Annotated in this window: 436 protein-coding genes and 1 pseudogene; 188 read left to right on the top strand and 249 right to left on the bottom strand. The window is 68.3% G+C overall.

What is annotated here, in order from left to right:
- Window positions 1–100: 100 nt before the first annotated feature.
- Window positions 101–1,990, bottom strand: coding sequence for a DNA helicase RecQ (gene recQ / locus AC1DW0_RS05460; protein WP_056191393.1), 1,890 nt, complete (start codon window positions 1,988–1,990; stop codon window positions 101–103).
- Between the two features lie 29 nt (window positions 1,991–2,019).
- On the opposite strand from recQ, the gene AC1DW0_RS05455 reads away from it, so the two are divergent.
- Window positions 2,020–2,505: a cupin domain-containing protein gene (locus tag AC1DW0_RS05455; RefSeq protein ID WP_056191391.1), complete on the top strand. Its 486-nt coding sequence runs from the start codon at window positions 2,020–2,022 to the stop codon at window positions 2,503–2,505.
- A 57-nt stretch (window positions 2,506–2,562) separates the two neighbouring features.
- Here the strand turns inward: AC1DW0_RS05455 and AC1DW0_RS05450 are convergent, their stop codons facing one another.
- A complete protein-coding gene (locus tag AC1DW0_RS05450) occupies window positions 2,563–2,781 on the bottom strand; it encodes a SlyX family protein (RefSeq protein WP_056192555.1) in 219 nt (72 codons plus the stop codon).
- Window positions 2,782–3,094: 313 nt separating this feature from the next.
- Here AC1DW0_RS05450 and AC1DW0_RS05445 point away from each other — a divergent pair, with 313 nt between their 5' ends.
- Window positions 3,095–4,576, top strand: a complete 1,482-nt coding sequence (locus AC1DW0_RS05445) for a 3-keto-disaccharide hydrolase (protein WP_056191389.1) — start codon at window positions 3,095–3,097, stop codon at window positions 4,574–4,576.
- A gap of 319 nt (window positions 4,577–4,895) precedes the next feature.
- Here AC1DW0_RS05445 and pbpC read toward each other — a convergent pair whose 3' ends face one another.
- Window positions 4,896–7,223 (bottom strand): penicillin-binding protein 1C, encoded by a 2,328-nt coding sequence (gene pbpC / locus AC1DW0_RS05440; protein ID WP_056192551.1) that lies wholly within the window; start codon window positions 7,221–7,223, stop codon window positions 4,896–4,898.
- Window positions 7,224–7,366: 143 nt separating this feature from the next.
- Between pbpC and AC1DW0_RS05435 the strand changes: the two genes are divergently transcribed.
- From AC1DW0_RS05435 to AC1DW0_RS05415, 5 genes are all read left to right on the top strand, one after another.
- Entirely contained in the window at window positions 7,367–8,923 is a 1,557-nt protein-coding gene (locus AC1DW0_RS05435; RefSeq protein WP_056191388.1) for a DUF4331 domain-containing protein, read from the top strand.
- Window positions 8,924–8,943: 20 nt separating this feature from the next.
- On the top strand, window positions 8,944–9,483 hold the full coding sequence (locus AC1DW0_RS05430; RefSeq protein ID WP_457354886.1) for a PEP-CTERM sorting domain-containing protein: 540 nt from the start codon (window positions 8,944–8,946) through the stop codon (window positions 9,481–9,483).
- Between the two features lie 119 nt (window positions 9,484–9,602).
- Window positions 9,603–9,890, top strand: a complete 288-nt coding sequence (locus tag AC1DW0_RS05425) for a type II toxin-antitoxin system Phd/YefM family antitoxin (protein ID WP_457354888.1) — start codon at window positions 9,603–9,605, stop codon at window positions 9,888–9,890.
- Window positions 9,887–10,105, top strand: a complete 219-nt coding sequence (locus tag AC1DW0_RS05420) for a PIN domain-containing protein (RefSeq protein WP_477945136.1) — start codon at window positions 9,887–9,889, stop codon at window positions 10,103–10,105. Before AC1DW0_RS05425 ends, AC1DW0_RS05420 begins: the two co-directional genes overlap by 4 nt.
- Window positions 10,106–10,110: 5 nt before the next feature.
- Window positions 10,111–10,317, top strand: coding sequence for a PIN domain-containing protein (locus AC1DW0_RS05415; protein ID WP_477945135.1), 207 nt, complete (start codon window positions 10,111–10,113; stop codon window positions 10,315–10,317).
- Window positions 10,318–10,345: 28 nt separating this feature from the next.
- On the opposite strand, the gene AC1DW0_RS05410 is transcribed toward AC1DW0_RS05415, so the two are convergent.
- Complete coding sequence (locus AC1DW0_RS05410; RefSeq protein ID WP_056191382.1) at window positions 10,346–10,726, bottom strand: YfeK family protein; 381 nt, start codon at window positions 10,724–10,726, stop codon at window positions 10,346–10,348.
- Window positions 10,727–10,790: 64 nt separating this feature from the next.
- On the opposite strand from AC1DW0_RS05410, the gene AC1DW0_RS05405 reads away from it, so the two are divergent.
- A complete protein-coding gene (locus tag AC1DW0_RS05405) occupies window positions 10,791–11,903 on the top strand; it encodes an aromatic ring-hydroxylating oxygenase subunit alpha (RefSeq protein WP_477945134.1) in 1,113 nt (370 codons plus the stop codon).
- 43 nt (window positions 11,904–11,946) lie between these two features.
- On the opposite strand, the gene AC1DW0_RS05400 is transcribed toward AC1DW0_RS05405, so the two are convergent.
- From AC1DW0_RS05400 to AC1DW0_RS05385, 4 genes are all read right to left on the bottom strand, one after another.
- Complete coding sequence (locus AC1DW0_RS05400; RefSeq protein WP_457354894.1) at window positions 11,947–12,333, bottom strand: type II toxin-antitoxin system VapC family toxin; 387 nt, start codon at window positions 12,331–12,333, stop codon at window positions 11,947–11,949.
- Window positions 12,330–12,575, bottom strand: coding sequence for a type II toxin-antitoxin system Phd/YefM family antitoxin (locus AC1DW0_RS05395; RefSeq protein WP_457354896.1), 246 nt, complete (start codon window positions 12,573–12,575; stop codon window positions 12,330–12,332). Before AC1DW0_RS05395 ends, AC1DW0_RS05400 begins: the two co-directional genes overlap by 4 nt.
- 217 nt (window positions 12,576–12,792) lie before the next feature.
- A complete protein-coding gene (locus AC1DW0_RS05390; protein WP_457354898.1) occupies window positions 12,793–13,122 on the bottom strand; it encodes a hypothetical protein in 330 nt (109 codons plus the stop codon).
- Window positions 13,119–18,191, bottom strand: coding sequence for an alpha-2-macroglobulin family protein (locus tag AC1DW0_RS05385; protein ID WP_457354900.1), 5,073 nt, complete (start codon window positions 18,189–18,191; stop codon window positions 13,119–13,121). The genes AC1DW0_RS05390 and AC1DW0_RS05385 overlap by 4 nt, the downstream gene beginning before the upstream one ends.
- A gap of 227 nt (window positions 18,192–18,418) precedes the next feature.
- Between AC1DW0_RS05385 and AC1DW0_RS05380 the strand changes: the two genes are divergently transcribed.
- From AC1DW0_RS05380 to AC1DW0_RS05370, 3 genes are all read left to right on the top strand, one after another.
- Entirely contained in the window at window positions 18,419–19,318 is a 900-nt protein-coding gene (locus AC1DW0_RS05380; RefSeq protein ID WP_457321818.1) for a PEP-CTERM sorting domain-containing protein, read from the top strand.
- Window positions 19,319–19,530: 212 nt separating this feature from the next.
- Complete coding sequence (locus tag AC1DW0_RS05375) at window positions 19,531–19,872, top strand: helix-turn-helix domain-containing protein (RefSeq protein WP_056191376.1); 342 nt, start codon at window positions 19,531–19,533, stop codon at window positions 19,870–19,872.
- Window positions 19,872–21,182 (top strand): type II toxin-antitoxin system HipA family toxin, encoded by a 1,311-nt coding sequence (locus tag AC1DW0_RS05370; RefSeq protein ID WP_477945133.1) that lies wholly within the window; start codon window positions 19,872–19,874, stop codon window positions 21,180–21,182. Before AC1DW0_RS05375 ends, AC1DW0_RS05370 begins: the two co-directional genes overlap by 1 nt.
- A gap of 55 nt (window positions 21,183–21,237) precedes the next feature.
- Here AC1DW0_RS05370 and AC1DW0_RS05365 read toward each other — a convergent pair whose 3' ends face one another.
- The 3 genes from AC1DW0_RS05365 to AC1DW0_RS05355 are packed head-to-tail and all read right to left on the bottom strand — an operon-like array spanning window position 21,238 to window position 23,944.
- A complete protein-coding gene (locus tag AC1DW0_RS05365; protein ID WP_477945132.1) occupies window positions 21,238–22,089 on the bottom strand; it encodes a head GIN domain-containing protein in 852 nt (283 codons plus the stop codon).
- Window positions 22,090–22,100: 11 nt separating this feature from the next.
- Window positions 22,101–22,844 carry a LytR/AlgR family response regulator transcription factor gene (locus tag AC1DW0_RS05360; RefSeq protein WP_057297707.1) on the bottom strand — a complete coding sequence of 248 codons (744 nt, stop codon included), beginning with the start codon at window positions 22,842–22,844 and terminating at the stop codon, window positions 22,101–22,103.
- Window positions 22,841–23,944: a sensor histidine kinase gene (locus AC1DW0_RS05355; RefSeq protein ID WP_477945131.1), complete on the bottom strand. Its 1,104-nt coding sequence runs from the start codon at window positions 23,942–23,944 to the stop codon at window positions 22,841–22,843. The genes AC1DW0_RS05360 and AC1DW0_RS05355 overlap by 4 nt, the downstream gene beginning before the upstream one ends.
- A gap of 156 nt (window positions 23,945–24,100) precedes the next feature.
- On the opposite strand from AC1DW0_RS05355, the gene ssb reads away from it, so the two are divergent.
- Window positions 24,101–24,667: a single-stranded DNA-binding protein gene (gene ssb, locus AC1DW0_RS05350; RefSeq protein ID WP_056191367.1), complete on the top strand. Its 567-nt coding sequence runs from the start codon at window positions 24,101–24,103 to the stop codon at window positions 24,665–24,667.
- A 126-nt stretch (window positions 24,668–24,793) separates the two neighbouring features.
- Complete coding sequence (locus tag AC1DW0_RS05345; protein ID WP_457388850.1) at window positions 24,794–25,540, top strand: hypothetical protein; 747 nt, start codon at window positions 24,794–24,796, stop codon at window positions 25,538–25,540.
- Between the two features lie 49 nt (window positions 25,541–25,589).
- Here AC1DW0_RS05345 and AC1DW0_RS05340 read toward each other — a convergent pair whose 3' ends face one another.
- Window positions 25,590–26,102, bottom strand: a complete 513-nt coding sequence (locus AC1DW0_RS05340; protein ID WP_477945130.1) for a YcxB family protein — start codon at window positions 26,100–26,102, stop codon at window positions 25,590–25,592.
- Window positions 26,103–26,258: 156 nt separating this feature from the next.
- Between AC1DW0_RS05340 and AC1DW0_RS05335 the strand changes: the two genes are divergently transcribed.
- The gene (locus AC1DW0_RS05335; protein WP_477945129.1) at window positions 26,259–28,145 is read left to right on the top strand and encodes a putative Ig domain-containing protein; all 1,887 of its coding nucleotides are present in this window, start codon (window positions 26,259–26,261) and stop codon (window positions 28,143–28,145) included.
- Between the two features lie 242 nt (window positions 28,146–28,387).
- Here the strand turns inward: AC1DW0_RS05335 and AC1DW0_RS05330 are convergent, their stop codons facing one another.
- Window positions 28,388–28,852, bottom strand: coding sequence for a hypothetical protein (locus AC1DW0_RS05330; RefSeq protein ID WP_457353586.1), 465 nt, complete (start codon window positions 28,850–28,852; stop codon window positions 28,388–28,390).
- Window positions 28,853–28,939: 87 nt separating this feature from the next.
- Complete coding sequence (locus AC1DW0_RS05325) at window positions 28,940–30,193, bottom strand: cation:proton antiporter (RefSeq protein ID WP_457353584.1); 1,254 nt, start codon at window positions 30,191–30,193, stop codon at window positions 28,940–28,942.
- 192 nt (window positions 30,194–30,385) lie between these two features.
- On the opposite strand from AC1DW0_RS05325, the gene AC1DW0_RS05320 reads away from it, so the two are divergent.
- Complete coding sequence (locus AC1DW0_RS05320) at window positions 30,386–31,177, top strand: PEP-CTERM sorting domain-containing protein (RefSeq protein WP_477945128.1); 792 nt, start codon at window positions 30,386–30,388, stop codon at window positions 31,175–31,177.
- Between the two features lie 13 nt (window positions 31,178–31,190).
- Here the strand turns inward: AC1DW0_RS05320 and AC1DW0_RS05315 are convergent, their stop codons facing one another.
- The gene (locus tag AC1DW0_RS05315; protein ID WP_457353581.1) at window positions 31,191–31,508 is read right to left on the bottom strand and encodes a helix-turn-helix domain-containing protein; all 318 of its coding nucleotides are present in this window, start codon (window positions 31,506–31,508) and stop codon (window positions 31,191–31,193) included.
- A 157-nt stretch (window positions 31,509–31,665) separates the two neighbouring features.
- Here AC1DW0_RS05315 and AC1DW0_RS05310 point away from each other — a divergent pair, with 157 nt between their 5' ends.
- Both AC1DW0_RS05310 and sodC (AC1DW0_RS05305) read left to right on the top strand, forming a co-directional pair.
- The gene (locus AC1DW0_RS05310; protein ID WP_457353579.1) at window positions 31,666–32,289 is read left to right on the top strand and encodes a hypothetical protein; all 624 of its coding nucleotides are present in this window, start codon (window positions 31,666–31,668) and stop codon (window positions 32,287–32,289) included.
- Between the two features lie 35 nt (window positions 32,290–32,324).
- Window positions 32,325–32,861, top strand: a complete 537-nt coding sequence (gene sodC / locus AC1DW0_RS05305; RefSeq protein WP_457353577.1) for a superoxide dismutase [Cu-Zn] SodC — start codon at window positions 32,325–32,327, stop codon at window positions 32,859–32,861.
- Window positions 32,862–32,882: 21 nt separating this feature from the next.
- On the opposite strand, the gene AC1DW0_RS05300 is transcribed toward sodC (AC1DW0_RS05305), so the two are convergent.
- Window positions 32,883–33,851 carry an AraC family transcriptional regulator gene (locus tag AC1DW0_RS05300; protein WP_056191348.1) on the bottom strand — a complete coding sequence of 323 codons (969 nt, stop codon included), beginning with the start codon at window positions 33,849–33,851 and terminating at the stop codon, window positions 32,883–32,885.
- A 76-nt stretch (window positions 33,852–33,927) separates the two neighbouring features.
- Between AC1DW0_RS05300 and AC1DW0_RS05295 the strand changes: the two genes are divergently transcribed.
- Window positions 33,928–35,163: an MFS transporter gene (locus tag AC1DW0_RS05295; RefSeq protein ID WP_457353574.1), complete on the top strand. Its 1,236-nt coding sequence runs from the start codon at window positions 33,928–33,930 to the stop codon at window positions 35,161–35,163.
- Window positions 35,160–36,170 carry an NADP-dependent oxidoreductase gene (locus AC1DW0_RS05290; protein ID WP_477945127.1) on the top strand — a complete coding sequence of 337 codons (1,011 nt, stop codon included), beginning with the start codon at window positions 35,160–35,162 and terminating at the stop codon, window positions 36,168–36,170. The genes AC1DW0_RS05295 and AC1DW0_RS05290 overlap by 4 nt, the downstream gene beginning before the upstream one ends.
- A 1-nt stretch (window position 36,171) precedes the next feature.
- On the opposite strand, the gene AC1DW0_RS05285 is transcribed toward AC1DW0_RS05290, so the two are convergent.
- The 3 genes from AC1DW0_RS05285 to AC1DW0_RS05275 all read right to left on the bottom strand — a co-directional run bounded on the left by AC1DW0_RS05285 (window position 36,172) and on the right by AC1DW0_RS05275 (window position 40,642).
- Window positions 36,172–38,775, bottom strand: coding sequence for a cbb3-type cytochrome c oxidase subunit I (locus tag AC1DW0_RS05285; RefSeq protein WP_477945126.1), 2,604 nt, complete (start codon window positions 38,773–38,775; stop codon window positions 36,172–36,174).
- A gap of 305 nt (window positions 38,776–39,080) precedes the next feature.
- Entirely contained in the window at window positions 39,081–40,046 is a 966-nt protein-coding gene (coxB, locus tag AC1DW0_RS05280; RefSeq protein ID WP_477945125.1) for a cytochrome c oxidase subunit II, read from the bottom strand.
- Window positions 40,047–40,300: 254 nt separating this feature from the next.
- Window positions 40,301–40,642 (bottom strand): c-type cytochrome, encoded by a 342-nt coding sequence (locus tag AC1DW0_RS05275; RefSeq protein ID WP_477945124.1) that lies wholly within the window; start codon window positions 40,640–40,642, stop codon window positions 40,301–40,303.
- 91 nt (window positions 40,643–40,733) lie between these two features.
- Between AC1DW0_RS05275 and AC1DW0_RS05270 the strand changes: the two genes are divergently transcribed.
- A complete protein-coding gene (locus AC1DW0_RS05270; RefSeq protein WP_477945123.1) occupies window positions 40,734–41,384 on the top strand; it encodes a c-type cytochrome in 651 nt (216 codons plus the stop codon).
- On the opposite strand, the gene AC1DW0_RS05265 is transcribed toward AC1DW0_RS05270, so the two are convergent.
- The 4 genes from AC1DW0_RS05265 to AC1DW0_RS05250 form a co-directional block, all read right to left on the bottom strand.
- The gene (locus AC1DW0_RS05265; RefSeq protein ID WP_477945122.1) at window positions 41,308–41,970 is read right to left on the bottom strand and encodes a cytochrome b; all 663 of its coding nucleotides are present in this window, start codon (window positions 41,968–41,970) and stop codon (window positions 41,308–41,310) included. The two genes, AC1DW0_RS05270 and AC1DW0_RS05265, sit on opposite strands and share 77 nt — an antisense overlap.
- Entirely contained in the window at window positions 41,967–42,725 is a 759-nt protein-coding gene (locus AC1DW0_RS05260; RefSeq protein ID WP_477945121.1) for a cytochrome c oxidase assembly protein, read from the bottom strand. The genes AC1DW0_RS05265 and AC1DW0_RS05260 overlap by 4 nt, the downstream gene beginning before the upstream one ends.
- Before the next feature lie 174 nt (window positions 42,726–42,899).
- Window positions 42,900–44,276, bottom strand: a complete 1,377-nt coding sequence (locus tag AC1DW0_RS05255) for a M28 family peptidase (protein ID WP_457353559.1) — start codon at window positions 44,274–44,276, stop codon at window positions 42,900–42,902.
- 3 nt (window positions 44,277–44,279) lie between these two features.
- A complete protein-coding gene (locus AC1DW0_RS05250) occupies window positions 44,280–45,260 on the bottom strand; it encodes an MBL fold metallo-hydrolase (protein ID WP_457353557.1) in 981 nt (326 codons plus the stop codon).
- A gap of 88 nt (window positions 45,261–45,348) precedes the next feature.
- On the opposite strand from AC1DW0_RS05250, the gene AC1DW0_RS05245 reads away from it, so the two are divergent.
- Complete coding sequence (locus tag AC1DW0_RS05245) at window positions 45,349–46,281, top strand: LysR family transcriptional regulator (protein ID WP_457353555.1); 933 nt, start codon at window positions 45,349–45,351, stop codon at window positions 46,279–46,281.
- A gap of 100 nt (window positions 46,282–46,381) precedes the next feature.
- Here the strand turns inward: AC1DW0_RS05245 and ku are convergent, their stop codons facing one another.
- Window positions 46,382–47,311, bottom strand: coding sequence for a non-homologous end joining protein Ku (gene ku, locus AC1DW0_RS05240; protein ID WP_477856320.1), 930 nt, complete (start codon window positions 47,309–47,311; stop codon window positions 46,382–46,384).
- 646 nt (window positions 47,312–47,957) lie between these two features.
- Between ku and AC1DW0_RS05235 the strand changes: the two genes are divergently transcribed.
- From AC1DW0_RS05235 to AC1DW0_RS05220, 4 genes are all read left to right on the top strand, one after another.
- The gene (locus AC1DW0_RS05235) at window positions 47,958–48,821 is read left to right on the top strand and encodes a TolB family protein (protein WP_477945120.1); all 864 of its coding nucleotides are present in this window, start codon (window positions 47,958–47,960) and stop codon (window positions 48,819–48,821) included.
- Complete coding sequence (locus AC1DW0_RS05230; RefSeq protein WP_235531771.1) at window positions 48,818–49,270, top strand: RidA family protein; 453 nt, start codon at window positions 48,818–48,820, stop codon at window positions 49,268–49,270. Before AC1DW0_RS05235 ends, AC1DW0_RS05230 begins: the two co-directional genes overlap by 4 nt.
- A 202-nt stretch (window positions 49,271–49,472) precedes the next feature.
- The gene (locus AC1DW0_RS05225; RefSeq protein ID WP_056191319.1) at window positions 49,473–49,823 is read left to right on the top strand and encodes a PRC-barrel domain-containing protein; all 351 of its coding nucleotides are present in this window, start codon (window positions 49,473–49,475) and stop codon (window positions 49,821–49,823) included.
- 70 nt (window positions 49,824–49,893) lie between these two features.
- Complete coding sequence (locus AC1DW0_RS05220) at window positions 49,894–50,091, top strand: hypothetical protein (RefSeq protein ID WP_056191317.1); 198 nt, start codon at window positions 49,894–49,896, stop codon at window positions 50,089–50,091.
- Here AC1DW0_RS05220 and eutC read toward each other — a convergent pair.
- Together eutC and AC1DW0_RS05210 are read right to left on the bottom strand one after the other, a co-directional pair.
- Window positions 50,088–50,882, bottom strand: a complete 795-nt coding sequence (gene eutC, locus AC1DW0_RS05215; protein WP_477945119.1) for an ethanolamine ammonia-lyase subunit EutC — start codon at window positions 50,880–50,882, stop codon at window positions 50,088–50,090. The genes AC1DW0_RS05220 and eutC overlap by 4 nt on opposite strands.
- A 145-nt stretch (window positions 50,883–51,027) precedes the next feature.
- On the bottom strand, window positions 51,028–52,398 hold the full coding sequence (locus tag AC1DW0_RS05210) for an ethanolamine ammonia-lyase subunit EutB (RefSeq protein WP_477945118.1): 1,371 nt from the start codon (window positions 52,396–52,398) through the stop codon (window positions 51,028–51,030).
- 134 nt (window positions 52,399–52,532) lie between these two features.
- On the opposite strand from AC1DW0_RS05210, the gene AC1DW0_RS05205 reads away from it, so the two are divergent.
- The gene (locus tag AC1DW0_RS05205) at window positions 52,533–53,567 is read left to right on the top strand and encodes a hypothetical protein (protein ID WP_477945117.1); all 1,035 of its coding nucleotides are present in this window, start codon (window positions 52,533–52,535) and stop codon (window positions 53,565–53,567) included.
- Here AC1DW0_RS05205 and AC1DW0_RS05200 read toward each other — a convergent pair.
- Window positions 53,564–54,445, bottom strand: a complete 882-nt coding sequence (locus AC1DW0_RS05200; RefSeq protein WP_457388809.1) for a LysR family transcriptional regulator — start codon at window positions 54,443–54,445, stop codon at window positions 53,564–53,566. The genes AC1DW0_RS05205 and AC1DW0_RS05200 overlap by 4 nt on opposite strands.
- 132 nt (window positions 54,446–54,577) lie before the next feature.
- Here AC1DW0_RS05200 and AC1DW0_RS05195 point away from each other — a divergent pair, with 132 nt between their 5' ends.
- The 3 genes from AC1DW0_RS05195 to AC1DW0_RS05185 are packed head-to-tail and all read left to right on the top strand — an operon-like array spanning window position 54,578 to window position 57,193.
- A complete protein-coding gene (locus tag AC1DW0_RS05195) occupies window positions 54,578–55,534 on the top strand; it encodes a DMT family transporter (protein WP_477945116.1) in 957 nt (318 codons plus the stop codon).
- A 46-nt stretch (window positions 55,535–55,580) separates the two neighbouring features.
- The gene (locus tag AC1DW0_RS05190; protein ID WP_477945115.1) at window positions 55,581–56,441 is read left to right on the top strand and encodes an alpha/beta hydrolase family protein; all 861 of its coding nucleotides are present in this window, start codon (window positions 55,581–55,583) and stop codon (window positions 56,439–56,441) included.
- Window positions 56,438–57,193 carry a ThuA domain-containing protein gene (locus AC1DW0_RS05185; protein ID WP_477945114.1) on the top strand — a complete coding sequence of 252 codons (756 nt, stop codon included), beginning with the start codon at window positions 56,438–56,440 and terminating at the stop codon, window positions 57,191–57,193. The genes AC1DW0_RS05190 and AC1DW0_RS05185 overlap by 4 nt, the downstream gene beginning before the upstream one ends.
- Before the next feature lie 15 nt (window positions 57,194–57,208).
- Here the strand turns inward: AC1DW0_RS05185 and AC1DW0_RS05180 are convergent, their stop codons facing one another.
- The gene (locus AC1DW0_RS05180) at window positions 57,209–58,462 is read right to left on the bottom strand and encodes a D-alanyl-D-alanine carboxypeptidase family protein (RefSeq protein WP_477945113.1); all 1,254 of its coding nucleotides are present in this window, start codon (window positions 58,460–58,462) and stop codon (window positions 57,209–57,211) included.
- A 348-nt stretch (window positions 58,463–58,810) separates the two neighbouring features.
- Between AC1DW0_RS05180 and AC1DW0_RS05175 the strand changes: the two genes are divergently transcribed.
- Window positions 58,811–59,764 carry an alpha/beta hydrolase gene (locus AC1DW0_RS05175; protein WP_477945112.1) on the top strand — a complete coding sequence of 318 codons (954 nt, stop codon included), beginning with the start codon at window positions 58,811–58,813 and terminating at the stop codon, window positions 59,762–59,764.
- A gap of 51 nt (window positions 59,765–59,815) precedes the next feature.
- On the opposite strand, the gene AC1DW0_RS05170 is transcribed toward AC1DW0_RS05175, so the two are convergent.
- The 4 genes from AC1DW0_RS05170 to AC1DW0_RS05155 all read right to left on the bottom strand — a co-directional run bounded on the left by AC1DW0_RS05170 (window position 59,816) and on the right by AC1DW0_RS05155 (window position 67,610).
- Window positions 59,816–61,327 (bottom strand): class I SAM-dependent DNA methyltransferase, encoded by a 1,512-nt coding sequence (locus tag AC1DW0_RS05170; RefSeq protein ID WP_477945111.1) that lies wholly within the window; start codon window positions 61,325–61,327, stop codon window positions 59,816–59,818.
- Between the two features lie 400 nt (window positions 61,328–61,727).
- The gene (locus AC1DW0_RS05165) at window positions 61,728–63,191 is read right to left on the bottom strand and encodes an ATP-binding protein (protein ID WP_477945110.1); all 1,464 of its coding nucleotides are present in this window, start codon (window positions 63,189–63,191) and stop codon (window positions 61,728–61,730) included.
- 49 nt (window positions 63,192–63,240) lie between these two features.
- Window positions 63,241–64,836, bottom strand: a complete 1,596-nt coding sequence (locus AC1DW0_RS05160; protein ID WP_477945109.1) for a restriction endonuclease subunit S — start codon at window positions 64,834–64,836, stop codon at window positions 63,241–63,243.
- Complete coding sequence (locus AC1DW0_RS05155; protein WP_477945108.1) at window positions 64,833–67,610, bottom strand: type I restriction endonuclease subunit R; 2,778 nt, start codon at window positions 67,608–67,610, stop codon at window positions 64,833–64,835. The genes AC1DW0_RS05160 and AC1DW0_RS05155 overlap by 4 nt, the downstream gene beginning before the upstream one ends.
- A gap of 548 nt (window positions 67,611–68,158) precedes the next feature.
- Here AC1DW0_RS05155 and AC1DW0_RS05150 point away from each other — a divergent pair.
- Window positions 68,159–68,296: an adenylyl-sulfate kinase gene (locus tag AC1DW0_RS05150; protein WP_477945107.1), complete on the top strand. Its 138-nt coding sequence runs from the start codon at window positions 68,159–68,161 to the stop codon at window positions 68,294–68,296.
- Complete coding sequence (locus AC1DW0_RS05145; protein WP_477945106.1) at window positions 68,293–69,885, top strand: tetratricopeptide repeat-containing sulfotransferase family protein; 1,593 nt, start codon at window positions 68,293–68,295, stop codon at window positions 69,883–69,885. The genes AC1DW0_RS05150 and AC1DW0_RS05145 overlap by 4 nt, the downstream gene beginning before the upstream one ends.
- A gap of 209 nt (window positions 69,886–70,094) precedes the next feature.
- On the opposite strand, the pseudogene AC1DW0_RS05140 reads toward AC1DW0_RS05145, so the two are convergent.
- The 17 genes and pseudogenes from AC1DW0_RS05140 to AC1DW0_RS05060 all read right to left on the bottom strand — a co-directional run bounded on the left by AC1DW0_RS05140 (window position 70,095) and on the right by AC1DW0_RS05060 (window position 88,893).
- Window positions 70,095–70,424 (bottom strand): annotated as a pseudogene (locus tag AC1DW0_RS05140) (HepT-like ribonuclease domain-containing protein).
- Window positions 70,414–70,728, bottom strand: coding sequence for a nucleotidyltransferase family protein (locus AC1DW0_RS05135; protein WP_477945105.1), 315 nt, complete (start codon window positions 70,726–70,728; stop codon window positions 70,414–70,416). The pseudogene AC1DW0_RS05140 and the gene AC1DW0_RS05135 overlap by 11 nt, the downstream one beginning before the upstream one ends.
- A 37-nt stretch (window positions 70,729–70,765) precedes the next feature.
- Window positions 70,766–73,315, bottom strand: a complete 2,550-nt coding sequence (gene gyrB / locus AC1DW0_RS05130; RefSeq protein WP_457353512.1) for a DNA topoisomerase (ATP-hydrolyzing) subunit B — start codon at window positions 73,313–73,315, stop codon at window positions 70,766–70,768.
- Window positions 73,316–73,424: 109 nt separating this feature from the next.
- On the bottom strand, window positions 73,425–74,537 hold the full coding sequence (gene dnaN, locus AC1DW0_RS05125) for a DNA polymerase III subunit beta (protein WP_457326050.1): 1,113 nt from the start codon (window positions 74,535–74,537) through the stop codon (window positions 73,425–73,427).
- Window positions 74,538–74,906: 369 nt separating this feature from the next.
- The gene (locus AC1DW0_RS05120; RefSeq protein ID WP_457353510.1) at window positions 74,907–76,067 is read right to left on the bottom strand and encodes a hypothetical protein; all 1,161 of its coding nucleotides are present in this window, start codon (window positions 76,065–76,067) and stop codon (window positions 74,907–74,909) included.
- Window positions 76,064–76,417 (bottom strand): hypothetical protein, encoded by a 354-nt coding sequence (locus AC1DW0_RS05115; protein WP_457353508.1) that lies wholly within the window; start codon window positions 76,415–76,417, stop codon window positions 76,064–76,066. Before AC1DW0_RS05115 ends, AC1DW0_RS05120 begins: the two co-directional genes overlap by 4 nt.
- A 118-nt stretch (window positions 76,418–76,535) precedes the next feature.
- Entirely contained in the window at window positions 76,536–77,516 is a 981-nt protein-coding gene (locus tag AC1DW0_RS05110) for a LysR family transcriptional regulator (RefSeq protein ID WP_457353506.1), read from the bottom strand.
- Window positions 77,517–77,686: 170 nt separating this feature from the next.
- Window positions 77,687–78,439: a FadR/GntR family transcriptional regulator gene (locus AC1DW0_RS05105; protein WP_457353504.1), complete on the bottom strand. Its 753-nt coding sequence runs from the start codon at window positions 78,437–78,439 to the stop codon at window positions 77,687–77,689.
- Window positions 78,440–78,468: 29 nt separating this feature from the next.
- Complete coding sequence (locus AC1DW0_RS05100; protein WP_457353502.1) at window positions 78,469–80,364, bottom strand: glycoside hydrolase family 97 protein; 1,896 nt, start codon at window positions 80,362–80,364, stop codon at window positions 78,469–78,471.
- Between the two features lie 7 nt (window positions 80,365–80,371).
- Complete coding sequence (locus tag AC1DW0_RS05095) at window positions 80,372–81,310, bottom strand: glycoside hydrolase family 43 protein (protein ID WP_477945104.1); 939 nt, start codon at window positions 81,308–81,310, stop codon at window positions 80,372–80,374.
- The gene (gene arfA, locus AC1DW0_RS05090) at window positions 81,307–82,833 is read right to left on the bottom strand and encodes an arabinosylfuranosidase ArfA (protein WP_477945103.1); all 1,527 of its coding nucleotides are present in this window, start codon (window positions 82,831–82,833) and stop codon (window positions 81,307–81,309) included. The genes AC1DW0_RS05095 and arfA overlap by 4 nt, the downstream gene beginning before the upstream one ends.
- Window positions 82,830–84,143 (bottom strand): extracellular solute-binding protein, encoded by a 1,314-nt coding sequence (locus AC1DW0_RS05085; protein WP_477945102.1) that lies wholly within the window; start codon window positions 84,141–84,143, stop codon window positions 82,830–82,832. The genes arfA and AC1DW0_RS05085 overlap by 4 nt, the downstream gene beginning before the upstream one ends.
- Window positions 84,140–84,976 carry a carbohydrate ABC transporter permease gene (locus AC1DW0_RS05080; protein WP_477945101.1) on the bottom strand — a complete coding sequence of 279 codons (837 nt, stop codon included), beginning with the start codon at window positions 84,974–84,976 and terminating at the stop codon, window positions 84,140–84,142. The genes AC1DW0_RS05085 and AC1DW0_RS05080 overlap by 4 nt, the downstream gene beginning before the upstream one ends.
- Complete coding sequence (locus tag AC1DW0_RS05075; protein ID WP_477945100.1) at window positions 84,973–85,860, bottom strand: carbohydrate ABC transporter permease; 888 nt, start codon at window positions 85,858–85,860, stop codon at window positions 84,973–84,975. The genes AC1DW0_RS05080 and AC1DW0_RS05075 overlap by 4 nt, the downstream gene beginning before the upstream one ends.
- A complete protein-coding gene (locus AC1DW0_RS05070) occupies window positions 85,857–86,948 on the bottom strand; it encodes an ABC transporter ATP-binding protein (protein WP_477945099.1) in 1,092 nt (363 codons plus the stop codon). The genes AC1DW0_RS05075 and AC1DW0_RS05070 overlap by 4 nt, the downstream gene beginning before the upstream one ends.
- 16 nt (window positions 86,949–86,964) lie before the next feature.
- Complete coding sequence (locus AC1DW0_RS05065) at window positions 86,965–87,888, bottom strand: arabinan endo-1,5-alpha-L-arabinosidase (protein ID WP_477945098.1); 924 nt, start codon at window positions 87,886–87,888, stop codon at window positions 86,965–86,967.
- 75 nt (window positions 87,889–87,963) lie between these two features.
- Complete coding sequence (locus tag AC1DW0_RS05060) at window positions 87,964–88,893, bottom strand: dihydrodipicolinate synthase family protein (RefSeq protein ID WP_477945097.1); 930 nt, start codon at window positions 88,891–88,893, stop codon at window positions 87,964–87,966.
- Between the two features lie 218 nt (window positions 88,894–89,111).
- Between AC1DW0_RS05060 and AC1DW0_RS05055 the strand changes: the two genes are divergently transcribed.
- The 4 genes from AC1DW0_RS05055 to AC1DW0_RS05040 are packed head-to-tail and all read left to right on the top strand — an operon-like array spanning window position 89,112 to window position 92,334.
- The gene (locus tag AC1DW0_RS05055) at window positions 89,112–89,876 is read left to right on the top strand and encodes an SDR family NAD(P)-dependent oxidoreductase (RefSeq protein WP_477945096.1); all 765 of its coding nucleotides are present in this window, start codon (window positions 89,112–89,114) and stop codon (window positions 89,874–89,876) included.
- Window positions 89,876–90,937 (top strand): aldose epimerase family protein, encoded by a 1,062-nt coding sequence (locus AC1DW0_RS05050; RefSeq protein ID WP_477945095.1) that lies wholly within the window; start codon window positions 89,876–89,878, stop codon window positions 90,935–90,937. Before AC1DW0_RS05055 ends, AC1DW0_RS05050 begins: the two co-directional genes overlap by 1 nt.
- A 16-nt stretch (window positions 90,938–90,953) precedes the next feature.
- On the top strand, window positions 90,954–91,424 hold the full coding sequence (locus AC1DW0_RS05045; RefSeq protein WP_056191257.1) for an acyl-CoA thioesterase: 471 nt from the start codon (window positions 90,954–90,956) through the stop codon (window positions 91,422–91,424).
- A complete protein-coding gene (locus AC1DW0_RS05040; protein ID WP_056191255.1) occupies window positions 91,414–92,334 on the top strand; it encodes an SMP-30/gluconolactonase/LRE family protein in 921 nt (306 codons plus the stop codon). The genes AC1DW0_RS05045 and AC1DW0_RS05040 overlap by 11 nt, the downstream gene beginning before the upstream one ends.
- On the opposite strand, the gene AC1DW0_RS05035 is transcribed toward AC1DW0_RS05040, so the two are convergent.
- The 8 genes from AC1DW0_RS05035 to rpmH form a co-directional block, all read right to left on the bottom strand.
- Complete coding sequence (locus AC1DW0_RS05035; protein WP_157280995.1) at window positions 92,335–92,508, bottom strand: hypothetical protein; 174 nt, start codon at window positions 92,506–92,508, stop codon at window positions 92,335–92,337.
- A 178-nt stretch (window positions 92,509–92,686) separates the two neighbouring features.
- On the bottom strand, window positions 92,687–92,998 hold the full coding sequence (locus tag AC1DW0_RS05030) for a hypothetical protein (protein ID WP_157280993.1): 312 nt from the start codon (window positions 92,996–92,998) through the stop codon (window positions 92,687–92,689).
- A gap of 115 nt (window positions 92,999–93,113) precedes the next feature.
- A complete protein-coding gene (locus AC1DW0_RS05025) occupies window positions 93,114–94,379 on the bottom strand; it encodes a choice-of-anchor K domain-containing protein (RefSeq protein ID WP_162247719.1) in 1,266 nt (421 codons plus the stop codon).
- Between the two features lie 169 nt (window positions 94,380–94,548).
- A complete protein-coding gene (mnmE, locus tag AC1DW0_RS05020) occupies window positions 94,549–95,913 on the bottom strand; it encodes a tRNA uridine-5-carboxymethylaminomethyl(34) synthesis GTPase MnmE (protein ID WP_457353478.1) in 1,365 nt (454 codons plus the stop codon).
- Window positions 95,914–96,112: 199 nt separating this feature from the next.
- Window positions 96,113–97,834, bottom strand: a complete 1,722-nt coding sequence (gene yidC / locus AC1DW0_RS05015; protein WP_477945094.1) for a membrane protein insertase YidC — start codon at window positions 97,832–97,834, stop codon at window positions 96,113–96,115.
- Complete coding sequence (gene yidD / locus AC1DW0_RS05010; RefSeq protein ID WP_056192512.1) at window positions 97,827–98,114, bottom strand: membrane protein insertion efficiency factor YidD; 288 nt, start codon at window positions 98,112–98,114, stop codon at window positions 97,827–97,829. The genes yidC and yidD overlap by 8 nt, the downstream gene beginning before the upstream one ends.
- A gap of 26 nt (window positions 98,115–98,140) precedes the next feature.
- Window positions 98,141–98,620: a ribonuclease P protein component gene (locus AC1DW0_RS05005; RefSeq protein WP_457388754.1), complete on the bottom strand. Its 480-nt coding sequence runs from the start codon at window positions 98,618–98,620 to the stop codon at window positions 98,141–98,143.
- A 47-nt stretch (window positions 98,621–98,667) separates the two neighbouring features.
- Complete coding sequence (gene rpmH, locus AC1DW0_RS05000) at window positions 98,668–98,802, bottom strand: 50S ribosomal protein L34 (protein WP_054021782.1); 135 nt, start codon at window positions 98,800–98,802, stop codon at window positions 98,668–98,670.
- A 382-nt stretch (window positions 98,803–99,184) separates the two neighbouring features.
- Here rpmH and dnaA point away from each other — a divergent pair, with 382 nt between their 5' ends.
- On the top strand, window positions 99,185–100,645 hold the full coding sequence (dnaA, locus tag AC1DW0_RS04995) for a chromosomal replication initiator protein DnaA (protein ID WP_477945161.1): 1,461 nt from the start codon (window positions 99,185–99,187) through the stop codon (window positions 100,643–100,645).
- Window positions 100,646–100,662: 17 nt separating this feature from the next.
- On the opposite strand, the gene AC1DW0_RS04990 is transcribed toward dnaA, so the two are convergent.
- From AC1DW0_RS04990 to AC1DW0_RS04920, 15 genes are all read right to left on the bottom strand, one after another.
- On the bottom strand, window positions 100,663–100,962 hold the full coding sequence (locus AC1DW0_RS04990; RefSeq protein ID WP_477945093.1) for a hypothetical protein: 300 nt from the start codon (window positions 100,960–100,962) through the stop codon (window positions 100,663–100,665).
- Window positions 100,963–100,978: 16 nt separating this feature from the next.
- Window positions 100,979–101,710: a DUF6250 domain-containing protein gene (locus tag AC1DW0_RS04985; RefSeq protein ID WP_477945092.1), complete on the bottom strand. Its 732-nt coding sequence runs from the start codon at window positions 101,708–101,710 to the stop codon at window positions 100,979–100,981.
- A gap of 67 nt (window positions 101,711–101,777) precedes the next feature.
- Window positions 101,778–102,755 carry a galactofuranose ABC transporter, permease protein YjfF gene (yjfF, locus tag AC1DW0_RS04980; protein ID WP_477945091.1) on the bottom strand — a complete coding sequence of 326 codons (978 nt, stop codon included), beginning with the start codon at window positions 102,753–102,755 and terminating at the stop codon, window positions 101,778–101,780.
- The gene (locus AC1DW0_RS04975; protein WP_457353468.1) at window positions 102,752–103,738 is read right to left on the bottom strand and encodes an ABC transporter permease; all 987 of its coding nucleotides are present in this window, start codon (window positions 103,736–103,738) and stop codon (window positions 102,752–102,754) included. The genes yjfF and AC1DW0_RS04975 overlap by 4 nt, the downstream gene beginning before the upstream one ends.
- Window positions 103,739–103,755: 17 nt before the next feature.
- Window positions 103,756–106,692, bottom strand: a complete 2,937-nt coding sequence (locus tag AC1DW0_RS04970) for a glycoside hydrolase family 31 protein (protein ID WP_477945090.1) — start codon at window positions 106,690–106,692, stop codon at window positions 103,756–103,758.
- 11 nt (window positions 106,693–106,703) lie between these two features.
- Window positions 106,704–108,242 carry a sugar ABC transporter ATP-binding protein gene (locus AC1DW0_RS04965; RefSeq protein ID WP_477945089.1) on the bottom strand — a complete coding sequence of 513 codons (1,539 nt, stop codon included), beginning with the start codon at window positions 108,240–108,242 and terminating at the stop codon, window positions 106,704–106,706.
- Window positions 108,243–108,331: 89 nt separating this feature from the next.
- A complete protein-coding gene (locus AC1DW0_RS04960) occupies window positions 108,332–109,282 on the bottom strand; it encodes an ABC transporter substrate-binding protein (RefSeq protein WP_457388749.1) in 951 nt (316 codons plus the stop codon).
- Between the two features lie 209 nt (window positions 109,283–109,491).
- The gene (locus tag AC1DW0_RS04955; RefSeq protein WP_477945088.1) at window positions 109,492–111,537 is read right to left on the bottom strand and encodes an alpha-L-arabinofuranosidase C-terminal domain-containing protein; all 2,046 of its coding nucleotides are present in this window, start codon (window positions 111,535–111,537) and stop codon (window positions 109,492–109,494) included.
- A 140-nt stretch (window positions 111,538–111,677) separates the two neighbouring features.
- Complete coding sequence (locus tag AC1DW0_RS04950) at window positions 111,678–114,044, bottom strand: beta-L-arabinofuranosidase domain-containing protein (RefSeq protein WP_457320039.1); 2,367 nt, start codon at window positions 114,042–114,044, stop codon at window positions 111,678–111,680.
- A complete protein-coding gene (locus AC1DW0_RS04945) occupies window positions 114,041–115,597 on the bottom strand; it encodes a glycoside hydrolase family 43 protein (RefSeq protein WP_082532317.1) in 1,557 nt (518 codons plus the stop codon). Before AC1DW0_RS04945 ends, AC1DW0_RS04950 begins: the two co-directional genes overlap by 4 nt.
- Before the next feature lie 3 nt (window positions 115,598–115,600).
- The gene (locus tag AC1DW0_RS04940) at window positions 115,601–117,154 is read right to left on the bottom strand and encodes an alpha-N-arabinofuranosidase (RefSeq protein WP_056191226.1); all 1,554 of its coding nucleotides are present in this window, start codon (window positions 117,152–117,154) and stop codon (window positions 115,601–115,603) included.
- A gap of 35 nt (window positions 117,155–117,189) precedes the next feature.
- Window positions 117,190–118,776, bottom strand: a complete 1,587-nt coding sequence (locus AC1DW0_RS04935; RefSeq protein ID WP_477945087.1) for an aldehyde dehydrogenase (NADP(+)) — start codon at window positions 118,774–118,776, stop codon at window positions 117,190–117,192.
- Window positions 118,777–118,785: 9 nt separating this feature from the next.
- Entirely contained in the window at window positions 118,786–120,540 is a 1,755-nt protein-coding gene (locus AC1DW0_RS04930; protein WP_457320045.1) for an IlvD/Edd family dehydratase, read from the bottom strand.
- A gap of 152 nt (window positions 120,541–120,692) precedes the next feature.
- Window positions 120,693–121,646 (bottom strand): glycoside hydrolase family 43 protein, encoded by a 954-nt coding sequence (locus AC1DW0_RS04925; protein ID WP_477945086.1) that lies wholly within the window; start codon window positions 121,644–121,646, stop codon window positions 120,693–120,695.
- Window positions 121,647–121,721: 75 nt separating this feature from the next.
- On the bottom strand, window positions 121,722–124,364 hold the full coding sequence (locus tag AC1DW0_RS04920; RefSeq protein ID WP_056191219.1) for a TonB-dependent receptor: 2,643 nt from the start codon (window positions 124,362–124,364) through the stop codon (window positions 121,722–121,724).
- 248 nt (window positions 124,365–124,612) lie between these two features.
- On the opposite strand from AC1DW0_RS04920, the gene AC1DW0_RS04915 reads away from it, so the two are divergent.
- The gene (locus tag AC1DW0_RS04915) at window positions 124,613–125,890 is read left to right on the top strand and encodes a peptide MFS transporter (protein ID WP_457320051.1); all 1,278 of its coding nucleotides are present in this window, start codon (window positions 124,613–124,615) and stop codon (window positions 125,888–125,890) included.
- A gap of 3 nt (window positions 125,891–125,893) precedes the next feature.
- Here the strand turns inward: AC1DW0_RS04915 and AC1DW0_RS04910 are convergent, their stop codons facing one another.
- Complete coding sequence (locus AC1DW0_RS04910) at window positions 125,894–127,129, bottom strand: AGE family epimerase/isomerase (protein WP_056191216.1); 1,236 nt, start codon at window positions 127,127–127,129, stop codon at window positions 125,894–125,896.
- Window positions 127,119–127,352: a DUF2805 domain-containing protein gene (locus tag AC1DW0_RS04905; protein ID WP_056191214.1), complete on the bottom strand. Its 234-nt coding sequence runs from the start codon at window positions 127,350–127,352 to the stop codon at window positions 127,119–127,121. Before AC1DW0_RS04905 ends, AC1DW0_RS04910 begins: the two co-directional genes overlap by 11 nt.
- Before the next feature lie 178 nt (window positions 127,353–127,530).
- Here AC1DW0_RS04905 and AC1DW0_RS04900 point away from each other — a divergent pair, with 178 nt between their 5' ends.
- Window positions 127,531–128,286 (top strand): esterase/lipase family protein, encoded by a 756-nt coding sequence (locus AC1DW0_RS04900; RefSeq protein WP_056191212.1) that lies wholly within the window; start codon window positions 127,531–127,533, stop codon window positions 128,284–128,286.
- A gap of 298 nt (window positions 128,287–128,584) precedes the next feature.
- Here AC1DW0_RS04900 and AC1DW0_RS04895 read toward each other — a convergent pair whose 3' ends face one another.
- Together AC1DW0_RS04895 and AC1DW0_RS04890 are read right to left on the bottom strand one after the other, a co-directional pair.
- Entirely contained in the window at window positions 128,585–129,847 is a 1,263-nt protein-coding gene (locus tag AC1DW0_RS04895) for an acyl-CoA dehydrogenase family protein (RefSeq protein ID WP_477945085.1), read from the bottom strand.
- A gap of 71 nt (window positions 129,848–129,918) precedes the next feature.
- On the bottom strand, window positions 129,919–131,907 hold the full coding sequence (locus tag AC1DW0_RS04890; protein ID WP_457388735.1) for a cation:proton antiporter domain-containing protein: 1,989 nt from the start codon (window positions 131,905–131,907) through the stop codon (window positions 129,919–129,921).
- A 183-nt stretch (window positions 131,908–132,090) separates the two neighbouring features.
- Here AC1DW0_RS04890 and AC1DW0_RS04885 point away from each other — a divergent pair, with 183 nt between their 5' ends.
- The 8 genes from AC1DW0_RS04885 (at window position 132,091) to AC1DW0_RS04850 (ending at window position 138,495) form a co-directional block, all read left to right on the top strand.
- Window positions 132,091–132,702, top strand: a complete 612-nt coding sequence (locus AC1DW0_RS04885) for a hypothetical protein (RefSeq protein ID WP_157280991.1) — start codon at window positions 132,091–132,093, stop codon at window positions 132,700–132,702.
- 14 nt (window positions 132,703–132,716) lie between these two features.
- Complete coding sequence (locus AC1DW0_RS04880) at window positions 132,717–133,313, top strand: hypothetical protein (protein ID WP_457322392.1); 597 nt, start codon at window positions 132,717–132,719, stop codon at window positions 133,311–133,313.
- 202 nt (window positions 133,314–133,515) lie between these two features.
- A complete protein-coding gene (locus AC1DW0_RS04875) occupies window positions 133,516–134,787 on the top strand; it encodes a Glu/Leu/Phe/Val family dehydrogenase (protein WP_477945084.1) in 1,272 nt (423 codons plus the stop codon).
- Between the two features lie 143 nt (window positions 134,788–134,930).
- Complete coding sequence (locus AC1DW0_RS04870) at window positions 134,931–135,971, top strand: ABC transporter substrate-binding protein (protein WP_477945083.1); 1,041 nt, start codon at window positions 134,931–134,933, stop codon at window positions 135,969–135,971.
- Window positions 135,968–136,540, top strand: coding sequence for an SCO family protein (locus AC1DW0_RS04865; protein WP_457353450.1), 573 nt, complete (start codon window positions 135,968–135,970; stop codon window positions 136,538–136,540). The genes AC1DW0_RS04870 and AC1DW0_RS04865 overlap by 4 nt, the downstream gene beginning before the upstream one ends.
- Complete coding sequence (locus tag AC1DW0_RS04860; RefSeq protein WP_056191195.1) at window positions 136,537–136,971, top strand: cupredoxin domain-containing protein; 435 nt, start codon at window positions 136,537–136,539, stop codon at window positions 136,969–136,971. Before AC1DW0_RS04865 ends, AC1DW0_RS04860 begins: the two co-directional genes overlap by 4 nt.
- Window positions 136,968–137,729, top strand: coding sequence for an ABC transporter permease (locus AC1DW0_RS04855; protein WP_477945082.1), 762 nt, complete (start codon window positions 136,968–136,970; stop codon window positions 137,727–137,729). Before AC1DW0_RS04860 ends, AC1DW0_RS04855 begins: the two co-directional genes overlap by 4 nt.
- A complete protein-coding gene (locus AC1DW0_RS04850; protein WP_057297562.1) occupies window positions 137,719–138,495 on the top strand; it encodes an ABC transporter ATP-binding protein in 777 nt (258 codons plus the stop codon). The genes AC1DW0_RS04855 and AC1DW0_RS04850 overlap by 11 nt, the downstream gene beginning before the upstream one ends.
- 136 nt (window positions 138,496–138,631) lie before the next feature.
- Here AC1DW0_RS04850 and AC1DW0_RS04845 read toward each other — a convergent pair whose 3' ends face one another.
- Window positions 138,632–139,087, bottom strand: coding sequence for an OsmC family protein (locus AC1DW0_RS04845; RefSeq protein ID WP_457322380.1), 456 nt, complete (start codon window positions 139,085–139,087; stop codon window positions 138,632–138,634).
- Window positions 139,088–139,113: 26 nt separating this feature from the next.
- Entirely contained in the window at window positions 139,114–139,776 is a 663-nt protein-coding gene (locus tag AC1DW0_RS04840; protein WP_477945081.1) for a hypothetical protein, read from the bottom strand.
- Between the two features lie 301 nt (window positions 139,777–140,077).
- Here AC1DW0_RS04840 and AC1DW0_RS04835 point away from each other — a divergent pair, with 301 nt between their 5' ends.
- From AC1DW0_RS04835 to AC1DW0_RS04825, 3 genes are all read left to right on the top strand, one after another.
- A complete protein-coding gene (locus AC1DW0_RS04835; protein WP_457322376.1) occupies window positions 140,078–140,638 on the top strand; it encodes a DUF2242 domain-containing protein in 561 nt (186 codons plus the stop codon).
- A gap of 95 nt (window positions 140,639–140,733) precedes the next feature.
- The gene (locus AC1DW0_RS04830; protein WP_477945080.1) at window positions 140,734–143,247 is read left to right on the top strand and encodes a putative bifunctional diguanylate cyclase/phosphodiesterase; all 2,514 of its coding nucleotides are present in this window, start codon (window positions 140,734–140,736) and stop codon (window positions 143,245–143,247) included.
- 186 nt (window positions 143,248–143,433) lie between these two features.
- Complete coding sequence (locus AC1DW0_RS04825; RefSeq protein WP_056191178.1) at window positions 143,434–143,628, top strand: PEP-CTERM sorting domain-containing protein; 195 nt, start codon at window positions 143,434–143,436, stop codon at window positions 143,626–143,628.
- A 36-nt stretch (window positions 143,629–143,664) separates the two neighbouring features.
- On the opposite strand, the gene AC1DW0_RS04820 is transcribed toward AC1DW0_RS04825, so the two are convergent.
- The 8 genes from AC1DW0_RS04820 to AC1DW0_RS04785 form a co-directional block, all read right to left on the bottom strand.
- Window positions 143,665–144,309, bottom strand: coding sequence for a glutathione S-transferase family protein (locus AC1DW0_RS04820; RefSeq protein WP_477945079.1), 645 nt, complete (start codon window positions 144,307–144,309; stop codon window positions 143,665–143,667).
- An 18-nt stretch (window positions 144,310–144,327) separates the two neighbouring features.
- A complete protein-coding gene (locus tag AC1DW0_RS04815; protein WP_056191174.1) occupies window positions 144,328–145,587 on the bottom strand; it encodes an RNA polymerase sigma factor in 1,260 nt (419 codons plus the stop codon).
- A 4-nt stretch (window positions 145,588–145,591) separates the two neighbouring features.
- Window positions 145,592–146,083 (bottom strand): VOC family protein, encoded by a 492-nt coding sequence (locus tag AC1DW0_RS04810; protein ID WP_457322368.1) that lies wholly within the window; start codon window positions 146,081–146,083, stop codon window positions 145,592–145,594.
- A gap of 24 nt (window positions 146,084–146,107) precedes the next feature.
- Entirely contained in the window at window positions 146,108–146,512 is a 405-nt protein-coding gene (locus AC1DW0_RS04805; protein WP_457322366.1) for a VOC family protein, read from the bottom strand.
- 8 nt (window positions 146,513–146,520) lie between these two features.
- Entirely contained in the window at window positions 146,521–146,922 is a 402-nt protein-coding gene (locus AC1DW0_RS04800; RefSeq protein WP_477945078.1) for a VOC family protein, read from the bottom strand.
- An 11-nt stretch (window positions 146,923–146,933) separates the two neighbouring features.
- Entirely contained in the window at window positions 146,934–147,374 is a 441-nt protein-coding gene (locus tag AC1DW0_RS04795) for an SRPBCC family protein (RefSeq protein ID WP_457388716.1), read from the bottom strand.
- Between the two features lie 70 nt (window positions 147,375–147,444).
- Window positions 147,445–147,987 carry an SRPBCC family protein gene (locus AC1DW0_RS04790; protein WP_457353444.1) on the bottom strand — a complete coding sequence of 181 codons (543 nt, stop codon included), beginning with the start codon at window positions 147,985–147,987 and terminating at the stop codon, window positions 147,445–147,447.
- Window positions 147,988–147,997: 10 nt separating this feature from the next.
- Window positions 147,998–148,402, bottom strand: a complete 405-nt coding sequence (locus AC1DW0_RS04785; protein ID WP_457322192.1) for a YciI family protein — start codon at window positions 148,400–148,402, stop codon at window positions 147,998–148,000.
- A gap of 174 nt (window positions 148,403–148,576) precedes the next feature.
- Between AC1DW0_RS04785 and AC1DW0_RS04780 the strand changes: the two genes are divergently transcribed.
- Window positions 148,577–149,296 carry a PEP-CTERM sorting domain-containing protein gene (locus AC1DW0_RS04780; protein WP_477945077.1) on the top strand — a complete coding sequence of 240 codons (720 nt, stop codon included), beginning with the start codon at window positions 148,577–148,579 and terminating at the stop codon, window positions 149,294–149,296.
- A gap of 117 nt (window positions 149,297–149,413) precedes the next feature.
- Window positions 149,414–150,067, top strand: coding sequence for a PEP-CTERM sorting domain-containing protein (locus AC1DW0_RS04775; RefSeq protein ID WP_477945076.1), 654 nt, complete (start codon window positions 149,414–149,416; stop codon window positions 150,065–150,067).
- A 9-nt stretch (window positions 150,068–150,076) separates the two neighbouring features.
- Here the strand turns inward: AC1DW0_RS04775 and AC1DW0_RS04770 are convergent, their stop codons facing one another.
- The 3 genes from AC1DW0_RS04770 to AC1DW0_RS04760 all read right to left on the bottom strand — a co-directional run bounded on the left by AC1DW0_RS04770 (window position 150,077) and on the right by AC1DW0_RS04760 (window position 153,284).
- A complete protein-coding gene (locus AC1DW0_RS04770) occupies window positions 150,077–150,424 on the bottom strand; it encodes a YciI family protein (RefSeq protein WP_457322187.1) in 348 nt (115 codons plus the stop codon).
- Window positions 150,425–150,542: 118 nt separating this feature from the next.
- Window positions 150,543–152,033 (bottom strand): hypothetical protein, encoded by a 1,491-nt coding sequence (locus AC1DW0_RS04765; RefSeq protein WP_477945075.1) that lies wholly within the window; start codon window positions 152,031–152,033, stop codon window positions 150,543–150,545.
- Window positions 152,034–152,039: 6 nt separating this feature from the next.
- Window positions 152,040–153,284: an SPFH domain-containing protein gene (locus AC1DW0_RS04760; protein ID WP_477945074.1), complete on the bottom strand. Its 1,245-nt coding sequence runs from the start codon at window positions 153,282–153,284 to the stop codon at window positions 152,040–152,042.
- Window positions 153,285–153,539: 255 nt separating this feature from the next.
- On the opposite strand from AC1DW0_RS04760, the gene sodC (AC1DW0_RS04755) reads away from it, so the two are divergent.
- A complete protein-coding gene (gene sodC, locus AC1DW0_RS04755) occupies window positions 153,540–154,061 on the top strand; it encodes a superoxide dismutase [Cu-Zn] SodC (RefSeq protein WP_477945073.1) in 522 nt (173 codons plus the stop codon).
- Here the strand turns inward: sodC (AC1DW0_RS04755) and AC1DW0_RS04750 are convergent.
- Both AC1DW0_RS04750 and AC1DW0_RS04745 read right to left on the bottom strand, forming a co-directional pair.
- Window positions 154,058–154,438, bottom strand: coding sequence for a VOC family protein (locus AC1DW0_RS04750; RefSeq protein WP_477945072.1), 381 nt, complete (start codon window positions 154,436–154,438; stop codon window positions 154,058–154,060). The genes sodC (AC1DW0_RS04755) and AC1DW0_RS04750 overlap by 4 nt on opposite strands.
- A gap of 91 nt (window positions 154,439–154,529) precedes the next feature.
- Window positions 154,530–154,844, bottom strand: coding sequence for an NIPSNAP family protein (locus AC1DW0_RS04745; protein WP_457445235.1), 315 nt, complete (start codon window positions 154,842–154,844; stop codon window positions 154,530–154,532).
- A gap of 98 nt (window positions 154,845–154,942) precedes the next feature.
- Between AC1DW0_RS04745 and AC1DW0_RS04740 the strand changes: the two genes are divergently transcribed.
- The 3 genes from AC1DW0_RS04740 to AC1DW0_RS04730 all read left to right on the top strand — a co-directional run bounded on the left by AC1DW0_RS04740 (window position 154,943) and on the right by AC1DW0_RS04730 (window position 158,171).
- Window positions 154,943–155,344 (top strand): DUF1801 domain-containing protein, encoded by a 402-nt coding sequence (locus tag AC1DW0_RS04740; protein WP_477945071.1) that lies wholly within the window; start codon window positions 154,943–154,945, stop codon window positions 155,342–155,344.
- Window positions 155,345–155,409: 65 nt separating this feature from the next.
- Window positions 155,410–156,111: a response regulator transcription factor gene (locus AC1DW0_RS04735; protein ID WP_457445031.1), complete on the top strand. Its 702-nt coding sequence runs from the start codon at window positions 155,410–155,412 to the stop codon at window positions 156,109–156,111.
- A complete protein-coding gene (locus tag AC1DW0_RS04730; protein WP_477945070.1) occupies window positions 156,108–158,171 on the top strand; it encodes a sensor histidine kinase in 2,064 nt (687 codons plus the stop codon). Before AC1DW0_RS04735 ends, AC1DW0_RS04730 begins: the two co-directional genes overlap by 4 nt.
- On the opposite strand, the gene AC1DW0_RS04725 is transcribed toward AC1DW0_RS04730, so the two are convergent.
- Window positions 158,172–158,495: a hypothetical protein gene (locus AC1DW0_RS04725; RefSeq protein ID WP_457322171.1), complete on the bottom strand. Its 324-nt coding sequence runs from the start codon at window positions 158,493–158,495 to the stop codon at window positions 158,172–158,174.
- A gap of 94 nt (window positions 158,496–158,589) precedes the next feature.
- Between AC1DW0_RS04725 and AC1DW0_RS04720 the strand changes: the two genes are divergently transcribed.
- From AC1DW0_RS04720 to AC1DW0_RS04705, 4 genes are all read left to right on the top strand, one after another.
- A complete protein-coding gene (locus AC1DW0_RS04720; protein ID WP_477855922.1) occupies window positions 158,590–158,973 on the top strand; it encodes a cupin domain-containing protein in 384 nt (127 codons plus the stop codon).
- Between the two features lie 12 nt (window positions 158,974–158,985).
- A complete protein-coding gene (locus AC1DW0_RS04715) occupies window positions 158,986–159,366 on the top strand; it encodes a RidA family protein (protein WP_477945069.1) in 381 nt (126 codons plus the stop codon).
- A 137-nt stretch (window positions 159,367–159,503) separates the two neighbouring features.
- The gene (locus tag AC1DW0_RS04710) at window positions 159,504–159,863 is read left to right on the top strand and encodes a YkgJ family cysteine cluster protein (RefSeq protein ID WP_457353420.1); all 360 of its coding nucleotides are present in this window, start codon (window positions 159,504–159,506) and stop codon (window positions 159,861–159,863) included.
- Entirely contained in the window at window positions 159,860–160,999 is a 1,140-nt protein-coding gene (locus tag AC1DW0_RS04705) for an MBL fold metallo-hydrolase (RefSeq protein WP_477945068.1), read from the top strand. Before AC1DW0_RS04710 ends, AC1DW0_RS04705 begins: the two co-directional genes overlap by 4 nt.
- Here the strand turns inward: AC1DW0_RS04705 and AC1DW0_RS04700 are convergent.
- Genes AC1DW0_RS04700 through AC1DW0_RS04685 form a run of 4 tightly spaced genes read right to left on the bottom strand, consistent with a single transcriptional unit; the run spans window position 160,996 to window position 165,390 of the window.
- On the bottom strand, window positions 160,996–161,358 hold the full coding sequence (locus tag AC1DW0_RS04700) for a hypothetical protein (protein WP_477945067.1): 363 nt from the start codon (window positions 161,356–161,358) through the stop codon (window positions 160,996–160,998). The genes AC1DW0_RS04705 and AC1DW0_RS04700 overlap by 4 nt on opposite strands.
- Window positions 161,355–161,804, bottom strand: a complete 450-nt coding sequence (locus AC1DW0_RS04695; RefSeq protein WP_477945066.1) for a VOC family protein — start codon at window positions 161,802–161,804, stop codon at window positions 161,355–161,357. The genes AC1DW0_RS04700 and AC1DW0_RS04695 overlap by 4 nt, the downstream gene beginning before the upstream one ends.
- Before the next feature lie 14 nt (window positions 161,805–161,818).
- Entirely contained in the window at window positions 161,819–163,765 is a 1,947-nt protein-coding gene (locus AC1DW0_RS04690; RefSeq protein WP_477945065.1) for an alkyl/aryl-sulfatase, read from the bottom strand.
- A gap of 17 nt (window positions 163,766–163,782) precedes the next feature.
- The gene (locus tag AC1DW0_RS04685; RefSeq protein ID WP_477945064.1) at window positions 163,783–165,390 is read right to left on the bottom strand and encodes a GMC family oxidoreductase; all 1,608 of its coding nucleotides are present in this window, start codon (window positions 165,388–165,390) and stop codon (window positions 163,783–163,785) included.
- Between the two features lie 344 nt (window positions 165,391–165,734).
- Between AC1DW0_RS04685 and AC1DW0_RS04680 the strand changes: the two genes are divergently transcribed.
- Window positions 165,735–166,637 (top strand): LysR family transcriptional regulator, encoded by a 903-nt coding sequence (locus AC1DW0_RS04680; protein ID WP_477945063.1) that lies wholly within the window; start codon window positions 165,735–165,737, stop codon window positions 166,635–166,637.
- Window positions 166,638–166,665: 28 nt separating this feature from the next.
- On the opposite strand, the gene AC1DW0_RS04675 is transcribed toward AC1DW0_RS04680, so the two are convergent.
- Complete coding sequence (locus AC1DW0_RS04675) at window positions 166,666–166,779, bottom strand: cupin domain-containing protein (protein WP_477945062.1); 114 nt, start codon at window positions 166,777–166,779, stop codon at window positions 166,666–166,668.
- Window positions 166,780–166,790: 11 nt separating this feature from the next.
- Window positions 166,791–166,958, bottom strand: a complete 168-nt coding sequence (locus AC1DW0_RS04670) for a hypothetical protein (RefSeq protein ID WP_477945061.1) — start codon at window positions 166,956–166,958, stop codon at window positions 166,791–166,793.
- A 229-nt stretch (window positions 166,959–167,187) separates the two neighbouring features.
- Here AC1DW0_RS04670 and AC1DW0_RS04665 point away from each other — a divergent pair, with 229 nt between their 5' ends.
- The 3 genes from AC1DW0_RS04665 to AC1DW0_RS04655 all read left to right on the top strand — a co-directional run bounded on the left by AC1DW0_RS04665 (window position 167,188) and on the right by AC1DW0_RS04655 (window position 168,983).
- Window positions 167,188–167,961 carry a TIGR04255 family protein gene (locus AC1DW0_RS04665; RefSeq protein ID WP_477945060.1) on the top strand — a complete coding sequence of 258 codons (774 nt, stop codon included), beginning with the start codon at window positions 167,188–167,190 and terminating at the stop codon, window positions 167,959–167,961.
- Window positions 167,962–168,087: 126 nt separating this feature from the next.
- A complete protein-coding gene (locus AC1DW0_RS04660; RefSeq protein WP_477945059.1) occupies window positions 168,088–168,498 on the top strand; it encodes a hypothetical protein in 411 nt (136 codons plus the stop codon).
- On the top strand, window positions 168,498–168,983 hold the full coding sequence (locus tag AC1DW0_RS04655) for a hypothetical protein (RefSeq protein WP_477945058.1): 486 nt from the start codon (window positions 168,498–168,500) through the stop codon (window positions 168,981–168,983). The genes AC1DW0_RS04660 and AC1DW0_RS04655 overlap by 1 nt, the downstream gene beginning before the upstream one ends.
- Window positions 168,984–168,993: 10 nt before the next feature.
- On the opposite strand, the gene AC1DW0_RS04650 is transcribed toward AC1DW0_RS04655, so the two are convergent.
- Entirely contained in the window at window positions 168,994–169,389 is a 396-nt protein-coding gene (locus tag AC1DW0_RS04650) for a nuclear transport factor 2 family protein (protein ID WP_477945057.1), read from the bottom strand.
- Window positions 169,390–169,426: 37 nt separating this feature from the next.
- Window positions 169,427–170,323 (bottom strand): LysR family transcriptional regulator, encoded by an 897-nt coding sequence (locus tag AC1DW0_RS04645; RefSeq protein WP_477945056.1) that lies wholly within the window; start codon window positions 170,321–170,323, stop codon window positions 169,427–169,429.
- 142 nt (window positions 170,324–170,465) lie between these two features.
- Between AC1DW0_RS04645 and AC1DW0_RS04640 the strand changes: the two genes are divergently transcribed.
- Together AC1DW0_RS04640 and AC1DW0_RS04635 are read left to right on the top strand one after the other, a co-directional pair.
- Window positions 170,466–171,224, top strand: coding sequence for an SDR family oxidoreductase (locus AC1DW0_RS04640; RefSeq protein ID WP_477945055.1), 759 nt, complete (start codon window positions 170,466–170,468; stop codon window positions 171,222–171,224).
- Between the two features lie 14 nt (window positions 171,225–171,238).
- Window positions 171,239–172,138 (top strand): SDR family oxidoreductase, encoded by a 900-nt coding sequence (locus tag AC1DW0_RS04635; RefSeq protein WP_477945054.1) that lies wholly within the window; start codon window positions 171,239–171,241, stop codon window positions 172,136–172,138.
- On the opposite strand, the gene AC1DW0_RS04630 is transcribed toward AC1DW0_RS04635, so the two are convergent.
- Both AC1DW0_RS04630 and AC1DW0_RS04625 read right to left on the bottom strand, forming a co-directional pair.
- Window positions 172,135–173,322, bottom strand: a complete 1,188-nt coding sequence (locus AC1DW0_RS04630) for a DUF4382 domain-containing protein (protein ID WP_477945053.1) — start codon at window positions 173,320–173,322, stop codon at window positions 172,135–172,137. The genes AC1DW0_RS04635 and AC1DW0_RS04630 overlap by 4 nt on opposite strands.
- A gap of 91 nt (window positions 173,323–173,413) precedes the next feature.
- Window positions 173,414–174,367, bottom strand: a complete 954-nt coding sequence (locus tag AC1DW0_RS04625) for a LysR family transcriptional regulator (RefSeq protein WP_477945052.1) — start codon at window positions 174,365–174,367, stop codon at window positions 173,414–173,416.
- A 115-nt stretch (window positions 174,368–174,482) separates the two neighbouring features.
- On the opposite strand from AC1DW0_RS04625, the gene AC1DW0_RS04620 reads away from it, so the two are divergent.
- Window positions 174,483–175,328: an oxidoreductase gene (locus AC1DW0_RS04620; protein WP_477945051.1), complete on the top strand. Its 846-nt coding sequence runs from the start codon at window positions 174,483–174,485 to the stop codon at window positions 175,326–175,328.
- A 3-nt stretch (window positions 175,329–175,331) separates the two neighbouring features.
- Here the strand turns inward: AC1DW0_RS04620 and arsC are convergent, their stop codons facing one another.
- Both arsC and AC1DW0_RS04610 read right to left on the bottom strand, forming a co-directional pair.
- Complete coding sequence (arsC, locus tag AC1DW0_RS04615; protein ID WP_477945050.1) at window positions 175,332–175,754, bottom strand: arsenate reductase (glutaredoxin); 423 nt, start codon at window positions 175,752–175,754, stop codon at window positions 175,332–175,334.
- On the bottom strand, window positions 175,751–177,535 hold the full coding sequence (locus AC1DW0_RS04610; protein WP_477945049.1) for a DUF885 domain-containing protein: 1,785 nt from the start codon (window positions 177,533–177,535) through the stop codon (window positions 175,751–175,753). Before AC1DW0_RS04610 ends, arsC begins: the two co-directional genes overlap by 4 nt.
- A 107-nt stretch (window positions 177,536–177,642) precedes the next feature.
- Here AC1DW0_RS04610 and AC1DW0_RS04605 point away from each other — a divergent pair, with 107 nt between their 5' ends.
- Both AC1DW0_RS04605 and AC1DW0_RS04600 read left to right on the top strand, forming a co-directional pair.
- Window positions 177,643–180,378 carry a polysaccharide deacetylase family protein gene (locus tag AC1DW0_RS04605; RefSeq protein WP_477945048.1) on the top strand — a complete coding sequence of 912 codons (2,736 nt, stop codon included), beginning with the start codon at window positions 177,643–177,645 and terminating at the stop codon, window positions 180,376–180,378.
- Between the two features lie 25 nt (window positions 180,379–180,403).
- The gene (locus AC1DW0_RS04600) at window positions 180,404–180,982 is read left to right on the top strand and encodes an ankyrin repeat domain-containing protein (RefSeq protein WP_082532314.1); all 579 of its coding nucleotides are present in this window, start codon (window positions 180,404–180,406) and stop codon (window positions 180,980–180,982) included.
- Window positions 180,983–181,001: 19 nt separating this feature from the next.
- Here the strand turns inward: AC1DW0_RS04600 and AC1DW0_RS04595 are convergent, their stop codons facing one another.
- Window positions 181,002–181,403, bottom strand: a complete 402-nt coding sequence (locus AC1DW0_RS04595) for an SRPBCC family protein (RefSeq protein WP_056192493.1) — start codon at window positions 181,401–181,403, stop codon at window positions 181,002–181,004.
- Window positions 181,404–181,519: 116 nt separating this feature from the next.
- Between AC1DW0_RS04595 and AC1DW0_RS04590 the strand changes: the two genes are divergently transcribed.
- Genes AC1DW0_RS04590 through AC1DW0_RS04580 form a run of 3 tightly spaced genes read left to right on the top strand, consistent with a single transcriptional unit; the run spans window position 181,520 to window position 184,289 of the window.
- Window positions 181,520–183,751 carry a helicase-related protein gene (locus tag AC1DW0_RS04590; protein WP_477945047.1) on the top strand — a complete coding sequence of 744 codons (2,232 nt, stop codon included), beginning with the start codon at window positions 181,520–181,522 and terminating at the stop codon, window positions 183,749–183,751.
- A 17-nt stretch (window positions 183,752–183,768) separates the two neighbouring features.
- Window positions 183,769–183,990 (top strand): hypothetical protein, encoded by a 222-nt coding sequence (locus AC1DW0_RS04585; RefSeq protein ID WP_056191100.1) that lies wholly within the window; start codon window positions 183,769–183,771, stop codon window positions 183,988–183,990.
- Entirely contained in the window at window positions 183,987–184,289 is a 303-nt protein-coding gene (locus tag AC1DW0_RS04580; protein WP_056191098.1) for a type II toxin-antitoxin system RelE/ParE family toxin, read from the top strand. Before AC1DW0_RS04585 ends, AC1DW0_RS04580 begins: the two co-directional genes overlap by 4 nt.
- 38 nt (window positions 184,290–184,327) lie before the next feature.
- Here AC1DW0_RS04580 and AC1DW0_RS04575 read toward each other — a convergent pair whose 3' ends face one another.
- A complete protein-coding gene (locus AC1DW0_RS04575; RefSeq protein ID WP_477945046.1) occupies window positions 184,328–185,353 on the bottom strand; it encodes an NAD-dependent epimerase/dehydratase family protein in 1,026 nt (341 codons plus the stop codon).
- Between the two features lie 5 nt (window positions 185,354–185,358).
- A complete protein-coding gene (locus AC1DW0_RS04570; protein WP_477945045.1) occupies window positions 185,359–186,741 on the bottom strand; it encodes a ribonuclease E inhibitor RraB in 1,383 nt (460 codons plus the stop codon).
- A 154-nt stretch (window positions 186,742–186,895) separates the two neighbouring features.
- Here AC1DW0_RS04570 and AC1DW0_RS04565 point away from each other — a divergent pair, with 154 nt between their 5' ends.
- Window positions 186,896–188,311 (top strand): peptide MFS transporter, encoded by a 1,416-nt coding sequence (locus AC1DW0_RS04565; RefSeq protein ID WP_477945044.1) that lies wholly within the window; start codon window positions 186,896–186,898, stop codon window positions 188,309–188,311.
- Window positions 188,312–188,317: 6 nt separating this feature from the next.
- Here the strand turns inward: AC1DW0_RS04565 and AC1DW0_RS04560 are convergent, their stop codons facing one another.
- A complete protein-coding gene (locus AC1DW0_RS04560; protein WP_457319801.1) occupies window positions 188,318–188,896 on the bottom strand; it encodes a hypothetical protein in 579 nt (192 codons plus the stop codon).
- Between the two features lie 88 nt (window positions 188,897–188,984).
- On the opposite strand from AC1DW0_RS04560, the gene AC1DW0_RS04555 reads away from it, so the two are divergent.
- The 3 genes from AC1DW0_RS04555 (at window position 188,985) to AC1DW0_RS04545 (ending at window position 190,969) form a co-directional block, all read left to right on the top strand.
- Window positions 188,985–189,443, top strand: a complete 459-nt coding sequence (locus tag AC1DW0_RS04555) for a hypothetical protein (RefSeq protein WP_477945043.1) — start codon at window positions 188,985–188,987, stop codon at window positions 189,441–189,443.
- Between the two features lie 32 nt (window positions 189,444–189,475).
- Window positions 189,476–190,141: a glutathione S-transferase family protein gene (locus tag AC1DW0_RS04550; RefSeq protein WP_477945042.1), complete on the top strand. Its 666-nt coding sequence runs from the start codon at window positions 189,476–189,478 to the stop codon at window positions 190,139–190,141.
- 147 nt (window positions 190,142–190,288) lie between these two features.
- Window positions 190,289–190,969 (top strand): class I SAM-dependent methyltransferase, encoded by a 681-nt coding sequence (locus tag AC1DW0_RS04545; protein WP_477945041.1) that lies wholly within the window; start codon window positions 190,289–190,291, stop codon window positions 190,967–190,969.
- A gap of 58 nt (window positions 190,970–191,027) precedes the next feature.
- Here AC1DW0_RS04545 and AC1DW0_RS04540 read toward each other — a convergent pair whose 3' ends face one another.
- From AC1DW0_RS04540 to AC1DW0_RS04520, 5 genes are all read right to left on the bottom strand, one after another.
- Complete coding sequence (locus AC1DW0_RS04540; protein WP_056191081.1) at window positions 191,028–192,008, bottom strand: MrcB family domain-containing protein; 981 nt, start codon at window positions 192,006–192,008, stop codon at window positions 191,028–191,030.
- Complete coding sequence (locus AC1DW0_RS04535; RefSeq protein ID WP_056191079.1) at window positions 192,005–192,994, bottom strand: hypothetical protein; 990 nt, start codon at window positions 192,992–192,994, stop codon at window positions 192,005–192,007. Before AC1DW0_RS04535 ends, AC1DW0_RS04540 begins: the two co-directional genes overlap by 4 nt.
- On the bottom strand, window positions 192,991–193,515 hold the full coding sequence (locus AC1DW0_RS04530) for a (2Fe-2S)-binding protein (protein ID WP_056191077.1): 525 nt from the start codon (window positions 193,513–193,515) through the stop codon (window positions 192,991–192,993). Before AC1DW0_RS04530 ends, AC1DW0_RS04535 begins: the two co-directional genes overlap by 4 nt.
- A gap of 595 nt (window positions 193,516–194,110) precedes the next feature.
- Window positions 194,111–196,933, bottom strand: a complete 2,823-nt coding sequence (locus tag AC1DW0_RS04525; RefSeq protein WP_157280977.1) for a xanthine dehydrogenase family protein molybdopterin-binding subunit — start codon at window positions 196,931–196,933, stop codon at window positions 194,111–194,113.
- A gap of 82 nt (window positions 196,934–197,015) precedes the next feature.
- The gene (locus tag AC1DW0_RS04520; RefSeq protein WP_477945040.1) at window positions 197,016–198,317 is read right to left on the bottom strand and encodes a M20/M25/M40 family metallo-hydrolase; all 1,302 of its coding nucleotides are present in this window, start codon (window positions 198,315–198,317) and stop codon (window positions 197,016–197,018) included.
- Between the two features lie 23 nt (window positions 198,318–198,340).
- Between AC1DW0_RS04520 and AC1DW0_RS04515 the strand changes: the two genes are divergently transcribed.
- Window positions 198,341–199,165, top strand: coding sequence for an alpha/beta hydrolase (locus AC1DW0_RS04515; protein ID WP_477945039.1), 825 nt, complete (start codon window positions 198,341–198,343; stop codon window positions 199,163–199,165).
- Here the strand turns inward: AC1DW0_RS04515 and AC1DW0_RS04510 are convergent.
- The 5 genes from AC1DW0_RS04510 to AC1DW0_RS04490 all read right to left on the bottom strand — a co-directional run bounded on the left by AC1DW0_RS04510 (window position 199,152) and on the right by AC1DW0_RS04490 (window position 207,598).
- A complete protein-coding gene (locus AC1DW0_RS04510; protein WP_477945038.1) occupies window positions 199,152–202,244 on the bottom strand; it encodes a ligand-binding sensor domain-containing diguanylate cyclase in 3,093 nt (1,030 codons plus the stop codon). The genes AC1DW0_RS04515 and AC1DW0_RS04510 overlap by 14 nt on opposite strands.
- A gap of 95 nt (window positions 202,245–202,339) precedes the next feature.
- Window positions 202,340–203,086: an AAA family ATPase gene (locus AC1DW0_RS04505; protein ID WP_477945037.1), complete on the bottom strand. Its 747-nt coding sequence runs from the start codon at window positions 203,084–203,086 to the stop codon at window positions 202,340–202,342.
- A gap of 81 nt (window positions 203,087–203,167) precedes the next feature.
- Window positions 203,168–203,851 (bottom strand): ABC transporter ATP-binding protein, encoded by a 684-nt coding sequence (locus tag AC1DW0_RS04500; RefSeq protein WP_477945036.1) that lies wholly within the window; start codon window positions 203,849–203,851, stop codon window positions 203,168–203,170.
- A 2-nt stretch (window positions 203,852–203,853) separates the two neighbouring features.
- Window positions 203,854–205,113, bottom strand: coding sequence for an efflux RND transporter periplasmic adaptor subunit (locus AC1DW0_RS04495; RefSeq protein WP_477945035.1), 1,260 nt, complete (start codon window positions 205,111–205,113; stop codon window positions 203,854–203,856).
- A 7-nt stretch (window positions 205,114–205,120) separates the two neighbouring features.
- Window positions 205,121–207,598 (bottom strand): FtsX-like permease family protein, encoded by a 2,478-nt coding sequence (locus tag AC1DW0_RS04490; RefSeq protein ID WP_477945034.1) that lies wholly within the window; start codon window positions 207,596–207,598, stop codon window positions 205,121–205,123.
- A gap of 152 nt (window positions 207,599–207,750) precedes the next feature.
- Here AC1DW0_RS04490 and AC1DW0_RS04485 point away from each other — a divergent pair, with 152 nt between their 5' ends.
- The 4 genes from AC1DW0_RS04485 (at window position 207,751) to AC1DW0_RS04470 (ending at window position 212,476) form a co-directional block, all read left to right on the top strand.
- Window positions 207,751–209,043, top strand: coding sequence for a sigma-54-dependent transcriptional regulator (locus tag AC1DW0_RS04485; protein WP_457353362.1), 1,293 nt, complete (start codon window positions 207,751–207,753; stop codon window positions 209,041–209,043).
- On the top strand, window positions 209,033–210,193 hold the full coding sequence (locus AC1DW0_RS04480; RefSeq protein ID WP_457353360.1) for a sensor histidine kinase: 1,161 nt from the start codon (window positions 209,033–209,035) through the stop codon (window positions 210,191–210,193). Before AC1DW0_RS04485 ends, AC1DW0_RS04480 begins: the two co-directional genes overlap by 11 nt.
- Window positions 210,194–210,285: 92 nt before the next feature.
- The gene (locus tag AC1DW0_RS04475) at window positions 210,286–211,524 is read left to right on the top strand and encodes a glycerophosphodiester phosphodiesterase (RefSeq protein ID WP_457353358.1); all 1,239 of its coding nucleotides are present in this window, start codon (window positions 210,286–210,288) and stop codon (window positions 211,522–211,524) included.
- 226 nt (window positions 211,525–211,750) lie between these two features.
- Complete coding sequence (locus tag AC1DW0_RS04470; RefSeq protein WP_457319764.1) at window positions 211,751–212,476, top strand: response regulator; 726 nt, start codon at window positions 211,751–211,753, stop codon at window positions 212,474–212,476.
- Window positions 212,477–212,623: 147 nt separating this feature from the next.
- Here the strand turns inward: AC1DW0_RS04470 and AC1DW0_RS04465 are convergent, their stop codons facing one another.
- Window positions 212,624–213,637: a hypothetical protein gene (locus tag AC1DW0_RS04465; protein ID WP_477945033.1), complete on the bottom strand. Its 1,014-nt coding sequence runs from the start codon at window positions 213,635–213,637 to the stop codon at window positions 212,624–212,626.
- Window positions 213,638–213,822: 185 nt separating this feature from the next.
- Here AC1DW0_RS04465 and AC1DW0_RS04460 point away from each other — a divergent pair, with 185 nt between their 5' ends.
- On the top strand, window positions 213,823–214,596 hold the full coding sequence (locus AC1DW0_RS04460; protein ID WP_457444964.1) for a PEP-CTERM sorting domain-containing protein: 774 nt from the start codon (window positions 213,823–213,825) through the stop codon (window positions 214,594–214,596).
- A gap of 13 nt (window positions 214,597–214,609) precedes the next feature.
- Here the strand turns inward: AC1DW0_RS04460 and AC1DW0_RS04455 are convergent, their stop codons facing one another.
- From AC1DW0_RS04455 to AC1DW0_RS04440, 4 genes are read right to left on the bottom strand one after another with little or no spacing between them, the layout of a single operon-like run.
- On the bottom strand, window positions 214,610–215,272 hold the full coding sequence (locus tag AC1DW0_RS04455; RefSeq protein ID WP_477945032.1) for a 3-keto-disaccharide hydrolase: 663 nt from the start codon (window positions 215,270–215,272) through the stop codon (window positions 214,610–214,612).
- Window positions 215,272–215,886, bottom strand: a complete 615-nt coding sequence (locus tag AC1DW0_RS04450) for a gluconate 2-dehydrogenase subunit 3 family protein (RefSeq protein ID WP_477945031.1) — start codon at window positions 215,884–215,886, stop codon at window positions 215,272–215,274. The genes AC1DW0_RS04455 and AC1DW0_RS04450 overlap by 1 nt, the downstream gene beginning before the upstream one ends.
- A 2-nt stretch (window positions 215,887–215,888) precedes the next feature.
- On the bottom strand, window positions 215,889–217,688 hold the full coding sequence (locus tag AC1DW0_RS04445) for a GMC family oxidoreductase (RefSeq protein WP_477945030.1): 1,800 nt from the start codon (window positions 217,686–217,688) through the stop codon (window positions 215,889–215,891).
- A gap of 50 nt (window positions 217,689–217,738) precedes the next feature.
- Window positions 217,739–219,097 carry an MFS transporter gene (locus AC1DW0_RS04440; RefSeq protein ID WP_457444958.1) on the bottom strand — a complete coding sequence of 453 codons (1,359 nt, stop codon included), beginning with the start codon at window positions 219,095–219,097 and terminating at the stop codon, window positions 217,739–217,741.
- A gap of 73 nt (window positions 219,098–219,170) precedes the next feature.
- On the opposite strand from AC1DW0_RS04440, the gene AC1DW0_RS04435 reads away from it, so the two are divergent.
- Both AC1DW0_RS04435 and queE read left to right on the top strand, forming a co-directional pair.
- Window positions 219,171–220,265: a 6-carboxytetrahydropterin synthase gene (locus tag AC1DW0_RS04435; RefSeq protein ID WP_477945029.1), complete on the top strand. Its 1,095-nt coding sequence runs from the start codon at window positions 219,171–219,173 to the stop codon at window positions 220,263–220,265.
- Window positions 220,262–220,891 carry a 7-carboxy-7-deazaguanine synthase gene (queE, locus tag AC1DW0_RS04430; RefSeq protein ID WP_457324095.1) on the top strand — a complete coding sequence of 210 codons (630 nt, stop codon included), beginning with the start codon at window positions 220,262–220,264 and terminating at the stop codon, window positions 220,889–220,891. Before AC1DW0_RS04435 ends, queE begins: the two co-directional genes overlap by 4 nt.
- Here the strand turns inward: queE and AC1DW0_RS04425 are convergent, their stop codons facing one another.
- The 5 genes from AC1DW0_RS04425 to AC1DW0_RS04405 all read right to left on the bottom strand — a co-directional run bounded on the left by AC1DW0_RS04425 (window position 220,892) and on the right by AC1DW0_RS04405 (window position 224,589).
- A complete protein-coding gene (locus AC1DW0_RS04425; protein ID WP_477945028.1) occupies window positions 220,892–221,284 on the bottom strand; it encodes a hypothetical protein in 393 nt (130 codons plus the stop codon).
- Window positions 221,285–221,360: 76 nt separating this feature from the next.
- Window positions 221,361–222,077 carry a DUF1223 domain-containing protein gene (locus tag AC1DW0_RS04420; RefSeq protein WP_477945027.1) on the bottom strand — a complete coding sequence of 239 codons (717 nt, stop codon included), beginning with the start codon at window positions 222,075–222,077 and terminating at the stop codon, window positions 221,361–221,363.
- 95 nt (window positions 222,078–222,172) lie between these two features.
- Complete coding sequence (locus AC1DW0_RS04415) at window positions 222,173–222,607, bottom strand: Sbal_3080 family lipoprotein (RefSeq protein ID WP_056191031.1); 435 nt, start codon at window positions 222,605–222,607, stop codon at window positions 222,173–222,175.
- Window positions 222,608–222,804: 197 nt separating this feature from the next.
- Window positions 222,805–223,470 carry an OmpW/AlkL family protein gene (locus AC1DW0_RS04410; RefSeq protein ID WP_056191029.1) on the bottom strand — a complete coding sequence of 222 codons (666 nt, stop codon included), beginning with the start codon at window positions 223,468–223,470 and terminating at the stop codon, window positions 222,805–222,807.
- A 27-nt stretch (window positions 223,471–223,497) separates the two neighbouring features.
- Window positions 223,498–224,589, bottom strand: a complete 1,092-nt coding sequence (locus AC1DW0_RS04405; protein ID WP_457353336.1) for an SGNH/GDSL hydrolase family protein — start codon at window positions 224,587–224,589, stop codon at window positions 223,498–223,500.
- A 448-nt stretch (window positions 224,590–225,037) separates the two neighbouring features.
- Between AC1DW0_RS04405 and AC1DW0_RS04400 the strand changes: the two genes are divergently transcribed.
- From AC1DW0_RS04400 to AC1DW0_RS04390, 3 genes are all read left to right on the top strand, one after another.
- On the top strand, window positions 225,038–225,364 hold the full coding sequence (locus AC1DW0_RS04400; protein WP_457353334.1) for a nucleotide pyrophosphohydrolase: 327 nt from the start codon (window positions 225,038–225,040) through the stop codon (window positions 225,362–225,364).
- Window positions 225,365–225,369: 5 nt separating this feature from the next.
- On the top strand, window positions 225,370–226,026 hold the full coding sequence (locus AC1DW0_RS04395; RefSeq protein WP_477945026.1) for a 3'-5' exonuclease: 657 nt from the start codon (window positions 225,370–225,372) through the stop codon (window positions 226,024–226,026).
- Between the two features lie 89 nt (window positions 226,027–226,115).
- On the top strand, window positions 226,116–226,634 hold the full coding sequence (locus AC1DW0_RS04390; RefSeq protein WP_056191021.1) for a GNAT family N-acetyltransferase: 519 nt from the start codon (window positions 226,116–226,118) through the stop codon (window positions 226,632–226,634).
- A gap of 220 nt (window positions 226,635–226,854) precedes the next feature.
- Here the strand turns inward: AC1DW0_RS04390 and AC1DW0_RS04385 are convergent, their stop codons facing one another.
- Window positions 226,855–227,907, bottom strand: a complete 1,053-nt coding sequence (locus AC1DW0_RS04385) for a hypothetical protein (RefSeq protein ID WP_477945025.1) — start codon at window positions 227,905–227,907, stop codon at window positions 226,855–226,857.
- A 154-nt stretch (window positions 227,908–228,061) separates the two neighbouring features.
- Window positions 228,062–229,108, bottom strand: a complete 1,047-nt coding sequence (locus AC1DW0_RS04380; protein ID WP_457353330.1) for a PEP-CTERM sorting domain-containing protein — start codon at window positions 229,106–229,108, stop codon at window positions 228,062–228,064.
- Window positions 229,109–229,302: 194 nt separating this feature from the next.
- On the opposite strand from AC1DW0_RS04380, the gene AC1DW0_RS04375 reads away from it, so the two are divergent.
- The 4 genes from AC1DW0_RS04375 to AC1DW0_RS04360 all read left to right on the top strand — a co-directional run bounded on the left by AC1DW0_RS04375 (window position 229,303) and on the right by AC1DW0_RS04360 (window position 231,367).
- Window positions 229,303–230,271 carry a helix-turn-helix transcriptional regulator gene (locus tag AC1DW0_RS04375; RefSeq protein ID WP_457388584.1) on the top strand — a complete coding sequence of 323 codons (969 nt, stop codon included), beginning with the start codon at window positions 229,303–229,305 and terminating at the stop codon, window positions 230,269–230,271.
- 94 nt (window positions 230,272–230,365) lie between these two features.
- A complete protein-coding gene (locus tag AC1DW0_RS04370) occupies window positions 230,366–230,674 on the top strand; it encodes an ElaB/YgaM/YqjD family protein (protein ID WP_056191014.1) in 309 nt (102 codons plus the stop codon).
- 7 nt (window positions 230,675–230,681) lie between these two features.
- Window positions 230,682–231,065, top strand: coding sequence for a phage holin family protein (locus AC1DW0_RS04365; RefSeq protein ID WP_457323798.1), 384 nt, complete (start codon window positions 230,682–230,684; stop codon window positions 231,063–231,065).
- Entirely contained in the window at window positions 231,062–231,367 is a 306-nt protein-coding gene (locus AC1DW0_RS04360; protein ID WP_056191011.1) for a hypothetical protein, read from the top strand. Before AC1DW0_RS04365 ends, AC1DW0_RS04360 begins: the two co-directional genes overlap by 4 nt.
- Here AC1DW0_RS04360 and AC1DW0_RS04355 read toward each other — a convergent pair.
- From AC1DW0_RS04355 to AC1DW0_RS04340, 4 genes are read right to left on the bottom strand one after another with little or no spacing between them, the layout of a single operon-like run.
- The gene (locus AC1DW0_RS04355; protein WP_457353327.1) at window positions 231,364–231,780 is read right to left on the bottom strand and encodes a GFA family protein; all 417 of its coding nucleotides are present in this window, start codon (window positions 231,778–231,780) and stop codon (window positions 231,364–231,366) included. The two genes, AC1DW0_RS04360 and AC1DW0_RS04355, sit on opposite strands and share 4 nt — an antisense overlap.
- Window positions 231,781–231,795: 15 nt before the next feature.
- Entirely contained in the window at window positions 231,796–232,380 is a 585-nt protein-coding gene (locus tag AC1DW0_RS04350) for a cob(I)yrinic acid a,c-diamide adenosyltransferase (protein WP_457353325.1), read from the bottom strand.
- Window positions 232,381–232,426: 46 nt separating this feature from the next.
- Window positions 232,427–233,488, bottom strand: a complete 1,062-nt coding sequence (locus tag AC1DW0_RS04345) for a fatty acid desaturase family protein (protein WP_457353323.1) — start codon at window positions 233,486–233,488, stop codon at window positions 232,427–232,429.
- A complete protein-coding gene (locus tag AC1DW0_RS04340) occupies window positions 233,488–234,573 on the bottom strand; it encodes a ferredoxin reductase (RefSeq protein ID WP_477945024.1) in 1,086 nt (361 codons plus the stop codon). The genes AC1DW0_RS04345 and AC1DW0_RS04340 overlap by 1 nt, the downstream gene beginning before the upstream one ends.
- 126 nt (window positions 234,574–234,699) lie before the next feature.
- On the opposite strand from AC1DW0_RS04340, the gene AC1DW0_RS04335 reads away from it, so the two are divergent.
- A complete protein-coding gene (locus tag AC1DW0_RS04335) occupies window positions 234,700–235,347 on the top strand; it encodes a TetR family transcriptional regulator (protein WP_457323792.1) in 648 nt (215 codons plus the stop codon).
- Window positions 235,348–235,356: 9 nt separating this feature from the next.
- On the opposite strand, the gene AC1DW0_RS04330 is transcribed toward AC1DW0_RS04335, so the two are convergent.
- Both AC1DW0_RS04330 and AC1DW0_RS04325 read right to left on the bottom strand, forming a co-directional pair.
- Window positions 235,357–237,294 (bottom strand): methyl-accepting chemotaxis protein, encoded by a 1,938-nt coding sequence (locus AC1DW0_RS04330; protein WP_477945023.1) that lies wholly within the window; start codon window positions 237,292–237,294, stop codon window positions 235,357–235,359.
- Window positions 237,295–237,334: 40 nt separating this feature from the next.
- Window positions 237,335–237,562, bottom strand: coding sequence for a hypothetical protein (locus AC1DW0_RS04325; protein WP_457323790.1), 228 nt, complete (start codon window positions 237,560–237,562; stop codon window positions 237,335–237,337).
- A gap of 91 nt (window positions 237,563–237,653) precedes the next feature.
- Here AC1DW0_RS04325 and AC1DW0_RS04320 point away from each other — a divergent pair, with 91 nt between their 5' ends.
- The 7 genes from AC1DW0_RS04320 (at window position 237,654) to AC1DW0_RS04290 (ending at window position 245,681) form a co-directional block, all read left to right on the top strand.
- Window positions 237,654–239,057 (top strand): FAD-binding oxidoreductase, encoded by a 1,404-nt coding sequence (locus AC1DW0_RS04320; protein WP_457353317.1) that lies wholly within the window; start codon window positions 237,654–237,656, stop codon window positions 239,055–239,057.
- Window positions 239,058–239,134: 77 nt separating this feature from the next.
- The gene (locus tag AC1DW0_RS04315) at window positions 239,135–239,509 is read left to right on the top strand and encodes a hypothetical protein (protein WP_457325851.1); all 375 of its coding nucleotides are present in this window, start codon (window positions 239,135–239,137) and stop codon (window positions 239,507–239,509) included.
- 3 nt (window positions 239,510–239,512) lie between these two features.
- Window positions 239,513–240,955, top strand: a complete 1,443-nt coding sequence (locus AC1DW0_RS04310; protein ID WP_477945022.1) for a cytochrome P450 — start codon at window positions 239,513–239,515, stop codon at window positions 240,953–240,955.
- 191 nt (window positions 240,956–241,146) lie between these two features.
- Complete coding sequence (locus tag AC1DW0_RS04305; RefSeq protein ID WP_477945021.1) at window positions 241,147–243,768, top strand: glycoside hydrolase family 3 C-terminal domain-containing protein; 2,622 nt, start codon at window positions 241,147–241,149, stop codon at window positions 243,766–243,768.
- A 27-nt stretch (window positions 243,769–243,795) separates the two neighbouring features.
- Window positions 243,796–244,716, top strand: coding sequence for an alpha/beta hydrolase (locus tag AC1DW0_RS04300; protein ID WP_477945020.1), 921 nt, complete (start codon window positions 243,796–243,798; stop codon window positions 244,714–244,716).
- A 26-nt stretch (window positions 244,717–244,742) separates the two neighbouring features.
- Window positions 244,743–245,189, top strand: coding sequence for a nuclear transport factor 2 family protein (locus tag AC1DW0_RS04295; protein WP_477945019.1), 447 nt, complete (start codon window positions 244,743–244,745; stop codon window positions 245,187–245,189).
- Between the two features lie 93 nt (window positions 245,190–245,282).
- On the top strand, window positions 245,283–245,681 hold the full coding sequence (locus AC1DW0_RS04290; protein ID WP_056190984.1) for a VOC family protein: 399 nt from the start codon (window positions 245,283–245,285) through the stop codon (window positions 245,679–245,681).
- Window positions 245,682–245,747: 66 nt separating this feature from the next.
- Here the strand turns inward: AC1DW0_RS04290 and AC1DW0_RS04285 are convergent, their stop codons facing one another.
- Window positions 245,748–247,937 carry a TonB-dependent receptor gene (locus AC1DW0_RS04285; RefSeq protein ID WP_477945018.1) on the bottom strand — a complete coding sequence of 730 codons (2,190 nt, stop codon included), beginning with the start codon at window positions 247,935–247,937 and terminating at the stop codon, window positions 245,748–245,750.
- Between the two features lie 205 nt (window positions 247,938–248,142).
- On the opposite strand from AC1DW0_RS04285, the gene bla reads away from it, so the two are divergent.
- Together bla and AC1DW0_RS04275 are read left to right on the top strand one after the other, a co-directional pair.
- Entirely contained in the window at window positions 248,143–249,003 is an 861-nt protein-coding gene (gene bla, locus AC1DW0_RS04280; protein ID WP_477945017.1) for a class A beta-lactamase, read from the top strand.
- Window positions 249,000–249,896, top strand: coding sequence for an AraC family transcriptional regulator (locus AC1DW0_RS04275; protein WP_457353301.1), 897 nt, complete (start codon window positions 249,000–249,002; stop codon window positions 249,894–249,896). Before bla ends, AC1DW0_RS04275 begins: the two co-directional genes overlap by 4 nt.
- Window positions 249,897–250,058: 162 nt before the next feature.
- Here the strand turns inward: AC1DW0_RS04275 and AC1DW0_RS04270 are convergent, their stop codons facing one another.
- A complete protein-coding gene (locus tag AC1DW0_RS04270; protein WP_477945016.1) occupies window positions 250,059–251,201 on the bottom strand; it encodes a GGDEF domain-containing protein in 1,143 nt (380 codons plus the stop codon).
- Between the two features lie 147 nt (window positions 251,202–251,348).
- Between AC1DW0_RS04270 and AC1DW0_RS04265 the strand changes: the two genes are divergently transcribed.
- From AC1DW0_RS04265 to AC1DW0_RS04230, 8 genes are all read left to right on the top strand, one after another.
- The gene (locus tag AC1DW0_RS04265) at window positions 251,349–251,657 is read left to right on the top strand and encodes an NIPSNAP family protein (RefSeq protein WP_477945015.1); all 309 of its coding nucleotides are present in this window, start codon (window positions 251,349–251,351) and stop codon (window positions 251,655–251,657) included.
- Window positions 251,654–251,977 (top strand): antibiotic biosynthesis monooxygenase family protein, encoded by a 324-nt coding sequence (locus tag AC1DW0_RS04260; RefSeq protein WP_056190972.1) that lies wholly within the window; start codon window positions 251,654–251,656, stop codon window positions 251,975–251,977. Before AC1DW0_RS04265 ends, AC1DW0_RS04260 begins: the two co-directional genes overlap by 4 nt.
- Window positions 251,974–252,672 carry an ArsR/SmtB family transcription factor gene (locus AC1DW0_RS04255; protein WP_477945014.1) on the top strand — a complete coding sequence of 233 codons (699 nt, stop codon included), beginning with the start codon at window positions 251,974–251,976 and terminating at the stop codon, window positions 252,670–252,672. Before AC1DW0_RS04260 ends, AC1DW0_RS04255 begins: the two co-directional genes overlap by 4 nt.
- A 156-nt stretch (window positions 252,673–252,828) precedes the next feature.
- Window positions 252,829–254,091: an ammonium transporter gene (locus tag AC1DW0_RS04250; RefSeq protein ID WP_457388554.1), complete on the top strand. Its 1,263-nt coding sequence runs from the start codon at window positions 252,829–252,831 to the stop codon at window positions 254,089–254,091.
- On the top strand, window positions 254,091–254,369 hold the full coding sequence (locus tag AC1DW0_RS04245) for a hypothetical protein (protein ID WP_056190967.1): 279 nt from the start codon (window positions 254,091–254,093) through the stop codon (window positions 254,367–254,369). The genes AC1DW0_RS04250 and AC1DW0_RS04245 overlap by 1 nt, the downstream gene beginning before the upstream one ends.
- 46 nt (window positions 254,370–254,415) lie before the next feature.
- Window positions 254,416–254,823 (top strand): hypothetical protein, encoded by a 408-nt coding sequence (locus tag AC1DW0_RS04240; RefSeq protein ID WP_056190966.1) that lies wholly within the window; start codon window positions 254,416–254,418, stop codon window positions 254,821–254,823.
- 1 nt (window position 254,824) lies between these two features.
- Window positions 254,825–255,448, top strand: coding sequence for a LysE family translocator (locus AC1DW0_RS04235; RefSeq protein ID WP_056190964.1), 624 nt, complete (start codon window positions 254,825–254,827; stop codon window positions 255,446–255,448).
- A 14-nt stretch (window positions 255,449–255,462) separates the two neighbouring features.
- Window positions 255,463–255,843, top strand: a complete 381-nt coding sequence (locus AC1DW0_RS04230) for a VOC family protein (RefSeq protein ID WP_056190962.1) — start codon at window positions 255,463–255,465, stop codon at window positions 255,841–255,843.
- On the opposite strand, the gene AC1DW0_RS04225 is transcribed toward AC1DW0_RS04230, so the two are convergent.
- The 6 genes from AC1DW0_RS04225 to AC1DW0_RS04200 all read right to left on the bottom strand — a co-directional run bounded on the left by AC1DW0_RS04225 (window position 255,840) and on the right by AC1DW0_RS04200 (window position 263,200).
- Entirely contained in the window at window positions 255,840–256,181 is a 342-nt protein-coding gene (locus tag AC1DW0_RS04225) for a hypothetical protein (protein WP_056190960.1), read from the bottom strand. The two genes, AC1DW0_RS04230 and AC1DW0_RS04225, sit on opposite strands and share 4 nt — an antisense overlap.
- A gap of 25 nt (window positions 256,182–256,206) precedes the next feature.
- Window positions 256,207–257,808 (bottom strand): SpoVR family protein, encoded by a 1,602-nt coding sequence (locus AC1DW0_RS04220; protein ID WP_056190958.1) that lies wholly within the window; start codon window positions 257,806–257,808, stop codon window positions 256,207–256,209.
- Between the two features lie 163 nt (window positions 257,809–257,971).
- Window positions 257,972–259,252 carry a YeaH/YhbH family protein gene (locus AC1DW0_RS04215; RefSeq protein WP_056190957.1) on the bottom strand — a complete coding sequence of 427 codons (1,281 nt, stop codon included), beginning with the start codon at window positions 259,250–259,252 and terminating at the stop codon, window positions 257,972–257,974.
- 19 nt (window positions 259,253–259,271) lie between these two features.
- A complete protein-coding gene (locus AC1DW0_RS04210; RefSeq protein ID WP_056192487.1) occupies window positions 259,272–261,194 on the bottom strand; it encodes a PrkA family serine protein kinase in 1,923 nt (640 codons plus the stop codon).
- Between the two features lie 473 nt (window positions 261,195–261,667).
- On the bottom strand, window positions 261,668–262,561 hold the full coding sequence (locus AC1DW0_RS04205) for a ParB/RepB/Spo0J family partition protein (protein ID WP_457321550.1): 894 nt from the start codon (window positions 262,559–262,561) through the stop codon (window positions 261,668–261,670).
- Window positions 262,562–262,609: 48 nt separating this feature from the next.
- Window positions 262,610–263,200: an RBBP9/YdeN family alpha/beta hydrolase gene (locus tag AC1DW0_RS04200; protein ID WP_457321548.1), complete on the bottom strand. Its 591-nt coding sequence runs from the start codon at window positions 263,198–263,200 to the stop codon at window positions 262,610–262,612.
- Window positions 263,201–263,251: 51 nt separating this feature from the next.
- On the opposite strand from AC1DW0_RS04200, the gene argC reads away from it, so the two are divergent.
- From argC to AC1DW0_RS04180, 4 genes are all read left to right on the top strand, one after another.
- Window positions 263,252–264,199: an N-acetyl-gamma-glutamyl-phosphate reductase gene (argC, locus tag AC1DW0_RS04195; protein WP_457388552.1), complete on the top strand. Its 948-nt coding sequence runs from the start codon at window positions 263,252–263,254 to the stop codon at window positions 264,197–264,199.
- A gap of 148 nt (window positions 264,200–264,347) precedes the next feature.
- Window positions 264,348–266,642: a hypothetical protein gene (locus tag AC1DW0_RS04190; RefSeq protein ID WP_457388550.1), complete on the top strand. Its 2,295-nt coding sequence runs from the start codon at window positions 264,348–264,350 to the stop codon at window positions 266,640–266,642.
- Window positions 266,639–267,931: an esterase/lipase family protein gene (locus AC1DW0_RS04185; protein ID WP_457388548.1), complete on the top strand. Its 1,293-nt coding sequence runs from the start codon at window positions 266,639–266,641 to the stop codon at window positions 267,929–267,931. Before AC1DW0_RS04190 ends, AC1DW0_RS04185 begins: the two co-directional genes overlap by 4 nt.
- Window positions 267,932–268,003: 72 nt before the next feature.
- Complete coding sequence (locus AC1DW0_RS04180; RefSeq protein ID WP_457444901.1) at window positions 268,004–268,135, top strand: hypothetical protein; 132 nt, start codon at window positions 268,004–268,006, stop codon at window positions 268,133–268,135.
- A 21-nt stretch (window positions 268,136–268,156) separates the two neighbouring features.
- On the opposite strand, the gene AC1DW0_RS04175 is transcribed toward AC1DW0_RS04180, so the two are convergent.
- The 3 genes from AC1DW0_RS04175 to AC1DW0_RS04165 all read right to left on the bottom strand — a co-directional run bounded on the left by AC1DW0_RS04175 (window position 268,157) and on the right by AC1DW0_RS04165 (window position 271,613).
- On the bottom strand, window positions 268,157–268,780 hold the full coding sequence (locus tag AC1DW0_RS04175) for a PAS domain-containing protein (protein ID WP_477945013.1): 624 nt from the start codon (window positions 268,778–268,780) through the stop codon (window positions 268,157–268,159).
- 94 nt (window positions 268,781–268,874) lie between these two features.
- On the bottom strand, window positions 268,875–269,360 hold the full coding sequence (locus AC1DW0_RS04170; protein ID WP_477945012.1) for a heme-binding protein: 486 nt from the start codon (window positions 269,358–269,360) through the stop codon (window positions 268,875–268,877).
- Between the two features lie 3 nt (window positions 269,361–269,363).
- Window positions 269,364–271,613, bottom strand: coding sequence for a beta-glucosidase (locus tag AC1DW0_RS04165; RefSeq protein ID WP_477945011.1), 2,250 nt, complete (start codon window positions 271,611–271,613; stop codon window positions 269,364–269,366).
- A gap of 188 nt (window positions 271,614–271,801) precedes the next feature.
- Between AC1DW0_RS04165 and AC1DW0_RS04160 the strand changes: the two genes are divergently transcribed.
- Window positions 271,802–277,495 carry an alpha-2-macroglobulin family protein gene (locus AC1DW0_RS04160; protein WP_477945010.1) on the top strand — a complete coding sequence of 1,898 codons (5,694 nt, stop codon included), beginning with the start codon at window positions 271,802–271,804 and terminating at the stop codon, window positions 277,493–277,495.
- Between the two features lie 22 nt (window positions 277,496–277,517).
- Here the strand turns inward: AC1DW0_RS04160 and AC1DW0_RS04155 are convergent, their stop codons facing one another.
- The 8 genes from AC1DW0_RS04155 to mnmG all read right to left on the bottom strand — a co-directional run bounded on the left by AC1DW0_RS04155 (window position 277,518) and on the right by mnmG (window position 284,915).
- On the bottom strand, window positions 277,518–278,546 hold the full coding sequence (locus AC1DW0_RS04155; protein ID WP_056190939.1) for an OmpA family protein: 1,029 nt from the start codon (window positions 278,544–278,546) through the stop codon (window positions 277,518–277,520).
- Window positions 278,547–278,562: 16 nt separating this feature from the next.
- Window positions 278,563–279,594 carry a DUF4892 domain-containing protein gene (locus tag AC1DW0_RS04150; protein ID WP_477945009.1) on the bottom strand — a complete coding sequence of 344 codons (1,032 nt, stop codon included), beginning with the start codon at window positions 279,592–279,594 and terminating at the stop codon, window positions 278,563–278,565.
- 100 nt (window positions 279,595–279,694) lie between these two features.
- A complete protein-coding gene (locus tag AC1DW0_RS04145; RefSeq protein WP_477945008.1) occupies window positions 279,695–280,441 on the bottom strand; it encodes a GNAT family N-acetyltransferase in 747 nt (248 codons plus the stop codon).
- Complete coding sequence (locus tag AC1DW0_RS04140; RefSeq protein WP_477945007.1) at window positions 280,438–280,971, bottom strand: N-acetyltransferase family protein; 534 nt, start codon at window positions 280,969–280,971, stop codon at window positions 280,438–280,440. Before AC1DW0_RS04140 ends, AC1DW0_RS04145 begins: the two co-directional genes overlap by 4 nt.
- Window positions 280,968–281,429, bottom strand: a complete 462-nt coding sequence (locus tag AC1DW0_RS04135) for a hypothetical protein (protein ID WP_056190932.1) — start codon at window positions 281,427–281,429, stop codon at window positions 280,968–280,970. The genes AC1DW0_RS04140 and AC1DW0_RS04135 overlap by 4 nt, the downstream gene beginning before the upstream one ends.
- A 10-nt stretch (window positions 281,430–281,439) precedes the next feature.
- The gene (locus tag AC1DW0_RS04130; RefSeq protein WP_477945006.1) at window positions 281,440–282,213 is read right to left on the bottom strand and encodes a ParA family protein; all 774 of its coding nucleotides are present in this window, start codon (window positions 282,211–282,213) and stop codon (window positions 281,440–281,442) included.
- A gap of 126 nt (window positions 282,214–282,339) precedes the next feature.
- Window positions 282,340–282,966, bottom strand: a complete 627-nt coding sequence (gene rsmG / locus AC1DW0_RS04125; protein WP_477945005.1) for a 16S rRNA (guanine(527)-N(7))-methyltransferase RsmG — start codon at window positions 282,964–282,966, stop codon at window positions 282,340–282,342.
- On the bottom strand, window positions 282,963–284,915 hold the full coding sequence (gene mnmG / locus AC1DW0_RS04120) for a tRNA uridine-5-carboxymethylaminomethyl(34) synthesis enzyme MnmG (RefSeq protein WP_477945004.1): 1,953 nt from the start codon (window positions 284,913–284,915) through the stop codon (window positions 282,963–282,965). The genes rsmG and mnmG overlap by 4 nt, the downstream gene beginning before the upstream one ends.
- Before the next feature lie 118 nt (window positions 284,916–285,033).
- Between mnmG and AC1DW0_RS04115 the strand changes: the two genes are divergently transcribed.
- From AC1DW0_RS04115 to AC1DW0_RS04100, 4 genes are all read left to right on the top strand, one after another.
- Window positions 285,034–285,291 (top strand): YkgJ family cysteine cluster protein, encoded by a 258-nt coding sequence (locus AC1DW0_RS04115; RefSeq protein ID WP_457324040.1) that lies wholly within the window; start codon window positions 285,034–285,036, stop codon window positions 285,289–285,291.
- Window positions 285,292–285,324: 33 nt separating this feature from the next.
- Window positions 285,325–286,293, top strand: a complete 969-nt coding sequence (locus tag AC1DW0_RS04110; RefSeq protein WP_457351900.1) for a Bug family tripartite tricarboxylate transporter substrate binding protein — start codon at window positions 285,325–285,327, stop codon at window positions 286,291–286,293.
- Window positions 286,294–286,453: 160 nt separating this feature from the next.
- Window positions 286,454–287,503, top strand: coding sequence for a TlpA family protein disulfide reductase (locus AC1DW0_RS04105; protein ID WP_457388525.1), 1,050 nt, complete (start codon window positions 286,454–286,456; stop codon window positions 287,501–287,503).
- 21 nt (window positions 287,504–287,524) lie between these two features.
- Window positions 287,525–288,019 carry a hypothetical protein gene (locus AC1DW0_RS04100; RefSeq protein ID WP_457388523.1) on the top strand — a complete coding sequence of 165 codons (495 nt, stop codon included), beginning with the start codon at window positions 287,525–287,527 and terminating at the stop codon, window positions 288,017–288,019.
- Here AC1DW0_RS04100 and AC1DW0_RS04095 read toward each other — a convergent pair.
- The 6 genes from AC1DW0_RS04095 to AC1DW0_RS04070 all read right to left on the bottom strand — a co-directional run bounded on the left by AC1DW0_RS04095 (window position 288,016) and on the right by AC1DW0_RS04070 (window position 293,988).
- A complete protein-coding gene (locus AC1DW0_RS04095) occupies window positions 288,016–288,531 on the bottom strand; it encodes a hypothetical protein (RefSeq protein ID WP_477945003.1) in 516 nt (171 codons plus the stop codon). The two genes, AC1DW0_RS04100 and AC1DW0_RS04095, sit on opposite strands and share 4 nt — an antisense overlap.
- Window positions 288,532–288,543: 12 nt before the next feature.
- Window positions 288,544–289,707 carry an ABC transporter permease gene (locus tag AC1DW0_RS04090; protein ID WP_477945002.1) on the bottom strand — a complete coding sequence of 388 codons (1,164 nt, stop codon included), beginning with the start codon at window positions 289,705–289,707 and terminating at the stop codon, window positions 288,544–288,546.
- Between the two features lie 106 nt (window positions 289,708–289,813).
- The gene (locus tag AC1DW0_RS04085; protein WP_477945001.1) at window positions 289,814–290,608 is read right to left on the bottom strand and encodes an ABC transporter ATP-binding protein; all 795 of its coding nucleotides are present in this window, start codon (window positions 290,606–290,608) and stop codon (window positions 289,814–289,816) included.
- Window positions 290,605–292,083, bottom strand: a complete 1,479-nt coding sequence (locus tag AC1DW0_RS04080) for an alpha/beta fold hydrolase (protein ID WP_457388515.1) — start codon at window positions 292,081–292,083, stop codon at window positions 290,605–290,607. Before AC1DW0_RS04080 ends, AC1DW0_RS04085 begins: the two co-directional genes overlap by 4 nt.
- Before the next feature lie 124 nt (window positions 292,084–292,207).
- Entirely contained in the window at window positions 292,208–292,906 is a 699-nt protein-coding gene (cuyB, locus tag AC1DW0_RS04075) for a cysteate racemase (protein ID WP_477945000.1), read from the bottom strand.
- A gap of 197 nt (window positions 292,907–293,103) precedes the next feature.
- Complete coding sequence (locus AC1DW0_RS04070) at window positions 293,104–293,988, bottom strand: amino acid ABC transporter substrate-binding protein (RefSeq protein ID WP_477944999.1); 885 nt, start codon at window positions 293,986–293,988, stop codon at window positions 293,104–293,106.
- 111 nt (window positions 293,989–294,099) lie between these two features.
- Between AC1DW0_RS04070 and AC1DW0_RS04065 the strand changes: the two genes are divergently transcribed.
- Both AC1DW0_RS04065 and AC1DW0_RS04060 read left to right on the top strand, forming a co-directional pair.
- On the top strand, window positions 294,100–294,981 hold the full coding sequence (locus AC1DW0_RS04065; protein WP_477944998.1) for a LysR family transcriptional regulator: 882 nt from the start codon (window positions 294,100–294,102) through the stop codon (window positions 294,979–294,981).
- Between the two features lie 260 nt (window positions 294,982–295,241).
- The gene (locus tag AC1DW0_RS04060; protein ID WP_056190902.1) at window positions 295,242–295,445 is read left to right on the top strand and encodes a hypothetical protein; all 204 of its coding nucleotides are present in this window, start codon (window positions 295,242–295,244) and stop codon (window positions 295,443–295,445) included.
- 3 nt (window positions 295,446–295,448) lie between these two features.
- Here AC1DW0_RS04060 and AC1DW0_RS04055 read toward each other — a convergent pair whose 3' ends face one another.
- From AC1DW0_RS04055 to AC1DW0_RS04045, 3 genes are all read right to left on the bottom strand, one after another.
- Window positions 295,449–297,014: a thioredoxin family protein gene (locus AC1DW0_RS04055; RefSeq protein WP_477944997.1), complete on the bottom strand. Its 1,566-nt coding sequence runs from the start codon at window positions 297,012–297,014 to the stop codon at window positions 295,449–295,451.
- A gap of 109 nt (window positions 297,015–297,123) precedes the next feature.
- On the bottom strand, window positions 297,124–297,537 hold the full coding sequence (locus AC1DW0_RS04050) for a nuclear transport factor 2 family protein (RefSeq protein ID WP_477944996.1): 414 nt from the start codon (window positions 297,535–297,537) through the stop codon (window positions 297,124–297,126).
- Window positions 297,534–297,971 carry a MerR family transcriptional regulator gene (locus AC1DW0_RS04045; RefSeq protein WP_477944995.1) on the bottom strand — a complete coding sequence of 146 codons (438 nt, stop codon included), beginning with the start codon at window positions 297,969–297,971 and terminating at the stop codon, window positions 297,534–297,536. Before AC1DW0_RS04045 ends, AC1DW0_RS04050 begins: the two co-directional genes overlap by 4 nt.
- A 48-nt stretch (window positions 297,972–298,019) precedes the next feature.
- On the opposite strand from AC1DW0_RS04045, the gene AC1DW0_RS04040 reads away from it, so the two are divergent.
- Window positions 298,020–298,688: a DNA alkylation repair protein gene (locus AC1DW0_RS04040; protein WP_457351920.1), complete on the top strand. Its 669-nt coding sequence runs from the start codon at window positions 298,020–298,022 to the stop codon at window positions 298,686–298,688.
- On the opposite strand, the gene AC1DW0_RS04035 is transcribed toward AC1DW0_RS04040, so the two are convergent.
- A complete protein-coding gene (locus AC1DW0_RS04035; RefSeq protein ID WP_477944994.1) occupies window positions 298,685–299,074 on the bottom strand; it encodes a cupin domain-containing protein in 390 nt (129 codons plus the stop codon). The two genes, AC1DW0_RS04040 and AC1DW0_RS04035, sit on opposite strands and share 4 nt — an antisense overlap.
- A gap of 261 nt (window positions 299,075–299,335) precedes the next feature.
- On the opposite strand from AC1DW0_RS04035, the gene AC1DW0_RS04030 reads away from it, so the two are divergent.
- The gene (locus AC1DW0_RS04030) at window positions 299,336–299,542 is read left to right on the top strand and encodes a hypothetical protein (RefSeq protein WP_457351923.1); all 207 of its coding nucleotides are present in this window, start codon (window positions 299,336–299,338) and stop codon (window positions 299,540–299,542) included.
- Here AC1DW0_RS04030 and AC1DW0_RS04025 read toward each other — a convergent pair.
- Window positions 299,539–301,590 (bottom strand): oxidoreductase, encoded by a 2,052-nt coding sequence (locus AC1DW0_RS04025; protein ID WP_477944993.1) that lies wholly within the window; start codon window positions 301,588–301,590, stop codon window positions 299,539–299,541. The genes AC1DW0_RS04030 and AC1DW0_RS04025 overlap by 4 nt on opposite strands.
- 215 nt (window positions 301,591–301,805) lie before the next feature.
- On the opposite strand from AC1DW0_RS04025, the gene AC1DW0_RS04020 reads away from it, so the two are divergent.
- From AC1DW0_RS04020 to AC1DW0_RS04005, 4 genes are all read left to right on the top strand, one after another.
- Entirely contained in the window at window positions 301,806–303,131 is a 1,326-nt protein-coding gene (locus AC1DW0_RS04020) for a DUF4397 domain-containing protein (protein ID WP_056190891.1), read from the top strand.
- Window positions 303,132–303,219: 88 nt separating this feature from the next.
- Entirely contained in the window at window positions 303,220–303,909 is a 690-nt protein-coding gene (locus AC1DW0_RS04015) for a hypothetical protein (RefSeq protein ID WP_457351927.1), read from the top strand.
- 167 nt (window positions 303,910–304,076) lie between these two features.
- Complete coding sequence (locus AC1DW0_RS04010) at window positions 304,077–304,208, top strand: hypothetical protein (protein ID WP_457321046.1); 132 nt, start codon at window positions 304,077–304,079, stop codon at window positions 304,206–304,208.
- Window positions 304,205–304,441: a cysteine-rich CWC family protein gene (locus AC1DW0_RS04005; RefSeq protein ID WP_457321048.1), complete on the top strand. Its 237-nt coding sequence runs from the start codon at window positions 304,205–304,207 to the stop codon at window positions 304,439–304,441. Before AC1DW0_RS04010 ends, AC1DW0_RS04005 begins: the two co-directional genes overlap by 4 nt.
- Here AC1DW0_RS04005 and AC1DW0_RS04000 read toward each other — a convergent pair.
- Window positions 304,405–304,857: a nuclear transport factor 2 family protein gene (locus tag AC1DW0_RS04000; RefSeq protein WP_457321050.1), complete on the bottom strand. Its 453-nt coding sequence runs from the start codon at window positions 304,855–304,857 to the stop codon at window positions 304,405–304,407. The two genes, AC1DW0_RS04005 and AC1DW0_RS04000, sit on opposite strands and share 37 nt — an antisense overlap.
- Before the next feature lie 109 nt (window positions 304,858–304,966).
- Here AC1DW0_RS04000 and AC1DW0_RS03995 point away from each other — a divergent pair, with 109 nt between their 5' ends.
- The 6 genes from AC1DW0_RS03995 to AC1DW0_RS03970 all read left to right on the top strand — a co-directional run bounded on the left by AC1DW0_RS03995 (window position 304,967) and on the right by AC1DW0_RS03970 (window position 310,607).
- Complete coding sequence (locus AC1DW0_RS03995; RefSeq protein ID WP_477944992.1) at window positions 304,967–305,695, top strand: TetR/AcrR family transcriptional regulator; 729 nt, start codon at window positions 304,967–304,969, stop codon at window positions 305,693–305,695.
- Window positions 305,696–305,844: 149 nt separating this feature from the next.
- Window positions 305,845–306,720, top strand: coding sequence for a DMT family transporter (locus AC1DW0_RS03990; protein ID WP_457388499.1), 876 nt, complete (start codon window positions 305,845–305,847; stop codon window positions 306,718–306,720).
- A complete protein-coding gene (locus tag AC1DW0_RS03985; protein ID WP_477944991.1) occupies window positions 306,717–308,387 on the top strand; it encodes a long-chain-fatty-acid--CoA ligase in 1,671 nt (556 codons plus the stop codon). The genes AC1DW0_RS03990 and AC1DW0_RS03985 overlap by 4 nt, the downstream gene beginning before the upstream one ends.
- Window positions 308,388–308,520: 133 nt before the next feature.
- A complete protein-coding gene (locus AC1DW0_RS03980; protein ID WP_477944990.1) occupies window positions 308,521–309,120 on the top strand; it encodes a class I SAM-dependent DNA methyltransferase in 600 nt (199 codons plus the stop codon).
- On the top strand, window positions 309,117–310,001 hold the full coding sequence (locus tag AC1DW0_RS03975; RefSeq protein WP_477944989.1) for a DMT family transporter: 885 nt from the start codon (window positions 309,117–309,119) through the stop codon (window positions 309,999–310,001). Before AC1DW0_RS03980 ends, AC1DW0_RS03975 begins: the two co-directional genes overlap by 4 nt.
- A 51-nt stretch (window positions 310,002–310,052) precedes the next feature.
- Window positions 310,053–310,607 (top strand): alpha/beta hydrolase, encoded by a 555-nt coding sequence (locus AC1DW0_RS03970; RefSeq protein ID WP_477944988.1) that lies wholly within the window; start codon window positions 310,053–310,055, stop codon window positions 310,605–310,607.
- A gap of 9 nt (window positions 310,608–310,616) precedes the next feature.
- On the opposite strand, the gene AC1DW0_RS03965 is transcribed toward AC1DW0_RS03970, so the two are convergent.
- Window positions 310,617–313,475 carry a helix-turn-helix transcriptional regulator gene (locus AC1DW0_RS03965; protein WP_477944987.1) on the bottom strand — a complete coding sequence of 953 codons (2,859 nt, stop codon included), beginning with the start codon at window positions 313,473–313,475 and terminating at the stop codon, window positions 310,617–310,619.
- Window positions 313,476–313,603: 128 nt separating this feature from the next.
- Window positions 313,604–314,374, bottom strand: coding sequence for an SDR family NAD(P)-dependent oxidoreductase (locus AC1DW0_RS03960; RefSeq protein ID WP_457351946.1), 771 nt, complete (start codon window positions 314,372–314,374; stop codon window positions 313,604–313,606).
- A gap of 235 nt (window positions 314,375–314,609) precedes the next feature.
- Between AC1DW0_RS03960 and AC1DW0_RS03955 the strand changes: the two genes are divergently transcribed.
- Together AC1DW0_RS03955 and AC1DW0_RS03950 are read left to right on the top strand one after the other, a co-directional pair.
- Window positions 314,610–315,515, top strand: a complete 906-nt coding sequence (locus tag AC1DW0_RS03955; RefSeq protein ID WP_477944986.1) for an AraC family transcriptional regulator — start codon at window positions 314,610–314,612, stop codon at window positions 315,513–315,515.
- Between the two features lie 89 nt (window positions 315,516–315,604).
- Window positions 315,605–317,335, top strand: coding sequence for an ATP-binding response regulator (locus AC1DW0_RS03950; RefSeq protein WP_477944985.1), 1,731 nt, complete (start codon window positions 315,605–315,607; stop codon window positions 317,333–317,335).
- Here the strand turns inward: AC1DW0_RS03950 and AC1DW0_RS03945 are convergent.
- The 3 genes from AC1DW0_RS03945 to AC1DW0_RS03935 are packed head-to-tail and all read right to left on the bottom strand — an operon-like array spanning window position 317,321 to window position 320,716.
- Entirely contained in the window at window positions 317,321–317,947 is a 627-nt protein-coding gene (locus AC1DW0_RS03945; protein WP_457323327.1) for a response regulator, read from the bottom strand. The genes AC1DW0_RS03950 and AC1DW0_RS03945 overlap by 15 nt on opposite strands.
- 35 nt (window positions 317,948–317,982) lie before the next feature.
- Window positions 317,983–318,570, bottom strand: coding sequence for a cohesin domain-containing protein (locus AC1DW0_RS03940; RefSeq protein ID WP_477944984.1), 588 nt, complete (start codon window positions 318,568–318,570; stop codon window positions 317,983–317,985).
- Between the two features lie 40 nt (window positions 318,571–318,610).
- Entirely contained in the window at window positions 318,611–320,716 is a 2,106-nt protein-coding gene (locus AC1DW0_RS03935) for a dockerin type I domain-containing protein (RefSeq protein ID WP_477944983.1), read from the bottom strand.
- Window positions 320,717–320,894: 178 nt separating this feature from the next.
- On the opposite strand from AC1DW0_RS03935, the gene AC1DW0_RS03930 reads away from it, so the two are divergent.
- Window positions 320,895–321,650: a tRNA-uridine aminocarboxypropyltransferase gene (locus AC1DW0_RS03930; protein WP_477944982.1), complete on the top strand. Its 756-nt coding sequence runs from the start codon at window positions 320,895–320,897 to the stop codon at window positions 321,648–321,650.
- A gap of 66 nt (window positions 321,651–321,716) precedes the next feature.
- Here AC1DW0_RS03930 and AC1DW0_RS03925 read toward each other — a convergent pair whose 3' ends face one another.
- The 3 genes from AC1DW0_RS03925 to AC1DW0_RS03915 are packed head-to-tail and all read right to left on the bottom strand — an operon-like array spanning window position 321,717 to window position 327,417.
- A complete protein-coding gene (locus tag AC1DW0_RS03925; protein ID WP_477944981.1) occupies window positions 321,717–324,815 on the bottom strand; it encodes an efflux RND transporter permease subunit in 3,099 nt (1,032 codons plus the stop codon).
- A complete protein-coding gene (locus AC1DW0_RS03920; RefSeq protein ID WP_477944980.1) occupies window positions 324,812–325,924 on the bottom strand; it encodes an efflux RND transporter periplasmic adaptor subunit in 1,113 nt (370 codons plus the stop codon). The genes AC1DW0_RS03925 and AC1DW0_RS03920 overlap by 4 nt, the downstream gene beginning before the upstream one ends.
- A complete protein-coding gene (locus tag AC1DW0_RS03915) occupies window positions 325,921–327,417 on the bottom strand; it encodes an efflux transporter outer membrane subunit (protein WP_477944979.1) in 1,497 nt (498 codons plus the stop codon). Before AC1DW0_RS03915 ends, AC1DW0_RS03920 begins: the two co-directional genes overlap by 4 nt.
- 67 nt (window positions 327,418–327,484) lie before the next feature.
- Here AC1DW0_RS03915 and AC1DW0_RS03910 point away from each other — a divergent pair, with 67 nt between their 5' ends.
- The gene (locus AC1DW0_RS03910; protein ID WP_477944978.1) at window positions 327,485–328,135 is read left to right on the top strand and encodes a TetR/AcrR family transcriptional regulator; all 651 of its coding nucleotides are present in this window, start codon (window positions 327,485–327,487) and stop codon (window positions 328,133–328,135) included.
- A 152-nt stretch (window positions 328,136–328,287) separates the two neighbouring features.
- Here the strand turns inward: AC1DW0_RS03910 and AC1DW0_RS03905 are convergent, their stop codons facing one another.
- Complete coding sequence (locus AC1DW0_RS03905; RefSeq protein WP_477944977.1) at window positions 328,288–330,027, bottom strand: hypothetical protein; 1,740 nt, start codon at window positions 330,025–330,027, stop codon at window positions 328,288–328,290.
- A gap of 544 nt (window positions 330,028–330,571) precedes the next feature.
- Between AC1DW0_RS03905 and AC1DW0_RS03900 the strand changes: the two genes are divergently transcribed.
- The gene (locus AC1DW0_RS03900; RefSeq protein WP_477858880.1) at window positions 330,572–331,078 is read left to right on the top strand and encodes a hypothetical protein; all 507 of its coding nucleotides are present in this window, start codon (window positions 330,572–330,574) and stop codon (window positions 331,076–331,078) included.
- Between the two features lie 76 nt (window positions 331,079–331,154).
- On the top strand, window positions 331,155–331,433 hold the full coding sequence (locus tag AC1DW0_RS03895; protein WP_477944976.1) for a hypothetical protein: 279 nt from the start codon (window positions 331,155–331,157) through the stop codon (window positions 331,431–331,433).
- Here AC1DW0_RS03895 and AC1DW0_RS03890 read toward each other — a convergent pair.
- Complete coding sequence (locus AC1DW0_RS03890) at window positions 331,402–331,719, bottom strand: hypothetical protein (protein ID WP_056201233.1); 318 nt, start codon at window positions 331,717–331,719, stop codon at window positions 331,402–331,404. The two genes, AC1DW0_RS03895 and AC1DW0_RS03890, sit on opposite strands and share 32 nt — an antisense overlap.
- Window positions 331,720–331,843: 124 nt before the next feature.
- Between AC1DW0_RS03890 and AC1DW0_RS03885 the strand changes: the two genes are divergently transcribed.
- Both AC1DW0_RS03885 and AC1DW0_RS03880 read left to right on the top strand, forming a co-directional pair.
- Entirely contained in the window at window positions 331,844–332,224 is a 381-nt protein-coding gene (locus tag AC1DW0_RS03885) for a phosphopantetheine adenylyltransferase (protein ID WP_477944975.1), read from the top strand.
- On the top strand, window positions 332,221–332,991 hold the full coding sequence (locus AC1DW0_RS03880; RefSeq protein WP_477944974.1) for a helix-turn-helix domain-containing protein: 771 nt from the start codon (window positions 332,221–332,223) through the stop codon (window positions 332,989–332,991). The genes AC1DW0_RS03885 and AC1DW0_RS03880 overlap by 4 nt, the downstream gene beginning before the upstream one ends.
- Before the next feature lie 30 nt (window positions 332,992–333,021).
- Here AC1DW0_RS03880 and lepB read toward each other — a convergent pair whose 3' ends face one another.
- Window positions 333,022–333,933, bottom strand: coding sequence for a signal peptidase I (gene lepB, locus AC1DW0_RS03875; RefSeq protein WP_477944973.1), 912 nt, complete (start codon window positions 333,931–333,933; stop codon window positions 333,022–333,024).
- A 273-nt stretch (window positions 333,934–334,206) separates the two neighbouring features.
- On the opposite strand from lepB, the gene AC1DW0_RS03870 reads away from it, so the two are divergent.
- The gene (locus tag AC1DW0_RS03870; protein ID WP_056201214.1) at window positions 334,207–334,425 is read left to right on the top strand and encodes a hypothetical protein; all 219 of its coding nucleotides are present in this window, start codon (window positions 334,207–334,209) and stop codon (window positions 334,423–334,425) included.
- On the opposite strand, the gene AC1DW0_RS03865 is transcribed toward AC1DW0_RS03870, so the two are convergent.
- From AC1DW0_RS03865 to AC1DW0_RS03755, 23 genes are all read right to left on the bottom strand, one after another.
- Window positions 334,422–335,036, bottom strand: a complete 615-nt coding sequence (locus AC1DW0_RS03865; protein ID WP_457444465.1) for a hypothetical protein — start codon at window positions 335,034–335,036, stop codon at window positions 334,422–334,424. The genes AC1DW0_RS03870 and AC1DW0_RS03865 overlap by 4 nt on opposite strands.
- The gene (locus AC1DW0_RS03860) at window positions 335,029–335,250 is read right to left on the bottom strand and encodes a hypothetical protein (protein ID WP_056201207.1); all 222 of its coding nucleotides are present in this window, start codon (window positions 335,248–335,250) and stop codon (window positions 335,029–335,031) included. Before AC1DW0_RS03860 ends, AC1DW0_RS03865 begins: the two co-directional genes overlap by 8 nt.
- A gap of 110 nt (window positions 335,251–335,360) precedes the next feature.
- Window positions 335,361–336,152, bottom strand: coding sequence for a hypothetical protein (locus AC1DW0_RS03855; RefSeq protein WP_477944972.1), 792 nt, complete (start codon window positions 336,150–336,152; stop codon window positions 335,361–335,363).
- Window positions 336,153–336,237: 85 nt separating this feature from the next.
- A complete protein-coding gene (locus AC1DW0_RS03850; protein WP_477944971.1) occupies window positions 336,238–337,977 on the bottom strand; it encodes a TIGR02594 family protein in 1,740 nt (579 codons plus the stop codon).
- Between the two features lie 152 nt (window positions 337,978–338,129).
- Entirely contained in the window at window positions 338,130–338,915 is a 786-nt protein-coding gene (gene sctT, locus AC1DW0_RS03845; protein WP_477944970.1) for a type III secretion system export apparatus subunit SctT, read from the bottom strand.
- Window positions 338,915–339,190, bottom strand: coding sequence for a type III secretion system export apparatus subunit SctS (gene sctS / locus AC1DW0_RS03840; RefSeq protein ID WP_056201193.1), 276 nt, complete (start codon window positions 339,188–339,190; stop codon window positions 338,915–338,917). The genes sctT and sctS overlap by 1 nt, the downstream gene beginning before the upstream one ends.
- Window positions 339,187–339,852: a type III secretion system export apparatus subunit SctR gene (sctR, locus tag AC1DW0_RS03835; RefSeq protein ID WP_457320418.1), complete on the bottom strand. Its 666-nt coding sequence runs from the start codon at window positions 339,850–339,852 to the stop codon at window positions 339,187–339,189. The genes sctS and sctR overlap by 4 nt, the downstream gene beginning before the upstream one ends.
- 2 nt (window positions 339,853–339,854) lie before the next feature.
- A complete protein-coding gene (locus AC1DW0_RS03830; RefSeq protein WP_477944969.1) occupies window positions 339,855–340,532 on the bottom strand; it encodes a hypothetical protein in 678 nt (225 codons plus the stop codon).
- Window positions 340,529–341,170 carry a response regulator transcription factor gene (locus AC1DW0_RS03825; protein WP_457388452.1) on the bottom strand — a complete coding sequence of 214 codons (642 nt, stop codon included), beginning with the start codon at window positions 341,168–341,170 and terminating at the stop codon, window positions 340,529–340,531. The genes AC1DW0_RS03830 and AC1DW0_RS03825 overlap by 4 nt, the downstream gene beginning before the upstream one ends.
- Window positions 341,167–342,228: a sensor histidine kinase gene (locus tag AC1DW0_RS03820; RefSeq protein ID WP_477944968.1), complete on the bottom strand. Its 1,062-nt coding sequence runs from the start codon at window positions 342,226–342,228 to the stop codon at window positions 341,167–341,169. Before AC1DW0_RS03820 ends, AC1DW0_RS03825 begins: the two co-directional genes overlap by 4 nt.
- 71 nt (window positions 342,229–342,299) lie before the next feature.
- Entirely contained in the window at window positions 342,300–343,406 is a 1,107-nt protein-coding gene (locus AC1DW0_RS03815; protein WP_477944967.1) for a hypothetical protein, read from the bottom strand.
- Window positions 343,403–343,984: a hypothetical protein gene (locus AC1DW0_RS03810; RefSeq protein WP_477944966.1), complete on the bottom strand. Its 582-nt coding sequence runs from the start codon at window positions 343,982–343,984 to the stop codon at window positions 343,403–343,405. Before AC1DW0_RS03810 ends, AC1DW0_RS03815 begins: the two co-directional genes overlap by 4 nt.
- A 1-nt stretch (window position 343,985) precedes the next feature.
- Window positions 343,986–344,459 (bottom strand): hypothetical protein, encoded by a 474-nt coding sequence (locus AC1DW0_RS03805; protein WP_056201170.1) that lies wholly within the window; start codon window positions 344,457–344,459, stop codon window positions 343,986–343,988.
- On the bottom strand, window positions 344,456–345,790 hold the full coding sequence (locus AC1DW0_RS03800) for a FliI/YscN family ATPase (RefSeq protein WP_477944965.1): 1,335 nt from the start codon (window positions 345,788–345,790) through the stop codon (window positions 344,456–344,458). Before AC1DW0_RS03800 ends, AC1DW0_RS03805 begins: the two co-directional genes overlap by 4 nt.
- On the bottom strand, window positions 345,787–346,422 hold the full coding sequence (locus tag AC1DW0_RS03795) for a FliH/SctL family protein (RefSeq protein WP_056201165.1): 636 nt from the start codon (window positions 346,420–346,422) through the stop codon (window positions 345,787–345,789). The genes AC1DW0_RS03800 and AC1DW0_RS03795 overlap by 4 nt, the downstream gene beginning before the upstream one ends.
- Window positions 346,419–346,934 (bottom strand): hypothetical protein, encoded by a 516-nt coding sequence (locus AC1DW0_RS03790; RefSeq protein ID WP_056201161.1) that lies wholly within the window; start codon window positions 346,932–346,934, stop codon window positions 346,419–346,421. The genes AC1DW0_RS03795 and AC1DW0_RS03790 overlap by 4 nt, the downstream gene beginning before the upstream one ends.
- Entirely contained in the window at window positions 346,927–347,658 is a 732-nt protein-coding gene (gene sctJ, locus AC1DW0_RS03785; protein ID WP_477944964.1) for a type III secretion system inner membrane ring lipoprotein SctJ, read from the bottom strand. Before sctJ ends, AC1DW0_RS03790 begins: the two co-directional genes overlap by 8 nt.
- The gene (locus tag AC1DW0_RS03780) at window positions 347,658–348,050 is read right to left on the bottom strand and encodes a hypothetical protein (RefSeq protein WP_056201151.1); all 393 of its coding nucleotides are present in this window, start codon (window positions 348,048–348,050) and stop codon (window positions 347,658–347,660) included. The genes sctJ and AC1DW0_RS03780 overlap by 1 nt, the downstream gene beginning before the upstream one ends.
- A complete protein-coding gene (locus tag AC1DW0_RS03775) occupies window positions 348,047–348,346 on the bottom strand; it encodes a hypothetical protein (RefSeq protein WP_056201148.1) in 300 nt (99 codons plus the stop codon). The genes AC1DW0_RS03780 and AC1DW0_RS03775 overlap by 4 nt, the downstream gene beginning before the upstream one ends.
- Before the next feature lie 46 nt (window positions 348,347–348,392).
- Window positions 348,393–349,394 (bottom strand): SctD/MshK family protein, encoded by a 1,002-nt coding sequence (locus AC1DW0_RS03770; RefSeq protein WP_157281892.1) that lies wholly within the window; start codon window positions 349,392–349,394, stop codon window positions 348,393–348,395.
- 4 nt (window positions 349,395–349,398) lie between these two features.
- A complete protein-coding gene (gene sctC, locus AC1DW0_RS03765) occupies window positions 349,399–351,237 on the bottom strand; it encodes a type III secretion system outer membrane ring subunit SctC (protein WP_477944963.1) in 1,839 nt (612 codons plus the stop codon).
- Entirely contained in the window at window positions 351,234–353,237 is a 2,004-nt protein-coding gene (locus tag AC1DW0_RS03760) for an FHIPEP family type III secretion protein (RefSeq protein WP_477944962.1), read from the bottom strand. The genes sctC and AC1DW0_RS03760 overlap by 4 nt, the downstream gene beginning before the upstream one ends.
- On the bottom strand, window positions 353,234–353,983 hold the full coding sequence (locus AC1DW0_RS03755; protein ID WP_477944961.1) for a lytic transglycosylase domain-containing protein: 750 nt from the start codon (window positions 353,981–353,983) through the stop codon (window positions 353,234–353,236). The genes AC1DW0_RS03760 and AC1DW0_RS03755 overlap by 4 nt, the downstream gene beginning before the upstream one ends.
- Before the next feature lie 315 nt (window positions 353,984–354,298).
- On the opposite strand from AC1DW0_RS03755, the gene AC1DW0_RS03750 reads away from it, so the two are divergent.
- From AC1DW0_RS03750 to AC1DW0_RS03710, 9 genes are all read left to right on the top strand, one after another.
- Complete coding sequence (locus AC1DW0_RS03750) at window positions 354,299–355,516, top strand: EscU/YscU/HrcU family type III secretion system export apparatus switch protein (protein ID WP_056201137.1); 1,218 nt, start codon at window positions 354,299–354,301, stop codon at window positions 355,514–355,516.
- Window positions 355,517–355,520: 4 nt separating this feature from the next.
- Complete coding sequence (locus AC1DW0_RS03745; protein WP_477944960.1) at window positions 355,521–355,814, top strand: flagellar biosynthetic protein FliO; 294 nt, start codon at window positions 355,521–355,523, stop codon at window positions 355,812–355,814.
- Window positions 355,811–356,464: a GNAT family N-acetyltransferase gene (locus AC1DW0_RS03740; protein ID WP_477944959.1), complete on the top strand. Its 654-nt coding sequence runs from the start codon at window positions 355,811–355,813 to the stop codon at window positions 356,462–356,464. The genes AC1DW0_RS03745 and AC1DW0_RS03740 overlap by 4 nt, the downstream gene beginning before the upstream one ends.
- Window positions 356,461–357,138: a DUF6683 family protein gene (locus AC1DW0_RS03735; RefSeq protein ID WP_457352015.1), complete on the top strand. Its 678-nt coding sequence runs from the start codon at window positions 356,461–356,463 to the stop codon at window positions 357,136–357,138. The genes AC1DW0_RS03740 and AC1DW0_RS03735 overlap by 4 nt, the downstream gene beginning before the upstream one ends.
- A 224-nt stretch (window positions 357,139–357,362) precedes the next feature.
- Entirely contained in the window at window positions 357,363–358,070 is a 708-nt protein-coding gene (locus AC1DW0_RS03730; protein WP_157281888.1) for a hypothetical protein, read from the top strand.
- A gap of 74 nt (window positions 358,071–358,144) precedes the next feature.
- On the top strand, window positions 358,145–359,179 hold the full coding sequence (locus tag AC1DW0_RS03725) for a TolB family protein (RefSeq protein ID WP_457388437.1): 1,035 nt from the start codon (window positions 358,145–358,147) through the stop codon (window positions 359,177–359,179).
- Between the two features lie 98 nt (window positions 359,180–359,277).
- On the top strand, window positions 359,278–360,255 hold the full coding sequence (locus tag AC1DW0_RS03720; protein WP_457388436.1) for a TolB family protein: 978 nt from the start codon (window positions 359,278–359,280) through the stop codon (window positions 360,253–360,255).
- Window positions 360,256–360,259: 4 nt separating this feature from the next.
- Window positions 360,260–361,948 carry a hypothetical protein gene (locus AC1DW0_RS03715; RefSeq protein ID WP_457388434.1) on the top strand — a complete coding sequence of 563 codons (1,689 nt, stop codon included), beginning with the start codon at window positions 360,260–360,262 and terminating at the stop codon, window positions 361,946–361,948.
- Between the two features lie 26 nt (window positions 361,949–361,974).
- Window positions 361,975–362,697 (top strand): DUF6683 family protein, encoded by a 723-nt coding sequence (locus AC1DW0_RS03710; RefSeq protein WP_457388432.1) that lies wholly within the window; start codon window positions 361,975–361,977, stop codon window positions 362,695–362,697.
- Window positions 362,698–362,738: 41 nt separating this feature from the next.
- Here the strand turns inward: AC1DW0_RS03710 and AC1DW0_RS03705 are convergent, their stop codons facing one another.
- The 3 genes from AC1DW0_RS03705 to AC1DW0_RS03695 form a co-directional block, all read right to left on the bottom strand.
- Complete coding sequence (locus AC1DW0_RS03705; protein ID WP_457388430.1) at window positions 362,739–363,392, bottom strand: hypothetical protein; 654 nt, start codon at window positions 363,390–363,392, stop codon at window positions 362,739–362,741.
- Between the two features lie 64 nt (window positions 363,393–363,456).
- Entirely contained in the window at window positions 363,457–364,554 is a 1,098-nt protein-coding gene (locus AC1DW0_RS03700; RefSeq protein ID WP_056201100.1) for a hypothetical protein, read from the bottom strand.
- 12 nt (window positions 364,555–364,566) lie between these two features.
- Window positions 364,567–365,337 (bottom strand): DUF1521 domain-containing protein, encoded by a 771-nt coding sequence (locus tag AC1DW0_RS03695; protein WP_477944958.1) that lies wholly within the window; start codon window positions 365,335–365,337, stop codon window positions 364,567–364,569.
- A gap of 140 nt (window positions 365,338–365,477) precedes the next feature.
- On the opposite strand from AC1DW0_RS03695, the gene AC1DW0_RS03690 reads away from it, so the two are divergent.
- Window positions 365,478–365,999: a DUF1697 domain-containing protein gene (locus AC1DW0_RS03690; protein ID WP_477944957.1), complete on the top strand. Its 522-nt coding sequence runs from the start codon at window positions 365,478–365,480 to the stop codon at window positions 365,997–365,999.
- 1 nt (window position 366,000) lies between these two features.
- On the opposite strand, the gene AC1DW0_RS03685 is transcribed toward AC1DW0_RS03690, so the two are convergent.
- The gene (locus AC1DW0_RS03685) at window positions 366,001–367,299 is read right to left on the bottom strand and encodes an ABC transporter ATP-binding protein (RefSeq protein WP_477945160.1); all 1,299 of its coding nucleotides are present in this window, start codon (window positions 367,297–367,299) and stop codon (window positions 366,001–366,003) included.
- Window positions 367,296–369,023, bottom strand: a complete 1,728-nt coding sequence (locus AC1DW0_RS03680) for an ABC transporter permease (RefSeq protein WP_477944956.1) — start codon at window positions 369,021–369,023, stop codon at window positions 367,296–367,298. The genes AC1DW0_RS03685 and AC1DW0_RS03680 overlap by 4 nt, the downstream gene beginning before the upstream one ends.
- Window positions 369,024–369,316: 293 nt before the next feature.
- On the opposite strand from AC1DW0_RS03680, the gene AC1DW0_RS03675 reads away from it, so the two are divergent.
- Window positions 369,317–369,520, top strand: coding sequence for a hypothetical protein (locus AC1DW0_RS03675; RefSeq protein ID WP_056201093.1), 204 nt, complete (start codon window positions 369,317–369,319; stop codon window positions 369,518–369,520).
- A gap of 93 nt (window positions 369,521–369,613) precedes the next feature.
- Here the strand turns inward: AC1DW0_RS03675 and ribA are convergent, their stop codons facing one another.
- Entirely contained in the window at window positions 369,614–370,219 is a 606-nt protein-coding gene (ribA, locus tag AC1DW0_RS03670) for a GTP cyclohydrolase II (protein WP_056201090.1), read from the bottom strand.
- Window positions 370,220–370,306: 87 nt separating this feature from the next.
- On the opposite strand from ribA, the gene AC1DW0_RS03665 reads away from it, so the two are divergent.
- The gene (locus AC1DW0_RS03665; protein ID WP_477944955.1) at window positions 370,307–371,002 is read left to right on the top strand and encodes a dienelactone hydrolase family protein; all 696 of its coding nucleotides are present in this window, start codon (window positions 370,307–370,309) and stop codon (window positions 371,000–371,002) included.
- 30 nt (window positions 371,003–371,032) lie between these two features.
- Here AC1DW0_RS03665 and AC1DW0_RS03660 read toward each other — a convergent pair whose 3' ends face one another.
- Together AC1DW0_RS03660 and AC1DW0_RS03655 are read right to left on the bottom strand one after the other, a co-directional pair.
- Complete coding sequence (locus tag AC1DW0_RS03660) at window positions 371,033–371,560, bottom strand: hypothetical protein (RefSeq protein WP_477944954.1); 528 nt, start codon at window positions 371,558–371,560, stop codon at window positions 371,033–371,035.
- A 65-nt stretch (window positions 371,561–371,625) separates the two neighbouring features.
- A complete protein-coding gene (locus AC1DW0_RS03655) occupies window positions 371,626–374,691 on the bottom strand; it encodes a ligand-binding sensor domain-containing protein (protein WP_477944953.1) in 3,066 nt (1,021 codons plus the stop codon).
- A gap of 345 nt (window positions 374,692–375,036) precedes the next feature.
- Between AC1DW0_RS03655 and AC1DW0_RS03650 the strand changes: the two genes are divergently transcribed.
- Window positions 375,037–375,327, top strand: a complete 291-nt coding sequence (locus AC1DW0_RS03650; RefSeq protein WP_477945159.1) for a DUF3592 domain-containing protein — start codon at window positions 375,037–375,039, stop codon at window positions 375,325–375,327.
- Window positions 375,328–375,354: 27 nt separating this feature from the next.
- Here AC1DW0_RS03650 and AC1DW0_RS03645 read toward each other — a convergent pair whose 3' ends face one another.
- Window positions 375,355–375,825, bottom strand: a complete 471-nt coding sequence (locus tag AC1DW0_RS03645; protein ID WP_477944952.1) for an Lrp/AsnC ligand binding domain-containing protein — start codon at window positions 375,823–375,825, stop codon at window positions 375,355–375,357.
- An 89-nt stretch (window positions 375,826–375,914) separates the two neighbouring features.
- Here AC1DW0_RS03645 and AC1DW0_RS03640 point away from each other — a divergent pair, with 89 nt between their 5' ends.
- Window positions 375,915–379,472, top strand: coding sequence for an L-glutamate gamma-semialdehyde dehydrogenase (locus AC1DW0_RS03640; RefSeq protein ID WP_477944951.1), 3,558 nt, complete (start codon window positions 375,915–375,917; stop codon window positions 379,470–379,472).
- 38 nt (window positions 379,473–379,510) lie between these two features.
- Here AC1DW0_RS03640 and AC1DW0_RS03635 read toward each other — a convergent pair whose 3' ends face one another.
- Window positions 379,511–380,380, bottom strand: a complete 870-nt coding sequence (locus tag AC1DW0_RS03635) for a type 2 periplasmic-binding domain-containing protein (protein ID WP_056201072.1) — start codon at window positions 380,378–380,380, stop codon at window positions 379,511–379,513.
- 161 nt (window positions 380,381–380,541) lie between these two features.
- Between AC1DW0_RS03635 and AC1DW0_RS03630 the strand changes: the two genes are divergently transcribed.
- From AC1DW0_RS03630 to AC1DW0_RS03615, 4 genes are all read left to right on the top strand, one after another.
- On the top strand, window positions 380,542–380,913 hold the full coding sequence (locus tag AC1DW0_RS03630; protein ID WP_457388417.1) for a hypothetical protein: 372 nt from the start codon (window positions 380,542–380,544) through the stop codon (window positions 380,911–380,913).
- Window positions 380,914–381,000: 87 nt separating this feature from the next.
- Complete coding sequence (locus AC1DW0_RS03625; protein WP_477944950.1) at window positions 381,001–382,482, top strand: alpha/beta fold hydrolase; 1,482 nt, start codon at window positions 381,001–381,003, stop codon at window positions 382,480–382,482.
- Between the two features lie 23 nt (window positions 382,483–382,505).
- A complete protein-coding gene (locus AC1DW0_RS03620) occupies window positions 382,506–383,057 on the top strand; it encodes an RNA polymerase sigma factor (RefSeq protein WP_056201067.1) in 552 nt (183 codons plus the stop codon).
- Window positions 383,054–383,518, top strand: a complete 465-nt coding sequence (locus AC1DW0_RS03615) for a hypothetical protein (protein ID WP_477944949.1) — start codon at window positions 383,054–383,056, stop codon at window positions 383,516–383,518. The genes AC1DW0_RS03620 and AC1DW0_RS03615 overlap by 4 nt, the downstream gene beginning before the upstream one ends.
- A gap of 207 nt (window positions 383,519–383,725) precedes the next feature.
- Here AC1DW0_RS03615 and AC1DW0_RS03610 read toward each other — a convergent pair whose 3' ends face one another.
- Genes AC1DW0_RS03610 through AC1DW0_RS03600 form a run of 3 tightly spaced genes read right to left on the bottom strand, consistent with a single transcriptional unit; the run spans window position 383,726 to window position 384,759 of the window.
- A complete protein-coding gene (locus AC1DW0_RS03610; RefSeq protein ID WP_477945158.1) occupies window positions 383,726–384,136 on the bottom strand; it encodes a hypothetical protein in 411 nt (136 codons plus the stop codon).
- 4 nt (window positions 384,137–384,140) lie between these two features.
- Window positions 384,141–384,428 (bottom strand): hypothetical protein, encoded by a 288-nt coding sequence (locus AC1DW0_RS03605; RefSeq protein WP_056201062.1) that lies wholly within the window; start codon window positions 384,426–384,428, stop codon window positions 384,141–384,143.
- 4 nt (window positions 384,429–384,432) lie between these two features.
- Window positions 384,433–384,759 (bottom strand): YbjQ family protein, encoded by a 327-nt coding sequence (locus tag AC1DW0_RS03600; RefSeq protein ID WP_056201061.1) that lies wholly within the window; start codon window positions 384,757–384,759, stop codon window positions 384,433–384,435.
- Window positions 384,760–384,903: 144 nt separating this feature from the next.
- Here AC1DW0_RS03600 and AC1DW0_RS03595 point away from each other — a divergent pair, with 144 nt between their 5' ends.
- The 5 genes from AC1DW0_RS03595 (at window position 384,904) to AC1DW0_RS03575 (ending at window position 388,416) form a co-directional block, all read left to right on the top strand.
- Window positions 384,904–385,083: an oxidoreductase-like domain-containing protein gene (locus tag AC1DW0_RS03595; RefSeq protein WP_457323724.1), complete on the top strand. Its 180-nt coding sequence runs from the start codon at window positions 384,904–384,906 to the stop codon at window positions 385,081–385,083.
- 15 nt (window positions 385,084–385,098) lie between these two features.
- The gene (locus AC1DW0_RS03590; RefSeq protein ID WP_056201055.1) at window positions 385,099–385,377 is read left to right on the top strand and encodes a DUF2277 domain-containing protein; all 279 of its coding nucleotides are present in this window, start codon (window positions 385,099–385,101) and stop codon (window positions 385,375–385,377) included.
- A gap of 43 nt (window positions 385,378–385,420) precedes the next feature.
- On the top strand, window positions 385,421–385,816 hold the full coding sequence (locus tag AC1DW0_RS03585; protein WP_056201053.1) for an MAPEG family protein: 396 nt from the start codon (window positions 385,421–385,423) through the stop codon (window positions 385,814–385,816).
- A 200-nt stretch (window positions 385,817–386,016) separates the two neighbouring features.
- Entirely contained in the window at window positions 386,017–386,442 is a 426-nt protein-coding gene (locus AC1DW0_RS03580; protein WP_056201050.1) for a hypothetical protein, read from the top strand.
- Window positions 386,443–386,580: 138 nt separating this feature from the next.
- Window positions 386,581–388,416: an ABC transporter ATP-binding protein gene (locus AC1DW0_RS03575; RefSeq protein ID WP_477944948.1), complete on the top strand. Its 1,836-nt coding sequence runs from the start codon at window positions 386,581–386,583 to the stop codon at window positions 388,414–388,416.
- Here the strand turns inward: AC1DW0_RS03575 and AC1DW0_RS03570 are convergent.
- Entirely contained in the window at window positions 388,399–389,400 is a 1,002-nt protein-coding gene (locus AC1DW0_RS03570) for a DUF1444 domain-containing protein (RefSeq protein WP_477944947.1), read from the bottom strand. The two genes, AC1DW0_RS03575 and AC1DW0_RS03570, sit on opposite strands and share 18 nt — an antisense overlap.
- A 35-nt stretch (window positions 389,401–389,435) precedes the next feature.
- Complete coding sequence (locus tag AC1DW0_RS03565; protein WP_477944946.1) at window positions 389,436–390,464, bottom strand: hypothetical protein; 1,029 nt, start codon at window positions 390,462–390,464, stop codon at window positions 389,436–389,438.
- A gap of 71 nt (window positions 390,465–390,535) precedes the next feature.
- On the opposite strand from AC1DW0_RS03565, the gene proC reads away from it, so the two are divergent.
- From proC to AC1DW0_RS03535, 6 genes are all read left to right on the top strand, one after another.
- On the top strand, window positions 390,536–391,351 hold the full coding sequence (gene proC / locus AC1DW0_RS03560) for a pyrroline-5-carboxylate reductase (protein WP_477944945.1): 816 nt from the start codon (window positions 390,536–390,538) through the stop codon (window positions 391,349–391,351).
- Window positions 391,352–391,894, top strand: a complete 543-nt coding sequence (locus AC1DW0_RS03555; RefSeq protein ID WP_477944944.1) for a chorismate--pyruvate lyase family protein — start codon at window positions 391,352–391,354, stop codon at window positions 391,892–391,894.
- Between the two features lie 235 nt (window positions 391,895–392,129).
- The gene (locus tag AC1DW0_RS03550) at window positions 392,130–392,678 is read left to right on the top strand and encodes a hypothetical protein (RefSeq protein ID WP_457388401.1); all 549 of its coding nucleotides are present in this window, start codon (window positions 392,130–392,132) and stop codon (window positions 392,676–392,678) included.
- A gap of 321 nt (window positions 392,679–392,999) precedes the next feature.
- Window positions 393,000–394,154, top strand: coding sequence for an HPP family protein (locus AC1DW0_RS03545; RefSeq protein WP_457388399.1), 1,155 nt, complete (start codon window positions 393,000–393,002; stop codon window positions 394,152–394,154).
- On the top strand, window positions 394,144–395,175 hold the full coding sequence (locus AC1DW0_RS03540; RefSeq protein WP_457321734.1) for a Gfo/Idh/MocA family protein: 1,032 nt from the start codon (window positions 394,144–394,146) through the stop codon (window positions 395,173–395,175). The genes AC1DW0_RS03545 and AC1DW0_RS03540 overlap by 11 nt, the downstream gene beginning before the upstream one ends.
- Complete coding sequence (locus tag AC1DW0_RS03535) at window positions 395,172–396,209, top strand: Gfo/Idh/MocA family protein (protein ID WP_477944943.1); 1,038 nt, start codon at window positions 395,172–395,174, stop codon at window positions 396,207–396,209. The genes AC1DW0_RS03540 and AC1DW0_RS03535 overlap by 4 nt, the downstream gene beginning before the upstream one ends.
- 16 nt (window positions 396,210–396,225) lie before the next feature.
- Here the strand turns inward: AC1DW0_RS03535 and ubiA are convergent, their stop codons facing one another.
- Window positions 396,226–397,140, bottom strand: coding sequence for a 4-hydroxybenzoate octaprenyltransferase (ubiA, locus tag AC1DW0_RS03530; protein WP_457388396.1), 915 nt, complete (start codon window positions 397,138–397,140; stop codon window positions 396,226–396,228).
- 73 nt (window positions 397,141–397,213) lie between these two features.
- On the opposite strand from ubiA, the gene AC1DW0_RS03525 reads away from it, so the two are divergent.
- The 3 genes from AC1DW0_RS03525 (at window position 397,214) to AC1DW0_RS03515 (ending at window position 398,796) form a co-directional block, all read left to right on the top strand.
- The gene (locus AC1DW0_RS03525; protein ID WP_056201024.1) at window positions 397,214–397,588 is read left to right on the top strand and encodes a nuclear transport factor 2 family protein; all 375 of its coding nucleotides are present in this window, start codon (window positions 397,214–397,216) and stop codon (window positions 397,586–397,588) included.
- Between the two features lie 6 nt (window positions 397,589–397,594).
- Complete coding sequence (locus tag AC1DW0_RS03520; RefSeq protein ID WP_477944942.1) at window positions 397,595–398,005, top strand: OsmC family protein; 411 nt, start codon at window positions 397,595–397,597, stop codon at window positions 398,003–398,005.
- Between the two features lie 86 nt (window positions 398,006–398,091).
- Entirely contained in the window at window positions 398,092–398,796 is a 705-nt protein-coding gene (locus tag AC1DW0_RS03515; protein WP_457352064.1) for a glutathione binding-like protein, read from the top strand.
- 159 nt (window positions 398,797–398,955) lie between these two features.
- On the opposite strand, the gene AC1DW0_RS03510 is transcribed toward AC1DW0_RS03515, so the two are convergent.
- The 6 genes from AC1DW0_RS03510 to AC1DW0_RS03485 form a co-directional block, all read right to left on the bottom strand.
- Entirely contained in the window at window positions 398,956–400,293 is a 1,338-nt protein-coding gene (locus AC1DW0_RS03510; RefSeq protein ID WP_477944941.1) for an aminotransferase class I/II-fold pyridoxal phosphate-dependent enzyme, read from the bottom strand.
- 128 nt (window positions 400,294–400,421) lie between these two features.
- Complete coding sequence (locus AC1DW0_RS03505; RefSeq protein ID WP_477944940.1) at window positions 400,422–401,303, bottom strand: DUF2145 domain-containing protein; 882 nt, start codon at window positions 401,301–401,303, stop codon at window positions 400,422–400,424.
- The gene (locus AC1DW0_RS03500; RefSeq protein WP_477857047.1) at window positions 401,300–401,734 is read right to left on the bottom strand and encodes a hypothetical protein; all 435 of its coding nucleotides are present in this window, start codon (window positions 401,732–401,734) and stop codon (window positions 401,300–401,302) included. Before AC1DW0_RS03500 ends, AC1DW0_RS03505 begins: the two co-directional genes overlap by 4 nt.
- A gap of 45 nt (window positions 401,735–401,779) precedes the next feature.
- Window positions 401,780–402,190: a Cu(I)-responsive transcriptional regulator gene (gene cueR / locus AC1DW0_RS03495; protein ID WP_477945157.1), complete on the bottom strand. Its 411-nt coding sequence runs from the start codon at window positions 402,188–402,190 to the stop codon at window positions 401,780–401,782.
- A gap of 8 nt (window positions 402,191–402,198) precedes the next feature.
- Complete coding sequence (locus tag AC1DW0_RS03490; protein WP_477944939.1) at window positions 402,199–404,394, bottom strand: heavy metal translocating P-type ATPase; 2,196 nt, start codon at window positions 404,392–404,394, stop codon at window positions 402,199–402,201.
- Between the two features lie 59 nt (window positions 404,395–404,453).
- Window positions 404,454–405,338, bottom strand: coding sequence for a LysR family transcriptional regulator (locus AC1DW0_RS03485; RefSeq protein WP_477945156.1), 885 nt, complete (start codon window positions 405,336–405,338; stop codon window positions 404,454–404,456).
- A 78-nt stretch (window positions 405,339–405,416) separates the two neighbouring features.
- On the opposite strand from AC1DW0_RS03485, the gene AC1DW0_RS03480 reads away from it, so the two are divergent.
- The 5 genes from AC1DW0_RS03480 (at window position 405,417) to AC1DW0_RS03460 (ending at window position 408,639) form a co-directional block, all read left to right on the top strand.
- Window positions 405,417–405,827, top strand: coding sequence for a DoxX family protein (locus AC1DW0_RS03480; RefSeq protein WP_477944938.1), 411 nt, complete (start codon window positions 405,417–405,419; stop codon window positions 405,825–405,827).
- Window positions 405,824–406,537 (top strand): glutathione S-transferase family protein, encoded by a 714-nt coding sequence (locus AC1DW0_RS03475; RefSeq protein ID WP_477944937.1) that lies wholly within the window; start codon window positions 405,824–405,826, stop codon window positions 406,535–406,537. The genes AC1DW0_RS03480 and AC1DW0_RS03475 overlap by 4 nt, the downstream gene beginning before the upstream one ends.
- Before the next feature lie 170 nt (window positions 406,538–406,707).
- A complete protein-coding gene (locus AC1DW0_RS03470) occupies window positions 406,708–406,917 on the top strand; it encodes a hypothetical protein (RefSeq protein ID WP_082532848.1) in 210 nt (69 codons plus the stop codon).
- Between the two features lie 108 nt (window positions 406,918–407,025).
- A complete protein-coding gene (locus AC1DW0_RS03465) occupies window positions 407,026–407,376 on the top strand; it encodes an RNA recognition motif domain-containing protein (RefSeq protein WP_056201001.1) in 351 nt (116 codons plus the stop codon).
- A 99-nt stretch (window positions 407,377–407,475) separates the two neighbouring features.
- A complete protein-coding gene (locus tag AC1DW0_RS03460; protein ID WP_477944936.1) occupies window positions 407,476–408,639 on the top strand; it encodes a serine hydrolase domain-containing protein in 1,164 nt (387 codons plus the stop codon).
- A 7-nt stretch (window positions 408,640–408,646) separates the two neighbouring features.
- Here the strand turns inward: AC1DW0_RS03460 and AC1DW0_RS03455 are convergent, their stop codons facing one another.
- Window positions 408,647–408,889, bottom strand: coding sequence for a glutaredoxin domain-containing protein (locus tag AC1DW0_RS03455; protein ID WP_457352072.1), 243 nt, complete (start codon window positions 408,887–408,889; stop codon window positions 408,647–408,649).
- Between the two features lie 64 nt (window positions 408,890–408,953).
- Between AC1DW0_RS03455 and AC1DW0_RS03450 the strand changes: the two genes are divergently transcribed.
- On the top strand, window positions 408,954–409,346 hold the full coding sequence (locus tag AC1DW0_RS03450; RefSeq protein ID WP_457352074.1) for a hypothetical protein: 393 nt from the start codon (window positions 408,954–408,956) through the stop codon (window positions 409,344–409,346).
- A gap of 36 nt (window positions 409,347–409,382) precedes the next feature.
- Here AC1DW0_RS03450 and AC1DW0_RS03445 read toward each other — a convergent pair whose 3' ends face one another.
- From AC1DW0_RS03445 to AC1DW0_RS03430, 4 genes are all read right to left on the bottom strand, one after another.
- Entirely contained in the window at window positions 409,383–409,937 is a 555-nt protein-coding gene (locus tag AC1DW0_RS03445; RefSeq protein ID WP_477944935.1) for a hypothetical protein, read from the bottom strand.
- Window positions 409,938–409,966: 29 nt separating this feature from the next.
- Window positions 409,967–410,215, bottom strand: coding sequence for a hypothetical protein (locus tag AC1DW0_RS03440; protein ID WP_082532847.1), 249 nt, complete (start codon window positions 410,213–410,215; stop codon window positions 409,967–409,969).
- A gap of 215 nt (window positions 410,216–410,430) precedes the next feature.
- A complete protein-coding gene (locus AC1DW0_RS03435; RefSeq protein WP_457321708.1) occupies window positions 410,431–410,805 on the bottom strand; it encodes a GFA family protein in 375 nt (124 codons plus the stop codon).
- Window positions 410,806–410,868: 63 nt separating this feature from the next.
- Window positions 410,869–411,426, bottom strand: coding sequence for a carboxymuconolactone decarboxylase family protein (locus tag AC1DW0_RS03430; RefSeq protein ID WP_457388381.1), 558 nt, complete (start codon window positions 411,424–411,426; stop codon window positions 410,869–410,871).
- Window positions 411,427–411,489: 63 nt separating this feature from the next.
- Here AC1DW0_RS03430 and AC1DW0_RS03425 point away from each other — a divergent pair, with 63 nt between their 5' ends.
- Window positions 411,490–411,852, top strand: a complete 363-nt coding sequence (locus AC1DW0_RS03425) for a winged helix-turn-helix transcriptional regulator (RefSeq protein WP_477944934.1) — start codon at window positions 411,490–411,492, stop codon at window positions 411,850–411,852.
- A gap of 163 nt (window positions 411,853–412,015) precedes the next feature.
- On the opposite strand, the gene AC1DW0_RS03420 is transcribed toward AC1DW0_RS03425, so the two are convergent.
- From AC1DW0_RS03420 to AC1DW0_RS03410, 3 genes are all read right to left on the bottom strand, one after another.
- A complete protein-coding gene (locus AC1DW0_RS03420) occupies window positions 412,016–413,152 on the bottom strand; it encodes a response regulator (RefSeq protein WP_477944933.1) in 1,137 nt (378 codons plus the stop codon).
- Between the two features lie 122 nt (window positions 413,153–413,274).
- Window positions 413,275–413,421, bottom strand: coding sequence for a hypothetical protein (locus AC1DW0_RS03415; protein ID WP_157281872.1), 147 nt, complete (start codon window positions 413,419–413,421; stop codon window positions 413,275–413,277).
- Window positions 413,422–413,499: 78 nt separating this feature from the next.
- Window positions 413,500–414,402: a helix-turn-helix domain-containing protein gene (locus AC1DW0_RS03410; protein ID WP_477944932.1), complete on the bottom strand. Its 903-nt coding sequence runs from the start codon at window positions 414,400–414,402 to the stop codon at window positions 413,500–413,502.
- A gap of 102 nt (window positions 414,403–414,504) precedes the next feature.
- On the opposite strand from AC1DW0_RS03410, the gene AC1DW0_RS03405 reads away from it, so the two are divergent.
- Window positions 414,505–415,416, top strand: coding sequence for a DMT family transporter (locus tag AC1DW0_RS03405; RefSeq protein ID WP_457352084.1), 912 nt, complete (start codon window positions 414,505–414,507; stop codon window positions 415,414–415,416).
- Here AC1DW0_RS03405 and AC1DW0_RS03400 read toward each other — a convergent pair.
- From AC1DW0_RS03400 to AC1DW0_RS03340, 13 genes are all read right to left on the bottom strand, one after another.
- Complete coding sequence (locus tag AC1DW0_RS03400) at window positions 415,349–416,332, bottom strand: branched-chain amino acid ABC transporter permease (RefSeq protein WP_056200982.1); 984 nt, start codon at window positions 416,330–416,332, stop codon at window positions 415,349–415,351. The genes AC1DW0_RS03405 and AC1DW0_RS03400 overlap by 68 nt on opposite strands.
- Window positions 416,329–417,216 (bottom strand): branched-chain amino acid ABC transporter permease, encoded by an 888-nt coding sequence (locus AC1DW0_RS03395; protein ID WP_056200980.1) that lies wholly within the window; start codon window positions 417,214–417,216, stop codon window positions 416,329–416,331. The genes AC1DW0_RS03400 and AC1DW0_RS03395 overlap by 4 nt, the downstream gene beginning before the upstream one ends.
- Window positions 417,217–417,376: 160 nt before the next feature.
- Window positions 417,377–418,573, bottom strand: a complete 1,197-nt coding sequence (locus AC1DW0_RS03390; protein ID WP_056200978.1) for an ABC transporter substrate-binding protein — start codon at window positions 418,571–418,573, stop codon at window positions 417,377–417,379.
- A 26-nt stretch (window positions 418,574–418,599) separates the two neighbouring features.
- On the bottom strand, window positions 418,600–419,313 hold the full coding sequence (locus AC1DW0_RS03385) for an ABC transporter ATP-binding protein (RefSeq protein ID WP_056200976.1): 714 nt from the start codon (window positions 419,311–419,313) through the stop codon (window positions 418,600–418,602).
- Window positions 419,314–419,946: 633 nt separating this feature from the next.
- Window positions 419,947–420,717, bottom strand: coding sequence for an ABC transporter ATP-binding protein (locus AC1DW0_RS03380; protein WP_457322198.1), 771 nt, complete (start codon window positions 420,715–420,717; stop codon window positions 419,947–419,949).
- Window positions 420,718–420,777: 60 nt separating this feature from the next.
- Window positions 420,778–421,620, bottom strand: coding sequence for an alpha/beta fold hydrolase (locus AC1DW0_RS03375; RefSeq protein ID WP_477944931.1), 843 nt, complete (start codon window positions 421,618–421,620; stop codon window positions 420,778–420,780).
- Window positions 421,617–422,708 carry a branched-chain amino acid ABC transporter permease gene (locus AC1DW0_RS03370; RefSeq protein ID WP_477944930.1) on the bottom strand — a complete coding sequence of 364 codons (1,092 nt, stop codon included), beginning with the start codon at window positions 422,706–422,708 and terminating at the stop codon, window positions 421,617–421,619. Before AC1DW0_RS03370 ends, AC1DW0_RS03375 begins: the two co-directional genes overlap by 4 nt.
- Window positions 422,709–422,847: 139 nt before the next feature.
- On the bottom strand, window positions 422,848–423,822 hold the full coding sequence (locus AC1DW0_RS03365; RefSeq protein ID WP_477944929.1) for a branched-chain amino acid ABC transporter permease: 975 nt from the start codon (window positions 423,820–423,822) through the stop codon (window positions 422,848–422,850).
- 712 nt (window positions 423,823–424,534) lie between these two features.
- On the bottom strand, window positions 424,535–425,269 hold the full coding sequence (locus AC1DW0_RS03360; protein WP_477944928.1) for an ABC transporter ATP-binding protein: 735 nt from the start codon (window positions 425,267–425,269) through the stop codon (window positions 424,535–424,537).
- Entirely contained in the window at window positions 425,266–426,009 is a 744-nt protein-coding gene (locus AC1DW0_RS03355) for an ABC transporter ATP-binding protein (protein ID WP_457392069.1), read from the bottom strand. The genes AC1DW0_RS03360 and AC1DW0_RS03355 overlap by 4 nt, the downstream gene beginning before the upstream one ends.
- 13 nt (window positions 426,010–426,022) lie before the next feature.
- Complete coding sequence (locus AC1DW0_RS03350) at window positions 426,023–427,219, bottom strand: substrate-binding domain-containing protein (RefSeq protein ID WP_477944927.1); 1,197 nt, start codon at window positions 427,217–427,219, stop codon at window positions 426,023–426,025.
- Between the two features lie 197 nt (window positions 427,220–427,416).
- A complete protein-coding gene (locus tag AC1DW0_RS03345) occupies window positions 427,417–427,770 on the bottom strand; it encodes a hypothetical protein (protein WP_056200949.1) in 354 nt (117 codons plus the stop codon).
- Between the two features lie 24 nt (window positions 427,771–427,794).
- Window positions 427,795–429,282, bottom strand: a complete 1,488-nt coding sequence (locus AC1DW0_RS03340) for a sigma-54 interaction domain-containing protein (protein WP_477944926.1) — start codon at window positions 429,280–429,282, stop codon at window positions 427,795–427,797.
- Between the two features lie 211 nt (window positions 429,283–429,493).
- Here AC1DW0_RS03340 and AC1DW0_RS03335 point away from each other — a divergent pair, with 211 nt between their 5' ends.
- Window positions 429,494–430,048 (top strand): PEP-CTERM sorting domain-containing protein, encoded by a 555-nt coding sequence (locus AC1DW0_RS03335; protein ID WP_477944925.1) that lies wholly within the window; start codon window positions 429,494–429,496, stop codon window positions 430,046–430,048.
- A 113-nt stretch (window positions 430,049–430,161) separates the two neighbouring features.
- Here AC1DW0_RS03335 and AC1DW0_RS03330 read toward each other — a convergent pair whose 3' ends face one another.
- Window positions 430,162–432,351, bottom strand: coding sequence for a TonB-dependent receptor (locus AC1DW0_RS03330; RefSeq protein WP_477944924.1), 2,190 nt, complete (start codon window positions 432,349–432,351; stop codon window positions 430,162–430,164).
- A gap of 259 nt (window positions 432,352–432,610) precedes the next feature.
- Here AC1DW0_RS03330 and AC1DW0_RS03325 point away from each other — a divergent pair, with 259 nt between their 5' ends.
- On the top strand, window positions 432,611–433,549 hold the full coding sequence (locus AC1DW0_RS03325) for an MBL fold metallo-hydrolase (RefSeq protein ID WP_477944923.1): 939 nt from the start codon (window positions 432,611–432,613) through the stop codon (window positions 433,547–433,549).
- Between the two features lie 26 nt (window positions 433,550–433,575).
- On the opposite strand, the gene AC1DW0_RS03320 is transcribed toward AC1DW0_RS03325, so the two are convergent.
- From AC1DW0_RS03320 to AC1DW0_RS03310, 3 genes are all read right to left on the bottom strand, one after another.
- Window positions 433,576–433,734 carry a hypothetical protein gene (locus tag AC1DW0_RS03320; protein WP_477944922.1) on the bottom strand — a complete coding sequence of 53 codons (159 nt, stop codon included), beginning with the start codon at window positions 433,732–433,734 and terminating at the stop codon, window positions 433,576–433,578.
- A 37-nt stretch (window positions 433,735–433,771) separates the two neighbouring features.
- Entirely contained in the window at window positions 433,772–434,767 is a 996-nt protein-coding gene (locus AC1DW0_RS03315; RefSeq protein ID WP_457352110.1) for a hypothetical protein, read from the bottom strand.
- An 87-nt stretch (window positions 434,768–434,854) separates the two neighbouring features.
- Window positions 434,855–436,012 (bottom strand): AI-2E family transporter, encoded by a 1,158-nt coding sequence (locus tag AC1DW0_RS03310; RefSeq protein ID WP_056200924.1) that lies wholly within the window; start codon window positions 436,010–436,012, stop codon window positions 434,855–434,857.
- A 126-nt stretch (window positions 436,013–436,138) separates the two neighbouring features.
- On the opposite strand from AC1DW0_RS03310, the gene AC1DW0_RS03305 reads away from it, so the two are divergent.
- Window positions 436,139–437,014, top strand: coding sequence for a YihY/virulence factor BrkB family protein (locus AC1DW0_RS03305; RefSeq protein ID WP_056200922.1), 876 nt, complete (start codon window positions 436,139–436,141; stop codon window positions 437,012–437,014).
- On the opposite strand, the gene AC1DW0_RS03300 is transcribed toward AC1DW0_RS03305, so the two are convergent.
- Entirely contained in the window at window positions 436,980–437,501 is a 522-nt protein-coding gene (locus tag AC1DW0_RS03300) for a YgjV family protein (RefSeq protein ID WP_056200917.1), read from the bottom strand. The two genes, AC1DW0_RS03305 and AC1DW0_RS03300, sit on opposite strands and share 35 nt — an antisense overlap.
- Before the next feature lie 196 nt (window positions 437,502–437,697).
- On the opposite strand from AC1DW0_RS03300, the gene AC1DW0_RS03295 reads away from it, so the two are divergent.
- From AC1DW0_RS03295 to AC1DW0_RS03280, 4 genes are all read left to right on the top strand, one after another.
- Window positions 437,698–438,372, top strand: coding sequence for a PEP-CTERM sorting domain-containing protein (locus AC1DW0_RS03295; RefSeq protein ID WP_457352114.1), 675 nt, complete (start codon window positions 437,698–437,700; stop codon window positions 438,370–438,372).
- A gap of 10 nt (window positions 438,373–438,382) precedes the next feature.
- Window positions 438,383–440,434 (top strand): hypothetical protein, encoded by a 2,052-nt coding sequence (locus AC1DW0_RS03290; protein WP_477944921.1) that lies wholly within the window; start codon window positions 438,383–438,385, stop codon window positions 440,432–440,434.
- A gap of 6 nt (window positions 440,435–440,440) precedes the next feature.
- Window positions 440,441–441,217 carry a hypothetical protein gene (locus AC1DW0_RS03285; protein WP_477944920.1) on the top strand — a complete coding sequence of 259 codons (777 nt, stop codon included), beginning with the start codon at window positions 440,441–440,443 and terminating at the stop codon, window positions 441,215–441,217.
- Between the two features lie 123 nt (window positions 441,218–441,340).
- Window positions 441,341–441,682: a HEAT repeat domain-containing protein gene (locus AC1DW0_RS03280; RefSeq protein ID WP_477944919.1), complete on the top strand. Its 342-nt coding sequence runs from the start codon at window positions 441,341–441,343 to the stop codon at window positions 441,680–441,682.
- Window positions 441,683–441,738: the final 56 nt, after the last annotated feature.

Here is a 441,738-nt window from a genome sequence, read left to right as displayed (position 1 = left end):
CACTGGCGATGTGCGTGGGGCTCAACGCCATACGCATCGCCGTCCCCTCGGGGACCGGCCAGACTGGCCTGCCTTCAGCAAGGCGAGACTGGACGAGGGGCTAACGCCCCAACACGCGAAGGATCTCCCGGCCGTAGGCTTCGAGCTTCTTCGCCCCCACGCCGCTGATCTCCCCCAGTTCGGCCAGGTCCCCCGGCAGGACGCGGGCCATCTCCGCCAGCGTCGTGTTCTGGAAGATCACATAGGCCGGCAGGCCATGCTCCTTGGCCACCTCGGAGCGCCAGGCCTTCAGCGCCTCGAAGCGCTCGTGGCCCTCGGCGTCCAGGCCGAGTGCCGGATCGGCCTTCGGCTTCGCGCCGCCACGGGCGGTCTTTGACTTGCCGCGCGGCTTCTTCTCCTCGGCCTCGCGCAGGCGCAACTCCACCTCACCCTTGAGCACCGCCCGGGCGCTGTCCTGCAGGGCCAGCGTGTTGAACTCGCCCTCGGCGGCCACATGGCCCAGCGAGATCAGCTGGCGCAGCACGGCACGCCACTGCTGCTCGGACAGGTCGGCGCCGCAGGCCCAGGTCGACAGGTTCTCGTGGCCGTATTGCTTGGTCTTGTCGGTCGCCTTGCCGCGCAGCACGTCGATCAGGTGGCCGGCGCCGAAACGCTCGCCGCGCTGGTGGAAGCGGTAGATGCAGCTCAGCAGCTTGCGTGCCGCCTCGGTGCCGTCCCAGGTCTGCGGCGGGTTCAAGCAGTTGTCGCAGTTGCCACAGGGCGTTGACGCTTCGCCGAAGTAGCCCAGCAGCCGCACGCGCCGGCAGTCAGTCGCCTCGGCCAGCGCCAGCAACGCATCCAGCTTGCCGCGCTGGCCCTGCTTGAAGACCTCGTCGGCCGGGCTGTCGTCGATCATGCGGCGCTGGTTGACGACGTCGGCCAGGCCATAGGTCATCCAGGCCTCGGCCGGCGCGCCATCGCGGCCGGCGCGGCCGGTCTCCTGGTAGTAGCTCTCGATGTTCTTGGGCAGGTCCAGGTGGGCGACGAAGCGCACATCGGGCTTGTCGATGCCCATGCCGAAGGCGATGGTGGCGACCATGACGATGCCGTCCTCGCGCAGGAACCGGTCCTGGTGGCGGCGGCGCACGTCGGCGTCCAGGCCGGCGTGGTACGGCAGGGCCTTGATGCCCTCGCTCTCCAGCCACACCGCTGTCTCGTCGACCTTCTTGCGGCTCTGGCAGTAGACGATGCCGGCTTCGCCCTCGTGCTCGTCGTTGATGAAGCGCAGCAGCTGGTCGCGCGGCGAGGTCGTCTTTTCCGCGATCAGGTAGCGGATGTTGGGCCGGTCGAAGCTGCTGATGAAAACGCGGGCGTCCTGCAGTTGCAGCCGCTGGATGATGTCGGCCCGCGTCAGGTCGTCGGCGGTGGCCGTCAGCGCGATGCGCGGCACATCGGGGAAGCGCTCGTGCAGCAGACTGAGCTGCAGATACTCGGAGCGGAAGTCATGCCCCCACTGGCTGACGCAATGCGCCTCGTCGATGGCGAACATCGACAGCAGGCCGCGTTCGTGCAGCGACGCGAGCTGGGCCAGGAAGCGCGGCGTCGTCAGGCGCTCGGGCGCGGCATAGAGCAGAGTCAGCCGCCCGCTCATCATCTCGCGCTCGATGCGGCTGGCCTCCTCGCCGGTCTGGCTGGAGTTCAGGAAGGCGGCGTGCACGCCGGCCTCCTCCAGCGCGCCGACCTGGTCGTGCATCAGCGCGATCAGCGGGCTGACGACGATGGCCACACCCTGCTGGCGCGTGTGGCGCACGATGGCGGGCACCTGGTAGCACAGGCTTTTGCCACCACCGGTGGGCATCAGCACCAGCGCGTCGCCGCCGGCAGCCACCTGCTCGACGATGTCGGCCTGCTGGCCGCGGAAGGCGGTGTAGCCGAAGACTGCTGACAGGACCTGGTGAGCTGCGGATTGCAGGTCGTCGGTGGGGCTTGGAAGATGCAGGGGCGGATTCATTCAACCCGCATTGTCCCAGGAGCCTTCCGATGACCACACCCGCCGAGTTGCGTGAGCGACTGATCCGCAATTTCAACGATGCGCCGCGCGAGCGCTTCCTGCGCGCACCGCGCTACGACAGCGAGACCGCCTCGATGACCAAAGGCACGGCCGCCCAGCAGATGGGCGCCAGCTTCGACATCGTCGCGCCCGGCCAGCAGAGCTGCCCCTATCACTACCACTACGCCGAGGAGGAGATGTTCATCGTCGTCCAGGGCCAGGGCACGCTGCGTGTGGCCGGCGAGTTGGTGCCCATCAAGGCCGGCGACGTCATCTCCATCCCGGCGGGGCCGGAGTACCCGCACCACATCATCAACACCTCGGACGCGCCGCTGCACTACCTGTCCATCAGCACCCAGAAGGAGCCGGAGATCTGCGTCTACCCGGACTCGGGCAAGGTCGGCAGCTTTGCGCCGGGGCTGCGCCTGTTGCAGCGCAAGGAAGCGGGGCTGGATTACTGGGACGGCGAGGCATGAATCGGTCGAGGCCGGAGCTGCCCCGGACGTTCCGGGTCAGGTCCAGCCCCGAAGTCATCAGTAGTGCGGCGGCAGCTCGTCACGCAAGCCGCGCATGCCGTCCGGCTCGGCCGCCGTGGCGCGGTTGCGCAGCTCGACGAGCTCGCGCACCAGTCGGTCGATCTGCTCCTGCTGGCGCACGACGACCTGGTTGAGCTGCTCGACCGTGTCTTCGGCGAAGCTGGCCTTGATCTCGAGGTCGGTGATGCGTTGTTCGAGGGCTTGCAAGGTGTCCATGACGATATGGTGGCGCATTTCGGCGGGGTTGCGGGCCGAGTTGGGCGACGTACGCGCGCGGTGGAGCGGCTGGTTTGCGGCGGCGGAAATCGGCACAGCCTGAGCAAGCCTTCGGAAAGCGGCCGCTCAACGTTTGAACTTATCGGTAGTCACAATGGGCGACGCCCGCTTTCGCCTGTCCGTGCGATGGAAGGGCTAGGCACCATCGTCTTCCTCACAAGACAGGTACTCAGCTACTTGGCCAACGCCTTCCACTTCAAATCCAACTTTCTGGGCCACCCTCCCGGGGCCCGCACTTTCGGGGATGGGAAGAATGAACCTGATGTCGAGGCTGGTCTGCGCCAGCATGTGTTTGTTTGCCGGCACTGCCTTGGCAGCCGGCAACACGGCGAACGCCGCAACATGGAAGCTCATCTTCAACGGCAAGGATCTCAGCGGCTGGTCGGCGCACTACGCATCCAAGGTCAGCGCCGATACGCCGGCCGCGTCCAGCATCTTCGAAGTGAAGAATGGCGAGATCCACGCGTATCCCACGCACGTGGCGGGCACGCCCCAGCCGTTCGCGTACGTCGTCACCGACGCTGACTTCAAGGACTACGTGATCAGCCTCGAATACAAATGGGGCAATAAGAAGTTTCCGCCGCGGCTTCACGAAGTGCGCGATGCGGGCCTGCTGTATCACGTGTATCGCGTGCGGCCGTCAGACTGGCCGGCGAGTGCCGAAGCCCAAATCCAGGAAGGCGACACCGGAGATTCGTGGGCGATATCGACGCAAGCCTCGAGCTTCGTCGATCCGAAGACCGGCCGTTATGCACTGCCCGAAAACGGCGGTGTCCCCATCACGGGCGGCGAGAACGAGGGCTACCACCGTACGCGCCACGGGCGTGTCAACGAGCGTCCGGGCTGGAACACGCTCGAAGTCATCGTGCACGGCGATCGCGCCACACACGTCGTCAACGGCGTCGTGAACATGCGCGTCAGCGAACTCAAGTCCTGGGATGCCGGCACGAGCAGCTGGGTCAAACTCGACCACGGCAAGATCGTGCTTCAAGCTGAAGGCGCCGAGGTTTTCTATCGCAACATCAAGGTTCGGGCGCTCACGGAGACCGACGACATGCTGCCTGCGCCTGCACTCAGCGAGGTATGGTTCCCGGTTCCACCCAAGGTGACGCCGGGCGCGGCGCCAGGTGCCGCACCGTCGGACGCCATCGTGCTGTTCGACGGCAGGAGCCTCGACGCATGGAAAAGCGCGAACACCGGGGCAGCCGCGGGCTGGAAAATTGACAACGGCGAATTGGTGGTCGGCCCGGGCACCGGCGACATCCAGACCCAACAGTCCTTTGGTGACGTTCAACTGCACCTGGAGTGGCGCGCGCCCAAACTTCCCGCCGACAAAGTGAGTCAGGATCGCGCCAACAGCGGCGTATTCCTGCAGGATGTCTACGAGGTTCAGATTCTCGACAACTTCGAGAACCCGACCTACGTGAACGGCATGGTGGGGTCGATCTACAAGCAGTTCCCGCCGCTCGTCAATGCCACTTGGCCAGCCGAGAACTGGAACACTTACGACATCATCTACGCCGCGCCGCGCTTCGCGGCTGACGGTTCGCTCATTTCACCGGCGCGACTTACGGTGTTGTTGAATGGCGTGCTGGTGCAGAACAACTCCGCGCTCAAGGGCGGCACCACCTACATCGGTACGCCCAGCTATCGAGCACATGCCGAAATGCCGCTGCGCCTGCAGGATCATGGGCATCTGGTCCGGTACCGCAACATCTGGGTGCGCAAGCTTTGATGGGGACGTTGCTGGTTTCCTGACAAGAGGGAGACCGGTTCGAAGTGCCCTGTTCTGCCCGGTACTGCCGTCCTCGGGCTACTCACCGAAGTGGTGAACGGCGCAAAGTGCGCAAGGTGTTGAGGCATCGAGACTTTCAATGAGTCGCGAGCGGTCAACTGCCGGATCTAGGTTCAATGACCGTTGCCGCTGGTATCGGCCATTAGGTCGCGAAATCTGGGTGACAGCAGCCAGCCTGAAGCACGCGCCTGTTTACGCTCGCTGACGCCCGCGATCCAGCGCGGCGGCCGCCATGCTGCCTATGTGCCTAAACACCGCGCTATGGCGCCATCTGAAACTCGACCCGCGCCCAGTGCCCCAGCCCATCCATGACAGTGAGCCGGTGCGCGCCCGCGCGCTCCACGTGCAGCGTCTGTGCCGCGCCAGCCGTCGTGCTGGCCGCCATCCATTGACCATCAAGCAGCCACGTCAGCCCCTGCTGCGCGCCGATCGCCTGCAGCTTCAGCACGACCTCGCGCTGGCCCGGCGCCGGGCGCAGCACCGTGCCCGGCTCCAGGCCCACGACGCGCAGCCGGTTGGCTGCCAGCTGCTGGCTGGCGCAGCCCGGTCGCCAGGCCAGGCGCTCCAGCGGGTGGCGCTGCTCGGCATCGAGGAAAGGCCCGAGCAGCGCAGGCCAGCGCACAGCCTCAAAACGCTCGGCCTCGGGCGCGCAACCGGGTTGCACGCGCTGGCCCGCCGCCACCCAGACAGGCTCTGCCAGCGGCCCCGGTCGCAGCCGGTCGGGCAACGTCGGCGGCACGGCGCCGTCCAGCGTCCAGGCGATGCGACGCTGCAGGCACAGCGCGGGCTCGGTGGCGGCTTCGGCCAGGCCCATCGGCCAGCAGATGGGCACGGCCGCCACGCTGTCGGGCCGGCGGCGCGGCGCGAGCTGCTGGCGGGCCTCGTCGGGGCCCAGCGCCGCCGCCAGGTCGCGCAGCAACGGTGCCGCCGAGTTGGCGCCAAAGTGGCCGGGGTTGGGTGTGCCGTCGGGCCGGCCTATCCACACGCCGAAGGTGTAGCGGTCCGTCACACCCAGGGCCCAGGCGTCGCGAAAGCCAAAGCTCGTGCCCGTCTTCCACGCCACGCGCTGGCCGCTTTCGCGGAAGGGCGAGCCGGGCCGGCCGCCGTTCTCCAGGATCTCGCGCACGATGTAGGCGGCGCCCTCGCTCATCAGCCGCGCCTCCTTCAGCGGCTCGTCGGGCATCAACCGCGGCCGGGCCGCGATGCCGCCGCGCGCCAGCGCCGTGTAGGCGCCGACTAGCTCCTCCAGCGAGGTGCTGCCGCCGCCGAGGATGAGGCTCAAATTGGGCGCCGCATTGGCCGGCATGCGCAGCCTCAGGCCCGCGTGGCGCAGCCGGCCGGCAAAGCGCTCGGGGCCGAGGCGGTCCAGCAGGTCCACCGCAGGCACATTGAGTGAGCGCTGCAGCGCCTCGCTGACGCTGACGGGGCCCGAGAAATCGGCCTGGAAGTTGCCCGGCGCATAGCCGCCGAAGTTCTGCGGCGCGTCGATGAGCAGGCTTTCGGAATGGATCAGCCCTTCGTCCAGCGCCATGCCGTAGAGAAAGGGCTTGAGCGTCGAGCCCGGCGAGCGCTTCGCGCGCACCATATCCACGTGCGCCCCGCGGCGCGCGTCTGTGAAGTCGGCCGAGCCGACATAGCCACGCACTTCCAGCGTGCGGTTGTCGACGACGAGGGCCGCGAGCGACACGGCATCGGGCAGGCTGTTGAGCCGGTCCGTCAGCAACTGCTCCAGCCGCGCCTGCAGGCCGGCGTCCAGCGTGGTCTGGATCGTCGCTGCCGTCTGACCGTGGCGTTTGGCATCCTGGCGCAAGCGCTCGGCCGCCAAGGGTGCCAGCCAGCGCGCGCGCAGCGGTGGCGCAAAGACGCGCTCCTGCTTGGCGTCGGCCACGTCGGCCGCGCTCCAGATGCCCAGCGTCTGCATGCGCGTCAGCACCTTGTCGCGCGCCGTCTGCGCAGCGGCAACGGCGCGGTCCGGCCGCAGCCGTGTCGGTGACTGCGGCAGCGCGACGAGCAGCGCGGCCTCGGCCTTGGACAGGTCCGCCGCGCCCTTGCCCAGGTAGGCCCGGCTGGCCGTCTCCACGCCCTCCAGCGGCCCGCCCATGGGCGCGAGGTTCAGGTAGAGAGTCAGGATCTCCTGCTTGCTGCAGTGCAGCTCCAGCTGCAGCGCACGCGCGATCTGGCGCAGCTTGGCGGGAATGGTCCGGCCCGCCGCTCGCTCGTCCACCAGCCGCGCGACCTGCATGGTCAGCGTCGACCCGCCCGACACGATGCGCCCATGCCGCGCCCACTGCCAGGCCGCGCGCACCAGGGCCACCGGGTTCACGCCCGGGTGCCAGCGAAACCAGCGGTCCTCGTAATGCAGCAGCGCTTCGGTGTAGTTCGGCGACACGGCCTCGGGCGTCGTCGGGTGGCGCTGCGCACCGTCGTCACCCGGCCAGGCGCGCAGCGGCGTGCCGTCGGCGGCCAGCACGGTCAGCGTCGGCGAGTCGCTGGCAGGCGTGGGCAGCGGGCAGGCGAAGTCCAGCACCAGCACGACGGCGAGCAGGCCGGCAAGCGTGAGTTCGATGTGTCGACGGGTGATGCGCATCGGCATGCCGAAGACGATAGCCGAACCTACCCCCTAGCTTGCATTGCATCCAGACTGCCCGCGCTGCGTAGAGACAAGGCCGCAGCGCTGGTTGTGTCCATCTGTTTGCGGTTCCACCCACGACCCGTCCAACAGGAGATGCCATGAAACTGCCCACCCGCGCGCCGACCCTCGCGCTCATCACCGCCAGCGTCCTCGCCGGCCTGGCCGCTTTGCCGGCCCAGGCCTCCAGCCACCGCGAGGCCCCGTCGATTGGCGGCATGCCGCGTGTCGATGGCACCGACTTCTACCTGTTCAACAGCTACGAAGGCGTGGCCGCCAACGGCAGCGGCGGCCGTGCCGGCTATGTGACGCTGATCGCCAACTACCTGCCGCTGCAGGATGCCTATGGCGGCCCCAACTACTTCAAGCTGGACCCGAACGCGATCTACGAGATCCACATCGACAACAACGGCGATGCGAAGGAAGACATCACCTTCCAGTTCAAGTTCATGAACACGCTCAAGGGCATCACCCTGCCCATCGGCAACCAGGTCGTGCCCATTCCGCTGACCCAGGCCGGCACGGTGAGCGCGCCCAATGCCGCAGCCCTCAACGTCAACGAGAAGTTCGCCCTGACCCTGATCCGCGGCGACCGCCGCACCGGCACGGCCAGCCCAGTAGCCAACCCGGCCGGCGGCACCTGGTTCGACAAGCCGGTGGACAACATCGGCACCAAGACGATTGCCGACTACCCGGCCTATGCCGCCCAGCACATCTACAGCGTCAGCCTGCCCGGCTGCGGCTTCCCGGCCAAGGTCTTTGTCGGCCAGCGCCAGGAGGCCTTCGCGGTCAATCTCGGCCCCATCTTCGACCTCGTCAATGCCGACGTGGGCGTCATCACCAACCGCAGCCTGATCAACGCGGCGGCGGTCAATTCCATCCAGGACAAGAACGTCACCTCGCTCGCGCTGGAGGTGCACAAGAGCTGCCTCACGCAGGGCAACGAGACCGTCATCGGCGGCTGGACAACGGCCAGCGTGCGCCAGAGCCAGATCGTCAACGCCGCACCGCCCAGCGGCTACGACACGGCCGTGAAGACCGGCGGCGCCTGGGTGCAGGTCTCGCGCCTGGGCAACCCACTGGTCAACGAGGTCGTCATCGGCCTGGCCGACAAGGACAGGTTCAACGCCTCGGTGCCCACGGGCGACGGCCAGTTCGCCACCTATGTCACCAACCCGACGCTGCCGGCCCTGCTGTCGGCCGTGCTGCCCATCGGCAACGCCGCCCCCACCAACCTGCCGCGCCTGGACCTGGTGACCACCTTCCTGACCGGCATCCCCGGCGTCAACCAGCCGGCCAATGTGGTGGGCTCGGAGATGCTGCGCCTGAACACGGCCATCGCGCCGCGGCCGTTTGCGATGCAGAACCGCCTGGGCATCGTCGGCACACTGCGCGATGGTGAGAACCCGCCCGACCTGGCCGGCTTCCCCAATGGCCGCCGGCCCAAGGATGACGTCGTCGACGTGTCGCTGGCCGCCGTCATGGGTGGCCTGTGCTGGCTGAACAACGGCGGCGCGCTGTTCGGCCCGGCCTGCACCCGCGCCGTGGTGCCGCTGGGCGCCACCTCGCTGGAGCTGCACGACGGCGTCGACCAGGCCGTGGTGCCGCTGCTGCCCGGCTTCCCGTACCTCAACACGCCCAAGCCAGGCGCGAAGTGAACCCTTCCAGGAGCAAAGCCATGAATCGATTCCTCGGCGCCGTGGCCCTCGCGGCCGCGATGTGCAGCGGTGGGGCGGCACACGCCGGCCTCATCACCTTCGACAACCCCGGTGTGATCGACATCGACAACAACACCGGCATTGCCACCTACGGCGAGGCGGGCTTCGTCATCAGCGGGTCGGCCACCAGCTTCCTGCCGCTGGACGGCGCGATGGTGGGCGGCTTCGACACGACGCCCTTCATGCTCAGCCTGCTCGGCGGCGGTGGCTTCGGGCTGCAGTCGCTGGACGTGGCGGCCTACGACCTGGGCTTCGGTCCAGGCACTCTCGCTTTGGTCGGCCTGCTGGGCGGCACGCAGGTGGCCTCGCTCAGCGTCGACCTGGCCAACCCGGGCAGCGTGGTGTTCGACAGCAGCTGGGCCAACCTGACGTCGGTCAGCTTCTCTGCCAGCGGCGGCTTTGCGCTCGACAACATCAGCGCGGTGCCGGAGCCGAACAGCTTTGCGTTGGCGGGCGCAGGGCTGCTGTTGATCAGGGTGGCTCGCCGGCGGCGGCGCTGATCGGCGCGGCAAGGGTTGGGGCCGGCCGCGTTGTCTGGACGAGCCGGCGCAAACGCACGGCTTGAGCTTTCTCGTTGACCCATATATTTTGGTCAACCTGACCAGAATTGGAGCGCAACGTGAACCCAGCGAAACCCGAAAGACCAGCCAACCCAAGGCACTGGGTATTGCAGGACGCCAAGGCCCGCTTCAGCGAGCTGGTGCGGCGCGTCCACAGCGAGGGGCCGCAACACGTCACCGTGCACGGCCGGGACGAGGTGGTGGTCATCACCCTGCAAGACTTCCGCCGCCTGCAGGGTGAGCGCACCGGGCGCGACCTCATCGAGGTCATGCAGGCCTCGCCGTGGCGCGATGTCGATCTCGACGTGAGCGGCTCGCCCATGCCCGTGAGGGATGTGGAGCTGTGACCGGTTACCTGCTGGACACCAACGTCATCTCCGAGCTACGCAAGCCCCGGCCCGAGCTTCGCGTGCTGGAGTTCGTGGCCGCGCAGGCGTTGGAGAACCTCTACGTCAGCACGGTGACGCTGGCGGGAATCCGCTTCGGCATCGAACGAGTCCCCGATGCCGGCCGCCGTGCCGAACTGAGCGCCTGGCTCACGCACAAGGTGAGGCCGATGTGAGGCCGATGTTCGAGCACCGCGTGCTGCCCGTATCGGAAGACGTGATGCTGGTGTGGCGCCTGCTTGTGGACGCCGGGCGCAAGGCCGGGCACACCTTCTCCCAACCCGACCTGATCATTGCCGCCACCGCAGCCCACCACGGGCTCACCGTGGTGACGCGGGACGTTTCGGAGTTCGAACACGCCAAGGTCCCGGTGCTGAACCCCTGGTGATAGCGGTCGAATCTCGCCGGACGACGAGCTAGCGAGCGCTGGACGCCGCCCGCGCCGCACGCACCTGCTGAAGTTCGGCCTTCAGCCACTGCGCGCTCTCCACCGGCGCCTTGCCGGCACAGCGCACCAGATACGGCTTGCCGCTCATGCTGCTGGTGGCCGCGCCGCGTTCGATGAACTGCTCGGCCGTCTGCACCATGTCCTTGCCTTCGAGGACCTCCAGCTTCTTCAGCAGATGCGCCCTAGCCTCGGCGCCGGCATACCAGCTGCCGTTGCGGTTGAACTCGCAGCCGGAGGCCTGCAGCCGCGTCAGCAGCGCGTCGACCTCGGCGCGAGCGACGGGTGGCAGCGGTGCGGCGTGGGCCAGGCCGGCGGCCAGCGAAAGCAGAAGGGTGAAGGCAGTGCGCATGAGCCGGATGCTACGAGGACAAACACGTGTCCGACCATAGCGGCCGCGAGGGTAAAACTGCCTCATGAACGACACCTCGCAACGCTGGCAGGTCCACCCCGAAGTCGCACGCGCCGAGACGCTGGACAAGGCCTTCTACCTCGACCCCGCCGCGCAGCGCCTGCAGTACGAGCGTGTGCTCGCGCGCAGCTGGCAGTGGCTTGCTGACCTGCAGGGCGTGCGGGCGCCGGGCAGCCTGCAGCCGGAGACGCTGCTGCCAGGCAGCCTGAACGAACCCCTGCTGCTGTCGCGTGACGCGGCCGGTGCGCTGCGCTGCCTCAGCAACGTCTGCACCCATCGCGGCAATCTGCTCATCCACCAGCCCTGCCAGGACGCCGCCCAGATCCGCTGCGGCTACCACTCGCGTCGCTTCGAGCTGGACGGGCGCATGAGCTTCATGCCCGAATTCCAGCAGGCGCTGGACTTCCCCCGCCCTTGCGACAACCTGCCGCAGTTGCCGCTGCAGGACTGGGGCGGCCAGGGCTTTGTCGCGTTGGAGGAGCCGCTGGACACGTTCGACGCCTTCTTCGGCCCGGCCATGCAGCGCCTGCACTGGCTGCCGCTGCAGGACTTCCGCCTCGACGCCAGCCGCAGCCGCGACTACGAATTCGATGCGCATTGGGCGCTCTACGTCGAGAACTACCTCGAAGGCCTGCACATCCCCTTCGTGCACCCGGGCCTCACGCAGACGCTGGACCTGAGCCAGTACCGGTACGAGCTGCACGAGTGGAGCAATCTGCAGCTGGCGGTGGCGCGGGCCGACGAGCCGGCCTTCGAGCTGCCGCCCGAGGCGGCGGAATACGGCCAGCGCATCGCAGCCTACTACTGGTGGGTGTTCCCCAACCTGATGCTGAACTTCTACCCCTGGGGGCTGTCGCTGAACCAGGTCACGCCAATCAACACGACAGGCCCGGCGCGAACGCGCGTGCGCTTTCGCAGCTACGTCTGGAAGCCCGAGCTGCTGGGCAGCGGCGCCGGCGGCGCGCTCAATCAGGTCGAGATGGAAGACGAGGCCGTCGTCATGACCGTGCAGCAGGGGCTGCGCTCACGCTTCTATCAACGCGGGCGCTATTCGCCGACGAGGGAGCAGGGGGTGCATCACTTTCATCGGTTGATTGGGCGGGCGATGGGGGCTTGAGGCGATCACCTGGCCGCATCGAAAGCCACGAATCCCGCCTGCGTCAGACGAGGATGACCGTATCCGTGTAGCGCGCCAACGTGGCGTCATGTGTCAACAGCCGCAGCGGCTCGGTCAACGCTTGGGCGGCCAGCAGCCGATCAAACGGGTCCGCATGATGGGCCGGCAATTCGCCCACCGCCGCCGCATGCTCACCCGATACGGCCAGCAGCTGAAAGCCGGATTCCTCGAAGTAGGCCAGCGCTTGGGCTCCCGAGACCGGCATGTCACCGCGCCCCAGCGAGTGCTTGATCGAAATCTCCCACACCGACGCAGCGCTGACCCAAGCCGTATTGCCCGGCGCCAGGATGAGTTCGCGTGCCCTGGCCGGCAGGCGCGGGCTGTCCGCGATGGCCCACAGCGCGATGTGGGTGTCCAGCAGCAGGTTCACAAGCCGGACACGCCGAACAGTTTTGCCACCTCGTCGTTGTGGGCGTCGATGTCGTCGGGCACCTCGATCAACCCCTTGGCGACGCCGATGCGCGCGGCCGGCGGACGAGCTGACATCGCCACCAGCCTGGCCGCAGGCCTGCCGTTGCGCGCAATGACGATCTCCTGCTCCGCGCCGCTTTCCACGGCCTCCACCAGCCGGGAAAGGCTGGACTTGGCTTCGAGCATGTTGACGGCGTTCATGGGTGCAGCTTGGTTGGCTAAGTCTGGCTAATCTAGGCTAGTAGCTGAGTGGCGTCAAGCTCGGTAGCTTGGGGTAAGCCACGCGAGCCCCACGCATGCTTGGCGGTCAGAACCGTTGGGGTTCACTGCGTTCACCCCGACCTACCGCGCTTGGCTGCAGCTTCTGTCGGGATTCACTGCGTTCATCCCATTAACCTACCGGGCTCAATCGCCACCATCATGGATCCGCCTGGTTTGAGCCGTCGGGCGCGACAGCTTCATTTGCCGTTTTGTCAGGCAATGGCGCACCGGGCTCCGCTGCACTGGGCGGCCGCGGATTCGAGTCGTGAAAACCATAGGCTGAGATCCACCACACACCCACGACAAATACAAGAAGGACGAAAAGTACCACCGGCCAATGCAAGATCAAAAACAGCAAGCCATCCAGATCCACAGGAGATGACGTTCCCGCCCGGCAAGTCCGCGGAAACGCCGCCGAAAACGTAAAAACACTTGCCGGAATGGTGACGGCAACAAACCAAGAGGCCAGACGAAGCTTCGCGTTCATTTCTTGTCCACCACCGTGATCTCCCCTTCGGCCTTTCCAATCCCTCTCACCTCCGGCCGATACATATCCTCCGCAAACGTCGCCGGCACCACGTACTTGCCCGGAGTCACGGCTCGCACGAGGTAGAAGACATCCAGCGTCTGCCCCAGGGACGCGGCGGCGACGAAGCGGTCGTCGCGGTACTCCATGTGGACGATACGTTCGTTGGCGTTGGCCTGGGCGATGTTGACCCCCTCCACCGTGAACTCGCCGGCCTTGGGGCCTTGGCTGAGGTTGAGGTTCTCGATCTCGAAGCCCGCTGGGATGCGGTCCACGATCAGGCCGTCCTTGATGGACTGCGGCGCCTTCACGCGCAGGCGCACGACGAACATCTCGCCGGTGGTGAACTGCCGTGCCGTCACCGGCTTGCCGTCAGTCGTGAACATGGCGCGCTCGACCGAGATGCGGTCGCTGGTCGGCGCCAGTGGCTTGGTCGGGTAGCCCTGGGCGGTCACGTCGAGGTACAGCGGCGCCGCGCCCTCGTTCTTCAGCGCGATGCCCGACTTGAGCTTGGCGAGCTCGAAGCTCTGCTGGCCCACGCCGCTGCCGGTCCAGGCGTCGGCCTTGGCGCCCACGTTCAACGCTGTCTTCCAACCGTCGTCCTTGCCTGCGCCGTTGGTGGCGGCCTGCACGGCCAGGAAGAGGGCCAGGCGCTCCTGCGTCGAGTAGTAGTTGCGGCGGCTGAAGTCGTCGGACAGGTCGAACAGCAGGTTCTCGCGCTTCTCGTGCGCGACCTTGTGGCGCAGCAGCAGCGCGTAGGCCAGCGCACGGTCGCGCACGCGTGAGCCGTAGTCGCCCAGCCACTGGCTCCACCAGTAGTTGTTGGGGTCGTCGGGCTGGTAGCCGTAGCCGCGCTGCATCGCGTCGTCCAGGGCCGCCTTGGCGCGGCCTTCGTCGCCCATCAGCTTCAGCGCCAGGCTCAGCTGAACCAGCGGCAGCGGCGACAGCGCATGGCTGCGGTACTGGTCGTGCAGGGTGCGCAGCGTGGCCAGCGGCGCCTTCTGCTCGCGCGCCAGGATGTAGCCGGCGTGCGCGGCCTCGGCAAAGCGCTGGTGGGCGATGCGCAGGGTCTCGGCGTCGCGCCAGTCGGCGATGCGGCCCTTGTCGTCGCGCTTGGGCTCCTTGGCCGGCGTGGTCTGCTGGGCCGGGGCGCGCTGGAACTGCTCCAGCAGGTTGTCCAGCGAGCGCTTGAGCATGGCCTCGGGCACGGCAAAGCCGGCGTCGCGCGAGTCCTGCAGGAAGCCGGTCACATAGGCGCTCAGCCACCCCTCGTACGGGCTGCTGGACGCCCACAGGCCATAGCCGCCCTTGGGTTGCTGCATGCTGGCCAGGCGAGCGAAGGCGCTGTCCAACCGTTTCGCGCGTTCTTCCCGAGGGACTGGCGTCATGCCCCAGCGCTTGGCGGCCTCGTCGTCGATGAAGACCAGCGGGTAGGCGCTGGACGTCGTCTGCTCCAGGCAGCCATAGGGGTACATCAAGAGGCCCTTGACCTGGTCCTTGATGTCGATGGGCGGCGTGTTGGACACACTCAGCGCCACACTGGCCGTGCCGGCCCAGAAGGCGTCGAGCAGTGCCTTGTCCAGCGTCTGCGTGGCGCCGGGCTCCAAGCGGATGCGCCGGCTCTCGCGCACCAGTGGCGTGATGGGCTGCACCTGCAGCGCCGCCTCGCGCGTGATGCTCAGCGGCCCCGCCGTCACCTTGACCTCGATGGGCGCCAGCCCCGAGGCATCCAGGGCCTCGGCCTGGAAACGCAGGATCTGGCGCTGCTTGTCGGCCAGCTTCAGGCTCTCGGCACCGCCGGTGATCTTCAAGGGCCCGCTGGAAGTGACTGACACCTTCACGTCCTGCGCCGCACCACTGAGGTTGGTCACATCGAGAGCGATGGTCGCCTTGTCCCCCGGCGACACAAAGCGCGGCATGTTCAGCTCGGCCACCAGCGGCGCGGCGACAACCGTCTCCGCCTGGGCCGACGCATAGCTGTCGGCACTCGACACCACCGCCATCACGCGCAGCGTGCCGTTGAAGTCCGGCAGCTTCAGGTTGATGGTCGCCTCGCCCTTGGCATCGAGCTGCACCGGTCCGCTGAACAGGTCCACCAGCAGCACCTTGCGCGGCATGGACTGCGAGTCGCGCTTGCCGGCGTCGCCGCCGAAACGCTGCTTGGCCACATTGCCTTCCATCTTCTCGATGAGGCGGCCATAGAGGTCCAGCATGTCGGCGCCGTAGCGATGCTTGCCGAAGAAGAAGTCCTGCGGATCGGGTGTCTTGTAGTTGGTGATGTTCAGGATGCCGACGTCCACCGCCGAGACGGTGACGATGGCGGGTTTGCCGGCCAGGGCCGGCACCTTGACGCTGACGGGCAGCGACACCGACGGCTGCGTCTTGGCCGGTACGGTCAGTGCCAGCTTGGGCTTGCGGTCCTCGCGGTTCAGCGGCAGGTGCACCAGGCCCAGCGCGCGGGCCGGCGTCACCTTGTCGCCCTGGCTGCCGGGGCGGAAGGCGGCCACCGTGATGTAGAGGTCGTGGCGGGCCCAGCTGGCATCGACGGGGATGTCGATGTCCGTGCCGCTGGCCTTCACGCCGATGCGCTTGGTCCACAACACGCGGTCGCCTTCGACGGTGACGATGGCCTCGCCGTCATGCGGTGGCTTGATGGCCAGCTTGGCCACGTCGCCCGGCTTGAAGGGCGCACCCTGCAGCTTGAGTTGCACGCGGTCGGGCCGGTTGCCGATGTCGTCGGCGTCCTGGGCGCCATAGCCGGCGTAGAAGCCATAACGCATCGTCAGGCCGGTGTCGGGGTCTTTCACCTCCAGGCGGTAGCGGCCCCAGCGCACGGGCAGTGCGATCTTGGTGCGGGCCGTCAGCGCCAGGCTGCGCGCCTCCACCAGCTCCTCGTTGACGTTGAAGCCCGAGTTCCAGCCACGGCCGTCGTCATAACGCCAATACCACTGGCGCTCCTCGTAGATGAGCTTGAGCTGCACTTCCTTGCTCGGCTTGAAGTTGCCGCTCGAGTCGACGCGCGCCAGCTCGAACTCGGCCAGGCCGTTCTCGGCCGACACATTGCGGTCGAACAGCGGCCGCGCGCCGACCAGCACGGGCGCCGGCCACCACGTGCGCTCGATGGCGCGCACGACCGGCCGGCCGCCGGACTCCAGCAGGCTGAAGGCCGCGCGAACGCGCATCGGCGACTTGCGCTCACCGAATGCCGTCGCGATCTTCATGCTGGCCTTGCCTTCGGCGTCCAGCTCCTGCTCTTCCAGGTCCTGCCGGTTCTTGGCCTTGTCGTCGGCCAGGTCGCCAAAGATGAAGCCGGGCAGCTTGGCCGGCAGCGGCATCAGGAGGCGCTCGGAATAGGCGCTGCCCTGCAGCCGGTTGCCGCCGGCGGGTGCGCCGTAGAGGTAGTCGCCCTGGGCCTGCACCGTGATGCCGCCGTCACCGTTGAGGGTGCCCTCGGGCGCGGTCAGCGTGAGCTTCATGCGCTCGGGCAGGAACTCCTCGACCTTGAAGGCCCATTGCGCATCGGGTTGCTTGGCACCGGGGTCGACGCGGGCCTGGATGGTCCAGCCACCGGTGGGTGCGTCGGCCGGCAAGGTGATGCCTTGCTGGTAGTAGCCGGTGCCCGTCTTGCCCGGCTGCACCAACTGCTCGACGAGTTTGCTGCCGTCGGGCTTCTTGACCGTCAGCGTGATGGGCAAGGGCTTGGGCAAAGGCTTGCCGTCGGCGTCTCGCGCCAGCACCGAGACCTGGAAGTTCTCGCCCGGCCGATACAGGTCGCGGCCGGCGTAAACGAACAGCTTGTTGCTGCGCGAGGGGTGGCCGGTGGCGTCGAACTCGCTCAGGTCCAGCGCCGCGTCGCGCAGCGACAGGATGGACATCTCCTTGCCTTTGCGCGCCAGCACGGCGCGGGCCTTGTCACTGCGGCCGGTGAACACGGCGTGGCCGTCGCCATCGGTCTGCGCCTGGGCCAGCGCCTTGCCGTTCTCATCGACCAGGCTGAGCTCCACCCCTGACAGCGCTCCGCCGCTCTTCAGGGACGTGGCGAACACATCCATCTGCTCGGCATGCCGGCGCAGGTGCAGGCCGACGTCGGTGACGTAGTAATGCGTGACCTGGTAGTCCCAGCCGAAGCGGCCGGGCTGGTTCATGATGGCCACGTAGATGCCGGGCTCCTGCAGCTCCTTGATGCCTTCCACGGGCAGGAAGCTGACGTTGCGCCGGTTCGGCCGTGCATCGGTCGTGAAGCGGCCGAGGTAGACGCTGTCGCTCATGGCGCGCAGCTCGTCCAGCACCCAGCCGCCCACGGTGCCCTTGAGCCGCCGCTGGTTGTCGTTGTAGCCGTCGTAGTAGTAACCGCCCTCGCCGTCCTCTTCGCCAGAGTTCACCTGGCGCTCGCGCCGGCCGCTGACCTGCTCCAGGAAGGCCGGCAGCGAGGCCGGCTTGATGCGCAGGAACTGCACGTCCACTTCGGGCGTGTTGATGGTCACGACCGGCAAGCCGCCGTTCTGGCCGGCCGGCAGCACCAGGCCGCGGCTGGCGAAGTAGTAGCTGTCGGGCATGGTCTCGCTGACAGCCTCGCACTTCTGCGCGGTCGCGAGCTTGGCGCCGGTTTTCGCCCCCAGCTGGGCGTTGAACGCGAAGCGAAAGCTGCGGTCCGGCGTCACGAAGGGCAGGTAGAGCACGCGGGGGTTGTCGCCCAGCACCCAGCGGGCGGCCAGCGGCTTGAAGCTGGCGTCCGGCGCCGGCTCCTTCTTGCCGTCGGTGGTGGTTGGCGCGGCGCCTTCCTGCGCGCTGACGAGGGCGCCGAAGTCCTGCTTGCTGTCCAGCGGCTGCGTGAAGCTCAGCGCGATGGCCGGCGAGCCGTCGAAGAGTCGGGCCTTGCAGTCCAGCAGCGCAAAGGCCGCCTGCTCGCCACCGATCTCGGCGCTGCTGGGCAGGGCCGGTTGCCCGAGCTTTTGCGACGCCCACCAGCCGCCGCCCACCACCGCCACCACACCCACCAGGGCCGTGACGGCCTTCTTCCACGCAACCATCGAATTCCTCCCCGCAATTTGGCGAGGAGTTTAGGTAGCGATCAGCGGCTGTCCACGGAAGGTTTCTTCTCGCCGCGGGCGCTGATCGAACCCTTGGTGCCGCGGTTCGTCATCAATAGGTAGCTCGCCGTCCTAGGGGGATCGGCGCCACATCGATTGACCCTCCCCAAGCGCAGGCGTAGAAAAGCCTCGGCCCGCAGTTCGCCGGGCGGTCAAGGAGTGGCTTCATGAAATTCCGGCATCTTCTGGTGGGCCTGACCGCCCTCGGCTGCGCCTTCGCAGCATCCGCAGGCTCGACCATCGCCAGGACGTCGGCCAGCGCGCTTGGCACGCAATTCGACCCGCCCGTGGACGATTTCGACAGCGGCACGTTCAGCGCCTCGTCATCAGCCGCCGGCAACGGCGCTGGCGGCACGGCTGATGCGTCGGTGGCCCTGGGTGTCATCAAGCTCTACGCCTCCAGCTTCGCCGGCGCCGGCAACCACCTGGGCACCGCCTTTGCCGAAGGCGCGTACGGGGAGGACATCACAATCAGCTCGGCCGGTCTCAACGGTACGCAGGCGCGCGTCACCATGGGTGTCACGCTGCAAGGCATGATCGACCCGACCGGGGGCGGCTATTCCTCGGTGAACTTCTCTTTGAACGGAGCCGGTTTCCTCGGCAGCTGGGGCGCCCACTCGAACCCTGCATTCCCGGGCGGGTTCCCAGTCGACTTCGTCAGCGCCGTGGCTGGCGGCCCGCTGTACTACTCGGGCATCCACAACATCAAAATCACCATCACGCTGGGCACGCCCTTCACCTTCACGGAGCGGCTGACGGTGTCTGCGGGCAAGATCGACTGCTTGAGCGACCCACAATGCAGCACCAGCGAAGCAGCCTCGGTCACTGCCGATTTCGGCCACTCTTCGTACTGGAACGGCATCTCGGCGATCTCGCTGCTCGACCCCAACACCGGCCTGTACGTGCCTGCGGACATGTCGCTGTTCACGATCACGTCGCCCTCGGGGCTGAACTGGGCCCAGTCCTTTGCTCCGGTGCCGGAGCCGTCCTCGCTGTGGCTGATGTCCCTGGGCGGGCTGCTGGCCGCCTGGCGATACCGTTCGCTCGCCCGATCCCACCCGCGGTAGGCGCGTTTCCCCGCCGGATAGGAGCTTGGTGCTGTGCTTGATGCCCGGCTCTTGCATATCCTGGCAAGCAGCTTGACACGGTAGGCGCTGCCGCGCGGCGCTTGGTCGTGCGCAACGCTTGAGCGCTTGAACGGCACCAACCCACCATGCTGGACACAATATGGTGAAAATGTTCATAATGGTGGACATTTTCGAACCGGATTACCTGTCCGATGCCCAGCAAACCGCCGGTCGTTTTCCCCCAGGAGCAGCGTCTTCTTGCTGCTCTTGGTGAGCGGCTGCGCCTGGCGCGGCTGCGCCGCAAGCTCAGCTCCATGACCGTTGCGCTCCGGGCCGGGATCTCGCGCTCCTCCCTTTACAACGTGGAGGCTGGCGATCCCGGCGCGACACTTGGGACCTATCTGAGGGTGCTCGCCGTACTGGGCCTCGAGAAGGACATCGAGTCGCTCGCGGCCGACGACCAGGTGGGCCGCAAGCTTCAGGACCTGGCGTTGGAGCCCAAGCCCGCTCGAAAGCGCGGCGCCATGCCAGCGTCCTCGCCGAGAGGATCTTGATGAGCGGCTCGAACCTGGAGGTCTGGCTCGACTGTGATCTTGAAGACGCGCGGCGTGTAGGCACGCTGTCTCACGATCGCGGCCAGGTCCGTTTCGTCTACGATCGGGACTGGCTGAAGGATCCGATGGCATTTTCGGTCGATCCCGATTTGTCCCTCGGCGACCAGCCCTACTTTCCGAAGCCAGAGCTGGGCAACTTCGGCATCTTCCTGGACTCGTCCCCGGACCGCTGGGGCCAAACGCTCATGAAGCGACGAGAAGCTCTGCAGGCGAAGGACGAAGGCCGAACGCCCCGGAACCTTTATGCCTGGGATTTCCTGATCGGCGTTCAGGACTTCACGCGTCAAGGCGGGCTGCGATTCCGCCTGGAGGGCGCCGAGGAATTCCTCGGCGCCGAAAAGATGGCCGCACCCCCCGTGACCAACCTGCGCGAGCTCGAGGCCGTGGCCACGTTGCTAACGAGCAAGCGCATCGACGATCTTGACGCGCTGCGTCGGTGGCTGGCCGTGCTGGTGGCGCCAGGCGCTTCATTGGGCGGGGCCAGGCCGAAAGCGAACTTCGCCGAGCAGGACGGCTCGCTCTGGATCGGGAAATTCCCATCGCGTGACGATGACCGGGACATAGGCGCCTGGGAGGCCGCTGTCCACACCATGGCCAAGAGGGCCGGCGTCAGTGTTCCAGCCGCCCGCGCGGTCAGGTTGAACAGCGAGTTCCACACCTTCTGCGTCCAGCGATTCGATCGCGAGAATGGCAAGCGGCAGTTCTATGCGTCCGCCATGACGCTGCTCCGGCGGGAACAGAGTGAGGGCGCGAGCTACCTTGAGCTCGCCCAATTCCTGAGTGCCGGTGGAGACCCTGCATACGTCGCCAGCGACCTCAAGCAGCTGTTCCGGCGAGTGGCTTTCAATGTCGCCGTCGGCAATCGAGACGATCACCTGCGCAATCACGGGTTCCTGCTCGGCAAAGATGGCTGGCGGCTGTCTCCTGCCTTCGATGTCAACCCGAACGTCGATAAAGCGGAGCATGTGCTCAACATCGACGATGTCGACAACCGCCCGAGCATGAGCACGGTGCGGTCGACAGCTGCGTTTTATCGACTCACAGACGCCGAGGCAGGCGCCATCGTCGAAGAGGTGGCGACCGTGGTCGACCAGTGGCGCGACGTCGCCCGTGGAGCGGGCATTTCCGGCGCGGACATCGAGGTCACGGCCGGCGCCTTCTCGGCTCACCGGCAGTACAGGGCAGATGCACTGAATGCCACGTCGCAACCGATGGCCGCGGCCAAGTCTCGGCGGTCAATGATCCGGTAGCAAAACTCACTGGCTGGCATGGTGTTCGCGGCACCGAGCCTGCTTGTCGAAATACCTAGTTCCGCCGTTCGCCGCGTGCGCTGATCGAGCCCATGCCCGACACCGAGCGCTGCACCGACGGGTTGCCGAAGTAGTCCACCGAGCCGATGCCCGAGATATTGGCCGCCAGCTCGTCGGTCACCCACAGCAGCACATTGCCGATGCCGCTGACGCTGACACGGGCGCGCTGGGCCTGCAGGCGGTCGGCGACCACCTTGCCCTTGCCGGAGATCTGCAGCGCCAGGTCCTCAACGCGCCCGCCGAGCTGGCCGTCACCGGCACCCGAGATGACAAAGGTGAGCTGCTTGGCCTGCAGCTGGTCCAGCCGCACCAGGCCTGCGCCGCTGATGAAGAGCTTGAGCTGGTCGGCGCGCAGGGGCAAGGGCGCGTGCACGTCGCTGGCGCCGGACAGCGACAGCCCCTTCAGCTGACGCATCTCCACCTGCACGAACAGCTTTTGGCTGTGCCAGAACTTCCAGCCGCCGGTCGGGCGAATGATGAGCTGGCGGTCGGCCAGCTCGACCTCGACGCTCTTCTGCACCTCGGCGTCGCCGGCGATGAAACATTGGTCGCGCTCGCCCTGCACGAGGATGACGCGCGCCGCGCCGGCCAGCTCCAGGCGATCGAAGGCGCCGGGGGCGTAGATGCGGCCGGGCATTGCTGGGGTGGCCGGCGTCGCTGGTGTCGCTGGTGTCGGAGGAGTGGCCGGCGTCGCTGGTGTCGCCGGCGTCGGAGGAGTGGCCGGTGTTGCTGGTGTCGCCGGCGTGGCGGGAGTGGGGGGCGTCGCTGGCGTGGGGTGCGGGTGAGGCTGGGCCTGCGCCAGGCCGAGGGCTGCCAGCAGCAACGCCGGCAGGAGGCGCCTCTTCAAGGTGTTGGTCTTCATAGCGACTGCTCCCTCAACATCTTGGACACCTCACGGTTGGCCGTGATGCGCGTGCCGTCACGCAGCTGCACGACGAGCTGGGAGTTCTCGTCCGGGGTCATGCTCTCGACGAAATCCAGGTTGACGATGCAGCCGCGCTGCACGCGCAGGAACTTCGCCGGGTCCAGCCGCGTCTCGAAATCGGCGATGGGCAGGCGTACCAGGAAGCTGCGGCCCTTGCTGGTGATGGCGGTGTATTTGTTGTCGGAGCGCAGGCACTCGATGGCGTCCACCTGCAGCGGGAAGATCTTGCCCTGGTCGCGCACCAAGAGGCGCGTCAGCGGCGCGTCGGCCGGTGCGCCCAAGGCCTGCGCCACATCGGCAGGGCTGGGCGATGCGTCCCGCAGCACGTGAGAGATGGCCTCGTCGAAGCGCTCGCGCGAGAAGGGCTTGAGCAGGTAGTCCACCGCATGCAGCTCGAAGGCCGTCAGCGCGTGCTGGTCATAGGCGGTGGTGAAGATGATGCGCGGCTGGTGGGCCTCGCCTTGCAGGGCCTGCACCACCTGCAAACCCGTCAGGCCGGGCATCTGAATGTCGGTCAGCACCAGGGCGGGCTTGAGCGCGCGGATCTGGGCCAGCGCGTCGTCGCCGTCCTCGCACACAGCCACCAGCTGCAGGCCCGGCGTGGCCTTGACCCAGTCGGCCAGGGCTTCGGCGGCCAAGTGTTCGTCTTCGGCGATGAGAACGGTGGTCGTGTTCATGTCTGAGGAATGAAAAGGTCGACGCGAAATCCCGCGCCGGGAGCGGTGTGGATGCGCAGGCGCGCCTGGCCGTCGTAGTCCAGCGCGAAGCGCTTCTTCAGCGCCGCCAGGCCCACGCCGCGGCGCTGGCCGGGCTTGGGCTCCAGGGCCTCGGGCTCGCAGCCCGGGCCGTCGTCCGCCACGGCCAGGTCCAGGCCGTGGTTGAGGGCATTGCGGCGCGCGGTGATGGTCACCTTGCCGCCGCCCTTGCGGGTGGCCACGGCGTGCAGGATGGAGTTCTCGACCAACGGCTGGAGTGTCAGTGGCGGCAGCTCGTCGGCCATCACGCGCTCCTCCAGGTCCCAGTCCACGCGCAGGCGCGAGCCCAGGCGCAGGGCTTCCAGGGCCAGGTAGTCGCGCAGGAAGTCGATCTCGTCGGACAGCATCACGCGGTCCTCGGCGCCGCGCTTGGTGTCCAGCACATAGCGCAGCATGGACGAGAACTTCAGCAGCGAGGCCTCGGCGGCGGCCGGGTCCTTGCGGGTCAGGGCGATCAGCGAGTTCAGCGTGTTGAACAGGAAATGCGGGTTCAGCTTGCCGCTGATGGCCGACAGCTCGGCCTTGGCCAGGGCGCTTTCAGCCTGGGCGGCGTGCACGGCCGCCGAGCGCGCCGCGCGCGACTGCAGCACGGCGGTGAAGGCGGTGGCTATTGCTGCGTAGACCACGAAGCCCCACACCGAGCGCCACAGCAGGCCGGCCAGCAGCACGGCGCCGGCGTGGTCGGTGCCGAACAGGGCGGCGTTGACGGCGAACTCGCCCGCCTGCCACAGCGCCGAGAAGGACAGCGCCGCCATCGCGTGCGCCAGGGCGGTCGCGGCCGCGCCGGCGTCGGTGCCATGCAGGCGGCGGGCCACCGGCCAGACGGCGATGCCCAGCAGCATCGGTGCCCAGAGCATGGTGGTGGCCTGGTAAACGGCCAGCCAGAACGGGTCCAGGCCGCGGTCGAACTCGCTGCCGGCCAGCACGAACAGGCACCAGGCCAGCGCGCAAGTCCCGGCGTACGCCAGCCACAGCCGCACATTCGGGCGGCGGTTGCTGGAGCGAGGGTCGGGGGAGTTCATGGCTTCATCTTAGGGAGCCCCATCGGGCGGGCGGCGAGTGGAGAGACGAAGTGCGGGCCCCGGGGTGCGGGATGCGGTCTACGTGGAGTTGCTGACGGGGTTCGGCGAGCCCCTCGGCATAATTCGCCCCTTCCCCATCGAATTCGGACGAGCGTCATGGCCAGCGTCAACAAAGTCATCATCATCGGCAACGTCGGCAAAGACCCCGAGGTTCGCTACAACCCGAGCGGCGGCGCCTGGGTCACCCTCAGCCTGGCGACCACCCGCAACTGGAAGAACCGCGAGAGCGGCGAGCGCCAGGAAGAGACGGAATGGCACCGCGTCGTCTTCAACGACCGCCTGGCCGAGATCGTCGGCGAGTACGTCAAGAAGGGCCGCCCCCTCTATGTCGAAGGCCGCCTGAAGACCCGCAAGTGGCAGGACAAGGAAGGCCGCGACACCTACACGACCGAGATCATTGCCCAGGAAATGCAACTTCTGGGCGGCCGTGATGGCGCCGGCGGTGGTGATGAAGGCGGCGGTGGTGGCGCCAGCTACGGCCGCGGTGCGGGTGGCGGCGAAGGTGGCGGTGGCGGCTACAGCCGTGGCGGTGGAGACGAGGGCGGTGCCCGCCCGGCAGCGCGCCCGGCTGCGGCCCAGCGCCCGCCCGCTCCGCGCGCGCCGGCTGCGGCGCCCAAGGCGGCGACGGGGTTTGACGATATGGATGACGATATTCCGTTCTGAAGCCGATCATTTTAAGCTTGTGAAATAAAGGCCCGCAGCTAGTCGCTACGGGCCTTTTTACTTGTTTGCGGAATATTTTCTACTCACGTCTAACGCAGCGCAACACGGCGCCCCTGGGAGGAGCTGATGGAAGTTCAGAATATTTTGACATTAGCGAGAGATGCATCTTGGGGTTTGGTCGGCGCGATTGCGGCGGTCATAGGCCTCATGCTGACATGGCTTTATCGACAAAACAGGCCAGTACGAGAGCTTGCCTTTGGAATCGTTTCATCTAGACGCCTTTTATCGGTACATGAGGCGTTGTCAAATAGAGTGACCATGTTTCTCGATGGGCAACCTGTTGATAACGTTCATTCGATACTGTTCGCATTAAAGAATTCCGGCAATCAACCAATTCGACCAAATGAGTTTCATCGCTCTCTAGAAATTACTTTTTCAGCAGGGGAGATAATTTCTGTGGAGGGATGGGGTCACCCCAAGCAGGTCGAATGCATTGTTTCTCTCAATAGCGAGCAATCCATCGTTTTGGAGTCTTGTCTTGTAAATCCGGGCGAGGAGTTGCTAATTCATGTGCTCTTTAGCGCCCCCAAAGTTGATTATCAACTGCACTATCGCATTGAGGGGATAACTAACCTCCATTGCCTGAATCGATCCCAGCCCCTTCCTCCATATTGGCAGTCGGGTGCGCCATTAATGCTGGTCATAACGGCGGTGATGTTTTTCAGCACCTATATGCAGTCCCGTCAACCAGATGTTCTCTGGTACTTGGTCGGCATTTCTGTGATCGCGCTAGCCGCCAGCCTCTATCAACGTGGACGTGACCTAATTTCGGCGCGGCGGCGAATCTCGAGCGAGGCCGCCAAGTATGGCTAAGTGCAGAAAGCTGCCTCAGACCGGTTGGCGCGCGCGGCGCTGCCGGGCCTCAAGACAGCTTGCGCGGCGTATTGGCAGGCCCCACCTGGCGCACCAGCATTGCCCTGAATTCACCTTGAGCTTCCACCGAGCCAAAGCATCGCTTGGGGATCAAGTTGAACAACACGTCCGATTGGTAGAGAACAAAAACCACCTTGGTCTCTCTCCACCGGTAGACGTTCCCCCAAGGCAGAAGCCCTTCACCATTCACGGTTCTGAACTGCAGGCCGGCTTCGCCAATCTCGACCGATGCCGGCTGGTGAAGTGAGCGCTGCTGCGCATACAGACGCCGCACCTTCCATGGCAGATAAAGCCAATACCAGGCGGGGAAGTAGCAGATCGCCAGCACGCCCAGCACATCAGACCAGGAGCCTTCCCCTCGCCACCACGAACCCAGCATGAAGACCAATGCGGCCAGGGCAAGGACGACGATCAAGATGCCGAGCACTGCAAATGCAGGGCGAGGCTTGAAGCCGGCGCGAATCGCTGACAGATAGTCGTCGGAACTCAGCTGGATCTGCATGGCGAGCTCAGGCGGCTCTGGCGTTCTCCACCCGCCGCCGGTAGCGCAACGCAAGCGTGATCAGCAAGCAATTGGGGGCCGTGAAGAATGCCATCAGCGCCTTCGGCATCCACCCCGAATGCTGCGCCAGGGCGCTTCTAGAATCGCCGCGCCCGCATGCGGGACGACATCAAAAGCACGGGGAGGACGGATATGAGGGCCACGGGTCTTTGCGCAGCCTTGGTTTGCGCTGCAATTTCCATCGGCTGTGGCGGTGGGGGCGGCAGCAGCACGCCGACGCCGCCAGCACCGACGCTGTCCTACGCCGCACCCCAGGCCTACGTGCAGGACCAGGCGACATCGACGCTGGCGCCGACCACATCAGGCACCGTGACGTCGTTCAGCGTCGCACCCGCGCTGCCGGCCGGCCTTGCGTTGAACACCACCACGGGCGCCATCTCGGGCACGCCTACCGCCGGCACCGCTCCCGCCGACTTCACCGTCACGGCGACGGGGCCCGGCGGCTCGGCCAATGCAAAGATCCGCCTGGCTGTCCAGCCTGCCGCCAAGGTCACTCGCATGACGGTGGCGGGCACCTCGGTCTTTCCGCTGGTGACGCTCGACGGCGCGGCGCTCGGCCTCACTGGCACCGTCTACGCCAAGGCGAGCGACAAGGACGGCGTGATCGGCTCGACCGTCGCAGTCACCGCCAGCGGTGGCAGCTATGCCCTGGAGTTTTCGACCGCCGGCTCCGCCACTGCAGGCGTCCATGCCGGGCAGGCGGTGGTGAGCCTCTGCCAGGACGCGGCCTGCGCTGCGCCGCAGGCGACGTCGACGCTGTTCGTGAACTACAGCGTCAACGTCCTTGCCGCAGGTGGCGCCTGGCCGGGCAATCACCTGACGGCGCTCTCGCCCGTCGCGGGCGCACCGGAATGGGCCACGTTCCAGGGCAACGCCGCCCACACCGGTTACGTGCCGGTCACGCTCGACGCCAACAAGTTCGACACCCGCTGGCAAATCACGGTGCCGTCCTTCATCTATTTCAACGGCCGCTTCAACCTCGGCACGGTCACCACGGCAGGCGGCAACTTCTACATCGCCGGAGACAACGCCGTTTCGGCTCGGCGTGAGCATGACGGTGCCAGCGTCTGGAGCTACAGCTTCGGCGAGCTGCCCTACCCTTCCACAAATCCCCCGGCCGTCAGCAACGGGGTCGTCTATGTCGCGGCCGGTCAGCAATCGTCGACCTATATGTTCGGCCTGGACGCCAGCAACGGCACCGTGCTGTTCAAGTCCCGCATGTCATCTCAGTGGGAGCACTATCTCGCGCCCACCGTGGGGCCCTCAGGCGTGTACACCAACGCGGGAACCTACGGCGGGCTGTATGCATTCAGCACGCAGGGCACCGAGTTGTACTTTGCCGGAGCCGCACAGCAATCTGCGTGGACCCCAGCCGTCGACGCCAACGCGGTGTATGCCTATACCGGCAACTCCCTGCAGGTGTTCGACCCTGTTTCCGGCGCGCTCAAGATGAGCATCGCCGATCCGTCCTTCACGAACTACATCTACGAAATCGGCGGCTCCCCCGTCCTCGGCGGCGCCAACTCCGTGTTCGCCGCGGCCTATGCCAACAGCTTTCTGAATGGCGGAGGGATCGGCAATTCACTCCTGCACTTCAACCTCCAGTCGCGGACCGTCGACTGGTCCATCAGGGGCGTCTACCCCTCGACGCCGGCCTATGACGCGGGCGTCGTCTACGCGGCCAATAACAACCCCTTGCGACTCGAGGCCCGCTCGGAAGCCGACGGCTCGCTGCTCTGGTCCTGGACGCCCCAGGCGTCTGGCGATACGGAATTCGTCAGTGAGGTCCTGCTCACGAAGAACACCGTGATCATCAGTACCAACACCTCGACCTACGTCATCGATCGCTCGGCACACCGAACGATCTGGAGCTATCCAGCATCGGGCAATCTCGCGCTGTCACCGAACGGCATTCTGTACATCGTGTCGCAAGCCGGCTGGTCCGGCTCGACGGCAACGATCACGGCCATCAACGTTCAATAAGTCAGCCAAATCCGGGCGAGAGCGCAGTGCACCTGCGTGCGGCGGCCCCGGGCGCAGCCCGGTAGGTTGGGGTGAACGCGGTGAACCCCAACACTGACGGCGGCAGAGCGGTATTGCCGGGGCGCGGCATCGTCGAAGCTGGGGTTCGAGTGGCTCCCCCAACCTACGGAGCCGTGACCGGCACGCGACGAACGCCAAAGGACGAGGCGGAGATCTGGCGGACAGGCCGCCCGGCTCGCCGCTTAGATGGGCTCCAGCTTCACCGTGATTCGATGGCCATCCGTCAGCGTCGGCGGGCAGATCCCGCGGCTGGAGGCGTACGAGCCTTGGGCGGTCACCTTGAGCGGCACGTAGCCGGGGGCCGAGACGGTGAAGGACTGTTCGCCCGTTGCCGACGAGAAGCCGCAAGGCAGCGTGCATTCCAGCGTCTTGCCGACCGTGCGTACGTTCAAGCTCTGCGTCGGTGAATACAGCTCCGCCGAAAAGCTCAGGCCGTTGGCCGTCATGTCGCTCAGAATGACCACCGGAATGGATGCAGACGTGGCGGCGCTCTGCACGGAAGCGAGGATGAGTGCAGGCCCGTCGCTCAGGACGATCGCCGGGCAGCCGACCGACTCCGTGTTGTCGCCTCCGCCCCCGCAGGCGGCCAAACCGAGCAGCAGGGACGCCAGCGTGATAGCCGGTGACAGGAGTGAGTGATGGCGCATGCCGGCGGGGAGGCTGCACCGGAGAAGCCAGCGCTCGCCTAACGATTCAGATGGGCGGCCATGTTAGTCGCCTTGCCGCCGCTCGACTCAGGCCGCCTTCGCGCCCTTGACCCGCTTGCGGTAGCGCAATGCCAACGTGATCAGCGGACTGGTCATGGCCGTCGTGGCCAGGGCCATGATGAGCAGGATGGTGAACATGTCGGGCCCGATGAGGCCGACGTCCAGGCCGACCTTCATGACGATGAGCTCCATCAGGCCGCGGGCGTTCATCAGCGCGCCGGTGGCCATGCTCTCGGCGCCGTTGAGGCCGGCCACGCGGGCGCCCAGCCAGCCGCCCACCAGCTTGCCGACCGTCGCCACGCCCACCACCAGCAGCATGGCGCCCAGGGCGCCGCCGGCAAAGGCCGAGCGCGTCGTCGACAGGCCGGCCAGCGCGAAGAACAGCGGCATCAGCAGCACGATGGACAGCGGCTCGATGCGCTGCATCAGCGACTGCAGCAGGCGGTCGTCGCGCGGCAGCGTGGCGCCGAACAGGAAGGCGCCGAACACCGCGTGCAGGTGCAGCCATTCGGTCGCGGCGGCACAGCCCAGCAAGCCCAGCATCAGCGCCGCCAGCACGCCCAGCGACGGCTCGCCATCGGGCGCCCGGGCGGCCAGCAGCCGGGCATAGACCGGTCGCACGACGAAATAGAGGACGGCGAGGATGGCCAGCGTGCCGGCGGCGATCCGGGTCAGGCCGGCATAGCCTTCACCCACTCCCGCAAGGGCGACGACAAAGGCCAGCAGCACCCAGGCGAACACGTCGACGACCGCAGCGCCCGCCAGGGCCAGCTGGCCGAAGCGGGTCTGCGTCATGCCGCGGTCCTTGAGGATGCGCGCCATGACGGGGAAGGCGGTGATGGACACGGCGGCCGTCATGAACAGCGCAAAGGGCCAGAAGCCCACGCCCGCCGGCGCCAAGCCCGGGTAAACCGAGTAGAGGGCCGGCGTGATGGCCAGGGCCAGCGCGGCCGGCGCGATGACGCTGAGCAGGCCGACGCTGCCGGCGGCACGCAGCTGCAAGCGCAGGCCGCCCGGCGCGCGGATCTCCAGGCCGACGACGAACATGAACAGCACCAGGCCCAGCGTGGCCAGCGCGTTCAGGCCACCCAGCAAGGGCTTGGCGAACAGCTGGGCATGCAGGTCGGGCAGGTAGAAGCCCATGACAGCCGGCCCGAGCACGAGGCCGGCCGCCATCTCGCCCACCACCTGCGGCTGGCCCAGATGACGCAGCAACCAGCCGCAGCCGCGGGCCACGCCGAGGATGACGATGAGTTGCAGGAGCAGGGTGGTGGTCGTCATCGGATCGTTGAACGGCGCCTGAACGGCACGCTGGGGCGGTGAATTTTAGGTGGCCACCCCGCAGCGCTCATTCGGCCCGCCAACAGGGGCGCGACGACCCTTGCCCGGCTCGACTGTGGGTCATCCGTGGGTGGAGCGCCGTCGGACGGGCGCGCAACATCGGCGGCTCCAACCCACGATCAGGAGAGCCCCATGACCTCTGCGACAAGCCAGCGTAGTCCCCTTGCCACGCTGCTGGCGCCAGCCTTGGCGCTGGTGCTGTCGGCCCCCGCGTCTGCCACGGTCTGCCCGACCGCGACGTTCGACCAGATCCTCGCGCTCGGCAACTGCACCATCGCAGGCTCCAACTTCGATTTCACCCAGCGGCAGCTGCCCTCGCACCCGGTCTGGAACAACGGGCCGTTTGCCGGCAACACGAAGCTGGCGCCGGACGCTGCGGCAATCGTCTTCACGCCCGACAGCAGCCCCGGCAGCATCGGCTTCACGCTGGCGATGGACTTCGGCGTCGTGGGCCAGGCCTCCCGCTTCGACCCGTTTGCCCAGACGGTCAAGACCGGTAACTACATCGATGCGACGCTGGCCTACTTCAGCATCACCAACGCGGCTGGGATGGGCCTCAGCGGCTACTCGGTGGCGATGGGCAACGTGGTGGTCACGCAGACCAGCTTCGACGCCATCGTCTACGCCAATCTGAACAGCGCCACCGCGGCGGTCAACAACGCCGGGTTCACGCGGATCACCGACGCCGTTGACTATGGCGCCGTGCTGCCGGGCACCTTGATCTACGCCGCCAACCTCAGGGCCTACGAGTACTCGCCCGACGCCGCACATGGGGCTCGCTTCGGCACCGTCAGCTTCGAATTCGCCCAACAGGCATTGGCGGTGCCGGAGCCCGAGACGGCCCTGTTGTGGTTGGCCGGGCTGGCGGGCATCGCCTGCATCGCGCGTCGTCGCAGGGCTGAAATCGCACGCGGCTGGCGTTGACCTCAGGCCGCTTTCAGCCTGCCCGCGCCGCACTGGGCGCATGCCCGATCACCCGCTTGAACGCCCGGCTGAATGATGCCTCCGATTCATAGCCCAGCCGGTCGGCGGCCGTGGCCACGCGCATGCTGTCCTGGGCGATCCAGCGGCGCGCCTGGAACATCTTGATCTTGGCGACGTAGCGGGCCGGGCTCTCGCCCACGGTGCGCGTGAAGGCGTCGGCAAAGCTGGAGCGTGAGGCGCCCATGACGTCGGCCAGCTCGGGCAGGCTCCCTTCGCGCTCGGGCTCGGCGTGGATGGCAGCGACGACCGTGCTGATCTTGGGGCAACGCAACTTGCGCCCCGATGACGGGCACCTCGCGCCCCCGCCTGTAGGCGCATCGGCCAGGTCTCGCCTGCCCGCACATCCCTTGTCCGCTTTGTGCCCGGCAGCCCGTCTGGAAGAGCAGGACCGGTGCGCTGTGCGCCGGCCCGACCCCGTCGGAGGACCCATGCAACGCTCTCTCTATCGCCGCCTCGCGCTCGCCCTGGCCTGCGCCGCCTTCCTGCCCCTGGCCCAGGCCGCCCCCGTCTCGTCGGCGGGCGGGCTGACCGACTTCGGCCTGTTCGCCGCCGGCAGCTACACGCTGATGGGTTCCGGCACGGTCGACGTCTGCGGGGGCGGCAGCGCCTTGATACGGCCGGACGGCTCGCCCGCCGCCACCATCACCTGCCCGCCGCTGGTGGCGAGCTTCAACCCGAACGGGTCCTACACCGCCGACGACCACTACGGGCGGGCCGGCCTGAACGCCCGGATCGGCGCTCTCATCGGCACCCTCAACGCCGGCGCCTTCCTGGGCACCGACCCGAGTGCCGCGCAGGCGGACGACTGGTTCCTGATCGGCGACATGCTGACGCTGACGCTGGCCACCGCCGGCCACATCTACGCCTCGGTCAATGACACCTTCTACCGCGACAACTTCGGCGCCTTCGACCTGCGTGTCGAGGCGGTCAGCGGCATTCCCGAGCCCGCCAGCGTGGCGCTGGTGGCCGTGGCCATGGGCGGCCTGGGCGCGGCGGGGCGGCGGCGCGTGTCCGCCTCGGCGCCGGCGGCACGTCTGTCAGGGCAGGGCTGAACGAGGTGTCCGGCCCGCTGTCAGGGAGACCCACCATGCGCTTGTTCTCCATCGCCACACTGCTGGCCATTCCCGTCGCCGCGGCCCAGGCTGCGGCCATCACCGTGCCCATGCACCTGATCGACAGCACGGGCGCGGCCCGGGCGATCGGCGAGGTGATCGTGACCGAGTCGGCTTACGGCCTGGTCTTCACACCGGCGCTGAGCGGCCTGCCGCAAGGCATCCACGGCTTTCATGTGCACGAGAACCCGAGCTGCGCGCCGGGCCTGCGCGATGGCCAGCCCGTGCCCGGCCTGGCGGCGGGCGCCCATCTGGACCCGCTAGGCAGCAAGCGCCACGGCACGCCCTGGGGCGACGGCCACCTGGGCGACCTGCCCGCGCTGGTGGTGGAAGGCGACGAGCGCGCCAGCCATGCCGTGCTGGCGCCACGGCTGAAGCTCGACGACCTGCGTGCACGCTCACTGATGATCCACATCGGCGGCGACAACCATGCCGACCACCCGATGCCGTTGGGCGGCGGCGGGGGTCGCATGGCCTGCGGCGTGACGCCGTCGGGGGCGCGGGAGCAATGAGGGCGGCGCCGGGCCGGTGCTTCAGGGCGACGGCCCCCGCGCCGCACTCGGCGCATGCCCGATCACCCGCTTGAACGCCCGGCTGAACGACGCCTCCGATTCATAGCCCAGCCGGTCCGCCGCCGTCGCCACGCGCATGCCGTCCTGGGCGATCCAGCGGCGGGCCTGGAACATCTTGATCTTGGCGACGTAGCGGGCCGGGCTCTCGCCCATGGTGCGCGTGAAGGCGTCGGCAAAACTGGAGCGTGAGGCGCCCATGACGTCGGCCAGTTCGGGCAGGCTCCAGTCGCGTTCGGGCTCGGCGTGGATGGCTGCGACGACCTTGCCGATCTTGGGGCAACGCACCGCGGCAATCCAGCCGGTGGCGTCGCTGCAGCCGCATTCCACCCAGGCGCGGATGATGCTGGCGGCCAGCGCGTCGGCCAGCCGCGCCAGGATGCCGCAGGCGCCGATGCGGTCCAGCGCCACCTCGCGCTCCATCGCGTCCAGCAGCACGGGCACCGTCGCGTCTTTCTGCGCCAGGTCGCCGGCCAGCATGACGGGCGGCATCATCGCGATGAGGGGGTGCAGCGGGTCGAGGTTGAAGCGCAGCGCGCCGCAGAACATCACGTCGGTGGCGTCGTCCACCACCGCGGCGGCGGAGCCGGGTGCGGCGCCGACCAAATAGATGTTCTCCGACACGGCGACCCGCGACAGCGAGTCGATGTCCACCGCCGGCACGTCGGGCGCGCTGGCCAGCACGTGAAAGCTGCCGTGCGGCAGCAGCACCGCGTCGCCGGCGTTCAGCCGCACCCAGTCGGTGGCTGCGGTGCGCAGCCAGCAGCCGCCGTGTCCAACGAAGTGAAAGCGCGCCGAGCGCTGCGCCGGGAAGGCCACGGCCCAGGGCGCGCGCAGGATGCAGCGGCCGTACTCGACGCCGTCCAGGCGCAGGCCCAGCAGGATCTCGGTCAGGGTGTCGCGGCCCTCGGGTCTGGACGAAAAGTCAAGCATCTCGGCGTTCCTGGCATTCAATCGCCGGCAGCCTATTCCTAGCATTCAGACCTCGCTGACAAAGGGACTTGCCGCCGTGACTTCCTCTTCCTGCACTGCCTGCCCCACCGACCCCGGTGGCCGCGCCATCGCCGCGCCCGCCCCGGCCCACACCACCGCCCGCTGGCCGGCCGTCGCCTCGCTGACGATGGGCGTGTTCGGCCTCGTCATGGCCGAGTTCCTGCCGGCCAGCCTGCTGACGGCCATGGCCACCGACCTCGGCATCAGCGACGGCGCAGCCGGCCAGGCCGTCACCGCCACGGCCCTGGTCGGCGCCGTCGCCGCGCCCGCCCTGCCGCTGCTGACGCGCCGGCTGGACCGCCGCCTCGTCATGCTGGCGCTGAGCGCGCTGCTGGTGCTGTCCAACCTCCTGGCTGCCACTGCCGGCAGCCTGGCAGCGCTGCTCGTCGCGCGGGTGATGCTCGGTGTCGCACTGGGTGGCTTCTGGTCGATGTCGGCGGCGCTGGCGATGCGCCTGGTGCCCGAAAACCTGTTCGCCCGCGCCATGTCGGTCATCCTGACCGGCGTGTCGGTCGCCACCGTCTGTGCCGCGCCCATCGGCGCGTGGATGGGCGACGTGTGGGGCTGGCGCAGCGCCTTCATCGCGGCCGGTATGGTCAGCCTCGTCACGCTGGCCGTGCAGGCGGCCACGCTGCCGGCCCTGCCGCCGCGCGACAAGCCGGATCTGCGTGTGCTGGCCGAGCTGCTGCGCCGCCCGCCGGTGCGCGTGGCGCTGCTGGCGGTGCTGCTGGTCATCTCCGGCCACTTTGCCGGCTTCACCTACATCCGGCCGCTGATGGAGCAGGTCACGCACCTGTCGGTCGGCGCCATCTCGGGCGTGCTGCTGGGCTATGGCATCGGCGGCTTCTTCGGCAACTTCGCCGGCGGCTGGCTGGCCGGGCGCAGCGAGCGCCACGCCATCGTGTTCGGCGGCGTGTTGATCGCAGTGCTGGCGGCCTGTCTGCTGGTGGCCGGCCAATCGGCCGCCGTCACCGCCGTGGCCATCACGCTGTGGGGTTTTGCGTTCGGCGCCTTCCCGGTGGGCTTCCAGACCTGGATCGTGCGCGCCGCGCCCGACCAGGCCGAGGGCGCCGGCGGCCTGCTGGTGGCAGCTTTCCAGATCGCCATAGCCAGCGGCGCCATCGGAGGCGGCCTGCTGGTGGACCGCATTGGCGCGCTGGGCGGCCCGGCCTTTGCTGTCGTTGCGTTGACGCTGGGCACGCTGCTGACGCTGCGCCATGGTCCGCGCGCCGTCGCCCGAGGTGCGCAATGAACCGCCGCCTCACTCTCGCCGCCTACCCGCAAGGCTTGCCCGGGCCGGAGCACTTCCACCTCGACACCCAGCCCGTGCCCGAACCCGCCGACGGCCAGGTGCTGCTGCGCACGCTCTACCTGTCAGTCGACCCGTATATGCGCAACCTGATGGCGCCGGTGGGGCCCGGCTATGCACCGCCGGTGCCGCTGGGCGGCGTCATGGTGGGCGGCACAGTCAGCCGCGTCGTCGCGTCACGGCACCGGGCCTTCAAGCAAGGCGAGCTGGTGCTGGCCAACGCTGGCTGGCAGGAATACGCCGTGAGCGACGGCAGCGACCTGCTGGCTCTGGGCGACGTGACGCAACCGTCGCACGCACTGGGTGGCCTGGGCATGCCGGGCTTCACGGCCTATGTCGGGCTGCTGGACATCGGCCAGCCCAAGCCGGGCGAGACCGTCGTCGTCGCCGCGGCCACGGGTGCGGTCGGCGCTGTCGTCGGCCAGCTGGCCAAGCTCAAGGGCGCCCGCGTCGTCGGCATTGCCGGCGGCGCCGACAAATGCCGCCACGCCGTGGAAACGCTGGGCTTTGACGCCTGCCTGGATCGCCACGCGCCAGACCTCGCCACGCGGTTGGCGGCGGCCTGCCCGGAGGGCATCGACGTCTATTTCGAGAACGTCGGCGGTGCGGTGTTCAGCGCCGTGCTGCCGCTGCTCAACCTGCACGCCCGCGTGCCGGTCTGCGGCTTCATCTCGCACTACAACGATGCCGCGCCGCCCACCGGTCCCGACCGCCTGCCTGGCCTCGTCGCCACGCTGCTGGCCAAGCGCATCCGCATGCAGGGTTTCATCATCCTGGACCACTATGGCGAACGCTTCGACACCTTCCGCCGCGAGATGAGCGCCTGGCTGGATTCAGGGCGCATCACGCTGCGCGAGGACATCGTCGACGGGCTGGAGCAGGCGCCCGCCGCGCTGGCGCGGCTGCTGCAGGGCGGCAACTTCGGCAAGACGGTGGTGAAGGTCGCTTGATTCACGCACCTCCCCACGGCAGCAGCCGCGGCAGCAGCAGGCCGGCGGCACCCTCCAGCGCGGCGTAGATGAACAGCAGGCGCAACGCCTCCAGCGTCTTGTTGGCCGGGCGCGGCGCCAGGCCGCGCATCCAGCGCAGCGCGTAGAAGAACGCCGCCAGCACCACGGCCGCCACGACGCTGCCGTGCCAGGCCAGCATCGCGTAGACCGTCGCGCCCTGGCCGCTGGCATCGCCGCGCAGCCCGGCGTGCCACCAGTCGAGCACGTCCACGGCCAGCGCGGCGGCCAGGCAGGCCGCGCTCAGGCCCATCAGCACGGCGCTGGCGCCACTGCCGCGCTTGAGCCGGGCCATCAGCGGCCGGGCGGCGTAGGCCATGCCCGCCGATGCTGCGAGCAGCACCAGGCCGGGCACCAGCGCACCGCGCGGTGCCTTGAGCAGCCACCAGTCGGGATGCGCGGCGTACAGGTAGAGGTAGCCGAACATCGCCATCAGGAAGATCGTCCCGAGCACGATGTCGAGCAGCACCGCAGCCCACCAGCCGTGCGCCTGCGGGCCGGCCACATAGGTCGGCAGCAGGATGCCGGCGCCAGCGTCGACCTGGCTCTGCTGCGGTGGCAGGTGCCGGTCGTTGCTCCACACCCAGCGCATCAGGCAGAACACGGTCAGCACGCCGCAGACGGCGCTCAACGTCATGGCCTTCACCGTCAGCAGCAGGAAGAAGCCGGCCGTGAACAGCGCCGACAGCAACGGCCACCAGGACGGCCCCGGCATGATCTGCACGTACTGCGGCTCGGCGCGCGCGGGGCTGGTGACGAGCGTTTCGCGCTGGCCGGTGGCCGTGTTGGGCAGGAAGTAGCGCCCGGCTTGCGCGTCGTTGGCCAGTTGGGGGTCGGCCCACAACGGCTCCAGGTCGTTGACCACCGGGATGGAGCGCACGCCGTAGTTGCCCGCCGACAGCCATTCCAGTGTGCCCCCATGGAACGCATTGCGGGCATTGCCGCTGCTGCCGCCACGGGCGTAGCAGCGCACCGCGTCGATGACGAACAGCAGCGCACCTGCGGCCATGATGAAGGCGCCCACGGTGGAGATGAGGTTCGGCAGGTCCCAGGCCCGGTCGGGCAGGTAGGTGTTGACGCGCCGCGGCATGCCCATCAGCCCGGTCAGGTGCATGGGCAGGAAGCAGACGTGCACGCCGACAAAGCTGAGCCAGAACACCCAGCGCCCGAGCCGCTCCGACAACTGCTGGCCGTTGATCATCGGCGTCCAGTAATAGAAGCCGGCGAACAGCGGGAACAGCATGCCGCCGATCAACACGTAGTGGAAATGCGCGACAACGAAGTAGGTGTCGTGCGCCTGGCCGTCGAAGGCGACCATGCCCACCATGACGCCGCTCAAGCCCCCCATCACGAAGATGAGGATGCCGCCGACCAGGAACAGCGACGGCACGTTGCGCTGCACACGGCCAGACGCGAGCGTGCAGATCCATGCGAACACCTGGGCGCCCGCGGGAACGGCCACTGCCATCGACGCGGCCGAGAAGTAGCCCGCCGCCAGCTCCGGCATGCCGACCGTGAACATGTGGTGGGCCCACACGCCGAAGCTGATGAAGCCGGTGGCGATCATCGCCAGCACGACGAGCTCGTGGCCGACCAGCTTCTTCTGCGCGACGGTGACGACCATGGTCGACACCATCGCCGAGGCCGGGATGAAGATGATGTAGACGTCGGGGTGACCGAAGAACCAGAACAGGTGCTGGTACAGCAGCGGGTCGCCGCCGCGGGTGGCGTCGAACAGCGGCCAGTTGAAGGCGCGCTCCAGCTCCAGCAGGAAGGTCACCATGATCATGGCCGGAAAGGCCAGGATGATCATGACGCCGAAGATCAGGATGGCCCAGGCGTACACCGGCATCTTGGCCAGCGTCATGCCCGGGGCTCGCGTGCGCAGCACGCCGACGATGAGTTCGATGGCGCCGGCGATCGCGCTGATCTCGATGAAGCCGATGCCCAGCAGCCAGAAGTCGGCGTTGATGCCCTTGGCGTAGACCCCCGAGCTCAGCGGCGGGTACATGAACCAGCCGCCCGAGGGCGCCAGGCTGAAAAAGACCGAGCCGAAGAAGACGATGCCGCCAATCGCATAGGCCCAATACGAATAGGCCGACAGCCGCGGGAAGGGCAGGTCGCGCGCGGCCAGCATCTGCGGCAGCAGCAGCACCGCAATGGCCTCGACGGCCGGCACGGCGAACAGGAACATCATCACCGAGCCGTGCATCGTGAACAGCTGGTTGTAGGTCTCCTGCGGCACGACGCCGGCCAGCGGCGCGGCCAGCTGCACGCGCATCACCAGCGACAGGATGCCCGCGGCAATGAAGAAGCCGAAGGCCGTGGCGATGAACAGGAAGCCGATGAAGTTGTTGTTGACGGCGCTGAACGCGCGCCAGCCGGTCGGCGTTTCCCAGGTCTTCTCCAGCGCCTCGAGCTCGCCCGCGGGCAGGCCGCCCTGGGTCGGAAAACGCGCGTAGAGATCCGTGTTGAAGCCGGTTTCGGACGGCTTGGATGCTGCTGCGTGGATGGCGCCTTCGACGCCTGGGGCGGCGGGGTGCGTCATCTCTGTTGCTCCGCTGACTTTGGAACACAGCCACAGAGGCACAGAGACACAGAGGAGCCGAGATGAAAGCCTCTCCGTGTCTCTGTGCCACTGTGGCTTTGTTTGGAGTTCATTTCAGTTGTCCATTCCGCGTTCGCGGCACCCGCGACGCATGAAACCGGCGCATTTCGGGCCGAGCGCTGGGCCGCTCCCGAGCCGGCCCGCGATGGCGATGTGCTCGCGGCTCAACGCCGCGGGCATCGCCGTCCCCGCGGGGGACCGGTCAGATGCACCGCGTTCAGCGGTGTGCAGCTGGACGAGGGGCTTCATTTCAACGACTCCATGTAGCTGGCGAGCGCGTTCAGCTCGTCGGCCTTCAGCGAGCGGTAGGCGGGCATGCGGTTGTTCGGCTTGATGGACTGGCTGTCGCCGATCCAGCCGATGAGCGTGCCGCGCGTGTTCGGCAGGATGCCGGCGCCCAGCGACTGGCGCGATCCGACGAAGGTCAGATCCGGTCCCGACACGCCTTGCGCCGAGGTGCCGGCGACGCGGTGGCAGGCCGCGCAGCCGACCTCGTTGAAGAGCTGCTTGCCGCGCAGCGCCTCGACGCTGACGTTGCTCTCAGGGGCCGGCTTCAGGCGTGAATCCAGCCACCGCTGCCAGTCCGCCGCCTCATGCGCGACGACGACGAAGCCCATCAGCGCATGCGCGCCGCCGCAGAACTCGGCGCATTGCCCGCCATAGACGCCCGCCTTGTCGGCCTGCAGCTTGAGCCGGTTGGTGCGGCCGGGGATCATGTCCATCTTGCCGCCGAGCTTGGGCACCCAGAAACTGTGGATGACGTCCTCCGAGACCATGTCAACCACGACGGGGCGGCCGACCGGGATGTGCAGCTCGTTGGCGTCGGCCAGCGTCTCGCGGCCCGCCGCATCGAGGTAGGACACGCGCCACCAGTAGATGTTGCCCGACACGCGCATGCGCAGCTCGTCGCCTTTGATGGTGGACATGCCGGCAACCAGCGTGAGGCCCCAGGCCAGCAGCAGCAACAGCACGCCGGCCGGGATGATCAGGCCGAACCACTTGACGACGCGCTCGCCGCCGAGCCGGGCGCGCAGCTCGTCGCTGCCATACAGCGCCACCCACATCGCCGCGCACACGCCCAGGAAGATCAGCGTGAAGAGGGCGATCAGCACCCAGGCCAGCGTGGTGACCGAGTTGGAGAACGGCCCGTGCGGGTCGAGCACCGGCGGCGGCCAGCCGCTCAGGGCCTCAGCGAGGTTAGGGCCTGCCATCCTATGAATCTCCCCCGCGCCGGGGCTGCAAGGGGTGCAGCGCTAGGCGCGAGCCGACGGTCGGGGCCCTTCCCCGACCTAGGTTCGCAACGACGCGGGGCGCCCCTTGCAGCCCCGGCCCTTCGGGTGGCGCCCCACAGAGCCTGCACTCGTCGTTGCAAATCCTCGCCGGGGCCCCACCCCGGCTGCGGTTTGCGCCTAGATTGCAGGCTCTGTGGGGTGCCACGCGGGGGGGATTCATAGGATGACAGGCCCTATAGCGTGAGGAGGTAGGCGGTGACATCGCGAGCTTCCTGGTCGGACATGGGAATGGCCGGCATGGCCGTGCCGGGCACCATCGACGGTGCGTTGCGAACGAACTGCATCAACAAGCCGGGCTGGTTCGGCAGCTGCCCTGCGATCAGGCCTTGCCTGCCGAAGTTCTCGAGCGACGGCCCGAGCCCTCCACGCGGCCATTTCACGTCGGGGAAGGTGTGGCAGGCCACGCAGCCCTTGTCGGCCACGAGCTGCCGGCCCCGTGCGGCGTCCGCGTCGCCCAGGGTCGGCGTGCGGTCGGGCGGGCCATCGCAGGCGGCGAGGAAGGCACAGGCGAGCACGAATAGGAAGCGCCGAACAAGTCTCTCGCGCGCAGCGCATCGCTGGGACTTGCTCGGCGCTTCCTTTGCCAGGGATGATGATTCACCCGCCATGCGCCACCTGTCTCTTCTCACTCTCATCATCCTCACGCTGCTGGCCGCCGCCTGCACCGATCGCATGAGCCCGAGCGACGACCGCTTCGGCCGCGGCGGCGAGCTGATCGCGATGAGTGGCGGCGAAGGCGGCGCGCGCTACGCCTGCGTGAGCTGCCACGGCGCGCGCGGCGAGGGCAATGGTTTCGACGCACCTCGCCTGGCCGGCCTGCCGGCGGGCTACCTGCAAAAGCAGATGGAGGACTACGCGGCGGGGCTGCGCGCGCACGAGGTCATGCGCGACGTGGCGCGCTTTCTCGACAGCGACGAACGCGTGCGGGTGGCCAACTACTACGCCGGCCTGCCGCCCCAGGCCTTGCCGCCCGCCACCGCCGAAGCCATCGCCGCGACGACCCCGGCGCTGTACGCCGCGGCCTGCCAGCAATGCCACGGCGCTGAAGGGATCGGCAGCGCGAAGGGGCCGCCGCTGAACGCCCAGCCGGCCTTCTACCTCGCCCAGCAGCTGCAGGACTGGCAAGTGTCGAAGCGCCGCAATGATGGCAATCATGAGATGCTGACTGCGGCCCAGCGGCTCAAGCCCGAGGAGGTTCATCAGCTGAGCCTTTATCTGGCGCGGATCCCACCACGCCCGGCGCCTGCGGCCCGTTGAGGTCGAACATCGAGGGCAGCACGCGGTCGCGCTTGATCACGTAATGCAGCACGGCCGCCCCGGCGTGGCCGGGAATGGCCAGCGCCGTGATCCAGACGATCCAGGCATGCGCCGTCGCGGCCCACTCCATCAGGCGCTGCTGCAGGCCCTCGGACAACTGGTCGAAAGGCAGGTTGGGGAAGGGGATGACGCCGGCGATCGACAGTGGCAGGTCGCTGGGCAGCGTGGACCACATGACCCAGCCGCTGATCGGCAGCGCGAAGAAGCTGAAATAGAACCAGACCTCCAGCACATGGCTGGCCCTGCCCGAGAACGATGACTCGTCGACGTTGTCGGGCGTGCCGATCTGGCTGCGCCACAGGAAGCGCAGCGTGCCCAGCACCATGATGGCCAGCCCGACCTCCGTGTGGGTCTGGTAGCCGATGTACTTGTCGCCGCCCGCCGGCTGCCAGCCGAGGTACCAGCCGTAGCCGAGCTGGAAGATCATCAGCGCCGCCATCGCCCAGTGAAAGGCCACGCCGATCGGCGAGTACAGGCCCCGGCGGTGGTGGCCCTCGGCCCATTCGATGGCGGCAACGAGATTCATGCCGCTTCGGCACGCAGGCCGCGCGCACGTTCAGCGCGCATCCAGCGCCAGCCTATCCACATGGCGGCCGCCAGGTAGGCCATGCTGCCTGGCGCCCACATCACGATGCCGGCGAGCTGCTGGTCCTGCAGCGGCGAGACGCCCCAGCTCAGCGCCGATGCGAAGTGCGGCGCATACAGCGGCCGCGCGGCGAACGTGATCAGCGCACCCAGCAACCCCATCAGCACCGTCGTGGCGAGGATGGCGCCCGTTGCAGCGACCGCGCCGGAGCGCCGCACCGCGATCCAGAACGCCGTCGCGCTGGCCAGCAGCGTGAACTGCATCAGTGCGTACAGGGCCACCGACGACAGGGCCGCCGCGTAAGGCGCGGGCGCATGCCAGGTCCAGAACGTGACGGTGGCGACGGCGGTGCTGGTCCACAGCGGTGTCGGCAGGCGGCGCAGCCAGCGTTCCAGCCCGATGGCCAGCAACGGCGCCATCGCCAGCACCAGGGCCATGTGATGGACCACCCGTATGGTGAAGAACGCCGAGCTCAGCGCACACAGCGGCGACACGTAGAGCAGGGCCGCCAACGCCCAGGCGCAGCGCAGGCAGCGCAGCTGTCTCGGCGTTGCAGCCTGCGCCGCTGACGGCCGCCACAGTGCCAGCGCCAGCAGCACGAGGCCCGTGCCGAGCACCGGGTCGAGGTTCCATCGGCTCAGCCAAGCGTCCGGGCCGGGCGCCTCGCCGCAATAGGGAATCCACCGGCCGTCCATGGTCGTCTTCCGCGTCTAGTTCAACGCTGCACGGGCACACGACTTGCCCGCGTTCGTGGCCGCCCCACGAGAGGGGGCCGGTCCGGGAGCGCAAGGCTTTGCGGCAACTTTTGCCGTAGCCCGTTCAGCCCTTGAGCGCCGTTTCAATCGCCGAGATGGCGAGCTTGCGCATATCTACGGCGCGTTCGCTGCCAGCCAGGCAAACGTCGTGTAGGCGGCGACGTTCTGGTTCAAGGACGCGGGGTCGATCTTGTCCAAGGTGTCATTGGCGCTGTGATGATGATCGAAGAGGTCCGTGGCATCCTGTGCGAGCTGGATCCACGGCACGCCACGCTTGGCCAGGAAGCCCAGATCCGGTCCCGGTGCGCCAGCGGCACCGTCGAGCGTGATGCCCAGCGGAGCCAGCGCGCGTGACAGCCGTGCCGTGAGCTCAGCGTCCAGCGGCGGATGACGCAACGCGTAGATTGGCCCTGCGCCCCAATCGCTTTCGATCGCCAGATAGTGCCGCGACAGATCGCCCGCATCGCGCGCCGCATAGGCGCGTGCACCATCGAAGCCGTTCTCCTCATTGGCGAACAACACCACGCGGATCGTGCGGCGGGGTGCCTGGGGCAGCTGCTTGATCAACGCCCCGGCTGCCATGGTCAGGGCCACGCCGAACCCGTCGTCGACTGCGCCCGTGCCCAGATCCCAGGAGTCGAGATGCGCAGACATCATCACGATCTCCCCCTTGGCGTCTTGCCCGGTGATCTCGCCGATCACGTTGTACGAGGTGCTGTCGGTCTGTGTTTGCGTCGCGATGTTCAGGCGCAGCCGTACCGAGGGATATCGAAGCCCCAGCCGTTCAAGGAGATCCGCATCCGGGCCCGAGATGGCGGCGGCCGGAATCGCGTTCCCGGGAGCGTAGTTCACGCTGCCGGTGTGCGGCAGCCGGTTGTCGTCGGTTCCCAAGGATCTGATCAGCAGCGCCACGGCGCCCTTGGTGGCGGCCAACGAGGCAGCACTGCTGCGCATCTGCAGGACCCGCGCGTATCCCGACCCATCGCGGTCGCGTTCCATGCGCCGGGTGAGCACGACGATCCTGCCGCGCACCGATTCGGCCGGCGCCGACTGCAACGCTTCGAAGTCTTGGAATCGCACGATCTCGGCATCGAGCGGGCCGTCGGTTCCCACGCTGTTGCCCAGCGCGGTCACGGCAAGGCGCTGCGTGAGCGGCGCAATCACCTCGGCGCTCTCGGACAGCCGGCGCCAAGCCGTGAACTTGACGGGCTCCGTGTAGACCTTGTCGTAGCCCAGCGCACGGAACTTCGCCACGGCCCACGCCACCGCGCGGGCGTCGGCCTCGGACCCGGCGGGGCGCGCGCCGACCTCCGTGGTCAGCGATGCGACGATCTTGTACGCCCCGCTGTCCGCCAGCGCGCGTTCCCTCAGGAGCCCGGCGGTCGCTTCGTTCGCTGCGGAAGCCGGCAACGTTTCAGCGCCCGCGAAAGGGCTTGCAAGACACGCGGCCAGCAGCAGTGCCGCGGAGTGATTCAGCAACCGCTGGGCCATGGTTCACCTCGCCTCGTAGTGGTCGTTCACGTAGGTCATGGGGACCCACCGGTAGCCTGTGCCATCGCGGCGCAGATGGCCGACGCCGGGGAACGAGATGTGGTCGGCCGCGACCCAGTACCGGCCCTTGACCGCGTCGGCGAAAGCCTTCTTGCGCGTTGCTGCGGCGGCCTTGGGATCGACGTCGAAGACGATCGTCACGCCCGGGTTGGGCATCTGGACTTCCGCCACGTGAACCAGGTCGCCCCAGAACACCAGCTTCTCGCCCTTGCTCTCGAGCGCGTAGAACGTGTGGCCCGGTGTGTGGCCCGGAGCGGGGATGGAACGGATGCCGGCGAACAGCTCGGTCGCGCCGGAGAACGTCTTCACCTTGCCGGCATCGACATAGGGCTGCACCTTGGCCGAAGCCTCGTCGAAGTACTTCTTCGCCGCCTCCGGCGCCCGCGCGCGGTTGTCGGGATTCAGCCAGTGCGCGACCTCCTTCTGCTCGATGTGGACCGTGGCGTTGGGAAACACGATGCGCTGGCCATCCATCAAGCCACCGGTGTGGTCGGTGTGGATGTGCGTGATCAGGATGTCGGTGATCTGCGCCGGCGTGACGCCCACCGCCTTGAGACTGGCCTCGAGCTTGTTCAACGTCGGGCCGTAAAGCTCGCCGGTGCCGGCGTCCATCAGGATCAGGCGGTTGCCGGCCCGGATCAGGTAGGCGTTGATCGAGGCATCGACCTCGGTCGTCTGATACGTGTCCGCCAGGCGCGACGCCACCTCGCCGGGCTGGGCGTTGGTCAGCAGCTTCAGCGTCGGGATCGGCAGTGTGCCGTCGGAGAGTGCCGCGATCTCGAAGTCGCCGAGCTTGAAGTGGTAGTAGCCGGCTTGATAGCGGCTCACCTTGGTCGCAGGCGCCTCGGCCGCGGACGAGACCGGGGCGACCAGGCTGGTGGCGACAGTGGCGGCCAGGAAGGCCGCAAGGAAGGTGCGTTTCATCGTGAGGCTCCTGTTAAGCGATGAAAGCCACTATATTTATCGCCATCTTGTTTATAAAGATCGATATAGCTATTTCACAATCAACGATATGGAAACAATGATCGACAACCTGGCCGAGCTGACGATCTTCGACAAGGTCGCCAGTGCCGGCAGCCTCACGGGGGCCGCGAACGCGCTGGGCCTGTCGCTGGCAGTGGTCAGCAAACGCCTGGCCGCCCTCGAGGCGCGCATGGGCGTTCGCCTGCTCAACCGGACCACGCGGCGGCAGTCCATGACGCAGGAAGGCGAACGCTTCCACCTGCATTGCGTGCGCATCCTTGCGGAGGTGCAGCAGGCCGAGGTGGTGATGCAGCACAGCCGCACCGACATCAACGGGCACCTGCGGGTGACGGCACCGCGCATGCTGGGCACGCGCTATCTCGCCCCCCTGGCGGCGCAGTTCCAGGCCATGCATCCGGCGTTGCGGATCGAGATCGTCTTGAGCGACGACGTCGTGGATCTCGTGGAACAAGGCATTGACCTGGCGCTGCGCTTCGGGGTGCTCAACGACTCGACGATGACGGCACGCCACATCGCCGACAGCGAGCTCGTCCTGTGCGCCGCGCCGGACTATTTGCTGCGCTTCGGCTCTCCCGACACGCCTGCTGCGCTCTCAGCGCACAACTGCATCCTCTACGGCACGCGAAGCACGCGGCACTGGCTCTTCCAGCATGAAGGCAAACCGGTCTCGGCCGAGGTGAACGCGACCTTCCTGTGCAATGACGGCAACGCGGCCAAAGCACTCGCGCTCGCCGGCGGCGGGATCTTTCTCAAGTCAATATGGGATGTGGGCTCGGAGCTGAGGGATGGAACGCTGGTGCGCGTGCTGGGCCGATACGGCATCCCCAGCGCACCGCTGCATGTCGTGTACCCGCATGCATTGCATCTGGCCCCGCGCGTACGCCACTTTGCCGACTACGCGCTCAAGAGCCTTCGCGGCGAATGGGAGCTGCTGACCGATCAGGCCTCCGCCAGCTCTTGACTTGCCGTCAGCGGACCAGAGCAGAACTCGGCGACGTCTTCGGCGGCGCAGTCGAACCACCGGCGAAAGGTGTTCCCGCAGGACGTCGGTGCGCCTGAATTCACGCGGCCTTCCTGCCGCGGTTTGCCGCGCCACGCTTGGCCGCGGGCTTGGCTGCCGCCTTCTTCGCCGGCGCCTTATCGGCCGGTGCCTTCGCCGCCTTCTCGGGCTTGCGCGCCTTGCCGCCCAAGCTCTGCTTCAGCAGCTCGGTCAGGTCGACGACATTGCTGCTGCTCGTGTCCGGCGCCTCTTCGAAGGGCTGCACGGTCGCCGTCTTGCCGGCCTTGGCCTTGCGCTTGACCAGCTCATGGATGGCGCTCGTGAAGTCGTCCTTGAACTTCTCGGGCTTCCAGGCCGCAGTCATCTGGCTGATGAGCTGCTGGGCCATCTTCAGCTCGGCGGGCTTGACGCCCGCAGCGCCAGCGGCTCCCACCTTAGGCAAGTCCAGCGCATCGGGCGAGCGGATCTCCTCGGCCCAGCGCAGCACGCCCAGCATCAACGCCGGGCCGGCCGGGATCAGCGCCGCGAGGTGCTCCTTGTTGTGCAGCACGAAGCGCGCGATGCCGATGACACCGGCTTTCTCCAGCGCTTCGCGCAGCAGCGCATAGACGCGGTCGGCCCGGCCATCCGGCGCGAGGTAGTAAGGCTTCTCGATGTAGACGAAGGACACGTCCGCCGCCTTGACGAAGTTCTCGATCTGGATGGTCTGCGTGCGCTTGGGGTAGGCGGCCTTGATCTCGTCGTCGGACAGCACCACGTACTCGTCGCCCTCGAGCTTGACGCCCTTGACGATGTGTTCCTTGTCGATCTCCTTGCCGGTGCGCTTGTTGATGCGCTTGTAGCCCACCGGGTCCATGCTGCGCTTGTCCAGCCAGTCGAAATCGATCTCCTGCTCCTGCGTGGCGCTGTGCAAGGACACGGGCACGTGCACAAGGCCAAAGGAGATGGCGCCCTTCCAGATGGCGCGGGGATTGGCGCTGGGGCCTGCCATGTCTTTGCCTCGGTGCTTGCCTCAGCGGCCAAACCGCGCATATGCGGTGGGCAAGGCATAGGCCGAAGAGGCCGCCGCCTTGGGCCTGGGCACCTCATCGGGCCTTGGCGGTGGCGGCACCTCCTTGCGACAGGCGGTCAGGCCAGCCACGGCGACCAGGACGGCCGCGGTCAATTGCTGGAATCTCTGTCGGGGCGGCATTTCGGGATCGGTCCAATGTGACCCCGACACTATGGGCGACCCGCTGCGGCCGCGCCGTCGGCGGCCGGACCGTTCGGTTGTAGGTCTGCGCCGACCAGGGCCTGTTAACGCTACGGCAATGGGTCGCGAAGGCTCGCTGCCAGGGGCCAATCAAGGCGCAGCACGCCGCCCGCACTGATGTGCGGGCAAGCGGTGCAACGCCGAGTGGCCCCTGGCGACGGGTCTTCCCGAAGGGTTGAGGCCAGAAAGGCCGCGCGCGGCGTTGCAAGTGCTCGCCGGGTGGCCAACCCGGCTCCGCTTTGCGCCTTGCTCGCGGCCCTTCTGGCCTCAACGCGACCCATTGCCGTAGTGTTAGCAGGCCCTCGTCCCCGGAATCCGCGATGCGAAAGGTCAGGCCGGGCTTGCGGGCGCAAGACTGCGGCCGACCTGACACCGAAAGACCGCCATGAAGGCCCTGCTGGCCCTCGCCATCGCCGCCACCGCGGCAAGCGCCCCCTCGCGATGGACGCCCGAGCGCGTCTCGACCGACCAGTACGAGTCCTCGCCGAGCTTCGCCCCCGACGGCCGCACGATGATCTTCATGCGCGCCAACCCGCAGTTCTCGGCCTACCGCCTCATGCAGTCGAGCTGCGGCCCGCGGGGCTGGAGCGAGGCCGTGCCCCTGGCCATCGCGGCGCCGCTGCCGGCCAGCGAGGCCGACCCCTTCATCACGGCCGATGGCCGCCAGCTCTGGTTCGTGTCCAACCGGCCCTTCCCCGGCAAGCGCGGCGACGACCTGGACATCTGGGTCGCCGACAGCGACGGCCGCGGCGGCTGGGGCGCACCACGCCGGCTTCCCGAACCCATCAACTCAGCGCAGTCCGAGCTGCTGCCGCGCCGCCTGCCCGACGGCCGCCTCTTCTTCGGCTCCGACCGCCCCGGCGGCCTGGGCGGCAATGACGTCTACGTGGCCACGCCCCGAGCCGACGGCGGCTGGCGTGTCGCCAACCTGGGCGCGCCGCTGAACACGCCCAGCAACGACTATGAGGTGGAGGTGTCACGCGACGGTAGCCAGGCCGTCGTCGTGTCCGACCGCGAGGGCCGCTCCCATCTCTACCGCTTCGCCCGCAGCGGCGACGGCTGGCGGCCCCTGGGCCGGGTGCCGGCGCGCGACGACGTCTTCCAGGTCGGCCCGCTGCTGTCGCCCAAGGCCGACCGGCTGCTGTTTGCCCAGGCCGACGGCGAGCGTTCGGGCGAGCTCTTCGTCATCGACCTCCAAACCGGCGCCGACTCCACCTGGCCGCCGGCCTGCCCCGGGAGCAAGCCATGAATCTCACCCGCCGCACCCTGGCCCTGGGCCTGGCGACAACGACATCCACCGCAGGAGCCGCCATGGCCAAGACCCGCGCCATCAATGCCGCCGAAGCGCCCGCCCCGTCGGGTGGCTATGCCCAGGCCCTGGAGCTTCGGGCGCCGTCGCGCCTGCTCTTCATCAGCGGCCAGATCCCGGTCGACAAGGCGGGCGCCGTGCCCAAGGATTTCGCCGGGCAATGCCGCCTCGTCTGGGGCCACATCGACGCGCAGCTGCGCGCGGCCGGCATGACGCTGGACCACCTCGTCAAGGTCACGACCTATCTCGGTGACCGCAAACACGCCCTGGAGAACTCCGCCATCCGCCGCGAGGTGCTGGGCGCGCGCAGCCCGGCGTTGACGGTGCTGATCGCCGGCATCTACGACAGCGACTGGCTGCTGGAGATCGAGGCCATCGCGGCCGACTGACGCCAGGCATGTGTCCCGCCAGGGGCAGATCTGCGTGGACGAGAACGGACCGCCGGTCGGCCGGTTCCTACAAGGGCTGGGCGCCTAGCCCGACTGCCAGGCCCCGCCATAACAAGCATATTCAACGCATGGTGCACAGCACCTGGCGGAGCGGGTTAAAGCCTGCCCCGTGACCCGTGTTCAACTTTCCAGGAGTTCCATCATGGCCAGCGTCACTCCCACCATCTCTTCCTCCAAGGTCGAAGGTACCAAGGTCTACAGCCCCAGCGGCGACAAGCTCGGCTCCATCGACGACCTCGTCATCGACAAGAAGTCCGGCCAGGTGCGCTACGCGGCGCTGGAGTTCGGCGGTTTCCTTGGCATGGGCACCGACCGCTACCCGCTGCCATGGGATCAGCTGAAGTACGACACCAGCAAGGACGGCTATGTCGTCAACGTCGACAAGGCCCAGCTGGAGCGCGCACCGCGCTACCCGAGCGACGAAACGCCCACCTACAACGACGAGTACGGCCGCAAGGTCTATGACTACTACGGCTCGACCTGGTGGATGTAAGCAGGCCCTCGCCGCTTGCTGATCGAAGGGGCGGCACTGCCGCCCCTTTTCATTGAACTCCGGAGGCCCCATGCCTGACCCGACCCGCACCCCGCCGATCCCACCCGAGCCCGCACCGGCCGCCCCACAGGCTGGCGATGTCGAGCGGCCCACCGCCAAGCAGCGGCCCGCGCGCGACGTGAAGAACGGCGCCTTCGATGACTCCGTGGCCGGTGAGGAAGACCCCGGCGCGGGCATCGACACGATGACGCCCCGGCCGGGCCGCTAACCGCCCAACAGGCGCATCAGCGGCGCCGCCGTCGCCGCGTGCGGCAGGCCGCGTTCGTCCTCTTCATCCTTGAGCCCAATGCCGCTCACTTGCCGTGATCGCGCGAGGCCTAGCAGCACGTGCAGCTTGGCCGCGGCCGCTGGCGGTGGCAATCCTTCGGGGCGCACGTTGGAGATGCAGTTGCGCTCGGCATCCGCCAGCCCGAGGTGCGGTGCCCAGCTGAAATAAACGCCCAGGCTGTCCGGCGCCGACAGCCCCGGCCGCTCGCCGATCAGCACCACGACACAGCGCGCATGCAGCAACGCGCCGATCTCATCTCCAAGAGCCACGCGAGCCTGCGTCGCGACGACCGGCGGTCCCCAGGTCCAGCCGCCCTCCTGCATCAGGCGCTCGCGCAGCGCCGTGAACAGCGGCAGGGCCTGGCGCTGCAGGGCCAGCGCCGAGAGGCCGTCCGCCAACACGAAGGCGAGGTCGCTTGCCGGTGCGTTCAACTCTTGCAGCGCTTGGGCGTCGGCCTCATCGAGCCGCCGGCCGAGGTCGGGTCGCTGCAGATAGCTCGCCCGGTCCGCCGCGCGGCTTTGCGCCCGCAACGGCGCCTCGCCCAAGGCGCGCAGCCCGGCCAACAGCGCCTCGGCGTCCAGCGGCGCATGCACCGCATCGCGCGCCTCGGCATGGGCCTGCTGAAAGGCGAGGTGGGCCGTGGTCGGCACGCTGATGCCGGCGCGGCCCAGGCCGATGCGCGCGGCCGTGTAGCGGCGCAGGCGGGCCCAGGGTTGCTCGATGACGCTCACTGGTGCACCCTTCGGCCTGCGGCCTTGCCTGGCCGACAGCGCGGCCAGGCGTTCGCCAGGCATGCGATGCCCACTGGGCATCCCATGCCCGGGCTCACTCCCGCCAAGCGGGAGCGAGCTTGCTTGGGGCGGCCCGGCGCGGCGCTCACGTCTGCTCCAGCAAGGCCGCAAAACGCGCTGGCAGCCCAGCCGCCAGCCGCGGCACATCACCGCCCTCGAAGATGCCCATGCGCTGCAGCCAGGCCTCGAACTCCGGCGCCGGCCTCAGGCCCAGCAGGCGCCGCATCGCCAGCGCGTCGTGAAAACTCGTGCTCTGGTAGCCCAGCATGATGTCGTCCGAACCCGGCACGCCCATGATGTAGTTGCAGCCGGCGGCGCACAGCAGCGTGAGCAGGCTGTCGACGTCATCGACATCGGCCTCGGCATGGTTGGTGAAGCAGACGTCCACACCCATGGGCAGGCCGAGCAGCTTGCCACAGCAATGGTCCTCCAGGCCGGCGCGCAGGATCTGCTTGCCGTCGAACAAATACTCCGGCCCGATGAAGCCGACGACGCTGTTGACCAGCAGCGGCTCGAAGCGCCGCGCGACGGCATAGGCGCGGCATTCCAGCGTCTGCTGGTCGCAGCCGTGGTGCGCGCCGCTGGACAACGCGCTGCCCTGACCGGTCTCGAAGTACATGACGTGGCGGCCGCCGCGCCTGAGCGCCAGCGCCGCCTGCCGTGCTTCTTCGAGCAACGCCAGCGTGATGCCAAAGCCGCGGTTGGCGCCCTCGGTGCCGGCGATGGACTGGAACACCAGGTCCACCGGCGCGCCGCGCGCCATGGCCTCGATCGTCGTCGTCACATGCGTCAGCACACAGCTCTGCGTCGGGATCTCGTGGTGAGAGATGACGGCGTCCAGCATCTGCAGCAGGCGCATCACCTGCGGCAGGTTGTCCGTCGCCGGGTTGATGCCGATGACGGCATCTCCCGCGCCCATCAGCAGGCCGTCGAGCAGGCTGGCCGCGATGCCGGCCTCGTCGTCGGTCGGGTGGTTGGGCTGCAGCCGCGTGGCCAGCCGGCCGCGCAGGCCAATGGTGCTGCGGAACTGCGTGACGACCTCGCAGCGCTGCGCAATCAGCATCAGATCCTGCACGCGGCAGAGTTTGCTGACGGCAGCGGCCATCTCGGGTGTGAGGCCGGGAGCGATCAGCGCGGGGTCGGTCGCATCAGCCAGCAGCGCGTCGCGCAAACCGCCCACCGTCAAATGCGAGATCGGCGCGAAGGCGGCCGCGTCATGCGTGTCGACGATCAGCCGCGTGACCTCGTCGCTCTCGTAGGGCACGACGGCTTCGTTCAGGAAAGTCGTCAGCGGCAGGTCGGCCAGCGCCAGCTGCGCAGCCACCCGCTCGCGCGCCGTCGCCGCGGCCACGCCGGCCAGCTCGTCCCCCGAGCGCCGCGGGCTGGCGCGGGCGAGCAGGGTGCGCAGGTCCGCGAAGCTGTAGCGCTCGCCGCCGAGGGTGTGCGTGTAGGCCATGGCCCTAGTTTGCGCTGCGACCGCTTCGCTTGCATGACCAAGGTGTGACGCGGCCAGCTCCGCAAAGCTGAGGATGCCCGGCCCGGCCATGGCGGTTAGCGTCGCGATCCTGCATATCAGCGCGTGAGATTGCCATGGACGACGAGAAAGTTTCCCGGCGGGTCAAATGGGGCGTCATCGGGCTGCTGGCGATCTGCGCGGTCCTGGCGCTCACCTTGCTGGCGCCGAACCCGAGAGGCGATTCCGCGCTCTGGTTTGTCGGCCTGCTGGTGCTGATGGCCACCGCGCTGACGCTGACGGCCATCGTCTTCGGCGGCCTCAACCTCAACGACGCCAACGAGGCTTTCGGCCTGCCCTCGGGTTCGGTGCGCACGCTGCTGGCCGTGGGCGTGATGGTGCTGTTCGCGGTGTTCGGCCTCAAGTTCTTCAGCGAAGCGCAAGAAGAGGCCCGCATGCCCCGCCCCGGCGACAAACCCTTCGAGCAGATCGAGGTGCCGCTGGCACGGCTGCCGGACGAGATCACGCGCTACAAGCAGGTGCCTTCGCTGCTGGTCGTCGTCGCCTCACCCGGCCGCGCCGCCTCGGGCACCGATGCCGGCGCCAATGCCAAGCTCAATCTCTACACGCTGGAGTCGCGCCCCTCGGCCAGCGCGATGGATGCGCAAAAGCAGCTGCTCACCGCCATCATCACCCTGCTGACGACGGTGGTGGGCTTCTACTTCGGCAGCAAGAGCGCCGGGGACGGCCTGCGTGCGCGCAACGAAGGCACGCCCGCCGACCCCGCGGCCCCGCAGCGCCAGCAGGCGGCCCTGGCCACCGAGCGCGATGCGCTGGAGGCCCACATCAAGAGCGATCGCGAGACGCTTGAGGGCTTGCGCAACGCGCCGGGTGACGTCGACGCGGCAAGGCGCCAGAAGCTGGACGAGGCGCAGGGCCTGTCGAGCCGCCTGGACGCGCTGCGCGACCAGCTCGCCCGCGCGCTGACGGAGGCCCAGACCCGCCTGGGCGCCATCGCCGCGGCGCCGGCCGGCGGCGAGGCCGCTGCCCGTGACGCAGCCCAGAAAGCCCTGGGGCGGGCGGCCACCGAGCTGGATGCGCTGAAGCAGGCCGCCCAGCAGTTCGAGGCCGCCGTCGCCCAGCTGCGCGAGCCCGCGGCCAAGACGCCTTAAACCCAGGTCAGCGCCACCGCGTCCCGCACCGCTCCCACGGCCGGCACGGCCAGCGCCGCCGGGCTGCTGATCCAGCAGAACCAGGTCGGCGCCGACCAGCCCGGCCAGATGCGGGCCTGGCCGGCGTCTTCCATCAGCGTGGCCTGGTCGCGCCGCACCATGCCGGCGCCCATGCCGGCCGCCACCATGCTGCGCACCGCCACCTCGGTGTCGGCCTGCAGGCCCACCTCCAGCACGGCGCCGGCTTGGGCGAACAGCCTTTCCTGGTGGCTGCGCAGGCCGCAGTCGGGCGGTGTCGTCACCCAGGGCAGGGCGGCCAGGCCGGCCAGGTCGGGCGGCAGGCCACCGTGTATCAGCAGGCGTTGCGGCACCACGGGCACGATCTCGGCTGCCTGCAGGCGCCGCACTTCCAGGCCCTCGATCTCGGCGTGCTCGTGCAGCACGCAGGCGCAGTCCAGCTCGCCGCGGCGCACGGCGGCGATGGCGCGCAGCGACACCAGCTGCTGCAACTGCAGCTGCACCAGCGGGTGGTGCTCGGCCAGGTGCACGAACACCTCGCCCAGGCGCAGGGCCACCGCGTCGCTGACCGTGCCCATGCGCACCTGGCCGCGCGCCTCGCCGCGGATCTGCGCGGCCGCCGCCTGCATGCCCTGGGCCGCGGCCAACGTGCGGCGAGCCTCTTCCAGCAGGCGCTCGCCGGCGGCCGTCAGCGCCATGCCGCGGGCGCTGCGCTCGAACAGCTTCACGCCGAACTCGTCCTCCAACGCCTTGAGCTGGGCGCTGACCGCCGGCGGGCTGGTGAACACGCGCTCCGCGGCGCGCGTGAGGTTGCCCTCGGTGGCCACGGCGACAAAGGTCTTGAGCTGGTAGATCTCCATGGCCGCCATTCTGCTCAGGGGCGGCGGGGCGGGGGTGTGGATTTTCTGAACGGGGCGGTCGGCCGAAACGAATGGATGAAATTGCGCCAGGCGCCGAGAGTGAAGGCATCGACATTCGTCTGGAGACCCTCCATGACCGCCAACACCCGGCCCGGCGCCATCACCGCCCTGCTCTTTGCCACCTCCACCTGGGGCAGCCTGTTCCTGATCGGCAAGACCGTCGTCGCCCAGCTCGACCCCGTCTGGTTTACCTTCTCCCGCTACACGCTGGCCACCGCGGTGCTGGCCGTGCTGGTGCACTTCGCCGGCAGCCACCCCTGGGCCAAGCTGCGCCGCCACGCGCTGCGCCACAGCCTCGTCGGCCTGGCCGGCTATGGCGTGTTCAGCATCATGGTCTTCCACGGCCTGCGCCTGTCGCTGCCCTCGCACGGCTCCGTCATCATGGCCACCATGCCCTTCACGACCATGGCGCTGCGCTGGGCACTGGACGGCCAACGCCCGCCGCTGCGCGCCCTGCTCGGCGCCGCACTCGCCCTCACGGGTGTGGCCACCGTGGCCAACCTGCTGGGCCAGGCCAGCGAGATCAATGCCCGCATGCTGCTGGGCGACGCCATCACGCTGGCCGGCACGCTGGGCTGGGTGCTCTACACCCGCGCCATGGCCAAGGTGCCCGACCACAGCCCGCTGGAGTACACCGCGCTGACAGCCATCGCCGCGCTGCCCGGTCTGGCACTGGTGGCGCTGCTCGCCACGCTGCTGGGCTGGGCCCAGGCGCCATCGGCCGAGCTGCTTCTGAGCCTGAGCCCGAAGCTGGTCTACATCGCCCTGGTGCCCACCGTGGCCGCCGTGCTGGCCTTCAACGCCGGCGTGAAGAAGCTCGGCGCGCCGCTGGGGACGCTGTTCCTGAACATGGTGCCGGTGTCGGTCATCGCCGTGCACGCCGTGATGGGCGAGGCGCCGCACGCCAACGAGATCATCGGCGCGGCGCTGGTGGGCCTCGGCCTGGCGCTGACGGTGTGGGCGCCCAAGGCCGCCGCGGTGCCGGCGCCGCGCGTGGCCCTGGGCAACGCGGCGCCTTGCACACGCTGAAGCCCGCGCTCACCACGCTGTCATGCAGGCGGCCTAGCCTCGGCCCATGCCACCGCTGACCGCTCTCCTGCCCTGGGCCTGTGCCCTGCTTCTCCTGCTTGCCCTGCCGGCCGCCCTCATCGCCCTGCAGGGCAAATTGCTGTTCGGCCGCACCTGGGTCATCCGCCGCACCGACCCCGGCCCCGCCGCCGCGCGCCGGCGCAGCGAGGCCGTCTGGCTGGCGCGCCCCGGCGGCGTGCGCCTGCAGGGCTGGCTGACCCAGCCCGTGGGCGAGGCACCCCGCCGCCTGCTGCTGTGGTTTGGCGGTCGCAACGAAAACGTCGCCTGGACGCCTGACCTTGCCGGCTGGCTGCCCGACGACTGCGCGCTGCTGGCCTTCAACTACCGCAGCCTGGGCGAGAGCGGCGGCTGGCCGTCCGAGGCCGCCTGCGTGGCCGACGCCGAAGCCGCCGCGGCCTGGGGGCTGGCGCGGCTCGGCTTGCCGCCGGGCGCCCTGCACCTGGCTGGCCGCAGCCTGGGCACCGGCGTGGCCATGCAGCTCGCGGCGCGCCTGGCCGCGGCCGCCCGCCCGGTGGCCAGCGTCGCGCTCATCACGCCGCTGAAAAGCCTGCGCGCGGTACTGCGGCGCAACCTGCTGCTCGCGCCGCTGACGCCCTGGCTGCGTTCGCCGCTGGACAGCGTCGCCGCCGCCCGCGCGCTGAACTGCGAGGTGCTGGTGCTGCTGGCCGAGCAGGACCGCCAGGTGCCGCACGCGCATTCGCACACCCTCGTGCGCGCCCTGCAGCGCGCCGGCTCGGCCGTCACCGTGCATCAGCTCGCCGGCACCAACCACCGCAGCCTGGCGCGCACGCCCGCGGCGATGCGGCAGCTGGGCGGGTGGTTGCTGGAAGAATCGGCCGCACGATGAAGAAAACCCTGAACGCCCTCGCGGTGGCCGCCGCCGTGGCCAGCACGCCGGCCCTGGCGGCCGACACCCAGTTCGCCGTCCTCGTGCTGGCCATGCCCACCAAGTACCACTACGAGTACATCCCGGTGGCGCGCGAGAGCTTCGAGAAGCTGGCCAGGCTGCATGCCTTCGAGCTGACCTGGACGGCCCAGCCCGGCGCCTTCGAGGGCGACCTGAGCAAGTACGCGGCCGTGGTGCTGCTCAACAGCTCGGGCGAGGAGTTCAACGAGGCTCAGCGCGCCGGCTTCGAGCGCTACATGCGCTCGGGTGGCAACGCCGTCGTCGTGCACCGCGCCATCATCAGCAAGCCGGGCCTGTGGCCCTGGTACGAGAAGCTGGTGGGCCGCTCCTTCGTCATCCACCCCATGCTGCAGACGGCCGTCGTCACCAAGACCGACGCCAGCCACCCCGCCACCTTCGGCCTGCCGGACCGCTGGATCTGGAGCGACGAGTGGTACGAGTTCAGCAACCCGCACGGCGTGAATGTGAACCCTGTGCTGGCCGTGGACGAGCGCAGCTACGACCCCACCAAGATCTGGCCCGGCCAAGTCGCCAAGGGCATGGGCGCCGACCACCCGGTGAGCTGGTGGCAGGCCTACGAAAAGGGCCGCGTTTTCATCACGGCGCTGGGCCACAACCAGGCCATGTACCGCGACGAGCGCTACCTGGACCACCTCTGGGGTGGCATCTGGTGGGCCGCCACCGGACGCTGACGACCCGGGTTCGGCCTATTTCGAGAACCAGCCGGAGATGCGCTGCTTGATGCGCAGGAAGAAGCCGGCGCGCTCCACATCGGCCAGCGCCACGACCGGCGCCTCGCCCAGCGTCTTGCCATTGGCCACCGCGACCGCCTTGCCGATCACCGCGCCCTTGGCAATCGGCGCCTCCAGGCCCGGGTTCAGCGTCAACTCGGTCTTGACCGCGGCGGCCTGGCCCTTGGGCACCACCAGCGTCCACGGCTTGGCCAAGCCCGCCGCCACCTCGGGGGCCACGCCGTACACCACCTTGGCGTTGGCCAGCGCAGCGCCCGCCTGGGCCGGCGTGGCTTCCTCGAAATTGGCGTAGCCCCAGTTGAACAACACCCGGGTCTGGTCAGCGCGGGCCTGCTTGCTGTTCGCGTTCATGATGACCGAGATCAGGCGCATGCCATTGCGCTTGGACGAGGCGGTCAGGCAATAGCCGGCGTCCTCCGTATGCCCGGTCTTGAGCCCGTCGACGGTCGAGTCTGTGTAGAGCAGTGCGTTGCGGTTGCCCTGCTTGATCTTGTTGTACGTGAACTCGCGCTCGGCGTAGATCGGGTAGTACTCGGCGCTGTTGCGGATGATGGCCGCGGCCAGCACGGCCAGGTCCTTCGCCGAGGCCTTGTTGTTGGGGTCGGGCAGGCCCGCGGCGTTCGCAAAGTGCGTCTTCGTCATGCCGAGCTTGGCGGCTTCGGCATTCATCAGGGTGACGAAGCCGGCCTCCGAGCCGCCGACGTGTTCGGCCAGCGCCTTGGAGGCGTCGTTGCCGCTGGCGATGACCACGCCGCGCAGCATGTCCATCAAGGAGGCCTTCTCGTTGAGCGGCACGAACATGCAGCTGTCGCCGTCCTTGCCGCCGCGGCACCAGGCGCTCTCGCTCATGGTGACCATCTCGTCGGGCTTGAGCTTGCCGTTCTTCAGGCCCTGCTCTACCAGATAGCTGGTCATCATCTTGGTGAGCGACGCCGGCGGCAGCGGTTCGTCCGGGTTGGACGACGCCAGCAGCTGGCCCGTGTTGAAGTCCATCAGCACCCACGCCTTGTTCTCGAGCACCGGCACCGACTGTCCGCTGGCGTCGGTCGTCATCTCGGGCGCGGTGGATGCGGCAGCCTTCTTGGCCTTCTTGGCCGCAGCGTGGGGCTTGGCATGCGATGCGGCGCTGGCGAGGCCGACGGAGCCGATCAGGATCGCGCTGGCAAGAACGCAGGGGAGCAGATGGGAGATGCGCGGTGTGCGGGTCATGGAGAGATGCTTGCTGAGGAAGCCAATAGGTAGATTCGGTCGCTCGCGATCAATTGTCTGATCACTGAGATGGGGCGGTTCGTTGTGCTGGCGCGAAGCGCACCCCAGTTTCCGGTGGGCCGGCCAGGGGCGGCGAAATCGCGCGCGGGATGTCATCGACACGAGGTCGTGCCAAGCGATTCGGGGCCAATTGTGTCCTCTGGCATGCCCACAACCGCCCTGGCGACGGAGAACTCACGAATCTCTACAACTGCGCCGGCCCGCAATTCACTCAAAGCCATGAGCGCGCACCGCAGGCAAACTGCACCGCAACAAACCTGAGCACGGGCGACCGAGCCCGCCCAACGCATGCAGCGCCGCCCGTTGATCCTGTCGCCCTTGTTGACCCTGCTGCCGTCGCTCAGCCGGGCCGCGCCCTCGCCGAACGTGCTGCCGCTCTGGCCCGAGGGCGTACCCGCCGCCGTGCGGGCGGATGCGCCAGCAGCGCGCGGGGACCTTGGCGCCGAGCGCGTCGACGCGAACGGCAGCATCGCCAACGTGTCGCAGCCCACGCTGACCGTGGTGCCGCCTGCCGTGGATCGACCGAACGGCACGGCCGTGATCCTGTGCCCGGGCGGCGGCTACCGCTACCTGTCGTGGCAGCACGAGGGCCAGCAGTACGCCGCCTGGCTGAGCACGCTGGGCATCACCACCTTCATCCTGAAAAGCCGCCTGCAGGAGTGGGGCCACCCCGCGCCGCTGCAGGACGTGCTGCGCGCGCTGCGCCTGGTGCGCTCGCGCGCGGCCGAGTTCGGTGTCGACCCCCAGCGCATCGGCGTGATGGGCAGTTCCGCCGGCGGCCATCTGGCGGCCAGCGCCAGCACGCTGTTTGACCACCCCGACGGCCGCACCGGCGCCGCGCTGGACAACAGCGTCAGCGCCCGGCCCGACTTCGCCGTGCTTGTCTACCCCGTTATCACCATGACCGACCCCGCCGCCCACCCCGGCTCGCGCCGCGCGCTGCTGGGTGATGCGCCCAGCCCGGCGCTGCTGGCGCTGATGTCCGTGGAGCAGCAGGTGACGGCCGCCACCCCGCCCACGGTGCTGCTGCACACGCAGGGCGACAAGACCGTGCCGGTGCAGAACAGCATCCTGTACTACCAGGCCCTCACCCGCGCCGGCGTGCCGGCGGAGCTGTACCTGTTCGAGCAGGGCGGGCATGGCATTGGCATGCGTGACGGGCTGGGCACTGCATCGGCGTGGCCGAGGCGAGTGGAGGACTGGCTGCGGCAGCGGGGGTTGTTGGGCTCGGCGGGGCGGTGAGGCGCGGGGCTGCGGTGGGCGGGCGTTCCGTCGAACGCCTGAAGCAAACAGCTAAGAACGCGGAAACGGCGGCAGGGCCGCAGCCACGTCCCGAAACGCTGATAGCGCTGCTTCCAGATGCTCAATGATTTCCTGCTGCAGCACATCCGGCATCGGCAGGTCATCTAGGTTGTCCAGACTGTCGTCCTTCAGCCAGAACACATCCAGACTGGCTTTGTCGCGAGCGACCAAATCCTCATAGGCGTAGAACTTGAAGCGATCCGTCGCCACCCGCTCATGCCGGTTGGCCGGGTTGTAGCAACGGATGAAGTCCTGCAGATCGGGCAGCTTCAGTGGCCGTGTCTTCAGCGTGAAGTGCTGGTTGGTGCGCAGGTCGTAGAACCACACGCCCTTGGTATGGGCCCGGCCGTCCTTCGGCGCGTTGTCGAAGAACACCACGTTCGCCTTCACGCCCTGCGCGTAGAAGATACCAGTGGGCAGGCGCAGCACGGTGTGCACGTCGCAGGTCTCCAGCAGCTTCTTGCGGATCTTCTCGCCGGCGCCGCCCTCGAACAGCACGTTGTCCGGCAGCACCACCGCCGCGCGGCCATTCACCTTCAGCATGCTGACGATGTGCTGCAAGAAGTTGAGCTGCTTGTTGGACGTGGTCTCCCAGAAGTCCTGCCGCTCGTAAGTCAGCGCGTCGCGGTCCTCCTCGCCATCCTCGTTCGTGATGGTCATGCTGCTCTTCTTGCCGAACGGTGGGTTGGCCAGCACCATGTCCACAGCCAGGCGCGGCTCGGCAATCAGCGCATCGGCCCGCTCCACCGAGGGCTCGCCCACCAGGTCACCGATGCCGTGCAGCACCAGGTTCATCAGGCACATGCGGCGCGTACCGGCCACGATCTCGTTGCCGTGGAAGGCCTCGTCGCGCAGGAAGTGCTTCTGCGTTTTTGTGAGCCGCGGCGTTTCGTGGCCCAGCCAGTGGCCGTGGTCGCGCAGCCAGGGGCCGGTGCCGGTCAGCCACTCGTTGGCCGCCAGGAAGAAGCCGCCCGTGCCGCAGGCCGGGTCGGCAATCGTCTGGCCGGGCTTAGGCCGCATGCAGGCCACCATGGCCTGGATCAGCGCACGCGGCGTGAAGTACTGGCCGGCGCCGCTCTTGGTGTCCTCGGCGTTCTTCTGCAGCAGGCCTTCGTAGAGGTCGCCCTTGGTGTCGGCATCCATGCCCACCCAGGACTGCTCGTCGATCATCTGGACCAGGCGACTCAGCTTGGCCGGGTCCTGGATCTTGTTCTGCGCCTTGAAGAAGATCGCGCCCAGCATGCCGCCCTGCTGGCCGAGCTTGTGCAGCGTGGTCAGGTACTGCGACTCCAGCGGCTCGCCGGTCAGCGGGCGTAGCGTGGCCCAGTCGTAGCCCTTGGGGATGCGGGTGTCGCGCTGGTAGGGCGGCGCGGCGTACTCGTGCGCCATCTTCAGGAACAGCAGATAGGTCAGCTGCTCCAGGTAGTCGCCATAGCCCACGCCGTCGTCGCGCAGGGTGTGGCAGAAGTTCCAGACTTTCTGGATGAGGGTGGAGGTGTTCATGGATATGGGTGCCGGGTCGATTGGTTCTATCAACTGACCTGCAAGTACTCGGAATCTTGGCTAAGTTGTTGATTTTTCAGATGCCGCACGACCACGTCCTGGCGACTCTTCTGAGGAGCGACACAGCGCCATCAAGTAGCGATTGGCGTGCTTGGAAAATAACTGCATCGCTAAGTCTTTGATTTGTTTGAAAAGAATGCCGATGCGGCCATTGTTTTCCACGGCCGCGAATAAAGAAGTTACCGCTCAAACGACCTGCGGTGGCGACACCCAGAAACACGCCCAGACAGAGTCCATCAAGTGACCGTCAAGTACCGAAGTCGTCGCTAAGCCATTGATTTCTATGAAGCGAGTGGTCGCAACCACCGCCCTGAGCCGATCTTCGTCAAGTACAGCCCCCTCACGCCCAGAACGGCACGTACTTGCGGTACTTCGGCGGAGCCGTTGCATCGTGGAGGCGGATCATCTGTTGACCCAGCGCCTCCTTGATCAGCCTCGACGCCACGGCACTGTTCTTGACATCGAGCCCCAGCCGCCCGCGCAAGCTGGTATTGGTCATGAAATCGCGCTCGACGTAACGCAGGCAGGCGTGCAGATAGATCGCCCGCACGCGGTCACTGGCATCCATCTTGGTCAGTGATCGGGGCGCAAACAGCGTGCTCCGCGTGGACTCCCCCACCACCTCGAAGGCGGGCGCCGGCAACTGGTAGTACTCGGTCTCAAAGACAACCTTGTCCACGCCGCTGCCGCGCTCTTCGCAAATGCCCACGCGCCTCATCACCGATGCCAGCGCCTCGTTCCGTGATCGCGGAGGGTGATCCAGCAGGCGTTGCGTGTCCACCAGCGGCGTACCTGGATTGGTGATCTCCAACCGATCACCAAACAGCTCCACCATCGGCCCACTGCCCGTGACCGAGAAGTCCTGATGAATCAAGGCATTGGCCACCAACTCACGAATGGCCAGCTCCGGGTACATCGGCACGGACTTGCGCAGCGCCTGCCCCATCACCTCGCTGCTCGGCAGCAGCCCGTTGATGAATCCCACCAGGCCCTCGAAAGCTGCTGCGTAACCGCGGCCGCCTTCCTGTTCGCGCAAGGCGCCTTCGGCGCGGCCGTTGCCCTTGTAGGCAATGACGCGCACGGCCTTGCGCTGCAAGCTGCCGAAATCAGTCAGCCGACGGGCGAACAGGATCGCACCCAGGTTGCGAACGGCCCAGCGACCGCCGTCTTCCCGGACGATCAACTGATCAGCCGCAAGCGCCGCCAACACGCCGCTGCGCTGTTCCGGCAGCGGCAAGCCCATCAACTCGAAGTAGGCCGGGTAGTCCAGCAACCGCAACACCTCGTCTTCACCCAGCTTTTCGGCCGCCAGCAATTGCTCGAAGGGCGTCGCATCAAGAATGCGCCATAACGACCGCTCATGCTCCGGGTGATCCTTGAGCTTCTTCTTGTAGGAGCCGATCCGCAGGTATTCCTGCCCGCCGAACTTCACTGGGTGGCGAAAGGCCCGATCAATCTCCAGCAGCACCAAAGGCTTGCCATCGATCACGGGGCGGTGAAAGCGAAAACCGATCTTGGGCTCCAACTGTCGCAACAGCCAGCTCTCCAGCTCTTCTGCGCCGACCCGCTTGCGCGCAGGGTCGAACTCCGTGCCCACCACGGCATGGCTGCCGTCATCCACACCCCACAGCAAGTAAGCCTTGGCCTTGCCATCCAACGCGGCCGAATTGGCCAACGCAGAGATGTACTCCCCCAACGCCTGCGGGTCGCTGTTGTTGTGCTTGAACTCGACCCAGCCGGTTTCGGCAGGCAGGGCGACCAGTTCATGCACCAGACTGCGCCAATAGGTTTCATCGCGCGTCATGCAAGCTCCGGCAGCAGTTGGAGGTAGTCGGATGGCAGGCTGGTCAGGCTCATTCGACGGCTCCCACAAGAATTGTCTCAACGCTGTTGAGACGATTGGCCACATGCGCCGGCTTCGCTCGCGGCCTCCTGGCGGAACCCTGCGCGGGCCGCTCAGCGCGGATGCGGCCCAACAACTCGGCGGCGGGCTCGTCGGCCGGCTCCTGGGGGACGAGCTGGCCGGCGAAGGCGGCGCGGAGGAGGTTTTGGCGTTGGGCGGTGGATTGCTGGACTGACGTTTCGAGAGCAATCGTCAAGCATCGCTCCTCCTGTTCCGCCGCATGGAGCTTTTGCAAGATCGCAGCCTGCTCTTGCAGCGGCGGCACAGGAACGGCGAGCCTTGAAAATCGTCCGAGGCTCACCTTCTTCTGCGCCACACCCTGGGTCATTGGCTTGACTTGACCCTTGCCAATGTGGGAGTTCACGACGGCCTCCAAGAACTTCGGAAGCATCAAGCCTTTCGCACAGCGGACCTTGATGCAGTCCGCTGTGATGATGGCGAGCGGCTGATCGTCTGGATACACGCACGCATCACCGGGCGGCTCACCCATCTTGGTAACGAGTACATCTCCAGCGGCGACCTGGTGAGCTAAGAGTTCCTGCGCCTTCTCAGTAGCGACATATCGAGTCGACTTCCCGCCAAACTGGCCCGAGCGGATGTTGCGAACGAAAACTAGCGGCACACCTTCGTCGCGATAGTCGGGCACCGTCAGGTTGCTACCGAATGGGCCGATGGCGAGGCTGTACTTTTCTTCGGCGGCTACCTGCTCCAAGCTCGCCCATGTCCAACCCAAGGGAAGCAAAGGTAGTCCCTCAATCTCAGGACGGCCACGCTCTGCGGAGTTCTCGCGCCACCCCTTCGGCGGCGCCTTGCCCTGGGCCTCGAACTTGGCGAGTTGCTGGGCTTCCCAGCGGGCGCGGCGTTCGCGCAGGATGCGGGCGAGCAGGTCGGCGCCGGTTTCCTCGGGTGCGGGGTGGGCCTCGCGCCACGCGGCCGTGAGCGAGCCCTCGACGGCGGCCTTCAGCAGGGACTGGCGGTACTGCTGCAGTTTTCTTTGCGCCGCCTTCAACTCCGCCACGCCGGCATCGAGGTCGGAGAGCAGTTCTTCGAGCTTGGCGACGATGCGGATCTGTTCGGCTAACGGCGCCACGGGCAGCTCAGCCGAGCCAAGCGTCTTGAGGTAGATGCCTTTCTGGGCTGTACCTTTGGCATTGCTTTGCAGCCAGCGCTGGACTGAATCCGAGGTCAAGGCATGCGCGAGGTAGCGCGAGTCCACGCCGCGTGGTTTTAGTACCGCCACGCTGCGCTGCAAAGCAAAGGGGGTGTCACGTTTCGGCACCACTGCCACGCGACCAATCGTGCCCACGATGGTCAAAAGCACGTCGCCCGCTGCCACTTTCGTTCGGGCGTGCTCTTGCTGGAACGCTTCTTCTGAGATGAGACGGAAGTCGTCAAACTGGATGTCGAAAAAGTTGATGTTCCTGGCGCTGAGCATGGGATGCCCCGATGCCTGGGCGGGGGGCGGGTTGTGGGAGCCGTCAACAATCCGAGAGCACAACTCGTCGAGTTGCGCAGTTGCCCACCCTGTCGGCAGTTCATTCGTCACGCCACCAACTCCTCATTCATCTCCCCCATCAGCGCATCCAGCTCCTCGCCAAACAGCCCCCAGGCCTTTTGCAGCCCGCCGCGCGCGGCCAGTTCGGCGTAGTCGAAGTCGTCGCGCCCAATCGAGCACGACCCGGCGATGTGCTCCTTCATCAGCCGCAGGAACTCGGTCTGCTCGGGCGTGAAGGCGCTGGCGCGGCGGCTGTTGTGGCGCCAGATCCAGTCGGCAAAGCGTTGGTTCACGGTGTCAGCAAAGGGTCTGAGTTCGGTGTCGAAGCCGAGTGCGAAGCGCAGCAGCGCGACGAGGTCGGTGAGCTGGCGATTGAGGTCCGCGCCCTTGACCTGGCTGGCCTGCACCCGCGCGTAGGCGGCCCACAGGCGCTCGGTGGTGAGCATCAGCGGCGGGCGGGCCAGGGCTTCGTGCAGTTCCTCGATGGCCTCGACGGTCAGCGCGCGGCGCTGGTAGGGCTGCTGGTAGAAGAAGCTCAGCGCGGCGAGTTCGTCCTTGTGCGCTTTAGCAAAGTCCACGAAGGCCTGGACGGTCTTGCGGGCCTGGTCTTCGGCCTCGGCGCTGAAGTCGCTCACCAGCACGGTGTCGAGGTTGACGTGGTCGATGAGCTGTTCGCGGTCGCGGCGGGCGTGCTCGATCTGCTCGCGCAGCTCGGGCGCGTCGAAGGGCGCGCAGGCGGCGGCGACGCGGGCGGCGCGGGCCGCCTGCAACTCGGCGGGCAGCAGCGTGTCTTCGCTGCGCGTGATGCCCTGGGATTGCGCCGTGGCCAGCGCGGCTTGGGCGATGGCGTCGGGGTCCAGCGCCTGGATGAGCGCCTTGCCCAGCTCGCGCACGGGGACGCCGCCGCTGGTTTTCTCGATGCGAGCCAGGGCCTTGGGGTCGAGCTGCTTGCCCAGGCGCACCAGGCGGTTGGCCAGCGTCAGCAGGGTGTCGTCGTCGCGTTGGTTCAGGGCCACGGCCTGGAGCAGGTCCTTCAACGGCACGCCGGGCTTTTTCTCCAGCGGGCGGCTTTCGGTCTTGAGGGACTTCTCGACGCCGACCGCGTCGATCAGCACGAAGCGGGTCTTGGCGCCGTCGGCGCTGGCGCTGACGCGCTGCAGGCCATCGGCGCCCAGGCTGCGCACGCCGCGGCCCTTCATCTGCTCGTAGTAGCCCTTGCTGCGCACGTCGCGCATGAAGAGCAGCACTTCGAGCGGCTTGACGTCGGTGCCGGTGGCGATCATGTCCACGGTGACGGCGATGCGCGGTGCATAGTCGTTGCGGAAGGCCTGCAGCACGGCGTCGGCGTCCTTCTCGCTGTAGGTGACCTTGCGGCAGAAGGCGTTGCCCTGGCCGTAGACCTCGCGCACGAGCTGGATGATGTCGTCGGCGTGGCTGTCGGTCTTGGCAAAGATGAGGGTCTTGGGAGTCTCGCGGCGGGTGGGGAAGATGCGGGTCTCGACGGCCTGCTTCATGGCCAGCAGCACCTGGCGGATCTGGCTGGGGTTGACGACGGAGCGGTCCAGCTCCTTGCCCGTGTAGGCGGTGTCTTCCTCGGTCTCGGCCCAGCGCTTCTTGCGGGTCTGGCGGTCGCGGTGGTCTATCCACTCCTGGGCCTTCAGCTCGGCGCCGCGGGCGGTGATGTCGGTGACGATCTCGTAGACGTCGTAGCCGACGTTGACGCCGTCGGCCACCGAGTCCTCGTAGCTGTACTCGGCCACGACGTTCTCGTTGAAGAAGCCGTAGGTGCGCTTGTCGGGCGTGGCGGTGAGGCCGATGAGGAAGGCGTCGAAGTAGTCGAGCACCTGCTTCCACAGGTTGTAGATGCTGCGGTGGCATTCGTCGATGACGACGAAGTCGAAGGTCTCGATGGGCAGCTCGGGCTGGTAGCTGACCAGGCGGCCGGGCTGGACGACGCGGGCCACGTCGGCGGCGGGGATGTCTTCGGCGGCCTCATCCAGCGTCTCGCCACTGAGCGCGGAATACATGCGCTGGATGGTGCTGATGCAGACCTGGGCGTGGCGGTCCACGCCGTTGGCGCCCACGCGCTGCACGTTGTAGAGCTCGGTGAAGGTGCGGCCGTCGTCGGGCGGCGTGTAGGCCATGAACTCCTGGTGGGCCTGCTTGCCGAGGTTGCGGGTGTCGACGAGGAACAGGATGCGCTTGGCACCGGCGTACTTCAGCAGGCGGTAGACGGCGGTGATGGCCGTGAAGGTCTTGCCTGCGCCGGTGGCCATGTGGACGAGGGCGCGGGGGCGGTTGGCGGCGAGGGACTGCTCCAGGCCGGTGACGGCGCTGACCTGGCAGTCACGCAGGTTCTGCCCGGGCAGCGGCGGCAGGGCCTCGCGCAGGCGGCGGCGCAGCGTGTCGGGCTGGGCCACCCAGGCGGCCAGCATTTCGGGGCGGAAGAAGCGGAAGACCTCGCGTGAACGTGGCGCGGGGTCGCGGCCGTCGGTGAAGCGGGTGATCTGGCCGGTGGCCTCGAACAGAAAGGGCAGCGGCTGGTTGTTGGTGCGCCACTTGAGGCGCGAGTGGGAGTAGCGCTCGGTCTGGGACTCGGTGACGACGAGCTGTTCGCCGGCGTCGTCGCGCTTGGCCTCGATGACGCCAACCGCCTCGCGGTTGACGAACAGCACATAGTCCGCCGGGCCGGTGTCGGTGGGGTACTCGCGCACCGCGATGCCCAGCGCCGCGCCGAGGTTGAGCTGGCGGTAGTCCTGCACCAGCCAACCGGCCGCCTGCAGGCGTTCATCGATGACTTGTCGGGCCTGGGCCTCTGGGGTCATGGGGGCTCCCTCGCCGCGCTCGAGCAGTCGTGGCTTGCTGTCGTTTCGCTAGAAGCTGGATTGTGTGCCCACCATGAAGCTTGCAAAACGTCGCCTTTATGGCAACAACCGTCGCCCAATGAACAACGACTCGTCCATGATGGACCTGCTGTTTCCCGCTGCATGGCGGCCTTACTTAGGAAGAAGTCCGCTTGGCGCCAGAGCCGATTTGGCGTTCGGGACGAAGTTGGTGGGACTGGCCTATGGCAGCGCCACAGTTGCTGCGACGGGCGTGCGTGAGTGCCACCGCAGCAGGAGCGGGTCATGACCGTTGCCGCCGACTCCAGAGTGACCCACTTCAGCCCGTTGTGCCGACGGCCCACCGACCCAACGCAACTGCTCCAGGTCTTTGCTTGCAAACGTGAATCCGGACAAGCGTCGGTTCATCGCCTTCTCGGCACCGAGGATCAAGATGGCGTCGGCGCCAACAGACAGCATCGCTGGCGCGCGGGAGACGCATCGCGGCGACAGCCGCCGAGCCCGCCGCGCGCGGCGCCACAATCCGCCGCATGATTTCACGACCCGTTCCCGATGAACGCGGCGGCAAACCGTTGCCACGCGCCGCAGTGCTCTGGCTGACCGGCCTGCCCGGCGCCGGCAAGTCCACGATCGCACAGGCGGCGCGTCTCGTCGCGAGACTGGCATGAAGCGCCCCGTGTCGAGCGATCCGCTGCAGGGGCTGAAGCCTGCCGACGTGCAGCAGCTGGCCCGCGCCACGCAGGCGCTGCAGGCAGGCGACCGCATGTACGCAGCGGTGCTGCTGCTCGATCTGGCGCGCAGCGCGCCGGAGCACCCGGAGGTCTTGCGCCTGCGCGCGGTCTGCCGCGCGGGCGACGACGACTGGGAAGGCGCAACGCAGGACCTCGCGCGGGCGCTCGCGCAGCGGCCCGGGGACTTCGACCTCCGCTCGCAGCTCGCGGCCGCGCAGGAGCACGCGCACGACCACGCTGCGGTGGTCGCGACGCTGCGCGAAGGCGAGGCACACGCGACGACATCGGCCGACTGGCTGGCGCTGTCGTTCGAGCACGACAACGCCGGCGAGCCGGCGGCGGCGTACGACGCCGTGCAGCGCGCCGTCGCGCTTGACCCGGCGGCGCCGCTCGCCCGGCTGCAACGCGCACGCTGCGCCACGGCGCTCGGCCATGGCGATGTCGCGGCCGCGGATTGCCGGCACCTGATCGCGCGCGGCGAGCTGGTCGCGCACGCGTGGTTCACGCTGGCCGACCTGAAGGTCGTGCCGATGACCGCCGACGAGCTGGCGCAGCTCGAGGCGAAGGCCGCCGCGCCGCCGGCGACGATGCCGGCGGAGGAGCGGCTGTTCCTGCGCTTCGCCCTCGGCCACGGGCTGGAGAACGCGGGCCGGCACGCCGACGCGTTCCGGGTCCTGTGCGCGGCGAACGATGCGGCGCGCGCGTCGCGGCCGTGGGACACCGCGGCGTTCGCGCGCCACGTCGACGCGATCCGCGCCGCGTTCGCCGGCGCGCCGCCGCCGCCGCAGGACGGGCCGGGGCGCGAGGTCATCTTCCTCGTCGGGCTGCCGCGGTCGGGGACGACGCTTGTCGAGCAGATCCTCGCGAGCCACTCGCAGGTCGAAGGCGCGAGCGAGCTGCCGTACCTGCCGCAGCTGCTCGACGCCGAATCTCGCCGGCGCGGCAAGCCGTTCCCGGCCTGGGCCGCCGATGCCAGCGACGCTGACTGGCGGCGGCTCGGCGACGCCTACTTGCGGGCGAGCGCGCGCTGGCGCACCGGCAAGCCAATCGCCACCGACAAGCTGCCCGAGAACTGGCTCTATGCCGGCGCCGTGATGCGCATGCTGCCCGGGGCTCGCATCATCGACTGCCGCCGCGACCCGGTGGAGACCGCGTGGTCCTGCTACAAGCAGCTCTTCGGGCCGGGCATGGTGCACTTCACGTACAGTTTCGACGGGCTCGCGGCGTACTGGCGCGCCTACGAAGCGCTCGCCCGCTTCTGGGCCGAGCGGTACCCGGGCCGCTTCGTCGTGCAACGGTACGAGGACCTCGTCGCCGACCCGAACGCCGGCATCCACGCGCTGCTCGCCGCCTGCGGCCTCGACTTCGAGCCGGCCTGCCTGCGCTTTCACGAGACGGCGCGTGCGATCCGCACGCCGAGCGCGCTGCAGGTGCGCCAGCCGATGCGCGCCGCGTCGACGCCGGGGCAGCGCTACGGTCCGCTGCTCGACCCGCTGCGCGATCGTTTCGCCGCGACAGGGGAGTGACCGGCCCGGCCACCGCCGACGACGTCCCAGCGCCTGACGCTCAGGGGATGCGCCTCACGTTCGTGTCGGCGCACCGGGCTTGCGTCGACATGAGAGCCCTTAGATGTCGATTTAATGGCATTAAATCGACATGTAATGGCGTGGCAACGATCGTCGCCCAATGAGCAACGATTTATCCCCGATGGACCCGAGGCAAGCCCTGCCGCAAATCAAAGCGATTCAAGCTCGCTGAGCATCTGCTCCAGCGGCCCGGCAACGACACCCCAAACGATGGCGTCATCGATCTCCGCGTAGCCGTGCGCCAACTGGTTGCGAAGGGCCACGGCCTAGTTCAGATCGGCGATGCGTGACGCCAGGTTGGGGTCCAACTGACGCACCCGCCCCAGGGCCTCGCCAAGGATCAGGAATTGACGCTCGACGGCGGAGCGCAGCAGCTCATCACCCAGGTAGTCGTCAAGAGATTTGCCGGCAGTGAATCGCAGCGCACGCGCGGCAGCTTCCTTCGCGTCCCAGATGTACTTGCGCAGATCAGGCGCCATAGACCAACTGTCGTTCGGCGCTGACCCGTTGCTTGAAATACGGGTTGCGGATCGCTCGCTCCACGACCAAGTCGACGGGCCGGGCGAACAGCCGCTCCAACCCCTGCTTCAGCCCGAAGAACGCCTCGGCATAACGCACGGGCGGGAGGTCTTCGAACACGACGAGGAAGTCGAGATCGCTGGACCTGGCGTCGAAGTCCTCCCGGACCGCTGATCCGAACAGGTCCAGCCGCCGCGCATGGGCTTGCTTGCAAAGCGCTGCAATGGCTTCGCTCCGCTCGGTGACAAGGGCCGGGACTTGCATGAGCGGATTCAAGCCGTTGCGCGGGGCCGCGTCAACGTCAAACGTCGATGTTGCCAGCGCGCAAGGCGTTGGTCTCAATGAAGTCGCGCCGCGGCTCCACCTCGTCGCCCATCAGCATCGTGAAGACCTTGTCCGCCTCGATGGCGTCGTCGATCTGCACGCGCAGCAGGCGGCGCACGGTGGGGTCCATGGTCGTTTCCCAGAGCTGTTCGGGGTTCATCTCGCCCAGGCCCTTGTAGCGCTGGCGGCCGACGGCGCTTTCAGCCTGCAGCATGAGCCAGGCCATCGCGGCGCGGAAGTCGTCGACCTTGCTTTCCTTGGCCTTCTCGCCCTCGCCCTTGCGCACGATGGCGCCGGCCTGGATGAGGCCTTGGAAGCTCAGGCCGGCGTCGGCCAGCACTTCGTAATCGGCACCGTGCACGAAGTCGGCATGGATGACGCTGGCGCGCACGTTGCCGTGGTGGGTGCGGGCGATCTTCAGGAAGAACTTGTCGGTGCGCGGGTCGGTCTCCACCGTCACCAGCGCGTCGTGCAGCAGGCCCTTGAGGCTGGCGGCGCTGGCGTCGGCGTCCTCGTGGGTGTCAAGCTTGAGAGCCAGGCCGTTGGCCAGCACGTGCAGGGCCTCGATGTCCATCCAGTTGGACAGGCGCGCGATGACGGACTGCGCGGCCACGTATTTGCGGGCCAGCGTGTCGAGGGTGTCGCCCTTGAGGGTGTTGCCGGTGCCGGTGTCCAGGCTCGCGTCCTGCAGCGCGACCTTGAGCAGGAAGCTGTCGAGCTCGGGCGCGTCCTTCAGGTACTGCTCGTGCTTGCCGACCTTGACCTTGTACAGCGGCGGCTGGGCGATGTAGATGTGGCCGCGCTCGCAGAGCTCGGGCATCTGGCGGTAGAAGAAGGTCAGCAGCAGGGTGCGGATGTGGGCGCCGTCCACGTCCGCGTCGGTCATGATGATGATGCGGTGGTAGCGGAGCTTGTCGGGGTTGAAGTCGTCGCCGCCAGCGCCGCGGCCGATGCCGGTACCCAGGGCGGTGATCAGCGTCAGGATTTCATTGCTGGTCAGCAGCTTCTCGTAGCGGGCCTTCTCGACGTTCAGGATCTTGCCGCGCAGGGGCAGGATGGCCTGGAACTTGCGGTCGCGGCCCTGCTTGGCGGAGCCGCCGGCGGAGTCGCCCTCGACGATGTAAATCTCGCACAGCGCCGGGTCTTTTTCCTGGCAGTCGGCCAGCTTGCCGGGCAGGCCCAGGCCGTCGAGCACGCCCTTGCGGCGCGTCATCTCGCGGGCCTTGCGGGCGGCTTCGCGGGCGCGGGCGGCGTCGAGGATCTTGCCGCAGATGATCTTGGCGTCGGTGGGGTTCTCGAGCAGATAGTCGGTCAGCAGGCGGGAGACGATGTCTTCCACCGGGCCGCGCACTTCCGAGCTGACGAGCTTGTCTTTCGTCTGCGAGCTGAACTTGGGCTCGGGCACCTTGACGCTGACGACGCACGCGAGGCCTTCGCGCATGTCGTCACCGGCGACTTCGACCTTGGCCTTCTTGGCCAGCTCGTTGTCGTCGATGTATTTGTTGATGACGCGGGTCATCGCAGCGCGCAGGCCGGTCAAGTGGGTGCCGCCGTCGCGCTGCGGGATGTTGTTGGTGAAGCAGAGGACGTTCTCGTTGAAGCCGTCGTTCCACTGCATCGCCACTTCGACGCCGATGTTGGTCTGCTGGTCGCTCATCTTGTCGCCCTGGGCGTGGAAGATGTTCGGGTGCAGAGTGGTCTTGCCCTTGTTGATGAACTCGACGAAGCCCTTCACGCCGCCGGCATAGGCGAAGTTGTCTTCCTTGTTGTTGCGCTCGTCGACGAGGCGGATCTTGACGCCGTTGTTCAGGAACGAGAGCTCGCGCAGGCGCTTGGCGAGGATGTCGTAGTGGTAGTCGTTGTTCTCTTTGAAGATCTCGGTGTCGGGCAGGAAGTGGACTTCCGTGCCGCGCTTGTCGGTCTCGCCGATGACCTTCATCGGGCTGGTTTCGAAGCCGTTGACCATGACGATCTCGCGGTCCTGCGGGATGCCCTTGGCGAACTCCATGAAGTGCACCTTGCCGTTCTGGCGCACGGTCAGGCGCAGGAACTTGGACAGGCCGTTGACGCAGGACACGCCCACGCCGTGCAGGCCGCCCGAGACCTTGTAGCTGTTCTGGTTGAACTTGCCGCCGGCGTGCAGCTCGGTCAGCGCGATCTCGGCGGCCGAGCGCTTGGGCTCGTGCTTGTCGTCCATCTTGACGCCGGTGGGGATGCCGCGGCCGTTGTCGATGACGGAGATGGAGTTGTCGGTGTGGATGGTGACGACGATGTCGTCGCAGTGGCCGGCCAGGGCCTCGTCGATGGAGTTGTCCACCACTTCGAACACGAGGTGGTGCAGGCCGGTGCCGTCGGAGGTGTCGCCGATGTACATGCCGGGGCGCTTGCGCACGGCTTCCAGGCCTTCCAGGATCTGGATGGAATCGGCGTCGTACACGGCGCCCGACTTGGCCTCGGCCGCGGCGGCCGCCTGCTGGTTGGCGTTCAGGCCATCGGGGTGGTCGGCACTGCTGGAAACATCACTCATTGGAAGGTACTCAAGGCCGCAAGCGGCCGCTACTGCTGTCTGGCTAGAACCCCCGCTTGGCGGGGGCAGGGGGTGCGCCACATTCAGGCACACGTGCCTATGAGGATCGCTAGATCCTCATAGGCATGACCACGTACTTGAAGCCGGTGGTGTCGGGGATGGTCAGCAGCGCGCTGCTGGCGCTGTCGTTCAGGTCGATACAGACCATGTCCTGGCTCATGTTGGCCAGGGCATCCATCAGGTAGGTGACGTTGAAGCCGGTTTCGATCTTGTCGCCGGCGTAGTCGATCTCGATCTCTTCCTTGGCTTCTTCCTGCTCGGCGTTGCTGGACGCGATGGACAGCAGGCCCGGCTCGAAGGTCAGGCGCACGGCCTTGAACTTCTCGCTGGTCAGGATGGCAGCGCGCTGCAGGCTGGACAGCAGCGGCGCGCGGCCCAGCGTCAGGCGGAACTTGTGGCTCTTGGGGATGACGCGGTTGTAGTCGGGGAACTTGCCCTCGACCAGCTTGGTGACGAACTCCATGCCGCTGAAAGAGAACTTGGCCTGGTTGCCGGCAAAGCGCATCTCGATGGCGTCATCTTCCTTGCCGTCCTTCAAGAGGCGCTGCAGTTCCAGCACGGTCTTGCGCGGCAGGATGACTTCCTGCTTGGGGATGTCGGTGTCCAGCTCGGCCTGGGCCAGCGCCAGGCGGTGGCCGTCGGTGGCCACCAGCGTCAGGTTCTTGCCTTCGGCGACGAACAGGATGCCGTTGAGGTAGTAGCGGATGTCATGCACCGCCATGGCGAAGTGGACCTGGTTGATCAGGCCCTTGAGCGCCTTTTGCGGCACGCTGAAAGCGGGGCCGAAGTCGGCGGCTTCCTGCACCAGGGGGAAGTCGTCGGCCGGCAGGGTCTGCAGCGTGAAGCGACTCTTGCCGCCCTGCAGGGTCATCTTGTTGGCGTTGCTGGTCAGGCTGACGACCTGGTCGGCCGGCATGGAGCGCAGGATGTCGATCAGCTTGCGGGCGCCGACGGTGGTTTGCAGGTTGCCGGTGTCGCCGTCGAATTGCACGGTGGTGCGCACCTGGATCTCGAGGTCGCTGGTTGTGAGCTCCACCTGGTTGCCGGTCTTGCGGATCAGCACATTGGCCAGGATGGGCAGCGTGTGGCGCCGCTCGACGATGCCGGACACCGCTTGCAGCGCGCCGAGCACCTGATCCTGGGGAGCTTTCAAAACGATCATGGAGGCCTCTTGGGGGATCTCTGGGGGGCAGTTTCGGCGCGCCCAAGCACAACGCGCGCGCGAAGCTGCGATTGTCGCCCGGAAACGGTGCCCGGCCGGCCGAGAGGGCTGTCTCGGAGGCTACGGGACAACCCGGAGGCGGAGTCGCCCGGCTGAGCAGCGCGGGCTGACTCGGAACTAAATTGCGTGAGTTGGCGGCCGAACCTGCCTTTTCTTGGAGAAATTCCCGTGCAGGCTGGCCGTACGGGCCAAGCGGTAGCGCCGCTGGGTCGCGCGACCGCCACGAACGCACTTGCAGGCGCCTTGGTCTTTCAGCAACGACCGTGCAGCGTCTCATGCGCGCAAAGCCCGAAACGGGCTTTGCGCAGGTCAAGGCCCCGTGCCGACGTTCATCAATGCCTTGGGGCTCCAGCTGAGCGAAAGCAGACTGGCGGTCTCCAGCTTCTCTCCGGTGATGGTCCGCTGCTTGCCGAGTCGCAGGTTGAGCCACACATCCGGCATCAATCGGGTATCGATACCCACCGCATATTTGAAGGCCCGCTGGCTCTCGGTCACCTTCTCCCGCCGGGCATTGCTCAACTCGGCGAACAACCTCGACTCGTCGCTGCCTCCTGTCACGCGAACAAGTGCAAGCTGGGTACGGCGCCGTTCCGGAGCGGCATTTGCCAATGTCGCGAGCACAGGTTCATTGCGTGTATGGCGATAGCCCAGAGTCAGCGCGAGGCCTTGGTCAAACCAGCCGACGGCGGGGTTGAAGCCCAGCGTCAAGTTGGCAGTCAGGGCGGTGCCCATAGAGAGTTCAGGGGCGCTGCCGTCGCTGCGACGTATCCAACCTCGTGCAACCGACAAAGAAGCGAGCGAGCGGTTCCATCGCAAGTTAGCTATCGCTTTTTTCGTGCAATCCGCGAACCGGGCCTTCGATTCGGCAGGATCGACCTCAGCCGGTTTGGCGGCGGCACCTGCCGGGCCGGGCGTCACGGCCGTTGGCGCAGCTGGCTTCGGCTTGCTCGAATCGAAGACCTTGCACGATTCCGCCGCTTCAGCCACAGCCAGCACCGGATCGTCACTCGCACGCAGAAACCAAGTGGTCTGCACAGACAGCGCCCGGCGGTCATAGTCCACTGCCGATACTTGGCTCTGCCCCTGGGCATATCCCACCGTGGTTGACCCCAGGATGCGGGCCACGGTCGCGTTAAGGCTGCCGTACCCGGCGTAGGTGCTGAGGTTCATCGGCGCGAACGACGTACGTGCCGGGGTGATGCCAAGGGCCAGCGCGCCTTTGCTACCTCCGACGTTGAGCCCCTTCAGCGATGCCACGAGACCTTTGACGTTTTCCACAGTAGCAACGGAGTCGCCTGCCATGCCCAGCATGCCCGCTGCGGCCACTGCGCCGGCACCAGTGTCTTCGGTGAGGCTGGCCCATGTCGCACCGCCTTTGCTGAAGATCTCCTGCTGTGCCGTTTCAGCCTGCGCTACAGCGACCGAAAGCAGCAGGCCGGGCAGCACCATGAAGCGCGCGGAGGGGTTCATGCGACCTCCAGGATAAATTGGTCCTTGAACGCCTTGGTGTCGTCCTTTGCCGCTGTGGTGTTCACGTCACCGCCGTCGGCATAGGTGTCTTGGCCCGCCACGGCGAACGTGAAGCCGTACTTACCGTTGAGAGACTCCTGCACGAAGCACTGGAAGACGCACGTGTAGCTGCCTTTGGGCAGTTTCAGAGCGACGCTCTCACTCGGACGCTTGGCCTTGCTGAAAGGCTGGGTCGCGACCAGCGTCCAGTCGTTGGCGCCAGGCTGCCAGATGTCGAGCTGGGCCAGAACGATGGTGCCGCCTGAGCGACTGAATTCGAATTCGACGGGAGATGCGGACTGTCTAAGCATGGGGGCCTCCATCAGTGGGTGGCGGCCATGCTGCGTTCAGCCCCTGAGGACGTCATCCTCAGATCTGTGGTGCGCGCCGGAACTTAGTGGATGCGGGCGCCTGGGCGCGAAGCGCCAATCAGTACAAATCCCGTGCCGCCGACCGGACCTCATGCAGCAGCTGGCGCGCCCCCGGGGACATCAGGTGCCCCTCGCGGGTGATGATGCCGAAGGCGTCCATGTGACAGGGCAGGTCGATGGGCAGGATGGCCAGCACGTTCAGCGACGCGTAATAGCGCGCCACCTCCACGGGCATCACGTGCAAGGAGTCGGTCTGCTGCAGCAGCGCCGTGATGAGCAACAGGGCCGTGGTGTCGACGTTGTTGGCCGGCGGCTCCAGCTCGGCGCGGCGGAACATCAGCTCCCAGCGGTGGCGCAGCACGCTGCCCGTGGGCGGCAGGATCCAGGGCTGGTCGGCCAGGTGGGCGAGCTTGAGGTTGTCTTCCTTCAGCAGCGGGTGGCCCACGCGCGCCACGGCGCAGGCGGGCTCGACCGTCAGCTCCTCATAGTGCAGGCCGGCGGCGTTTTGCTCTTCGACGATGCGGCCGATCATGAAATCGAGCTTGCCCCGCTGCAGCATGTCCACCAGCTGCTTGCTGCTCTCCATGTGCACGCCGATACGCAGCTTGGGCGCCTGCAGCTTGATTCGCGAGATGGCGCGGGGCAGCAGGCCCATGGCCGGCGTCATGATGACGCCCACCTCGACCTGGCCGGCGAGGCCGTTCTTCAGCGACACGATGTCGTCGTGCGCGGCGGACAGCGACGTCAGCGCCATGCGGGCGTGGCGGATCATGGTTTCGCCGTAGAGCGTGGGCTCCATGCCGCGCGGGTGGCGCTCGAAGAGCTTCACGTCCAGCATGTCCTCCAGGTCCTTGAGCTGCTTGGACGCGGCCGGCTGGGTCATGCAGAGGACCTCGGCGGCGCGGTGGATGTTGCGCTCATCGTCGAGCGCAATCAGCAGCAGCAGCTGGCGCGTCTTCAGGCGCGCACGCAGGAACCAGTTGGGGTTGGGGCTGGCGTCGGTCAGGCCGCCGCTGTCATCGTCATCTTGGCGGGCCATGTCAGTCGTCCATTCCACGTTCGCGGCGGCTGTAGTGCATTGCGTCGGGCCGAGCGCCGGGCCGCTCCCTAGCCGGCCCGATCTGGCGATGTGCTTGCCGGTCAATCCGGCAAGCATCGCCGTCCCCGCGGGGGACCGGCCAAGGTACGCCTTGGGCGAGGGGCTTCATGTCACGCAAGATTGACTCTGCCGTCGTTGGCCAAGACGCTGTTGATGTCGTCGCCCGTTTCGTCCAGCTGCACCAGCGTCGCCTGACGGGCGCCGAGCGGGTCGCGGGCCTGCAGCGCGGTCAGGATGGCCTTGTGGCGCGGCAGCGAGAGCTCGTGCGTGTTGGGCAGCTGGCTGGACAGCGTGATGGACTCGCGCAGCGCCAGCGACAGCATGTTGCCAATGTAGGCCAGCAGGTCGTTGCCCGTGGCTTCGGCAATGCGGCGGTGAAAGGCCAGGTCGGGCTCCAGCAGCTCCTCCGTCGTCCTGGCAGCCGCCATGCCTGCGTAGGCGGTGGCGATGGATGCGAGCTGCTCGTCCGTCGCGGCGCGGGCAGCCAGTGCGGCGGCGGCGGGTTCGAAGATCTGGCGCACTTCCAGCAACGTCTGCACAAAGTCGCGCTGCGGGCGGGACTGGATCAGCCAGTACAGCACGTCGGGGTCCAGCAGATGCCACTCGTTGCGCGGCCGCACGATGGCGCCGGCGCGCTGGCGCGACACCACCAGGCCCTTGGCGACGAGCACGCGCACGGCCTCGCGCAGCACGGGGCGGCTGATCTCGTAGCGCTCCAGCAGCTGGGCCTCGGGCGGCAGCTTGTCGCCGGGCTGCAGTTCGCCGCCGACGATGGACAGCCCCAGCTCGCTGACGATGCGGCCGTGCTGGCTCTTGCCCTCGGTCTGGGCGCTGTAGGTGGAGTGGTCTGCTCGGGTTCGCATGGACGCCAGGCCGATTGCTAAAGCCTTCATTATCGAAAGCGCGCGACAAAGCCGCCCTTGGGTGCCAGCGTCAGCTTGGCCGCCGGTGCGGCGAGCTTGCTTTCAGCAAACTCGCGCTCGCCGGCGCCGTCGGTGATGAGCTGGCCCTCGGCCCGGCCCAGCCAGCCCAGGTCCAGCGAAATCTCGCGCGGCTGCTCGTCGGCGTTCAGGCCGGCGACGAACCACTGCTTGCCGGCGCGGCGGGCAATGACGACGAACTTGCCCGGCTCGCCGTCCAGGAAGCGCACCTCGTCCCAGTGGCGAGGCAGCTCGCGCAGCAGGCCCTTCACATAGGCTGGCACGGTGGCCATGCCCTCGGGCGTCTCGGCGAAATGCTGGATGCCCGACAGGAACAGCACGCTCTCGGCCAGCTCGAAGCCGTTGCGCGTGGCGCGCTTGATGTTGGGGACGTCGCCGAACACCATGGGCGTGAAGTCCATGGGGTCGAAGAGGTTGCGCGTGAACGGCAGCATCGCGGCGTGCGTGACGACGGCGTCCTGGTCTTCCTGCGTGAAGGTCGTGAACTCCAGGCCGCGCACCGCTTCCACCGTCATCAGGTGGGGATAGGTGCGGCTCCAGCCGCGCGGCAGCGTGGCGCCGTGGAAGTTCATCAGCAGGCCAGCCGCCGCGGACTCCTTCAGCAGATCGACGTAGTAGGCCTGCATGGAGGCGCCGTCGCCACCGAAGAAGTCCACCTTCAAGCCCTTCACCCCGATGGCCTTCATGCGCGCGAACTCGCGCTGCCGGTCGGCGCGCGTCAGCAGCATGCTGCGAGGCGTCTGCGGGGTGTCGTTCCAGTCGCCCGCGGAGTTGTACCAAGCCAGCAGGCCGACGCCCTTGGTCCGGCCGTAGTCGGCCAGCGCCTTCATCTTGGCGTCGCCGATCTGGCGGTCCCACTCGGCGTCGACAAGCGTGTAGTTCCAGCCCATGTCGGCGGCGTAGTCGATGAAGCGCTTCTGCACCTCGAAGACGGTGGCCTCGTCCTTCAGCAGCGCCCAGCTCCAGGACGCATGGCCGGGCTTGAGCCTGGCCTTGTCGAAGGGTACGGCGGGGGCGGCGAGATCGGTGCCGAGGGTGGACTCCATGACCGTCTTCAGCGGGCCGATGGCGAGCACGCGCCAGGGCGTGGTCAGCGGCCCATCGACTTGCGCCAGCAGGTGGCCGCCGGTGAAGACCTCGCTCGGGTCGGGCAGACCGATGCGGTAGGTGCCGCCGGTCGAGTCGGCTTGCAGGCGCGACGCGTGGAAGCGGCCGTCCATGCCGGCTTCGGTCAACGCCACCCAATTGGCGCCGCTGCGGAACAGCGCCGGGAAAATCCAGCCAGCCGGCATGGGCGACGGCGTGCCGACGGCGATGCCCATCTGGTAGTGCTCTTCATAAGACGGGTTCACGCGCTTGTAGCCCGACTTGGCGGTCGCCATGGGCTGCAGCCAGGCGCGCGCATCGGGCGCGAAGGCGAAGCTGGTCAGTTCGTCCTTGAACTGCTTGCGGCCGGGGCCGTCCACCGTGTAGCGCAGCGCCAGGCCGTCGTTGGAGGCGCGCAGGGTCAGGATAAGCCTTTGGCCGGCGGAGTTGGCGACGGTGAAACGCTGCTCGTTGGCCCGGTAGTCCACGCGGCTCTTCTTGCCGGCGGCCAGTGTGTACTGCTCGCGGTGCGGTTTCACCTTCGACGTGGCTACGAGCTTGAGGCCGTTGGCGAAATCGCCCTGCTCCAGCACCAGGCCCAGCCGTGACGGCAGCAGCACGGGTTGGCCGGCGCGCTGCACCGTGTAGACGAGCTGCTGCTCGGCGTTGACCGACACGTCGACCTGGAGCTGGCCGTCGGGGCTGTTCAAGGCCTGGGCGAGCGCAGGGATGGCGAGCATGAACGAAGCGATGAGGCGCATATCGATCTCAGATTGAGTAAAGGCCATCGGCGACGGGTGCGCCGAAGTCGGGGAAGCCGTCGTCGCGCCAGCCAAAGGCCTGCGCACGCGTGTGGCGGTTGGGGTCGTTCAGCGGGTCGCCGACGATGTCGCGGTAATTGCGGGCGTGGTAGACCAGCAGGTCGGTCCTGCCGTCGGGTGTCGTCGTGAAGCTGTTGTGGCCAGGGCCGAACTGGCTCACAGATTCGTCGGTCGTGAAGACCGGGGTGGGCGACTTGCTCCAGCTCTTGGCGTCCAGCAGATCGGCGTTCTCGTCGGCCCACAACAGGCCCATGCAGTAGTTCGCGTCGGTCGCCGCCGCCGAGTAGACGATGAAGATGCGGCCGTTGCGCTTCAGCACAGCCGGGCCCTCGTTGACGTGAAAGCCGATGCGCTCCCAGGCCAGGTCGGGCCGCGTGATGACGACGGGTTCGGACTTCAAGGTCCACGGGTTGGCCATCTCGGCGAGGTAGAGATTGCTTTCCATCGGCGGGCTCTTCTGCGCCCAGCAGAGGTAGCGGCGGCCGTTGTGCTCGAAGGGCGTCGCGTCCAGCGAGAAACCTTCCTCGGGCGTCACGATCTGGCCGCGCTCCACCCAGGCGTCAGCCAGCGGGTCGTCGCCCTGGCACTCCAGCACGTACATGCGCAGCTTCCAGATGTCGTCGCGCTCAGCCGCAGCGAAGTAGACGTACCAGCGGCCGGCGATGCGGTGCAGCTCCGGCGCCCAGACGTGGAAGCTCATCGGGCCGCTGTCGTGCTTGTGCCAGATGGCCTTGGGCGTAGCGGTCGAGAGGTCGGCGATGCTGTCAGCGGCACGGATCTCGATGGCGTCGTAGCTGGGCACCGAGGCGGTGAACCAGTAGCGACCGTCGACCAGGCTGATCTGCGGGTCGGCGCGCTGTTCGACGAGAGGGTTGTTCCAGTTCATGTGCGAACGGCTTGGGTGACGATGACATTCCAGGAGGCGGGCTTGAGCTTGACGCGCAGGTGCTCGCCGTCGATGGCGATGCCATCCAGAGCTTGGGGCGCGACGCGGTCGGGCGCGTCGGCGGTGTTGGTGGCATTCAGGTCAGCCGAATGCAGCTGCTCGGCCTGCACGAGCTGGCGTTCAACGCCCAGGCCGCGCAGCGTGATGGACAGGTCCATCTCTTCGCTCAGGTGGCGGTTTAGCAAGAAGACGGCGGTGCGGCCCGTGGCCGCGTCATCGACGACGCTGGCGCACAGATAGGGCAACTCGCCGTGACGGGCGTTGGCATAGCCCGGCGACCGGATGACCGGCCGCAGCACCTGGCCCCGGGCCCAGCGCGCGGCCTGTGCGAAGGGGTGGAAGATCGTCTGCCGCCAGGCCGCGCCACCGGGCTCGGTCATGATGGGCGCGATGACGTTGCACAGCTGCGCCATGCAGGCGACCTTGAGCCGGTCCGCATGGTTCATGAACATCGTCAGCATGCCGCCGATGAGCAGCGCGTCCTCCGCCGTGTAGACCTCTTCCAGCAGCCGCGGCGCCTCGGGCCAGCCTGCTTGCTTGAGGTGCTCGCCGTGGCGGGCGCGGTACCAGACGTTCCACTCGTCGAAGGACAGCTTCAGCCGCTTCGTCGACCGCTTGCGCGTGGCGACCGAATCGGCAATCGCGACGGTGTCCTCGATGTAGCGCGCATTCGTCTCGATCTGCGCGAAGAAGCTCTCGGTGCTGGTGTCCGCGGGGGGCTTCACGAAGTAGCTGTGCAGCGACAGGTAGTCCACGAACTCGAAGCAATGCTCCAGCACGCGGTCTTCCCAGGCGCCGTAGGTCGGCATGTCGTAGGCCGACGAGCCGCAGGCGGCCAGCTCGATGCTCGGGTCCACCCAGCGCATCAGCTTGGCGGTCTCCTTGGCGATGCGGCCGTACTCGTCGGGCGTTTTCTGGCAGATCTGCCAGGGGCCATCCATCTCGTTGCCCAGGCACCAGAACTTGATGCCGAAAGCGTCCTCGGCGCCATGCGAGCGGCGCAGGTCCGACAGCGCGGTGCCGTCGGGGTGGTTGCAGTATTCGAGGTAGTGGCGCGCCTCGTCCGGCCCGCGCGTGCCGAGGTTGACGCCGAACATCGGCTCGATGCCCACCTTGCGGCACCAGTGCATGAACTCATGCGTGCCGACCTGGTTGGTCTCGGTCGAGAACCAGGCCAGGTCCAGCCGGCGCGGGCGCTGCTCCTTCGGGCCGACGCCGTCTTCCCAGTTGTAGCCCGACATGAAGTTGCCGCCGGGGTAGCGCACGATGGTGGCGCCCAGCTCCTTCGTCAGCTCGGCCACGTCGCCGCGAAAGCCATGCTCGTCGGCGGTCGGGTGCGTCGGTTCATGGATGCCGTTGTAGACACAGCGGCCCAGGTGCTCGACGAACACACCGAACAGGCGGCGGTCCAGTGGCGCGAGGTCGAAGTCGCGGTCGACGGTGAGCTTGGCTTCAAACGTCATCGGCGGGCTTTCTTCAAGGCTTTGTTGACGCGCTTCTCGACGCTGGCCTGCACCTCGTCGACCGGCTTGCCCGAGATCATCACGTTGGCCACGTCCTCGCCGATCAGCAGCTCGATGCCGCGCTGCGTCGGCACGTTGCCGGGCATGCCGACGCCGGTCTGCGTGATCTCGGTCAGCGCCGCGCGCAACGGCAGCGCGCGGAAGCCGTCACTTTGCGCCACGGTCTTGCTGACGGGCAGGTGACCCGTGCGCGACCACTCGGCGCTGTGGTCCCAGACGAACTTCAGGAACTTGGACGCCGCCTCGTGGGCCTTGGCATCCTTGGCACCGCCCTTGAACAGCGCCCAGGAGTGGCCGTCGGCGAACACGGCGGGCTTGTCGTACAGCTGCGGAAAGGGCTTCACCGTGTACGCGCCCTGGAGCTTGGACTCCGGCTTTTGCGACTCGCGCAGGAACTGGTCGATGGTCCAGGTGCCGACGACCACGACGCCCGCCTCGCCGTTCAGGAAAGCCTGGTTGGCCGCGGCGTAGTCGAGGTTGGGCCGCACATGGCCTTCGCGGTACAGCGTCTGCATCAGCGTCAGCGCGTTGACGACGGCGGGCTGGTGCATGTTGATGGTCTTGCCGTCGGCGGAGAACAGCTGGGCGTTCTGCTGCGCGACGAGCGTCAGGAAGGTGCGGTCGTTCGCCGCCGTCTCATTGGCCACGGCCCAGGCGAAATAAGGCTTGCCGGTCTTCTGCTTGAACTGCCGCGCCTGTGCCAGCAGCTCTTCGGGTGAACGCGGAAGCGCATCGAGCCCGGCCTTCTTCATCAAGCCGGTGTTGATGTGCCAGAGCCAGGCCCAGGTGTCGAAGGGCAGCGCATAGGTCTGGCCGTTGAACGTGGTGCCGCGGCGCGCGTGCTCGGTGAAATCGTCCACCGGCACGCCCGCGCGCTTGAAGTCTTCGTCCAGCGGCAGCACCAGCTTGCGGCGCACGTAGTCGCCCAGGGCCGACTCGTGCATGACGGCGATGGTCGGGATGTCCTTGGAGACGAGGCGGGCGGTGAGCTGGTCGTAGTAGGGCCCCCACTCGCCGATCTGCGTCTTGACGACAATGCCGTCGGTGTTGGTCGCGTTGAACTCGTTGACCAGCGCCGTGACGATGCCGCATTCGCCGACGCCGTCGGCCGTCTTCACGACCTGGCCGTATTGCGCCTCGCAGCTGCCGAAGAAGCGCATCAGCGTGATCTCGGTCTTGCCCGAGTTGTCCTTGCTGGCGCCGCAGGCGGCGAGCAGCGCGACGACCGCACACACGAGCAGGCGCTTCATGACTTGCCCGTCCCTGCGACGGCCGTCACCAGATGGCGTTGGAAGAAGAGATACAGCATCAGCGCCGGCATGCCCGCGAACACGGCCTGCGCCATCAGGAAGCCCAGGCCTTCCGACTGCGCGAAGTTGGTCTGCGTGGACGCCAGCCCGCGGGTCAGCGTGTACATATCCGGCTGCGTCGCGATGACCAGCGGCCAGAGGTAGTCGTTCCAGCAGCCCAGGAAGGTGAAGATGCCGAGCGTGGCCTGCGCCGGCAACGTCAGCGGCAGGATGATGGTCAGGAAGGTCTTGAAGCGCGACGCGTTGTCCAGCAGCGCGGCCTCTTCCAGTTCGGCAGGGATGGCCTTGAAGTACTGCGTCATCAGGTAGACGCCGAAGGGCGCGGCCAGGCCGGGCAGCGTCAGGCCGGCAATCGTGTTCTGCAGGTTCCAGTCCGAGAACAAGCGGTGCAACGGGATGAAGACCGACTGCGCCGGCACGGCCAGGCCGAACATGACCAAGGCGAACAACCATTTGCGGCCTGGGAACTCGCAGCGCGCAAAGCCGTAGCCGGCCAGCGACGACAGCACCAGCACGCCGACGGTCTGCAGCAGCGCGACGAGGGCGCTGTTGCCCAGCCAGCGGAACACCTGCGAGGTCTGCAGGATGTCCAGGTAGTTGGCGAGCGTGTAGGGCGGCGCGAGGAAGACGTCGGTGCGCGTCAGCAGGAACTCGTTGGGCTTGAAGGACAGGGCCAGCACCCACAGCAGCGGCGCCATCCAGACGAGGGCCAGCAGCGTCAGTGCGGCCATGACGGCACGGTCGAACCAGCCGCGGCGAAGCAAGGGGTTCATCGTTGACCTCCGCGGTCACGTTCCAGCCAGAGCTGCGTGGACACGCCGATGAGCATGATGGCCAGCAATACCTGCGACGCGGCGGTGGCGTAGCCCAGCGAGAGCTGCATGAAGGCCTGCTCGTAGATGAACTGCACGACGGAGCGCGTCGTGTTGTTGGGCCCGCCGTTGGTCATCAGCATGATCTGCGGGAAGACCTGGAACTGGCGGATCACCTCGATCAGCGCGACGAGGATGATGGCGCGCTTGAGGCTGGGCAGCGTGATGTGGGTCAGCACGCGCCAGCGCGGCGTGTTGTCCAGCGCCGCAGCCTCGTAGATGTCCGACGGGATCTGCTGCAGCGCCGACAGGAACATGATCATCGGCAGGCCGATGATCCACCACACGGTCACCAGCGCCACGGTCAGCAGCGCGAGGTTGTCGCTGGTCAGCAGCGGCAGTTCGGGCAGGCCCATCGCATTGAAGAACTGCGCGATCAGGCCGCGTTCGGGCATCAGCGCCAGCTTCCACACCAGCGTGATCAGCGTGACCGAAAACACCGAGGCGCAGAAGAAGGTGGCGCGCAGAAAGGTGGCCAGCTTGCCGGAGCGGTTCAGCGCCAGCGCCAGCATCAGCGACAGCACGACGAAGATGGGCGTGCTGATGAGCACGAAGCGGAGGGTGTTCCAGACGACCTGGTGGAAGACCTCGTCACCCCACAGCTCCTGGTAGTTGCTTAAGGCCACCCAGAAGCTGTCGTTGGACAGCAGGTCGTGGTCGTGGAAGCTGATCCATACGCCCTTGGCGAGTGGCCACAGCAGCAGCAGCGCGTAGAACGCCACGAAGGGCAGCACGAAGAGGGCGTAGGCCGGACGCGAGGCGCGCAGCCCGACGGCGGCGGTCATGCCAGTGACTCCTGCGCATGATGCGCACGCCCGCTCTCGTCAAAGAGATGCGCCTCGGCCACATCCACGCTGACGGCGACGTAGCTGCCCAGCTTGGGCGAGGTGCCGGCCGGCACCGTGACGATCAACGGGCTGCCACCTTCGAGCTTCAGATGCGCCAGCGTGCGCTCGCCGAGGAACTCGACCAGCTCGACGCGGCCGCGCAGCGGGCCCTGGTCGGCGACGCGCAGGTTCTCGGGCCGCACGCCCAGCACCAAGCCCTGTGAAGGCAGGCCGTCGGCCGCAACACGCGTTGTCAACCAATGCCCACCCGGCACCGTGACCACAGCACGCCCACGGTCGTCCGGTGCCCGTTGCACCGGCACAAAGCCCATGCCCGGCGTGCCGATGAAGCTGGCCACGAAGCGCGTGGCTGGCCGTCGGTAAAGCTCTGCCGGCGTTGCTACCTGCTCAATGGCGCCGCCCTTCATGACGACGATGCGCGTGGCCAGCGTCATGGCCTCGATCTGGTCGTGCGTGACGAACACCATCGTCGCGCCCAGACGCTGGTGCAGCTGCGCCAGCTCCAGCCGCGTGCGCCCACGCAGCGCCGCGTCGAGGTTGGACAGCGGCTCGTCGAACAGGAAGATGCCCGGCTCCTTGACGACCGCGCGGCCGATGGCGACGCGCTGGCGCTGGCCGCCCGACAACTGCCCCGGCTTGCGCTCCAGCAGCGTGTCCAACTCCAGCATGCGGGCCGACTCCTGGATGCGCCTGGTGATCTCGTCGGCAGGGATGCCGATGTTCTTCAGGCCAAACGCCAGGTTCTCGCGCACGCTCATGTGCGGGTACAGCGCGTAGTGCTGGAACACCATGGCCAGGTTGCGCTGCCCCGGCGGGGCGACGGTGACGTCGCGGTCGCCGATCAGGATGCGCCCGCCGCTGACTTCCTCCAGCCCCGCGACCATGCGCAGCAGGCTGGTCTTGCCGCAGCCCGAGGGGCCAAGGAAGACGACGAACTCGCCTTCGGCCACGTCCAACGACAGGTTCTCGATGACCTGCACCGCGCCGTAGCGCTTGCAGACGTTCTCCAACTTCAGGCCAGCCACGTTGGGTGTCTCCGGTTCATTCTTCTTGGGGGATCACGGGCCAGCCATCGTCGGACCAGCTCAGGCGCTTGATGCGCAGATGCGGCTTGCCGCCGCGCTCGGTGTCGTAGGCGTGATGGACCAGCCAGTCGCCGACGATGTCCTGGTGGCCCGGACCCTTCCAGCGCGTGCCGCTCGAGAGCAGCACTGTGCCGCCCGCATCCATCAGGTCCTTGCCATCGCGATCGAGGTACGGGCCTGTCACGTTGCGAGCGCGGCCGACGCGGATGTTGTAGGTGCTCTGCGCGCCGCGGCAGCACAGGTCGTAGGAGGCGAACAGATAGACCCAGTCGCCGTGGCGAACCATCGTCGGCGCCTCGATGCCGCCCTTGCGGCGGGCGATGAAGCGCGTCTCGCCGATGGGGCGCAGCGTGTCGGCACCCAGTTCGGTCAGGCGGATACCGCCCCAGAAGGAGCCGTAGCTCAGCCACAGGCGCCCGTCCGCGTCGATGAAGAGGTCGGGGTCGATGGCGTTGAAGCCGTCCTCGGCGCGGCTCTGCACGACCAGGCCCTCATCGCGCCAGTCGCCGTCGGGCTTGTCGCTGCTGGCCAGGCCGATGGCCGAGCGGTTCTTGCCGAAGGTGGAGATGGAATACAGAACCCAGGTGCGGCCGCGATGCTGGAAGAGCTTGGGCGCCCACACGTCCGGGCCCTTGTGCTCGGGCACCGCGTCGGCCCACCAGGCGGGTGGCTCGCCGAACAGGGGCGCCAGGCGGCGCCAGGTCGTGCCGGCATCATCAGACGCCAGCCGCTGCAGGCCACGGCCGGTCGTGAAGACGAACCAGCGGTCGCCCTGGATCAGCAGCGTCGGGTCATGCGCGCCCGTGTCGCCCTGCGGCTCCCATGCCCACGCACCGCCAGCAAGGAGCCACGCGGAACACAGGATCAGGAGCAATCGCATCACATGCATCTCCGTACGCCGAAGCTCGGCGGCGCGGGACGCCGACCATCGTGCGGCGCAGCCGGTCGGGTTGGGCTACTTGCCCCAGCGGAGCACGAGGGGGTCGAGTCGCTTGGCGGCGTCGAGAAGGCCGGCGCGCACTTCGGGGCTCATCTCGGGGAAGGGGTGGCGCGGCGCATCGCTCTTGATGACGCCGCCTTCCTTCATCAGCGCCTTGGCGGTCAGGATGCCGCCCTGGCGGTTCTCGTAGTTGATCAGCGGCAGCCAGCGGCCGTACTGGGCCACGGCTTCCTCGCGGTCGCCGGCATGGAAGGCGTCGAAGATCTTGCGGATGCCGTCGGGGAAGCCGCCGCCCGTCATCGCACCGGTGGCGCCGGCGTCCAGGTCGGCCAGCAGCGTGATGGCTTCCTCGCCATCCCACGGGCCTTCGATGGCCGCGCCGCCGACGCGGATCAGCTCGCGCATCTTGCTGGCGGCCTGCGGCATCTCCAGCTTGAAGTACTTCACGTTGGCGATGTTCTGCGCCATGCGCGCCAGGAAAGGCACCGACAGCGGCGTGCCCGCCACCGGGGCGTCCTGGATCATGATGGGAATGCCGATCGCGTCAGACAGGCGCTGGTAGAAGCCCTCGATCTGGCCTTCCGACACGCGGAAGGTGGCGCCGTGGTAGGGCGGCATGACCATGACCATGGCTGCGCCGAGGTCCTGCGCGAGGCGACTGCGCTCGATGCAGATCTGCGTGGAGTAATGCGTCGTCGTGACGATGACCGGCACGCGGCCGGCCACGTGCGCCAGGATGGCCCGCGTCAGCGTTTCGCGCTCGGCATCCGACAGCACGAACTGTTCGGAGAAGTTGGCGAGGATGCACAGGCCCGTGGAGCCGGCGTCGATCATGAAGTCGACGCAGCGCAGCTGGCCGGGAACGTCCAGCGTGCCGTCGGCGTGGAAGATGGTCGGTACGACGGGGAAGACGCCGCGATAAGGACGACTGGTGGAGGCGCTCATGGTGCGGGCCCTTGTCTCTGAAGTTGGTTCAAGCGCCGGCTGGCGGCGCAAGGCTGGCTGTCATCGCCGGCAATGCCTCTCATTAAAGTATGACTATTTACCCTTGATTATCGGGGTTAACCCGAAATTCGCCGGCTTTGCAAACAAAATAGTATGACTAATAATCCATCTACCGCCCGGCCAAAGCAGCCGGGCCGCCTATCGCAGGAGACAGTCTGATGAGTTCTTACGCCCGCTACCCCAGCCTCCAGGACCGCGGCGTCCTGATCACCGGCGGGGCCACCGGCATCGGTGAAACGCTGGTGGAGACGTTTGCCGAACAGGGCGCCAAGGTGGCCTTCATCGACCTGGCCGCCGACGAGGGCAACGCGCTCGCGGCCCGCTTGGCTGGTTCGCGCCACGCGCCTCAGTTCATGGCGGCGGACCTGTCCAACGTCGATTCCCTGCGCGGGGCCATCGCCGGGTTGCGCGAGCGCAGCGGCCCGTTCACGGTGCTGCTCAACAACGCCGCCAACGACAAGCGCCACGCCGTCGAAGAGACGACGCCCGAGTTCTGGGACGCCAGCGTGGCCGTCAACATCAAGCACCAGTTCTTTACTGCGCAAGCCGTGCTGGCGGACATGAAGGCGGCGGGCTTTGGTTCCATCATCAACTTCGGCTCCATCAGCTGGATGCTCAAGCAGGGCGGCATGCCGGCGTACACGGCGAGCAAGGCGGCGGCGCAGGGCCTGACGCGCTGCCTGGCACGCGACCTTGGCCCGCACAAGATCCGCGTCAACACGCTGGTGCCGGGCTGGGTCATGACCGAGAAGCAATTGAAGCTCTGGGTCACCGAAGAGACCAAGGTCGAGATCGCCAAGGGCCAGTGCATCGACGCGCCGCTGATGCCCCAGCACATCGCCAGCATGGCGCTGTTCCTGGCGGCCGACGACAGCGCCATGTGCACGGCGCAGGACTTCATCGTCGACGGCGGGTGGGCGTGATGCAGCGCCGCGACTACGGCGTGCTGGCCGACGGCCGGCCGGTGCATGAATACACGCTGACCAACGGACTGGGCCTGGCGCTGACGGCCATCACGCTGGGCGGCATCGTCACCGGCCTGTGGGTGCCGGATCGGGAGGGCCGCATCGACAACATCGTGCTCGGCTTCGACAACCTCACCGACTACGCCCTCCGCAACCCCTTCTTCGGCGCCATCGTCGGCCGCTACGGCAATCGCATCGCCGGCGCCAGCTTCGAGCTGGACGGCGAAACCCACACGCTGTCCCGCAACAACGGCCCCAACTGCCTGCACGGCGGCACCGAGGGCTTCGGCCACCGGCTGTGGGCTGCCGAGCCCGTCGAGCCCCGCGCCGGCGAGGCCGAGGCACTGCTGTTCACCCTCACCAGCCCGCACGGCGATCAGGGCTTCCCCGGCGAGCTCAAGGTCAGCGTGCGCTATTCGCTGAGCGCGACGGACAACAGCTGGCGCATCGACTACGAAGCCACGACCGACCGCGCCACCGTCGTCAACCTGACGCATCACAACTACTTCAACCTGGCCGGCGAGGGCAGCGCGCTGCGCCACCGCCTGTGCATTCCCGCCTCGCGTTACAGCGAGGTCAATGAGCACCTGATCCCGCAGCGCCACGCCGCGGTCGAGGGCACGCCCTTCGACTTCCGCTCGCCCACCGCCATCGTCGCCCGCATCCGCCAGGCGTACCCGCAGCTGCTGCGCGCCAAGGGCTATGACCACAACTGGTTGCTCGACGGCGAGCTGGATGCCGACGGCCTGCGCCCCGCCGCCACGCTGGAAGACCCCCACTCCGGCCGCCGCATGGACATGCTGACCAGCGAGCCGGCGATCCAGTTCTATTCCGGCAATTTCCTCGACGGCAGCCTGTGCGGTCCCTGCGGACGCATCTACCGCCAGGGCGACGGCCTGTGCCTGGAGACCCAGCACAACCCCGACTCACCGCACCACGAAGCCAGCAGCGCCTGGCCCACCACCGTGCTGAGGCCCGGCGAGGTGTGGCGCAGCACCACAATCCATCGCTTCTCCTGACCGCTAAGAGAACGCCATGGACCTGCCCGCCCACCAACTGACGATGACGGTGCTGATGACGCCGGACACCGCCAACTTCGCCGGCAATGTCCATGGCGGCAACATCCTCAAGCTGCTCGACCAGGTCGCCTATGCCTGCGCCAGCCGCTATGCCGGCCGCTATGTCGTGACGCTGTCGGTGGACCGGGTGATATTCCGCCAGGCTATCCACGTCGGTGAGCTGGTCACCTTCCTGGCCAGCGTCAACATGACCGGCACCTCGTCGATGGAAGTCGGCATCAAGGTCGTGGCCGAGAACATCCGCACGCAGGAGACGCGCCACGTCAACAGCTGCTACTTCACGATGGTGGCCGTGGGCGACGACAACAAGCCGGTGGCCGTGGCGCCGCTGCGCCCCTTCACTCCCGACGAGCGCCGCCGCCACGCGGCGGCCCTCGCCCGCAAGCAGGCTCGCGCAAGCCTGGAAGCCTCACCCGATGCAAGCTGAACACCCTTTCGCCCTCGCCCTTGCCCTGGCCAACAACCTTGGCGAAGGCATCCAATGGCATGCCGCGAGTGGCCGCTGGTGGTGGACCGATATCGAAGGCGCCTGCATCTACGCCTGGACCCCGGGCGACAGCGCCACGCTGCAGGTGCGCCTGCCCGAGCGCGTGGGCAGCTTCGTGCATGGCCGCTCCGGCGCCATCATCCTGGCCATGGCCAAGCGCCTCGCGCGCCTGACGCTACCCGACCTGCAGGCCACCGGCAGCATCGCTGCCGAGCCCGAGACCCTCACGCCACTGGAAGCCCACCTGCCCACCACGCGCGCCAACGACGGCCGCTGCGACCGCAGTGGCAATTTTGTCTTCGGCACGCTGGACGAAGCGAATCCGCGCCAGCGCATCGGCAGCTTCTACCAGTACTCGCTGGCCCATGGCCTGCGCCGGCTGGCGCTGGACGGCGTGGGCATCTCCAACAGCATCTGCTTCAGCCCCAACGGCAAGCGCATGCACTACTGCGACACGACCACCCCTCGCATGATGGTCTGCGACTACGACGCGGACAGCGCCCAGGTCAGCGAGCCGCGCCTGTTCGCGAGGAAGGAATTCGACGACAACTGCTGGCCGGACGGTTCCGTCATCGATGCCAAGGGTTGTTTGTGGAATGCCGAGTGGGGCAACGCGGCGGTGGCCCGCTACGCGCCCGACGGCCGGCTGCTGGGGCGCTATTCGGTGCCAGTCAGCAATGTCACCTGCCCCGCGTTTGGCGGCCCGGCCGGTGACCAGATCCTCGTCACGACGGCCCGCGAAGGCCTCAGCACCGCCGACCTGATGGCCCGCCCGCTGTCGGGCAGCCTGTTCGGCATGACCATTGAGCCCGGCCTCTACCTGCCCGACCCGCTGTTCAACGACGCCTGATCACCGCTTGCCGGGTTTCTGCACCCAGGCGTCCATCCAGTCGGACCCCGACAGCACGCGACGCGAGCGCCACATCTCGTCGCGCGGCGGAACAAGTGCGACGGGCTTGGCCTGTGGTTTAGGCCGGTGCTGCGCGGCTTCGGTTGTGACGCTGACGTGTTGAAGGGGTCGCATGCGAGCTCCTCGTGCATCGGGACTGTGCCACTCTGGGTAGCGGGGTACCAAGCCGGTATCAAGCTTGGTTCCCTCGAGTCAAGAACGCATAAGGATCGCGATCGGATGACTCGCTTAGATCCTGAAGCCCAGCTTTTAGACCTTCGTCAGACTCCGGGCGATGCCTGAGTCCCGCAAGTCAGTGGGGTGCGTCTTGCAGGCGGGCTTGCAGGCGCAGCAACAGCGGCGCCGGCACGGCGTTTCGGCGCTCAGCCGAGGCGATGAGAGACCGGACGAGGCCACGCATGGCCTCGCCGTCAATGGCGCCTGCCGCGGAGCCATCCGGCGCGCGCGCGATGTAGTCGCCCAGCCTTTGCCCAAAGCCAGGCGGTGCCGCCGGCCTGAGGCTGGCCTGGACCGATGCCCATTCAGGTGTGGGCAGCACCAGCGTCTCGGTCTCGGTCTTGGCGCAGGCCGTGCAGTCGCGCGAGCTCAAGCAGAAGTCTGGCATGGGTTTGTCCTGGATGCCCACATGCTCGAAACATATGCAGTTCTCCGGCGTGCCCGAAGCACCCACGAGGCCGGAGATCGACGCCAGCAAGAGCACCACCAGCGCGCGCACGGCTCTAGGAACGGCGCCGAGCGGCCCCGATTGCACAGAGGCCGACGAGCCAAAGCGCAAGCGTCGCGGGCTCAGGGACCGACGAGATGAAACCACCCGCCGTCGCGTTGGCAAAACTAACGAGTTCGACTTGGAAGCCTTGGATGGCCGGGTCCGGCGCGCCAATCGGGTCTTTGTCGGCGCCGGTGCCCGTGCTGCTTGGCGTGACCTGCAGGACCGGCGTCAGCCGTGCCATCAGGTCGACAGACGCAGTTCCGCCTTCGAGCACGTTGAAGGTGTTGGTGAATCCGCCGGACGTGAACCGGACGAAGTCGGCGCTCGCGATGGGGTCGTTGGTGTTGGTCGTATTGGTGATGGCCAGCTGCGAGTGGTAGGTGAAGTTGGCTTCGGAGACATTCGCAAAGTTCATCGCTATATCGAGGCCGATCGCGTCGAGCGCACTTCCAACCTGCGTTGCACCGTTGTGATAGGTCAAGGTCCCGAGTTTGAACAAGTCACCCACCACAGGGGAAAAGGCTGCGGCGGTGAAGCTCAGCGAACCCGGTTCGCCGATGCCCCAGTTCACGGCGGGCGTGCCCAGCCCGGAACAGGTGGCCGGTGGGCAGCCGGGTGTCGGACTGGTGAACGTTGCGCTGGACGAGCCAACCGTCGCGGGTTTCATGGTCCAGCCCCAAGTCACGCCGCCGCGCACGGTGATGCCCGTGGCGCCGTCATATTCCACCGCATAGAGGCTGGCGTTCCAGGTCACCGGATTGACGGCATTGAGCGCGTTGGCGCCGCGCTTCGAATAGTCGCTGAACGCAACCGACTTGCTGGTTGACTTTCCGGCCACTTCGCTGGTGGTCCAGTAGAAGGGCAGGTTATCGTCGTTCGGACGTGGGTCAATGTAGGGCGTAGACGCGCCACCGAGAGGCTGGTTGGTGTCGATGAACTGCAGCCAGTGCAGTTGGTGCCCCGCGGCAACGGCGCTGGTTTGACTGTAAGTTGCGGTGAACTGTGCACCCCCACTGCCCTGATTCCATCCTGCCGAATAGGTCCCTGGGGTGATGCTGCTGCCGGCCACTCCACCGGCGGTATTCACTGTCCAACCCGGATAGGCAGAGGTGACGAGCGAGGTGTTGAATCCTGCGCTCCCGATGGACGTCTGTGGCACCACGCGGACGACCGCATTCCCGTCCGCTGAAAGCGCATAGTCCGCTGCGCTCGTGGGCGCCGCAATGGCGAGCAAAAGCAAAGATGCCCAGACCGTTTTGCCGGTGAAGTTCAACATGGAGACTCCCTCTTTTGAGATGGGCGCAGTACACCGGTTGTAGCAAGGGACAGTCAATGCTTGTCGGCCGAGCTGCGGCCTCATGCACGACGTTCCTCCTCAACTTGGAGGAGGATGGTGCGGTTAGGGATTCGTTCTTGTGCCGTTGTGGCGCCGACTCCAGAAATCCCTACTTGCCGATGCAAAAGCTGCTGAAGATGACGCCGAGCAACTCATCGGCCGAGAACACGCCGGTGATTTCACCCAGCGCATCGTGGGCCAGGCGCAGCTCCTCGGCGAGCAAGTCCAGCGCTGCGTCGCGCTGAGCGGCAACTTCGCGAGCCAAGGCCAGGTGCTCAGCCGTGCGCGCCAAGGCCTGCACGTGGCGCTCGCGAGCGATGAACAAACCTTCGGGCACCGCTTGCCAGCCGGCCGTCTGCAGCAGGCGCTGGCGCAGCGCTTCGAGGCCTTCGCCCGTCTTCAGGCTCAGCGCAATCTCGCCTTCGGGCGCGCCAGCCAGGTCGGCCTTGTTGAACACCTGCACGATGCGGCTTGCGTCCACACCGAGCAGCCGCGCGCGGATGCGCTCGTCCTCGGCCTCGTAGGTCGCCTGGCCGACGCGGCCCAGGTCGTGCAGGAAGAGCACGACGTCGGCGTCCGCGATCGCGTCCCAGGATCGCGCCACGCCGATGCGCTCGACCTCGTCGGCCGTCGCATCGCGCAGGCCGGCGGTGTCGGTGATGTGCAGGGGTACGCCTTCGATCTGGATGGTCTGGCTGACCTTGTCGCGCGTCGTGCCGGGAATGGGCGTGACGATGGCGAGCTCGGCGCCGGCGAGTGCATTCAGCAGCGAGCTCTTGCCGACATTGGGCTGGCCGGCGAGCACCACCTTCAAGCCGTCGCGCAGCAGCGCACCCTGGCGCGTGCGGGCCTGCACGGCGCTCAGTTGCGCGGTCAGGCGGTCCAGCCGGCCAAATGCATCGGCCTTTTCGAGGAAATCGATCTCCTCTTCCGGGAAGTCCAGCGTCGCCTCGACGAGCATGCGCAACTGGATGAGCTGGTCGCGCAGCACACCGACCTCGTGCGACAGCGCGCCGCCCAGCGCCCGGCTCGCGCTGCGCGCCGCAGCCTCCGTACTCGCATCGATGAGATCGGCCACTGCCTCGGCCTGGGCGAGGTCGAGCTTGCCGTTCAGGAAAGCGCGCTGCGTGAACTCGCCCGGTTCGGCAAGCCGAACGCTCGCGCCGGCCTCGATGACCCGCGCCAGCAGCAGCTGCATGACGACTGCGCCGCCATGGGCCTGCAGTTCCAGCACATGCTCGCCTGTATAGGAATGCGGCGCCGGGAAGTGCAGGGCCAGGCCCTGGTCGATGGCCGCGCCGGCTTCATCGCGGAACGGCAGGTAGGTCGCCTCGCGAGGTTTCAGCGCGCGGCCGCAGACGGCTTCAATGAGCGGCGCGAGGCCTTGTGGTGACGACACGCGGACGATGCCCACGGCGCCGCGCCCGGGAGCGGTGGCGATGGCAGCAATGGTGTCTGCGTGACGAGCGAGCATGAATGCAATTGTCGCGGCGCAAAAAGAAACAGCCGCTCGAAGGAGCGGCTGCATCAGAGGTTGGCGCGGGGGAGGCTCGGTTCGGGCGCTCTCGTGAGTCCCGTCCGGGCCGGTGTTCTCTGCCCCGCGAAGCCATTGAACTGCTAACCCCGGGCAGAAAGAAGCCCCCGGGTGCGGGGGCTGTGCAGATTCACGTGATTCAGTTCACGCCCAATCGCTTGTTGATCAGCCACTGCTGGGCGATGGACAGGATGTTGTTCGTCAGCCAGTACAGCACCAGGCCGGACGGGAAGACGAAGAACATGACGCCGAAGGCCACGGGCATGATCCACATCATCTTCTGCTGCATGGGATCGGCGGCCGGCGGGTTGAGCCAGACCTGGAACAGGCTGGACGCCATCATCAGCAGCGGCAGGATGAAGTAGGGGTCGCGCACGGACAGGTCGGTGATCCACAGCGTCCACGGCGCCTGGCGCATCTCGACGGTGGACAGCAGCACCCAGTACAGGGCCATGAAGATGGGCATCTGCAGGAAGATGGGCAGGCAGCCGCCGATGGGGTTGATCTTCTCCTCGCGGTAGATCTTCATCATCTCCTGCTGCATTTCCTGCGGCTTGTCCTTCAGGCGCTCCTTCATCTCGTTGATGCGGGGCGCCACGGCCTTCATGCGGGCCATGGACTTGTAGGCGCTGGCGTTCAGGCTGTACAGCGCGATCTTGAGCAGCAGCACCAGGGCAACGATGGTCCAGCCCCAGTTGCCGATGAAGCCATGCAGCTTGTCCAGCAGCCAGAACAACGGCTCGGCCAGGATGGTCAGCATGCCGTAGTCCTTGACGCGCTCCAGGCCCGGCGCCAGTGCTGAGAGGTTGTTTTCCTCCTGCGGGCCGGCGAAGAGAGTGGCCTGCTGGGTCGCGCTGGTGTCGGGTGCGAGCGTGGGCAGCGTGAAAACCATGCCGGTGGCGTAGGCGTCGCCGCGCACGCCGGCCTGCCCAGGTAGCTTGCGCACGAAGAACTCGCGATTGCCGGCTTCATTGACGAGCCAGGCGCTGGCGAAGTAATGCTGCACCATCGAAACCCAGCCGTCGTTGGCCTGCTTCTCGATGTCGACCTTGCCCTTGTCGATGTCCTCGAACTTCAGCGTCTTGAACTTGGTGTTGCTGTTGTAGACCGCCGGGCCCGTGAAGCTGGGCGTGAAAGCCGCGCCGCCGGTGACGGTACTGCCGTCACGCACCAACTGCAGATAGACCTGCGGCGTGACGGGCGCGGCGCCGTGGTTGACGACTTCATGCGTAACGCCCACCGTGTAGACACCGCGCTTGAACGTGAAGGTCTTGATGAGCTTGACGCCACCGACCTCGGCCGATTCCAGGCGCAGCTTGACCTCGTTCTGGCCCTCTTTGAGCTCGCGCTCGCCGGCCACCGCCGTCATCGGCGTGGTGTGGGCAGGCAGCGGGCCCTGGGCGCTGACCAGGCCGGTCTGGGCCCGGTAGTGCTGGCCCTCATTGAAGAGCACGACCGGCTGGGGCGTGAACTCGGGCTTTTTCTGCAGATGCACCATCTGCAGCAGCTGGTCGGTGACGGTCGGGTCCGGCGACGTCAGGTATTTGGGCAGCTCGGCGCGGACGATGTCGCCGCCCAGGGTGTCCACCGTGACCGTCAGCACGTCGGTGCGGATGGTGATCTGCTCGGACGGCGCGGCCACTGGTGCGGCGGTCGTGGGCGCCTGGGCAGCAGCCGTACCGCCAGCAACGGTCGCTGCCGGTACGCCAGACGACGCAGGTCCGGCCGGTGCCGTCGACACGGTCTTGGGCGTCGGGCTGAACATCGAGGGATGCCCGTTGTGCTTTTGCCAACCGTCCCAGAGCAGGACGAGAGACATCGTGAACACCACCCACAGCACGGTGCGGCGAATATCAGTCATGAGGAGACTCGGACGAGGAAGAGGACGCGCAGGAGGCGCGCGTCACGGGGGGAGAGAGGAGGCGGGAAAACAGCCGCGGCGGATTGTCAGGCACGGGGTCGTGCCCGCCGTTACACCAGGGCTGGCAGCGCAGGATGCGGTGGACGGTCAGATAGCTGCCGGCCAGCGCACCGTGTTTCTCAAGTGCGCCCAGCGAGTAGCGGGAGCAGGTCGGCTCGAAGCGGCAGGCGTTGCCCAGCCAGGGGCTGAGCATGAGGCGGTAGCCGCGCACGATGGCCATCAAAGCGCGGGCGGGCCAGCTCGGCTTCACGTCTTCGTGCCCGGCTTGGACGCCATGGCTTTATCCAGAAGCTGAGCCAGCTCGGCTCGGGCAGCTTGGCGCAGCGCGTCGGAAGCGGCGCTGGGGAACTTCTGGCGGTCAAACGGAGCGCGCAAGCGGACAACCCACAAACCCGGCGGCATGCCGGTCGCTGCAGCAAATGCGGCGCGGATCTGGCGCTTCAAGAGCTGGCGTGTCACGGAGCGCTTGGCATGCCGCTTGGGAACGACGATGCCCACCCAGCAGCCTTCAGGCGCAGTGGGCGGGTTCTGTTCCACAGGGTTGTGAACAGGCTGTGATTCGCCTGTTGATAACTCGGCTGAGGCTGTGCGCAACTTGGCGGCACGCCAAGCGCTGGGCGCCGGGTTGGCCGAGAGATGGTGCAGCGCGAAATGCGCGCTGCGGGCCCGGCTTTGTCTGCCGAGCACACGCTCAAAGTCCACCGGGCGCTGCAGCTTGCCGATCATCGGGTGCCCGACAGGCTGACGACGCACGGGTGGCGTCGTCGCGCGGCTTAGACGGCCAGGCGCTTGCGGCCCTTGGCGCGGCGTGCGGCGATGACGGCACGGCCACCGCGGGTCTTCATGCGCACCAGGAAACCGTGGGTACGGGCGCGGCGGGTCTTGGAGGCTTGGTAGGTACGCTTCATGGGAAACCTCTTTGGAGGGTTTGTGCAGGCCGGGCACAGCGGTTGGCACCCGGCAAGAAGGCCGGTTTTGACACCCGGCAAGAATGGCCGGTTCGTATCCGGCAAGAAAAGCGCATGGCGAACCAGTCGCAACCGGCCGGCAATGCGCGAAAACCCGGCATTACAGCAGAAGCCGCCGACCCGGTCAATAAGTCGCCAGTCTCAAGCCGGGTTTGCCAGGGATTGACCCCCTGCCAAATTCTGTGGATAACCCGTCCTTCGGTGGCCTCGGGTCCGTACAATCCAGCCGCTCGAAAAGAAGTTTTCCACAATGAGCGAAGAAGAACATACGGTGGATGGGGTGCAGGCTTTGAAGACGGGCGTGATGACGGGCTTAGAGGGCATGAATTCGCCGGATTGGGCGTCAGAGCTTTGGCGGCGGGGCTGCGAGCGCCTGGCCACCGAGCTGCCTGAACAGCAGTTCAACACCTGGATTCGCCCGCTGCCACCCGCCACGGTGTCTGGCGAAGCCGCCGACAGCGCCCTCGTGGCGACGCTGAAGGTGCCCAACCACTTCAAGCGCGACTGGATCCGCCGTCAGTACGCGGCCCGCATCGAAGCCATCCTGACCGAATTGGCCGGCCGCCCGACGCGGCTGGAGCTGTCCCTGGTTGCGCGCGATGCGTCGAGTGTGCCCATCACCGTGCCCAGCTCGATGTCGGGCGCCGCTCAGGCACCTCAGCAGCCGTCGGCGTTGGCGGCCGAACCGAGCGCCGCGCTGCGGCCCGTCAGCGCGCCCCCGGCCAGCACCATCATGCTGCCCTCGCAGGCGCCCGCCTCGGCCAAGCACCGCATCAATCCGCAGCTGACCTTCGACACGCTGGTGCCCGGCCGCGCCAACCAGATGGCGCGCACGGCCGCACTTCACGTCGCCGGCGCGCCGGGCGTGACCTACAACCCCCTGTTCATCTACGGCGGCGTCGGCCTGGGCAAGACCCACCTGATCCACGCCGTGGGCAACGCGCTGCTGAAGGACCGCCCGGACGCCCGCGTGCTCTATCTGCACGCCGAGCAGTTCATCTCCGACGTCGTCAAGAACTACCAGCGCAAGACTTTCGACGAGCTCAAGGCCAAGTACCACTCGCTGGACCTGCTGCTGATCGATGACGTGCAGTTCTTCGCCGGCAAGGACCGCACGCAGGAGGAGTTCTTCAACGCCTTCGAGGCGCTGCTGGCCAAGAAGGCGCACATCATCATGACGTCGGACACCTACCCCAAGGGGCTGGTGGACATCGACGAGCGCCTCACCAGTCGCTTCGACGCCGGCCTGACGGTGGCCATCGAGCCGCCCGAGCTGGAGATGCGCGTCGCCATCCTGATCAAGAAGGCCGAGGCCGAGGGCACGCCCATGCCCGAGGACGTCGCCTTCTTCGTCGCCAAGAACGTGCGCGCCAATGTGCGCGAGCTCGAAGGCGCGCTGCGCAAGGTGCTGGCCTATGCCAAGTTCTCGCACAAGGAGATCAGCATCACCTTGGCCCGCGAGGCGCTGAAGGATCTGCTGTCCATCCAGAACCGCCAGATCGGTGTCGAGAACATCCAGAAGACGGTGGCCGACTTCTACAAGATCAAGATCGCCGACATGTACTCCAAGAAGCGCCCGGCCAGCATCGCCCGGCCGCGCCAGATTGCGATGTACCTGGCCAAGGAGATGACGCAGAAGAGCCTGCCCGAGATCGGCGAACTCTTCGGCGGGCGGGACCACACGACCGTGCTGCACGCGGTGCGCAAGATCGGCGCCGAGCGCCAGAAGAACACCGAGCTGAACCAGCAGCTGCACGTGCTGGAGCAGACGCTCAAGGGTTGAATCAAGGGCTGAGGCGCTCAGTCTTCGGCTTCGCCGTAGACCGCCAGGAATGCCTCGAGGAATTCCGCCGCCGCGCTCAGCGTCAGTGTGACGGTCAGCCAACCGCCCTCCTCCTGCTGCACGAGCAGCTCGTGGTCCCAGGCCTGGCCGTCCTCGACCGGGCCGTGGCGACCAGGGAAGTGGCTGTGCGCCCAGTCCAGCACCTGCTGAGCCTCGGCCAGTACGCGGCTGTGCTCCTCGGCTCGCGTCGCGGCCATGGCCTCCAGCGTGGCGATGCCGTCGTCGCCGTCGCTGAAATCGAAGATCAGGTAGCGCATCGCTGCGCAGGCTAACTCAGTCCAGCGCGTAGATGCGCAGCGCACCGACCAGCTGGCGCGACCAGGTGCTGCGCAGGCCGAACCAGCCTTCGCGCAGCGGGCTCGCGTCGCGGTGCTCGAAGAGCAACTGGCCGTCGACGTAGACAGTTGAGCGACCGTCCTTGACGAGGGTCTGGACGAAGTAGTCGTGGTTGGGTTTGAGCAGGTGTTCGGCGTCCAGCCGCTCCTGCAACAACACGCGCTGGCCGTCGCCGTACTTGCGCAGCCGCGTGCTGGTGTTGCCGTTGCCGCCGATGCCGAAGTAGTACAGGCTCAAGGCGTCATAGGACTCGAACGCGCCATTGCGGCCCAGCGGGGAGCCGCCGCCGGCACCGGTCGCCATCCAGAACTGGTTGAGGTCGCTGAGCCTGTCGTTGGCGCCGCCCTGCAGGACGATGCGGCGGCGGTATTCGATGAGGAGGTTGCCGCTCAGGCGCCGGTTCAGCCAGACGGTGACGCCGCCGGCCGTGTCGAGGACAAGGCGGCCGTTCTCGGTGCGAACCGTCGAACCGGGCTTTGCCTCGATCTCCGCGACCCAGGTGGCCGGGTCCAGCGCCTGCTTGAAGTCATCGCTGAAGATCAGCCGGCCGCGCTCGCCCAGCGGTGCGGGGTCGGCCATCGCTGCACCGCAAAACGCCAGCCAGAACAGCAGCGCGCGGCGCGGGACTTTCATGGTTTGCAGCCAGGCGACGAATGGGCGCAGCTCCATGGCCCGTTGGCCTTGAGCCTGGCGCACGTCAAGGCCACAGCGCGATCGAGAGACCGCCTCTTGAGCATCAGGCAGCAACCTTCTTCAGGGACAGCAGGCGCTGCACGGCGCAGAAGACGAAGAGCAGGGCGCCGATGACGATCTTGGTCCACCAAGAGCTGAGTGTGCCGTCGAATGCGATCAGCGTCTGGATCAGACCGAGCACCAGCACGCCCGACAACGCGCCGGCTACATAGCCATAACCGCCCGTCAGCACGGTGCCGCCGATGACGACCGCGGCGATCGCATCCAGCTCCACGCCCTGGGCATGCTGGCCGTAACCGCTCAGCATGTAAAAGGCGAACAGCAGGCCGGCCAGCGAGGCGCAGAAGCCGCTGAGCGCGTAGACGGCGACCTTGGCGCGGCCGACGTTGAGGCCCATCATCAGCGCCGAGGCCTCGCTGCCGCCCAGTGCGTAGACGGTGCGGCCGAAGGCGGTGTAGTGCGCGACCCACAGGCCGACACCGAGCACGACGAGGGCGATGACCGCGCCGGGCGACAGGAAGGCGCCTGCAAAGAGCGGGATCTGCGTCTGTGACAGGGAGACGAACAGCGGCGCGTCGATGGTGATGCTGTCCACGCTGATGAGGAAGCACAGGCCGCGCGCCAGGAACATGCCGGCCAGCGTGACGATGAAGGCCTGCAGCTTGAACACGTGGATGACGAGGCCCTGCAGCGCGCCGAAGGCCGCGCCGCCGAGCAGCACGATGACGATGACCAGCTCCGCCGGCCAGTGTGCCACCTGCAGCAGCCACGCGGCGACCATGGTGGTGAGCGCCAGCACCGAACCCACCGACAGGTCGATGCCGCCGGACAGGATGACAAAGCTCATGCCCACCGCGATGACGAGCAGGAAGGCGTTGTCGATGAGCAGGTTGGAGACGACCTGCGTCGATGCAAAGCCCGTGTAGTTGGCAGCGCCGGCGATGAAGAGCACGGCCATCAGCACGACGCTGACCCAGCTGGTGAAGGAGGGAGCGGCCATGGCCGCACGCAAGGCTTTCATGCCTTCCTCCAGGTCGACCAGGCCGAGGACTGCGAGATGCAGACCGCGAACACGACGACGGCCTTGACGACCATGGTGACCTGCGGCGGCACGCCCATCGCATAGATGGTGGAGGTCAGCGTCTGGATGATCAGCGCGCCGATGAGGCTGCCGGCCAGGCTGAACTTGCCGCCGCTCAATTGCCCGCCGCCGAGGGTGACGGCGAGGATGGCGTCCAGCTCCAGCAGCAGGCCGGCGTTGTTGGCGTCGGCGCTCTTGATGTTGGACGAGATCATCAGCCCCGCCAGCCCCGCGCCGAGGCTGCAGTAGACGTAGACGAAGAAGACGATGGCCGCCGTGCGCACGCCGGCCAGGCGCGCGGCGACGGGGTTGATGCCGACGGTCTGGATGAACAGGCCCAGGGCCGTTCGCTTCATCAGCAGCGCGGTGAGGCCGCCGACGACGGCGACGATGAACAGCGACACCGGCAGGCCGAGCAGATAGCCGCCGCCGAGCCAGAAGAAGCTGGCGGGTTCGTAGACGGTGATGATCTGGCCGTCGGTCAGCAGCTGCGCCAGGCCGCGGCCGGCGACCATCAGGATCAGCGTCGCGATGATGGGCTGCAGGCCCAGGGCGGACACGAGCAGGCCGTTCCACAGGCCGCACAGCAGGGCAGCGCCGAGGGCCGCCGCGAAAGCAATGGCCAGGCCGTGCGAGCCGACCAGCACGCAGCCCACGGTGCCGGCGATGGCGACGACGGCGCCCACCGACACGTCGATGCCGCGCGTGGCGATGACGAGGGTCATGCCCAAAGCGGCGAGCATCAGCGGTGCGGCGCGGTGCAGGATGTCGACCAGGCTGCCGTAGAGGTGGCCGTCCTTGATCTCGAGGTGCAGGAAGCCGGGCACGAAGACGGCCGCGACGAGCAGCAGCAGTGCCAGCGCGGCCAGCGGCCTCAGCAGGGGATGGCGCCAGAAGGCAGCGGGCGCGGGAGGAGAAGACATGGCGAGGGCGGGAGAACTCATGGACTCGGGAAATGCAGCGCCGTCGCCTTGCCGCGGTAAAGGACGGACCGGGTCTTTGCACTGCGGCCGGGCGCGTCGACCAGCGTCACGTCGAAGCGGCGTTGCTCGACGAGGCCGGGGAAGCGGCCGTCGCGTGCGCCAACGTCCAGCACGCCCCGGGCGTCGTCCCAGCGCAGTGTGACGGTGGCGCGCTCGCCGCTCTCGTAACGGTAGGTCTCACCGTCATCCTCGTAGAGAGTGAACTGTGCGTCGGCACCCGGGTAGATGCGCAGCTCGATGGGCGCATCGGGCCGCTGACCGACATGCTCGATGACCGGGCCCATCGGCACGATGCTGCCGGCGCGCACGAACAGCGGGAACTGGTCCAGCGGGTACTCGCGGGACACGGTCTCGCCGCCGGCGTGGCGGCGGCCGCTCCAGAAGTCGAACCACGCGGCGCCCGCCGGCAGCAGCGTGGCCTGGCGCTTGTCGATGTGGCGTTGCTCGTCGGCCAGCGCCAGCAGCTGGCCGGGCGTGCGCCAGGCCAGGCGCAGCTTGCGCCCGCCGCCGTCCTGGTAGAACTCGATACGCAGCTTCACGGCCTGGCCGGCGTTCAGCATGACGCGCTTGCCCTCGAAGCGCGCGGCGCCGTTCTTCCAGTCGTCGACCAGGAGCTTGTCGTCCAGCCACAGGCGGAAGCCGTCGTCGCCCTCGACGCCGATCTCGTACTCACCCGATTCGGGCACGACGAGCGTGCCCTGCCAGCGCGCCGAGAACTGGTTCAGGCTCTGCAGGCCGGGCGGCACGCTTCCGAGCGGCGCGGGCGGCCAGTCGTGGGCGACCGGGCCGTCTACGGTGCGGCTGGCCGGCTTCTCGAAATTCATGCCGGCGAAGTACTCCAGCGCCAGCCCCGGCTCGCCGGAAGGCGTACGCAGCGCGCTGGCGGGAATGGTGGCGGCAGGCGGCACCTCGGCATAGAGCGTGGACCGGGTGACGGGTTGCACGAGAAAGGCGGGGCCGAACATATAGGTGTCGTCCACCTTGCGCAGCGCGGTCTCGTCGGGGAAGTCCATCGCCAGGCCGCGCATCATCACGTAGCCCTCTTCGTGGGCGCGCCAGGCCAGGCCGTAGAGATAGGGCAGCAGCCGGTAGCGCAGCTGCGCGGCGCTCAACAGCGAACGGTAGACGGCCGGGTCCAGCGTCTTGTACAGATAGGGCTCGCGCTCGACGTCCGTGCCGTGGATGCGGTAGATGGGGTTGAAGATGCCGAACTGGTTCCAGCGCGCGTACAGCTCGCGCCAGGCCGGGTTGCGCTCGCCGCCCGGGTAGGGCACGAAGAAGCCGCCGGTGTCCTGCGACCAGTAAGGCGTGCCGGCCATGCCGACGTTCAGGCCGCCGGCGATCTGCGCGCGCAGCGTGGCCCAGCTGGACGTCGTGTCGCCCGACCAGGGCAGCGCGGCGTAGCGCTGCTGGCCCGCCCAGGCGGAGCGGGTCAGCGTCATCGCGCGCTTGTTGCCGCTGGCGCGCTGGCCTTCATAGACGCCGCGCGTCGTGACCAGGCTGTAGACGTTGAGGTAGCGCGTGAAGTCGCCCATGGCATTGCGGCCGAGGCGCTTGATGTCGGCCTCGACCTCGCCGGGGTCATGCGCGGCGCCGCCCACCTCGACCTCGGTGCCGTCCATCCACAGCGCGTCCACGCCGATGTCGAACAGGCCCTTCTTGGTGTGCTTGAAATAGATGGCCCGACCTTCGGCGCTGAAGGCGTCGTAGACCTGCGCCTTGCCCGAGATCCAGTGCTTGGGCGCGAAGCGCAGGCCCTTGGCGTCGAGCTCTTTGGCAAGTGCCGTGTCGTCACCGATCGAGGGCCAGATGGACACCATCAGCTTGGTGTTCAGTTCGCGGTGCAGCGTGTCGACCATGCCGCGCGGGTCGGGGAAGCGCTCGGCGTTCCAGGTCATGCCGCTCCAGGTGCCGTCCTTGTCACCGCCCCAGTACTGCCAGTCCTGCACGATGGTATCGAGCGGGAAGTGGTCGGCACGGAAGCGCTTCGCGACGTCGAGCAACTGCTGCTGCGTCTTGTAGCGCTCCTTGCTCATGAACAGGCCCAGGGCGCTCTTCGGGAACATGGGCGCCGCGCCGGTGAGCTGGCGGTAGCCCGCCATCAGGTCGTCCATCGTCGTGCCGGCGACGAGGTAGTAGTCGGCGCCGGCCGGCGCGCTCTCGGCCCAGAAACGGGCGCCCTTGGCGTCGTCCGTGAAGCGCATCTTGGAATAGACGTCCCACAGCACGCCCCAGCGCCGCGTCGAGATCATGAAGGGCAGGACGGTGCCGATGTTGGTCTGCACCATCAGTACGTCGCGGCCGCGGTAGTCCATGTAGGACTCGTTGTACTGGCCCAGGCCGTAGAGCGACTCGTCGGGCGTGAGGCTGAAGGCCTGCGTCATCGCGTAGGTCGGCGCGCCGGATATCTCGATGGCCTTGAGCGCGGCGGGCGCCTGCTCGCGGGTGAACAGGCTGCCATCAGGCCGGTAGAAGGCGAGGGCTCCGCTGCGCTTGTCGATCTCCACACGCACGGCCGCGCTGGTCAGCACCAACGCGTCGGCAGACTCCTTCACGTCCAGCGGCACGGCCTGCGGCGCGGCCACGACCACCAGGCTGGGCTGGGTGGCATGGCTCTGGCCCAGGTGAGCCGTCACGCGGACGAGGCCTGGCCCGTAGAACAAGATGTTGCGGGTCAGCGCGCCGAGCTGCACCTGGGCGCCTGCGGCCAGCGGCGTCCACGCAAAGCCGCGTGCGTCGGGCGTCAGTGGCTGGCGCTGTGCCTGGCCCTGGGCGTCAAGACCGGTCGGCGACTGCGCGAGCGCGGCCGGTGTGAGTGCCGCCAGGCAGAGCAGGGTCAGGGTGGCCAGGGCGGCCAGGGCGGCGCGCAGCGCGGGAACGGTGGTGTGATTCATGTTGGACACGTTCAGGCTGCAGCCGGGACAGGCTCCGCGGCGATGACTTCAAGCACGCTGCGTTCGTCCAGCTCGCCGCGGCGGTATTCGCCGGCGGCGCGACGGTCGCGCATCACGAGGACGCGGTCGCTGCAATGCAGGACCTCGGGCAACTCAGACGAGATGAAGAGGATGGACATGCCACTGCCGTCTTCCTTGTGGGCCAGGGCGCGCACGGCATCCATCAGGTCTTCCTTGGCGCGCACGTCGATGCCGCGCGTGGGCTCGTCGAGGATGAGCACGGCCGGATTCGTGGCCAGCCAGCGCGCCAGCAGGGCCTTCTGCTGGTTGCCGCCGCTGAGTTGCCCGATGGGCGTGTCGGCGCTCGGCGTCTTGATGCCCAGGCGCTTGATGTAGTCGTCGGCCAGGGCCTGCTGCGCTTCACGGCTCATGACGAGGCCCAGGCCGTGCCGGGCCTGCAGCGCGAGCAGGATGTTCTCGCGCACCGAGAGGTCGAGGATGGCGCCTTCGTGCTTGCGGTCCTCGGAGCAGAAGGCGATGCCGGCAGCGATGGCCTCGCGCGGCGAGTGCCAGCGGCCCGTACGGCCTTCGGTTTCCACATGACCCGCATCGGCGGCGTCGGCGCCGAACAGCAGGCGCGCGGCCTCGGTGCGGCCGGAGCCCAGCAGGCCGGCCAGGCCCAACACCTCGCCGCGCTTGAGCTCCAGGTCGAGCGGGTGCAGCGCGCCGCGCCGGGTCAGCCCTTGCGCCTTCAACACCGCGGCGCCGGTGTTCGGGGCGCGGCTGTCCAGGCGGGTGGGTTGCTGGTCGGGCGGCGCGCCCACCATCTTGTTGACGAGGGCCAGACGGCTGAGGTCGCTCGCCAGGTACTCGCCCTCGGTCTCGCCATTGCGCATGACCGTGATGCGGTCGGCCAGTGCGTAGGTCTGGTCGAGGAAGTGGGTGACGAAGAGGATGGCCAGGCCCTGCTCGCGCAGGCGGCGCAGCACGGTGAAGAGGCGCTGCACGGCCGCGTCGTCGAGGCTGGAGGTGGGCTCGTCCAGGATGAGCACGCGGGCCTGCACGCGCAGCGCGCGGGCGATGGCCACCATTTGCTGGACGGACAGCGAGTAGCGCGACAGCGGCGTGGTCACGTCGATGTCGAGGTCCATCTGGGCGAGCACTCGTTTGGCTTCGGCGTTCACCGCAGACCAGTCGATGCGACCCCAGCGGCGCGGGAAGCGCCCGGCGCAGATGTTTTCTGCGACGCTGAGGTTGGTGCAGAGGTTGACCTCCTGGTAGACGGTCTGGATGCCGAGGGCTTGGGCTTCTTCGGTGCGGCGCGGGGCGATGGTCTCGCCGCCGAGTTTGATGGTGCCGGCTTCGGGCGTGTAGAGGCCGGTCAGCACCTTGATGAGGGTGGACTTGCCGGCGCCGTTCTGGCCCATCAGCGCATGAACTTCCCCGGGGAACAGGCGCAGGCTGACGTCGCTGAGCGCCTTGACGCTGGGGAAGCCTTTGTGGATGCCGGAGAGCTCCAGCACGGGCTCGGCGGTTCTATGGAGAGTCATGGTTTCGCGTTCTCAAGCCTCGGCGCTTGCAAGCGCCGAGTCCTTCGTGAGGCGTCGGACAGGACGCTGGTCCTGTCCTCGGTTCTCACTCAGTACTTCCGGTTCGGCAATTCCTTGGCCGCCACTTCCGCCGGGAACACGCCCTCGGTCACGGTGATGCGCTTCTCGACCGGCTTCTTGGCGACCACATCCTTGGCCAGCTGCATCAGCTGGGGGCCCAGCAGCGGGTTGCATTCGACGGTGACGTTGAGCTTGCCGGCCTTCATCGCCTCGAAGGCGCCACGCACGCCGTCGATGGAGATGATGACGATGTCGACGCCAGGCTTCAGGCCGGCTTCCTCGATCGCCTGGATCGCACCGATGGCCATGTCGTCGTTGTGCGCGTACAGCACGTCGATCTTCTTGTCGCGCTGCTTCAGGAAGGACTCCATCACTTCCTTGCCCTTGGCGCGCGTGAACTCACCCGACTGCGAGCGGATGATCTGCAGCTTGGAGTTGGTCTTGATGACCTCCTCGAAGCCCTTCTTGCGGTCGATCGCGGGCGCCGAGCCCACGGTGCCCTGCAGCTCGACGATGTTCAGCGAAGCACCAGGCGTCTTGGCAGCGCGCTCGAGCAGCCACTTGGCCGCCTTGCGGCCTTCTTCGACGAAGTCCGAACCGATGAAGGTGACGTAGAGCGACGGATCGGCCACCTTGACGGCGCGGTCGGTCAGGATGACGGGGATGCCGGCCGTCTTGGCTTCCTTGAGCACCGTGTCCCAGCCGGATTCGACGACCGGCGAGAAGGCGATGACGTCGACCTTCTGGGCGATGTAGCTGCGGATGGCCTTGACCTGGTTCTCCTGCTTCTGCTGGGCGTCGGCAAACTTCAGCGTGATGCCGGCGTCCTTGGCCGCGGCCTTGATGGAAGCGGAGTTGGCGGTGCGCCATTCGCTTTCGGCGCCCACCTGGGAGAAGCCCATGACGAGCGGGGCGGCGAGGGCGCTGAACGCAGGGGTCAGCAAAGCGGCGGCCAGCAGGCTGCGACGCAGAATTCTCATGGTTGTCTCCATCTGGGGTCTTGTGACAGCCGATGGTAGGAAGGCCAGTGATGCGCGACCAATGACATTTCTCCGTCAAGCCATGTCGATTTCGGTATGGGCCAGTCTCTCATCTCTGGCCGAGCGGCCTGGCGCGGTCGCCGCGTCTGTGTCGGAATGGCCAGGTAAACAAAGGAACCGACACAGCGCGTCCAAGTGGTACTAGCGGCCTATTTGGTCGACAGCACCAGCACCGTCACTGAATACGGCGCGAAGCTGTAGCTGAACTGCTTGCCGAGCCCGCTCGCCTTGCTCGTCACCGGCACCACCTTGGTCGGCTCGGCGATGGTGTTGGTGTCTTCCTTGTGCGTCGAGCTCAGTACGATTGCCTCGCCTTCGGCCGCCACCTTGACGGCGCCGGCCAGGTCGACCTGCACCGTCTGCGCGTTGCCGATCGCGTTGACGACCTTCAGGTAGATCTCGCCGCGCTGGTCCGACTTGGTCGCCGAGAAGAACATCGTCGGCACCTGCTTGGCCGGCGGCACGTCCTGCGGCGTCTCCTTCTTGGCCTCTTGCTGCCAGGTTTGCATGCCGACCTTCTCGGCGTGCACCGGCAGCGAAACATTGCCCAGATAGTTGCTGAACATCTTTTGCGCGTAGTACGACGGCGAACCGAAGCTGGACTGCGCGTTGTAGCCGATCAGGTTGTACTGCCACTGCATGCCGCCCGGGTTCACGTTCACAAACAGCGGCGCGTAGCAGGACATCTCGACGATGTCGGCATTGCGCTCCATGCCGGCCATGAAGGCGGCATCGGCCAGTGCGCCGTGCAGGTTGGTGGTCGGCGAGCCTTCCTGCCCCGCCCATTCGCCGATGAAGACCTTCGGCCCGCTGCGCGCATAACTGTCATAGCGCGCGGCGTCGTTCATCATCTCCATCGGGTTGTAGTAGTAGTGCTCGTCGATCAGGTCGGGCACCCGGCTGGACAACTTCTGTTGCTGGCCCAGCCAGTCCTTGCCATTGACCGTGGAGATCAGCTTGATCTTCGGGTACTTCTTCTTGATGGCGTCGTGGAACTGGGTGTAGCGGCCGTCGTAGGTCTTGTTCTTCTCGAAGCCATCCTCGTTGCCGATCTCGACATAGCGCAGCTTGAACGGCGCCGGATGGCCGTCCTTGGCGCGCTTGGCGCCCCACTTCGTGCTCACGTCGCCGGTCACATATTCGATTTCGTCGAGCGCGTCCTGGACGAAGGGCTGCAGTTCCTTGCCGACTGGGACGGACTCGCCGTTGAGCGCGTAGCCGGCGAACACCGCCAGCACCGGCTCGGCCTTCATGTCCTCGCACCACAGCAGAAATTCGAGCAGCCCCATGCCGTCGGTGGAGCGGTAGCCCCAGGTGCCGGGATTGCCTGGGCGCTGGTCGATCGGGCCCAGCGTTTCCTTCCACTTGAAGCGGTTCGTCACGCTGCCGCCTTCGACATAGTTCCCGCCGGGGAAGCGCAGGAAGCCCGGCTTCATGTCGATCATCTTTTGCATCAGGTCGGGTCGCAGGCCGTTCGGCCGGTCCTTGTGGGTCGGCGGGAACAGCGACACCAGGTTGAACCACACCTTGCCCGGGCTTTCGGTGGCAAGCACCAGGCGCGCTTCGGCGGTCGGCTTGACGTTCGCACCGGTGGTGAGGGTGACGCTGTAGCGCTTCCATTGGCCGTCGATGCGGCCGCCTTCGGCCTGGGCGTAGACGGTCTTGCCGTCGACGCCTTCAATGCTGATGGTCAGCGGCACGCCGGCGGCGCCGGACGTTTTGGCGTAGAAGCTGGCGCGGTAGCTGGTGTTCGGCGTGACCGGGATGCCCCAGTAGCCAGCATTGGCGATACCGACACGGTGACCCGGCGAAGCGTTCTCGGCGTCGATCCGCAGACTGGTCGTCAGGGCAGTGCCGGCGACCGGGTAACGCTCGTCGAGCGCCATCGCGGCGCTGCCGCCGGCGTCCTGCACCAGCGACCAGTGTTCCGGCGTGTAGCCGTGATTCTTGAAGGCGCGGTTGCGCACCAGTTCCGCATACAGGCCGCCGTCGTAGGAGAAGTTGATCTCCTCGGTCATCAAACCGTACAGGGTCGGGCTGACCGGCAGGCCAGGCTTGGTGAGGTCGATCCTGACGGTGGTCTGCGCCATCGCCAGCGGGGCGATCAGCGCAACCAGCGACACCAGGCGGGAGAGGCGGAAGCGGCGTTGCACGATGGGCATGGCGGCGCTGTGCGATGGAATGTTCGAGGTCATGGGCAGGATGGTCCGTGAGTGAAACTGCGCTTGCGGGCGCTTATGTGTGAGGTTCGCGGCATCTGCGCCGCGAACGTGGTGCCAACAACGCAAGGCCAGGCGCTTGTCCATGAGCAGCAACATTGCGCCGCTGCCATCAGTCAACGCAACAGCCTCAGGCCGTAGAGGCCACCGGCGAGGGAACCCGGCTTGGCAACGAAGCGCACCTCCAGCTTGCCGCCTGCGGCAGCGACGAGATCGGGCGGCAGTGGCACTTCGCGGGCATACAGCGGCTGGGCTTCGGAGGCCAGCGCCAGCTCGGCGACGACACGGCCGTTGACGACCACGTCAAAGCGCCGGCCCGCATCGCCGCTGGCCAGCATCAGGCGCAGCAGCCGGCCCTGTGCCTGCGGGTCGTTCAGCGTGTAGCCGAACCACTGCTTCGCATGCCGCCAGCGGCCGGCCGGCGCGATGCCGGTTTCGGCGCCCTCGCCCTGGAAGCTGTGGTCGGACTCGGGCTGCTGCTCGCCCGGGGCGACCTGGTCGATGGTCTGCGCGTCCAGCGCCAGGCGCTCTTCCTCGGCCTTGGCCAGCTCGGCACGCATCAGGCTCTGCTGGGCCGGCGTGGACCGCGCCCAATAGACCATGTAACGCGAGTCGTGCAGGCGGAAGAAGGGGATGAGCTGCAGCTTGTCCGCGTCCTTGCCACCCTGGATGAGGTCGGGCGCGGTAAAGGTGAGCGGCTGGCCGGGCACGGGCTTGAAGCGGCGGATGAAGTCGGCCTTGTCGCTGACGAACACCGGCGCGCTGTCCTGCGGGCAAACGGCGCCGGCCGGGACTTGGTCCCCACGCGCGCTGTCGGCCATGAAGTTCAGCGTCTCGCCCGGCTGCGGCGTCTTGGCGGCCAGCACGATGGGGCCGTGCAGCACGGCGACGTAGTTCTTCAGGCCGGGCATGGGCTCCAGCGTCGTGCGCATGGGCAGCTCGATGTCGACCCGGTCGCCGGCCTTCCAGTCGCGGCGCAGTTCGACATAGTCGCCGGGCTTGGCCGTCACCTTGACGGGGTTGCCGTTCAGCTTGACCCTCAGCGCGCCGGGCGCGACCCAACCGGGGTAGCGAACCTTGAGCGCGAAGCTGCCGGCGCCGTCCACCGTCAGCCGCGTGCGCGACTCGTCGGGGAACCGGGTGGACTGCGTGAGCTTGATGCCGCGCTCGCGCCAGTCCAGCTTGGAGGCGACGAAGAGGTTGACGACCAGTGCGTCGTCGCCCTCATGCGCGTAGATGAACTCGCCGTGACGCGCGTGGCTCTCGATGCCGGAGCCCACGCAGCACCACATGCTGTCGTCCACCTTGGAGTAGACGCGGTAGTGCTGCGGCCGCATCGGCGTGAAGTAGACCAAGCCGCCATCGCCCGGGTGCTGGGACGCGAGGATGTGGTTGTAGAGCGTGCGCTCGTAGTAGTCGGCGTACTTGCCCGTTCCCGCGCCCTGCTTCGGCCGGGCCTGCGCCAGCAGCGCGGTCAGCTTGAGCATGTTGTAGCTGTTGCAGGTCTCGGGGCCTTCCACCGCGTCGAGCATCGGCTTGAAGTCGTCGGCCGGATGGAAGTGCTCCTTGACGCTGTTGCCGCCGATCGCCACGCTGCGCTTTTCGACGACGGTGCGCCAGAAGAACTCCGCCGCGCGCCAGCCCTCGTCCTCGCCAGCCTGCTGCGCGATGCGCGCAAAGCCGATGACCTTGGGGATCTGCGTGTTGGCATGCAGGCCGGTGAGCTTGTCCTGGCCGGCCGCGAGCGGCTGCAGGATGGCCCGGTGCGAGAAGCGCCGCGCCAGCGCCAGGTAGCGCAGGTCGCCGGTCATCTCGGCCACGTCGGCCAGCACCTCGTTCATGCCGCCGTGCTCGGCGCGCAACATGTCCTGCATCTGCGCGTCGCTCAGCGGCGTGGTCAGGCGCAGCGCCCAGTCGCTCAGGCGCACGAGCATGGCCTTGGCGTCGGCATTGCCGGCGTGCACCCAGGCGTCGCGCAGGCCGGCGAACGTCTTGTGGAGGTTGTACCAGGGCACCCAGCGCCCGTTGAGTCCGAAGCTTTCGACCTTGAGCTCGCCCGCGGCCACCTGGCCCCAAGCCTTGGCGCCGTCGGGAACGCCGCCGATGTAGCCGTTGCCGAGCTTGTCCTGGCAGCGCTTGAGTTCGGCGATGAAGTAGTCCAGTCGCTTCTTGACCTCAGCGTCGCCGGTGGAGGCCCACATCAGCGCCAGCGCTGAAACATAGTGGCCGCCCATGTGACCGTCCAGGCCGTGGGACTCCCAATTGCCGTAGCTGGGCGTAGGCACCGGCAGGCCGGCCTCGCGGCGGAAGGGCGCCAGCAGGCGCTCGGGGTCGAGCGCCATCAGGTAGCGCAGGTCGGTGCTCTGCGCGTCGAGGAACGGCCCGTCCTGTAGACGTACACGATCCAGCGCAAAGGCTTGCGTCGCCGCATGCGCGCCGTGGGCACACAGCGCGAGGGCGAAGATGGCGAGAAGGCGTTTCATTGCGAGCTCCCTGTGCGAACCGCCCACAGCGACACGCCGCCGGAGGACAGCGCGCTGAAGGTCACGACGAATGCGCTGGAGTTGGTGTTCCATTGCCGGGACAGTACGCCGGCATAGGTCGCTCCGCCGCTCACCACACTCAGTTTGTTGCTGCCCTTGTGCATCCAGTTGCCTGTCATGCCGCCGCCGAGCGTGCCATCGGCGTTCAGCGTGACGTTGATCGAAGTCTTGCTCACTGCCGTGATGTCCTTGCCATGGTTGACGAGCTTGTAGTTGCCGGCCGCCTGCGCGGCGCTGACGTCGGCCGTCTGCGCCGGCGTGGCCAGGCTCAGCGGCGCGTAGCGCAGCGGCGCGACGACGAGCCAGCCGTCCTCGTTCAGATGCATCTCGTGCACCCGCACCTCGTGGACCTCGCCGGTGCCAGGGAAGCGCGTGTGAAAGATGATGAAGTACTGACCGGTGGCCGCGTCGTGGTAGGCCGAGTTGTGGCCCGGCGAGACATAGCCCAGCGCCGTGCCGGTCTCGCCGGCCGCGTTGGCGAACTGGTGGCCGCCCATCAGCTTCATGCCGTGCGGCGTGATGCTGGCGTCGTCAAAGACCGTGCCGGCCGCACCCTTGACGGTGGCCATGTCGGTGCCGGCACCATCCACGTAGGGCCCATCGGGTTGCAGGGACCGCGTCACGCGGACGTTGTAGCCGCCGGCCGCATCCAGGCCGCCGAAGGACGTGAACAGGTAGTAGTACTGGCTCTGCGGGCTGTAGAGAACGTAGGCCCCTTCAATGCGCGCATGGTTGCCGCCCATCAGGTGCCTGCCGTAGCCCTGGCCCGGCAGCGGCAGGCCGGTCGTCGCGTTCAGCTGCAGGATGAACAGGCCGCCCGAGTAGGAGCCGTAGATCATCCACAGCTTGCCCGTTGCGTCCTTGAACACCTGGGGGTCGACGACGTTGGGGTGGACGGTCGCGTCATAGACCGTGCCGTCCTCGCTGGGCAGCCCCCACATGCCCGATTTCAGCAGGATCTGCTTGTTGACGTAGGGGCCGTCCACCTTGTCGGCCACGGCCACGCCCAGCGCCGAACGCGGAGAGTCGCCCTTGCAGGCGCAGTAATACATGTAGAACTTGCCGTCGTCGAGCCTTGCGACGTCGGGCGCCCACAGGTCGGTGACCTGGGCCCAGGCGAAGGTATCCGCCAGGGCCGTCGTGACCTTGTTGCCGAACAGCGCGTTGGCGTCGTTGACGCCATCGGCCACTTTGGTCCAGTTCATCAGGTCCGTCGTCTTGGCCGCGGCGAGATGGGAGCCGAAGACGTAGAAGGTGCCGTCGGTGCGGATGACCGAGGGGTCATGCACGGCGACGTTGGCGAAGCTCACCGGTGCCTGCGAAGGCGCAGGCGCTGGGGCCGGCGCGGGCGCGGGTGCAGGTGCGGGAGGCGGAGCGGGTGCCGGCGTCGGTGCAGGCGAAGGCGCCGGCGAGTCGCCGCCGCCCCCGCCGCAGGCCGTCAAGGTGAGCACGGCTGCGCCCGCGAGGAACTCGCGTCGCTTGGGGGCGCTCATGGCTCAGCCTTCGATGGCGACGACCAGGACGGACTTGGCAGGCAGCTTCAGCGTGAGCTTGCCGCCGACGGCCTGCGCCTCATAGGCCTGCGGCGTGACCAGCGGCGCCTTGCCCAGTTCGTTTTGCGCATCCATCGCGGCGGCGGTCAGCAGCTTGCCGCGCGCGGCCTTGGCTGCACCGGCGCCGACCTGCACGCTCAGCTCGGCGGGCTGGTTGGGGTTGGCGTTGACCAGGCCGACGTAGAGCTTGCCGTCCTTGGCCCGCGCGGCCGTCACGCTCAGGCCCGGCATCTCGGCCGCGCCGACCTTGTAGACCGGGTTGTTCTCGATCTTGGCGGGCAGCGAGGTCGCGTCCTGGAAGGGCGTGTACAGCGCGAAGGCGTGGTAGGTCGGCGTCAGGACCAGCTTGTCCTTGGTCGTCTGGATCATGGCCTGCAGCACGTTGACCATCTGCGCGATATTGGTCATCTGCACGCGGTCGGCATGGGCGTGGAAGACGTTGAAGTGCAGGGCCGCGAGCAGCGCGTCGCGCAGCGTGTTGCGCTGGACCAGGAAGCCGGGGTTGGTGCCGGGGTCCGCGTCATACCAGCTGCCCCACTCGTCGAAGTAGAAGCCGATCTTCTTGCTGGGGTCGTTCTTGTCGAGGACGGCCGAGTTCTTGGCGATCATCTGCTCGATCTGCTGGACGTTGCCCAGCGTCGAGATCCATTCGCTCTCGGGGAAGCCGATGGCCGCGCCCTTCTTTTCCCAGTTGCCGGTGGGCAGGGTGTAGGCGTGGTGGGAGATCGCGTTGACGCCCGGCACGCCCTTGCTGAGCACGTCGGTCCACTCGGTCTGCATGCCGTTGCCGCCGCTGGCGATGATGATGGGCCGGTTGTGGCCGGGCGCCCTCAGGAAGGAGGCGACCTGGCGGAACTGGTCGGCGTAGTACTCGGGGCGCATGTTGCCGCCGCAGCCCCAGGTCTCGTTGCCGACGGCGAAGTAATGCACGCGGAAGGGCTTGTCGCGGCCGTTCTTGCGGCGCAGCTCGGCCAGTGAGGACTTGCCCTCGGCCGTCATGTACTCCAGCCATTCGGACATTTCCTGCGCGCTGCCGGTGCCCAGGTTGCCGTTGACGTAGGCCTCGGCGCCGATCTGCTCGACCAGGTCGAAGAACTCGTGCGTGCCAACCGCGTTGTCCTCGGGCACACCGCCCCAGTTGCTGTTGACCTTGACCGGGCGTTGCTTGCGCGGGCCGATGCCTTCGCGCCAGTGGTATTCGTCGGCGAAGCAGCCGCCGGGCCAGCGCACCAGCGGCACCTTGAGCTCCTTGAGCGCCGCGACGACGTCCTTGCGCCAGCCGCGCACATTGGGGATCTTGGAGTCGGGACCGACCCACATGCCCTCGTAAATGCCGGTGCCCAGGTGCTCGGCGAACTGACCGTAGATGTTGCGGTGGATGACGGGGCCGGGCTGGTCGGGGCTGACCACCAGCTTGATGTCGGCGGCCAGGGCGCTGGCGCCCAGGGCCAGGGTCGCCCCCAGCGCGACCACCTTGGCGAGCAGTTGCTTCTTCATCGTCTTGTCTCCTGTCGTTTGTCTTGTGTTGATCTTCAGTTGCGCGTCAGCGCGCCGTCGCGGCGGCGCCAGAGGCCACGCTCGTTCGGTTCGCGCAGCACCGGCGGCAGCAGCGCGCGCGGCATGTTCTGGTAGCAGACCGGGCGCAGGAAGCGCTGGATGGCGGCCGTGCCGACCGAGCTGCTGCGGCCGTCGCTGGTCGCCGGGAAGGGGCCGCCATGGACCATGGCCGTCGACACCTCGACGCCCGTCGGGTAGCCATTGGCCAGGATGCGGCCGACCTTGCGCTCCAGCGCCGGCAGCAGGCGGCGGGCGGCGGCGAGGTCGGCCTCGTCGTCGTCCTGCAGCTGCAGCGTCGCGGTCAGCTGGCCTTCCAGGCTCTCGATGACGGCGAGCAGTTCGTCCAGGTCCGAGCAGGCCACCAGCAGCGAGGCGGGGCCGAAGATCTCGGACTGCATCGCGTGGTTGGCCAGGAAGGCCGCGCCGGTCGTCTTGAACAGGCTGGGCGCACCCTTGCAGGCACTCGATTCACCGCGCAGCAACGTGTCCACGGCAGGCTGGCCGGCAAGCTGGTCCTCGCCGCGCTGGTAGGCGCCGGCGATGCCGGGAGTCAGCATGGTGGCGGCCGGCATGGGCTTGAGGGCCTCGGCAGCGGCGCTGGCGAAGCGGTCGAAGTCCGCGCTGGCCAGGCCCAGCACCAGGCCAGGGTTGGTGCAGAACTGGCCGACGCCCATCGTCAGCGAACCCGCAAAGCCGGTCGCGATCTCGGCGCCGCGCGCGGCTAGCGCGCCAGGCAGCAGGACGACGGGGTTGATGCTGCTCATCTCGGCGTAGACCGGGATGGGCTGGGGCCGCGAAGCCGCCGCGGCCATCAGCGCGATGCCACCGCTGCGCGAGCCGGTGAAGCCGACAGCCTGGATAGCCGGGTGGCGCACCAGCGTGTCGCCGATGCCGTGGCCGCTGCCGGTCAGCAGCGCGAAGACGCCGGCGGGCAGGTTGGACAGCTTGACCGCCTCGACGACCGCGCGGCCGACCAGCTCGGACGTGCCCGGGTGGGCCGAGTGCGCCTTGACGACGACCGGGCAGCCGGCGGCCAGGGCCGCGGCGGTGTCGCCACCGGCGACCGAGAAGGCCAGCGGGAAGTTGCTGGCGCCGAATACGGCCACCGGGCCGACGCCGACGAAGCGCAGGCGCAGGTCCGGCCGCGGCGGTGTGCGGGTGGGCAGCGCCGTGTCGATGCGGGCGTCCTGCCAGCTGCCTTCGCGCAGCAGCTCGGCGAACAGCTTGAGCTGGTTCATCGTGCGGCCACGCTCGCCTTCCAGGCGGGCACGCGGCAGGCCGGTCTCGGCCATGGCGCGCACGATCAGGTCGTCGCCCAGCGCCAGGATCTGCGCGGCGATCTGCTCCAGGAAGTCGGCACGCTCTTGGTCGCTGGTGGCGCGGAAGGTGTCGAACGCGGCGCCGGCGAGGGCACAGGCTTCAGACACCTGGGCCGCGTCGACGGCGTTGAAGTCGGGGCCGATGGCTTCGTTCTTGCCCGGGTCGAAAGCCTGGAAGGGCTTGCCGGCGCCGCGTACCGGCTGGCCGCCGATCAGCGCCAGGCCTTGGATAGTGTTGCTCATGAGGCGTCCTTAATGGGAATGGCGCGGGACGGCAGAGCCGCGCTTGCCGCGCAGGAAATCGAAGTCGCAGCCTTCGTCGGCCTGCAGCACGTGCTGCACGTAGAGGTGCCGATAGCCACTGGCGTCCTGGGGGTCGACGGTTTGTGCCGCGGCCCAGGCGGCCAGGCGCTCGGCCAGCTCGGCCTCCGGCACGTCCAGGTGCAGGCGGCCGCTAGCGCAGTCGAGCTCGATGAAATCGCCCTCCTTGACGACGGCCAGCGGCCCACCGGCGCGCGCCTCGGGCGCGACGTGCAGCACGACGGTGCCGTAGGCGGTGCCGCTCATGCGCGCATCCGAGATGCGCACCATGTCCTTGACGCCAGCGGCGAGCAGCTTCGGGGGCAGGCCCATGTTGCCGACCTCGGCCATGCCGGGGTAGCCCTTGGGGCCGCAGTTCTTCATGACGAGGATTGAGTTGGCGTCGACGTCCAAGTCGGGATCGACGATACGCGCCTTGTAGTCCTCGAAGTCCTCGAACACGACGGCACGGCCGCGGTGCTTCATCAGCTCGGGCGTGGCGGCCGAGGGCTTGAGCACGGCGCCGCGCGGCGCCAGGTTGCCACGCAGGATGCAGATGCCGCCGTCGGCGATCAGCGGCTTGTCCAGCTGGCGGATGACTTCGTCGTCATAGATGGGCGCGTCCACGCAGTTGGTCCACAGGCTCTTGCCGTTGACGGTCAGCGCGTCCTTGTGCGGCAGCAGGCCGCCCTCGCCCAGGCGGCGGATGACGGCGGGCAGGCCGCCGGCGTAATAGAACTCTTCCATCAGGAAGCGGCCCGAAGGCAGCAGGTCCACGACGGTGGGCGTGCCACGGCCGATGCGGGTCCAGTCCTCCAGCTCCAGGTCCACGCCGATGCGCCCGGCGATGGCCTTCAGGTGGATGACGGCGTTGGTCGAGCCGCCGATGGCGGCGTTGACGCGGATGGCGTTCTCGAAGGCTTCCTTGGTCAGCACCTTGGACAGCGTCAGCTGCTCCCACACCATCTCGACGATGCGCATGCCCGACAGATGGGCCAGCACATACCGGCGCGCATCGACGGCGGGAATCGCGGCGTTGTGCGGCAGGGACGTGCCCAGCGCCTCGGCCATGCAGGCCATCGTCGAGGCCGTGCCCATGGTGTTGCAGGTGCCGGCCGAGCGCGAGTGGCCGGCCTCGGCGGCCATGAAGTCGTGCATGCTGAGTTCGCCGGCCTTGACCTGCTCGTGCAGCTGCCACACGGCCGTGCCCGAGCCGATGTTCTTGCCCTTGAGCTTGCCGTTGAGCATCGGGCCGCCGGTGACGACGATGGCCGGCACGTCGACGCTGGCCGCGCCCATCAGCAGGGCCGGCGTGGTCTTGTCGCAGCCCACCAGCAGCACGACGGCGTCCATCGGGTTGCCGCGGATGCTTTCTTCGACGTCCATGCTGGCGAGGTTGCGCGTGAGCATGGCGGTCGGGCGCAGGTTGCTCTCGCCGTTGGAGAACACCGGGAACTCGACCGGGAAGCCGCCCGCCTCCAGGATGCCGCGCTTGACGTGCTCGGCCAGCTTGCGGAAGTGGGCGTTGCAGGGGGTCAGCTCGCTCCAGGTGTTGCAGATGCCGATGATGGGCTTGCCCTGGAATTCATGGTCGGGGATGCCCTGGTTCTTCATCCAGGAGCGGTACATGAAACCGTTCTTGTCCTGGGTGCCGAACCACTCGGCGGAGCGCAGCTTGACCTTGCTCTTCTTGTCGTCAGTCGTCATGTGTTGTCTCGATGTCGTTCCCGGCACGCAGGTTTGCCGCTTCATGGAGCTGGCTGCGCCATGCAGACGCGGGCAGCCCGTCAAACGATGCTAGGGGCCGAGAGATACGCGATCCAATCAAATTCCACAACGTATCGATATCGAAACCGGCATCAATCAAGCCGGGAAGGCTTGCCAAACAGCGGCATGCCGTCGGCCGACCACCGCAGCGGCTTCACGAAGGTGTGGCGGTCGGGGTTCCACAACGGGTCGCCGACGATCTCGGTGTAGGTGCGGGCGTGATAGACCAGCAGCACCTCGTCGGGGTCGTCGCCAGCCGTGAAGCTGTTGTGACCGGGGCCGAAGACGCTGTCCTCGGCGCAACTGCGCATGACCGGCTGGACGGACTTGCGCCAGCTCGCCGGGTCCAGCAGGTCGGCGTTTTCATCCGCCCAAAGCAGGCCCATGGCGTAGTTCTCGTCGGTGGCGCTGGCTGAGTAGCTGATGAAGACGCGGCCGTTTCTCCGCAGCACCGAGGGCCCTTCGTTGACGAGGAAGCCGCGGCACTCCCAGGCGTACTCGGGCCGGCTCAGCAGCACCGGCGCGCCACCCAGTTGCCAGGGCGTTTTCATCGGTGCGAGGTAGACGTTGGAGTTGCCGGGTATGGCCGGGTCCTTCTGCGCCCACAGGTAATAGAGCTGGCCGCGATGGGTGAAGGTCGTCGCGTCAAGGCAGAAGCTGTCGATGCCGGAATCGACCTGGCCCACGAACTCCCAGGCGCCGCCGAGCGGGTCCCTGGCCTGGTTGCGGATCGCGTACATCCGATGCTGGAACATGCCCAGGCCATCCAGCGCGCGGGTCGGCGCGGCCGCGAAGTAGACATACCAGGCGTCGTCGTTGAAATGCAACTCGGGGGCCCAGATCAGTTCGGAATACGAGCCCGTATCGGGCTTGTGCCAGACGTCGAAAACCGGCGCATCCACCAGGCCCTCGATGGTGAGGGCGCGGCGGATCTCGATGCGGTCGTACTGCGGCACCGAGGCGGTGAAGTAGTAAAAGCCGTCAGAGTGGCGGCTGATGTGGGGATCGGCGCGCTGGCGGATCAGCGGTTCAAGCAGGTCAGACATGGGTACGGCGGCATAAAAAGGGGCGTTACCGGCGAGGCGCCTGCAACGCCCTGGACGCGCCGAGGGTCGTCGGGTTCAAAGCTTCCAGCGCACCGACACCCCCACCGTGCGGTCGTAGTAGCGCACGTCGCGCACCAGCGACGGGGTCTGGTCGAAGTAGTCGTGATAGGACTGGTTGAGCAGGTTGGTGACATCCACCGACATCGTCAGCTGCTTGTTGAAGCTGTAGCCGAACGAGGCGTCCAGCGTGCGCAGCGGCGCCACCCACAACTCACGGCCCGTCGTGCGGTAAGGCTTCTCGGCCAGGAACTTGCTGCGCCAGTTGTAGGCCAGGCGGGCGTAAATGTCACCGTACTCGTACAAGCCGACCAGGTTGTAGGCCGACTTGGACTGGCCGAGGAAGGGGCCGGTCACGCCGTTCGGGTCGGTCTGCTTGCCGGTCATGAAGGTGTAGTTGGCCTCCAGGCCGAAGCCGCCAAGCCAGCCGGGCAGGAAGTCGTAGAACTGGCGGTAGCTCAGCTCGTAGCCGTGCAGATTGGCCTTGTTGATGTTGATCGGCTGCGTGATGCGGTAAGGCACGCCACCGATCGTCGTCTCGACCGTCTGCGAGTACACACGGTTCTTGAACTTGTGCTCGAAAGCCGTGGCCGTCACCGAGCCGGTGCGGGCGAAGTAGTACTCCAGCGCCGCGTCCACATTGGTGGACTCGGTCGGTTTGAGCTGCGGGTTGCCGCCGTTGGCCGTGCCGTAGGTGACGCCGCCGCCCGGGGGCGTGAAAGTGATGCCGGGGTTGTAGTCGACGAAGTTCGGGCGCTCGATGGCCTTGCCGGTCACCAGGCGGGCGATCAGCTTGGACGTCAGCTCGGCCTTCAGCGACAGCGTCGGCAGCGCGTCGGTGCGCGAGGTGTCGATGTTGACCGGCGTGATGACGCCGGTGCTGGCATTGCGGGAGTTGCCCATCAGCTTCTGCTCGGTGCGCACGACACGCAGGCCGAACACGCCGGTCACCGGCACACCGCCGGCGTTGAAGCCGAACTTGGTGCGGCCGTAGATCGCCTGGGTCGTCTCGCTGTCGTCGAACAGCGTCATCGGGTCATAGGCCGTCAGCGCGCCGTTGCCGTTGGTCAGCAGCTTGCGGAAGGCTTCGCCGTTGTTCAGCAGCCAGTCGCGGTCGGCATAGACGTATTGCTTGACGCCGTAGTCGCCCCAGGTGGGCGGCGACACCGAGAACATGTCCGCCAGCGCGGCATCGGCCGTCGACTTGCCCACGGCCGAGAAGCTGGTCGTCCAGGGCATGGTGGTGCCGATGGACATGGCCGTGCGCTTGGCCAGGCGTGCGCCGCCGCTGACCTCGCGGAAGAAGCCGTCGCCGATGTCATAGGTCGCGTCGCCGCGCCAGTCGGTGTTGTGGCCGTCGCGCTCGCCGCGCACATCCACGCCGCCGTTGATGCGGAAGTTGGCCTTGCTGGTCAAGTCCAGGTTGGGGTAGTTGATGTAGCCGCCGCCGTCCTGCACCTTGGCCACCGTGCTGGTGGGCGAGTAGCCGGTGTCCAGGATGCGGTTGACCCAGTCGATCTGGCTGTTGGTGCGGGCCAGCTCGGTGGACAGGCGCAGGCGGTCGGTCACGTCCCAGTGGCCGCCCAGGGCCACCTGGGCATTGCTGACCGTGTCGTGCTTGGCCTGCGTGGAAGTGAAGCCCCAACCGTTGTAGTTGGTGTTGGTGACCGTGTCCATGAAGTTGGTGCCGGGCTTGACGGTCACCACCGAGGTCGGCTCGAAGACCGGCGCACCGGCCACCAGGAAGGACTGCTGGAAGCGGTGGTTGATGCTGGTGCCGAAGCCTTCCAGATAGACCTCCTTGTCGGCGCTCGGCTTCCACTGCAGCGCGAAGTTGCCGGCCAGGCGCTTGCGGTCGCCGAGGTCCAGCACACGGCCGACGGCGTCGGAGCCGACGATGCTGCGGCCGGCGTTCGTGAAGGTCAGCGGGTCGCCGACCCATGCGCGCTCATCGTGGTACTTGCCGCGCTGGTAGGACAGGCCGAACAGGGCGCCAACCTCACCGAGGTCGGTCTTCCAGCGGTTGGAGGCCATGCCGCTCAGGTCAGGGTTGTTGACGTCGGCCTTGTCGCGGTGCTCCATGCGGCCGTTGACGACGAACTGCGCGCCCTTGAAGTCGAAGGGGCGGTTGGTGCGCACGTCGATGACGCCGGCCGTGCCGCCTTCGGGCAGGCTGGCTTCCTGGGTCTTGTAGACGTCAATGCGCTTGAGCATCGTCGCCGGCACGTCGGCCAGATAGAGGCTGCGGCCCGAGTCCGAGAAGAACTCGCGGCCGTTCAGCAGCGTGACGATGCCGCCCAAGCCGCGCACGATGACCGTGCCGGCCTCGCCGTTGCCGCGCTGGATCTGCACGCCGGTGACGCGGCCGACCAGCTCGGCCACGTTCTTGTCGGGGAACTTGCCGATGTCCTCGGCGACGATGGAGTCGACGACCTGGTCGGAATTCTTCTTGATGGCCTGCGCCGTCTCGGCCGAGGCGCGGGCGCCGGTGACGACGACGGTCTCCAGCTGCTGGTCGGCAGCGGCCGCAGCGGCCTGCTGCGCCAGCGCGCTGCCGGACAGGGCGGCCAGCGCGGCGGCGGCCGTCAGGCTCAGGGCAAAGCTCGGGAAATTCTGGAAATGGGCACGCGCATGCCGCGGCGCCAGGCCTTGTTGCTTCATCTTGTCTCCGGAAATCGTTATGGGTGCAGATCCAACCCTGGCAGCGTCGGCCTCTCGGGGGCCGGTGGCTCGGGTCTGAAATCATGCTAGGGGCCCGACCGATTCGCGACTAATCACATTTTTGGATTTATCGATGCTGGTTTTCGCATCATTACCGCGGGTATTTACCAGGAAGGCGGCAATGACCCTGACGGCCGGGTGATGGCGCGCCCCTATTATCGAAAGCCGCCGCCCCAAACCCTTGATCCATGTCCGCCGAGGTTATTTCGCCACCCACTGCAAACCTCCGCCAACCGTTCGGCCTGTTTGTGCTCGCCGGCGCTGAAATGTGGGAGCGATTCAGTTTCTACGGCGTTCGCTCGCTGCTGGTGCTGTATCTGGTGGAGGCTTTGCAATATTCGCGGGCCGACGCAGTTTCGGTCGTCGGCATGTATACCGGCTCGGCGTTCTTCTGCGCCATCTTCGGCGGTTGGCTGGCGGACCGCCTCCTGGGCCAGCGTCGCGCGGTGCTGCTGGGCATGCTGCTGATGATGGCCGGCCATGTCGCACTCGGCGCGGGCCAGCCCGTCACCCTGGGCCTGGGTTTGCTGGCGGTGGGCACCGGCCTTTTCAAACCCACCACGACGGCCATGGTCGGTGCGCTATATCTGCCAGACGACGCGCGGCGCCAGGGTGGGTATACGGTGTTTTATATGGGCATCAATATCGGCGCGGCCCTGTCCGCGCTGATCGGTGGGTATCTGGCGCAGCGCCACGGCTGGGGTTATGGATTCATGTCTGCCGCGGCGGGCATGGCCGTCGGCGTCGTGGTTTTCATGGCCGGTTGGCGCTGGTTGCCGCCTGTGGCTGCGCCAGCGCCCGAGCCGGCACGCGCGGCCTGGACTGATGCGCAGGCGCGGCGCCGCATCCAGGTCATCTTGCTGATGTCGCTGGTGGCCATCTGCTTTTACATCGGCTACGAACAGGCGGCTGGCGCGATGACGCTGTTCGTGCGCGACCACGTCTCGCCGCAATTCCTCGGCATCGAGCTGACCGCCGCGCAGTTCCTGGCCGTGAACCCCCTGCTCGTCATCCTGCTGGCGCCGCTGTCAGCGCGCCTGCTTTCGCGGCTGGGCTGGCCGGAATTTCGCGTGCAGGGCCTGGGCATGATGGTGCTGGGCCTGAGCTTCGTGCTGCTGCAGGCGTTGCAGGGCCGCGCCGCGCAGGGCGAGGTCATTCCGGCCTGGATGATGGTCGGCGTCATCGGCGTGCAGACGCTGGCCGAGCTGCTGGTCGTGCCCATCGGGCTGGCCGTGGTGTCACGGTATGCGCCAGCCGGCTGGGCGGCCACGTTGATGGGCGCCTGGATGCTGGCCAAGGCCACGGCCGGCCTGCTGGCCGGCCAGCTCTATGGCTGGCTGCTGCCGACGGGGCTGTCGCTCTACGGGGTGGTGACCGCCATCGGCATCGCCGGGGGCCTGCTGCTGATCTCGGCGTCCGGCGCACTGCGGCGATACGCCGGCATGGGCGACCTGCGCCCGGGCTGAGCGTCAGCTGGCGACCTTGAGCGCCGCCTGGTGCAGGCGCACCATGTGATAGGGATCGGGCTGCGCATCACGGCAGCCGCCGCTCTTGCAGGGCAGGGCATCGGCCGCGCGCCAGCCGCCATGCTCGGCGTCGATGAGCTGGGTCTTGATCAGCCCCTGCGTCTGCTCGTAGCGCCGCCACAGGTCGTTGCGGCCCGTGGCCTGGCCCGCGACGAGCAGGGCATGCAGGCATTCGGCCTGCTGCCACCAGCCCTTGTGCGCGTCGGCCTTGCCTCCGTCCGGAAAGGCTTTCAGGCCGCAGCCGCCGTCGATGTCGTCATAGCCGGTGGCCAGCGCATAGGCGAGCACCCGCTCGGCCACCTGGGCATAGATGGGCGACACCAGCGCGCCCTTCATCAGCAGATGGCTCCATTCGAACTGGTGGCCGATGTCGATATAGCCGCCGGCTTCCCGCGTCGGCAAGGGCTTCCAGCCCTCGTCGTACCACTCGGGGATGTGGGCGCTGCCCTCGGCCTGTCCTTGCAGCAGCTTGTAGGCGACGAAGTCGCCCAGGCGCCGGGCGCCGGCCTCGACGGTCTTGTCGCCGGTGGCATCGCGCAGAGCCAGCAGCGCCTCGAACATGTGCATGATCGGGTTCTGCGTGCGCGCGCCCGGAATGGGCTTGAAGTCACGCTCGCATTCGTTGTAGAGGCCACCGGCCGGCTCGAAGAAGTTGAGTTCGATCTCGCGCCAGGCCTGCAGGGCCGCATCGCGATAGCGCACATCGCCTCCAATGCGGTAGATCTCGGCCAGCGCCAGCAACGCAAAGGCATGGCCGTAGGCGCGCTTGATCGAGGCGCGCGGGATGCCGTCCGCTCCCACGGTGTGGAAGAAGCCGCCATGCACCGGGTCGCGGAAGCGCTGCAACAGATAGTCGGCGCCCCGCCGGGCCACCTTGAGATAACCCGCATCTGGGATGAACTCATGGCCAGCGGCGAAGGCGTAGACGAGGCGGGCCTGGCCGATCAGCTCGAGTTCCGGCTGGGGCTGGGGCTGCCAGGCGCGGTTGAAGGCCAGCTGGAAGCTGCCGTCGGGCCGCAGCGCATGACCATGCCAGTGCAGCAGCAGGGCCTCAAGATCGTCCCGGTGCCAGCCGGTATCGATGCGGTTGCGGATGCGCGCATCCGGGTCGCTGCAGGCGGCCAGGGCGGCGAGCAGCGCGAGGACAGACCGGCGGTCGAGCTTCACGTCAACGACCATGGGGCCAGGTGGCCCGCTTGGTCGGTCCCTTGCTCGACCTGCCGCGCGCGGTCCAGAGCTTGTAGGCCGCCGGCGTCAGCTCGCGCTTGAGCAGGGCCACCAGCTCGCCATGCCCGATGCCATGCATCAGCAACACCTTGGTGTAGGGCGGTGTGTCCTCGAACGCGGTGGCGATGACACGCTTGACTTCTTCTGGATTGAGCTTGGGTGCGGGCTTGGCCATGCCCGCATTCTGTCAGCCGAAGCACCGGGCTCACCCCGCCAATGCGGGGGTGGGGCCCTTCGCCCAAGCGGCCAGTGCCGTCCTACAGCGCCTGTGCCGTCGCGCTGGCACCACGCCTCGGTGCGGCACGCCAGCATCGGGGCCATTGACTGACCCATCGGCTCGCGCCGCTACAGCCATGACCTCTTCCACTCCCGTCGTGACCCTGACACCCAAGCCCGTCGCCGCACCCAACCGGCGGCCCGCCCTGTCACTGCTGGCCTCCGAGCCGGCGCGCGCCACGCTGGAAGCCTGGGCCGCGTTGATGCAGTGGGGCAAGACGCCCAGCCAGGTCGGCGCCGGCCACACCGTGGTGCTGTTCCCCGGCCTGGGAACGGACGGCCTGACGCTGTGGCCGCTGCGCCGGCATCTGGAGCGCGCCGGCTTTCGGGCGCTGGACTGGGGGCAGGGCATGAACACCGGGCCCAAGGGCGACGTCGATGCCTGGCTGGAGACGTTGGCCGACAAGCTGCACGAGCGCGTGGCGCCGGCACGGGAGGTCAGCTTCGTGGGCTGGAGCCTGGGCGGCTTCTATGCGCGCGAGCTGGCCAAGCGCTGGCACGACCGCGTGCACCACGTCGTCACCATCGGCACGCCCTTCAATGGCAGCGTCGACGACACCAACGTGGGCTGGCTGTTCCGCCTGCTGAACGGGCGCGAGGCCCCCGCCGAGGCGGCGCTGCGCGAGCGCCTGGCGGAGCCGCCGCCGGTGCCGACGATCTCGCTGTACAGCCGCCGCGACGGTGTCGTCTCGTGGGAAGCCTGCACGCACGCGCGCCGCTGGCCGCTGGCGCGAGACATCGAGGTGCAGGCCAGCCATATGGGCATGGGCTGGGCGCCCGAGGTGCTGAACCACGTGACGGGCGTGCTGGGCTGCCGCCGCCAGACCACCTGAGTTCGCGGCCGAGCGCCGGGCCTGCCATGGGCCAGAGGCCCATGGCCTTCCGTAGGCACAAGCAGTCCGCAGGGACTGCTTGTGTCCGACTCCAGTTCACCTAGCCGGCCCGCGCTGGCGATGTGCTCGCGGCTCGATGCCGCGAGCATCGCCGTGCCCTCGGGGCTGAGGCCGGACACATCGCGCCCAGTGGGCGGGATGTGCCTGCCGAAGAGCTGCGGCACCTGCCGCGGCGCGGTCTGCAAGACCGACCAGGGCGCCCGCGTTCAGCGAGGCGGACTGGACGAGGGGCTAACGGTCAGCCGCCGCGCGTCACCGGCATCGAGACCCTGTCGGCCGGCAGCTTCATGTGGCTGGCCAGCTCCAGCTTGGCGAGCGAATTGCGGTGCACCTCGTCCGGGCCATCGGCCAGGCGCAGCGTGCGCTGGTGTGCCCACATCATGGCCAGCGGCGTGTCGTCGCTGACGCCCATGCCGCCGAACACCTGGATGGCCCAGTCGATGACCTGCAAGGCCATGTTGGGCGCGACGATCTTGATCATCGCGATCTCGGCCTTGGCGACCTTGTTGCCCACCGTGTCCATCATGTAGGCGGCTTTCAGCGTCAACAGGCGCGCCTGTTCGATCATGCAGCGCGACTCGGCGATGCGCTCCTGCGTGACGGTCTGCTGGGCAATCGTCTTGCCAAAGGCCGTGCGGGCGATGGCGCGTTCGCACAGCAGCTGCAGGGCGCGCTCGGCGGCGCCGATGCTGCGCATGCAGTGGTGGATGCGGCCCGGGCCCAGGCGCCCCTGCGCGATCTCGAAGCCGCGGCCCTCGCCGAGCAGGATGTTGCTGGCGGGCACGCGCACATTCTTCAGCTCGACTTCCATGTGGCCGTGGGGCGCGTCGTCATAGCCGAACACGGACAGCGGACGGACCACCGTGATGCCCGGCGCGTTCGCCGGCACGACGATCATGGACTGCTGCTCGTGGCGGCCGGCCTCTTCGTTGGTCTTGCCCATGACGATGTAGACGGCACAGCGCGGGTCGCCAGCACCGGAGCTCCACCACTTGCGGCCGTTGATGACGTAGTCGTCGCCATCGCGCTCGATGCGGCATTCGATGTTGGTGGCGTCGCTCGAAGCCACGGCCGGCTCGGTCATCAGGAAGGCCGAGCGGATCTCGCCGCGCAGCAGCGGCTCCAGCCATTTGTCCTTCAGCCCCTCGGACGCATAGCGCTCCAGCGTCTCCATGTTGCCGGTGTCGGGTGCCGAGCAGTTGAAGACCTCGGGCGCCCAGAACACGCGGCCCATGATCTCGCACATCGGTGCATATTCGAGGTTGGACAGGCCCCCGGGCGCGCGAGCGGACTTGGGCAGGAAGAGGTTCCACAAACCGGCCGCGCGGGCCTTGGGCTTGAGCTCCTCGATGACCTTCGTAGGCACCCAGGGATTGCCGGCGCGACGGTTGGCAGCCACCTCGTCGAGATAGCGCTTCTCGTTCGGATAGATGTGCTCGTCGAAGAAGGCAAGCAGGCGCTCACGCATCTGCGCGACCTTGGGGCTGTAGTCGAAGTTCATGGCGCGGCTTCTTTCGAGTGCGGGGTGCGCCAGTGTGGCGCAGCGACCCGCGGGCGCTTGTCACTCAGGCATCAGCCCAGCAGCTTCTCTTCGGCCAGCGCCAAGGCCTCCGGCTTGCCGCTGATGACCAGGGTGTCACCACTGGCCAGCGTCGCGCCGTCAGCAAGCAGGCCTTTGCCGTTGGCGCGTCGAAGTGACACCACGGCGACACCCAGGGCGTGCAGGGCCAGGTCGTCCAGCAACTTGCCGGCATGCAGGCTGGCGGTGGGCAGCGTCACCGACGCCAGGCGGGCCTGGTCGAGCTCGTCGGCGGTGTCGTCGTCGGCGCCGTGGAAATAGCCGCGCAACAGGCCATAGCGCTTGTCGCGCGCATCGCGCGTGATGCGGATGACGCGGCGCATCGGCACCCCCACCAATGCCAGCGCATGCGAGGCCAGCATCAGCGAGCCCTCGATGGCCTCGGGCACGACCTCGGTGGCGCCGGCGGTCTTGAGCCGCTCGAGGTCGGTGTCGTCGATGGTGCGCACGACGACCGGCACCCTGGGCGCGTGGGCTCGCACGAGGTCGAGGATCTTCAGTGCCGACGGCGTGTCGTGGTAGCTGACGACGACCGCGCTGGCGCGCGCCAGGCCCGCGGCCATCAGGCTCTGGACCTTGGCCGCGTCGCCGAAGACGACGCTCTGGCCCGCCGCCGCGGCCTGGCGCACGCGGTCCGGGTCGAGGTCCAGGGCCATATAGGGAATGTGTTCTCCCTCCAGCAGCCGCGCCAGGTTCTGGCCCGAGCGGCCGTAGCCGCAGATGATGACGTGCGCCTCGGACTGGATGGACTTCTTGGCGATCATCGTCAGCTGCACCGACTGCATCAGCCAGTCGCTGCTGGACAGCTTCATGACGATGCGGTTGCTGTACATGACGAGGATGGGCGTACCCAGCATGGACAGCACCATGCTGGCCAGCACCGGGCTGACCCATTGCTGCGCCACCAGGCCGTGCTGCGTTCCAAGCGTCAGCAGCACGAAGCCGAACTCGCCGGCCTGGGCGAGGTACAGGCCCGTGCGCAGCGCAACGCCCGGCGGTGACTTGAACAGGCGGGCCAGGCCGGCGATCAGCGCGAACTTGGCCGCCACCGGCGCCAGGGTGAGCAGGATGACCAGCCACCAGGTGTCCACCAGCGGCCGCCAGTCCAGCTTCATGCCGATGGTGATGAAGAACAGGCCCAGCAGCACGTCGTGGAAGGGCCGGATGTCGGTCTCCACCTGGTGGCGGTACTCGGTCTCCGAGATCAGCATGCCGGCCACAAACGCGCCCAGGGCCAGGCTGAGTCCGAAATGCTCGGTCAGCCAGGCCAGGCCGAGCGTGACCAGCAGCAGGTTGAGCATGAAGAGCTCGTCGCTCTTGCGCCGCGCCACCAGCGTCAGCCACCAGCGCATCACCTTCTGGCCGCCGTAGAGCAGCAGGGTCAGCAGGGCCGCGGCCTTCAGCCCGGCCCAGGCCAGCGCGCTCATCATCTCGCTGCCGGTGCTGTTCAGCGCCGGGATCAGCACCAGCAGCGGCACGACGGCCAGATCCTGGAACAGCAGCACGCCCATGACGAGCTTGCCGTGCGGACTCTCCAGCTCCAGCCGCTCGGCCATCAGCTTGACGATGATGGCCGTCGAGCTCATGGCCATCGCCGAGCCGAGCACCAGGGCCCCCTGCCAACCCATCTGCCAGGCGCTGCCCAGCATCGCGAAGCCGGCGATCAGCAGCGCATTGCCGAGCATGGCGCCGGCAATGGTCAGCGCCACCTGCGCCATGCCGATGCCGAAGACGGCCGTCCTCAGCGCGCGCAGCTTGGGCAGGTTGAATTCCAGCCCGATGGCGAACATCAGGAAGACGACGCCGAACTCGGCCAGGTACTGGATGCTGGCGGAATCGTGGGCAAAAGCCAGGGCGTTCGGCCCGATCAACACGCCGACGGCCAGATAGCCCAGCATGGGCGGCAGTTTCAGCAGGCGGCAGGCGACCACCCCCAGCACGGCGGCCACGAGATAGAGCAGGGCGAGGTCGAGGGAGGTCACCCGCGGATGGTATTCGTCACCTTCGCTCGCTGACTGGGGATAGTTCGGACCGGCAACGGCGCGGTACGTCCCTATAGTTCGCGCCGCCCAGGTCGCCGCGGGCTCACACCCCGGCAAAGACGACCCGGCGACACCGGTTCGCGCCGTCGAAGAGCGGCGCGTGTGATGCAACAGGGAGATCTCATGTTTACGTTGAAGGAATGGGCGCGGCGAGCTGCGCTCGGCACGCTGCTGGCCGCCACGGCCTTGTTGGGAGGCTGCGCCAGCGCCTATCTGGACGGCAGCACCAAGGAAATTGCAGCGGCGCAGTTCAAGAAGCCGCCGGCTCCAGCGCCGGTGCAGGTGCTGTTCGACTTCCAGACCAAGGGGGTGGCCAACGCGCAGGCCACGGCCATGCTGCGTGATCGCGTCTCTGCCCAGGTGAAGGCCAGCGGCATGTTCAGTGAAGTGGGCAGTGCCGCCGTGCCCAATGGGGCCGTCCTCAGCATCACGCTGAACAACGTGCCGCTGACCGACAACGCCTTCTCCAAGGGATTCGTGACCGGACTGACCTTCGGCCTCGCCGGCTCGCAAGTGTCGGACGGCTACATCTGCACGGCCACCTACCGGGCGTCGGGCGACGCCGCACCCGTCGTCAAGCAGGCACGTCACGCCATCCACACGACCATGGGCGCGGCCGCGACACCGGGCAATGCCACCAAGATGCCCAACCTTCAGGAAGCAGCGTTCCAGATGACCAACCAGGTTGTCAGCAACGTGCTGAACGACATTTCCCAAGACCCCAGCTTCAAGTGAAGGACGACCGAACCATGATCCATGCCTTGCTCTCCTCCCGGGCCACCACGCAGCGCCTGGCCCTGGTCGTCTTGCTGGCCGCGTTGACGGGCTGTGCGTCCGTGAAAATGCCCGCCCCGGCGCCCAGCGCCGCCAACGCCGAAAAGCTGCGCGCCACCAAGCTCGTGCCCGCCCAGGTCGGCAGCTTCAAGCTCGCCGCCGGCAAACCGGCCGAGATGGACACCACACTGGGCGGCCTGCGTGGCTCGTCGCTCAGCCCGGCAGGCGGCAGCTTCGCGGGCCAGTTGCGCGATGAGATCGCCGCTGAGCTGACGGCCGCAGGCCTGCTGGACTCGAAGTCCAAGATCGTCATCGAAGGCCAGTTGACCGACAGCATGGTCGATGCCGGCATGAGCACCGGCAAGGGACGGCTGGCCGCCAAGATCCAGATCAAGCGCGAAGGCAAGACGGTGTTCGACAAGGAAGTGATTGCCGAGTCCACCTGGGAATCGTCCTTCGTTGGCGCGATCGCCCTGCCGGCAGCCATCAACCAATACGGCGCGCTCTACAAGACCCTGGTCGGCAAACTGTTCGACGACGCCGACTTCAAGCGCGCACTGGCCACCCAATAGGGTCGCTGCGCCCGTCCTTTGAACCCGGCCCCAGGCCGGGTTTTTTTGTTGCCCGACGCGGTACGCCGCCGTGAAATCCGGCACCCGAAACCGTTGCCATGCATTGCATGCATGGGCGCATACGGACTTGGCTAGACAAGCGCCGCCGAGGGACCGGAGCTTCGCGCTACCGTTCGGCCCACTCAAAGTTACGGAGCGTTTCATGCCCAACCTGTCCTTTGTTTCGCCGACGCGAAACAGCCCGTGGGGAACCTATCTGTCGCAGATCGATGCGGTCGAGCCCTACCTCGGCGGCCTGGCCCGCTGGGTCGAGACGCTGCGCCGCCCCAAGCGCGCGCTGATCGTCGACATTCCCATCGAGCTGGACAACGGCAGCATCGCCCACTTCGAGGGTTACCGTGTGCAGCACAGCCTGACGCGCGGCCCGGGCAAGGGCGGTGTGCGCTACCACCCCGACGTCACGCTCGAAGAAGTGATGGCCCTGTCGGCCTGGATGACGATCAAGAACGCCGCGGTGAACCTGCCCTATGGCGGCGCCAAGGGCGGCATCCGCGTCGACCCCAAGCTGCTGAGCCTCAAGGAGCTGGAGAAGATGACGCGCCGCTACACCAGCGAGATCGGCATCATCATCGGCCCGCAGCAGGACATCCCGGCGCCGGACGTCAACACCAACGGCCAGATCATGGCCTGGATGATGGACACCTATTCGATGAACACCGGCGCCACGGCGACAGGGGTCGTCACCGGCAAGCCCATCGAGCTGGGTGGCTCGCTGGGCCGCGTGGCCGCCACCGGCCGCGGCGTCTTCGTCGTCGGCCGCGAAGCGATGCGCCGCCTGGGCCAGCCGCTGGAAGGCGCGCGCATCGCGGTGCAGGGCTTCGGCAACGTCGGCTCCATCGCCGCCAAGCTGTTCGCCGCCAATGGCGCCAAGGTCGTCTGCGTGCAGGACCACACCGGCACCATCCTGAACGAGAACGGCTTTGACATGCAGAGCCTGCTCGACCACGTCGCCGCCTACAAGGGTGTGGCGGGCTTCGCCGGTGCCGACAAGATCAGCGACGAGAACTTCTGGGACGTGCCCAGCGATGTGCTGATCCCGGCCGCCCTGGAAGGCCAGATCACGGCCGAGCGCGCCAAGCGCATCAAGACCCGCCTGGTGCTGGAAGGCGCCAACGGCCCGACCACGCCGGACGGCGAGGCCGTGCTGGCCGACCGCGGCATCGTCGTTGTGCCCGACGTGATTGCCAACGCCGGTGGCGTGACGGTGTCCTATTTCGAGTGGGTGCAGGACTTTTCGTCCTTCTTCTGGACCGAGGACGAGATCAATGTCCGCCTGGACAAGATCATGATCGGTGCCTTCAAGCACATCTGGGAAACCAGTGAGCTGCACAAGATCACGCTGCGCACCGCCGCCTTCACGGTGGCCTGCACGCGGGTGCTGCAGGCGCGCGAGGAGCGCGGCCTGTACCCGTAATCCGCGCTGGGCCCCGCCCATGCACCGCCGCCAGCCGCCGCAAGGCCTGGCGGCGGTGCAGTTTCAAAGTAGGTACGTAGGCACAATTCGGTCAGCCCGCATGGACAGCCCCCTAGAAGTTGGCAAAGTCATGCGCCCTGGTCATGACTCACGAACTGCCTGAATCCCCACCCGCCGGCCTTGATCGCCGGCAATTGCTGCGCGGCGCGCTGGCGTCAGCGCTGCCGACGCTGGGCCTGCCCGCGGCGGCCGCTTCCGGCCCGCTGATCGTCGGCGGCCTGCCGGTCACCTGCAACTTGACGCTGCCGGTGGCCTGCTCGGCACGCCTGGCGTCCAACAAGGCCTCCGGCAGCTCGGCCCTCCAGTTCGAGTACAGCAAGTACAACGGCTGGCCCGAGATCAAGGAGTCGCTGATGACCGGCGGCATCCAGGCCGCCTACATGCTGGCGCCCCTGGTCATGGACCTGGCCGACAAGAAGATCCCCGTCAAGATCGTCTCGCTGGGCCATCGCTCGGGCGCCGTCATCATGGTGCGCACCGACTCGCCCTACAAGAAGTTCAAGGACTTGGGCGGAAAGCGCATCGCCATCCCCAGCCGCTTCGCGGTGGACTTTCTGTTCCTGCGCAAGATGCTGGCCCAGGAGGGCATGACGCCCAAGGACATCCAGATCGTCGAGATGCCGCCGCCCGACATGCCGGCGGCCCTCTTCGCCAAGGCCGTGGACGCCTATTGCACCGGCGAGCCCTTCGGCGCCTCGGCCCAGCGCGCCGGCTATGCCAGGCCGCTGCGCATGACGCGCGACGAATGGCGCAACTACATCTGCTGTGTGCTGACGGTGCGCGAGGAGCTCATCAAGGAGAACCGGCCGCTGGTGCAGGACCTGGTGAACCACGTGCAGGGTGCCGGCAACTGGCTGGACCTGCAGGCCGCCAACCGCGAGAAGGCCATCCAGATCGCCGCCGGCCGCAAGTTCTTCAACCAGGACCCCAACATCCTGCGCTTCGTGATGGAGAACCCGACGGACCGCGTCACCTATGGCGACCTGCGCATGATCCGCGCCGAGTTCGACGACCTGATGCAGCTGTCCATCGAGGCCGGCACGCTCAAGGCCCCGGTGGCCTACGAGAAATACGTGGACGACAGTTTCGTCAAGGCGGCTAAGGCCGCGCCCATCCCGATATGAAACGCCGCGCCCTGTTGTGGGCCGCGCTGCCTTTGACGGCGCAGGCTGCGCCGACGCTGAAGGCCGGCGTCTTCGAGCCCGCCCAGGCAGCGCCCGAATTCGCTCTCCAGGGCAGCGACGGTGCCGCCCTCAATCTCGCCCGCTTCAAGGGCAGGCTGGTGCTGTTGGTGTTCGGCTTCACCCACTGCCCCGAGGTCTGCCCGACGACGCTGGCCACGCTCGCCCAGGCGCGCAAGCAGCTGGGCACCGACGCGGCGGACGTGCAGGTCGTCTACGTAACGGTGGACCCCGAGCGCGATGACATCCCGCGCATCCGCCAATACCTGACCGCGTTTGACCCGACCTTCATCGGCGGCACCGAGGCACCGGACAAGCTGGCCGCGATGCGCAAGCGCTATGGCGTCGTCGCCGAGAAGATCGCGCCCAAGCAAGGCAACGCCTACGGCATGAACCACTCCACGTCGGTCTGGCTGATCGACCGCACCGGCAAGCTGCGGGCCATGATGCCTTATGGCCATGAGGCCAAGGACTTCGTGCACGACCTCAAGCTGCTCTTGGCTTCGAAGTGAGAAAGCGTTGGGTCTGGCTCCTGCCGGTCACGTTGCCGCTGGCCCTGGTGGCCTGGGCGGCGCTGGCGCCCATCGAACTGCCCACGCGCGACGAGCTGTTCGAGATCCCGCAAGGCACCTATGCCCGCCGCATGGCCGGTGACAAGGTCGAGATCCTCCCGGACCGCATCGACCTGACGCTGGGCCTGAACGACGTGCTGCTGCTGCGCAACCGCGACGAGGTGCCGCAGCAGTTCGGCCCCGTGCTCATCATGCCGGGGCAGAGTTTTCGCCTGCCCTTCGAGGTCGCATCGACCTATAGCTTCGCGTGCAGCGCACATGCCAGCGGCCAGATGGCCGTCGTCGTCGCGCCAACGCCAGCGCGCGGCTGGCCAGCATTGCAATGGCGCTGGCAACGCCTCATGAAGAACCACTGGAAGGAGGGGCGGTGAACCTGCGCCTGAATCGAATCCTGCCGCCGCTGGCGGTCATTGCCCTGGTCATCGCGGCCTGGTGGGGCATCGTCGTCTACACCGAGAGCCCCATCTTCCCGACGCCCTGGGCCGTCGTCACCGGCACGCTGGAGCTGGCCCAGGACGGCACGCTGTGGGAGCACATCACCGCGTCGCTGATGCGCGTGGGCATCGGCTTCGGCCTGGCCATGATCGTCGGCATTCCGCTGGGCCTGTGGATGGGCTGGGTGGACGCGGCCTACCGCACCTTCAACCCGATCTTCCAGATGCTGCGGCCGATCTCGCCGATCGCCTGGATCCCGCTGGCCATCCTGTGGTTCGGCGTCGGCGACACCTCGCCCATCTTCCTGATCTTCATCTCCTCCGTGTTCCCGCTGATCGTTCAGACGACCTCGGGCGTGCACACCATCGATCGGCGCTACCTGCGCGCGGCCACCAACTTCGGCGTGTCGCGCGCGGTGATGTTCCGCCGCGTCGTCATCCCGGCCGTGCTGCCGGAAATCATCATCGGCATGCGCATCGGCATCGGCGTGGCGTGGCTGGTCGTCGTGGCGGCCGAGATGATCGCGCTGCGCTCGGGCCTGGGCTATCTCATCATGGATTCGCGCAATGCCGGCAACCGCTATGACCTCGTCATCGCCAGCATGATCCTCATCGGCGTCATCGGCCTGCTGCTGGACGGCGTGACCCGCCTGCTCGAAAAACTCAAGACCGTCCGTTGGCGCTATGTCCGATAACAAGACTCCCAAGATCGCTGTCAATGGTCTGACGAAGAGCTTCAAGTCCGCCAAGGGCGGCCAGCTGCCCGTCATCCAGGGTGTGGATTTCGACGTCGCCGAAGGCGAGTTCGTCGCCATCGTCGGCCCTTCCGGCTGCGGCAAGTCGACGTTGATGAACATCCTCGCGGGCTTCGAAAAGACCGACGGCGGCTCGCTGCTGATCGACGGCCAGCCCCATCCCGGCCCCAGCCCCCAGGGCATCGTCATCTCGCAATACGGCTCGGTCTTCCCCTGGCTGACGGTGCAGCAGAACCTGATGTTCGGCCTGACCGGCCAGGAGCATGGCGTCGATGCCGAGCGCGTCAAGCTGGCCGATCACTACGCCGCCATGGTGGGGCTCAAGGGCTTCGAAGGTGCCTACCCGCACGAGCTGTCGGGCGGCATGCTCAAGCGCGTGGAGCTGGCGCGGGCCTTCATCGTCAAGCCCGAGATCCTGTACCTGGACGAGCCCTTCTCGGCGCTGGACGCGCTGATGAACCTGCGCATGCGCAACGAGCTGCTGCGCATCCTGGCCGAAGAAAAGCACACGGTGCTGCTCATCACCCACGATGTCGACGAGGCCCTCTACATGGCCGACCGCATCCTCGTGCTGTCGCCCCGGCCCACGCGCATCCAGGCCCGCTTCGAGCTGGACATGCCGCATCCGAGGCGGTTGATCAGCCCGGAAATGGATGCGCTGCGCGAGGCGATCCTGAAGGAACTCGGCCTGGAAATGCCCGCTTAGAAAAATGAAGCCCCTCGGCCAAGGAGTACCTTGGCCGGTCCCCCGAGGGGACGGCGATGCTCGCGGTATCGAACCGCAAGCACATCGCCAGCGCGGACCGGCTAGGGAGCGGCCCGGCGCTCGACCCGCAAAGAATTCACACGGCCGCGGCGGGCTTCAGAACCGCACCAGTGCTGTCCAGCACGCGCAGCGTCACGGGAATGGCCGGCGCCACGCTCTGCGTGACGGTGCAGAAGTCCTCGAAGGTGTCCAGCACACGCTGAATGTGGCCGAGCTGGTCGGCTGGCTTGCCCAGGTGCAGGTCCACCGCCAGGCCCTGCACGCGGTTGCGTCCGCGCTCGTTCCTGCCGACGGTCGCCTTGACCTCGGTGCGCAGCGGCGAGGGGTCGTCTTTGTACTTCTGGCAGGCAAACCACAGCGACGCGGAGAGGCAATTGCCGATGGCCGAGGCCAGCAGTTCGACCGGATCGGGCCCCAGCCCGGTGCCGAAGGGCACGGGCTCGTCCGATAGCAGCACCGGCAGCTCCGGCGCGTAATGGTGTTCGAACTGGTAGCCCTGACGCTGGATCAGGGTGACGCTGGGGTTGTCCATAAAGCCTCCTGGGTTGGAAGCGATTCTCAACGCAGGTCGTCGGTCTCGAAGTAGATCTCGGTCAGCCCCTTGGCCTTGAAGGCACGTTGGACAGTGGCGCCAGGCCTGGCGACGCCCTGCAGCGGCACATCGACCTCGCCGCGGACCTGGGGCGCCTTCAGGCGCACGATATGGTCGAAGTCCGGCCGGCGGTCGATGGTCTTGACCGCGAACCACTCGCTGCCTTTGCCGATCAGCCGATAGCGCCCGGTCGATGCCTCGCGTTGAGCGGGGCTCAGCCGCCGAAACAGCATCACCTCATCGACGACGACGCGCTGCTCGGCCGACTGTGGCTTGCCGCCACGCTCGAAGTGGCCCGCGAAGAAGCGCGCCTTGAATTCGCGCAGCGGCTTGGCGTGGCCTGGTGTGAAGCGCAGCAGGTCAAAGGCCTCGGGGTCGAAGGTCCACAAGCTGGGCTGGCGGGCCAAGGTCTCGCGCAGTGCCTTGTCGGCCGCCGCATCGGCGAGGTGAAAGCGCAGCAGCACCTGGCTGTCATGCGGCGTGTGGAACATCGGCAGGTGCGAGGCATACAGGCCCTCGCGGCCGCCGAACACGGCCATGCCGTGGCCGCCGAATGCAGATTCAGCGGTCTCCTCGGCGCGGCCTAGGACCGGCAGCAGTGCGGCGAATGCGAAGGTACGGCGCTTCATGCGGCGCATCTTCGCCCTCAATGGCCGCATGTGAAGCAAAACCCGATCAACGGTCGATGCCGGTCCGGATGGGCATCGCAGAGCTCAGCGTTGTGAGCCCGCGCTTACATTGCCGCCTGCCTGCGCCGACCGTGGCAGCCTTGCCGCTTCGCGTTCCGTCTGCCCGGCTGATGGGCACGCTGAATGCCGCACCTTCCCCTGAATGTCCCTGTCATCGGATCCAGGCCCGGCGGCGTTGCGCGCGGGGCCCAGGCACCCGCCCGGAAACAAAGCGCCCTTTCGCGGACGGAATAATCGCCCCATGCATCGCCTCTGCTCCCTGACCTTGTCCGCCTTCCTGCTCCTCACGCTGCTGGCTGGCTGCGGCGGCCTGCCCTCCAGGTCGACGAAAGCCGAGAAATCGGTCTACCAGGGTGAGAGCTTTGCTGCCGAGGAGACTTTCTCGCGGCTGTTCGACGCCAATGTCGACGACACCTGCGAGGCCGCCCGGCGCGCCCTGCTCAGCCAGGGCTATGTGATCAGCAAGGCGGAAAGCGGCGTTGTGCGCGGTGCCAAGCACTTCCAGCCTGCGGGCGAGGTGCATGTGGAAATCGCCTTCAACGTTGTCTGCGTCGGCGATGGCCCCAAGCAGCAGATCGCGACGGCCTATGTCAGCGCCCAGCAGGACCGCTACGCGCTGAAGAAAAGCAACCAGGCCGCCAGCCTCGGCGTCAGCGCGCTGGGCTCGATCTCGGTGCCGCTGTCATCGAGCGATGACTCCCTCGTCAAGGTGGCCTCCGAGACCATTCCCGCGGGCGAGTTCTACGACCGCTTCTTCACGCTGATGCAGCGCATGGTGCGCGAGAACACGGCACAGCGCTGACCCTGGGCCCGTGAAGCTTGCGCCGCGCTGATTGCGGACGAATCGGCATTGCGTCACACCCACGCCGACCGGGGCCCGCCTAGGATGGGCTCGCCATGGCCGAGCCACTGCCCCCTTTTGCACTGCCTGCCGGGTGGCCGCTGGCGGGGTTCAAGCGGCTGATCCATGCCGCCTGGGAGGTGCCGGGCGATCCGGCAGAGGCGGCCAAGCTGCGGGACGACCAGTGGCGCGCCGTCGTCGGCCAGTTGCCTGCCTCGGTCGTGGCCACGGCCATCGCCATCGCGCTGCTGCTGGTGGCGCTGAAAGGGCGCATCGACCTGCTGCCCGTCGCGCCCACGCTGATGGCACTGGTGGCGCTCAACGGCTTCAACTTCGCGCTGTGGCGGCATGAACGCCACCGCCGCCCACCCGACGCGCCGCCGCGCGGCATCCGTGCCGGGCTGCTGCTGGCGCTGGACCTTTTTGCCGGCGGCGTGCTGGACGCGGTGCTGCTGCTGCAGGTTGCCCAGCAGGCCGAGCCCGGCCTGCACGCGCCGCTGGTGGCCACCGCGGCCGGCGCCATTGCCGCCGCAGCCTGGATGTTCGCGCTGCTGCCCGCCGTGGCCATCGGCTGGGTGCTGGGCGCCTGCGGCACGCTGGCCGTCGGCATCGCGCTGCTGCCGCTGCCCTGGATGGACGGGCTGCTGCCGCTGCTGCCGCTGTACGCCATCGCGCTGTGCATGGCGGCACTGCTGAATGCCCGCCTCTTCCTGCGGGGCCGCCACGCCCAGCACGAGGCCGCACGTGACCGGCTGACCGTGTCGCTGCTGCTGCGCGACTTCGAACATCACGCCAGCGACTGGCTGTGGGAACTGGGCCGCGACGGTCGGCTGCGCCATGTCTCGCAGCGCATGGCCGAAAGCCTGGGCCAGCGGGCGCAGGACCTGATCGGCGAACCGCTGCTGGCCGTGCTGGCCCGCCACCTGCCCGCCAACAACGCCGACGCCCAGCAGCGCCTGGACCGGCTGGGCGACGCGCTGCTGGCGACCGAACCGCTGAGCGATCACGCCCTGCATCTGCGGGTTGGCGGCGAGGATGTCTGGTGGACGCTCAGCGGGCGGCGCCTGGAAGGCGACGGCGGCTGGCGCGGCGTGGGCAGCGATATCAGCGAGGTGCGCGAGCGCGAACGCGAGCTGCTGCGATTGACCGACCAGGACACCGTCACCGGCCTGGCCAACCGCCACCAGTTCCACCGCCGCCTGGCCCTTTATCTCGGCGGCGGCGGGCCCATCTCGCCGTGCACCGTGCTGCTGCTGGACCTGGACTGCTTCAAGCAGGTCAACGACAGCCTGGGCCATGCCGCCGGCGACCACCTGCTGGCCGCCGTGGGCGAGCGGCTGCACGACAGCCTGGCAGCGCGGCGCGGCAACGGCGACCTGGTCGCGCGGCTGGGCGCCGACGAATTCGCCGTGCTGCTGCGCGGCGAGCTCAGCCCCGAAGCCATGCAACGCCTGGGCAAGCAATTGCGCTCGGCCCTGCGCGTGCCGGTTTCCATCGACGGCAACGAGATCGACGTGCGCGTCAGCATCGGCGCGGCCTGCGCGCCACGCCATGCCCAGGCGGCCGACCCGCTGCTGCGCGCTGCCGACCTGGCCCTGTTCGCCGCCAAGGCCGCCGGGCGCGACCGCCTCGTGCTCTACGAGCCGGCCCTGCAGCAGGCCGCCCAGGACCGCCTCGCCCTGCTGGCCGACCTGCGGCTGGCGCTGGACGCGGATCAACTGGAGATGCACTACCAGCCACAGATCGAGCTGGCCACGGGCAAGCTGCGGGGCTTCGAGGCGCTGATGCGCTGGCGCCATCCCGTGCGCGGCCTGGTGCCCCCGGCTGTCTTTATCCCGTTGGCCGAAGACAGCGGCCTCATCATCACCATCGGCGCCTGGGCCCTGCTCATCGCCTGCCGCGACGCAGCGCGCTGGCCGGGCGAGCTGCGCGTCGCCGTCAACGTGTCGGCCCTGCAGTTCGAGCGCAGCCCCATCGAGCTGCATGTGCTCGAAGCCCTGGAGCGCACCGGCCTGCCTGCCGACCGCCTGGAGATCGAACTGACCGAATCGGCCCTGCTGAAGGACAGCCAACACGCCATCGACCTGCTGACGCGGCTGCGCGCCCTGGGTGTGCGCACCGCGCTGGACGACTTCGGTACCGGCTTCTCGTCGCTGGCCTATCTGCGCCGCCTGCCGCTGGACCAGCTCAAGATCGACCGCGCCTTCATCGCCGATCTCGACCACCCGCAGGCCGGCGCGACGGCACGCGCCATCGTCGCGGCCATCCATGACCTCGCCCAGGCCCTGGGCCTGCACACGGTGGCCGAGGGCATCGAGACTGCCGAGCAGCACCAGGTGCTGACCGAGCTGGGCTGCAGCCTGGGCCAGGGCTTTCTGTTCGCCCAGGCCCTGCCGCGCGATGCCACCCAGGCCTTCGTCGAGCTGGCCCACCGCCAGGGCCTGGGCGCCGCGCGCGAGGCCCACCTCGACTCCGTCAATCCGCCGCTGACGGTCTGGCCGTCGACACGGCTGCAGCTGCGCAGCCTGCTGCAGCTGCCAGACACGCGCTTCAGCGGCGGCGAATTCTGAGCGGCCAAGTCGGCGGCCTGACGGCCTTCGGGGGTCCGTACCGTCGCGCGGCCGTCCTCAGGCGAAGGCGAACCTCCCCCGGATCTGCGGGGTCTGCCACTCGTTTGCAGGACAAGCCCGGTTGAAAGCGGGTGAAGCGCCGCCCAAGCTCTTCACACCGGAGGGATTCCGGGCAAGGAGACAAGCATGAGAACCCTGTCCACCCTGATGAGCCGCGCGGCCGTGGCCGGCATGGCTTTGCTGCCCGCCCTGGCTCAGGCCCAGGCCAATTGCGGCCAGCCGGGCACGCCGCCGTGCCCGACGCCGGAGCCCGGCAGCTGGCCCCTGGTGGCGCTGGCCCTGGGCGTACTGGTCGCCGTCAAGTTCATTCGGCGCAAGTAACCCCGCCCGCCGGGCTCACCAGAGACCGGCCCATGCCTAGGCTGCGCGCGTGTTGACGGCCAGCTGGGCGGCAAAGGCCCGCTGGTAGGCAGGGCGGGCTTCGCCGCGGGCGACGTAGGCAGCCAGGCTGGGGAACTCGTTCAGCAGGCCGGACGGCCTGACGCGCAGCAGCACCGACACCATCAGCAGGTCACCCGCGCTGAAATCGCCGTCCAGCCATTGGGCATCACCCAGGCGGGCGGCCAGTTGGGTCAGCCGCGCCCGCACCCGGTTCTCGACCAGAGGCTGGCGCTCGTCCTTCCAGGGTTTGTCGCCTTCCGCGAACTTGACGATGACGAGTTCTAGGATGGGCGGCTCGACCGAGTTGAGCGCGGCGAACATCCACGTGATGGCCCGTGCCCTGGCGTTGGCATTGGCGGGGAACAGGCCCGGCCGGCGCTCGGCGATGTGCAGCACGATGGACCCGGTCTCGAACAGCGTGAGGTCGCCTTCCTCGTAGGTGGGGATCTGGCCGAAGGGATGCAGCGCCAGGTGAGCGGCCTCCTTCATCGCCGGCATGGGCACCAGGCGAACCTCGTAGGGCAGGCCGGTTTCCTCGAGGGCCCAGCGCACGCGCGTGTCGCGCGCCAGCCCCTTGCCGCCGTCGGGCGAACGGTCAAAGGCGGTGATGGTGATGGTCATGGTGGCAATCCTTCCGGTTCAGTTGGCCAGTCGCCTGGCCCGTTCCGTCAGCAGCTCGCGCTGCACCTCGTTGTCCGTCAGCTCCGCGGCCCGCAGATAGGCTTCGCGCGCCTCGCCGACGCGGCCCAGGCGCTCCAGCACGTCGGCCTGGGCGCCGGCCAGGAAGGGGTAGCGCTTGAGCTGCGGCTCAGCGGCCAGTTGCTCGAGCAGCGGCCAGGCGGCGGCCGGCCCGTCGGCGAAGCTGACGGCTACAGCGCGATTCAGCGCGATCACGGGCGAGGGGTTGAGCGCGAGCAGGCGGTCGTAGCCGCCGACGATGGCGTGCCAGTCGGTGTCCTCGGCGCGCGCCGCGCGCGCATGGCAAGCCGCAATTGCTGCCTGCAAGGTGTAAGGCCCTGGCTCGCCCAGGCTCAGCGCGCGTTCCAGCGCCGCCAGGCCGCGGCGGATCAGCAGCGGGTCCCAGCGGCGGCGGTCCTGGTCGGGCAGCAGCACGGGGCGGCCTTGCGCGTCCAGCCGCGCGGGCAGGCGCGAGGCCTGGATCTCCAGCAGGGCGGCCAGGCCATGCACTTCGGCGTCTTGAGGCAGCAGGTGCTGCAGCTGGCGCACCAGGCGCAGGGCTTCGTCGCACAGCGCCGGCCGCAGCAGGCTGGCGCCGCTGCCGGCGCTGTGGCCCTCGTTGAAGATCAGGTAGACGACCGCCAGCACGGCGCCCAGGCGCTGCTCGCGCTCGTCGGCGCTCGGCAGCTCGTAGGCCTGGCCGTTGAGCGCCTTCTTGGCGCGCACGATGCGCTGGGCCACGGTGGCCTCGGGCTGCAGGAAGGCACGTGCGATCTCGGGCGTCTCCAGGCCGCCGAGCAGGCGCAGCGTCAGCGCGACCTGGGCCTCGCGCGGCAGCACCGGGTGGCAGGCGATGAAGATCAGGCGCAGCTGCTCGTCGCCGATTTCGGCCTGGTCACGGGCGGCGTCGAGGTGGTCGACGAAGTCGGGCACGACATGGGTGCCAGCGGCCTCGTCGTCGGCCGCGAGGTGCTCATGCTCGCGCTCCAGCATCGCGCGGCGGCGCAGCCGGTCCAGGGCCTTGTTGCGGGTGGCGGTCATCAGCCAGGCGGCAGGGTTGTTGGGCTGGCCGTCGCGCGGCCAGTTCTCCATGGCAGCGATGAGGGCGTCCTGGGCACAGTCCTCGGCCTCGTCGAGGTCGCGCAGCATCTTGGCCGCCGCGCCCACGAGGCGGCTGCGCTCGATGCGCCAGACGCCGGCGGCAAGTTCAGCATGGCTCACGGCTTCAGGTGCCGTCGTAGGCACGCTTGAGGGCCGCGAGATCGATCTTCTGCATGCGCCAGATGGCCTGGAAGACACGCTGCACGCGGGCCGGGTCGGGGTCCCGGATCATGTCGAACCAGGCTGCGGGCAGGATCTGCCAGGACAGGCCCCAGGCATCCTTCAGCCAGCTGCATTCCGACGTCTTGCCACCGCCCGCGGGCAACTGCTCCCAGAGCTTGTCGATCTCGGCCTGGTCTTCGCAAGCGACGGTCAACGAGAAAGCCTCGTCGAGCTTGAAGTGGGTGCCGCCATTGAAGGCCGTCATGTGCACGCCGAACAGCTCGAAGTTGAGCAGCATGACGCTGCCGGCCTCGCCGGGCGAGTCCTGGCCCCAGCGCTGGGTGTGGATGATGCGGCCCTTGTCGGCGCCGAACACCTTCAGGTAGTGCGCCACCGCGTCTTCGGCACCGCGCTGGTACCAGATGAAGGGTGCGAGTTTTTGCTGGATCTGCATGGTCGTCTCCTTGACGTTGCGGGGTCAGGCTTGCGGCGGCATGCCGCTCATGTGGACGAGTTCCCAGTGGTGCCCGTCCAGGTCCTCGAAGCCATGGCCGTACATGAAGCCATGGTCCTGCGGCTCGCTCGGGATGTTGCCGCCGGCAGCCTTCGCCTTCGCGACCAAGGCGTCGACCTCCTCGCGGCTTTCGCAGCTCAGGCACACCCAGCCCGTGGTTGCGGTCTTGGCGTCCGGAAACGCCTTGGGGGTGAAGGTCCGCGCGAAGTCCTCGGCCAGCAGCATGGCGTAGAGGTTCTCGCCCAGCTCCATGCCGGCGCCCTTGTCGTTGGTGAATTGCGGATTGAACTTGTAGCCCACAGCCTCGAAGAAGGCCTTGCTCTTGGCCAGGTCCTTGACAGGCATGTTGACGTAGATCTGCTTGTGCATGGCGGGTCTCACTCGGGTTTGACGAGGGGTTGGACGAGATGGATGAGGTTGCCGCAGCCGTCCTCGAACATGACGGCCTTGATCGGCCCCATGTTCTCGGGCTCGCCGCGCACGACGACGCCGCGCTCGCGCAGCTTGTGGGCTTCGGCCTCGACGTCCTCGGTGACGAAGGCGGTGGCCGGGATGTTGGCCTCGAACAAGGCCTTCTGGTAGACCTTGGCCGGCGCAAAGCCCATGGGCTCCAGCGCCAGCTCGACGCCGGCAATGCCGTCGGGCGACACGACGGTCAGCCAGCGGTAGGTCGGCCCCATCGGGATGTCGGCCATCTTCTTGAAGCCGAGCTTGCCCGTATAGAAGGCCAGGGCCTTGTCCTGGTCATCGACCATGACGCTCGCAATCTTGATCTGCATGGTGATTCCTTTCAGTGCGTGGATTCGGACAGGTCCTTGAGGCGCACCAGCGCCTTGGGCCAGGTGTCGTTCAGGAAATCGGTGAAGCCGTCGTCCCAGCTTTGCAGGTGCACGGTCAACCGTGTGCCTTCGGGCGTGGCGCTGAAGACATAGCGCTCGTGGGCCGGTTCGGCATGCAGGCGGCTGTCGGCCACGGGCCGGCCGTCCTTGATCTCGCCCACCAGCCGCAGTGACAGTCGTTCGTACGGCAAGTTCTCGTCGACGACAGCCTCCATGCCAAAGCCGCGCGGGTCCAGGAAGCGCAGCCGGCGGCCGGCCGCCCAACTGCCTTCGAAATAGGAGCCCTCGGCGAAGGCGCGGGTCCAGTCGCGGTAGGCGGTGGGGTCGAACATGCAGTCCCAGACCCGCGCGACCGGGGCGGCAATGTCGATGCTGAAGTCGAGGTCGGTCATTGGGCACCCTTCGCGCTGCGCGCTGTCCCGCCAAGCGGGAGTTGAGCGCCTTCGGACGGCCGGGCGGCGCTCATGACGTCTGGGCCTCCGAGAGCTGCCGCAGGTTCTGCAGGCCGGCCTCGAAGTCGCGGCCCACCATCTTGTCCATGTCGATGAAGACGCCCATCAGCTTGCTGATGAAGTTGGCCGGGCCGTGCATGGCCCAGCGCACCTCGGTGGCGCCGTCGGGCGTGGGCTGCAGCACGAACTCGGCCTGGTTGTGGGCCTCGAAGGGCTTCACGAAATCCAGCTTCATCTGCACGGCGCGGCCGGGCTGTTGGCTGACGATCTCCAGGCTGCCGCTGCCAACTTCCTTGCTGTCCCAGTCGTAGCGGGAGCCGATGCCGCTCGAGGCGCCGCTGTAGGCGCTCTTGATCAGCGGGTCCTTGCGCTCATAGGGGTTCCAGCGGTTGAAGGCGCGCAACTCGCTGACCAGGGGCCAGACCTTGTCGGCCGGTGCGGCGATGCGCACGTGGCGCTCGACCCGGAAAACGTCGGGCCGGGTGGCGGCATAGGCCAGCAGCAGCACGAGGGCGACACCCAGGCAGATGAAGATGATGGTGAGGTTGCTCATGGTGCGCTCCTCATTCGGCACGGATGGCCATGTCGCCGCCGGGGGCGAAATCGGCGTCTTCGTAGAGCCGCCGCACCTCGATCTCGCAGTCCTCGCTCAGGAAGGGCTGCGGGAAGCGGCTGGCCCAGGCACGGGCCTCCTCGACGGAGCGCACCTGGATCAGCGTGTAGCCGGCGATCAGCTCCTTGGTCTCGGCGAAGGGGCCGTCGATGATGGTGCGGCTGCCGTCCTTGCCGTAGCGCTGGCGCCAGCCGTCGCGGCTGGGCCGCAGGCCGGCACCGTCGAGCAGCACGCCGGCGCGCGCCATCTCCTCGTGGAAGGCGCCCATCTCCTCGAACAGCTTGGCGTATTCGGGGCCGGGCGGGTCGCCGCGCTCGCTGGTGGCTCGGGCGCGGACTTGGATCATGAATCGCATGGCAGGTCTCCTGGTGACGAGGCGGCGGCTTTCGCGGCCTTCACTTGCACGACGATGCAGATGGGCCCGAATCGACATGCCTAGGGAAATTACCTAGGCCGCCTGCGCCGTGGAGACGGAGCGGAGACGGTGGCCCGGCACATTGGTGGTGTCTCCACGATCCAGGCCCCTGCGATGAACCCCTTCTCCCTGCGCTGCACCCGTCTTCCTCGCGCCGTGGCCCTCGCCACACTGGCAGTGGCGCCGCTGCTGGCCTCGGCCCAGGTGTTCGATGCCGCGGCCGACTTCTCCAGCGCCGCCAACCCCACAGGGCCGTGGGCCTATGGCTCGACGGCGACGTTGGGCGGCAGTTTCGAGACCTATGGCACGCCCGGCACGGTGTTCTACGGCGCCAGCAGCTGGAATGCCGGCGGGCTCACCTTTCCCGGCATGTACCCGCTGGTGTTCCACAACGGCACCGCCGCCGCCATCGACTACGGCAGCGGCGCCGTCCTGCCCGGAGAGCTGGGCCTGCACCCGGGCAACGACGGCCGGCTCAGCATCGTGCGATGGACGGCACCGCAGGCGGGCAGCTTCCGCGTCGAGGCCACCTTCACGCGCGACGACGTCGGCGTGACCGACGTCCACGTGTTGAGGAACCAGCTGGCGCTGCACGCCGTCGCGCTCGACGCGTTCCACCCCGGGTCGTCGTTCGCGCAGACCCTCGTGCTCGCGGCCGGCGACCACCTGGACTTCGCCGTCGGTTTCGGCGCCGACGGGGCCTTCAACGGCGACACGGTGGACTTGAGCCTGCGCATCGCCGCCGTGCCCGAGCCGGCGGCCTGGGCGGCCATGCTCGGCGGGCTCGGCATGCTGCTCGCCTTGCACCGGCGCCGCGCAACCGCCCGGGCGTAACAGGGGCCGATGCCGCGGCATCTCCACCGTCGCCCGCTCGGCGGCGCGCTGCCACCGAGACGGTGCCCAGACGGTGGCTGACGACACTGAATTTGTCTTTTCCGATCGGAGCGTCACATGAGCCAATATCTTCCTCGTCGCAGTCTGCGCAGTCTCGCCCGGGGCACGTTGATCGCCAGCCTGCTCGCCGCGGGCCTGCCGCAATCCGCGAGCGCGGCCTCCGCCACCGATGCCTGGGACGTCAGCCAGGGCAGCGTGGTCACGCAGTTCATCGCCAACCCGGCGCTGCTGGGCAACGGGCCGGGCATGTTCGGCGGCGACGCGGGCGAGAACAGCCCGTTTTCGGGCGAGCGTTTCAACACCATATTTCCCGACCTGCTGCCCACCGGCACCGTGCACGTCATCGAATGGGCGACGCCCGCGCCCATCACGCTGCTCGGCTGGCAGCTGGAGGCCGCCGCCGACGGGGGCAACGGCGCGCGGTCCTTCGCGCATTTCACGTTGTCGGCCGAGATCGGCGGCGCCTGGGTGGCCGTGTCCAGCGTCGACACGCTCGCGCTGTACGTGGACCAGCACCTGCAGCTCGGCGACAGCTTCGCGCCGGTCACGGCCAGCCACTTCCGCGCCGAGTTCACACAGGCCACCAGCTTCTTCGGCGCTTCCGGCCCACGCGTGGTGGAGCTCGATGCCATCACCGCGGCCGTGCCCGAGCCGGGAACCTGGGCCTTGATGCTCGGCGGCCTGGCGGCACTGGCACGGCGGCGGCGCTGAACGGGAGGCCTACATGTAGCAAGGCCCGACGCCGCGGATCTCCACGGTGGCCCATTCCGCTGCCGGGCATCGCTCGGCCCAGGCCATGGCAACGGCGGGGTCTTCGGTGTCGAGCAGGAAATAGCCGCCCACCATCTCCTTGGCCTCGGCAAACGGGCCGTCCCAGACCTGGGCGTCACCGCTGCGCTTGGCATAGCGCTTGGCCGCCGTGCCCAGGGAGTTGGTGCCCAGCAGCAGGCCGGTCTCCTTGAGTTCGGCGGTGAAGTCCAGCATGCGCTGGTAGACAGCCTCGCCGGCAACGCGGCCGCGTTCGGCGCGCTGGCCCGTGGGTTCGACGATGAGCAGCATCTGGGGCATGGTCGGGTTCCGCAGTCCGTGGCAACAGGCCGGCATTCTGGCGCCTGTCGAATCTCATTCCTGGCAGTTGGGTTGAACGGCGTCATGAGCCACAGCCGAAGCGCCAGCGAGGTTTCGCTCAACGCCGCATCGGCGAGCTGCCCCGCCAGGCGGGGTCGGCCCAGCGCTGGAAGGCGCCCATCAATGCCGGCTCGCTGGACTGGCGTTCGGTCGCCAGGTTGCTGAGCGACACGACCTCGAAGCTGCGGCGGTACTTGCCCTCGGCGCGGAACTCGCGGGCCAGCAGCATCTGCGCGCCACCCGGCACCCAGCCGGCGAACTCGGCCACGCCCAGGCCCGGCTGGGCCGGCGCCGGCGGCATGACCTCGATGCGCCAGCCGCCGTTCCTGCCCGGCTCCTTCAGGAACACCCACAGCTCGCGCCAGCCATCCAGCGGCTGGGCGGCCAGGGCCAGAGCACGGCCCTCGCGGTTCAGCGAGGCCGAGGCCAGCGCGATCTGGCCATAGCTGCAGCGGCGCGCAGCCAGCTTGCCGCCCTCCTTCAACTCCACGCAGCGCTCGCCGTCCGCACCTGGCTGCAGCGCGAGCTGCACGGCGCCGAAGTCACGTGCCGTGGCGGCCGTGCCCAGCCAGCGCGCCGCGTTCACGCGCATGGCGGCGTCGGCATAGGCGGCCTGGTCGTCCTCGGTCAGCTCGGTGGGCGTGATGCCGGCGAACTCGGCCAGAGCCGGCACGGCTTCGCCACCGGCGCCACGGCGGGCCTGGGCAAAGGCCAGGCTGGCGGCGACTGAAGCGCGGCGCATCAGCAGACGGTTCTTCCAGTAGGCGGGCAGGCTGGCCGCATCGACCTGGGCCAGCACCTGCTGGCGCCACTGATCCCGCGCCTCGGCCTCGCGCGGCGTGGCACGTGGGTTCAGGCAGTCGGGCCGCGTGATCGCCAGCACGGCCCGCACACGCTGCTCGGGTGTGGCGGCCGTGACGAGCAGGCGGCGGAAGGCCTCGCCGTCGTAGCAGACCTGCACGCGACCCTCTTCCACGTCGAAGGACTCGAACTTCAGGCCATAGCGCGCTGCCACTTCCATCTGCGCGGCCAATTGGCCCTCGTTTGGCTTGGCGGCCGGCTGCGATGCGCGGTCGGCGATGCGCTCGGCAAAGGTGCCCATCACCTCCAACGCCTCGGCGCCGCCGGGGCCGGCGAACTCGGCCGGCGTGGCCAGCTGCACATAGGCCGCGGCCAGGCCCAGCCCCAGGCCCTCGGTGCCCCATTGCTGGCGCGAAAGGCGAAGCTGAGCGAGGAGTTCGGCGCTGGCGCCCTCGCCACGCGGCACCACAAGGATCTGGCCCTTGCGCAGCCAGCCCCCGCGCTCGCGGCGGTAGTCCCAGACCTGCCAGTGGTCGCCGCGCTCGGCGCGGATCTCCAGCGCCTCGCCGCGCGCCATCTGGGCCTGCAGCGAGGCGGTGTCGCGCGGCGCACCGCGCAGCGGCGCGTCCTGCACCACCAGGCCGGCGCGCGGGAAGGCGGGCAGCTCGGCGGAAGGCGCGGCTTCAGCTTTGGTCATGACGACGGCGGCGACGGCGGAGGCGACGACGATCAGCGCAATGCGACGCATGATGGCTTACTCCTTCTCCGTGGTGGCTTCAGTGGCCCTCGGCTGAGCCGAGGTGCCGCCCAGCAGCGCGCTGCCGATGAAGCCGCCCGAACCAGGCGGGGCAATGATGACCTGCACCTTGTCCGAGAGCTTGTCGACCATGGCCTTCTGCACCAGCAGCGGGTGCTTGGTCAGCAGCGCGCCCTCGGCCGCCATCTGGCTGGCATTGGCCTTGCCCACCTGGCCCAGGCGGTAGGCCTCGGCATCGGCCAGCTTCTGGCGCGCAGAGGCCTCGGCGTCGACCTCGATGCGGCGCGCCTTGGCCTGGCCTTCGGCCTGCTGGATGCGCGCGGCGCTGTCGGCTTGCGCCTCGAGAGCGCGCTGCTCGATCTGCTTTTGCTTGAAGGGCAGCACATGCTTCATGGCCTCTTCCTGGGCCTTGGCAGCAATGATCTGCTCGCGCCCGGCAGCCTCGGCGGCGGTCTCGCGGCGCACCTTGTCGGCGGCGGCGGTCAGCTCGGTCTCCTTGACCTTCTTGTCGGCGATCTCCAGCGTGTAGCGCATGCGCTCGCTGGCCAGGCTGTCGGCCAACAGGCTGTCCATGCCGCGGCGATAGTCGGGCGGCAGGTCGACCGAGCCGATCTGCACGCCCTTGAGCACGATGCCGTCGGCGGCCAGCTTGGCGCGCAACTCGGCCTCCAGTGCCGCGGCGATCTCGGCGCGCTGGCTGGAAAAGATCTCGCGCACGGTGCGCTTGGCGATCTGCTTGTAGACGACGGCCTGCACGGCCGGCGCGATGACGTCGGCCTCGATGTTGTCGGGCAGTTTGCGCGACAGCTCGGCCAGGCGTTTCTCATCCACGGCCCAGCGCACATTCATGTCCAGGCCCAGGGACAGGCCCTCCACCGACTGCAGCGGCGCCGAGCCCTGGGCCTTGGCGATGGCTTCAGGGTGGTAGCTCTGATCGCGCAGCGGGAACAGGCGCACCTCGTGCAGGCCGGGAATGCGGATGAAGCTGCCTTCGCGGAACTCACTGGTGCCGCCGCTGAACTGGTTGGTGCGCAGCGCGGCCTGGCCGTGGGGCACGGCCTGCAGGGGCGGGTGGGTGACGACGGCATAGCCGACGCCGGTCACGGCCGTCAGGATCAGCAGCGGAGGCAGGGCGCGGCGCAGCGAACGGGCGGCCGTGGGCGCAGCTTCAAGGCCGCGGCTGGCTCCGCGGCTGAAGGCGTGGCGGATGGAAGCGGCGAGGGTCTTGAGGCGTTGCAGCATGGTGATGGGCTCCTTGGGCGATGTGCACCGGTGTTCGATGCATGGCGGCCATGGTTCCCAGTCATGCGGGAAGGGACGAGAGCGACGCGCGGTGGGTGTCTTCCGACGTCATGGAAGGAATCTTCCGGACATGTCAGCATCCACCTTCGTGGGCCATCCCTTCAATGCAGACGACATGTACCGTCAAGCCGGTACATGTCACATTCGAACGCCGTGAGCCATTGCCTACGCTTGGCAACCTACCAAGGAGACCTCATGAAAAGCCTGTTCATCGCCGGTGCCTGCCTGCTTGCCAGCTCGCTGGCCGTGGCCGCCGAAGCCACCGTGACCCTCAACCTGGCCGAAAAGCAGGGCGACGGCACCGCGCTCGGCACCGTTCGCATCGTCGAGACGCCCTATGGCCTGGCCTTCTATCCCCAGCTGAAGGGCCTGCCGCCCGGCCTGCATGGCTTCCATGTCCACGAGAAGCCCTCCTGCGCGCCCGCCGAGAGCAACGGCGCCGTCGTGCCGGCCGGTGCCGCCGGCGGCCACCTCGACCCGCAGGGCACGAAGAAGCATGGCGAGCCCTGGGGCGATGGCCACCTGGGCGACCTGCCGCCGCTGTATGTGGGTGCCGACGGCACCGCCACGTCGCCCGTGCTGGGCCCGCGGCTCAAGCTGGCCGATGTCAAAGGCCATGCATTGATGGTTCACGCCGGCGGCGACAACCACGCTGACCATCCGATGCCGCTGGGCGGCGGTGGTGCACGCATGGGCTGTGGCGTGATTGGCGGCTAAGCCAGATCCTCGTGGATGCAGAGGTAATTGCCCTCGGTGTCCTTGAACCAGGCCGCCTTCTCTGACCCCAGCACGCAGACGTGGTCGACGGTCTTGAAGTCCGGGAAGTCGTAGTCCTCGAAGACGACACCGGCGCGCTTGAGCTCGGCGATGCTGGTGGCGATGTCATCCACCTTGAAGCTGATGGCCGTGTGGTCGGCCTTGGTGCCGCCCGGCTTGGGGAAGAGAGCCAGCGTGCTGCCGGCCACGCTGTAGACGAATTTGCCATCCGGCTTCAGGCCGCCGGGCACCAGGCCCAGGCAGCCTTCGTAGAAAGCCCGCGCCCGGGCCATGTCGGCCACGGGCAGCATCGTCGTGACGGGAGCGCTGTTCAGCATATGCAGTCCTTTCGCTCGTGCCGGCTTGGCCGCGCATCGAGCATAGGACGGTCGCTCAGCCGGCGCCACCGCCGATCAGTGATCGGGAAGCCTAGGCATCGCTCGCCAGCACGGGCCTGAAGAAGCTGCGCTCGTAGCTCAGGAAGCACTGCGTTTCCTTCGCATATGCAAAGGCAGCCTGGCATTCCGGGTCTTGAAGCGAGCGGTTGCGGTAGTCCTCATAGGCCGCCAGCGACGGAAAAGAGAACAAGGCCAGGGCAATGTTGTTGGCCCCTTCAGACGGCAGGAAGTAGCCATGGTGCGTGCCGCCGAACTTCGCGACCAGGGGCAGCCAGAGCTTGCCGTAGTGCTCGAATTCCTTGGTCTTGTTGGGATCGATGACGTAGCGCAGATAGCAGGTGATCATGTAGGCGAGCCGCAGTTCAGTGAACTGCAGATTCTGCGGCGCATTCGCCGGTCGAAGCGACATGCAGTGGGCGCCGGCCTTTTCGCCAGAATCCCGCCATGCCCAAGCTGACCGCCGCCGACACCACCGCCGCCGTGGACCAGTTCATGGCGACCCTCGACCACCCCTTCAAGCCAGAGATCGAGGCACTGCGCCGGGCCATCCTCGCCGTGAACCCGTCCATCACCGAAGGCATCAAATGGAATGCGCCGAGCTGGCGCACGAGCGAGTACTTCGCCACCACCCATCTGCGCAGCAAGACCGGCCTGGGCCTGATCCTGCACCTGGGCGCCAAGGCTCGCGAGTTGCCTGAACGCGGCCTGCAGATCGCGGACCCCGTCGGCCTGCTGAAGTGGCTGGGCAAGGACCGCGCACAAGTCGAATTCACCTCTGCAGCCGACTTCACGGCCAAGCTGCCTGCGCTGCAGGCAGTGTTGAAGGGCTGGATCCGCCACGTCTAAGCCATGGCGGCCAAGCGGAAGAATCCTTCCGCGACCGGCTGTGCAGGCCTCCACATAATCACCGCATGCCCCGCATCGCCGTCATCGAAGACGACCCCACCACCAGCGAACAGCTGGCCGGCTGGATTCGCACCGCCCGCCCCGAGCTGACCGTCGACCAATGGTTCGACCGCGACGCCGCTGAGGCCGCCCTGCTGCGCGAGCGTTATGACCTCGTCGTGCTCGACATCGAGCTGGGCCGCGAACGCAATGCCGGCGTGGCGCTGATCAACGAGATCAACAAGCAGGGCCTGGGCACGCCGGTGCTGGTGGTGTCGGCCATGCCGGCGGCCATCTACCGCAGCATCATGAAGGCGCTGGATGCCTGGGACTATCTGCAGAAGACGACCTTCGACGAGGCCGAGTTCATCGAGACCTTCCTCGACATCCTGCGCACGGCTCGGCTGAAGGAACCTGTCAAGGCCATCGCCAAGGCCGAGGACAGCAGCCTGCAGCTCGACCCGCTGAAGCAGCGCACCCCCATGTGGCGCGGCCAGCGCATCAACCTGCCGCTGACGGCCCAGCGCATCCTCGCGACCCTGCACGCGCGCGCCGGCGAGGTGGTCAGCTACGAGGAGCTGTTCGACGTCGTCAAGAGCGGCCGCAACCGCGACAACGTGCGCAAGCATGTGGCGACCATCCGCGATGCGTTCAGGGACGTGGACCCGACGTTTGACGGCATCGAGAACATCCCGATGCGCGGCTTTCGCTGGACCCCTGGCGGATGAAGCTCGGCCGGGTTGATTTCCCGCTGCCCGACATGCCGCGCCTCGGCGTCGCGGCCTTTCGCAACCGCATCGTCTTCCACCTCGTCTTCATCGCCCTGGCCCTGGCCACGCTGGCCCTGGCGCTGGCCCTGTTGAACGAGGAGCGGCAGCGCAATGCGCAGCGCTACGAGCAGACCTTCGCCAAGTCGCTGGCCGAAGTCGTCGCCCAGCTCCGCCACCCCTCCGGCCAGCTGGCGCTGATGAACCCCGAGCCGGCACAGGTGGAGGCCGGCTGGGTGGCGCCGCTGCTGCTCCCTTTCGCGGCCATCGACTTCGACGACGCCACCAAGGCCCAGCGCGCCGTCGAGATGGCGGGCTGCGCGCTGCAATACCCGGGCGGCGCCAGCCTGTGCACGGCGGTGGGCAGCAATGCCTATGCGGGCGGCTTCGTCTACCTCGTGGCCGGGCTGGACGCACCGCCGCTGGTGTCGCGCGAGCGCGGCACGCTGGACCTGGCCGACGTGCACCGCGTGCGCATCAGCCTGAAGCGCGACGGCGCCGAGCAGTACTGGCTGGCTCCCGTCGAGATGCTGGACGCCCAGCGCGGCCAGCTGCCCGGCTTCACGGTCAACGAGGCCGGCAACACCGCGACGCTGCCGCACAAGGCCCGGCCGCAACGCGACTTCCGTGGCTGGGTCTGGCGTGAAGGCCCCTGCCTGAGCACGGCCGAGCCCTGCCCGCGCCGCACGACGGTCTCGATCCGCCTGCCGGTCGAGGCCTTTCGCGAGGCGCTGTTCCGCCCCGGCGGGCCGCAATGGCCGCCCGCGGACCTGTCCCGCACCGGCCTGCGCCTGGCCCTGCTCGGCCCTGGCGGCACCGTGCTGTTCGACAGCAGCAGTGCCGCGGCTCAAGCGCCGCTGTCGCTGGCGCGGCTGTCCGGCACGCTGGCGCCCGGCGAGACGCTGAGGATCACCCGCGGCAGCAACGTCGTCGCGCTGCTGCAGGGCGCCGACGAAACCGGCACACCGCCGTCGCCCTGGCTGACGGCCCTGATCCAGCACCTGCCCGCGCCGGCCACGCCGCGCACGCTGCAGGCCCGGGACAGCGTGACGACGCCGGCGGGCCGCTTCGACATCACGCTGAGCGGTGACCTGCAAGGACTGGACCGGTCTTTGAGCGCCAGCGCTGCCCGCCTGGCCTGGCCCGTGGGCGCGATGCTGGGATCAATAGCGCTGGCCTGGCTCATCATCGAGATGGGCCTGATCCGCCGCGTCGCGATGCTGACGAAACGCGCCGCCGCGCTGTCGCACCAGCTGCAGTCGCCCGAGCGCTTCGAGCTCGGCACGCTGGACGTGGCCGACCTGCGTGGCCGCGACGAGCTGGGCATCCTGGCCGGCAGCTTGTCGGACCTGCTGCAGCACGCCCGCGACAGCCTGCGTCGCGAGCAGCTGCGCGCCGAGCGCGAGCACGACCAGTGGCATGCCGTCGGTCACGAGATCATGTCGCCGCTGCAGTCGCTGATGCTGCTGCACGGATCGGAAGCCGACCCGAGCCGGCGCTATGTGCAGCGCATGCAGCAGGCCGTCAAGGTGCTCTACGGCCAGGCCTCACCGAGCGAGGCCCTCGCCGCCGCGACGCTGGCCGTGGGCCGGCTGGACCTGGACGCCTTCCTGCGCCAGGTGGCCGGGAACGCGGCCTATGCGGGCATCGCCAACGTCACCTACGCGCCGAACGAACCGGTCTGGGTACAGGCCGACGAGTACCCGCTGGAAGACGCCATCACCCATGTGCTGACCAATGCCGACCGCTACCGCGTGCCCGGCACGCCCATCACGCTGGCGCTGCGCATCGAAGGCGAGCTGTCCATCATCGACATCCACAACCAGGGCCCGCAGATCGCCGAGGATCAGCTCACGCGCATCTTCGACTACGGCGTCAGTGATGCCGAGCCGGAGAACGGCCAGCGTCGCGGCCAGGGGCTGTTCGTTGCCAAGACCTATCTGGCCAAGATGGGCGGCAGCATCGCGGCGCGCAATGTCGCCGACGGCGTCGTGTTCGAGATCGCGCTGCGGCGCAGCTGATCAGCGCTTGCGGACGCGGCCCAGCAGCTCGCGCACTGCGAGCTCGGAACTCAGCGACATCTCCAGCGGCGCCCGCACCAGCCCGGCATGGCCGTACTGCAGGTTCTCGTAGACCTCGGCCGCAGCGGGGAAGTGGTCGAGCAGGCCCGCCAGCGTCGGATGGCCCTGGTGCTCGTGCAACTCGGCACCAAGCTTCTGGACGAGGAGTTGGTATTGATGAGGGTCCGCCGCATGACCCTGGCCTTCGAGCGCCTGCAGCAACTGGGCCAGGCGCACGAGGGACAGCAGTTCGGCGGGGACAGCGAGCTTGATGACGGAAGGCATGCGTCCCACATGCCGCCACCCCCACACATTTCAAGCCGCCCGGTTGCGGCATGTTGCACACCGGCCCGCACAATCAGCGCCAGGAGGCCTCCCGATGAAGTTCCTGCCCGATGAAACCTATGCCCTGCTCGACGCCAACGGCGGCATCCACCAGGAGGTGGGCGGCCGCGAGTTCTGGAACCAGCCGCAAGAGGCCCTGGACGCACTGGGCAAGGACTGGCTGGTGTCGGAGTTCCTCTGCGACGCCGACTGGGGCAGCTGGGAGATGCATCCCCACGGCGAGGAGTTCGTCTACCTGCTGGACGGCGACATCGAATTCCTGATGGAGACCGCCGAAGGCGTTGCCACCGCCCAGCGCATCACCGACCGCGGCGCCGTCGTCGTGCCGCGCGGCGTCTGGCACACGGCCAAGGTGCTCCGGCCCAGCCGCATGTTTTTCATCACGATGGGCGCCGGCACCCAGCACCAACCCGCGTGAAGAGGACCTCCCATGCCCCGCGACATCGTCTACACCCCCAAGGCCGCCAAGCCGCCCCCGATGTACAGCCAGGCCGTCAAGGCGGCGGGGCTGGTCTTCGTGTCCGGCACGGCGCCGACAGATCCAGAGACCGGCCTGTTCGTCGGCACGACGGTGCAGGAACAGACCCGCCAGTGCCTGACCAACATCGCCGCCATCCTCGACGCTGCAGGCAGCGCCATGGACAGAATAGTCAGCGTCACCATCGTGCTGGCGGACGAGGATGACTTCGCTGGCATGAATGAGGAATACCTGCGCTGGTTCCCGGTCGACCCGCCGGCCCGCCAGGGCGCCAAGCTGCCCGCCCGCGTGCCGGGACTGAAAGTCTCGATCGCGGTGATTGCCGAGGCCTGAAATGACGCCCCTCGTCCAAGGCAGCCCCCGAGGGGACGGCGATGCTTGCGGCGTTGAGCCGCAAGCACATCGCCAGAGCGGGCCGGCTAGGGAGCGGCCCGTCGCTCGGCCCGCAGAACACGGGACGGGCAACTACGATGGATGACGAACTCGACTGCCAGCGCTGCGGCGCCTGCTGCGCCGTGTTCCGCGTGTCCTTCTACTGGGCCGAAGCCGATGACGTGCCGGGCGGCACCGTACCCGTGGCGCTGACGCGGCCGGTCGGCTCGCTGCACCGCTGCATGGCTGGCACCGAGACTCGGCCGGTGCGCTGCATCGCATTGCGCGGCGAGGTGGGCCAGGAAGTGGGCTGCAGCATCTACGCCCAGCGCTCCAGCACCTGCCGCGGCGTGCAGCCCGGCGACAGCCAATGCCTGAAGGCGCGTGCGGCCCATGGCCTTGAAAGCCCGCGCCACGCCGCCATCTCGGCAGGTCTGCCCCAACACCTGCTGCCATGAAATCCCTCGGCAAACGCGCCACCGGCCTCCGTCTTGAACGCATGCGGGAGTCGCCGCGCTACCTGGCCACGGAGGCAGGCGAGGGCTTTCGCAACGTCCATCCCATCCAGCCGGGGCTGCGTGACCGCAGCGAGCGGCCATCGCTGGGCGATTTCATCTGCTCCGAAGGCCGCCGCACACCGGCCGGCACCCTGCCCTCCGTCAACCCGCTGGACGCCTGGCTCAAGCCCACCGACACCGGCCTGCGCGCCACCTGGCTCGGCCACTCCACGGTGATGATCGAGATCGACGACCTGCGTGTACTGACCGACCCCGTCTGGGGCAAGCGCGCCTCACCTTCGCAGCTGGCCGGGCCGAAACGCTTCCAGCCGGTGCCGCTGGCCTTGAAGGCCTTGCCCAAGCTGGACGCCGTCGTCATCTCCCACGACCACTACGACCACCTGGACATGGGCACGGTCAAGGAGCTGGTGAAGCTGCAGGAGGTGCCCTTCATCACCTCGCTGGGCGTCGGCGCCCACCTGGAGGCCTGGGGCATCCCGGCGGAGCGCATCGTCGAGCTGGACTGGTGGGAGCACTGGCAGGCGCCGAACTCCGAACTGCGCATCCATGCGGCGCCGTCGCAGCATTTCTCGGGCCGCTCGCTGACCGACCGCAACGCCACGCTGTGGTCGTCCATCGTCATCGAGACGCCGAAACACCGCGTCTTCTTCAGCGGCGACACGGGCCTCACCAGCGAGTACGCGGCCATCCGCGAACGCTTCGGGCCCTTCGATCTGGTCATGCTCGAAGTGGGCGCCTTCCACCCGTCCTGGGGCGACATCCACCTCGGGCCTGAGAACGCGCTCAAGGCCTACCAGCTGCTCGGCGGCGGCGCCTTCCTGCCGGTGCACTGGGGCACCTTTTCATTAGCCCTGCATGACTGGGATGCACCGGCCGAGACATTGCTGGAACTTGGCCCGAAGCAGGGCGCCCAGCTGCTGATGCCTCGTCTGGGTGAGGCCGTGGAGCCGGCCAAGGGCGAGCCCGCGACGCCGTGGTGGCGCGAGGCCGATGCGCCGGCGCGCAAGAGCACCAGGCCGGCGGAGCCCCAAGACCCCGCCAAGATGCCCAAGGCCATGCCCTGGCCCTTGGATTAATTCGAGGCGCTGGCGGCTGAGCCGCTGCCTTCGACCTTGTTCGCCGTCTTGCGCACGGCATTGCTGGTGGCGTCGGCACCGCGCTTGACGCCGCTGGCCGCCGCATCCACACCGTGTGCGACACCGCGGGCGGCCGCACTGGCGCCCTTTTCCACGCCGCGCACCGTCGCCTTGGCGCCGCGCTCGATGCCGCTTGCCGCCGCGTGCACGCCACGGGCAACCCCGCTGGCCGCAGCCTGGGCGCCGCGCGTCACGGCGCCTTCGATCTTTTCGAGCGTGGACGGGGGTTCATCGGCCGCCGTCGCGGGCGCGCCGATCAACAGGCCGGCAAGTACCAGGGCAGGGGACATGCGCTTCACGAGTCTTCCAATCCGTGGGGAGGAGTGGCTGATTCTGCATGCAGCTCGCCGCCCCAGCTCGCCGGGTCCACATCGGCCACGCTCTGCGTGAAAACCCAGTGGTGGCCGGCGAAGTCGCGCACGCCGTATTGCCGCTCGCCGAAGGGGTAGGTTGTCGGCGCGCCGGCCGCCGCGGCACCAGCCGCTGCCGCACGGGCGTGGTGGGCATCGACATCGGCCACTCGCACCATGACCGAGTGCGACGAACAGCTGTCCGGCGTCACCTCTCCCTGCTTGACCACCAAGGCGCCACCGCCCGGCACGCTCATCTGCACACGATGATCGGCAATGCGCAGCCGCACCGCGAAGCCGAAGGCGCGACAGAGCCAATCGGCCGCGGCGTTGACGTCCGGATAGGCCAGTTCGGGCAGGACGGTCGCAGCGGGAATGGAGCGATTGGCTTGCATGCCCGCAGTTTGCGTCAGCGCGACACGATGGGAAAGGTGCCCGTCGCCTTGTCCATCAGGCTCAGGAAGCGGCCCAGGTCAATCTTGCTGCCGCTCACCTTGACGTCGTCCGACAGCAGCAGGTCCTTGGCGCCGGCGGTGCCCGCCATCATCCCGACGAAGAATGCTTTGGTCAGCGTCAACGTGGCGTTGGCATCCGCGGCCGGCTCGGCGCGGCGGTGGTGCAGCACGGCGTTCTCGATCCACAGCACATAGCTCTCCTTGGTGTCGGTCAGCACGAGGTTGATCTTGAAGTCCTTGCCCTCGGCGGCCGGGCCGTTGAGGCCGGCGGCCATGGCCTCGAGGAAGCGCTCGATGGGCGTCTGGGCCAGCATGTCAAGGAAGGCTGCGCGGTTGACGCCCTGCTTGGGCGCGCCACCGCGCAACTCGGCCGCGGCCGTCAGGTAGCTGTTGCGCCAGGTGGAGGCCTCGGCCACATAGCCGAGCTGGTCGTAGGCACGCGCCAGCAGCTCGCGCGCGGCCTTGTTGCCGGCATCGGCGAACACGACATGGTTCAGCAGCTCGGCAGCCCAGCGGTAGTCGCCCTGGTCGAAGGCCGTCTGCGCGGCGGCCACGGCCTTGTCGGCGCCGCCGGCCAGGGCCACATAGCGCTTGGCGACGTCCACCGGCGGCAGTGGGTTCAGGTGGGCGGGGTTGCCGTCGTAGGCGCCGAGGTAGAACTGGTAGACGGCCTTGACGTTGTGGCGCAGGTCGCCGTAGTAGCCGCGTGCGCCGAAGTGGCCCTGCAGCGACTTGGGCAAGCGGATCTGGTCGGCGATCTCCGCCGGCGTCAGGCCCGCATTGATGAGGCGCACCGTCTGGTCGTGGGTGTATTTGTAGACATCGCGGTGCTTGGTGATGAAGTCGGCGATGCGGTCGTGCCCCCAGACGGGCCAGTTGTGCTGGCCGACATAGACCTCGGCGTCACCGAGCTGGTCCAGCGCGCCCTGCATGTAGGCGGCCCAGCGCAGCGCGTCGCGCACCTTGGCGCCGCGCACGGGCAGCAGGTTGTGCATGGTCTGCGCCAGGTTCTCGGCGCCGCCATAGAGCTCGAGCGACGGCACCGAGAAGGTCATCTCCGCCGGCGCCTCGGCGCCGGGCACGTTGTGGAAGACGAAGCGCACGCCGTCCAGCACGCGCTCTTCGGTGGGTTGCGTGATGAGGTCGGTCGGCGCCAACACGCCGAAGCTGCCGTAGCCCACGGCCTTGCCCAGGCCGGTGTCGACCAGGCCCTTGGGCGAGCGTTCCAGGTTCTTGCCGAACTGGTAGGCGGATCGCCGGCCCATGGCGGCGCCGACCATGACGTTCTCGCTGGTGGCCTCTTCCATGAAGCCCGCCGAAGCGATGACCGGCACGGTGCGCGCCTGCTCGGCCGTCAGCACGCCCAGAGCGCCGCCGAAATGGTCGATGTGGCTGTGCGAGAACAGCAGCGCGGTGACCGGTTTGTCACCCAGGTGTTTGCGAGCGAAGGCCATGGCCGCGCTCGCGGTCTCGCGGCAGGTCAGCGCGTCGACGACGATCCAGCCGGTCTTGCCCTCGATCAGCGTGATGTTGCCCATGTCGAAGCCGCGCAGCTGGTAGACGCCGTCGACCACCTTGAAGAGGCCGATCTGCGCGTTGAGCTTGGCGTGGCGCCAGAGACTCGGATTGACGGTGGGCGGCGCGGCGCCATCGACGAACTTGAAGGCGTCGAAGTCGATCAGCACGCTGCCGTCGGCCGCGAGGATCTTGCCCTCCGGGCGGGCGATGAGGCCGCGCTTGGCGTCCTCGAAGCCCTGGGCCTCGTCCAGCGGCAGGGTCTGTGCGAACTGCGCGTTCGCCTGCACCGTGGTCGCGCTCGCGTCGCCGGAGGGCGCTGCGGTCTCACGGCTGCAACCAGTCAGCATGAGAGCCACCATCAGGACGGTCGTCGTTGTCTTCATTGTTTGTCTCCTCCGGTTCATTGCCGCGCGTCGTTGCGGATCATGTCGGCGGCCTTCTCGCCAATCATGATGGTGGGGGCGTTGGTGTTGCCGCCGACGATGGTGGGCATCACCGAGGCGTCGACGACGCGCAAGCCACCGATGCCGTGCACACGCAGTCGCGCATCGACGACGGCCATCGGATCGCGGCCCGCGGGGCCCATCCGGCAGGTGCCCACCGGGTGGTATTGCGTATCGGCACGGGCGCGGATGTCGGCGGCCAGCGCCTCGGTGTCGTCGGCGCGCACCGGGTAGAGCATGTCGCCGCGCAGGCCGTCGAAAGGCTTGGACTCGATGAGGCGCTGCTGCAACCGGGCGCCCCTCAGCAGCAGCCGCATGTCGCGCTCGTCGCTGAGGAAGCGTGGGTCGATGCGCGGTGCCAGCTGCGGGTCGGGCCCGGCCAGCTCCACCGTGCCGCGGCTGTGCGGCCGCAGCACGTCGACATGGCAGGAAATGCCGTGGCCCCAGTGCAGCTTGCGGGCGTGGTCGTCGACGATGCCAAGCACGAAGACGAGTTGCAGGTCGGGCACGCTGACATCCGCCGAAGAGCGCAGGAAGGCGCCGGACTCGGCAATGCTGCTCGTCAGCAGGCCCTTGCGATGACGCCGCCATTCGCCCACCGCCCGCGCCAGCCGCGCGCCGCCGCGCAGCGAGACGCCGAAGGTGGGCGTGTCCGAGCTGCAGCGCCAGGTCTGCACATAGTCGATGTGGTCCTGCAGGTTCTGGCCGACGCCGGGCAGGTCATGCAGCACCTCGACACCCGTCTGCCGCAGGTGTGCGCCAGGCCCGATGCCCGAGAGCATCAGCAGCTGCGGCGAACCGAAGGCGCCGGCGCTGAGCAGGACTTCGCGGCGCGCACGCACGAAGCGGGATTGGCCGTGGACGCGGTAGTCCACGCCCACCGCGCGGCCATTGGCCAGGCGCAGCTTCGTCGCCTGCGCGTGGGTGATGACCTTGAGGTTCGGGCGGCCCAAATTGGGCGTCAGATAGGCCTTGGCGGCGCTGCAGCGCTCGCCGTTGACTTGCGTGACCTGGTAGACGAAGGAGCCGAACTGCTCGGCGCCGTTGTAGTCGCCGATATGGGGCACCCCCTGCAGCGCCGCGGCGGTCAGGAAGGTCTGGTTGATGGGGCTCGCGCTGCGCGGCAGCGTCACGTTCAGCGGCCCGCCACGGCCGTGCAGCGGGCAGTCGCCGAACTGCTCGTTGTGCTCGGCGCGGCGGAAATAGGGCAGCACCTCGTCATACGACCAGCCGGCGTTGCCGAAGCTCGCCCATTGGTCGTAGTCGTGGCGGTGGCCGCGCACATAGAGCATGGCGTTGATGGAGCTGCTGCCGCCCAGGGTCTTGCCGCGCGGCTGGTAGCCGCGGCGGCCCATCAGGCCGGGCTGGGGCACGGTCTGGTAGGCGTAGTTGTTGATGCGGGTGGGCACCATGGCGACGACGCCGGCCGGCGCGTGGATGAGCACGCTGCTGTCCGGCCCGCCGGTTTCCAGCAAGGCCACCGTCACGCCGGGGTCTTCGCTCAGGCGCGCGGCCAGCACGCAGCCCGCCGAACCGGCACCCACGATCACGTAATCGAACTCCACGGCGCTTGTCTCCTCCGGCCTCTGAGCGGGCCGGGGAGCGAAGGATGAAAGCCGGCAGCAATTACGTCCAACGCATAATTAGTCGGCATTCATTGCGTTCACTGCATAGCAACCCAGATCCGGCAGTCGGCCGCTCCCCATGGCGCCATGCCTTCAACCTCGGCACGCTGGCCGATTTGCCACCCTCGCCGCTTCGATGAACAACGCTGCACGCCCGCTGGTCGGCCGCTGCAAACCGCAGGCGGCGTTGCTTCTCCTCGTGGGCATCAGCCCACTTCGTCGGCGCGCCTTGCCGGCGGCTCGCCTCGTCCGCCCCTCGGACGTGCCCAACTGCCGGATCTAGGTTGAACCTCCGCCAGCTCTCCCACCTGATCGCGCTGGCCGACGAGGGCCGCTTCGTCGCCGCGGCGGAGCGCGTGCACCTGAGCCAGGCCGCCTTCAGCCGCAGCATCCAGGCCCTCGAAGCCCATTGGGGGCTGCGCCTGTTCGAGCGCGGGCCGCTGGGCGCGGTGCTGACGCCGGCCGGCCGCACGCTGGTGGAGCGCGCCCGCCGCCTGGTCTTCGACGCCGACTGCCTGGAGCGCGACGCCGACCTGCTGCGCGGCGGCCTGCTGGGCGACCTGGCCTTTGGCGCGGGGCCCGTGCCGGCCGCCGTGCTGGTGCCGCCGCTGCTGGCCGAGCTGCGCCGCCAGGCGCCGCAGATCGTGGCGCGGGTGCGCTTCGGCAATGTGCCCAGCCTGTTGACGCTGCTGAGCGACGAGGCCATCGAATTCTTCGTCGCCGACCGGCGCATGCTGACCGATGCGAGCCGCCTGGACATGGCGCCCGTGGCCCAGATCCGCGGCGGCATCTATGTCCGCGACGGCCACCCCTTGCTGGACGTGGCGAACGTGACGACGGACAACCTGAAGCGTTTCGGTCTCGGCGTCGTGTCCACGTCGCCGCAACTCTTCGTCTACATCGCACAGGGCCTGGGTTTCGCCAGCCCGGGCGAGCTACCGGTCGTTGTCGAATGCGACGACGTCGCCACGCTGGCGCGGCTGGCGGCCGACGGCGACATGCTGGCGCTGCTGCCGAGCGCCCTGCCCACAGCCGTCGAACTGGGCCTGCAGCCGCTGCGCGGCGTGAAGACCTTTGGCGACCTCTACGTGGACGCCCACGCCGTCTGGCTGCGCGGCCGCACGCTGGCGCCGGCGGCAGAGACGGCGATCCGGCTGTTCAGGACGGTGGCAGGTTCGGGCAGCTGACGATCAGCGCCAACGGCGCCTCGCCGACTTAGCGGATGCCGCCGACGGCGCCTTCGTAGAGATAGGCGACCATGCCCGCCGTCATGCGCCGCGTCTCGCCATCCGATGTGACCTCGCCTTCGCCGGCCAGCACGAAGTACACCTCGTCATGCGTCAGCTCATGCCGGCGATGGCAGCGCCGACATGCAGCACGCGCTCGCGGAACTCCATGGCCCGCCGGACCGGTGTGGTGTCGCTGATACGGTAGGCCGTGGACATGCCGATGGCGCCGTGGGGCGGGGGTTCTTCGACGCGAGTGGCGTCTTCGTGAACAACGAGCATTCGGGACGCCGTCGCGCGGCTAGGTTGATCACCCACAGCAGGCTCTGCAATTCACCGCGCATTGAGAACTGGCTCGTTCGTGTAAACGCCCAGCTCAGAGGTGTTCGCCGTCTCGTCATAGATGCAATTGCAGACAAGAGAAGACACTCGCCAAGTGGACTCCCGCAAATGACTGCAGGCAGCAGAACTTCCTGATGCTACATTTCCGCCAAATTTCGCAGCCTGCTGGATGTCAATCACTTTCGCCAAACCGCCCGTCAATGAGGTTGCGCTTGGGCAAGTTTTCTCTCCGCGTCTAGACCTGCTCATTCCCCACTTCGGTAAGTTTTGGGACTTGCTTGGCAGCGAGTATCCAAAGGTTGCGCACGCGCAGCCAGTCATCGATGAACAAGCTGAGCCGCCTGCAGATCCTATTAGCGGGCTCTACTTGCCTCGCGTTTGGTTTCTAACGGAGGATGAAACTCGGCTAATTCAGCTGCAACAGGATCGGCTGTTTGTCAACTGGCGGAAAACACCCGAGTTCACAGGAACATACCCGCGATTCCCTTCTATTAGAGAAGAGTTTGAAAGAGTTTCTGCGATTTTTGATGAATTCTTGACGAAGACTTTGGGTCAACCAACCACAATTTCTCGACATGAGTTGAGTTACATTAACATAATTCCGCTTGAAGAGGCTAAAATCGCCGGGGTGGGTGATTTTCACAAAGTCTTGAAGTGCTTTAAGTGGGAAAGCGAAACTATAGTTGGTGCGCCAAAGAAAATCAGCGTCAACTACATGTTCGAACCTGACCCTTCGACAAAGTTTACAGTTCGAATCAATTCCGCAAAGAGGATTTCTGATAGCACGGACGTGCTAAAAATGGAATTGCTCGCAAAGGAAGTGCCGGGTAGTAAAACTAGAGGCCAATGGATTGATGATGCTCATCAATTCATTGTGCAGTCGTTTAAAGAACTTACTTCCGAAGAGATGCACACGAACCAATGGCAATTGGTCACCGGCTAAGGGGGAAATATGGTCGGAATAACGGATACAGCTACAAACAGAGAATTTCGTTCAGATCGCGCACCTGTTCGTCGCGAGTATGCGGCGCGTCGGAGTTTATGTGATCGAATCCAGTCTGACGATGACATGTTTTCTTGCGACGAGCGGACAACGACTACGCTCGATGAGGCGAGTGCGCTACGCGCTGTTCGAATTGACGAGGCGTCTCAAACGCTTTCTAAGCTTGATGAGTTGTTTCTGGAGGATTTCGGCGTGAGCCTGTCTCAGGCATCTAGAAACGACATCAACGCCTTTTTATCCATAAACTTCAGATTCCCGACGCCCGTCCTCAGTGCGGAACCCAGCGGCTCTATTTTGGCGACTTGGAAATCAGGCGATCAGTCTTTGGTCATTCGCTTCAGGGGTGCGAACCAACTGGACTTCGCAGTTGCTTTCACAAGTGAACAAGGAATCTCTAGAAAATGGGGCAGCACCCATTTCATGGGGTTTTTTGACGCGCAACCGGAAGCCAAACGCATCGCCGTAAGTGCCCAGTAGTGATCCCGCACGGCAATCACGTAGCTCGCTTGTGCGGCGGCTCGCTTGCACCGGACGGCGTACCACAAGCAGGTGCGTTTGCCCCGAATCCTGGCACTGATAGTCGGCCGCCTGATGAGGGGTTATCGGTCTATTGGCTCGAATTACTGAATCACGACGGCTCGCTATCTGAAAAGGTCGAGTCACTGCGGAAGTTTGTGATCGAGTCACCTCTCGGCGAACGCAAGCCTGGAAAGACCGCCGTGTGGGCAGTGATTCCGGCCTCTCGCCTGAACGGAATTGTTGACGAGCAAACCGGCGCCAGCTTTGAATGCAGGCATGCACCTCGTAAAGACCCGCGTCTAGTAGATGAATTTGATCCTCACGGAGAAATTCATACCACGCCAGAAATACTTTCTTGGAGTGAGGATCAAGCTTGGCGGTTGGCGGTGCAGCAATTCATTTGCGATCAAATCGTGCATGTAGAGCGCGCTCATCTGACCTGAGCGGCACAGGTCACTGTTTGCCAGGGGGTAGGGGCGCAATGCCCGTGGCCTGGGACCATACGGCCTGCCATTCGCCGCCCTTCAGCTCATAGCTGTCCGTGTGCCAGCAGTCGACAACACGACCGGACGGAAAGCCTATGCGGGCCCGATAGCGGACGACGGCCATCAACGAGGAAACCCGGACGCTGATCGGTCCGCAGTCCCACGACGAATAGAAGGGCTCGGCGGCGATGGCGCCCAGGTAACGCTCGCGCGAGAACACGTTCCCCGGCGGCGTGATGAGTTCGTATTCCGGCGAGTGCAGGCGCTGGACCGTCGGCATGTCGCGCGCGACGAGGGCCTGTGTGCGCTCCACTTCAAGGGCGCGAAAGAAGTCTTCCGACGGGATCTTCTGGAATTCAGTCACGGCCAGCCCCTCCGATGTCAGGCCCGCAGTTTGCCTGTCAGCTCGCCCCCGCCATCCTCTCCGCCAGCCAATCCACAAACACCCTCACCCGCGACGACAGCTGGCGGGCATGGGGATACAGCACATAGACCGGCATAGGCGTCGGCTGCCAGTCGGCAAACACCTCGACCAGCTCGCCGCTCGCCAGCTCACTCTCAAAGTTGTAGCGCGGCGCCTGGATGAAGCCCAGGCCTGCCAGGCAGCAAGCGCCATAGGCCGTCGCGCTGCTGACGGTGACCGGGCCGGGCAGCGTGAGGCTGTGCGCCTCGCCATCGACGATGAAGTCAAAGGGCAGCACGCGGCCGCTGCTGCCGATGTAATTGACGGCCAGGTGCTCGTTGGCGAACTCCTCCAGCGTGCGTGGCAGGCCGCGGCGGGCGATGTAGTCGCGGCTCGCACAGGTCACCTGGCGCAGCTGGGCGACGCGCCGGCCCACCATGGATGAATCCTTGGGCTCGCCCGAGCGCAGCACGCAGTCCACGCCCTCGCGCACAAGGTCGACAAAGCGGTCACCCAGGCCGATCTCCAGCTCGACGTCGGGGTAGCGGGCATGGAAGTCGCCGAGGTAGGGCAGCACGAAGCGCTGGGCCTGGTTGCCCTGCATGTCCACGCGCAGCTTGCCGCGCGGCTTGAGCTGGGCGGTGCGGAACAGGTCCTCGGCCTCGCCGACGTCCTGCAGGATCTGCTGGCAGCGCAAGTAATAGGCCTGACCGTCCAGCGTCGGGCTCACATGCCGCGTCGTGCGGTTGAGCAGGCGCACACCCAGGCGCGCCTCCAGCTGCTGCAGCGCCAGGCTGACCGAGGCGCGCGGCAGCTGCAGCTCGTCGGCGGCCTTGCTGAAGCTGGCCAGGTCGACGATGCGCACGAAGAGGCGCATCGCATCGAGTCGGTCCATGGCCGTTTGGCTCCGATTGTTTAGTTGGGTTGGATTGTGATGTCTTGTTCGTCTGATTTATCCGAAAGCGATCGAACAATACATTGAACTCACAGGGCCGCTCCTCGGTCCTGCCTTCCAACCCAACGACCTGGAGCACCCCGTGAGCAACACCACTTCTTCTTCCTCTTCCCCCGTCGCCATCGTCACCGGCGCCTCGCGCGGCATCGGCGCGGCCATTGCGCAGCGACTGGCGGCCGATGGCCATGCCGTGGTCGTCAACTACGCCGGCAATGCCGTCGAAGCGCAAAAGGTTGTCGATGCGATCGTGGACCGTGGCGGCCGTGCCATCGCCGTGCAGGCCGACGTGGCCGACGCGGGCGCCGCCAGGCTGCTGTTCGACGCCGCCACCGAAGCCTTCGGCGGCGTGGACGTGCTCGTCAACAACGCCGGCGCCATGGCCAACGAGCTGCCCCATCTGGCCGACACCAGTGACGAGACCTTCGACCGCCTCTTCGACATCAATGTGAAGGGCAGCTTCCTGGCCATGCGCGAGGCGGCCAGGCGCCTGCGCCAGGGCGGGCGCATCATCAATTTCTCGACCAGCGTCATCGGCCTGGGCCTGCCAGGCTATGCCGTCTACGCGGCCACCAAGAGCGCCATTGAGACCATGACCAACATCCTGGCCAAGGAGCTGCGCGGCAAGACCATCACCGTCAACGCCGTGGCCCCCGGCCCGACGGCGACGAATCTGTTCCTGAACGGCAAGACGCCCGAGCAGGTCGAGCGCCTCGCCAAGATGGCGCCGCTGGAGCGCCTGGGCCAGCCCGAGGACATCGCGGCCATGGTCGGCGTGCTGGCCGGGCCGCAAGGCGGCTGGGTCAACGGCCAGACGGTGCGCGTCAACGGCGGCATTGTCTGAAGGAGGACAGCATCATGAGCAACCAACAACAAGTCATCCTCGTCACCGGCGCCTCCAGCGGCATCGGCAAGCTGAGCGCCCTGGCCCTGGCCACCGCCGGCCACACCGTCTACGCCAGCATGCGCGGCGTTGCTGGCAAGAACTCGGCCAAGGCCCGCGAGCTGCGCGACTGGAGCTTTGCCCGCGGGCTGGACCTGCGCGTCGTCGAGCTGGACGTGCTGTCGCAGCGCAGTGCCGACGCGGCCGTCGCCACCATCGTGGCCGAGCAGGGCCGCCTGGACGTCGTCATGCACAACGCCGGCCATCTCGTCGTCGGGCCCACCGAGGCCTACACGCCGGAAGAGATCACCGCCGTCTTCGACACTAATGTGCTCGGCGCCCAACGCGTCAACCGCGCGGCCCTGCCGGTGCTGCGGGAGCAGCAGCGCGGCCTGCTGCTGTGGATTGGCAGCACGACGACACGCGGCGGCTTCCCGCCCTTCCTAGGCCCCTACGCCGCGGCCAAGGCGGCCATGGACTCGCTGGCCGTGACCATGAGCTTCGAGCTGGCCCGCTTCGGCATCGAGACCAGCATCGTCGTGCCCGGCGCCTTCACCAGCGGCACCGACCATTTCGCCAACGCCGGCAAGCCGGCCGACGAGGCCAAGGCCGCGGCCTACGCCCGCTATGCCGGCCTGATGGACCAGATCGGCGCGCGCCTGACCGCGCTGATGCCGCCCGAAGCCGACCCGCAGGCCGTCGCCGACGAGGTCGTGCGCGTCGTCGGCCTGGCGCATGGCGAGCGGCCCTTCCGCTCGGTCGTCGACTTCATGGACGACGGCGCGGCGGCGGTGACCGATGTGGCCGAGCGGGTGCGCGAGGACTTTGCCGCGCGCATCGGCATCGCGGACCTGCTCAAGCCCGCCTTAGCCTAGAACCCGAAGTTGACCGTCAGCGTGCCACCGGCGGTGACGGCCAAGGGGCCGACGACCTTGACCGTGCCGTTGAGGCTGGCGTTGAAGGAGTAGGACAGGCCGGCCGTCACGTCCGCCGCAAAGACCAGGCTGGCCGGCGGCGCGACATAGGGCGCCACCCAGGGCGGCGCGGCGGGCAGGGTCAGCTTGAAGGCGCCGGTCGTCGAGTCCGATAGGGTCTCGGCGATGGTGATGATGCCGCCGCTGGCCAGCTTCTGCGTCGCCGCGACGGCCGCCGTGTTGACCACCCCATCCACCATCACCGTGCCCGTGGCCTGGCCATCGATGGCCGGGGCGGGCGACAGCGGCGCGACGCTGGTGCTGACGGCTGTCACGGTATTCGCCGTCACCGGCACGCCGGTCACGACCATGGTGGCTCGGGCCGCGGACTTGATGACGAGGTCGTAGCTGCCCGGCGCCACCGGCGTGAGCACGAACTTGCCGCTGCTGTCCGGCGCGGTGGCCTTGAGCACGACGCCGCCCTGTTGCAGGCTGACCTGGGTGCCGCCATAGGCGACGCTCGCATCCACATAGCCGCTGACGCCCGACAGCAAGTTAGGCACGACGGCGACGACGGGCTTGAGCAGGTATTGGCCCGAGTTGCCAGCCGTGACGACGGACTTGCAGGCGTCGAAATCCAGCACGAAGTCGGCCATCTGGTTGGCCGCGATGTCGATGCTGGCATTGAGCTTGAGGCCGCTCTGCTGGCCGCTGGGCGTCTTCAGCGCGACCTCGCTGCCGCCCGTCGGCACGACGGAGTTGGCCAGCGGCGTGGCGCCACCGTTCTCGGCCAGCACGAGGCGCAACTGCGCGTAATGGCCCACGGCGAGCGGCACCTGGCCCAGGCTGGCGAGCACGCCGTTTTGCAGCGCCAGCAGGTCGAAGCGCTGTGTCGGGCCCACCACCAGGTCCGTCCAGCCGGCGCCATCTTCGGCGGCGTCGGCGCTGGCGTTGACGCGGACCTTCTGCACCGTCACGTACACATGGTCGAAGCCGCAGGCCGGCGCATCGGTCAGGCTCAGAGCCAGCGTGCCCGAGGTGCTGTTCGAGGGCGTCGTGACAGGAGTGCCGGCATCGCCGCCACCACCGCCGCAAGCCGCCAGGGCGACGGCCGCCGCACATACGCCCAGAGTTCTGTAGCTCATGAGAGCCTCCAATTCAGATGCCCTCCCCGTCTGCAGTGTTGGCTTTCGCCGTGTGCCCAGGCTTTACCAATCGCGTCGGCTTGTTACCCGCTCAGCGGCGCTTGCGGGCGGCCGCAGCCAGCTCCTGAGCGCTGACCACCCAGGCCGGGTTGCCCACCACGCGCTCAACGACGAGGTCGATGAAGGCCCGCACCCGCGCTGGCTGGGCCACGCGGCTGCCGTAGTACAGGTACAGGCCAAGGTGGGCGCAGACATGCTCGGTCAGCAGCGGCACGAGCTGGCCGCCGCGGATCAGCGGGGCGGCAGTGGCGCCGACGAGCTGGCCGATGCACTGGCCGGCCACGACGGCATTGGCCTCCAGCTCGACGTCGTTGGTCATGAAGACCGAGGCGACGTCGCGCCCGACGATCTCGTCGCCCACCAGGAACTCCCAGGGCATGGGCTTGCCCGTGCTCGGGTGGCGAAAGCCGCTGCAGCGGTGCCGGGCCAGCTCGTCGATGCTTTGCGGTGCGCCATGGCGGGCGATGTAGGCGGGCGCGGCGCAGACGATGAGCTGCAGTGGCAGCAGGTGGCGGGCAATCAGGCCTTCGCCCGGCGGCGTGCCGGCGCGAAAGCCCACGTCGACGCGGTCTGCCACCCAGTCGCCGATGCGGTCGTCCAACTGCACATCGGGCTCGACGTCGGGGTGGCGGGCGCAGAACTCCTCCAGCACCGGCCACAGCACCGGCAGCATCAGCGAGCGCGAGGCCGTGATGCGCAGCGGCCCGGCGATGACGTCGCGTCCCTGGCGCGCGCCGTGCAATGCACGTTGCAGTGCTTGCAGCCCAGGCGCTGCGGCGCCGAGGAAACGCTCACCCTCCTCGGTCAGGCTGAGCCGACGCGTCGTGCGGTGGAAGAGGCGCACGCCAAGGTGGGCCTCCAGCTGCGTCAGCGCCTGGCTCGCCGCCTGCGGCGTGATGCCCTGGGCCACCGCGGCCTGGCGCAGGCTGCCCAGCTCGGCGGCCTTGGTGAAAGTGGCGACGGCGCGCAGTTCGTTGAAGGCCATTGTCACGAATTGCTTGTTAATGAATGCATCGATTCTGGGCTAGTTGAGCAGCAATCGAATGCCTAAATTTCGCTCCATCGGCCGATCCACCTTTCACCCCAATCTGGAGCCTCACATGACCACCACCTTCAAGCGCGTCTGGATGATCACCGGCGCCTCGCGCGGCATCGGCGCACGCATCACCGAAGCCGTCCTGGCCCATGGCGACGCCGTCGTTGCCACGGCCCGCGACGCCGCGAGCATCGAGAAGCGCTTGGGCACCCAGCCCGGCCTGTTGGCCGTGGCCCTGGACGTCACCGACGAAGCCCAAGCCGCCCAGGCCACGGCCGCTGCGCTGAGCCGCTTCGGTCGCATCGACATCCTCGTCAACAACGCCGGCTACGGCCTGCTCGGTGCCGTCGAGGAAGCCAGCGCCGACGAGGTGCGGCGCCTGTACGAAACCAATGTCTTCGGCCTGCTCAACGTGACCCGCGCCGTGCTGCCGCAGATGCGCGAGCGCCGCAGCGGCCATGTCATCAACATCTCGTCGCTCGGCGGGGTCCGCTCGGCCGCGGGCTTCGGCGTCTACTGCTCGACCAAGTTCGCCGTCGAGGGCATCACCGAAGCCCTGCACGCCGAACTCGCGCCGCTGGGCATCCATGCCACCGTCGTCGAGCCCGGCTATTTCCGCACCGAGTTCCTGGAAGGCCAATCCCTGGTCACGTCGCCGCGCCTGATCGCCGACTACGCTGCCAGCGCCGGAGCCGTGCGGCAACTCGCCAAGCAGATCAGCCTGAACCAGCCAGGCGACCCCGAGCGCCTGGCGCAAGCCATGCTGACCCTGGTCGACGCCAAGACCCCGCCGCTGCGCCTGCCGATGGGCACGGACACGCTGCAGACCATTGCCGACAAGCACGCCTTTGTCGAGCGCGAGACGGCCGATTGGCGCGGTCTCGCGGCATCGACGGACTTTCCGGCCTGAACCTCAGCCGCGCCGACGGCCGTGGTCGTGCACGACTTCGCCGTCAGACTTGGTGAAGGGCGGCAACGGCCCGACGGGCAGCAGCTCCAGCACCGCTTCCGACGGCCGGCACAGCGCCGTGCCCAGCGGCGTGACGACGATGGGGCGGTTCAGCAGCACCGGATGCTGCTGAACCGCGTCCAGCAGGGCGTCATCGCTCAGAGCCGGATCGGCGAGGCCCAGCTCGGTGAAGACGGCCTCCTTCTCGCGCAGCAAAGCGCGCAAGGGCTGGTCGGCGGCCGCCGCCAGCGCGCGGATTTCGTCGCGGCTCGGCGGCGTCTGCATGTACTCGACGACGCGCGGCTCCAGGCCGGCATGGCGGATCAGCGCAAGCACATTGCGCGAGGTGCCGCACTTCGCGTTGTGGAAGATCGTGATGTCGCTCATCGCGCCACCTTAGCCTGTGTGGCGATCCACGCGTCGATGCGCTTCTCCAGCACCGACAGCGGCAGCGAGCCCTCGCCCAGCACCTGGTCGTGGAAGGCGGCGAGGCTGAACTTCGCGCCCAGTTTCTGCTCGGCGCGACGGCGCAGCTCCTGGAGCTTCAGCGCCCCGATCTTGTAGCCCAGGGCCTGGCCGGGCCAAGCGAGGTAGCGGTCGATCTGAGCGACGGCCTGCTGCTCGCCGGCCCCCGTCACATCCATCCAGTACTTCAGCGCCTGCTCGCGGCTCCAGCCCTTGGCATGCAGGCCGGTATCGACCACCAGGCGGGCCGCGCGGCTGATCTCCATGCGCAGCATGCCGGCGTAGGCCACGGGGTCGTTGGCATACAGGCCCAGTTCATGGCCCAGGGTCTCGGCATACAGCGCCCAGCCCTCGCCATAGGCATTGATCCACATGCGACGGCGGAACTCGGGCATGGGCATCACCACCTGCTGGCCAAAGTGGAAATGGTGCCCGGGCTGGCCCTCATGCAGGAAGAGGGCTGTCATCGTCGCCACGGAGTAGTCCTTCGGGTCGTTGATGACGGCCCAGAACACGCCGGGCGCGCTGCCGTCGGCCTGGCCGGCGGTGTAGTGATCGGAAGCCGTCTCGCGTGTCAGCTCGGGCTCGGCGCGGATCTCCAGCGCCATGCGCGGCAGCTGGCCGAACAGCTTGGGCAGCTGCGGCGCGACACGGGCGTTGATGGCGCGATAGGCGTCCAGGATCTCGGCCTCGGTCTTGAAGGGCCGAAAGCGCTCATCGCTGCGCGCCCAGGCCAGCAGGCCGCCGTTCTTCAGCGGGTCGCCCGTGAAGCCGAGCTGCGGCGCGATGCGCGTGATCTCGCCCTGGATGCGTGCCACCTCCTTGAGGCCCAGCTCGTGGATCCGTTCAGGCGTCAGGTCGGTCGTCGTCTGCTCGCGCACCCATTGGCGGTACCAGGCCTGGCCGTTGGGCAGGGAGGTCCAGCCGATGCTGCCGCGCTGCTTCGCGGCGGGCAGGTAGTCGGTCTCGACGAAGGCGAGCAGGCGACGCAGCGCGGGCTGGGCGCGCTCGGTCAGCTCGCGGCGGTAGGCCTCGGTCAGGCGCGTGCGGTCCTCGGCGGTGAGGTCGGCGGGCAGGGCGCGCACCGGCGCCGTGTAGGGGCTGTGCTCGGCGTCGACCTCGGCCAGGTTCCGCAGCTGCGGCAGTGCCGCCTCGACGACGGGCCGTGACTGGACAACGCCGCGCTTGATGCCTTCGCGCATATTGGCGATGGCCTGGTCGCACCAGGCGGGCAGGCCGGCGACGCGCTTCAGATACGCGTCGAGCTGGGCGGCCGTCTTCAGCGGCTGACCGGCCTGGCCGCTGGAGAAGAAGGCCAACTGGAAGGGCGTGGCGCCCATCTGGTGCAAGGGCAGCAGGTGGTCGGGGTAGCGCTCGAAGGCGAGCTGGGCGCGCAGCTGCTGCTCCAGCAGCTCGCGGTTCAGGCGCTCGGCCGGTGGCAGGCGGGCGGCGGGCAGGGCGGCCAGCTCCTTCAGGAAGCCGCGCCAGGCGGCGAAGCGCTTGGCCCGCTCGGCCGGCGCGATGTCCAGGCCCAGCTGGTCGTCGAAGCGGTTGTCGCCGGCCTGGGTGGCGTTGAGCGGGTCGAAGCGGGCGCGGGTGTCGTAGTAGCGCGTCGCCACATCGGCCAGGCGCTCGGCGGGTGTGGCGGCCTGGCCAGGGGCGATGAAGCAAGCAAGAGCCAGGGTCAGGGCAAGCAGTCTCATCGTTATCGTCCTTGTTGGGAGGACGGCATTCTGTCGGCGTCCGCGGCCTGGCGCTGTCAGCGGCGCCAGCAGCCCCACAATCTCGCGGCTGACTTTTTCACCCCGCAATGCGCCTCATCTCACTCGCCCTGCTGCTGACCACCGCCTTTGCCTTGCCGGGCTGCAACAAGCACCTCAACGAAGTACCCGCCGCGCTGCCTGCCGCCTCGGCACCCCAGGACACCAGCGCAACAGCCAAGCTGCGTGAGGAAGGCGACGGCATGCTGGCCCTGCACCGCCAGATCGTCGTGTTGATGGACGGCGAGGCCACCCTGCCGGCCGCTCAGCGCCGCGAGGTCCAGGCCCTGGGCCAGCAGCTCTTCCACGAGCTGCTGCAGCGCCAGCAACGCCTGGCCGATCTGGCGCTAAAGCCCGAATCGCTGGACGCCACCGCCGCGCTGCTGACGCGCATCGAGAGCGAACCGAGCTGGTTCGACGCCGACCGCCTCGCCTTCAAGGAAGTGCTGAGCCAGCTCGCCACCGGCCTGAAGAGCGCGCAGACGCTGGACGGCATCAAGCTTGCGCGCCGCGCCCAGGAGGACCTGGACACGCTGGCCGAAGTCGAGAAGGCTTATGAGCAGGAGCTGAAAGAAGTGTTTGGCGGCTTTGCCAAGCGCGGCATCGAGTTGAAGCGCGAGCGCTGGAGTGACTACGTCGCCAAGCTGAAGGCGCTGCACACGCGCGACGCCGTCATGAAGCAGCACGGCGCACAGTTGCCGGCCGCGGCTGACCTGGAGCCGGAGCCCGCCGCGTCAGGTGCGATGCGCGGTGTCGCCGCCAAGGAGCGCGAGGTCTTTGGCGACAAGCTGCCGCCCAAGACCGTGCTGCTGACTTTCGACGACGGCCCGCATGCGCGCTACACGGACGAGATCCTGGAGATCCTGAAGCGCTACAACGCACCGGCTGTGTTCTTCCAGCTCGGCCAGAACCTCGGCAAGGTGGGCGCCGACGGCAAGATCCAGCCGGGCAATGGCAGCGCCGTCGCCAAGCGCGTTCTCGCGGCCGGCCACCAGCTGGCCAACCACAGCTTCACGCATGGGCTGATGTCCAAGTTCGAGCTCGTCAAGGTCAAGGAAGAAGCCGCCAACACGGAGGCGCTGCTGGACGCGGCGGGTCGCAACGGCGACGCGTTGTTTCGCTTTCCTTATGGCGCGCGCAACGATGGGGCGTTGACCACCATTGAGGCGCTGAAGCTGCGCTCGATGATGTGGAACGTCGACTCGCTGGATTGGAGCGACCCCATTCCCAAGAGCATCGCCGCGCGGGTGATGGCCGAGCTGGACAAGCAGCAGCGCGGTATCGTGCTCATCCACGACATCCACGCCCGCACGGTGCAGGCGCTGCCCCTGGTGCTGGACCAGCTCGCCGCCGAGGGCTGGCGCTTTGCGAGCTGGAAGGATGGGCAGTTTGTCGTGTCCTCCGAGCGCCCCGCTGCGCCGCCACCCGCCGCTGGTGAGCTGTATCGCGACAGCCACGCGCTGGTCATCGGCATCAACCAATACACGGCCTGGCCCAAGCTCTCGCATGCGGTGCGCGACGCGCAGGCCGTGCGTGAGTCCCTGGTTACGCGGTTCGGTTTTCGCGCCGACAACGTCACGCTGCTGACCGACGCCGAGGCCACGCGCGCCAACATCCTGAAGGCGCTGAATGAGCGCTTTGGCGACGCCAAGCGCGTGAAGCGCGACGACCGTGTCTTCGTCTTCTTTGCCGGCCATGGCAGCACGCGCAAGCTGCCCAGCGGCCGCGAGGTCGGCTACATCGTGCCGGTGGACGCCGGGCTCAACGACCTGCAGGCCGACGCCATCGCCATGCCGCAGCTGCAGGAAGTGGCCGAGGCCATCACGGCCAAGCATGCCCTCTTCGTCATCGATGCCTGCTATTCGGGCCTGGGCCTGACCCGTGGCGGATCAGCCGCGGCCGACAGCAACTTTGCCCGCACCAACGCCCGCCGCATCGGCCGCCAGATGATGACCGCCGGCGGCGCCGACCAGCAGGTGGCCGACGACGGCCCCGGCGGCCATTCGGTGTTCACGTGGACGCTGCTGCAGGCCCTCAACGGCAAGGCCGACCTGAACGGCGACGGCCTCATCACGGCGACCGAGCTTGCGGCCTATGTGGCACCTGCCGTGTCGGCGATCGCCCACCAGACGCCGGCCTTTGGCAGCCTGCCGGGCAGCGAAGGCGGTGAGTTCATCTTCGAGCTGCCGACGGCGCAGGAGCCCGCGCTGAGTGGCGCCGTGGCCCAGCTCGACGACAAGGCCAGCCAGTTCGCCGCCAAGCTCGACGAGGCCAGCAGCGCCGGCCGGCAGGTGTCTGCCGCTGCCAGCGGTGCAGCCAGTGGCGTGCAGGTGACCATCAAGGGCCTGGACGGCAAGGACCAGGCCCTGGCCGCCACGACCGCCCGCGTCGACCCCGGCGCCCGCGTCGCCGCCCAGCGCGCCAACGACCGCGGCCTGCAGCTCTACCGCGAGCGCCGCTACGACGAGGCCGAAGCCGCATTCAAGGAGGCTTTACAGCTGCAGCCGAAGTTCGCGCTGGCGGCCAACAACCTGGGCTTCGTGTTGTACCGGCGCGGCAAGCCTGCCGATGCTGCAGTGTGGTTCGAGAAGGCCGTCGAAATGGACGGCAGCCGGTCCCTGGCCTGGCTCAACCTCGGCGACGCGCGGCTGCTGGCAGGCGACGAGGGCAAGGCGATGGCGGCCTACAAGACTTTCCTGGAGCTGGCGCCCAAACATGCAAGGGCGGCGGAGCTGCAGGGGTGGATTGCGAATCCGTCTGAGGGGACGCGGCCGAAGCCGGTGTGATGATCGAAGCTGACCGTATGACCTTATGAGCGACGAGCGCGTTGTCCGGCTGGTGCAGGCATTCGATTCCTCTTTGGAGGAGGGCCTAGCGGTACTGGCGACAGATCCAACAGCTGTTCATTTGAGGACAAGCCTCGGCGAAACGGCTCTGCATTTGGCTTGCTTTGATAGCCCGATAACCGCAATCCATGAACTGATCAGGCGCGGCGCCGAGGTCGACACCCTCAGCGACTGTGGGTCGACCCCTTTGTCGGATGCGGCCTCAATCGGACGCGTTGAACTGGTTCGCCTGCTGCTCGATTCAGGCGCTTCAATTTGGCTGGATGGCCAACTCGAACCAACGTTGCACCAGACAGTTCGCGGAGGCCATGTTGAGGCCGCCCGCCTGATCCTGGAAGCCGGCGCGGATGTGAATCAGCAAGCGGACTTTGCCGATACCCCGTTGCATCTTGCCGCTGAAGATGACCTCCTGGAGATTGCGCAACTGCTTCTTGAGCACGGCGCTGATCCCAACCTTCAAAACAGCTATGACGGGACCGCGCTTGACATGGCGATTCGACACAACAGCGAACGCTGCGTCGCGCTTTTGTCGAGTAAGCACTGAGTCTGCGCCGCCTGTCGGCCTACTTCTCCATCAACTCCTTCAACGCCCGCAAATCCTTGAGCACATGCACCGCATCCCGCTCAAAGTCCTCATCGCTCGCCCCGGCCATCCTCAGCACCACGAACGTCAGCGCACAGCCCTCATCCACCGGCGTGACCCGGAAGGCGTTGTGCGTGATCACGCCGTCCGGCGTCGTCACATCGTGGTCCAGCACCCCAAACTCGTTGCGCGACGCCATCCTGATCTGGATGCGGCCCATGGGTGAGTCGGTGACCACCCAGTGGTCGCCTTCCTGCTCGATGTCGGCCGACGCCAGGCCCGAAGCCCAGCGATGCAGGTTCTCGCGCCGGCTGGCGAACTCGTAGACCTCGTGCGCCGGCGCGGCGACGGTTTCGCTGACGACCTTGATTTCGCGTGGCATGCGGGCCTCCAAAGCAGTTGCAGAGCTTGTCACGAAGGAATGGGCACCGGCAAACCGCGCGCCCGTCGGCCCTCGTGGCGAGGACGCAATCAGCTCGCCTGTGTTCCACTTCCGCCGTGAATTCCGAAGTCTCCTCGCCCAAGCCGGCCAAGCCGCCTGCACCCGCCTTTCCCCTCCCGCAACCCAGCCACGCCGCCCGCTTCCCCGCGGGCCTCGCGCCTGAGGACTGGGCCCGCATCCGCCAGGCCGCGCACGCGCTGCCCCAGGTGCTGGTGCCCGCCGATTTCGACGATGGCAGTGACGAGACCCTGGATCGCCTGGGTTGCATCCAGATCTCCCGGGCCGCTGGCGGTGGCCGGCCGAGCCGCTGGATACTGCCCGCGCACATTGCCGTCGCGCTGGCCCAGCTCGAAGCCACGCCGCAGACCAACACGCTGCGCCCACAGCTGCAGCAGCGCCTGCACCAGCTCGAAAGCCTGGGCCTGCGCCGCGAAGGCCTGGTGTTCACGCGGCTTTGCGTGCACCCGATCACGCTCGCGCACGAGGGTTGGCGCATCGACCTGTCGCACCGCGTGCCGGTGCCCGAGGAGCCCGTCTGGGCCTTTTTCCGTGATGGCGACACGGCCGCGCTGCGCCACAACCTGGGCCAGGCGCCCGAGTACTCCTACACGGCCGAGCTGATCCTGCACCTGAACCACCTCATCGCCCGCAGCGAGGCCATGGGCCATGCCAGCCAGCTCGCGTCGTTGTTGCCGCGGCTGCAGGCCGAGTGCGGCGTGCCCATGCCCTACGAGGACCTGAAGGCCGCACTGAACCGCGCCCAGGACCGCTGGGAGCAGACGGTCGAGGAGCAGGACACGCTGGCCAGCCTCGGCCGCGAACTGGCCTTCCAGGGCTACCCGGACAGCTTCGACGCGGCGCGCAAGCTGGGCCGCAAGGTCACGCTCTACCTGGGCCCGCCGAACAGCGGCAAGACCTATGCCGCCTTCGAGCGGCTGGCGCAGGCACTGGACGGCGCCTACCTGGCACCGCTGCGCCTGCTGGCGTTGGAGGGCCGCGACCGGCTGGTGGGCCGCGGCGTGCCCTGCTCGCTGCTGACCGGCGAAGAGAACGTGCCTGCCAACGACGCCCGCGTCGTGAGCAGCACCATCGAGATGGTCAACACGCGCGACACCATCGACGTGGCCGTCATCGACGAAGCGCAGATGATCTTCGACGACTCGCGCGGCTGGGCCTGGACGCAGGCCATCGTCGGCGTGCCGGCGCGCGAGCTCATCATCATTGCGTCGGCCTATGCAGCGCCGGCCATCGAGCGGCTGCTGCTGCTGTGCGGCGAGAAGCCCGAGCGCCGCGTGTTCGAGCGCAAGCAGCATGTGCAGCTGATGCCCGCACCCGTGCCGATGACGCATCTGCACGCGGGCGATGCGGTGGTGGCCTTCAGCCGCCGCGACGTGCTGATGCTGCGCGACCAGATCGCGCAGAACGGCCACGTTGTCAGCGTCATCTACGGTGCGCTGCCACCCGAGGTGCGCCGCCGCGAGGCCGAGCGCTTTGCCGTCGGCGCCAGCCAGGTGCTGGTCGCGACGGACGCCATCGGCATGGGCCTGAACCTGCCCATCCGCCGCGTGCTGTTCTCGACGCTGGAGAAGTACGACGGCGTCGGCGACCGCGCGCTGACGGTCAGCGAGGTGCACCAGATCGCCGGCCGCGCCGGCCGCTACGGCATGCACGACGAGGGCTTCGTCAGCGTGCTGAAGGAGGCCGAGGCCGACGCGATGAAGACGCTGCGCGAGCTGCTGCCCAAGGAGCCCCGCGCGCCGCGCGACTTCAAGTGCCCGGTGGCGCCCAACTGGCGCCATGTGCAGACGATCTCGGCGCGCCTGGGCGTGAACAGCCTGCACCAGGTGCTGACCGTCTTCATGCAGCAGCTGCGCCTGGACGACGCCCACTTCGAAGTGGCCGAGCTGGAGCAGATGCTGGGCCTGGCCGAGATGCTGGACCGCAACGCGGCGGCACTGTCGCTGCAGGAGCGCTTTCGCTACGCGCAGGCGCCGGTGGACGACCGCCTGCCCCAGGTCGTCGAACAGTTCCAGGCCTGGGCCGCCAGCCACGCGCGCACCGGCAAGGCCGGCACGCCCTGGTTCCTGGACGACGTCGACGAGCACAGCCGCCTGGACCGCATGGAGCAGGCGCTGCGCCAGTGCACGCTGTGGCTGTGGCTGGACCTGCGCTTCCCCGAGGTGTTCGGGCATGTCGAGGCGGTCATCGACCTGCGCGGCCGGCTCAACGACGGCATCGAGAGGCACCTGAAAGGGAAGAAGCCGTTGTGGCAGAGACGGGGAAGGTGAGGCGTACCATTGCAGCCATGCAGCTCACCACTGGCACCGTCGTTGGCGGCAAGATCGTCGTCGAAGGAGATCCGCTGCCCGAGGGCACGGTCGTCACAATCCTGACACGCGATAGGAACGAGACCTTCCTTGTGTCTCCTGAACTCGAAGCCGAGCTGCAAGCATCGCTCGGCGAGTTGGAGCGCGACGAAACGATGCCGGCCGACGTGCTGCTGCAACGACTTCGCATGGCATCGTGAGTGGCCGCGTCGCCGTGGTGGTGACCCGCAGGGCCGCCACCCAGTTGGAGCGGGCAGCATCGTGGTGGCGCGAGAACCGGCCGGCTGCGCCTGACGCCGTGGCGAACGATTTCGAGGACGCACTGCGTCTGCTGGCCTTTCAACCCGAATTGGGTGCGCGCTCTGCGTCGCCACACTACCCGGACCTGCGACGGCTCTTCCTCGCCCGCATCCGCTATCACGTCTACTACCAGGCGCTGCCGGACAAGGTGGTGATCCTCGCGTTCTGGCACGCCAGCAGGCAGTCGCCGTCTCTCTGAGTTCGCTGGCAGGTCAGCCAGATCGGCTCAACGCCGCGTCACATGCGCAGTGCGATCAGATCGCGAGCGGTCGCCACGATCGCCTCCCGCGGCGCCCGCGGCACCCAGCCCAGCCGCTCCCGCGCATGGCTTGAATCCTGGTGCCGCGCCGTGCCCAGCTCACTCGCCGCCGCCCGCACCGCCGGGCTGACCTTGGCCAGCAGGCGCACCGCCCAGTCCGGCATCTGCAGTGTCGGCACGCGCTGGGCCTGCTCGCCAAGCTCGGCCCTCAGGATGGCCGCGATTTCGCGCAGCCAGAGAAAACCGCCGCAGGCGATGAAGCGCTCGTCGGCCATGCCCGGCGCGGTCAGCGCGCGCCAGTGCAGCTCGGCCACGTCACGCACGTCGACGATGCCGAAGCCGATGTTGGGCAGGGCCGGCACCTTGCCCTGCAGCAGGCTCTTGACGATGACGACGCTGGCCGAGTAGTCGGCACTCGCCACCGGGCCGAGCACGACTGACGGATTGACCGTGCAGAACTCCAGCCCGCCGCCCTCGCGCGCCACCCAGTCGCGCGCGGCGCGCTCGGCGATGGTCTTGGACTGGATGTAGGGCGGGATGCCGGGCGTCTCCAGCCGCGTCCAGTCGTCCTCGGTGAAATGGTGCTCGCCCGGGCCATGCCCATAGGAGATGGCCGCGACGGATGAGGTCATGACGACGCGCTGCACGCCGGCATCGCGCGCGGCCTTCAGCGCGCGCAGGGCGCCGTCGCGGGCGGGCACGATCAGCTCGTTGGCGTCGCGCGGCACGCCCACCGGCAGCGGCGACGCGAGGTGGGCCATGTGGCTGCAACCAGCGGCCGCCTCGGCCCAACCGGCGTCGGCCATCAGGTCGGCGGCAAAGCAGCGCAGCTGTTCGCTCGCGTCTCCGTCATCTGCGCCCAGCAACTGGCGCAGCGCCGGCTCGCGCCTGAGGTCGCGCACGGTGGTGTGCACCTGCCAACCGTTGGCCAACAGCTGGCGGATCAGCACGCCGGCGATGTAGCCGCTGCCGCCGGTGACGAGGACGCGAGGAGGGGTGTTCATACGCTTCACTCCACGAACACGCGCGCGTGCCCCTCGTGCGCCGCGGGCGAGCGCCAGTAGGGCGATTCAAAGGTGACGTGGATGGACGGGCACTCGTCCTTCGGCCGCAGGAACACGCTGCGAACCTGCCTGCCCTGGGCCTGCAGTGCGCGGCGCAGCTCATCCTCGCTGGGCAGCTGGAATCCTGGCTGGGTGTACAGCAGCAGCTCCGCTGCCGAAGGATGCCGGGCGAGCGATGCGAAGTCGACCTGGCCCATGTGCAGCAACACGCCGGCGTTCTGCAGCTCCGGCCAGTGACTCAAGGTCTCGTAGCTGGCCAGCGTCCCGCCGCGGCTGCAGACAAAGACCCAGCGCAGCCGGTTCACCCCCGCGATGGGCTCGAAGCTCTGCACCTTGGGGGTCTTGTAGATCTCCAGCATTTCGATGCCCGGGGTCTGAGCCAGCTCGCTGATGTCCGTGAGGCTCAGGCAATGCGCCAGGCGCAGTTCACGCAGCGCCGAGAACCGCGCCAGGCCTTCCAGCGAGGTCAGCGGCGCGCCGGCAAGGATGAGCGATTCCAGGCCGCTCCAGCCGTCGAGTGCATTCAAGGACTTGAGCTTGCGGGGCCGCCTCAGCTCCACGCGGCGCAGGCTGGGGTTGTTCAGCCCTCGGGGATCGAGCTTCTCCGCATCCAGGCAGCGAAAGCCGCGCAGCCTGGGCAGCTTGCGGTAGTCGCCATGAGCTTGCGGCGCCTTGTGCAGGTAGATCTGCTCCAGCGCCGGCAGCAGATCGATGCTCTCCAGGCTCAGCTCTTCAGACGGGCTCCTGAGACCGCGGATCTTGTGGGCGTAGCGTTGCAACGCCCCCAGCGAACCCACGCCGGCACCAGGGCTGACCCAGTAGACGTCGTTCTCCGCCAGTGCGGCCTCCGAGGCGGCGCTCCAGCGGTAGATGTCCAGATCCAGCGTGCCATCAGGGCGCCCTTGCAGCCAGTGGTCATCGCTCTTTTCGAGAAAGTCCGGCGTCTCGCCGAACCATCCCTCGAACTCGCAGTCATGCTGTGGGCCGAGCTGGCACATCTCCTTCGTCCATGCGAGCAGGGCGTCTTCCGTCATCAGCAGCGGCGGGGTGTGGCCGGTGACCACCCACGACGCCACCTCCAGCGAAGCGGCGGTCCAGTCCACGAAAGCGCCCGTCTTGCGCGCCTGCGGCTCATAGCCGCGCGCCTTCAGCACCGCCGCCAGCGAGTCGGCCTTGGTCTGCGTGTTGGTGTGGAAGAAGAACTTCAGCGGCTTCGCATCGGTCGGCCGGACCCGCCAGGCCCGCAGCGAGGCCAGTTGCTGGGGCGTCTTCCAAGCCGCCCGAGCCACGCTGCGCTCGAAGCGCTCCTCGGTGACAAAGCTTTCCATGCCGACGCCTCTCCCTGGATGAATGCGCCCCATCGTAAGCAACGAAAACGACGGGCCGCCCCCATGACGCCCGTCATGCCCGGGCCATTCCCATTGCCAGACGGTCACCCGGCATGGACAGTCACGGCTTTCCGCAAGTTTCCGGGACACCCCCTTGACCTCCGCCACCCTGACCGCGGCCGCCGACGCCACAAGCGACGCACGCGCCCGCCACGACCGATCCTTCCTGGGCCACCCCGCCGGCCTGGGCTGGCTGTCCTTCTGCGAGCTGTGGGAGCGTTTCAGCTACTACGGCATGCAGGCGCTGCTGGTGCTCTACCTGAGCAACTACCTCTTCCTGCCCGCCAACATCGGTCATGTGGCCGGCATGGACGCGCTGCGCTCGGCAATAGAGAACGTCACCGGCCCGCGCTCTCCGCAGCAGCTGGCGTCCGCCGTGTTCGGCCTCTATGTGGGCCTGGTCTACCTGCTGCCCATCTTCGGCGGGCTGGTCGCCGACCGGCTGCTGGGCCGCACCAAGACCGTCGTCATCGGCGCGCTGCTGATGGCCACCGGCCACTTCCTGATGGCCATCGAGGCCGCGCTGCTGCCGGCCCTGGGCTGCCTGCTGCTGGGCGTGGGTTGCTTCAAGGGCAATATCGCGGCCCAGGTGGGCGACCTCTATGCGCCGGGCGACAAGCGCCGCGCCAGCGCCTTCCAGATCTTCATGCTGGCGATTCAGATCGCCGTCATCGCCGCGCCCATCGTCTGTGGCACCCTCGGCGAGAAGGTAGGCTGGCACTGGGGCTTCGGCTCGGCCGGCGTGGGCATGTTGATCGGTCTGTTCGTCTACCTGGCGGGCCGCCGCTGGCTGCCGCCCGAACCGCAGCGCAGCGCAGCCAAGGCCGAGGTGCGTCCGCCGCTGGGCCGCCGTGGCGGCATGCAGGTCGCCCTGCTCGTCGGCATCCTGCCGCTGTTGATGCTGTCCATCGTCGGCAACCAGCAGTTCAACAACGCCTACCCACTGTGGTCGCAGCAGCACATGGACATGATGGTCGGCAGTTTCCAGGTGCCAGTGACCTGGCTGCAGGCCGTGGACGCCACGGTGAGCTTCATCACGATGCTGGGTTCGATCGCCTTCTGGCGCTGGTGGGCCACGCGGCGACGCGAACCCGACGAGGTCACCAAGATGGCGCTGGGCTCCTTCGTCGCCGCCGGCGCACCGCTGCTGCTGCTGATCCCGGCCTTTGCCATCGAGGCCGGCGGCGGCAAGATCAGCATCCTGTGGACCTTCGCCTACACGCTGGTCAACGACATTGGCTTCGCCAACATCATGCCGGTGGGCCTGGCCCTGTACTCGCGCGCCGCACCGCGCGGCCTGCAGGGCGTCATGATCGGCATCTACTACCTGCACCTGTTCTTCGGCAACACCTTCGTCGGTTGGCTGGCCGGGCTGCTTGAGACCATGCCGGGCTCGCAGTTCTGGGGTCTGCATGCGGTGCTGGTGGCCGCGGCCGGCGTGGGGCTGCTGGTGGTCAAGCTGGCGTTTGGCCGCTTGCTGGCGCCGGACGAGGCACCTGCCCAGGCCTGACCGGGCTCATGCCCGCGCGTGCTGGGCCGTGCCAACGCCCAGCGAGCGTGTCAGGGCCGCCATCAACGCCTTGTACTTGTCGCGCACCTCACGCTTGTCCACGGCGTTCTCGGGCTCCGAGAAGCAGGCATTCCAGGCCTCGCTCCAGGCATAGCCGCTGTCGGTGCGGCGGTCGCCATCGGGACTGCGCACCAGCGCGCGCAGCTTGGCATCGTGGCCCGCGCTCGTGTAGGTCTCGAACAGGACGTGGATGTAGTCCTGGTAGGCCTCGTAGACCTCGGCTTCGAACACATGCCGGTAGATGTTGAGCGTCTTGTCCAGGTCGCGCTTGGCATGGATGGCATCAGCCGGCGAGATGGTCTTCCAGTAGCCCACCCAGGTGAAGAAGCACAGCAGCTGGTTCAGCTTGGGCGCGATGTCGTCGTAGATGGCCAGGCGCTTCTCGATGAGCTTCTGGTTGGTCCAGTTGCTGAGGTCCAGGCGCTTGAGCTGGCGACTGAACAGCCAGCCCAGCAGGGCCACCGACAGCGGCGTCAACACGCCGACGATGAGCTTGGCGATTTCCAGTGTCGGCCATTGAGCCATGCGACCCTCCTTCGGCACGGCGTGCCGCGCCGCAGCGTAGCCGGCCGCGGCCTTGCGGTGCAATCCCGTCTGCCTAAACTGGGTGGCCATGAACGACGCCCTTGACCGCCTGGCCCGTGAGCTTGCGCTGGACGCACCGGCGCAGCAGGCGCTGCGGCTGCGCTTTGGCCTGGCCTGCGTACAGCGTGTGCGGCATCTGCTGGAGGACGCAGCGGTGGTCGCCTGCCTCGATGTACTGGCCCGTTTGGTGGCTGCAGGTGCGACGCGGGAAGACCTGGACGCGGCGGCTGCCGAAGCTGCGCAGCTGGCCAACCACCACCCTGGTTCGCGGTCATTGGACGGCGTAGGCCACGCGGCCGTGTCGGCTTCCTATGCCGTCGCCAACGCCCTCGCCGGCCGGGCTTTGCAAGCCGCCGAGTACGCGGCCTATGCCACGGTCTATGGCGAGGGCGGCTATGGCGCCGTGCAGCAGCGCGAGTCCTTCCAGCCCGAGTTCGACTGGCAGCTGGAGCAGCTGCGAAGCCTTGCCGCTGAAGTGCCGGTGTAGCGTCGGTAGGGTGCCTGCCTACACTGCGGCACATGATCACCGTCCACCATCTCAACAACTCCCGTTCGCAGCGCGTACTGTGGCTGCTCGAAGAACTGGGCCTGCCCTACGAGATCAAGCACTACCAGCGCGATGCCAAGACCGGCCTGGCGCCGCCCGAGCTGCGCCAGGTGCACCCGCTGGGCAAAAGCCCCGTCATCACCGACGGCGGGCTGACGGTGGCGGAGAGCGGCGCCATCCTGGAGTACCTGGTGGACCGCTACGGCCAGGGCCGGCTCAAGCCCACGGGCGAGCAGGACCTGCTGCACTACCGCTACTTCATGCATTTCGCCGAGGGCTCGGCGATGCCGCCTCTGGTCATGAAGCTGGTGTTCAACAAGGTCAAGCGCGCGCCCATGCCCTTCTTTGTGAAACCCATCGCCAAGGGCATTGCCGACAAGGTGCTGAACAGCTTCGTGCAGCCCAATATCGACGCGCAGCTGAAGTTCCTGGAGGGCGAGCTGGCGTCCCGGCCCTGGTTTGCCGGCGCCGAGTTCAGCGCGGTCGACGTGCAGATGAGCTTCCCCGTCGAAGCCGCTGCGGCGCGGGGCACGATGGACAGCTACCCCAAGCTGAAGGACTTCCTGGCCCGCATCCACGCGCGGCCGGCCTACCAGAAGGCCCTGGAACGCGGCGGGCCTTACAGCCTGATGAGCTGACCCTACACTGGCTCAACGGCCGCGCGCTCCGCGCGGCCGCTACCGTCTTGCCCCGCCGGCCTGTCGCCCGGCCGCTGTGAACGAACAGCGGCGCTGACCTCCCCGTGTCGCATTGCGCTCTGACACGCAGGTCACCTGGGGGCTCTCATGCCCGGCTATGAAATCAAAGTCCAGGCGCTCGCCATCGATGGCGCGGCGGATCTGCAGATCCGCTCGCTGCTGGACAACGACCAGTTCGCCGACCCGGCGGGTGCGGCCGAGGCCCTGGGCATCTCGCCCGCGCAATGGCCGTTGTTCGGCCAGGTCTGGCCCTCCGGGCTGCATCTGGCCGCCGCGATGGCGATCCGGCCCCTGACCGACGGCGAACGCATCCTGGAGATCGGCTGCGGTCTGGCCCTGGCCAGCCTGGTGTGCCACCGCCGCGGCGCCGAGGTCACGGCCAGCGACATCCACCCGCTGGCCGGCGCCTTCCTGCTCGAGAACCTGCGCCTGAACGAGCTCACGCCCATGCGCTACTGCCATGGCGACTGGAGCGAGGACGCGGTCGCAGCCGAGGGAGGCGCACCGCGTGTGCAAGGACGCTTCGATCTCATCATCGGCAGCGACGTGCTCTACGAACGCGACGACGGCGGCGCGCTGGCGGCCTTCATCGAGAAGCACGCGCTGCCGCAGTGCGAGCTGTTGATCGTGGACCCGAACCGGGGCAACCGCGCGGCGTTTGGCAAGCGGATGGCGGGGTTGGGGTTTGAGTTCAGCGAGACGGTGTTGAGTGCGGAGGCGGGGAGACCGGACTACCGGGGAAGGTTGATGAGGTTCGCGAGGGGTTGAGAATCACAACACCCTCCTACAACCAACGCCCGACGCCCGGTATCCACAGATCGCAAGCTTACGAATCGCTGTTTGCTGCAAACGCATCTTTCGAGCGACCGACCAGATAGTTAGCCCTGAACTCCTGGACGCTATGCACGAATGCTGTACGGTGAATCATTCGATGGCAGTTGGCGCACAGAACGGTGAAATCCACTCGCGGGTCGAGCTCAACGAACTGCCCTTTGAGTTGCGCGATTGGCGTGAGGTGGTGTGCCTCAATGAATTCTTTGCCGATAGCACCATAGGTCGCCTCAAAGTCGAATCCGCAAGCGGTGCACTTGTAGCCGTGAACTAACTTTGCTTGCTGAGACAGCTTGCGATTGCGTTCGAGCCGCTTGTGCTCTCTGAGTGTTCGCAGGTCCTCCTTGCCCAATAAAGTCTCGTCCGCCTCCGCATCCGCCCTTTCAAAGAGCTGGGCTTCTTTAGAGACAAGCGCGTAGTAGAGGTCCACGAATCTTTGCAGGTCCGCTCGCAAACGTTCATCGGCTGGCAATTCGCTCCTCGGGTAGTAAACAGAGCAAATGTTCCCGGCTTCATAGAAAGCGCTCAGATTTGTTGCGTCGCCCGCAGCTAAGTCGATCTCGCCGATGTGCAAATCACTCGCCAGCGAGCCCAATCGCGCAACGAAATCAGCCGCTCGCACTCGCAATGCATTTTTGGCTTTGGAGCGGTACTGCTTTTGTGCACTCGTGATGCCCTGATTGAGCGACAAGTAGACGCCAGCAAAGTCCTCGCGAACAAGGTAGACCACGTAATAGCCGTCTTGAGCCGTCTCGGTAACGAAGCGGTCGAATACCGCCGCCCATGGAGCTTGCGCCCACCCTCCTTGCCCCGGACTCCCTCGCGTGACGTAGCGCGGGTTCGCGCTGATCGCTTCGCTAAGTACCTGCGGCATGTCCCTGCGAACAAACTCAGCGACCGAATCTCCTGCAAAGGGGCGCGCCATTGCTTTCGGATACTCGTCAAGGAATAGGCTGAGCGCCGCCTGAAGGCTCATCTTCTATCTCCGCTCGCGTGAGGCGCTCCCTTCGGCCCGTACTCCACCACCCTACAGCCCGCCCCCTGCGGGTTGTCGCAGCAGGCCGCCAGCTTCTTCAGGCTGTCGCTGAACTGCTCGTCCCATTGCGCCTTGCTGTGCAGATTGCCCGGGCTCATCCAGTGCGACTGCGGGAAGTTCTTTGACCACTCGTCGCCGCCCTCTTGTGGCGCGTTGCCGGTGGACTGGCGCATCGCGACCTGGCAGGAGTTCATATTGCCCATGCGATGGCAGGCCGTGCAGGTGTTGCCCCGCGTCGTGATGCCGAAGGCATTCAACTTCGCCCAGGCGCGCTTGAAGTCCTCGCCGATGGCCTTGGGTTGGTAAAAGCCAAAGGGATCGCCGGGCAACATGGTCGTCTGGGCGATGTAGGGGCTGTACATGAAGGGACCGCTGTCGTGGCAGCCGATGCAGGCGGGCTGCTTGAAGGCCACCTCGTAGGGTGACAGCCAGACCTTGTCGGCCCCCGGCACCAAGCGCGCGCGCGTGCTGGGTGAAGGCACGGCGCGGCCATCAATGCCCGCGCCCTCAGTCAGTGGCGCCTTGGCCTTGGCAGTGAACCAGCAGGTCTTGCCATCCCTGAGGCTGTGCGAGATGACATTGATCTCGTCGAACAACGGGCTGCCCGCCGGCCGCGCGACCTGCTTGCGGCAGACGGCACTGATCTGCGCGGTCTTGTCGTCGCGCAGCACCAGGGCGCGGCTGCCGGGCACGCACTGGCCCTGGCTGCCGGCGTCGTGCTGGGGCAGCAGCGAGGGCCTGTCGCAGCGCGGTGGCGCGGGTTGCGAAGGCACGGGCTTGCCGTCAACGGTGATGGGGATCTCCTCGCCGGCCATGCAGTCGAAGGCCGGGATCTCGCTGATCTGCTCGGCGCATTGGCGGCCGTATTCGTACAAGGTCTCGGCCTGGGCGGCACCGGCCAGCAGCAGTAGCAACAGGGCTCTCATGCGACCACCAGCCCTTTCTCCGCCATCACGACGGTGCGTATGGCCTGGTGGTAGCGGGCGTAGCCGGTGCAGCGGCAGATGTGCTGGCCGACGGCGTCTTCAATCGCCGCGTCCAGTTGCTCGCGGCGGATGGGCTGCGCGCGCAGCCGCCCGAGCAGCATCTCGGTCGCCATGACAAAGCCCGGCGTGCAGTAGCCGCACTGGAAGGCGAAGTGGTCGAGGAAGGCTTGCTGCACAGCGCTGGGTTTTTCCATGCTGCCGGTGCCCTCCACCGTCGTGATGCTCTGGCCTTGCAGCAGGGCCACCGGCGTCGAGCAGGCCAGCATGGGCTGGGCCTGGCTCGATGGCGCACGCCGCGCGGCTACGGTGCAGGCCTTGCAGACGCCGATGCCACAGCACAGGCGCGTGCCGGACAAGCCGAGCTCTTCGCGCAGGAAGTCGACAAGGGGCAGGTCGGTGGGCACCTCGGTCTTGATGGGGCGGCCGTTGACGTGGAATTGGACGGGGACGAGGTCGGTCATTGGGAGGCCTCTCGTTGGTGTTGGTTGATGGCGAGGCCCAGCCGGGAGTTCGCCCCGGCGGGCGACCTACTTTCTTGTGTCGACAAGAAAGTAGGCAAAGAAACGACCCCCGATCCGCCCGCCCTTCGCTGCGCTTCGGGTCCCCTGCGGTACTCAGGCCTTGAGGCCCCGCGCAAAACTCCCTTCGCTACGCTGCGGTCAAACAGTTGCGCGGAGTCAGTTCTTGAAGCGTGCTGCGCACGCGGCCTCAAGGCCCTCCGTTCCTCGGCAGGCTCAGAGGGGGCAATAGAAATGCCTCGTTGCGAACGGCCTCCGGGTTTGGCTGTTGGCTGTTCAGGAGCCTCCCCTTCTAAACCGCCGAGAAGCACAGGAGCCCGGGGCGCGAGCGCAGCTCGCATCAACTTCTGACTTCGCGCCCCTTTGTTTGAACGGAGCGTAGCGAAGTGAGTTGGGCGCGGCCCCGGGCTTCGAGCATCGCAGGGGACCCCGACAGGGGCGGTTTCGCAGGGGAGAGCTTTTTGCCTACTTTTTGGCGGCGCAAAAAGTAGGTCGCCCGCGGGGGCGAAATCCCCGCTGGGCCTTGCCACAAAGCCGCTCATGACAAAGCCCTCTCAATGTCAGCGCCAGTAATCGGCAACGACCGAAACCGCTTCCCTGTCGCATGGGCGATCGCATTCCCGATCGCCGGCGCAATGGGGCAGAGCACCGCCTCCGCAATGCCCTTGGCCGTCGTCTCGGTGGTCGGCAGCGGCGTGATGCTCATGCGCGCCAATGGCACATCGGCGCTCAGCGCCACGTGATAACGGTCGAGGTTCCAACGGCCATCGCCCGCGCCGCCCGCCTCCAGCGGCAGGTCTTCCAGCAACGCATAGCCAATGCCCATCGCGATGCCGCCCTGGGCCTGGCCTAGCAGCAGATCGGGTTGCAACACCTTGCCGGCATCCACCAGCAACTGCACGTCGACGACACGCGGCGCAAAACTCTTGGGCCCGATCTCGACGGCGACCAGCACGCCCGACGGCGCATACAGGCTGCGACCGTAAAGCGCGGCCTCGGGCTTGGGCGGGATGACGTTCTGGCGCAGCACCGGCGTCCAGCTCGCCTGGCCAGCGGCGCGCAGCGACAAGCCGTCGATGGGCAGCTGCAGCGGCGGCCCGGCCGGCACGGCGTAGGTGCCGACCACCCAGGACCCTTCGTAGAGCCCATGCACCATGGCAGCCGAGGTCAGGCCCATTTGATGGACTTTGGTGGCCAGCGCACGCAGCGCCAACGGCGCCAGGCCCGGCGCGGTGAGATGACCCTTGTCCCACTTCGTCTTGCCTTGGACCTGCGCCAGCGGCACGCCCCAGAGCGCTGCCGCCGCCGGCAGCAGACCGGCCTGGAAGAGCACCTGGCTGGCCTGCTCGGTCACATGCACCTGGTGGAAGGCTGTCAGGCAGGCGCTGCTGGACATGGCAAAGCCGGCTGTCCAGTTCGGCTTGCTCCAGTCACCGCCGGCATAGGTGCTGACGTCCAGCGCATTGAAGCTGCCGACGTCGCCCATGACGATGTCATGCGCGTTGTGGCCCAGCCAGGCGGCCGTGCTGATCGCCAGCGTCGTCGCCGAGCCATTGCCCATGTCGACGCAGTTGGTGCGCACGGTCAGGCGCCCGATGCCGTCCATGGCCACCTCGGCCATGACGCCATCCTTGCCCGTGCCATAGGCCTGGTTGGCCAGCGCAAAGCCGACGCCGTAGCGGATGCCCTCGCGCGCCTTGCGGGCCTTCACCAGCTCGCGGTCGCGCCACAGCGCGTGCTCGCGCGAGCGGCGGCAGATCTCGCGCAGCGTCGTCGCCTGGGTCAACGGCGCGCCGGTGATGGTGCGGTCGCCTTCACGCAGCGCGTTGAGCTCGCGCAGCGCGATCGGGTCGCGCTTGAGCGCCACGGCCACCTCGTCCACCAGCGTCTCCACCGCGAAGCTGGCCTGCGGCCCGCCGAAGCCGCGCATGGAGCCGGCGACGACGCCCGTGCTGGGCTGGGCGATGGCATCGACATAGGCTTGGCGAATGTCGTAGCCGCTGAGGCCGCAATAGGCCGCCAGCATGGCGACGAACTGGCTGTAGTTGTTCTGCCCACCAGAGGGCAGCACCTGCTGGCTGCCGAAGGCGAGGAACTTGCCGGTCTTCGCGTCCACCGCGATGCGCTGGGTGATGTGGCTGGCCAGCTGCTTGAGGCCGCCCTGGAACTGCTCGTAGCGGTCCTGGGCGATGCGCACCGGCCCGTCGGCCAGGGCCGCGGTGACGGCCAGCAGCGGCGGGAAGGTGGACACGTCGCGACCACCAAAGCCGCCGCCGGGATAGCAGGAGTTCAGCACCACGGTCGCGACCTTGACGGGGCAGTCCTTGCTGAACAGCGCCAGGCTGTCGCCCGAGTCGCCGTTGGTGGCCTGGGTGCCGAGCACGAGGTTGAGCGTGCCGGTGCCGGAGCGGTCCAGCCAGGCCAGGCCCGCCTCGGGCTCCATGAACATCGGGTCCAGCACCTGGGTGCTGTAGCTGCCGCCGAGCTGCAGCACGGCGGAGCTGGGCGACTGCAGCGCGGCGTTGATGCGGCCGCGCAGCCGGCGGGCGGTGCTGTTGTAGGGCTGGGTCTTGGAGTCGGGCTGGTAGGGGTCGGACGCACAGCCCACCTGCACCTGCGAGAACGGCTCGATGCCCGCCGCCTCATAACGCGTCAGGTAGTTGACCGGGCTGTAGGCCATGACCCAGGGCTGGGCGGGAGGCGCGGCCAAGCCGCCGGTCTGCACGACGCCGGGCTGGAACTGCAGCGCGCGCTTGGCGCGGCGGTAGGTGTTGCCATCGGCAAAGATCAGGATGGCCACGGGTTGGCCGTAGAACTGCGGCGCCGTACCGACCGGCACCAGCAGCTGGTAGACGCCATCGGCACCCGCGCTGGAGAAGGGCAGCTGAAGGTTCAGCGAGGCCAGGTCGCGCTGCGGCCCGGTGTAGCCGGGCAGAGGCGTCTGCGTGATGGTCAGGAGCGGCTGCGCATCGGCGGCGTCGAGGCGGGACAGGTCCAGGCCCGCGAAGGCGAGGCCGGGATCGGTCGCGCGCAGGATCATCGCCATTCGCTCGGTCTGCGGCCAGCCGGGCATGTCGACGGCGCGGAAGTCGCGGGCGTAGATCTTCTGACCCGTCACCTTGGCCAGGCCGTCGATGCGAAAGCGCGCCTTGCCGGGGCCGCCGGACCAGTCGGGCGCACCCGGTGGCGCATGCGGTTGGACGGGCGTGCCTTCCGGCTGCGGCAGGGCGCCGGGGTTCTTCAGGGCTGGTGGCTTGAAGGCCAGGGCCAGCTCATGCACCAGCAGCGTCACTGCGGCTGCGCCGCTGCCAATGACGCGGCGCCGCGTCAGTTGGAATGGCCCGTTTGTGTTCTGCGACACGCTTGTCTCCCTTCCATGCGATGGGGGGAGTTTGGCGCCGCCAGCCGCCCTGTCTGGCGGGGGTTTTGCCTGAGTCGATGCCCTATCGAGTCAGTCGATGGATCAGCAAGGCCGCACGGATGGCACCACGCTCGATGGAGGCGATCTCCAGCCACTCGTCAGGCGTGTGCGCGCCACCGCCCGCGGCTCCGAGGCCGTCGAGGCTGTCGATCAGCGGCGCGACGAATTGGACGTCGCCCGCGCCGCGCAGGCCGGGCGGGAAGGGCACGATGGCATTCAGGCCGGCGTCAGCGCTGGCTTGGGAATAGGCCTCCAGCACCTTCAGATTGCCCGGCGTGGGCGCCATCGGCGGGTAGCTCTCGTGGAAGCTGATCTTCGAGCGCGTGCCGGGCAGGGCCTGGTCGACGATGGCCTGCATGCGCTCGCGCGCCTTCGCACCCTGCTCGGCGGTCAGGTAGCGCAGGTCGCCGCGCACCTGGGCGTCGCGCGGGATGACATTGGTCTTGCCGAAGGCCTGGCCCTGGCTCTCGCCGTCATCCCATTTGGCGCTGGTGCCGGCCACGATCGTCGCGGCATTGAAGGTCAGGTCGGGCTCGATGAGCTGCTCGCGGAAGGCGTTCAGCACACGCGCCGCCTCGTAGACGGCGCCGTAGCCATCCTTGCCGAACACGCCTGCCGAATGGCCGGTGCGTGCCGTCACGTTGAGATGCCAGCCGCCCGAGGCACGCCGGCCGATGGTGGCGGCGTCGCGGCCCTGCTCGTCCTTGGTGGCGCCCTCGAAGGCCAGCGCAACGTCGCTCTGTTTGGCCGCATCGATCAAGGCGGCCCGCGCCACCTCGGCGGGGCTGCCGACACGCTCCTCGTCGCCGGTGAAGACGGCCCGCACGGTGCGACCATCCAGCGCGCCGGCGTCGTTGAGCGCCCGCAGCGCCAGCAGGATGATGACGTCGCCGCCCTTCATGTCGGACACGCCCTGGCCGCGCACCTTGCTGCCGTCGCTCTGCCAGGGCGGCACCGGGCTGTCCTTCTCGAAGACGGTGTCCAGGTGGCCGATCAGCAGCACGCGCTTACCTTTGTCGCCAGCGCGCTCGGCCACCAGATGGCCGGCGCGCTTCATCTCGGCCGGCATGTCGACCCAGCGCGCCTTGAAGCCGATGGCCTCGAAGGCCTTGGCGTAGACAGCGCCCACCTCGCGCACGCCGGTCGGGTTCAGCGTGCCGCTGTTGATGAGGACGCTGCGCTCCAGCAGCTTCAGCGCGTCGGGTGTGTGGCGCTTCACGTTGGCGACGATCTGCTGCTCCTGGACGTCGAGCCCGGCGGCCATCGCCGAGGACGTGACGAGCAGCAGGGCGAGGGCGGTTCGGATAGCGTGCGGGGTCTTCATGCCTTGAGTGTCCAACACCCACCATGCAACGCCGCCTGCTGCTGACCCTGCCCCTAATGAGCTGTCTGCCTGCATGGGCCGCCCCATCGACGGCCCTGCCCAGCGTGCAGGTGCTGCCCGAGCCGCTGGCCATGCCGGGGCTCGCCCGCAGCCGCACCCTGCGGCTGTGCCTGCCGACCAGCTACGACAGCGCGCCCGAGCGTCGCTACCCGGTCATCTACATGCACGACGGCCAGAACCTGTTCGATGCGGCCACCGGCTTTGCCGGCGAATGGGGCGTGGACGAGACGATGGCAGCCTTGGGGAAGGAGACCGGCTTCGAGGCCCTCGTCGTCGGTATCGACAACGGCGCCGAAAAGCGCAACAGCGAGATGGCGCCCTACGACCACAAGGAACTCGGCAAGGCCGAGGGCCCGGCCTATCTCGACTTCATCGTCAACACGGTCAAGCCCTTCATCGACAACGGCTGGCGCACGCTTCCCCGAAGCGAGCACACGGCGCTGATCGGCAGCTCGCTCGGCGGCCTCATCAGCCATGCGGCCCTGCTCAGCCATGGCGAGGTGTTCGGCCGCTACGGCCTGTTCAGCCCGTCCTATTGGGCGGCGCCCCAGCTCTTCGATGCAACCGCCGCGGCAAAGCTGCCAGCCGACACGCGCATCCACCTCTACTGTGGCGGCCGGGAAGGCGGCAGCATGGCGGGGCAGACGCGCCAGATGCACAAGCAGCTGGCGCGCCAAATGCCGCCCGAGCAGTTGAGCCTGCACATCGCCGCCGAGGCGGGCCACAACGAGGCGGCCTGGCGCGCCGAGCTGCCGGCGGCGCTCAAAACCCTGTTCAGGCTGGGCTGACGGCGTCGTCAACGGCGGTGCTGCGTGCGACCTGCAGCCGCTTTTCTCCGCGCCAGGCGGCCAGGCCGTCGGGCGCCTCGCGTGGCGACATGCCGTTGGCGCGGATCGCGCCCATATAGCCGTCGCGGCCCTGGGCCTTGGTGGCGTACAGCGCCGAATCGGCCAGGGCCAGGCAGGCGCGCCAGTCCCACAGCCGCGGGTGGCGCGGGTCGAGCGGGAAGGCGCAAAAGCCGATGGACACCGTCACGTGCACGGTCTCACCCAGGCCGATCTCGAAGGGCTGGTCGCGCACGGCGGCGCAGACGCGCGCGGCCAGCTCGGCGGCATCGCGCCGCTCGGTCTCGCGGGCCAGCACCAGGATCTCCTCGCCGCCCCAGCGCACCAGGGAGTCGGTCTCGCGAAAGACCTGGCGCAGCCGCTCGGCCACTTGCACGAGCACCGCGTCGCCGGCCGCGTGGCCATGCACGTCGTTGACGCGCTTGAAATGATCCAGGTCCAGCAGCATCAGCAGCAGGTCGGCATCCGGGCCGGGACCTTCGCCCGCTCCTTCAATTCCGGGGGTCTCGAAGCGGCGCAGGCACAGGCGCAGGTCGTCGTCCAGGCGCAGCTCGAGGTAGCGGCGGTTGCGCAGACCTGTCAGTGCATCGGTCAGGCTCAACTCGCGCAGCTCGGCCGTGCGCTCGTCCACCAGGGCCTTGAGTTCGACCTCACGGCGGCGCAGCAGCCGCGTGCGCCAGCGCATCCAGGCCCAGATGGCGAGCAGGGCCAGCAGCCCGCCGCCGATGCGGGCCGACGTGGTCTCCCACCAGGCCGGCTCCAGCGTGATGGGCAGTTGCAGCTGCTCGGTGCCCCACAGGCTGTGGTGGGCCGTGGCACGCACCTGCAGCGTGTAGTGGCCGGGCCGCAGCGGCCCGAAGCTGGGGTTGCGGCCGCTGGCGTCGACCCGGGTCCAGTCGCTGTCCAGGCCTTCCAGGCGGTATTCGTAGCGCAGCCGAGACGGGTCGGCATAGTCCAGCGCCGCGAACTCGATGGACAGGCTGCGCTTGCCGGGCGGCAGTTTCAGGCCGTCCAGAAGATTGCGGGGCTGCTCCCAGGGCTGGCCGTTGACACGCAGGCCGCTGACGACCAGCGGCGGGCTGGTGCGCTGCGCGCGGTAGGCGTCAGGCAGCACGCGCAGCAGGCCTCGACTGCCGCCGAACAGCAGGCCGCCGCCGGGCAGCTCGGTGCTGGCAAAGAACCAGAAGCTGCCAAAGTTGGCGCCCTCGGCGCTGCCGAAGCTGTCCAGGCGGTCGGCCGCCGGGTCGTAGACATAGAGCTGGCTCCAGATACGGCCCTGCGCGTCCTCGTGCAGATTGCCGCCGAATACGCCCTCCACGCCATGGCGCTCGCTGATGCGCTCGAAGCGCGCGCGGCCCTCGCCGTCCCAGCCCTTGAGGCGATGCAGGCCGCTGACCGGCGTGTCCACCCACAGCCGCCCGTCGCGCCCCCACAGCAGGCTCATGACGATGGGGCTGGCCAGGGACTCGGCGGGTGCCTGTGGCACCACCTCCAGGCCGCCCTGGCCAGCGGTTCTCTCGCGGAACAGGCCCTGCTGGCCGCCCACCCAGAGGCGCCCGTCCGGCGCGGCGCTCAACACATAGACGCCACCGTGCAGCGGCCCGCTCAGCGGATGCACCCGCTCCAGCGCTGCGGCGCCATCGCCGGCGAGGCGGTACAGGCCCTCCTGCATGCCCAGCCAGATGCTGCCGTCGGCGCGCAGCAGCAGCTGTTGGGCACGGCCGCCGTCCAGCGCCCAGTCGCGCAACAGGCGGCCATCGGCGGCGCGGTGCTCCAGGCGGCCGGCCGCGGCCATCCACAGGCTGCCGTCGCCCGCCTCGGCAAGGATCTCGACGACGCTGCGCCGCTCGCGCGGCCATTCGCCCAGCGTCGCCAGGTCGCGGCCCGGGCGGCCGTCCAGGCGGGCGATGTGGCCGGTCTGCGTCGGTGCCAGCACCTCGCCGTTCTTCAGCGCCAGCACCGCGCGCACATCGGCCTCGGCCAGCGGGCTGTTCAGGTCGGCATCGGGGCCGCGCACGGCCAGGGCCGGGTGGGAGAGATGGCGCTGCACGCCCAGGCCATAGCCGCTGACCCACATCGCGCCACTGCGGTCGCGCAGCAGGCCGCTGATGTCGTTGCCGGCCAGGCCCATCGCGCGGCGCGGGTCTTGGCGCAGCCTGGCCTCGATGGCGCCGCTGGCCGGGTTGACCCAGAACAGCCCGACCTTGCCGCCCACCCAGAGCCGCCCGTCCGGGCCTTCCGCCAGCGCATTGATGGGCATGCCCAGGGCCTGCACCCAGCGCACCTGGCCCTGCTCGACGACGCCCAGATGCCCGTCCTGCGTGCCCAGCCAGATGCGCCCGCCGCGATCCTCGGCCAGGGCCGGCACGGGCATGCCCTGTTCCAGGCCGGGCAGGGCGAGGCTTTCCCAGGCACCGTTGACAAAGCGGCTCAGGCCGCGCCAGTGGCCGGCCCAGACGACCCCGTCGGCGCCCACCTGCAGGGCCAGCACCCGCTTCTCAACCTGGCCGCGCCAGCGCAGCTCGTGGGCCTCGAAGCGCTTGGCCGCCGGGTCGTAGCGGTACAGGCCCTGGCCCAGGGTGCCGACCCAGATGGCGCCGTCCGGCGCCGCCGCCAGCGCGCGGATGGGCGGCTGCGGACCTGTGTCGCCCTGGGCGCTGCCATGGCTTTCGACGCGGTCCTGTTCGGGGTCGTAGGCCACCAGGCCCTGGAACTCCGTGCCTATCCACATGCGCCCGTCGGCCGCGGCGCTGAGCGCCCGCACCCAGCCCAGGCTGCGCTTGGCCGTCGTGTCACCGGCCTGCTCGATGGGCCGCAGCCGGTAGCCGTCGTAGCGCGTCAGCCCCTTGCTCGTGGCGATCCACATGAACCCGGCCCGGTCCTGCGAGATCGCCGGCACCGAGTTCTGCGGCACTGTCACGCTGCGGAACTGCACCTCCAGCGGGCCCACGCCGGCGTCGGCGCGGGCCAGACCCGCCCCGAGCAGCATCAGGCCAAGCAGGCCTTGAATTAGGGGGTGCATGGGCCGGCATCCTAAAGGCGGCGATTGACGGCGCCGGCCTGCTGGGGTTACCGCGGACGGGGGAGATGTACAGTGCTTGTCGGCGATCAGCAGGCTTAATGCGCCAGCAATGTGGCCAGCACACGCTGCGGGTCGGTCATGAAGTCGCGCGTGACGCGGTAGTGCTCGGTGTCTTCGTAGGCCACGCGGCGCACGCCGTCCGGCGTGCACTGGTAGATCCAGGCGTCGGGATAGGCCATCAGCAGCGGCGAATGCGTGGCGATGATGAACTGGGAATTCGCCTTCACCAGTTCGTGAACGCGCGCCAGCGCGGCGAGCTGGCGTTGCGGCGACAGCGCCGCTTCGGGTTCGTCAAGCAGGTACAGGCCCCGGGCGCCAAAGCGCTCGTTGAGCAGCGCGAGAAAGGATTCGCCGTGTGACTGCTCGTGCAGCGACTTGCCGCCATAGCCGCTGATGATCGGTGAACCGCCCGGCCCCGCGTCCAGGTTCTCGATCTCGGTCGCGACGTTGAAGAAGCTCTCGGCGCGCAGGAAGAAGCCATCGCGCGGCGGCTTGTAGCCCTTGGCCACCCGCAAATACTCATGCAGCTCGGAATGCGACAGCCGCGTGCCGAAGCGGAAGTTCTTGCTGCCGCCCTCGGCGTTGAAGCCCAGCGAAACGGCCAGCGCCTCCAGCAGCGTCGACTTGCCCGAGCCGTTCTCGCCGACGAGGAAGGTGACCTTGGGATGCATCTCCAGCCGTTCCAGCGTGCGCACGGCGGGCAGGTTGAAGGGATATCGGTCGAAGGAGTCCACCTTGTCGCGCTGCAGGGCGAGGTGGAAGACGAATTGGGTGGAGAGCATGAGCTCGGGCGCTTTGGAGATAGGCGGTCTTGGGACTATGCAGCAGCAGCGTTTTGCGAATGCCACGCGTCAGCCAGAACGTCAAATCACCGCCGCCATCGCATCCACCACCACCCTGCCATCCAGCAGCCGCAGCGTTCGCGACGCCTGCGCCGCGTGCTCCAGCGAGTGGGTCACCATGACCAGCGTCGTGCCCTCGGCGTTGAGCTCGCGCAGCAGCCGCATGACCTCCGCGCCATGGGCGCTGTCGAGGTTGCCGGTGGGCTCGTCCGCCAGCAGCAACGCGGGCCTGGCGGCAATGGCACGGGCGATCGCCACACGCTGCTGCTGGCCGCCGCTCAATTGGCTGGGCCGGTGGCCGGCGCGATGGGCGATACCCAGGCGCTCCATAACCTCTGCGATGCGCTCGCGACGAGCGCGCGCGGGCAGTTCGCCGTATTCCAGCGCCAACGCGATGTTCTCGGCCACGCTCAGGTCGTCGATCAGGTTGAAGCTCTGGAACACGAAGCCGATGCGGCCGCGGCGCAGGGTGTTGAGCTGCTTCTCGCTCCAGCCTGCCACGTTGTGGCCGTCGAACCAGTACTCCCCGCCTGACGGCGCGTCCAGCAGGCCGAGGATGCCCAGCAGCGTGGACTTGCCGCAGCCCGAAGGGCCGGTGATGGCGAGGTATTCACCGGCCTCGATGTCGAGGTCGATGCGGTCCAACGCGGTGGTCTCGATGTCGCCGGTGTGGAAGGTCTTGGTGAGGTGCTTGAGCTTGAACATGGTCAGTGGATGTCGAGAGCGGAAGCGCCCGCCAGGGCGCGGTAGGGGGAGACGACGACCTGCTCGCCGGGCCGCAGGCCGCCAAGCACTTCGACGACACCGTCGGCGCGCCGGCCCAGCTGCAGCGGGCGGCGCTGGGCATGACGGCCGTCCGGGTCGAGCACGAAGGCCCAGGCGCCGCCGGTGTCGGCATAGAAGCCGCCGTCGGGCAGCAGCAAGGCGTCCTGCGCCTGGCCCAGCGTCAGGCGCACGTCCAGACCCTGGCCGACCTGCAGCGCGGGCGGCTCGGCGTCGAAGGCCAGCTCGACGGTGAAGCGGCCGTCCTTGACCTGCGGGTCGATGCGCGCGACGTGCAGCGCATGGCTGCGGCCTTCGTGGGCCAGCGCGCCGGCCAGGCCTTCGTGCACGCGGCCGAGGTGGAATTCGTCCAGCCGCAGGTCGAGCTTGAAGCGGCCCAGGCTGTCCAGTCGCGCGATGCGAGTGCCGGCGCGCACGCTTTCGCCCACCTGTAACGCCAGGCCCGTCACGCGGCCGGCCACCGGTGCGCGCACGGCCAAGCCCTCGCTGGCGGCGCGCATGGCGGTGAGGCGCTGGTCCAGGTCGGTGACGGCGCGCTGCATGGCCTGCACGGACTGCTCGCGGGTGCGCAGCTCCTCGCGGCCGTCGGCCTGCAGCTGCGTGAGCAGGCGCTGGGCCATGGCCAGCTTGTCGGCCGAGTCCTCGAGCGCCGACGGCGACAGGAAGCCCTGCGCGGCCAGGCCGACGTTGCGCTGGTGCAGGCGGCGCACGCGCTCCAGCTCGAACTCGCCTTGCGTCAGCTCGCGGCGCTGCGCGGCTTTCGCCTGGGCCAGCCCGGCGCGGAAGGTGGCAAGGTTGGCCAGCTGCTGCGCCGCCTCGCTGGAGCGCGCCATCAGCTCCTGGGCGCGCTGGGTGCTGCTCAGCACGACGAGCAGCTGTCCGGCCGCGACGCTGGCGCCATCCTTCACCAGCACCTGCTCGACGCGGCCATCCTCGGTGGCGTCCAGCAGCACCGACTGCAGCGGCTGCACGACGGCGCGGCCGACGACGAGGTCGCGAAAGGGGCCGGTTTTCACGGCGGCAATTTCCACGTCGGCGCGCGCCACCGCCACACCGCGCGGCCAGTAGCGCACCAGCAGCAAGGCCGCGGCAAGCGCAGCCAGGACCGCCAGCACGATCAGGCCATAGCGCCTGGGCACCGCGACGCGGCGGTCCATGGCGGCGCCGGAGAGCGCGGCACTCATTGGCGCGTCAGCCACGCAGCGCCTGGAGTGGCCGCAGCGCCAGCGCCGCATGCAGGTGCCGCGCCACGGCCAGCGCCGTCACCACGGTCAGCAGCGCGACGGCGGCCAGCAGCGCCCACAGCGAGAACGGTCCCACCGGCGCACGCTCGACGAAGCCGCTCAGGTAGAGCTGCGACAGCCAGGCCGCCAGCGGCAGCGCCACGGCGCAGGCGGCGGCCAGCACGCCGACGAACTCGGCGGCCAGCAATCCCGCTACTGCACCGGGGCCGGCACCGTGCAGCTTGCGCAGCACGATCTCGCGCTCGCGGCGGCGCAGCGTGTAGGCGGCCAGGGCGTAGATGCCCACGGCGGCCAGCGCCAGGGCCAGCAAACCCGCGAAGCCGATGAGCCGGCCCAGGCGGGTGTCCTCTGCGACCTTCTGCAGCAGCATGTCGCGCATTGGCAGGGCCTCGATGAACGAGTCGGGAAAGCGTTCGTTGAGCAGTGCCGTGAGCTTGCGACGTGTGGCCTGCGGGTCACGGCTGTGCACGCCGATGGCGCCCGCGCCGCGCGTCGCTACGGCCGAGATGGCGTGCGGCTGCGGCGGGCTGCGCGGGCCTTCCAGGCGGATGTCTTCGATGACGGCGACGACGGTGGCGGGCTTGCCATCGTGGAAGTTGGGGGACACCCCCAACGTCTGTCCGATCGCCTCCTCGGGGCTGGCAAAGCCGAGCGCGCGCACGGCGCTGCGGTCCAGCACGAGGCCGTTCTGCGCCACCTCCGCGACATGGTCGGCCGACAGCCGGCCGGCGATGACCCGCATGCCATAGACCTGCAGATAGCCAGGGGTGAAGCCGACGCCGGTGCGCAGGTTCATGGGCGGGGCGCCTGGGCGGTTGAACTCGGAGAACCAGCTCGAAAAATCCCGCCCCGGCACGTCGTCGGCGGCGGCCACGGTGACGACCTCGGGCCAGCGGCGGACTTCCTCGAGCACCGCCATCGTCTGCGCCGGCTGCGCTTCCCAGGGCAGGTCGACGGCGACGCGGTCCTGCAGCTCGAAACCACGCGGCATGCCGCCGGCATGCTCGGCCTGCCACAGCACGGTGAGCGCCAGCGACGCGAACAGCGCGGCGGCGCCGAACTGCAGCGCCGTCATGAGCCGGCGCAGCCAGCGGCTGGCCGCGCCCTCGCTGTGGCTGCGGCCGGCCAGCGACTCTGCCGGCCGCACACGCAGCGCGATGGCCGCCAGCGGCAGCGAGCTCAGCCCTGCAATGCCCAGGCACAGCAGGCCCGTCAACGCCGCCATGACGGGCGACAGCACCGGCGCGTCGAAGGGATGCTGCAGCAGCACCGACGCCGTGGGCGAAGCCCACCAGGCCAGCAGCACTCCGAGCGCGCCGGCCAGGCCCGCGACAACGGCCGCCTCGGCAAAGAACTGCACGGCCAGCTGGCCGGCGCCCGCGCCCAGGGACTTGCGCAGGCCGATCTCGCGCTGTCGCCTGAGCGTGCGCACGCTCCACAGGTTGACGAAGTTGATGACCGCCAGGCCCAGGACGCCGGCCGATGCTGCGGCGAGGCCGGCCAGTTGCTGGCGCCGCTGTGGGCTGCCAGCGCCGTGCAGGCCGATATCGGCCACGGGCAGGGCGCGCAGATAGGCCGCCTTGCCGCCCCCCTTGAGGAAGTCCATCGGGAAGCCCGGCGGCAGGGGTTGCCGGTCGACCAGGCGCTGCGCCAGGCCGGTGAGCTGCTCAGCCGTGGCGCCAGGTTGCAGGCGGGCGAACAGCCGGCCGGAGTTCTGGTACCAGTTGTCCGAGCGCGCCAGGTAGGCCTTGGCGGCCGGTGCCTGGAAGCCGGCGATGGCGTCGTAGATCAGCGGGCCGTTCATGTTGGGCGTGGGCAGCACCGCCTTGACGGTCAGCGCGAACTGCATGGCCGGCGTGTGCCCCTCGGGGTCGGGCGGCAAGGACAGGGTGAAGGTGCGGCCGAGGACCTGCGCGGTGCCGAAGAGCCGCTCCGCGGCGACTTCCGTCAGCGCAATGCCTTCGGGCGACGACATCGCGGCCTTCAGGTCGCCGGCGACCGGCTGCAAGCCCAGCAGCGTCTGCAGGTCGGGATCGGCCATGGCGATGACCAGCCGCACGCCACGGGGCTGGCCCTGCGCCTCGCTGGCGCGCGCGTGCAAAAAGGTGTAGAGCACGCGGCTCATCGGCCCCACCGGCGCGCCGGTGTCGCGCAAGGCGGCGTTCAGCGGCACGGCCGGCACGTCGCCGAACCAGTCGGTCGTGATGCCGCCGGGCCCGCGCACCCGCCACTCGAAGGTGATGAGCCGGTCGGGCTCAGGCACGCGGGCATCGGGCCACAGCGTGTCCTGCAGGAAGCTCGCGGTCAGCAGCGTCAGCGCGAGGCCCAGCGCCAGGCCGGCGATGACGAGGGCGGCCGGGCCGGGTTCGGCACGCAGTTGCCGCCAGGCGCCGCGCCAGGCGGTGGAGGTGGGGAGCTGGGTCATGGCCCGGTTTTGCAAGAGGCGGGCCAGGAGCGTTCTCCCAGGCCAACGCGGCCTGAAGGCATGGCGACCGTCCGCAAGCGGACAGCTCGACTGTCCGCTTCCGGACACCACCTTCCCCGCAGCCCCGGCCCCGCTTAGAGTCGCGCCCTCTCATGCCCGGCATCCTCATCCTCGACGACGACCCCGACGTGGCCCTGGCCGCGCGGCTTGCGCTGCGCAGGCTGAGCGCGGTGGCCGTGCGCAACGACCCGCGCGAGCTGGCCGCCGCACTGGACGAGATGGCGCCCGACGTGCTGCTGCTGGACATGAACTTCACACCCGGCGCCAGCGATGGCGTGGCCGGCCTGGCGCTGCTGCGTGAGGTGGTGGCGCGCCGCAACGCGCCGGCGGTGGTCGTCATGACCGCCTATGCCGAGGTGGAACTGGCCGTGCAGGCGCTCAAGAGCGGCGCGGTGGACTTCATCACCAAGCCCTGGGCGAACGACAGGCTGGTGGCCTGCGTGCAGGCGGCGCTGGCCCGACGTGCTCCCGCGCCTGCCGCGGGCGAGCTGCTGGGTGAGTCGACGGCGATGCAATCCCTGCGCTCGCAGATCGCGCAAGTCGGCGCCAGCGAAGCCAGCGTGCTCATCCTGGGCGAGAACGGCGTCGGCAAGGAGCTGGTGGCGCGCGCACTGCATAGCGCCTCGCCGCGTGCGGCCGGGCCGCTACTGGCCGTGGACATGGGCTCGCTGCCCGAGGCACTGGTGGAGAGTGAACTCTTCGGCCACCGCCGCGGCAGCTTCACGGACGCCCGCGAGTCACGGCCCGGGCGCTTCGTCGCAGCGGCCGGTGGCACGTTGTTTCTCGACGAGATCGGCAACCTGCCACTGGCCCAACAGGCCAAGCTGCTGGCCGCGCTGGAGCGCCGCGAGGTGACGCCACTGGGCAGCGACAAGCCGGTGCCGGTCGATGTGCGTGTGCTGGCCGCCACCAATGTGGCCGAGGCCGAGCTGTTCGACGCGCGGCGCTTCCGGCCCGACCTGCTGTACCGCCTCAACACCGTGGTGCTGCGCGTGCCGCCGCTGCGCGAGCGCGGTGCCGGCGACATCGCGCTGCTGCTGCGCCACTACCTCGCGCAGTTCGCCAAGGAGCGCACCGTCGAGGTGACACCGGACGCCCTGGCCAGGCTCTGTGCCTACCGCTGGCCTGGCAATGTGCGCGAGCTGCGCCAGGCCTGCGAGCGCGCGACGCTGCTGGCACGCGGGCCGGTGCTCGCGTGGGACGACTTCGGCCTCAACGCCGCGCCGCTTGCGCCTGCCGAGCAGGGGTTGGACCTGGCCCAGCGCGAGCGCGAGGCCGTGCAGGCGGCGCTGGCACAGGCCGACGGCAATATCAGCCAGGCGGCCAAGCTGTTGGGCGTCAGCCGCGCGGCCTTGTATCGACGGCTTGAGAAGCATGGGCTTTGAACGAACCCGTGTCGTGGTGGCTGCGATGGGGCTGGCAGCAAGCGCGGCGGGCGCCGCCGCTTCACTGGACGCCCCGCGCCTGCTCGTCGCCTGCGCGCTGACCGGCTGCCTCGCCGCTGCCATTGGGTGGACTGCACTGAGTCGCCTTGCCCACCGGCCGACGCCGCTCCCACCCGACCCACCGCCCGCACCGCGCCCGGACCTGGATGCCGCACTCGAACACGCCCCGCTCGCGCTGTGGCGCCTCATGGCCGGTACACCGCCTCTCGCGCTGAACGCCGCCGCGCGCCGGCTCATCGCCCCGGGCCGAGCCGCCGAACCTGCGGCGCTGCTTGCTCTGCTGGACACCGGCCCCGGCCGGCGCGTCGTCACCCTGCCCACCGAGCATGGCCAGGAGCGCGCCGTGCTGGCCGTGTCGGCGCTGACCGTGCAAGGCCAGGCCTGGCGGCTGGCGGCACTGGCACCCATCGAGTCCGAGCTGGAGACCGAGACGCTGGCCGCCTGGCGCCAGCTGGTGCAGGTGCTGACCCACGAGATCATGAATTCGCTGACGCCGATCGCGTCGCTGGCCACCAGCGCGCCGGCCCTGCTGGACGCCGGCGAGCACGACGAGCTGCAGGCGGCGCTGGCGACGCTGGCGCGGCGGGCGGCGCATCTGCAGGCCTTTGTCGAGCGCTACCGCAGCGTCAGCCAGCCGCCCGCGCCAACGCTGGCCGACACGCCGCTGCTGCCCTTGCTGCAGGCGGTGCAGCGGCTGCTGGCGCCGGCCTGGGAAGTGGCCGGCGGCGCGGTCAGGATCGTGGTCGAACCCGAAAGCCTGGCCCTGCGCACGGACGCGGCGCAGCTGGAACAGGTGCTGATCAACCTGGCGCAGAACGCGCTACAGGCCTGCGCCGGCTATTCCAAGCCCGAGCTGCTGATCGAAGCCCGGCTGAGCCGCGGCGCACGGCTGCGGCTGACGGTGGCCGACAACGGTCCGGGCGTGGCGCCGGGGCTGGAGAGCCGCATCTTCACGCCCTTCTTCACGACGCGCGAGGGCGGCAGCGGCGTGGGCCTGGCCGTGGTGCGCCAGCTGGTGCATGGCCTTGGCGGCTCGGTGCGCCACGCCAAACGGCCGGGTGGCGGCGCCTGCTTCGTCTTGACGTTTTGATGCAGTTGCAGCGGAGCTAGGGGGTTCCAGGTTCACGGCCTCGTCACCGCCGCCGCCTACCCTGCGGCGCTCGGTCACCCAGGAGCCATCCGATGTTCAAACCCCTTCGCTGGGCCGGCCTGTGCCTGCTCGCCCTCGCCTCGCTGAGTTCGTCATTCAGCGCTACCGCCCATGACCGCGGCCGCGCCGAGAACGCGCCGCTGGTCATCGGCCACCGCGGCGGCGCCACCGGCTATCTGCCCGACCACACGCTGGAGAACTACGCGTTGGGCATCGCCATGGGTGCCGACTATGTCGAGCCTGATCTTGTCGCGACCAAGGACGGCCACCTGATCGTCCGCCACGAGCCCAACCTGATCGCGACGACCAACGTCGCCTCGCTGCCGCAGTTCGCCTCGCGCAAGCGCACCGCCGTCATCGATGGCGCGACCGAGACGGGCTTCTTCGCCAGCGACTTCACGCTGGCCGAGATCAAGACGCTGCGCGCCATCCAGCCGCTGGCCGACCGCGACCCATCCTTCAATGGCCAATTCGAGATCCCGACGCTGGAGGAGGTCATCGCCTTCGTGAAGCGCAAGTCGGCCGAGGAAGGGCGGCGCATCGGCATCTACCCGGAAACCAAGCACCCGACCTATCACCAGAGCCTCGGCCTGGCCCTGGAAGACCGCCTGCTGCGCGTGCTGACCAAAGCTGGCTGGAACCATCGCAGCGCGCCGGTCATCGTGCAGTCCTTCGAGACGGCCAACCTGAAATACCTGCGCAGCAAGTCCAGCCTGCGCCTGGTGCAGCTGGTGGATGCCGACGACGTCAATGCCGACGGCAGCCTGGCCTTCAACAAGCCCTATGACAAGCCTTACGACTGGGTCGTGTCCGGCCGCGCCGGCCTGTTCAAGGACCTGCTGACGCCGGCCGGCCTGGCCGAGGTGAAGACCTATGCCGATGGCATCGGCCCGTGGAAGGTCTACCTGATGTCCAGCGCCTGCAAGACGGTCGCCGCGGGCGGTGGCTGTGCCGACAGCAACGGCGACGGCCTGGTCGACGAGCGCGACCGCAAGCTGCTGCCCGCCAGCGACATCGTCGCCAACGCGCACAAGCTCGGCCTGGTGGTGCACCCCTACACCTTCCGCAGTGAGCAAAAGCGCCTGGCCAGCGACTACCAGGGCAGCCCGGTCAACGAATACCTGGCCTTCTACGAGCTGGGCGTGGACGGCGTGTTCGCCGACTTTGCCGACTCGGCCTTCGCGGCTCGGGCGATGTTCCTGCTGAAGAACGACGCCGGCTACGCCCGCTGCCTCGTGAACGGCCGGGGCTGCGTCTCCAGCCGGGATTGAGGTACGGAACGCGGACCGGCGCCGGGCCGCTCCCAAGCCGGCCCGCAGGCGATGTGCTTGCGGCTCAATGCCGCAAGCATCGCCGTCCCCTCGGGGGACCGACTGGGTTTGCCCGCGTTCAGCGCGCAAAACCGGGCGAGGGGTGCACTCTTACCGGCTTTCCTCGGTGGTGTGACCGTGTGGCGGGTGTTAGGCTGCCCGCTGTTACACCCCGGGGATGGAGTCGATGTTTCACGAGCTGCAGGAGTTGCTGGGCGCCTATCTGATGCCGGTATTGATCGCGATACCGCTGGCCATCATCGTGCTCATCGCCGCCTTCAAGCGTGACGACTACCGTCCGCCGCGCGAATACACGCCGCCGCCACGCCCGCCGCAAGGGGGCCAGCGCGCCAACGCGCCTGTGGTGTTGCCGCCGCTGCCTGGCTCAGCCACTGCTGGCCCGTCGATGGCCAGCGCCTTCGTCACGGCGCCTACGCCGATGCAGCCGCCGGCCGCCCCCGCGCCCGTGGTGCCGGAGGGGCCACCCACCGTGCTGATCGCTGATGACTCGGCCGTCGTGCGCACCAAGCTCAAGCGCCTGCTGGAAGGTGCGGGCTTCGTGGTCGTCCAGGTCAACGACGGCAACGAGGCCATGGCACAACTGGACGAGAAGCCCGAGATCGCCGTGCTGATCACCGACCTCGAGATGCCCAACAAGGACGGTTTCGAGCTGATCGCCGACGTGCATGGCAGCCTGATCACCGAAGACCTGCCCGTCATCGCCATCACTGGCCACGACGAGCTGCACGGCCGCGTCGGCCAGATCGAGGGCGTCTACGGCATCTTCAAGAAGCCCTGGAACGACCGCGAACTGCTCAAGCGCGTGGAGTCGCTGGTGCACCTGCGCAGCGCCGCCAGCAAGCGCGGCCGCCGCGTCAGCGACCTGCGCGCCCCGCCACCGCCGAGCACGTAACTTGCGGGCCGAGCGCCGGGCCGCTCCCTAGCCGGCCCGCGTTTGGCGATGTGCTCGCGGCTCGAAGCCGCGAGCATCGCCGTCCCCTCGGGGGACCGGCCGGTCAGGCCCACGTTCAGCGAGGCCTGACCGGACGAGGGGCGTCAGTCACGTCGGCCTGAAGCTCCACTTCATCTTGATCTCCGCCTGACCGCTCCCCGCCGGCAGGCGCGCCTGATCCTGGCCCCCTGAACTGAGCTGCACGAGGCGTTGCTGCAGCCAGGGCTGGGCCTCGCGCCATTGCAGGCCGATGCGGCCCTCGTGGCGCTGCTTGCGGCGATTGGCCTCCTCGCGGGTCTGCACGCCCTGCACATCCTGCGGCACCAGGCCCAGCGCCGTCCAGACCCGGCCGTTGCGGGTGTCCAGCACGGCCTGCAGCGTCGGGCAGGGCGCATCGTCACGGCGAGTCTCGCTGCCCTGGGCCGTCTCGGTGAAGGGGACAACGCCCTGCACATCGTTGAAGCGCCCCTGCACGCGCTCGTCCAGCTTGGCGCTCAACTGCAGGTTGCAGGCCATCGGTCCGGTGAACAGCAAGTAAGGCGTGGCCGGGCCGCTATCGTCGGGTGCATCGGCACCGCCACCGGCGGCGCGGCGTGCGTCGGCGCGGCAGGCCTCGCGGGCCTTGCCGGCAGGCTGGCGCTCGCAGGCGGCCACCGCCTGGCCATAGCCCTGCATGACGCCCTGGCTGCCGCGGTTGACGCCGGGCATCGCACCCGCGCTCAAGGCCGACGCCTCGCGCATCAGGCAGGCGCTGTCCTGCCCGCAGCGTGCCTGCAGCGTCTGCGCCTTGGCTTGCATGGCACGCCAGTCGGGCATGGGCGCGGCGGGGGCAGCCGCGGCCACGCGCTGGGCGGCCTCGGCCTGGCGGCGGTGATCTTCGGGGTCCAGCGGGTTGTAGGGGATGGGTGTGCCGTCGCTCTGCAACAGGGCGCTGAACTGCCAGCGCTGGCTCAGCGTCTGCTCGCCGCGGTCCGCGCCGGCCTGCACGGGGCCCTGGCGCAGCAGTTCGACGTCGAGCACGAGGCGGCGCTGCTGAGCGGTTTGCGCTTGCGTGGTGTCGGCCAGCAAGCTGAAGGCGGCGAGGGCGAGCAGCAGCGTCGGGGCGGTGGGATGTGAAGGCATGGGGAAGAACTCCGGCAGGGATGTGGTGGCCGGCATCGTCGGCCGCAGGCGCCAGCGGCGCATCACCCTTGGGGAGCCATGCATTTATGACAGTGCCATGGCTCTCACGTGGCTCTTCGCGGGCGATGCGCCGGGATGGCCTGAAAAACACACTTCCGGCCGTCAACAACCCTGCCATCACCACCATGAAACTGCTCTTGACCCCCCTCTTGCTGGCTTCGGCCGTGCTGACCGCGAATGCGGCGGCCGGTCAGCCTTTCGCCACTTCCGGTGTTCACGCCAGCGCGGGCGGCCAGACCGCCGGCGGTGCCGGCCAGTCGCACGTCAGCAACAGCTTTGCCAACGTGAACGTGCAGGCTTCCGCCGAGGCGTCGCTGAACACGGGCAGCCTGCATGCCCTGGCCTGGTCCAGCAACAACCCGACGCTGATCAAGGGCTGCCGGCCCGACATGCTGTCGTGCAACTGGGGCACCAGCGCCGACGCCTGGTTCTACGACAAGGTCACGCTGCAGGCCGACGAGAGCCATGACCCGGGCGACCCGGTCAGCTGGAGCTGGTCGGTCGAGGGCGAGACCAAACGCGGCAAATGGTGGAGCGGCTCCTCGGCCACCAGTCGCTTCTATGTCGGGACCAATCCCGAGGGCTGGCGCAACGCCATCACGCTCGACGCCAAGAACAGTTCACGCGAGATCAGCAGCACCTTCCTGGTGCCGGCGCATGGCCAATCGCTGGTGGTCTACATCTATGGCTCGCTGTCCGTGTTCGCCGAAGGCGGCGCGGTGGCAGACTTCTCGCACACCGCCCGCTTCAACTGGGACCTGCCCACGGGCGTCACGGTCACGTCGGCCTCGGGCCATTTCATGACCGCGGCCGTGCCGGAGCCGTCCACCTACGGCCTGATGCTGGCCGGCCTGGCCGTGCTGCCTTGGGCCCGGCGGCGGCTGGCAAGGTGCGGCTGAGGGTCGCCGGTCTTCAGGGCAGCACCTTCACCTTGATATTTCTGAAATGCACCGTGCTCTCGGGGTCGTGGCCCTGCAGCGCGAAGGTGCCGCTGGCGAGGTAGCGCTGCTCCAAGCCCTTCTTGCGCACGATGGGCGACTCTTCGGTGTAGTCAGCTGTCTTCTCGGCACCGACGAACGTGGTGACGTGCTTGCCCTCGACGCGGATGGTCAGCGTGAACCATTGGCCGTCGGGGGCGATGACCTTGGGGAAGTCCTGCACGCCCCACAGGCCGCCGGTTCGGCTGGGGTCGCTGTGGGAGTTGTTGACCTGCACCTCGTAGCCCAGGCTGGGCCAGCCGACGTCCTGCCACTTGGTGTGGAAATAGACGCCGGAGTTGGCCTTGGCAAAGGTCATCACGTCGGCCTTGAACTCGAAGTTCCTGAAGTCGTGCTGCTGCACGGGGCCGACGTAGAAGAGGTGGGAGCGCGGGCCCTGCACGATGAGGGCACCGTCCTTGACGCTGAAGCTCCCGGGCGCGTCGCTCGCACGCCAGTTCTCCAGCGTCTTGCCGTCGAACAGCAGCTTCCAGCCAGCGGCGGTTTCTTCGGCGCTCAGCGTGTTGATATTCATGTCGGCGCCGTGGGCAGCGGTGGCGACAGCGAGGCTGGCGGCAATTGAGGTAAGTTGGCGCATCAGGCGACTCCGACGATCTGAAGGACTTTGAGAGGGGGGCCGTCGAAGGTGACGGATGGGACATTGCCGACGAAGCCGAGGTCCTTCGAACCCTCGGGCGTCGTGTAGAAGCCCCCGGCCGTCAGGTCGCGGAAGCGCTTGAAGAAGCGTGCCGCGGCGGCGCGCTCGGGCTTGGCCTTCTGCACCCAGCAGATGTCGTCGGCGATCTGCGATTGCGCGGTGACATCGAGTTCGGCGAAGCGTTTGCCGAAGCGCAAGCGGCTCTCGGCGTCCAGCCAACCCAGGCCCGCGACGATGACGTCCTTGTCCTTGACCTGATCTGGGTAGGGCGCGCTGATCCACTCGTCGATGAAGAGGTGGACCTTGAGCTGCGCGGCGCTGGGTGAGTATTCGTCGGCCGGGATGATGAGGCCACACAGCGCCTGCGCGGCGCGCGCCTGATCAGCCGTGAAGGTCAGCGGCCACAGCTCGCCGCTGCGGTAGGTCCTGGTGAGTTGAGGATCCGTGCCATAGCCCTTGCCTTTGCGCGCAGCGGGCGTAGCGCCGGCCGACACCTCCACGCCCATGGCGGCGCTGGCGGCCAGCATCCATTGCAGGGTCTGTCTGCGGTCCATGCTCAGAGCTCCTTCTTGCGCATGCGCTCGACGATGTGGTCCGCCTGGCGCCAGGCCAGGGCCATGATGGTCAGCGTGGGGTTCTTGTCGGCGTTGGACGCGAAGGGCGCCCCGTCGGCCAGGAAAAGGTTGGGCACATCCCAGGTCTGGCCCCAGCCGTTGGTGACCGAGTTGCGCGCATCCGCGCCCATGATGGCGCCGCCGACCTCGTGGATGATGGAACCGCCCGGCGCGATGGCCTTGGCCCCGTCCAGTTCCGGCCCACCGTCCTGCACGCGGCCGCCCATGGCGGTGATGATGTCGGCAAAGGTCCTTTGCATGTGCGCAGCCTGGCGGGTCTCGTGCTCGGCCCACTGCCAGTGAAAGCGCAGCACCGGGATGCCGAAACGGTCCTTCACCGTCGGGTCAATTTCGCACCAGGACTGCTCGTTGGGGATCATCTCGCCGCGGCCGGCGAAGTGGACGAAGGAGCCGTACAGCCGCCTCACGTCCTGCTTGAAGCGCGCGCCATAGCTGCCCTGGGTCAGCCACTCCAAGCCCGCGCCGGTGCCCGAGGTGGGCATGCGCCGGCCTGTGCTGATCTCGATGTGATAGCCGCGCGGAAAGCCCAGCTTCTTGTGCCAGTCGCGGCCCTGCTGCTGGTAAAGCCACCAGGGCGAATAGGCGTGGCCGCCGCCGGCGCCGTCCTCGTTGTGGGGCGGCAAGGCTTCCAGGCCCGGCACCTGGCCCGACAGGTCGCTGCCAACGGTATCCATGATGTAGCGGCCGAGCTTGCCGCTGGCGTTGGCGAGGCCCCCCGGCTTGCTGTTCAGCAGGATGCGCACCGATTCGCAGGCGCTGGCCGCCAGCACGACGGCGCGGGCCTTGGCCTTGATGTGCTTGCCGGTCTTGCGGTCGACAAAGCGCACGCCGCTGGCCTTGCCGCCGGCGGTCGTCACCTCGTAGACCATGGCGTCGCAGAGCACGTCCAGATTGCCGCTGGCCAACGCCGGCGGCAGGTGCACCGCCGGGCTCTGGTAGGTGGCGCCGATGCTGCAGCCGCGCCCGCAGGGCGTGGCCCAGAAGCAGGCGGCGCGGTCGCGCATGGCCTGGGCGACCAAACCTTGAGCGCGCGGGTTGCCGGGGTGCAGCAGGGCGGGGATGCGGGCGTCGTCGAGCTTTTTCGTCAGCACCGCGCGGTGGATGGGCACGACGGGCACGCCCAGCGTCGCCGCGTGCTTCTTGATGAGTCGCTCGCCCACGCGCATCGCTGGCGCGGGCAGCAGGCAGCCCTCGGGCGAGTCAGGTGTGTTCTCCAGGCCCTCGTCGCTGCCGTAGATGCCGACCAGCATCTCAACCTTGTCGTAGTAGGACGCCAGGTCGTCGTAGCCGATGGGCCAGTCGAAGCCCAGGCCATCACGGCTGTGGGGCTTGAAGTCGTAGGGGCCGTTTCTCAACGAGATGCGGCCCCAGTGGTTGGTGCGGCCGCCCAACATGCGTGAGCGCCACCAGTCGAAGCGCTGCTGGGGGTCAGTGGAAGCTTGCGTGTAGGGCTCGCCCGGCACCTGCCAGCCGCCATCCACCGTCGCGTCGTAGAAGCCGAAGGGCTTGTCCGGCGTGCCGGCACCGCGCAGCGGCGCGTCCGCGCTGGTCTGGAACATCGGCGTCTCGGTGCGAAAGTCGTAGTTGCGGCCGGCCTCGAGCATCAGCACCTTCACGCCCTCCAGCGCCAGCGTGTAGGCCGTCTGGCCGCCACCGGCACCCGAGCCGACGACGATGACGTCATAGTCCTTGGCCATGCTGCGCGTCGTCACGAAACCCATGCACCTCTCCCGCGGAAGACGGCGCAGTGTGCCACCAGCAGAAAGCGTTTTCAGTGGTTGTTGGGTTGGGCTCGGGGGCTGATCAAGGCAGCGACGGTGACGAGCCCCAGCGCCAGCAGCAGCACCGGCAAGACCTGGCGCGTGACGGGGTCGAACAGCAGGCCGGCCAGGGCCAGCGCGGCACTGCTGGTCAGCGCATCACAGAGTTGCAGCGACGAGGTGTTGCTGCCTTGCTGCTCCGGCGGCGACAGCTTGAGCAGCAGCACCGACAGGATGGGGAAGGACAGGCCGATGCCCAGGCCGACGAGCGTCCAGCCCACAAAGACCAGCGCAGAGGGCAGGGCGAACAGCAGCGGCGCGATGACGAGGGTCAGCGCCAGCGCCGTCAATGTGAAACCGCCCGGCAGCAACAGGCGCCTCGATTCGGGCCGCTGCACGCGAGCCTGCAAGGCGCTGCCGATGCTCCAGGTGACCGCGCCGGCGCTCAACGCAATGCCGGCCTGGGTCAGGCTCCAGCCGAAGTGCTGGGTCAGCATCAACGGCAGGAAGGCCTCGGCGCTGGCAAAGGTCGCGGCGATGAGGCCGCGCAGCAGGATGACCGTCGGCAGGCCACGCGCCGCCCTCAGCGTGCCGGCGGGCAGCAGCAGCCGGGCGGCGATGCCGGCGGCCACCAGGCCGGCCGCGAACAGCAAGGCCGAGCTGGCGCCGCTCTGCTGGCTGGCGCTGTGCAGCGTCAGCGCGCCCGCACTGGCCAGCAGGGCCCAGCGCATCGCGCCCCAGCGCAGCTCGTCACCGGAGCCCGAGCCCACCCGCTTGAGGGCCGGCAGGATCATCAACGCCGCCACGGGCACGGCCGCCGCGACGACCAGGAAGACGGAGCGCCAGCCGATGAACTGCACGAGGAAGGACGCCAGCGCCGGCCCGACCAGGCCGGGCACGACCCAGGCGCCCGCGAACATGGCGAACATCTTGGGGTGGAGTTGCTGCGGCACGACCTGGCCGACGCCGACATACAGCGTGACGCCCAGCACGCCGCTGCCCAGGCCCTGCAGCGCGCGGCCGAGCACCAGCACGGGCATGGATGGCGCAAAACCCGCCAGCAGCAGGCCGACCAGGAAGGCCGCGAGGCCTGCCAGCGCGGCGCGATAGGGGCCGCGCTTGTCGCAGAGCTGGCCGGCCGCCGTCATGCCCAGCACCGAGGTGGCCAGCGTCGCGCCGAAGGCCAGGGCGTAATAGGGCAGGCCCTGCAGCGCCTCGGCCACGGCCGGCATCGCGGTGGCGACGGCGATGGACTCGAAGGCCAGCATGGAGATCAGCGCGATGGCGCCGATGCAGGCGGCGCTGCGGCCAGGGGCAAAGAGTTTTTCGGACGCGCCGGCCGGCGCGTCGATGGGGTCAGCAAGATTCATGGCGGGGAAGACTAAAAGCTCAAGCCCACTTCAAGTCAAGCAGGGTTTTGGGGGTGGGCGCGACAATCGCGGCATGTCAGTTTCCGTGTTGCACTGTGCCTCGGCCGGCTTCGAGTCGGCCTGCCGCATTCCCGCCCTGCCCGCCTCGCACCGCAGCCACGGGCTGCATGGGCATAGCTATTTCGCCACCGTCCGCACGGCACTGCCCGCCGGCTGGCCTGCTTTTCCGGGGGGTGAGGTCGAGGCGCTGCGTGCGCGCATGACTGAGACCGTGGCGCCGCTGGATCATGCCTTGCTGAACGACCACCTGGCCGAGCCCACCGACGAGAACCTCGCGCGCTGGGTGCGCCAGCGGCTGGACGTGCCCGGCATCGTGCAGGTGGGCGTGCAAAGCACCCAACACAGCGGCGTGGACCTGGACGGCGCCGGCCATGCGCATGTCTGGCGGCGCTACCGCTTCCAGGCCGCCCACCAGCTGCCGAATGTACCGGCTGGCCACCAGTGCGGCCGCATGCATGGCCATGGCTTCGAGGTCATCCTGCATGCCAATGCGGACCTCGGCGAGCGCGACCTGTCCATCGACTACGACCACCTCGACGAGGTCTGGGCGCCACTGCACTTCGCGCTGAACTACCGCTGCCTGAACGACATCGCGGGGCTGCAGAACCCGACCAGCGAGAACATCTCGGCCTGGCTGTGGGACAGGCTGAAGCCCGAACTGCCGGAGCTGAGCTGGGTGACTGTCTACGAGACCGGCTCCAGCGGCGCCAACTTCAATGGCAGCAGCTACCGCATCTGGAAGGAGATGACGCTGGACAGCGCCGTTCGCATGAAGCACGCGCCCGTTGGCCATCCGCTGGCCGGCATCCATGGCCACACCTTCACGCTGCGGCTGCACCTGGCTGCGCCGCTGGACCAGGTGATGGGCTGGACGGTGGACTTCGGTGACGTGAAGTCGCTGTTCAACCCCATCTTCAAACGGTTGGACCATCACCCGCTGTTTGAGATTGCCAATCTGCCCGACGGTGACGTGGCCTCGATTGCAGCCTGGGTGCTGCGCGAAGGCGGCGCGGTACTGCCGCAGATCGACCGCGTGGACCTGTACGAGACGCGCGGCTCGGGTGCCATCGTCAGCCGGGCTGACTCCGAAGAATTGATCCCCGTATGACGTATTCGGTCAAAGAACTGTTCTTCACGCTGCAGGGCGAAGGCGCCCAGGCCGGCCGCGCAGCCGTGTTCTGCCGCTTTGCCGGCTGCAACCTCTGGACCGGCCGCGAGCAGGATCGCGCGACGGCGGTCTGCACTTTCTGCGACACGGATTTCGTGGGCACGGATGGCGAGGGCGGCGGCAAATTCGTGACTGCCGATGCGCTGGCCGATGCGATTGCCAAAGCATGGCCCGGCGGTGGTCGTCCCTACGTCGTCTGTACCGGCGGCGAGCCGCTGCTGCAGTTGGACACGCCGCTGATCGACGCCCTGCACGCCCGCGGCTTCGAGGTCGCTGTCGAGACCAATGGCACGCAACCCGCGCCGCCGGGGCTGGACTGGATCTGCGTCAGCCCCAAGGCCGATGCGCCGCTGGTGCTGACCTCGGGCCACGAGTTGAAGCTTGTCTATCCGCAACCGCTGGCCCAACCGGAGCGGTTTGCGAATCTGGACTTCCAGAACTTCTTCCTGCAGCCCATGGATTCGGTGCTGCAGCGCGAGCACACCAAGGCGGCCGTGGCCTACTGCATGGCCCATCCGCAGTGGCGGCTGTCGGTGCAGATGCACAAGGTCGTCGGCATCGCCTGATCAGCCGCGGCAATAGCCTTCGCCGCTCTTCACGATCAGACAGTCGTGCTTGTCGGCCAGCCATTTCATGCCCGTCTCGGGGCCGCTGCCGGCGCGGATGGTTTCGAGCACGCCATCGCGCGTGAATACGAGCGTGTCGGTGCCGGCCTTGGCGTCGAAGCTGCGTGGACCATCCAGGTTCTGCACCGTGACGCTGTAGGTCCCCGGCCCGCCGGTGATCTCCAGATAGGTGCCTTCGGGCCCTTGCCATCGGCCGACCCAGGGGCTGGACGCCACGGATGCCGAAGCAGCCGATGCCGGCGCCGGTGCTGCCGCGGGGCTATCGGCCGACCTGCCGCAAGCGCTCAGCGCGGCAACGCCGGCGGTCAGCATGACAAGGGGGTGGATTCGCATGGCCTTGCGGGATTCAGCGGGGATGGCCAAGTCTGATCGCCTGCGGGGTTGCCCCGTGTCGGAGGACTTCCCGTTTTCAGCAACCTACCTCGACGGCCTGCAAGGTGTGGCCATCGCGCACATCCACGGCTACCGCGAGCCAGCGGCTGGCGTGGCCAGGTTCGGCGGCCTTCACCGGCACGGCCCACTGCGCCGGGCCCCGTCCCTCCCAGAGCGGCAGCTTCCCGTATTCCCGCACGACACTGTCGTGGTTGAGCGTCTCGCCACGGTTCTCGCCGGCGCGCACGCGGCTTTGGTGGCCGTCCTCGACGCGAGCCCACCAGAGCTGGACGTGCGCGGGCGCGCCAGGCAAGGCCTCCGCACTGAGCTTCAGTTCGCCGCTCGCGCTGCGGCTCCAGCCCAACCGTACACGAGCCGGCTCGGCACTCGCCGCGGGCAATGAAGCGCTGCGCCAATCCCGCCCATTGATGACGATTTGCGGTGTGTACGCATAGCGTGAGCCATTAACGCCCACGCCTTGTTTCTGGCGCTCGGTGAAGGCCGGGCTGGAAAACCGATCCGGCCAGCCCAGGCCGTTCCAGTAGTCAACATGAAAGGCTGCCGCGATGACGCCGGGCTGGCCCTTGAGGCCGCTCAGCCAGCGGTCCGCCGGCGGGCAGGAGGAGCAGCCTTCGGATGTGTAGAGCTCGACGATGCGCGGCACCGTCGCGCCGCTTTGCACGGTTGTAGCAGGACAGCTTTGGGCGCCGGCGAGAGGCGTGGCCATGGCGAGGAGCAGGGCAGTCAGCTTCATGGGGCATGAGTCGACCATGATCGACAAACCTGACATGCCAGAACGACAAAGGGAGCCCGCAGGCTCCCTTCTGCGCTATGAGTCCGGCCGCCTGCTCAGGCGCCGGCGCCACCCGGGAACAGTTGATTGACCAGTTCGGTAATCTTCTTGTCGGCGTCGATGAACTTGCCCATGTTGCCACCGCCGCGCGTCGAGTCGTACTTGGCTTCACCGACCGGCTTACCGTTGTTGTAGACCTTGATCTCCGCGTAGGCCATGTACAGGGCAAGGTCCCAGCGCCAGTTGGCCGTGTAGGTCGACGTGATCGGGCATTCGATCAGCGAGGCGCCAGCCGGCAGCTTGCGGACCGCATAGCCCTTGGCCTCGAGCGCCTTCCTGTAGCTCTCGAAAACCCCTTCCCTGACGTCGCCGTTATGGACGATGCAGATCTGCTTGGCCTCCAGCCGCTCGACCGGCTGCACGGTCTGATGGATGGCACAGCCGCCCAAGGATGCAGCAGCGGCAATGATCAGCAGTGTGTGGATCCTCATGATGATTTCCCTCCCGAAAGTTGTTTGGATTTGGTGCTCTTCGCGGCTTGCGATCAGCGGGGGCACTATGCCGATGAATGTCACCAGTTGTGACTTGAACTTCGCTCATTGCCCTCGGCGGCCGTGACGGCTTCACGAGAGGCCCAAAGAAAAGGGAGCCCGCAGGCTCCCTCTTGGTGATCGGCCTGGAAGCCGGATCAGAAGCGATAACCAATCCCGAACTTGACGGACACCGGGTCCAGCGTCGTCTCGATGGTCTGGCCAGTAGACAGGCTGCCGGTCGTCTTGATGAAGGTCTTGGTGACTGCCAGACTGGCGGACCAGTCCTTGGTGATGTTGAAGGCACCACCGAGTTCCATGGTCGTGCCGAAGCGGCTCTTCATGGACAGCGTCGTCGGGCTGGCGGGCGAGCCACCGGTGAGGCCGGACAGTGCGGCCGTGGCGCGTGGCTTGAAGAAGTAGCCATAGGTGACGCCCGCGCCGACAAAGGGACGGAAGCTGCTGTTGGCGTCGCCGAAGCGGTACTGGGCCAGCAGCGTCATCGGCAGGGACTTGACCGTGCCGAGCTTGCCCGAACCTTCGATGGCGCCAGCACCAACGACGTCGTGCTTGAACGGCAGCGCGATCGGCAGATCGATGCTGATGTTGTCGGTCCAGTAGTAAGTCACGCCGCCGACGAAGGAGCTGGCCTTCTTCACGTCGACCTTGGTGCCCGCCAGGCTGGGCGCGGTCAGATCACCGCTGTCGACATGCGGGTTGATCTGTGCGGCACCGCCATAGACGACGATGCTGCCGGCCGATTGCGCGTGAACGAGGCCGGTGGCGGAGAGCAGGGTGACTGCGAGCAGGGATTTGATGTTCATGAAGTTCTCCTGAAGGGTCACGCGGACTCAGAGCCAGCCTTTGCGAGCCAGTTCCAGGGACACCACCTGCGACAGCAATTGATTCCCGAACGGGGTGGGGTGGACGGAGTCGGCGAACAGGTAGTGACTGACATCGCCGCTGATGACGTTGTTGGCGCTGCAGACCAGCGACGAACCCAAGGGGTTCTTGGCCGCGCTCAGATCACAGGCCGGCGTGGTGACATTGCTCAGGCTGAACTTCGCAGGATCGGCAATCTGGTCACGCACCCCTTGGGCGGCATCAACCCAACCCACGTCAGCGCCGGCCAGGCCGGTCTTGAGTTGGTCGTTGAAGGTATTGACCATCTGCAGGATCAGGCCCTGCGTGGCTGCGGGCAGGCTCTTGGCGAAAGGCGTTAGGCTCACGTCGGGCAGGTTGATGACCACGACGTTCTTGGCACCCTTGCCCACCACCAGGGCCTTGACGTAGCCGGCCAGTTCCGCACCGGCCTTGCCCATCTCGGTCACGCCCTTGGTGGCAGCGGCCGTCGGGTCACCGCCAGCGGCGATGGTGGCCTGCACGGTGGCCAGGTTGATGAACACGTCATTGCCACCGGCATAGACGAAGACGAGCTCGGTGCCCTTGAAGCTGCCACCGACTGCCGTCAGGTGGTTCTGCATCTGCGTGACGACGGGCACCGTGAGCTGGCCCAGCACGGCGTTGGAACCACCCAGCAGCTTGTTGCCCGGGCCGACCGGGTTGGTCACTCGCGCGCCACCCTGACCGTAGGCGAAACAACCCGCGTTGTTCTTGACGGGCACGCTGAACCCCTGGGAAGCCAGGCCATCCAGGCCTTGCTGGGCCGGGCAGGGCTTGGGCAGGCCGTAAAGCGTGGCAATGCGTTCCACCCAATGCGGGCCAACGCCATTGACGGTGTACTGGCCACCGCCCAGGGCGGCAACAGTACCGACCTTGTAGGTGCCCTGGTCGCTCAAGCTATCCCCGAAGGACACCACGCTGCTGGGGGCGAACTTGGGCGTCGTATCCGCCGTCGCACCACCACCACCGCAGCCCGCCACCAGCAAGCTGCCCAACAGCGCCACCGAGGCGGCGGCGATCCGGGTGAGGAAGGGTTTCATTGTTGTCTCCTAGGCGACACCGCAACATCGCAGTGCATTCAATTCGGGAGCGCAACTCTAGCCGCAGCTTTTTAGAACGGTCGTTCGTTTTTCCCCTCATTCCGCGTAAAGAAACAACGCCGACGGCTTGGGGAAGGCCTGCGCAAGCGCCGCGATCCAAAGGGCCTGTACCGCCTTGGGCAAGTCTGTGGATGGTTCTGGCACAACTGGGCAGATATCCACAGGCCGACGGCCTTTCGCAAAGTTGTTCCCAATCGAGGGTCAATCCATCAGGCTGCGGCGCACAGGCTTGTGCTGCTGCCAAGCGCTTGTGCCCCAAGGACTTTTTGCCCTTGTCCACAGCGCAGGCGGTGCACTACTACGACCACTACCTTTGAAATCTTGAATACTGTTTAGGAATACACGGGACACTTTCGGCGATGCAACGACCCTCACACGCGCTCCCCTGATGGACATTACGACCCTGCAGCAGCGTCTGCGCCAGTTCGCCAGCGACCGCGACTGGCAGCCCTACCAGACGCCAAAGAACCTCGCGATGGCCATGACGGTGGAGGCCGCCGAGCTGCTGGAAATATTCCAGTGGCTGACTCCCGAGCAATCCCTGAGCCTGAGCGACGACCAGCGCCGCCATCTCGGCGAAGAGCTGTCGGACGTGCTGCTGTACCTCGTGCAGATTGCCGACCATGGCGGCGTGGACCTGGATGCCGCCGTCGAGCGCAAGCTGGCAATGAATGCCCTGAAACACCCGCCCAGGCATCCACCGAAGAAGTCTTGACGAAGATGACGCAAACCATCGCCGTCGTCGACTTCGAAACGACCGGCCTCGGGCCTACCAGCGGCGGCCGTGCCACCGAGATCGCTGCCGTGCTCGTGCGTGGCGGCATGGTCGTCGACGCCTGGAGCAGCCTGATGAACAGCGGCGCCTGGGTGCCGCCCTTTATTCAGTCCCTGACCGGCATCAGCAACGAGATGCTGGCCAACGCACCGGACTCGGCCACGGTCATGCGCGAGCTGGCCCGTTTCACCCAGGGCTGCCCGCTCGTCGCGCATAACGCTTCTTTCGACCGGGGCTTCTGGCATGCCGAGATGGAGCGCGCCGGCGTGGCGCGCGACCCGGCCCACGAGTTCGCCTGCACCGTGCTGTTGTCGCGCCGGCTCTGGCCCGAGGCCAAGAGCCATGGCCTGGGTGCGATCACGCAGTTCCACGGCATCCGCTTCGACGGCCGTGCCCACCGGGCCTTGGCCGACGCGCGCGTGACGGCGGAGTTGTTACTGAAGGTTCAGAACGAGGTCGCGCGACGCTTTGCGTTGGACCTGGGCGACGCCGCTGTGGATCACGCACTGATGCTGGAGTTGCAGCGCACGCCGTTGCGCTGGCTCAGGCGCGGCCTGGTCGACCATGTGAAGGCCTGTCGCGCCAATTCCTTGGCTGCTTGAGCGGATAAAAAATTCTGTCAAGACCCTGCAGCTCATCATCGGGCTAGGACAATCGCGCCCTTTCGTCCCGTGCTATTGCCAAGAGTTCCATGTCCGTGATCCAGGTTCGCCCCGCCACCCTGCGCGATGCCAAGGCCATCGCCGAGATCCATGTCGCTGCCAGCCAGGACGCCTACAAGGCCCTCCTGCCCGCCGCCGCGCTGGATGCGATGTCGGTGCAAAAGCGCCAAGCCTTCTGGCGTGAGGCCATCGACCTCTGCGAGCCGCAGGTCATCGTTGCCCATCTGGACAACAAGATCATGGGTTTCGCCGGCTTCGATCGCTCCCGCGACAAGGGCACGCCCGCCACGACCGGCGAGGTCTGGGCCATGTTTGCCGACCCGGTGCACTGGGACAAGGGCGTCGGCCTGGCGCTGTGGGATGCCACGCGCGACGGCCTGCAGGAAGAAGGCTGCACCAAGGCCACGCTGTGGTGCTATCTGCGCAACGAACGCGCCCTGCGCTTCTTTGAGCTGGCCGGCTTCAAGCGTGAACTCGGCAGCGCCCGCACCTCCGAAGTTGGCGGTGCGCGTGTCGAAGAGATCCGGCTGCATCGTTCGCTGGTCTAAGCCTTTCGCTCGCGCCAGGAGAAGCGCCCCGCGGGGCGCTTTGTCATTGGTGTTGTCCTCTCGGGCTTTGCGTATTTCGGGCCGAGCGCCGGGCCGCTCCCTAGCCGGCCCGCTATGGCGATGTGCTTGCGGCTCAATGCCGCAAGCATCGCCGTCCCCCTGGGGGACCGACCAGGCGCGCCCGCGTCTAGCGCGGCGCGACTGGGCGAGGGGCGACATTTCAAGCCGCGTAACCGCCAGTGGCCAGGGCCCAGCCATCGGTGGCGTCGTCGTGGCGCTGGATGTGCACGGGGCTGAGCTTCTTGGCGGCCGCACGTTCGACGAGGTTTTCTGCCTGCTCGGCGGTCAGCTGCAGGGCGAAACGAGCCCAGCGCTTTTGCACCAGGGGCAGAGTCCAGGCATCTTCAAGTGCCCAGCGGATCTGGTGCGGTTCCTGCAGCTCGGCGGCGGCCAGCACGCGAGGGGCCAGGGCGAGCAGGAAGCGGTTGAAGTCGGTGCGCAGCGTGTCGGTCGGCAGCAGGGCCTCGAGGCGGCTCAGGCGGGCGCTCCAGCCGGGCGTGGCGAGCTGGCGCGTGACCAGGGCCTGCAGGGCCTGGATGGGGTTGAACAGGCGCAGGCGGTTGGGCGGCAGCACGTGGAGCGGGATCAGCGCCGCTTGCTCGTGGCTCAGCGGTGTGACAAAGCTGGCCAGCACGGCCAGGCGCTGCCACTCGGCCTCGGCCAGGCCGCCAATGCGCGTGATGGGCCCGGCGGCGCAGCTGGCGGCCATGTCGGCCAGCGCAGCGTAGCCACGGTGGCCCTTGGCCCGGTTGGCGCGGCGGCTCATGACGGCCAGGTTGCCGGCCGCGTAACCGGCATCGTCGCGGACGCGGTCGATGCTGGTGCTCTCGCCGTCCAGCAACTCCCGGCTGATGGGGCAGTGCTGGGTTTCCAGCTGGGCGAGATGGTGCGGCGTGAGCTGGATGTCCTCGAAGCTGCGGCCGCGTGCCCACGCGTGGGTGCGCAGGGCCAGCCAGCGCTCGACCTGCGGGCTGGCAGGCGTGCGCACCGGGCGGCCACGTGAGGCCAGCCAGCCGCGCTGCAGTGGCGACTGCGGGTAGAGATGGGCGATGGGCGGCGTGATGCCATGCAGGGCGTAGTCGCGGCCCAGGGCCAGGCCGGTGCGCTCGTGGGCGCTGACCAGAGCAGAGGTGTCGTCCATGTCCAGGTCGAACTGGACCAGCGGGCTGCTCTGGAGGCGGGGGGTGATCTGGGCGTTGATGACGGCTTGCATGACTGACTCCTGATTGAGAGGCACGCCTGAGAGTCGCGGGCCTTGGATATCAGTTTGTGAGCCAGGTAGCTCAATAGGTGATCTACCCTGTGAAAAAAATCAGATGCGCATAAAAAAGGCACCGTAAGGTGCCCTTCGGAAGGCCGACGGAAACTCAGCCGCGGCGCCGGCGCAGCCTGGCGCCCACCACGGCGACCCCCGCAAGGGTCAGGGCCATTGAGCCCGGTTCGGGCACGCTGGTCACGCTGAGGAGCACGGACATGCAGCCCTGCTGCTGATGGCAGCCGGACGCAAGAATGGTTCCGTTGTCGTTGATCCGCTGGGCCTCGCCGATCAGCCAGTCGGACGAGCCGACCAGGTTGTTCAGGTCGTACATGGTGCCGCCCGTGTAGAGGAAGCCATGACCGAAGCCGTCGATGCCGTTGTTGGAAATGCCAACGACGTCGCCCGCGGCGTTGATGTCTTTGCCCTGGCTGTAGGAGCCGCCCAGGGTGCCCAGATCGATCATCTGCCCGCCGCTGTACCGGAAGGCGCGAGTGAAGCTGTCCGCGGTGTAGGAATATCCGGTGGCCTGACCCCCATCGTTGATGGCCGCCGGAATGCTGAGGGCCGACCCCAAGGTGCCGAGGTCCGTCATTGCGCCCTGGCTGAAGATGGCCGCATGGCCGCCGGCAGTGCCGAGGATCTGGCTGTGGTTGTTGATGGCCGTGACGTCGGTGAAGCTGGCGCCCAGGGTGGCCAGATTGATCATCTGCCCGCCGCTGTAGAGGAAGGTCGCGGAGTTCTTGTTGCCGGCGGTGACCGACATTCCTACGACCTCACCCGCGTTGTTGACGCCGTAGGCTTGGCTGAAGCTTCCGCCCAGCGTGCCCAGGTCGGTCATCTGCCCGTTGCTGTAGAGGAAGGCACGGATGTCGGGATAGCTGCTGGAATAGGACCCGCCCACCACCTGGCCGACGTCGTTGATGGCTTGGGCGTCGGTGGGGCTGTACCCGTTGCCCAGCGGATTGGTCCCGCCCAGGCCGCCGATGTTTACCGTGTTGCCGCTGCCGTACAGGAAGCTATACGTCGCGCCATTGGCATTGGGCAGATAGGCCAGCCCAGTCACCTGGCCGGCGTTGTTGAGGTCCTTGGCATAGCTGGTGGGATATAGCGATTGCACGGCCAGCGGTGTGACCGAATAGGTCGGCGCTGCAGCCAAGCACTCGGCGCCAAGGGCTGCCCAGAAAAGTCCCGCGCAGATTTGACGCAAGAATGATGTCGACGGATTCATGTCACTCTCCCTGCCTGCTCCCGGATGTTTGGCATCCGTGAAGCAGGCTATTGATTTGTTGGCCGATTCAAGCCCGCCGAGTGTGCAGAGATGCCAGCGGTCGGGGCACTGAGAAAACCCGAATGGACCGCACCGAACGCTTTTACAAGATCGAGCAGCTGATCCGCTCCCGCGGCTGCGTGTCCTTTGCCGAGTTGATAGCGGCGCTGGAGGTGTCGCCAGCCACGCTCAAGCGCGACCTGGCCTACCTGCGGGAGCGGCTGGACGCGCCCATCGAGTACGACGCTGCCGAGAACGGCTACCGTTTCGGCCAGCAGTGGCGTGGCGGCAAGCATGAGCTGCCGGGGGTCTGGTTCAACGAGGCCGAACTGCACGCCCTCCTGACCATGCAGCAGATGCTGGCCGGCCTGGATGAGCAGGGTGTCGTGGGCCGCCACCTGCAGCCCATGTTCGACAAGATCACCGGCATGCTGGGCGTGGATGCGGCCGAGGCCGATGAGCTGCGGCGGCGCGTCAGGCTGATCGGCACGGCACGCCGGCGCATGGCCAGCGACAGCTTCGAGACCGTGGGCAGCGCCGTCGTCAAGCGCAAGCGCCTGGCCATCCGCTACCGCAAGAAACGCGATGGGGCGGGCAGCGAACGCGAGGTCTCGCCGCAGCGCCTCGTGCATCATCGCCACGCCTGGTATCTGGATGCCTGGTGCCATGCCAGCGACGCCTATCGCCGCTTTGCCCTGGACGGCATCGAGGCGGCGACGCTGCTGGACGCCGACGCCCGGCCTGTGCCCCTGGCTGAGCTGGAAGCCGAACTCGACCAGGGCTACGGCATCTTCGCCGGTGGCACGCCGCGCGAGGCCGAGCTGGTCTTCAGCGCCGGCACGGCGGCCTGGGTGTCGCGCGAGGAATGGCACCCGGCCCAGCAGAGCGAATTCCTGCCCGACGGCCGCTGGCGGCTGCGCTTGCCCTATGTGGATGACACCGAGCTGCTGATGGACCTGCTGCGCCATGCCGGCCAGGTCGAGGTCCTTGCGCCCGCGGCCCTGCGCGAGGCCTATGCGCAGCGCTTGCGGCAAGCGGCCGCGGCCTTGTAGGACAAGCCCGCTTCAATCGTGGTGGGGCATGTCAGGCCATGTCCAATCGCGTTAGGCTGCAAGCGTGTTTGATCCCCCGATCAAGGAGCCAGCGATGAGTGATACCAGCCAGGCGAAGGAAAAATTGGCCTCGGACTTCCGTGCGGTGATGGAAGACATCGACGCGCTGATGACGGCCACGACCAACAAGGCGGACGGCGAGGTGAAGGCCTTGCGCGCCCGCATCCAGGACCGGCTGTCCGGTGCCAAGGACAAGCTGCTGGACGCCCAGCACGAAGCCCTCCAGCGCGCCAAGGATGCCGCCGTCGCCACCGACGACTATGTGCATGCCAACCCCTGGCAGGCCATCGGTGCCGCGGCAGCCGTGGGCCTTGCGATTGGCGTGTTGATCGGCCGCCGCTGAGCCCCGCTTGAGCGACGCCAAGGAACCCGTCTCCGCGCCGCTGCGGCGGCTCGGGGTGTCGTTGCTGACGCTCAGCCGCATTCGGCTTGAGCTGTTTGCTATCGAGGCCCAGGAGGAGAAGGAGCGTATCGCCAGCCTGCTGCTTTGGGCGGTGCTGGCCGCGCTGCTGGCGGGCTTTGGCCTGCTGATGGGGCTGGTGTTGATTACGGTCGCCTTCTGGGACGATCACCGGCTGCTGGCTCTGGGCGGCGGCACGGTCGTTCTGATCGCTGCGGCCGTCGTCGCCGTGCTCAAGGTCAAGAAGCTGATCGATCAGCCGGCTAGCCTGTTCCAGTCCAGCATCGGTGAGTTGCGCGCTGACGCCGAAGCGCTGCGCCGGCCAGGGCCATGATCCCCAGGATCCCGGCCGACCCGGCTCTGCGCAGCGAGCGCAAGGCCAATCTGCTGCTGGCATCCGAGTTGATGCGCGGCCAGGCTGCACTGTCGGTGGACGATATCGGCCAGCGCGCTGACGGCTGGGTGCTGCGCATCCTGGCCTGGCGCGATCTGCTGTCCAACCCCATCGTGCTCGCCGCGGCCGGCGGCGGAGCGGCCTTGTTTGCCGGCGCGGGGGCAGACCGACGCGGCAAGCTCTGGCGCGGGCTGCGCTGGGCCTGGCTGGCCTACAAGGTCTGGGGCCGGCGCAAGCGCTAGGCTAGCGGGCTGTCGCGGCCGCGCATGTGAGCCGGGGTGCTGTCCAGCTCAGGCAGCCAGGGCATGGCCGAGTCTTTCCAGACCTGCACCACGGGCTTCAGCTGGGCGCGCTCGTTCACGCAGCCCAGGCGGATGTTGAGGGTCTTGGGTACGTCGGCTTCCGTGGCGAAGAGCTGGGTGCCGCAATCCCCGCAGAAGGCCTGTGCACGGCGGTTGCCGCTGGCTGCGACCTTCACATACTGCTTGGGTGTGCCCACCAGTTCGACCTGATCCGCCGGAACGGCGATCACCGCGCGGAACGGGCCGCCGGAGATGATCTGGCAGTCCGCGCAGTGGCAGGCAAAGACCTTGGCGGGATCGGCAGTCGCCGAGAAACGGATGGCGCCGCAGTGGCATTGACCGGTGATTTGCATATGGGCCCCTGGGCTTCAGTTGTCGGCCGCGTCCAGTCGCTTCATGCGCTCGCTCTGCCAGTAGACATCGTCGCCCCCCAGCCCGTCGAGATTGGCGCGATTCAGCACGCGGGACAGCACGAAGAGCAGGTCGGACAGGCGGTTCAGGTACTGGCGCGGCGCGGCGCGCACGGGCTCGGCGGTGGCTACCTGAATGACGGCGCGCTCGGCACGGCGGGTAATCGTGCGGCAAACATGGGCAATCGCGGCGCTGCGCGTGCCGGCCGGCAGGATGAATTCCTTGAGCCGCGGCAGATGCTCGTTGTAATGCTCCAGCGCCTCGTCCAGGCGCAGCACGGCGGCGTCCTTCAGCAGTTCGCCGCCGGGCCAGGACAGCTCCCCACCCAGGTTGAAGAGCTCATGCTGGATGGTGACGATGAGGTCGCGGATGTCGTCGGGCAGGGGTTCGGCCAGCAGCAGGCCGAGGTTGGAGTTCAGCTCGTCGACATCACCCATGGCCTGCACGCGCAGATGGGTCTTGGACACGCGGCTGCCGTCGGACAGGCCGGTGGTGCCGTCGTCGCCGGTGCGGGTGGCGATCTGTGAAAGTCGGTTGCCCATGATGGCGGTGCAGGTCGGTGATCGGACCTGCATCCTGCCTGAATCTTCAGGCCACGGCCGCTTTGGGTGGCAAGGTGTTGACCAGGATGCGCTTCATCACGGTGAGGTACTGCTTGAACAGGCTGCCGGTGTTGTAGCGCAGGCCGTATTGGCGGCACAGCGCCTGCACCTGCGGCGCGATCTCGACGTAGCGGTGCGCCGGCATGTCGGGGAAGAGGTGGTGCTCGATCTGGTGGCTCAGGTGCCCAGTCAGGATGTGGAACCAGCGCCCGCCGGTGAGGTTGCTGGAGCCGGCCAACTGGCGCAGATACCAGTCGCCGCGGGTCTCGTTGAGGCAGTCCTCTTGCCGGTAGATGGCCACATGCTCGGTGAAGTGGCCGCAGAAGATCACCACATAGGTCCACAGGTTGCGGATCAGGTTGGCCGCGAAGTTGCCAGCCAGCACGCGCGGCGCGCTCCACAGCGCCAGCGCCGGGAAGAGCAGATAGTCCTTGAACCACTGCTTGCCCACCTTGCCGAGGAAGCGGTTCAGGCGCTCCTTGAACACGGGCTTGGGGATGGCGCCGTGCTTGTAGCGGCCCAGCTCCAGGTCATGCGAGCCGACGCCGTACTGGAAGCCCAGGGCCAGCATCAGGTTGGCCAGCGGCTGCAGCCAGTGGCGCGGCTTCCACTTCTGCTCGGGCGTCATGCGCAGCAGCGAGTAGCCCAGGTCACGGTCCTTGCCGAGGATGTTGGTGTAGGTGTGGTGGGTGACGTTGTGCGAATGGCGCCAGGCCTCGCCGTCACAGGCGATGTCCCACTCGAAGGTCTGGGAGTTCAGTGCCGGGTCGCCGGTCCAGTCGTACTGGCCGTGCATGACGTTGTGGCCGATCTCCATGTTGTCGAGGATCTTGGCGTGGGCCAGCGCCAGCACGCCGGCGATCCAGCTCAAGGGCCCGACGCCGAAATGCAGCAGCGCACGGCCACCCACCTCGCTGGCGCGGCAGATGGCGATCATCTTGCGGATGTGGTCGACGTCGGCCTGGCCGAGCGAGTCCATGACGCGGGCGCGGATGGCGTCGAGTTCGACCTGGAACGCGTCAACTTGGGGGCGGGTGAGGGTATGCATCACAGGTCGAGTTCGAGGTCGGAGCGGGCGGCGCTGACGCACAGCCGGATCAATTCGTTGGGCGCGCTGGACAGCTCGCCCGTGTGCAGGTGCTGCACCGTGCCGCTGCGCTTGACGCATTGGCAGGAGCGGCAGATGCCGATGCGGCAGCCATGCTTGGGCGCGAAGCCGGCGGCCTCGGCCTGGTTCAGCAGCGGCGCGGCGCCCAGCGACGCGAAGCCGGTGGCGCTGCGCAGCAGCTGCACGCGCACCGGGGCGCTGAGGGGCTCGGCGGCCAGCGGGGCGGCGGCGAAACGCTCGCTGTGCAGCGGCGCGGTGATGCCGTGCGCCTGCCAGTGCGCGTGTATCGCATCCATCAGCCCGGCGGGGCCGCACACCCAGGTGGCGCGCTCGGCCAGGTCGGGCACCTGCGCCTGCAAATCGGCTGGCGTGAGATGGCCGACGCTGGTGGTGAAGTGTTGAATCAGGCGCAGCCCGGGCATGGCTGCCAGCTCGGCGGCAAAGATCTGTTCGACCGGGCTGCGGCAGCTGTGCACAAAGACCACACGGTCGGCCGCGCCGCGCGCCTGCAGCTCGCGCAGCAAGGCCATCACCGGCGTGATGCCGCTGCCCGCGCTGAGCAGCAGGATCTTGTCCGGCAACACGGCGGGCAGCACGAACTCGCCCATCGCCGGGCCGAGCGTCAGCACATCGCCCACGCGCACGCTCTCATGCAGATGCGTGGACACCCGCCCCTGTCGCTTGACCGTGATCGCCAGCAGGCGCGAGCCCGGGCGCGACGTCAGCGAGTACATGCGCTCGTGGCGGCGGCCGTTGATCTCCACCGTCAGCGACACGAACTGCCCGGCGCGGGCACCACGCCACATCGCGTTGGGGCGCAGCACCAGCGTGCGGGTGTCGGCCGTCTCGGCGATGCACTTCACCACCCGCGCCTTCACCTGATGCAGGGACAGCAGCGGGTGCAGGGCCTGCAGGCTGTCCTCGACCGCGCTCTCGCGCACGATGGCCGCCACCCAGGGGTGTTGCAGCGCGGCGCGCAGCGGGCGAGTCAGGGCTTCTAGGCGGGTGGGGAGGTGCGTTTGCATGGTTGCATTGTGTACGTTTGTACACAAACATACAAGCCACTAAACCCGGGCGGTGCGCCATGCTGTGTACAAATAGGCAGTCAAGCGGGTGAAGCTACGATACGAGTGTTCACAAAATAACCTGCCATGTCCGACACCCCCGCCGACAAGCTTTCCCGCGCCGAGCGCAAGGACCTGACCCGTGCCAGCCTCACCCAGGCCGCGCTCGCGCTGATGGGCGAGGGGCGCAGCTTCACCAGCCTGGGCATCCGCGAGATCGCCCGCGAGGCGGGCATGGTGCCCAACGGCTTCTACCGGCACTTTCGCAACACCGACGAGCTGGGCCTGGCGTTGGTGGAGGAGGTGGGCATCAGCCTGCGCCGGCTGCTGCGCGAGGCGCGCCAGGGCGGCGCGGCACCGGCCGACCGCGTGCGGGTGTCGGTCGAGGTCTATTGCAGCTATGTGCAGCAGCACCGGCTGCTGTTCCTTTTCATCAGCAGCGAGCGCGGTGGCGGCAGCCGCATCCTGCGCCTGGCCATCCGCAACGAGGTGCGCCACTTCACCAACGAGATGGCGCAGGACTTCCGCGCCATCGGCGCCTACCCCGACATGCCCACCGCCACGCTGCAGATGGTGTGCGGGCTGATCGTCAACACCATGCTGGCGGCCGCGCCCGAGATGCTCGACCTGCCGCCCCAGCAGCCGCTGCTGGAGGCCGAAATGATGGACAACTTCGTGCAGCAGCTGCAGGTGGTGCTGCTGGGCGCGGCGGCCTGGCGGGTCAACCCAGACTGAGCCCGCCCCTCAGCGCTGGGCGACCGGCATGCGGAAGGTGTTGACCAGGCCCGACAGCTTCTCGGCCTGCTGCTGCAGGCTCATGCCGGCCGCGGCGGTTTCCTCCACGAGGGCGGCGTTCTGCTGCGTCAGCTGGTCCATGTGCGAGACGGCCTCGCTGATCTGGCCGATGCCGGTGCTCTGCTCGCTGGACGCGCGGCTGATGCTGGTGACGAGCTCGGCCAGAGAGCGGATGGCGTCGACGGTTTCGCGCATCGTTGCGCCGGCGCCCTTCACGAGGCGGGCGCCGTCCTCGACCTGGCCGACGCTGGTGGAGATGAGGACCTTGATCTGCTTGGCAGCCTCGGCCGAGCGGCCAGCCAGCGCGCGCACTTCCGACGCGACGACGGCAAAGCCGCGGCCCTGCTCGCCGGCCCGCGCGGCCTCCACGGCGGCGTTTAACGCGAGGATGTTGGTCTGGAAGGCAATGCCGTCGATGACAGCGATGATTTCCTCGATGCGCCGGCTGCTGGCCTCGATGGCGCCCATGGTGCTGACGACCTGGTCGACGGCCGCGCCACCCGAGATGGCGACCGTGCAGGCGCGCTGGGCCAGGCTGCTGGCGTCGCCGGCCTGATCGGCATTGCTGCGCACGGTGGCGGTCAGCTGCTCCATGGAGCTGGCGGTTTCCTCGAGCGCCGAAGCCTGCTGCTCGGTGCGCTGCGACAGGTCGCGGTTGCCCGAGGCCAGCTCCTGCGAGGCTTGCGCCACCTCGCCGGCATTGCTGCGCACCTCACCGATGACGCCACACAGGCTGTCGCGCATGGCCAGCAGCGCCATCGTCAGCTGGCCGATCTCGTCGCGCGCGCTGATGACGACGTCGCCGCTGAGGTCGCGTTCGGCGATCTGCTGGGCCAGGCCGGCGGCATGCTGCAGCGGCACGGTGATGCTGCGCGAGATGCCGCGCGCGAGCAGGAAGACGGCGCCCAGCATGAAGGCCAGCAGGCCGAAGACGACCCAGCTGCTGGTGCGCAGGCTGGACACGCGCGCGCCAAGCATGCCGTCCAGCGCATCCATCGCCTCCTCGGCGACGACATACATCGCGTCGATGGTGCGGGTGTAGCTGGCGATGTAGTCGGGCGCCGCGTAGGCCAGCTCCTCCTTGGCGATCAGCTCGTCGCGGGTCAGCTTCAGCGAGCCGCGCACCTGTTCGTCCAGTGCGGCGATCTTGCTGCCCAGCCGGCCCTTGAGGTCGGCATTGACGGCGAAACTCTTGTCGAAGGCCGTGCCCATGCCGGCATGCTGGTCGGCGGCCTGCTGCACGAGGCCGGCCAGCAACGTGCGGCCTTCGGGGCCGATCTTGCCTTCCGCCAGAAAGCCGGCGCCACGCGCTCGCGCCTGGCCCAGGGCCTCGGTGGCGATGGGCAGCCGCGTCAGCGTCGCGCTGATCAGGAAATAGGTGTCGGCCTCGGGGTCGAGGATGAGGCCGGACTGGTCGACGAGCTGGTCCAGCAGTTTGAAATAGACGGCGATGAGCTGGGCGTGCAGGGTGCTGCTCTCGGCCGCCTTCAGTCCCTTGGCGCCCACCTGGCTGGACAGGCTGTCCCAGCGCGTGCGCGCTTCCTGCCAGGTCTGGCGCATTGCGTCGTTCGCGCCATCGCCCTTCAGCATGGTGTCGACGGCGGCAACCTGCTTGACCACCTCGGCGTTCTTGGCCGAGCGTGCCGTCTGCACCGAGTCGTTGCCGCCCAACACGGCAGCCGACAGGCCGCGGTGCTGCTGGGTCAGCTGGGCCAGCCGCACGAGCAGCCGGGCGGGCGCCAGGCCTTCGAGCTCGCCCTGCGCCGCCTGAGCCAATTGACGCGCCTGGCGCACCTGGAAGGCCGAAGGGATGCTGATGGCCACCAGCACCAGCAGGGTCAGCAGCATCAGCTTGCGGCTGATCGTCAGAGTGGTCGTCGGGCTCATGGCGTTCTCCTCGTTGGCAAGGCCCTGCTGCGGCGCCGATTCAGTGTCGGCGGCCGCTGCGGTGGAAGGCCGGTTTGTGCACCGGCGCGTCATGCGGCTTGAATCCCTGGGCCGACGTCCAGCGCGGCGCGGGCGGGGCGTCGTGGGGCGGTGGCGGGTGACCGAAGACCTCGCGCCAGCGCGCGGCCAGCAGATCGAAGCGCACCGCGCCGAAAGCGATGAGGGCAACGGCCGCGACGAGCAGCAGCCAGGTCAGGGTCGGGTCCATGCAGGTCTCCCGGGGTTCGCTGTGTGCCCCATGCTGTCACCATGCGAGGGGCACTGCAACACAATCCTTGTCTGACCCCCTGGAGTTGGCCATGAACGCGCCCGAATCCTTCTCGCCCGCCCCACTCCCGGCCGCGCTGCTGGACAGCCTGCGTGCCGACTTCGCCGAGCGCTGCTCGACCGCCCTGGCCGTGCGTGAGCAGCATGGCCGCGACGAATCCGTCTTCGACGTACCACCGCCGCAGGCCGTCGTCTTTGCCGAAAACGAGGCCGAGGTCGCGCGCGTGGTGGCACTGTGCGCCCTGCACCGCGTGCCCGTCATTCCCTACGGTGCGGGCTCGTCGCTGGAAGGCCATCTGCTGGCCGTGCAGGGCGGCATCAGCCTGGACGTGTCGCGCATGAACAAGATCCTGCGCGTCGATGCCGAGGACCTGACGGTGACGGTGCAGCCCGGCGTCACACGCAAGGCGCTGAACGAGGCGCTCAAGCATGAGGGCCTGTTCTTCCCCATCGACCCCGGCGCCGACGCGAGCCTGGGCGGCATGGCCGCCACGCGCGCCAGTGGCACGAACGCGGTGCGCTACGGCACGATGCGCGAGAACGTGCTGGCGCTGCGCTTCGTGTCGGCCAGCGGCGAGGTGGTGCGCTGCGGCTCGCGCGCCAGGAAGAGCAGCGCCGGCTACGACCTGACGCGCCTCGTCATCGGCAGCGAAGGGACGCTGGGCGTCATCACCGAGCTGACCGTCAAGGTCCACCCGCTGCCCGAAGCCGTGTCGGCCGCGGTCTGCTTCTTCCCCAGCATCGACGCGGCCGTGCGCACCGCCATGCAGATCATCCAGATCGGCGTGCCCATCGCGCGCTGCGAGCTGCTGGACGCCAACGCCATCAAGGCCGTCAATGCGCACGACAAGCTCGGCCTGAAGGAAGCGCCCATGCTGCTGATGGAATTCCACGGCAGCGAGGCGGGCGTGGCTGAACAGGCGGCCACCGTGCAGGACGTGGCAGCGGACTTTGGGGGCGAGGCCTTCGAATGGGCGACGACGCCCGAGGCGCGCACGCGGCTCTGGACCGCGCGCCACCACGCCTATCTGTCAGGCCTGCAGATGCGCCCCGGCTGCCGCGCGGTGACGACAGACACCTGCGTGCCCATCTCGCGCCTGGCCGAGAACATCAACGCGTCGATTGCCGAGGTCGAGGCCGCCGGCCTGCCTTACTTCATCGTCGGCCATGTCGGCGATGGCAACTTCCACATGGCCTATCTGCTGGACCCGGTCGACCCCGAAGAGCTGGCGACGGCCGAGCGGCTCAGTGCGCAGATGGTGGCGCGGGCGATTGCTCTCGAAGGCACGTGTACGGGCGAGCATGGGATTGGGTTGCACAAGCAGGGCTTCCTGCTGGACGAGACCGGCGAGGAAGCGGTGGGGTTGATGCGCGCGGTGAAGCAGGCACTGGATCCGTTGGGCATCTTCAATCCGGGGAAGATCTTTGCGGGTTGAGCCGTTTCCTGTGTGTCGTGCCTTGAGCAAATCGGGCCACACTAGGTAGTCATTCGAACCCATGCTGAGGCCAGCAAATGACACCAACTGAGCTTCGCCAGTTGCTCCTCTATGGAGAGTCGACGGACGAGAATTTCAAGAGGTTGCCGCCTGAAGCCGGCGGCATCTGGTGCAGTCGCCCCACGCGAGAGCAGGTCGAGCGTGGCCGCTATTTCATGTATCTACGGGTGGCTCTCCTTGCCGCCGCAACGATCTACCTTTTCTACTTCCATAGAGGCATAGGTGAAGCGAGAGTGCTTCCATGGATCATTGCTTGCTACGAGTTCGCGTACTACACCCTACGAAAAGAGAAGGACGAACAGGATCACTTACTCGCACGAGAGCGTTATACGAGCCGTGTAGATGAGCTTATCCATGCCTTGCATCCACGCTGGAAGCCGGAGAAGGTTTAGCCGATGGACACCACTGCCGCCCCTCCCGTTGGCGCGCTGCGCCAGTTCGATGACCTGCCCGGCCCGCGCGGTGTGCCGGTATTCGGCAACCTGCTGCAGATCGACTCGACGCGGGTGCATCAGCAGGTGGAGGCCTGGTGCGAGGAGTTCGGGCCGATCTTCAGGCTCAGGCTGGGCAAGCGCCGCCTCGTCATCGTCGGTGACCACGAGCTGATCAGCACGGCACTGCGCGACCGGCCTGATGGCTTTCGGCGCACGCAGCGGCTGGAGGACATCGGCCGCGAGATGGGGCTGAACGCGGGCCTGTTCGGCTCCAACGGCGAGGCCTGGAAGCGCCAGCGCCGCATGGTCATGGCCGGACTGGACCCGGTGCATGTGAAGCGCTACTACCCCTTCCTGCTGCGCGTGGCCGAGCGCCTCGTCGGGCGCTGGCAGATCGCCGCGCGCGAGGACCGGTGCATCGAGCTGCAGGCCGACCTGATGCGCTTCACGGTGGACGCCGTGGCAGGCCTGGCCTTTGGCGAGGACGTCAACACGCTGCAGTCCGACGAGGATGTCATCCAGCAGCACCTGAACCGCATCTTCCCGATGCTGTTCAAGCGCATCTTTGCGCCGCTGCCGTTGTGGCGCTGGTGGCCATCGGCCGAGGACCGCGCACTCACGCACAGCGTGGCCGAGGTGAACGTGGCCGTTCAGGGCTTCGTGGCCAAGGCGCGTGCCCGCATGGCCGCCAATCCGGGGCTGCGCGAGGAGCCCGGCAACTTGCTGGAAGGCATGCTGGTGGCGGCCGACGAGCCCGACAGCGGCATCGACGACGAGCAGGTGGCTGGCAATGTGCTGACCATGCTGCTGGCCGGCGAGGACACGACGGCCAACACGCTGGCCTGGATGATCTGGCTGCTGTGGCAGCACCCCGACGCGCTGGCCCAGGCGCGGGCCGAGGTGGACCGCGTTTGTGGTGAGGCCGCGCTGCCGACTCTGGAGCAGCTCGGCGCGCTGGACTTCGTCGAGGCCTGCGCGCACGAGACGATGCGGCTGCGGCCGGTGGCGCCCATCAACGTCATGCAAGCCATGCGCGACGCGCGTGTGGGCGATGTGCAGGTGCAGGCCGGCATGATCGTCATGGCCGTCATGCGGCGCGATGCCACGAGCGAGCGCTACCTGACCAACGCGGCCGCCTTCGACCCCGCGCGCTGGCTGCTGGATGCCAAGCAGGCCGGCGCAGCCAAGCGGCTGAGCATGCCCTTCGGTGCCGGGCCGCGCATCTGCCCGGGGCGCTATCTGGCGCTGATGGAGATCAAGCTGGCTTGTGTCCTGCTGCTGCGGCACTTCGACATCACGGCGGTGGACACGCCCGACGGCCAGGCGCCGCGCGAGCTGCTGCAGCTGGCGATGGGGCCGGTGGGCTTGTCGATGCGACTGGCACGGCGCTCGGCCGCTGCCTGACGGCTGACCTCCAGATATCGATTCTGGTATCGATCACACTGTCGAATTCATCGCTCCCGACTTGAGCGCGTTCTCATAGAGGACGCGAGTGGATTGCGCAGGGGTCGCCATGGCGTCAATCAGGGAAAAGCAGGTGTCCAAATGATTGCGCTACCACACAATCTAGCGCAACGACAAAAATGGAGACGCCGTTGAAGACCCTTTCCATCGCCTGCCTCGCCGGGGGCCTGGCCCTCAGCGGCCTGGGCGTCGCCAGCCCGAGGACGGACGCCGACGCCCAGGCCCGCCAGATCGTGGCCCAGCTGACGCTCGACGAGAAGACGGAGCAACTGCTCAACGGCGCGCCGGCCATCCCGCGGTTGAACATCCCGGCCTACAACTGGTGGACGGAGTCGCTGCACGGCGCCTTCGGCCCCGGTGCGACGACGAACTTCCCACAACCCATCGGCCTGGCCGCCAGCTTCAACGACCGGCTGATGCAGGACGTGGCGGCCAGCATCAGCACCGAGGTGCGGGCCGTCTACGCGCTGGGGCGCGGCAAGCCCAACCCGCACAAGATCGGCGGCGCGCTGGACACCTGGTCGCCCAACATCAACATCTTTCGCGATCCGCGCTGGGGGCGGGGCCAGGAAACCTATGGCGAGGACCCCTTCCTGACCGCGACGCTCGGCAAGGCCTTCGTGCACGGCATGCAGGGGCCGGACCCGGCGCTGCCACACGTCATCGCCAGCCCCAAGCATTTCGCCGTGCACAGCGGCCCCGAATCCACGCGGCATTCGGTGGACGTGTGGGTCTCGGCGCAGGACCTGGAGGACACCTACCTGCCCGCCTTTCGCGCGGCAATAGTCGACGCGCAGGCCGGCTCCATCATGTGCGCCTACAACCGCGTCAACGGCGAGCCGGCCTGCGCCAGCCACAGCCTGCTGGTGAAGACGCTGCGCCAGGACTGGAAGTTCAACGGCTACGTGGTGTCGGATTGCGACGCCGTCGTCGACATCCATGCCCACCACAAGTACGCGCCCGACGCCCCGGCCGGAGCCGCCGCCGCCCTCAAGGCTGGCGTGGACAACGAGTGCAATGGCGCCACGCTGTCGCACACGCCGGGCCTGGGCGAGCGCTACAAGCAGGCGCTGGCGCGCGGCTACATCCGCGAGGCCGACATCGACAACGCGCTGGTGCGCCTGTTTGCCGCGCGGCTGCGCAATGGCGATCTGCCGGGGCTGGGCGAGCGCAGCTTCCCGAAGGCCGAGGCGATCAACTCGCCCGATCAGCGCGCGCTGGCGCTTCGCGCCGCGCTCGAAAGCCTGGTGCTGCTGAAGAACGACGGCGTGCTGCCGCTGCGACCCTCGGCCCGCATCGCCGTCGTCGGCCCGCTGGCGGACGCCCGCCGTGTGATGCGAGGCAACTACTCGTCGGGCCAGACCGGGCCGACGCAGACCGTCTACGAGGGCCTGCGCCAGCAGTTCCCGGCAGCGCAGGTCAGCCTCGTGCCCTTCGGCCCCTCGATCACCGACGGCGACCCGGTGCCCGCCAGCGCCTTCGTCGCGCCCGACGGCAGCCCGGGCCTGCGTGCCAGCTATTTCAAGCTCCAGCCTGGCTCCCCAGTGGCGCCGGGCAAGCGCCGTTTTCAGGAGAAGGCCTTCGCCAGCCACGGCGTGGCGCAGCTCGACTCACGCGTGCGCGACTTTCCCGAGTCCGGCGAAGTGACGCGGGTGGTCTTGACGGGCTTCTTCGTTGCCCCGGAGACGGGCAGCTACCGGCTCGGTGTTGCGGGTGTCAAAGGCCAGGTGCGCGTTGCTGGTCGTGACCTGACGCTGGCCAGGCGCCCGACGCAATGGGCCGAGCCGGTCGCCTTGACGCAGGTGGACCTCAAGCAGGGCGAGCGCTATGCGCTGCAGTTCGAGGCCGAGTCCGGCACCGGGGCGCCGCCCGGCATGGTCTGGAAGCGCGTGTCCCGCCAGCCGCTGGCCGACCTGCGCGCCGCCGTGCAGGGCGCTGACGTGGTGGTGGCCGTCGTCGGCCTGACGTCGGACCTTGAAGGCGAGGAGATGCCCGTCAAGATCGAAGGCTTCCAGGGAGGTGACCGCACGACACTGGACTTGCCGGCGGACCAGCGCGCCTATCTGCAGGCCGCGGCGCAGGGGGGCAAGCCACTGGTGGTGCTGAACCTGAGCGGCAGCGCCATCGACCTGTCCTGGGCTCAGGCGAACGTGGCGGCGGTGCTGCAGGCCTGGTACCCGGGCGAGGGCGGCGGCCAGGCCATCGCGCAGGTGCTCACCGGTGTGGCCAACCCGGCCGGGCGGCTGCCGGTGACCTTCTACCGCAGCGCGAGCGACCTGCCGCCGTTTGACGACTACCGCATGGCCGGGCGCACCTACCGCTTCTTTGACAAGCCGGTGGTCTACCCGTTCGGCCATGGCCTGAGCTATTCCAGCTTCCGCTACGAGGCGCCCAAGGTCGAGGTGCAGGACGACGGCAAGGACGTGGGCCTGGTGGTGCGCACGGCCGTCACCAACACCAGCACGCGCGATGGCGACGAGGTGGCCCAGCTCTACCTGACGCCGCCGCGCTTCGAGGGCGGGCCGCGCCTGGCGCTGCGGGGCTTTCAGCGCCTGCATCTGAAGGCGGGCGAACGGCGCGAGCTGAGCTACCGGCTCGATGCCCGCGACCTGAGCTTCGTGGACCGCGACGGCGTGCGCCAGGTCATGCCTGGCGCCTATCGGCTCAGCGTCGGCGGCGGCCAGCCCGACACCGGTGCGCCCGTGGAGAGCGCCAACTTCTCGCTGACGCGGCCGCTGCTGCTGCCGCGCTGACCCCATCAACTCGCTGGACAAACGACCATGCCCTCATTCTTCTCCACCCTGCTGGCCCTGCTGCTGGCCTCCGCTGCCACTTGCGCCCTCGCGCAGGACGGCACCATCCACCCGCTGCAGGCGCCCGCCGAGCCGCGCGCCATCCCGCTTGGCACCGGCGGCGTCGACAAGCAGCCGGCCGCCGAGAGCTGGTTCCGCCAGTGGGGCGAGCCGATGGTGCGCAACGTCACCACCGCCACGCTGACGCCCTTCCTGCCCGCGCCGGGCAAGGGCAATGGCGCGGCAGTGCTGGTGGCGCCGGGCGGGGGATTCCGCTGGCTGTCGATCAACAACGAGGGCTGGAAGGTGGCGCAGGCGCTGGCCGACCAGGGCATTGCCGCCTTCGTCCTCAAGTACCGGCTGCAGCCGACGCCGGACTCGCTCGACGGCTTCAAGGACTCGATGAACCGCATGTTCACCGCGGCCGGATCGAGCGACGGCAACCCACGCTCGCTGGTGCCCGACCTCGCCAACCAGCTTGCCGACGCCGAAGCGGCGCATGCCCTCATCCTCTCGCGCGCCAAGGAATGGGGCGTCGACACCAGGCGGCTGGGCATGGTGGGCTTCTCGGCTGGCGCGGGCCTGACGATGCACAGCACGCTCAACTCCAAGACCATGAAGCTCGCCTTCATCGCGCCGATCTACGGCGGCATGGGGCCGGTCGACGTGCCCAAGGACGCGCCGCCGATGTTCAACGTCATCGCCAGCGACGACTTCCTGTTCCGTGGACAGATGGGCGTGGTCAAGTCCTGGTTCGATGCCGGCCGGCCGGTCGAATTCCATCTCTACCAGAACGGCGGCCATGGTTTCGGGCTCGGCTACCCGGGCAAGACCGCCGAGGGCTGGTTCCCGGTCTTCGTCCGCTGGCTCGACGTGAATGGCTTTTTGAAAGCCGGCGCGGCAAAGTAGAGGGCCGCCGCCGCCAGACCTTCGCCATGATCACCTTCCGCATCCCGTGCCTCGCCGCCGTGGCATTTGCCGCGCTGCTCATCAACCCCGCAGCAGGCGCCTCGGTCGCGGAGCAGGAAGCCATGGCAGTGACCCAGGCTGCGTGCGACGCCTTTCGCCTGCGCGACCTGGCGGCGCTTGAACGCCTGCTCGCACCTGAGTTCAACCTCGTCAGCACCAACGCCGAGGTTCAGAGCCGGGCGCAGGCGCTCCAGGAAGTCCGCGATGGCGACCCGCAATATGAGCGCTTCGAGAACCACAGCATGACGGCGCGCATGTATGGCGACGCGGCGGTGGTGCAGGGCATCACCTCACTGAAGGGTCGGTCCGGCGGCAAGCCCTTCGCGGTCGATGTGCGCTTCACGGACACGCTGATCCGGGTCAACGGCCGCTGGTCGATCGTGGTCAGCCATGTCACGCGCATGCCGTCCTAGTCTCGAGTGATCAGGACGCCTGGCGTCGGGCGTCCACAAACATCACAGCGCACCACAATCCTGCGCTTTCGACGTTTTCTTGAGGAGATACCCATGTTCAGCCACGTGATGGTCGGTACCAACGACATCGAGCGCAGCAAGCGCTTTTATGACGCGGTGCTCGGCACGCTCGGCGTGCCCGAGGGCTTTTGCAACCAGGGGCCCTCGGGCCACCAGCGGGTGTTCTACCGCCATTCGGGTGGCACGTTCTGCATGAGCCAGCCGATCAACGGCGAGCCGGCCTCGCATGCCAATGGCGGCACCATCGGCTTCGGGTGCGCGTCGCCCGAGCAGGTGCAGGCTTTCCACGACGTGGCGGTGGCACACGGCGGAGAGTCCATCGAGCAGCCGCCGGGCCTGCGCGAGGGGGCGCTCGGTGCGATGCACCTGGCCTATGTGCGCGATCCGGACGGCAACAAGCTCTGCGCTCTCCACCGCATCAAGACGGCTTGAACTGACGACGGAGGCCCATGAAAAACGCCGCCCGAGGGCGGCGTTCCTGTCTTCGGCGAGCGCTCTTTAGAACATCGCCTTGAACTGCACGCCATACGTGCGCGGCTCGTTGATGAAGCCGGTCAGGTTGTTGAAGTCGATGGCACCCGTCACGCGGATCTGGTTGGTCACGTTGCGCACGAAGCCGGCGGCTTCGTACTTTCCGTTGCCCCACAGATAGCCCACGCGCACGCCGCCTTCGGTCAGGCTCTTGCCCGTGAACTCGGTGGCCTCGTACAGGAAGAAGTTGACCTTGGAGCGGTAGGCCCAGTCGGTATAGACGTAGACCTCGTCGCCGCTGGCCAGAGGAATGCTCCAGCGCGCGGTGAGGTTGTAGGTCCACTTGGGCGCGTTGGGCAGCGAGTTGCCGTCGACCATCGCGTTGTTACCGACGATGGGGTCCTGCACCGTCGGGAAGGCGCCATTGACCTTCAGCGAGCCGCCCGGAGGCACGCCCAGGCCGGCGTCCTTGAGCTTGGTGTTGTTCAGCGAGCCGCCGAAGGTGACCATCAGATCGGGCGTGATCAGCGCTTCGAGGTTGATCTCGGCGCCGGTGCCGGTGGCCTTCTTGGCATTGAGCAGGCGGGTGGCGTTGACGCTGCCGCCCACGGCCGTCAGCTGCAGGTCCTTGACGGTGTAGCTGAACAGCGAACCCGACAGGCGCAGCGTGCGCTTGAGCAGTTCGCTCTTGAAGCCGACTTCATAGGAGTTGACGGTTTCCGGGCTGGCCTGCGATTGGCCGGCGAAGGCCGATGCGTTCTGCATGGACGACGCGCGGAAGCCATTGGCGTAGCGGGCGTAGAGGTTGGTGTCGGCGTCGAGCTTGTAGGTGGCCGACAGGTCGCCGCTCCACTTGCCGTCGTTGGTGCTGGCGCTGGTGCCGGTGGAGGTGTTGAACAGGCCCGTGCCGGCGTGGGTGGTGGACAGGTCCTTCTTGTCCTTGGTGTAGCGCAGGCCGGCGCGCAGCTTGAGCTCGTCGCTGACGGCGTAATTGACCGAACCGAACACGGCGCCGGCCTTGTTGGTCTGGGCGCTGTAGATGTGGTCGACGTCGGCGTGCGTCGTCGTGTTGTAGGTGATGTTGTCGATCGTGTACTTCTCGTCGAAGAGGTACACGCCGGCCTGCCAGCTCAGGGGGCCAGCGATGTTGGACTCGAGGCGCACTTCCTGCGTCAGCTGGCGGTGGCCGTTCATGCCGCTGCCGGTTTCGGACTGGAAGGGGATGCCGGGTGCGCCGGGCACGCCGCCGTCGATGTCGCCGCGGGACAGCGGCTTCACATGCTCATAGCCGCTGATGGCGTAGATGTTCAGCCCGGGCACGGACCACTTCAGGCGCAGGCTGCCACCGGTCTGCTTCAAGGTCTGGTCGTTGACGCCATTGAAGGCGGCCTTCTCGGCGTCGAAACCGTCGGCCAGGTCGTTCGTGCCGCGCTTGATGGCGTTGGCACGGAACAGGCGCGGGCTGCCGTCCAGGTCGCGCACGTGCACGTTGAGCAGGGCGCTGAACTGCTTGTGCGGCTCGTACAGCACCTGGGCGCGCACGGCGCTGTCGCGGTAGCCCTCGGTCTTGGGCGTGACGGCGCCGGGGGCGGTGTTCTCGGCCCAGTCGCCGCGACGCTGGCTCTGCGCGGAGATGCGGGCAGCCCAGTCGCCGCTCAGGGGCAGGTTGGCCGCGCCTTCGAGGTTCAGCGTGCCGTAGTTGCCCACCGTGACGCTGGCGTAGCCGTCCTGCTTGTGGCTGGGCTTGACGGAGTCGAACTTGACGACGCCGGCCGGCGTGTTGCGGCCGAACAGCGTGCCTTGCGGGCCGGCGACGACTTCCACCGCGGCGGTGTCGAAGATGGGGAAGCCCTTCAGGATGGGGTTCTCCTGGATCACGTCGTCGACGATGACGCTGACCGGCTGCGAGGCGTTGAGGCGGAAGTCGGTGTTGCCGTAGCCGCGCAGGTAAAAGCGCGGGAAGGCGCGGCCGAAGCTGGACTCGATGTTCAGGCTGGGCACGCGGCCCGACAGGAAGCGCAGGTCCTGGCCGCCCGAGGCCAGCACGTCGAGCTTGTCGCCGCTGATCTTGGAGACGGCGTTGGGCACGTCCTTGATGTTTTCGGCACGCCGCTCGGCCGTGATGACGACGGTTTCGAGCTGGCTGCGGTCTTTGGCCGGGGCTTCTTGAGCCAGGGCGGGAATGGCGGTGCTCAAGGCGAGGGCCAGGAGGCTCATGCGCGGTGCGTTCATCAAACAACGACTCCAAAAAAGGAAGCGGCCCCAACTGCAGGGCCGGCGGCGATTGTGCGGACCGCCGCAGGGGCTGGCGGCCGTCATGACTGCGTTGTTGCGCAAGTCTGACGGAGTAGTCAGTTTGCGGACGGGCCGTGCAGGTGCCCCCCGCACCGGGGCCGTGCGGGGGCGCACGAGAATGCGGCGCATGAAACGTCGTCCCCTCCTTGCTGGCCTGGCTCTGGCGCCTGTAGCCACCCGCAGCCTTGCCACCAATGCCGCTGACTTCGCCGCGCTGGAACGCCGCGTGCAGGGCCGAATCGGCTTCTTCGCCATCGACACCGGCAGCGGCCGCGTGATGGCCCACCGCGCTGACGAGCGATTCGCTACGGCGTCGACCTTCAAGATCCTGCTTGCCGCGCGCGTGGCCCAGGGCGTGGAGGCCAGGCGCTGGGGCTGGAACGACGCCGTGCCGCTGCGTGAGAGCGAGCGGGTGCCGCATTCGCCGGCCTTCGACCGGCTGCTGCCGCGTGGCCAAGCGACGCTGGCCGAGCTGGTGCAGGGCATCGTCGTCGAGAGCGACAACCCCTGCGCCAATGTGCTGCTGCGCCATTGCTGTGATTCGCCAGCCGGCCTGACGGCCTGGCTGCGCCAGCAGGGCGACGCGGTCACGCGCCTGGACCGTTTCGAGACCGAACTCAACGAGAACGCCCCGGGCGACCCGCGCGACACCAGCACGCCGCGCGCCTTCGCGAAGACGCTACAGCACCTGCTGCTCGGGCCGGGCCTGAAGCGGGCCAACCAGGCGCGGCTGTGGGCCGACCTGCAGGCCTCGCGCACCGGCCTGAAGCGGTTGCGGGCCGGCGTGCCGGATGCGAACTGGCGCGTCATCGACAAGACCGGCAGCGGCGGCCGTGGCGCGGTCAACGACGTGGCTCTGGTGTTCCCGCCGGGCAGCCGTTCGCCCTGGGTCGTTGTTGCCTTTCAGTCGGATTCCAAGGCCGCGGCCGACGAGCTCAACGCGGTGCATGCGGACGCGATGCGCGGGCTGGTGAGGGCCTGGGCTTGAACAACGCGAGTCGGCGCCAGTACGAGGCCCGCATGCACCGCGTGCAGGCCCACATCGACCGGCATCTGGACGCGCCGCTGGACCTGGAGGCGCTGGCCGCCGTCGCTCACTTCTCGCCCTATCACTTCCACCGCCTCTTCCTGGCCTGGACGGGCCAGACCCTGGGCGACTACCTGGCGCGCCGTCGCCTGGAGAAGGCCGCTCAGCGGCTGCGCGGCCAGCCGGATTCGACCGTGCTGAGCATCGCGCTCAGCGTGGGCTATGGCTCGGCCGAGGCCTTCTCGCGGGCCTTCAAGCAGCGCTTCGGCCTGCCACCGGCGCAATGGCGCAATCTCGATCAGGCCGATAGCAATCTGGATCAAGCCGGCGCCGGGCTGGACGACGAGCATGGCTTCTCCCGCAACCGTGACGAAGGAGATCCCGTGAACGTCCGCCTCATCGACCGCCCGCCTGTGCGCATGGGCTATCTGCGCTACCAGGGCGCCTATGGCCCTGCCCTTGGCCGCTTCTGGGCCGAGACCTTCAACCCCTGGCTGGCCACGCAGAACCTCGGTGCCGTGTCGCGCTTCGGCATCAGCCACGACGACCCCAGCCTCGTGCCGCCCGAGCAATGCCGCTACGACGCCGGCGTGGCCGTGCCGGATGACTGGGCGCCCAACGGCGGCGCCATCGTCACCGAGTTGCCCGGTGGCCGCTATGCGGCGCTGGACTTCGAAGGCACGGCCGCCGAGATCGGCGCCGCCTGGGCGGCCATGATGGGCCGGTGGCTGCCGAGCAGCGGCCTGCAGCTGGATGCGCGGCCCTGCTTCGAGCACTACGGGCCGCAGTCGAAATTCGACTTCAAGACCGGTGTGTTCGACTGCGAGCTGTGCATCCCTGTCGCGCCGCTATGACCCGCTCTTGTCGGACGCTCTTGCGGGCCGAGCGCCGGGCCGCTCCCTAGCCGGCCCGCCTAGGGCGATGTGCTTGCGGCTTGATGCCGCAAGCATCGCCGTCCCCGCGGGGGACCGACCAGGCACGCCGGCGTTCAGCGCGGCGAGACTGGGCGAGGGGTTTCATAGTTGTGCGAACTCGCTGACCGTGCGGGCGCGCCCGGTCTGCTTGGCCTGGTAGAGGGCGCGATCGGCGCGGTCGATGGCCAGGTGCAGGTCCTCGCCGGGCGCGCATTCCGCCACGCCGGCGGAGAAGGTGACGTGCAGGCCCGGCACGATGCTGTCAAAGGAGGCCGCTTCCAGCGCGTCGCGCAGGCGCTCGACCAGGGCTGCGGCCGTGTCGGCGCTGGCCTGCGGCGTGACGACGAGGAACTCCTCGCCACCCCAGCGCCCGGCGAAATCGCTGGTGCGCAGCGTCGCGTGCAGGGTGGCCGCGAAATGACGCAGCACCGCATCGCCCACGCCGTGGCCGTGGCGGTCGTTGACGGTCTTGAAGTGGTCGATGTCGATCAGCACCAGGCTCATCACATGGCCATGCTGGCGCTGGTTCAGCTGCTCGGCGGCGAGGCGCTCGCTCAAATGGCGGCGGTTGCTGATCTGGGTCAGCTCGTCGTGGTGGGCCAGGTACTGGATGCGCCCCAGCGCAGCGCGCAGTTCGGCGGTGCGCGCGCTGAGCTTGGCGCGCAGCCGCGCCATGTTGACCGACAGCACCGACACCGCCGTCATCAGGATGGCCGCGAAGCTGAAGTGCAGGGACTCGACTGCCGCGGGAAAGTTGGCCGGGTCCGTCGTGGCGCCATAGCCCATCGCGACGGCCAGCGACGCCAGCCCGAACAGATAGAGCCCGAAGGCCTGGCGCTGCGACAGCACGAACATGCCCCAAACGAGGTTGAGCAGCATGATGGCGATGATGGCGCCGCGCAGCGGTGGGTCGATGGCATAGCCCCAGGCCGTGATCAGCGCGCCGAAGACCGATTGCGGCAGCGTCAGCGACCGGTCGCGTGCCAGATGACGGCTCAGGCCCGTGCGAACCAGCACGTAAAAGCCCGCGATGCCGGCGAGGCCGACGCCGCTGATCCAGGCACCGGCGCCGGCCTCCATCAGACCGAGGTTGACCTGCACGGCCACGTTCAGCGCGAACAGGCCGTAGACCGTCAGCGCCAGCAGTGTCAGCTTCACCGCGCCGCGGCCCTGGCCTTTCGGGCCCAGCAGCCAATCCGCCCAGCTCGCGGGAGCAGGTGCAGGATGGGGCGCGAGTTTGGGCACGGTGGATGGCGGGTTGAGATGCCGGGCGAGGATAGCGGCCGCCGCGCTGGCGCGGCGGCGGGACACAGTTCGTTGCACGGCGAAGCGTCGCGGGGATGAAGCCGCCCACACTGCCTTCATCCCTTCAACTCTCCGTGAGCACACACCATGCCCGTCACCTGCTTCATCCGCTACGAGCTCGACCCCTTCCAGCGCGAGGCCTTCCGCGAGTACGCGCAGGCCTGGGGCCGCATCATTCCGCGCCTGGGCGGCCGGCTGCTGGGCTACTGGCTGCCGCACGAGGGCACGAACTACGAGGCCTGGGGCCTGGTCGGTTTCGACTCGCTGGCCGACTACGAGGCCTACCGCGTCCGCCTCAAGGCCGACCCCGAGGCGCGGGCCAATTTCGAGTTCGCGCAGAAGCAGCGCTTCATCCTGCGCGAGGAGCGCACTTTCTGTGAGGATGTGCAGCCATGATCGCCGTCATCTTTGAAGTCCAGCCCACCGACGAGGGCCGCCAGGCCTACCTCGACCATGCCGCCGCGCTGAAGCCACTGCTGGAGCGCATGGACGGCTTCATCTCGGTGGAGCGCTTCCAGAGCCTGACGCAACCGGACAAGCTCTTGTCTCTGTCCTTCTGGCGCGACGAGGAGGCGGTGCGCGGCTGGCGTGAGGTGGAGCGGCATCGCGAGGCCCAGGCGGCCGGGCGCGGCGGGCTGTTCAAGGACTACCGGCTGCGGGTGGCGCATGTGGTGCGCGATTACGGCCTGAACGAGCGCGAACAGGTCCCTCGATGAACGCCGAACCCCGCCTTGCGCGCATTGCCGCGGCCATCGCCGACCCGACGCGAGCACGGACGTTGGCCCGCCTGCTCGATGGCCGCCTGCACACGGCCGGCGAGCTGGCCACGCATGCCGGCGTGGGCGCGGCGACGATGTCGGCCCACCTGAAGCTGCTCGTCGACGAGGGCCTGGCCCGCGTGCGGCCGCAGGGGCGACATCGCTATTTCGGCCTGGCCGATGGCGACGTGGCGCATGCACTGGAGGCGCTGCTGCGCTTGGCGGATCGCCGCGATGGCATCGACGAGCCGGCGGCCGACTTGAAGCGCTGGCAGCGGCCGGAGATGCGCGGCCTGCGGCATGCGCGCAGTTGCTATGGCCACCTGGCCGGCGAGCTGGGCGTGCGGCTGCATGACGTCCTTTGCTCGCGCGGCTGGGTGGAGCGGGCGGGCAGTGCAGAACGGTTGACGGACACGGCGCGCGCGGCGCTGCAGGCGCAAGGACTGGAATTGGCGACCGTGGCTGCGGGCCGGGCGCTCTATCCGTGCGTGGACTGGTCCGAGCGACGCGAGCATTTCGCGGGCGCCGAGGCCGTGGCTTTGCTGGAGGCGTTGCTGGCGCGCGGCTGGCTGCGCCGCCGCGACACGTCGCGCGAACTGGTCTTGACGCCCACCGGCCAACGCGAATTCGTCGACGGGCTGTTGGCCGGTTGAGCCACGTGGCCGGCGCCGCGGGCGCGTTGGCGTAGAGCTTGCTATTCATGCGGCGCTACCACCCGCCGCATCCCTATGCCCATTCATCCTTGCTTTCCCGCCGCGCGGTTCACCCCCTGGGGCCGATCGGCCGCGTCACTGACGGGCTTGCTTGCGATGCCCGCACTGGCCGCCGAGCAGGTGCCGGCCGCCCAGATCAACGCCGGCGACACCGCCTGGCTGCTCAGCGCCACCGCATTGGTCCTGCTGATGACGCTGCCCGGCCTGGCGCTGTTCTATGCCGGCATGGTGCGCAAGAAGAACATCCTGGCCGTCATGGCCCAGACGCTGGCCTGCGCCGCGCTGGTGACGCTGCTGTGGTTCGTCTGTGGCTACAGCCTGGCGTTCGAGCCGGGGCCGGCCGGGCTGGAGCGCTGGATCGGCGGCCTGGGTGGCGCCGGGCTGGGCAATGTGCTGCATGACAAGGCGACCGGCCTGGTCAGCGTGCATCCGCTGATGCCCAGCGTGCCGGCGGCGGTGTTCGCGCTGTTCCAGCTCAGCTTCGCCGTCATCACGCCCTGCCTGGTCATCGGCGCGGTAGCCGAGCGCATGCGCTTCGCCAGCCTGCTGGCCTTTCTCGGGTTGTGGTCGCTGTTCGTCTACGTGCCGGTGGCGCACTGGGTTTGGGCGCCGCAGGGTTGGCTGGCCCAGTTGGGTGCGCTGGACTTTGCCGGCGGCACGGTGGTGCACATCAACGCCGGGGTCGCGGGTCTGGTGGCCGCGTGGATGCTCGGCCCGCGCGTGGGCTTCGGCCGTGCTGCACTCACGCCGGCCAACCTGGCCTACACGATGACCGGCGCCGGCCTGCTGTGGGTGGGCTGGATGGGCTTCAACGGCGGCTCGGCCGGCGCGGCGGATGGACGGGCCGGCATCGCAATGCTCAACACGCAGCTCGGTGCCGCGGCGGCTGCGCTGTCGTGGATGGCGGCTGAATGGGTGACGCGGCGCACGCCGACGCTGCTGGGCCTGTGTAGCGGCGCCGTGGCGGGGCTGGTGGCCATCACGCCGGCCTGCGGCTTCGTGACGCCGGCTTCGGCCGTGCTCATCGGCCTGACGGCCGGCGCGGCCTGCTACTGGGGTGCCACCGGGCTCAAGCGCTGGCTGCGCGCCGACGACTCGCTGGACGTGTTCGGCGTGCACGGCGTGGGCGGCATCGTCGGCGCGCTGCTGACCGGTCTGTTGGCCGATCCGCGGGTGGGTGGCGTGACCGGGTCGCTGGGCACGCAGGCCGTGGCGGTCCTGGCCACGGTGGCTTTCAGCGCGGTCATGACGGCGGGCATCCTGCTGCTGGTCTATCTGCTGCTGGGCGGGCTGCGCGTGGATGCGGCGCGCGAGCAGCAGGGGCTGGATCTCAGCCAGCACGGCGAGCAGGTGGCGTGATGGCCAGCGACAGCGAGAAGCTGGCCGTGGCCGCCCACCTGCATGTGCTGATGCGCCGCAAGATGGGTCGCGTGACGGACGTCGAATGGCTGGTGCGCAACGCCGACTACGCGCGGGAGATCATCCGCCTGGCCTGCCAGCAGGCCGAGCATCCAGAGGTGGCGGATTGGGGCGCGCGGCTGCAAGCCATGCTCTTCCCGAAACCGCCGCCGGCGGCACCAACGCCTGTAAGTGCGCGTGCAGTGGCGGCGGCCCGCTACATCGGTGGCCTGCGCTGACGCGTCTTCTCCGCGTGGCCCGGCATGGCGTTGTACAACGCATGCCATGCACATCACCCGCATCGCGCCGCTCGTCGCGGCCTACTTCGCAGCCAGCCTCGCCCACTTCAGTCACAACGCTCAGTACATCGCCTTCTATCCTGGCATGCCGGCATGGCTGACCCCGGGGACGGTCTGGTTGTGCTGGTTTGCGGTTTGCGCCGTTGGCCTGTTGGCATGGGTGCTGACGCGCCTGGGTCTGCCCACGCTTGGCCTGCTGGCCCTTGGCGTTTATGGCGCCCTGGGCCTGGATGGCCTGCTGCACTATCGTCTGGGGCTGTGCTCGCAGCACACGCTGATGGCCAATCTGACGATCTGGGCCGAGGCGACGACGGGGCTGATGCTGTTGCTGGTGTCGGCCGTGCTGTTCGCGAGACGGCTGTCGTTGGTGAACACTCAAACACGTCAGGGCTGAAATGATCGAACTCCCTACCCTGCTGGCCTTCACGCTGCTCAACATGAGCTTTGCCCTCATTCCAGGGCCGGATGTCATCTGCATCCTCTCCAACGCGGTCTCGCGCGGCACGGCCGCAGGAGCCAAGGTGTGCCTGGGCATTGCCTGCGCTGCGTTGGTTCACGTCGCGGCCGCCACCCTGGGACTCACCGCCTTCCTGGCCGCCGTTCCCACGGCATTTCTGGTGGTCAAGGCGGTCGGCGCGGCCTACCTGGTGTGGCTGGGCTGGCAGATGCTGCGCCACCCCACCGAGGTGGCTGCCGGCCCCGTGAACAGCCGTTGGTCTTCGCCGTTTGCCCAGGGCGCTTTGTCCAACCTGTTCAATCCCAAAGTGGCCATCTTCTTCCTGGCCATCCTGCCGCAGTTCATCGACCCCGCCCTGGGCCATCCCGGCTGGCAGGCGGCCCTGCTGGGCATGGTGTCCATCGTCTCGGGCACGGCGGTCAACCTGTGCACCGCCGCGCTGGGCGGCAGGGCCAGGCATTGGCTGCTCGCCAAGCCGCGCATCTTCCAGCGCTTCCAGCAGCTCGCGGGCGCTGCGCTGGTGGGGCTGGGCATCAAGGTCGCCCTGGAGCGCGCTCGCTGATACGGGGAGACCGCATGCCCACGCTCGACCACCTGATCCTCAAGGTCAACGACCTGGACGCCAGCGTGCGCTTCTACGTCGACGTGATGGGCTTCACCGATGCCGGCCGCGACGGTCCCTTCACTGTCATCAAGGCTGGGCCGGACTGTCAGCTGCAGCTCGCCCCCTGGGGCACGCCGGGCTTCGAGCACTACGCCTTTGCAGTGACCCGCGCCGAGTTCGAGACCATCTTCGAGCGCATCAAGGCGGCGGGCCTGGGCTATGGGCCGACCTTTGATTCCGTGGGTACGAACACGGGGCCGGGCAGCGAGGTGGGTGCGCGTGGGCCGGGGCCGACGCTCTATTTCAACGATCCCAACAAGCACCTGATCGAGATCAGGACCTACGAAGGTTAGCGCTTGCTTTTCGGCGGCACGAGGGGCGCGCCGCGCTGGCCGGTGGTGAGATCCCACTGGTAGACCTCGCGCGTGGCCCTGTCGACGGCGTAATGGCCCAGCAGATGGCTGGCGTCCTTGGGCTCCTTGGGGCCGTCGAAGCGCAGCGTGAAGACGAAGTCGGCGTCGGTGGGGTGGCGCTTGCAGCGGTAGTCGCCGCGCTTGTTGGGGCCAGCCAGGTGCAGGGCACGGGCGGTGCCGATCAGCTTCAGGCAGGCCTGGCGCTCGGTCAGTCCGGCGGCATGGGCGGGCCAGGCCGCGGTGGCGACAAGGGCAGCAGACAGGAGCAGCCGGAACATGCCGGCGAGTATCAGCCCTCAGCCCTCAGCCCACCTGAGCCGGCACGCTCCAGCGCTTGGTCACGTCGCCGCGCGTGTTGACGCTTTCCAGCTGCACGCCAAAGCCCCAGAGGCGGCCGACATGCTTGAGCACTTCCTGGGCGCTGTCGTGCAGCGGGCGGTTCAGGTGCTGCACGTGGCGCAGCGTCAGCGAGCGGTCGCCGCGCAGGTTGACGTTCCAGACCTGGATGTTGGGCTCGCGGGTGGACAGGTCGTACTGGCGCGCCAGCGCCTGGCGCACGTGGCGGTAGCCGCCTTCGTCGTGGATGGCGGAGATCTCGTACTCGCTCTTGGCCTCGTCGTCGATGATGGAGAAGAGGCGGAAGTCGCGCATGATCTTCGGGCTCAGGTACTGGCCGATGAAGCTCTCGTCCTTGAAGTTGCGCATCGCGTGGTCGAGCGTGGGCAGCCAGTCACTGCCGGCGATGTCGGGGAACCAGTCGCGGTCTTCATCCGTCGGGTTCTCGCAGATGCGCTTGATGTCGGTGTACATCGCGAAGCCCAACGCATACGGGTTGAGGTTGGCGTTGGGATGCTGGTAGACGACGTTGGTGTGGGACTTGAGCCACTCGATCATCATGCCGTCGCTCAAGTAGCCGTCGTCGTACATCTGGTTGAGCAGGCGGTGGTGCCAGAAGGTGGCCCAGCCTTCGTTCATCACCTGCGTCTGGCGCTGCGGGTAGAAGTACTGCGCGATCTTGCGCACGATGCGCACGACCTCGCGCTGCCAGGGGTCCAGCAGCGGCGCGTTCTTCTCGATGAAGTACAGCAGGTTCTCCTGCGGCTCGTCGGGGAAGCGGCGGCTCTCGGCGGCTTCGTCGGGGCGGTCGGCCTTCTTGGGCAGGGTGCGCCACAGGTCGTTGATCTGCGACTGCGCGTGCTGCTCGCGGTCCTTCAGCCGCGCGCGCTCTTCGGCCAGCGACAGCTTGGCCGGGCGGCGGTAGCGGTCCACGCCGTGGTTCATCAGCGCGTGGCAGGAGTCGAGCAGGGTTTCGACGGCATCGACGCCGTAGCGCTCCTCGCAGTCGGCGACGTAGTTCTTGGCGTAGACGAGGTAGTCGATGATGGACGAGGCGTCCGTCCACATGCGGAACAGGTAGTTCCCCTTGAAGAAGCTGTTGTGGCCGTAGCAGGCGTGGGCGATGACCAGGGCCTGCATGGCCAGCGTGTTCTCCTCCATCAGGTAGGCGATGCAGGGGTCGGAGTTGATGACGATCTCGTAGGCCAGGCCCATCTGGCCGCGCTTGTAGTTGCGCTCGGTGCTGATGAACTCCTTGCCGTAGCTCCAGTGCCGGTAGTTGACCGGCATGCCGACGGAGGCATAGGCGTCCATCATCTGCTCGGCGGTGATGACCTCGAGCTGGTTGGCATAGGTGTCCAGGCCGAAGCGCTCGGCGGTGTTCTTGATGACGGTGTGGTACTCGTCGATGAGATCGAAGCTCCAGTCATTGGGCGAGGGCAGGGGCTGGCTGGGTCTGCGCAACAGCGGCTTCATGCGCCGCAGCGGCAGGTGCTGGCGGCGGTCGGGCATGCCGGCCGGCGGGTTGGCCGGGCGCTCGTGGTGACGGCGGTCCTCTTTACTGCTCATGTCAGCCCCTCGTCCAACGAGTACGTCGGCCGGCCTTGCAGGCCGCGCCGCAGCTTGCGCTGCGGTTCTTCGGTAGGCACGGCGAGTCCACAGGACTCACCGAGTCCGGCCTCAGCCCCCGAGGGGATGTGGCCCGGCTTGGGAGCGGCCCGGCGCTCGGTCCTCATGTGGAGGCCCCTTCCTTCTTGAACAGCTCACGGAAGACGGGGTAGATCTGCGAGGCCTCGACGGCCTTGCGCATGGCGAAGTGGCGGGCGTCCTCGCTGAGCTTCTGGTATTCCTCCCACAGGTTCTGTTCGGGTTCGGCTACCTGCACATAGGCGAAGTAGCGGCACAGCGGCAGGATCTTGTCGGCCAGCAGCTCGCGGCAGCGGCCGCTGTCGTGGTGCCAGTTGTCGCCGTCGCTGGCCTGGGCGCCGTAGATATTCCACTCGGTCGGCGAGTAGCGCTCCTTGATGATCTGCTCCATCAGCACCAGGGCGCTGGAGACCACGGTGCCGCCGGTCTCTGTCGCATGAAAGAAGTTCTGCTCGTCGACCTCCTGCGCCTGCGTGTGGTGGCGGATGAAGACGACGTCGATCTTCTCGTAGTGCCGCGTCAGAAAGAGATAGAGCAGGATGAAGAAGCGCTTGGCCAGGTCCTTGCGGCCTTCGTCCATGGAGCCGGACACGTCCATCAGGCAGAACATGACGGCGCGCGTCGTCGGCACCGGGATGCGCACGCGGGCACGGAAGCGCAGGTCGATGGGGTCGAGGAAGGGGATGGCCTTGAGGCGCTCGCGCAGATGCTGGATGCGCTCACGGGTTTCGAGCAGCAGTCGCGGCGTTTCGGGGCGGTCTTCCTTCAGCAGCTCCTGCTCGCGGGCCTCGAGTTCGTGCAGCTCGCGGCGCTTGTCCATGCCCAGCGCGATGCGCCGGCCCAGGGCGCCGCGCATCGAGCGTACGACGTGCAGATTGGTGGGCGTGCCGTCGGAGACGAAGCCGGCGCGCTGGCTGCGCCACTCGGGCGTGTCGGCCAGCGTCGTGCGGGCAAGATTGGGCAGGGCCAGGTCCTCGAAGAAGACCTGCATGAACTCTTCCTTGCTGAGGTGGAAGACGAAGTCGTCCTCACCCTCGCCAGTGTCGCTGGCCTCGCCGCCTCCGCCGCCACCGCCCTGCCCACCCTTGGGCTTGGCAATGCGGTCGCCCTTCACATACTCCTGGTTGCCTGGCCGCACAACCTCGCGCACGCCGCCGTCGCCATGGCCGAAGACGGGCTCGCTCAGGTCCTTCTTGGGGATGTGCACATCCTCGCCGCGCTCCATGTCGCGGATGCCACGGCCATCGACCGCGCGTTTCACCGCCTCGCGGATCTGCTCCTTATGGCGACGCAAGAAGCGCTCGCGGTTGCCGATCGACTTGTTCTTGCCGGAGAGGCGCCGGTCGATGATCTGTTGAAGCGACATCAGCAGTGGCCGGTTGCGTTCAGGAACTCTTGCGCACCCTCAAGTACCACTCGCACAACAGCCGCACCTGCTTGGCCGTGTAGCCCTTGTCCACCATGCGCTGCACGAAGTTCTCGTGCTTCTTGGCGTCCTCGGCGCTGGCCTTGGCGTTGAAGCTGATGACAGGCAGCAACTCCTCGGTGTTGGAGAACATCTTCTTCTCGATGACGGTGCGCAGCTTCTCGTAGCTCGTCCACAGCGGGTTCTTGCCCGCGTTGTTGGCGCGCGCACGCAGCACGAAGTTGACGATCTCGTTGCGGAAGTCCTTGGGGTTGGAGATGCCGGCCGGCTTCTCGATCTTCTCGAGCTCGGCGTTCAGCGACGCGCGGTCGAAGACCTCGCCGGTGTCGGTGTCGCGGTACTCCTGGTCCTGGATCCAGTAGTCGGCATAGGTCACGTAGCGGTCGAAGATGTTCTGGCCGTACTCGCTGTAGCTCTCCAGATAGGCGGTCTGGATTTCCTTGCCGATGAACTCGGCATAGCGCGGCGACAGCTGTTCCTTGATGTAGCTGACGTATTTCTCTTCCAGCTCCTTGGGGAACTGCTCGCGCTCGATCTGCTGCTCCAGCACATACATCAGGTGCACCGGGTTGGCCGCCACCTCGGCCGAGTCGAAGTTGAAGACCTTGGACAGGATCTTGTAGGCGAAGCGCGTGCTGATGCCGCTCATGCCTTCGTCAACGCCGGCGTAATCGCGGTACTCCTGGTAGCTCTTGGCGCGCGGGTCGGTGTCCTTGAGGTTCTCGCCGTCGTAGATCTGCATCTTGGAATACAGCGACGAGTTCTCCGGCTCCTTCAGGCGCGTGAGCACGGCGAACTGGCTCATCATCTTCAGCGTGCCCGGTGCGCACTTGGCCTCGGACAGCGACGAGCCGCGGATCAGCTTCTCGTAGATCTTGACCTCCTCGCTGACGCGCAGGCAGTAGGGCACCTTGACGATGTAGACGCGGTCGAGGAAGGCCTCGTTGTTCTTGTTGTTGCGGAAGGTCTTCCACTCGCTCTCGTTGCTGTGCGCCAGCACGATGCCGTCGAAGGGGATGGCGCCGAAGCCCTCGGTGCCCTTGTAGTTGCTTTCCTGCGTGGCGGTCAGCAGCGGGTGCAGCACCTTGATGGGCGCCTTGAACATTTCGACGAACTCCAGCAGGCCCTGGTTGGCCAGGCACAGGCCGCCGCTGTAGCTGTAGGCGTCGGGGTCATCCTGGGCATAGGTTTCGAGCTTGCGGATGTCGACCTTGCCGACCAGCGAGCTGATGTCCTGGTTGTTCTCGTCGCCCGGCTCTGTCTTGGCCACGCCGAGCTGCTTGAGCACGCTGGGGAAGCGCTTGACGACCTTGAACTTGCGGATGTCGCCGCCGAACTCGTCCAGGCGCTTGACGGCCCAGGGGCTGAGGACACGGTTCAGGTAGCGGCGCGGGATGCCGTAGTCGCGCTCCAGCAGCGGGCCGTCCTCGATGAGGTCGAAGAGGCCGAGGGGCGACTCATTCACCGGCGAGCCGGCCAGCGCGTAGAAGGGCACATGCTCCATCAACTGCTTGAGCCGCTCGGCGATGGAACTCTTGCCGCCGCCGACGGGCCCGAGCAGGTAGAGGATCTGCTTCTTCTCTTCCAGCCCTTGCGCGGCATGGCGGAAATAGGAGACGACCTGCTCGATGGCCTCTTCCAGGCCATAGAACTCGGCGAAGGCCGGGTAGATCTTGATGGTCTTGTTGGCGAACAGGCGCGACAGCCGCTGGTCGTTGCGCGTGTCGAGCATCTGCGGCTCGCCGATGGCCTGCAGCATGCGCTCGGCAGCCGTGGCGTAGGCCAGTGGGTTTTTCTTGCACTCTGCGAGGTAGTCCTCCAGCGAGAGCTCCTCGACCTTGCTGCGCTCGAAGCGCGCTGCGAAATGGCTGATGACGTCCATGCCGACCTCCTGCGGTTTGAACTCCACAGGGCCGCAGGCACGATCCGTGCCCGAGGGACTGGGGGGTTCTGATCGCGCCTCAACTGCAAGGCGTCATCAGAACTCTCCACTCGCTTGATCAGCAGCTTGGCGCCGCCGACCGCTCGTCAATCTCAAGAATAAGCCGCTATCTGCCCATCAACACGACCACCAACAAACCAACGCAGTTTTCCGTTGACAGGGTGCCGGGCCAGCATACGCCCGCAGTTTGGGCAAGACCTGGCACTTTTCGGGCAAACCACACGAACCCGGGGGGCTTGTGGCGGGCCGCAGACAAAGCTGTCGGTGAAGAACTGTAGCGAGAGTGGCGCGCGTCACGGATGCATCACCATCCTTGTTGGACCACGCGGGCATCGTTACTGCGCACCTAGTGTTGAGCGCCTGCCGGCAGCGTCTTGTCAGACGCCGCCGCATTGCATCGCAGCCTGCGTTGCTCAGGCGCCGCGCAGCTTGTCGAGGATGCCGGACAGGGCGTCGAGCGAGTCGAAATGGATGGCCAGTTCGCCGCTCTGAGCACCACGCTTCGTTGCCTTCTTCACGCGCACCTCGACGGTCGCGCCCAAAGCGTCGGCCAGCTCTTCTTCCAGCCGCAGCACGTCGCGGCTCTTGTCGCTCTTCACGCGCAGCAGCGGCGCCTGGCGGCCGGCGCCCTGGTGCCTGGCGACCAGCTTTTCGGCCTCACGCACACTGAGCTTCTTGGCCGCGATCTCGCTGGCCGTGGTGATCTGCGTGGCGCCATCCAGCGGCAGCAGCGCGCGGGCGTGGCCCATGTCGAGGTCGCCCGCCATCAGCATGTTCTGCACCGGCGCGCTAAGGTTCAACAGACGCAGCAGATTGCTGGCCGCGCTCCGCGAACGACCGACCGCCTGGGCCGCCTGCTCATGTGTCAGGCCGAACTCGTCGGTGAGTCGTTTCAGGCCCTGCGCTTCCTCGAGCGGGTTGAGGTCTTCGCGCTGGATGTTCTCGATCAGCGCCATCGCGGCGGCCGATTCGTCGGGCACCGCCTTGACGAGCACCGGCACCTCGCGCAGGCCGGCAAGTTTTGCCGCACGGAAGCGCCGCTCGCCGGCAATGATCTCGTAGGTCGCGCTCCCGTTCGGTGAGATCGGGCGCACGAGGATCGGTTGCATGATCCCTTGCGCCTTGATCGATTCGGCCAGCTCGTACAGCGAGCCCTCGTCCATGCGCGTGCGCGGCTGGTATTTGCCGGCCTGCAGCTGTTCGAGCTTCAGCGTGGAGGGCAAGTCGGTGGCGGGCGCTTCGCTGACCTTGGGGCCGAGCAGGGCCTCCAGGCCGAGGCCGAGGCCTTTGGGTTTCTTCGTGACCATGGGGGCGGATTGTCGATGAATGGGCGCCCCCAAACCTGCCGCTTTGCGTCAGGCCCCCCGAGGGGGTGCGGAGCGGCTCGGGAGCGGCCCGTCGCCGCTCCAGCGCTTGCCGAGGCTTTCCAGCAGCTCGCGACCCTCGGGCCAGTCGCCCAGGCCCGATTCGGCGTTCAGATGACCCCGCGGCCCGGCGATGACGACACTGCTGCCCCAGTCGGCCGCCATCTGCGTGCTGCGCTCGGCGGCGCCAAAGGGGTCGTCGCTGCTGATGACGGTGATGCTGGGGAAGGGCAGGCGCGGGCGGCGGATGGGTCGCCAGTTGTGCAGCTGGGGCGGCATGTCCGCGCGCTCGGTGTCCGGCGGGGCGACGAGCAGGGCGCCTTTCACGCGGCCGACGTGCTGGGAATGCTCGGCCCAGGCGGTGACGAGCTGGCAGCCCAGGGAATGGGCGACCAGCAGGGCCGGCGCGTCGTCCTGCAGCAGCACCTCGTCCAGCCGCGCCATCCAGTCGCCGCGGCGGGGCCAGTCCCAGTCGTGCTGCTCGACGCGCTCGTCGCCATGCAGCCGCTCCCAGCGGCTTTGCCAGTGGTCCGGGCCCGAGTTTTGCCAGCCCGGGAGAAGCAGTACACGCTCAGATTTCATGGTTTGCCCTTATCCTGCACAGTTCGATTTTCAGCGGTTGGAGCAGCGGCGATGACGTTCAAGGTGTTTGTGGATGGCCAGGAAGGCACCACGGGTTTGCGGATTCACGAGTACCTCGCGGCCCGCAGCGACATCGAGGTGCTGAAGATAGCCGCCGACAAGCGCAAGGACCCGGCCGAGCGTTCGCGTTTGCTGAACGCCGCCGATGTGGCCTTCCTGTGCCTGCCCGACGCAGCCTCGCGCGAGGCCGCCTTCATGGTCAACAACGACCGTACCTGCCTCATCGACGCCAGCACGGCCCACCGCACGGCGCCCGGCTGGGCCTTCGGCCTGCCGGAGCTGGCCAGGGGCCAGCGTGGCGCCATCCAGGCCAGCAAGCGCATCTCCAACCCGGGCTGCCATTCCAGCGCCTTCATCCTGTTGGTGCGCCCGCTGGTGGATGCCGGCCTGTTGTCCAAGGACGCCGCCATCAGCGCCACGTCCATCACCGGCTACTCGGGCGGCGGCAAGAGCATGATTGCCGAGTACGAGCAGCAGCCCTTGCCGGCCCACCTGCAGGCGCCGCGGCCCTATGGCCTGGGTCTCAAGCACAAGCATCTGCCGGAGATGGCTGCCCACACGGGGCTGGCGACGCCGCCGGTCTTCCAGCCCATCGTCAGCAGCTTCTACAAGGGCCTGGCCGTCAGTGTGCCGCTGCACCTGAGCCAGCTCAAGGCCGGCACGACGCCTGAGCAGGTCCATGCCGCGCTGGCCGCCCACTTCCAGGGCGAGCGTTTCATCAACGTGAAGCCGCTGCGCGACGCGGCCGCGCTGGATGCCGGCTTCTTCGACGTGCAGGCCTGCAACGACACCAATCGCGTCGACCTCTTCGTATTCGCCTCCGACACCCAGGTGCTGCTGATGAGCCGCCTGGACAACCTCGGCAAGGGCGCCAGCGGCGCGGCCGTGCAGAGCATGAACGTCCACCTGGGTCTGGAAGAGAGCCTCGGGCTGGTCTGAACCAGAAATCAGGGCGCTGAGGCGCAGCCCGGCGACATAGGATGACGCCTCTCTCAAGCAAACGACGGGCCGCTCCCGAGTTTGCTTGACCCCCTTGGGGGGCCTGTCGCGTAGTGACAGGTCTGGGGGCTCTATGTTGGGAGGCGTGATGTCGAAGACTGCAGGCACTGATCCTGTTCTGGCCCGGATCTCTTTGGTCATTCCGGGCCGCACGATCGCCTTGGGCGGCCAGCCCGAGGAGGGCGTGCCCGTGTGCCGGCTCGACACCGAAGCCATGCGCTGGACCTATGTGCTGCGGGCACGCGAACGCTGGCTCAGTTCGAGTGACGCCAGCAACAGCCGTGAGGAGCAGGCCAACCGCACGCTGAAGGGCTTTGGCCTGAAGGACGCCGACCTGGAGGCGCTTGCCCGCGCGCCGCGCGTCGTCGTGCGCATGCCTTACGCGTCGGAACGCGAGGGCTGGCAGGGCCGCATCTTTCCCTGGGAATATCTGCTGGCCAAGGCCACGCGGCGTTATCGCAATGTGGACAACCACCGCGTCACCGTGATGCGTGAAGTGGTGCCCAAGGCCCCGGCCCGGTGGAAAAAGCCCGGGCAGCGCAGCCTGCTCTATGTGCAGAGCGCACCTGGCGGCTTGCGGCAGACCTGGGATTTCAGCGCGGAAACCAAGCGGCTCAAACGCGCGCTGGGCGACATCCAGCTGATGGAGTTGAAAGACCCGAGCTGGCAACAACTGCACGACGTCGTGAAGGCGCACCAGCCCGACCTCATCCATCTGAGTGGCTTTGACAATCTGGCCGGCCTGAAGGCCTTGCGCGACCTGGTGCCGAACGGCGAAGTTGTGGAGGCCGAATTCGGCCCGATGCAGCTGGACGACGTGCTGGCCAAGGAGGCCAGCGTGCCCGACGGCATGCTGCTGGCCGGCGAGAGCGGCGGCGCGGCCGTCGTCGGTGCGCAGCGGCTGGCCGAGGCGCTGGGGGCGGGGGGCGAGCACTGCGCCTATTTCGTCTCCCTCAGCCTCGAAAACTCGGCCGCGCGCACGGCGGCCCTCATCGTGGCCGAGCGCGCGGCCCTGTCGGCCGTGGGCTTCCAGGACGCGGTCGAGGACCAGCTGGCGGACTTCTTCTTCGAGCTGGTCTACGGCCAGCTCGACCAGGCCGTGTGGAACCTGCCGCTGGCCTTCGAGAGCGCCTGGTTGCGCGCGCGCAAGGAGCCCAGAGCCACGCGCGCCACCGGCGTCACGCTGTGGATGGGCGCGCCGCTGAACGAGGCTGCATTCACGCTGGGCGAACCCGCCGCGGCTGAACTGCGCGATGCCGACACGCCGCCGCGCCTGCTGGCCAAGCCCGAGAAGGAGCTCAACTACGCGGTACTGCACAACAACGGGCGCCTGTTCAGCGAGATCGTCGTGGAGCGCGGCAACGCCAGTCCCGAGGATGGCTTGAGCGTCGACGTGGAGCTGCAGCTCGGGCCCGAACAGGCGCGCTGGCGCAAGCGCTTCGTGGCCGGCGAGACGCGCTTCGACCTGAGCAACGAGGTGCACGTGCCGCTGACGGCTGCGCTGATGCGTTCGCTGCAGGAAGCGGTCAACAGCACCTTGATGGTCCAGCTCAGCCACAACGACAAGGTGCTGACGCGCGACAGCCATCGCCTGCGCCTGCTGCCGGTGGACCAGTGGCGCGACAACGACAAGGACGGCCAGTGGCTGCCCTCCTTCGTGCTGCCGCGCGATCCGGCCGTCGTCAGCGCGGTGGAACTGGCACAGCGCTATGTGCGCATCCTGCGCGACAACCCCAGCGCCGGTTTCGAGGGCTATCAGGCCGCGCCGAGCACCGACGAAGAGCAGCTGCGCGAGGTCGATCTGCAGGTGCAGGCGATCTGGGCCGCCCTGCTGCATGAGTGGCGGCTCGGCTATATCAACCCGCCGCCGTCGTACAGCAGCAAACTCGATTCGCAGCGCCTGCGCACGCCCAGCACCATCCTCGGTGCGCGGGCCGGCACCTGCATCGACCTGGCCCTGCTGTTTGCCGCCTGCCTGGAGCTGATCGACGTCTACCCGGTCATCTTCCTGCTCAACGGCCATGCGCTGCCGGGCTATTGGCGGCACAACAGCTTCCAGGCCGACTATCTGGCGGTCAGCGGCGATGGCGCGCATGGCGCCATGGCCGGCGCCGCGGATCGCAACTCCTCCGCCAGCCTGCAGCGCTATGCCTGGCAGGCGATCGGCAATGCCCCCTACCGCGAGGTCAGGCAGCTGATCCGCGCGCGGCGCCTGGTGCCCATCGAGACGGTGCGGCTGACCGAGCACTGCGGTTTCGTGGAGGCGGTGGAGGCGGGCATCGATGCGCTGTCCGAAGCGGAGGACTTCCATTCGGTGCTGGACGTCGTGACGGCGCGCATGAGCGGCATCACGCCCCTGCCCATCGTGGAGGAGAGGCCATGAGCGGTAACCAACTTTGGGCCGACGTGAGCGCCCGTCTGGTGCTCGAAGAGGAGCCGACCGAGGTCAGCACCCTGCCCATCGGCCAGCGCCGCCGGCGCGCCGCGGCGCGCGACGCCGATGGCCGCGCCAAGGTCGAGCTGGTGCGCGACGAGGACGGCCTGCTGCGCTGGGTCTATTCGCCGCCGACCACGCCCGGCGGCACGGGGCGGCGCTCCTACCGGTCGATTCGCGTGGCGCCGGACGATGTGGTGCAGAGCTTTCGCTTCAACGACTTCGGGGCCAATGCGGTCACCGACAAGCTGATCGCGGCCGATGACTGGTTGACGCCCGACAAGGGCATGCAGCGCTGGCAGGACGGCCGCCTGGTGAACGACGCCCAGCCCAGGATAGACAAGGGCCGCGTGCTGCTGCTGGTGCATGGCACCTTCAGCAAGTCGCAGATGTGGTTCGACGAGCTGCAGGCCACCGACGCCGGCAAGAAACTGCTCGCCGGCTGGCAGCAGAAGTACAGCGCCATCCTGGCCTTTGGCCACGCCACGCTGTCCGTGGCGGCCTGGTCCAACGCCCTGGATCTGCACAGTGCCCTGCAGGACGTCAGCGCGCCCATCGACGTGGTCTGCCACAGCCGGGGCGGCCTGGTCGTGGGCTGGCTGATGCGGCTGCGCGCCGTGCCGGTGGAGCGGGTGATCTTCGTGGCGTCGCCGCTGGTGGGCACCAGCCTGGCCGCGCCGGACAAGCTTCGTGCAGCCCTCGACATGATCGCCAGCTATGCCGATGCCGTGTCGACGCTCAGCAAGCATGCGACGGGCATCGTGCCCTTTGCCGAGGGCGTTTCGCTGCTGGCCAAGATCTTCGGCAAGGTGCTGCATCTGGGCAGCACCACGCCCATCGTCGACGCGGCGGTGGGCCTGGTGCCGGGCCTCGCGACGCAGCAGCTGGTCAAGAACAACAACGATGTGCGGCAATTGTTTGCCGCGCCCTGGCTCAGCAGCCCCCAGATGTCCGGCATCGGCGCGTCTTTCCAGCCCGACGAGAGCGCCCAGCCGATCTGGAAGTTCTGGCGGCGCTTCAGCCACATCGGCGACCAGGTCAAGTACGGTGCGGCCGACATGGTGTTCCCCGGCCCCAACGACCTGGTGGTGGACGTGGACTCGATGTTTCGCCTCGGCGAGGGCGGCAACATCACTTTCGAAGCCCTCGGCGTGGGCCCGACCACACATCACACCAACTACTTCCGCGATGAGCGAGTGATCGGTTATCTGGGCGATCAGTTGTCGATTCAGAACTGAGGGGTTTCGCGGTCCGCCTTCCAACGCGAAGAGTGCGCTCGTCGTCGCGATGAGGGTGACGCACGCCGATGGGTGCCTGATTGCGGCGCCGACCTGATCTTCGACCAGCCCAACGATCTCGTCGTCGACAGCGCGACGACGCATCACTGCAGCTACTTCCAGGACTTGCGCGTGCTCAGCTGGCTGGATGCTCGCTTGCGCTGAGCGGCCTTGCCAGGCGCGTCTCTACACAGTGCGCAGGCTCTCAAGTTGCGCCATGGATGCCTGCAGCAGGTCTTCAACCATGCCGAGCACCCGATCCCGCTCAAGCGCGAGCGCAGCGCGCTCTGCATCGGCGCTGTCGATACCTGACCGGTCGACGCTCAGCAGCAGGTGAAACGGCAGCACCAGCGGCAAACCCTCCATCAAGCCGCGGTCGCCGTCTGCCAACCCGCCCTGGGGCGTGAATGGGCGTTCGGTCAGGTCAATCATGGTCCCGACCATGCGCACCGCCCGGCCCTCGGCGTTGCGCTCGATGACCCGGCCGCGCGAATGGACGACGCGATACCCCGAGCCATTGCTGCGCAGGCGGAATCTGGCCTCGTAGCTGGGCTGGCTGCCCCGGGCGTGCGCGCTCATGGCTGCAAGCATGCCTTCAAGGTCGGCAGGATGGACCCTGCAGCGCCAGAAGTGGGTGCTATCGGCGCTGTACGGTTCGGGATAACCGAGCTGCTGTTTCCACTGGGGTGAATGGTGAACGGTCTCAAGGTCAAGGCGGAGGTCCCACACGCCAAGCTCACCTGCCTCAATGGCCTGTCGCCAATGAATTTCAGCCGGTGGTCGCTGCATGTCCATGGACGGGATTGTCATGTCGCGATTCGGCGCAATCCGGCTTCGAGCCCGGTCGGAAAGGGCGAATGCAGTGAATCCCAACGCTAACAGCAACTTGCGAGGCTGTTGCTCCCTACCGGCTGTTCCAAAGCGCCAGTCCACCTGCCGCAAGCGCATGGTCTTCCCACCCGTCGAGGCCCGAAACGATCAAGGTCCCCACTCGGCCCTTGCCGTGCACCGCCAGGGGCAAGGCGCCGCCTTCGGCCTGGAAGAGGGTGGGGTCGAGGCCGGTTTCCGCATGGAAATTGGCCTGGCGTTCGAGGAACTCCAGCCGAACCCGCCATGAACTGTGGCCAAACCGGCGAACGACGTTCTTCTTCTTGGTGATCCAGTCCGCGTTGCCTGCGCCCGTGCCATCCATGAAATAGACGAACAGAGGATGGTCGTCGGTCTCCAGGTGAATGGCCACGGGCCGGGCCGCAAACCGTTCCAGCGCCAGCGCGAGGATGAGTTGCCCGATCGCCATGGCGTCAGCCGCCGTCAGGCGGTCGAGCACGAGTGCGGCTTCCTGGGCTGCACACTGGGCGGCGGTCTCCGGAGCTTGCAAGCGGGCGTCCATGGGCTATCGCGCCTGGTGACGAAGCTGCGCCGACGTGAACCTGCGGCCCGCCAGCACCAGCTGGGCGGTGGCACGGATGTCGTCCGAGCCCGCGCCGAGCTGCACTTCATAGGTTCCGGGGGCGATCACCCAGTTGCCGGTCGACTCGTCAAAGGTGGCCAGCAGCCGCGGGTCGACCGTGACCGCGCTCGTGCCGGTCTGACCCGGCTTCAGCGCCAGCTTGTCGAAGCCGACGAGGCGGCGGGGCGCTTCCCATTGGGCGCTCTGCGGCGCACGGACGTAGACCTGGCCGACCGAGGCACCGTCGCGCTTGCCGGCGTTCTTGATGGTGAACTTGACGGTCACCTGCCCGCCGGCCTTCTGGGCTTGTTCTGCCTTGAGGCCGCCCAGCTCGAAGCTCGTGTAAGACAGGCCATGGCCGAAGGCGTACAGCGGCTTGTGGCCGTGCAGGTCAAACCACTTGTAGCCCACGGCGGCGCCCTCGGTGTAGCGGACCGTGAACAGCGGGCCGTCCGACTTGCCGCCGATCTGCCGGCGCACCAGCTGATCCGTGCTCGCAGGGAAGGTGATGGGCAGGCGGCCGGAGGGGTTCACCTCGCCGGTGAGGATGCGGGCGATGGCCTCGCCGCCGGCCGCGCCCGGGTAGAAGGCCGCGAGGATGCCCTTCACGTCCTTCTCCCAGGGCATCAGGATGGCGCCGCCGCTCTCGACGACGACCACGGTGTTCGGGTTCGCCTTGGCGACCGCGCTGACGATGGCGTCCTGGTTGCCTTCCAGCGTCAGCGACGCGTCCAGCGACTCGGCGGTCCATTGGTGGACGAAGACGATGGCCATGTCCGCCGCGGCTGCGGCCTTGCCGGCGGACTCGACGTTGGTGCCCGCGTCGAAGGTGAATGCCGTCTGCGGCCGCAGACGCTGCAGCGCCTTCATCGGCGATGAGGGCTGCCACACCTGGGTCAGCCAGCCGCCCGGGCCGAGGCCGGTGACGGCGGTGCCGCCGATGGGCGTGACGGACGCCGAGCCACCACCGGCGAGCACCGCCTTGTCGGCGTACGAGCCGATGAGGGCCACGCGCTTGGGCGCCCCCAGCGGCAGCAGGCCGGCCTCGTTCTTCAGCAGCACCAGCGACTGCTCCGCAGCGGCCTGCGAGACCTGCGCGTGGGCGGCAAAGTCGATGGGGCCTGGCTTGAGCGGGTGGTCCATCACGCCCTTGTCGAACATCGCCCAGAGGATGCGCCGGGCCATGTCGTCGATGCGCGACCGCGGCACCGAGCCGTCCTCGACGGCCTCCTTCAGCGGCTTGGCAAAGTAAGGCGCCTTGTCGAAGGGGAAGCCGGACTGCTGGTCAAGCCCGGCGGTCGCAGCGAGCACGGTCGAATGCACGGCACCCCAGTCCGACATCACGTAGCCCGGGTAGCCCCAGTCGCCCTTGAGCACCTTGTTCTGCCAGAAGGCGTTCTGGCAGGCGTAGACATCGTTGATGCGGTTGTAGGAGCACATCACGGAGCCGGGGCTGGACTTCTCGATGGCGAGCTCGAAGGCCAGCGCGTCGCTCATGCGCAGCGCGGACTCGCCAATCTGCGCGCTGACGATGTTGCGGCCGGTCTCCTGCGCGTTGATCAGGTAATGCTTGATCGTCGAAATGATGTGGTTGGCCTGCACGCCGCGGATCAGCCCGGCGGCCATGTCGGCGGCGAGCAGCGGGTCCTCGCCGGTGTACTCGAAGTTGCGGCCGTTCTGCGGTTCTCGCGCGAGGTTGACGCCGCCCGCCAGCATGACGTTGAAGCCCGACAGCCGGGCCTCCCGCCCGATCATCTTGCCGCCGGCCTCGGCCACACGCGGGTCCCAGCTGGCGGCCGTGGCCAGCGACGAGGGCAGTGAGGTGCGCTCCAGGTTGGGATTGCGCACGCCGATGGACGCGTCGGCCTGGTGCTGGGCCGGTAGCCCCAAGTGCTCGATGCCGGGGATGTAGCCGGCCGAGCCGGGGATCACCGTGGCGATGACCTCCTTGGTGTTGACGCCGGGGATCACGCTGCTGTCCACCTGCGCCAGCTGATCGCCCGAGGCGTAGCCGAACACCAGCAGCAGCTTCTCATCCAGCGTCATCGCCTTGAGCAGCAACTCGGTGCGCTGCGCGGCGCTCTTGGCCTTGTCCGTCCAGGGCTGGGCATCGGCGGCGAGCAGGGGCCGCGCGGCGGCGCAGAGGGCCAGCGCTACGGCCGTGGCCACGAGGGAGGCATGCATTGATTTCATGGCGAAAGGCGCATTGCGGCCGGGGTGGAATCGGTTCCAGCATCGCAGCGGTGGGGCGGACTCTACCTGGATAGCCCGGTAGGTTTGGGTGAACGCAGTGAACCCCCAACGCATGCCAGCAGCACGCCGTGGCGCATCGGTAGGGCCCCCACAATTGCCGCCAATAACTAACCATAGGGAGACACGGCATGCCTCACGCCCCGGCAGCACTGCCTTTTTCCGCACGGATGCTCGCCGCCTGCGTGCTGGCCATGACCCCGCTGCTCGCCAGCGCGGCGGAGCCCGCCGCGCGGGTGCTCGCCTTCAGCCCGCAGGGGCAGGTACCGGGTGCGGAGCAGGTCAGGGCCACCTTCAGCGAGCCGATGGTGCCCATGGGCAAGGTGGCCGCGCCGGGGCCGTTCGAGGTGGACTGCGGGCTGGCCGGCGATGCGCACTGGGTGGATGACCGCACTTGGGTGATGGATCTGAAGGACCAGGCGCGCGACGGCCGGGCCTGCGAGTTCCGTGTCAAGCCCGCGCTGAAGTCCCTGGCCGGGCATGCCGTGGGCGAGCCGCTGGCGTTCCGCTTCCAGCTGCCGGCGTTGACCGATGAGATGAAGCGCTACGTCGCGAACGTTGTTCCCCACCACGGCGCGGCCTGGGTCGCGGAGGACCAGGTCTTTCTGCTGCGCTACACCCATCCCCTGGGCAGCACCCCGACCGACGTTCGCTGCGAGGCGCCGGGCCAGCCCGAGGCGCCGGCCCTCCACCTGCCGACCGAGGTTCGCGACGGGCTGAAGAAGCAGGCCAGCTGGATGTGGGAGGAGCCCGACCGCCTGGAGGCGGTGCGCTGCCCCTTTGCGCTGGCGCCCGGGAGGCCCGTCACGCTGCGGCTGGTGCGCCCGACCTTGAAGCCCCATGAGCTGACATTCACAGCTCGCGCGCTGCCGGCCGTGACCGTGGCGTGCAGCCGCCTGCAGCCCGACGGCGACTGTGCCGCCAACTTCCCCATCGCCCTGGAGTTCAACGCGGCGATGCCTGAAGCCCTGCTTCGCGAGATCAAGCTGGACGTGGGGCAGGGCTTGCGCCCCGGCACGGTGACGGTCCAGCCAGCCACGCTGACTTCCGGCGCCAGCAGCACGGTCACTTTCGAAGGCGGTTTCCAGCCCCGGGCCGAGTACCGGATCCGCTGGCCGGCGCAGGACTTCGTGGACGACGCGGGCCGCAAGCTGGCGCGTGACCGCCGGCCCGCCAGCATCAAGACGCTGCTCGCGCTGGGGCTGGCGTACCTTCCGGTGCCGACGGTGTCGATCCGGCCGCTTCAGGCCGACAACATGGTGCCGGTCTTCCTCCAGGGGGCGGCCACGCAGCCGGTCATCCGCGAAAAACTCATCGGGGCCGGCGACGGCGACGAGGCGGCAGACCAGCTCATCCTGCGGTGGATGGGGCTGCTCGGCGCCGGTGAGGGCCCGCACCACTACTTCTCGATGCCCGACGCCTGGCGCCCGCGCTGGGAGGTCGCTCCGCCCCTGTTGGGCGACGCTGCCGCCATCCCGCTGCAGGCCGTGGAGGCTGCGGCCGCTCCCGAGGCCCGCCGTGGGCGGGTGGCGCTCAGGGGCGCGGGCCTGCACCTGCTTGAACTGCAGGCGTTCGCTGTGCAGGGCGGGGCCAACCCCGTGTACGAAAGTGTGGCTGTGTTGCTGACGCGGCTGGCCGTGCACTTGAAGGTTGCCGAGACCAACAGCGCCGTGTGGGTGACGCAGCTGGACGGCGGCGCCCCGGTCGCTGCGGTGGACCTCAGGGCCTATGACTGCCGCGGCAAGCTCGTGTGGCAGGGCCGCAGCGATGCGGACGGCCTGGCGTCCATCGACCGCAGCGCGCTCGCCCGTTGCAACGACCTCCTCGGTGCCGGCGTGACGGTCATCGCCCGGCACACCTGGCCCGACGGCGAGCGGGATGTCTCGGTCGCCAGCAGCCGCTGGACGAGCCTGCTCGACGCCGCCAGCTACGGCGTCCACCGAACCTGGGACAGCTCGTTCATCCGGGCGCATACCGTGCTGGACCGCAGCCTGTTCAAGCCGGGCGAGACGGTGTCGATGCGGCACGTGGTGCGTCGGGAGACCGAGGCCGGGCTGGCCGCAGGCGAGCTTCCCCGCAGCGCGACGATTGTTCATGTCGGTTCGCGCAAGACATGGACCGTCCCGCTGCAGGAGAGCGCGCGCGGCGAAGGCCTCTCCCGCTTAGAGCTGCCCAGTGACGCGCCCTTGGGTAGCTACGGGGTGGTTCTGAAGCTCGGCGAGGGTTCGTCGTCGAACGTTACCGACCACGACACGGCGCAATTCGCCGTCGAAGCCTTTCGCCTGCCCGGCATGCTGGGCGCGATCCAAGCGCCACGGCTGACCTTCGGCGCGGCACCGACGCTGCAGCTGGGCCTGCATCACGCCGACGGCGGCGCGGCGCAGCACTGGCCCGTCACGCTGAGGGTCTATGTCCAGGCGCGGGAATACGGCAGGCCCGATCTGCTCGATGGCTACACGGACATGCCGGCCTTCCTCGACGAACCGGCCGCAGCGGAGCCTGAGCCGGCCCAGCTGCTGCTGGACACGCAGTCGTTGCAGCTCGATGCCCAGGGCCATGCGCAGGCCACGCTGCCCGCGCTGCCCCGGCGCGCACGGCCGTATGTGCTGCGTGCCGAACTGAGCTACCAGGACCCCAACGGCGAGGCCCAGACCGTGTCTCAAGGCTTTGACGTGCTGCCCAGCCTGCTGACGGTCGGCGTCCGCACGAGAGGCTCGGTCGCGGTCCTGCGGCCGCTGGAAGTGCAAAGCCTGGTGCTCGACGAGAACGGCGCGCGGCGCAGCCGGCAGCCCGTCAGCGTGAGCGCCAGGCGCAGGGACGCATACGTCTCCGGCCCCGTCGAGGACCTGGGCGAGGTCTGCAAGGGCCTGACCGATGACAAGGGCGAGCTGGTGTGCGGCTTCGTGCCCCGCAAGGCTGGCGTGTACCAGTTCGAGGCGACCTCAGCGGACGCGGACGGCAGGGTGGCCGCCGCCTACAGCGTGCCCAGCTATACGAATGCGCAGCGCTTGCCGGCCGGCCCGCTGTTTGTGAACGCCGACAAGGCGCTGTACCGCGAGGGTGAGATGGCCAGCATCGTGGTCTCCAGCCCCTTCAAACGGTCGCGCGTGTGGCTGACGATGGAGCGCCGGGGCGTCCTGGAGTCCCGCGTGCTCACGCTGGACGCGGCGCAGGCCAACATCCCGCTGCCCATTCGCCGCGAGTGGGCGGGCAATGTGTCGGTCTCGCTGCTGGCGCTGGATGCCGAGGCGGGGGCGCTGCCGGCGGCCGTGGCCACGGGCATCACCGAGCTGATGGTGTCCACCGAGGCCCATGCGCTGCGGGTCAGCCTCACGCCCGACCGCGCGCGCTACCAGCCCGGCGATGCTGCCCGGGTCCGCATTCACGTTGCGACGGCGGACGGCAAACGGCTGCCCGTAGCGCGCAAGCTCAGCTTTGTGGCGGTGGACGAAGCGTTGCTGAGCCTGAAGGGCAACCCGAGCTGGCAGCTGCTGGCCCGGATGCAGGCCCCCCGCCTGCACAACGTGTACACGACCAGTGGCCTGGTCATGAACCCCGCAGTGGACGAGCGGGCCATGCTGCGCTCCGCGGAGGTCATGCTCATGGACATCCTTCAGCTCTCGGCTGACAAGGCCGCCGGGATTGTGGCTGTCACGGGGCGGCGGAGTGCGTTGCAGAGTGCCCAGAAGATCAAGCAGAACGACGGCGTGTATCCCGAGGTATTGCAGCGTGTGGTCGGGGCAGCGGGGGTCACCGTCTCGCGCCGCGCCGGCAGTGACGCGGCGGCGCCGCCGGCCCGCACCCTGCTCGATTCCCTGCTGTACTGGCAGGCCGACGTGCCCGTCGACGACAACGGCGACGCCGTCGTGAGCTTTCCCATCAAGGACGGGCTGAGCCGCTTCCGGCTGGTGGCGGTGGCCAGCGCCGGCAGCGAGGACTTCGGCACCGGCGCGGCCCACCTGGACGTGATGAAGGACCTGCAGCTGACCGCCGGCCTGCCGCCGCGCGTGCGCGATGGCGACCGGTTTGCGGCGCTGGTGACGGTGCGCAACACGTCCGCCGGCCCCATCACGCTGGACGCCAGCGCCGGCCTCGCCGGCCAGGCCGCGCTGCCGGCCCAGGCCCTTCGCCTGGCCGCGGGCGAGACGCGCCAGATCAGCTGGCAGGTGCGCGTGCCGCAGGGTGCCCAGGCCCTGAACTGGCGCTTCGCCGCGAAGGAACGCGGCCGTACCGGCCGGCAGGACGTGCTGGAGGCCACGCAGCAGGTCCAACCCGCCGTGCCCGTCACTGTCCAGGCCGCCACACTGGCCCAGGTCAACGGCAGCTTTGACGTGCCGGCGTTTGGTTTCGACGGCGCCGGGGCCGTAGCCGGTACCGCTCGCGTGGCCGTGCAGTTGCTGCCCTCGCTGACTGGCCAACTGGGCGGCGTGCAGGCTTGGCTCGCCAGCTACCCCTACCGCTGCCTGGAGCAGAGCGTGTCGCGCGCCGTCGGCATGCACGACCGCAAGGCCTGGGATGCGGCCATGGCGGAGCTGCCGCGCTACCTGGACGAAGACGGCCTGGCCCACTACTTCCCGCCCGAGTCCACCTCCGCGCGGCTGGGCAGCGACACGCTGACCAGCCATCTGCTGGACCTGGCCGACGCGTCGGGCTGGCCCATTCCCGAGGCCGAGCGCAAGCGCATGTTGGCCGGGCTGGAAGGTTTTGCGACGGGCCGCATCCAGCGCGCGTTCTGGGCGCCCGGCGAGGACGGCCTGGCGCGCAGGATCGGCGTGCTGGCGACGCTCGCCCGCCACCAACGGCTTGCGCCCGGGCAGCTCGACGCCATCCGCGTCGACCCCGACGAGTGGACCACCCGCATGCTGATCGACTGGCTGACGGTGCTGAGAAAAACCGATGCACAGCCCGCCCTGCAGACTGTGGCCGGGAACGCGCTGCGTGCGCGACTCAGCTACCAGGGGCGCCGCATGGTCTTCTCCACCGAGGCCCGCGACTACTGGTGGTGGCTGATGAGCCACGGCGACGTGGACGCCGCGCGCCTGCTGCTTGCCGTGGCCGACCTGCCCGATTGGAAAGCCGACCTGCCACGCCTGCTGACGGGGCTGCTGAGCCGCCAGCAAACGAACGGCGCCTGGGCCACCACCAACGCCAACGCCTGGGGCACGCTGGCCGTCGATGCCTTCGCGCGCCTGCTGGAGCCGGTGCCCGTGGCCGGCGAGACGCGCATCGCGCTCGGCCAGCAACGCAAGACCCTGAGCTGGAAAGAGCCGGGCAGCAAGTCCTTCGACGCTCCCCTGGGCAAGGCCACCGACGCGCTGCACATCCAGCACGATGGCGCCGGCGCGCCCTGGGCTTCGGTGGAGGTGCGCGCCGCCGTGCCGCTGACGGCGCCGCGCTCAGCCGGTTACAGCCTGAGCCGCAGCATCACCGCCGTGCAGCAGAAGGTGCCGGGCCAATGGCATGTGGGCGACATCGCGCGCGTGCGCCTGAGCATCCATGCCCAGGCCGACATGAGCTGGGTCGTGGTGGATGACCCGGTGCCGGCCGGCGCCAGCATCCTGGGCAACGGCCTGGGCCGTGATTCCGCCGCCGCCCAGGCCGGCGAGCAACGCACGGGCAACGCCTGGCCGCTGTACCAGGCCCGCGACTTCACGTCGTTCAAGTCCTTCTACCGCCACGTGCCGCGCGGCGACTTCAGCCTTGAATACACGATCCGCCTCAACAACCCCGGCCAGTTCACTTTGTCTCCCACCCGCGTGGAGGCCATGTACGCGCCGGAGGTGTTTGGCGAGGCGCCGAACGCGGTGTTCGGCATCGAGCCGTGAGGCAGGGCCTGGCGCCGCCGGGCTATTGCGCCACCAGCTCCACGCGCCGGTTGCGCGCCCGCCCTGTGTCGTCGCCATTGCCCGCCACCGGTGCCAGGCTGGCCAGGCCCTTGGCGCTCAGGCGCTTGGTGTCGACCTTGTACGGCGCCGCGGTCAGGGCCAGCACGACGGCGCGGGCGCGCTCCATGCTCAGCGCCTGGTTGGCCTCGAAGGTGCCGACGTTGTCGGTGTGGCCGACGATGTACGCCTTCAGCGTGGGCTGGTTCTTCAGCAGCTCGGCCATCGCGTCGAGCTGGGCCTTGGACTCGGGCTTGAGCTCGGTCTTGCCGGTGTCGAAGAACAGGCCGGTCAGCGTCACGCGACCCTCGGCGGCGAGGCCGGCCTGCAGCGCGGCGGGGTCCACCGTGACCTGGCCGGTCTCCATGGCCTTGGGCTCGACGATCTGCAGATAGGTGGCCACCATGCCGGTGGTGGCGTTCGCGGCCAGCGAGTTGTAGAGCAGCACGGTGGCTTCCTGGCCGGGCTTGCCCAGCGTGCCGACGAGCATGCGGCCCTCGTCGCCGGACAGGGCCGAGGTCAGGCTGTAGCGGCCGCTGCTGGGGGTGTCGACCGTGCCCTTGGCCCAGTTGAAGCCCTTGGTCGGATCGCTCTGCTTGAGCCAGGCGAAGTAGAGGTCGAAGCAGTCGCGCTCGCACGAGAAGCGCTTCTTGAAGCCGGCGGCATTCAACGCCTGCTCGTAGTTGCGCCACACCTCCAGCGCCGACTTGCCGCGCGGCGCGATGTAGACCGTCTGCGTGACCTTGCCCTCGAGGTTGAGCATCGGGTCCTTGAACTGCCGCTTGTCGGCCTTGGACAGCTCGACGCTGGCGGGCAGCACGGCGGCGTCCCAGTTGGAGACATGCTGGCCGGCCAGCCAGGAGCCGGCGAAGCGCCTGACGAGGGGGTGGTCGGCGGCGCCGGGCACGTCGGCGTAGGGTGCGTCGGCGGCTGGCGCGCTGAGATGGACGGCGGCGGCCAGCAGGGCGGCGGTGAAGCGGAGGGTGATGTTCATGGCGTCGTTGCGGGCGTTATTGCAGGACCATCTCGACGCGGCGGTTCTTGGCGCGGCCGTCATCGCTGGTGTTGGGCGCCACGGGCGCGAAGTTGGCGATGCCCCGCGCCTGCAGCCGGGTGGCCGCAATGCCGCGTTGGGTCAGCGCCGCGACGACCGCCTTGGCGCGGCCTTCGCTGAGCGCGAGATTGGCGTCGATGGCGCCGACGTTGTCGGTATGGCCGACGATGAGCACCTTCAGCGCCGGCTGGGCCTTCAGCACGGCGGCCATCTGGTCGAGCTGCGCGTTGCTCTCGGGCTTGATGTCGGTCTTGCCGGTGTCGAATACCAGGCCGTACAGCGCGATGCGCCCTTCAGCCTGCAGGCCCTGCCCGATGGCCTTGGCGTCGACGGTGACCTGGCCGGTGGGCATGGCCTTGGGCTCGACGATTTCGATGTAGGTGGCGGCGCGGTTGGTGTACTCGTTCTCGGCCATGGACGTGAACAGCAGCAGGTTCAGCGAGCGGCCGCCGCTGGCCAGCGTGCCCACCAGCATGCGGCCTTGGTCATAGGTGATGGCCGCGGCCAGGGGCCAGGCGGCGCCCCGGTGGTCGCCGTCCATGGCGGGCAGGTCGCCCTCAGCCCAGTGCATGCCCTTCATGCGCTCGTACTTGTCCAGTGCGAAGTGGGCCTTGGTGCAGCCCTGCGCCTCGCTCTCGCATTGCCAGGTGGTCTTGAAGCCGGCAGCGATCAGCGCCTGCTGGTAGTTGCGGTAGACCTCCAGCGGGCTCTTGCCCAGCGGAGCCAGGTAGAAGAGGCGGGTCACCTTGCCTTCGAGGCTGACCGGGCGATTGAACTTGTCGTTCTCGGTCTTGGACACGCCGCTGGCGTCGGGAAAGCTGCGCTGCTCCCAGTCCTGCTGCGCATAGCCCACCAGCACGCTGCCGGCAAAGCGCTTGAGGATGGGGTGGTCGGCGCTCTTGGCGACGTCGGCCTTGGGGGCGTCGGCCTGCGCAGTGGCGAGGGTCAGGGCGGCAAGAAGGGCGAGGGCAGCGCGGAGTGGCGTCATGAGTGGCGGCGGGTTGGAGGCGCGATGTTGACGCAGCCAACGCGCGAGACCCTCGCCACAGCGACCTGCAAACGTGGGAGCCGAAAGAAGTGACTCGCCGTCAGACGAGTTGCTTCTCCGGGCTGCGGTAGTGGTAGCGGTAGGCGAAGACGAAGCCCATGCGCGCATACAGGCGTTGGGCGGCGGCGTTGTCGCTGCCTACCTGCAGATAGGCCTGGCGAGCGCCCTGCGCGTGGGCGAGGGCCAGCAAGGCCTGGCACAGGCGCTCGCCATGGCCCTGGCGCGGCACGGCGGAGAAGATGTCGTAGAGGCCGACGATGTCGCCATCGACGACCATTTGCCCGCAGGCCAGCAGGGCGCCCGAGGCGTCGTTCAGTGCGAAGCCCTGGTAGGTGACCGGGGCGTTAGCAATGCGCTCGGCGTGGGCGGCGATGGCCGTCACGGAAGAGCCGCGCAGCGCGCCGACGGCGGCGGCATAGGCGTTGGCATCGAGGGCCTGGAGGGCGGGTGGAGCCGGCTCGGGAGCGAGGACGCCCAGCACCATCACGTCGGCCGCATCGAACACCCCCCAGCCCTTGGCAGCGAGCAAGGCGTCGAGGTCGGCCGGCTGGCTCCAGGGCGTCACGCGCACGGCCAGCGGCAAGCCGGCGGCGTCGTAGGCGCGTTGGCAACGGGCCAGCAGCTCATCCAGCGGCAGGGTGCCCTGGCGCAGCGCATTGATGCAGCGCGAGCGCTTGGCCTTGCCGGGCGACAGCCGGATCAGCCAGCCGTCGATGTCGGCCTGCTGGGGCGGGGCGCTGGCATCGAGGCCAGCGTGTTCGGCGCGCAGGGCGAGGGCGTCAATCATGGAAGCAGCACGGCAGGGTCTCGCCAAATGCAGCGCCATTCGGGCAGGCAGGCGCCACCAAAGGGCGGGGTCGTGCCGGGATCGATGAACTCGGCGCCCATGCGGGCGTAGAAGCGCTTGGCGGGTTCGTTCTGGTCCAGTACCCACAGGTGCAGGGGCTGGCTGTGCGCCGCCCCCAGCTCGCGGACGATGGCTTGCAGCAGCAGGCGGCCGATGCCGCCGCCCTTCAGCTCGGGGTGGACATGCAGGTTGTCGACCAGCGTGCCGCAGACTGGGTCATGGCCCGGCAGCACATAGGCGAAGCCGATCATCTGGCCGGCGGCGTCTTCCGCGACGATGCCGAAGGCGGACGCAGCCGGCGACGTCTGCAGGCGCTCACGCCAGACGGCCTGGCGCTCGGCGAACACGTCGTGGTCGAGAAAGCTGTCGGGCACGATGCCGCGGTAGGCGCTGCGCCAGCTGGTGGCGTGCAGGGCGGCGACGGCGTCCGCGTCGGCCGGCGTCATGGGGCGCAGGACAGCCAAGCTCATGGCTTTGCGCCATCGGGGGCGTTGAGATAGGTCCGGTAGGTCATGTCGACACCGTCGCTGCGGGCCGCGGATCGGATCGGGCGTGAGCCGGCAGGGTAAGCGATGTCCAGATGATCATCGGCCAACCAATGGAGATCGACGAGGCCGTCTCGCATGGACAGATGGTCGTCGACGGCCGAGCCCAGCGAGATGGCAAAGAAGCCGCGAGGTAGGGCTTGGGGATCAATGCGCCGCTCGGTCGTGGGGACGATGACCACCTGGCGCGAGAAACCGGTGGTCGCGCCGCAGTCGATTTCATAGACGATGGCCGTGAGTTTGCCGCTGGGCGATCGCACCTTGGTGAAGACCTCGGTTGCGCACAGATCGGCGGGGAACAGCTGATTCAGCAGCACCGAGCAGCCGCCGATCAGTGCGGCGATGGCCAGCGCCACCCAGGACAGTGCGCGCCTCCAGCGCATCAGCGGGTTCTCACCGCATCGTCTCGATCCGCCTCACCATCTCCTTGGCGAACTCGACAAAGGCCTGGGCCCCCTTGGAGCTGGGGTCGAACACCACGCCCGGCAGGCCGTAGCTTGGCGCCTCGGCCAGCCGCACATTGCGCGGGATGACGGTGTCGAAGACCTTGTTGCCGAAGTGAGCCTTGAGCTGGTCGCTGACCTGCTGCTGCAGTGTGATGCGCGGGTCGAACATGACGCGCAGCAGGCCGATGATCTGCAGGTCGGGGTTCAGGTTGGCGTGGATCTGCTTGATGGTGTTGACCAGGTCGGTCAGGCCTTCGAGTGCGAAGTACTCGCACTGCATGGGCACGATGACACCGTGGGCGCTGCACAGGCCGTTCAAAGTCAGCATGGACAGAGACGGCGGGCAGTCGATCAGGATGAAGTCGTAGTCCTTGCCGGCGTCGCTCAGCGCGGCCTTCAACCGGGCCTCACGGCGTTCCAGCGCCACCAGATCCACCTCCGCGCCGGCCAGTTCGCGGTTGGCGCCGAGAACGTCGTAGCCGGCCTTCTCGGCACGGGTCTTGGCCTCGGCCAGGGAGGCGGACTCCAGCAGCACGTCGTAGACCGTCAGCTCCAGCTTGCGCTTGTCGATGCCGGAACCCATGGTGGCGTTGCCCTGCGGGTCCAGGTCGACGACCAGCACACGCTGGCCGATCTGGGCCAGGCCGGCGGCGAGGTTGACGGTGGTGGTGGTCTTGCCGACGCCGCCCTTCTGGTTGGCGATGCAGAAAATCTTGGCCATCTGTTGGTTTGTCGGGGCGTCGGGTTCGAGGCGCGAGGATAAAGGCGAACACAGCCACAGAGGCACAGAGACACAGAGGAGAGAAGCTGAATTTCTCCGTGCCTCTGTGTCTCTGTGGCTTTGTTTCTACTTAGGCCGCATCCAGATGATGCAGCGCTGGGCGTCCAGGCCCGGAACGACCAGTTGTTCCACGTGAAACACATCCACGTCGGCGGGCAAGGCAGCGATCTCGTCGGCCGGGTGCTGGCCCTTCATGGCCATCCAGACCGCACCTTCGGCCAAGTGCTGGCGGGTCAGGCTGGTGAAGTCGACCAGGGACGCAAAGGCGCGGGAGGTGATGACACCAAAGGGTTCGGTCTTCAGCTGTTCGACGCGGCTGTGTATGCCATGCAGATTGGGCAACTTCAGCTCGGCCGCGACCTGCTGGATGAACGTCGCCTTCTTGGCGACAGCATCCACGCAGCTGACGTCGGTGCCTGAGCAGCAGATGGCGATGACGACACCCGGCAGGCCGCCGCCAGCGCCTACGTCCATCAGCCGGGCCGGCGCGCCATGGCGCTTCAGCGGCGCGATGACGGACAGGCTGTCCACCAAGTGGTGGCTCAGCATCTGCGCCGGGTCACGCACGGCGGTCAGGTTGTAGACCTTGTTCCACTTCTGCAGCAGGGCCAGATAGGCCAGAAGCTGATCAAGTTGGATGTCGCTGAGGTCCAGGCCGAGTTCGCATGCCGCCGCTTGGAGCGTGTCCTTCATGCCGCCTCGACCTCGGCGGTGAAGCCCTTGAACTTGCCCTTCTTCAGATGCACCAGCAGCAGCGAGATGGCGGCCGGGGTGATGCCGGAGATGCGCGAGGCCTGGCCCAGCGTCTCGGGCTTGTGCTTGTTGAGCTTCTGGCGCGCCTCGAAAGAGAGGGCGTGGACGAGGCCGTAGTCCAGCTCGTCGGGCAGCTTCAGATGCTCGAAATGGGCGGCGCGGGCGACGTCGTCGACCTGCTTGTTGATATAGCCGGCGTACTTGGTGCTGATCTCGATCTGTTCGGTGACGAGGTCGGCAAGCTCCTGGCCCAGCTCAGCGGTCAGTGTTTCACGTGAAACACCGGCTTCGGGCCGCGCAATGGCGGCCACCTCGGCGACTGTGTCAAAGCCGACGCCGGGCCGCCGCAGCAGTTCGACCAGTGTGTATTCACGCTCCAGTGCCTTGCCGACCAGGCGTTCCGCATCCGCCACCGGCAGGATGCCGGGATGCACCCAGGTGCTCTTCAGCTTCTCTGTTTCACGTGAAACAGCGTCTCGCTTGCGGTTGAAGGCGGCCCAGCGCTCGTCGTCCACGAGGCCGAGCTGGCGGCCGGTCTCGGTCAGGCGGGCATCGGCGTTGTCCTCGCGCAGTTGCAGCCGGAACTCGGCGCGGCTGGTGAACATGCGGTAGGGCTCGGTCACGCCCTTGGTGATGAGGTCGTCCACCAGCACGCCCAGGTAGGCCTGGTCGCGCGCGGGAGTCCATGCGGCGTCACCCCGAACCTGCAGTGCGGCGTTCAGGCCGGCGAACAAGCCTTGGGCCGCGGCCTCCTCGTAGCCGGTCGTGCCGTTGATCTGGCCGGCAAAGAACAGACCCTGGATGACTTTGGTCTCGAACGAGGCCTTCAGGCCGCGCGGGTCGAAGTAGTCGTACTCGATGGCGTAGCCGGGGCGCAGGATGTCGGCGTTCTCCAGGCCCGGGATGCTTCGCACGGCGGCGAGCTGGATGTCGAAGGGCAGGGAGGTGGAGATGCCGTTCGGGTAGAACTCATGCGTCGTCAGGCCCTCGGGCTCCAGGAAGATCTGGTGCGAGTCCTTGTCGGCGAAGCGATTCACCTTGTCTTCGATGCTCGGGCAGTAGCGCGGGCCCACCCCCTCGATGACGCCGGTGAACATGGGGCTGCGGTCGAAGCCGCTGCGGATGATCTCGTGCGTGCGCAGGTTGGTGTGGGTGATCCAGCAGGGCACCTGCTGCGGGTGCATGGCGGCCTTGCCCATGAAGCTGAACACCGGCACGGGATCGAGGTCACCCGGCTGTGCCTCGCACTTGCTGAAGTCGATGGTGCGGCCGTCGATGCGCGGCGGCGTGCCGGTCTTGAGCCGACCCTGCGGCAGCTTCAGCTCCTTCAGGCGCGCGGACAGCGACACGGCCGGCGGGTCGCCTGCGCGGCCGGCGGCGTAGTTCTCCAGGCCGACGTGGATGCGGCCGTCCAGGAAGGTGCCGGCCGTCAGCACGACGGCGCGGGCGCGAAAACGAATGCCGGCTTGGGTGACGGCGCCGACGACGCGGTCGCCTTCCACCATCAGGTCGTCCACCGCCTGCTGGAACAGCTGCAGATTGGGCTGGTTCTCCAGCATGCGGCGGATGGCGGCCTTGTAGAGGATGCGGTCCGCCTGGGCGCGGGTGGCGCGCACGGCCGGGCCCTTGGAGCCATTGAGGATGCGGAACTGGATGCCGCCTTCGTCGGTGGCCAGCGCCATCGCGCCGCCCAGCGCGTCGACCTCTTTCACCAGATGGCCCTTGCCGATGCCACCGATGCTGGGGTTGCAGCTCATCTGGCCCAGGGTCTCGATGTTGTGGGTCAGCAGCAGCGTCTGCGCGCCCATGCGGGCGGCGGCGAGCGCGGCCTCGGTGCCGGCATGGCCGCCGCCGACGACGATGACATCGAATTCCTTGGGGTAAAGCATCTGGATCCTGGAAAGAGCAATCGCCGGGCAAGGCGCCTAGGCGAACCGCGAATTTTACGAAGCGGCTGTGGATAAGTCACCCCGTTCAGGCTCATGCGGCAGGGACAATTCCGCCGTTATGGAATGCCGCCCGCATTGCGCCGCCTGCTGCATCGCCCCGTCGATCAGCTCGCCCATCCCCGGCCACCCGAATGGCAAGCCGGCGGGTGTGCGCTGCCTGCAGCTGGACGACGAACTCCGCTGCCGCATTTTTGGGCAGCCTGAGCGCCCCGCCGTCTGCGGCTCGCTGCCGCCGCATGAGGAGATGTGTGGCGAGAACCGCGAGCAGGCCATGCGCTGGCTGGGGTGGATGGAGAAGGAAACGGCGCCCGGCTAGAGTCGGGCCACGCCCGCTCTTTGTCACGCCGCCATGACCGATCTGCAACGCCGCCTGCTACTGTTATCCTCCGCCGGTCTGGCCCTGCCGAGTTGGGCCGAGACCCCCTGGCCCAGCCGCACCATTCGCCTCGTCGTGCCCTTTGCGCCGGGCGGCAGCAGCGAGATCGTCGCGCGCACTGTCGCCGCCGAGCTGACCAAGTCGCTGGGCCAGACCATGTATGTCGAGAACAAGCCGGGCGGCGCCGGCAATGTCGCCATGGCCGAGGTCGCCCGCGCGGACGACCAGCACACTCTGGTGCTCGGCCACATCGGCACGCTGGCCGTGAACCCCTTCATTTTCGACAAGCTGCCCTATGACCCGGTCAAGGACTTCCGGCCCGTCACGCTGCTGGCCAAGGTGCCCAGTCTCTACGTCGTCCATCCCGACGTGCCCGCCAAGACGCTGCAGGAGTTCGTCGCCTACGCGCGCAAGCGCCCGGGCCAGCTGAACTACGGCTCGGCGGGCAATGGCAGCGCCGGTCACCTGGCGATGGAATACCTGAAGATGGCCGCCAACCTCTTCATGCTGCACGTGCCCTACCGCGGCACCGGCCCGCAGTTGACCGATCTGCTGGGCGCGCGCCTGGAGGCCGCAGCCGTCGGCGCGCCGGCCGTGCTGCAGTTCATCAAGGCTGGCAAGCTGCGCTGCCTGGCCACCGGCTCGCGCGAGCGCCTGCCCCAGCTGCCCGACGTACCGACCGTGGCCGAGCAGGGCTTCCCCGGCTTCGAGATGACGCAGTGGTACGGGCTGCTGGCACCGTCCAGCATGGCGCCGGCCTCGGTCGACAAGCTGGCTGTCGAGGCGGCCAAGGCCATCCGCTCGGTGGGCTCCAAGGAGCGCCTGGGTGCCGACTCTGCTGAGGCTGTCGGCAACACGCCGGCCCAGTTCGCCGCCTTCATCGCCCAGGAGCAGCAGCGCTGGAAGCCCGTCATCCTGCGGGCCAAGGTCAGGCCGGATTGAATCCCGAATGACGACCGTCTCCGACACTCCCATGGAGCGGGAGATGGCACCGACAGCCCCCTAGCAAACAGGTCGTAACCAGTTCATCGGGCTGACCGTTCTCCGTCCCTCCTAGACTGCCGCCGCCGCGCCCGGCGTGGTTGGAAGTTCAGGGAGAAACATGAGATTCGAACGACATCACCGCGGCGCGGTGAAGGCTTGGCATCGTCAACTGCTGGGTGCCGCGGCCCTGCTGGCGTGCATCGCCAGTGCGCAGGCCGCCGTGGCCGAGCTGCGGCCCTATCCGCGGGCCCAGCAGACGGGCCGCTACGACAACCCGCTGGAGGCCGGCGCGCTGCCGATCAGCCCGCCCGAGCGTGCCCAGGGCGGCAACCGCACGAGCCGCTGGCGCCTGCCTTACGAGGGCAGCGTGGCCATGACGCAGTACAAGCATGAGGCCGACGACAGCCCCCTGCTCGTGGCCCGCCACTACGCCGGCCAGCTGCGCGAGCAGGGTTTCGAGCTGATCACCGTCTGCGACTTCCCGTGCAAGGCGGCCGACGGTGCCGAGGATGCCGCGGTCTACTGGTTCCATGAACTCGACTTGGCCAAGAAGCTGACCTGGCAGGCCTTTGGCGACCGCGGCATGTACCTCATCGCCCATCGCGCCGACGCCGTCGTGGCCATTCGGGTGGGCACGGTGTACGGGGGCTATGCGTCCACCGTCAAGGCGATCAGCGCGCCCAATCTGGATCGCGGGCCGCTGCTCGCTTATGTCGAACGTCAGCGTGCCCCCGTGGCTGATGCACCGCTGCCGTCACCGCCGGGCCGCACGGCAACCAACCCGCCGGCGCCGGCATCAGCGGCCGCAGCCGCGACCAGCCCCTTCGTCAAGGAGGTCGCGCCCGCCGAGCTGAGCGCCTGGCTGCGCAAGACCAAGGGCTGGGTGGTGCTGCAGCTGAGCTCCTACGACCCTGGCTGCATCTACTGCATCCGCGCGAACCCCTCGTTCGATGCGCTGGCCCAGAACCAGCAGGCCAAGGGCATCAGCTTCGTGCGGGTGGCCTTCCAGCCCTGGACATCGGTGAGCCGCAATGACTTCGTCGCCCAGTACGCCGTGCCCGGTCTGCCGATCTACTTCACCTTCCAGGACGGGCAGCTCATGCGTCGCCATCAAGGCAATGCCGACGAGGCGACACTGCGCCAGGCCCTGTTGGACGGTTTGCATTGATCGGCGGTTAGGCTTGGCGGCATGACGCCCACAGAAACCGCGCTGCCACCCGCCAGCCTGCTCGCCCGCCTGGCCAAGGAGCACGGTGCCTTTGCCGATGCCTACACGCTGAAGGTCCCGCGCGCGGTGACTCTCGCCGAGTTTGTCGAGGCGTTCTACACGACGCGTCTCTTCAAGGTCGAGCGAGCGCTGATTGCGCTGTTCGGCCGCCCGTCCAGTGACGCGATGGCGCGCGCCGTCGCCCGCGGTGAGGGCGCGCGCCTGGCCGTCTGGACGGTCGAGGCCCGCGAGCGCGACGAGCTGCTGATGCACGAGGACAGCGGCGCCACGCGCTCCTGGTTCAAGGCCGAGGCGGGTGCGACGGGTACCACGCTGTGGTTCGGTTCGGCCGTCGTGCCGCGCCGCCGCGAGGCTGGCGGCGAGCCGCGCTTCGGCCGGGTCTTCCACGCGCTGCTGGGCTTTCACCGCTGGTATTCGCGGGCCCTGCTCAAGGCGGCCGCTCGACGGCTTGGTTAGCGTTCGGTGCCCGGGCCGGTGAGCTTCTCGGTGACGACCTGCCCGGTCGCCATCTCCTCGATCCAGACTTCGCAGCGGTCGGTGGCAATGCGGCCGGCAACGGTGTAGCGCTTGCCGTCCTGCGGCGTGAAGTTCACGTCACCCACGGTGCGGCAGCTCGGGTTCGACATCGCGACCAGCGGTGAGGCGTACTGGGTCGCAGCCTGCAGCCGCACGCGGGACGCTTGCAACGGCAACTCGTTGGTGAGTGACACGGGCGTGACGGTCATGCCGCTGCCCTGACCCGCTCGCGTGCTGGCCATGCTGCTGCTGGACAGACGCCGGTCGTCGACCTGCGTCATCTCGAAGACGTGCAACTGCTGGGGGCTGATGGCCACGACCTTGTCGGCGACATTGGCCGTGGCGCCGCCGTAGTCCGGCGGCGTGGCGGCTTCGAAGGCAGTGAAGCTCTTGAAGCTGGTGCAGCCGGACAGCAACAGCGCCGTGGCCGCCATGGAGACGATGCTTTTCATGCGGTGGGCAGCTTACCGTGCCACCGCCGCCCGCATCGAGCGGGCCACGTAAAGCAGGGCCGCCACCGTCAGCACGATGCCGACGAGCACGCCCGGCATCACCTGGCCCCAGCGCAGCGCCTCGCCCTTGAGCACGGCCATCATCAGCGTGTTCTGCGCAAGACCTGGCACCCAGTAGTACCAGGCCGCCTCGCCGCCCGGGTTGAGCAGGCTGACCATGGGCATCAGGGTGACGGCGGTGATGACCAGCGTGCTGCCCGCCTGGGCCTCCTTGAAGGTCTTGGAGCGGATGGCCAGCGCCATCAGCAGGGCGGACAGGCCCGCCGCAAGCGGGATCTGGATCAGCCAGAAGGCCAGCACCTCGGGCCCGCCAAAGCTGAACTGGGCCTGCAGCACGTCGCTCTTGAGCAGCCACTGCGCCGGCACGAAGCTCAAGGAGGACAGCAGCGCGACGGCCATGCCCAGCAGCGCGACGGCGCCCCACTTGCCGGCCACGATGGCGCCGTGCGGAGCCGGGTTCATCAGCAGCGGTTCCAGCGAGCCGCGCTCGCGCTCACCTGCCGTGCTGTCCAGTGCTGCGGTCAACGCGCCGTAGAGCACGGCCATCAGGATGAACATCGGGATGATGCCGGTCAGCCGCGCCGCGCGGGCCTGGGCGCTGGCGAGGTCACGCTCCTGCACGTCCGTGGCTTCGAGCAGTTCGGTGGACACGCCGCGCATCGCCAGGTTGAGCATGGCACGCTCGCGGTTGAAGCCCCAGAGCAGGCTTTTGATGGCGCCTACGCCCGCCTCGGCCCGCTGGTTGGCGCTGTCGCTGACGACCTCCACCGTCGGCGCCTCGCCGGCCAGCAGCTTGGCCTCGAAGTCCTTGGGCACGACGAGCACCGGCTCCAGCAGCGTCGTGGCGCGCAGCCGCGCCTCGTAGTCCTCGGGCGCGGCCTTGAGCGTGTAGGTCTGGCGCTCGATGAAGTTCTTCAGCGTCGGCGCGGTGTCGATGCCGACGGCCAGCACCTCGCGCTTCTCGGCACGCTCCTCCAGCGAGGCGATCAGGCCCGACAGCGCCATCAGCAGCAGCGGCCCCATCAGCACCGCGGGGACAGCCAGGCGCAGCAGCGTGCGTCGGTCGCGCAGCGCGTCGCTGAGCTCCTTGATGAAAACGATCAGGGCTTGAGTCATGCCAGCCCCTCGTCCGCTGAGTACATCGGCCGATCCCCCGAGGGGATGCGGGCCGGCTCGGGAGCGGCCCAGCGCTCGGCCCGCGTGCGGCCAGTCAGTGTTTTTTTCATTGAGCAACCTCTTCAGGAAATGCGAGCTTGACGAAGGCGTCTTCGAAACGCGATTCGCCGGCCAGTTCCAGCAGCTCCGGCACGCTGCCGCGGGCGACGCTGCGGCCCTTGGACACGACGACGACCTCGTCGCAGAGGTGTTCCACCTCCTGCATGATGTGGGTCGAGAAGACGATGCACTTGGCGCCGCCTTCGGGGCTGCGCAGCCAGCGCAGGGCCTCGCGCAAGGCGCGCGTGGCCAGCACGTCCAGGCCGTTGGTGGGCTCGTCGAGCACGATGTTGGCGGGGTCGTGCACCAGCGCGCGGGCCAGCGCTGTCTTCATGCGCTCGCCCTGGCTAAAAGCCTCGGCGCGGCGGTCCAGGATGTCGCCCATGTCGAGCAGCTTGGCGAGGTCCTCGGCACGCGCGTTCGCGGCATCGGGGCTCATGCCCTGCAGCCGGCCGAAATAGACGATGTTCTCGCGCGCCGACAGGCGGGGGTAGAGGCCGTGCGCATCGCCGAGGATGCCCATGCGCGACAACGCCTTCAGCGGCGCGTCCTTCACGGCGATGCCGTCGACGCTGATGGCGCCCGCATCTGGCGGGAACAAGCCGGCCAGCATGCGCAGCGTCGTTGTCTTGCCCGCGCCATTGGCGCCCAGCAGGCCGGTGATGCGGCCGTTGGCGGCCTTGACGCTGACGCCCTGCACCGCATGCACGACGCGTTTGCCGTCCTTGGAGTTTCGGCGCTTGAAGAGCCTGCCACCGCTCTGGGCGATGAACTGCTTGTGAACGTCCTGGATGTCGATCATTGGGCCGCCCCTCCGTGGACGGGCGGAGCGGGCTGAACGGGCTGGAAGGCGACAGGGCGTGGGATGCGGGTGGCGCAGGCGGCGTCCTGGGGCAGGGCGGCCGCGTCCTGCTTGGCGTCGATGAAGCGGAACATCAGGTCACGCATGCAGCCCACGGCCATGACGCCGTGGCCCGCCTCGGCGACCACAACGTGCTGCACGCGCTCCGGATGGCCAGCTCCCAGGGCCTTGGCGACATGCTCGCCGTGGCGTGGCGGCGTGGCCGGGTCGGCGCCGCCGCTCAGCACGAGGACCGGGCTCGGCGCCGGCGGCACCTTGTAGAAATCCGCCGCCACGTCGCCGCGCGGCCAGGTCCTGCAGATGCGGGCATACATCTCGGCGTCGACGGTGCGGAAGTCCGCGCCCGGCGCGTCCTTGGCCTCGGCGATGCGGGGCGCGTCCTCCGCACACATGACCGAGAAGTGCATGCCCATGGCCAGGCGCATCGAGGGGCTGGAGCCGAAGGCCGTCGTCAGGCCGAAGAGGGAGGCGAAGTTGCCGTCGCTGGCCGCTGTGTGGATGGCGGCGGGCAAGGCGGCCGCCAGGGCGGGCTGGTAGAGCGGTCCGCGCACGGAACGCATCACCAGGTCGCGGTCCACGGTGAAGCGCTCGGGCACGCCGGTCAGCGGTTGCTGCACATTGACCTGGCGCGGCAGCGAGGCCAGCAGCTTCTGCCAGTCGGCGCGCAGCTCGGGGTGGGTCTTGGCGTGGGCCTCGAAGAGCTTGTCCAGCGCCGCCTGGCCATCGGTCGAGAAACTGGCCGGCAGGATCATGTCCGGCGGCGCGACGCCGTCGATGACGGTGCGGCGGACCTTGGCGGGGAACAGGCGCAGGTACTCCACCGCGGCGCGCGTGCCGTAGCTGGCGCCGACGAGGTTCCACTGCGGCACCCCCAGCTGCTCGCGCACGGCGTCCATGTCCTGCATGGCGATGGTCGTCGTGAAGAAGCGCAGGCCGCCGTTTTGGCCATAGGGCAGCTTCTCCAGCCCGGCGCGGCATTCGTCGATGCGGCGCATCTGGGCGCTGGGCTCGAGCTGCTCGGCGACGGAGAGCTTGCTGTCGTCGGGGCAGTCCAGCGGCGCCGATTGGCCGGTGCCGCGCTGGTCGATGAAGACCAGGTCGCGGCGGTTGTTCAGCCTGGACAGGCGCGGCAGCACGCGCGCGGCCACCTTGATCGCGCTCTGGCCAGGCCCGCCGGCCAGCAGCAACACCGCGTCGGGCTGCTTGTTGCGCGCCAGCGCCGGAACCACGAGGTAGTGGATGTCCACCTTCACGCCGTCCGGCCGGGCTGGGTCCAGCGGGCGCTGCAGGCTGCCGCATTGCAGCTCGTTGGGGATGCCGTCGATGCGGCAGGGCTTGAGCGGCCCCGCGGCCGCCACCGTGCACAGGCCGGCCATCGTCAGCAGGGCCAGCAGGCGTCCTCGCCAATCACGCATGCCAATCTCTTCTTGTCGTTGCAGTGGCAAGCAGTATCCGGCCCGGGCGGCGGCGTGGGGCAATGGGCCGGGATGAGTGGCGGTAGCGGCCGCGCGAGCGGCGGGAAAGCGCGCGTGGGTGGCTTCAGCCCCGGCCCACGCTGGCGACAACAAGGCGCGCCAGGGCCGCCGTCGCATCGACGACCGGCAGGCCGCAGGCTGCGGCGCCCAGCACGATGGGGATCTCCGTGCAGGCCAGCACGAGGACGGCCGCGCCGCGCTGGCGCAATGCGCGAGCCGCGTCGGCCAGCAGGGCCTGGCCGTCCTGCAGCCGGCCGGCCTTGACGGCCTCGATGCCGGGCATGACGCGCTCCAGCATTTCGGCGGCGGTCGGCAGCAGCCACCGCATCGGCGGCGCGTCGGCCAGGCGGCGGTTGATATACAGGCCCGAGGCGGTGGTCGCGTCGGTGGCCAGCAGGCCGATGCGGGCCTCGGGCCCCGCCAGGTCCAGCGCCTCGCGCAGCGCCGCGTCGACGAGGTGGAGCATGGGCCGCTGCAGCTGGGCCTGGACCTCGTCGAACCACAGATGGGCGGTGTTGCAGGGCATGACGATGAGGTCGGCGCCGGCCGACGTCAGCCGCCGGCCGCTGGCGACGATGGCCTCCAGCGGCGAGTCGCCCGCGCCCCGAAAGGCGGCGGTGCGGTCCGGAATCTGCGGCAGGCAGCTGACGATCATCGGCACGTGGTCCTGATCGCGCGCGGCCGATGTGGCGTCAAGCACCTTGCGCATGAAGTCGACCGTGGCCAGCGGGCCCATGCCGCCCAGCACGCCGATGACGTTCATGTCAGTTGTCCATTCCGCGGTCGTGGCACCCGCGACGCATGAAGGATTCTTCGGGCCGAGCGCCGGGCCGCCCCAAGCCGGCCCGGTGGGCGATGTGCTTGCGGCTCGACGCCGCAAGCATCGCCGTCCCCCTGGGGGACCGACTGGGCTTGCCCGCGTTCAGCGCGGCAAGACTGGGCGAGGGGCGTACTTTCACTTCAGACGGCCGGCTTGTCGGACAGCTGCTTGAGGTTGTCGCGCAGCTCCGGGCTCATCGGCGCATTCAGGTTGATGCCGCGCGGCGCGATGGGCGACTGGAACCACTTCTTGTACAGCGCCTCGAACTCGCCGCTCTTCATCAGCCCGGCCACGGTGTCGTCGACGAGCTTCTTGAAGGCCGGGTCGTCCTTGCGCAGCATGATGGCGTAGGGTTCGACCTGCAGCGCCTCGCCGACGATGGCCAGCGAGGCCGGGTCCTGGGCGCTGGCGCGCAGGCCGAACAGCAGGATGTCGTCCATGCCGAAGGCGTCCGCGCGGCCTTGCTGCACGAGCAGGGCCGATTCGGCATGGTCCTTGGCTCCCAGCAGCTCAAAGCCCAGGTCGCGCTCGACGTTGAACCGGCGCAGCACCTGGACGTTGGTGGTGCCCGAGGTCGAGACGACCTTGCGTCCCTTCAGGTCGGCGAACCCCTGCACCGGTGAGCCAGCCTTCACGAGCAGCCGCGTGCCGGTGTAGAAGTAGTTGATCGAGAACTCGACCTGCTTGTTGCGCGCGCTGTTGTTGGTCGTCGAGCCACACTCGATGTCGATGGTGCCGTTGGTCAGCAGCGGGATGCGGTTCTGCGAGGTCACGGCCTGCGCGGCCACCTTCAGGTCGGCGCGGCCGGTGGCCTTCTTCACCTGCTCGACGACCTTGGCGCAGATCTCCCAGCCAAAGCCCGTGGGCCTGGCGTCTTCGCCGAGGTAGGAGAAGGGAATGGACGACTCGCGGTAGGCGAGCGTGATCGTGCCCGAGGCCTTCACCTTGTTGAGCGTGCCGGGTTCGGCGTGGGCGCACAGGCATGTCAGGGCGGCGAGGGTGAGGGCGGCGGCGGAATGCTTCATGAAGTCCTCCATGGCGGGGCGTTGATCGATGGGCTGGATGCTAGGAAAACCGGCCCCAGCCGTGCATCGCGTTTGACCGCCATCTCATCAGCTGACCTAATGAAGCCCGCCATGAGGATCAAGCACGTCGAAGTTTTCCACGCCGTCATGCTGACCGGCAGCGTCGGCGCCGCCGCCAAGCTGCTGCACGTGACCCAGCCCGCCGTCACGCAGACGCTGCAGCACGCAGAGCTGCAGCTTGGCTACGCGCTGTTCACGCGCCAGAAGCGCCGCCTGGTGCCCACGCGTGAAGCCCAGGCCCTCTACCCCGAGGTGCAGGCGCTGATGCTGCAGCTGGAGTCGCTGCGCCGCATGGCCTCGGCGCTGCGGCAGGACCAGGACCACCCCTTGCGCATCCTCATCGTGCCGTCGCTCGCGGTGCGTGCGCTGCCAGACGCGCTGCACATCTTCCGCAAGTCGCATGCGGGCATGCCGGTGTCGGTGCGCACGCTGCACTCCAACGACATCGCCCGCGCGATGGCGCTGCAGGAGGGCGATGTCGGCATCGTCTACGGCAAGCTGCCGCATCCTGCGCTGCAGGACGAATTCGTCGCGGCGGGGCGGCTGGTCTGCGTGTCCGCGCGCAAGACGCCGGCCGACAAGCGCACGACGGTGACGATGCAGGAGGTGCTGCGCGAGCCCTTCATCCGCATCGACGAGCGCGACCCGCTGGGCGCCGTGCTGGCCGATCACTGGTCACGCCTGGGCCTGGTCGCCAAGGCCGGCATGACGGTGCAGACGCACCATATCGCCATGGTCATGGCCGAGCAGGGCTTCGGCCCCGCCATCATCGACTCCTTCACTGCCCAGGCCGCCACGGGCGAGGGCCTGCACGTGCGCACCCTGCTGCCCGAAGTGCCGGTGGAGGTGCACGCCGTGCAGCCACAGGGCGTGCGCTCGCCGCGCGCCGTGGCGGACTTCATCGCCGCCTTTCGCACGGTCATCACGGCCTGACGCGGCCGTGGCGGCGTATGCTGGGCCGCAATCCCTCAGCCCGCCGGAACGCCAGCCATGACCCTCTGCCCGATCGCTGCCGTAGTCGGCTGCGCCAAGTGCCCGGCCTTCCGGGTCTGCCCACTCAAGACGGTCATCGGCGATGTGGCCAAGACGCCGCCCCCGCCGGCCAAGGCGCGCAAAAAATGATGCCTGAAGTCGCGGGCATGGCTTAGATTCCCATCCCACGACGGCGACCGTGCCGCAACGAAAGGCTGAGCGTGCAGACACTCGACGAGATGCGTGACCGTTGCCTGCTGACTGCCGAGCAGCATGCGGAGATCGGTGCCTGGGTCAGCCAGGCGCGCACCCCCGAGGCCATCCTGGCCATGCCCGAAGGGCTGTGGCGCACGCTGGAACTGGCCAGCGTGCTGATGGACGTGGACGCCGACCTGCGGCGCGACCCGCTGCTGTCCGATTCCTAGCGGTCAGGCCTTGCTGGTTGGCTTCATCAGCCCCTGGCAGGCCGACCTGGCCTTGGCATCGGCGGCATCCAGCTTGCCGCAGACGCCGTCGAGCTGGGCCTTGAGCCGGCCCACGGCGGCGGCTTGCGCCGGGCTCTGATTCCACGCGCCCAGCAGGGTCGCCACCTTTTTCAATGAACGCTCGCTGCGTTCGTAGAAGGCGCCGGGGTCCTTGTCTGCCTCGCTGAAGAGCTGGGCCGCCGCCTTCTCGATGCGCGGCGTGTCCTCGGGCGACAGCTCGACCAGCGCGCCGAGGTAGGTCGTGCCCCATTGCAGGCGCGTGGCCGGGCCCTCGCTCTTGTTGAAGGCTTCCTCGTACCAACGCAGCGCGTCGGCTTTGCGGCCCTGTTTCTTCGCGTTGCCGCCGAGCTGGCTCATCAGGTAGTAGGGCGAGTGGCTGCGCGCCAGGGCTGACTTCAGCAGTTCGTCACTCTCCTTCCACAGGCCGGCGCGGCCGAGCAGGTGGGCGGCCTCGGTGACGACGGCCTGGCGCTCGTAGCCATCGGTGATCTCGCGATTGGCTCGGCTGGCCTGTTCGCGCGCCTCGGCCAGCAGCGCGGCGGGGATGTTCTTCGGGTTCGGGTCGTCCTTGGGCGAGTCCAGGCGGGCCAGGTCGATGCGGCCCTGCAGCGCGTTCAGGCGGTCGGCGCGGGACAGCGTGGCGTCTTCGTTGAGGCGTTTCAGCGCCGCGTCGAACTCGGCGACGAGGGCGTTGCGCGCCTCGCCGGGTTGCGGGGCGAGCGCCTTGACCAGGTCGGGCGCCTCGTTGGTCAGCACGTCCATGTGGGCACGGGATTGGGCCGCGTCCGCCAGCACGGCGCGCAGGCGTGGCAGCTGTGTGGGGTCGGCCGGCTTGCCCTCGGCCATCGCGCCGATGGACTTCAGCCACAGCCGCGTCGTCGTCTCGGCATCGGCGCCTTCGCTGGCCCTGGCCAGTTGGGACAGCGTCGCCGGGCGCTGCGCCACCGGCAGCAGCTGTTGCTCGTCGGTCTCCCAGCCATAGAAGCCCAGCAGCCGCCATTCATTGGCCGACAGCTTCTTGCCCGTGGATTTTGAATTGAGGGCATCGACCAGCACCGCCTTGACCGGGCGGCCGCTGGACAGGCCCAGCTGCAGCACCTTCATGACCTGGGCCGCGTCGGCCTCGCCCGGCAGGCGGGTGATCTCGCTGCCGGCCGGGTTGAACAGGATCAGCGTCGGGTAGCCGCGCACCTTGAAGCGCGTGCCGAGCTTTTGCGCACCGGGCGCATCGCCGTCGATGCCCACGGCGACGAAAGCCTTGCTCTGCTCGATGAAGTCGGCGCGGTTGAACAGCGTCGCCTTGAGCTGGTTGCACGGCGGGCACCACTTGGCGCCCCAGTACAGCAGCACCGGCTTCTTCTCGGCCTTGGCCTGGACGAAGTAGCGGTCGATGTCGGCATCGGCCGCGGCGGCTTGCCAGGACACGCCCGGGCCGGTGGCGGCGTGGGCAGGGGCGCAGCTCAGGGTCAGGGCCAGCGCAAGCGTCGAGAAGAGGGGTAGCAGCTTCATGGCAGGCGACGAGAAAGGGGTGGCGCAATTGTCCTAGGCTTTGCGACAGGCCATGCGCGTTCGCCGAATGGGCTTATGAGCTGGCCGCATCAGTCATGGCCAGCGCCGCTCAGGGCGACCCGAGCACGCGGCAGGCGAGGTCGGTGTCCATGTACTCGGTCACCTCCTTGAGCCGGCCGGCCTGCAGGCGGAACACCATGCAATAGTGGTTGTTGTAGGCCTCGCCCGCGTGGGTCTGCACCTCGCCCTGGCATTGCACGACGACATGGTCGCCATCGGCGATGAAGCGCTGGGCGCGGCTGCGGTAGCGCGTCGCAAAGCGCTGGAACAGTGGCTGCAACAGCTGCCCGCGCACCACGTCGCGGCCGGCCCAGCGGCGCGACCAGGGAGAGACGCCGGCGATGGTCCAGCTGAAGTCCTCGTCCATGGCGGCAACGAAGGGGGCGCCGTCGCCATCGGCCAGGGCGGCGTAGATGGATTGCAGCAGGGCCTTGTTGGCGGTGGGCGTGTCGATGTCGGTCATGGCTTGATTCCGGGGTTGAGGGGCTTGAGGGGATCACGCGCCGGGCGTTGGCCGGTGGCGATCCAGTCGTCGTAGAAATCCAGCTTCTGGTCCAGCGCGGTCAGGGCCTCCTGCCAGCGCGAGATCGTCGCCAGCACGTCGGCGCGGTGGGCGGCGAGCATGTCGCGGCGCGCCGCCAGGCTCTTGCGGCCCTGGGTGACCAACTCGGTGTAGCGGCGCATCTCGGCGATGGACATGCCGGTGGTGCGCAGCCTCTCCATCAATTCGAGCCAGGCGACGTGCTGCTCGCGGTAGCGCCGCCAGCCGCCTGCGTCCCGCGCCACGCCGGGCACCAGGCCCTGGGCCTCGTACCAGCGGATCGCGTGGACAGATTTGCCGCAGCGCGCCGCCAGGGCGCCAATCAGCAGCAGGGGAGGGTCGGCCAGGGCTGTCATGTGGCCATTGGACGACCTAGAGTGCGCTCTAAGTCAAGCGCCATCGTCATGAGCACACCGCCACTCGACCTCGCCCTCCAACGCCTGCGTTCCGCGGCCCGCCCGGATCAGCTCGAAGGCATGGCGCGCTTCGGCCTGACCGGCGAGGGGCGCCTGGGCCTGGCCGTGCCGACGCTGCGCGCGCTGGCCCGCGAGTTCAAGCGCGACCACGGGCTGGCCCTGGCGTTGTGGGACACCGGCATCCCCGATGCCCAGATCCTGGCCGGCATGGTGGCCGAGCCGGCGAAGTTCACTCTGAAGCAGATGGACCATTGGGTCGCCGACATGCGCGCCTGGGATGTCTGCGACCAGGCCTGCACCAATGCCTTCGTCAAGAGTCCGCTGGCCTGGGATGCGATCCCGCGCTGGGCGGCGCGCGAGCCCGAGTTCGAGAAACGCGCCGGCTTCACGCTGCTGGCGGTGGCCGCGGTGCATCAGAAGCAGCGGCCGGATGCCGACTTCATCGCCCGTTTGCCGCTCATCGAAGCCGCGGCTGATGACGAACGCAACTTCGTCAAGAAGGCCGTCAACTGGGCGCTGCGGCAGATCGGAAAACGCAGCAAGGCGCTACGTGAGCCTGCGCTCACTGTGGCGGAGCGGCTGTGCCAGCGTGACGAGAAATCGGCGCGCTGGATAGGCACCGACGCACGCCGCGAGCTCAGCCGGGGCGCTGGCTAGCTGCCCAGCTGCTCCTCGATGGAGCGCGTCTTCTCGTTCGGCGAGTCGCCGCTGTGCAGCGTCGTCTTGCGCTCCACCAGCATCAACAAACACTCCTCCTCGGCGACGGGACAGTGCTCCACGCCGCGCGGCACGACGAACATCTGCCCGGCTTCCAGCGTAACGGCACCATCGCGCAGCTCGATGCGCAGCCGGCCGCGCAGGATGTGGAAGAGCTCGTCCTCGTCGGGGTGGCGGTGCCAGCCGAAAGTCCCCTGCACCTTGGCGACCTTGACGTAGTTGTCATCGAAGGCGCCGACGACGCGTGGCGACCAGAACTCGGTCAGGCTGGCGGCGACGTCGACAGGGCTGACAGCGGCGTGAGCGGAGGCGGGGGCGTTGGACATGGCGCGGGCATCGGCGAAGAGAGGGGGGCGCCAGCGTAGCCCGACGGCGCTGGCCGTGACCGTGAGGGGACAACGACTGGGTCATAAATCGACTCTGACCCCAGTTTTGCTCCCTCTTTGGTGGGAGAGCCGGGGGATGTGCCGGGGTGGTCTCCCCCCTCGCTCCACCCTCCGGGTGATGTCCGCAAAAGGGCTGGGCGCCGATGCTGACGGCATGGCGTTGAACACCACGCCGAGCCTTCAGATCACGGAGCCCTCACCATGCAATTCTTCAGCTCGTCGCAGTCGCCCTGGTCCAACTCCAAGCTGCCCGTGGCCATGCCCGCCCGGTCACGCACCGGGGTGGCAGGCGGCAAGCCGGAAATCTGCGGCTGGTATGACTCCAGCTTCGACCTGGCCACCGGCCTGGAAGTCTGCGAGCAGGACAACGACACGCTGTACCAGCTCTGGCAACTCTCCCAGAACTAAAGCGTGCAGGCCAGCTGGGTGCCCTGCAGGATGGCCCGTTTGGCGTCCAGCTCGCCCGCCTCCAGCGCGCCGCCGATCAGGTGGACGTTGACGCCAGCGGCCTTCAAGGGCGCCTCGAGTTCGCGCAGCGGCTCCTGGCCGGCGCACAGCACGATGGTGTCCGCCTCGATCAGCTGGGCATCAGCCCGCTTCTCGCCATAGCTGACCCACAGGCCCTCGGGCGTGATCTGCTCGTAGTTGACGCTGGCCAGCATGTCGACGTTCTTCATCTTCAGCGCCGCGCGGTGGATCCAGCCGGTCGTCTTGCCCAGGCCCGCGCCGGGCTTGCCGGCCTTGCGCTGCAGCAGCGTGATCTGGCGGGTGGGCGCCTCGGGAGCCGGCCGCAGCAGACCGGCACGCACCTGTTCCGGATCGCCCACGCCCCAGTGGCGGCGCCAGGCCGCCGGGTCCAGCGTCAGCGAATGGCCGGCTTCCAGCAGGTATTCGGCCACGTCGAAGCCGATGCCGCCCGCGCCAACGATGGCCACGCGCCCGCCCACCGGCTTGCCGTGCCTCAGCACATCGATATAGCTCAGCACCTGGCCGCGCGCCTGGCCTTCGTCCTGGCCCTTGATGCGCGGGTTGCGCGCGCTCACGCCGGTGGCCAGCAGCACCTCTTCAAAGCCCTTCAGGTCTTCGGCCGAGGCCCGACAGTTCAGCTTCAGTTCGACGCCGGTGATCTCGATGCGGCGGCGGAAATAGCGCAGCGTCTCGCTGAACTCCTCCTTGCCCGGAATGCGCTTGGCCATGTTGAACTGGCCACCGATCTCTGCCGCCGCGTCGAACAGCGTCACCGCATGGCCGCGCTCGGCCAACGTCGTCGCCGCGGCCAGGCCTGCGGGGCCGGCGCCGACGACAGCAATGCGCTTCTTCGCGCCATTCACCGGCTTGATCACGATCTCCTGCTCGTAGGCCGCCCGTGGGTTGACGAGGCAGGTCGAGATCTTCTGCGCGAAGGTGTGGTCCAGGCAGGCCTGGTTGCAGGCAATGCAGGTGTTGATCTCGTCCGCCCTGCCCTGGCGCGCCTTCTTGACGAACTCGGCATCGGCCAGGAAGGGCCGGGCCATCGACACCATGTCGGCGCTGCCATCGGCCAGCACGCCTTCGGCCACCTCGGGCGTGTTGATGCGGTTGCTGGTGATCAGCGGCGTCGCGATGCCTTCCTCGCGCAGCTTGGCGCGAAGCTTTGCCGTCACCCAGGCAAAGCCCGCGCGCGGCACGCTGGTGGCGATGGTCGGGATGCGCGCCTCGTGCCAGCCGATGCCGGTGTTGATGAGAGTGGCGCCGCCCTTGGCGACGCGCCGACCCAACTCCACCACCTCCTCCCAGCTGCTGCCGCCCGGCACCAGGTCCAGCATGGACAGGCGGTAGATGATGATGAAGTCCGGCCCGACGGCCTCGCGCATGCGCGCCAGGATCTCCAGCGGCAGCCGCATGCGGTTCTCGTAGCTGCCGCCCCAGTCGTCGGTGCGCTGGTTGGTGTGTTCCACCAGGAACTGGTTGATGAAGTAACCCTCGGAGCCCATCACCTCCACGCCGTCGTAGCCGGCCTCGCGGGCCAGCTTCGCGCAGCGGATGAAGGCACGGATCTGGCGCTCGATGCCACGCGAGCTGAGCTCACGTGGCGTGAACGGGCTGATCGGGCTCTGGATACGCGACGGCGCCACGCACAGCGGCGAATAACCATAGCGGCCGGTGTGCAGGATCTGCAGCGCGATCTTGCCGCCCTCGGCATGCACGGCGTCGGTGATGATCTTGTGGCGCCGCGCCGCGCCCGAGGTGGCCAGCGTGCCCGCGAAGGGCTTGGCCCAGCCTTCGATATTGGGCGCGAAGCCGCCGGTGACGATCAGGCCCACCTCGCCACGGGCCCGTTCGGCGAAGAACACCGCCATGCGCTCGAAATGCTTGCGCCCATCCTCCAGCCCGGTGTGCATGCTGCCCATCAGCACGCGGTTCTTCAGCGTCGTGAAGCCGAGGTCCAGGGGCGCGAGGAGATGGGGATAGTTCATGGCGGCGGATGCTAACCAGCGACACCCCCCAAGAATTGGAGTGCTCTCCTCACCTCAGCATTGGGGCAGACCCTCCCCTCAGCAACAGTTCTTCACCCACCGCTAGATGGTGGAAATCGTGACATCCTCGGCTTGAGTTCTAATCGCGATCCGCGTTCTTGGCCGCACTCTTGTCGATGAGTGCCCGGCGGTTTGGTTTTTTCGGAGAGTTCTCGATGCGATTCACCCCCTGGGCCACCCGGCTGGTCCTGACGCTGAGCCTGTCGGCCACTGCTTTCCTGACCGCCTGCGGCGGCGGTGGCGGCGGCAGCAGCGATACGCAGGTCCGCCTGCTCAACGCCACGCGTTCCTACAGCGCACTGTCGTTGTCGGTCAACGATGTCAAGATCAATACCGGTGTGGCTTATGCGAGCGTGGGCGAGTACGCCAAGGTCGACACCGCCAACACCGCGACCAAGGTGCTGGCCGACCCCGTGGGTACCAGTGTGTCGGCCCTGACGCCCACGCTGACTTCGGGCACCAACTACACCTTCATCACCTACGGCTTCGCCGGCGCCATCCGCACGACGCTGCTGCAAGAGGCTGAGACGGCGCCCGCCGCCAGCAGCGCCAAGCTGCTGGTGCTGAACCTGGCCCCCGATGCCGGCGCGATGGACGTCTACGTGACGACTGCCACCGACGACATCAACTCCGCCACCGCGCTGACGACCAACCTGCAGGGCGGCGCCGGCAGCGGTTACATCACGCTCAACTCGGGCACCTTCCGCGTGCGCGTGACCGGCTACAACAAGCGCACCGACCTGCGCCTGGACATCCCGGCCGTCACGCTCGACTCGGCCAGCGTCAACACGCTGATCCTGACGGCCTCCGATGGCGGCGTGCTCGTCAATGGCATCACGGTGGTCCAGAAGGGCGCCGTCAAGAACTTCGCCAACACCCAGAGCCGCGTGCGCACTGTCGCCGCCCTCACCGCGGGTGGCACGGTGGGCTCGTCCCTCAACGGCCAGCAGATGTTCAGCAGCGCCATCAGCCCGCTGATCAGCGACTACGTGACGACCGCCTCGGGCGCCAGCACGCTGTCCACCCAGGTCAACGGCGCCCCGGTCAGCTTCACCGCCCCGACCCTGGCCGCCGGCAAGGACTACACCTTGCTGGTCTGGGGTGACGCCGCCGCGCCCAAGATGTCGGTGCTGGACGACGACAACCGCCTGCCCACCGTCAACGGCAACGTGAAGATCCGCTTGGTCAACGCCCTCGCCGCCCAGACCTCGGGCGTGTCGGTGAACGTCGACTTCAGCGCCATCGCGTCCAACGTGCTGCCCGGCACGGCCTCGGTGCCCAACAGCATCTCGTCGACGACGGCTTCGCAGGTGGACGTGACGGTGCCGACGACGTCCTCGTCGATCTACACCAACGCTGCGCTGGCCTTCCCCGCCAACAGCGTGTGGACCTTCTTCGCGGTGCCCACCACGACGACGCCCGGCACGGCGACCTCGCCGGTGCCCTTCATGAGCGCCCTGCCCAAGCGCGAGCGCCCGTAAGCTCTCCCCGTGCATAAAGCCCCCGCGGCCACCGGCCCCGGGGGCTTTTTACTTTTTGGCGCTTTCCGGCCCGCGCGAAGATGGCGCCATGTCCGCGCCGACCCGCCTTCACCTGCAGCGCCTGCGCCTGCTCTGGCGCAGCGCGGGCTGGCCCAGCCAGGACCTCGTCGAAGTCGAGCTGCTGGCCGCGGGCTGGGTCGAGCGCCTGCAGGAGCCAGGCGGCCGCGAGCGCCTGCGTGTGACCGACACAGGCGTCGCGCTGATCGCCGATTCACTGACCCGAAACCGCACCGCCCGCGACGCCCACGAGACCCTGGTCGAGCGCGTTGCCCTCGAGATGCAGCGTGCCGGCCGCATCGCCTGGCGCGGCCTCACGCTGCGCGCCGGGCTGCCCGGCGAAGAGGGCAAGACGCTCTGGGTCAACGCCATGCCCGACGTCTATTCCATCCGCCACAGCACGGTGGAGGACTACCTGGAACCCGCCATCCACGAGATCAAGGTCAGCCGCGCCGACCTGCTCGGCGAGCTGCGCCGCCCGGCCAAGTCCGCGGCCTACCGGGCCCTGTGCGGCCAGTGCTGGTTCGTCATCAAGGCGGGCATCGCGGTGCCCGAGGAGATCCCGCCCGACTACGGCGTGCTGATCGGCCATGGCAGCCACCTCGAGCTCGCGCGGCCGGCGCCCAAGCGCGCTTGCAAGCCCGACTTCGCGACCTGGATGGCGCTGGCGCGCGCGACGCCGCTGGCGCCACCGGAAGACCCCCAGTCCCACCTGGCCTGAGGCCTGCCCATCATCCCGCCAAGGGAGGGAGGCGCCCATGATGCGCGGATTGACGGAGGGGCTGGCCGTCCTGCGGGATGGCCGGTTGGGCGCTCGCCAGGAAAGCCCGCCCGGCGCGGCCCTCTACGGCTCACAATCCGCTTCATCCCCAACGGCCAGATGACCCGATGGCGACTGCCAAGAACACCGTCCCGACCGACGACAGCAGCGAGGCCCGCTTTGCAGCGCGGCCCGAGGTGCACATGGCCGATTGCGGGGCGCTCGCCGCGCGGATGGCGCTCAAGGAATGGTGTTCATGAGCGGCACCCTGCTCGACACGAACTGCCCGCGCTGCGGCGGCGGCTTCGAGTGCGGCGCGGCATCGGGCCCGGCCGGCCACTGCGCCTGCTTCGGCATCCGGCTGACCGAGAGATTGCGCACCCAGCTCATTGAGCAATACAGCGGCTGCCTGTGCCTGACCTGCCTGCGCGAGCTGATCGAGGCCGACGGGCGCCGTCACCCCGTGATCGGCTCGGCCAAGGCCTCGGGCTGACCGGCAGCGGCCACCTCGGCCAGATAGCCCGCCAGCCGGGCCGTGTCGCAATGCACCGTCAACGCGCTGACGCGCCCCCAGCGCAGCTCGAATTCATGCATGCCGCGGTTGCGGCCCTCGCGGCCGCCGGGCAGCTGGAAACGGTCGCGCCAGGCCACGACGGCCCGCGTGCGCCAGGGCCAGCCGCTGACCCAGACGCCGTCCACCTCGAAGCGCAAACCCGGCAGCAGGCGCTGCAGGCGTGAATACCAGCGCGTCGTCGCGGCCAGGTCACGGCGCTCGCCACCCAGCGCGTGGTTGCCAACCATGCTGTGGCAATGCTGCGCCGCGAACTGGCCCGGAATGCCCTCATAGCGCCCCGCGTTCAGCGCCGCAAAGGCCGCCAGCAGCTTGCGTTTGACGATGGCGTGGTACATGGCCGCTCTCCTTCTTGAGCCGTCAAGCTGCGCGCACATCGCATGATCTTGACGGTGTAAAGATTAAGCCAGTATCCACCTTGATCTTGCTGGTGGCAAGATGCGGTGCATGACCAAGGCTGCGCCGACCCGACCGCCCTCCGGCAAAGACGAAACCAAGCCAGTGCGTGCGCCGCGGGCCGCGAAGGTCGCGGGCCAGCTCGCCGCCGACCGCCCGCCGCGCCCGCGTGCGAAAGCGGCTGGTGCCTATCACCACGGTGAGCTGCGCGAGGCGCTGCTGGACGCGGCTGAGGCCCTGCTGGCCCAGCGCGGCGCAGCGGCGCTGAGCCTGCGCGACGTGGCCCGTGGCGCCGGCGTCTCGCATGCGGCGCCCTATCACCACTTTGCCGGCCTGCCCGAGCTGCTGGCCACACTGGCGGCGCGCAGCTTCGAGCAGCTGGGTGCGGCCATGCAGGCGGGCGTCGACGCCCACCCGGCCGACGCGCGCGAGCAGCTTTTGGCCATCGCCACCGCCTATGTCGACTTCGCCCGGCGCCGGCCGGCGCGCTTTCGCCTCATGTTCGGCCCCGTGCTCGCGTCGCGCCAGCAGCACCCGGGCCTGGATCGCGCGGCGGAGGCGTCGTTCCGCGTGCTGCTGGACGCAGCCACCCGCTTCGACGCGTCGGCTGGCCCGCTGATCGCGCTGACGGGATGGAGCCTGGCCCATGGCCTGTCACATCTGAGCCTGGACGGGGCCTTCGCAGGCTTGCCTTTGCCCGGCCCGCTCCCGGAGCCGGTGGAACTGGTGAGACTGATGTGTGCAATGGTGTTAGCCCCTCGACCAGCCTCGCTGCGCTGAACGCGCGCGACCTGGTCGGTCCCCCGCGGGGACGGTGATGCTCGCGGCATTGAGCCGCGAGCACATCACCAAGCGGGCCGGCTCGGGAGCGGCCCAGCGCTCGGCCCGAACACGCCGTCGTTCGATGAGCGAGGCATGATCGGTCTCCCATGACCGCCCTCGACCGCCTCGCCCCACCCCTCTTCATCTTCATCTGGGCCACCGGCTACATCGTCGCCAAGCTGGCGGCGCCGTATGCCGACCCGCTGACCTTCCTGAGCTGGCGCTATGCCGGCGTGGTCGCGCTGATGCTGGGCCTGGCTTTTGCCGCGCGGGCGCCGTGGCCGTCGCGCCGCGACATGGCCCACCTGGCCATAGCCGGCCTGGGCATCCAGGCGCTTTACCTCGGCGGCGTCTGGGTCTCCATCCGCCAGGGCCTGCCGGCTGGCACGGCAGCGCTGATCGTCAACCTGCAGCCGGTGCTGGTGGCGGCGGCTGCGCCGCTGATCGGCGAGCGTGTGGCACCGCGGCAATGGGCGGGCGTGGCCCTGGGGCTGGCGGGCGTCGTCCTCGTCATCTGGCACAAGCTCAACCTGGGCACGAGCTACGGCCCGCCGCTGCTGCTGTGCCTGATGGCCCTGCTCGCCATCACCGGCGGCACGCTGTACCAAAAGCGCTTCGTGCCGCAGTTCGACCTGCGCACCGGCCAGGTCGTGCAGTTCGTGGCGGCCCTGGCCGTCACCTGGCCCCTGGCCTGGTGGCTGGAGCCGATGCGCATTGAATGGAACGCCCAGGTACTGGTCGCCATGGCCTGGAGCATCCTCGTGTTGACGGCCGGCGGCATCAGCCTGATGTTCTACATGCTGCGCCATGGCCGCGTGACGGCGGTGTCAAGCACCATGTATCTGGTGCCCTCTGTCACCTCGGTGATGGCGTGGTTGCTGTTCGGCGAGACACTCGGCGCACAAGCCATCGCCGGCATGGGTGTGACGCTGCTCGGCGTCTATCTCGTCGTCGCGCAGAGGAAAACGGAGACGCCCGCATGACCCCCCGAGCACATCACAAGTTCTGGCCCGTCCGCGTGGCGCATGCCATCGAGCCGCCGGCCACGGCCCTGCCCGACAACCTGGCGGTCAGTGCGCGCCGCTTCCCGCATCGGCCGGCGCTGGTCTTCCTGGGCCAGACGACCACCTACGCCGAACTGGCCGCGCAGGTGGCGCGCCTGGCCGCCTGGCTGGCCGAGCGGGGCGTGAAGAAGGGCGACCGCGTGCTGGTGGGCCTGCAGAACTGCCCGCAGCTCGTCATCGCGCACTACGCCGTGCTGAGCGCGAACGCCGTCGTCGTGCCCGTCAACCCGATGAACAAGGCGGCGGAGATCAAGCATCTGATCGAGGACAGCGGCGCCGTGCTCGCCATCACCAGCGCCGACCTGAGCGCCGAGTGGCTGTCGGCCGGCATGCCGGCCCAGGATCTGCTCGTCACTCGACTGGCGGAGGTGCTGCCTGGCGGGCATTCCGATGGCGCTGGCCTGCCCACGGGTTGGGCCGACTGGCTCAACACCGACATCGCCCTGCCCGCCGGCACCACCGCCTGGGCCGACGCGCTGGCCTGCACGGCCGCGCCGCCGGCCCTGGAGGTGGGCGCCGACGACCTCGCCCTGCTGCCCTACACCAGCGGCACGACGGGCCATCCCAAGGGCTGCATGCACAAGCACCGCAGCCTGCAGCACAACATCTTTGCCGGCGGCCTGTGGGCCAATGTCAGCCACGAGGACGTGGTGCTCGGTGTCGTGCCCATGTTTCACATCACCGGCATGGTCGTCATCATGCACGGCACGCTGGCGGCCGGCGCCTGTCTGGTGCTGATGCCGCGCTGGCAGCGCGAGTACGCCGCCCGTCTCATCAAGGAGCACCACGTCACGCGCTGGACCAACATCCCCACCATGGTCATCGACCTGCTGGCCAGCCCGCAGGTGGACAGCTTCGACCTGAGCAGCATGGTCACCATCGGCGGCGGCGGCGCTTCCATGCCGCAGGCCATTGCCGAGCGGCTGTGGCAGCGCTGGGGCCTGCGCTACATGGAAGGCTATGGCCTGACCGAGACGGCCGCGCCCAGCCACACCAACCCCTACGACTCACCCAAGCAGCAATGCCTGGGCGTGCCCTACATCAGCTGCGACGCGCGCGTCGTCGACCCCGACACGCTCAAGGAGCTGCCGCCCGGTGAGGCCGGCGAAATCATCGTCCACGGCCCCATGGTCTTCGACGGCTACTGGCGCCGCCCCGACGCGACCGCGGCTGCCTTCATCGAGTTCGAGGGCAAGCGCTTCTTTCGCACTGGCGACATCGGCTATGCCGACGTCGATGGCTATTTCTTCATGACCGACCGCCTCAAGCGCATGATCAATGCGAGCGGCTTCAAGGTCTGGCCGAGCGAGGTCGAGAACCTGATGCATGCCCACCCGGGCATTGCCGAGGCCTGCATCATCTCGGCGCCCGACGCCTATCGCGGCGAGACCGTCAAGGCGGTGGTCGTCAAGCGCGCCGGCCATGAGTCACTGACAGCCGACGAGCTGCGCGACTGGTGCCGCGCCAACATGGCCGCCTACAAGGTGCCGGCCCTGATCGAGTTCATGGACAGCCTGCCCAAGAGCGGCGCCGGCAAGGTCATGTGGCGGGCGTTGCAGGAGCGCGAGAAGACGCGTGGGGGCTGATCGGCTTGCGCGTCAGCCCTGTGCCGGGCTTTTACCTAGCCTGCGCGGCAGCGGCGCCTAGGCATTTCGCCCCATGAGCGTTGGCATGCCTTAGACCCAGACTGGAGGGCATCGATCACCGCAAGAGGAAGCGATGCCCAAGCCGACCGCCAACGCCATGGCAAACACGCGGCGTACCGTGCAGTCCTACGAAGCGTATGCGCGCCAGTACGACACGCTCGTCGACGCCGAGCGCCCGCCGCACATCCAGGAGGCGCTGCAGCGTCTGGTGCACTGCCTGCCGCCCGGCGGGTCGGTGCTGGAGATCGGTTCCGGCCCGGGGCGCGACGCGGACTTCGTCGAGGCGCTCGGCGCGGTCGTCCGGCGCAGCGACGCCGCGCAAGCCTTCCTGGACCTGATGGCGGAGCGCGGCAAGGCGGCCGACCTGTTGAATGTCATCACCGACGAGCTCGGCGGGCCCTATGACGGCGTGCTCGCCATGGGGGTGCTGATCTACGTCGACCGCGAGCAGATCGATGCCGTGCTGCGCAAGATCCACGCGGCCCTGAAGCCCGGCGGGGCTTTCCTGGTCGCGATGCGCGAGGGCGAAGGCGAGACGGACGGCGATTGGCACACCGTGTGCTGGACCGGCGAGCGCTTCGCCGCGGCCGGTCTGTCGGTCGCGTGGCAGGCCCTGAGCGTCGGCGGCGACGGCAACGACTGGGTCACTTTCCTGGCCAGGAGGGCGCCATGAGCCGGCGCGGCCTCGCCCTGTTCATCATGCTCAGCGTGCTCTGGGGCATGCCCTATCTGCTGATCAAGGTGGCCGTCGCGGAGGTGCCGGTGCCCTTCATCGTCTTTGCCCGCACGGCGCTGGGGGCGGCGGTGCTGCTGCCATTTGCGCTACGCGGCTCCGGTCTGGCGGCGCTGCGGGCGCACTGGCGCCCCATCCTCGCCTTCGCGGTCGTCGAGATGATCGTTCCCCAGGGTTTGATCGTGCATGGCGAGCTGCACATCAGCAGTTCGATGGCCGGCTTGCTGGTGGCGGCCACGCCCATCATCACGGTGGCGCTGAATCGAATGCGCCGCGATCACGACCGCCTCGGTGCAGGCCGCCTCGCCGGCCTGCTGTGCGGGCTTGCGGGCGTTGCGGTGTTGGCGCTGCCGGCACTCGGCGGTGATCGGCTGTCCGTGCTCGAGGTGCTGCTCGCCGCCGCCTGCTATGCGGGCGGTTCGATGATCGCGGCGCGCTGGCTCGGCGAAGCGCCCGCGATCCCGATGACGACGGCATGCCTTGCCATCACGGCGCTGGCCTATCTGGCCCCGGCCCTGGGCAGCTGGCCCGCCGCCTGGCCCAGCACCCAGGCCACCATCGCGATCGTCGCGCTGGGCATCGCCTGCACGGCGGTTGCCTTCGCGGCCTTCTTCCTGCTGATACGCGAGATCGGCTCGGAGCGGGCTGTCGTGATCACCTACGCGTCGCCAGCCGTGGCTGTCGCCGCGGGCGTGGCACTGCTCGGCGAGCCGCTCGAGGGCCGCATCCTCATCGCCTTCGCCCTCATCCTCTGCGGCTCCTGGCTGGCCACCTCGCGCGGGCCGCGCAGCATGGCGACCGCGTCGCCCGCCAACGGCTAGGCCGCCATACCCAACGATCCATCACGCCCAGTCAACCCCGGAGACAAGTGAATGCAGAACCACGACATCTTGTTTGTGCAAGGCGCGGGCGAAGGCGCGCACGCCGAAGACCAGGCCTTGGCGAGCTATCTGAAGAACGCCATCGCGCCCGATCATGCAGTCCGCTATCCCAAGTTCTTCGGGCTGGAGAACGTGGTCTACAAGACATGGAAGGACGAGATGGCGGCCGAGCTGAAAAACTCCGGCGACCCGAGCATCGTGGTGGCGCATTCCCTGGGCGGTGCCGCGGTGCTGAAGTACCTGGCCGAGGAGCGCCGGGACCTGTCGCTGGCCGGGCTGTTCCTCATCGCCACGCCCTACAAATGCGCCGATGGCGAATGGGGTGGCGACGACTTCGCGCTGCCCGTCGATTTCGCCGCGACCGTGCCCAGCATGGGCGCGATCGTGCTGTATCACAGCGCGGACGACGAATGGGTTCCCTTCTCGCACCTGGCCCGGTGGGCCGAAAAACTCCCGGGCGCGACCTCACGTGCCTTCACCGATCGCGGCCATTCCTTCTCTGCGAAGGCATTCCCCGAACTGATCGCCGACATCAGGTCGCTGTAGCCGGCGGCCTCACACGGCGCTGACCAGGCCGAGCCGGTGCGCGGCCGCCGCAGCGGCGCCTCGCGACGGCACCTCGAGCTTGGCCAGGATGTTCGACACATGCACGCTCGCCGTCTTCACGCTGATGAACAGCGCCGCGGCGATCTCCCGGTTCGAGCGGCCCTCGACCAGCAGCGTCAACACCTCGACTTCGCGCGCCGTCAGGCCCTGGGGCGAGGCTGAGGGCGCACCGCCCTCGTCCGGCCAGAGCTCGACCCTGCCCCGGTTGGCCACGGTGGCGAGTTGCGCGATCAAGGGCTCGGCGCCCAGTTGCCGCGCGAGCTGCGCCGCGCGCCGCAGCGCTGCGGTGGCTTCGCCACGTTGGCCGGCGGCAAGCCACGCGGAACCCTGGCGCATCAGCGCATAGGCCAGCCATGGAAGGTTGCCGATCTCCTGCCAGGCCGCGACCGCGGCGCCCCAGGCGACCGCATCCGAACCGCCGCCCAGGCGGCTGCGCTCGGCCAGCGATGTCAGGGCGCAAGCCCGCTCCACCGGGCCGGGCTTGGCCAGATGCTCGGACGATTCCACGAGCAAATCGCGCAGCGCATCGGCACGGCCCGACCCGATGCAGGCGCGCCACGCATGGGCGATCAGCGGCCAGAGCAGTCGTGGCGGCAGCCAGCCCCTGAGCGCCCCGATGCCATGGCCGGCCTCGACGGCGGCGGCCGTGTCGCCTTGAAGCAGGGCGATCGCCATCGACAGCTGGCGCTGTGCGGCGGCGCGGCGAGGCGCGTCCTGCGGACTCTCTCCGGCGGCGGTCAGGGCTTTCAAGGCGCGCTCTGCCACGGCCAGATTGCCTCTGCCGGCCGCGATGAGGCCATCCACCTGCGACAACTGCAGGCTGCCCAGAGGCGAGGGATCGAGTTCGCGAGCCTCTGCAATCAGGTCGATCGCGTCGTCCCAGCGCCCGACGGCCATCAGCGCACGCGCAAGAAGCTGGGCGACGGACGCGCCCATATAGCGGGCCTGGCCGAGCTGGCGTGCCCGCTGCCAGGCCATGCCTGCCGCCTCGACCGCCGCCGCGTGCTCGCCGCGCGCATCGAGCAGGTCGACCATCGCGACGCGGGCGATCATCTCCACACGCCCTGAAGCGCCGGCCTGCGCTTCACCCAAGGCGCGTTCAAGCCGCGTCATCGCGGCCATGTCGCCGACAGGCCGGGCGAGTGCACCGGACACCAGGGCCTCGACCGTCCACTCGGCCTCGCCGAGCCGCATCGCCAACGCGTCCAACTCGTCCGCCAGCGCTTGTATCTCGTTGGCGCGACCGTGCAGGGCCAGCGCACGGCAGATCTGGCCGAGCGCCGCCGCCCGTGTGCGCGTCGGCCCCGGGGCAAGACGCAGTGCCTCGCGAAGGTCGGCCAGCTCGCCCGCATGCAGGCTCTGCTGGCGCATCATGGCGCGCTCGAGCAACAGCGCGGCGATGCGCTCGCCGTCGGTCACCGGATCGAGTTCTGCGAGGCCCGCTTCGACGATGCGCTGCCCACGCTCGGTCTCAACGGCCCAGCAGGCGGCATCGGCCGCGGCCTCCAGCAGCTGCGCCCGATCGATGCCTTGCGGGCGCTGCGTCGGCTCGACGCGGGGCCACAGGTCGAGTGCATGTTCGAGCATCGTCAACTGCTCGGCATAGGCCAGGCGGGCGGTGGCCTCGCGCGCGGCCTGCCAGGCCGCGTTGAGCGCCCGGGCCGGGTCGTCTGCCGCGCGCCAGTGCAAGGCGATGCTGGCCGCCACCCAGGCGTCGGCGCCCAGCGACGGGTCGGCCTCGAGGGCCTCGGCGTAGGCGCGATGCAGGCGCTGTCGCTCGCCGGGCAGCAGGTCGCCGCCAATCGCCTCCTGAATCAAGGCATGGCGGAAGGCGTAGCCCTCCGCGTCGGCCGCGATGACGACATGCGATGTGACTGCGGCGCGGAGCGCTGCATCCAGGCCATCGGCGCCGACGACGGCGGCCAGCAGCCGATGCCTGACGCGAAGGCCACCCACCGCCATCGCGTGCAGGACTTCGCGTGCCCGTTCCGGCAACTCGTTCACCGCGCCAAGCAGCAGATCGCGCAGCGAACCCTGCAGCTGGGTTCGCACGGCACCCTCCGGCGTGACCAGGGCTTCGGTGAACAGCGGCACGCCACCGCCGCGGGTGTGGACGGCGTTGACGACATCGGGTGCCGGCTCATGGCCCAGCATGGCGCTCAGGTGCAGCGCCACGTCGGTGCGCGACAGGCGCGGCAGGGCGAGCGGGGTCACCCCTTCAATCCGGGCCAGCTCCGCCAATCCGCCACGCAGCGGATGCGCTCCTGCCAGCGCCTCGGTCCGGTACGACGCGACCAGCAGCAGGCGGGTGCCTTGCAGGTTGCGAGCCAGATAGGCGAGGAGGTCGCGCGTCGCGCGATCGGCCCAATGCAGGTCTTCCAGCACCAGCACCACCGGGGCCTGGGCGGCCAGACTCTGGAGCAGCAGGCGCAATGACTCGAACAGCCGCGAGCGCGCCATGCCGGGGTCGCCTTCCGATGGTGCCGGCCCCAGCTCGGGCAGCAGCCGTGCCAGTTCGCGCGCGCCGGAATGCCCCACGAGCGTGACGATCTCGGCAACGCCGCGCAGCTGCACCAGGCGCCGCACGGCCGAGACGAAGGGCGCGAACGGCAGCCCCGGCTCGCTTTGCTCGACACACCAGCCGCTCAGGACCAGGGACTGGCGGCCGAGGCGCTCGGTTGCTTCCCGGATCAGCCGGCTCTTGCCGCCACCACCCTCTGCGCTGATCACGACGGTGCGCACCGTTCCCGCGCAGGCGTCGGCGAACGCGTCCGCGAGCACATCTAGCTCGCTGTCGCGACCGACCATCAGGGGACTCAAGAGACGCTTCACGCTTTGGGAGGGACGCCTGCCCAGGTCTCGGTTGTCGCGGGCGGCGCCGCGGCCATTATCCCGATGGTGTGTCCGAATACGGCGTCGAATCGTGCCGTGCTGATTCAGTGGTATTCCGAGACCAGATCGTCGTCCCGGGACTTTTGCGTCGCGGGCTGGGCCGCCGGCCAGAGGGCTCGCAACCGTGACAGGGCAGCCGCTTCGTGCAGGCCTTCGGCGAGCAGGTGAGCCACGCTGGAGATGAACTCGGCCCGGGGCACGCCGTGGGGCCGGGAGGCATGCGCCGGGCTCATGCGCTCCGCGCGTGACGGAAGGGCGACGTCGGTCACGTCGATGCAGGCGCTGGCCCAGCGCTTTCTGACCGACATGGCGCAGGCTGGCAGGCCGGTCTCGACGACCAGGCCGTCCACGCGCCTTCCTCGCCGTGCATTCGGCAGCGCCAGCATCGGTCCTGCGGCGACGTTCAAGACCGAGCTGCGCGCTCGCTTGCGAAAGTGAGGCAACAGCGCGCCGGTCAGCTGCTGGACGCCCAGCTGATGGGCTTCCAGCTTCTCGTCGCTGTCGTCAGCGTCGAGCAGCGCATGCAAGCCCGGCAGATCCCTCACCGGGAAGGCGATCGAGATGTTGACGAGCATGTTCAGGTGGGCCCAAGTCGCGGCGATCTGCTCGCAGAAGCCAGCGACGCTCCAGGGGTTGGTCAGATCCAGGTCGATGGCCCGCATGCGGGGGTTGGCGCGCGCGACGGCCTGAGCGGCGCCAGGCTCGCCGCCGAAGATGATGACCTCGTTGCCCAGCCGGCACAGCAGTTCGGCCAGGCCGCGGCCGATGCCACGGGTGCCGCCGGCGACGAGAATGGTGTTGCCTTGCATCGTCATGTGGACCTCCTTGCGCGAAGGCCCGCATTGAATCGGCCGGCGCCCATTTTGAGCAGTCGATTCCGGTCATGTGATTGCACGATTCGCCCATCGTGCGGCCCGCTCGAACCGAGCCGGGCGGCCGCCCCAGGATCGATAGCCCAAAACCGCCAAGCTCTTGCACGATCCAGTCATTCCTGAGCGGTTCGTTCGCGCGCCTCTTGAGCCGCACGGGCGCAGCGGGTACGGTTGCGCCATGGGCTCACTCGAAGAATTGCAAAGGCTGATCAAGCGCCACGCCACCTCAAAGGGTGATCGCAATGCAGGCGACGTGTTCGCGGTGGCGGCCGAGGCGCCGACCGAGCTCCAGCACGTGGTGCTGGAGCCGACCTTCGTGGTCGTGGCGCAGGGCGCCAAGCGCGCCATGCTGGGCGACGAGATGTTCGAGTACCGCGAGGGCCAGTTTCTCGTGGTGAGCGTGGACCTGCCCATCGCCGGCTGCGTGATCCAAGCCAGCCCCGAACTTCCCTACCTGGCCGCGGGCTTGACGCTGCAGCTGGCAACCATCTCCTCCCTGCTGCTGGAGATGGACCCCGCGGAAGTGGCCGCGAGCGAACCCGCCGGCTTTGCGGTCAGCGACGCGCCCGAGGACCTGCTGGACACCGTGGTGCGCCTGCTGCGGCTGAAGGACTCGCCGCGCGACGCCGCCGTGCTGGGCCCGCTGGTGGAGCGCGAGCTGGTGTGGCGGCTGCTGCACGGCGCGCAGGGCGCCATGGTGCGGCAGATCGGCCTGGCCGACAGCCGGCTGTCGCAGATCGGGCGGGCCATCCGCTTCATTCGCAGCCATCACGCCGAAGCCATTTCCATCCCGATGCTGGCCGACATGGTGGCCATGAGCGAGTCGTCCTTTCACCGCCACTTCCGCGGCGCGACGACCATGAGCCCGTTGCAGTACCAGAAGCTGATCCGGCTGCAAGAGGCGCGGGCACGCATCCTGGCGGACGCCGGCGACGTCGCGGCCATCGGCTACAGCGTCGGCTACGACAGCCCCTCGCAGTTCAGCCGCGAGTACAGCCGCTTGTTCGGCGCGCCGCCCGGGCGGGACAAGCTGCGGCTGGGGCTGCGGGCGATGGGCGCGGGTGCGGGATCGCTGCCCGCCTGAAGCGGCCGTCCTGCCCGACACATCCAAGGATTGCAGCCTATCCGTTCGGAGGGCTGGCAACGCGCGCGCCGCTGGGCATGATGCGGGGCATGCTGCCCCATCCCCTGGACGAACGTACGCGCCGCGCGATGCTGCTGTTGTTCTACGCCCAGAGCGGCGTGAGCCTGGTGGCGGCGGCGCTGCTGGTGCTGTTGCATGTGGGCACGCAGATCGACCGGGTGGCGCTGCCGGCGCTGCTGGCCTGGGGCGCGGCATTTACAGCGCTGATCGTGTTGCGCGTGCTGTGGAAGCTACAGGTGGCGCAGCTGCCGCAAGCCGCTGACCCCGCACCGTGGGAGCGCCGCGCCGAGCTGGGTGCGCTGCTCACCGGTGCACTCTGGGCGCTGGCGCTGGTGATGGCTTTCGACGCGCGGCAGGCTGCCACCCAGATGTACGCCGCCATGCTGGCCTGCATCACCTGCGTGGCCAGCATCAACGTGATGGCGCCGCAACCGCGCGCCTTCGTGATGCTGATCGCTCCCGTCGCCGTGGCACTGATCACGCTCTTCCTGTCGCTCGGCAGTTGGAGCGGCGCCTACAACGCCTTGCTGGTGCTGTCGGCCGTGGCCCTGGCGATGGCGCTGACTTTGCGCCACACCCGACTGCTGCGCGAGAGCCACGCGCTGCGCTTCGAGCGCGAGGCCTTGCTGGCCCAGGCCCAGGCTGCGCGCGAAGCGCAGACGCGCTTCCTGGCCGCCGCCAGCCATGACCTGCGTCAACCCGTGCATGCGCTGGGCTTGCTGGCCGCACAGGCCGCGCACGAGCTGCAGGGCCGGCGTGCGGCGCAGACGGCGGAGCAGTTGCAGGCCATGGCGCAGGCGCTGGACGGGCTGGTGGAAAACCTGCTCGACGTGTCGCGCTTGGACAGCGGCGCCTTGCAGCCGCAGTGCCGCTCGCTGCCGCTGCAACCCTTGTTCGAGCGCCTCTCCACCGAATACGCGGTGCTGGCCGAAGCCAAGGGCTTGCAGTGGCGGCTGCGCCCGACGGCGCTGTGGGTGCGCAGCGACGCACAGCAGCTCGAACGCCTGTTGCGCAACCTGCTGTCCAACGCGCTCACGCACACCGTGCACGGCGGCGTGCTGCTGGCGGCGCGGCAGCGTGCGGGCCGTGTGCAGGTCGCCGTCTGGGACACCGGCCCGGGCATCGCGCCCGAGCACCACGAGCGCATCTTCCAGGAGTTCGTGCAGCTCGCCAACCCGGGGCGCGACCGGCGCCGCGGCCACGGCCTGGGCCTGGCCATCGTCGCGCGGCTGGCCCGGCTGCTGGACCATCCGGTGGACCTGCGCAGCCGCCTGGGTCACGGCAGCTGCTTCGCCGTGAGCCTGCCCGAGGACGAGCCCCGCCTGCTGACCGAGCCTCGCACCGTGCCGCAGGGGCAGCCGCTGCAGGGCCGCTGTGTGGCGCTGGTGGAGGACGACGAAGCGGTGCGCGAGGCCACCGTGACCCTGCTGCGCACCTGGGGCTGCGAGGTCTGGGCCGAAGCCGCGGTGGCGCCGCTGCTGGCGCGCCTGCGCGCGGCCGGTGCCCGGCCGCAGCGCCTCATCAGCGATTGGCGGCTCGCGCAAGGCGATGGGCTGAGCGCCATCGAGGCCTTGCGCGAGGCGTTCGGCGACAGGCTGCCGGCCCTGCTGATCAGCGGCGAGACCCTGCCGATGAGCGCGAAGGCCTTGCGTGCGCTGCGCGTGCAGCCGGCGCGCAAGCCACTGCCGGCGGCGGCGCTGCGCGCCTGGCTCAGCGCGCCCTCAGAACCGAATGCCGAACCGCCCTCAGAACCGCATTGAGGCCAGCCGCGCCTGCCCGGCCAGCGCGGCCTCGGCGCGGTTGCGCACGCGCAGGATGCGAAAGATCGTCACCAGATGACCCTTGACCGTCGGCTCACCCATGCCCAGCTCGCGCGCGATCTCCTTGTTGCTGCGGCCCTTCACCAGCTCGGCCAGCACCTCGGCCTGGCGCTGCGTGAGCGCTTCGTCGGGCAGGTCGGTGCTGCGCTGCAGCAGGAAGGGTGGCAGGTAGCAGCCGCCGGCCAGCACCAGCTCCAGTGCGCCGAAAAGCACACCCACGTCGGCGCTCTTGGGTAGCCAGCCGGCGGCGCCACCGTCGAGGGCGCGCATGGCCAGCAGCGGGTCGCTGTCGGCCGACATCAGCAGCACCGGCAGCAGCGGCCACTCGGCGCGCAGCTGCTGGAGGGCCTGCAACGGCGCGAGTCCAGGCAGGTGCACGTCGAGCACGACGAGGGCCACGTCGGGCCGGCGTGCCAGCAGTGCCTGCGCGGCGGGCAGGCTGTCGGCTTCGCTCACCTCGCAGCCCTCGCGCTGCGTGCGCAGCAGCTGCGCCATGCCGACCCGAACGACAGGGTGGTCGTCGACGATAAGGAGGTGCAATGGCGCGGTCATGCCGCGCCATCATGCCGTCAAACGCGGCGTTCGGGTCAGGTTCGGGCTGGATTCGGCAACGTGTGCCGCCCTCGCCGCCGAGCGCCCGCCGTGAGGGCGGCCAGCCCGATGCCGAACAGGGCGACGGACGCCGGCTCCGGCACGCTGGCAACGCTGATGGCGCCACCCATGTGCGTCGTGGCGAGCTCCATCAGCGCCGAATCGAGCAGCACGACGTTCCCGAACGACAGGCTACTTTGTCCCACGGCTAGCGCGTGGAACGACAGGTGCACGACGAGGCCGTCGCCGCTGACGCCCGGCCCGGGCCCGGCCAGGGTGTTGGCCGTGAATGACACCGTGCCGGCGCTGTTGTCGATGGTGCCGGGCAGGAAGAACGTCGTCCGGCCGCCGGCGGACAGGAAGTCGCCTTCCAGCACCGTGTTGGCCTGCACGATCGCCGGGTCGAAGGCGATGTCGAACTGGAAGGCGTACAGGTCCGGTGCGTCCGCAACGAGCACGTCCAGCGTGAAGGTGTCGCCCACCTGCACGGCTGGCGCGGGGGCAGCGAAGGACAGGGTCGTCGCCGACGCGGGCGCAGCCAGCAGCGCCAGCACCATCCCCCACAGGCAAGTCAGTTTCGTCATCTCTCTCTCCTTGGATCGAATGCAGTTCGTTGACGGCCGCTCAGGGGCAGGTCGTGCCCGCGGCAAGCTTTTGCGCGATGAACGCCAGGTCCCGGATGTCGACCACGCCGTCGCCGTTCACGTCCGCTCTCGCGTCGAATCCGGGCATGCCGGCGCGCTTGCCGAACGAGGCCTTGACGACGGCCTGGTCGCGGCAGTCGATGGCGCCGTCGAAGTTCACATCGCCCGGCAACGCCACGACGGTGAAGGTGGCCGCACCCATGCCCGTGTTGCCGGCGACGTCGGCGGCGATGGCGCTGTAGCGGTGGCTGCCCGGGCCGAAAGAAGACGCCAGGCCGCGAATATCGGCACAGTTGGTCGACGCCACGCCGGACTCCTTGTCCATGGCCTCGCACGTGATATCGACGCTCTGCCCCGGCGCGTACGAGCCCAGGTTGCCGCGGTAGACGACGGCGGGGGGTGTCTTGTCGATCTTGACCGTGACGATGTTGCTGCTGTCGCTCTTGTTGCCCGCGACATCGACGGCGTACTTCGAGCCGGAGGACACGGTGCCCTGCTTGCTCAGGACCAGGTCGTCGGGGCAGACCGCGACGCCCGAGCCGCCCGTGTCGGCGCAAGTGAAGCGCACGACCACGTCGCCGGTGTACCAGCCCGCTGCGCCCGGTTGCGTCGTCGCGGCTGCCTTGATGGTCGGCGGCTTCAGGTCGACCCTGACGGGGCTGGTCGTGAAGCTGACGCTGTAGCCACCGCCCGTCAGGGTGTAGCTGAAGCCGTTGGGCGTGTCCTCCGACACGACCGCTCGATTGCCGATGCAGACGACGTCGCACTGGGGCGTGATGACGACCTGCCGGTTGGTCCAGGTACCGGGGGTGTAGGGCCGGCTGTCCGAGGTCACCAGGGTGTAGCCGAAGGTCGGGCGGTTGAAGGTGACGCCTGCGTTCACGCTGGCTACCGCCGTGATGAAGCGCGACCCTGGGAAGTCCGCGCGGATGATGCCGATGCGGCTGCCGGGGAGGTGGAACTGCGGACGCATCACATAGTCCGCGATCAGCGTGTTCATGCCCTCGTAGGAAATGGTGCACAGGCCGAGGGCGCAGGCGGTGCGCGGGAAGTCGGGAAAGGTGAATGCGTCGGCGGTGGCGCCGTCCACCAGCCCGGTCGACAGGCGCGGGGCACCCGTCTCGGCGCTGGAATGGCCGCTGGCGAAGAAATAGGGAAACCCGCCGTCAGAGCCACCACTGCCAACGTAGTAGAGCTGGCTGGTGCCGGTGATATTGGCTGCGTCTGCCAGATGGCTTTTGACGGGCAGCCAGAGCCGGTGATAGAGGTCCAGATTGCTGCGGAGTTTGTCGAACAGCACGGCCGTGTATCCCATCGAAATGATGGGCCGGTAGTAGTGGCGGGTGGACAGCGGACCCATGTATTGGTGGGTCAGCAGGACCTTGCCGCGTGCGTCACACGAGTTCGGATCGGGTTTCGAATTGAGCGGGGGCACCGGGCCCAAGGTCAATGTGGCCGGACCCGGGCAAGTGGCGGGCAGCAGATAGTCCGCATACTTTTGACCTGTGGCCACGCCATCGATGACGGCGGGTTGCTCCAGCAATGCGTCGAGCGCAGGCGCTGGGTCGCATTTGCAGTCGGCCGTCTCCATGACGACGCTCATGATGACCAGTTCCGACGGGTTGCTTTTCAGGAAGGCGACGGTCGGCTGCAGTACGCCGCTCTCGAAAGGCAGGAACATGTCGACACCGCCGTGAAACACCAGCAGCGCGCAGTTCGACGATTGGTAATACTGGTTGCAGTCTTGAAGCGCAAGGAGGTCGTAGTACTTGAGCCGGATGTCCAGATAACGGATGCCCGAATCCAGCTGCTCCCGGATGGTCATGGTCTGCGTCTGCGCGATGGGGCCGCCTACACCGTGGAAGGTTCCGCTGTCATGCGTACCCGGCAGGGACAGCTCGGTGAGCTTCTTCGTGGCGCCGAGGGTCAGCATCCACTGGGGGTTGTGCGCCGCGGGCCCGGAGTCGTGCCAGTAGGCGCCGTCGTTGTGGGCCAGCGCGGGGGCGGGGCAGCACAGTGCGGCCCCGGCCAGCGCCAGCAGCGCGGCAAGGCGTCGACCGCTACGCGCAATCGAGGAAGTCAGCATGGAAATCTCCCTGTCAACTGGATCGGGCTGGCCGCCCATCCGCCGCGTCACCGGCTTTGGCCCGCTCGCAATCCACTCGTTGCAGGGCAGTCTAGGAAGCACCACCCGGGTTGCACAGCCGACAGACGGATGGGATGGGGGCATCCGTTTGGATGAGCAGTGCTCCGACAATCCGCGCATGTCTCATGCCGTATCCCTTCTGCGCGCCGCGCGCCTGGCGAGTGCCACCAAGCCGTTCTCGGCTCGCGGCGGCTTCAAGCGCGAGCGCTGCGAAGGCTGCCGGCTGGTCTCCACGCACTGCATGTGCGCCTTGCGCCCGTCGGTGAACACGCGCGCCGCGGTGTGCCTGCTGATGGCCGACATCGAGCCGCTGAAGCCCACCAACACCGGTTGGCTGATCGCGGATACCGTCGCAGACACCTTCGCCTTCGGCTGGTCGCGAACCGAGCCCGACCCCGCGCTCCTGGCCCTGTTGAGCGAGCCGGCCTGGGATCCCTACGTCGTCTTCCCGGGCCAGTACGCCGCGCCGGAGCGTGTGGTGCATGCCGTTCGGCCGCACGTCGCGGGCCAGGACGGAGCAGCCAAGCGCCCGCTGTTCATCCTGCTGGACGGCACCTGGTCCGAGGCGCGCAAGATGTTCAGCCGAAGCCCCTACCTGAACTCCATGCCGGTGCTCAGCCTGGCGCCCGCCGAGGCCTCGCAATACAGGCTGCGCCGGTCACGTTGCAGCGACCATTTCTGCACCAGCGAGGTGGCCGCGCAGTGCCTGAACCTGGCGGGTGACGAGGCCGCCGGCAAGACGCTTGACGCGTACCTGGGCGTCTTCACGCATCACTACCTCCAGGCCAAGAACCAGCTGCCCATCGCCTGGGAAGGCGCGGCGCATCAGCGTTTGGAAGAGGTGAGGGCTCAGCAGCCAGTGCGCGCCGCCTGACAGCATGTGCGCCATGGCGAAGTGGCGCTGGTGCCGCCATGGGTCCAGCGCCTGCGAGCAGCCCCGTCACGCGCTGGCCGCCATGGGTGCTGCGTCGGGCGCCTGCGCGGGGCTGTCGCGCCGGACGCGGAACCAGGCGGCGTACAGCGCCGGCACGAAGACGAGGGTCAGCGCCGTGGCCACGACAAGGCCGCCCATGATCGAGATCGCCATCGGCCCCCAGAACACGCTGTGGGTCAGCGGGATCATGGCCAGCACCGCGGCGGCGGCCGTCAGCACGACGGGGCGCGAGCGCCGCACCGTGGCATCGACGATCGCGGCCCACGGCGCAACGCCGCGCGCGATGTCCTGATCGATCTGGTCGACGAGGATGATGGAGTTGCGCATGATCATCCCGCCCAGCGCAATCACGCCCAGCAGCGCGACGAAGCCGAACGGCGCATTGAAGAGCAGCAGTGCCGGCACCACGCCGATCAGCGCCAGCGGTGCCGTCATGAACACCATGAACAGCCGCGAGAAGCTTTGCAGCTGGATCATCAGCAGCGTCAGCATCACCGCGAACATCGCCGGGAACACCGCGAACAGCGCCTTGTTGGCCTTGTCGCTCTCCTCGATCGCGCCGCCTTCCTCGATGCGGTAACCCGCAGGCAGGCTGTCGATGATGGGCTGCAGCGACGGCCGGATCTGCGCCGTGGCGTAGGGGCCTTGCACGCCGTCGACCACGTCGCTGCGCACGGTCAGCGCCATGTCGCGGTTGCGCCGCCACAGCACCGGTTCCTCGAAACCCGGCTCCACTCGCGCCACCTGGGACAGCGGCACGTTGACGCCGCTGCGGGTGAACAGTTGCAGGTCACCGAGCTGGCCAATGTTCTTGCGCTCCTCGGGCGTCGCCCGCACGACCACGTCGACGAGTTCCTCGCCGCGGCGGATCTGCGTCACCGGCGCGCCGTCCAGCGTGGTCTGCACCAGGCCCTGGATGTCGGCGCTGGACAGGCCCAGCAGCCGTGCCTTGTCCTGATCGACGTGCACCTGCACCGAGCGGACCTGCTCGTTCCAGTCCAGTTGCGTGTCGCGCACCAGCGGGTTTTGGCGCACCGCGTCGCGCACCCGGTAGGCGATCTCGCGCACCTGCGCCTTGTCCGGGCCGATCACGCGGAACTGCACCGGAAAGCCCACCGGCGGCCCGAACTCCAGACGCGTCACGCGGGCGTTGACGTCGGGCAGGACTTCATCCTTGGCGAACAGCTCCATGAGACGGGCGCGCACCCGTTCGCGCTGTTCGGTACCCGCCGTCTTGACGACGATCTGCGCAAACCCCGGGTTCGGCAGCTCCGGCTGAATGGACAGATAGAAGCGCGGCGTGCCGGCGCCGGTGTAGGCGGTGAAGAACTCGATGTCCGGGTCCTTCGCCAGGCGCGCCTCAAGCAGCTTCACTTGGGCGGAGGTGGCAGCGAACGACGCGCCTTCGCGCAGCCGCAGTTCCACCAGCAGCTCGGGCCGCGACGCGGTCGGGAAGAACTGTTGCTGCACCGTCAGCATGCCGGCGCCGGCGATGGCGAACACCAACGCCGTGATGCCCAGCACCCAGGCCCGGCGCCGCACGGCCCAGTCGACGATGCCGCGCAGCCAGCGGTAGACGGGTCGGTCGTAGGGGTCGTGGTGCGTACCTGCAGCCGCCAGGTTCTTCGGCAGCAGCAGCACGCCGAGGTAGGGCGTGAACACCACGGCGACCACCCACGACAGGATCAGCGCCGCGCCGACGACCCAGAAGATGCCGCCCGCGTACTGGCCGGCGATCGACTTCGCGAAGCCCACCGGCATGAAGCCGGCGGCCGTGACCAGCGTGCCGGTCAACATCGGAAACGCGGTGGACGTGTAGGCGTAGGTGGCGGCGCGCATGCGGTCCCAGCCTTCTTCCAGCTTCACCACCATCATTTCCACCGCGATGATGGCGTCGTCCACCAGCAGGCCCAGCGCGATGATCAGCGCACCAAGCGAGATGCGGTCCAGCGCCCAGCCGGCGGCGTACATGACGGCCGCCACCAGCCCGAGCACCAGCGGTACCGACGCGGCCACCACGATGCCGGTGCGCCAGCCCAGGAACAGGAAGGACACGGCCAGCACGATGGCCAGCGCCTCCAGGAACGAGCGCTCAAACTCCCAGACGGACTCCGCCACCACACGCGGCTGATCCGCGTACTGCTGGATCTGCACGCCCGCCGGCAGCTCCTGCCGCACCTGCGCCAGCCGCTCGTCGAGCGCGCGCCCAAAGTCGAGCACGTTGCCGTTGGCCTGCATGGTCACGCCGATGGCCAGTACCGGCACGCCGTTGTGGCGGATGGTCATGCTCGGCGGATCTTCGTAGCCGGTGCGCACGGTGGCGATGTCGGCCAGCCGCAGCAGTTGGCCGCCCACCTCCAGCGTCACGTTGGCGACGTCCGCCGCGCTGCGCAGGCCGCCGTCCACCCGCACCTGCACACGATCGTGGGTGGTATCGGCCGAGCCCGCCGGGGCCACCAGGTTCTGCCGCGCCAGCGCGTCGAACACGGCGGTCGGGGCGATACCCATCGCCGCCAGCCGCCGCGTTGAGACTTCAACGAACACGCGCTCGGCCTGCTTGCCCAGCACGTCGATCTTGCCGGCGCCGGCCACACTCTGGATGCGCCGCTTCACGTCTTCGGTGACCGTCAGCAGCTCGGCCATCGACAGCTCGGGCGCACTCACCGCGTAGAGCACGCTGTAGCGGTCGTTGTACTCGTCGTTGAAGAACGGCCCGCGCACGCCTTCGGGGAACTCCTGGCGCACGTCGCCGATCTTCTTGCGCACCTGGTACCAGGCGTTCTCCAGCTCCGCCTTGCTGCTGCCGCCCTTCATCCACAGCGTGATGCCGCCATAGCCCTGGCGCGCGAAGCTGCGCACGTAGTCGAAATGGTCCAGCTCCTGCAGCCGACGCTCGATGCGGTTGAGCACCTCGTCCTGCACCTCCTGCGCGGTGGCGCCGGGCCATACGACGATGGCCGTCATCGTCGGCACGTCGAAGCTGGGGTCCTCCAGGCGGCCCAGGCGGCTGAAGGAGAAGCCGCCGATGATGAGCGTCGCGATGATCAGGAACAGCACCATCGCCCGGTGCGTGACGGCCCATTCGGACGGGTTGAAGCGCTTCACGAGCCGCTCCTGGCGACCGCAGCCGTGCCGGCTTCGGCTGTGCGCTCGACCGCGCGCACGGTGATGCCGGCATCAAGCTTCTGCGCGCCGACGCTGACCACCCGGCTGCCACCGGCCAGGCCGGTGACGTGCACCCGGGTGTCGTCCATGGCCACCACCTGCACGGGTGTGAACACCAGGCCGGAGCCCTTGGCGTTGAGCACCCAGACCCCAGCGGACGCGCTGGCCTTCACCAGCGCGGTGACCGGCACGGCGGTGGTCGCCGGCCCGGTCGCTTGCCCGGACAGGTTCAGCTGCATGGTGCTGCCCAGTGGCAGCGCGCCGACCTGCGCGCGCGATTCCGCGGCGGCCGCGTAGCGCACGCGGAAGGTCCGGCCCTGCGCACTGGCCAGCGGCGAGAGCTCGCGCAGCACCAGCCTCAGGGGTGACTTGGCGTCCTGCCAGGGCGTGGCCGTGGCGGTGAGCGTGCGCACCCGGCCGACCCACTCCTCGGGCAGTTCGGCAACGATCTCGCGTTCGCCTTCGCGGGCCAGCGACAGCACCGGCTGGCCCTCGGCCACCACCTGGCCGCGCTCGAAGCGCAGCGCGGTGACCACGCCGGCATAGGGCGCCACCAGCGTCGCGTAGCCCTCGCGATTGCGTGCCAGGTCGAGCTGGCGGCGCGCCTGCTCAAGCCGGGCGTCGGCTGCGTCGGCACGCGCCTTCTGACGCTCGTGGTCGGCAGCGCCCACCGAACCGTCGGCCAGCAGGCGGCGCAAGCGCGCTTCGTCGGACGCGGCCTGCTGCGCATCCACCGACGCGGCCTGGACCTGGTTGGCGGCGGCACTCACGGCCAGTTGGTAGTCGGCGGGGTCCAGTCGCGCCAGCGCCTGGCCGGCCTTCACGGTGTCGCCCACCTCGACCAGCCTGTCCACCACCTTGCCGCCGGTGCGAAAACCCAGCTCCGTCTCGACCCGGGCGCGGACCACGGCGGTGAAGCTGCGACTTTGCGACGACGCGGCGGGGCTGACGGTGGTCACGAAGACCGGCTTGGCGGCGGCGATCGGCGCGGGCGGGCCGCTGCAGGCGGCCAGGGCCAGGAGGGATACGGCGAAGAAAATTCTGTTCACTGGGATGCCCTCTCGGCAAAGGAAGTCATGGCACTGCCGGCACGGGTCGGCTCGAGACCGCCACCCAGTGCCTTGTAGAGCTGCACGTCGGCCAGCACCTGCTGCAGGCGGCTGTCCGCCAGGGTGAGCTCGCTGGACAACACCGAGCGCTGCACGTCGAGCAGCACCAGCAGGTCGATCTGCCCTTCGCGCTGCAGCGATTGCGCGCGCTGCAGCGAGCGGCGGCGATGTTCGACCGTGCTGGCCAGCGCTGCGGCGCGCTCGGCCTCCTGGGTGCGCACGAGCAGGCTGTCCTCGACCTCCTGCACGGCGACCAGCACCGCCTTCTGCCAGGCCAGCAGCGCCTCGTCGGCCCGCGCCGACTGCGCGCGGATGCCCGCATCGATGCGACCGGCGTTGAAGACCGGCATGGCAAAGGCCAGCGCGACGTTCGAGAAATGCACCGGCGCGAGATCGAGTGCATTCAGCCGCAGGTCCTCGCGACCGAACAAGGCACTCAGAAAGAGCTTGGGCCAGTACTGGGCTCGCGCCTCGGCGCCGCGCAGCGTCTCGGCCGCGACGCGCGACTCGGCAGCGATCAGGTCGGGCCGGCGCCGCAGCAATTCGCTGGGCTGGCCGGTGCCGATCTCGCGCGCAGCAGGCCAGGCAAAGCCTGCGTTCTCGTCAACAACGCGTGCCGACGGGTTGCGACCCAGCAGCACGGCCAGCCGCGTCTGCGAGGTGCCCGCCAGCGTTCGCAACGGCGGCACTTGCGCGTCGAGCGCCCCGGCTTCGGCGCGCGCGCGATCCAGGTCGAAAGCACTGGCCTCGCCTTCGCGCAGGCGGCTGGCGACGCGGGTCGCCGTTTCTCGCTGGGCCGCCGCGAGAGCCTGCACGATGCGCAGACGCTCCTCGGCGCTGCGCAGCACGAAGTACTGCCGCGCCACCTCGCTGGCCACCAGCAGCCGCGCGCCCTGGACACCCGCCGCTGCTGCGGCCGCGTCAGCCTGCGCCGCGTCGCGTGCCGCACGCACGCCGCCGGCCAGGTCGATCTCCCAGGCCACGTCGACACCGGCGCGCAACGCACGCGTGTCGGGCATGCCTTGCTTGACGGGGTCGGGCAGCCCGCTGTCGCTGCGCGAGGCCGAGGCCTGTACGCCCACCGTGGGCCACAGGCGAGAGGCCGCGGCATCTCGGCCGGCGCGAGCTTGGCCAACGCGTTGCAGCGCGACCGCCACGTCCTGGTTGGCAGACAAGGACGCTTCGATCAGCGCCGTCAGCACCGGATCGCCGTAGCCGGCCCACCAGGCGCCATCGAAGGCCTGGGAAGCGGCGGCAGCCGACCCGGCCTGCGCGAATGCTGCGGACAGCGGTACTGACGGCGAAGGCGGCTGCACGGGCGGTGCCGAACAGGCCGACAGGATCGCCAGCGCTGCGGCAGCCGACACGAGGCGGGCCGGTCGGGCGCCGGGGTGGCGATCGCGGTACGGGGCGGGCTGTGTGAAAGGCTTCATATACTGGACTCGCTAGTCCAGTAAGTTTAATGGCATATATTGGACTGTCAAGTACAGAAAGACGCCGATGCCCGAAAACGAGAAGCCAGTCGAGTCCCCACCGCGTCGCGGCCGGCCGCGCGACCCCGAGCGCTTGCGGCGCATCGTGGAAGCGGCGCACAGCCACTTCAATGCGCACGGCCTGGAGCGGGCCAGCGTCGATGCCATCGCCGCCGAAGCCGGCGTCTCGAAGATGACCATCTACAGCCACTTCGTTTCGAAGGAAGGCCTGTTCGAGGCGGTGATTCGCGATCGCACCGACCGCGTGATGGGCGGGGTCGCTGGCGTCGAAGCGCTGGACCCGACGCAGCCGCAGAAGGCGCTGCTGGCCGTCGGAGAGCAGTTCCTGACGCTGGCGCGCGAGGAGGAAGCGCTGGGCCAGTTTCGCTCGCTCTATGGCGCTGCGGGGTCACAGCCCGAGGCGTGCCGGGCCTTTTACAGGCAGGGGGCCGACCGGCTGATCGGCGACCTGGCGGCCTATCTGCGCCGCGCCGATGCGCAGGGCGCGCTGAACATCCGGCACCCGCGCCAGGCGGCGGACCTGTTCCTGTCCATGTTCCTTGGCGACGGCCACATCCGCGGGCTGCTGATGCTCGACATGCCCGACGCGCGCGAAGACAGGGCACTGCTGCGCGAGGCGGTGCGTGTGTTCATGGCGGCCTACGCGAAAGCACCTTGACGCCGCGGCCCGACCGCGGACTTCGCGACTGGAAGAGCCGGTTCACGACGGCCCCCTCAAACCGGGCGCGCTGCATCGCGAGAACCTGCCCAGCGGCTCTCTGGCGCTTTTCAAGGTGAGGCGGAGAACGGCGTGGCAACGCCGCGTCCTCGCTACGGATAGATGATGTGAATCTGAGCCAGGGCCCTGTCCACACCTTCGCGCCTGACCTTGACGTTGTACTCGTACTTCTTCTTCGTCGTTCCACCCGCACCGAGGTTGAAGTAGCACCTGGGCCCCAGCCCTTTTCTGGGAAGCTGCCCAGAAGGGCTGAGTGTGGCGAAGCGGTTGCGTAGCGCCTGCTTCAGGCGCCCCGGGTTGTACCTTTCCCTGGGATACAGCTCCTGCACGTTCAGGGACGGGCCCGCGTAGTCGAACGTGCTGCGGAACATGCTGAGCACCAGGTCCACGATGTGGTCTGCGGCTTGGCCATAGTTGGGGGTCTGGCGTGGCTTGCGGACGCGAACCGGCGCGCTGACTTCCCGCCATTGGGCCTGCCGCTCCAGGAACCACTGGATCTTTGTCTTGACGATCTTGTTGACGAACTGGAGGGCGTCGACGAAGTCGTCATTCGATCGGGCCTGGTCCACCAACGCATACATGGCCTTGCGCTCGTCGTCGTCGATGTGTTCGCCCTCCTCGTAGAACGCGATGTCGTCCAGCGCAAGGTTCAGCGCTTCCTCCAGCGCCTGCTGCGCCTTGCGCGCTTCTTCAATCCATGCGTGCACTTCTTCGAGCAGCCGCGCAGCCTGCGCCAGCGCCTCGTCGTAGTTGCGCTTGGCCGCCAGCCTGCGCAATGCGGCCAACTTTTCCTCGTGTGCCTCGCTGTACGTTCCGCTGGCCAGGTCCTCGTCTTCGATCAGCTGGGCTTGCTTCTCCAGCTTGGTCAGCGCCTCGAGGAAACCATCGCGCTGGGGATGCGTTTTGCGCAGCTGATTTTCCTCGGCATCGAGCAGTCCTTCCAAGGTGTCCAACGCACAGCCAGCGTTGACGAAGGTCGATGCGTCGATGTCCTGCGGGACGGCTTCCGAGGCCCGTGAAATCGGATCGGGGAGCGAGCTGTCCTTCTGGAGCAACAGGCACCGCGCCGCCAGTTGGGTGGCCCGGGTGCGTGCCGCCAGTATCTGGGCCTGCTGCTGCTCGGCGATTTCGTCAAAGCGCTTCTGGCTGGCTTTGATCCTCTCCTTCAGCGTGTCGTTCTCGCGCAAGGCGTCTTCGTATTCCGACTTGACGGTGGCCAATTCCGCCAGCTTCGTCTCCAGCGCGCTCTTTTCCTGTTTCGCCGTGGTGATCCGCTCCCGGGTGTCCTGTTGCGTTTTCGGGATGGTCTGAACTTGCAGGTTCTTTTCCAGCGCCTCGATCTGCTTCTTCTTCGCCGCCAAATCCTTTTCCAGGTCGAACAGCCTCACCCGCTCGGCGGCCCTGAGCTTGTCCATGCGCACCCTGTCGGCGGCGGTCGAGCTCTCCTTGAGACCGGCCAGTTCGGTTTTGGCGGCCTCCGCTTGCTTGACCGGGAACAGCTCCAGGCCGCGTCGGAACAAGGGCTCCAGCTTGGCGATCTCCAGAAGGATCAGCGCGGGCGCCTTGGACTTCTTCTTGATGAAGCCGCCCACGGCCTGGTAGTGTTTGGCGTACTCGCTCAATGCCGGCAGGAAGGACGCGTCTTCCTTGTCCTTCTGGGGGACCGGCTTCTTCAGCCGTGCATGCTCGGCGTCGAGCGCGACCTGGCAGCTTTCGTAGGTGGGTTGCGGCGCCTCGACCCGCACCACGGGCTCAACAGGCTCCCGGGGCTCGTCCGAGCCGACACTGCCCTCGCCCCTGAGAGACAGCAGGACTTCGCGCGTGCCGGACATGGACCGGGGTCGTGAAGGCGGCGAGTCTGTGTCCGGCAAGGGCTTGTCCATTGGCACTCCAGGTTCTGGCTGGGTTAGTGACCTTGACCCCAGGCCGGTTCCCTGAGCCGGCGCATCAAAGAAGGGATGGCGCGGCCGCTCATTCCCATCTCGCCTCATCCGCCCTGTGCGGGTTGCTGCCGGAGCGCGGCGCCCTGTGCCGGGGGCCGCCATGACGGGCGCCGCAAGGCCAGGCAAGGCGAAGACTCACAGCGACCCAGACCGCGTCGCGGATGCCCCTGTTCACGCCGCGCTCGGGGTCGCGCGAAGATGGCCCTGCTCACTGCGGGCCGAGCAGGGGCGGCTCGCTCACCCGGGTGAATCCGCACTGGTCCGGCGGGGGATTTGAAACTTACATTCCCCATATCGCCGCCGCCTGACGCCACCGTACGGTGGGCGGTTCAGTCCAACAGGTTTATCCGCCACCGCTATGCCAACACTTCTTCCAACCTCGCCTGGGCGGCGGATAAACGCTATTCGTTAGATCTCACCGGGAAAGCAGCGCATGAACAACGCACTTGGCCTGCATCGCGGTCACCGCAGGTTCCGCAATCCCGTTGAGGGCAGGTACTTCCTGTACTCGAGGCCGGAGCACATCGACGCCATATGCGAACGTTGCGGAGATCGCGTCTCTTTCACTGCTGTGAGTGTTCCAACGCATCTCTATGACGAGAGCAGCGGGGGTTACGCGATGGTTCAGGGCGAAATCGGAGGATCTATTGCCGGCCGCGCCGCATGCACGAAATGCGGACGAATCGTCCGCTCGATTTCCTGGCCAGACGCGGCCTTCTTCCAGGTGCGAGTCCCTGAAGGAATTGTTTGGGCCTGGAGCGCTGAATACGTTCCAACGCTGCGTGCGCGGATCAAGGGCGACAGAGTAGCGCTTCGGAATCTTGTCGATGGCAACTGGGATCTTGCGCGATTCGTTTCTCGGCTTCCACGGTTTGCCGTACTCACCAAGAACCGCCAGCGTGTATTGGCCGGGCTTGATTCGCTAAGTGAGGCGCGGTAGTCGTGAGCTCTAACAGGTTGTTCGACACGGACACGCACCGGCACTGCGCCGCAAAGCGTCTGGACGAGCCTACGCCATGCGGCGCAGTACCGGTGCGCGCCGGTCAACGCCGACGTTGAACGGCTGCTTCCGCGAGGCGCCGGCGCGCTTTGCCGAATACGAGGCGCAGATCCGCCGTGGATACGCCCATGTGCCGGCGGCCGCCTTCAATGAAAAGCGCGGTGCCATCCTGGCCGGCTTTCTGGCGCGGCCCGCGCTCTACGGCACGCCGGCCCTGCGCGAGCGTTTCGAGGCGCGGGCACGTACCAATCTGCAAGCCGCGCTCAGCGGCTTGGCACAGCCGGCCCCGCCTTGAACTCGCTGCGGCCCGAAGGCTTGAGCAGCAGATAGAGCAGCGGCCCGAAGGACCCGGCGGCCAGCGTGATCAGCGCGAACGGCCAGACCGTGCGCCCCGTCTGCCGCGCGTCGCGCCAGATGAAGCCCAGCGCGATCCACGACATGATGACCAGGTCCGCCAGCACCTGCCAGGCACCGAGGCTGCTCATGCCGGCCTGCCAGATGCCGAGGTAGCCGACCTGCCACATCACATAGGTCGAGAAGGCACCGAAGGCGGCGAGGGCGAGGATCAGAACGGTTCGCATGGCAATCTCCTTGAGGGACGGTTAACGGGTGGTGGATGGCGCCATGCTCGCCAGTCGTGCGCAGCGCCGCAATGACCTCCGAGGTCATCGCGGTGCCGCTGCGCGTGGCCTATGGTCCGGTTCCATGAAGCTGTTCGTGCCCCTCGCGCTGGCCCTCGTCGCCCTGCTGCATGCGCTGCCGCTGGCCGGCGTGCTCGGCGCCACCAAGCTGTCAGCGCTCTACGGCGTCGATGCCCGCGACCCCGCGCTGGAGCTGCTGCTGCGCCACCGCGCCGTGCTCTTTGGCCTGCTCGCGGCCCTTCTCGGCTGGGCCGCCTGGCAGCCCGCGCTGCGCGGTCTCGGGCTCATCGCGGGCCTCGTCAGCGTCGCGTCCTTCCTGCTGCTGGCCTTGCAGGCCGGTCCGCTATCGTCGGCCCTGGCCACCGTCTTCAAGCTGGACGTGCTTGCCTTGATCCTGCTGCTCGCCGCCGGCATCGTCCACCTGCTACCCATGCCATCGCCATGACCGCCACCCTCGCCACCCTGCGCAAGTCGCGCCGCGTCAGCCAGCTGGAGCTCTCGCTGCGCGCCGGCGTCTCGCAACGCCATCTCAGCTGCATCGAGACGGGCCGTGCGCGCGCCGGCCGCGAGACGCTGATCGCCCTGCTCGACTCCCTCGGCGCGACGCTGCAGGAGCGCAACCAGGCCCTGCTGGCCGCCGGCTACGCGCCCGCGCACACGGAGCGCGCGCTGGACGCACCCGAGATGGCGCCGGTGCGCGCCGCGCTGGAGCAGCTGATCCACGCCAACGGCGCGGCGCCGGCCCTGGTGCTGGACGGCGAATACAACGTCGTCATGGCCAACGAGGGCCTGGCGCGGTTGATGACACTGCTGGGCTTGCCGGGCCAGGCGATGCTCGGCCAGCCGCTGAATCTGCTGCGCGCCGTCTTTGCGCCCGGCGGCCTGCGCTCGCTGTGCGTGGACGAGGCCTGGCTGTGCGGCGAGATGTGGGCCCGCGCCTGCCGCGAGGCCGAGCACCTGCCGCGGCTGCGCGCGCTGCTGGACGAGCTGCGCCCGTCGCTGCAGCCCTGGGCCGCCGTCGAGACCGGCAACCTGCCGGTATTGGCCTTTCGCTTGCGTGCGGCGGACGGCCAGGTGCTGAGCTTCTTCTCCACCATCACCAGCTTCGGCACGCCGCTGGACATCACGCTGGCGTCGCTGAAGGTGGAGCACCTCTTTCCCAGCGATGAGGCGACGCGTTTGGCCTTGCGAGGTGGCCGTGGTGAGCAATAACGGCGAACTCGCCGCCCGGGCCTCCTGCGACTACGACCCGACAAACACGACCTTGCCGACGATGTGATCGGCCGGCAGGAAGCCCCACATCCGGCTGTCGCGGCTGTTGTCGCGGTGGTCGCCGAGGGTGAAGAAGTGACCGGGCGGCACTTCGCAGGCCATCTCGTCAACGGTGTGGGTGCATTTCTCGGCGAAGGGAAACTTCGAGTCGGGCCGCAGGAAGAAGGGCTGCTCGCCGATCAGCACGGCGTGCTCGCTGTCGGGCAGGGTCTCGACAAATTGGGGAATGGTCCGTTTGGATTCTGGATCGAAGTAATCCCCAGCGGGTCGCAACGGCACGGCCTCGCCGTTGATGAACAGCCGTTTGCCGCGGTAGGCGATGCGGTCGCCAGGCAGGCCGACCAGGCGCTTGACGAAGACGACGGATCGGTCCTCGGGAAACTCGAAGACGATCAAGTCGCCTCGGGACAGAGGCGAAGAGATGGTCGTGCGAAGGAAGGTCTTACCGAAAGTCCCGTAGTTGCCATAGCCCCATTTCTGGACGATGAGGCTGGTGCCGGCCGGGATGGTCGGCAGCATGGACGACGAAGGGGCGCGAAAGGGCTCGAAGAAGAAGGCCCTGAAGACCAGCACCGCCGTGATGACGCAAGCGACGACGCCCAGGATGCCGTACCAGCGGCTGTAGCCGGGGCGTGGCTTCGCGTCGGGGTAGTGCTTGGCGCGCCGGTACGCATGCGACGCACCCGCGATCATGAGCACCAGTGCCGCGGCATTGACTGGCAGCTTCCATGCCTGCGACAGGAAGCCGAGAACTCCCACCAGGATGCTGAGAGCGAAATAGGCCAGGGCCGCCCTGGCGTGTGCGGCATAGAGCAGGCCGACCGGCGGCGACAGGAGACCGAGAACCGCTGCAATCCACTTCTTGGGTTTGTTGTTGGGCATGGGCGTCGAGATGGGTGGCGATAGGGCCTGCATGTGCGTGGCGGCGCATGATGCCAGCGTGCTTGAGCCGGCTGGGCGCGGCACCGTCCCCGGGGGACTTTGGGCTGCGAGTTGCCCGCCAGGCGGCAATCTGCCACACGCCGTGCAACGGCGCGCCCGGCGCGGACCGGTCCGGTGCCTAGGATGCACGGTTGGGTCGTCCGGGCTGCTGCCACGCAAGCCTCGCTGACCCTGCCGCGGCACGGTGCCGCGCGATGCAGACGCTTTTCTTTGATGAAACTTCCCACCGTCGTGGCGACGGACGCTGTCGTCCGGTCCATTGAACTGGCCCAGGTCCAGGCCTCCCGCAGGGTCGCCCTGGGCTCGCAGCCCCTGATCAGCCAGATGCCCCTGCAACAGGCGATTACCGTGACCAGCCTCGGGGGACAGTCCACGCGCGCCGTCTTTGGCGTCGTGGGCGTGGCCCGCTACGAGGCGGTCGGCAAGCTTTAGCGCCCGGCCCGCCCCAGGCTGTCGACAAAGGCCGCGCAGGCCCGGCTGGCATCGGGATGGCTGCGCCAGCTTTGCGCGAATGCGCGCAGGGCCGCGCGCACCTCGCGCGGCATGGTGCCGTCCAGCGGGTCGTCGGCGACGGCGCACAGGTGGCCGGCATAGAGCGAGCGCGCCTCGGCGTCGCAGTCGAGCAGTTCCATCACCGCGCTGGCCAGGGTCTGGAACTGTTCGGGCGACAACTCGGAAGTCCCTCTCGACTCGCCCGCGCGGGGCCAGGCGGCCAGGCACAGGTATTCGATGGGGCCCAGGCTGCGCCGCTGCACGCCCGCCTGATGCGCACCCCAGGCCGCACGCGAACCGCTGGGCAGGCGGCCCTGGCAGAGGGATTGCGCGAGGGTCTGGGCGACAGCGGCACGGGCGGCATATTCGCCACGCAGATTGACTTCGGCCAGCACGCGCAAAAAGGCCGGATAGAGCTGGTCGCCCAGACCGGTGCAGACGGTCTCCATCAGCGCGATAGCCCCTTCCTGGCGGGGGCCGAGGTCGAGGCAGCCACCGATGAGCGCCTGGGCGGCCTCGGCCCAGCGCGGCTGGGCCAGCAGTTCAGGCAACGAGGGCGGCGAGCACGCGCTCCGCGTGCTGCTGGACCGAAAGCCCGCGCTGGTCGACGGCCACGTCGGCACGCAGCGTGGCGGCGCCGCCGGCGCCCAGCCCGTCCAGCCAAGCCGGTTCACCGGCACGCGGCGCCGCCGCAGGGGCATTCAGCGGGCGGAGGGACGCGGTGGAAAACAGCGAGGCGGAGGAGGAAAGCGGGGCGCCGATCATGGCTGTGGCGGAGGTGGGTGGCAGTTGAGGGTCAGCTTAGCGAAGCTCATCCGCCAAGGCGACTGCGGCTGCCCCTAATTCGTGGGTCTGGGTATTTTGACGACGAGCGCTCAGCCCGGCTTGCAGGTTGAAAACACCGCCGGCGAGGTGTTGAACCACGACAGGCGCCACCCCTGGGCAGTCCAGCGCGCCTCGAAGGCGCCGGTGCTCACGCGGTTGTCGGCCACCCTGGAAAGCGGTGGCTTGTCCAGTTGCGGCGTGTCGATGGCTTTCAGCATCTTGCCGATGTCGGTGCCGGACTCCGTCGTGACGATGCCGGGGATGCAGGTCGCGGCATTGCGGATGACGGACGCGGGTGCCTTGACGGTGCCGGAGTCCGGGGAGAACTCCAGCTGGGGCAACGACAGCCGTTGCAGCAGCTCGCCGTCACGCCTGGCAATGGCCTCGCGCAGCTGGCGCCAGAACAGCACGAAGGCCGCGTCACGGTCCACGCCGGCCTTGCAGGCCTTGCCTTGGGTGGACAGCGCGATGGCCGCCGGCAGCGCGATCGTGCCGCAGCCGGCGGGCTGCAGGGCCAGCGTGTAGCCCTCGTTGCCCACGCGCTTCACGATCGCCTGGTAGCGCTTGTTGCCTTCGACCTCGTCGGTCCAGGCAAATCGCACCGATCCGTCGGGCTGCGCGACGCCGGCGCCCTGCGACTGCACGCTGCATTCATGCGTGCCGGAGGTGGCATACACGCCCGCCCCCAGCAACGCGCCGCTGGCTTCGTAGCTGATGTTGGCGGTGAGGTTGTCGCTGGGGTGGCAGACCAGCCGCGTGGGCAGCGGGTCTTTGGTGACCTGGGCCTGCGCGTTGAACACGGCAAGCAGCGAGGCGATCAAGGGCAGCAGGGAGCGGGCCATCGGTCCAATGCAAAAGGGATGGCGGGCCAGTATCCCGGCCCGCACTGCCGTGCGTGCAACCCAACCGTGGGATGGACGGCCGCGCTCAAGGCGCCCTGCGCACGCCAATGGCTTCGGACAACGAGCGTACCTTCTCGTTGACGCCGTCGGGGTTGCCGGGCCCGTTGCCCTGGTTGCCGCCGACCACCTTCACGCGGCCGTCGGCCAGCACGGCCTCGACGATGGCGACGTGACCCTGCGCCGGGTTGTTGCCGCGCGGGAAGACGATGACGTCGCCCGGCTTCACATGCGCCGCATCCTTGGGCACGGACGTGCCCCAGTTCAGCCAGCTGCGCGCGGCGGCGCTGTTGGTGCCTGGCACGCCGGCCTGCTTCATCGTCCAGTTGACGAAGGAAGAGCACCACGAGGTCTCGTCGTTCCTGGCCTTCAAGGACGTGGCCTGGTGGTACTCCAGCACGCGCGGGTTGTCGCGCCCGCCGCTGATCTCCTTGGTGCCGATCTCGCCGCGGGCAACATCCAGGATGCGCGCGGCCTTGCCGGTCCCCGAAGCTGAGGCCGGCACCGCGGCGGCCGGGGTCGGCGCGGTGCCGGTGCCGTTGAGCAAGCCCTGACGGTTCAGCGCGCTGTCGACCGCGTCGGTGCGGCGCTTCTGGTCGGCGCGGATGACGGCCTGCACCTGGGCTTCGGTCGCCGTGCCGTGCACCTGCCGGTTGGCGATGTTGACGAAGCCGCTGCCTGCCTGGCCCCCGCCGCTGAGCCGGAAGCGCTGTCCGGTGGAGGCGTCGACATAGCTGTTGACGCGCAGGTTGGTGATATGCGCCGCGTCGATGGGCTGGCCGCGCAGCGTGCCGAGCTGGTTCAGGAAGCGGCCGGCGGCGCTGGGCGACTGGTTGTACAGGTCCAGGTAGGCCGAGGCCAGGCGCGCGTTGTTCGGGTCCAGCCCGGCGCGGCGCGCGGCCGCCTCGTAGGCCGGCAGCTGGCCCTGCAGCGTCGTCAGCTGGCGGCGGTCGGCATCGGCGGGGCTGGAGGCCGCATGCTGGTAGGAGAAAGAGCCGCGGTTGTGCACCGCGTTGCCCGGGTCGGTGTGGCCGCCATAGGCCGCGGTGAAGCCGCCGTCCGGGCGGCGCGTGCCTTCGGCGTTGCCGATGACGATGGCGGCCAGCGCGTTCGAGCCCAGCGACGGGTCGGTGAAGCGCTGCAGGTTCAGCGTCGGCTCGTTGCGCGTGCCGTCGGTGCGCGCCAGCGCGGGCTCGGCGATCTGGCGTTGCGTCGCATCGCGCTTCCCGGTGGGGTCGGCGTTGAGCGCCCGGGTCATGCCCAGTTCCACGGTGGACTGTGCCGAGCCGCTGGCGATGGCGGCCTTGCCGATGTCGCTGCGGTAGCGAGGGTCCGTCATGTAGACCGGCAGCAGCGTGTCGTGCACCAGGCCGACGGAGCCGACGACAGGCAGGCCGTCCACCAGATGGCCCACCGACGGCAGGTTCAGCGTGTCGCCGACGTGGATCAGGTCGGCGTTGCGCACCTGCGGGTTCGCGCCCACCAGCGCCTGCAGCGTCAGGCCGTGGTCGGCCGCGATGTGCTGCATCGTGTCACCGCGCTGGACGGTGTAGTGCGTCGCCGGGATCGTCAGGTGGCTGCCCGGGTAGATGACGTCCGGGTTGCGCACCTGCGGGTTGGCGGCCAGCAGCGCCTGCACCGACACGCCGTTGGATTTGGCGATGCGGCTCAGGCTGTCACCGTGCTGCACCTCGTAGCTGCGGCCGGCGGGCGGCGGCGTGTCGTTCACGGCCGGGGAGGCCGACGTGGTTCGGGTAACGATGCTCATGGGGTGCCCTTGGCGTTGTCCTGATGGGGCGATGAGCGCATCGCGCATCGCGTCGGTCAGCCCATTTCAGACCAGCGCCGCGGACCGGGCAATTGCGGGCGCTGCTGTTTCAGAACGTACGGCCGGGCGCGCTCTAGGGTTGGCCGCAATCCTCAGGCGAACAGGCGCTTCAGCAGGTCCGTCACCACGCTGGGCCGGGCCAGCAGCTCCTCGTTCATCAACGCCACCAGGCTGCCCAGCTGCAGCAGCAGCACCAGGTGGCCCACCACGGCCTTGATGGACATGGACAGGCTGAACACATTGAGCTGCTGGGCATAGCGGTTGATCAGGCCCAGCACGCCGTCCACCAGGTAGAGCAGCACGAGCGACGGTGCAGCGACCATCAGGGCCAGGCGCAGCATGCGGCCGAACTCCGCCTCGAAGGCCAGCATGCCCGCTGGCAGCAGCTGCCAGGCGCCATGGACGGGCCACAGCGCGAAGCTGTCCAGCAGCAGCGCGGCGAACAGCATGAAGCCACCCGAGGCCATGAAGACCCAGCTTGCCAGGCGCGCCAGGAAGGCACCGGTCAGCGAGGTCTGATGGCCGGACAACGGGTCCAGCACCTGGGCCTGGGACGAACCCACCTTGGTGTCGATGAGCTGGCCGGCCATCTCGAAGGACCACATCAACCCGGCGAACAGGAAGCCCATCGCCGCTCCCAGCATGGCCTCGCGGCCGTAGAGCATCGCCCACTGCCAGCCGCTCAGCTGCAGCGGCTTGATCTCCTGCACCAGCAGGCCCAGCAGGCCCAGGGCGACGAAGAGCGAGTTGCGGATCAGCGCCGGGATCAGGTCCTGGGTGAACAGCGGCACCAGCAGGAAGGCCACCGCCACCCGCATGGTGGACAGGCCCAGTAGCAGGACGGCATCGGTGGGATGCCCGATCCAGAACTCCAGCATCAGCGGTTGATCTTGACCAGGCCAGGGAACTCGCTGAACACCTTGTCGCCGAGCCGGTAGAGGCTGCCGCCCAGTAGCGAGGCGGTGATGAAGATGGTGACGACGATGGCGAAGAACTTGGCCACGTACTGCACCGTCTGCTCCTGCAGCTGCGTGGCCGCCTGGATGAAGGCGATCAGCAGCCCGACGATGGCCGCCACCAGGATGGGCGGCGCCGATAGCAGCAGCACCAGCCACAGCGCCTGCTGGGTGAGTTGGATGACTTCGCTGTTCATGTCTGGTACGTCAAGACGAGGCCGTGCGTCAACTTGACCCAGCCATCGATCAGCACAAAGAGCAGCAGCTTGAAGGGCAGCGACACCGTGGTGGGCGACAGCATCTGCATGCCCATGGCCATCAGGATGTTGGAGATGACGAGGTCGATGACGAGGAAGGGCAGGAAGATCAGGAAGCCGATCTCGAAGGCCACCGTCAGCTCGCTGACCGTGAAGGCCGGCACGATGACGAGGAAGTCGCGCTCGCTCAAGGCCTGGGCCTGCTCGGGCTTGAGGCTGCGCTGCGCCGTCTTCAGGAAGAAGGCACGCTCCAGCGGCCGGCTGTGCTTGATCAGGAACTCGCGCAGCGGCTCCTTGGCAACGTCGGCCGCGGCCACCATCTGGCTGGTCGACGCCGAGCCGGCCTTGGTGGCCGGCATGGCGCTCAGGCTTTCCTGCATCTCCACGCCCACCGGGTACATGACGTAGATGCTCAGCACCAGGGCCAGGCCGTTCATGACGACATTGGGCGGCACCTGCTGCAGGCCCATGGCATTGCGCAGCAGGCTCAGCACGACGACGAGCTTGGTGAAGGACGTGATCATCACCGCCACGAAGGGCGCCAGCGCCAGCAGGATGACGGTGATGAGGGCCGAGGCCGGGGTGAAGGTGCTGAGATCCATGCTCAGAGGGAATCGATGCGCAGGGCCTGGCCGGTGCCCCAGGGGATGAGGCGGCCGCGGGCCCGCGCCACCTCGGGCCGCGAGGCGTCGATGAGCTGGCAGTGCACGGGCACCGCAGGCAGCGCATCGCTCCAGCCCATCACGACCTCCAGCGGCAGCGGCTGCTCCCAGCGCGCCACCAGCTGCCACGGTTGCTCACCCGTGGGCTCAGCCCGTGCGCGCAGCCGGTGAGAGACCGGCGCTTCCAGCAACAGCAGTCCGCCCGGCTCCAGCGCGGCCAGTTCCTCGTCGCCCAGCCGCCACTGCGCGAGCACGCATTCGGCCGCGGTTGCGTGCCATTGCAGGCCGGGCACTTCGGGTGCTTCGCCCAGCGCGCGCAACGCCGTCCAGGGCAGCGACAGCTGCGCCTGCACCTCGGCGCCCCGCCAGCTGGCCTGGGCACCGCTCACGCTGATGGCGCCCGACTGCGCCACCCATTGCCAATCCGCGGCAGACACGAGGCCCGCGGCCGCCAGGGCGTCCAGCAGTTCGCCCGCCAGATCCAGCACGACGGCGGCCTCTGCGGCGCAGGACACCAGATCGCCCGTCTCGAAATCATCGGCGCTGATGCACAGCCGCGCCTGGCCGCACAGGTAGTGCCAGCTCGACGCCTGCGTCAGTGCTTGGGGAATGAAGCTCATGCTCGGCGACTCACCATGATGCGGGTCAGCTCGGTGACCGACTTCGCCTTCATCTTGCGCATGCCGCGCGAACGGTACAGCTCCACGCTCTTCAGCGACAGCTTGATCTCGTCGGCGATGTTCTTGTTCATCAGGCCCTTGACGACGAGGGACAGCACCTGGCGCTCGCGCGGCGACAGCGTCTGAGAGCGGCGCTCGAACTCCTCGCGCGAGCCTTCCACTTCGGTGTCGATGCCGCTGTCCACATCGGTCGGCGCAAAGGCACGGTCCAGGGCCGCGCTGAGGGCGACGTCGTCCAGCGGCTTTTCCAGCAGCGAGACGGCACCGCGCTTTTGCATCGCGGCCACGGCCAGCGGCACGTCGGCATGGCCGCTCATGTAGATGACGGGCAGGTGGATGCCGCGCTCGCGCAATGCGTCGTGCAGGTCCAGCCCCGACAGCTCGGGCATGCGCACGTCCAGCATCAGGCAGGTGGACTCGGGCCAGGTCGTGCCCACGGCCACGCGGGCCAGGGACTGCAGCGCATCGCGCGGGTCGCCCCAGTCGCGCACCTGGCAGCCGAAGCCTTCGAGCCAGAAACGCAGCGAGTCGCGGAACTCGTGGTTGTCATCCACCACGTAGATTTGCCGAGGGGTCATGTCGTCCTCTCCAGAGTGGGTGGGGTCGCCGCCGCCGTCACCGGCAGAGCGAAGTGAAAGCAGCAGCCGCCGGCGTCGCGGCGCGTGAACCAGAGCCGGCCCTGGTGCATCTCGATCAGCGAGCGGCAGATGGACAGCCCCAGGCCCATGCCATTGGGCTTGGTGGAGCTGAAGGGCACGAACAGCCGGGCTTCAGTCTGCGGCGTGATGCCGGGGCCGTTGTCGGCCACGCGCAGCTCGGCGCGGGCACCGTCGACGACCAGCTCGATGTCGATCAGCGGCTCGGCTGGCCGGTCCAGGCGCAGTGCGTCCAGCGCATTGCGCAGCAGGTTGATCAGCACCTGCTGCAACATGACGGCGTCGCCTTGCACCGGCACGGGCTGCATCGGCAGGCGCAGCACCAGGCGCACGGCCTCGCGCTGCAGGTCCCAGTCGAGCAGGCCCAGGCTTTGGTGCACGAGCTCGACGAGGTCCAGCCTCTCGGTCTTGGGTTGGCGTGACTGCGTGTACTCGCGCACCCGGCCGATGATCTGGCTGGCATACGTGACCTGCTGCACGGCCTTGTCCAGCGCGGCCAGCTCGTCGGTGTCATCCGGATGGCGGCGGGCCAGGCGCAGCTTCAGGCCGCGCAACAGGTTGGCGGTGGCGCCGATGGGCTGGTTCAGCTCATGCGCCAGCACGCTGCCCATCTCGCTGACCGTCAGCGAGCGCGATGTGAACAGCAGGCCCTCGCGGTCGTCGAGCTGGCGCTGCAGGTGATGCAGGCGTTCGCGCTCGTCGTCCAGGCGCAGCAGCACATGGCGGGCATCCAGGGCCACGCGCTGGGCCACGTACTCGCCGCTGACGCCGCAGCGCGTGCGCACGCCCAGCGGCGCCACCAGCGCGCTGGCCAAGCCGTGCAGGGGCTGCGCCCAGTCCTCGGCCAGGCCGCCGACTTCGCCGGGCAGCAGGGCCTGCATAGGCGCGTTGAGCGCGACGAGGAAGTCGCCATCGAGGATGGCCAGGGCCTCGCCCAGTTCGCCCAGGGCGTGCAGCAGATCGGCGTCGACGCGGCGCACTGAGGCACCCTTCGCGCTGCGCGCGGTCCCGCCAAGCGGGAGCTGCGCGCCTTCGGACGGCCGGGCGGCGCTCATGGCGTTTCCCGAGGCCACAGGGCCTGGTTGCACAACAGCCAGGGGATCGAAGGCCGCGCGGCAAGCAGCGCTCGCAGGCTGGCGCTGGCGGGGGCCTGCACCAGCACCTCGGTCCATTGGGCGATGCCTGGCGCGACGTCGTCCAGGCGCAGCTCGCAGCTGACCTGGCCGGGCGCGGGCACCGCACCTCCGGCCAGGTCGCGCAGCGTGCGCGGGCGGCCCTGGGGGCCCAGCGCCAGGCGCACCGTCCACCAGCGCTCGATCGTGGCCGGACGGGCCGTGCGCCAACGCGCCGGCCAGCGCCGCCATTGCCAGGTGGTGGCATCGCGACTGGCTTGCAGGCTGGCCAGGCCGGCTGGGCTGGCCAGCAGCACCGGCAGGCCCAGACGCCAGGCCTGCAGGGCCGGGCGCAAAGCCGCCGCGGCGGCGGGCGCGAGGGTCGCCTCGCGCAGCCGGGCCAACAGCAGCAGCGCCCACGGCGGCATCGCCTCAGGCTCGATGGCTTCAGGCGTCGGCAGCACCGGCGGCTCCTGTTCGTCGGGCGCATCGCGACCTGCGTCCTCGAACAGCTGCCGCCAGCTGGCGGCATCCTGCGCGCGCCAGCGCAGCTCGGGGCCGTTCTGCAGCGTCAGCGGCGCCATCAGCACCGGCGCCATCGGCAGCACGGTCGCACCCGCATCGGCAAGCCGCATGGCGGCCATCGGCGTGTCGCCGAGCAACCCGGCCGATGGCGCGTGCACCTGCGATGGTGCGGCCGGCCTGTCCTGCGATGCCTGCAATGGGGGCATCACGGCCACCGTCGGCACGTCGGGAGCGGCCAGCGGCTGCGGCACTGCGGCCGCTGCAGGCTGGGGTTCGTGGGCGTGCTGGACCTGATGCGCGTGGTGCGCATGAGGGGCCTGCAGCAGCGGGCTGGCCTCGCTGGGCAGGGTCGGCGCGCTCAGGGGCTGGTGTGCCTCCGCCGCGTGGGTTTGCAGATGGGGCTGGCCGGCTTCCATCCCGCTCCCACCTTCGCCCTCAGCCAGCGCGGCCTGCATGAGGGCCTGCCACGCCTCCCAGGTCTCGGCCGGCGACAGGGCCTGGATGGCGCCGATACCGCTCATGGTTCTACCTCGTCGGCAGGCCGGCGCCGCTTGTCCGTTCGTGCGCCGTCGCGCAGGCGCGACCTCAGCACATCATGCCCGGCATCGCGCAGTCGCTTGTCCAGGTCGCTCAATTGCTGCCGGGCCTGGGCCTGGGCGACTTGCGGCACGCGCAGCTCCAAGTTCAATGGCGCCAGCGGCTGGGCTTGCTCGACGCGCAGCTGCCAGGCCGGGCCGGCCACCGCGGGCAACTCGACTTGCCAGGCACGCGCCTGCGGATTTGCCGACGGGCCGGCTTCGCCGAGTTGCCGCATCGCTTCGAGGCGTTCCGTGGTGGGCGTGGCCGACACGCTGCGGACCTCCGTCATCTCGGGTGCCTGATCGCGTGGGGTTCGCGCCATCGCCGGCGCGATGGGCAGCACGGGCTCGGGCTCGGACGGGTCCTGCTCACGCAGGCGCAGGTAGGCGTTGCGCCAGTCGGGCTCATCGCCGGCGTCGCGGTGGGCGTCCTGAGGTGGCAGGGCCTCCGGCGTCGCCATGGCGGATCGCGCGCGCAGCGGCATCGCGACCAGGGGCAGCAGGATGGGCAGCAGCTTCATGTCAATGCAGCGTCCGGCAGGCGTCTTCGGTTTCCAGCTCGGCCTGCTGCTCGCGGGCTTGGCTGGCCTGGCGGCGCTGGTCCTTCAGCGTCGCGTCTACGGCGTCCTCGCGGGCCTGGGCACGGGCGAGCTCGGCACGGCGTCGTTGCACTTCCGCCTGGGCTTGTCCCAGCGTCTCGCGCTCGTCGAGCAAGGCGTATTCATCGCGCTCCAGCCGCTCGGCCAACGCCTCGCCGTGGGCCTGCACCTGGTGCACCCAGCGCGGCATGTCGGCACTGCCGGCGCCGCCCCAGTGAAACGCCAGCTCGACGATCAGCCTGCGGCCCTGCTCGATGCGGGCCTCGCGGTCCTCGACCGCGGCGACGGCCTGGCGCTCTTCGGCCTGTGCCTGCGCCAGCGCCAGGCGTGCCCGCTGCACGCGCAGCTGGCGCAGGCGCAGCCATTGGCGTGCCTCGATGTCGGAAAGCTGGTTCACGACACGATCTCCCGCAGATGCTGCAGGCAGCCGTCCCAGTCGCTGGGTTCGTGCGTGGCCTGCTGCAGCAGGGCCTTGATCTGCGGCATGCGCTCGATGGCCTGGTCGGCCAGCGGGTCGCTGCCGGCCTGGTATTCGCCCACCCGCAGCAGGAACTCGACCTCCTTGTGCCGCGCCATCAGCGCACGCAGATGGGCGGCGTCGCGCTGCTGCTCGGGCTGGGTCACGCGGGTGAAGACGCGGCTGGCGCTGGCCAGCACGTCGATGGCCGGGTAATGCTGAGCCTGGGCCAGCGCACGCGACAGCACCAGATGGCCGTCGAGGATGGAGCGCACTTCTTCAGCGACCGGGTCGTTGCCGTCCTCGTCTTCGGCCAGCACCGTGTAGAACGCGGTGATGGTGCCGTGGGCGTCGTTGCCGGCGCGCTCGAACAGCCGCGGCAGCTCGGCAAACACCGAGGGCGGATAGCCGCGCCGCACGGCCGGCTCGTTGGCAGCCAGCCCGATCTCGCGCAGGCCGCGCGCGAAGCGGGTCACCGAGTCCATCATCAGCACGACGCGTGAGCCCTGGGCGCGAAAGCCCTCGGCAATCGCCGTGGCCGCGTAGGCGGCGCGCACCCGCTCCAGTGCCGGCCGGTCCGAGGTGGAGACGACGACGACCGAGCGGGCCAGGCCCTCGGGGCCGAGGCTGTCCTCCAGGAACTCGCGCACCTCGCGGCCGCGTTCGCCGATCATGCCGATGACGTTGACCTCAGCCCTTGTGCTGCGCGCCAGCATGCCCAGCAGCGTTGATTTGCCGCCGCCGGCCATCGCGAAGATGCCCACGCGCTGGCCTTCGCCAACCGTCAGCAGCGCATCGATGGCGCGCACGCCGCACACCAGCGGCTCATGCACCGGGCGGCGCTGCAGCGGCGAGGGCGCGTCGCGATACAGCGGCACGCGTGGCAGCAGGTCGAGCGGGGGCCCGCCGTCCAATGGCTGGCCAAAGGCGTCGATGACGCGACCCAGCATCCCCGGGCCGCTCGGCAGCTGCGCGGCTTCGTGCAGCACCTCCACGGCCGCACCCACCGGCAGCCCCTGCAGCGAGCCCAGCGGCGCGAGCACGGCCTCGTGGCCCTGGAAGCCGATGACCTCGGCCAGCAGGCCCTCGTCCTGCGGGCGCGAGGGATCGAAGACGCGGCAGCTCTGACCGACGCGCGCCTGCACGCCGGTGGCGCGCATCAGCGTGCCGCCCGCCTGCACGACACGGCCCAGCGTGGCGACGGTGCGGGTGCGCTGCAGGCTGCGGCGCAGCGTGTCGGTGCCGACCTCGACGTCCAGGCTCAGCGTCATGGCTTGAGCCCCCAGGCGCGGGCCAGCCTTCGCACTTGCGTCGCCACGCCCGCATCGGCGCTGCCGAACTCCGTGACCAGGCGGCAGTCGGTTTCGACGAGTTCGGCGTCGGCCACGATCTCGGCCTGCGCCAAGCCGGTCTTGTTCTCGGGGTCGGCAGCCTGCAGCGCGTCGTGCAGATTGGGCAGCTGGCTGGGGTGCACCTGCAGCCGCCAGGTGCGCGCCGGCAGCAGTTCGCGCGCGGCCTGTGCGGCCAGGCGGGCGAGGCGCTCTTCGGCGGGCACCTGGCCGAGCAGCTTCTGGAAGATGTCCAGCGCCAGGCCGGCCACTTCGCGCTGCAGTCGCAGGCGTTCGTCCTCGTGAGCGCAGGTGAGTCGAGCCAGCGTGTCGGCTCGGTGCGCGCGCGACTCGGCCTCGGCCTGGGCCAGGCCTTGCTTCAATCCCTCGGCGTGCGCGCACTCGCGGGCGGCGTCGATGCGCGACTGCTCCTGCTCCAGCAGCCCGCGCAAGGCATCGAGCAGCTGCTGCGCATCCTGCAAGGCCGGCACCTCGGCGGCACGCAGCACGCGCCGATCCGAGGCGATGCCCAACCTGGCCTGGGGGTCGCGATGCCAGAGCATGAAGTTGTTCATTGAATGACCCTTGCTTGCAAGGCCAGCGTTTCACGCAACACCGCCAGGGCCGTGGCCTGCGGCATCACCCAGGCCGCGACCGGCCCGAGCCGGCGGCTGGCGGCGTGGCGCAGCGAGCCATGCGGCAGGCCGGCCAGCAGCACCGCGGCGCCGGCCTCGGTGAAGCGCTGGCTCAAGGCCTCCGGCGTCGTGACGTCGGGCCAGTCGCTGAGGCTGGCCGGCAGGCCGGCGGGCAGGGCCGGCCAGTCCTGCGCACTGCGCAGGGCTCGCCACCAGGGCGCGCCCAGGGCGGTGCGCGCCAGCTCCCGCAGCGGCCCGGCGATCCACAGCCGCAGCGCGGGCGCGGCGAGCACGGAGCCGCAGCGCCGGGCCAGCGCCAGCAGCTCATCGCGCTCCAGCGCCAGCCAGGCGGGGGCTGCGTCGAGCTGGGCCCAGCTCAGCGTGCGGGCCTCCACCGGCGCGTCTTCGAGCAGGCGGCGTGCGACGTGCGCGCGCAGCTGGCGTTCAGTCATGGCCGCCTCCTTCCAGCGCGAGCTGGTTCTGAGCCCGACGGCGGCGCCAACCCAGCCAGCCCGCCGCACCCAGGCTGGCCGAGCCCAGCGTGACGGCCAGCACCAAGGGCACCGTCGCCTGGGTCTCGGGTACCGGCGGGGCGACGGGCGTGGGCTCGGCCGCGAAGGCGACGACCGAGACGCTTTCATACGGCAGGCCTTCGACGCTGTTGACCACCAGGGCGCGCACCTTGGGCAGCAGCGCCTCGACATTGAAACCGGGGCGGTGCTTGATCATCACCGAGGCCGACGAGGGCTGGACCTTGTCGGACAGCGGGTGGCGCTCGGGCACCACCAGCGTCACGCGGGCCTGCAGCACGCCGTCGATGCTGGTCAGCGTGTGCGACAGCTCCTGCGACAGTGCGTGCATCAGCCGGGCGCGCTCCTCGACCGGCGTCGACACGAAGCCCTCGCGCTTGAAGACCTTGCCCAGGCTGTCGTAGTCCTCGCGAGGCAGGCCTTGCGCCTTGAGGATCTGCACAGCGCGGGCGAAGTCGGCCTCGCCGGTGAGCACCTCGAAGCCGTCCTCGCGTGCGTTCTTCTGCGCCGGCACGCCGGCCAGTCGCAGCGCCGAGACCATGTCATTGGCCTGGCGCTCGTCGAGCTTCGCGTAGAGGGCCTGCTCGCCGCAAGCGGCGAGCAGGGCAGTCAGCGCAAGTGCGCAAAGGCTTCGAAGTGGTTTCATCACGACTGTTGCCTAAAGAGCTGTTGCAAGCCTTCGGACGTGCGATTGGCAATGTTCGAGGTCAGCTGGCAATGGAACATGAACTCCTGGCAGCGCACCGTCAGGTTGACGAGTTCGCCCGGCGTCAGTTCCTGGCCCGAAGCCGCCGCCAGGCGGGCGTCGCGCCCCAGCGACGACGCTTCGGCGTTGATGTGGTCCAGCGGCTGGACGAGACGCTGCATGGCCTGGGCGGGCGACTCGGCCGGGCCCAGGCGCTGCACCGCGCTCGCCATGGCGCGCTCGAAGCCCGCCACGTCGGCCGTCGGCGCGACCTGGCCAAGGCTGGACAGCGAAGCCCCTGCGCCGAGCTGGACGTCGGCCACCGGGGGGGCGATGGCGAGGCCGGGTGTCACTGCTTGCGCGCCATCGTTTCGAGGGCGGAACCGACCGTCGAGACGGCGGTGTGCGAGCTGCTGGCCAGGAAGCTCATCTTCAGCGACATGGCGGTCAACTCGGTCACGGCGGAGGGCGTGTCGCCACCGTTGTTCATCGCGTTGGAGGCCGTCTCGATGTCGCCGGCCTGCTTGTCCAGGGCTTTGCCCCAGGCATCGGCCATGGCTTCGAACCAGGAGCCGCCGCCGTTGGTCTTGCCACCCGTGGAACCGTTTACGGGTGCGGCGGCGAGGGTGTTGAGAAGTGCGTTGGACATGGGAGTCTCCTTGTGGGAGGGTTGGGGAAAGTGGGCGAAACAGGGGTCAGAGGGTCAGCCGCGTTTGCTGGCCATCGCGCTCGACGATGACGGCGCGCTCGGCGATCTGCACGACGCGGTGCCCGCTGGGCAGCAGGGCGCCGCTGAAGTAGCGGCTGCCGTCGGCGGTGATGAAGTAGGGGCTGTCGGCGTTGTCAACGACGGCCACGAGGCGCTTGGCCGGATCGTCGGGCGCCGGAGCGGGCGCAGCGGCCGCGGCCACCGGCGGCCGGTTGTCGATACGCAGCGCCGGCAGGTGGGCGATGTCGCGCTTGGCCGCGGCGGCGGCGGCCTGCACCCGGGTGGCGTCGCGCTCCTGCGTGCGCAGCACCAGCTCGCCTTCGGGCGACCAGGCCGCCTGCGCGGCGATGCCGTACAGGCGGAAGACCTCGACTGCACTGGCCAGCAGGTCGGGCGCAGTTGCAGCGGTGGCCGCCTGGGCAGGCGGTACGACCTTGGCCACGACCTGGCCGGCTTCGCGTAGCGTGCCGCCACGCCAGGCCAACGACGCGCCACCGATGACCATGACCAGGCCCAGCGCCGTCAGCACACCTTCGAGCACGGGGCGGGCGCGCGGCGCGGCAGTGGGTGCGCGCATGCCTTGAGCGCGCTCGCTGGCGGGCAGCTCGGGGCCGTCATGCAGCACCGGCTCGGGCCAGTAGTCCTGGTCGGCCGGGCCGTAGGCCACGATTGCATCACCCAGCTGCAGCGGCTGGCCCGGCGCCCAGGCGTGGATGGCGGTTCCCGGCATCAGGGCCCTCTCGGCCAGCACGGCATGCCCGGAGACGAGCTGCAGGCTGACGCGGCCGGCACCGGACGGGATCACGCGCAGCTGGAAGTCGATCTCGCTGGCGAGCAGGATGTCGGCGAACTGGGTGTCGGCCTGGTTGGCCGAGTTCAGGCCGCAGACGAGCAGGTCGTGCTGCGCGTCCAGCCGGGCACGCGCGCCGAGCTGGCGGCCGGCCAGCACGCGGAGTTCGAGCATCGAGGCGGGGAGATGGGACTTCATGGCATCACTCCTGCTGCGCAGCACCTTCGCTGCCGGTCGGCCCGGTGGGCGCGGCCGAGCTGGCCGGGCTGGCCGGGCTGGCCGGATTGGCGAGCGGTTGGCGGGCTCTTTCCATCACGTCGGCCGCGGCCTTGCTGCTGGCCAGGCGTGGCGTGATGAGGAACATGCGCTCGATGCGTTGGCCGCCCTTGCGCTGGGTCTTGAAGAGGTTGCCCAGCAGCGGGATGTCGCCCAGCACCGGCACCTTGTCGACGCCGGCCGTCGAGCTGTCGCGCACCATGCCGCCGATCAGCAGGCTCTCGCCTTCGGAGATCAGGGCCTGGGTGTTGATGCCCGAGCGCTCGACGATGGGCAGGTTGTCCACGCTCTGGCCGGTCAGGCCGCCGTCCTCGATCTGCACCAGCAGCTTGATGCGGGCCGGCTCGTCGCCTTCCTTGAACACATGGGGCGTGACGCGCAGCCGCGTGCCGGCGGTGACGTTGAAGAGGTCGACGTCCTCGCGGCCGGCGACGCGCACGTAATAGGTCGAGCTGTTGTCGAACACCGCCTCGACGTTGGACAGCGTGACGACCTGCGGGCTGCTGACGACCTTGGCCGCACCGTCGCTCTGCAGGGCCGTGATGCGGGCGACGAAGGGGAAGCGGTCGCCGATGACGGCGGAGATGACGCCGCCCTTGTTGGTGGGCGTCGGATCGACCTGGCCGTTGAGGCGGTTGTCGCTGGCCGTGCCGTTGCCGAACATCAGGCTGGACAGGCCGTGGTTGTAGCGCCAGTTGATGCCGAGCTCGCGCATGCGGTCGGTGTTGATGTCGATGATGGTGGCCTCGATCTCCAGCGACTGGGGCTCGACGTCCAGCGACTTGATGAGGGCGGCATAACGCTCCAGCCGCTCGGGCAGGTCGCGCACGATGACGGCGTTCAGGCGCGGGTCGGCCTCGATGCGCGGCGCGAAGTCGGGCGGCGCCGCCGGCTCGGCGGTGTCCTGACCGGGCTGGCCGTAGCCGACCTGGGTGAGGGCGGCGACGAGGGTGTCGGTGCCGCGCATGCCGGGCGCGGCGTCGTCGACGAGGCCGAGCGTCGTGGTGTTGCCCGCACCGCGCATCGCGCCGCCCCGCGCGCGCTGGCTGCCCTGGGCGCGGGTGGGGTCGGCGGCCGGGATGACGCGGGCCTTGCTGGGCTGGCCGACCAGCGAGCGCAGGATGCTGGCCACGCCGGGCAAGGTGGTCTGCTGGCCGCCGAAGCTCATCGGCACGTCCTGGGCCCAGGCATAGCGCAGGTAGAAGATGCGGTAGTCGGGCAGCGGTTGCTGTTGCTGCGGCGCCCAGGACTTCATGGCCACCGCCGTCGTGCCGGGGCGCACCTGGCGCACCAGCTCGTCGACCTGCTGCACAAAGCGCTTGGCGCCCACGGCGAGCAGGGCGCCGTCGTCGCTGAACTTCAGCGTGTTGCGCGTATCGGGCAGCTGCAGGGCCTGTGCGGCGCGCTGCACCTGCGAGGCGGCAGCGGGCGTGAGCAGGTAGCTGCGCGTCTGGGTGTCGCTGGCCGGTGCGATGTAGAGCACGCCGCCGTCGTAATAGCTCAGCAGGTTGTAGGCGCGGCTCAGGTCGCGCAGCAGCTTGGCCGGCGTGCCCTCGAAGCGGCCATTGACCTGGCCCTGCACACCGCTGGCGACGACGGGGATGTCGCTGCCCGAGAACAGGCCCTGCAGGAACTGCTCGATGGGTTGGTCGCGCGCCTCGAGCTTGACGGCGCGCAGCCCTTCGGGCAGCGGCGCCGCTGATAGCGGCAGGGCTTGGGCCAGCAGCAGCGTGGTGGCTGCGGCGATCTTGAGGTTTGAGGTCATGCGGCGAGCAGTGCTGCCTGTGGGGAAGGCGCCTGAATTGAAGCGTTGGGACTGGACCCCGGCGGGGGCAGGTGGTGCAGCGGCGTGAGCCGCAGCGTCGGCAGCAGTTCGTGGAAGGACAGCACGGGGGTGTCGAAGCACTCGGTCTCGATGAGCTTGCGCAGGTGCCAGCGCAGGTCGACGGCGCAGACCAGGGCCTGCGGTCGCAGCGCCTCGACCTGGGCCTGCACATCGGCGGCGAGCTGGCGCGCCACGTCGGGTGAGATGGCGAGCTGGGCAGCGCCGCCGCTGACATGCAGGTTCTGGCGCAGCAGCGCCTCCAGCTCGGGCGACAGCATCAGCGCCTGCAACTCGCCGCTGGGGCAGACGCGGTGGTGGGTCTGGCGGCGCAGCGCGATGCGCGTCATCTCCGTCAGGGCCTGCACATCCTTCTCGCGCTGGCTGGCATCGGCCAGCGCTTCGAGGATGTCGCGCAGGTTGCGGATTGAGACTTCCTCTGACACGAGGCGGCGCAGCACCTCGGTGACCTTCTGCACCGGCAGCGCGCGCAGCACTTCCTTGACCACATCGGCGAGTTCGGCCTGGGCGCGGGTCAGCAGCTCGCTGGTTTCCTGGATGCCGATGAACAGCGAGGCGTTGCGGCGCAGGGCCTGGCGCACCTGCTCGGCCAGGGCCGCGGCGTCACCGGCCTGGCCGCCTTCGGACAGTGGCACCTCATGCGCGAGCAGGCGCCAGCCCTCGCGGCCGAGGCGGCCGTGCAGGGCCACGCGCGGCAGCGGCAGGCCCTGGTCGAGCTGCAGCTCGTCCAGCATCGCCTCGATGGCGCGCGTCACCGCCAGGCCACCGTCACCGAGCATGGATTGCGGCAGTTCCAGCAGCAGCGGCACGGAGGGTCGCACGCGAAGCTGCGCCGTCTTGAAAGCGCCGGCCTCGGGCTTGCCGCGCCGCGGGCTGAGCTGGGGCATGCGCCGGGTCAGCCAGTCGCGGCCCTTGGGCATCAGCAGCATGCCAGCCGCGCCGAACACGACGGCCAGCAGGCCGAACACCAGCGGCGGAAAGCCCGGCACGGTGGCCAGCAGCAGGCAGATGCCGGCGGCCATCAGGTGCACGCGTGGCTTGGCACCGAGCTGCTTGCGGATGGCGTCGCCGAGGTGGCGGTCGTTCTCGTCGTCGTTGGTGCGCGTCACCAGCAGGCCCGCGGCCATCGCACCGAGCAGGGCCGGGATCTGCGCCACCATGCCCTCGCCGATGGACAGGATGGAGTAGCGGTGCACCGCGTCCCCCATGCTGAGGTCCTGCTGCAGCACGCCGATGGCCAGGCCGCCGAGCAGGTTGATGAGGATGATGATGATGCCGGCGATGGCGTCGCCCTTGACGAACTTCATCGCGCCGTCGAGGCTGCCGTGCAGCTTGCTTTCCAGCTCCAGCGTGCGGCGGCGGCGCTTGGCTTCGTCCTTGTCGATGAGGCCGGAGCGCAGGTCGGAATCGATGGACAGCTGCTTGCCCGGCATGGCATCCAGCGAGAAGCGCGCCGCCACTTCGGCCACGCGCTCGGCGCCCTTGGCGATGACGATGAACTGCACCACCGTGATGATGAGGAAGACCACCAGGCCCACCACCAGGTTGCCGCCCGCCACCAGCTTGCCGAAGGTGGCGATGATGTGGCCGCCGTCGGCATGCAGCAGGATCAGCCGCGTGGTGGCGATGGACAGGGCCAGCCGGAACAGCGTCGTCATCAACAGCACGCTGGGGAAGACCGAGAACTCCAGCGGACCGGCCACGTAGACGGCGATCAGGATCAGCACCAGCCCCGAGGCTATGTTGACGGCCACCAGCAGGTCGATCAGCCACAGTGGCAGTGGCAGCACCATCAGGGCGACGATGGCGACGATGCCGGCAACCAGGAAGAGGTCGCTGAAGCGGGCGATCAGCCCTTCGCGCGGCTGGTCGGCCGCGGCGAAGTAGCCCGAGAGGCCGTCGGGCCGCTTCACGGCACTCATGCCTGAACTCCGAAGCGACGGCGCAACTCGGTGTAGACGGCCATCACATTGCGCACATAGGCCTGGGTCTCGGCAAAGGGCGGCACGCGCCGGCCGTGGCGCTCGACGGCACCCTCGCCGGCGTTGTAGGCGGCCAGCACCAGGCGCAGGTCGTTGCCGAAGCGGGCCTGCAGCTGCTTCAGGTACTTGGCCGAGGCTTCGAGGTTGGTCTCGGGACTCAGCAGCGCGCGCTCCGCCTCGGCCACACCCAGGCCACGGCCGGTGGCGGGCATGACCTGCATCAACCCACGCGCGCCGGCCGCCGAGATGGCCTGGCTCTGGTGGCGCGACTCGATGTGGGCCAGGGCGTGCAGCAGCAGGGGGTCGATGTCATGGCGCTGGGCCACTTCGGCCATCAGCGGCGCCAGGGCGCGGATGCGTGCCTGCGCGGCGGCGTCACGGACCGGTGCGGGGCGGATCGCGGCCGGAGCCGGCGGCATCGCCACGGGAGCAAGGGGCGGCACCTCGGCAGCCGGCACCTCGGGCTCGGGCACTTCGACCGGCGCCGAGCGGCTCCTGACGAGGGTGGCCAGGCACAGCCTTTCGGTCAGCACGAAGCCGCTGGCGCCTGCGGCCGGTGCGGCATCCAGCAACGCCTCGGCGGAAGGAGAGGGGCAGTTCGGCGCGGCGGCGAATGCCCCCATCAGCGGGGCCGCACCTAACGCACCGGTCGCCATGACCTGGCAGATCCGTTGGAGTCCGAACACTTGTCTTCCCTGCTTTTTGGACCGGGCGGACTATGGGGGCAAGCCTTGCCGGCTTGTTGACCATTGCAAGCAGAAGTAACTGACTGACCCGTAGACATTGCTCCTTTGTATGCAAGAGGCTGCCCCCCACGTTTACGCGTGGAAACAACTGCTGCACCGTCGCAATCTGAGACCGGGCATCGTTCGGTCGCGCCGTGCCAACCACCCTGTGTCCAGCGAGGTGAAAGGCCCCCTAGAAGTAGGTCTGGTCACGGTGCTGAAAACAAGTTTTCACAAACCCTGTTTGCACCCCCTAGAAATAGGTGTTAGGGACTCATGGCCGACGACAGCGGCGACAAGACTGAACAGCCCACAGCGAAGCGCCTGCTGGACGCCCGCAAGAAGGGCGATATCGCCAAGGGCAAGGAGCTGACGAGCACGGCGACGCTGCTCGTCTGGCTGGTGATGGGCGCGTTATGCATGCGCATGGCCTGCGAGCGGATTGCAGCCCTGTGCGAGGCCTTGTTCGCGCGCGTGTCGGCCGGCTGGCGCGAGGAAGGCTTCGGCCATGTCGCCGCCCTGCTGGGCTGGCAGAGCGTCGAACTGTCGCTGTTGCTGGTGGCCCTGCTCGTCATCCCCGTGGCGGTCCTGGGCACGCTGATCGAGTTCCTGCAGGCCGGGCCGGTGCTGGCCTTCGAGAAGGTGGCGCCCAAGCTCGAACACCTGAACCCGGCCGAAGGGTTGAAGCGCATGTTCTCGATGGACAACCTGGTCGAGCTGATCAAGGGCATCCTGAAGACGGCGCTGCTGCTGGGCATAGGCTGGGCGGTGGCGCGGCTGCTGCTGCCCGACGCGATGCGGCTGGCCTCGGGCACCGACAGGCCACCCCAGCATCTCGGCGGCCTGGTCTGGGAGGGCACGGTCAAGACCCTGGCCTGGACGGTGGGCGTGTTTGCCGGCGTGGCCTTCCTCGACACGATGTGGACCCGGCATCGCTTCACCAAGAAGCTGCGCATGAGCATGCGCGACATCAAGCAGGAGATGAAGGAGAGCGAAGGCGACCCGCATCTCAAGCAGCAGCGCAAGCAGGCCCATGCCGAGTGGAGCCAGCGCAACCAGCAGGCGGCGGCGCGCGGCGCCAACGCCCTGGTCGTCAACCCGACGCATGTGGCCATCGCCATCGACTTCGAGCCCGGCCGCTGCCCCGTGCCCACCGTCAGCGCCAAGGGCGAGGACCACGTCGCCCGCGCCATGCGCGAGGCTGCCGAGGACGCCGGCGTGCCCATCGTGCGCAACGTGCCGCTGGCGCGCGAGCTGCTGGCGCGTTGCGAGGAGGGCGAGGTCATCCCGCCCGACCTGTTCGACGTGCTGGCCGAGGTCATCGTCTGGGCCGAGGGCGTGCGCGAGCAGCTCAAGTGGGAGGCTGCCCGCGCCGACCCACATCGGCGCGACGAGGTGCCTGCCGAGCCGCCGCGCGCGCGACCCGCGCCCGGCGAAGACCTGACGCGCCACCCCGACGTGGACCCGCGCGTCGTTTCCGCCCAAGACGACTGATGCCATGCAGAACCTGATGCTCAACCTCGCCAGCACCGTGGCCGCCCTGGCCTTCGTGCTGCTGCTGGCCTGGTTGCTGATCCGCGGCTGGCGGCGCCTGCAGGGCCTGGGTGGGCGCAACCCGGCGGAGGACGGCGAGGCGCTGCGCTTCGTGCGCGCCCTGCCCGTTGGTGCGCGTGAGCGTGTGGTGCTGCTCGACCATGCCGGCGAGCGCTGGATGCTGGGCGTCACGGCGGGCGGCATCAATCTGCTGGCGCGCTGGCCGCAAGCCGACGCCAAGCCGGATCGCGAAGCATGACGGCCTTCTCCCATCGCTGCGACAAGCTGTTGCTGCGCGAGTTCGTCGCGAGCGATGCGGCCGACATCCAGGGCCTGCATGCCGACGCGCGGGTGCGCGAGCTGCTGCCCGATGAACAGCCCCTGCACGAGGCACGTTGGGCCGCGGAATTCGCGGCCTGCCTGGCAGGCTTCTATCGCCGCCATCCTGGCCTGGGCATCTGGCGTTGCGCCGTGCCGCTGAGCGCTGCCGAGGAACAGTTCGCCGGCTGGTTCAGCCTCATGCCCCTGCAGGCAAGCCCTGACACCGTGCAGCTGGGTATCCGGCCTGGCGACGCTGAACTCGGCAGCCGCCTCAGGCCCGAACACTGGGGCAGCGGCCTGAGCCTCAGCGGCGGCGAAGTGCTGCTGCGCCATGCCTTCGAGACGCTGGCACTGCACACGGTCTGGGGCATCTGCCACCCTGAAAACCGCGGTGCCCGCGTCTGCCTGGAGGCATTGGGCTTCACGCCTCGCAGCCGCGCGCTCTACGAAGGCCAGCCTTCCGATTACCACGCCCTGGACGCAACGACCTGGTCGGCCGTCCAGACCCTCAGCCGCCGCGAACGCCTGCGTCAGACCCGGCGCGCCCTTGCGCGTTCCCACCGGCCTACTGCCCTCGCACTGCCATGACCACTTCCGCTTCACCCAACCCCTGGCAATCCGCCCTCGGCCATCGTCTGGCCCAGGCCCTGGAGCAGTCCCGGTTTGCGCACGCGCCGCAGGCCGATGCGGCCTCCGAGCTCGGCGCCACGCGCTGGCGCCTGCCCTCCCGCGTCGCCGAGCCCACGGGCGCAGCTGCGGCGCTCAGCGAAATGCTCGGCACCGGTGCCCAGGCCGGCCTGGTGACGCACTGCCTGCAGCACTACCGCAACCAGCTCGCACCGGGCCGCGCGGAGGACGACCTGGGCGTGGCCCTGGCCGCCTATCTGGGCGCATGCCGACAGGCCTTCGATCACGAGGCACTGAGCCCGCAGCGCTGGCAAGCCATCACCCAATGGGTCAAGGCCTGGGTCATCGATGAATTGCCGTGGGACGACGCACCGCTGCTGCAGCGGCAGGACGCCTTCGAGCGTCTGGCCGTGCTGACCGTGGCGTTAGGCGAATGGACGGTACAGGCCAGCCGCCAGGGCAGCGCTCATCAGGCGTCGGCCACCTGGATGGCCCGCAACAGCTTGGCGCGACAGCTCGGCCTGGATCTGCCCGCGCTGTGCGCCGTGCTGCGCAACCTGGACGGTGGGCCTGCCAACACGGCGGCGCGACCCGCTGCCGCCGTGTTGGCAGGCCCGGACTGCGGCCAACCCTAGCGCGGTTGGCGCAGAAATAGGAGCAGCCGCATATAGGCAGCAGGGGCCCGACCCCGTTTAATGAAACCCGTCAACGCCGCAGAGTTTGATCAGAAAACCTTGCCGACAAGACACGCAGCGAGTCCGGTGTTTTCTCAGTCGCCACCGAATTCAGATGCCTCGAATGTCAATCAATCACTGCGGCAGCTTCTGCCGCGAAACCTAAATCTTTTTTGGAGATCAACATGGGATCAGCAGTTAGCAGCATCTTCGGCGGCGGTGGCTCGGGTGGCATCCTGGGCGCCGTGGGCGGCATCGTCGGCGGCATCTTCGGCGGCCCCATCGGCGCCATGATCGGCCAGGCCATCGGCGGCATGCTGCAGCAAGCCATCGGCAGCGGCGCCAACAGTGCCGTCGACACCCTGGTCAAGGAACACGGCATGCCCAAGTTCCTGGGCGAAGAAGTCAAGTCGACCATCGGCCAGGTCATCAACCAACTGACCTCGCAAAGCCAGCAAGGCGTTTCGCACGAAGCGCAAGGTGCGGCCCAGCAAAACTTCGGCGGCGCCGTCAAGCAGTGGGAGTCCGACTTCTCCAACCAGATCGTGCAAGGCGTGCTCGACCAGCTGCGCTCGCAAGGCACCGGCAGCTCCAAGGGCAGCAAGCCCAGCGGTGGCGGCTGGCTGCAGGCCATCGCCTCCGTCATGGGCTCGGCCCTGGGCGCCAAGGCCAAGGAGATGGTCAATCTGTCGCAACAGATCAACGACGCCTCTGCCGCCAAGTCCGCCGCCAAGTCCGGCTCCGAAGAGCAGAGCAAGCAGGCCGACGAGTTCAACAAGCTGATGACCCAGTTCCAGGCCACCAGCCAGGAATACAACTACCTGAACAGCGTCTTCACGACGGCGCTGAAGGGTCTGGGCGAAGCGCTGGGCACGATGGCTCGCAAGCAATAAGCCGCAACCTGAGAAAACAAGAGGAGGGGCATCGCCCCTCCCTTTTGCATTTCAACTTTCAGTTCCTGCCCAAGATGAAAAACTTCAGTCGCCTTGCTTTGACGGTTCTGGCGTGCCTCGGTGCGGTCAGTGGATGTGGCGGCGGCGGCGGTGGCGGGGACGAAGCCACGCCGACGACCCCGCCTGTCGTTCCCACGCCCGATCCGCCGACCACGCTGACGGGCAATATCTGGCATTCCTTCAGCGACCTCGGCAATCCGGCGGGAACTTTCGTCATGAATCCCAACACCGGGGTCTCGACAGCCGTCCAATCCGAGAAGTGGGGCGTGCCTTCGCCCGATGGCAGTCGCTTCATCAGCAACGACTACACCTCACAGGGCTCCAGCGGCGAGACCCGCCTCACGGTGCGCAAGACCGACGACAAGAGCCTGGTCGTGGACCAGGTCGTTGACGGCTACATCGCCCGCCTTGCGCCGTCGCCGCTGGCCACCAACCAGGTCCTGGCCTACTGGGGCGAGACAACCGCCGCGCCCAGGGCCGCCGTGGTCTGGGACTTCAGCGCGCAGAAGGTGCTTTTCGCCACGCCGCTGAGCAAGACGCCGGACGCCGTCGCCTGGATGCCTGACGGCACCCTGCTGCGCGTGCAGCCCTCGGGCGGCGTCAGCAAGGTCACGCCGGGTGGCAGCGAGCAGCAGGTCGCCACCGTCAGCTGGCCAGAATCGCGGCTGCCGCAGGCGGTCTATGTCAGCCCCGACGGCAGCAAGGCCCTGGTGCAGCTCGCGGCGCTGCGCAGCACCGGCACGGTCAGCGGCGTGGACCTGTGGATGATGGATGCCAACGGCGCCAACCTGAAGCGCTTCACGAACAACGGCTTGATCGCCGAGGCCTACTGGTCGCCCGACAGCAAGTTCGTGGCCTTCACCAAGGACACCGGCGTGACCTGCACCGACGCCACCTGCCAGGGCAGCTGCACGGTCTGGTATGCCCCCGCCTCGGCGACGGACGTGGTGGCCGTGGATGCATCCGGCGATGCCAAGAAATTCCCGGCGAAGCGGCCCGACGGGTCGATGACCGATCTGCGCTGCCCGGTCATGGCCTGGACGCGTTAGGGATTTGTGGCTGGTGCGCGGCGAGCTCCAATGCCATTGCACCCGTAACGACAGGCGATTCTTGGAGTCGCCTGTTCCATTTGGAGCCCTCGCCCCCGATGCCTGAGAACCGTCGTCGTTTCGCCGCCGCGCTGGCCTGCCTGGGCGCCGTCATGGCCGCGCAGGCTGCCGCTGCACTGCCAGGCACGGTCTGGCATTCATTCAGCGACCTCAGCAACCCGCAGGGCACGTTCGCGCTGAATCCCAACTCCGGCGCTGCCACCATGGTGGACAACGCGAAGTGGCGCTCGCCCTGGCCTGACGGCAGCCGCTTCATCCAGCGGGACCACAGCTCGCAGGGCGCCGGCGGCGACGAAACCCACCTGACGGTGCGCAGGACCAGCGACCGCAGTGTGCTGATGGACCAGGTCGTCGACGGCTATGTAGCGGACGGCGTTCGCCCCTCGCCGCTGGGCAGCAACCAGATCCTGGCGTCGTGGGGCAAGACGGTCTTTGCACCGCGTGCTGCCATCGTCTACGACCTCGACTCGCGCCGGCTGCTGTACGCCACGCAACCGAGCAAGACACCCGACGCGCTGTCGTGGATGCCCGATGGCTCGCTGCTGCGCGTGCAGCCCTCGGGCGACATCAGCCGGGTCTTGCCGGGCCGCGGCGAGCAACGTGTCGCCACCGTGCGCTGGCCCGAGGCGCGCGTGCCCGAGGCGGTGTATGTCAGCCCCGATGGCAGCAAGGCTCTCGTGCAGCTGGCGGCGATGCGCGACACGGGTTCGATCGCCGGCGTCGATCTGTGGATGATGAACGTCGACGGCTCCAACCTGCGCCGATTCACCAGGAACGACCTGATCGCCGGCGCGGTCTGGTCGCCGGACAGCCGCTATGTGGCGTTTGCCAAGGACACCGGCGTGTCCTGCACCGCCGCCACCTGCCGCGGCAGCTGCACGGTCTGGTACGCCGAGGCTACTGCGTCCAACGTGGTGGCCGTGCCGCCCTCGGGCGACGCCCGGCAGTTCCCGTTGAAACGGCCCGATGGCTCGACAACGACCGTCGGCTGCCCGCTCGCGGCCTGGACGCGCTGAAGGCATGCCCTTGATCGCTGCTCGGCCGGCGCTGGCCGCCGCCGCCGTGTTGCTGATGGCCGGCACCGCGCAGTCGGCGCCCGACGAACGCTCGCTGGCCAGCGATCCCGCGGCGGTGCAGCAACTCGTCGAAGCCGTCAGCCTGGACGTGATGTCCGAAGCCACGCTGGGCGCCTGTGAGGACATGGGCGTGGCGTCGGCTGCGCCGATGCGCGACGCCTGGGTGGCCTGGCGCGAGCGGCACCAGCTGGCCCCGCTGCGCATGGTCGTGGCCCGCATGCAGCAGCGCAGCAGCAGCATCCCGTCGTTCACGCGCCTGACCGAGCCCATGCGCGAGCGGGTGCTGAACGACCCCTCTCCCGAGCAGGCCTGCGCGGCGTTGGCGCGCGACTGGCAATCGCCGGCCATGGATGTGGGCACGCTGTATCCGCAGGCCCGTGCCGTGGCACTGGCGCTGGTGAAAGCCAACCTGGTGGCTCCCCCCGGCCCGCTGGCGATCGCGCCCGAGGCGGCCCGGGGCCAGTTCCTGCTGCCCAGCCAGATCCCCGCGCTCACGGTGCAGCGAGGCCACTGGCTGGTGATCTCCGAGGAGGAGGCGCAACGCAAGCTCGGCGTTGTCTATGTCAAGGGCCGCGTGGCGCGCGAGATCGACCGCCCGACGCATTTCTTCCTGGTGCAGCAGCAGGGCGACCGGCATGTGGAGCAGCGCATCCACCTGAAGTTCGACGCCGAGCCCTGGGTGGGCCGCGAGGTGGTGCTGCGCGGTGTCGTCACGTCGCTGAACGACAACTCCCTGGACCTGGCCGACGCGGCCCTGGTCGCCAACCCGGCGGGGCTGACGCCGTCGCCGCTGCCGCAGGCGCCGATGCTGCGCAGACGGGCGGTGCTGCAGCGCGTGACGACGCTGCCGGGCCGCGGCCTGGCGGAGAAGGACCTGGCGGCCGTGGTCATCCACGGCGAGAGCAACTTCAATGGCGGCACGCGCTGGGAAGAGGATGTGCGCTTCCTGCTGCGTGACGGCACGGTCTACCACCGCACCGAGATGCCGCCCGACCAGCTCAACGTTGTCGCGTCGCGCCAGCTGGAGCCGCAGCGCTGGGGCCGCTGGCGCGCCAGCGGCAAGGTTGATGTCAGCCCCCAGGGCCGAGCCGTGCCCGGCCCTACGTGCCCTTGCGAAATGCAGCCGCAGGACGATGACGGCCGCCCCGCGGGCGCCTGGCAGGCCGAGAAGCATCACGCCGTGCGGCCCTGGCCCAAGGACACGCGGCTGGAGGGATCCTTCACCCGCGGCACGTTCACCGGCAGCCTGGTCCTTGGCGGCAGGTCGTCCAGCACCACGTTGCGCTTCATGCGCGACGGCCGCTTCGAGCGCAGCTACAGCGCGCTGTCCAGCACCGGCACGCTGGCCGCGACGCTCAACAACACGGTCATTGCCGGCTCGGCCCATGGCGATGGCAAGGGCAGCAGCAGCACCGGCGGCGGCACGGTGGGCACGCCCTTTGGCACGGCGGGCGCGGTGAGCTCGCGCAAGCAGGACGACGGCGCCGGCCGCCGCGGCCGCTACCAGCTCAGCGGCTTCGTCCTCACCCTCGACTACGACGACGGCCACCAGCAGCGCCTGCTCAGCTTTCCCGTGCACGACGACAACAAGACCGTCTACGTGGGCAGCGGCAGCCTCGTCCTCGACAAATGACCCCGACCTTTCCACTGGAGTTTCAAATGCCCCGACTGCGATCCCTTGTTCTTCGTCTGGCCTTGGCGGCCCTGGTCGGCGCTGCCGGCGCGGCCACCGCTCAGGTCGCCCCCTCGATCAGCCTGGCTGAGCAGATGCGCACCATGCTCGCCAAGCCCGGTGCGGGTGGCGGCGCGGCACCCGCCGCTCCGGTGTTCAGCGCGGCGCCCGCAGTCACCTCGGCCAGTGCGCTGGCCGCCCTCAACGCGCCCCTCGTCACCAACGGGCCGGCGCAGGTGCGCCAGTCGGCCACCGAGCTGGCGCAGCGCTTCCCCGCGGCGCATCGCGGCGCCATGACCAAGGCGTATGAGGAGTCCTTCGTCTTCTGGCAGAAGCTCGAGACCCAGCTCGGCCTGACGCCCAATGACGCCGCGGCCGGCGTGGCGGCCTTCATCGCCGGCAACTACACCGCCTTCATGCAGCAGCCCGTGCCCGACGAGCACTTCAAGTCCCTGGTGCTGCAGATGCAACGCATGCTGGGCCAGAACGCCGCCTTCACCCAGAGCAGCCCGGCCGCCAAGCGCGCGATGTTCGAGCAGCTGGCCATGGTGGGCACCTTCATGGTGGTCTACCGCGAGCACCTCAACAGCAAGCCCAACCCCAACGAGGAGGTCAATTTCCGCAATGCGGCCAAGGCCAACCTCGAGGCGGCGTTGGGGCTCGGGGTGGAGCGCATCCAGATCGGGCCGCAAGGGCTGGTGGCGCGCTGAGGAAGGGCGGCTCAGCAGGCATGCCGCCACGGCGGCCGGCCTCAGGTGTCGTGATAGCCGCCGGCGATCGCGTCGGCCACGGTCCGGGTCCAGGAGTCCAGGTAGACGAAATCCGGCGAGTCGGGGAAACGGTGGGCCGCGAAGAGCAGGGCCTCCAGGTCCAGCACGGCCTCACGGGCCTGCGGCGTCGGGTGCTTCAGATCGGCCAGCAGCACGATGCGGCGCGCCGTGGCCATGTTGTCGGCCAGGTCGATGGCGTCCATGTTCAGGCCCCAGTGCCAGTCGCCATTGGCGTGGCGGATCGCCTCGCCCAGGCTCACGCCCAGGTCGCCCAGCAGGCTGTTGACGATGAAGGGGCCGCTGCGCTGGCAGTCCGGCCAGGGCTTGTGCTGAGGCAGGCTGGCGAAGGCGGGCAGCTGCGGCCAATGCGCCTTGGCCCAGGCGTTCAAGGCCTTGGCATAGACCACGCCTTGCAGTGCCTGCGGATCGGGCCCTTCATGCGCCAGCAGCCAGTCGCGCAGCAGGCGTTGGCGCTCGTTCAGCGTGGCCTGGAAGTAGGCCCAGTTGGCCTGGGCCTGGCTCTCGTTCAGCGCACGGCCGGAGCCGGGGTGAGGCAGCTCATAGGCGGGGTAGTCGCTCAGGTCCCAGGTGGACGCTTTAGTGCCGGCAAGCCAGCGCTGGATCAGATTCGGCATGGTCAGCAAGCGCGAAATAAAAATGGACGGCCTCGAGAGGCCGTCCATTCGGAACAAGCCCGGTTCAGAACCAGCCTTTTACCGTATCGAAGATGCCACGGCCGCCAGCATCGCCAGCGATGGCGCCGCCAATGCCGCCGATGATGCCGCCAACCACCGTGCCCACGCCGGGGAAGATGGCCGTGCCGATGGTCGCGCCCAGGGCCGCACCACCCCAGCCACCCAGGGCGCCGCCGGCCACGCCGGAGGCGGTGCGCCCGGTGTTCTCGCCGATGCGGTTGCCGTCGGCCTGGTAGGCCTGGCCGAGCGAAATGGCATCCAGCACGACGCCGACGGGCCGGGCGACCTTGCCCACGCCTTCCAGCAGCTGGCCGGCGCCGCGCAGGCCACGGTTGACCTTCAGGGCCTCGACATCGCGCGCCACCTGGCCACGGATGTCGCTGTCCAGCGCCGTGCGGCCCACCTTGGACTCGACGTCGATGCGCTGGCGCATGCGCGGGTCCGTCGCCGGGGGCTCGGCCACCACGTCCACCACGCGCGCGCCGTTCTGCACCGGCACCTCGGTGCGCACCTGGGCGCCCGCGGCGCGCCAGCGGTCGGCAATCGCGTCGCGAGCCAGCGCGCCGTTGGTGTTGTTGGCCACCGGCGAAGCGATGCCCGAGGTGCGGCCCAGCGAACCGGGCGGCGGTGCATGCACGGTCTGGCCGACCTGGATGCCGTTGCTGGTCAGCAGCTCGGTCAGGCCGCGCGTGAAACCGCCCTTGCCCGTCCAGGCGCTGGTCGTCGCTTCCCATCGCTTGATCAGGATGGGGTTGTCGATCAGCAGCTTGCTGCCTTGCTGCAGCATGCCCTGGCCGGCCGCCCAGAGGCCGCCGGGTGCATGGTCGGGCAGCAGGCTCTGGCGCGCGGCCTGCAACACATCCTGGTTGTAGTGAGCCACGTCACCGGGGTGCCCCGAGGCCAGCAGGTGCTGCTCGATGGCGGCATGCGCCGACTCGGCGGCCTGCGGGTCGCTCTTGCGCGCGTCGACCACCCAGGTCGCCAGGCGCTGGGTGTCGACGACGCCGGTACGTGGGTCGGTCGCCCGGCTGACGACCTCCGCTGCGGGATCGCGGGCGACCGGCGTCTGCCGGCCGCTCGAAACTGCATCAACTGCAAGCATGGCGGCCTCCGCTCAGAAGTCCAGGCGCATCACGGTCAGCGAGAACCGGTGGGCGTCGCGCGTCGAGTGCGAACGGCTTTCGCCGGCATCCGACAGCGAGCCCAGGAAGGCGCCACTCAGCGACGCCGACAGCAGGCCACTGAACAGGCTGAGGGCGTTGCGCAGGAAATCGCTGCCGCGCTGTTGCGTGGCTGGGTCCAGGCCCGGGTTCAGCTGCAGGTCGGTCTTGTTCATGTAGGCCTGGTCGACCTTGTGGATGTCACCGTTGGCGTCCACGCCCAGGAAGCCGGCGCCGGCCGGGTTTTCCTGAAGCACATTGCCGTCCTTGTGCGTCCAGTCAAGCACGGCGCCCCAGCCGGCGGCCTCGTCGATCTTGAGGTCGCCGACCTTGTTGGTGTCCACGCCGCTGATCTCGACGCCGTAGTCGCCGTTCGTGATGGCGACCTTGCTCGCGAGGGTCATGCCGTTGCCGGCATTCCAGGGCGTGGTCTCGATGGTGACCTTGGTGCCATCCTCGAGCTTGAAGGTCGTGGTGCCGTAGAAGTCGAAGGCATGCTTGCCGTCGATGTTGACGTGCGGGTCGCCCCAGATGTTGTAGGTCTCGCCGGTCTTCTTGTTGAAGATGTTGACGGTATTGTTGTCACCGGCGGTGATGCGGTAGTTGTCGTTCTCGAACACGGCCTGGCCACCCTTCATCTGGGTACTGGCGTGGGTCGGGTTGGTGTTCGGGACGGAGGATGTGGCGGTCAGCGAGATGCTGCTGGCCGTCTGGATGGTGGTCATGGCGCGTTCTCCTCAGGGGTGTGTCTCAGTCGCGTTGCCATTGCATTCGGACTCGGCCAGGCCCGCTAGCTGCGGCCGCCCGCAATTCGGGGCAGCCGCAGCTAGGGTTGGCCGCAAGCGCGGGGTCATACTTCGCACCCATGCCTCGTTATGTCGCCTTGCTTCGTGGCGTCAGCCCGATGAACGCCAAGATGCCCGACCTCAAGCGCTGCTTCGAGGAGGCGGGTTTCACCGACGTGAAGACGCTGCTGAGCAGCGGCAACGTCGTGTTCTCAACGCCCCGCTCGGCCGCTAACGCGACGCTGCAGAAACGCGCCGAGAAGGCCATGCTGGATGGCCAGGGCTACAGCTTCGCCACCACCGTGCGGTCGACGGCCCATCTGCAGCAGCTGATCAAGGCCGATCCCTTCGCCGCCTTCAAGCTCAAGCCCGGGTCCAAGCGCGTCGTCACCTTCCTGCGCGAGCCGCTTGCCGAGAGCCCCGTCGAGCTGCCGGTGACGCACGGCGAAGCCTGCATCCTGGGCCTGGACGGCGGCGAGGTGTTCTGCAGCTATGTGCCCGAGGCCAAGGGGCCGGTCTTCATGCACCTGCTGGAGAAGACCTTCGGCAAGACCATCACGACGCGCACCTGGGACACCGTGGCCAAGTGCGCCGCGGCCTGAGTCAGTCCTCGCCCGACTCCGGCAGGTGAATCAGGCCGGTGTGGAAGTCGTACTCGAAGACCTCGCCATAGCGCGCCCACTCGATGGCCACGCGCAGCACGCGCTCGGCCTCGGCGGCGTCCATGCTGTCCATCAGCAGCTTCAGGAAGGGCTCCTCCTTCAGCTCACCGTGGGCTTCCTGCTCCAGGCTGGCGCGGATGAAGGTGGCCAGTGGCACATGCGCGAGCAGCTGCTGGCCGAAGATCTCGCGGCGGAACTCGTGGCCGCCTTCGACATAGCGCTGGCCCAGCGGCGTGACGAGGAGGTCGCCGCCGCTGAGCTGGGCCAGGCCCAGGCGGTGCAGCGCGTCGGCCAGCGGCAGCATGGCCTCGTCGGTGAGCTCGCTCTCCTCGGCCAGCTGGGGCAGGTCGGCGCGGCCATTGAAGCGCTCGTCGGCCAGCAGCTCCAGCAGGCTCTCCATGCGGCCGACGTCGGCTTCGGGCAGGCGGTCGCTGAGATGCGGCTTGGGCGCCTCCTCGACGGTGCCGGCCACGTGAGTGGCGCTCGTCATCAGCCGGTAGACCTCGTCGATGAGCAGGCGCACCTCCGGGCTGTCGGCGCTGCGCGGGCGTGGCAACGTGATGGGCAGCTCGGCGCGCACGCGGCCCGGGTTGCTGGCGAAGATCAGCACGCGGTCGGCCATCATGACGGCCTCCTCGATGTTGTGCGACACGACCAGCATGGCCTGGGTCGGCATCTGGCCGCCGTCCCAGAGGACGAGGATCTCGTTGCGCAGGCGCTCGCCTGTCAGCACGTCCAGGGCCGAGAAGGCCTCGTCCATCAGCAGCACGGCCGGCTGCATGACCAGGGCCCGCGCCATGCCCACGCGCTGGCGCATGCCGCCTGACAGCTCGCGCGGCAGGGCGCCCTCAAAGCCGGCCAGGCCGATCAGCTCGATGGCTTCGTTCGCGCGGCGCTCACGTTCCGCCGCCGGCACGCCGGCCGCCTCCAGCCCGAGCTCGACGTTCTGCCGAACGGTGAGCCAAGGGAACAGCGCAAAGCTCTGGAACACCATCGCGATGCCGGCCGCCGGCCCGAACAGCGGCTGGCCGCCGTAGCGCACGTCGCCAGCGTCCGCGGGGATCAGCCCGGCCATGATGCGCAGCAGCGTGCTCTTGCCCGAGCCGCTCTGGCCCAGTAGCGCGACGATCTCGCCCTTGTCGAGGCGAAAGTCCACGCCCTCCAGCACCGAGCGCAGGCTGCCGTCGTTGGACTTGAAGCCCTTGGCGACGCCCGTCAGTTCGATCAACGTCGTCATCAGAAATGCATCCTTTCCTCGGCGATACGGTAGAGACGACGCCAGACCCAGTGGTTCATCGCCATGACGAAGACGCACATGACGCCGATGCCTAAAGCGATGCGCGGGAAGTCGCCCGCCGTCGTCATCTGCTGGATGTAGCTACCCAGGCCCTGGGCCTGCAGGTGGGTGTCGCCCCAGCTCACGTACTCGGCCACGATGCTGGCGTTCCAGGAGCCGCCGCTGGCCGTGATGGCGCCGGTGACGAAGCTCGGGAAGATGGCCGGCAGCAGATAGCGCCGCCAGGCCAGCCAGCCCTTGAGCCCCAGGTTCTTGGCCGCCAGCCGCAACTCGGTCGGGATGGTCGACGCGCCGGCCACGACGTTGAACAGCAGATACCACTGCGTGCCCAGGATGATGAGGGGCGACAGCCAGAGGTCGGGGTCGAGCCTGTACTTGACGATGACGAGGACGGCGACCGGGAAGACCAGATTGGACGGGAAGGCCGCGAGGAACTGCGCCACCGCCTGAACGCGGCCGGCGATGCGCGGGTTCAGGCCTATCCACACGCCGATGGGCACCCAGATCAGCGACGCCACGGCGATCAGCGCGAGCACGCGCGCCAGCGTGAACAGGCCCAGCTTGAACACATGCGCCGCCTCGCCCCAGCCCACCTCGGTGTGGATGAAGCTGACCAGACGCCAGACGGCGAACAGCACCAGGGCGGCCAGCAGCGCGTCCCAGGCGCGGGCCCACAGCGGGTTCGGATCTTCAGGCCGCGCGCGGATGGAGCGGCCGTCGTAGCTCTTCTTCAGCGGCGCGAAGCTGGCCGTGATCCAGCGCCCCGGCCATTGCCCCAGGCGCTGCAGCAGCTGGGTGCGGCGCAGCCAGGTCAGCAGCCAGGACTGCGGCGCCTGCTCGCTGCTGCCCTCCTCGAAGCGGAAGCGGTCGGCCCAGGCCAGCAGCGGCCGGAAGAACAGCTGGTCGTACAGCAGGATGCCGACCAGCATGCCCAGGATGGCCCAGCCGATGGCGCCCAGGTCGCGCGCTTCGATGGCCACGGCGATGTAGGAGCCCACGCCGGGCAGCTTGATGTCCTGGCCGGCCACCGAGATGGCTTCCGACGCGACGACGAAGAACCAGCCGCCGCTCATGCTCATCATCATGTTCCACAGCAGGTTGGGCATGGCAAAGGGCAGCTCCAGCCGCCAGAAGCGCTGCCAGCCCGACAGCTGGAAGATGCGCGCCGCCTCCTGCAGTTCGCCCGGCACGGTGCGCAGCGACTGGTAGAGGCTGAAGGCCATGTTCCAGGCCTGGGAGGTGAAGATGGCGAACAGCGCGGCCAGTTCCACGCCCAGCAGGTTGCCCGGGAACAGCGCGATGAAGGGCGCGACCGCAATCGCCTGGAAACCGAGGATGGGGATGGACTGCAGGATGTCCAGCAGCGGCACCAGCACCTTCTCTGCCGCACGCACCTTGGCCGCCAGCACCGCGAACACGCAGGCGAACACCACCGAGGCGGCGAGCGCCAGGAACATGCGCAGCGTGGTGCGCAGCAGGTAATAAGGCAGATAGGCGACGTCCAGGCTCAGCGGCAGGGGCACGCCAAGGTGGAAGGGTCGGGCCATCGCCGCCGCGGCCATCGCGAGCAGCACCAGCACCGCCAGGACGAGGGGCAGCAGCGCCCAATCCCAGCGATTGAACGCGGCCTCGACGGCGGGGCGGGGGAAGAAGCGACGGTCGGACATGGTGGCGGGCGAACAGGACCGCGCAGCCTAGTCCGGGCACGTAAGGCGGGTGTGAAGCGCGCCGCCCCGGAGCTTGCGCCCAGCTTGCAGCGCTGCGCCGAAGAACTACGACTGGTTGCAGCTCTGGCGGCTTGAATCTGCCTTGTCGCCTAACGGCACAACTCGTCTCCCCGGCTTGCGACTTGACGATGTATCCGGCGCCTTCTCCTACAGGGATCTTTTGCCTGCGGCCTAAGGTTGTTGACGCGGCGGCGCAATGGGGTGCCGCCCAGGCTCACAGTGAAGGAACAGCCATGTCCAACCAGCAACGCCAATCCGGCAAGCAGCAGCCCGAAAGCGGTCAGAACATCCAGCAGGGTGGTCAGAGCCGTGACCAGAGCCCTGGCCAGCAAAGCCAGGCCGGTGGCGGCAGTCAGACGCCCCAGCAAGGGGGTGGTTCTGCCGGTCGCGACCAGCAAAGCAAGCCCAGCAACCAGCAGGGTTCCAAGAACCGCTGACTGCGCAAGGGGCTGAGGGCGCGGCGCCGTGAGGTGCCACCGGCGCCTTAGCCCATCGACCGACCAGGCCCTCTGCCGCGCAGGGGGCCTGCCTTATTCGAAGAGGTGGCCGAGGTCATGGTGACCCATGGATTCGGCCTTGGTGCGCAGGTATTTCTCGTTGTCGGGGCCCGGCTCCGTCAACGAGGCTTCGCGTTCGACGACGTCGATGCCGAACTCGGCCAGGGCGGCCATCTTCAGCGGGTTGTTGGTCAGCAGCCGGATGCGCTGCACGCCCAGGGACCGCAGCATGCAGGCGGCGGCGTCGTAGCGGCGCGAGTCGATGGGCAGGCCCAGCTGGGCATTGGCCTGGATGGTGTCGGCGCCGGCATCCTGCTCGGCGTAGGCGCGCAGCTTCTGCACCAGGCCGATGCCGCGCCCCTCGTGGCCGCGCATGTAGACGATGGCGCCGCGGCCCAGGTCGGCGATGCGCTTCATCGCGCTTTGCAGTTGCGGCCGGCAGTCGCAGCGCAGCGAGCCGAACACCTCGCCCGTCATGCATTCGGAGTGCACGCGCACCAGCGGCGGCTCGTCACCGGTCAGCTCACCCAGGCTCAGCACGACATGCTCCTGCCCGCTGTCGTCCTCACGGAAGCCGTGAATGACGAACTCGCCATAGGGCGTTGGCAGGCGGGTAGAGACGATGCGTTCGATCTTCATGGTGTGGGGCTTCAAGGGGGCATTCTCGCCGCCCCGGGGAAAACCCCGTGTCGCGCAGGTTAGGCTGCCGCTTTTCAGGAGACACGCATGGCCCAGACCGTTCAGTTCAAGCGCCCCGATGGCGCCCCTGTGTCCGGCTATCTCGCCGAGGCCGCCCAGCCCTTGGGCGCCGTGGTGGTCATCCAGGAATGGTGGGGCCTGAACGACCAGATCCGTGGCGTGGCTGATCGCTTTGCGCTGGCCGGCTTCACGGCGCTGGTGCCTGACCTCTACCGCGGCAAGAGCACCGTCGAGGCCGAGGAAGCCGGCCATCTGATGACGGACCTGAACTTTGGCGACGCCGCCTCGCAGGACGTGCGCGGCGCGGTGCACTACCTCAAAGACCTGAAGCTGGGCAGCGGCAAGGTCGGCGTGACCGGCTATTGCATGGGCGGCGCGCTGACCGTGCTGGCCGCGACGATGGTGCCCGAGGCCGACGCCGCCGTGATCTGGTACGGCATGCCGCCGCTGGAATATGTAGACGCCAGCAAGATCAAGATGCCGCTGCAGGCCCATTGGGCCACGCAGGATGAGTCCTTCCCGATTGCCGGCGTGGACGGCCTGGAAGCGAAGTTCGCCGAGGTCGGTGCGCGCTACGAAGGCCACCGCTATCTGGCCCACCATGCCTTTGCCAACGAGACGGCACAGGGGCCGGGGCGCATTGCCAAGACGCAGTACGACGCGGTGTGGGCGCAGCAGGCGTGGGACCGGGCGATGCGGTTCTTTGGCAAGCACCTGGGCTGAGCGTCGCGCGCCCAGCTCGCGAGACCCACGTCAGTCCGCGCGATCGGGCTTGACGGCCTGGCAGCGCGTGACCAGCTCCCGGGCGCGGCCGTCATAGGCCTCGCGGGCCGCCGGGGATTGCAGGACCTGGCGGGTGAGCAGGGCTTGTCCGGCCGGCGAGGCGGCAAAGGCTTCGATGGCCTTGACTTCGGCTGCCGAAATGGCGGGCAGCGGCTCGGGGGCCTTTTCGCCCAGGGCGGTGTAGATGCCCAGCAAGCCGTGCCTGGCGTATTTGTGTCCCGGGACCGAACTGAAAAACCGGTCGGCCGCCGCCACTTCGCTGGCACTCAGCGACATCGTGACCACCCGTTCGGTCGTCTCGTAGAACTCGCTGGGCTGCAGGGCCTGGATGCAGGCGTTCTGCGCGGCGGGCAGGCCGCCCTTGGCCTCACGCTGCTTGGCGGCCAGTTGCACGCCCAGCAGCGCCGACTGGGCGGTGATCTGCGCGGTCGTTGACACGGCCTCGGCGGCGAAGCTGGCCAGCAGGCAGGCCGTCAGCGTGAGGGTGCGATGCATCATGGGATGGGTCGTCTTGAAAACGCGCATTTTGCGGCGCTGGCCACGCTCGCCGCCCGCCTTGGCGCTCAGTCGCTGCGCCGCACCTGCAGCCGCGGCTCGTCCGGCCAGGTGTCTGCGTCCAGGGCCAGTTCATCGGGCCGCAGGCCATCGGCGCGCAGCACGCCCAGGTAGCCGTCGCGGCCTTGCGCCTTGGCGGCATAGAGGGCGGCATCGGCCAGGCTCAGCGTGGCGTCCCAATCCCAGGCCCGAGGCGCTTCGGGGTCAAGAGGGAAGACAGCGAAGCCGATGGACACGGTGACCGGCAGCGTGCGGCCGTCGGCCAGCATGAAGGCCTGCTCGCGCACGACGGCGTTGAAGCGTGCCGCCAGCTCGGTGGCGCCGCTGCGTGCGCCGCCGCGGGCCAGGGCCAGGAATTCCTCGCCGCCCCAACGCACCAGCACGTCGCTCTCGCGGAAGACCATGCGCAGCCGGCGGGCGAACTCAACCAGCACCTGGTCGCCCGCGGTGTGGCCGTGGCGGTCGTTGATGCGCTTGAAGTGATCGAGGTCCATCAGCATGACGAGCAGGTCGGCCTCGTCGTCGCGGTGGCGGTCGGGGTTGCTGTGGCGCGGCTCGGTGTAGTGGCGCAGGCAGAGCTGCAGGTCCGAGGTGACCCGCGAGTCCAGGTAGCGGCGGTTGCGCAGGCCGGTCAGCGGGTCGGTGGTGCTGGCCTCGCGCAGCTCCGTGGTGCGCTGCTCCACCAGGGCTTGCAGCGCCGTTTCGCGTCGGCGCAGCTGTGCGGTGCGCCGCGCCACCCCCCAGCGCAACAGCAGCCAGGCCAAGCCCAGTAAAGAAAGCGCGGCGGCCGCCTGGGCCCAGCGCGTCTGCCACCAGGCCGGCAGCAGCTCGATGTCGAGCAGCAGCGGGCGGTCGCCCCACACGCCGTGATGGTTGGTGGCGTACACCTCCAGCCGGTAGCGGCCCGGCGGCAGGCCGCCATAGCTCGCGAAGCGGGCGCTGGCGTCGGTGAACGTCCATTCGGCGTCCCAGCCCGCCAGGCGCATCATGTAGCGCAGCTTGGCCGGGTCGATGTAGTCCAGTGCGGCGAACTCGACGGCCACACTGCGGGTACCGGCCGGCAGCTTCAAGCCTTGCTTCAGGTCCTGGTCCGGCTGGAAGAGCTGGCCATCGCGGCGCAGGCTGCTGACGACCACCGGCGGCGCATAGCGCGAAGGCATGAAGGCCAGCGGCTCGATGACGAGCAGGCCGCGGCTGCCGCAGAAGAGCAGGCGGCCGTCGGGCAGGGCGGCGTCGGCGAAGAAGCGCGGCGTGCCCATTGGCGGGCCCTCGGCGCCGGAGAGCTCGTCCAGGCGGTTGGCGGTCGGGTCGTAGACGGATTGCTGGCTCCACACCCGGCCCTTGGCGTCCTCGTGCAGGTTGACGCCGAAGGGCCGGCCCGGCGCCCCCATGCGCTCGCTGATGCGTTCGAAGCGCGCGCGGCCCTGTTCGTCGTAGCCCTTGAGCCGGTGCAGGCCGCTGACGGCGGTGTCCACGTAGAGGCTGCCGTCGCGGGTGTGCAGCAGACCGAGCACGGCAGGAAAGCCCAGCGCCTCGCCGGGCGCGCCCTGCACCTCGGCCAGGCGCTGGCCGTCCCAACGGAACAGGCCAGCCAGCGCGCCGACCCAGAGCTGGCCGTTGCGGGCCTCCACGCGCAGCGCATGCACGCCGCCGCGCAGCGGCTCGCCATCTGCGCGGCGCACGCGCTCGATGCGGGCCTGGGGCGAAGGCAGGCGGTAGAGCCCGTCCTGCATGCCCACCCAGACTTCACCACTCGGTAATACCAGCACGCGATGCGCGCGGCCGCCCTCCAGCGCCCAGCTGGCGAGCAGTCGGGCGCTGCGCGGTTCGCGGCGCTCCAGGCGGCCGTTGGCCACCAGCCAGACGCTGCCATCCGGCCCCTCGGCGAGGTTGTCCACCGGCGTGTCGGCCTCACGCGGCCAGCCGCCGACGGTGCGCAGCTGCGCGTCCAGCAGGGCCACCGGGCCGCTGTGCGTGGCCACCATCAGCAGGCCGTCACGGCGGGGCAGCAGGCCGCGCAGGTCGCTGCTGGCCAGGGGGCTGCGGGGGTCGGCGTCGGGGCCGCGCACGGCCAGTGCCGGGTGCTGCTGGTGGCGCTGCAGGCCCACGCCGTAGCCGCCCACCCACATGGTGCCGGTCTGGTCGCGCAGCAGCACGTTGACGTCGTTGCCGGCCAGGCCGCCGGGCAGGTGGGGGTTGTGGCGCAACTGGCGCAGCAGCGCGCCGCTGTCGCCGTCCAGCCAGGCGATGCCGTCGTTCAGGCCGGCCCAGACCGTGCCGTCGGCGCTTTGCGCCAGTGCCTGCACGCCCCCCTTGAAGCGCGCCGCCAGCCAGCGCGGCTGGCCGTTCGCCTCGATGCGGCCGACGCGGCCGTCCACGCTGCCGAACCAGAGCCGGCCCGCGCGGTCTTCCAGCAAGGTGCTGATGCCGACGATGGCGTTGTCGGGCAAGGCCAGCGCCGCCCAGCCGCCCTGCACGTCGCGCCGGGCGAGGCCGCGCCAGTGGCCGGCCCACAGCGCGCCGTCGCGGCCCACGGCCAGCGCCAGCACGCGGCGCTCGGTTTCGCCGTCGACGCGCAGCGGCTCGGTCTCGAAGCGCGCGGTTTTCGGCTCAAAGCGCAGCAGGCCCTGACCCAGTGTGCCGACCCAGACCCGGCCGGCGTCGTCCTCCGCCAGCGCGCGGATGGGCGTGGCGCGCTCGCTGCCGCTGCCCAGCATGCGCACGCGGTCGAACGCAGGTTCGTAGCGCGCCAGGCCGTTGACCTCGGTGCCTATCCACATGCCGCCGTCGGCGGCCGGTGCGAGCGAGCGCACCCAGCCGAGGTTGCGCTGCACGGCCGTGGCGCCCTCGCGCTCGATGGCGCGCAGCCGGTAGCCGTCAAAGCGCGCCAGGCCGTCGCTGGTGCCGATCCAGATCAGGCCTTGTTTGTCCTGGGCCAGGCTGCCCACCACGTCGCGTGGCACCGGTACGGTGGCGAACTGGGGCTCCAGCGCGCCCGCATCGGCCCGGGCCGCAGGCGCCCAGGCCAGCACGCTGAGCAGGCAGAGGGCCAGCGTCAGGACGCGGCAGATCATGGAGGGCGTGTTGAGCAAACCCGCATTGTCCAAGGCGAGCCGGGGTGGCGCGCGCCCGGTTTACCCGGGCTCGCGTCGCGCGCACAGATGGGCGGCGGTTAAAAATGCAAGTCCGGATCGGGCTGATTAGCTTCGCAGTGTGGCTCCGCCCGAAACAGGGCCGCAGAAGTTCGTTCCGTCAGCGGCTGACTGCGCAATTCAGACGGCGGATGAAAAGATGAAGGCGGTTGCAGCCATCGTCAGATTGCGCCCGGCTGCATTTGGCAGCCGGCGACCACCAACGCCAAGGAGTGCCCTGCAGTGGACTATCGAATCTGGTTCCCTCTCATTGGCCTCGCTGTGCTCATGGTTCTCGCGGGGTTACATCGTGCAGGCAGGGCTGCAGCCAACAAACGAATTCTTGAGACGGGCCTAAACGTAGAGGGGCAAATATTGGAGAACCGTCGGGATGGGCGAGTGACCACCGTCGTGTATCGCTATTGGCCTGATGGTGCTTCACAGCCCATTAGCGTGGAACGCCGAATGAGCGGAATGGTGAACTTGGTCTCGGGCCAGTCCGTACGCGTGTGCTACTTGCCTTCACACCCGCACGTTTCCATCCTGGTCGATTTCGCGCACCTTCATGACGCTTCTTGACGCCTCGATGGTCCGGTCGGCCCGCTGCTAGAACGCCAGCGCATTCGTCGCCTTCACCTCCTCCATCACCGCATACGTCCGCGTTTCCCGCACGCCTGGCAAGGTCCAGATCACGCTGCCGATGAACTCCCGGTAGGCGCCCATGTCGCGCACCCGGGTCTTGAGCAGGTAGTCGAAGCCGCCGGCCACCAGATGGCACTCCAGGATCTCGGCGCGGGCCTGGACGGCGGCCTTGAAGTTGTCCATCACGTCCATCACCGTGCGGTCCAGGTGCACCTCGATGAAGACCAGCATGGCCGCGCCCAGCTTGGCCGGGTTCAGCCGCGCCTCATAGCCGAGGATGAAGCCGTCGCGCGTCAGGCGCTTGACGCGCTCCAGCACGGCGGTGGGCGACAGGTGCACGGCTTCGGCCAGCTTGAGATTGGAAATACGCCCATCGGCCTGCAGCACGCGCAAGATGCGGGCGTCGATCTTGTCGAGTTTGGTTTCGTCGTCCATCGGGATTTTTGTCGGCCGTTCCTGTAATCCTTGGAATTTAATCCAAGCGAAGCGTCGATAGAGTGCGAAACCTCACCAGGAGCTCCGCCATGCCCACGCCCTTCGTCGCCCCGACCGAACAGCCCCGTCTGCCCGATCCCTACCGGGCCGAGCATGGGGTCGTGCAGGCCCTGGCCGAGCGCGTCGGCGGCGCGCTGGACTGGCCTGGCGTCATCGCCATGGCCGCGCCCTGGGTGGAGCAGGTGCGCAAGAACCCGGCGCCTTTCTGGGCCATGGAATCGCTGCTGCGCGAATACCCCATCACCAGCGCCGAAGGCCTGGCCCTGATGCGCCTGGCCGAGGCGCTGCTGCGGGTGCCCGACGCGCCCACGGCCATTGCGCTGACGGCCGACCAGCTCGGCCGCGCCGACTTCGACGGCGCCAGTGAAGGCAGCCCGCACAAGATGCTGGCCGCGCTGTCGGCCTCGGCCATCTCGATGTCCAAGCGCTTCCTGCCGGGCGCGGATGACGACGGCGGCCTGTTCAAGCGCCTGGGTGCGCAGACGGTGGTGGCCGCCACCGTGCGCGCCATCCAGCTGCTGGGCCGGCAGTTCGTGCTCGGCCGCAACATCAATGAGGCGATGAGCGAGGCGGATTCGGCGCGCAAGCAGCAAAAGCAGCTGCGCTTCAGCTACGACATGCTCGGCGAAGGCGCCCGCACGGAGGCCGATGCGCTGCGCTATCACGCGGCCTATGTCGGCGCCATCAAGGCCATCGCAGCGGGCCAGCGCGCCGCATCGCCCGAGGCTTCCGACGGCATCTCCATCAAGCTCAGCGCGCTGTTCAGCCGCTACGAGGTGCTGCAGCGCGAGCGCGTCTTCGCCGAGCTGCTGCCGCGCGTGTGGGCGCTGATCGAGCTGGCTGCCGAGGCCAACATCAACCTGACCATCGATGCCGAGGAGGTCGACCGCCTGGAGCTGTCGCTGGACGTGCTGGACACGCTGGCCGCGCGCATCGCCACCCACTACCCGCATTGGCGCGGCTTCGGCCTGGCGGTGCAGGCCTACCAGTCGCGCGCCCTGGCCGTCGTCGACGAAGTTGCGGCCATCGCGCGCAAGCACGGCCTGCGCTTCATGGTGCGCCTGGTCAAGGGTGCCTACTGGGATGGCGAGATCAAGAGAGCCCAGGAGCTGGGCCTGACCCACTACCCGGTGTTCACGCACAAGCAGCACACCGACGTCTCGTATCTCGCCTGCGCCCGCGCGCTGATCCAGCATGCCGACGTCATCTATCCGCAGTTCGCCAGCCACAACGCCGGCACCATCGCGGCCATCGTGCAGATGGCCCGCGCCACCGGCGCGCCGTTCGAGATGCAGCGCCTGCACGGCATGGGCGAAGGTGTCTACCGCGAGGTGCTGAAGGACGGCAGCATCCCCTGCCGCGTTTACGCGCCGGTGGGCGAGCACCGCGACCTGCTGGCCTATCTCGTGCGCCGCCTGCTGGAAAACGGCGCCAACTCGTCCTTCGTGCACCAGTTGGCCGACCCCAGCGTGCAGGTGCCCGAGCTGCTCGGCTCGCCGCTGGCCGAGGTGCGTGCGACGAGCGCGCTGCCGTTGCCGCCGGCCCTCTACCTGGACAGCGAAGGCCGCGGCCGCGCCAACTCCACCGGCGCCGACCTGACCGCGCCGGCCCAGCGCGTGGCCCTGCAGGTCGCGCTGGAGACGACGCCTGTGCGTGCCGTCCCCGAGGCCTCGGCAGCTGAAGTCGACGCTGCGATGCAACGCCTGCACGCCGGCTTCCCCGCCTGGAACGGCACGCCCGTTGCCCAGCGCGCCGCCATCCTGCGCCGCGCCGCCGACGACCTCGATGCCCGCCTGGCCGAGTTCTGCGCCCTGCTCGTCAAGGAAGCCTTCAAGACGCAAGCCGATTGCGTCGCCGAGGTGCGCGAGGCCGTGGACTTCCTGCGCTACTACGCCGACCAGGCGGAAAGCGATGCGAGCCTGATGCAAGGCCGCGGCGTCTTCGTCTGCATCAGCCCGTGGAACTTCCCGTTGGCGATCTTTGCCGGCCAGGTCGTCGCCGCACTGGTGGCCGGCAATGCCGTCGCCGCCAAGCCCGCCGAGCAGACGCCTTATGTCGCGCTGAAGATGGTTGAGTTGCTGCACGCCGCCGGCGTGCCGGCCGATGCGCTGGCGCTGTTGCATGGCCCCGGCGAGACCGTCGGCGCCGGCCTGGTCGCCCATGCGCACACGGCCGGCGTCTGCTTCACCGGCTCCACGGCCGTGGCCCAGATCATCAACAAGGCGCTCGCCGCCAAGCCCAACTCGCCGATCCCGCTGATCGCCGAGACCGGCGGTCTCAATGCCATGGTCGTCGACTCGACGGCCTTGCCCGAACAGGTCATCGACGCCGTCGTGCAATCGGCCTTCCGCTCCGCCGGCCAGCGCTGCTCGGCACTGCGCCTGCTGTGCGTGCAGTCCAGCATTGCCGAGGGGGTCATCGAGATGCTCAAGGGTGCGTTGTCGCAGCTGCATGTCGGCCAGCCCGCGCAACTTGCCACCGACGTCGGTCCCGTCATCGACGACGAGGCCCATGCCAACATCAGCAAGCATGTCGAGCGCCTCAAGCGCGACGCCAAGCTGCTGGCCGAGGCGCCGGTGGCCGAGGCCATGCCGCGCCAGATCCGCCCCGTCGCCTTCGAGCTGCCGCGCGTGTCGCACCTCGGCGAAGAGATCTTCGGCCCGGTGCTGCACGTGGTGCGCTTCGAGGACTCGGTCGACGACGTCATCAAGGAGATCAACGCGCTGGGCTATGGCCTGACGCTGGGCATCCAGACGCGCATCGACAGCCGCGCCCAGCGCCTGGCCGACGAGGCGCGCATCGGCAACGTCTACGTCAACCGCAACATCATCGGCGCGGTGGTGGGCGTGCAGCCCTTTGGCGGTGAAGGCCTGTCCGGCACCGGCCCCAAGGCCGGCGGCCCCGACTACCTGCGCCGCTTCTGCGCCGAGCCCCAGCTCGACGCGCCCTTGCCGACCCTCGCGATGGACGGCCGCAGCGAGGCCTTGGCCGTGGCTGCCGACGCCGGTTGGCGCGACACACCGCTGCTTGAGCGCATCGCCACGCTGCGTCGCGCTGCCGACACGTTGGACGCGCCGACCGCTCTCGCCTTGCGCGGCCTGTTCGTCGCGGCGCAGGCGCAGTTCGCTGACATCGTGCTGCCCGGCCCCACCGGCGAGAGCAACACGCTGCGCCACCACGCGCGCGGTGTCTTCGCCGTGCTCGGCCGTGACGAAGCGGGCCTGGCCGCGGTCGTCAGCGCCCTGCTGGCCGGCAACAGCGCCATCTGGCTGGGCGGCGACGAACGCGCCCGCCAGGCCCTGCTGCGCGCCGGCCTGCCGGTCAACGCGCTGACGCTGCTGCCCGACGCGACGCTGCCGGGGCTGCTCGCCGCGCCGCAGCTCGCTGGCGTCGCGCTGGCATCGTCCGACTCCGCGGCCGCCCATGTGCTCGCGCAAGCCCTGGCCACGCGGGCTGGGGCCATCTTGCCGCTGGTCACTGGCGCCGGCCATGTGCGCCAGCTCTACCGCTTCGCGGCCGAGCAGACGCTGACGGTCAACACGGCGGCAGCTGGGGGCAATGCGGCCCTGCTGGCAGGGGTGCGCTGAGGGCGCTTGACGCAGCGGCCTGCGGCATCAATGCGGCGTCATTGTGGGATTGGGGCTCGCAGGCAGGTCGCCGGCGCGGTGGGGTGGTCCAGCTCGAAGACCAGGCGCTTGTCGAGCTTTGCGGCCTGCACCGCCTTGCCGAAGAACTGCTGGAAGAGCTGCTCGAACGACCCGTCCTTCTGCGCGCGCCGCAGGCCCTGCTCGATGTGCTCGGCCAGCTCGGTGTTCTGCCGGGCGACAAAGAAATAGCTGCACATCGGGTAGTGCAGCGCCAGGTGCGATTCAACGGCCAGGCCCAGGTGGCCGTAGTTGCTCAACTCGCCGTAGATCTCGCCGACGCCGCGCGGCAGGTAGCGAAAGCGCTGCGCCGCCAGCATCGTGAACAGGTTCTCGTAGCGCGCGGCGGCGACGACGGGCAGGCCGTTGCTCTGCAGGACGCCCGTGTCGACCCATTCCCTGACCAGCCCGGCTGGCAGCGCCTTGAGCTGCTCCAGCGAACGGATGCTCTCGAACTGGCCTCGGTCGTCCTCGCCGATCAGGAAGATGCGCCAGCCGAGGATGCCCTTGTCGACCGGGATCCGCACGGGCAGATAGTCGCGCTCGAGCTGGACCGTGGTCGGTGCCCAGACGACGTCGATATCCTGCCCGGCGGCCATGCTCACGAAGGCTCGCACGGCCACGCTCGGTTTCGCGGAAGGTTGCACGGCGAAGTGGCCGTCAGCCTTGCCCAAGGCCAGCTTGAGCAGGCTGGCGTAGTAGTCGCCGCGCTTGTCGCCGGCGGCGCCGGACGAGGGGTAGGTCACGACCTGCGGTGCGCCAGGCGAAGGTTCGGCCGACGCGCCGAACCCGCCAAACCCTAGCAGTGCCACGCTGGCCAGGGCTAACGCCCGGCTTGCGATGTGGATCACCGACTGCCTGCAATCACGCATTTTTCAGAGAGCCAATTAGGAATCGCGGTGAGCAGCATGGTGGCCGGCGGGCCATGACGGGAGGCGAGCTTGCCATGCGCGCGACCGTACGCCACCATCTCCCCACACGCCAGCCGTTCGGCGTGCAAGGGAGAAAAAGAATGTTCCCATGGTTTTGGCTCTGGGCGCCGCAGTTGCGCCTGCCCTTCAGCGGCGACGTGGCGCAGGACATCGAGCCGCGCCTGGACTGGTTCTTTGCCGGCATCAAACCCCAGGCGGGCAACGCGCGCATCGAGGCGCGGGCCTTCGACGTGGCGAGCTACGGCGACCAACTGGGCGTGATCACCCAGCTGTTGATCGAGATGGCCGAGCGGCAGCCGGCCGAGGCCCAGGCCGCGTCCGCGCCACTGCAGGAGCTGCGCCGCATCCACGGCGAGATCGAGGCGATCAAGGCGCAGGAGTGTGATCGCGAGCTGGCCGAGCTGCAGGCGCGCATCCGCCTCCTCGAGAGCCGCCGCCGGCCTGCGAGCTGAGCCCGCGCGCCCAGGCCAGGCCTGAGCGCGCGGCGCGATGAACCTTTTTGTGGATCCTCCGACTACAGGTTGCAACGAGGAGGATTCATGAAGGAACTCAATGCCGGTATTTCCATGGCCCGTCTGGCGCCCCGCTTCGCCGTGTTCGCGCTATGGCTGCCGCTGGTGGGCGCAGCCGCGCCAACTACGCTCATCGATCCCCAGGATGCACCACTGATCGCCACGGATGGCACCGCGTTCGTGGTTACTCGCGGGCGCGTGCGGGTTCCGGAGTTGCGTTCAGAGCCGGAAGGTCCTGCCATTGAATTGGCGGTGGTGCGTGTACGGCGTGCCGGTGCCGACGCCGAGAAGGCCCATGTGATCCTGGCGGGCGGCCCCGGCGATTCCGGCGTCAGGCAGGTGATCGATCTGGCCAGGCATGGTGGCGCGGCGCTGGCGGAGTTCATCGATGGCGACCTGGTTGGCATCGACCAGCGTGGCGTGGGCGCCTCCACCCCGAATCTGCGCGCCACGATGCGCTATGGCTTGCCACTCGACAGGCCGGCCTCGGTCGCCGCCTGGCTGCCCTTGATGGAGCAAGCAGCGCGTGCCGTCGCCGCAGAGATGCGTGGGCGCGGCATCCGCCTGGAGGCCTACAACACCGAGGAAAGCGCCGACGACGTCGATGCGGTGCGCCAGTCCTTCGGCTATGGCAAGGTGACCTTGTGGGGCCGCAGCTATGGCACCCACCTGGCGCTGGCCACTGCGCGGCGCCACCCGGGCGCGGTCGAGCGCATGGTTTTGATCAGCCCGGAAGGGCCGGATCACACATGGAAGCTGCCGTCGCAGGTGGATCGGGTGCTGCTGCGCATCGGCGAACGTGCGGGCGCGCCTGGGATGACCGGGCAACTGCACGCCGTCATCGCCGGGCTGGCGCAGTCGCCGGTGGAGGTGGCTGTGACTGATCCGGCCACCGGGCAGGAAGCCAAGGTGGTGATCGGGGCGATGGACGTGCAGTGGGCGATCGCGCAAACCCTCGGCGATCCGCGCGCGGTCGCGACACTCCCCGCCACCGTGCAGGAGATGAGTGCCGGCAACTTCCGGCGCGTGGCGCAGCTGACCCTCTTGCTGCGGCGCCAATTCGGCATCGATTCAGCCATGAAGCACATGACGGACCTGAGCTCCGGAGCGAGTGCGGCGCGCAGCGCACGGATCGAGGGCGAGGCCGGCAACGCCCTGCTCGGCGACACGATGAATTTCCCGGGGCGCTATCTGTACGCTGCATGGAACGCGCGGCAGATCGGGGACGCGTTCCGTGAGCCGGTCGCGGTTCCGGTCCCCACGCTGATGCTGGTGGGCGACCTGGATGCACGCACGCCGGTGGAAAACGCACAGGAAATCGCTGCCACGCTGCCGCAGGCGCATTTGGTCGTCGTGGAAAACGCGGCGCACCAGTTCGACGTGTTCGGGAACGCAGCCATGAGAGCGCTGTTGGGCCGCTTTGTCCGCGGCGAAACCGGCCTGGACCTGCGCATCGCCTTGCCCCTGCCACGCTTCGAAAAGGTCGGCTCGATCCGCACTGAAAGATGACAAGCCCACACCGTGAGTCATCCATGCACAACCCGCTCGCTGACGAATTGCTGGTGATCCGCTGTCAGCTCGGCGAACGGCCGGCCTTTGATGAACTGATCGCGCGTTGGCATCAGCCGTTGTGGCGTTATGCACGTCAGCTTTCAGGCAATGACGCCGCCGCCGATGACGCTGCGCAGGAAGTCTGGCTGCGCGTGTTGCGCGGGATCTCCCGTCTGCGCGAAGGCGCCAAGCTGCGGTCCTGGCTGTTCGGCATTGCACACCGGGTGCTGATGGACCGGCTGCGTGAACAATACAAACAGCCGATTTGTGTCGACACCGATATCGAGCTCGAAGAGCAGCCCGGCGACGACGGCGCGCTCGCCCTCGAATTCGAACTGGCCGCCATGCTGGAGGCGCTGGCGCGCCTGCCGCCGGTTGAGAAGGAGGTGCTGACGTTGTTCTATTTGCAGGAGCTGTCGCTCGACGAGGTTGCGCAGGTGCTGGACATCCCCATCGGCACCATCAAATCCCGGTTGCATCGGGCCCGAAAAATACTCCGGCATCAGCTTGGCATCCAAGGAGTGCAGTCGTGAATCCCGTTTCCATCTCCGCCTTGGCCAACCGCGAGCTGTCAGCCAAGGCGCGCTTCGGCCATGTTGCGCTGTTGCTGGCTGCATTGGCGATGTCGGTCGTCGTCGGCTCGCTGTGGCTGACCGAACCCGCATTGCCGCCACGGACCGTGATCGCCTTCGCCGCCATGACCGGCATCGGCCTGTGCTGGGTTGTCTATGCCGTGTGGGTGCTGGCGTCGCGCCGTGTGCTGCTGGCGTTTCAGCAAGTCGTTGCGGCTCGCATGGCAGTCGGGTTCAGCGCGGTAGCGCTGGCTGGCGCCTTGGCCCTGGGAATGGGCGAAGGCATCGCGGCGGCATGGCCAGCGGCGGCCGTGTTCGCCGTGATGCTGGTGATTGCTGTCATCACGCTGGTGCGCGCGCGCGGCAAGCACAGGCAGCTGACGCAGCGGCGCGCCGAGCTTGAACGCCAGCTTGACTCTTGAAGGAGTGCTTTCGGCTGGCCGCGCCAAAGGCAGCCGGACAAGAAAAGGCCCTCTGCGGGTGGCGAGCCACCGAGAGGGCCAAATCCACCCAGGGGCGGTGGAGGAGACAAGCGGTATTGCGACGTTGCAATGTTGCGGCGCAGCATAACCGAATCCGGGCTGGATTTGTGTAACGGCGCTGCTCACCAAACGTGAGACGCGCGGGCGTCAGAAGAAGGCATCGAGAAAGCTGGCGGCCCGGTCGCCGAGCGCGACGATCTTGTTCGTCGCCTGGCGGTAGAACTTGAAGTTCAGCTCGGTTTCGGGCCGGCCGTCGCCCCAGTCGGCAAAGGGCTTGAGTTCGGCCCGGCCGAGGCGGCGTTTCACAAGTGCAGCCCGCTTGACAGTGATGCTGACGCGCGGCGTCTGCCGCTCGATGCCCGGCTTTCTAGGCATGGCCTCGGCGGACGTGACCACGCCGCGTGCAACCAACCCCACGCCGCCCTCGTTCTCGCTGGCGAAGAGGTAGATCACATCGCCGGTGGCGATGCGCTTGCCGCCGTACATCGTCTTGTGCGCCGCAAAGGTCCAGGTGCCGGCCTGCGTGTCGGCGATCTCGGCCTTGATGGCGTAGCTCAAACGCTCAGGCACGCGAATCTTGTTCGTAACGGCGCTCGCCGGTTTGTGGGTTGTAGAACACCAGCATGGTCTGCCCGGATTCCGGATCGACGAAGCGCTCCTCGGTCCTCTGCCAGTCGCCACCCGGCGTCGCGTCGCGGGACCGGTAGCGCCAACGCTCCACCAGCACGGCGGCGGCAATGATGCAGCCCCAGATCGCGAAGGGCGCCGCGTCGCGATGGCCGGCCAGGCTTGCGCCCAAGCCGATCATGCCGGCCGCCAGTGCCACGATGAGCAACAGGTTGCGCAGCATGGCGTCAGGCCGGCAGCCGCTCGACCACCACGGCCGTGCCGTAGGCGACGATCTCGCTCATGGTCTGGCCCATCTCCGACGAATCGAAGCGCATCATGACCACGGCATTGCCGCCCATCAGCTGGGCGTTCTTGACCATGCGGTCGATGGCGTGGCGTCGCGCCTCCTCCAGCAACTGCGTGTACTCGGTGATCTCACCGCCGACGAGGGAGCGCAGCCCCGCCATGATGTTGCCGGCCAGCCCGCGGCTGCGCACGACGACGCCAAAAACCTGGCCCTTGACCTCGACGACGCGGTGGCCGGCGAGGTTCTCGGTGGTGACGATGATCACGCGACTCTCCTTGTGATGTTGGGGTGGTGTGATCCTGAGCGCATGGGCGTTAGCAAGGCATAAGTGAAGCCGGGCATCGGTCCGCGGCATAGCCATCTCGCAGTGGAATGGGCGGATTTTCGCCACGCCGGACAATCGAGCGCGATGACGACGACGCCGCCACCCGACCCCGATCCGATGCCCCTGCCGCCGCCAGAGCCTGACCTGGACGCCTGCTGCGGCAATGGCTGCGACCCCTGCATCTTCGATCTCTACGACCTGGCCAAGGACGAGTACCGCCAAGCCCTGAGGGCCTGGCGCGAGCGCCATCCGCAGGCCAGTTGAATCAAGGACAGCCCCATGTGCCGCAACATCCGCACCCTGTTCAATTTCGAGCCACCGGCCACCGAACTCGAGATCCGCGACGCTGCGCTGCAGTTCGTGCGCAAGCTCAGCGGCTTCAACGTGCCGTCCCAGGCCAATGCGGCGGCCTTCGACCATGCAGTGGCGGCGATTGCCGACGAGGCGCGTGCGCTGATCGCTTCGCTCGTGACGACCGCCGAGCCCAAGAACCGCGAGATCGAGGCCGAAAAGGCGCGGGTTCGTTCTCAGGCCCGCTTCGGCGGCCCGGGGGGATGATCCGCGCGCGTCGGTCCGGCGCAGCAACTCTCCGAGGAACTCCATGCCCAAGCTGATGTCGCTCGTCGTCTGCATGACCGTGCTCACCTGGCTCAGCGCCCTCATGGCCAGTCTCATCCGGGCGCGGGCCTGGACGCCCAAGGGCCTGATGCTGGCCATGGGCAACCGCGACCACATGCCCGAGGCCACGCCGCTGGCCGGCCGTGCCCAGCGCGCAGCGGCCAACACGCTGGAGAACCTGCTGTTCTTCGCAGCGTTGGCCCTGGCTGCGCAGGCGTCCGGCGCGACGGGCGAACGCGTGCTGCTCGGTGCCCAGGTGTTCCTGTGGGCCCGTGTAGCCTTTCTGGCCGTGTACCTGGCCGGCATTCCCTACCTGCGCACGGCGGTATGGACGGTCAGCATCGTGGGGCTGGGCATGATGTTGAGCGGCATGGTCTAAGGGAGCGCCGAACAAGCCCTCGCGCGCAGCGCATCCCCGCTTTGGGCGGCTTGCGGCGTTGCAAATGCTCGCCATAGCCTGAGCTATGACTGTGCTTTGCGCCTGGCAATCCATCCCAAACCAGGGCGCGCTGCATCGCACGGGCTTATCCGGCGCTCCCTGACGCACAATCGCCGCGCCCCGGCTCCCCAGACATCGCCATGCGCCTGAAGATCGCCCTGTCCTTCGTCGCCCTGCTGCTGCTCGTTGCGGCCTGGTTCGCCTTCGCCTGGCGCTGGAGCTATTCGGACGGCGAGCGTGCCGGTTGGGTGCAGAAGCTCTCACGCAAGGGCTGGGTCTGCAAGACCTGGGAGGGCGAGCAGGCGCTGGTGTCGCTGCCGGGCACGGCCAGCGTCGAGAAGTTCTACTTCACGGTGCACGATGAGGCCGCAGCCCAGGCCATCAACAAGCTCATGGGCCGGCGCGTCAACCTGCACTACGAGGAGAAGGTCGGCCTGCCGGGCTCCTGCTTCGGCGAGACGCGCTACTTCGTCACCGGCGTGACGCTGGTTGATGAAATCTCTCTGTCGCCGGGCGTTGTCGTGCCAGTCGCCCCGAACGCACCCGCATCGGCGGCCAGCCAGTAAGCGCCTCTCGACGAGCGCGTCGGCTATGTCGCCGCCGCTGACGCCAAGCCCCGTGGCCGGCACTGATGACATGACTGGACAGCGTTGTCCGGCGAAACTAGCGGGATGTCCTCGCTGTTCCAACCGCTTCTTCAATCGGTGACATCGCGCTTCGAGCGCCTCGTCGACCCCTATCCGGAAACCAGCGGCGCGGCGCCGCCGGCGCGCTTCTTCGCCTTCCTGTGGCGCTGCGCGGACGGCGTGCGGCGGCATCTGCTCGCGGTCACGCTGTTCACGGCCGGCATCGCGGCGGCCGAGGCGCTGCTGTTCAGCCTGATGGCCTCGCTGGTGGACTGGCTGGCCACCGTCAAGCCCGCCGAGCTGTGGAGCAAACCCCAGCCCGTCATCGCGATGCTGCTGGCCGTGCTCGGCGTCAGCATCGTGCTGGCCAGCGTGCAGGCGCTGCTGAAGTACCAGGGCGTGTTCGGCAACTTCCCGATGCGGCTGCGCTGGATCTTCCATCGCCGCATGCTGGCCCAGAGCCTGGCCTTCTTCGGCGACGAGTTCGCCGGCCGCATCGCCACCAAGGTCATGCAGACGGCCCTGGCCGTGCGCGACACCTGGCTCATCGTCGTCGACATCCTCGTCTACGTGGCCGTCTACTTCGGCACGCTGGTGGGCATCGTCGCCAGCTTCGACGCGCGTCTGATGGCGCCCTTCGGCGTCTGGCTGGCGCTCTACATCGTCGCGCTGCGCTACTTCGTGCCGCGCCTGGGCAAGATCGCCCAGGCCCAGGCCGACGCGCGCAGCCTGATGACCGGCCGCATCACCGACGCCTACACCAACATCGCCACCGTCAAGCTGTTTGCGCACGGCCGGCGCGAGGCCAGCTATGCCAAGTCGGCCATGCAGGACTTCATGACCACGGCCTACGGCCAGATGCGCCTGGTGACCGGCTTCGAGATCGTCAACACGCTGCTGTCGGCCCTGCTGGTTGGCAGCACGGCGCTGCTGGCGTTGTGGCTGTGGGGCGTGTCGGCCATCGGCGTCGGCGCGGTTGCCGCGGCCACGGCGATGGGCATGCGACTGAACGGTATCTCGCACTGGGTCATGTGGGAGATGGCCTCGCTGTTCGAGCACATCGGCACCGTGCAGGACGGGCTGGCCACGCTGTCCAAGCCGCAGTTGATCGCCGATGCGAGCGGCGCGGTCGCGCTGACCGTGCCGCGCGGGGAGGTGCACTTCGAGAACCTGCGCTTCGCCTACCCGAACGGCAAGGTCGTCGTCGATGGCCTTGACCTGCGCATCAAGCCGGGCGAGAAGATCGGCCTGGTCGGCCGCAGCGGCGCGGGCAAGAGCACGCTGGTGAACCTGCTGCTGCGCCTGTACGACATCCCGGAAGGCGGCGGCCGCATCCTGATCGACGGCCAGGACATCCGCCACGTCACCCAGGACTCGCTGCGCCAGCACATCGGCATGGTCACGCAGGACACCTCGCTGCTGCACCGCTCGGTGGCCGACAACATCCTCTACGGGCGCCCGAGCGCGACACAGCCCGAGCTGGAGCGCGCGGCCGAGCGTGCGCATGCCGACGAGTTCATCGCCACGCTGTCTGACCCCAAGGGCCGCACCGGCTTCGAGGCCCATGTCGGCGAGCGCGGCGTCAAGCTCAGCGGCGGCCAGCGCCAGCGCATCGCCATTGCCCGCGTCATGCTGAAGGACGCACCCATCCTGCTGCTGGACGAAGCCACCAGCGCCCTCGACAGCGAGGTCGAAGCCGCCATCCAGCAAAGCCTCTACACGCTGATGGAAGGCAAGACGGTCGTCGCCATCGCCCACCGGCTGTCGACCATCGCCGCGCTGGACCGGCTGGTGGTGATGGATGCCGGCCGCATCGTCGAGCAGGGCAGCCACTCCGAGCTGCTGGCGCAGGGCGGCATCTACGCGCGGCTCTGGACGCACCAGAGCGGCGGGTTCCTAGGGCTCGAAGATTGACCAGCGCCCGTCACGCCGGCGCAGCAACTGCTGGGTGATGGCCCCCTTGGCATCCGGCCCGATGCGCCGGCTGGCTTCGCGAATGGCGGCAATGCTCTCGGCCGAGTTCGCGTCGCAGAAAGCCAGCACATCGCGCGACGGGATGGCAACGACGGCGCCGTTGGGTGTCTTGTCGGCGAACAGGTGATCCCACAGGCCGTCCAGCAGCACCAGGCAGGCCTCGTGGTCGCCGTCCAGCAGCAAGCCGTAATAGGGCGGATGGTCGACCAGCCGCAGGCCAGGCTGGCCTTTCACGAGCTTCATCAGGTTGGACAGGGCCTGGCGGTGCAGCACGTTCAGGTTCATGCCGGCCGCGCGCATCTCGTCGCGGCCCACCGACACCCAATGCGAGCCGGCGTCGACGTGATAACCCACAGCGAAGACGCCGGCGCAAGCCCGCGTCGGCGGCATCATGCCGGGCTCGTTGGGGATGTCGGGCGGCAGCTGGCCAGGGGCCACCCGCATCTCCAGCTCTTGCCCATCGGGCCCGACACCGTCGGCCACGCCGCGCAGCACCGGCAGGGCCTGCTGGACGGGCGCGCGCTGGGCCGCCGGCGCGGCCGGGGTGGCCGCCGCCTCAGGGCCACGCCGGCGCTCGCGCAATTCGGCCTGGCGGATGGCGGTGGCCAGCTCGGCCCGCCGCGTCTTGGAGGCCTGCCACACATACAGCGGCGCCAGCAGGCTCAGGAAGGGCATGGCGCAACTCAGGAACAGCGGGTATTTGACGAGCGGCGAGGTGCCCAGCACTGGCGCCGCGCGGCTGATGATCCAGGGGCCGAGGAGCCAGGTTCCCATCCAGCCGACCACGGCCAGGGCCGTCGTCTGTCCGAGCAGGCCGATGACGGCCGCCAGGGTCAGGCCGAACAGCCCCCAGACCGGTCGCTCCAGCGAGCGCAGCAGTTCATCCTGCAGCAGCAGCCCATCCAGTTCGTCGCTCGCGCCCATGCCCCCTCCGTCGGTGGCCGCGGAGTTTAATGAGCTCAGCGCGACGTCAGCGGCCCACTGGCCGACAGCGGTGCACCGCCGCGCAACTGCGCATCCAGGAAGGCGTGGCTGAGCCGGAAGCCGTCGCCGATGTCCGACTGGGCCGCCTCGGTCGCGCTGCCGCTGCGTGGGCCGCGCGAGCCACCGCCCTGGGGCCCGTGCATGCCGCCGCCCTCGCCGCCAGCACCGCCGCGCCCGCGGCCCCCCCCCATGCCGCCGCCGAGCGGAGCCTGGCCATGGCGCTGGTCCTGCACATGAAATCCTTCGGGCGCCATCGTGCCGGCCAGGGCGGCATGCGAGACGGCGCCGAGGTTCAGCAACCAGCCGCTGCCCGGCGCAAAGCTGTCGAAGGCCTGCCTGCGCTCGGCGGGGCGGCGCAGCAGGCCGAGCGGGTCCTGGTCGATCTCGCTGGTGATCAGCAAGGTGGCCACGCCGCCGGCCGGGGCCTGCATGGCCGGCGGGCTGATCGCAATGACGGCCTGCCAGCCGGCGTCGCCGCGTGCGTCGAGCGCGGTCTGCGCGCCGGTCTCGTAACCGGCAAGGCTGGCATGGCCCCAGTCCAGTGCCGGCTGGGCCACGCGAAGGGCCGGCAGCAGGCGGCGCAGCGCGTCGAGCCGGTCGGCGCGCAGGGCCTCGCCATAGTGCAGCAGGCCGAGTTCGCGGAACTCGCCGGTGCGGGCCAGCTCGGAACGCCATGCGGCTGCATCGGCCTCCAGCGGCTGCACGCCCAGCACCGTGTAGCCGGCCTGGGCCCAGGCCGCAGCCCAGCGCTGGCCGGCGTCGCTGCCCTGCCCCAGGCCGGGCAGATAGACGATGACGGGCTGGACCGCCGCAGCGCTTGCGCTGCGCGTGATGTGCACGCGCCGGCCCTGCAGTTCGAAGCTGCCCAGCGACAAATTCAATTCGCGCGTCGCCGTCTCGGCCCAGGGCTTGGGCGGCGGTGGCCCGCCGGCGCAGCCGGCGAGACCGGCGAATGCGAGGGCGCACAGGAGCAGCAAGCGGCGGGCGGGGCGTGGGAGGCTCATGAGCCGCAACGATAGCCTTGTCACGTCGCTGCTTTGTTTCCCGTCGGCGCTGGTCCCCTAGACTTCCGCCCATGAGAGCAGAAAAGATCGCCTTCATCGGTGGCGGCAACATGGCCAGCGCCATCATCGGCGGCCTGCTGCGCGCCGGCATGAGCCCCGCCCAGTTCATCATCGTCGAGCCCTATGCGCCGCAGCGCGAGAAGCTCGTCGGCGAGTTCGGCGTCGCGGCGCTGGCCGCGGGCGATGCTGGCCTGGCTGACGCGCAGACCATCGTCTGGGCCGTCAAACCCCAGCTCTTCGGTGCCGCCGCCGAGCCGGTCAAGGACTGGCTCGGCGGGGCCCTGCACCTGTCGGTCATGGCCGGCATCCGCTCGGAGTCCATCGTCACGGCCACCGGCAGCGAGCGCGTCGTGCGTTCCATGCCCAACACGCCGGCGCTGATCGGCCAGGGCATCGCCGGCCTGTATGCGCGGCCGGCCGTGTCCGCCGACGAGCGCGCCACCGTCGAGCGCCTGCTCAAACCGACCGGCCAGACGCTGTGGGTCGAACGCGAGGACGATCTCGACGCCGTGACGGCCCTGTCGGGCTCGGGCCCGGCCTATTTCTTCTTCTTCGTCGAGGCCATGATGGCCGCGGCCGTCGACATGGGTCTCACCGCAGAGCAGGGCCGCCGCCTGGCGCTGGCCACCTGCGCGGGCGCGGCCGGCCTGGGCCTGGCGTCCGACGAGTCCCCGACGACGCTGCGGGAGCGTGTGACGAGCAAGGGCGGTACGACGCATGCGGCCATCACGTCGATGCAGGCGGATGCCGTTGACGCGGCCATCCGGCGTGCCGTGCTTGCCGCACAAAAGCGTGCCGCCGAACTCGGCAAAGAGTTCGGCGTCTGAGTGGGTATTGCGACCAGAGACAGCCTGCGCGACTGGCTGCGGGCGCCAGGCTCGTTGAGCCGCCGCCTGGCCCGCCTGGGCGAGCGCTTCGAGGTGCAGGTGCTGCGCCAGGGCGTGGCGCCGTTCCGGGCGCTGGAGCGCGCGGCCCTGGGCCTGCCGCCGCGTGGCCTGACCGTCGTGCGCGAGGTCATCCTGCGCGTCGATGGCCAGCCCCTGGTGTGGGCGCGCTCTGCCGTGCACCAGCGCGCCACCACGGGCCCCTGGCGGGCGCTCAAGGGTCTGGGCGCCAAGCCACTGGCGCATTTGCTCTACGACGACTACCGCATCCACCGCAGCGAGCTGCAACCGCGCCGCCTCTCCCGCCACGGCCACACGCGCCGCCATGCCGAGCGGCAATGGCTGACGGCCACCGGCCAGCCGCCGTCGGCGCAGATGTTGTGGTCACGCAATTCGGTGTTCAGCCGCAGCGGCGCCCAATTGCGGGTGATGGAGCTGTTCGACCCGGGTTTGGCTGGCCAACGGCCCGGGCAGCGCGGCCGCTGACGTCCCCCGGAACAGCAAGCAGGCCAGCTTGCCACCTGCCCTCGGCGCCGACACCAGCCGCCGGACTGCGCGCTTAGCTGTCGCTGAGCTGACGGGATTGCAATGAAACTGTTTTCATGAAGTCATAAATTCGCACCGAGCCCATAAACCCCCATAAACTCAGTCCGTATCAGAGGGGCGTTAGTAGACCCGCCGCGCAATGACGCACAGGTGGGCTGAAAGACCGGGGGCAGTGATGAACACGCGTGACGTAGTGATCTTCAGCGGCGAGCATTTTGTCGTGCCGCAATGCATTCAAAGAATCGACCATTTGTCGACCCATGGCTGGCAGCTGCGTTATGGCGGCACCAAGCTGTTCTCCGACCACAGCCAGGACGGCAGCGGCGCGCGCCGTGCGTTGGCCATGGCCACCAAGGAGCTGCTCAAACGCATCGCGACGCTGCCAGCGCCATCGCGCCTGCGCCGCACGCCCAGCCGCAAGAAGCAGAGCGATCTGCCTTCGGGCATCTCCGGCCCGATCGTGCGCCAGCGCGCCGGCAGCCGTGTCCGTGATTGCAGCTTCGCGGTAACCCTGCCTCGCTTCGGCGAGACGCCGCTGGCGCGCAGCGTCTACATCGGCACCGAGAACACCTACACCATCGAGCGCTACCAGGAAGCCCTGGAGCGCGCCGTGGCCCTGCGCGAGAAGGCCGAGACCGCCTACCAGCGGGCCGCGACCAAGGAGCGCCGCGCCCAGGCCCTGACGCTGAAGGCGCAGATGAGCGGCCTGCTCAGCAAAGCCTGACGCGAGTCATGTCGGCCCCCCTGGCGGGCCGAGCGCCGGGCCGCCCCTAGCCGGCCCGCGTTGGCGATGTGCTTGCGGCTCGATGCCGCAAGCATCGCCGTCCCCCCGGGGGCTGAGGCCGGACACATCACGCCCAGTGGGCGTGATGCGCCTGCCGAAGGGCCGCGGCACTGCCGCGGCGCGGTCTGCAAGACCGGTCGGGCGCGCCCGCGTGCAGCGAGGCGAGACCGGGCGAGGGGCTCCATGAAACCTGTTTGAACCGGCGCGGGCGCCGGCGGCGGACACAATCGGCGGCGCAGCTACTCAGCCCTGCCGCCGCCGATGTCCACCGCCGTCTCCCTGTCCGACCGTGTCCTCGCTTTGTTGAATGCGCTGCGGCCTGCGCCGCAGGCCGTCAACGCGCGAGAGCGCCTGCGCGTCGTGCTCGGCGCCGGCCTCGGCCTGTTGCTGGCTGGCCTGCTGAGCCGCGCCGCGATGGGCTCTGGCCTGCCCTGGCTGGTCGCGCCGCTGGGCGCCAGCGCCGTGCTCGTCTTCGGGGTACCGGCCAGCCCGCTGGCCCAGCCCTGGGCCGTCGTCGGCGGCAACACGGTGTCGGCCCTGGTCGGCATTGCCTGCATGGCGTGGCTGCCGCTGCCGGCGGCGGGCATCGCCGCGGTTGCGGTGGCCCTGGCCATCGGCTCGATGTTCCTGCTGCGCTGCCTGCATCCGCCCGGCGGCGCGGCCAGCCTGTTGATGGTGCTGACCGCCACGCACGACTGGCATTTCGCCTTCGTGCCGGTAGCACTGAACTCCCTGCTGCTGGTGCTGGCCGGCATGGCCTACAACAGTCTCACCGGCCGCCGCTATCCCCATGCCCAGCATGTGCAGCCGGCCGCCCCGGCCCCGGCGGGCGCGAGCGTCGCACCGCCGCGCTTTGGCGACGCCGAACTCAATGCCGTGCTGGCCCGCTACAACCAGGTGCTGGACGTGCCGCGCGACGACCTCGCCAACCTGCTGCACGAGGCCGAGCTGCTGAGCTATCGCAACCGCCTGGGTGGCCTGCGCTGCGCCGACATCATGTCCACGCCCGTCTTCACGGTCGAGTTCGGCACGCCGCTGGCCGAGGCCTGGGCGCTGCTGCAGCAGCACAGCATCAAGGCGCTGCCGGTCGTCGACCGGGTGCAGCGTATCGTCGGCATCGTCACGCGCGCCGACTTCATGCGTGCGGCTGAAGGCCAGCAGCGCGAGGGCCTGGCCGGCCGGTTGCAGACGCTGCTGAAGCCGTCACCGGCGACGCATTCGGCCAAGCCCGAGGTCGTCGGCCAGATCATGAGCCGCCAGGTTCGCGTGGCCAGCGCCGAGCGGCCCATTGCTGAGCTGGTGCCGCTGTTCTCGGCCACTGGCCACCACCATATTCCCATCGTCGGCGAGCAAGCCAGGCTCGTCGGCATCCTCACGCAATCCGACCTCGTGAAAGCGCTCAGCCATGGCCCATGACAACGACATCTTCCGCTGGGGCGTCATCGGCCCCGGCGGCATTGCCAACCGCTTTGCCGGCGCCTTGGCCGCAGTGCCCGGTGCCCGCCTTGCCACCGTGTTCGCGCGCGACGCCGTCAAGGGCGAAGCCTATGCCCGGCAATGGCAACGCGAAGGCGAAGCGCCGGCGCATGTGACGACAGCGCTGCCAGACCTGCTATCAGACGCCGCCATCGACGCCGTCTACATCGCCACGCCTCACTCCAACCACGGCGAATACGTCCGCGCTGCGCTGGAGGCCGGCAAGGCCGTGCTGTGCGAGAAGCCGCTGGTGACGACGCGCGCCGAAGGCCAGACCCTCATCGACCTGGCGCGCGCCAAGGGCGTCTTCCTGATGGAGGCGCTGTGGACCCGCTTCCTGCCCGCCTACGACCTCGCCGGCCGCATGCTGCGCGACGGTGCCATTGGCGAGCTTCGCGCGATGCAGTCGAGCTTTTGCTTCGCCTCCGTCTACGACCCGCTGCACCGCCAGTGGAACCCGGCCCTGGCCGGCGGCTCGCTGTGGGACATCGGCATCTACAACCTGGCCGTGACGCGCTGGGTGCTGCAGCAGATGAACGGCGGCATCTGCCCCGAGCCCGAGTCCATCGACGTGCAGGCCAAGATCGCGCCGACCGGGGTGGACGCGGCCGTCAACGTGACGCTGCACTTTCCCGGCGGCGTCACCTCGCAGTTCCGCTGCGGCTTCGACGCCGCCTCGGTCAACGCCTTCGAGGCCCTGGGGTCGAAAGCGGGCCTGCGCTTCCCGGTCGATTTCTGGCAGGCCGAGGCGGTCGAGCTCGTCACGCGCAAGGCGCCGGCTGAGCGTGTCGCGACGCCGTTCGTCATCAACGGCTTCGAGGGCGAGATCGCCGAGGCGCAAGCCTGCATCCGTCAGGGCTTGGTAGAGAGCCCGCGCATGCCGCATGCGGAGACCCTGGGCTTGCTGGGCTGGATGGATGCCATCCGCGCCCGCTTCCCTGGCGGCGTCAACAAGGCTTGAAGCCCTCAGCGGTGGCCGGCGACAACGACATCTTCCGCTGGGCCGTGGTCGGCCCCGGCGGCATCGCCAACCACTTTGCCGCTGCCTTGGCCGCCGGACCCGGCGCTCGCCTCGCCGCCGTGTTCGCGCGCGACGCGGCCAAGGGCCAGGCCTATGCCGCGCAATGGCGGCGCGAAGGCGAGGCGCCGGCGCGCGTGACAACGGCGCTGCCCGAGCTGCTGGCCGACGCGTCCATCGACGCCGTCTACATCGCCACACCCCATTCCCACCATGGCGAATGCATCCGTGCGGCGCTGGAAGCCGGCAAGGCCGTGCTGTGCGAGAAGCCGCTGGTGACGACGCGCGCCGAGGGTCAGGCCCTGGTGGAGCTCGCGCGCAGGCAGGGCGTCTTCCTGATGGAGGCGCTGCGTACGCGTTTCCTGCCCGCCTATGACATCGCCGGCCGCTGGCTGCGCGAGGGTGCCATCGGCGAGCTGCGTGCCATGCAATCGAGCTTCTGCTTCGCGGCCGACTACGACCCCCAGCACCGGCTGTGGAACCCGGCGCTGGCCGGCGGCGCACTGTGGGACATCGGCATCTACAACCTCGCCGTGACGCGTTGGGTACTGCAGCAGATGAATGGCGGCGTCTGCCCCGAGCCGGTGGCGCTGGACGTGCAGGCCAAGCTCGCGCCCACTGGAGTCGATGCAGCCGTCCATGTGAGCTTGCACTTCCCCGACGGCGTCACATCGCAGTTTCGATGCGGCTTTGACGCCGCCTCGGCGAATGCCTTCGAGGTGCTGGGCAGCCGGGCGGCGCTGCGCTTTCCGCAAGGCTTCTCGAGTGCCGAAGTCGTCGAACTCGACGCGCACCAGTCGCCGGCCAGGCGCGTCGAAGCCCCCTTCGTGCTCAACGGCTTCGAGGGTGAGATTGCCGAGGCCCAGGCTTGCATTCGCGCCGGCCTGGGCGAGAGCTCGCGCATGCCCCACGCCGAGACGCTGGCCCTGCTGGGCTGGATGGACGCGATCCGAGCCCGCTTCCCGCAGGCGGCCTGAGGCCTCACCTCCAAAGTCAACGCAGGGCCAGGTCCACCGCAGTGCCGGCAAAGACCGCGAAGCCCAGCCAGTGGTTGGACCGGAAGGCCGTGAAGCAGCCCGCGCGGCTGCGCCGGTGGATCAGCTTGTAGTGCCACAGCGCCTGGGCTGCGGCCACTGCGATGCCGAGCAGGAACCAGCGCCCGAGGCCCAGGCGCAGGCCCAGGCCCGCCCACATGGCCAGGTAGGCGGCGTAGAAGATCATGATGCCGGGCACGTCCCAACGGCCCAGCGCGATGGCCGATGAGCGCAGGCCGATCTTCAGGTCGTCGTCGCGATCCACCATCGCGTATTCGGTGTCATAGGCTAGCACCCAGAACAGGTTGGCCACGAGCAGGGCCCAGGCCGACAGCGGCACCGCGCGCAGGTTCCACTCCATGCCGCCCAGGGCTGCGGCAAAGGCCATCGGGATGCCGAAGGAGAAGGCCACGCCCAGCACTGCCTGCGGCATGGCCAGCACACGCTTGGCGAACGGGTAGGCGATGGCCACGGCCAGGGCCGCGAAGCTCAGCAGGATCGTGGGCGGGTTGGTCGTCAGCACCAGGCCGAAGGACACCAGGGACAGCACCGCGCCGAGGATCAAGGCCTCCTTCACCGACACCGCACCCGTCGTCACCGGCCGCGCGGCGGTGCGCTGCACATGACGGTCGAAATCGCGGTCGGCCACGTCGTTGACGCAGCAGCCCGCCGAGCGCATCAACACCGTGCCGAGGGTGAAGACGGTCAGCAGATGCCAGCCCGGCCAGCCATCCGCCGCGATCCACAGCGCCGACAGCGTCGGCCACAGCAGCAGCAGCCAGCCGGCGGGGCGGTCCCAGCGGATCAGCTGCAGATAGAGCGCGAGCCGCGACGGCTGTGAGGGACCTGGGGCGGCGGGGGCGGTGGTCGACATGGGGGCATTTTCACGCCGCGCGGGGGTGCTGGTTTGCTGCATAGTCGTCGGATTGCATTGGGAGGTTTCTGCGATGAGCCTTGCCACCCGCGACCTCGTGCTGCTGCACTGGCAGCTCGCCAATGCCCAGGACTGGGCGGGCCTGGGCCGTTTGCTGCATCCCGAAATGACCTACGAGGCGCCGCAGAGCCGCGAGCGCATCCGCAGCCCGCCGGGCTATGTGGACTTCTTCGCGACCTGGCCCCAGCCCTGGCGGGTCGAGGTGCTGCGTTGCATTGCCGACCACGGCAGCGCGATGACGCAGATCAGCTTCATCAGCAGCGCGCCGCCGATGATGGGCCTGACCCTCTTCGACCTGAAGGACGGCCTCATCCTGCGCGTGACCGACTATTGGCCCGACCCCTATGAACCGGGGCCGCGGGCGTCCAAGCATGTGGAACGGTACTAGGGCACCATGCAAATCTCGGCTCGGCTCAGGAATACGACAACGTCGCATGCGGTCCAGGTGAACACGGCGGGTCAGGCCAAGTCCCTGGCCACAGAGGGTCGTGCGGGCGGTGGCTCAGCCGTCAACGGTGGTGAGTTCCTGATGCTGGCTCTCGCCAGCTGCTATTGCAACGACCTCTACCGCGAAGCCGTGCGGCTGCAGATCGAGCTGACCGAGGTGGAGGTCGAAGCGAGCGCCGAGTTCGACGGCATTGGCCTCGCCGCGCGCGACATCCAGTACCGCGCCCGCCTCGTCTCGCCGGCTTCGCCCGAGCAGATCGAGCAGCTGCTGGCCGAGACGGATGCCGTGGCCGAGGTGCACAACACGCTGCGAGCCAGTTCCATGGTCCGCCGCCTGCCCTGGCCCGACGAAACTTGAAAGCTGCACCAAGTGCGATGCCCCGTCTGACGCAGGGCCATGCCTGGCGCCTCTAAAGTCACTGCGAACTCATTTCACCACTCGCCATGACCGACCTCAGCCGCTTCCCCATCACGAAGAAATGGCCCGCCGCGCACCCCGAGCGCCTGCAGCTCTATTCGCTGCCCACGCCCAATGGCGTCAAGGTGGCCATCGCGCTGGAGGAGATCGGCCTGGCCTATGAGCCGCATCTGGTCAAGTTCGACACCAACGACCAGCTCACGCCCGAGTTCCTGTCGCTGAACCCGAACAACAAGATCCCCGCCATCATCGACCCGAACGGTCCGGGTGGCCAGCCGCTGCCGCTGTTCGAGAGCGGCGCCATCCTGATCTACCTGGCCGACAAGACCGGCCAGCTGCTGCCCAAGGATGCGGCCAAGCGCTACGAAGCCATCCAGTGGCTGATGTTCCAGATGGGTGGCATCGGACCGATGTTTGGCCAGGTCGGCTTCTTCCACAAGTTCGCCGGCAAGGACTACGAGGACAAGCGCCCGCGCGACCGCTACATCGCCGAGGCCAAGCGCCTGCTCAACGTGCTGGACGTGCACCTGAAAGGCCGCGACTGGCTGGTCGGCGACGAATACACGATCGCCGACATCGCCACCTGGCCCTGGGTGAACAACCTGGTTGGCTTCTACGGCGCTGGCGATCTGGTGGGCTTCGACGACTTCAACGAAGTCAAGCGCGTGCTCCAGGCCTTCCTGGCTCGTCCCGCAGTGCAGCGCGGCCTCAAGATCCCGGCACGGGACTGAATCGGCCCCTCGCCCAGTCTTGCCGCGCTGGACGCGGGCGAGCCTGGTCGGTCCCCCGAGGGGACGGCGATGCTTGCGGCATTGAGCCGCAAGCACATCGCCAGGGTGGGCCGGCTCGGGAGCGGCCCAGCGCTCGGCCCGAATACGAAATGCAGAGGTTCAGTTCGCGTGGCCGGTCAGGTCGCGTGCGCGCTGCAATGAATCTGCCACGATGCGCGCCGCCGTCTGCGCCAGGGCGGGCGTGTGGTCGGCCATGACCTGCATGCGCAGCCGGGCGCTGTTCAGCGACACGGCCGGGTACTCGACAAGGTTGGCCAGCAGCCCGGCCTGGCTCATCTCGCGGCTGGCCACGCGGGCCAGCGCGTCATGCCCCAGCATGACCGGCACGATCGGCGAGGGATGGCCCAGCACGGTGATGCCCTGCTCGGTCAGCGCGCCGCGCAGGCCCAGGATGGCGCGCATCAGCCGGTCACGCCGCTCCACCCCCTCGCCGGAGCGCACGATGGCCAGGCAGGCGCGAATGATTGCCACCTGCACCGGTGACAGCGCGTTGGAGAAGGTGTTGGGTGCGGCATAGAAGCGCAGGTACTCCTTGATCGCGCGGTCATGCGTGGCCACAAAGCCGCCGTTGGATGCGAAGGTCTTGGAGAACGACCCCATCACCAGGTCCACCTGGCCCAGCACGCCCTGCAGCTCGAGCTGCCCGCCGCCGCCGGGGCCCATGCAGCCCAGGTCGTGCGCCACGTCCACCATCAGCAGTGCGCCATGCTCATGCGCCAGCGACTGCAGCCGGCGGATGTCGGGCGAGTCGGCGTCCATCGAGAAGCAGCCCTCGGTGACGACGAGGATGCCGTTGTGCGGGTCGCGCTGGCGCACACGCTTGAGCAGGCGCTCGACATGATCGACGTCCAGATGGCGGTGCAGGTGCACGTTGGGCGTCGCCGCCCGCGCGCCCTCGTGCAGGCAGTTGTGGGCGAGCTGGTCGATGATGATGTGGTCGGCCTCGCGCACCAGGCCCTTGATGGCTCCGAAGCCCGCGGCCCAGCCCGTCGGGAACAGCAGCACCTCGGGCATGCGCAGCAGCTCGCCCAGTTCCGCTTCCAGGAGGGTCGCCTCTTCGACGTTGCCGGCCAGTGCGGTGGAGCCCGCGCTGTGCACGCCATAGCGCTCCATGGCCGCCTGGGCCGCGGCGCAGATCCTGGGGTGGCGGGCCAGCGACAAATACTCCTGCGACGAGAAGTTCAGCCCCGCATGGCGCTGACCATCCAGCAGCGTCAGCTCGGCGGTGGCGCCCGGCCGGCCGCCCAGGCGCTTGGCATAGGGAAAGACGCCGTGCGCCACGCGGTTCTCAGCCCAGGCGTGGAAGGCCTGGGCCTTGGCGGCCAGGTCGGCGCCGGGTTGCGTCAGGTAGTCGAAGGAGGAGCCGCGCAGCTCGGCCCCGTCGGTGAAGTCCTCCCTCACCGTGGTCTCCACGGCCCGTTCCATCAGTTCGTCCATTGCGGCCCCCAAAAGAAACTCGTTGTTGTGGGGGCGGACTGTGCGCAGCGCGGGTGCGCTACGCATCCTCATTTTTGGTGGGTCTGGTCAGCTCCCCCCGCAAAGGGGTGTCGGTTCTGCTGGCGAATTCATTTCAAGGCCATGACGCGGTCGCCCGCCTGCGGCACACAGTCCGTCGCCAGCGCGGCGCCGCCCTCGCGTTGCACGACGCCCTGCGGCCCATGGCAGAACTCGATGCGCCGCGCCGTGGGCCAGCGCTGCAGCGCGAAGGCTTCGAGGCTGTCGGGCAGGCTGGTCTGCACGGCGCTGGCGCGCAGCTGCTCGCGGGGCTGGTCGTCGAAATGCAGCCAGGGCATGAAGTGGCCGGCCATCAGCAGCCAGCCGGAAACCCGTACCGGCTCCGGCGCATAGCCCTCGCGTTGCAGCCAGGCCTGGGCGTCCGCTCGCGCATGGGTGCCACCCACGGCGGCGGCGAGCAGCTCGGCCACCCACTGGTTGCAGTTCTGGTATTGCGTGCTGAAGGGATAGGCATTGGCGCTGTAGTTGGCGTTCAGCAGGCCCAGCGCTACGGGCTTGTCCAGTGCCGTGGCGGCCAGCGGCGCGGCGGCCTCGGCCGGCAGCAGCAGCAGGCTCACATAGCCCACGTCGGCATCGTCGCTGCCCGAGATGAAGCCGGCCAGGCCCTGGTCGAAGAGCCGGGGCGCGCCTTCGGCACAGGCGTAGTAGAGCTGTCGCACGGCCCAGGGCGTATCCAGACCGTCGGCCAGCGCGATGCCGGCATGGGAGTAGCGCAGACCGAAGCGCGACAGATCGGTGCCCGAGCGCGAAATCAGCGCGGCCGGGCTGCCCGATTCGGCCAGCGCCTGGCGGACGACGGCTGCAAAGCGCAGCAGCCTGTCCTGCTGCGCGGCCGTGATGTCGTGCTTGGAATCGCAGCCTCGGGGCGGTAGGCCAGCCTCGGCGGTGGCCGCCGTCAGCAGCAGCGCGGCCGTGACGGCGGTTCGGATCAAGGCTTGACGACGCGAGTCGCCAGCTCGCGTTGCCAGGCGTCTTCCAGCACGAGAAAGAAGGCGGTGCCGGTGTCGGCATGCGCGAAGGCGACGCCGTAGGCCTGGGGCGTGGCCTGCACCTCGTCGCCGACGTTGACGGCCCGCGCCGCCAGCGCCTGCTGGGGCAGCGTCAGCTCGACGGGCGCGGCGCCGTCGCGCTCCAGCTTCAGGCGCAGCTTGCCGGCGGTGTCCGCCCGTGCCACCTCGGTGACGCGGTAGCGGCCTTCGGCGCGGCGTTCGTCGCCGCTGCTGCTGTTGGACGATCCCTTGAAGGAGTCCGACACGCTGCCCGACGCGGACGAGCCGGCATCGGCGGCCGAAGAGGCGGTGGTGGACGAGGCGTGGGCAGCCTGTGCGGCCAGGGCCAGGGCGGCGAGAAGGATGAGGCGCATCGTGGGCTCGCGTTGGTGGAAATGGCCAACGATAGCGCGGATGCGTCAGCGCTTTGTTAACGCCTCGGAGCCGGCCTCCAGCGTGTCGAGGATGGGGCAGTCGGGCCGCTCGTCGCCGTGGCAGCTTTGCACGAGCTGCTGCAGTGTCTCCTTCACGGCCTGCAGCTCGGCAAGCTTGATGTCCACCTCGGCCAGGTGTTCCTGCGCCAGCGCGCGAACTTCACGGCTGGGCCGATCCCGGTCCTGCCAAAGGCCGAGCAGTGCGCGGATCTGCGCCAGCGAGAAGCCGAGGTCGCGCGAGTGGCGGATGAAGCGCAGCAGATGAACTTCACGCTCGCCATAGATTCGGTAACCCGACTCGCTGCGCACCGGTTGAGCGAACAAGCCGATGCTCTCGTAGTGCCGGATCATCTTGGCCGACACGCCCGAGGCCTGGGCGGCAGCACCAATGTTCATGCCGATGTTCATCGCCGCTCCTGCATGGCCGTGCCGCGCCAGCGCTTGAGCGTCAGGGCATTGGCGACGACGCTGACGCTGCTGAAGGCCATGGCCGCGCCGGCGATGACGGGGCTGAGCAACCCAAAGGCCGCGAGCGGGATGCCGACGACGTTGTAGGCAAAGGCCCAGAACAGGCCCTGGCGGATCTTGGCGTAGGTGCGGCGCGACACATCCAGTGCGTCGGCGACGAGGCGCGGGTCGCCGCGCATCAGCGTGACACCGGCCGCTTCGGTGGCCACGTCGGCGCCGCCGGCCATCGCAAAGCCGACCGACGCTGCCGCCAGCGCCGGCGCGTCGTTGATGCCGTCACCGACAAAGGCGACGACTGCGCCGCCCTCGCGCAGCTGCTGCACGACCGCAGCCTTGTCGGCGGGCAGCACTTCGGCGTGGACCTCGGTGATGCCGAGGGCCCGCGCGACACCGGCCGCCGCGCCGTGGCTGTCACCGGTCAGCATGACCGTGCGGATGCCGCGGGCCTGCAACTGGGCGACGGCCTCGGCTGCCGTGTCCTTGACGCGGTCGCCGAAGGCCAGCAGGCCGAGCAGGCGCTGCTCGGTGCCGCCTTCGACCAGCCAGGAGACTGTCTGGCCCTCGGCCTCCAGCCGCCGCGCCTCGCCGGCCAGCGCGCCGCCGTCGACACCCAGCTCCTGCGCCAGCCGCGCGCTGCCAAGGGCGAACCTGCGACCCTGTACGACGCCATCGACACCACGGCCCGGCAGCGCCTGTGCGCCTTCGACCGGCAGCGCCACCAGGCCCTGGGCCGCGGCGAGCACGGCCAGGGCCAGCGGGTGGCTGCTGGTGCGCTGCAGCGCGGCGGCGAGTTGCAGCAGCTCCTCGCGGCGTATGCCTTCGGCAGGCAGGGCGGCGGTCAGCGTCGGCTGGCCCACCGTCAGCGTGCCCGTCTTGTCGAAGGCGACGACGGTGACGGCGTGCGCCAGCTCCAGCGCTTCGGCGTCCTTGATCAGGATGCCCTGGCGCGCCGCGACGCCGGTACCGGCCATCAGCGTCGTCGGCGTGGCCAGGCCCAGCGCGCAGGGGCAGGCGATGACGAGGACCGCCACCGCGTTGACCAGGGCCTGCTCGGCGTTGCCCGAATGCATGAGCCAGCCCGCAAAGGTCAGCGCCGCGAGGGCCAGCACGACCGGCACGAAGACGGCGCTGACGCGGTCGACGACGCGCTGGATGGGCGCTTTGGCCGCCTGTGCCGACTCGACCATGCGGATGATGCGCGCCAGCGTCGTCTCGGCGCCGATGGCGGTGGTGCGCACGGTCAGCGCGCCTTCGGCATTGATGGCCCCGCCGGTCACGCGCTCGCCCGGCGACTTGGCCACCGGCAGGCTCTCGCCGGTGATCAGCGATTCGTCCACGTGGCTGTGGCCCGTGGCGATCTCGCCGTCCACCGGGATGCGGTCGCCGGGGCGCACGGCAACGAGGTCGCCGACGCGGACCTCGGCCACCGGCACCTCCGTTTCGGTATCGCCGCGCAGCACGCGCGCGGTCGCGGGCCGCAGCGCATTCAGTGCGCGGATGGCGTCCGTCGTCTGGCGCTTGGCGCGTTGCTCGAGGAACTTGCCGAGCAGCACCAGCGTGATGACTGCGGCCGAGGCTTCGAAGTAGAGATGCGCATGGCCGGGATGGCGCAGCAGCAGATAGACCGACAGGCCGTAGGCCGCCGAAGTGCCGAGGGCCACCAGCAGGTCCATATTGCCGCTGCCGGCCCGCAGCGCGCCCCAGCCCGCGCGGTAGAAGCGCGCGCCGAGCACGAACTGCACCGGCGTGGCCAGCAGCAGTTGCAGCCAGCCGGGCAGCACCACGCCCAGCAGCATGGGCAGCATCAGCGGCAGGCTCAGCAAGGCGCCCAACGCGACCGGCCACCAGGCGGGCAGGCCGCCATGGGCTTCGGGCGCGGGCGGCGCGCAGGCCTCGACGAGGGTGGCCGGGTAGCCTGCCTTGCCCAGGGCCGCCATCAGCGCGGCGACGGGCACATTGGGCAGGGCCTGGATGCTGGCCTTTTCGGTCGCCAGGTTGACGCTGGCCCGCAGCACGCCAGGCACGGCCTGCAGGGCCTTTTCGACGCGGCGCACGCAGGACGCGCAGCTCATGCCGCTGACCTGCAGCGTCACGTCGTTCAGTGCGGTGGCGGGGGCGGTGGTGCTGTTCATGCCGGTATCGTCAAGCTTCCCATCATGGCAAGGTCAAGCGCTTTCTGCTTTGACGCAGCTCAATCCAGCACCAGCGCCTCGGCCAGGTGGCTCCAGACCGTCTGCACACGCTGCAGATGGCGAGTCTCGGGGTGGGTCAGCAGCCAGAGATCGGTCTCGGCCTCGTCCAGCGGCTCGGTCAGCCGGCGCAGTTCTCGCTTCGGCTCGGCCAGGAAGAGGGGCAGCACGCCCACGCCCAGGCCCTGCGCCACCAGCTCAGCCACGCTCTGCACGCTGCCGGTGCGAAACGCCGGCTGCAGCGCCGGGAAGTGCTTCTGGCGCCAGCGCACCGAGGGGTGCTCGGGCAGGCCGTCATCGGGCGCGACCCAGGCGGCGGCGCCGGCCTCGACCTGGTCCCAGTGCCTGATGGGGCTTGAGCGTGCCGCATAGAGGGCGACGCGGATGGGGCCGATACGGCGGCCGATCAGGTGGGGCGGCGGTTTGCTGGTGGCGCGCAGTGCGATGTCGGCATCACGGCGCGTCAGGCTCGCCAGCTCGTTGCCGGTGTGCAGCTCGAACTGCAGCCGGGGCTGCGCCTGGTGCAGGGCCGCCAACGCCGGTGCGAGCAGGCCGTGCAGCAGCGTGTCGGTCGTCGTCAGGCGCACGGTACCGGCGGCCTGGCCGGGCTGGGCCTGGGCGGCGGCGCGGGCCGCTTCCAGCGCGGCTTCCACCTGCTCCGCCTGGGCGGCCAGCGTGCGTGCCAGCTCGCCGGCCTTGTAGCCGCGCCGGCCGCGCTCGAACAGCGGCTGGCCCAATCCGCGCTCCAGGCGCTGCAGCATCCGGAACACGGTCGACGCGTTGACGCCCAGCCGCTCGCCGGCCGCGGCCAGCGTGCCCGCGCGGTGCAGGGCCAGCACCAGGGCGAGGTCGGTGGGGGCGAGTTCGTATTGCATAGCTGCAATCAGAGTTGGCTTGGTTGCGTATTTTCATGCGCCAGATGCCTACCTACATTGGTTGCATCTCAACAATCCCTGGAGATCTCCATGGCACCCTCGACCTCACTCGGCCTGCTGTTGCTGCGCCTGTCCCTCGGCTTGATGTACCTCGCCCATGCGGGGCTGAAGCTATTTGTCTTCACCTTGCCGGGCACGGCGCAGTTCTTTGCCGGCCAGGGCTTGCCGGGCGCGCTGGCCTACGTGGTGTTCGCGGCGGAGGCCATCGGCGGCGCGCTGTTGCTGCTCGGCGTCTACCCGCGCCAGCTCGCGCTGACCCTCACACCCATCCTGCTGGGCGCGGCCTGGGTGCATGCGCCCAACGGCTGGGTTTTCACTGCACCGGGCGGTGGCTGGGAGTACCCGGTCTTCCTGGCCGCGATGTCTGTCGTGCTGTGGCTGGCCGGCGATGGCGCTGCCGCCCTCAAGCGTAGCCAGCGGTTCACCTGGCGTGCGGCATGACTGCGCTGACATTGATCAGCCACGCGCTTTGCCCTTATGTGCAACGCGCCGCCATCGTGCTCAAGGAGAAGAGCGTGCCCTTCGAACGCCTGGACGTGGACCTCGCCAACAAGCCGGACTGGTTCCTGCGCCTGTCGCCGCTGGGCAAAACGCCGGTGCTGTGCGTTGGCCGCGAGGCGCTTTTCGAGTCTGCCGTCATCTGCGAATACCTGGACGAGACGCGGCCGCCGCGCCTGCATCCGCAGGACCCGCTGGCGCGGGCCCGCGAGCGGGCCTGGATGGAGTTTGGCTCCGCCGTGCTGAGCGGCATCGCCGTGCTCTACAGCGCGGCGGACGATGCGTCGCTGGAACGGGCCTACGCCGCTCTGCGTCTGCGCTTCGAGCAGGTGGAGGCGGTTCTTGGCGACGGCCCCTGGTTCGCCGGCCGGCGCTTCGGCCTGGTCGACGCGGTCTTCGGCCCGGTGTTCCGCTACTTCGCGGTCATCCCGCCCGAGGGCCTGTTCGACGGCCTGCCGCGGGTGCAGGCTTGGCGCGAGGCCCTGGCAGGGCGGCCCTCGGTGCGCGAGGCCGTCGCGCCTGGCTATGCGCAAAGGTTGCGCGACTTCCTGCTCGAACGCGGCTGCGCGCTGGCACGGCGTCTATGCACGGACGCGACCAATTCAATACCAAAAGAAATAACGATTCATTCAAATATTCAAAAAAAGATATAATCCTGGGATGCCGTGGTAATGCCTTCCTGACGGCTTGTCCACGGCCACAAAAGGCCGCGGTTCGCGACCTTCGACACTTCTTGGCCGGCAACCGAGCCAAGAAGCACTCCCGTCGGGCAATTCAAGCCTGGCAACCCTGACTGAACAAGATTTCGAACAACGCCATCTCCATGGGCAAGTACGTCGTTTCGCCCGCGACACACCCGACCGACTGTGGCCGCTTTCGCGCCTCGTTCTCGGTTCACCGGGCCCAAGGCAACGACAGTTGCCGTCGTGTGTTCCGCTTCGACACGACCTTTGCCTCACGCGAAGCTGCCCGGCTGTTCGCCGTCACCCAGGGCTGGCTGCAGGCGTGCATGCCAACCCACCCCGGATGCTGACGATCTGGCTCCGCCAGTTCCCGCCGACATCCCACTCGCTGCGGACCCCCGATTCGCAGATCCGCATCCGCATCCTCGCGATGCGTCAATCCTCAGAAAGGCTCGTCCATGAGCAACAAAATTTACGTGGGTAACCTGCCCTATTCCGTGACGGATTCCAGCCTGAAAAGCAACTTTGCCGAGTTCGGCAGCGTTTCCTCGGCCAAGGTCATGATGGACCGGGAAACCGGCAGTTCCAAGGGCTTCGGGTTTGTGGAAATGGCTTCGGCCGACGTCGCCCAGGCCGCCATTGCCGCTCTGAACGGCATGTCCGTCGATGGCCGCGCCATCGTCGTGAGCCTGGCTCGCCCCCGCGAAGCGAACAAGGATTCGAGCGGTTACAGCGCAGCCGGGTACACCGCAGCCAAGCGTCCCGATGTCGGCTACGGCACGGGCGGCTTCGGCGGTGGTCGCTACTGAACCCAGCGGCGGCCTGTGAATGACCGGCTCTTCTGAGCCGGTTTTTTTTCGCCTCGCGCGAGACGACCGAACGGTGCAAGCTCTGGCCACAATGGCCTGATGAGCCGCCGCCGATTTGTCCTTCTCGCTAGCTTCGTCTGGACGTTTGCCGCCGCCGAGCCGGCCTACTTTCCGCCCCGTGGCGACTGGCAGCGCGCCGAGCCGGCCGCGATGGGCGTCGACGCCGCCAGGCTGGCCGAAGCCGTCGCCTATGCCCAAGCGCATGAGAACCCCGCGCCGCGCGACCAGGCCCTCTACCTCGCCCAGAGCTTCGGCAAGAACGAACCCTATTTCGCGGGCCAGATCGGTCCCACGCGCGAGCGCGCCGCAGCCAACGGCCTGGTCATCTACCGCGGCAAGCTGGTGGCCGAGTGGGGCGACACGCGGCGCGTTGACATGTCGCACAGCATCACCAAGACCTTTTTGTCGACGGTCGTGGGCGTGGCCTGGCAGCAGGGTTTGATCAAGAGCACCGACGAGCGCGTGGCCGACGCCATGCCGCCCGGTGTCGACCTGTTCGCCACGCCGCATAACGCACCCATCACCTGGGAGCACCTGCTGCGCCAGACCAGCGATTGGCAGGGCACGCTGTGGGGCAAGCCCGACTGGGCCGATCGCCCCGTGGGCAAGACGCCCGAGGACTGGCCGAACCGCCCGCTGTATGAGCCGGGCACGCACTACAAGTACAACGATGTGCGCGTGAACGTGCTGGCCCTGGCCGCCTTGCAGGTCTGGCGCCGGCCGCTGCCCGAGGTGCTGCGCGAGCAGGTCATGGACCCGATTGGCGCGTCCAGCCGCTGGCGCTGGCACGGCTACGAGAACAGCTGGGTGGAACTGGACGGCCAACGCATGCAGTCGGTTTCCGGCGGCGGCCACTGGGGCGGCGGCATGTTCATCGACGCCTGGGACATGGCGCGCTTCGGCTATCTCCACTTGCGCCAGGGTGAGTGGGCCGGTCGCCAGCTCATTTCGCGCGACTGGATCGCCAAGGCCCGCCAGCCCGGGCCGGACAACGCCGAGTACGGCTACTGCAACTGGTTCCTCAACACCGGCCGCAAGGCCCTGCCGGTGGCACCCGAGAGCAGCGTGACCTTCCGCGGCAATGGCCAGAACATCATCTACATCGACTGGGAGAACGACATCGTCGCCGTCGTGCGCTGGATCGACAACGGGCCGGCCCTGAACGAATTCACGGCGAAGCTGCTGGCGGCCGTGAAGCGCTGAGAAGTACTCAGATCTTCAGCTGCGCGAAAGCCGCCCGAAGCCCATCCACACCGCCCACACGCTGGTTGTTGATGAAGATCTGCGGCATCTGGCGAACGGACGGGCCGCACTTCTCGTAGAAGGCCTTGCGCTGATCTTCGTCGTCGATCTTGATCTCCTCGAAGGCGAGGCTGCGGGCCTTCAACAGGCTCTTGGCGGTATCGCATTGAGGGCAGGCGGACTTGGAATAGACGACGATGTTGAGCTGCATGCCCACAGTCTAGAGGGAGCAGCGTCGCTAGCATCGGGCCCTCGATTCCTGAAGGAGAACGTCCATGATCCTGCGTCGATCCGATGTCGTCCGTCTCGCCGCCGCCGCACTGCTGGCGCCCTGGACGCTGCGCGCTGTTGCTGCTGATGAGCCGCGCCGCAAGCCCGACCTGGGCGACGCCGCCGAAGGCACGTACGAGGGCGACGTGATCTCGGACTCCAAGGGCTCGTCCAGGAGTGGCGTGACCGTGACGGTGACGCGCATTGGCAAGAACCTCGTGCGGGTCACGTCCAGCTATCCGCGGCTGCCGGTGGTCGAGGTGTTGCTGACGCTGGCCATGGGCAAGATCCTGCAGGCGCGCGGCGATAGCGTGTTCCTGCTCGACCGCACGCAGTCACCCGCGAAGCTGGACGTCAGCTTTCTCAACGAGGTGAGCTGGTCGGGGCTGCGGCGCTGACATGAGCAGCTGCGCTCGACGGGTCCGCCAGGAGTCCTATCTCATAGCGCTCTGAGCACTGCGGATGGTTTCGTACACGCTCTTCGCATTGAGGATGAGGTCAAAACTCGGACCAAGGTTCTGTTCCGCCCCAGGCCAACCACGCATGCCGCCGAACATGGCCGCCATGGGATGCTGAGCACCAAACGTGATGGTGCCCTCGCCTGACCTGGCCTCAGACAAGGACAGATCAGTGAGCGTACGGAGGCTGAGCGATTTCACCTTCCGCGCGAACACGCCCGAGACGATGATGACCCTCTCTGAAGTAACGGCGTAGTAGGTATTTGCGCGCTGGCGCGCCTCGACAAAGAACCTGCCGACCACGAAGTACACGCCGACGAGGACGAACGGAATACCCCACAGCACAAAGAATGCTGGCGTGTTTGGCGCCCTGAGTGCAGAGGCTTCCCAGAAGACCGCGAACCCGCACCACAGCAAGCTAAAGGGGATGGTGAAGGCATCCGACCCGCGGACGACCACGCCTTGCCGGGGCTGCCCCCACCAGAGGGGCTTTTCACTGGGCGAGAGCTCCCGCTGAACTTCTTCGTTCATGGAGTCCATGGCAGGTGAGGACCGGTCAGTCATCTGTCGCCCCAACGCCAGCGTGGTGGCTCGCCTTTGAGCCAGCACACGGCGACAAGCCCCAGGCAGACCGCGACGGTATACGCGATGAATAACAGATGCCCTAGCTGCCCACGGAAGATCGCGCCCAGAGAGAGCAGCGCCGCAAAGGCGGACAAGACCACCCAGCCTTGCCAGGTGTTCGGGACACCCCAGCCCCAGCCATAGCGCTTGGCTGGGAACCAGTAGTCATCTGCTCTATTCGGCATGGTCGATGCTGGCCCACGTGCCGGTGTGCCATCTGTGACGGAGATGCCAATCTAGGGCTTCCGGCATTAGGTTCTCATAAGGGTTCGAAGCTGGGGCGACAAGAATGCGTCAAGGACGGCATTCACCTGGGCCATTCACACCCAGCACTTTCGCCAGCCTTGCGGGAAGCAGTCCCGCACCGATGCCCGGTAGTGGCCGCGAGGCGCATCAGCCATCAATCCACGAACGTCCAGCTGTCCGCCCCATCAAACCGCCGCACCTGCACGTCCTGCAGCAGCCGTGGCTCGAAGTTGTTCAGGTTCACGCCGTGCCGGGCACCGGCTTCGGCGACAAGGGGCTCCCAATGCGTCGAGCAACCGCAATGGGCGCAGCGAATATTGCGCAGCGTCTTGTCACCCCAGACGTACTCGGCCGTGTGTTCGGGATGCCCTTCGACCTTCACCGTGCCGAGCTCGTAGTAGGCCCACAGGCCGCCAAGGCGGCGGCAGATCGAGCAATTGCACTTCGTCGCCTTCTCGGGCGCAAAGGGCAAGGTAAGGCGAACGGCGCCGCAGTGGCAGGCGCCTTGGAGCAGAGGGTCAGGTGTCATAGGCTTGTCCATGGCACCTGACGATAGCTGCGTTCGGCGGCGTGGGCGAGACCCCAGCGATAGCTATCGATAGCTGTCCGGAGCCGGCCTTGCCAGGGCCGCCAGCATCGCCACGCCGGTGTAGTGGCCAACCAGCTGCGTGATCTCGATCAGCGCGGCCTCGTCGAAATGGCGGCGCAGCCTGGCCCAGGTCGCGTCGTCGACGTCCAGGTGCTGGACGAGACCATCGACCAGCTGGAACACGGCCGCCAGCTCGGGCGTCCACAGCGCTGCATCGGGCTTGGCCTCGCGTAGGTCGGCGATCTGCGCATCGCTCAGGCCCATGCGGCGCGAGATCGTCTGCTCGTGCAGGTTGAACTCGTAGTCGCAGCGTGCCGTGGCACAGGTGCGCAGGATGACGGCCTCGCGCAGCATGGGTGCCAGGCGCTTGCGGTCGGCCAGGCCGGTGGGGCCGAGGAAGCCGGTGTCCACCATCTCCTTGAACAGCTCGCCGTGGCGCGCCACGGTCAAAAAGATCTGCGGCGGCGGCATGCCAGCCGGCAGCAGGCGGTTCATGCGCTCGGCGAGATCGAGCGGCAGCGGCAGGGTTTGCGGGGCAATGCGAGGTGTGTGAGTGTTCATGCTTCGAATTTAGAAGCGTTGCGGTAGGCGAACTCTAGCCGAGCTTGCTTCTAAAATCAAAGCATGACGACAAAACGCCTCGCAAAGCTGGCCATGGCGGACACGCCCGCCTCGGGCAAGGATGCGATCAACGCCGCGCTGGAGCTCTTCCACCGCCGCTGGACGCTGCGCATCCTGTGGGAGCTGCGCGCCGAGGACGCCAGCCTGAACTTCAGAGCGCTGCAGGCCGCCTGTGGTGACTTGTCGGCCTCGGTGCTGAACCAGCGCCTGGCGGAGTTGCGCGAGGCCCTGCTCGTCGAGCATGACGCAGGCAGTGGCTATCGGTTGGCGCCCCACGGGCGCTCACTGCTGTTGGCGATCGAGCCGCTGCTGCAATGGGCGCCGCGTTGGGCGCGCGAGGTGCAGCGAAACACGACGCCGCGATGATCAGGAACGGTCGGGGCGTTCGGGCCGAGCGCTGGGCCGCTCCCGAGCCGGCCCGCGTTGGCGATGTGCTTGCGGCTGGATGCCGTAAGCATCGCCGTCCCCACGGGGGACCGATCAGGCTTGCTCGCGTTCAGCGCGCAAGACTGAGCGAGGGGCACACCATTTAGGCCGGCACCCGGACGGCGAGGCGGGCTCGCTCGATGGCGGCGATCAGCGCCTCTTCCGAATAGGGCTTGCCCAGCAGCTGGGTCACACCGGCGGCGGCGGCCTCGGCCTGCTTGTCGTCGGAGGACGTGATCATGACGACGGGCAGGTCGGCCGTCACAGCAGCTGCGCGCACCTGGCGGGTCAGCTCGAAACCGTCGATGCCGGGCATCTCGACGTCGGTGATCAAGAGGTGCGGCAGCTCGGCGGCCATCAACTCCAGCGCCTGCTCGCCGCTCTCGGCCAGCGCGACGCGATAGGTCTGGCCGGTCAGCAGGCGGCTGATCTTGACGCGCACGATCTTGGAATCGTCGGCAACGAGGACGAGGGTTTCGTCGGCCCGCAGTTCGCGGGTGGCCAGGGCCGCCGCGGCAGCAGCAGCAGCTTCAGCGGCTTCCCGCGCGGCCTGTTCCTCCGCCCGGCGCCGGGCGGCAGCCGCGCGCTCGGCCTCGGCCTGCTCGGCGGCCAGCCTGAGGGCCTCGGCTTCTCGGGCGGCGCGTTCGTCCTCCAGGCGTTGCAGCTCGGCAGCCTCGCGGGCGGCCTGTTCGCGGGCTTGGCGTTCGGCCTCGGCCTCTTGTTGGGCTTTCAGGTCGGCCAGGCGGCGTGCTTCGGCTTCGCGGGCGGCGGCTTCCTGGGCGAGGCGCTCAGCCTCGGCGCGTTCCTGCGCCAGCCGTTCGGCCTCTGCAGCTTCGGTGGCCTCGCGGGCGGCCTGCTCGTCGGCTTCGCGCCGTTGTGTCTCGGCACGTTGTTCTGCCAGGCGCCGGGCCTGGGCCTCGAAGCGGAGGGCTTCTTCGTGCTCGACGCGTGCCCGCTCGGCCTCCAGCTGTTCTTCCTCGGCACGCTGCTGGCCCAGGCGCTGGGACACGGCGGCCTCGACCTCGCGCAGGGCCTGATCGTCGGCCTGCTGGCGGGCGGATTCGGCGGGTACGCGCGGGGCGCGAGTCGCATATTCGGCCCGCGCCAGCGTGAGGCGCTCGGCTTCGCGGCGCCGGGCGTCGGCACGGGACTTTTGTTGCCGGCGTCGGCCGAGCCACAGCAGGAACAGCACGACGGCGACCGTCACGGCGGCCAGGGGCCAGGTCAACAGCTCGTTCATCTTCGGGGGACGTGCGCTACTTCAAAGTCGCACATCATCGGGCCAGTGAGTGTCCGCTTCGCGAACAGGCCTTTCGAGGAAGGCCCAGGTGGCGCCGTTTGTCACGCCTTGGCGGCTGGAATTCAGCGCTGGGGCGGCGGCAACAGGCCGGCAGTGTGGGTCGCGCTGCCGGGCGCGTCGTCCTCGCCGGGCACGAAAAGCGTCAGGACGCACGCCAGCACCGACACCACGAGCGTGGCGGTGAACTTGAAGCGGGCTGACGTGGCCATGGCCTGGATAGTGAGCCATGTCGCCGCCGGACGCTCCCCCTAACTCGCCAGTGAATGCTGACGACGTACTGGCAGCAGTCAGCGCAAGCCCATGGTGCGCCGGTACTGGCCCGGCGTAGCGCCCAGGGCGCCCTTGACGTGGCGGGTCAAATGGCTGGCGCCGGCATAGCCGCAGGTGGCGGCGACGTCGGCCAGGGGCAGGGCGGTGTCGCGCAGCAAGGTGCGGGCGCGGTCCAGGCGGCGGGCGGCGACCCAGTCGTGCACGCTGCAGCCCATGGAGACGCGGAACATGCGGGCGAAATGGAATTCGGACAGGTGGACCTGGGCGGCCAGCCGGGGCAGGCTCAACTCGGCGCTGTCGAGGTGGGCATCAACGAAGTCCAGCACCCGACGCCGCGCCGCCCCGGACAAGCCACCCGGCGAGCGTTCGGCTCGCTCACGCAGCCGCGGCCGGGCGGCCTGCAGCACGAGGTGATCCAGCGCGGCCTGGCTCAGCGCATCGATGCGCAGGCGCTCGGCGGGGTCCTGCCAGTCGTACCTGGCAACGCCCTGGGCCCAGGCGGCAAGTGTGGCGTCTTCGCCAAAGATGCGCTGCTCCAGCGTGATGGCGCGGGGCTCGGCGTCCAGCAGGCGGACGATGCGGTCGGCCCAGGCGTCGTCCGACAGGTAGAGGTGGACGAAGCGCAGCGGCCCGGCCACGTTCCAGCGCGACTCGTGCTCGGCTGGCAGGATGCAGTGGCAGCCGGGCGAGCCGGTCTCGCGGGGTGTCTCGATGAGGTGGGTGTCGTGTCCGCCCTGCAGATAGACCGACAGGGTGTGGTGGCCGGGCCGCTGGTAGTCCATGCGCCCGCCGTCGTTGCACCACTGCACCAGGCGCAGGTCGTCGGCGAGCGTCAGCTCACGTTCCCGGCGCGCGCTGGAGCGGCCCAGCACGTCGAAGACGGGCTGGTGGGCCGTGGCGCCGGCGGTCAGGTCGAGCATGCAGCGATGCTAGGTGCTAAGCCCTTCCCCATGCCGGCCTGAGGCCGACGATGCGCAGGAATATGCAATCGCACGGCCGCCCGCGGCGCCACGATGGCGGGCATGAATGCCTTCCTCTACCTGCTCGTCGTGCTGATCTGGGGTACGACCTGGATCGCCCTGAAGTGGCAACTGGGCCCCGTGCCGATTGCGCTGTCCATCGCCTACCGCTTTGGCCTCGCGGCCCTGGTGCTGTTCGCCTGGCTGGCCTGGCGGCGCCAGCTCGTCGTGCCGCGTGGGCGGGCGCTCACTTGGGTGCTCGCCCAGGGACTGTGTCTGTTCTGCCTGAACTTCGTCTGTTTCCTGAACGCCAGCCAGACGCTGGCCAGCGGCCTGGTGGCGGTCGTGTTCTCCAGCGCGGCGCTGTGGAACGCGCTGCTGGCGCGTCTTGTTCATGGCCGTGCCATCGCGCCCCAGGTCCTGGCGGGTGGCTCGCTCGGCCTGACGGGGCTGGTGCTGCTGTTCTGGCCCGAGATCCGTGGTGGCCACGCCAGCCTGGCCGGCCTGGCCTGGGCGCTGGGTGGCACGCTGTGCTTCTCGACCGGCAACCTGCTGTCGGCCGCGCTGCAGCAGCAGGGCCTGAAACCGGTGCAGACCAACGCCTGGGGCATGGCGGTGGGCACGGCGATCCTGACGGGCTATGCGCTGTTGGCCGGAGTGCCTTTCGCGTTCGACGCGAGCACCCGCTACCTCGGCGCGCTGCTGTACCTGGCTATCCCGGGTTCGGTCATCGGCTTCACGGCCTACCTGACGCTGGTGGGCCGCCTCGGTCCCGAGCGGGCCGCCTACAGCACGGTGCTGTTCCCGGTCGTCGCGCTGAACGTGTCGGCCTGGGTGGAGGGCTACGAGTGGACGGCGCCGGCGCTCGCCGGGCTGGTGCTGGTGATGGCGGGCAATGTGCTGGTGTTCAGGAAGCGGGTTGCTTCGGCTTGCGCTCCAGCAGCGCCATCGCCTCACCCACCAGCCCGCGCCTGAAGGCCAGCACGCAGACGATGAAGATCAGCCCGGTGACGAGGCTGACGGATTCGCCCAGGCTGTTGAACCAGGTCACGCCGGTCAGCTCGCCCAGCCAATTGCCGAAGTCGCCGATCTTGTTCTCCAGCGCGATGATGACCAGCGCCCCCACCATGGGGCCGACCAGCGTGCCCATGCCGCCCACCAGCGTCATCAGGATGACGAGGCCTGAGGTGGTCCAGATCGCGTCGGTCAGCGTGGCGAAGCCCAGCACCAGCGTCTTGGTGGAACCGGCGAGGCCAGCCAGCGCGGCCGACAGCACGAAGGCCAGCAGTTTGAAGTGGCCGGTGTCGTAGCCCAGCGACGTGGCGCGGGCCTCGTTCTCGCGGATGGACGTCAGCACCTGGCCGAACGGCGAGTGGACGATGCGGTAGATCAGCCAGAAGGCGGCGATGAAGATGGCCAGAACGACGTAGAACAGCACCAGGTCGTTTTCCAGGTGCAGGCCCAGGAAGCTGCCGCGCGGCACCGACTGCAGGCCGTCTTCCCCGCCGGTGAAGGGGGTCTGCAGGAAGAAGAAGTACAGCATCTGCGCCAGGGCCAGCGTGATCATCGAGAAATAGATGCCCGAGCGGCGGATGGCCAGCAGACCGAACAGCAGGCCCACACCGGCCGCGCCCGCCATGCCGACGAGGATGCCCACCGGCGTCGGCAGGCCCCAGACCTTGAGCGCATGGCCGGTCACATAGGCCGCGGTGCCCAGGAAGGCCGCATGGCCAAAGGACAGCAGGCCTGTGAAGCCCACCAGCAGGTTGAAGGCGCAGGCGAACAGCGCGTAGCAGAGCACCTTCATCACGAAGACGGGATAGACGCCGAACGCTGGCAGCAGTGCGATAGCGACGAAGAGCGCGGCGTAGCCGAGGACTTTCTTGTTCATTTTTCTTTGCCGAACAGGCCGGCCGGGCGAACGAGCAGCACGATGGCCATGACGACGAACACCACCGTGTTGGACGCCTCGGGATAGAAGACCTTGGTCAGCCCTTCAACGATGCCCAACCCAAGCCCGGTCAGGATGGAGCCAAGGATGGAGCCCATGCCGCCGATCACCACCACCGCGAACACCACGATGATGAGGTTGGTCCCCATCAGCGCCGACACCTGCAGGATGGGTGCAGCCAGCACGCCCGCGAATGCCGCGAGGGCCACGCCACCGGCATAGGTCAGCGTGACCATCAGCGGCACATTGATGCCGAATGCCTGCACGAGCTTGGGGTTCTCGGTGCCGGCGCGCAGCTTGGCGCCCAGCGACGTCTTCTCGATCAGCGCCCACACAGCGAAACACACGATGAGGGACGCGACGACGACCCAGGCACGGTAGTTGGGCAGGATCATGAAGCCGAGGTTGGTGGCACCCTGCAGCGCGTCGGGCACCTGGTAGGGCTGGCCCGACACACCGTAGACGCTGCGGAACACACCTTCGATGACGAGGGTGATGCCGAAGGTCAGCAGCAGGCCGTAGAGGTGGTCGAGCTTGTAGAGCCACTGCAGCATCGTGCGTTCAATGACGATGCCGATGAGGCCGACCGCGAGCGGCGCGAGACCGAGCATGAGCCAGTAGTTCAGCCCCAGGTATTCCAGCCCCATCCAGGCGAAGAAAGCCCCCATCATGTACAGCGCCCCGTGGGCGAAGTTGATGATGTTGAGCATGCCGAAGATGACCGCCAGGCCCAGGGACAGCATCGCGTAGAACGAGCCGTTGACCAGGCCGAGCAGCAGCTGGCCCAAGAGGGCCGGCAGCGGAATACCGAAGATTTCTGTCATGGCAATCGTGTTCAGACCCTGGACGCCCGCCGGGCCGCTCCCAAGGGCGGCCAGGGCCGATGTCGATGCCGGCTCTCGCCGGCATCGATCGGCGTCCCCTCGGGGGACCGACCAGAAACGCGCGCGTCCAGCAGCGCGGGGCTGGGCGAGGGGTTCACGTTCACTTCTTCACCAGCGGGCACTTGCTGTCCGCGAGCTTGGTGAACGCCTCGTCGCCCGGGATGCGCGTCACGACCTTGTAGTAGTCCCAGGGCTCGGTCGATTCCTTCACCGACTTGACCTGCATCAGGAACATGTCGTGGATGCCGCGGCCGTCTTCCTTGCGGATGGTGCCCTTGGTGTAGAAGTCGTTGATCGGCGTGTCCTTCATCTTGGCCATGACCTTGTCGGCGTCGTCGGTCTTGGTGGCGTCGACGGCCTTCAGGTAGTGGGTCACGGCCGAGTAGTCCGCGGCCTGCAGCGACGAGGGCATGCGCTTCATCTTGTCGAAGAAGCGGCGGCTCCAGGCGCGTGCCTCGGGGCTCTGATTCCAGTACCAGGAGTCGGTCAGGTACATGCCCTCGGTCGTCTTCAGGCCCAGCGAGTGCACGTCGTTGATGAACATCAGCAGGCCGGCGAGCTTCATACCCTTGGTGATGCCGAACTCGTTGGCGGCCTTGATCGTGTTGATGGTGTCGCCACCCGCGTTGGCCAGGCCGAGGATCTGCGCGCCGGAGCCCTGTGCCTGCAGCAGGAAGCTGGAGAAGTCGTTGGCGTTCAGCGGGTGCTTGACGCTGCCCTTGACCGTGCCGCCGCTCTTCTGTACGACGGCGGCCGTGTCGGCCTGCAGGGCCGCGCCGAAGGCGTAGTCGGCGGTCAGGAAGAACCAGGTTTTGCCGCCGGCCTTGGTCACCGCGGCGCCCGTGCCGTTGGCCAGGGCCACGGTGTCGTAGGCGTAGTGGATGGTGTAGGGCGTGCAATTGGCATTCGTCAGGGCCGAGCTGCCGGCGCCGATGGAGATGAAGGGCTTCTTCTTCTCGGCGGCTACGGTGGCAATGGCCAAGTTGACGCCCGAGTTGGTGCCGCCCACCAGCAGGTCGAGCCCTTGCGTGTCCATCCACTCGCGCGCCTTGGCGGAGGCGACGTCGGCCTTGTTCTGGTGGTCGGCAAAGATCAGCTCGACCTTCTTGCCCGCGGCCACACCCTTGAGGTCGGCGATGGCCATCTTGATCGCCTCGACACCGCCGGCACCGTCGATGTCGGCATAGACGCTGGACATGTCGGTCAGGAAACCGATCTTGATGACGTCGCCCGAGATCTGGGCCTGGGCGGCAAGGCCGCAGGTGGCGAGCGCGGCGGCAATGAGGGTCTTTTTCATGGTTGTCTCCGGTGGGTTGTTTGGATTCAAACGCTGAGCAGCTCGTCCATCTGGGCCTGGTGGGCCGGCAGGTCGGCTGCGGGGAAGGACAGCACGACTTCGCCGTGCTCGATGACTAGAAAATGGTCGGCCAGGGGCGCGGCGAAGCGGAAGTTCTGCTCCACCATGACGATGGTGAAGCCCTGGCTCTTCAGCGTGCGGATCATGCGGGCCAGGGCCTGGACGATGACGGGGGCCAGGCCTTCCGAGATCTCGTCCAACAAGAGGATGTCGGCGCCCGTGCGCAGGATGCGGGCGACGGCCAGCATCTGCTGCTCGCCGCCGGACAGGCGCGTGCCGGGGCTGTTCTTGCGCTCGGCGAGGTTGGGGAACATCGCGTAGATCTCGGTCTCGCTCATGACCTTGCCGCGCTTGGTTTTCAGCGGCGGCGGCAGGCGCAGGTTCTCTTCGGTCGACAGGCTGGCGAAGATGCCGCGCTCCTCGGGGCAGTAGCCGATGCCGAGGTTGGCGATGCGGTGCGTGGACAGGCCGATGGTCTCTTCGCCGTGGATCTTGATGGAGCCTTTTCTTGCTCCCGTCAAACCCATGATGGCCCGCAGCGTGGTGGTGCGGCCGGCGCCGTTGCGGCCGAGCAGGGTGATGACCTGGCCGGGTTGGACTGACAGGTTGATGCCGTGGAGGATGTGGCTTTCGCCGTACCAGGCGTGGAGGTTTTGGATTTCGAGTGCTGGGGTGGCCATGGCTTTGTCAGCTTGCTCGTTGCTTCGGGTTGCTTTGGCGGAGAGCGTGGTTGCTCGCTGCATTGCCGGGAGTCCCGCCCGGCAGCGGGGTAACTTTCTTCTGCGGGGCCAGAAGAAAGTCACCAAAGAAGAGGCCCTGAACCGCACACGACCGCGGCGCCGCGAATAGCGGCGCGCGAAAACGCTGACCTGCATCTCGGGAAGACGCGAACCGCTGCGCTCTCGCTGCTGTCCTTGTGAAGAGCACCATCCATTGCCCCTTCACGCCGCTTAACGTCGGCTGCACGCCGAACTCATCAGGGAATGCAGCGTCGCTCGGGCGACGCTGTATTTGATTTTCTGGTGAGCCCGGCGTGCAGCCGCGCGTTAAGCGGGCAGGTGGTGCGATGGATGGTGCGGCCGATAAGGACAGCAGCGAGAGCGCAGCGGCTCGCGTCTGCCCACTCACCGGCCGGCTGTTGCACGGCGCAGCTCGTGCATGTGGTGCTGGTGTGCGGTTCAGGGCCTCTTCTTTGGTGACTTTCTTCTGGCCCCGCAGAAGAAAGTTACCCGGCCGCCGGGACGGACTCCCGGCAATGCAACGAGCAGGCACGCTCTCCGCCAAGCAACCAACAACAGCGAGCAGCAGCACCATCAATGCGCCCCCTGCAACTCGGCAGCATCCGTACCCATATAAGCCTCCAGCACCGCCGGATGCTTCGACACCGTCGCGTAATCACCTTCGGCCAGAACAGCGCCACGAGCCAGCACCGTAATCCGGTCCGCAATGCTCGCCACCACCTTCATGTTGTGCTCCACCATCAGCACGGTCCGGCCCTCCGCCACGCGCTTGATCAACGCCGTCACACGGTCCACATCCTCGTGCCCCATGCCCTGCGTCGGTTCGTCCAGCAGCATCAGCTGCGGCTCCATCGCCATCGTCGTGGCGATCTCCAACGCACGCTTGCGGCCATAAGGCAGGTCGGCGGCCTTCACGGCGGCCATGTCGCGCAGGTCCACCAGCTCCAGCAGCGACAGCACCTTGGCGTCCAGCGTCTTCAGCCCTGTCAGCCCCTTCCAGAAATGAAAGCTCGTGCCGGTGAAGCGCTGCAAGCCGATGCGCACGTTCTCCAGCACCGTGAGATGCGGGAACACGGCGGAGATCTGGAAAGACCGGATGACACCGCGCCGCGCGATCTGCGCCGAGGTCTCGCCAGTGATGTCGGTGCCGGCGAAGACGATGCGCCCACGCGTCGGCGTCAGGAACTTGGTCAGCAAGTTGAAGCAGGTCGTCTTGCCCGCGCCGTTGGGGCCTAGCAGCGCATGAATGTGGCCACGATGCACCTGCAGGTTCACGGCGTCCACGGCCGTGAAGCCTTTGAACTCCTTGGTCAGGTCCTGGGTCTCGAGGATGTATTCGCTCATGGACTTCCGGGTTAGCTGCGCGACTCTAGGCCTTCAAGCATGACGCTGGCTTACGGGCATTCACGGGGTCTGGTCCGCGGAGAGGAAACGCTCGATCAAGCCAATCTGCTCGGGTGTGTTCAAGGCCGGTGCATGGCCGCAGCCGGGGATCAGCGCGACCGCAGCACGCGGGCCGCGCTCGCGCATGGCCTGCGCCGTTTCGGCGGTCAACAGCGTCGAGTCCTCGCCGCGCAGGCAGAGCACGGGCAGGTCGAGCTGGTCCCAGGCCGCCCACAACTCGTAGTCGTCGGGATGGTGATCGAACTGCTGCACCAGGGCCGGGTCGTAATGCGTTGTCACGCGGCCATCGGGCAGGCGGCGCAGCGAGGTTTCGGTGAGGTGGCGCCATTGCGTGTCGGACAGATCACCAAAGCTCGCGTAGATCTCTCTGAAATAGACCTCCAGCTCAGTCACCGTTGCAAAGCTGGGCGGCTGCCCGGCGTAGGCCTTGATGCGTGTCAGCGCCGAGGCTGCCAGCTCGGGGCCGTTGTCGTTCAGCACAAGGCGCTTGATGCGGCCGCGCAACTGGGTAGCTGCGCCGAGCGTGCCGATGGCGCCACCCATGGACGTGCCCACCCAATGCACCTTCTGCAAGCCCAACTGATCCAGCAGCGCTTCGGCTTGTTCGACATAGAACTCCAGGCAGTATTCGCGGGCCGGGTCGATGGCCCACTGCGACAGGCCGCGGCCCAAGGTGTCGGGGCAAACGACGTGCCAGCGGCTGCTGAGTGCGGCCGCGAAGTCGTCGAAGTCACGGCTGCTGCGCGCCAGGCCATGCCAGGCGATGACGGGTGGTGCGCCCGCGTCACCCCACTCGGTGATGTGGATCTCGCGACCCAGGCAGTTGAGGTAGCGCGATCTCATTTTTTGGCCCTCCCATGCGTCCACGCCGCCAGCCGCAGCCGCCCGACGATGCCGCCGGGGAAGTGGTAGACGGCCAGTACGAAGAGCAGGCCCAGCCACAGCAGCCAGCGGTCGGGCGAAATCAGCGTGCTCAAGACCGGCACGCCGTCGACCAGCGAGCCGGCGATCTTCAGCAGGGCCTGCAGGTAGTTCTGCGCGACGATGAAGAGCACGCTGCCAATGACGGCACCGTAGACCGTGCCCATGCCGCCGATGACGACGATGAGCAGCAGGTCCAGCATGATCTCCATGCTCATGGCGGTCTCTGGGCCTGTGTAGCGCAGCCACAGCGCCAGCAGCGCGCCACCGCAGCAGGCCAGCAGCGCCGCGATGACGTTGGCGCCGGTGCGGTAGACCACCGTGCGGTAGCCGATCGCCTCGGCCCGGAACTCGTTCTCGCGGATGGCCTGCAGCACGCGGCCGAAGGGCGAATTGACGATGCGCAGCAGCAGCGCGATCAACAGCGTCACCGCGACAAAGAGAACGTAGTAGGTCAGCAGCCGGCCGTCGAGCATGATGCCCAGCACGGGCTCTTCCATGAACTCGGTCGAGGGCCGCAGCGCTGAAGGCAGTTGGAAGTTCAGGCCGTCTTCGCCGCCGGTGAAGTCACTCAGCTGAGAGGCCAGCGTCATGAAGGCTGACGCGACGGCCAGCGTGATCATGGCGAAGAAGATGGCCTTCACGCGCAGGCTGGCCAGTCCCATCGCCAGCGCCAGCACGGCGCTCAATACGAGCGCAGCGAGGAAGCCGATGCCTAGCGACGTCCAATCCGCACCCAGCCGCGCTGATGCGATGGCGATGCCATAGGCGCCGATACCGACGAACATCGTGTGCGCGAAGCTGACGATGCCGGTATAGCCCAGCAACAGGTCGTAGCTGGCGACGAGCAGGATGAAGACGAGGATCTTGGCCGCGACGTTGAGCGCCTGCGTGCCCGGGAAGATGAAAGGCGCACCGGCCAGGCCGACGGAGCAGGCGATCAACAGCGCGCCGAGGATGCGGCTGCGCGGCAGGTCGTGTGAAAGCAGAGAACGAAAAACGGATGTCATCGGAAACCCCTCGCTTCGTTGCGCGTGATCAACGATGCGAACGCCGAATAAAAAACCAAGCGACTGCCGTGGAACTGGCTTCGCCAGGCCACTGGCAGTGCCCCCTTGAGGGGGAGCGCGAAGCGCAACGGGGGTGGGCTCATTTCGCTCCCACCGGGTAGAGGCCTTGCGGGCGCCACAGCAGGATGGCGACCATCAGCCCGATGTTGGAGAACAGCGCCGCCTTGGGCGCGATAAAGCCGGCGTAGTTGGCGACGAGGCCGACCAGCAGCGCGCCGACCAGGCAGCCGACCGTCGAGCCGAGGCCGCCAATGATGATGACGATGAAGAGCAGCAGGTTGACCTGCGCGCCGATCTGCGGCGTGACGCCCTGCTGCACCAGGCCCCACAGCACGCCGCCCAGGCCCGCGAGCGCGGAGCCGGCGACGAACACGCCGACGAAGAGGCGTTTGATGCGATAGCCCAGCGCCTCGACCATCTCGCGGTCCTGCACGCCGGCGCGGATCAGCAGGCCGATCTTGGTGCGGTTCAGCACGAGCAGCAGCGCGATGAGCACGGCGAGGCCGATGAGCATGGACAGCACGCGGAACTTCTCGACCGCCACATCACCGAACAGGAAGATGCCGCGCAGTGCGTCGGGCATGGGCAGCGGGATCAGCTGGGCGCCCCAGGTCGCCTTGATCAGCTCCTCGCCAATGATCATGCCGCCCATGGTGATGAGGATCTGCTTCAGGTGTTGGCCATAGACCGGGCGGACGAGCACGCGCTCGAAGACGACACCCACCGCTGCCGCGATGGCCATGCCGGCTGCGCATGCAGCTGCGAGGGCAGCGAGGTTGGCGAGTACGTCGGGGCTGGTGGCCCAAGGAGCCATTGCGGCGAGCACGGTGGTGGCCGTGAAGGCGCCCAGCGCGATGAAGACGCCGTGGCCGAAGTTGAGGACGTCCATCAGGCCGAAGACCAGGGTCAGGCCGGAGGCGATGACGAAGATGATGAGGCCCATGGCGATGCCGGCCAGAGTCAGGTTGAGCCAGGTGCTGGGGCTGCCGGTGAGGGGCAGGGCCAGCAGCATGATTGCTGCGAGGAGCGTGAGGGGCTTCGGGTCAAGCTTCATGCTTGTTGGTCGCTCTTGCGGAGAGCGTGTTGGCTCGGTGCATTGCCGGGAGTCCGTCCCGGCGGCCGGGTAACTTTCTTCTGCGGCGCCAGAAGAAAGTCACCAAAGAAGAGGCGCTGAACCGCACACGATCGCGACGACGCCATGAGCGGCGCGCGAAAACGCGCACTTTCATTTCGGGCAGACGCGACCCGCTGCGCTCTCGCTGCTGTCCCTGTGACGAGCACCATCCATCGCCCCTTCACGCCGGTTAACGCCGGCTGCACGCCGGGCTCATCAACAAATGCGAATGCAACGTCGCTGGGGCGACGCCGAAGCGGGTGAGTGGCGGGGCGTTGGGGTTCGCTGCGCTCACCCCAACCTACGCAAGACGACCGAGTCGTCCCGCCATCGCGTCGCCCGAGCGACGCTGTATTCGGTATTTCTGGTGAGCACGGCGTGCAGCCGCGCGTTAGGCGGCCCGTCGTGGCGATGGATGGTGCGGCCGATAAGGACAGCAGCGAGAGCGCAGCGGTTCGCGTCTTCCCACTCACCAAGCGGCTGTTGCACGGCGCAGCTCGTGCATGTGGTGCTGGTGTGCGGTTCAGGGCCTCTTCTTTGGTGACTTTCTTCTGGCCCCGCAGAAGAAAGTTACCCGGCCGCCGGGACGGACTCCCGGCAATGCAGCGAGCAGGCGCGCTCTCCGCAATAGCAACCAAAAAGGAAGCCGCACTCATTGATGCGCCCCCAACGACAACCCCAGCAACCTTTGCTGCAGCGCCGAATCCTCGATCAACTCCCGCATCAAACCGCGATGCACGATCCTTCCGTCATCCATCACCGCCACCGAATCGCCCAACTCAGCCGCCACCCGAAAGTTCTGCTCCACCAGCAACACCGTCGTCTGCGAGCTCTTCTTCAGCTCCCGCAACGCCGTGATCAGGTTCTGCACGATGGCCGGTGCCAGCCCCTTGCTGGGCTCGTCGATGACGAGCAACTCGCGCGGCTCGATCATGGCGCGGGCAATCGCCAGCATCTGCTTCTGCCCACCCGACAACTTCCCCGCCGGGTGCTGCCAGAAGGTCTTCAGCGCCGGGAACAACCCGAACAGCCACTCCAGCCGTTGCGCATCCAGATCCCCCAACCGCTTGGCCGAACGAGCCGCCAACAGCAGGTTCTCCGCCACGCTCAGCTCACCAAAGATGCCCATGGTCTCCGGCACATAGGCGATGCCGCGCGACGCAATGTCCGGCGTCGCCAGCTTGGTGATGTCCTCGCCCTTGAAGTGCACCGAGCCCGCGCTCGCCGTCCACAGCCCCATCAAGGTCCGCAGCGTGCTCGTCTTGCCGGCGCCATTGCGGCCTAACAGCATCGTGACTTGACCAGCCGGCACGGCAAGATCCACGCCATGCAGGATGTGATACGCCCCGACGTGGGTATGAACCCCGCGCAACTCCAGAAGGTTCATGCCGCCACCCCCAGATAAGCCTCTTGCACGATGGGCGAGGCAATCACCGTGGCCGGGTCACCATCGGCCACCAGCTTGCCCTGGTGCAGCACGATGATGCGGTCCGCCAGCTCGCGCACGACGTCCATCTTGTGCTCCACCAGCAGCAGCGTGTGCTTCTTCTCCGCCTTCAGTGCGCGGATCAGGTCCAGCACCACAGGCACCTCGTCCACGCTCATGCCGGCCGTCGGTTCGTCGAAGAGATAGACCTTGGGGTCGAGTGCAATCAGCATGGCCACTTCGAGCTTGCGCTGGTCGCCATGCGGCAGGCTGGCGGCGAGGTCGTCCGCACGTGAACCCAGCCGCACGCGGTCGAGAATGGCACGCGCCTCGGCTATCAGCTCCTTGTGCGACAGCCACACCGACAGCATGTGCAAGCCTTTGCCATGTCGCGCCTGCACAGCCAGGCGCACGTTCTCCAGCACGGTCAAGTGCGCGAACAGCTGTGTCAGCTGGAACGCCCGGCCCAGGCCGCGCCGCGTGCGCACCGGCGCCGGCAGCTTGGTCAGGTTCTCGCCATCCAGCCAGACCTCGCCACTGCTCGCGGGCAGCTGACCCGAGATCAGATTGAAGTAGGTCGTCTTGCCCGCACCGTTCGGTCCGACGATGGCTGTCAATGTGCCGGGCTGGAAGGCGCACGACACGCCGTCGACGGCCACGTGGCCACCGAAGCGGATCGTCAGGTTCTTGGTTTCGAGCACAGGCCGTCCGCGTTCAACGCTTGTTGCGGATGGGCACGGCCATTTCTTCGGGTTTGATTTCCCTGACCAGCTCCGGCACGCCCCACGGGAACGCCGGGTCCACCTTGATCTTGAAGTGGTACATCGACTGCATCGCCTGGTGGTCTTCGGCGCGGAAGGTCATCTTGCCCTTGGGCGTCTCGAAGCTCATGCCTTCCATCATCTTGATGAGCTTGTTGGTCGCCGTGTCGCCGCCCGTCTTCTTCAGCGCTTCCACCAGCGCAATCGCCGCGCTCATGCCGCCGGCCGTGAAGAAGTCGGGCGGGTTCTTGAACTGTTTGTAGTGGTTGGCCACCAGCCACTCGTTGACCGGGTTCTTCGGGATGCCGAAGTAGTAGTACGTCGCGCCCTCCATGCCCGGGAACTGCTTGTAGGCGGTCATGGCCGGCAGGATGTTGCCGCCCGAGCCGACGCCGATGCCGTAGCGCTTTTGCAGGTCCAGGGCCGCCAGCGCGCCGAAGGGCGGCGTGGCGCCGGCCCACACGACGGCAATGACCTTGGGGCCGGGCTTGTCCTTCAGCGCGTCCACCAGGCGCTGGATGCCGGCGGTGAAGTCGGTCGTCGCCGTGGGCAGGTATTCCTCGTGGACGATCTTGGCCTTCTTCAGCGCTTCCTTGTAGGCCTTCACCGCGTCACGGCCAAAGGCGTAGTCCTGGGCCAGGATGCCGATGTTGAGACCCTGGATGTCCGAGGCGACGGCGTTGCCGATGGCGTCCTGGCTGGAGTTGCGGCCGGTGCGGAAGATGTACTTGTTCCACTTGTCGCCGGTGATGGAGTCCGCTACCGCGGGCTCGACGAGCAGGATCTTCTTGTACTCCTCGGCCACGGGCAGCATGGCCAGGGCCACGCCGCTGGACGACGGCCCGACGGCGATGTCGGCCTTGTCGTCGCCATAGGCCGCGGCCAGCAGGCTCTTGCCGACGTCGGGCTTGCCCTGATCGTCCTTCTCGATGACGACGAGCTTCTTGCCCGCCACGGTCATGGTGCCGCCGGTGGCGTAGTCCAGGCCCATCATGAAGCCGGTCTGCGTCTGCTTGCCGTAGGCCTCCAGGGGGCCGGTCTTGCTGTAGACGTGGGCGATGCGGATTTCCTTGTCCGCAGCCAGAGCGATTCCGGGCAGGGCGACCGCCAGGGCGGCGGCGATGGCAAAGCGGCGCGTGATGGGGCGCATGAGGCTTGTCTCCTGAAGTTCGGGCCTGCTCTATCGGCAGACGGTGTCTTCCCTTTTTGCAAGGGCCGTGCCCGGCGGGGAAGGGGTCGCCGGGGCGGTTTTCTCTTCGGGTTGCTACCAGGTTTTTGGTCGAAACCGCCAAGTTGAGTGTCCAGGATTTGGACGTCGCCTGAGATTCAGACTCTCCAGATCGAGCGTCAGAGCCTGGACAGGTCCACCTCGAATCGCTGCTTGTCGCGTCGCGTGGAATTCGCTGGCAACCCAAGCACGCTGTTGGCCCAGGCAATCAGCTGCGGTATGACCGTGGCTTCGAGGCGCTCGCGGGTCTCACGCGCACGAGCCGCGGGAACGATGCCGGCCGAGATGTGGAACCGTTCGTGAGCCACATTCGGATTCGGCAGCACGAAACGTGCAATGACGAAGCTGTTGGAGCTGGTGTGCCAGAGCGAGGTTTCGGTGCGAATTCCCGCGGCTTCGAACGCGCGTTCGAGCTGGCTGGAGCGAAGCACGAAGCTGTAGCCCTTCGGAAGCGGATCCTTGTGGATGTGCATGGCCGGGTCCGCGAAGCGCCTGTGTCAGGCCTCTTTACCTTCCAGCTCCGGCCACCTCGCCAGCCTTTCGTACAGCGACGCCCGCGAGATCTGCAGCAGCCGGGCCGCCGCCATGCGGTTGCCGCCAGTGGCCTGCAGCGCGCGGGCGATGGCGTCGCGTTCCAGGGCTTCGATCAGCTCGGGCAGAGGCGCAACGGCCTGGGCCGTGGTCATGACCGGGGCGGCGGGCTGAGGTACCGGCGCGGGCGCGGAGGTCGGCAACGCCGAGCCGCCCTGGAAAGTGGCCGCCGTCAGCTGCATGTCGTCGCTCATGAGGCTGACCTGCTCCAGCGTGTTGCGCAGCTCGCGGATGTTGCCGGGCCAGGACTGCTGCATCAGCCACTCGATGGCATCGGGGCTCAGCAGCTTTTGCGGCATGCCGCTGCGGCGGGCGATGTCTTCGCCCAGGGCCTCGGCCAGCGCCTCGATGTCGTCCAGGCGCTCGCGCAGCGCCGGCACGCGAATGGGCAGCACGTTGAGGCGGTAGTACAGGTCGGCGCGGAACTGGCCGGCGGCGACCATGGCGGCGAGGTCGCGGCTGGTGGCGGCAATCACTCTCACATCGACGCGCAGCACCGTGTTGCTACCCAGAGGCTCGACCTCCTGCTCCTGCAGCACGCGCAGCAGCTTGCTCTGCAACGCCAGCGGCATGTCGCCGATCTCGTCGAGGAACAGCGTGCCGCCGTCGGCCAGCTTGAACTTGCCGTCGCGGCCCTTGCGGTCGGCGCCCGTGTAGGCACCGGGCGCGACGCCGAAGAACTCGGCCTCCAGCAGCGTCTCGGGCACGGCGGCGATGTTGACGCCCACCAGCGGCCGGTGCGCGCGGCGCGACGCCGAGTGGATGGCGTGGGCCATCAGCTCCTTGCCGGTGCCGGTCTCGCCGAGCAGCAGCACCGTCGAGTCGGTCTGCGCCACGCGGCGGGCCTGGCGCTTGACCTCCAGCGCTGCGGGGCTGGTGCCGATGAAGCTGGCAATCGTGTACTTGGGCCGGCGCTGCGCGGCGAGCTGGCGGCGCGTGTCCTCCAGTTCCTGCTGCATCCGCGCGAACTTCTGGATCAGCGGCTGCATGGTCGTCTCGGGGTGATCCAGCAGGACCAGGCCCAGCGCGCCGATGACCTCGCCGGCGTCGTTGCGCAGCGGCAGGCGGCTGACGAGGAAGGTGCCGGCCTTGTTGGTCAGCAGATCCACCAGCACCGGTTTGCCGGTCTCCAGCACCTGCAGCATCTGCGTGTTGGGGACCACGTCCTCCACGCGCTTGCCGACGAACTCATGCTCGTCGGTGAACCCCAGCGCCGGCAGGAAGCGCTTGTAGCCGTCGCTGATCCAGACGACCCGGTGGTTGCGGTCGACGACCATCATCCCTTCGGTCGACCGGGCCAGCACGTCGAACATCGACTGGGCGGCCAGGCGCAACAGCCCGTCGACGTCCTGGGGGATGTCGAGGGGAGTGGCTGAGGGTGGGCTCAACGGCATGGCGACGGGCAATGTAACGCGGCCGTCAACCGCAGGTCGCCAATGCAGCGCCCCCCGCATCCGAGGTTGTCGAACAATTTGACACACTGTGAAGATGCATACCGAAATACTCGAGCAAGTTAATGATTCTTATAGGTTTTTCTGTCTTGGCTCGATGCTTGCGAGCGAACCCATTGCCGATGTGGCTTTTCCAAATAGATGGGGTGGGGGTATGACCAAGTTCATGAAATTCGTTGCTGCAGCTTCGCTGCTGGCTTCTTCGCTGTTCGCCGCCCCTGCGGCATTCGCGGGCTGGGTGATCACGCAAGGTTGCGGAGGTTGCGGACCGACGACGACGGTCGAGTTCTTCATCGTCGGCGACACGGGTGCCGGTCCCTTCGCCGGCCCTGGCCTTTCGACTCTGCCGGCGGGCTGGGTGGCGAATCTGGTCAACCCGAACTACGTGATCGCAAGCGGCCCGTCCGTCAATTTGTCGGGCTGGACCGAAAACTACCTGGGCAATATCGCCGACTCCGTCGAGCTCGACCTGTTCTTCTGGACTGGTGCACCCCTTCAGTCGACCATCTCCTTTGCGGCCAACTACACCCGCTCTGGGAATGGTGGCTTGACCCTTCACTGCCAGAGCTTCGGCGCTGGCTGCAACACGATGGACGATCCCAGGGGCGTCAACTACAACCGCAGCGGCGTCCTGCCGGAGCCCGCAACGCTGGCGTTGGTGGGGATGAGCCTGCTGGGTCTGGCGAGTTCGCGCCGCCGTCGCGCCTGAGGAGCCGATCCCGCGCTGACGATCAACCCGCCGGGAGGCGGGTTTTTTCATGCAGGCGCCCGGTGATGCGCGGGGGCCGACAGCATCAGATGGGCCGCGGGGGCCTGGCTGAATCAGAACTTGAACGTCCCGCCAATCGTGAACGTGCGTGGCGGGCCGTAGTAGGCGTTCAGCACGCTCAGCGCGGCGATGTTGTAGCCGTCGGTCTTGTAGGCCTTGTTGGTCAGGTTGCTGCCTTGCAGGAAGAAGCTCAGCTTGGCGTCCTTCTCCCAGATCAGGCCGGCGTTGACCAGCGTGTAGGCATCCTGGGCCAGCGCTTCGGACAGGTCGGTCGTCGGGTAGACCTTGCTGCGGTGGGTGACGCCCAGCCGCGAGCGCAGCGTGCCCATGGCCAGCTTTGCGTTGTGCTCGATGTTCAGGCCCGCTTGGTATTTGGGCGTGTTGGTGAACTTCTTCTGGTCGGCCACGTTGACGCCGCGGTCGATGTATTCGTCGTACTTGGCGTCCAGCGTGGCCAGGTTGCCGCTGATGCGCCAGGCGGGGGTCGGCATCCACAGGAACTCGACCTCGGCGCCCTGCACGGTCGCCTTGCCGGCATTGGTGAAGTCGCCGAAGAAGCCGGGCTGGCCGTTGGCCTGGGTGTAGCTCGTGAACACCGAGAGCTGCACGTTCTTGTACTTGTTGTGGAACACGGCCGTGTTCAGCTCCAGGCGGCCGCCGTCCAGGATCATCTTGGCGCCCAGTTCCAGCGAGTCGAGCTTCTCGTCGGCGAAGGGCCTGCCCGAAGACGGGAACGCCACGGTGTTGGCGCGGATGTTGTAGCCGCCGCTCTTGAAGCCGCGCGAGGCTGTCGTGTAGAGCTTGATCTCCTTGCTGGCCCTGTATTCAAGGGACAGGCGCGGTGAGGTGTTGCTGACCGAGAGGCTCTTGTCGAAATTGGCCGGCACGGCGATGGGCGTGCCGCTGAACTGATCGTTGGCGAAGGCCTGGTTCAGCACGACGGCGCGCTTGTCCTCCTTGGTGTAGCGCAGTCCCGTGCTGACGCTGAAGGCCGGGCTCAGGCGCCAGCTCCAGTCGCCGAAGACGGCCTTGCCCTCGGTGTAGACCAGGCCGTTGGTCGTACCGAATGAGAGGTTGAAGAAATTGTTGCGCACCGTGCCGCCGGCGCGTCCGTCGAAGTAGTAGACACCGACAACGCCCGAGCTGTTCTGGCCTTCGTAGATGGCCTGCAGCTCATGGCTCTGCGAGCTGTCGTGGTACTCGGCGCGCACGTCAGCTGTTCTGTTGGGCAGGCCGTCGAAGTCGATGGAGGTGCTGGTGTCAGAAGCGCGATGGGCCAGGATGTATTTCAGGCTCCAGGCCTCGCTGGCGCCCCAGTTCAACGTCAGCGATTCGCCCTCGCTGCTGGTGCCGTTGGCATTGGGCATGCCTGTCGCGATGTCGTAGCGGCCCGGGGTGGGCGGTGTCTTGGCGGGGTCAAAGGCGCTGACGTTCAGGCGCTGGAAGCCGCGCATGTGCGAGTCGTCGCGTGTGCGGTCCACCGAAACCTGGGCGTTGAAGCTCGAGCCCGTCGGGAACCAACCCAGGGACACGCGGCCGCTGGTCGTGGCCTGGTCGCTGACGGGGCTGCCGTCGGTCAGGTTCTTGCCGTAGCCCTCGCGGTTCAGGCTGGCGCCGGCGACACGGAAACGGATCTGGCCGTCATTGACGGCCGTGCCCACGCCGCCCTTGGCCGTCACCTGGCCATAGCTGCCGATCGCCAGCGTCACCGAGCCCTCGGTCGTCGTGGGGAGCGGCTTGGACACGTACTTCACCGCGCCGCCAATCGTGTTCTTGCCGTACAGCGTGCCCTGCGGGCCGCGCAGCACCTCCACGCGCTGCACGTCGTACACATCCAGCAGCGCGCCCTGCGGTCGGGCGATGTAGACGTCGTCGAAATAGATGCCCACGCCGGGGTCCACACCCCACAGCGGGTCGGCCTGGCCGACGCCGCGGATGAAGGTCGTGATGGTCGTGTTGCTGCCGCGTGCGGCGTAGATGGTCAGGTTGGGCACCTGGCCCTGCAGGTCGCCGAGGTCCTTGATGGCCAGCTTGTCGAGTTGGTCGGCGGTCAGCGCCGTGACCGCCACCGGCACGTCCTGCAGCGACTCCTCCCGCTTGCGCGCCGTGACCTTGACGACCTCCAGCGTCGTCACCGCCGGCTCGACTGCGCTTTGTGCGGCTGCCGGCAGAGCGATCGTGGCGCCCAGCGTGGCGAGGATGGCGAAATGCAGCGGCGAGGGCGCCGGCAGGCGTCGGGTCATGGCTTGTCTCCTGGTTGTTGTGTTCGGAACCAGGAGAGAAAGCGCAAAAGCCATGCCCGCGCCAAGTCGGGGCGAGTTACAGGCAAACCCTTGCGAGCTAACCCGCGAATTTGCCGTCCGTGGCGCTGAGGCCGTCCGGATTCCAGTCGTTTGCCGGCGCGGACGGTGTCCAGTTTGCAGACAACGACCCTTGGGGCTGCAAGGGACGAAACCCGCAGCTATCCTGCGCCGCTTGCCCCAAATCCCTCGGAGACGACCCATGCTCAAACGCCTGCTTCCCGCCGCCATCGCCATTGGTTTCAGTGCCACCACAGCCTTCGCCGCCGGCCCGCAGCTCAAGGGCCAGGCGCCGGGCTGGTACCGCATGCAGCTTGGCGATTTCGAGGTCACGGCCCTGTCCGACGGCACGCTGGACCTGCCCGTCGACAAGCTGCTGCAGCAGCCCGTGCCCAACACGGTCAAGGCCCTGCAGCACGCCTACCTCGGCGTGCCGCTGGAGACATCCTTCAACGCCTACCTGATCAACACCGGGGCCAAGATCGTCCTCGTCGATACCGGCGCCGCTGGCCTGTACGGCCCGACGTTGGGCCGGGTATTGGCCAACCTCAAGGCTGCGGGCTATGCGCCTGAGCAGGTCGACGAAGTGGTCATCACGCATATGCACGGCGACCACATCGGCGGCACGGCTGTCGACGGCAAGGCCAACTTTCCCAACGCGACGCTGCGCGTGGACAAGCGCGACGCCGACTTCTGGCTGGCACCCGAACAGGTCGCCAAGGGCGACGGTGCCAAGGCCATCGCGGCCAACGTGAAGGCGTATGCCGACGCGGGCCGCTTCAAGCCCTTCGACGGCAGTGCCGGTGGCGTCGAGATCGTCCCCGGCGTGAAGGCCTACCCGGCCTATGGCCACACGCCCGGCCACAGCAACTACGTCGCCGAGAGCAAGGGCCAGAAGATGATGTTCTGGGGTGACCTGATGCACGTCGCCGCCGTGCAGTTCCCGGAGCCGGCCGTGACGATGAGCTTCGACTCCGACCCCAAGGCCGCCGCGCCCGCCCGCGAGAAGGCCTATGCGGCTGCGGCCAAAGACGGCTACTACGTGGCGGTCACGCACGTGTCATTCCCCGGCATCGGCAAGCTGCGCGCCGACGGCAAGGGCTATGACTGGCTGCCGGTGAACTACTCGGCAAATCGTTAGAGCCTGCACCAGCACCGGCGCGCGGGTCAGGTAGTTCTCGCGCCAGCCGGCGGCCCCTCGATCGCGAGCCAGGCCAGCCGCGCCGCATCTCTGGCGGCCAGCGGCTGCTGCAACCCGCCCAACTCCACGCGCTGCGCCGCGTCGGCCAGACGCAGCAGGACTCGATCAGGGCAGGCGCGCGACATGAGCCGCATGGTGCCCCAAATGAAACGGCTTGCGGCCTCAGCGAGGGTGGCGGCGCTTCCCAACGAAGCCCGCCAGCACCAGCAGGCCGGCCGCCATCAGCGCAGGCGACGGCAGCTCGGGCACCGGGGCCGACCAGGCGCTCAGGTAATTGAAGCCCGACGATGACATGACCTGCAGGTCGGCCAGCGCGAGCGGGTTGCCGGCGGCATCGAGGGCCCCTTGGATACCGTTCCAGGCGAAGGTGTGACTGAAGTCGGCGTAGGAGTTTCCCTCGGCATATAGCGCGGCGAAGCCACAACCGCGGCAACTCACGCCACCCTGCGCCGAGGCGCCCACCGAGGCCTCCATGGTCAGCACCGTCGGCACGCCGTTGCCGACCGTCGCCACGAAGCTCCTGAGGCCAGTAGCCACCGCGCTGCGGTCGATCAGGCCGTTGCTGTTGTATTCGCTTTCGCTGCGGCCGTCGGAGAGGTTGCCCAGCGAGACATGCCAGCGCATGTCGGTGACCGTGCCGTAGCCCGACAGGCCCTGGGCGAACTGGCCCATGCTGGAGATGCTGCCGGTGACATTGATCCCGAAGGTCAAGGTCAGCGGTGCGCCGACCGCCAGCCCGGGCACGGAGAAGGTCAGGCCGTCGCTGAAGCTGGCACCGGCGTAAGCGGTGCCGCGGCCGAGGATGCGCGCAAACCAGGCGTCGCCGGGCGACAGGAACAGCCCGTTGCCGGTGCCGGTGGCCTGCAGTTGAATGCCCCCCGCCGCCACCTGCGCCCAGCTGCTGGCGCCCCCGCCGGCATCGGCCGTACCCACCTGGGCATGTCTGCCGACGCCGACGCTGGCAGTGGCCGTTCCGCTGGCCCGCGTGTCGCGCTGCTGGTCGCTCGACCCCAACACGACCGGGGCGAGTTCGTTGACCGAGGCCTGGCCCAGCGCTTGGGCGTTGACCTCGGCGGTGGCGGTGTAGGCGGCCAGGCAGGCCGGTGCGAGTCCGATGCTCAACGTGAGCGCGGCAACCCAGGGCAGGACACGGTTCATGAGGGGCTCCAGCCAGGTGAGGAGAAAGCCAGTCTAGCCGCGGCAGCGTCAGCGGAGCGTTATGCGGCGCGGCCGGCGGCCACCCGTTCAGGTACCCAGCAGCTCGCCGATGGGCTGCAGCCCCTCCACCCGGTCGCACACCGCCTTGACGCTGGCCAGGATGGGCACGGCGAGCAGCAGGCCCCACACGCCCCACAGCCAGCCGAAGGCCAGCACGCCGATGAACACGACGACCGCGTTCATGCGGCTGCTGCGGCTGCTCAAATACGGCATCAGCAGATTGCCCGACAGCGTGTGCACGCCCAGCGCGATGCCCGACACCAGCAGCGCCATGTCCACGTTGCCGAACTGCACGAAGCTCATCAGGCCCGCGCTGGTGGTCAGCACGGCGGCGCCGAGATAGGGCACGAAGTCCAGCACGAAGGCCACCACGCCCCAGACGGCCGCGTGCTCCAGGCCCACGAGCAGGAAGGCCAGCCAGATGGTCAGGCCCACCACGGCGCTGGTAAACACCTGCACCAGCAGGTAGCGCTGGATCTGCGCACCGATCTCGTCCAGGGTCTGGACCGTCAGGCGCCGTTTGGCGAATGTCGGGCCGGCCAGGTGCACCAGCTTGCGCCGGAAGGTGTCGCCCGATGCCAGCAGGAAGAAGGCGATGAACACCACCACCATCACCGCGCCCACCGAGGCCAGCAGGCCCAGTGTGCCGGTCCAGAGATAGTCATGCAGGTTGAAACGCGGCCGCTCGACGACGACGCGTGTGATGCCGCGCGAGCTTGCTGTTGCCGGTCCCGGCGCGCCGGCCTCGGCCGCCTGCTCCAGCTGGGTGGCCGCCTTCTGCATCTGGACCAGGGCACTGCTCGATCCGGGCCGGTGGGCCGCCACGGCCGCGCGCACTTTCTCGGTGGCTGCGGGCAGTGATTCGAGCAGCTTGCCGGCGTCGTCGGAGAGCGCATAGCCCGTCCAACCAACAGCGCCCACCAGGCTCAGCAGCAGCATGGCTGCGGCCACCGCGCGCGGCAGCCGCAGCCGCTGGAGCTGTTCGACCACCGGCGCCAGTGCATAGCTCAACATCAGGCCGAGCAGCAACGGCACGAAGACCGCAGCGGCCACATGCAGGGTGAACAGCACGGCCACCAGCGCCAGCAGCGCCAGCGAGAAGCTGCGCACGTCCACCGGCATGTGCAGGCGCAACGGTTCGCTGGTGGGCGGTGCAGGGTCGGTGCTGTTGGGAAGGGCGCTCATGACGGAGCAGCGTACGCGCTGTTACACCCACCCGTGCTCGCTCTTGCACGCTTCACGGCGCCGTCCGACACGGGGGCGTTGTGGCGGCCGACAAGGCGTTGCGGTGCTGGTGGCCGACCCTGTGACATGCGCCTTTTCACCCAACAGTTTGCGCGCCAGACCGCCCGCGTGCTGCACAACCCCTGGGGCTTCGCCTGGCAGACGCTCAAATCCTTCCGCGCCAACCAGGGCCTGCTGCTGGCCGGTGCGGTGGCCTATTACGCGCTGCTGTCCATCGTGCCGCTGATGATCCTCAGCGTCATCGCGCTGTCGCACTGGGTCGACCCCGCGCGGCTGCTGCAGACGGTGGGCCGCTACCTGGAATGGCTGGTGCCGGGGCAGTCGGCCGCCGTGGTGGCCGAGCTGGCGCGCTTCCTGGCCCACCGCGAGGTGATGGGCTGGGTGCTGCTGGTCAGCATGCTGTTCTTCAGCTCGCTGGCCTTCTCCGTGCTGGAGAGCGCAATGTCGGCCATCTTTCATCACCGGCGCAAGCTCAACCAGCGGCATTTCCTGATCTCGGCGCTGATCCCCTATGTCTATATCCTCTGCCTGAGCGTGGGCCTGCTGCTGGTGACGCTGGTGGCCGGCCGCTTCCAGGCCCTGGGTCAGCGCGAGGTGGAGCTCCTGGGCTTCAGCTGGTCGCTGGACGGGGTGTCCGGCGTCATGCTTTATCTGCTGGGGTTTGCCGGCGAGGTTTTCGTGCTGGCCTCGGTCTACATGGTCATGCCGGGCGGGCGGCCGTCGCTGCCGTTGGCGCTGATCGGTGCACTGGCCGCCGCCCTGCTGTGGGAGCTGTCGCGCCATGTGCTGGTCTGGTACTTCGGCACGCTGTCGCAGATCGGCACCGTCTACGGCTCCCTGACCACGGCCATCGCCGTGCTGTTGAGCCTGGAGGTCGCGGCCACGCTGCTGCTGTATGGAGCCCAGGTCATTGCGGAGTTCGAGCGGCTGGGCGAGACCTGATCATCCTTGCGATGGTGGTCAGGTTGATGACCGCAATAACCACCTCCAGCGCCGTGCCGCCGATGGAGCCTGCGATCAGGTTGTTGGCGATCCACAGCCCGGTGCCACACAGCATCAGCAGCCGCATCGGAATGCCCTGCAGCGTGAAGAGGGCAATCGTGCCCAGGCAGGACGCCGTCAGCGGCAGCCAGTCGCTGGGCCTGTGGGCCAGGCCCAAGCCAAAACCGAGGTTGGCCGCCACGATGACGACGGCCACCCACACCGAACGCGTATGCAGCGACAACAGCGAACGCAGCATGGACAGAGATGAACTCACCACCGCCGTCGGGTTGCCCAGCAGCGCGAAGTGGGCGACATAGGCAATGCACTCGCCCGTCATGAACCACTTGAAGCGGCGGTCATCGGTCTGCAAGAAGCAGCCGACGCCGAGCACAAAGGCGACATAGCCGAAGAGTTGAGCGGGCGAGAACCAGTCGGCGATGGGCATGCGGGCGGGGACGCGGAGGTCGTCGACCCCGAGAACTAGGGAGGCGCGGCGGTGGGCCGGAGATTGTCCCGCTGACGCCAGGAAAGCCCATCTTCGTGCATGGCAGGGCGCATTCCAGGCGGTTATGCCGCCCGCTTGAATTGGCAGGGCATTGCCGGACTAACCCGCTGGTCGCTGCACAGTGGTTTTGCAGACCATGCGACCCGCCCTCAGTTCACGCGACGCCGTCGCCCCGCCCATGACCAAGAAGACGCTGCTTGCCGGCCTGGCAATAACTGGTTTGCTGATCGGTGCAACGGCCCGCGCCGAATTGCAGCCGCGTGCCAACGGCGCCATGGTCTACGACACGCAGACCAACCTGACCTGGCTGGCCGATGCCACCACCGGCGGGCTGCGCACGCAGGCCGACGCGCTGCAATGGGCGGCTTCCTTGAGCTTTGGCGGCTTCGACGACTGGCGCCTGCCGGTGGTGGCGCCGGTCAATGGCAGCGCGCTGCAGCTGGACTATTCAGAGGACGGCTCCACCGACATCGGCATCAACAACAACGGTGCAAACAGCGAGCTGGGCCACCTCTTCTACGCCAGCCTGGGCAACACGGCCGCCGGGCCCACGCAGACCGGCTCGTTCAGCGGCCTCGTCGATCCGAACAGCCCGGTCGGGCCGGTGTTCTGGACGGGCACGGCCTCCGAACCCGGCTGGGCCTTGAGCTTCTTCATGGGCATGGGTCTGCAGGACCAGCTCGCCACCGACACCCTGGCCCAGGCCTGGGCGGTGCGCGTCGGCGACGTGGCCGCGGTGCCCGAGCCCGCCAGCGTGCTGCTGATGCTCGCCGGCCTGCTGGCCATCGCGGCACGCCGCCGTCAGGGCTGAGGAGGCCGCCATGAAAGCACTTGCTCTCTTCGCCCTGTGTCTTGGCCTGGCCACCACGGCCCATGCCGGCTACACGCCCACGCCCAACGACTGGGCCTGCACCAACAAGGTCGGTGGCACCTGGACCCATGGCCGCGCCCCTTCGGGCTGCGACGCCAACGCCTTCGGTCCCGACAGCTTCGTGCGCGGCAACTACACCGGCACCATCTTCAATGACGCGTCAGCCAACCTCGTCGACGAGCGCAAGCGCTACATGCAGGCCATGTACCCGGTCATCCGCGACGCGAGCGACCGCTACCTGCGCTCGCGCAAGCCGGCAGTGTCGGCGCGCGAGCTGGAAGCCTTCCAGCGCGGCACCTACGCAACGCTGCGCCAGGAGACCTTCTGGTCGCACTACCGCGACGCGCAGACCGCCGCCGGCCAGCCCTATGCGCTGAAGATGATGCGCGGCGACAGCGGCCACGGCCACGGAATGATGCAGGTCGACGACCGCTATCACTTCGTCCAGCTCCAGGAAGGCAAGGGCTGGAACATGATGCAGAACTTCACCTACGCGATCGACATCTACTACGCGGCGTGGGAGGCCGCACCGGCTTCCTGCATGGGTGGCGTGACGACGCCGACGGGCACGACGGCACAGGTCGACGAGTACTGGCGCGGCCGCGCGCGCTCGGCCTGGTCGGCCTACAACGGCGGCCCCACCAAGGTCTGCCGCTGGCAGAACGGGTCGGATGTCAACGTGGCCAAGGACAACGGCTACCGCGACAACTACGACGCGAAGCTCTGGCTGGTCGACATCGCCGACCTCAACAAGGCCGCCGGCATCGACGTGGCCTGCCTGATGGACAACGGCCCCAGTTGCCCCGTGCCGGTGGGCGGCAACGTCGAGCCCGGCAAGCTGCTGCAGGTCGGCGCCGCCGCCTGCGTGCTGGCCGGCAACAACACGCTTGAGTGCGTGGACGACGTGCGCGACGCCGCCTGCCTGGCCGGCCGAGCCAGCTTCGACGAAGGCAGCATCACGCAGGTGTATGTCGCGCAGACGGCCAGCTACGCCCGCATCGACCACAACCGCCACCAGCTCTGCCGCGCCCAGGTGCCCGGCCTGCAGTCGCTGGCCAGCGCGATCGCCACGTTGCAGCCGCTGGACCTGCGCTCGGCGCCGGGCGGCATGGTGCTGGGCCAGGCGGCGGCGGGCACCTACCAGGTGCTGGACTTCATGGTCAGCGGCGCGCAGCAGCAGAAGCGCCTGTATCGCATCCGTGCCGACATCAATGGCGCGCTGACCGATGGCTGGGTCGACGCAGGAGATGCCGGCACGCATGCCACGCTGGCGGTAGGTGCCGCGCCAGCCGGCCCCGGCGCCATCGCTTATGCGGGCGACTGGGTCAAGGTCGTGCCCAACCTCAACATGCGCGCCACGCCGGGCGGTGCGCTGTTGATCGCCATTCCCGCCAACACCGCCGTGCAGGTCAAGGAGGTGTTCGGCACCGCGTCGGCCAACAACCTCTACTACCGCGTCGAGTACACGCACAACGACGGCGTGCTGCGCGAGGGCTGGATCTTTGCCGGCAACCTCTATCCGGCGTCTACGCTGGCCAGTTGGGCGCTGCCGACCGCTACGCCGTCGGCACAGAAGCACGCCCATTGCCCCAATGGCACGCGCTACGACAACCATCTGCGCCAGTGCATGAGCACCAGCTCCACCTACGGCCCCTTCACGGCCGCAGCGGTGCAGGCTTGTGTTGACGGTTCAGGCGGCGCGGTCTGCACGGCCAACCGTGCGACGGTCGTCGACGGCGTGGCGCTGGCGATGCCGATCTGGAGCAAGGCTCTGGCCGCCGCAGCCACCGGCAATGGCGACTGCCCGCGGGGCGCGGCGCGCTCCATGGCGCACCGCTTCCATTGCACCGAGACCGTGACCCGCAACGGCGCCACCGAGACCGACGTCTACGGCCCCTTCGGCACGGCCCTGGTCAACGCCTGCCTGGTGCGTTCCGGCAACGCCGCCTATTGCCGGACCAACCGCTGGCCGGCCGTGGCCTTCCTCGCCCTGCAGCCCTGAGCGGCGATGAAGGCAGCGCTGACGCTGGCCGCCGCCGCGGCCGTGGTGACAGGGCTGTGGTGGACGCAGCGGGGCGACGCCGTGCCCGTCGCCGCCACCGCCCGGCCCGCTTCGCCTGCGGCGCTGCCGCAAGCTCCGTCCACCAGCGCCTCGACGCCGGCCGGGCCGCTGCCGGCTGCCACAGCCGCTGTCGAGCCCGCCGCAGTCGCATCGCTCGGCAGCGCGCCGCCGGCGCAGGCCCTGCGCACGCTGGTCCGCTGCCACGCCACCGACAGCTGCCGCCTGACCCGCGGCGAAGGCCTGGACGAGCACTTCGAGGTGGTGCGCCTGCTGCTCGAGCAACTGGACCGCCTCACCGCCCATGGCAGCCCCGCCGACCAGGCCGCGTGGGCGCGCGAGCTGCTGGCCTTCCCCGACGGCCATGTGCAGGCCGCGGCCCTGGCGATGGCCGCCCGGCTGCCCCCGTCGGCCGAGACGGCGGCGGCGGCCGTCGCGGCACTGAGCCGCACCTATGACGCGGTGCTGCTTGCCAAGGCCTATCCGGTCCTGCAGCAGTGGCAGCAGCTCGGCCTGTCCAGCGGCTACGACGACATGTTCGTCGGCCTCGTCCACACCGGCGGCTGGCAGGCCGCGCAGTCGGTGGCCGAGAACGTCGGGCCCTTCCTGAACGCCGGCAACGTGGGGCGCTTCGAGCAAGTGGCCCGCCAGTTGCAGCCCGGCGCGCGCCAGCAGGCCCTGCTGCGCTCGCTGCGCGACTATCAGCTGCAGCATGCGGGTGGCTGAGCGAACCCGCCGTCGTTGACGCGCTGGCCGCTGCGCTGAGCGACACACCCGAAGTCGCCACTGCCGCCGCCCAGTCCCTCACGGAGCTGAAGGACCCGCGCTCCGGCGAACGTCTGCTAGCCCATGCCGCCTCGCCCCGCCTCCACGCTCGGCAAGCTGCGCGCCACGGCCGCCGCCACCGCGCTGCGCGCCGCCATGGACGACGACTACTGGCAGGTCCGCCTGCGCGCCGCCCGGGCGCTGGGCCGCATTGCCGACGCGCAGGCCTTGCCCGTGCTGAGCCAGGCCCTCATCCACCCCGCCGGCAACCTGCGCAAGGAGGCGGCCATCGCGCTGGGCGACATCGGCGACGGGGCGGCAGTGCCCGCCCTGCAGGCCGCCGCCGCTGACCCGGACCCCGAGGTCCGCAAGGCCGTGCGCCTGTCGCTGCAGCGCCTGGGTGCACCGGCCGGGGTGGACCGATGAGCGATCTCCCGCAAGCCGTCGAGCTGACACCCGCCGCGCTGCACCTGCGCTGGCCC

Source organism: Roseateles sp. P4_D2 (assembly GCF_056401875.1).
Note: the sequence above shows the minus strand (reverse complement) of the source record. Positions and strands in the feature narration are given on the sequence as shown.

Coding starts and splice junctions, on each gene's coding strand:
- recQ (WP_056191393.1), bottom strand. CDS start 1,990: ATGAATCCGCCCCTGCATCTTCCAAGCCCCACCGACGACCTGCAATCC.
- AC1DW0_RS05455 (WP_056191391.1), top strand. CDS start 2,020: ATGACCACACCCGCCGAGTTGCGTGAGCGACTGATCCGCAATTTCAAC.
- AC1DW0_RS05450 (WP_056192555.1), bottom strand. CDS start 2,781: ATGGACACCTTGCAAGCCCTCGAACAACGCATCACCGACCTCGAGATC.
- AC1DW0_RS05445 (WP_056191389.1), top strand. CDS start 3,095: ATGAACCTGATGTCGAGGCTGGTCTGCGCCAGCATGTGTTTGTTTGCC.
- pbpC (WP_056192551.1), bottom strand. CDS start 7,223: ATGCGCATCACCCGTCGACACATCGAACTCACGCTTGCCGGCCTGCTC.
- AC1DW0_RS05435 (WP_056191388.1), top strand. CDS start 7,367: ATGAAACTGCCCACCCGCGCGCCGACCCTCGCGCTCATCACCGCCAGC.
- AC1DW0_RS05430 (WP_457354886.1), top strand. CDS start 8,944: ATGAATCGATTCCTCGGCGCCGTGGCCCTCGCGGCCGCGATGTGCAGC.
- AC1DW0_RS05415 (WP_477945135.1), top strand. CDS start 10,111: ATGTTCGAGCACCGCGTGCTGCCCGTATCGGAAGACGTGATGCTGGTG.
- AC1DW0_RS05410 (WP_056191382.1), bottom strand. CDS start 10,726: ATGCGCACTGCCTTCACCCTTCTGCTTTCGCTGGCCGCCGGCCTGGCC.
- AC1DW0_RS05405 (WP_477945134.1), top strand. CDS start 10,791: ATGAACGACACCTCGCAACGCTGGCAGGTCCACCCCGAAGTCGCACGC.
- AC1DW0_RS05395 (WP_457354896.1), bottom strand. CDS start 12,575: ATGAACGCCGTCAACATGCTCGAAGCCAAGTCCAGCCTTTCCCGGCTG.
- AC1DW0_RS05390 (WP_457354898.1), bottom strand. CDS start 13,122: ATGAACGCGAAGCTTCGTCTGGCCTCTTGGTTTGTTGCCGTCACCATT.
- AC1DW0_RS05385 (WP_457354900.1), bottom strand. CDS start 18,191: ATGGTTGCGTGGAAGAAGGCCGTCACGGCCCTGGTGGGTGTGGTGGCG.
- AC1DW0_RS05380 (WP_457321818.1), top strand. CDS start 18,419: ATGAAATTCCGGCATCTTCTGGTGGGCCTGACCGCCCTCGGCTGCGCC.
- AC1DW0_RS05375 (WP_056191376.1), top strand. CDS start 19,531: ATGCCCAGCAAACCGCCGGTCGTTTTCCCCCAGGAGCAGCGTCTTCTT.
- AC1DW0_RS05370 (WP_477945133.1), top strand. CDS start 19,872: ATGAGCGGCTCGAACCTGGAGGTCTGGCTCGACTGTGATCTTGAAGAC.
- AC1DW0_RS05360 (WP_057297707.1), bottom strand. CDS start 22,844: ATGAACACGACCACCGTTCTCATCGCCGAAGACGAACACTTGGCCGCC.
- AC1DW0_RS05355 (WP_477945131.1), bottom strand. CDS start 23,944: ATGAACTCCCCCGACCCTCGCTCCAGCAACCGCCGCCCGAATGTGCGG.
- ssb (WP_056191367.1), top strand. CDS start 24,101: ATGGCCAGCGTCAACAAAGTCATCATCATCGGCAACGTCGGCAAAGAC.
- AC1DW0_RS05345 (WP_457388850.1), top strand. CDS start 24,794: ATGGAAGTTCAGAATATTTTGACATTAGCGAGAGATGCATCTTGGGGT.
- AC1DW0_RS05340 (WP_477945130.1), bottom strand. CDS start 26,102: ATGCAGATCCAGCTGAGTTCCGACGACTATCTGTCAGCGATTCGCGCC.
- AC1DW0_RS05335 (WP_477945129.1), top strand. CDS start 26,259: ATGCGGGACGACATCAAAAGCACGGGGAGGACGGATATGAGGGCCACG.
- AC1DW0_RS05330 (WP_457353586.1), bottom strand. CDS start 28,852: ATGCGCCATCACTCACTCCTGTCACCGGCTATCACGCTGGCGTCCCTG.
- AC1DW0_RS05325 (WP_457353584.1), bottom strand. CDS start 30,193: ATGACGACCACCACCCTGCTCCTGCAACTCATCGTCATCCTCGGCGTG.
- AC1DW0_RS05320 (WP_477945128.1), top strand. CDS start 30,386: ATGACCTCTGCGACAAGCCAGCGTAGTCCCCTTGCCACGCTGCTGGCG.
- AC1DW0_RS05310 (WP_457353579.1), top strand. CDS start 31,666: ATGCAACGCTCTCTCTATCGCCGCCTCGCGCTCGCCCTGGCCTGCGCC.
- sodC (WP_457353577.1), top strand. CDS start 32,325: ATGCGCTTGTTCTCCATCGCCACACTGCTGGCCATTCCCGTCGCCGCG.
- AC1DW0_RS05300 (WP_056191348.1), bottom strand. CDS start 33,851: ATGCTTGACTTTTCGTCCAGACCCGAGGGCCGCGACACCCTGACCGAG.
- AC1DW0_RS05290 (WP_477945127.1), top strand. CDS start 35,160: ATGAACCGCCGCCTCACTCTCGCCGCCTACCCGCAAGGCTTGCCCGGG.
- AC1DW0_RS05285 (WP_477945126.1), bottom strand. CDS start 38,775: ATGACGCACCCCGCCGCCCCAGGCGTCGAAGGCGCCATCCACGCAGCA.
- coxB (WP_477945125.1), bottom strand. CDS start 40,046: ATGGCAGGCCCTAACCTCGCTGAGGCCCTGAGCGGCTGGCCGCCGCCG.
- AC1DW0_RS05270 (WP_477945123.1), top strand. CDS start 40,734: ATGCGCCACCTGTCTCTTCTCACTCTCATCATCCTCACGCTGCTGGCC.
- AC1DW0_RS05265 (WP_477945122.1), bottom strand. CDS start 41,970: ATGAATCTCGTTGCCGCCATCGAATGGGCCGAGGGCCACCACCGCCGG.
- AC1DW0_RS05260 (WP_477945121.1), bottom strand. CDS start 42,725: ATGGACGGCCGGTGGATTCCCTATTGCGGCGAGGCGCCCGGCCCGGAC.
- AC1DW0_RS05255 (WP_457353559.1), bottom strand. CDS start 44,276: ATGGCCCAGCGGTTGCTGAATCACTCCGCGGCACTGCTGCTGGCCGCG.
- AC1DW0_RS05250 (WP_457353557.1), bottom strand. CDS start 45,260: ATGAAACGCACCTTCCTTGCGGCCTTCCTGGCCGCCACTGTCGCCACC.
- AC1DW0_RS05245 (WP_457353555.1), top strand. CDS start 45,349: ATGGAAACAATGATCGACAACCTGGCCGAGCTGACGATCTTCGACAAG.
- ku (WP_477856320.1), bottom strand. CDS start 47,311: ATGGCAGGCCCCAGCGCCAATCCCCGCGCCATCTGGAAGGGCGCCATC.
- AC1DW0_RS05235 (WP_477945120.1), top strand. CDS start 47,958: ATGAAGGCCCTGCTGGCCCTCGCCATCGCCGCCACCGCGGCAAGCGCC.
- AC1DW0_RS05230 (WP_235531771.1), top strand. CDS start 48,818: ATGAATCTCACCCGCCGCACCCTGGCCCTGGGCCTGGCGACAACGACA.
- AC1DW0_RS05225 (WP_056191319.1), top strand. CDS start 49,473: ATGGCCAGCGTCACTCCCACCATCTCTTCCTCCAAGGTCGAAGGTACC.
- AC1DW0_RS05220 (WP_056191317.1), top strand. CDS start 49,894: ATGCCTGACCCGACCCGCACCCCGCCGATCCCACCCGAGCCCGCACCG.
- AC1DW0_RS05210 (WP_477945118.1), bottom strand. CDS start 52,398: ATGGCCTACACGCACACCCTCGGCGGCGAGCGCTACAGCTTCGCGGAC.
- AC1DW0_RS05205 (WP_477945117.1), top strand. CDS start 52,533: ATGGACGACGAGAAAGTTTCCCGGCGGGTCAAATGGGGCGTCATCGGG.
- AC1DW0_RS05200 (WP_457388809.1), bottom strand. CDS start 54,445: ATGGAGATCTACCAGCTCAAGACCTTTGTCGCCGTGGCCACCGAGGGC.
- AC1DW0_RS05195 (WP_477945116.1), top strand. CDS start 54,578: ATGACCGCCAACACCCGGCCCGGCGCCATCACCGCCCTGCTCTTTGCC.
- AC1DW0_RS05190 (WP_477945115.1), top strand. CDS start 55,581: ATGCCACCGCTGACCGCTCTCCTGCCCTGGGCCTGTGCCCTGCTTCTC.
- AC1DW0_RS05185 (WP_477945114.1), top strand. CDS start 56,438: ATGAAGAAAACCCTGAACGCCCTCGCGGTGGCCGCCGCCGTGGCCAGC.
- AC1DW0_RS05180 (WP_477945113.1), bottom strand. CDS start 58,462: ATGACCCGCACACCGCGCATCTCCCATCTGCTCCCCTGCGTTCTTGCC.
- AC1DW0_RS05175 (WP_477945112.1), top strand. CDS start 58,811: ATGCAGCGCCGCCCGTTGATCCTGTCGCCCTTGTTGACCCTGCTGCCG.
- AC1DW0_RS05170 (WP_477945111.1), bottom strand. CDS start 61,327: ATGAACACCTCCACCCTCATCCAGAAAGTCTGGAACTTCTGCCACACC.
- AC1DW0_RS05165 (WP_477945110.1), bottom strand. CDS start 63,191: ATGACGCGCGATGAAACCTATTGGCGCAGTCTGGTGCATGAACTGGTC.
- AC1DW0_RS05155 (WP_477945108.1), bottom strand. CDS start 67,610: ATGACCCCAGAGGCCCAGGCCCGACAAGTCATCGATGAACGCCTGCAG.
- AC1DW0_RS05150 (WP_477945107.1), top strand. CDS start 68,159: ATGATTTCACGACCCGTTCCCGATGAACGCGGCGGCAAACCGTTGCCA.
- AC1DW0_RS05145 (WP_477945106.1), top strand. CDS start 68,293: ATGAAGCGCCCCGTGTCGAGCGATCCGCTGCAGGGGCTGAAGCCTGCC.
- AC1DW0_RS05135 (WP_477945105.1), bottom strand. CDS start 70,728: ATGCAAGTCCCGGCCCTTGTCACCGAGCGGAGCGAAGCCATTGCAGCG.
- gyrB (WP_457353512.1), bottom strand. CDS start 73,315: ATGAGTGATGTTTCCAGCAGTGCCGACCACCCCGATGGCCTGAACGCC.
- dnaN (WP_457326050.1), bottom strand. CDS start 74,537: ATGATCGTTTTGAAAGCTCCCCAGGATCAGGTGCTCGGCGCGCTGCAA.
- AC1DW0_RS05120 (WP_457353510.1), bottom strand. CDS start 76,067: ATGAACCCCTCCGCGCGCTTCATGGTGCTGCCCGGCCTGCTGCTTTCG.
- AC1DW0_RS05115 (WP_457353508.1), bottom strand. CDS start 76,417: ATGCTTAGACAGTCCGCATCTCCCGTCGAATTCGAATTCAGTCGCTCA.
- AC1DW0_RS05110 (WP_457353506.1), bottom strand. CDS start 77,516: ATGGCCCGCCAAGATGACGATGACAGCGGCGGCCTGACCGACGCCAGC.
- AC1DW0_RS05105 (WP_457353504.1), bottom strand. CDS start 78,439: ATGCGAACCCGAGCAGACCACTCCACCTACAGCGCCCAGACCGAGGGC.
- AC1DW0_RS05100 (WP_457353502.1), bottom strand. CDS start 80,364: ATGCGCCTCATCGCTTCGTTCATGCTCGCCATCCCTGCGCTCGCCCAG.
- AC1DW0_RS05095 (WP_477945104.1), bottom strand. CDS start 81,310: ATGAACTGGAACAACCCTCTCGTCGAACAGCGCGCCGACCCGCAGATC.
- arfA (WP_477945103.1), bottom strand. CDS start 82,833: ATGACGTTTGAAGCCAAGCTCACCGTCGACCGCGACTTCGACCTCGCG.
- AC1DW0_RS05085 (WP_477945102.1), bottom strand. CDS start 84,143: ATGAAGCGCCTGCTCGTGTGTGCGGTCGTCGCGCTGCTCGCCGCCTGC.
- AC1DW0_RS05080 (WP_477945101.1), bottom strand. CDS start 84,976: ATGAACCCCTTGCTTCGCCGCGGCTGGTTCGACCGTGCCGTCATGGCC.
- AC1DW0_RS05075 (WP_477945100.1), bottom strand. CDS start 85,860: ATGACCGCCGCCGTCGGGCTGCGCGCCTCGCGTCCGGCCTACGCCCTC.
- AC1DW0_RS05065 (WP_477945098.1), bottom strand. CDS start 87,888: ATGCGATTGCTCCTGATCCTGTGTTCCGCGTGGCTCCTTGCTGGCGGT.
- AC1DW0_RS05060 (WP_477945097.1), bottom strand. CDS start 88,893: ATGAGCGCCTCCACCAGTCGTCCTTATCGCGGCGTCTTCCCCGTCGTA.
- AC1DW0_RS05055 (WP_477945096.1), top strand. CDS start 89,112: ATGAGTTCTTACGCCCGCTACCCCAGCCTCCAGGACCGCGGCGTCCTG.
- AC1DW0_RS05050 (WP_477945095.1), top strand. CDS start 89,876: ATGCAGCGCCGCGACTACGGCGTGCTGGCCGACGGCCGGCCGGTGCAT.
- AC1DW0_RS05045 (WP_056191257.1), top strand. CDS start 90,954: ATGGACCTGCCCGCCCACCAACTGACGATGACGGTGCTGATGACGCCG.
- AC1DW0_RS05040 (WP_056191255.1), top strand. CDS start 91,414: ATGCAAGCTGAACACCCTTTCGCCCTCGCCCTTGCCCTGGCCAACAAC.
- AC1DW0_RS05035 (WP_157280995.1), bottom strand. CDS start 92,508: ATGCGACCCCTTCAACACGTCAGCGTCACAACCGAAGCCGCGCAGCAC.
- AC1DW0_RS05030 (WP_157280993.1), bottom strand. CDS start 92,998: ATGCCAGACTTCTGCTTGAGCTCGCGCGACTGCACGGCCTGCGCCAAG.
- AC1DW0_RS05025 (WP_162247719.1), bottom strand. CDS start 94,379: ATGTTGAACTTCACCGGCAAAACGGTCTGGGCATCTTTGCTTTTGCTC.
- mnmE (WP_457353478.1), bottom strand. CDS start 95,913: ATGCTCGCTCGTCACGCAGACACCATTGCTGCCATCGCCACCGCTCCC.
- yidC (WP_477945094.1), bottom strand. CDS start 97,834: ATGACTGATATTCGCCGCACCGTGCTGTGGGTGGTGTTCACGATGTCT.
- yidD (WP_056192512.1), bottom strand. CDS start 98,114: ATGGCCATCGTGCGCGGCTACCGCCTCATGCTCAGCCCCTGGCTGGGC.
- AC1DW0_RS05005 (WP_457388754.1), bottom strand. CDS start 98,620: ATGATCGGCAAGCTGCAGCGCCCGGTGGACTTTGAGCGTGTGCTCGGC.
- rpmH (WP_054021782.1), bottom strand. CDS start 98,802: ATGAAGCGTACCTACCAAGCCTCCAAGACCCGCCGCGCCCGTACCCAC.
- dnaA (WP_477945161.1), top strand. CDS start 99,185: ATGAATTCGCCGGATTGGGCGTCAGAGCTTTGGCGGCGGGGCTGCGAG.
- AC1DW0_RS04990 (WP_477945093.1), bottom strand. CDS start 100,962: ATGCGCTACCTGATCTTCGATTTCAGCGACGGCGACGACGGCATCGCC.
- AC1DW0_RS04985 (WP_477945092.1), bottom strand. CDS start 101,710: ATGGAGCTGCGCCCATTCGTCGCCTGGCTGCAAACCATGAAAGTCCCG.
- yjfF (WP_477945091.1), bottom strand. CDS start 102,755: ATGAAAGCCTTGCGTGCGGCCATGGCCGCTCCCTCCTTCACCAGCTGG.
- AC1DW0_RS04975 (WP_457353468.1), bottom strand. CDS start 103,738: ATGTCTTCTCCTCCCGCGCCCGCTGCCTTCTGGCGCCATCCCCTGCTG.
- AC1DW0_RS04970 (WP_477945090.1), bottom strand. CDS start 106,692: ATGAATCACACCACCGTTCCCGCGCTGCGCGCCGCCCTGGCCGCCCTG.
- AC1DW0_RS04965 (WP_477945089.1), bottom strand. CDS start 108,242: ATGACTCTCCATAGAACCGCCGAGCCCGTGCTGGAGCTCTCCGGCATC.
- AC1DW0_RS04960 (WP_457388749.1), bottom strand. CDS start 109,282: ATGAGAATTCTGCGTCGCAGCCTGCTGGCCGCCGCTTTGCTGACCCCT.
- AC1DW0_RS04955 (WP_477945088.1), bottom strand. CDS start 111,537: ATGACCTCGAACATTCCATCGCACAGCGCCGCCATGCCCATCGTGCAA.
- AC1DW0_RS04950 (WP_457320039.1), bottom strand. CDS start 114,044: ATGAAACGCCTTCTCGCCATCTTCGCCCTCGCGCTGTGTGCCCACGGC.
- AC1DW0_RS04945 (WP_082532317.1), bottom strand. CDS start 115,597: ATGAGCGCCCCCAAGCGACGCGAGTTCCTCGCGGGCGCAGCCGTGCTC.
- AC1DW0_RS04940 (WP_056191226.1), bottom strand. CDS start 117,154: ATGAAGAAGCAACTGCTCGCCAAGGTGGTCGCGCTGGGGGCGACCCTG.
- AC1DW0_RS04935 (WP_477945087.1), bottom strand. CDS start 118,776: ATGAGCAACACTATCCAAGGCCTGGCGCTGATCGGCGGCCAGCCGGTA.
- AC1DW0_RS04930 (WP_457320045.1), bottom strand. CDS start 120,540: ATGACGACTGACGACAAGAAGAGCAAGGTCAAGCTGCGCTCCGCCGAG.
- AC1DW0_RS04925 (WP_477945086.1), bottom strand. CDS start 121,646: ATGTCTGACCTGCTTGAACCGCTGATCCGCCAGCGCGCCGATCCCCAC.
- AC1DW0_RS04920 (WP_056191219.1), bottom strand. CDS start 124,364: ATGAAGCAACAAGGCCTGGCGCCGCGGCATGCGCGTGCCCATTTCCAG.
- AC1DW0_RS04915 (WP_457320051.1), top strand. CDS start 124,613: ATGTCCGCCGAGGTTATTTCGCCACCCACTGCAAACCTCCGCCAACCG.
- AC1DW0_RS04910 (WP_056191216.1), bottom strand. CDS start 127,129: ATGGTCGTTGACGTGAAGCTCGACCGCCGGTCTGTCCTCGCGCTGCTC.
- AC1DW0_RS04905 (WP_056191214.1), bottom strand. CDS start 127,352: ATGGCCAAGCCCGCACCCAAGCTCAATCCAGAAGAAGTCAAGCGTGTC.
- AC1DW0_RS04900 (WP_056191212.1), top strand. CDS start 127,531: ATGACCTCTTCCACTCCCGTCGTGACCCTGACACCCAAGCCCGTCGCC.
- AC1DW0_RS04895 (WP_477945085.1), bottom strand. CDS start 129,847: ATGAACTTCGACTACAGCCCCAAGGTCGCGCAGATGCGTGAGCGCCTG.
- AC1DW0_RS04885 (WP_157280991.1), top strand. CDS start 132,091: ATGTTTACGTTGAAGGAATGGGCGCGGCGAGCTGCGCTCGGCACGCTG.
- AC1DW0_RS04880 (WP_457322392.1), top strand. CDS start 132,717: ATGATCCATGCCTTGCTCTCCTCCCGGGCCACCACGCAGCGCCTGGCC.
- AC1DW0_RS04875 (WP_477945084.1), top strand. CDS start 133,516: ATGCCCAACCTGTCCTTTGTTTCGCCGACGCGAAACAGCCCGTGGGGA.
- AC1DW0_RS04870 (WP_477945083.1), top strand. CDS start 134,931: ATGACTCACGAACTGCCTGAATCCCCACCCGCCGGCCTTGATCGCCGG.
- AC1DW0_RS04865 (WP_457353450.1), top strand. CDS start 135,968: ATGAAACGCCGCGCCCTGTTGTGGGCCGCGCTGCCTTTGACGGCGCAG.
- AC1DW0_RS04850 (WP_057297562.1), top strand. CDS start 137,719: ATGTCCGATAACAAGACTCCCAAGATCGCTGTCAATGGTCTGACGAAG.
- AC1DW0_RS04845 (WP_457322380.1), bottom strand. CDS start 139,087: ATGGACAACCCCAGCGTCACCCTGATCCAGCGTCAGGGCTACCAGTTC.
- AC1DW0_RS04840 (WP_477945081.1), bottom strand. CDS start 139,776: ATGAAGCGCCGTACCTTCGCATTCGCCGCACTGCTGCCGGTCCTAGGC.
- AC1DW0_RS04835 (WP_457322376.1), top strand. CDS start 140,078: ATGCATCGCCTCTGCTCCCTGACCTTGTCCGCCTTCCTGCTCCTCACG.
- AC1DW0_RS04830 (WP_477945080.1), top strand. CDS start 140,734: ATGGCCGAGCCACTGCCCCCTTTTGCACTGCCTGCCGGGTGGCCGCTG.
- AC1DW0_RS04825 (WP_056191178.1), top strand. CDS start 143,434: ATGAGAACCCTGTCCACCCTGATGAGCCGCGCGGCCGTGGCCGGCATG.
- AC1DW0_RS04820 (WP_477945079.1), bottom strand. CDS start 144,309: ATGACCATCACCATCACCGCCTTTGACCGTTCGCCCGACGGCGGCAAG.
- AC1DW0_RS04810 (WP_457322368.1), bottom strand. CDS start 146,083: ATGCAGATCCAGCAAAAACTCGCACCCTTCATCTGGTACCAGCGCGGT.
- AC1DW0_RS04805 (WP_457322366.1), bottom strand. CDS start 146,512: ATGCACAAGCAGATCTACGTCAACATGCCTGTCAAGGACCTGGCCAAG.
- AC1DW0_RS04800 (WP_477945078.1), bottom strand. CDS start 146,922: ATGCAGATCAAGATTGCGAGCGTCATGGTCGATGACCAGGACAAGGCC.
- AC1DW0_RS04795 (WP_457388716.1), bottom strand. CDS start 147,374: ATGACCGACCTCGACTTCAGCATCGACATTGCCGCCCCGGTCGCGCGG.
- AC1DW0_RS04790 (WP_457353444.1), bottom strand. CDS start 147,987: ATGAGCAACCTCACCATCATCTTCATCTGCCTGGGTGTCGCCCTCGTG.
- AC1DW0_RS04785 (WP_457322192.1), bottom strand. CDS start 148,402: ATGCGATTCATGATCCAAGTCCGCGCCCGAGCCACCAGCGAGCGCGGC.
- AC1DW0_RS04780 (WP_477945077.1), top strand. CDS start 148,577: ATGAACCCCTTCTCCCTGCGCTGCACCCGTCTTCCTCGCGCCGTGGCC.
- AC1DW0_RS04775 (WP_477945076.1), top strand. CDS start 149,414: ATGAGCCAATATCTTCCTCGTCGCAGTCTGCGCAGTCTCGCCCGGGGC.
- AC1DW0_RS04770 (WP_457322187.1), bottom strand. CDS start 150,424: ATGCCCCAGATGCTGCTCATCGTCGAACCCACGGGCCAGCGCGCCGAA.
- AC1DW0_RS04765 (WP_477945075.1), bottom strand. CDS start 152,033: ATGCGTCGCATTGCGCTGATCGTCGTCGCCTCCGCCGTCGCCGCCGTC.
- AC1DW0_RS04760 (WP_477945074.1), bottom strand. CDS start 153,284: ATGCTGCAACGCCTCAAGACCCTCGCCGCTTCCATCCGCCACGCCTTC.
- sodC (WP_477945073.1), top strand. CDS start 153,540: ATGAAAAGCCTGTTCATCGCCGGTGCCTGCCTGCTTGCCAGCTCGCTG.
- AC1DW0_RS04750 (WP_477945072.1), bottom strand. CDS start 154,438: ATGCTGAACAGCGCTCCCGTCACGACGATGCTGCCCGTGGCCGACATG.
- AC1DW0_RS04745 (WP_457445235.1), bottom strand. CDS start 154,844: ATGATCACCTGCTATCTGCGCTACGTCATCGATCCCAACAAGACCAAG.
- AC1DW0_RS04740 (WP_477945071.1), top strand. CDS start 154,943: ATGCCCAAGCTGACCGCCGCCGACACCACCGCCGCCGTGGACCAGTTC.
- AC1DW0_RS04735 (WP_457445031.1), top strand. CDS start 155,410: ATGCCCCGCATCGCCGTCATCGAAGACGACCCCACCACCAGCGAACAG.
- AC1DW0_RS04730 (WP_477945070.1), top strand. CDS start 156,108: ATGAAGCTCGGCCGGGTTGATTTCCCGCTGCCCGACATGCCGCGCCTC.
- AC1DW0_RS04725 (WP_457322171.1), bottom strand. CDS start 158,495: ATGCCTTCCGTCATCAAGCTCGCTGTCCCCGCCGAACTGCTGTCCCTC.
- AC1DW0_RS04720 (WP_477855922.1), top strand. CDS start 158,590: ATGAAGTTCCTGCCCGATGAAACCTATGCCCTGCTCGACGCCAACGGC.
- AC1DW0_RS04715 (WP_477945069.1), top strand. CDS start 158,986: ATGCCCCGCGACATCGTCTACACCCCCAAGGCCGCCAAGCCGCCCCCG.
- AC1DW0_RS04710 (WP_457353420.1), top strand. CDS start 159,504: ATGGATGACGAACTCGACTGCCAGCGCTGCGGCGCCTGCTGCGCCGTG.
- AC1DW0_RS04705 (WP_477945068.1), top strand. CDS start 159,860: ATGAAATCCCTCGGCAAACGCGCCACCGGCCTCCGTCTTGAACGCATG.
- AC1DW0_RS04695 (WP_477945066.1), bottom strand. CDS start 161,804: ATGCAAGCCAATCGCTCCATTCCCGCTGCGACCGTCCTGCCCGAACTG.
- AC1DW0_RS04690 (WP_477945065.1), bottom strand. CDS start 163,765: ATGAAGACAACGACGACCGTCCTGATGGTGGCTCTCATGCTGACTGGT.
- AC1DW0_RS04670 (WP_477945061.1), bottom strand. CDS start 166,958: ATGCTCGTTGTTCACGAAGACGCCACTCGCGTCGAAGAACCCCCGCCC.
- AC1DW0_RS04665 (WP_477945060.1), top strand. CDS start 167,188: ATGTCAATCACTTTCGCCAAACCGCCCGTCAATGAGGTTGCGCTTGGG.
- AC1DW0_RS04660 (WP_477945059.1), top strand. CDS start 168,088: ATGTTTTCTTGCGACGAGCGGACAACGACTACGCTCGATGAGGCGAGT.
- AC1DW0_RS04645 (WP_477945056.1), bottom strand. CDS start 170,323: ATGGACCGACTCGATGCGATGCGCCTCTTCGTGCGCATCGTCGACCTG.
- AC1DW0_RS04635 (WP_477945054.1), top strand. CDS start 171,239: ATGAGCAACCAACAACAAGTCATCCTCGTCACCGGCGCCTCCAGCGGC.
- AC1DW0_RS04630 (WP_477945053.1), bottom strand. CDS start 173,322: ATGAGCTACAGAACTCTGGGCGTATGTGCGGCGGCCGTCGCCCTGGCG.
- AC1DW0_RS04625 (WP_477945052.1), bottom strand. CDS start 174,367: ATGGCCTTCAACGAACTGCGCGCCGTCGCCACTTTCACCAAGGCCGCC.
- AC1DW0_RS04620 (WP_477945051.1), top strand. CDS start 174,483: ATGACCACCACCTTCAAGCGCGTCTGGATGATCACCGGCGCCTCGCGC.
- arsC (WP_477945050.1), bottom strand. CDS start 175,754: ATGAGCGACATCACGATCTTCCACAACGCGAAGTGCGGCACCTCGCGC.
- AC1DW0_RS04610 (WP_477945049.1), bottom strand. CDS start 177,535: ATGAGACTGCTTGCCCTGACCCTGGCTCTTGCTTGCTTCATCGCCCCT.
- AC1DW0_RS04605 (WP_477945048.1), top strand. CDS start 177,643: ATGCGCCTCATCTCACTCGCCCTGCTGCTGACCACCGCCTTTGCCTTG.
- AC1DW0_RS04600 (WP_082532314.1), top strand. CDS start 180,404: ATGAGCGACGAGCGCGTTGTCCGGCTGGTGCAGGCATTCGATTCCTCT.
- AC1DW0_RS04595 (WP_056192493.1), bottom strand. CDS start 181,403: ATGCCACGCGAAATCAAGGTCGTCAGCGAAACCGTCGCCGCGCCGGCG.
- AC1DW0_RS04585 (WP_056191100.1), top strand. CDS start 183,769: ATGCAGCTCACCACTGGCACCGTCGTTGGCGGCAAGATCGTCGTCGAA.
- AC1DW0_RS04575 (WP_477945046.1), bottom strand. CDS start 185,353: ATGAACACCCCTCCTCGCGTCCTCGTCACCGGCGGCAGCGGCTACATC.
- AC1DW0_RS04570 (WP_477945045.1), bottom strand. CDS start 186,741: ATGGAAAGCTTTGTCACCGAGGAGCGCTTCGAGCGCAGCGTGGCTCGG.
- AC1DW0_RS04560 (WP_457319801.1), bottom strand. CDS start 188,896: ATGGCTCAATGGCCGACACTGGAAATCGCCAAGCTCATCGTCGGCGTG.
- AC1DW0_RS04555 (WP_477945043.1), top strand. CDS start 188,985: ATGAACGACGCCCTTGACCGCCTGGCCCGTGAGCTTGCGCTGGACGCA.
- AC1DW0_RS04550 (WP_477945042.1), top strand. CDS start 189,476: ATGATCACCGTCCACCATCTCAACAACTCCCGTTCGCAGCGCGTACTG.
- AC1DW0_RS04545 (WP_477945041.1), top strand. CDS start 190,289: ATGCCCGGCTATGAAATCAAAGTCCAGGCGCTCGCCATCGATGGCGCG.
- AC1DW0_RS04540 (WP_056191081.1), bottom strand. CDS start 192,008: ATGAGCCTTCAGGCGGCGCTCAGCCTATTCCTTGACGAGTATCCGAAA.
- AC1DW0_RS04535 (WP_056191079.1), bottom strand. CDS start 192,994: ATGAGAGCCCTGTTGCTACTGCTGCTGGCCGGTGCCGCCCAGGCCGAG.
- AC1DW0_RS04530 (WP_056191077.1), bottom strand. CDS start 193,515: ATGACCGACCTCGTCCCCGTCCAATTCCACGTCAACGGCCGCCCCATC.
- AC1DW0_RS04520 (WP_477945040.1), bottom strand. CDS start 198,317: ATGAAGACCCCGCACGCTATCCGAACCGCCCTCGCCCTGCTGCTCGTC.
- AC1DW0_RS04515 (WP_477945039.1), top strand. CDS start 198,341: ATGCAACGCCGCCTGCTGCTGACCCTGCCCCTAATGAGCTGTCTGCCT.
- AC1DW0_RS04510 (WP_477945038.1), bottom strand. CDS start 202,244: ATGCACCCCCTAATTCAAGGCCTGCTTGGCCTGATGCTGCTCGGGGCG.
- AC1DW0_RS04505 (WP_477945037.1), bottom strand. CDS start 203,086: ATGCTCTCCACCCAATTCGTCTTCCACCTCGCCCTGCAGCGCGACAAG.
- AC1DW0_RS04500 (WP_477945036.1), bottom strand. CDS start 203,851: ATGTTCAAGCTCAAGCACCTCACCAAGACCTTCCACACCGGCGACATC.
- AC1DW0_RS04495 (WP_477945035.1), bottom strand. CDS start 205,113: ATGAGTGCCGCGCTCTCCGGCGCCGCCATGGACCGCCGCGTCGCGGTG.
- AC1DW0_RS04490 (WP_477945034.1), bottom strand. CDS start 207,598: ATGACCCAGCTCCCCACCTCCACCGCCTGGCGCGGCGCCTGGCGGCAA.
- AC1DW0_RS04485 (WP_457353362.1), top strand. CDS start 207,751: ATGCCCGGCATCCTCATCCTCGACGACGACCCCGACGTGGCCCTGGCC.
- AC1DW0_RS04480 (WP_457353360.1), top strand. CDS start 209,033: ATGGGCTTTGAACGAACCCGTGTCGTGGTGGCTGCGATGGGGCTGGCA.
- AC1DW0_RS04475 (WP_457353358.1), top strand. CDS start 210,286: ATGTTCAAACCCCTTCGCTGGGCCGGCCTGTGCCTGCTCGCCCTCGCC.
- AC1DW0_RS04470 (WP_457319764.1), top strand. CDS start 211,751: ATGTTTCACGAGCTGCAGGAGTTGCTGGGCGCCTATCTGATGCCGGTA.
- AC1DW0_RS04465 (WP_477945033.1), bottom strand. CDS start 213,637: ATGCCTTCACATCCCACCGCCCCGACGCTGCTGCTCGCCCTCGCCGCC.
- AC1DW0_RS04460 (WP_457444964.1), top strand. CDS start 213,823: ATGAAACTGCTCTTGACCCCCCTCTTGCTGGCTTCGGCCGTGCTGACC.
- AC1DW0_RS04455 (WP_477945032.1), bottom strand. CDS start 215,272: ATGCGCCAACTTACCTCAATTGCCGCCAGCCTCGCTGTCGCCACCGCT.
- AC1DW0_RS04450 (WP_477945031.1), bottom strand. CDS start 215,886: ATGGACCGCAGACAGACCCTGCAATGGATGCTGGCCGCCAGCGCCGCC.
- AC1DW0_RS04445 (WP_477945030.1), bottom strand. CDS start 217,688: ATGGGTTTCGTGACGACGCGCAGCATGGCCAAGGACTATGACGTCATC.
- AC1DW0_RS04440 (WP_457444958.1), bottom strand. CDS start 219,097: ATGAATCTTGCTGACCCCATCGACGCGCCGGCCGGCGCGTCCGAAAAA.
- AC1DW0_RS04435 (WP_477945029.1), top strand. CDS start 219,171: ATGTCAGTTTCCGTGTTGCACTGTGCCTCGGCCGGCTTCGAGTCGGCC.
- queE (WP_457324095.1), top strand. CDS start 220,262: ATGACGTATTCGGTCAAAGAACTGTTCTTCACGCTGCAGGGCGAAGGC.
- AC1DW0_RS04425 (WP_477945028.1), bottom strand. CDS start 221,284: ATGCGAATCCACCCCCTTGTCATGCTGACCGCCGGCGTTGCCGCGCTG.
- AC1DW0_RS04420 (WP_477945027.1), bottom strand. CDS start 222,077: ATGAAGCTGACTGCCCTGCTCCTCGCCATGGCCACGCCTCTCGCCGGC.
- AC1DW0_RS04415 (WP_056191031.1), bottom strand. CDS start 222,607: ATGAGGATCCACACACTGCTGATCATTGCCGCTGCTGCATCCTTGGGC.
- AC1DW0_RS04410 (WP_056191029.1), bottom strand. CDS start 223,470: ATGAACATCAAATCCCTGCTCGCAGTCACCCTGCTCTCCGCCACCGGC.
- AC1DW0_RS04405 (WP_457353336.1), bottom strand. CDS start 224,589: ATGAAACCCTTCCTCACCCGGATCGCCGCCGCCTCGGTGGCGCTGTTG.
- AC1DW0_RS04400 (WP_457353334.1), top strand. CDS start 225,038: ATGGACATTACGACCCTGCAGCAGCGTCTGCGCCAGTTCGCCAGCGAC.
- AC1DW0_RS04395 (WP_477945026.1), top strand. CDS start 225,370: ATGACGCAAACCATCGCCGTCGTCGACTTCGAAACGACCGGCCTCGGG.
- AC1DW0_RS04390 (WP_056191021.1), top strand. CDS start 226,116: ATGTCCGTGATCCAGGTTCGCCCCGCCACCCTGCGCGATGCCAAGGCC.
- AC1DW0_RS04385 (WP_477945025.1), bottom strand. CDS start 227,907: ATGCAAGCCGTCATCAACGCCCAGATCACCCCCCGCCTCCAGAGCAGC.
- AC1DW0_RS04375 (WP_457388584.1), top strand. CDS start 229,303: ATGGACCGCACCGAACGCTTTTACAAGATCGAGCAGCTGATCCGCTCC.
- AC1DW0_RS04370 (WP_056191014.1), top strand. CDS start 230,366: ATGAGTGATACCAGCCAGGCGAAGGAAAAATTGGCCTCGGACTTCCGT.
- AC1DW0_RS04360 (WP_056191011.1), top strand. CDS start 231,062: ATGATCCCCAGGATCCCGGCCGACCCGGCTCTGCGCAGCGAGCGCAAG.
- AC1DW0_RS04355 (WP_457353327.1), bottom strand. CDS start 231,780: ATGCAAATCACCGGTCAATGCCACTGCGGCGCCATCCGTTTCTCGGCG.
- AC1DW0_RS04350 (WP_457353325.1), bottom strand. CDS start 232,380: ATGGGCAACCGACTTTCACAGATCGCCACCCGCACCGGCGACGACGGC.
- AC1DW0_RS04345 (WP_457353323.1), bottom strand. CDS start 233,488: ATGCATACCCTCACCCGCCCCCAAGTTGACGCGTTCCAGGTCGAACTC.
- AC1DW0_RS04340 (WP_477945024.1), bottom strand. CDS start 234,573: ATGCAAACGCACCTCCCCACCCGCCTAGAAGCCCTGACTCGCCCGCTG.
- AC1DW0_RS04335 (WP_457323792.1), top strand. CDS start 234,700: ATGTCCGACACCCCCGCCGACAAGCTTTCCCGCGCCGAGCGCAAGGAC.
- AC1DW0_RS04330 (WP_477945023.1), bottom strand. CDS start 237,294: ATGAGCCCGACGACCACTCTGACGATCAGCCGCAAGCTGATGCTGCTG.
- AC1DW0_RS04325 (WP_457323790.1), bottom strand. CDS start 237,562: ATGGACCCGACCCTGACCTGGCTGCTGCTCGTCGCGGCCGTTGCCCTC.
- AC1DW0_RS04320 (WP_457353317.1), top strand. CDS start 237,654: ATGAACGCGCCCGAATCCTTCTCGCCCGCCCCACTCCCGGCCGCGCTG.
- AC1DW0_RS04315 (WP_457325851.1), top strand. CDS start 239,135: ATGACACCAACTGAGCTTCGCCAGTTGCTCCTCTATGGAGAGTCGACG.
- AC1DW0_RS04310 (WP_477945022.1), top strand. CDS start 239,513: ATGGACACCACTGCCGCCCCTCCCGTTGGCGCGCTGCGCCAGTTCGAT.
- AC1DW0_RS04300 (WP_477945020.1), top strand. CDS start 243,796: ATGCCCTCATTCTTCTCCACCCTGCTGGCCCTGCTGCTGGCCTCCGCT.
- AC1DW0_RS04295 (WP_477945019.1), top strand. CDS start 244,743: ATGATCACCTTCCGCATCCCGTGCCTCGCCGCCGTGGCATTTGCCGCG.
- AC1DW0_RS04290 (WP_056190984.1), top strand. CDS start 245,283: ATGTTCAGCCACGTGATGGTCGGTACCAACGACATCGAGCGCAGCAAG.
- AC1DW0_RS04285 (WP_477945018.1), bottom strand. CDS start 247,937: ATGAGCCTCCTGGCCCTCGCCTTGAGCACCGCCATTCCCGCCCTGGCT.
- bla (WP_477945017.1), top strand. CDS start 248,143: ATGAAACGTCGTCCCCTCCTTGCTGGCCTGGCTCTGGCGCCTGTAGCC.
- AC1DW0_RS04265 (WP_477945015.1), top strand. CDS start 251,349: ATGCCCGTCACCTGCTTCATCCGCTACGAGCTCGACCCCTTCCAGCGC.
- AC1DW0_RS04260 (WP_056190972.1), top strand. CDS start 251,654: ATGATCGCCGTCATCTTTGAAGTCCAGCCCACCGACGAGGGCCGCCAG.
- AC1DW0_RS04255 (WP_477945014.1), top strand. CDS start 251,974: ATGAACGCCGAACCCCGCCTTGCGCGCATTGCCGCGGCCATCGCCGAC.
- AC1DW0_RS04250 (WP_457388554.1), top strand. CDS start 252,829: ATGCCCGCACTGGCCGCCGAGCAGGTGCCGGCCGCCCAGATCAACGCC.
- AC1DW0_RS04245 (WP_056190967.1), top strand. CDS start 254,091: ATGGCCAGCGACAGCGAGAAGCTGGCCGTGGCCGCCCACCTGCATGTG.
- AC1DW0_RS04240 (WP_056190966.1), top strand. CDS start 254,416: ATGCACATCACCCGCATCGCGCCGCTCGTCGCGGCCTACTTCGCAGCC.
- AC1DW0_RS04235 (WP_056190964.1), top strand. CDS start 254,825: ATGATCGAACTCCCTACCCTGCTGGCCTTCACGCTGCTCAACATGAGC.
- AC1DW0_RS04230 (WP_056190962.1), top strand. CDS start 255,463: ATGCCCACGCTCGACCACCTGATCCTCAAGGTCAACGACCTGGACGCC.
- AC1DW0_RS04225 (WP_056190960.1), bottom strand. CDS start 256,181: ATGTTCCGGCTGCTCCTGTCTGCTGCCCTTGTCGCCACCGCGGCCTGG.
- AC1DW0_RS04220 (WP_056190958.1), bottom strand. CDS start 257,808: ATGAGCAGTAAAGAGGACCGCCGTCACCACGAGCGCCCGGCCAACCCG.
- AC1DW0_RS04215 (WP_056190957.1), bottom strand. CDS start 259,252: ATGTCGCTTCAACAGATCATCGACCGGCGCCTCTCCGGCAAGAACAAG.
- AC1DW0_RS04210 (WP_056192487.1), bottom strand. CDS start 261,194: ATGGACGTCATCAGCCATTTCGCAGCGCGCTTCGAGCGCAGCAAGGTC.
- AC1DW0_RS04205 (WP_457321550.1), bottom strand. CDS start 262,561: ATGGTCACGAAGAAACCCAAAGGCCTCGGCCTCGGCCTGGAGGCCCTG.
- AC1DW0_RS04200 (WP_457321548.1), bottom strand. CDS start 263,200: ATGAAATCTGAGCGTGTACTGCTTCTCCCGGGCTGGCAAAACTCGGGC.
- argC (WP_457388552.1), top strand. CDS start 263,252: ATGACGTTCAAGGTGTTTGTGGATGGCCAGGAAGGCACCACGGGTTTG.
- AC1DW0_RS04190 (WP_457388550.1), top strand. CDS start 264,348: ATGTCGAAGACTGCAGGCACTGATCCTGTTCTGGCCCGGATCTCTTTG.
- AC1DW0_RS04185 (WP_457388548.1), top strand. CDS start 266,639: ATGAGCGGTAACCAACTTTGGGCCGACGTGAGCGCCCGTCTGGTGCTC.
- AC1DW0_RS04175 (WP_477945013.1), bottom strand. CDS start 268,780: ATGACAATCCCGTCCATGGACATGCAGCGACCACCGGCTGAAATTCAT.
- AC1DW0_RS04170 (WP_477945012.1), bottom strand. CDS start 269,360: ATGGACGCCCGCTTGCAAGCTCCGGAGACCGCCGCCCAGTGTGCAGCC.
- AC1DW0_RS04165 (WP_477945011.1), bottom strand. CDS start 271,613: ATGAAATCAATGCATGCCTCCCTCGTGGCCACGGCCGTAGCGCTGGCC.
- AC1DW0_RS04160 (WP_477945010.1), top strand. CDS start 271,802: ATGCCTCACGCCCCGGCAGCACTGCCTTTTTCCGCACGGATGCTCGCC.
- AC1DW0_RS04155 (WP_056190939.1), bottom strand. CDS start 278,546: ATGAACATCACCCTCCGCTTCACCGCCGCCCTGCTGGCCGCCGCCGTC.
- AC1DW0_RS04150 (WP_477945009.1), bottom strand. CDS start 279,594: ATGACGCCACTCCGCGCTGCCCTCGCCCTTCTTGCCGCCCTGACCCTC.
- AC1DW0_RS04145 (WP_477945008.1), bottom strand. CDS start 280,441: ATGATTGACGCCCTCGCCCTGCGCGCCGAACACGCTGGCCTCGATGCC.
- AC1DW0_RS04140 (WP_477945007.1), bottom strand. CDS start 280,971: ATGAGCTTGGCTGTCCTGCGCCCCATGACGCCGGCCGACGCGGACGCC.
- AC1DW0_RS04135 (WP_056190932.1), bottom strand. CDS start 281,429: ATGCGCTGGAGGCGCGCACTGTCCTGGGTGGCGCTGGCCATCGCCGCA.
- AC1DW0_RS04130 (WP_477945006.1), bottom strand. CDS start 282,213: ATGGCCAAGATTTTCTGCATCGCCAACCAGAAGGGCGGCGTCGGCAAG.
- rsmG (WP_477945005.1), bottom strand. CDS start 282,966: ATGAAGGACACGCTCCAAGCGGCGGCATGCGAACTCGGCCTGGACCTC.
- mnmG (WP_477945004.1), bottom strand. CDS start 284,915: ATGCTTTACCCCAAGGAATTCGATGTCATCGTCGTCGGCGGCGGCCAT.
- AC1DW0_RS04115 (WP_457324040.1), top strand. CDS start 285,034: ATGGAATGCCGCCCGCATTGCGCCGCCTGCTGCATCGCCCCGTCGATC.
- AC1DW0_RS04110 (WP_457351900.1), top strand. CDS start 285,325: ATGACCGATCTGCAACGCCGCCTGCTACTGTTATCCTCCGCCGGTCTG.
- AC1DW0_RS04105 (WP_457388525.1), top strand. CDS start 286,454: ATGAGATTCGAACGACATCACCGCGGCGCGGTGAAGGCTTGGCATCGT.
- AC1DW0_RS04100 (WP_457388523.1), top strand. CDS start 287,525: ATGACGCCCACAGAAACCGCGCTGCCACCCGCCAGCCTGCTCGCCCGC.
- AC1DW0_RS04095 (WP_477945003.1), bottom strand. CDS start 288,531: ATGAAAAGCATCGTCTCCATGGCGGCCACGGCGCTGTTGCTGTCCGGC.
- AC1DW0_RS04090 (WP_477945002.1), bottom strand. CDS start 289,707: ATGACTCAAGCCCTGATCGTTTTCATCAAGGAGCTCAGCGACGCGCTG.
- AC1DW0_RS04085 (WP_477945001.1), bottom strand. CDS start 290,608: ATGATCGACATCCAGGACGTTCACAAGCAGTTCATCGCCCAGAGCGGT.
- AC1DW0_RS04080 (WP_457388515.1), bottom strand. CDS start 292,083: ATGCGTGATTGGCGAGGACGCCTGCTGGCCCTGCTGACGATGGCCGGC.
- cuyB (WP_477945000.1), bottom strand. CDS start 292,906: ATGAACGTCATCGGCGTGCTGGGCGGCATGGGCCCGCTGGCCACGGTC.
- AC1DW0_RS04070 (WP_477944999.1), bottom strand. CDS start 293,988: ATGAAGCATTCCGCCGCCGCCCTCACCCTCGCCGCCCTGACATGCCTG.
- AC1DW0_RS04065 (WP_477944998.1), top strand. CDS start 294,100: ATGAGGATCAAGCACGTCGAAGTTTTCCACGCCGTCATGCTGACCGGC.
- AC1DW0_RS04055 (WP_477944997.1), bottom strand. CDS start 297,014: ATGAAGCTGCTACCCCTCTTCTCGACGCTTGCGCTGGCCCTGACCCTG.
- AC1DW0_RS04050 (WP_477944996.1), bottom strand. CDS start 297,537: ATGACCGACATCGACACGCCCACCGCCAACAAGGCCCTGCTGCAATCC.
- AC1DW0_RS04045 (WP_477944995.1), bottom strand. CDS start 297,971: ATGACAGCCCTGGCCGACCCTCCCCTGCTGCTGATTGGCGCCCTGGCG.
- AC1DW0_RS04040 (WP_457351920.1), top strand. CDS start 298,020: ATGAGCACACCGCCACTCGACCTCGCCCTCCAACGCCTGCGTTCCGCG.
- AC1DW0_RS04035 (WP_477944994.1), bottom strand. CDS start 299,074: ATGTCCAACGCCCCCGCCTCCGCTCACGCCGCTGTCAGCCCTGTCGAC.
- AC1DW0_RS04030 (WP_457351923.1), top strand. CDS start 299,336: ATGCAATTCTTCAGCTCGTCGCAGTCGCCCTGGTCCAACTCCAAGCTG.
- AC1DW0_RS04025 (WP_477944993.1), bottom strand. CDS start 301,590: ATGAACTATCCCCATCTCCTCGCGCCCCTGGACCTCGGCTTCACGACG.
- AC1DW0_RS04020 (WP_056190891.1), top strand. CDS start 301,806: ATGCGATTCACCCCCTGGGCCACCCGGCTGGTCCTGACGCTGAGCCTG.
- AC1DW0_RS04015 (WP_457351927.1), top strand. CDS start 303,220: ATGTCCGCGCCGACCCGCCTTCACCTGCAGCGCCTGCGCCTGCTCTGG.
- AC1DW0_RS04010 (WP_457321046.1), top strand. CDS start 304,077: ATGGCGACTGCCAAGAACACCGTCCCGACCGACGACAGCAGCGAGGCC.
- AC1DW0_RS04005 (WP_457321048.1), top strand. CDS start 304,205: ATGAGCGGCACCCTGCTCGACACGAACTGCCCGCGCTGCGGCGGCGGC.
- AC1DW0_RS04000 (WP_457321050.1), bottom strand. CDS start 304,857: ATGTACCACGCCATCGTCAAACGCAAGCTGCTGGCGGCCTTTGCGGCG.
- AC1DW0_RS03995 (WP_477944992.1), top strand. CDS start 304,967: ATGACCAAGGCTGCGCCGACCCGACCGCCCTCCGGCAAAGACGAAACC.
- AC1DW0_RS03990 (WP_457388499.1), top strand. CDS start 305,845: ATGACCGCCCTCGACCGCCTCGCCCCACCCCTCTTCATCTTCATCTGG.
- AC1DW0_RS03985 (WP_477944991.1), top strand. CDS start 306,717: ATGACCCCCCGAGCACATCACAAGTTCTGGCCCGTCCGCGTGGCGCAT.
- AC1DW0_RS03980 (WP_477944990.1), top strand. CDS start 308,521: ATGCCCAAGCCGACCGCCAACGCCATGGCAAACACGCGGCGTACCGTG.
- AC1DW0_RS03975 (WP_477944989.1), top strand. CDS start 309,117: ATGAGCCGGCGCGGCCTCGCCCTGTTCATCATGCTCAGCGTGCTCTGG.
- AC1DW0_RS03970 (WP_477944988.1), top strand. CDS start 310,053: ATGCAGAACCACGACATCTTGTTTGTGCAAGGCGCGGGCGAAGGCGCG.
- AC1DW0_RS03965 (WP_477944987.1), bottom strand. CDS start 313,475: ATGGTCGGTCGCGACAGCGAGCTAGATGTGCTCGCGGACGCGTTCGCC.
- AC1DW0_RS03960 (WP_457351946.1), bottom strand. CDS start 314,374: ATGACGATGCAAGGCAACACCATTCTCGTCGCCGGCGGCACCCGTGGC.
- AC1DW0_RS03955 (WP_477944986.1), top strand. CDS start 314,610: ATGGGCTCACTCGAAGAATTGCAAAGGCTGATCAAGCGCCACGCCACC.
- AC1DW0_RS03950 (WP_477944985.1), top strand. CDS start 315,605: ATGCTGCCCCATCCCCTGGACGAACGTACGCGCCGCGCGATGCTGCTG.
- AC1DW0_RS03945 (WP_457323327.1), bottom strand. CDS start 317,947: ATGACCGCGCCATTGCACCTCCTTATCGTCGACGACCACCCTGTCGTT.
- AC1DW0_RS03940 (WP_477944984.1), bottom strand. CDS start 318,570: ATGACGAAACTGACTTGCCTGTGGGGGATGGTGCTGGCGCTGCTGGCT.
- AC1DW0_RS03935 (WP_477944983.1), bottom strand. CDS start 320,716: ATGCTGACTTCCTCGATTGCGCGTAGCGGTCGACGCCTTGCCGCGCTG.
- AC1DW0_RS03930 (WP_477944982.1), top strand. CDS start 320,895: ATGTCTCATGCCGTATCCCTTCTGCGCGCCGCGCGCCTGGCGAGTGCC.
- AC1DW0_RS03915 (WP_477944979.1), bottom strand. CDS start 327,417: ATGAAGCCTTTCACACAGCCCGCCCCGTACCGCGATCGCCACCCCGGC.
- AC1DW0_RS03910 (WP_477944978.1), top strand. CDS start 327,485: ATGCCCGAAAACGAGAAGCCAGTCGAGTCCCCACCGCGTCGCGGCCGG.
- AC1DW0_RS03905 (WP_477944977.1), bottom strand. CDS start 330,027: ATGTCCGGCACGCGCGAAGTCCTGCTGTCTCTCAGGGGCGAGGGCAGT.
- AC1DW0_RS03900 (WP_477858880.1), top strand. CDS start 330,572: ATGAACAACGCACTTGGCCTGCATCGCGGTCACCGCAGGTTCCGCAAT.
- AC1DW0_RS03895 (WP_477944976.1), top strand. CDS start 331,155: ATGCGGCGCAGTACCGGTGCGCGCCGGTCAACGCCGACGTTGAACGGC.
- AC1DW0_RS03890 (WP_056201233.1), bottom strand. CDS start 331,719: ATGCGAACCGTTCTGATCCTCGCCCTCGCCGCCTTCGGTGCCTTCTCG.
- AC1DW0_RS03885 (WP_477944975.1), top strand. CDS start 331,844: ATGAAGCTGTTCGTGCCCCTCGCGCTGGCCCTCGTCGCCCTGCTGCAT.
- AC1DW0_RS03880 (WP_477944974.1), top strand. CDS start 332,221: ATGACCGCCACCCTCGCCACCCTGCGCAAGTCGCGCCGCGTCAGCCAG.
- lepB (WP_477944973.1), bottom strand. CDS start 333,933: ATGCCCAACAACAAACCCAAGAAGTGGATTGCAGCGGTTCTCGGTCTC.
- AC1DW0_RS03870 (WP_056201214.1), top strand. CDS start 334,207: ATGAAACTTCCCACCGTCGTGGCGACGGACGCTGTCGTCCGGTCCATT.
- AC1DW0_RS03860 (WP_056201207.1), bottom strand. CDS start 335,250: ATGATCGGCGCCCCGCTTTCCTCCTCCGCCTCGCTGTTTTCCACCGCG.
- AC1DW0_RS03855 (WP_477944972.1), bottom strand. CDS start 336,152: ATGGCCCGCTCCCTGCTGCCCTTGATCGCCTCGCTGCTTGCCGTGTTC.
- AC1DW0_RS03850 (WP_477944971.1), bottom strand. CDS start 337,977: ATGAGCATCGTTACCCGAACCACGTCGGCCTCCCCGGCCGTGAACGAC.
- sctT (WP_477944970.1), bottom strand. CDS start 338,915: ATGCTGGAGTTCTGGATCGGGCATCCCACCGATGCCGTCCTGCTACTG.
- sctS (WP_056201193.1), bottom strand. CDS start 339,190: ATGAACAGCGAAGTCATCCAACTCACCCAGCAGGCGCTGTGGCTGGTG.
- sctR (WP_457320418.1), bottom strand. CDS start 339,852: ATGGATCTCAGCACCTTCACCCCGGCCTCGGCCCTCATCACCGTCATC.
- AC1DW0_RS03830 (WP_477944969.1), bottom strand. CDS start 340,532: ATGAGCTTCATTCCCCAAGCACTGACGCAGGCGTCGAGCTGGCACTAC.
- AC1DW0_RS03825 (WP_457388452.1), bottom strand. CDS start 341,170: ATGACCCCTCGGCAAATCTACGTGGTGGATGACAACCACGAGTTCCGC.
- AC1DW0_RS03815 (WP_477944967.1), bottom strand. CDS start 343,406: ATGAGCGGTATCGGCGCCATCCAGGCCCTGTCGCCGGCCGAGACCTGG.
- AC1DW0_RS03810 (WP_477944966.1), bottom strand. CDS start 343,984: ATGAAGCTGCTGCCCATCCTGCTGCCCCTGGTCGCGATGCCGCTGCGC.
- AC1DW0_RS03800 (WP_477944965.1), bottom strand. CDS start 345,790: ATGACGCTGAGCCTGGACGTCGAGGTCGGCACCGACACGCTGCGCCGC.
- AC1DW0_RS03795 (WP_056201165.1), bottom strand. CDS start 346,422: ATGAACAACTTCATGCTCTGGCATCGCGACCCCCAGGCCAGGTTGGGC.
- AC1DW0_RS03790 (WP_056201161.1), bottom strand. CDS start 346,934: ATGACTGAACGCCAGCTGCGCGCGCACGTCGCACGCCGCCTGCTCGAA.
- sctJ (WP_477944964.1), bottom strand. CDS start 347,658: ATGAAACCACTTCGAAGCCTTTGCGCACTTGCGCTGACTGCCCTGCTC.
- AC1DW0_RS03775 (WP_056201148.1), bottom strand. CDS start 348,346: ATGTCCAACGCACTTCTCAACACCCTCGCCGCCGCACCCGTAAACGGT.
- AC1DW0_RS03770 (WP_157281892.1), bottom strand. CDS start 349,394: ATGAAGTCCCATCTCCCCGCCTCGATGCTCGAACTCCGCGTGCTGGCC.
- sctC (WP_477944963.1), bottom strand. CDS start 351,237: ATGACCTCAAACCTCAAGATCGCCGCAGCCACCACGCTGCTGCTGGCC.
- AC1DW0_RS03760 (WP_477944962.1), bottom strand. CDS start 353,237: ATGAGTGCCGTGAAGCGGCCCGACGGCCTCTCGGGCTACTTCGCCGCG.
- AC1DW0_RS03750 (WP_056201137.1), top strand. CDS start 354,299: ATGGCCGACGACAGCGGCGACAAGACTGAACAGCCCACAGCGAAGCGC.
- AC1DW0_RS03745 (WP_477944960.1), top strand. CDS start 355,521: ATGCAGAACCTGATGCTCAACCTCGCCAGCACCGTGGCCGCCCTGGCC.
- AC1DW0_RS03740 (WP_477944959.1), top strand. CDS start 355,811: ATGACGGCCTTCTCCCATCGCTGCGACAAGCTGTTGCTGCGCGAGTTC.
- AC1DW0_RS03735 (WP_457352015.1), top strand. CDS start 356,461: ATGACCACTTCCGCTTCACCCAACCCCTGGCAATCCGCCCTCGGCCAT.
- AC1DW0_RS03730 (WP_157281888.1), top strand. CDS start 357,363: ATGGGATCAGCAGTTAGCAGCATCTTCGGCGGCGGTGGCTCGGGTGGC.
- AC1DW0_RS03725 (WP_457388437.1), top strand. CDS start 358,145: ATGAAAAACTTCAGTCGCCTTGCTTTGACGGTTCTGGCGTGCCTCGGT.
- AC1DW0_RS03720 (WP_457388436.1), top strand. CDS start 359,278: ATGCCTGAGAACCGTCGTCGTTTCGCCGCCGCGCTGGCCTGCCTGGGC.
- AC1DW0_RS03715 (WP_457388434.1), top strand. CDS start 360,260: ATGCCCTTGATCGCTGCTCGGCCGGCGCTGGCCGCCGCCGCCGTGTTG.
- AC1DW0_RS03710 (WP_457388432.1), top strand. CDS start 361,975: ATGCCCCGACTGCGATCCCTTGTTCTTCGTCTGGCCTTGGCGGCCCTG.
- AC1DW0_RS03705 (WP_457388430.1), bottom strand. CDS start 363,392: ATGCCGAATCTGATCCAGCGCTGGCTTGCCGGCACTAAAGCGTCCACC.
- AC1DW0_RS03700 (WP_056201100.1), bottom strand. CDS start 364,554: ATGCTTGCAGTTGATGCAGTTTCGAGCGGCCGGCAGACGCCGGTCGCC.
- AC1DW0_RS03695 (WP_477944958.1), bottom strand. CDS start 365,337: ATGACCACCATCCAGACGGCCAGCAGCATCTCGCTGACCGCCACATCC.
- AC1DW0_RS03690 (WP_477944957.1), top strand. CDS start 365,478: ATGCCTCGTTATGTCGCCTTGCTTCGTGGCGTCAGCCCGATGAACGCC.
- AC1DW0_RS03680 (WP_477944956.1), bottom strand. CDS start 369,023: ATGTCCGACCGTCGCTTCTTCCCCCGCCCCGCCGTCGAGGCCGCGTTC.
- AC1DW0_RS03675 (WP_056201093.1), top strand. CDS start 369,317: ATGTCCAACCAGCAACGCCAATCCGGCAAGCAGCAGCCCGAAAGCGGT.
- ribA (WP_056201090.1), bottom strand. CDS start 370,219: ATGAAGATCGAACGCATCGTCTCTACCCGCCTGCCAACGCCCTATGGC.
- AC1DW0_RS03665 (WP_477944955.1), top strand. CDS start 370,307: ATGGCCCAGACCGTTCAGTTCAAGCGCCCCGATGGCGCCCCTGTGTCC.
- AC1DW0_RS03660 (WP_477944954.1), bottom strand. CDS start 371,560: ATGATGCATCGCACCCTCACGCTGACGGCCTGCCTGCTGGCCAGCTTC.
- AC1DW0_RS03655 (WP_477944953.1), bottom strand. CDS start 374,691: ATGATCTGCCGCGTCCTGACGCTGGCCCTCTGCCTGCTCAGCGTGCTG.
- AC1DW0_RS03650 (WP_477945159.1), top strand. CDS start 375,037: ATGGTTCTCGCGGGGTTACATCGTGCAGGCAGGGCTGCAGCCAACAAA.
- AC1DW0_RS03645 (WP_477944952.1), bottom strand. CDS start 375,825: ATGGACGACGAAACCAAACTCGACAAGATCGACGCCCGCATCTTGCGC.
- AC1DW0_RS03640 (WP_477944951.1), top strand. CDS start 375,915: ATGCCCACGCCCTTCGTCGCCCCGACCGAACAGCCCCGTCTGCCCGAT.
- AC1DW0_RS03630 (WP_457388417.1), top strand. CDS start 380,542: ATGTTCCCATGGTTTTGGCTCTGGGCGCCGCAGTTGCGCCTGCCCTTC.
- AC1DW0_RS03625 (WP_477944950.1), top strand. CDS start 381,001: ATGAAGGAACTCAATGCCGGTATTTCCATGGCCCGTCTGGCGCCCCGC.
- AC1DW0_RS03620 (WP_056201067.1), top strand. CDS start 382,506: ATGCACAACCCGCTCGCTGACGAATTGCTGGTGATCCGCTGTCAGCTC.
- AC1DW0_RS03605 (WP_056201062.1), bottom strand. CDS start 384,428: ATGCTGCGCAACCTGTTGCTCATCGTGGCACTGGCGGCCGGCATGATC.
- AC1DW0_RS03595 (WP_457323724.1), top strand. CDS start 384,904: ATGACGACGACGCCGCCACCCGACCCCGATCCGATGCCCCTGCCGCCG.
- AC1DW0_RS03590 (WP_056201055.1), top strand. CDS start 385,099: ATGTGCCGCAACATCCGCACCCTGTTCAATTTCGAGCCACCGGCCACC.
- AC1DW0_RS03585 (WP_056201053.1), top strand. CDS start 385,421: ATGCCCAAGCTGATGTCGCTCGTCGTCTGCATGACCGTGCTCACCTGG.
- AC1DW0_RS03580 (WP_056201050.1), top strand. CDS start 386,017: ATGCGCCTGAAGATCGCCCTGTCCTTCGTCGCCCTGCTGCTGCTCGTT.
- AC1DW0_RS03570 (WP_477944947.1), bottom strand. CDS start 389,400: ATGGGCGCGAGCGACGAACTGGATGGGCTGCTGCTGCAGGATGAACTG.
- AC1DW0_RS03565 (WP_477944946.1), bottom strand. CDS start 390,464: ATGAGCCTCCCACGCCCCGCCCGCCGCTTGCTGCTCCTGTGCGCCCTC.
- proC (WP_477944945.1), top strand. CDS start 390,536: ATGAGAGCAGAAAAGATCGCCTTCATCGGTGGCGGCAACATGGCCAGC.
- AC1DW0_RS03550 (WP_457388401.1), top strand. CDS start 392,130: ATGAACACGCGTGACGTAGTGATCTTCAGCGGCGAGCATTTTGTCGTG.
- AC1DW0_RS03545 (WP_457388399.1), top strand. CDS start 393,000: ATGTCCACCGCCGTCTCCCTGTCCGACCGTGTCCTCGCTTTGTTGAAT.
- AC1DW0_RS03540 (WP_457321734.1), top strand. CDS start 394,144: ATGGCCCATGACAACGACATCTTCCGCTGGGGCGTCATCGGCCCCGGC.
- ubiA (WP_457388396.1), bottom strand. CDS start 397,140: ATGTCGACCACCGCCCCCGCCGCCCCAGGTCCCTCACAGCCGTCGCGG.
- AC1DW0_RS03525 (WP_056201024.1), top strand. CDS start 397,214: ATGAGCCTTGCCACCCGCGACCTCGTGCTGCTGCACTGGCAGCTCGCC.
- AC1DW0_RS03520 (WP_477944942.1), top strand. CDS start 397,595: ATGCAAATCTCGGCTCGGCTCAGGAATACGACAACGTCGCATGCGGTC.
- AC1DW0_RS03515 (WP_457352064.1), top strand. CDS start 398,092: ATGACCGACCTCAGCCGCTTCCCCATCACGAAGAAATGGCCCGCCGCG.
- AC1DW0_RS03510 (WP_477944941.1), bottom strand. CDS start 400,293: ATGGACGAACTGATGGAACGGGCCGTGGAGACCACGGTGAGGGAGGAC.
- AC1DW0_RS03500 (WP_477857047.1), bottom strand. CDS start 401,734: ATGCGCCTCATCCTTCTCGCCGCCCTGGCCCTGGCCGCACAGGCTGCC.
- cueR (WP_477945157.1), bottom strand. CDS start 402,190: ATGAACATTGGTGCTGCCGCCCAGGCCTCGGGCGTGTCGGCCAAGATG.
- AC1DW0_RS03490 (WP_477944939.1), bottom strand. CDS start 404,394: ATGAACAGCACCACCGCCCCCGCCACCGCACTGAACGACGTGACGCTG.
- AC1DW0_RS03480 (WP_477944938.1), top strand. CDS start 405,417: ATGGCACCCTCGACCTCACTCGGCCTGCTGTTGCTGCGCCTGTCCCTC.
- AC1DW0_RS03475 (WP_477944937.1), top strand. CDS start 405,824: ATGACTGCGCTGACATTGATCAGCCACGCGCTTTGCCCTTATGTGCAA.
- AC1DW0_RS03470 (WP_082532848.1), top strand. CDS start 406,708: ATGGGCAAGTACGTCGTTTCGCCCGCGACACACCCGACCGACTGTGGC.
- AC1DW0_RS03465 (WP_056201001.1), top strand. CDS start 407,026: ATGAGCAACAAAATTTACGTGGGTAACCTGCCCTATTCCGTGACGGAT.
- AC1DW0_RS03460 (WP_477944936.1), top strand. CDS start 407,476: ATGAGCCGCCGCCGATTTGTCCTTCTCGCTAGCTTCGTCTGGACGTTT.
- AC1DW0_RS03455 (WP_457352072.1), bottom strand. CDS start 408,889: ATGCAGCTCAACATCGTCGTCTATTCCAAGTCCGCCTGCCCTCAATGC.
- AC1DW0_RS03450 (WP_457352074.1), top strand. CDS start 408,954: ATGATCCTGCGTCGATCCGATGTCGTCCGTCTCGCCGCCGCCGCACTG.
- AC1DW0_RS03445 (WP_477944935.1), bottom strand. CDS start 409,937: ATGAACGAAGAAGTTCAGCGGGAGCTCTCGCCCAGTGAAAAGCCCCTC.
- AC1DW0_RS03440 (WP_082532847.1), bottom strand. CDS start 410,215: ATGCCGAATAGAGCAGATGACTACTGGTTCCCAGCCAAGCGCTATGGC.
- AC1DW0_RS03435 (WP_457321708.1), bottom strand. CDS start 410,805: ATGACACCTGACCCTCTGCTCCAAGGCGCCTGCCACTGCGGCGCCGTT.
- AC1DW0_RS03430 (WP_457388381.1), bottom strand. CDS start 411,426: ATGAACACTCACACACCTCGCATTGCCCCGCAAACCCTGCCGCTGCCG.
- AC1DW0_RS03425 (WP_477944934.1), top strand. CDS start 411,490: ATGACGACAAAACGCCTCGCAAAGCTGGCCATGGCGGACACGCCCGCC.
- AC1DW0_RS03420 (WP_477944933.1), bottom strand. CDS start 413,152: ATGAACGAGCTGTTGACCTGGCCCCTGGCCGCCGTGACGGTCGCCGTC.
- AC1DW0_RS03415 (WP_157281872.1), bottom strand. CDS start 413,421: ATGGCCACGTCAGCCCGCTTCAAGTTCACCGCCACGCTCGTGGTGTCG.
- AC1DW0_RS03410 (WP_477944932.1), bottom strand. CDS start 414,402: ATGCTCGACCTGACCGCCGGCGCCACGGCCCACCAGCCCGTCTTCGAC.
- AC1DW0_RS03405 (WP_457352084.1), top strand. CDS start 414,505: ATGAATGCCTTCCTCTACCTGCTCGTCGTGCTGATCTGGGGTACGACC.
- AC1DW0_RS03400 (WP_056200982.1), bottom strand. CDS start 416,332: ATGAACAAGAAAGTCCTCGGCTACGCCGCGCTCTTCGTCGCTATCGCA.
- AC1DW0_RS03395 (WP_056200980.1), bottom strand. CDS start 417,216: ATGACAGAAATCTTCGGTATTCCGCTGCCGGCCCTCTTGGGCCAGCTG.
- AC1DW0_RS03390 (WP_056200978.1), bottom strand. CDS start 418,573: ATGAAAAAGACCCTCATTGCCGCCGCGCTCGCCACCTGCGGCCTTGCC.
- AC1DW0_RS03385 (WP_056200976.1), bottom strand. CDS start 419,313: ATGGCCACCCCAGCACTCGAAATCCAAAACCTCCACGCCTGGTACGGC.
- AC1DW0_RS03380 (WP_457322198.1), bottom strand. CDS start 420,717: ATGAGCGAATACATCCTCGAGACCCAGGACCTGACCAAGGAGTTCAAA.
- AC1DW0_RS03375 (WP_477944931.1), bottom strand. CDS start 421,620: ATGAGATCGCGCTACCTCAACTGCCTGGGTCGCGAGATCCACATCACC.
- AC1DW0_RS03370 (WP_477944930.1), bottom strand. CDS start 422,708: ATGACATCCGTTTTTCGTTCTCTGCTTTCACACGACCTGCCGCGCAGC.
- AC1DW0_RS03365 (WP_477944929.1), bottom strand. CDS start 423,822: ATGAAGCTTGACCCGAAGCCCCTCACGCTCCTCGCAGCAATCATGCTG.
- AC1DW0_RS03360 (WP_477944928.1), bottom strand. CDS start 425,269: ATGAACCTTCTGGAGTTGCGCGGGGTTCATACCCACGTCGGGGCGTAT.
- AC1DW0_RS03350 (WP_477944927.1), bottom strand. CDS start 427,219: ATGCGCCCCATCACGCGCCGCTTTGCCATCGCCGCCGCCCTGGCGGTC.
- AC1DW0_RS03345 (WP_056200949.1), bottom strand. CDS start 427,770: ATGCACATCCACAAGGATCCGCTTCCGAAGGGCTACAGCTTCGTGCTT.
- AC1DW0_RS03340 (WP_477944926.1), bottom strand. CDS start 429,282: ATGCCGTTGAGCCCACCCTCAGCCACTCCCCTCGACATCCCCCAGGAC.
- AC1DW0_RS03335 (WP_477944925.1), top strand. CDS start 429,494: ATGACCAAGTTCATGAAATTCGTTGCTGCAGCTTCGCTGCTGGCTTCT.
- AC1DW0_RS03330 (WP_477944924.1), bottom strand. CDS start 432,351: ATGACCCGACGCCTGCCGGCGCCCTCGCCGCTGCATTTCGCCATCCTC.
- AC1DW0_RS03325 (WP_477944923.1), top strand. CDS start 432,611: ATGCTCAAACGCCTGCTTCCCGCCGCCATCGCCATTGGTTTCAGTGCC.
- AC1DW0_RS03320 (WP_477944922.1), bottom strand. CDS start 433,734: ATGTCGCGCGCCTGCCCTGATCGAGTCCTGCTGCGTCTGGCCGACGCG.
- AC1DW0_RS03315 (WP_457352110.1), bottom strand. CDS start 434,767: ATGAACCGTGTCCTGCCCTGGGTTGCCGCGCTCACGTTGAGCATCGGA.
- AC1DW0_RS03310 (WP_056200924.1), bottom strand. CDS start 436,012: ATGAGCGCCCTTCCCAACAGCACCGACCCTGCACCGCCCACCAGCGAA.
- AC1DW0_RS03305 (WP_056200922.1), top strand. CDS start 436,139: ATGCGCCTTTTCACCCAACAGTTTGCGCGCCAGACCGCCCGCGTGCTG.
- AC1DW0_RS03300 (WP_056200917.1), bottom strand. CDS start 437,501: ATGCCCATCGCCGACTGGTTCTCGCCCGCTCAACTCTTCGGCTATGTC.
- AC1DW0_RS03295 (WP_457352114.1), top strand. CDS start 437,698: ATGCGACCCGCCCTCAGTTCACGCGACGCCGTCGCCCCGCCCATGACC.
- AC1DW0_RS03290 (WP_477944921.1), top strand. CDS start 438,383: ATGAAAGCACTTGCTCTCTTCGCCCTGTGTCTTGGCCTGGCCACCACG.
- AC1DW0_RS03285 (WP_477944920.1), top strand. CDS start 440,441: ATGAAGGCAGCGCTGACGCTGGCCGCCGCCGCGGCCGTGGTGACAGGG.
- AC1DW0_RS03280 (WP_477944919.1), top strand. CDS start 441,341: ATGCCGCCTCGCCCCGCCTCCACGCTCGGCAAGCTGCGCGCCACGGCC.